The sequence below is a fragment of the Altererythrobacter aquiaggeris genome, from assembly GCF_037154015.1.
Classification (GTDB): Bacteria; Pseudomonadota; Alphaproteobacteria; order Sphingomonadales; family Sphingomonadaceae; genus Aestuarierythrobacter; species Aestuarierythrobacter aquiaggeris.
Genome location: NZ_JBANRL010000001.1, coordinates 1,253,821 through 1,709,671 on the forward strand (window position 1 = coordinate 1,253,821; position 455,851 = coordinate 1,709,671).

Consider the following 455,851-nt stretch of genomic DNA (forward strand, 5'->3'; position numbering starts at 1 on the left):
TGGGCAGAGCTTGATCTGGACCGTGAAAACGGCGTTATCCGCAGTGCCCGGCACGCGTTCAGCCAGGATGGCGGCCTTGCAGTCCTGAGCGGTAATGTCGCGCTGGACGGGTGCATCGTGAAAACAGCCGGTGTGGACGAGAGCATTCTGACTTTCAGCGGCCCCGCCAAGGTCTTCGAAAGCCAGGATGATAGCGTCACCGCCATATTGACCGGGCAAATAATCGAAGGTGATGTGGTCGTGATCCGTTATGAAGGCCCCAAGGGCGGGCCCGGAATGCAGGAAATGCTCTATCCAACCAGCTACCTCAAATCGAAGGGGCTGGGCGCGGCTTGCGCGCTGTTGACCGACGGCAGGTTTTCTGGCGGCACTTCGGGGCTTTCGATCGGCCACGTATCTCCCGAAGCGGCGGAAGGCGGCGCTATCGGCCTGATCCGTGACGGCGATATTATCGACATCGATATACCGGGCCGATCGGTCTCGTTACGGATTTCGGACGATGAGTTGGCAATGCGGCGCAGCGCGATGGAATCAAAGGGGGATGATGCATGGAAACCTGCCGACGTGCGGCCGCGCGCCGTTTCGCAAGCATTGCTGGCCTATGCCGCGATGACCACCAGCGCAGCGCGCGGGGCGGTCAGAGATATTACGCAGCTCAAAACCCGTTGAAATACCGGATTTCGGTCTGCCTTGCAGCGGCAATTCTGGCGGCTTGCTCGCCTGCGTCGGAAGGCGCGAACGCTGGCGAGGTAACCAGCATTATGTGCGCCACCGGCAATGCCGCGACTTTTGCGCCCGATTGCACAATCGAGCGCACCCGGGCCGATAATAAAACTATTCTGGTCATCCGGCACAAGGATGGCGGTTTTCGCCGGTTCGAGGTGCTTGGCTTTGATGGCGGTCTGGTTTCGGCTGACGGGGCTGACGCCGCGATTGTCGTTGCCGATGGTAACAATGTGCTCGTCACCGTCGAAAGCGACCAGTACCGCATTCCCGTGGCGGCCTCAGCCAATCAGGTAATCCCGTCCAGCTGATGCGCTAATGACTGGCGTGTGTCGGCAGATCGGACTACGCGCGCCAGGTGATTACCGATGGAACAATTATTCGCCTCGCCGCAAAGGGCGATGGATTAACCAGCGACGGCCGGCATTTTTCAGGCACGGCACCGGGTGATGAGGTGCTGGCAGACGGATCGTTTGACCGCGGCCCGCATTACCAGACCCCTCCATGCCGGCATTTTGGCAAATGCGGCGGCTGCCAGTTGCAACATTGCGACGATGCCGCATTGGCAGAGTTTGTCTCCAACCGGGTGAAATTTGCCGCAGAGTCGCAAGGACTTGAGCCTGACGTCATGACGGCGGCACATCTGTCTCCAACCAAATCCCGCCGCCGCGCCACCATGCTGGCCACCAACATCGGCGGACGGCCTCATATCGGTTTCAGAGAGGCCGGATCGCACAGGCTGGTCGATCTTGCGGAATGCCATATCCTGCGCCCCGAACTGTTTGCGCTGGTGGCCCCGCTGCGCGCGATGCTTGCCCGGCGCAAAGGCCGTTATTCTGTCGAAGTCGAATTGGCGATTGTCGAGGAAGGGGTGGATTGCGGGCTCAAGAATCTGCCGGTCGAAGGGCTCGCCGAAACCGAAGCACTGCTCGATTTTGCGCGGGATAATGCGCTGGCACGTTTGACAGTGGATCGGGGTTTCGGCAGCGAAACCAACTGGGAGCCGCAGCCTGCCACGGTCAATCTTTCGGGCGTGAGCGTCCCATACCCGTCAGGATCATTCCTGCAGGCTACCCGCGATGGGGAGGACGCGCTGGTAGGCGCTGCGCGTGAATGGCTGGGCGACAGCGCGACCGTCGCCGATCTGTTCGCGGGACTGGGCACATTTGCCTTCGCACTGGCAGGTGATACCAAGGTGCTTGCGGTCGAAGCATCGCGCGATGTGCATTTTGCTTGCAAGACAGCAGCCGGCCAGTCGCGCAGACCGGTCCATTCGGTGCACCGCGATCTGTTTCGTAATCCGCTGGAAACACAGGAGCTTAACCGGTTCACGTCAGTATTGCTTGATCCTCCAAGAGCGGGCGCGCGCGACCAGATTGCGCAAATTGCGGCAAGCACTCTGGAGCGGGTTGCTTACATCAGCTGCAACCCGTCCAGCTGGGCGCGCGATGCAAAAACTTTGGCAGATGCCGCGTTCAAATTGCGCGAATTGCGCCCTGTCGGGCAGTTCCGGTGGTCAACCCATGTCGAACTTGCAAGCTATTTTACGCGCTAGCTTCGCAGCACGCTGATGATCTGCTCGTGCAGCCACTGTCGGGCGTGTTGCTCGGCATAGGCGTGACTTGCGCCTTCGCATACTCTGATGCGCGCATCATTGCTTGGCCAGACAGCCTGAAATGCCTTGGCAGTGCGGTCACGTCCGGCCAGCAAAAAAACAATTTCTCCGTCAAACGCTTCAAGACCGGCTGCCATCGCGTCTTTTAACGAGTTGTGCGCCGCACCGGGCCGGGCCGCTGCCGCCAGCCCTTGCGCCAGTTTCCGGAATGAAACGTTTCCCGCAAGAAGCCGCAGTAACTCTTTGGGGCTTTTAAGTTTTTCCCAATAACGCGCGCGCACCGCGCCGGGTGAGGGGCCTTGGGCATCATTCTCGATCGTCCAGGGATTTGACAACACCAGCGCGCCGAGGCCTGCGCCCGATGACAGCATAAGCGCGCTTGCCGCATCGCAATTGCCGAAACCCGTGATGCGGGTCACCTGCGGTGCTTCATTTCTAAACGCAGCAACGGCCGCGGCCATATCGGCATCTTCGTGCCGGAAGCCTGAATTCGTACCCTCGCTATCGCCAACTCCGCGGCGATCGTACCGGAACACCGGAAATCCTGCCGCCGCGACATCTGCTGCCAGCATCGCCTGACCTGAAAACGCGCCGGCCCGCGTCTCGTTACCGCCGGTGACAATCAGCAGTCCCGAAGTGCCTGCCGCATCATCCAGAGTGCCGGCGCAGCGCACCCCGTCACAATCGTAGCTGACATGGCGGCGGTGCATCACACCAGATCCATCGCTATTATCGCGGCCAGCGCATCAGCCTGCCCGGCATCGTAATCAGGTTCGGCGCGTAGCCACAGGCCGCCGCCTGCGCCCAGATCGGCCTGCGGCACATCGCGCAAATTTGCGGAAACGGGCTTATCCGTATCTGAAAGAGCCGAATACATCGCCGCGCCCAGCCTGTATCCGGCCAGTTCGATCCCATCACGCCGCGCCGAAGCATCGAGCAGTTCGGCGGTTTCATCTTGCCCGGCTTCGCGCGAAGCAATCAGCCGGGCCCTGAGCAGCGAGCGGATGGTTTGCTTTCCGCCCGCCGCGGCATAGCTCCATCCGGGCAGCGAACGGGGTGCCAGAATTACACCTGCGCGCACTGCCAGCACGTGTGTCGCATGGAAGTACTCTGCTGCCGCAGCGGCGGCATCGCGCCATGTCAGCAGCGTTTGCTGTTCGAGCGACTGGCAGCTTTCATTCATTCCAGGCAAATCCGGTAATGCACAGTCGATGCCCGAACCCGACAATCGCCGCATTATTTCAATGATTTGATGGCGTGTCTTGTTCGCTTCATCAAACAATGCGGGCATAACCAGCACACGCTGTTTGGCGCCGGTTTCGAACGCTACGGCCAGTTCGGATGACATCTCGCCGCCGGGCAGCGGGCATGGCCAGTCGGTCAACATATCAGGGCTTTAGCCCCTGATGCATTTGACCTCGGCAAAGGCCATCAGGCTGCCAAAGGTTTCGAGCATTTCGCCATCGACATCATCATCCTCGATAACGATGTCCATCCGGTCTTCCATTTCGGTTAACAATCCCGCCACGGCCATGGAATCGAGTTCCGGGAGATGGCCGAACAACCCTGTCTCGCTGCCGAAACCAGCGACAGCTTCAGGGTCGAGCCCGAGCACATCAGCCAGGATCGAGCGCAATTGCGTATCGATAATGCTGCGGCTCGGCGGCATGGAATCGATAACCTTGGAAGGTCGGGCGGCATTTTTGGCAGTCATCTGGTCCGCATCTCCCCTTGGGAACCGGAAAATGCCCTAGCCGCCGTGTCTGGCTGGCGCAAGACGGCGAATTGCGCGCTTGACGAGCGCCGGCCAGCTTCGCGGGTCGGACGGATTAAGGCAATCGATCCGGTAGCGAGGCCGGATGTCCTCCATCCAGTCAGCTTTGTAGCGGTCGCTTCCGGTGCCAAAATCGATCATTTCCACCCCGTCGCGGTCAATCACGTGTTCGAAAAGTGCCGCGGTCAGCACCGTTCCCGCCGACAGCTGTTTGTGTTCTTCCAGATGCGCCAGCTTATGGATGTAGGCGGTGCCGGATTCGACGGTCCAGAACTGCGCTGCAATCGCCGTACCGCCCAGACGCGCTATGCCCAGTCTGATGCGGCCCAGAGCGCCTTCGTCCTCGGCAAACTGTCTGAGCAGCGCGGGATTACCCTCTTCGGGTTTCCAGCTTCGTTGGTAGATATCTTCGTAATCTGACCAGCTCCCAGCGTCGAATGCGGCCAATATCTCTACCGTAACCTTTCCGGCTTTGCGTTTGAGCGTGGTTCGCAGCTGCCCCGGGCGCCGCGCGATATATTCAGCGTAGGTCCGTCCGTTGACGTGCAGAACGTGATTGTCATCGCATTTTGTCATCTCGGTCTGCCAGCCGGCATCGGCAAAGGCGTCACGAAGGAGTGAAGCAGAGCCATCCTCGTCCGGCACCGGTGACATCGTAACGCGGAATGCTCTCTGGCGTAATTGCGATGCAATAATACCAAGCAATTCCAGTTTGTTGGGCGATCCATTGACCAAGGGACGCCACGTGAAGGCGTACCAGTTTGCAAGCGGTCCAACTACGCCGCCAGCTTGCATCAAGGGCAATGCGGCCATTCCGTGCGCGTTTTTCGCGATTGCAATCACAGGCTTCCTGCCAGCCTCGTTTGCCAGCAGGGCAAACCATTCCGCCCGATCGAACGGCGAGGCGGCCGCGCAATTCATGGCTTGCAACTCGTTAACCGTGCCGTGATAGCTGACGCTGTTCAACTGATGTGTCCCTCCCGTCTGGAGCATGAATGTCCGCCGCGCCCGATCCTGAACCACGGCCGCTTGATCATCTTGTCCTGAACGGCAATGACGATGCGGCTGCGCTGATCTTACGCGATCGCACGCTTACTTACAGCGAATTAAACGATCGTGTGTCGCGGCTTGCCAGCTGGTTACAATCCATTTTGCCTGAAGCGGGCGCGCGAGTGGCCACTTGGGCGGCCAAGACCGAACTGGCTTGCCTTGTGCCGCTGGCGGCGGCGCGCGCCGGCTTGGTGCACGTCCCGATCAATCCGCTGCTGAAACGCGCGCAGGCAGCGCACATCCTGAGCGATAGCGGCGCATCGTTGCTGGTGGGGACCAAATCACGGCTGGGTTCGCTTGTTGCAGATGATTGCCCGGCAAATTGTGCGATGCTCACCGAAGAAACAGTGTGGGACGAGGCGGGACGGCATGACGGAATGGTCGGACCGTCCAATTATGATCCGGGCGACCTCGCCGCCATTCTGTACACCAGCGGCTCCACCGGACGGCCAAAAGGCGTCATGCTCAGCCATGCGAATCTATGGCTGGGCGCGGTCAGCGTGGCGCATTATCTTGAATTGGCCGCCGATGACGTTGTCCTTGCCGTCCTCCCGCTGTCATTCGACTACGGACAAAACCAGCTGTTAAGCGCGTGGTATGCGGGCGCGGCCGTAACGCCGCTCGATTATCTTTTTCCCGCTGACGTCGCAAAGGCCTGTGCAAAATACGGCGTCACGACACTGGCGGCGGTTCCGCCGCTATGGCTCCAGCTCGCCGAGCTGGATTGGCCAGCTGAAGCCAGTACGCCGCTGCGGCGCCTGACGAACAGCGGCGGTGCGCTGACGCGGGATATGGTGCGCGATCTGCGGGGTCTGTTCCCGCGCGCGCGTCTTTATCCGATGTACGGCCTGACCGAAGCATTCCGTTCGACGTTCCTGGCACCGGACCTTGTCGATCTGCATCCGACTTCGATGGGCACCGCAATTCCCTTTGCCGAGATTCTGGTAATCGATGACGAAGGTAAAATCACCGCACCGGGCGAGGAGGGTGAACTGGTGCATTGCGGCCCGCTTGTCGCGCAGGGATACTGGCAGGATCCGGCGCGCACCGCTGACCGCTTCAAACCAGCGCCGGCAGCTTCGGAATATGGCGGGTTGGCGGTATTTTCAGGCGACAGGGTGAAACGCAGCGCGGATGGCCTGCTGTATTTTGTGGGCCGGCGTGATGCGATGATCAAAAGTGCCGGCAACAGAATAAGCCCGCAAGAACTCGAAGATGCGGCGCGTGCAACCGGGCTTGTTTCCGAAGCGGTTGCACTGGGTATCGCCGATGAACGGTTGGGCCATGCAGTGCATCTGGTTGTGCGGGCGGCCCCTGACGCGGTAGACGCGCAAAACCTGCTACCCAAATTTTTATCAAGGGAATTGCCCAATTTCATGTATCCCAAAGTCATCCACTGGCGCGAAACTATGCCGCTCAATCCGAACGGCAAGATCGATCGTGCACAGTTGGCGCGGGAGGTGACTGCGTGAAGCCGCTTGGCCCCGTTCCCGATGGTTACACCGCCAAAAACGGCGAATTGGCGATAAGCGGGATCGCTGCCGGCGAGTTGGTCAGACAGGCGGGTGACACACCGCTGTTCGTTTATTCGGCCGATCTGATTTCTTCGCGAATTCGCCAGTTGCGCGCCGCGCTGCCCGCGCGCATCGCCATAAATTACGCGATCAAGGCCAACCCGTTTGACGATGTCCTGAAATTGATGGCGGGGCTTGTCGATGGATTTGACATTGCTTCCGGCGGGGAACTGGACATTGCGCTGCGTGCCGGTCTCGATCCTGCGCTGATCAGTTTCGCCGGCCCGGGCAAGCGCGATAGCGAGCTGGAAAAAGCGATTGCGTCCGGTGTCACGCTCAATCTGGAATCGGAGCACGAGGCGCGGCGGGCACTGGCTATTGCGGAACGGATCGGCAAGCGCCCGAAACTGGCCATTCGCGTCAATCCGCATTTCGAACTGCGCGGTTCGGGCATGAAAATGGGCGGCGGCGCGAAACAGTTTGGCATCGATCAGGAAAGAGTGCCTGCACTGGCGCGCGAAATCATCGGCGCGGGGGCGGAATGGCGCGGACTGCATATTTTCACGGGGAGCCAGGCGCTGGATGCCGGTGCCATCGGCGAAACGCAGGCGAATGTGCTTGATCTGGCTGCCGAGTTATCCTGCGCCATCGGCGTGCCGCTGCCAAAGCTCAATATGGGTGGCGGCTTCGGAATTCCGTATTTCAGCAACGACAAGCCGCTGGATATCGCAGCGGTCGGGGCTGCCCTCGCGCAGCATCTTGCAAACTTGCCGGAACCCATTGAAAACACGGAACTCTGTGTCGAACTGGGCCGATATCTGGTGGGCGAAGCCGGGGTTTATCTGACCCGGATTGTGGACAAGAAAGTCAGCCAGGGCGAGACGTTTCTTATCACCGATGGCGGCCTGCATCATCAACTGGCCGCTTCGGGCAATTTCGGCACCGTTGTTAGGCGCAATTATCCGGTTGCGATCGCCAGCAATTTCAACGGCACCGAACTGGAAGAAGTCAATGTCGTGGGTTGCCTGTGCACCCCGCTCGACAGGCTGGCGGACAAGGCCGAGCTTCCGGCGGCGCAGATTGGCGATCTGGTGGCTGTGTTTTGCGCCGGAGCTTACGGCGCGACAGCCAGCCCGTTCGAATTTCTGGGGCAAGGCGCGGCAAGGCAAATGCTGGTTTAACCTTTTGCCTAAACCAGTCCCGTTTCGGGACCGTGCATCACAACGCCGACATTACTAACGCAATATTCACCCTTTTATCCGATTGAGGTTCCCGGATCCGCGAGTGCTGTGAACGGGGTAGCTTCCCGTCAACCGCTGCACCGCAAATTGGCCAGGGAATGCTTACGATGCGAAATAACAGGTTTTCGATACTGCTTGCAGGCTCTGCAATGGCCAGCTTCGCGCTCGCCGGATGTTCGAGCGGCGCGGGTACAGAGCTGCCCGCGGCGTCGTTCGTTGCGATGCAGGAAGGGCCGGGCGAAGAATATGTCATCGGTCCGCTTGACGAACTGACAATCCACGTATGGCGCAATCCCGAACTGGGTGCGGAGAAAATTCAGGTGCGGCCCGACGGGCGTATCACGACGCCGCTGGTAACCGATATGCCCGCGGTCGGCAAAACGCCTTCGATGCTGGCACAGGACATCAGGCTGCAGCTTTCACAATATATCGAAGAACCGCTGGTTTCCGTCATCGTCAACGAATTTGCCGGCACATTCAGCCAGCAAATCCGCGTTGTCGGTGCGACCGAAAAGCCGGCCTCGATCCCGTACCGCGCCAATATGACCGTACTGGACGCAATGATCGCGGTTGGCGGGCTGAGCGAATATGCATCGGGCAATAAAGCCAAACTTATCCGGTTCGACAAAACCAGCGGTAGCCAGAAAGAATATGCGCTGCGTCTGGCTGACCTGCTTAAACGCGGGGAAAGCCGGGCCAACGTCATGCTGAAGCCGGGTGATGTGATCATCATTCCCGAGAGCACCTTTTAAGGGGCTATGGGGCGGATGAACGAGCTTATCGAAGAACTGCAGTCGGCACTGCACGCGATATGGAACCGGCGGTGGCTGGCGCTTGGCGTCGCCTGGGGCGTTTGCCTGCTGGGCTGGCTGGCGATCGCGCTGATTCCCAATTCCTACGAATCGCAGGCGCGCCTGTTCGTCGAACTTGACGATGCGCTTGCAGAACAGCTCGATATCGGTTCGAACGCGCGGATGCGCGATATAGAGCGCGTTCGCCAGTCGCTGACCGGCGCGATCAATCTGGAAAAGGTGATCCGCTCCACGCAAATCGGCGAAACTATTACCACGCCCCGCGAAATGGACATGGCAATCATCGAACTGGCCAAGAATGTTCAGGTTTCGAGCGAGGCAGGCAATCTGTTTGTGCTGACTGCCGAAAGTGGCCGCAGCGATTTGTCCGACAGTGAAAACGCAGTTCTGGCGCAAAATATCACGCAGAAAATGATCGATATCTTCCGCGAGGAGAACATCGCGGGCGGCCGGGGTAAAATGCAGGAAACGCTCACTTTCCTCGACCAGCAGCTCGAAGCACGCCAGCTGGAACTCGAGGCGGCAGAACAGCGCCGCGTCGCCTTTGAAGCAGGCAACCCTGAAATTATCGGCGGAACCGGTGCACTGACATCCAATCTCGCGGCAACGCGCGCCGAACTTCGCAATGTCGAGGCCGACCTTGCCGCTGCACAAAGTTCGCTGGCGGCAATCAACGGCCAGATTGCCAGCACGCCGCGTTCGATTGTATCGGATGGTGCAGGGGGCGGATCGCGCGGAGCGTTGATGCAGGCGCAGTCCAACCTTTCCAGCTTGCGTGCGCGCGGGCTGACCGGCAGCCATCCCGATATCGTTGCCGCCGAACGGCAGGTCGATGCGCTCGAGAAACAGGTGTCGCGCGAAGGACCCACTTCCAGCAGCATCGCCAATCCCGCTTACAGTTCGCTCCAGTCCATTCGCGCCGAACGGCAGGCCAATGTCCAGTCGCTGTCGTCGCGCAAGGCCGCTTTGCAATCCGAACTCGGGTCGATCAGCGCAAACCAGTCGGTCGCGCCAAGCCTTGTCGCGGAAGCCAACCGCATCAACCGAGACTATGAAGTTCTCAAAACCAAATATGACGAATTGCTGCAGGACCGTGAAGAACTGAAGCTTCGTGGCCAGGTCGAGAATGAGCGCAGCGCGATCCAGTTCGAAGTGATCGATCCGCCCACCACACCGCGTATCCCGTCGGCACCCAATCGCCCGCTATTGCTGCTGGGCGTGCTGATATTGGGCATCGGTGCGGGCATTGCGGTAGCGCTGGGGCTGAGCAAACTGAAATCCACTTTTTCCACGACGTCGAAGCTGGAAAGCGTGATGGACCTGCCGGTTCTGGGGGCCATTTCACACACCCTGACCGATGCGGGCAGGACGCTGGCTGCCAGACGGATGAAGATGTTTACCGCCGCCTGTGCCGGACTGGCGGGAATGTTTGTCGTTTTGCTTGCGGTGGAATTTATCCAGCGCGGCATGGTGGCCTGAGGGGATCGGCATGACTGAACATTCCAAAATTCCGGTGCCGCCCAAAGGCGATGGACAGAGCGAAGATCGCGCAGCCACACGCTCGTTGATCGAGCGGGCCAACGGGACTTTCGGGCTTGGTGGTTTTGGCGCTCCGCCAGTCCCGCGGCGCATCATCGATGCGCCGATGAAACACGCCCGCCCGGGCATTGTGAAAGCCGCTCCGCCGGCTGCACCAGCGCCGCGCGCGCCGGTGCCGGCACCCGTTTCCGAACCCGTTCCTGAAACCTTGGCCGGGCCCATAACCGGACCCGTACCGGTGCCCGCAATTGCGGCCGTATCGGATCCGCACGATGCGCCCGCCAGAGTTACTTTTGGCGGAGAGAAACACCCGGTCAACCGCGAGCATCTGCGCAATCAGGGCATGATAGTGCCCGATGCGGCAGCGACAGCGCTGCTGGAGGAATTCCGGATCATCAAGCGCCAGCTGATCAGTGCCGCCAAATCCGGCCCTGCAGCCCGGCGCGTGCTCATCTGTTCGCCGCTACCGGGTGAAGGCAAGACATTCTGCGCGGTGAATATGGCGCTTGCGATGGCGGCCGAGAAGGATGCCGAGGTTGTTCTGGTCGATGCGGATTTCGCCAAGCCTTCGATACTTTCGGTGCTGGGCCTGCCTGGCCGTGCCGGTCTGATGGACGCGCTGGCCGATCCGGTAATCAAGGTGGAAGATCTGGTACTGGGTACGGACATTCCGGGTCTGTGGGTTCTTCCGGCGGGCGAACAGTCAAATTCGGACAGCGAATATCTCACCAGTTCGCGCACCGCCGAAGTGCTCGACCGGCTAACCAGAGGCGCACCGAACCGAATGGTGATTTTCGATTCGCCGCCCGCGCTTGCCGCATCGCCCGCAGCCGAACTGGCCAAACACGTCGGACAAGCGGTGCTGGTCGCGCGTGCGGACAGCACAGGCCGGTCCGCTCTGGAGGATGCTTATCAGCTGCTTTCGGGGTGCCGGGATATCAAACTGCTGCTGAATGCAGCGAAGTTCAGCCCGAGCGGTCGCCGCTTCGGGACGTATTACGGTTACGAGGGGTAACCCGTCATGAAATTTTCAACCTTTTCCGCAGCCGGCGCACTGCTCGCGCTTGCGCTTTCGGCACCGCTTGCAGCGCAGGACCGCGCTTACGGCGATCAAGACGCGCGCGAAACGCGTGGCAGCGGGCGCACAAGCGTCGAACCGTACATCGAAGTATCGCAAATCGTCTTCGCCGAGCTTGAACCCGGTGATGATGTGGTAACATACACCCAGCTTGCAGCGGGCGTCGATGCCTCGATCGTGGGACGAAACAATGGCGGATCGGTTTCGGTCCGTTACGAGCGCAACATCGCGTGGGACGATGACCGTGTCGATAGTGACACTGTAACCGGTATTGCGCGCGGTTATGCCTCGATCATACCGCAAGCCCTGACAGTCGAGGCAGGCGCACTGGCCGCGCGGTCGCGGGTGGACGGCAATGGCTCCGCAACCCTCAGTCCGTTGGGTGAAAGCGATACGGTTTCGCAGGTTTATTCGGTCTATGCCGGACCCCAGCTGTCAGGCCAGATGGGTGATGTGAAGGGTACGGCCAACTACCGGATCGGCTATACCCGTGTCGAATCGCCGGATGCAATTATCCTCGCGCCGGGCGCTGCCCCGGTCGATGTTTTCGATGAAAGCGTAACCCATTCGGCCAATGCCAATCTGCAGGTCGCACCCGGCGATATGTTACCCGTCGGGGTTGGTTTTGGAACCGGGATTTATCAGGAAGACATTGCCAATCTGGATCAGCGCGTGCGTGACGGTTACATCCGCGCCGACGTGACCGTTCCCGTATCGCCAACGCTCGCCGTGGTGGCAGGCGTCGGATACGAGGATGTCGAGGTTTCCAGCCGCGATGCGCTGCGCGATGCAACGGGTGCGGCAATCGTCGATTCCAGTGGCCGGTTCGTTACCGATGACAGTGCGCCGCGCCGGATCGCTTTCCAGACCGACGGGCTGATCTGGGATGCCGGCGTGGTTTGGCGCCCCAGCCGCCGCACATCTGCCGAATTCCGCATAGGCGAGCGTTATGGTTCCACGACCTATTACGGAAATTTCGCGTGGGCACCCAGCGAACGCAGCAACGTGAATGTGTCTGTTTATGACAATGTGACCGCGCTCGGCGGCCAGGTGACCAACGCGCTTTCGGCGCTGCCGACCGAATTCACCGCCGGACGCAATCCGCTGACGGGGGATATCACCAATTGCGTCGCGGCAACCGGGGGTAGCAATTGCCTGAACGGGGCGCTGGCATCGGTCAGGTCGTCCACTTTCAGAGCGCGCGGAATTGCCGCGAGTTATTCAACGCTGATCGGCCGCTTGTCGGCCGGTGTGGGCGCCGGTTACGACCGCCGTAAATTTATCGCGGCTCAGGACACTGTGCTTGGCGCAGCGAACGGACTGACCGACGAGAATTACTATCTCGCCGGTTATCTGAGCGGCCAGTCGGGCCGCCGTGCCAGCTGGACGGCCAATGTCTATGCCAACTGGTTCGATAGCGGTTTTGATCTGGCCGGAGACAGTTTCACCGTCGGCACGACCGCGGCTTATACCCGCAGCCTGGGCTCCAGCTTTACGGCGAATGCTGCGCTGGGCCTCGACCATATCACGAGCGATAGCTTGCTCGACGACATAACAACCGCCTCCGCCCGCATCGGCTTGCGGTACGGTTTCTGAATTACCGGAAGGATTGACCCATGTTTGACGATTTTTACGGCCTTACCGCCCGTCCTTTCCAGTTAACGCCCGATCCGGCGTTTTACTTCGAAAGCGCCACGCACCGTAAGGCGCTTTCCTATCTGGGCTACGGCCTTGCACAGGGGGAAGGCTTCATCGTGATAACGGGCGAGGTCGGTGCAGGTAAATCCACGCTTGTCGCCCATTTGATGGACCGGATCGATGATGAACAGATGGCTGTCGGCCAGGTGGTTACAAGCAATCTGGACGGCGAAGAACTGGTCCACGTGGTTGCGCAAAGTTTCAGCCTCGAAGTTGGCGGCCATGACAAGGCATCTGCGCTGGGCGCTATAGAAGCCTTTCTGCATTCGGAAGCCCGGGCGGGCCGCCGGTCATTGCTGGTGGTGGACGAATCGCAGAACCTGTCGGTCGAAGCGCTTGAAGAGCTGCGGATGCTGTCCAACTTCCAGCTGGGTTCGCATCCATTGCTGCAGATCCTGTTGCTGGGTCAGCCGGAATTCCGGCAAACGCTGCAATCGCATACCGCACTGGAGCAACTGCGCCAGCGCGTGATCGCGGCGCACCATCTCGAAGCGATGGAAGAATCCGAGATCGAACCGTATATCAAGCACCGCCTTGGATGCGTTGGCTATGCGGGCAATCCGGCGTTCGACCAGCGCGTGTTTTCCGAACTGTACCGCGCGACGGGCGGAATTCCGCGCAAGTTGAACCAGATTGTGACCCGTTTGCTGCTGCTCGGCGCGGTCGAGCAGCGGACGCGGATCGACAATGCCATGCTGACATCGGTGTTGCAGGAAATGGCAGGGGAAAACGCCTTCCCCGAGGCCGCTCCCGCACCAATGGCAAAGGCAGGCCCGGCGCCCGAGCCTGTTCAGATCAAACATCCCAAACCGCCGGCTGCGGCAAGTTTCGTTGCCCCCGGGCCTGAAGAGGAAGCCGCCAGGCCGATTGATCCCAAATTCGTGGACCGCTTGCTAGCCGCTCGCGACATCCAGATTGCCGAACTGCAACAGGCAGTCGTCGAGCTGTCAGAAGCTAGTGGTGATAGCAATCTCGAGGCGATGGCGGAACGGTTGCAGGCGCTCGAAATGCAGGTTCAGGAACAGGAACATGCCATCCGCCACACGCTGACCATGCTGATCGAGTTCATCGAAGACGAACAGCCGCGCAAGGCTGCTTGAAGCGATGACTGAAACCGCCATCGTCAATGGATTGTCGGTCGATGTCGAAGACTGGTTTCAGGTCGGTGCGTTCGAAAACGTCATCGAGCGCAGGGACTGGACCGGTTTGTCGGGCCGGATCGAACGCAATGTCGCAGCAATCCTGGAGATGTTTGACGATGCCGACGTAAAGGCGACCTTTTTCACTTTGGGATGGGTTGCCAAACGGCATCCCGGATTGATGCAGACAATCGCTGACGCCGGGCATGAAATTGCCAGCCACGGTTATGATCATGCGCGGGTTTTCACCTTCACGCGCGAACAGTTCGCGCAGGATATCGCCAAGGCAAAGGCCATTCTCGAAGACACGTCCGGCACTGCGGTGTCGGGTTACCGCGCGCCAAGCTTTTCGATCGATCAGCGCACGCCGTGGGCGTATATGGAACTGGCCGAGCAGGGCTATGCCTATTCATCCAGCGTGGCGCCGATAAACCACGATCATTATGGCTGGCGTGATGCGCCCAGATTTGCGTTCCACCCATTGCCGTGGTCCGATCTGGTCGAAATTCCCGTCACCACTGCAGAATTTGCCGGCAAACGTCTGGCTGCGGGGGGCGGCGGTTTTTTCCGCGTGCTTCCCTACGCGTTTTCGCGCTGGGCAATCAGGCAAGTCAACAACCGTGACCAGCGGCCCGCGGTTTTCTATTTCCACCCCTGGGAAATCGATCCGGAACAGCCGCGCGTTCCCGGAGCCCCGCTGAAGTCCAAAGTCCGCCATTACACAAATCTGGCCATCATGGGCGACAAGCTGCGGCAGCTGGTGAACGAATTCGAATGGGGCAGAATGGATATGCTTGCGCACCGCGAAGCTTCCAAAGCGATTCCGCTGGCGGCATGAATGCGCCCTTTGCCATGAACCAGACCACGATTGCGATCGCCGATCTTGCCGATCCGGCTGAAGTGCGCCGGATCGAAGCGTTCGTTGCGGACCATGGCGGAACGCCGTTCCATCGCCCCTTATGGTTGCAGGCGGTGGAGCGCGGCACGGGGCAAACTGCCACGGGTCTGATTGCGGAAAAATGCGGGGAGCTGACTGGCTGGTTACCGCTGACACAGCTTCATTCCAATGTATTTGGCCGCGCGCTTGTATCTAGCGGATTTGCGGTTGGCGGCGGCGTGTTGTGCGGCAACCCTGCAATTGCCGGACAGCTGTGCGAGGCAGCCGCGGAACTGGCGGCCAGAAACGGATTTTCCAGTGCCGAGCTGCGCGGCGGGATTGCCCCGTCCGACTGGCAGCATTGTACCGAAAGTCACTGCGGTTTCGAACGCGAACTAGCGCGCGACGACGAAGGACAGCTGCTTGCCATTCCGCGCAAACAGCGCGCCGAGGTCAGAAAATCGCTTAAACGCGATCTGGAAGTAACCACCGGCCTGGATGAAACCGAACGCGCAGATCATTACAGAACTTATGCTGTCAGCGTGCACAATCTGGGTACACCGGTGTTTCCGCGCAGCCTGTTCGATGCGGTTCTGGATGCATTTGGCGATGATGCCGATATCCTGACCATACGGAAAGACGGACAGCCGATATCCAGCGTCCTGTCGCTTTATCACAACGGCGCAGTGATGCCGTATTGGGGGGGCGGCACGGTTGCCGCCCGGCACTTGCGGGCAAACGAACGGATGTATTACGAACTGATGTTGCACGCGCGCAAACGCGGCTGCACGCGGTTTGATTTCGGCAGGTCCAAAACCGGCAGCGGCCCGTATCATTACAAGAAAAACTGGGGATTCGAACCGCAGCCGCTGCATTATGCAAACTGGACAGCACCGGGTGCACCGCCGCGCGGCGCGGATCCGACAAGCGCCGGAAATGCGGCAATGATCAATCTATGGAAGAAACTGCCACTGCGCGTGGCCAATCTGATCGGGCCGCATATCGCCAGGGGGCTGGGCTGATGGGCGATATACTTTTTCTGGCGCACCGCTTGCCCTATCCGCCAGACCGGGGCGACAAAATCCGCTCGCACCATATTCTCAAGGCGCTGGCAAAACTTGGCCGCGTTCATGTCGGTTGCTTTGCCGAAAGCGAGAGCGACCTTGCGCATGAGCATCACCTGGCCGGTTTGGCGGCTACCTATTGCCTGACGCAGCGGCGCAAACCTGTGCCTTTGGCAGGGGTGGAGGCGCTGGTTTCGGGCAAACCGGTAAGCATGACTGCCTTTCACAGCAAGCAACTGGAAGAATGGACGCACGCGACCATCGCGAACGAGGCGATCGAGACGATATACGTGTTTTCTGGCCAGATGGGACAATATGTGCCCGATCAATTCCAAGGCCGGGTAATCGCCGATCTGGTCGATGTCGATTCCGCCAAATTCGAAGCCTACGCCCGGAACGCTGTCGGACCGCGCAACTGGGTATATGGCAGGGAAGCCAGACTGGTTGCCGCCGCAGAGAAGCGATTGGCCCGCCGCAGTCAGCACACCCTGTTCGTCAGTGAAGCCGAGGCGGCATTGTTCGAAATGCGTGTTGGACACTGCGCGAACATCGCCGCCAGTGCCCTGCGGAACGGGATCGACACCGGCTATTTCGATCCGGCTACCGTAAAAACACATCCCGAAATTGCCGCATCGAAAGGCCCGCATTTCGTTTTTACCGGCCAGATGGATTACCAGCCTAATATCGATGCCTGCCGCCGCGTGATCGACAAAATTCTGCCGCAGGTTCGCAAGGCGTATCCGGCCGCGAAGTTCCATATCGTCGGCCGCGCGCCCACCGCGGCGCTGCTGGGTGATCACGGCAAATGCGGTGTGAATGTCTGGGGTGAAGTGCCCGATGTGCGCCCGTTTGTTGCAGCCGCGGACGTGGTTCTGGCACCGCTAACCATCGCCAGGGGCGTGCAGAACAAGGTACTCGAAGCGATGGCGATGGCGCGTCCGGTTTTGCTGTCGCCAGAGGCTGCAACCGGCATCGCCGGCAAAAACGGGTTGCATTTCGCGGTTGAGGCGTCGGACGATGCGCTGGTGATGAGGGCGCTGGCACTTTTGAACGATGCGGCAGCGGCCAATCTGCTCGGACGGTCGGCCCGTGAATTCGTGATTGATAATCAGGGGTGGGAAGCCATGCTCGCACCTTTGGCGACGCTTATCGCCAAGGGGCAGGCCCCGCTGGAACCGCGGCATGCAGCCTGATGCGGCTTTAAAACACCAGCGCCGCGACGGGGCGCTGCATCACGTGCCGCAATCATGGCGGGTGCCGCTGCCGTATGTCACGCTGGTCTGGGCTGCGCTGGTCATTCTGTTTATCGAAGATTGGGCGGCTATGGCTGGCCAATGGTGGAACAGTTCGACCTACAATCATATCTTGCTGATCCCGGGTATTTTTGCCGTCCTGATGTGGCAACGCCGCGACGCGTTGGCGCAGATCACGCCGATGGCATGGTGGCCGGGGCTTGTCTTCTTTGCAGGGGCCTTGTTTGTCTGGTTGCTGGGCGCTTTTTCCGATCTGGATCTGGCCAGACAACTTGGCGCGGTAACTGCGCTGATAGGCGCGTTCGCGGCTTTGCTGGGGCCGCGCGTTTCGGCTGCCAGCCTGTTTCCTCTCGCGTATCTTTTGTTCCTTATTCCGTTTGGCGACGAACTGGTCCCCGCACTACAAATGGTTACTGCCCACCTGACGATCGGATTGACCCATCTCAGCGGCATTCCGGCGAAGGTCGAGGGTGTGTTTATCGACACCCCGGCGGGGTTGTTCGAAGTTGCGGAAGCGTGTTCCGGGGTGAAGTTCCTTGTCGCGATGACCGCTCTGGGCGCTCTGGTGGCTGCCACATCATTCCGTAGCTGGAAACGCCGGACTGTTTTCATGATGGCTGCGTTACTGTTGCCGATACTGGCCAATGGAGTGCGCGCCTGGGGCACAATCTATATCGCGCAATCGCAAGGGATCGAATTTGCCGCCGGTTTCGATCACATCTTTTATGGCTGGGTGTTTTTCGCCATCGTGATGGGTCTGCTGCTTGGCCTGTCGTGGCGCTGGTTTGACAGATCGCCCGACGACAGTCCCGTCGATGCCGCGCATATCAACGCATCTGCCATGCTGCAGAAAGCCGCCGGATTTTCCGTGCCGGGCAGTGTCGCGGCGGCCACCGGGATTGCCATGCTGCTGGCGGTTTCGCTGTGGGCATCCGCCGCCGACGGATTGTCCGCATCCATATCCCTGAACCCGGTATTGCCTGATGTCGAGGGCTGGCAGCAAGTGGATTATAGCCCGAACGTCGAATGGGAACCGCTTGCCAATGGTGCCGATCACAAATTGCGCGGACGATATCGCGGGCCTGACGGGCAGGTAGTCGATGCCGTATTGGCAATATATACCTCGCAAGGGGAAGGGCGTGAGGCTGGCGGTTTCGGACAGGGCGCACTGGTCCCGGATTCGCCGTGGCGCTGGCTGGAAAACGGGCAGTCCATCGATGGTGCCAAGGCCGAATATCTGCTCGCCAACGGGCGCATCAAACGCTTCGCCGCAACATGGTATCGCCGCGGTGAATTTTTTGCCGGAAGCAATGCCCGGCTCAAACTTGAACTGATGCGCAGCAAACTGGTGCTGAAGGCTGCACCCACAAGCACACTGGTATTGTCGGCCGAGGCCGCCGGGGCGCAGGACCCATCGGCCCCGGTGCGCCAGTTTGCCAGGGATGCGGGCCCGCTGAACGAGTGGATAGACCGCATCGTTCAAACCGACTAACGCCGCGCCATGTGCGGGATTGCCGGTATATTCCATTATTCGACGCCGAAACCGGTCGATCCCAGGCGGGTCGAGAGGATGTCCGATGCCCTGGCTCACCGCGGGCCCGACGGGTCCGGCGTTTGGACCGCAGCAGGTGTCGGGCTGGGTCACCGGCGGCTGTCGATCATCGATCTGGCCGGATCGCCGCAGCCGATGCATTCGCATGACGGGCGCGCTGTCGTTTCCTTCAACGGTGAAATCTATAATTACCGCGAATTACGCCGCGAACTGGAAAGTTCGGGGAGTGTTTTCCGCACCGATGGCGATACCGAAGTCATCCTCGCCGCTTATCTGAAATGGGGTGTAAAATGCCTCGACCGGTTAAACGGCATGTTCGCTTTCGCCATTTACGACCTTAAAACGCGCGAAATGCTGCTGGCGCGTGACAGGTTGGGTGTGAAGCCGCTGTTTATGGCGACATTGTCCGACGGCAGTCTGGCATTCGCATCCGAGCTTAAGGGTTTGCTGGAACATCCATTGCTGCGGCGCGAGGCCGACCCGCTGGCAATCGAGGATTATCTGACCTGGGGTTATGTACCCGATCACCGCTCGATCCTGAAAAATGTCGAGAAATTACCCGCCGGTCATTACCGGCTGCTCAAGCATGACAGCCCCTTATCCGCTCCGGTGAAATGGTGGGATGTCTCCTTTGCTGAACGCAGCAAGGGAAAAGCGGCAGACTTGTCGGCGGAATTGCTTTTTCATCTGCGCGAGGGGGTAACATCGCGGATGGTTGCGGATGTGCCGCTGGGGGCATTTCTGTCAGGCGGCGTCGATTCCTCCAGCGTGGTCGCCCTGATGGCGGAGGCTTCGCGCAGTCCCGTACAAACCTGTTCGATCGGCTTCGATGTGGCTGCGTCGGACGAGACGGCTTACGCCCGGCAGATCGCGGACCGGTTTGACACCAACCATAATAGCAGAATGGTCGACCCGTCCGACTATTCCGCGATCGATCAGCTGGCGGCTATTTTCGACGAACCCTTTGCCGATGCGTCAGCCCTGCCCACCTTGCGGGTATGCGAACTCGCGCGAGAAAATGTTACCGTGGCCCTGTCGGGTGATGGCGCGGACGAAGCATTTGCGGGCTATCGCAGGCAGATATTTCACGCGCGCGAAGAACAGCTGCGATCCGTCATACCGTCTGGCCTGCGGCGAACGGTGCTTGGCAAGATCGGGGCAATTTATCCCAAAGCCGATTGGGCACCGCGACCGTTTCGCGCCAAAAGTACACTGCTGTCTTTAGCGGGTAACGGGGAGGAAGGCTATGCCCGCGCCTTGTCCAGCACGCCGCCCGAGCTGCGCAGTGCCATATATTCCGATGCGTTCCTGCGTGAGCGAGGCGATTACCGCGCCGAACAACCGCTGATCCGGATGATGCGCGATGCGCCTGCGCAAAGCGGGCTGGACCGTGCGCAATATGCCGATCTCAAATTCTGGCTGCCGGGTGATATCCTGACGAAGGTGGACCGCACCAGCATGGCGGTCGGGCTCGAAGCGCGCGAACCGCTGCTTGATCAGCGGCTGATCGAATTTGCAGCCCGTCTGCCGCACAATCTGCGGATCAAAGGCAACCAGGGAAAGTGGCTGCTCAAACACACGATGCAGCGCTATTTGCCGGACGACATTCTGTACCGCCCGAAACAGGGATTTGTCATGCCCATCGCCGAATGGTTTCGCGGACCGCTGGCCGGCGAGGCGCGCGCGATTGCAACCGGATCTGCATTGGCGCGAGCGGGCTGGTTCGATGCCCGGCAGCTGTCGCGCATTGCCGAGGCCCATATTGCCGGAAGATCCGACCATTCGCGGCTTTTGTGGCAACTTCTGATGCTCGATAAATCGCTTGGCAATTTAAAACTTGTGGGCTGATCAGGCTAAACCGCTTTGCGAACTCAGTTTGCGTGATAGGATGTGCGGCGGAGGGATCTGATGGGGGAAAATGCAGCTGCGTCAGGCGGTAAGGGCAAGCGTATTGTCCGGCTGATCATTTTACTGGCGATAGTTTCTGCGGCAATCTGGTATGGCGGTCGGGCGCTTGGCTTCTGGGGTGAACAGCGGTCGCCCGGAGCAGACATCTATGGCAATGTGGAAATTCGCGAGGCCGAACTGGGCTTTCGCATTTCCGGCCGGATTGACGAATTGCTGGTTGATGAAGGCGATCGGGTTATCCCGGGCCAGCTTCTGGCAAGGCTGGATACCCGTCCCACGCGTGACCGGCTGGCAAGCGCTGATGCAGACATCGCGGTAGCGGCGGCCGAAGTCAGCAGGGATGCCGCGGGCAGTCGGCCACAAGAAGTTGCCAGTGCCCGGGCCGGCGTTGCAACCGCGCGTGCGGCGCTTACCGAAGCGCAGCGCCAGTTTGATCGCCGCGAGGCATTGTTGGACCGCGGCTTTATCAGCCGCGCCGACTTCGAGACTGCGCAGGCCAACCGTGACGCCGCCAATGCCAGGTTGTCGGATGCCCTGGCTGCATTATCACTGGCGCGCGAAGGTGTACGGACGGAAGACCGGAGCGCATCGCGCGCGCGCCGCGATTCTGCCGTTGCCAGCCGCCGCGCGGTCGAAACCGATCTGGCCGATGCCGAATTACGCGCGCCCGAAAAAGGTCAGGTCCTGACCAGAGCGCGCGAGGCGGGTGCGGTTGTCGAAGCGGGGCAAACCGTTTTGACGATTGCGCTGACCCAGCCGGTCAGAGTGCGCGCCTACATTGCCGGACCTGCATTGCCGCGCATAAAGCCCGGTATGAAAGCGCGCGTTTCTGTGGATGGCAGCGACAAGACATGGCCTGCGACGGTGGGGTTTATCTCGCCAACTGCAGAGTTCACACCGCGCACTGTCCAGACGGAGGAATTGCGTGCCGACCTGGTGTATCGGGTGCGCCTGATTGTCGACGATCCCACGGGCGAACTCAGACAAGGCCAGCCCGTTTCGGTGCATCTGGTTGGCAAAAAGGCGGCCGAGTAATCGAGCTGGCACCTGACATGGCTCCCGTCATTCGGCTGTCGGGTGTGTCCCGAAGTTTTGCTGGCGAACGCAAGGGTGCTGCACCTGTCGAGGCGCTGAAAAACGTGACTTTCGAAGCCGCACCGGGACAGATGATCGGCTTGATCGGCCCGGATGCCGCGGGCAAGACGACCTTGATGCGGATCCTTGCCGGGCTGGCGCAGGCCGATGCGGGTGATGTGGAAATTTTCGGCAAACCGGTGGCCGAACTGGATCGTTCCAGAGTTGGCTATATGCCGCAGGGCGGGGCGCTTTACCGCGAGCTATCGGTCGCCCGCAATCTCGATCTGTATGCACGTTTGCGGGGGGTTGATCCGGTCGGGCAACCCGAGCGGCTCGAACAGCTTTACAGTCTGACGGGCCTTGGCAAATTTCGCGAGAGGGAAGCGGGCAGACTGTCGGGCGGAATGCGGCAGAAGCTGGCGATGGCCTGCGCCGTGGTGGCAGCCCCGCCGCTGATCCTGCTCGACGAACCCTCGGTCGGGGTCGATCCGCTGTCACGCCGCGAGATTTGGCAATTGCTCGCAGAGTTGCTGGATGATGGCACAACCGTAGTCTGGGCCACCAGTATTCTGGATGACGCTGCCAGGTGTGATGACCTGCTGGTGCTGCACGAAGGGGAGGTGCGCTATAGCGGGAAACCGGCGGGCCTGTCTGCGCTGGCCGCGGGGCGGGTCTTCGAATTGCCCGTGCCCACCTCCGCCAAGCGCAAGGGGCTGGCGCGTATGCAGCAAGACCGCAACACCATCGACGCCTCGATAGAGGGGGCGGGGGTCCGCGTTATTATCCGTAACGGCAATGCGCCGGGCCGGCCGCTCGAACCAAGAGCGGGGGACGGTTTTGCGGTCCTGCTGGATGATGGAAGCCAGTTGCAAGACAGCGCGCTGGCGGCAGGTTTTCCTGACCGGTCGGATGGTATCGGTGAAGGTGCCGCAATCGCGGCTGTCGGGCTTACCCGCCGGTTCGGTAATTTTACGGCGGCGCATGATATCAGTTTCACCGTTGCCCCGGGTGAGGTGTTCGGTCTGCTGGGGCCCAACGGGGCGGGTAAATCGACAACCTTCCGGATGCTGTGCGGGCTGCTGAAACCGACTGACGGAAGCGGCGCGGTTGCCGGCCGCGATTTGCGCGCATCAGGCCCGCGAGCGCGCAAGGCGCTTGGATATATGCCGCAGAACTTCTCGCTGTACGGTGATTTGACGCTGGAGGCGAATTTGCGGTTCGTGGCAGGCGCGCACGCCATGCCGCGAAAGCCGGCCGCCCGGGCAATTGCCGAGACTGCAGAGGCGCTTTCGCTTGGGCCCTATATGACGGAGCGCGCAGCGTTGTTGCCGCTGGGTATCAGGCAGCGGCTTTCGCTTGCCGCTGCAGTTCTGCATAAGCCGCAGGTCCTGTTTCTGGACGAGCCGACATCGGGAGTCGATCCGCTGGTCCGGCGCGAGTTCTGGCATCACATCAATGCCATTGCCGCCACCGGTGTTGCCGTTCTTGTGACGACGCATTTTATGGATGAGGCCGAAAATTGTGACCGGCTGCTGCTGATAAATCATGCCGAGGCAATCGCTTCGGGAACTCCGGCCCAGCTCAAGCAGGATATCGCGATCGGAATAGCCATGCCGACACTCGAGCAAACCTTCATCGGCCTGATCGAATCGCAACGTCACAGCGACGTAACCCCTGCATGAGAGGCGCAGCAATCCGGTCAAAGGAATGGGCGCAGATCTGGCGCGATCCGGCCAGTTTGGGACTGGTCATTGTCCTCCCTCTGATCCTCATATTTCTGTTCGGCAGCGCCATTTCGCTCGACACGGTCGGCACGGCAACCGGACTGGTGGACCGCGACAGAACGGCTACGTCGCGCGATCTGGTCGATAGCTTTACCGCGAACCGCTATTTCGAAATTCACGAGGCTGGCGAAATATCGCCGCTCAAAGACAAAATCGCGGCGGGCGGGCTGCGCGGTATCATCGTTATCCCCGATGGTTTTGAAGCCGCGGTGATTGGCGGGGGCAATGGCCGGGTCCAGCTGATCGCGGACGGATCGCAGCCCAATACAGCGGCATTTCTGGATAGTCATATATCAGGGTTGCTGCAGAACTGGGCTGATGTGCAGGTTTCCGGGGCGGACACGAGGCGCGAGCCCGTTCTGGCACTCGCCACCCGCTATATTTACAATCCGGGACTTGAAAGCCGCTTCATGCTGGTGCCGGGCGCGATCGCCATTGTGATGGCGATGATCGGATGTCTGCTCACCGCACTGGTGATGGCGCGCGAATATGAGCGCGGCACGATGGAGGGTCTGCTGTCCACCCCGCTTTCACCGTGGTCGCTGGTTGCCAACAAGATTGCGCCCTATTTTGTGATGGGATTTGCTTCCACGGCATTGTGCGTTGCAGTGGCGATATTCTTTTACGGGCTGCCGCTGCGCGGATCGCTGTTTGCGCTTGTGCTGATCATAGCCGCCTTTCTTGCCGCAGTGCTGGCGCAAGGTTTGTGGATTTCATCAGTGACCAAAAACCAGTTTGCATCCATCCAGATGGCATTGCTGCTGGGCTATCTGCCGTCGCTGCTGCTTTCGGGTTTTCTGTTCGAGCTGGATTCCATGCCGGTTGTAATCAGGTGGTTCAGCTATCTGGTGCCCGCACGTTATCTGATACCACCATTGCAAAGTGTGTTTCTTGCCGGCGATATCTGGTCGGTATTTCTGCCGAATATCGCAATATTGCTCGCATTCGGGGGCTTTTTCATGCTGCGCGCCAGCGGTGCGATAAAGCGCACAATCGTATGACAGCGCTGGCGAACTGGCTTGGCGGTTTCTGGGCCATGGCCGCGAAGGAGCTGAAAATCGTCCTGCTTGACAAGCGGGCGCGCACGACGCTGATCATTTCGCCGATCATCCAGCTGATGCTGTACGGGATGGCCAGCACGCTGGAAGTCAGGAACTTCGATATCGGTGTGGTCAACCGCGACAATGGCGTTGCCGCGCAGGAGGTGCTGTCCGGTCTGGCCGGCAGCCCCAACGTTCGCAAATTGATCTATTACCCGTCGATGGACGCGATGGCGGACGGGATCGCCAGACGTGAAGTGATTGCAGGGCTTTCGCTGCCACCTGATTTGTCGCGCGATGTTGCCGCAGGCCGGACGGGTTCGGCCGGATTGCTGGTTGACGGTAGAAAAATCAATGCGGGACAGATCGTCGCAGGATATATCCAGACCATCATCCACCGCGCAGGTGCCGAGCTTGCGCCAGACGCTACGCGCGCGGGGCCGGAACTGGTCGCTGTAAACTGGTATAATCCCAACCTTGATTACCGCTGGTTTACGATGCCTGCCATGATTGCGATCATAACATCGGTGCTGGTAATTTCGATTTCGGTCCACACCTTCGCGCGCGAGCGGGAGTTTGGCACAATCGATACGCTGCAGGTTTTGCCGCTGGGCGTAAGTCAGAAACTGCTTGGCAAGATCGTCCCCGCCTTTCTTGTCGGCTTGGGCAATGCGCTGTTTTACGTCCTCGTCATTCCGCTGTTCTTCGGGGTTCCGCTGATCGGGTCGCTGGCTTTGCTATTTGGTGCCGTGCTGTGTTTTTCGCTCGCTATGGCGGGGCTGGGGGTGGCAATTTCCTCCTTCGCGCGAACGCAGCAGCAGGCATTTCTGGTCGGCTTCATGGCGCTCACCCCGATGACATTGCTGGCCGGTTACGCCACTCCGGTCGATAATATGCCCGAATGGCTCCAATGGCTCGCCTGGATTAACCCGCTGCGGCATATGCTTGAAATTTCGCAGGGAGTTTTTGTCAAGGATATTTCGCTTGTCCATGCGGCTGACAATATCGCCATGATGCTGGCTTTTGCGGCGGTATCCGTCGGTACGGCTTACACAATTCTCAAAACCAGGCTCGATTGACCGATACAGTGATTCGGTTCGTCGCATAGCTGAAATAAAAATTTGCCATGGGACTCCCGCCAAGGTTACTTTGTTTACCAGATATCCGTGGGCCGGTCTGACGGATGCTGAAAAGGGGGCAATATGGATCGTCAGTCGCTAGCGATTGATAACAATTCCGCATCGGAGGATGCGCCGGGCGAGACAGCTTTTTTTGCCGAAAATGGCGCGGTTGACCAGTCCGGTCTGATATCTGCGCATCATTCGATTCCCGAAGATCTGTTCAAGCTCAAGCAGATCGATGTCAGTTACGAGGATGATGCAGAAACGCTGTGGTCCTATATGCGGCCTGAAGGCCGTCCCAGCTTTACCCCGTCGATGCTTGCCGATTTTGAACAATGGCAGCGCCTGATCACAGCCGGGTTTGGCCATGACAAGGTTCCGCTGCGCTTTCTGGTGCTTGGCAGCCGGGCGCCCGGGGTGTTCTGTTTTGGCGGTGATCTTGAATTGTTTCAGCAATTGATACGCAGCGGTGACCGCGATGCACTTGTGGAATATGGCCATCGTTGCTGCGCCATTCTGCATCGCAACATCAGGGCACTGGATTTGCCGATGGTTACCGTAGGCCTGGTCGAAGGTGCTGCGCTTGGCGGCGGTTTCGAAGCCCTGTTGAGCTTTGATTTTATCATTGCGGAACGCGGTGCGACATTCGGATTGCCCGAAATCATGTTCGGACTGTTCCCCGGCATGGGCGCGCACGCGATACTTTCCCGCAAAATCGGCAGTGCAATGGCCGAACGGCTTATGTTCTCCAATCAGACCTACACCGCTGAACAAATGTTTGATCTGGGGCTGGTTCACCGCCTGGCCGAACGGGGGGAAGGCCTGTCCGCCACGCAGGATTTCATCGCCAAGTCGGCGCGCCGCCACGCCGGGCTGGTTCACGCGAAAAAGGCCATGCGGATTGCGCAGCCTCTGGAACTTGACGAATTATACCGGATTACCGAGCTGTGGGCCGATGCAGCGCTGCAGTTACGCGAACAGGATTTGAAGGTCATGAGCCGGCTTGCCGCTGCGCAGGCGCGCCTGGCAAAAGCGGCCTGACCGAAACCCTTGTCTGGCCTTGAAGGGTTTTCTTACTGCCGCTACGCCGTATCGACCATCACCAGTTCGGCGTTGTCGATCGCCTCGACGGTGATCGTCTCTTCGCCGGTCATGGCAATACCGTCGCGCGCCGCCGCCAGATGTCCGTTCACCCGGATATTGCCCTTCGGCGCGACCAGATACAGATGCCTTGCGGGTTCGGCCTTATAGACCACCTTATCACCGGCCATAACCGTCGCCGCCAGCACTCTTGCATCGGCTCTGATCGGCAATGCGTCATCGTTTTGAGGGTTACCGCTGGCGACAATCTGCCAGCTGCCCGACCGGTCGCTGGCGGGAAATTCGCGCTGGCCCCATGACGGCGTTTCACCACCGCGATCAGGTGTGATCCAGATCTGGAACAAGGTCGTGGGGCCATCCTCCAGATTGAATTCGGAATGCGTGATACCGGTACCCGCGCTCATGACTTGCACATCACCCGCCGTGGTCCGCCCTTCGTTACCCAGACTGTCCTTATGCGTTATCGCACCTTCGCGGACAAAGGTGATAATCTCCATATCGCCGTGGCTATGCGGCGGAAAACCGGATCCGGGCCCAATGGTATCATCATTCCAGACACGGATTTTGCCCCACTGCATCCGCGCAGGGTCGTAATAATTGGCAAAACTGAAATGATGCCGCGCATTCAGCCATCCGTGATCGGCGTGACCAAGCGTGCCGAAGGGTCTGATATCAATCATAGATACTCTCGCATCGGCGGGGAGTGACCGCCGGAATGCGATCTATTTGGGAGGCTTCCGGACGGTTTCAACCATCCTCGCCATGCCCCGCGGCCATGTACGCTTCGCTTTGCATTTCGATCAGCCGGCTTACGGTGCGTTCGAATTCAAAACTGCCGTCTCCCGCCTGATACAGGCCGGCGGGTTCTGCCGCAGCCGTGGCAAAAAGTTTGACCCTGTTTTCATAAAGTGCGTCGATCAGCGTTACGAAACGTGCGGCTTCATTACGGTCATCCGGACCCATTGCGGGAATGCCCACTATGATTACCGTATGATATGTCATTGCAATTGCGAGATAATCGCTTGCGCCGCGCGGTTGGCCGCACAGCCGTCTGAAGCTGAAAACAGCGACGCCTTTGAAACTTTTCGGGACATGCAACGTGCGGTTACCGCTGATCTGCAATTCGGCGGATGGGACATTGTCACTGTCGTCAGGGGGATAATCGGTAAGGCGGAAGAATGCTTCCGAGACTTGCCGGGTTGCCGCATCGCCAAGCGGGGTGTGCCAGCTGTCGATCCCTGCCAGACGCTCGAGCCGGTAATCAACCGGACCATTTAGCGGCAGAACGTCGAGCTGTTCGTCAATCAGATCGATGAATGGCAGGAAATGTTCGCGGTTGAGCCCGTCCTTGTACAGATCGCGGGGAGGGCGGTTGCTGGTGGTGACGATGCTCACCCCCTCGTCGCGTATCAGCGCAGTGAATAGCCGGCTCATGATCATCGCGTCCGCGCTGTTGTTGACGACCATTTCGTCAAACGCGAGACAGCGGATGCTTTCGGCCAGTTTGGCGGCCACAGGCGGGATCGGGTCGCCGCTTTCCTTGCTGCGTTCCTCGCGCAGTTCGGCGTGAACTTCCAGCATGAAGGCATGAAAATGGACCCGCCGCTTTTTGCCGATATCCAACGTTTCGTGGAACAGGTCCATCAGCATCGATTTGCCGCGACCTACACCGCCCCACATATAGACACCGCGCGGGATCGGCGTTTTGCCGCTGAAAATCCGGCTGACCAGACCGCGTCGTTGGGATTGTTCCTCAAGCGCTTGTTGCAACGCATCCAGACGGGCGGCAGCCGCCGCTTGCTCCTGATCGGGACGCAACTCGCCTGCGCTGACCAGAGCGTTATACCGCGCGAGCATCCCCGTCATATTACGCTGCCGGTCATCGCTGCGAAGGTTTGCGAATCGTACCCGCGTATGCTGCAACCCTGGCATCGCCCTGAACCACCAGCCCGCGCAGGAAGACCAGTCGGCGTGTCTCGCGCAGCACTTCGACAACCGCGTCCAGCGGCTGTGCCGGATCACCCGCGCCGATGAACTGGGTTGAAAGCTCCAGCGTTACCGAACCTGCCGCATTGCCATCCAGCAGGATGCGGACACCGGCAAACAGTGAAATATCGATCAGACCGAGCGTTACCGCCCCATGCATATTGTCGAGCAAGTTGGTGTGTTTGCGCTCGGGAAACATCCGCAGACGCACGAAGTCGCCTTCACGCCGCACCCGCATCGGGCCCATCACCGCATGGTTGAACCGGGTCTTGTCGGCCAGATCCCAGACAAACCAGCCGGGTGCATCCTCGATTTCGCGATAGATGAACTCTTCGCCGGTCGCAGTCGGCATCAAACGTGCTTTTCGACCTGCATTTTCTTGATTTCGGCGATTGCCTTGGCCGGGCTCAATCCCTTGGGGCAGACATTCGCGCAGTTCATGATTGTGTGGCAGCGATAGAGGCGGAACGGATCTTCCAGTTCCTCAAGCCTTTCGCCGGTCATCTCGTCGCGGCTGTCAGCCAGCCAGCGATACGCCTGCAGCAGAATCGCCGGGCCGAGGAATTTGTCCGAATTCCACCAGTATGACGGGCAAGCTGTCGAACAGCACGCGCACAGGATGCATTCGTACAAACCATCCAGTTTTTCGCGCTGCTCAGGCGTTTGCAGCCGTTCCCTGCCGCTGGGCGTAGGCGTCACTGTCTGCAGCCAGGGGCGGATTGACGCATATTGGGCGTAAAAATGGGTGAAGTCGGGCACGAGATCTTTCACCACTTCCATATGCGGCAGCGGCGTGATGCGGATCTCGCCGCCCAAATCTTCGATTGCAGTGGTGCAGGCCAACCCGTTTTTGCCATTGAGATTCATCGAGCAGGAACCGCAAATACCCTCGCGGCAGGACCGGCGAAAGGTGAGAGTGGGATCTATGTCGGACTTGATCTTGATCAGCGCGTCCAGCACCATCGGTCCGCAATCGTCCAGATCGATCTCGAACCTGTCATAGCGCGGGTTTTCGCCGCTATCTGGATCGTAGCGGTAGATTTTGAATTTCTTCACTTTTCCCGCAGCAGCATCGGCCTGATGCACACGGCCCTGGCCGCTGATCTTGCTGTTTTTGGGGAGAGTGAAGGTAGCCATTGATTTCTATCCTGTTTCGGTGCTGCAACTGATGCGCCGGTTGGTCACGACCTACTTAGCGATTGTGCGCCGCAAGACAAGCCGCGGAACGGGCCGGTATTTGATCTGTTCAATCCATGGGGTTTATTGGCGCGGCAGCGTATGGGATAGCACCGGATGGTCGAAGCAGAGCAGCATAAGCAAACAGTGTGTATTTTCGGCGCCAGTGGCGGGATCGGCGCTGCGATGGTGCGGCTGCTGGCCGCGGAACCTGGCATCGGTTCGATCTATGCCGGATCGCGGTCCGGCAAGGTGCTTCGACATCCGAAAATTACCGGCTTTTCATTCGATCTGCTGCGCGAGAGATCGATTATGGAAGCCGCCGCGATGATGAAGCAGCAGCCGCCCGAACTGGTCATTATCGCCACCGGGGCGCTGACACTGGAGGACGGAACAGGACCCGAAAAATCATACCGCGCGCTGGACGCACAGGCGATGGGCGAGATTATGGCGCTCAACACGATTGGCCCGGCCTTGATTGCGAAACATATGCTCCCGGTGGTCCCGCGTGACCGGCGCGCCATATTGGCTGCGTTGTCGGCACGCGTTGGTTCGATTTCCGATAACCGGCTTGGCGGATGGCATTCCTACCGCGCCAGCAAGGCTGCACTCAATATGTTGATCCGCAATTTCGCCATTGAAATGGGACGTTCGCACAAACAGGCGATCATCGCCGGCCTGCACCCTGGTACAGTCGACACCGCACTGAGCGAGATGTTTCAGGGCAATGTAGCGGATGGAAAGTTATTTACGCCGGAATATGCGGCGGAGCGACTGCTCGCAGTGCTGGATGGCCTGACGCCGCAGGATAGCGGAAGCGTTTTTGGCTGGGATGGAAAGCGTGTGCAAGAGTAGGAAGCCACTCTTTCGGTAATGCCCGGTTTGAAGGAGATGAAAACCAGAATCGGATTTTCCGCTAACGACCCGATTACGGACGTAGCAGCGTGTGCTTTTGGCCCCAAGAAGCGGACCTTCGATGCCCTGTCATTTCTTTCGGCTATACTCCCCCCACATCGAATATTGCGAGCCGGTCGCAACCTTTTTTGCGTAATCAATTTCGTTTAATGGGGAGCTTCGCCAGAAGCCTTTGATGCAACTGGCTACTCATGGGCTAAGTTTTTCAACCAACGCAGAACCAGCCGGAGAAGAGCATGGAGACTGCGTAGCGTTGCAGTCGCTATATATCAATGTCGCTTGGATGTGAGGCTTAGATTTCACTTATTCAGCGTTGTACAATTTGCACCTGAACTCGTCTGGCCCAATTGAAAGAATAACGCCACTTCGCTCTGCTGTGACAACTAGATCGTCCATACCTTCGCGGGCAACTACGACGCTTTTCCCTTCGTAAATATAGGTCTGAATATTAAATCCTTCTGGAGTTTCTCCACCAAACTCGCCTTCGTTACCATAAATGCGAATTTGATCAGAAAAGCCGGGTTCGGATTTCAGGGACGGATCGCGTTCGGTAGGGTCTTGCTCCTTAAAGGCGCAAAGCGCGCTCGGAGTCGGGCTAAGCTCAAGGTCAGGCCAAGTTTCCCTTACCATACCGGCAGGTGTCTCAGCAGACCCTTCAGCAACGATCTCTTCATTTGGAACGTTTCGTGAGGGTTCTGTGCAGCTTAGCAAAAGCAGGGTTGCGAATGTGAATGGTAGAATTTTCATTTCGATCATTAGCAACTCACCTTTTCGTACAGACCAGATCGCATTGAGTTGGAGGAGGATGTATGCTTAAACACATTACAACAGCTCTGGTTGCTACCAGCGCGCTTGTAGCGCCCTTCCGTTCAGGGGACCGCTTAAATTTCCGCCAACTTGGCCGTGTCCAATATTGCCCCGACGAAACCTTCGGGATCATCTTCCTGGATGAAATGCCCGCCTTTCAATGTGCGATGCAAGTTATGTCTGGCACCTGGAACGCGGTCCTGGAATTGGGCAAAGCCGCCGCGCGTGATGGGGTCGCGGTCGCTGAATGCGCAAGTGAATGGCTTGCCGAATGTTTCCATAACCTTCCACGCTTCTAGCTGATCCGGCACCGCTTCGTTTTCACCCAGCGGAACCAGCGCAGGGAAGGCCCGGGCGCCCGCCTTGCTGGCGCGGCTGTCAAACGGTGCGTCATATGCTGCGACGACATCGTCAGGCAGTTCGGTCGTCGTCGCACGCTGGATAATTTTGCCAATGGGGAATACCGGGCTCCATTTTGCAAATCTCCGCCATTTGGCGAATGCGGGTGGCGGTTCTTGTCCCGCGGGCAGACCGCCGTTTGAAAGGACCACAGCGGCAAAGCGTTCGGGCATTGCTGCAACCAGCCGCAAGCCGACCAGCGAACCCCAGTCCTGACACGCCAGGACAACGCTGCCCAGATCCAGCGCCTCCAACCATTCGCGCATCCACGCTACATGGCCGGCATATGTGAAATCGGACTGCTTCAGCGGCTTGTCCGAACGCCCGAAGCCTATCAGGTCGGGCGCAATCACGCGGTACCCGGCGGCCACAACCGGGTCGATCATCTTGCGGTACAGGAAGCACCAGCTCGGTTCGCCGTGCATCATCAGAACGGGCGTGCCGCTGCGCGGGCCTTCATCCAGATAATGCAGCCGCAGCCCGCCCGACAAAGTGTGGTAATGCGGCGCGTAAGGAAATCCGGGCAAATCGCTGAAGCGTGCATCGGGTGTCCTGTGCGATTTCATCAACTGTCTCCTATCCATTGCATCATGCAACCTGTATTGCGGATAGGGAAGGGGAACTGCGATGGGCTTGGCAGGCTGGTGGGACAGGCACGCGGTGCCGCGCGTGATCAGGATCGCATGTGGTGCGCCGCAGATCATGAAACTGCGATCCTTTGTCGTGCCAATGGCCAGTGGCCGGGTGTTCGAACTTGGCTGCGGCGGGGGCATCAATCAGGCATTTTACGACAGCAACGCAGTCACCCATTTCGCGGGCATCGATCCGGGCGGAAAGCTGCCGGAATATGCCAAAGCTGCGGCAGTGGCCAAGGGATGGGAAGCCGATATTCGTGACGGAGTTGGCGAAGATATTCCGTTTGGCAATGACATTTTCGATAGTGTGGTGTGCACCTTTACGCTGTGTTCGGTGCAGGATCAGGCGCAGGTTTTGCGCGAGATGCGCCGTATCTTGAAACCTGGCGGTCAACTGTTGTTTCTGGAACACGGCCGCGCACCTGACGCCAAAGTTGCCAAATGGCAGAACCGGATCGAACCGTTCTGGAAACCGGTCGCCGGGGGGTGTCATTTGACGAGGCCGGTGACATCGGCGGTCGCGGCGGGCGGATTTCAGGTCGAGCCGATGGGCGCCAAATATGTCCCCAAAACCCCGCGCCCGGTCGGTTGGATGGAATGGGGCAGGGCGATCAAAACCGGCCGTTAGATGAACGGGTCCATCGCACAAAAAAGGGGGCTGTAAGCCCCCCTTTTCAGTAATCGATTTCGCGCTTCGGCTATTCCCCGAAAGTGCGCTGCCACCAGCCGCCGCGCTTTTTCTCGGGCTTGTCGGCGGCTGATGCCTTCGCCGGTTGAGCGACGCCCGGAGCCGGTTCGGCCTTGGCCGCAGCTTTGGGTTCAGCCTTTTTGCGCGGCGCACGCTTTGGTTCTGCCGGCGCATCCTTTGTAACCGCCGAAGGCGCAGCGTCAGCCGCCGCCTTGGGTTCGGCCTTTTTCCGCGGTGCGCGTTTGGCTTTGACCGGTGCATCGTCAGCGCCCGTTACAGGTGCCGCGCCGGTTTTGGCCTTGGGCTGCGCCTTTTTACGCGGTGCACGCTTTGGCTTGGGCTTTTCTGCTGCTGCATCGGTTGCCGGGGCATCAGCGTCTGTGCCTTCGGTATCCGCTTTCTTGCGGCGCGCGCGTTTAGGCTTGTCAGTCTGATCGTTCCGGTCGGCCATGGCTTCGGCCGATTGCGGCGCACCCTGTGGTCCCGATACTACCGCAATATCTTCCTGCATTTGTTCAGCAACAGCATCAAGCGCGGCCGGTGTACCTTCGGCGCCGTTTTCACTGCCTTCGGCGCCGTTTTCATTGCCTTCGGCACCGTTTTCATTGCCCTCGGCACCATTTTCATTGCCTTCGGAACGTCCACGCCCGCGGCCACCACGGCGTCGGCCGCCGCGCCGACGACGTTTTTTCGGCTTGTCCTCATCATCGTCGGATGATTGGGCGCCCAGTTCGGCATTATCATCCGAACCGTCCGGGCTTTCTTCGCCGTCCGTATCTTCGCGGTTCTTGCGATTGCGCCCGCGGCCACCGCGCCGGCGCCGTTTTTTGGGACGATCATCGTGATCGTCGCCATTATCGCCATTGTCGCTATTATCGGCGTTCTCGCTGTCGTCGCTGTCGTAGTTTTCATCATCTTCGGGCAAGTCATCATCGTCGTCATCGATAATGGCTTCGAATTTGGGCACTGATGCCGGTTTGGGACCAGAGCTTGCGACGCGCATTTTCGCGCCTTCTTCTTCGCCTTCGGGAATGACTTCGACAACGACACCGTAGCGCGATTCGATCTCGGCGAGATCGGAACGTTTGGAGTTAAGCAGGTAAACAGCAGCCTCGGTGCTTGCATAAAGCGAGACGGTGCTGCCTTTGCCCTTGGCGGCTTCTTCTTCGATCTGGCGAAGCGCGGAAAGACCCGCGCTGGACGCTGTCCGCACGAGGCCGGTTCCGTCACAATGCGGGCATTCGCGGGTCGATGCTTCCAGCACGCCCGTGCGTAAACGCTGGCGGCTCATTTCCATCAGACCAAAGCTGGAGATTCGCCCGACCTGAATGCGCGCGCGGTCGTTCTTCAGCGAATCCTTCATGCATTTTTCGACCTTACGGACGTTCGATCCGTATTCCATGTCGATAAAATCGATCACTACAAGCCCGGCCATGTCGCGCAGGCGCAACTGGCGGGCGATTTCGCGCGCCGCTTCCAGATTGGTGTGGAGCGCGGTCTGCTCGATACCGTGTTCCTTGGTGGAACGGCCCGAGTTGATGTCGATCGACACCAGCGCTTCGGTCGGGTTGATCACCAGATAGCCGCCCGATTTTAGCTGGACCATCGGTTCATACATTGCCGACAACTGGTCTTCCGCGCCGTAGCGCTGGAACAGTGGCACGGGGTCATTATACGATTTTACCCGGCGCGCATGGCTGGGCATCAGCAGTTTCATGAACTCCTTCGCCGAACGGTAACCCTGTTCGCCTTCCACCACAACTTCTTCGATTTCGCGGTTGTAAATATCGCGGATGGCGCGCTTGATCAGGTCACTGTCCGAATGGATATTTGCCGGCGCGACCGCGCCCATGGTGGATTCGCGAATACCATCCCACAACCGCGCGAGGTAATCGAAGTCACGCTTGATTTCGGTTTTGGTGCGGCTGAGGCCCGCGGTACGAACGATCAGACCCATCGTGCGCGGTAGATTGAGATCGGAGACAACCTGCTTGAGACGCTTGCGATCGTTGGCGCTGCTGATCTTCCTGCTGATACCGCCGCCGTGACCCGAATTGGGCATCAGAACGGTATAACGCCCGGCGAGGCTGAGATAGGAGGTAAGGGCTGCGCCCTTGTTTCCGCGCTCTTCCTTTACGACCTGGACGAGCAGAACCTGACGGCGCTGGATAACGTCCTGGATTTTATAGCGGCGGCGCAAAGCCATGCGTTTGGCACGCGCTTCGTCCACCTGCTTGGCGCGGGTGCTGCCGCCCTGATTGCCGCGACCCTTCTGGCCCCGGCCCTGACGGCGGCCACGTCCGCGGCCACCGCGGCCTTTGCCGCGAGATGTATCGTCACCATCGTCCGAGCCTGCGGAACGGTCGTCATCATCGTCGTCGCCGTCATCATCGCCGTCTTCATCATCGGAATTGTCATCGACATGACCTTCCTCGATTGTGGCGACATCGTCTTTTTCGGAAGTGTCGATCTCTTCCATACCGTCTTCGGCCATGTCTTCGGCCAGCGATTCGGAGGATTCGTCATCGGCGTCATATTCGTCACCGGGGATGTTGCCATCTTCTTCGTCTTCGTTGCGAAGGCGCGCTTCTTCCGCGGCTGCCTCGGCCTCGTCGGCGAGCAGCTGGTCGCGATCTTCTTTCGGAATCTGGTAATAGTCAGGATGGATTTCGCTGAAAGCCAGGAAACCGTGCCGGTTACCGCCGAAATCGACAAACGCTGCCTGCAGCGACGGTTCGACCCGCGTTACCTTTGCCAGATAAATATTGCCCTTGATCTGCTTGTGTTCGGCAGATTCAAAGTCGAATTCCTCAATCCGGTTGCCTTTTAGGACCGCCACCCGAGTTTCCTCGGTGTGGCGCGCATCGATTAACATGCGCGTTGCCATTGAATTTTCTCCGGACATATCCGGGCGGGGCTGGTCCTGAGACCGCTAATGCCGATGGGATATGTCGATAGTTGTGGAAACCGCCCGCTGAACGGCATCTTGCCGGAGCCGGGTCGGTCATGTGGGTAAGGCCTCCATAAATATTTATGGAGGCAGCGTTAGATGTGTCTACAGAATTCAAAATGTGCGAAACATGCACTGCCCGGTCCGCCCACATAGCTGCGCGGCCTTGCGGCTGCGGCTGCTGGGACGGGGAGAGGCTTCTCATTATCTGTTTCAACCTGTTTTCAGACCATGGGCGAAGGTGCCCTGACCTGTTCTGAAGGGTGATATAATACGCTTTGGTTTCAAACCAAGCGGGTATTCACCATCAGTCAAGGTTTGCTAGCACCGCAAATTTGCCGGAGCAACCATGTTGCGTATTGCAACGCAATTGCCATAGCAGGGTTACGATGTCGTTGCGTCTGCAGCTCTGGATGGTGTTCCTGGCCCCACTGGCCCTGCTTGCAGGTGTCTATGCGCTTGGCCTGACCATCCCCGTCCCGCACCTTGGGCGCGACTATGTTTTGCGGCTTTCGTTACCTGATGTCGGCGCGAACAGGGATCTGCCGACGATCTACGGCCCTGCCGATTCGAGCCGGCCACTGGTTCTGATCGATCCGGGCCACGGCGGGCATGATCCCGGGGCAAGCGGTGCCGGATTCCGCGAAAAATCGCTGGTGCTTGGTCTGGCTACCGCATTGAAAGACGAGCTGATCGAACGGGGCGGCATTCGCGTGGCGATGACCCGCGAGGATGACACATTTCTGCTGCCCGCCGAACGCGATGATCTTGCAAGGCGGCTTGGGGCGGATTTGTTTCTTTCGATACACGCCGATTCAGCCGGCGAGCAAAGCGGCGTGAAGGGCGCAAGTGTCTATACCTTGTCCAATGTTGCCTCCAGCGAGGCTGCGGCGCGGTTCGCGCAGCGTGAAAATGCTTCTGACCGGATAAACGGCGTAAAAATGGCCAGCGGAAGTGACGGGGTCAGCGACATACTAGTCGAGCTGTCGCAGCGCCGTACCCAGGAAGGATCGGTCGAATTTGCCAGATTGCTCTTGCGCGAAGGCGATGGCATCATCGACTTCCATCCGCAGCCGAGGCGGTCTGCCGCACTGGCGGTTTTGCGGGCACCCGACGTACCTTCAGTACTTTACGAATCCGGATTTATCTCCAATCCCGCTGATGCCAGAAGGCTCGCTTCGGCGGAGGGGCGCGATGCCTTTGCAGACGTGATGGCCCGGACCATCAGGATATTTTTCGCCCGACGGTCCGCAGGCTGAATTACGTTCTGGCGCAAGTCAGATTTCGCGTGCTAAGGCCGCTGCCAGATTATGCCCGAGACTTCCACAATCGAAAATGTTCGCTTCCGCATCCGCCGGGAAGCAAGCGGCCTGGCTGCATGGGCGCGTACCAATTGGCGCGAGCACAAACTGTTCCGCTGGGGCGCAAGTGCCGCGGGCGCCGGTGTGCTGCTGCTGATCATATTCTGGTTCGTTCTGGCACGTGATCTTCCCGATGCCGAAAGGCTGGTCGATTACGAACCGCCACTTCCCACCGTGGTGCGCGGAATGGACGGCGAAATTGTCGATTCCTATGCCCGTGAACGCCGGGTGCAGTTACGGTTCGTGGATTTTCCCGAACAATTGATCGACGCCTATCTGGCAGCAGAAGACAAAACATTCTGGACGCATGGCGGTGTGGACCTGACCGGTCTGATCGGGGCCGTATTCGATTATATCTCGAAACTGGGTTCTGACGAGCGCGCGAAAGGCGGCTCCACGATAACCCAGCAAGTGGCCAAGAATATTCTTGTCGGCGATGAATATTCGATCACGCGCAAACTGAAGGAAATGATCCTCGCAAGGCGCATCGAAGGGGTGCTGGAAAAGCAGGATATTCTCGAGCTTTATCTCAACGAAATTCCGCTCGGGCGGCGCAGTTTCGGGGTGCAGGCCGCGAGCCGTGCCTACTTCGACAAGGATGTCGGCGATCTCGCTCTGCACGAGATGGCTTATCTTGCGATTTTGCCCAAAGCGCCTGAAACCTACAGCCGCGAACGCAATTTCGACCAGGCGATGGAGCGGCGCAATATCGTGCTGAGCCAGATGGAGGAAAACGACTTCATCACTTCCGCCGAAGCCAATGCTGCCAAGGCCCTGCCGCTCGGGATTATCGACCAGAAGGCGATGCGCAAATCAGCGGATGCCGGCTATTTCCTGGAAGAAGTCCGGCGGCAGCTTATCGAAGATTTCGGTGAAACTGCAGATGCCGGTCCGCACAGTGTTTATGCTGGCGGATTGTGGGTGCGCACATCGCTTGACGTTGAATTGCAGGATGCCGCCCGCGATGCGCTGAGGGCTGGCATCATGCGTTACCAGGGCGGTCGCGGATGGAAAGCGCCCATCGCAACGATCGACCTTTCCGACGGAAGCTGGGAGGGGCAGCTAAGAAGTTCCTATATCGGCATCAATTACCGCGACTGGCGCGTCGGCGTCGTGACGCAGCGTTCAGGCTCCAGCGCGACGATCGGTTTCAGTGATGGCAAAACCTATCCGTTAGCCAATCTGCCCGATGCGCTAAAAGCCGGTGATGTGATTGCCGCTTCGCCGCAAGGCAATGGTTTCCGCGTTCGCACCGTGCCCGAGGTTTCAGGCGGCTTTCTTGTGCAGGACCCGCAAACCGGCCGGGTGATGGCCATGCAGGGCGGGTTCGATTCCCGGCTAGGTTCATTCAACCGCGCCACGCAGGCCAACCGGCAACCGGGTTCCACGATCAAGCCATTTGTCTATGCGTCGGGGCTCGACCACGGGATGACACCCTCCTCGATGGTGCCCGATAAACGCTATTGTTATTATCAGGGTGCGAAGCTGGGCCAGAAATGCTTCAGCAACTTTGGCGGCGAGTCCGGCGGCGGCGAGTATCCGATGCGCTACGGGCTGGAGCAATCGAAGAATTTGATGACGGTGCATATCGCGATGGATGCAGGGATGCCCAACGTGATCAAGACAATCGACAGTGTCGGCATCGGTTCGTACGAACCGTATCCTGCTTTTGCGCTTGGTGCGGGCGATACCACGGTCATGAAAATGGTTGCGGCATATTCTGCGCTGGTTGACCACGGGCGACTGAAAAAGCCGACGCTGATCGATTTTGTGCAGGACCGGTCGGGCAAGGTAATCTGGCGCGCGGACGATCGCAAATGTACCACCTGCAACATGGCCGAATGGGACGGTAAATCCATGCCCAGACTAAGCCCGCAGGGCGTTCAGGCGATGGACCCGCGTACCGCGTTCCAGACGGTCCATATGCTTGAGGGCGTGGTTCAACGCGGCACTGCTGTGACGTTGCGCGATCTGGGAATTCCGCTGTTCGGCAAAACCGGCACCACCACCGGTCCCACCAATGTCTGGTTCGTCGGCGGTTCGCCCGATATCGTGGCGGGCGTGTATCTGGGGTTTGATACGCCGCGCAACATGGGCGGTTATGCCCAGGGCGGCACACTGGCTGCGCCGATCTTCAAACAATTTGCCCAGGCATCGAAAGACAAGTTCAGCGGCGCACCGTTTGTCGCACCTCCGGGTGTGAGCATGGTCCGCATCAGCCGGGCCACAGGCAAGCGTGTGTTCGACGGCTGGCCGACAAACGATCCCAAATCACCGATAATCTGGGAGGCTTTCAAGCCCGATACCGAGCCGCCGCGCGCGACCCGGCAGGACGAAATCGCAGCGAAGCGGCAAGAGTTTCGGGAAGCGCTGCGAAACGTCAGGCGCGGTGCGCAGCGCCAAAGGGCTGCACCGGTCAAAGTCGAGGAGAAGGCCGACGACTTTGTCGAGGAACAAGGCGGAATTTACTGACCGTTTTCGCCCGGTCGCAGTTGCTTCCACCTTTACAACATCACCCCGTGCGCTAAGCGCCGAGTCCCCTTTTCGAGGGGTGTTTTACGGAGATTTGATATGCGTGCCGAAGGGCAGGCCAATATTGACCGGATAAACGCTGCACTGGCACTTGTCCGCCAGTCGCTCGACTGGGACCGTGCCTTGCGCCGGCTCGACGAGCTCAATGCACGCGTCGAAGATCCGACATTGTGGGACGATCCCAAATCGGCGGAAGCGGTCATGCGCGAGCGGCGCCGTCTCGAAGCGGCGGTTGGCACGGTGAATGAAATTTCGGCCGAAATGTCCGATGCGGTCGAATTCATCGAAATGGGCGAAGCGGAAGGCGATGACGACATCGTCAATGACGGGCATGACAGTCTCCAGAAACTCGCGGATCGCGCAGATGCCGACAAGGTTCAGGCTTTGCTGGCGGGCGAGGCGGATGCCAACGACACCTATATCGAAATCCATGCCGGGGCTGGCGGAACGGAAAGCCAGGACTGGGCCGAAATGCTCCAGCGGATGTATTCGCGATGGGCCGAGCAGAAAGGCTACAAAGTCGAAATCGTCGATTATCATGCAGGCGAACAGGCAGGCATCAAATCCGCCACGCTGCTGGTGAAAGGCGAAAATGCCTATGGCTATTCAAAAACCGAAAGCGGCGTGCACCGCCTTGTGCGGATCAGCCCCTATGACAGCGCTGCGCGGCGTCACACAAGTTTCAGCTCGGTCTGGGTTTATCCGGTAATCGACGATGATATCGACATCGAGATTAACGAAAGTGATTTGAAGATCGACACGTACCGCGCATCCGGCGCTGGCGGCCAGCACGTGAACACGACCGATTCGGCAGTCAGGATCACCCATCAGCCAACGGGTATCGTCGTCGCCAGCCAAAACGATCGCAGCCAGCATAAAAACCGCGCCACCGCCATGAATATGCTGAAAGCCCGGCTGTTCGAACGCGAAATGGCCGAACGTGAAGCTGCGGCATCCGGCGAATATCAGGAAAAAACCGAAATCGGCTGGGGACACCAGATCCGGTCCTACGTTCTCCAGCCTTACCAGATGGTCAAGGATTTGCGGACAGGATACACTTCGGCCGCGCCCGATGCTGTGCTGGACGGCGCGCTGGACCCGTTCATTTCAGCGGCGTTGGCGCAGCAAGTGACGGGCGAGGCCGTCGAAGTCGAGGATGTTGAATGATTTTGCGTGCTGCATTTTGCATCGCTGCGCTGCTGGCATTGTCCGGTTGTAAACCCGCCGGGCCGGCGGACCGTCCCGATACCGCGCTCCAGTTCCCTCAGCCCGACCGGCCGGTTTCCGAATTGGGTTCGAACCAGTTTTCGACAGAAACCAAGCGCGACAGTGTCGGCGAAGCGCAAAAGGTGATGGATTTTGCCGAAATATCTCCGGGCATGACCGTTGCGGATATCGGCGCCGGCGAGGGGTATTACACAGTCCGTCTGGCGGAGCGTGTCGGTAGCAAAGGCCGCGTGCTGGCGCAGGATATCGACCGGGAAGCGCTGGAAAGGCTTGGCAACCGCGTGGAACGCGAACGGCTCGACAATGTGTCGATCAAGCCGGGGGATGCTGACGATCCGCGTTTGCCGCAAAAGAGTTTCGACCGTATTTTTCTGGTCCATATGTATCACGAGGTCAGTGAGCCTTATGCGTTTCTATGGCGGCTTTGGCCCGCATTGCGCGATGGCGGGCAAGTGATAGTCGTCGATATGGACAGGCCAACCGACCAGCACGGCATTGCGCCCGATTTGCTGACGTGCGAGTTCAAGCGCGTGGGGTTTGATCTTGTCACTTTCAAAGACAGTCCGGAACTGGCCGGTTATTATGCCCAGTTCAAGGCTGCTGCCACCAGGCCGGAGCCGGAAGATATCGAGCCGTGCCGCGGTAAGAACAGCGGCGGCAATGCCGGGGCCTGAGCCTGCGGCAGATTTTTTAAGGAACCTGATTTCAATGGCATTCAAGGGCATCAATCCGATCATCTATGGCGGCCGCGAAGTATTGCCGTTGATCGAAGGCGGCAAAGGCGTTTCGGCGACCAATCACATGAGCTCGGGTGCATGGGCGGCTGCCGGCGGCATCGGAACGGTCAGTGCAGTCAACGCCGACAGCACCGATGAAGACGGTAATATTATCCCGCAAATTTATGATGCGCCCACGCGCGGCGAACGCCACCAGCAGTTGATCCGTTACGGTATCGAGGGCGGCACCGAACAGGTTCGCAAGGCGTTTGAAATGTCCGATGGACGCGGCGCAATCAACATCAATGTGTTGTGGGAAATGGGCGGCGCGCAGGCTGTGCTCGAGGGTATTCTGGAAAACACCAAAGGCATGGTGACCGGCGTCACCTGCGGTGCGGGTATGCCGTATAAGCTGGCTGAAATTGCTGCAACATATAACGTCCATTATTTGCCGATCATCAGTTCGGCGCGCGCGTTTCGCGCGCTCTGGAAACGCAGCTATCACAAGGTCCCCGACCTGATGGCGGCTGTAGTGTACGAGGATCCGTGGCTGGCGGGCGGGCATAATGGCCTGTCCAACGCGGAAGATCCCCGCGTACCGCAAGACCCCTATCCCAGAGTAAAGGATTTGCGCGAAACCATGCGCAAGGAAGGGGTATCGGAAGAAACCGCGATCGTCATGGCGGGCGGTGTCTGGTTCCTGCGCGACTGGGAAAACTGGATCGACAATCCGGAGATTGGCAAGATTGCCTTCCAGTTCGGCACGCGGCCACTGTTGACGCAAGAAAGCCCGATCCCGCAGGGCTGGAAAGATATGCTTCGCACAGTCGAGCCGGGCGAAGTCCTGCTGCATAAATTTTCACCGACCGGGTTTTATTCTTCGGCGGTCAAAAACCCGTTCTTGTATGATCTTATGCACCGCAGCGAGCGGCAGATTCCGTTTACCAAAAAGGGTGAGGATGCCGGTTCGGTCCAGTTGAGCGAAGAGGGCAAAGGTCGCAGTTTCTGGGTCAAACCCGAAGACCGCAAACGCGCCAATGCCTGGATGGCCGAAGGTCACACCGAAGCCCTCAAAACTCCCGATGGCACGATTGTTTTCGTCACGCCCGGCAGCCGCGACACGATCCGCAAGGATCAGCAGGATTGCATGGGTTGCCTATCGCATTGCGCATTTTCGGCATGGAAAGATCATGACGATTATACCACCGGAAAACTTGCCGATCCGCGCAGCTTCTGCATCCAGAAAACCCTGCAGGATATCGCCCACGGTGGCGATACGGACGACAATCTGGCCTTCGCCGGTCACTCCGCATTCCGCTTCAAGCAAGACCCGTTCTACAGCAATAATTTCACCCCCACGGTGAAACAACTGGTTGACCGGATAATGACCGGGGATTGATGCGGGCAAGGCAAAGCCGGGCCGGCGCTATGTGGGGCAGCGACAGAAAAGTTTGCTCAACCGATGCTGTAACGTGGCGGGCATAGGAATATACGCACGCTGGCCGCTGACCTTTATACCAGAGCGTCCAGCACCTGATCGGGGGGACGGTGTCCGTCGGCCCAGAAGCGGATATTGGCGATGACTTTTTCTCCCGAAGCCTCGCGCCCTTCGGCGGTGGCGCTACCGATGTGCGGCAAGGTCATGATGTTCGGGTGCGCCAGCAGCCGCGGGTCAACCGCCGGTTCATCGGGATAGACGTCCAGTCCGGCGCCAACCAGTCGCCCGCTGTAAATCGCTGCAAGCATGGCTTCCTGATCGATCAGATCGCCGCGCGCTGTGTTGATGATTGCCGAACCGGGTTTCATCAGGCTAAACGTCCGCTCGTTCATCATCTCATGCGTGTCCCGGGTATAGGGACAATGCAGCGTGACGATATCGGATGCGATCAGCAAATCGCCCAGGCTATCGACATATTTTGCACCCAGCATACGCTCCAGCGCTTCGGGCAAGGGCTTGCGGTTGTGATAGATGATTTCCAACCCGAAAGCGCGCGCGCGGTGGGCGACCGCCTGTCCGATCCGGCCCATCCCGACTATGCCCAGCGTCTTGCCGCCCAATTTACGCCCGAGCATCCCCGAAGGCGCCCAGCCGGTCCACTCTGCGCGGCGGATCAAAGCGACGCCTTCTCGGATACGGCGCGGTACACCGATAATCAGCGCCATCGCAAGGTCGGCCGTATCGTCGGTAAAGACGCCCGGCGTATTGGTGACCATGATGTTCCGGTCGCGCGCCGCCTTCAAATCGATATGATCGGTGCCCGCGCCAAAGTTTGCGATCAATCCCAACCGATCACCTGCCTCGGCCAGCATGTCGGCATCAATCCGGTCGGTCACTGTCGGGACAAGCACGTCCGCCGCATTCATCGCGGCAACCAATTGCTCGCGGGTCATCGGCTGATCGGCAGAATTCAGTTCGGTTTCGTACAGCTCGGTCAGGCGGGCTTCCACTGCCGGCATCAAGTGCCGCGAGACGATGACGCGCGGTTTACCTTCGACGCGGCGATTGGATTGTGCTGCTGTGTCCATTACCTTTGCGCTAGGACGCGGGGGGCAGGGTGGTCAAGCGGTCTTCGTAATGAACCGGCGGTTCGGGCTTGTCGCGGTCGCATCTGCGGCGTTAAAGACCAGTCATGTCATTGCTTTCCAGAATCGCTATACTTGCGCTGTGCTTTTCCGCTGTTCCGGCAAGCGCACAGGAACGCGAAGTTCCCTATTGGGCAGCAATGCGCGCCAGCGAAGTGAATATGCGCGTCGGCCCGAGCGCGGATTACAAGATCGACTGGGTTTACAAACGCCAGGGTTTGCCGGTGAAGGTTGTCCGGCAGATGGAAGGCTGGCGCCTGATACAGGACCCGGACGGAGCGCAGGGCTGGGTGGTCGCGCGCCTTTTGACACCCGAGCGGGGCGCAATCGTTATAGGAGATGGTCTTGCAGAGATGCGTGCGGGCGCGTCCAAAACAGCTGCGCTTAAATGGAAACTTGAACCCGGCGTGGTAGGACGCCTGGGCGACTGCGAAGCTGACTGGTGCGAGTTCGACGTCGATGGACACATGGGCTGGGTCGAAGCGGACCGGATCTGGGGTGACGGCGAACCGTAATCACCAGCGGAACCGGGATGGGCCCTGAAATTCAGGCTCACCCCGTCCGGTGTCACCAGTGGCTATCAGCTGCCTGCCCGTGTTACCGACCAGATTTCCTCGGCATCAGCCGTATTCGTCGCAGTCCAGGTTCCGTCAACTACTTCACCCAGAATAAAACAGCCGTCAGGAAATTCGCTGTCCGTATAAGTAAAACAGGCCTGGTTTTCGGCTTGTCCCATATCATAAGTGCCCGTGGCGACGACTTCGCCGTCAACCGTGTTTGTTACTTTTCCGTCATCGGTCAACGTCTGGGTTACGGAAGATCCGTCGGGCGCTGTGGCGACATATACCCCGGCAATCGGACCTCCATCGACAGCAATTTGTTCCGGTTCTGCCATGGCGGTAAGGTCAGGGCTTGTATCCCCCGAAGTGTCAGGCTCTGCTTGCGAACAACCGGCCAACGTCGCGACAGCGGCCAGTGCGATAATCTTCTTCATCCGTGTTCCCCCATTGAAACTGCGTAATTTAATAACAGATGACCCGGTTTTGTAAGTGCGGGAGCGACGACCGCCGGCCATCGCTCCCGCAAATCGGGGCATTTGCGTTTATGCAGGCGCGCGAACGACTGTAACCACGCGGCCATCGTCAGACGTCGCGGTCCAACTGCCATCGGCAGCAGGTTCGGCATCCGTCCAGCATTCTGCGACAGATCCCTCTTTGGACGATGTGAAGCACGATTTGCCGTCCACCCGGGCGAAAGTGCCTGTATCGGTAACCTCGCCATCGACCGTGTTGGTGAAGGTGCCATCTTCGGCGATTGTGGTCACACCGTTGCCGTCTTCGGAAGTGACATTGTAAGTGCCTGCCATACTCTCTTCAGCCGGTGCCTCGACCACGGCTTCTGCGACGGCTTCTTCGGCAGGCGCCTCGGTTTCAGCCGGAGAACAAGCCGCCATAAGTGAAACCCCGGCGATAATGGCAATTCTTTTCATGTTATTTCCTCCCCATAAATGGAGTGGAGCAAATACCATAGTTGTGCCAACTATACGAGTCTCGGGCAAGCAGACAAGAAAGTCGTTTTATTCAAATGAGTTCGATGGCGACGGCAGTGGCTTCTCCGCCACCTATGCACAAGCTGGCAACGCCTTTGGTCTTGCCTCGTTCTTTCAGCGCATTGACTAGCGTTACGATGATACGCGTGCCGCTGGCGCCGATGGGATGGCCAAGCGCAGTGCCGCCGCCGTTCACGTTGATCCGGTCATGCGGGATGCCGATATCTTTCATCGCAAAAATCGCAACACAGGCAAACGCTTCGTTTATTTCCCAAAGATCGACATCGCCGACAGACCAATCCGCCTTGTCGAGCACTTTTTCGATCGCCCCGACCGGAGCAATGGTAAACTCGGAAGGTTCGCGGGCATGAGCCGCCATTGCGACTATTCTGGCGATGGGCTTAAGGTCCTTGTCCGCCGCAACACTCTCGCGTGTCAGCACCACAGCGGCTGCCCCGTCGGAGATCGAGCTTGATGTTGCGGCTGTGATTGTCCCGTCCTTGGCAAAAGCGGGGCGCAGCGTCGGGATCTTGTCAGGATTGCCTCGGCCCGGCGCCTCGTCAGTATCGACAATCGTTTCGCCGCGGCGCGTGGTTACGGTTACGGGCACCACCTCGCCCGCAAATGCGCCGCTTTCGATGGCTGCATTTGCGCGGCGTAGCGATTCAATCGAATAGTCATCCATGTCCGCGCGCGTGAGCTGGTAATCATTGGCCGTATCTTGCGCGAATGTGCCCATTGCACGGCCTTCCTCATAGGCATCTTCCAGCCCGTCGAGAAACATATGGTCGTAAGCCGTGTCGTGCCCGATGCGCGCGCCGGAACGGTGCTTCTTGAGCAGATACGGCGCATTCGTCATGCTCTCCATGCCGCCCGCAATCACCAGATCGGCCGTTCCGCTGGCGAGCGCTTCTGCACCCATGATGACTGTCTGCATACCTGACCCGCAAACCTTGTTCACGGTGGTTGCCTGAACGCTTTTGGGTAGTCCGGCCTTGATCGCTGCCTGACGGGCGGGTGCCTGGCCAAGGCCCGCGGGCAGAACACAGCCCATATAAATACGGTCCGCATCACCGCCATCGATTCCGGCGCGTTCAACCGCCGCCTTGACCGCAGCGGCGCCCAGATCCGTTGCCGATGCGTCGGCCAGTGCACCTTGCATACTGCCCATGGGGGTGCGCGCATAGCTGAGGATAACGATCGGGTCGGCTGCGGAAAATGCGGTCATGAAGCTGGTCTTTCTGTTCGTACTGGGCGTTTGGCGCCGGGTCATCCGCAACCTAATGCTGCGCCGCGGCATTGGCAATGCACACAGGGTTGGCTGGCACGCTGCGGACATGGACACTTGCGCCGCATGGTGCGTTAGGGTCATAAAGTGGCAAGATAAAACCGGAGATTTTCAGATGACCGAAGCGACCCCGATGCAAATGGCGCTTGATGCCCAGCGTAATGCGTTCACCGAAGCGAGGCCTGAAGACCTTTCGGTGCGCCGCGACAGAATAAAGCGCACAATTGCCCTGTTGGCCGATAATGCCGACGCGCTGTGCGATGCGATGAGCGAAGATTTCGGGAACCGCAGCCGCAAACAAAGCATGATGACCGATATTGCCGGCACAATAACCTTCGGCAAATACTGCCTCAAAAACATGGACAAGTGGTCGCGGCCCGACAAGCGCAAACTCCAGTTCCCGCTCGGCCTGTTAGGGGCAAAGGGCGAAGTACGGTTTGAACCCAAGGGCGTTATCGGCATCCTGAGCCCGTGGAATTTTCCGATCAACCTGTCATTCGGTCCGCTGATGCAGATTTTTGCAGCGGGTAACCGTTCGATGATCAAGCCAAGCGAGTTCACCGAAGCCACAAGCGAACTGAGCAAAGAGCTGGTAGAAAAATACTTCGCGCCGGAAGAGCTGATCGTGTTTACCGGCAGCCCCGAAGTGGCGCAGGAATTTTCCGGCCTTGCGTTTGACCATCTGGTGTTCACCGGATCAACCGCCACCGGCCGCAAGGTCATGGAAGCAGCGGCGAAGAATCTGGTCCCGGTGACGTTGGAACTGGGCGGAAAATCGCCCGTCGTCCTCGGGCGTAGCGCCGATCTCAAAAAGGCTGGTGAGCGCATTGCGCTGGGCAAGATGCTCAATGCCGGGCAAATCTGTCTTGCTCCCGATTATATGCTTGTGCCCGAAGATCTCGAGGAGGGCGCAATTGCCGCCGTCGAGTTGAGCGCCCGCGAGATGTATCCCACGCTGCTGGACAATGATGATTATGCTTCGATCGTGACGGATCGTCATTTTGACCGGCTTCAGGATCTGGTGAAAGACGCGCGGCAAAAAGGCGCTGAAGTTATTGAGGTCAATCCGGCAGACGAAGATTTTTCAAACACCAATTCCCGCAAAATGCCGCTGACCATTTTGCGAAACGTAACCGATGATATGCTGGCCATGGAGGAAGAGATTTTTGGGCCGGTCCTGCCGATAAAAACCTACAAAGCGGTCGATGAGGCGGTTAATTACGTCAATCGGAATGACCGCCCGTTGGGGCTTTATTACTTCGGCACCGATGACAGTGAGCGGGAAAAGGTTTTGCAAGGCACTGCTTCGGGCGGCGTCACGGTCAACGATGTGGTGTTTCATGTATCGATGGAAGATTTGCCGTTCGGCGGAGTTGGCCCCTCGGGTATGGGGTCTTATCACGGTCCCGAAGGGTTCAAGGAATTCAGCCACGCGCGTAGCGTCTATACCCAGTCAAAACTGGATATTGCCGGTATCGCGGGCCTGAAGCCGCCATATGGCGCGAAAACCGACAAGGCGCTGGCGATGCAGATGAAGAAATAGCGGGCGCACCGGCTCCGCTCTGGACCGCGGAGCCACCCCGTTTTTGTATGAGAAGCCGGACAGTTTATGTCCGGGGCGCAAAATACAGACACCCCTTGCCCTGATGAGTGCGCCGGACTAGTGCGCAGTCAATTCAATCTAGCGCTTGCGAGTCAGCCCCTTGGACTATCTAGCCCAGTATCTGCCTATTCTGATTTTCCTGTTTATTGCAGTCGGATTATCAGCATTGTTCGTGTTCCTCCCGATGGGTGTTTCGCGGCTTACCGGAACGCATTCGCCAGATGCTTCGAAGCTGAGCGAATATGAATGCGGTTTCCCCGCATTCGAAGATCCGCGCAGCCAGTTCGACGTCCGGTTTTATCTGGTCGCGATTTTGTTTATTATTTTCGATCTCGAGGCGGCATTTCTTTTCCCGTGGGCGGTCAGCCTTGATCTGACAGGATGGCCGGGCTGGATTACAATGATGATTTTCCTGGGAGAGCTGGCAGTAGGGCTAGCTTACGCCTGGAAGAAAGGAGCGCTAGAATGGGAGTGAACACCACCACCATCCGAGTGCCCGAAGCCATGCCCACCGCTCAGCCGGGGCAGATGCTTCAGCCTGATGCGGAATATTTCAATGCGCTGCAAAACGAAGTCAACGACAAGGGCTTCCTCGTCGCCAGCACCGAAGACCTGTTCCAATGGGCGCGTACCGGTTCGCTCTGGTGGATGACCTTCGGCCTCGCGTGCTGTGCGGTTGAAATGATCCATGTAAACATGCCGCGGTATGATATGGAACGGTTCGGCGTCGCGCCTCGCGCCAGCCCGCGCCAGTCCGATGTGATGATCGTGGCCGGAACGCTGTGCAACAAAATGGCCCCCGCGCTGCGCAAGGTTTACGATCAGATGTCCGAACCGAAATATGTTATTTCGATGGGCAGCTGTGCCAATGGCGGCGGTTATTACCATTACAGCTATTCGGTCGTGCGCGGCTGTGACCGCATCGTGCCGGTTGATATTTATGTGCCGGGCTGCCCGCCGACTGCCGAAGCGCTGCTTTACGGTGTGATGCAATTGCAGCGCAAAATCCGGCGGTCCGGGACGGTCGAGCGCTAGGATGGCTACGGTTCTGCATTCCGCTCCCAAATCGGCGCCGCACGATGGCGTGATCGAAACGCTGGGCAACGCGCTGGGCGATATGATGGTTGGCGCGCGCGAGGAATATGGCGAGCTCACATTCACCGTTCGCCGCGACGATATCGAAGACGTGCTGCGCCTGCTGCGCGACGATCACGAATATCAGCAACTCATGGAAATTGCGGGGGTCGATTATCCGGATCGCGGTGAGCGGTTCGAAGTTGTCTATATGCTGCTGTCGCTCACGAAGAACCATCGCCTGATGCTCAAGGTTTCGACCGATGAAGCCACTCCGGTTCCGACCGCCACCCGCCTGTGGCCAAACGCAGGCTGGCTGGAGCGTGAAGTATTCGACATGTTCGGTGTGCTGTTCGACGGCAATACCGATCTGCGGCGTATTCTGACCGATTACGGGTTTGAAGGGCATCCCTTCCGCAAGGATTTCCCGCTGACCGGCTACACCGAATTGCGCTATTCCGAAGAAGATAAACGGGTGGTTTATGAACCGGTCGAACTGGCGCAGGACCTGCGCCAGTTTGACTTCATGAGCCCTTGGGAAGGCGCGGATTACATTCTTCCCGGCGATGAAAAAGCCGGTGGCCCGCCTCAAGTGGACGAGCCAAAGACGACCGACAGCCCCAAGCAGACAGGCGCGGGAAAGAAGACGGACAAAAAAGCTGCCGAGACCGTGAGCGCGGGCGCCCCGGCAGAAAAGGCTTCGACTACAAAAAAGACTGCGCCGGAGCCGACCGAAAATCGCCAGGCGCGCAAGCCCGGCAAAGGTAAAGTCAAAGACACCAAAGCTGCGACCAAGCCGGTGAAAAAGCCGAAGACGACAGCCGGGAAGGGTGACAAGACATGAGCGTCCAGCTTGAACAGTCGCCTACCACCGGCGATCAGTTGATTTCCAACTACACGATCAATTTCGGTCCCCAGCACCCTGCCGCGCACGGCGTTTTGCGCATGGTGATGGAACTGGATGGCGAGATTATCGAACGCATCGATCCGCATGTCGGCTTGCTGCACCGCGGTACCGAAAAGCTGATCGAGCATAAGACCTATCTGCAGGCGCTGCCCTATTTCGATCGGCTCGATTACTGTTCGCCGCTGTGTCAGGAACACAGTTATGTGCTCGCAATCGAGAAGCTGCTGAACGTCGAAGTGCCCATCCGCGCGCAATATCTGCGCGTGCTGTTTGCTGAATTGACGCGTATTTCCAACCATATGCTCAATATCGGCGCGCATGTGATGGATGTCGGCGCGATGACGCCGAACCTGTGGGTGTTCGAACTGCGCGAAGACTGCATGAACTTCTTCGAACGCGCGTCGGGCGCGCGAATGCACAGCGCTTATTTCCGTCCCGGCGGCGTCCATCAGGATGTGCCGCTGAAATTGCTCACCGACATTGGCGACTGGGTCGATGGCCGTTTGCCCGAACTGTTCGGCGATGCGATGAGCCTGGTGATCGACAACCGCATTTTCAAACAGCGCAATGTCGATATTGCCGTGGTCGAAAAAGACGATGCGATTGCGTGGGGTTTCTCCGGCCCGATGATCCGCGGCAGCGGCATCGCATGGGATCTGCGCAAGTCGCAGCCTTATGACGTCTATGACCGCATGGATTTCGAGGTACCTGTCGGCACCAATGGCGATTGCTACGACCGGTTCATGGTCCGCGTGGAAGAAGTGAAACAGTCGGCCCGCATCATCAAGCAGTGCCTCGCAGAGATGCCTGAAGGCCCGATTGCCAGCGACGATATGAAGGTTTCCCCGCCCAAACGCGGCGAGATGAAACAGTCGATGGAAGCGTTGATCCATCACTTCAAGCTTTATACCGAGGGATTTCATGTGCCCGCAGGCGAAGTATACGTCGCAACCGAAAGCCCGAAGGGCGAGTTTGGCGTCTATCTGGTTTCGGACGGCAGCAACAAACCCTATCGCTGCAAAATCCGCCCGACCGCCTTCAGCCACTTGCAAGCCATGGACTTCATGTGCCGCGGCCACATGCTGCCCGACGCAACCGCTATCCTCGGCGCAATCGACGTGGTGTTCGGGGAGTGTGACCGGTGATCCTGCGCGAGTTGTTCATATTTATCGCAGCGTTTGCAGCATTCGCATCGGGCGTTGCGGCCTATCTTGCGGGATTTCATGGCGGGGCGGGTTTGAAGGATATTCTCTCCACTGCATCGGCCGCCGTCATAGGCTTGTATGCCGGACGATACATCGAACGAAGGCTTATCAATGGCTGATCGCCAACTCGCACCCGACACACCTGAAACGCGCAAGCGGTGGGGTGATTTCAAATGGTCCACGGCCAATGCGGCCAAGGCCAAGAAATTTGTCGCGTCCTATCCTGAAGGCCGCCAGAAATCGGCTGTGATGCCGTTCCTCGATCTGGCCCAGCGGCAGGTTGGTGAGGAAACGGGCACGCAGGGCTGGTTGCCGCTGCCAGTGATGGAATTCATCGCCCGCGAGCTCGACATGCCGGTCATCCGTGTGCTTGAAGTTGCGACGTTCTATTTCATGTATAACCTTGTTCCGGTCGGCAAATTCCACGTGCAGGTTTGCGGCACCACGCCCTGTATGCTGCGCGGATCGGACGATATCATGTCCGCTTGCAAGAAACGCGGTATGGAAATCGGCCACACCACAGATGACGGTATGTGGACGCTGACCGAAGTTGAATGCATGGGCAATTGCGCCACTGCACCGATGGTCCAGATCAACGACGGCAATTACGAGGATTTGACGGTCGAACGCCTCGACGCCGTGCTCGATGCGCTGGCGGCAGGCAAGCAGCCGAAAGAAGGCACGCAGGAGCCGGGGCGCAAAACGTCCGAGCCCAGCGGCGGCCCGACCACGCTGAAAGAAATGGTCGATGCCAATCATGATTACCGGAAGGCCTGGTGATGGATAATACAGCCAAAGTCGGTCTGCCAGTTATCGGCATAATCTTCCTCGTTCTGGCGGTGTATAAACTTCTCAGCGGTGAACCGTCCGTCGTCTGGTTTCTTTTAAGCTTCCTGTTTGGCGGGTTCGGGATTTTCAAGGCCGTAACCTCGGGAGGGCGTGAATCGTGAGCATTGTCACTCTCATCATCGCGCTGGTCCTCGCGTTCATCGCGTTCAAGGTGCTCAGCGGTATCCTGAAAATCGGCGCCATTCTCGGGATAATCCTGATCGCGGGCTACCTTTACTCGCAGGGGTATCTGACATGAGCCTTCAGGATAAAGACCGGATTTTCACCAATCTCTACGGCTTCCAGGACTGGGGCCTGAAAGCTGCGCAGAAGCGCGGTGATTGGGACAACACCAGGGATATTATCTCCAGAGGTCACGATTCCATCATCGACGAGATGAAGGCATCCGGCCTGCGCGGGCGGGGCGGGGCTGGTTTCCCTACAGGTATGAAATGGTCCTTCATGCCCAAGGAAAGCAAGGATGGACGGCCAAGTTTCCTTGTCATAAATGCCGACGAATCCGAGCCTGGTTCGTGCAAAGACCGCGAGATTATCCGGCATGATCCGCACAAGCTGATCGAAGGCGCGCTGGTTGCCGGATATGCGATGCGCGCACGCGCGGCCTACATCTACATTCGCGGCGAATATATCCGCGAAGCCGAAACGCTGCAGGCGGCCATCGATGAAGCCTATGCCGCAGGTTTGCTGGGCAAGAATGCGGCCAAGTCGGGCTATGACTTCGATGTCTATATGCACCGCGGCGCGGGCGCATATATTTGCGGTGAAGAAACCGCGATGATCGAAAGCCTGGAAGGCAAGAAGGGGCAGCCCCGACTGAAACCGCCATTCCCCGCCGGTGCCGGTCTCTATGGCTGCCCGACCACGGTCAATAATGTCGAAAGCATTGCGGTTGTCCCGACAATCCTGCGGCGCGGCGCAAGCTGGTTCGCCAGCTTCGGACGCGAGGGTAATCATGGCACGAAGCTGTTCCAGATCAGCGGCCACATCGACAAGCCATGCGTTGTCGAAGAAGAGATGGGCATTCCGTTCAAGGAACTGATCGAGAAGCATTGCGGCGGCATCACTGGCGGCTGGGATAATCTGCTTGCGGTGATTCCGGGCGGCTCGTCGGTTCCGCTTGTCCCGGCGGACGAGATCATGGACGCCCCGATGGATTTCGACGGTTTGAAAGAAGTCGGCTCCGGCCTTGGTACAGCTGCCGTCATCGTCATGGACAAGTCCACCGACATCGTCCGCGCGATCAGCCGCCTCAGCTATTTCTACAAGCATGAGAGCTGCGGCCAATGCACACCGTGCCGCGAAGGCACCGGGTGGATGTGGCGCGTGATGGAACGGCTGCGCGAAGGTGACGCCGATGTCAGCGAAATCGATATGCTATACGACGTAACGAAGCAGGTCGAAGGGCACACAATCTGCGCGCTTGGCGATGCTGCCGCATGGCCAATTCAGGGTCTGTTAAAGCATTTCAGGCCAGAAATCGAACGACGGATTGAACTGCGAAATGCCCGATATGCCGAGGCTGCCGAGTAGATTTCTGAACGGGGTGCTTGAACTTGTGATCCGGGGGCCGCTGGATTATATTCGCGCATATTTTGGGGAGACATTCGATGATCAAAGAATTTTCCAGCGTATTCGGTATGGCGGCGGCGCTAGCGGTATGCACGCCGGTTGTGGCTCAAAGCCAGCCTACGCCGACGCCGACCCCGACCCCAAACACTCCGCGCGTTGACACCAGCAATATCACGCCGCGGAATTACCAGATAGAGCGGTTGGAGTTTGCCAAAGACCTGAACATGGATGTGGCGTTGGACAAGCCCGAGGCGGCGGTTGAATCCTACAAACGCGGGCTGGCAATTTCGGACTGCGTCACGAAATCCGGTGAAGCCGATCTTACGGCGATGGTCGACGGGGAATTCGCCAAGTTCGGCATTTTTACGCGCCTGATGACCGGGATGCGCAAGGGGCACAGCTTTTGCGTCAAGTCGGACAAGCCCGCAATCCCGTTCTTTGTGAATGCCGCCATGAGCGAGCGGTACCTGCAATCGCTCGAGGCGGGTGATCAGGCTGGCATGGCTAAAGCGGAAAATATGGGACAGGCCCGCTATTTCTTCATGGGCGGGAAGGACGATGTTTCGGTTTTTACAATCGGGCGCTGTGTGGCGGCATTGTCGCCGCAACTTGCTATGGATGTGCTGAAAACCGAGGTCGGCTCGGAACAGGAGATTTCGGCGCTCGACCGGTTGTATTCGGAAACGCCGCTGTGCGGGGTAAAATCGACACCGGGGAAAATCCCGTCAGCATTCCAGCGCGCCACTATCTCAACCGCGCTGTATGAGTGGCACCGCATCGCCAATACCGACACATAGTTGATTTCTGGCGGTTTTTTCATTGAAGTAGCCAATTCCATCGGGCTCACAGACCTAAAAATCCTTAAACCTGATATCGCTGTTTGCGCCGCGGCGGTCGCGGCGACATTCGGCCTGGCGATGGAGTTGTCCACCAGCGACGTCGGATCCGAAGATGAAAAACGCCGTTTGTATCCAATGTATTCGCAAACTCCCGAATGCCGGAAATCTGCTTCACCCAAAGGCGTGACGGTTGCCCTGCAGCGGGCAGCGATCGATGATCGAGTGGCTGCCCGCGACCTGGCGGGCGGCCCCATTTTTGTGTGATTTAGCGGCCGAAACGGGTTGCAAGTCCGGGGACTCTTCTACAGAGACATCCGGCAAAGAAGGTCGCTTCCGTTTTCGCATCGGAGCGCCATGGCTAGCGTAACAGGAAGCCCATGCCCAAAGTCACAGTAGACGGCCAGGAAATTGATGTGCCCGATGGCGCAACCGTGCTGCAGGCGGCGGAGCTGGCTGGCAAGGAGATCCCGCGCTTTTGTTATCACGAACGGCTGAGTATTGCCGGCAACTGCCGCATGTGTCTGGTCGAAGTGAAGCCCGGACCGCCCAAACCGCAGGCATCCTGCGCATTGCCTGCAACCGAAGGTCAGGAAATCCGCACCGATAGCGAGATGGTCAAGAGGGCGCGCGAAGGGGTGATGGAGCTGTTGCTCATCAACCACCCGCTCGATTGCCCGATCTGTGACCAGGGCGGCGAATGTGACCTGCAGGATCAGGCCATGGCCTACGGCCGCGGTTCGTCGCGTTATGACGAGAACAAGCGCGCTGTGACTGAAAAGTATATGGGGCCGCTGATCAAAACGATCATGACCCGCTGCATCCATTGCACCCGCTGCGTCCGGTTTAGCGAGGAAGTGGCCGGAGTGGATGAAATCGGCGCGCTCTATCGCGGCGAAAACATGCAGATCACAACCTATCTGGAAAAGGCTGCCGAGCATGAGCTGAGCGCCAATGTGATCGATCTCTGCCCGGTGGGCGCACTCACTTCGCGGCCTTACGCCTACGAAGCACGCCCGTGGGAATTGAAGAAAACGCTTGGCATCGATGTGTCCGATGCGGTTGGTGCGAATATCCGCATCGATAGCCGTTCGGGCGAAGTGCTGAGAATTCTGCCGCGCATCAATGACGATGTGAACGAGGAATGGATTTCGGACAAAGCGCGATATCAGGCCGACGGGCTTGGTCGCCGCCGTCTCGACAAGGTGTTCATCCGTAAATCCGGCAAACTTGTCGAAGCGGGCTGGGGTGATGCGTTCAAAGCGATTGCCAAGGTGAAAGCCGGTAAAAACGTCGCCGCAATTGCGGGTGATATGGTCGATTGCGAGACGATGTTTGCGGCCAAAACACTATTGGGCGCGGTGGGCTCGACACTTATCGAAAGCCGTCAAACCGGCATGAAATATGATGTGTCGAACCTGGCTGCTGTCAATTTCAACACCACTTTTTCGCAAATCGAAAATGCCGACGCGATACTGATTGTAGGCAGCCAGATCCGCATGGAAGCTCCGCTGGTCAATGTCCGCATCCGCAAGGCCGTAAAACGCGGGGCGAAGGTGTTTGTGGTGGGCCCCGAATGGGACACGACATATCCGGCGACTTTCCTCGGAGAAGAGATCGGGGTTCTGGGCAAATTGCCGAAAGCTGCGGCTGACGCCCTGAAAGATGCGGAACGTCCGGCGATCATCATGGGCGGGGCCGCTCTTGCGAACGGCGCGCTGGCCCTTGGCCTCGCATTGGCGGAGAAGTTCAAGCTGGTTCGCGATGGCTGGAACGGCTTCAACGTGCTGCATTTCTCGGCCGCCCGCATGGGCGCACTGATGCTGGGTTACGCGCAAGCAGGCGGTATGGCCGATATTGCGGCCCAAAAGCCCAAACTGGTCATTTCGCTCGGCGCGGATGAAATGGATTTCGCGCAGTTTGATGATGCCCTGAAGGTCTATATCGGCCACCACGGCGACAAGGGTGCCCATGCGGCCGACATCGTCCTGCCGGCGGCGGCATATACTGAAAAGGATGGAACTTACGTCAATACCGAAGGCCGCGTGCAATATGCCGAACAGGCAGTATTTCCTCCCGGTGATGCCCGCGAAGACTGGACGATCCTGCGCGCGCTTGCCGATGCACTGGGCGTTGATGTCGGATTCGACAGTTTTGCCGAATTGCGGCTGAAGATGATCGGGGCGGTGCCTGATCTTGGCGTAGAAGGGCTGGCCAATTACGGCGCACTCCCTGCTGCCGACAAGAAGGCAAAGGCTGAAGGTTCGATTGCGTCCTATCCGATTGCTGATTTTTATCTGACAAACCCGATCGCCCGCTCCAGCCCGACAATGCAACGTTGTTCTGCCGAACTTACACACGGGGAAGACTTTGCGGAGGCGGCCGAATGACCGAATTCTTCGTCAACCTCGGTATGTCCTACGGGGCAGCATGGTTTACAGCGACCATCGCCGGCATTCTGTTGATCGCACTGCCGCTGATGCTGTCGGTGGCGATGATCATTTATGTCGACCGTAAGGTCTGGGCAGCCATCAATTTGCGGCGCGGACCGAACGTTGTTGGCCCGTTTGGCGTGTTGCAGAGCTTTGCTGACGGGTTGAAGGTGTTCCTGCAGGAAACCATCGTCCCGAGCGCGGCAAACAAGGGCCTGTTCCTGATCGCGCCGATCCTGACATTTTCTGTCGCCCTGCTTGCGTGGGCGGTGATACCATTCAGCGAAACTGCGGTGCTGGCTAATATCAATGTTGGCTTGCTCTATGTGCTCGCCATCAGTTCGCTGAGTGTTTACGGCGTGGTTATCGCGGGCTGGGCGTCAAACTCGAAATACCCGTTTTTCAGTGCCATGCGGGCTGCAGCTCAGATGATTTCGTACGAAGTCTCGATCGGCTTCATTCTCGTTTGCGTGGTGCTGTTTGCCGGATCGTTCAACATGAACGAGATTGTGATGGCGCAGAAGGGGAACATGTTCGGCGTTCTCAACGGATTTGTGTTTCATCCGTTGTTGTTCCCGCTCTGGGTGATGTTCTTTATTTCGTCCCTGGCAGAAACCGCGCGTGTGCCATTCGATCTGACCGAAGCGGAAAGCGAACTCGTCGCGGGATATCAGACCGAGTACAGTTCGATGAGCTTCGCGCTGTTCTGGCTGGGAGAATATGCCAACATCCTGCTGATGTGTGCGCTGAACGCCATCCTGTTCTTTGGCGGTTGGCTGCCTCCGATTGACTGGGCGCCGCTTTACGCCGTGCCCGGCATTATCTGGTTTCTGGGCAAGACTTTCTTTTTCTTCTTCATGTTCAGCTGGGTGATGGCGACTGTACCGCGTTACCGCTATGACCAGCTGATGCGACTTGGCTGGAAAGTATTTCTGCCGATGAGCCTGTTCTTCATCGTCGTGATCAGCGGCTTTCTGATGGCAACCGGACACTTCAATTCATGAGCACGATCACACATCTCATCAAGAGTTTCACCTTATGGGAATTCCTCAAGGCGCATGCGCTCACCTTGAAGTATTTCTTCAAGCCCAAGGTGACAATCAACTATCCGTTCGAGAAAAACCCGCTCAGCCCGCGTTTTCGCGGTGAGCATGTTCTACGCCGCTATCCCAACGGGGAAGAGCGGTGCATTGCCTGCAAGTTGTGCGAGGCGGTGTGCCCCGCGCAGGCGATCACGATCGAGAGCGAACCGCGTGAAGACGGCAGCCGCCGTACGACGCGTTACGACATCGATATGACCAAATGCATTTATTGCGGTTTCTGTCAGGAAGCCTGCCCGGTGGATGCGGTGGTCGAAGGGCCCAACTTCGAATATGCGACCGAGACGCGGGAAGAATTGCTGTACGACAAAGCCAAGCTGCTAGCGAACGGGGACAAGTGGGAGCGGGCAATCGCCGCAAACCTTGAAGCCGACGCTCCCTACCGCTAGGCGCGGGCAACTTACGACGGGGCCTAATGATACTGACCTTTGCCTTTTACCTGTTTGCCACGTTTGTGATCGGATCCGCCGTGATGACGATCATGGCGCGCAATCCTGTGCACAGCGTGCTCTGGCTGATCCTGGCATTTTTCAATGCCGCGGGTCTGATGGTGCTGGTTGGCGCCGAATTCATCGCGATGCTGCTCATAATCGTTTACGTGGGCGCGGTGGCGGTGCTGTTCCTGTTTGTCGTCATGATGCTCGACATCGATTTTTCCGAATTGCGGGCAGGGTTTATCCGGAACTTCCCGCTGGGAATACTGATCGCTGCCATCCTGCTGGCCGAACTGGTGCTCGGTATCGGGGCCTATCAGGCTGGCGCGCTCGATCTTGGAAAGCCCGACGGCGCCTCGGCAGAACTGGTTGGCCGCAGCAATATCGAAAGCCTGGGTGCGCTGCTTTACGGCAAATATCTGTTCCTGTTCGAAACCGCCGGCATCATCCTGCTGGTCGCGATGATCGGCGCGATTGTCCTGACGCACCGCGAACGGACCAGCAATGTGCCCAAACGGGCGCACCAGAACATCAGCAAACAGAACCAGCGCCGTCCTGAAGATGCGACTATCAATACCAGCCCCGAAGTCGGACAGGGGATCAAATTGTGATCGGCGTGGAACATTATGTCGTGGTCAGTTCGATCCTGTTCGTGATCGGCGTTCTGGGCATTTTCCTGAACCGCAAGAACGTGATTGTCATTCTGATGGCAATCGAGCTTATTTTGCTTGCGGTAAATATCAATCTGGTCGCTTTCAGTGCCTTCCTCGGAGATCTGACCGGTCAGGTTTTTGCCATGTTCGTGCTGACCGTTGCTGCGGGTGAAGCCGCCATCGGGCTCGCCATTCTCGTGATCTATTTCCGCGGTCGCGGCACTATTGCCGTTGACGATGTCAACCAGATGAAGGGCTGACCTTTTGTCCACTTCAATCCTGATCATCGTCTTCGCGCCGCTGCTGGCCGCCATCATCGGCGGGCTGGGCAATCGCGCGCTTGGCAACACTATCGTCAAAACCATCACGACGGGCGCGTTGTTTCTTGCTGCCGCGCTTAGCTGGCCCATTTTTCTTGGCTTCATCACCGGCGCGAACACGGCGGAAGTTGTGCCCGTGTTGCAATGGGTCCGATCAGGCGACCTTGCGTTTGATTGGGCGCTGCGTGTCGATGCTTTGACCGCGGTAATGCTGGTTGTGGTGACGACTGTTTCCGCACTCGTCCATCTGTACAGCTGGGGTTATATGGAAGAAGACCCGGATCAGCCGCGGTTCTTCGCTTATCTCAGCCTGTTTACATTTGCGATGCTGATGCTCGTCACAGCCGACAATCTGGTCCAGATGTTCTTCGGGTGGGAAGGGGTTGGACTGGCGTCCTACCTTCTGATCGGTTTCTGGTTCAAAAAGCCCAGTGCCAATGCCGCTGCGATCAAGGCATTTGTGGTGAACCGCGTGGGCGACCTGGGCTTCATGCTCGGTATCTTCGGCACGTTTCTGGTCTTCGGAACAACCTCGATCCCTGAAATTCTCGAAGCGGCTCCATCGATGAGCGGGGCAACCATCGGGTTCCTTGGATACCGTATGTACACGATGGATATCTTGTGCATCCTGCTGTTTATCGGTGCGATGGGCAAGTCTGCGCAGCTCGGCCTGCACACGTGGCTGCCGGACGCGATGGAGGGTCCGACACCCGTTTCCGCACTGATCCATGCCGCAACAATGGTCACGGCCGGCGTATTCATGGTGTGCCGCCTTTCGCCGATGTTCGAAACCGCCCCGATTGCATTGGGCGTGGTGACCTTCATCGGCGCGGCGACCTGCATATTCGCTGCGACGGTGGGTACCACGCAGTGGGATATCAAGCGGGTTATTGCCTATTCGACCTGCTCGCAGCTTGGCTATATGTTCTTTGCTGCGGGTGTCGGCGCGTATAATGTCGCCATGTTCCACCTGTTTACGCACGCGTTTTTCAAGGCGTTGCTGTTCCTCGGTGCAGGCTCTGTCATCCACGCCATGCATCATGAACAGGATATGCGTTTTTACGGCGGGCTGCGTAAGAAAATACCCTTCACGTTCTGGGCCATGATGTTCGGCACACTCGCGATTACGGGTGTCGGGGTCTATCATCTCGGCGCCGGCTTCGCAGGGTTCTGGTCCAAAGATGCCATCATCGAAGTGGCATATGCCCGCGGGACCGAACTCGGCACATTCGCATTCTGGATGGGCGTTTTCGCAGCGCTGCTGACCAGTTTCTACAGCTGGCGGCTGATGTTCCTGACCTTCTGGGGCAAGCCGCGCTGGATCGAAAGCGAGCATATCCGGCATAGCGTCCATAAAACCGTGGCTGAAGCGGGCGAAGACGCGACCGGCGGATATCATCCGCATGAAAGCCCTGTGTCGATGCTGGTTCCGCTTGGCATCTTGTCACTCGGCGCGATTGCGGCCGGGCAAGTGTTTGCGCCGACCTTCCTCGACAATGCAGCATTCTGGAACAATTCGGTGTTTTACAACGAAGCGCTGATGCACGCGATGCACGCCGTGCCATATTGGGTGAAATATTCAGCCCTCATTGTGATGTTGCTTGGCCTGCTCACCGCCTGGTACGGTTATATCCGCAACACATCGTTCCCCGACCAGGTTGCAGAACAGTTGGGGCCGATTTACAAATTTGTCGCCAACAAGTGGTATTTTGACGAGCTGTATAATCTGGTGTTCGTGAAGCCGGCCTTTTGGCTGGGCCGGAAGTTCTGGATTATCGGCGATCAGGGTATCATCGACCGGTTCGGTCCAAATGGCGCGGCATGGGTTGTCGAACAGGGGGCAATCGGCGCCGGAAGGTTCCAGTCCGGCTTCCTCAATTCCTATGCGCTGGTGATGCTGCTCGGGCTTGTCGCAGCTGTTAGCTGGGTGCTTTTCTGATGGCCGGCATACCGATCCTGAGCATCATGCTGCTCGTCCTGCTCGTGGCGGCTGCGGCTTGTCTTTTTTCGGAGGCCAGGGCAGCGCGCATGATCGCGCTGGTGGCGACGCTGATCGATCTGGGGCTGGGCATTTTGCTGTGGCTCAATTATGACATCGGCGGCGCGCAATGGCAGTTTACGGAACGTGCGGAACTGTTCGCCGGATTCAGCTATGCGCTGGGCATTGACGGGATCGCGCTGATGCTGATCGTGCTGTCGGTATTCCTGATGCCGATTTGCATTCTCGCCAGTTGGGATGGCATCCAGAAACGCGTTGGCGAATATATGGCCGCGTTCCTGATTATGGAACTGCTGATGATCGGGGTGTTTGCGGCACAGGATATGTTCCTGTTCTACATCTTCTTCGAGGCTGGCCTGATTCCGATGTATTTGATTATCGGCGTCTGGGGCGGCGATAACCGGATATATGCCAGCTACAAGTTCTTCCTCTACACGCTGCTTGGATCAGTGCTCATGCTGGTGGCGATGCTGTGGATGGTGAACCATGCGGGAACCACCGATATTCCCACGCTGATGCAATTCGATTTCCCGGCGGGCGCGCAAACCTGGCTGTGGTTGGCATTTTTCGCCAGCTTTGCGGTCAAGATGCCGATGTGGCCGGTGCATACCTGGCTGCCTGACGCGCACGTTCAGGCGCCTACCGCGGGTTCGGTCATTCTGGCCGGCGTTCTGCTGAAAATGGGCGGCTACGGATTTATCCGGTTCAGCCTGCCGATGTTCCCCGAAGCATCCGCACAATTCGTGTGGCTGATTTTCGGTCTGTCGATGGTCGCAGTGGTTGTCACCAGTCTGATCGCGCTGGTCCAGCACGATATGAAAAAACTGATCGCTTACAGTTCGGTTGCACACATGGCGATTGTCACCGCAGGGCTGTTCGCGTTCAACATCCAGGGCCTCGAAGGGGCCATGATCATGATGTTGAGCCATGGCCTGGTATCGGGTGCATTGTTCTTGTGTGTCGGGGTAATTTACGACCGGTTGCATACCCGCGAAATCGACCGGTATGGCGGTCTTGCCATCAATATGCCCAAATATGCGATCTTCTTCCTGCTGTTTACAATGGCAAGCATAGGTCTGCCGGGCACAAGCGGATTTGTGGCCGAGTTTCTAAGCCTCGCGGGTATTTATGAAGTGTCCAGTCTGGCAACATTTGTCCTGACGACAGGTATCATTCTGGGCGCGGGTTATATGCTTTATCTTTATCGCCGGGTTGCGTTTGGCGGGCAAAAAAATGCCGATGCGGCTGCGATGCCCGATTTGCATGCGCGCGAGTGGATCATGCTGTCACCCATCGCGGCAGCGGTGCTGTGGATGGGTGTCTATCCCGAGAGTTTTCTGGCCCCGATGCGGCAGGATATCGCCACGCTGGAAGCACGCTTGGCAGGCGCTGCCCCCCAGGGCGATGCGAAACTGGTGGTGGGCGAGCCAAAGGGCAAGGCTGCCAATTACATCGACGCAGAACATGCAGATAAAGCCGGCGAGGGCGCTCACTAATGGAACTCCAGTCGTCCCTAGGACTGATCGCACCTGAGCTTTTGCTGAGCATTTCGGGCCTTGCCCTGCTGCTTGCCGCGGCATGGCTGGGGAACGGGTACAGCAGGGCCATCAGCATTATTGCCGCCGCGGCACTCGTTGGCGCAGGTGCATTGGTTATCCCCGCACTGACGGGGGGCGTAATGGGTCTGGATGCAGCGGCATTTGGCGGACAGTTCCGCGCAGATGCTTTTGCAGCCTACGCCAAATTGTTGATTTACGCTTCGGCTATTGCCGGGCTGGTATTAGCGCCGAGCTTTTTCGAACGTTTTAAGGCGATGCAGGCCGAATATCCCGTTCTGGTGCTGTTTGCCGCGCTTGGCATGAGCATCATGGTGTCGGCGACCGATTTGATGACGCTCTATATCGGTTTGGAACTCAACAGTCTGGCCGCATATGTGCTCGCCGCATTCCTGCGGGCAGACGACCGTTCAGCCGAAGCAGGCCTGAAGTATTTCGTTCTGGGTGCTTTGGCCAGCGGCATATTGCTCTTCGGCATGAGCCTGACTTACGGTTTTACCGGAACCACGGATTTTCAGGGCATCCGCGCAGCATTGTCAGGCGATATATCGACCGGTGCGCTGTTCGGGCTGATTTTCGTACTGGCGGGTCTGGCATTCAAGATCAGCGCCGTTCCGTTCCACATGTGGACGCCTGATGTTTACGAAGGTGCGCCTACACCCGTGACGGCGTTTTTCGCATCGGCTCCCAAAGTGGCCGCGATCGCGCTTACGGCACGCGTTGCGCTGGATGCTTTCGGCTTTCAAACAGATGCCTGGCGCCAAATCGTGATATTTGCCGCGCTTGCCTCGATTGTCGTCGGGGCACTCGGAGCGATCGGACAGAGCAATCTGAAGCGGCTGCTGGCTTATTCCTCCATCAACAATGTCGGCTTTATCCTGATCGGTCTTGCTGCCGGCACGGTAGGCGGTCTCAGCGCGATGCTGGTGTATCTGTTCATCTATGCCGTCATGACTGTCGGGTCGTTCGCCGCGGTGCTGATGCTGCGTGACGGGGAGGGTAATCAGGTCGAAGGTATTGCCGATCTGGCCGGCTTGTCGCGCACCCGCCCGCTGATCGCGCTTTGCCTTGCGGCGCTGATGTTCAGCCTGGCCGGCATACCGCCGCTGTTCGGCTTTTGGGGCAAATTCGTAGTGTTCCAGGCGGCGGTCGAAGCGGACCTGATAATCCTTGCCGCAATCGGCATTGCAGCCAGCGTTATCGGCGCGTTCTATTACATCAAGATCGTCAAGATCATGTATTTTGACGAGCCTGCCGATGTAGTGACCGGACAATCCGAAAAATCGCATTGGGCAATCCTGGGACTGTGCAGCCTGATCATCTCACCGCTCGGCTATCTGCTGACAATATGGCTGGGCAATCAGGCAGACACCGCTGCGGCCGCATTATTCCTCGCCGGATAGGGCGTATGTGCGATCGCGGTGCGGCATGATCGAATTTGTCGCCGAAACGGGCTCAACCAACGCAGACCTTGTACAGCGTGTGCTGGACGGCGAGCCATTACCGGAAGGGCACTGGCTGGTTGCTGACCGCCAGACCGCAGGGCGCGGCAGGCAAGGGCGCAAATGGACAGACGGCTGCGGAAACCTGATGGCGTCTTGCATCATCAATCCGGGCCCGCGCGATCCTGCCCCGTCCAGCTTGTCGTTTGTGGTTGCGCTTGCCTTGTACGAAACCGTGCGGAACGTGTTGCCCGCGCCGGATGGACTGCTGCTCAAATGGCCTAACGATTTGCTGCTTTCGGGCGCGAAACTGGCGGGCATCCTGCTTGAGCGGGTAAATGACCGGGTCGTTGCAGGTATCGGGGTCAATCTCGTTTCTGCCCCCGAACTGGCAGACCGGGACACCGTATCGCTAAAGTCAGTTGGTGCGAGCGTTGACCGCGACGAATTTGCGCGCATTCTGACCGGTTCCCTTCAAACCGAGCTTGATCGGTGGCGGACCTACGGGCTGGGCGCGATCATGCGCCGGTGGGAGGCGGCGGCGCATCCCATCGGGACCGTGTTGACCATCCATGAGCCCGGCGGCGGGGCGTTTGACGGCAGATTCCATGGCTTAACTCCTGATGGCGCACTGCGGCTATGCTTGGCGGATGGCACCATCCGTGCCATCCACGCCGGCGATGTATTCTTAGGCTGAAGGAAGACCCATGCTGCTCGCCGCCGATGTCGGAAACACCAATGTCGTGTTCGCCCTGTTCGATGGAGAGCAGATTAAAACGCGTTGGCGGATTGCCACAGATCCGCGCCGCACGGGCGATGAATATGCAGTCTGGTTGCTCCAGCTGATGGAGATCGAAGGGTACACCCGCGACGACATTACGCAGATCATTTTCGCTTCGGTTGTGCCGCGGGCCGATCATAATCTGACTGTCCTGTCGCAGAAATATTTCAAGATCGATCCGCTGATCGCCGGGAAGGGTGATGCCGGCTGGGGTTTTGAAATCGATGTCGAACAACCCACGTCGCTCGGCGCTGACAGGGCGCTGAACTGTGTTGCTGCGCACAAGAAATATCCCGGCGACCTGATCGTGGTCGATTTCGGCACGGCAACCAAGTTCGAAGTCGTCGATTTCAACGGCGCGTACAAGGGCGGTATCATCGCACCGGGGATCAATCTGTCGCTCGACGCATTGGTGGGTAAGACCGCAAAATTACCGCGCATAGCTATTCGTGCGCCAGAGACACGCAGCGTGATCGGGCGTAACACCGAAGACCAGATGCTGATCGGGGTATATTGGGGCTATGTGGCCATGATGGAAGGCCTGATCGGGCGGATGAAGAAGGAAATTGGCAGGCCTTCGCAAGTCGTCGCGACCGGCGGCCTTGCGATCCTGTTCGACAAACATACGGAGATTTTTGACGTGGTGGATGCAGACCTGACATTGGAAGGCCTCGCTACGCTCGCGATGCGTGCCGGACACAAGAGCGAAAATACGTGAACAAGAACTTCAAACCCGAAAAAGAACTGTTGTTTCTCGCGCTTGGCGGATCAGCCGAAATCGGCATGAATGTAAATTTGTACGGCTGCGACGGAAAGTGGCTGATGGTCGATCTGGGCATGACATTCAGCGGTAACGAATATCCCGGCGTGGACCTTGTATTTGCCGATCTGGAGTTTATCGAGGACCGGCTTGATGATCTGGTCGGGGTGGTGCTTACGCACGGTCATGAGGATCACATCGGTGCCGTTCCCTATTTCGCTGCCGACCTGGGGGTGCCGCTGTACGCCACGCCGTTCACTGCCGAACTGGTGAAGCGCAAGCTACAGGAAGCGGGCCTGACCAACGATGTCGAACTGAACATTGTCAAGGATCTCGAACCGTTCGATGTCGGACCGTTTGAAGTGAGTTATTATCCGCTCGCGCACTCTATTGCCGAGGGCAATGCGCTGCTTATCGAAACCCCTTATGGCAAGATTTTCCATACGGGCGACTGGAAGCTGGATGAAGAACCGATCATTGGTGAGCCGACTACGCAGGAAGAACTGACCGAACTCGGCGATGAAGGTATTCTCGCGATGGTTTGCGATTCGACCAATGTTTTCAACCCCAATCCAAGCGGATCGGAAGGTGCAGTGCACCGGGGGTTGATGGCGGAGGTCAAGAAGCACAAGGGCAAGCGGGTGATGGTGACCACATTTGCTTCCAATGTTGCGCGGCTGCAGACGCTGGGCGAAGTGGCCAGAGAGACCAACCGACAGCTTTGTGTGGCAGGAAGGTCGCTGGACCGGATGGTCGAAGTTTCCCAGGCCAATGGTTATTTGCAGGACTTCCCGGCGACCGTCGATTTCAAGACTGCGATGAAACTTCCCCGCGGTGAAATCATGATCGTGGCAACCGGCGGACAGGGTGAGCCTCGCGCTGCCTTGTCACGAGTTGCCGAGGGCTCTCACAAAATTGCGCTCGACGCAGGAGACGTGGTGCTTTTTTCGAGCCGCCAGATACCCGGCAACGAGGTGAGCATCGGCAAGGTTCAGAACCGTCTCGCCGAACGCGGCATCGAGATGGTTACCGACAGGCAGAGCGAAATACATGTTTCGGGTCATCCGGGACGGCCAGAACTTGAAGCGCTTTACAGCTGGATCCGGCCGGAAATTCTGGTGCCGGTACACGGCGAAATCAGACATATGAAGGAACAGGTGCGGGTTGGCAAAGAGGCGGGTATTCCGCAATCCGTTTTCCAGCAGAACGGCGACATATTGCGCCTTGCTCCGGGTAAGCCGGAACGGCTTGCAAAAGTACGCACCGGCCGATTGGTGCTCGACGGTGATGTGATCGTTCCCGCCGACGGTGAGGCTATCGTAGGCCGGCGCCGCCTGGCACTTGATGGCGTTCTGATCGTCGTCCTGTCGTCCGACGGCACAGCACAAATTGACAGCATGGGTTTGCCGCTCGATGAAGATTACCCGGATTTCGTGGCAGAAGCTGAAGCTGATGTTGTGAAAGCCTTGAAGAAGCTCAAGGGTGCCGAGCGCAAGGATCGCGCTGCGGTAATCGAGGCGGCCAGGCTTGCTGCGCGCCGCGCCGCCAAGCGTTGGAGCGGCAAGAAACCGCAGGTAAAGGTTATCCTCGCCGGGGAATAGGGCATGTACTGGACATCGATCGTCGCAATTTATGTGCTCTTTTTCGTGATGAGCGCCTTCGTCCTGCTACCTTTCGGTATGAAAACGCACGACGAGATGGGGGTCGAAAAAGTGCCGGGGCAGGCAGACAGCGCTCCGGCAAACTTTTCGTTTCCCAAGCATATGTTGCGCGCCGCAATCATGAGCACCATTCTTACCACGCTTTATGTACTGAACTATATCTACGGCTGGATAAGTGCCGAGGACATCAATGTTTTCGGTACACCGCCAGGGTTCGACGACTAGATCATTCGCGTAATCTCTCGATCGCCTGTGCCAGCGCCACGTATAATTTGCCCATGTCCGAAGATAGCAGCGTCACCCCGAGCGCGTTACCGTCGCGCGTGCTGAGCAGACTGCGCAGCATTGCCTCGAAATCATGGATATAGCGGCTGACATGGTCATTGAAATCGCCGTCTTCTTCGTAAAGCAGAGCAATTTCGCGAGCTTCCTGATTGTCCAGAAGCCGCACCGCGCGCCTTGTGAATATGCCTCTGTCGCCGCGCAGGTAAGCTGCCCATGATGTGTCGGTGACATCGCTTGATAGTGATTTGGCGATGTCGATAGCGTTTGAATTCAGGCTTTCGGTTATCAGCGCAACGCGGCGCGCAAAATCGTTGTCCACCTGTTCCTGTGCCCGTTCACGCGCCCGCGTTACTCTGGTTTCAAGATTTCCTGTGAGTTCGTTCACCATTGCCAGCTGGTCACGCAGCTGGATTGCCGCTTCCCTTCCGGTGTTGGCAGCCCTGGTCGCAGCAATATCAAGCTCCGCCATGACTTCGCTTGTGCGGTGGCGGAGTGCTTCATCGATTGATCTGGCTGCCTGGTCACCGATGCTGTCAGCCAGCGCCCTTGTTTGCGCCGCTGATTGATTACCCAATGATGCGACAGCGGTGCTAGCGGCGTGTTCCAGAACAGCGATTGCGTCCCTCAGTTCACCTTGTGACGCTTCTGCGACGCGGACACTTTCGTCGTGCAATGCCGCCAATCCGGACTGAAGTTTGTCCAGATATGCGACATGCTGTTCATCGGCATCGCGGATTTTGCCGTGCAACGCGGCAATCTGATTTTCGGCCAGTTTGCCATGGTCTTGTGCAGTAATGACGTAGTCGGACAATCCGCGGCCCTTCTCGTCTGCCTCCGCAATGATCGATCGGACGTTCCCGGCCTGCAACGTCAAGGCTCCCAGGCGCTCTTCAGCCATTCCTACCGACGCGGAAAGTTCTTCGCCCGAATGGCGGGCACTGGCCTGAATAAGCTCAAGCAATCTCACGCTGGCGTCGGTCAAAGCGGAGATTGCGGATCCGGTCGTGTCGAGCAATTCGCGGCTTTCGCCCAGCCTGGCGGCCAATTCGTCAGATCCGCCGGAAATGCGGCGCTCGGCATCCTCGCTCTGCGCTGTGATCGCCAACATGTGAGCCTCGAGTTCGGCCAACCTTGCCGCCAGCATTTCGCCTTGGGCTTCCATATTGGCGGCATGGGAGGCATGTTCCGCTCTGCGTTCGGCAAGCGCCGCGTCAAACCTGGCCATTTGATCGGAGAGCGCATGGCTTGCCGCCTGCTCATCTGCCGCAATATCGGCCCGGCGATTTTCCATTTGTTCGCCAAACAGCTGGTTTCTCTCCAACGCTTTTTCATCGACGGTTTGCGCGTTGGTGCGCAATGCATCCAGTCGCGCATTGGCCGAATCGATTGCCCGTTCATCAATTGTCTGCACTTCCAAGATTGTCTCGACCAATCTCACTCGCAAACTTTCGATCTGGTTTTGCCAGACCCCCAGCGCCGCGGATTGTCCGTCCTGCACGGATCGGGCGATTGTCGTGCTCTCGTCCTTGAGCCCTCCCAGACGGGCACGCAATGACCGTAGCGCTTCTTCTTCCTGCTCTTCCAGAGTGCCGCGCGCAGCATCTATCTCGGCAGTCAAAGCATCCGCACGCCGGCGGATTGCCGCAAGCGCAGCGACTTCGCGGTTGTCCAGATCGGTCCTGAATTCCTCGCTGCTTTGGGTCAATGCGTCGAAACGGGCTCTGACGATGTCATCAAGCTGCTGCGTTTGCGCCTCGAACCTCGCCAAAGTGGCCCCTATATTTTCACCAAGCGCGATGACCTGCCGCTCGCTCGCCTGGCCGAAATCGTTCAACCGGTTAAACCCGCTGACCAGTTCTTCGAGCTGCTGCTGCGCGTTCTGCCCCGCTGCGCCGATCTGGTTCGAAACATCGCGCGCCGAATTGGCTATCACAGGAAGATCGTCACGCAATTTGTCCATATTACCAAGCGCGGTGACGCTGACCTCTGCAATTGAATCGACTTGTGCACCATTCGTGATGACCAGCGTCTGAAGCCTGTCTGCATGTTCCGACAAACGCTCTGATGCTATCCGCCCAAGCGATTCCAGTTCGCGCGACTGGGCGGCAAGAAATTCGCGTGCGAGGCTGAGTTCACGGTTTATCACCCCGAGCCGGGTTTCCAGACGCGCCGATTCCGCTGAAAGCGACTGCGCCGTGTCGGCAAACCGCGAAGCCTCTTTCCGGCTGTTTCGCATGACCAACAGCCATACTGCCACGACCAGCAAAACCGGCACGGCCCAATCGCCAATCCAGTCCGACCACATCTGCGGAGTGGCTCCGGATGACATCCGGGACCAATTCAGCCATCCGAAAAATCCGCTCCATGCCGCGACAACCACGCCTGCAAATGCGGGAAGCGCCCATGCCAAATCGCGCGGAGGTTTGTCTTCATCTTCAGGCCAGTCTTCAGCCCAGCTTTCATCAAGCCGAAGCTCCTCGGTGTTTTCGGAAATTTCTTCGAACTCGGCCTCTTCAGGCTCGGGTCCGGCATCGATTGCGACAAGGCGGCTGCGGTCAATCATCTGCGCAGCATATCATGATGTGCGAACGGATAAACCCTGCCTTAACCTTATTCCCCTAGCGCAGGGCAATGGTATATGAAAACGGAGCGTTGGATGCGACATTGTCGGCGGCTGCAGGCGATGATGCCGCCTTGTTCGCCGAACTCCGCAAGGCGTTCACGGAAAGCCTGGAAAAGCAGATTGATCTGCTGAAACGCGCCAGATGTGACGGCAACTGGAATGTTGCTGCCATGCGCCTGAAAGGGCTGGCAGCAAGTTTTCATGCCGGGGAATTGATCGTTCTCGCGGAAGAAGCTCTCGAATCGGCGCCTGGCGATCCCGCGATCGTGCGCCGGCTGGAAGCCTTTCAGGTCGAATTCGCAGCAGCATCGGACTGACACGTCACGCTTGGCATGGTAGTGCATAGGACTTACATCCACCAGGACTGGATGGGAGCCCGGCAATTTGCGTACCGCGATAATTTCAATCACCGGCGATCACGCAGATCCGGATAAAACGACATCCTGCATGGAAATTGCCGGCCAGACTTTAGCCGGTCGGCAATTGGGGCAGACGCTGGCCTTGGGTGCCGAGCGGATCATTTGCGAAATTGACAATATGTCGGAGCAGGTTTTCGCGCTTCAACATTCGGCCGAGAAGGCCGGTGCCAAATTCAACACCATCAAACACCTGCGCGACCTATCAGGGCTCGTCACCGCTGCGGACGAGGTGTTGGTGATGGAACGTGACGCCGTTTTTGACGATGACGCTTTGGCCAATTGGGCCGATATGGGTCCTTCGATCGCGGTATTCGGTTCGGATCCCGCTGTTGCTGCCGGTTTCGAACGCATCGATGCCGAGTTCGGATGGGCCGGCGTAATGCTTTTGCCGGGGCGACTGATCGAAAAATTGTTCAGCCTGCCGGACGGCATGGATCCTGTTTCCGCACTGTTACGGATCGCGCTTCAAGGCGGCATGAAGCTTATGCCGCTTGATGCAGCACTTTTGTCCGATAGCAGGTGGGCGCTGCCGCAAACGCGGGAGCAGGCAACCCGGCTGGAAGAAACGATGCTTCGCAGGCGGCTTGTCCCGGCCAGCGTCTGGACACCGATCAGTGCCTTGTCCGACCGGATTATGCTGGCAACTGGCAGTAAATTGCTTGGCCGGAGTTTTGGTTCGGCGAGGATCGCTGCCGCATCGATCTGTACCGGGTTGCTGTCGGCAATGGCAGGGTGGTTCTTCGCCCCGGCCATCGGGTTGGCGGGCCTTTCAGCCGCCTTCGTTCTGGCGGCCTTTTCGCGCAGTATTGCCGTTATGGAAGGCGGTCCGCCAAAATGCATTGATCTGCCGTCCGCCGCAGTTTGGGCCCTCGAAGCAATGCTCATCTGGCTTTGCGTTATGGCGGTGGCGGAAGATCAGCGGCTCAACGTAGCCTTTTCAGCAATTGTGTTATTGGGCCTGCTGAAAATATCGGAAATGACAGGTATCGCTCCAATTTGGAAAACAGTCCGCGAAAGGGCACTGCTATCAATAATTCTCGCACTCGCGGTATTGTCAGAAGTTGGTGTCAACACTCTGCAAATATTAGGAATTATCACGCTGATATTGATTGGTGTGCGACTGAACAGGGCTGGGCTAACGCGCGCTTAACCAAAACCGGCTATGCGGGTGCGCATGAGTGAACCGGCTTCGCCCCAAAATGATGTGCAACCAATCGAGCGTGTGTTGCACGATGCGCTTGATCAGGGCGATATGGTGTTGAAAACCGCAGGGCCGATTCTGGGCCATTTGCTGGCGAATGATGATCATTCGCTGTTCAGCGACGAAATCATCGCCCGGATCAGGGGTATGACCGGTGATTGCGCGCGCCAGTTTGTGATGGCGATTGCATCGGCCCAAAGCATTGCCGAACCTTATGAACTGCTCGACGAACTTGTACCCTCACTTACGAATGCCCTGATAGAAGAACCTGCCTTCGTGCACCATTGTCACGCGCTGGTTCTGGAGTGGCATTTTGCAGCGCGCCTTCAATCTCGCGGTGTCGTTGACGCTGTCCTTTCACCGTTACTCCAGACGCTTATAGCGTCAAATGATGTTGATATGGCGGCAGACGGAATGGCGTTGCTCGCGGCGCAGGCGCGGTTCATGCAACAAATCCGCAGGATGGAATTGCCACTGACCGAGTTGTCACAGGCTCATTTCAATCTGGCATTGCTCACTTTGGATTCGCACGCCGGAGATGCTGCCCCCGAAACGGTCAACCGGGCCACATCAAACCTCAGGGAAGAATTCGGCGAAGATGCCAGCAGAACGGGAATCGCGCGGCGCCTGGTGCGAAACATGGCCAAGAATGCGGCTGATACTTTCGTGATTTCCCAGGCAGGACCGGCGTTGTATCTTAGCGGCCTGTCCGCCGCGACCGATCAACCGCGCGACCTGATTGCAATGGCCACAAATGATCGCCAACTGGCGCGGCTGGCACTCACATTACGCGCTGCGGGACTGTCACCCAAGGCGGTAACGGAACAATTTGCCCAGCTGCATCCGGAGATATCGCTTCCCGCGGATTTCGGGCTTCTGCGCGCAGATCGCGCGGCGGCAATGCTGGCACGATCAGGTCTGCGGCATTCAGATTGATTATGTCGGAACGGGCAGACATTCTGGCGTACGGCGCCACCGATGCGGAAAATCTTCTGATTTCAGCAGACGAACCCCTTGCCAGTCTGCAGCGCCGGTGCGGCGGAGACATTCCCGGTAGGATCGCTATCCCCCAGCTTCGGGAAATGGTTGAAAAAGCCACTGCGAATGGCCGCAAGATCGCCCGTACGATGGTGGCAAATGACGGCTCCGAACAAATTTCTGCCTGGATAGAAATTACACCCACAAACGCAGATGGCGCAGGCTGCAGCGTGGCTGTTGCTTCATGGCAAACGGCATCGGTAAACCAGCTGGACCCGGTTGCCGAGCACGACCGCGATTTCGCAATCATTCGCCATGCCGCCGAGATTGAACTGCGGACGGACATCGAACACCGACTGGTATCGGTAATCAGCCGTGCACCTGACGTGGTAGCGGCGACAAATATCATGCGGGCAAACCTGGGTAAGCGCTGGACAGATTTTGTCGAATTTGAAGGAAACACCCACCGCCAACCGATGCATTGGCGTCTGCTTGACGGCGCGGAATTGCGGCTCGAAGCATCAGGACGCGTGTGGCGCGCCGCTATTGCGCCGTTAAAAGCGCCAGGGGCGACCGCTGACGCCGGTTTTGAAATCTATCTGCATTCCCATGATGTTCCGCCCGAAGGTTCACAATTCAAAGCTGACACGAAAAGCGCACCGTCACATCAGATCGGACGAGAGATCGCTCCGGTTTTACGTCAACCGATTGCACGAATTATTGCAAATGCGGAAACCATCCGTAGCAGACTGGCCGGGCCCATATCCGACGAATACAGTGGTTATGCGGCTGACATTTCTGCCGCTGGCGAACATTTGCTGGCGTTAATCGACGATTTGGCCGATCTCGAAATTGTCGAAGGAGACAGCTTCTCCGTCGCTCCCGATATCATCGATCTTGGCGATGTCGCCCGGCGCGCTGCCGGAATTTTGGCTGTGCGTGCGCAGGGACGCAAGATTACGATTGCTGCCCCGCAAGAAAGCGAAAAACTGCCCGCGGTCGGCGAATTTCGCCGCGTCTTGCAAGTCCTGCTGAACCTCGTCGGCAACGCCATAAACTACTCGCCCGAAGGGTCACAAATATGGCTCCGCCTGGAAGATACAGGGACGATGGCGACATTGACCGTTGCCGATCAGGGGCAGGGACTGTCGCCCGATCAGCAGCAGCGGGTTTTCGGAAAATTTGAACGCCTTGGCAGAAGCGGCGATGGAGGTTCCGGATTGGGACTATTCATCTCTAAAACGCTGGCCAAAGCGATGCGCGGCGATTTGACTGTCAATAGCGCTCAGGGCCAGGGCGCCCGGTTTACACTGGCATTACCCAAGCCTGATTGACCATACGATCAGGAGCCGCGGACCTTCGCGCTCCAGAGCAGTGCCACTCCGACTGCAACCGTGAGCGCGCCATAAATCGCCCAGCGGCCCTGATTGACCATAAAACTGTCCGCGGGCCAGTTTACGAGGCCCAAACCCTGAAAAGTCCAAAGGCCACCTGAAAGGACCAGCGCGACGCCGATTATCTGCAAGAAATATCGAAGCATCATGCGCGGTCCCTTCAGCAGCAGCGACAGTCTTTATCGTTTATCCACCGGGACATAATCCCGCTGGGTCGGGCCGGTGTAAAGCTGCCGCGGTCGCCCGATCTTTTGGCCGGGATCGGAAATCATTTCGTTCCACTGCGCTACCCAGCCCACTGTCCGGGCCAATGCGAACAAGGCGGTAAACATTGTGGTCGGGAAACCGATCGCCGAAAGAATTACGCCCGAGTAGAAGTCCACATTCGGGAACAGCTTTTTCTCTTTGAAATAATCATCGTTAAGCGCCATCTCTTCCAGTTGCAGCGCAGTTTCGAACAGCGGATCATCCACTTTCAACGCATCGAATACCTCGCGCACAGTCTTCTGCATCACCATGGCGCGCGGATCGTAATTTTTATAAACGCGGTGTCCGAAGCCCATCAGGCGGAACGGATCATTCTTGTCCTTTGCGCGCTCGATATAATGCGGGATCTTATCCGGCGTTCCGATCTCTCGCAGCATATTCAGAGCCGCTTCGTTGGCGCCGCCATGTGCCGGCCCCCACAGGCAAGCGATACCCGCAGCCACGCAGGCGAACGGGTTTGCACCTGACGAACCCGCAAGCCGGACTGTCGAGGTAGAAGCGTTTTGTTCGTGATCGGCGTGAAGGATGAAAATCCTGTCCATCGCCTTTTCAACAGCGGGAATAACTTCATATTCTTCAGCCGGCACGCCGAATGTCATCCGCAGGAAATTGCCCGTATAGCTGAGCGAATTGTCAGGCTGCAAAAATGGCTGGCCAAGCGAATATTTATACGCCCAGGCAGCAATTGTGGGCATTTTGGCGATCAGGCGATGGCTGCTGATCTTGCGGTGCTCCGGATCGGAAATATCGGTGCTGTCATGGTAAAATGCCGACAATGCGCCAACCACTCCGCACATGATCGCCATCGGGTGCGCGTCGCGGCGAAACCCCTGGTAGAACTGGCGCAGCTGATCGTGCAGCATGGTGTGCCGCGTGATGGTGTAGGTAAAGTCGTCAAGCTCGTCCTTGCCGGGGAGCTCGCCGTTGAGCAGCAGGTGCGAAACTTCCATAAAGCTGGAATGTTCGGCAAGCTGGCCGATCGGATAACCGCGATGGAGCAGAACGCCTTCTTCACCGTCAATGTAGGTGAGCGCACTTTCGCAGCTTGCCGTCGATGTGAAACCGGGATCGAACGTAAAGGCGCCAGTCTGGGCGTATAATTTGCGGATATCGACCACGTCCGGGCCGACACTTCCGTTCAGAACGGGATAATCGTAATTCTGGCCGCCCAGTGCCAGCGTCGCCTGTTTGTCCGCCAAAATGCGTACTCCTTAACGTATAATCTATCAGCTTGCTGACGCTGCTTGCGCGTCAATCCGCGCGAGGCTTTCTTCTCTGCCGAGTAGCACCAGCACATCGAAAATTCCGGGTGAAGTCGTTCGCCCGGTTAGCGCAGCCCGCAAAGGCTGCGCCAGCTTGCCGAGGCCCAGTTCCAGTTCCTCCGCAAGTGATTTCAGACTGGCCTCCAGCGCGTCCAAAGTCCAGTCCTTTTCCGCGCTCAAATGGCCATAAACCCGCGTTAAATAGCCCTTCGCATCATCATCAAGCAATCCCGCCGCTTTTTCGGTAATTTCAAGCGGTCGCTGCTCGAACAGAAACGCGCTGCCTTCGGCAAGTTCGTTAATGTCTTTCGCCCGGGTTTTGAGCACGGGCATGGCGCGTTGCAGCAGATTCAGGTCAAAATCGCCGGTAATCCGCTTACCCACCAGTCCGGCTAGCGTGCGGTCGTCGGTATCGCGGATGTAAAGACCGTTGAGGTTCTGGAGCTTCGCGATGTCAAACCGCGAGGGGCTTTTGCCCACGCCGCCCAGATCAAACAGGTCAATCGCTTCCTTTCGCGTGATAACCTCCTTGTCACCATAACCCCAGCCTAACCGCAGCAGGTAATTGAACAACGCGTCAGACAATATTCCCATTTCGTCGCGATATGCTTCGACGCCCAATGCTCCATGGCGTTTTGACAACTTGGCGCCGTCAGCACCGTGGATCAGCGGAATGTGCGCATAGACCGGGTCGCCCCATCCGCCCTCGATTGTATCCATGGCGCGATAGATCGGCAGCTGCCGAAATGCGTTATTGAGATGGTCGTCACCGCGAATGATATGCGTACACCCCATGTCATGATCATCCACGACCGCGGCGAGCATGTAGGTCGGCGTACCGTCAGCCCGCAGAATGATGTAATCGTCGATCTCTTCATTCTGGACCGTCACTTTGCCCTGAACGAGGTCATCGATCGAGGTCGCACCCTGTGTGGGCACTTTCAGCCTGACGGTAAATGGGACATCTGCCGGCGCGTCGCCGGGATCACGGTCGCGCCAGCGGCCATCGTAGCGCAGCTGTTGTTTGGCGGCGCGCTGGGCATCGCGCATTTCAGCCAGTTCGTCTGTCGTGGCATAACAGCGGTAGGCGTGCCCGGCGTCCAGCAGCGCGTTTGCGACTTCGGAATGCCTGCCAGCGCGGCTGGATTGAAAGACGGGTTCCGCATCATAGTCCAGACCGAGCCAGTCCAGACCATCGATAATCGCATCTATAGCTTCCTGCGTGGAGCGGGCCTTGTCGGTATCTTCAATCCTGAGCAGCGCTTTTCCACCATGGTGCCGCGCGAACAGCCAGTTAAACAAGGCGGTCCTTGCCCCGCCAATATGCAAAAACCCGGTTGGCGAGGGTGCAAAGCGGGTGACAATGTTCGCGTTATCGCTTGCCATGTGGTGTGTGTTACTTTCCAATGGTTTAATGGTGACCGGACCAGTTCAGGTACCCATAGAGGGGGCCGATCTGCAAACCGATGCTGCACTGCAGCGTCCTTGGCGCAGCGGCCTCAACTTGTCCAGTATCGGCGATGCGGCGGATGCGTGGTTATCAAATGCGGGGTTTGACCGCGGGCCATGGATCGCTGTCGCATTCGCATCAGGCATCGCGCTATGGTTTGTTCTGCACGAACCATGGCACTGGATAGCGACAATTACCGCTTGTGTGTTGGCTTCCATCGCGGCTGCATCGCTTTGGCGCGAGCGCGTATTCCGGGTAAATCTGAGACTGGCCGTTGTGACGCTGGGCCTGGTCGTTGCAGCAGGGATTTCGGTCATCTGGGCGCGGTCCGAATTGGTCGGCGCCGAACCGATCGACTATCCAAAAGTGGTGCGGTTCGACGCAAAGATACTTGAACGCGAAGAACAGCCCGCCCGCGGCAGGGTCAGGCTTGTTGTGGCGATGCGTGATGCCGAAAGCGGATCTGCCCGGCGGCTACGCGTCAATCTACCGGCCGAACACGATGTTGATGGATTGGAAGAAGGCGCCGTCGTGCGGATGCGCGCACGGCTGATGCCGCCAGCGCCCCCGATGCTGCCGGGCGGCTATGATTTTGCGCGTACTGCCTGGTTTGCCGGGTTTGCCGCAACGGGAAGCGTTCTCGGAGAAGTCGAGGTCAGGCAAAGGGCGGACGAGAGCGGCCTTCTGGCCCCCCTTCAGCGGTTTCTGTCCGCGCATGTGCGGCGCAATCTGGATGGCTCGGCCGGGTCGATCGCTGCAGCTTTCGCGTCAGGTGACCGGGGAGCAATTTCAAATGCCGATGAAGAAGCCATGCGCGATGCCGGGCTTACACACCTGCTTTCCATCAGCGGTTTGCACGTCAGCGCCGTGATCGCCGGCGCATATTATGTGGCCATAACCCTGCTGGCGCTTTGGCCATGGTTGGCGCTGAGGGTGCGGTTGCCGCTTGCTGCGGCGGCCTTCGCGGCATTGGCCGGCATCGGGTACACGCTTCTGACTGGATCGGAGGTACCGACAATCAGAAGCTGCGTCGGAGCTGTCCTGATCCTCATCGCATTGGCGATGGGGCGTGAACCGCTTTCACTGCGAATGGTATCGGTTGCCGCACTGTTTGTGCTGCTTCTGTGGCCGGAAACGCTGGTGGGGCCGAGCTTTCAAATGAGCTTTTCAGCAGTCATCGCGATCATCGCACTTCACAATTCGGAACCTGTCAGGCAATTCCTTGCCCCTCGTGAGGAGCGTTGGATCTCGCGAACCGGGCGGCGGGCGTTTATGTTGCTTGTCACCGGGTTGGTGATCGAAATAGCGTTGATGCCAATCGTCATGTTCCATTTTCATCGGGCCGGGCTTTACGGCGCACTTGCCAACGTAATCGCTATTCCGCTGACAACCTTTGTCTCTATGCCGCTTATCGCGATTGCCCTCACTTTAGACATTGCAGGGATTGGCGCCCCGTTTTGGTGGCTAGCGGGTAAATCGCTCGATCTGATGCTGGCTATTGCCCACTTCACTTCCGCACAACCCGGCGCGGTTAAACTGGCGCCGCATATGGGCACGGGCCTATTTGCGCTGTTTTTGGCGGGATCGCTATGGCTTGCCCTGTGGAGGGGGAAGGGACGACTGTACGGGCTTTTCCCCGTTTTGGCGGGTGCAATCGGGGTATTCAACTTGTCGGCCCCGGATGTGCTGGTGTCGAGTGATGGGCGCCATGTCGGGATCGCAGGGGAAGGGGATATACTGCTGATGCTGCGCGATAGTCGAAGCAGTTATGCCAGCGATAACCTTCAGGAAATGGCAGGTCTTTCGGGCCAGATTATCGCTCTCGATCGCTGGCCTGGGGCGCGGTGCAGCAGAGATTTTTGCACGATCACCATCGTGAGAGAGGGTAAAGCGTGGTCAATTCTGATGGCCAGAAGCAAGGACCTAGTTGAAGAGAGCGCATTGGCCGCTGCTTGCGAGGCATCCGATATCGTGGTTGCAGACCGCTTTCTTCCCCGCAGTTGCCAGCCCAAATGGCTCAAGGCCGATCGCAGGACCCTGGCACAATCGGGCGGATTAGCCCTCTTTCTGGGAAAACAACGCATCGACCGGGTCAGCGACACGCAGGGCCGACACGGTTGGTGGCAACCCTGGGAACCGGGCAAACGCTAATCAAGCCAAAGACTGCCGGCCAGCAGGCCTGACGCGGCCACCGACACAAAACGGTACCTTTAGTGATAGCGGCGGAGCAATCCCGCCAGCTTGCCCTGAACTTCCACTTGCCCGGGTTCGTAAATTTGCGGCGAGTAGGAGGAGTTGGCCGGGTCAAGACAGATTTTGCCACCTTCCTTACGCAGATATTTCAACGTGGCTTCGGTGTTATCGACCAGAGCGACAACGATTTCGCCGTCGCGCGCTGTATCGGTGCGTTTCACCAGCGCGAAATCACCATCGAAAATACCCGCTTCGATCATTGAATCGCCTGAAACTTCCAACGCATAATGCTCACCAGGGCCGAGCAGAGCAGCAGGAACAGGAAGGCTCGTATGATCTTCAAACGCTTCGATCGGGGCCCCCGCCGCAATCCGGCCATGGAGTGGTATCTCGATCACATCATTTGCAGGCTGCGGCCGATTGGCCAACGGCGGCACAATCTTGCGTCCGATCACATCATTTGCTGCAACCGATCCCGCTTGCCCCGCACTCGCATCCTCTGGCTGTTTCAAAACTTCCAGAGCGCGCGCACGGTTGGGTAGCCGCCGGATAAAGCCCCGTTCCTCGAGCGCCGAAATCAGACGGTGCACACCTGATTTTGACTTGAGATCCAGCGCATCCTTCATCTCCTCGAAAGATGGCGAAATGCCCGTTTCTTCAAGCCGTAACTGAATAAAACGGATTAATTCGTGCTGTTTGGCAGTCAGCATAATCGGGTCGCTCCCTGGTTGCCCGCATCAATATCCGCACCCTGACGCAAACAGGTCAGCTAGTGAACGAATGAGGAACAAGTAAGCAACATTTTGAAAAGTGTCAAGCGGACGGGGCACAATGCTGATTATTCTGAGCGAACTAGCCGCTTCTGTGCCAGTCGCCCGATTTGCCGCCGGTTTTATCGCACAGCCGAAGGTTGCCGATCGTCATGGATTTATCGACCGCTTTCACCATGTCGTAAATTGTGAGTAATGCGATCGATGTTGCTGTCAAAGCTTCCATTTCGACGCCTGTTTTGCCGGTCAGCTTCACGGTGGCCGCGACGATAATCCCGCGCTCGTCCGAACGGAAATCGATCACGACAGAATCCAGCGCGAGCGGATGGCACAGGGGTATGAGGCGAGCAGTATCTTTTGCAGCCATGATACCGGCGATACGGGCGGCTGCCAGCACGTCGCCCTTCGGCGCGTCGCCATCGGTAATTGCAGATAGTGCCTTATCGGACATATCGATCCTGCCTTCGGCAACAGCGCTCCGCAATGTCTCGGCCTTGCCGCCGACATCGACCATGCGCGCATTGCCGGAGGCATCGAGGTGGGTGAGCCTGCTCATGATGCCAGCAAAGCGCGGGTTGCGGTTTCGAGATCCTGATGCCGCATCAAACTTTCCCCAACAAGAAAACAGCGGACCCCGGATCCTGACAACCGAAGGAGATCCGCATTGTTCGATATCCCGCTCTCACCGACCAGAATGGTGCCTTCAGGTGCCAGCGATGCAAGTTTTTCCGTAATCGTCAAATCAGTTTCGAATGTCTTCAAATTACGGTTGTTCACGCCGATCAAACGCGTTTCGAGCTTTGCAGCACGTTCCATTTCAGCCGCGTCGTGGACTTCGACAAGAACATCCATTCCAGCTTCTGTTGCAGCGCACTCAATCTCGCGCATTTGGTCATCGTCCAGCGCAGCGACGATAATCAGGATGGCATCCGCACCAATTGCCCTGGATTCGACAACTTGCCATGGGTCCACCATGAAATCTTTCCGCAGAACCGGAAGACTGCAAGCCTTGCGGGCTTCGATCAGATAATCTTCATGCCCTTGAAAGTATTGCGAATCCGTTAGAACCGACAGGCAGGCTGCACCGCCACGCTCATAGCTTGCGGCGTGACCAGCGGGGTCGAAATCCTCCCGGATAAGGCCTTTGGAGGGTGACGCTTGCTTGATCTCGGCGATCAAACCGAAGCCGCTGCGGGATGCGGCGGCAAGCGCAGCGGTGAAGCCGCGCGGTTGCCCCTGCTCACCAGCTTGCTGTTCCAGACCGGCACGCGAAAGCAGCCGTTTCCTGATCGCTACTTCGGAGCGTTTGGTTGCGCAGATTTCTTCGAGTTTGTTCATTTGACCGACTTGATCCAGCAATCGAGAAGAGTGTTGGCGAGCCCCTTGTCCAGCGCTTCGGCAGCCTCTTCGACACCATCGGGCCAGCTTTGCACTTCGCCTGCCACCATCAATGCAGCGGCGGCGTTAAACAGAACGGCATCACGGTACGGACCCGGTGCACCCATGAGCAAAGCGCGCAGTGCGGCCGCATTATGGGCGGCATCGCCGCCACGGATCGCTTCGACCGGTGCGCGTTGCAGCCCGGCCTCAGCTGCATCCATGCGCTTCATTTCGAAATCGTTGCCACTGACGTCTGCCATTTCGTTTCCGCCGGCGAGACTAAGTTCGTCCAGACCTTCATCACCCGATACGATCAGGGTGTGTCCCGTGCCGAGCTGTGCCATTGCGCCGGCATATATGGGCACATAAGCTGGCCTCGCTATGCCGATCAGCTGGTTGCTGACACGAGCCGGGTTCGAAAGTGGACCCATCAGATTGAAAATTGTCCGTTTGCCGATTTTTTGCCTGATCGGCTGGATCCTGCCCATTGCCGGATGGTGGTTTTTTGCAAACAGAAAACAAATGCCGAGATCACCCAACGTATCCTCCGCAGTTCGTCCTGCCGCATCCATATCCAGCCCGAGCGCCTCCAGCGTATCCGCCGCACCCGCCTTCGATGATGCTGCACGATTGCCGTGTTTTGCCACGGGCACGCCGCAAGCCGCAACCACCAGACTTACCGCTGTCGAAACGTTTAGCGTGTGGTGCCCATCACCGCCCGTACCGCAAACATCAATGGCGTTGGCAGGCGCCTTGATTGGTATAAGCCGGGCGCGCAATGCCCGGGCGGCACCGGCAATTTCATCGGCAGTTTCGCCGCGGGTAGATAGGTCGATGAGGAACCTTTCTATTTCGCTCTCGGTCGTTTCGCCGTCGAGCAGGCGTCCGAACGCTTCTTCCGCTTCGGCGGCGTTCAGATGTGCGTCAATCGGGGGGAGGGTGCTCATGGCTGTAATTCTACCTCGATACCGCAAATTGCCAGAAAATTAGCGAGCAGATCATGTCCGTGCTGTGTCGCAATGCTTTCGGGGTGAAACTGGACGCCGTGGATCGGCAAAGTCTTGTGCCGAAAGCCCATGATATGATCATCATCCGATCGCGCGTTCGGCACCAGTTGATCGCTGGCATTTTTCACGATCAGCGAATGATAACGGGTCGCCTGGAATGGTGACGGCAGACGGGCGAACACACCTGAACCATCATGCATTATCGGCGACGTTTTACCATGCATGAGCCCGCCGCGCACGACTTCGCCCCCAAAGTACTGGCCGATCGCCTGGTGGCCCAGGCAAACCCCGAGCAGCGGCATTTCGGCATCCGCGCACGCGGCAACGATATCCAGCGACACACCCGCCAGATCCGGTGTGCAGGGGCCTGGCGAAATCAAGATACCCTTGGCTCCGGTCCGAAGCGCATCGGCAGCAGAGACGTCATCGTTACGTTCGACTTTGACCTCAGCACCCAGTTCCATCAGATAATGCACCAGATTGAACGTGAAACTGTCGTAATTGTCGATGACGAGGATCATTGCCCGATTCCCCCCGGCGCTGGCTTCCCGCGCTTTTCCACGACGATCATCGGGCCAAGAGGGGGCCCCAGATCGAGCCGTCCCCTGGCAGGATCCCAAAGCGAAGACACTGTTCCGTCCAGAAAAAGTGCATTGGGAACATCCAGCCCGTCGCGATAAAATCGCGCAAGTTTGCCGAATGACACTTCGCCTTCGCTGATTACAAAGTGTGCGCGGCCAGCATTATCGACGCCTACGGCATTACGCAGCTTGAGCGAGTCCCCGTCTTCGGAAATTTGCGGGTGCAATTTCCCGCCGATTACAAGCATCGGTCCGGATTGAGTGCCAAATTGCGGCCGGTCCAGAACAGAGCTGTAGAAATCTTCGGACGTCCGCACGTTCCATCTATCGCCTGTCCCATAAAACACACCATTGGGCAGCAGGTGAAAATTGCCGTCGCCATCCTTGCGGTTCAATTCTTTTAAACGGTCGCCGTTCTGGACGTAATAGCCGATCGGCATTCCCTGTTCGTCATACATTCCGCCGTTGACCGCAAATGCGACGGGCGCGGCATCGGCTGGCCGCCCACCCGCCAGATTTGCCAGGCTACGATATGGCTTGCCGCCTTTTGGCCCCAGCGCCATTTTTACGCGGTGGATTGCCGGGTCGGCGATACAATGCGTAAGCTCGCTTCCCTCAAACTCGATGCGCTTGCAGTCCGAAACCACGGCAACATTGCCGGCCCTGCCGTATTCGATCCTTGAAACAGCCTCACCCGCTTCCTGCTCGCAGGAAGTCAGCAAAACCGCGCAGATAACAAGTAAGGCCAGTTTCATTGGCTGAACCTTGGTTCACCCGCAATCGCGGCTGCTTCGCGGGCCGCCGCGATCAAGGCGCTGGCCTTGGCCTCGCATTCGCGCTGTTCATACACTGCGTCGCTGTCTGCGACGATACCTGCCCCGGCTGTCACGTTCATGATACCATCTTTTATGATTGCAGTTCGCAAGACAATACAGCTGTCAACCGAACCGTTTGGCGAAAAATAACCTACACCTCCGGCATAAATGCCGCGGGTTTCGCTCTCCAGTTGGGCAATAATTTCGCAGGCGCGGATTTTAGGCGCGCCGCTGACTGTGCCGGCAGGAAATCCCGCGAACAAGGCATCCAAAGCATCTTTGGACGGATCAAGCTGTCCCACCACGTTGCTGACGATGTGCATGACGTGGCTATAGCGTTCGACAGTGTAGCTATCCGTCACTTCCACGCTGTTGGCGCACGATACGCGGCCTACATCATTGCGTCCCAAATCCAGCAGCATCAAATGTTCGGCACGCTCCTTGGGATCATTCAGGAGGCTTTTCTCGTTTGCGTCATCTTCAGTTGGCGACGAGCCTCGCGGTCTGGTTCCCGCGATTGGTCTTATGGTTACTTCACCGTCGCGTACACGGACCAGGATCTCGGGACTTGATCCCACGACGGCAAAATCCGGCAGATCGAGAAAATACAGGAACGGCGAAGGATTTACACGCCTCAGCGCCCGATAAAGCGAAAGTGGCGGAAGCGGAAAGGGGCAGGTGTAACGCTGCGCCAAAACCACCTGAAAAATGTCACCTGCGGAAATATATTCCTTGGCCTTGCCGACCATCGCGGCATATTCGCCCTCGGCCAGGCGCGGCGTCAGTTCCATTGACGGGATACCGGACACAGTGGGTTGAATGGCCGGAGCCTGCGCCAATTTCCGAAGCGCTTCATCGATCCGCTCGCTTGCACGCTCGATAAGGTCATCCGGCTCGCCGCTGCCGGGCCATAGCGGTGCGACGCAAAACAGATTGTCACTAAGCGAATCGAACACCAGCAACAGGGTGGGGCGCACAAACAGCATATCGGGCATATTCAAATCGCCCTGCGCTGCGCGGGGAAGTTTCTCGACAAGACCAATCGTCTCATAACCGAAATAGCCGACAAGACAGGCAAGAGCGGGGGGCAATCCATCGGGAACGTCCATTCTGCACTGCTGTACCAACTCGCGTAGTGCACCCATCGCGCCCGCATCGATCGCGGTGAAGGCTTCACGGTCAGACTGCCATTTCCGGTTTATCTCGGCCGCGTTTGCCTGCGCGCGGAAGACCAGATCGGGATCAAGACCCAGCAGACTGTACCGCCCGCGGACTTCCCCGCCTTCCACCGATTCCAGCAGGAAATCGCCCCGCTCGGGTTCGATTAGTTTTAGCGCGGCACCCACAGGCGTCTCGGTGTCTGCCACCAGCTTGCGCCAGACAAGACCGGGCGCTCCGCCCGCAAGAGCGGCGCGCGCGGATCCCGAGTTGATGAGGGTAGCAGCGCCCAGCGGACCGGACCTATTGTGTGCCGGTTAACTGTTTGCGGACAGCTTCAATCGCAGGAGGATTGCGCTCGACACCCATTTCCTTGCGGATGGCGGACAGCATTTGCTCGCTATATTCGCGCCCTGAGAGACTGCCCAATTGCGCGCGTGTTTGCGCCAGAAGCGGGTTATCGTTGGCAATCGTGCCGGGTACGATGTCAACAAGCGAGACCACATACCATCCCCCGTTTGCCGGCGCCTCAAGCCGTTTGACAGTGCCTTCGGCCATGCTGAAAAGCAAAGCCATTGGCGGGGCAACCTGCTGCTGGTTGGCGACCAACTGCTGCCTCGTCATCGAAATGGCATCAGCAGCCGGAAGGGGCACCTTCTCGGCGCGAAGCGCGGCAGCCAGATCGCCGCCGGCACCAACCCGCTTCAAAATCCTGTCAGCCGCGGCCTTGGCTTTTTTCGAACCTTCGGAAAGCCGGTAGGCAGCTTCGATATCGCTTTTTATCTCGGCCAGAGGGGCAGCGGCAGATCCGGTAATGTCCGCGACATCAAACATCATAAATGTTTCATTGGGGACAATTTCTGCAAGTTGCGGTTCGCCTTCATCTTCCATCGAGAACGCTGTCGATAGCACGGGCGCCAGAATTTCAGGTGCGGTGCCGTCCGCACGATATATCCGCCCGTCGGCGGTAACCGGTGCAGTCGTTTTCACATCGATCTTCAATTCCTTCGCAAGTTCCACCAGGCTGCCACCGGAATCTATTTCGGATTCGATCCGGTCGGTAAGTTCCAGCAGCGCCTCTCGCCGGTTTTCGGCTGCCAGCGTTGCCAGGATTTCACCGCGAACCTGAGCGAGGCTGCGCCCACCCTTGTTTTCGATATTATCGACACCGAACACATACCAGCCAAGGCTGCCCCGCGCAGGTTCGGACAATCCGCCCCGCTGCGCAGCAAATGCGGCTTGCGCCGCACCTGCCGATGCCTGCGATGCAAGCTGCGAACGTGTGACCGGGCCGACCGTTGTCGTGCTCAGACCGGCGCTGCGTGCGGCCGCGGCAAGCGTCCCGCCGGAAGCTACCGTCTGGCGAATGGCGTTGGCGGCCGCCTGGGTCGGAACCACGATCTGTGTCAGCGTACGGCTTTGCGAAGCGGCATATTGCGCCTTGTCCTGCGCGTACCTCGCCGCAATCTGCGCCTCGGAAGGCGCTGCCAGCGTGCCAAGCGCCTCGTCACCAAAAGTGGCATAGCGGATGGAACGGCGCTCAGGACGAATGTAATCCCCCTTGTTCGCCTGATAAAACGCGCTGATCTGCGCATCGGTGACTTTACCCTTGGGTGCGAATGCCGCGCTGGGCAGCAGGCCGATCGCCCCCTTGCGGGTTTCCGCGAGCAGCGAGACGTACCGCTTTACCAGCGCATCAGGTGCGACCGCGCCCAGCGCAACCGGTACCAGCAGCTGGTTACGCAGCAGGTCAGCAGCAAGATCTTCGCGAACCATCGCATCGGATAATCCGTTCTGACGTAAAAAACCGCGATACGCTTCGTCACTGAACTCGCCGTTGGCTCCCTGAAATGCGGGAATGCCCAAAATCTCGCTATTTACCAGGTTTTCACCGGCGCGGATGCCGTACTTTTCTCCAAAGACAAACATTGCAGCGCGATTGATCAGCTGATCGAGCACCTCGGCCAGAGCACCCTGTTCGAGAAATGCCGGCATGGAGATTGTCGGGTTTTGCTGGCGAACCTGATCCAGTGCGTCGGTCGCGGCACGGCTCAATTCGGCGGTACCAATCTTCCGGTCACCCACGACGGCAACCCTGTCACCCCCGGAAACGCCGCCAAACGCACCAGTATTTGCCACATCGCTGCTGGCAAATGCGAATGCGATCAGGGCCAGAAACGCAAGCGTGATCCCGATGCCGAACTTTGACTGGAAGAAACTGCGAAAGAAGGTGATCATGGCGGAGTATCCGGCTGTTGTTAATGTGTCGCACTGCAGTTCAGCACGAATATTCGATCCGCATCTATCGCCGCTGCGGCACTGCCGCAACAGGTCCTGTATCTTTTGTGGGTGTTTCTGCCGTTGCCGGTGGCGACTTCACGAACAGGCTCTATATAGCGGCCCTGTAAGACATTCGAGGAAACATTTTACCCCCCATGCCACAACGCAGTTACATTGTCGGAAACTGGAAGATGAATGGTACCCGCACGATGCTTTCCGAAGCGCGTGCAATGGACCGTGCTTCACAGCGCCTTATGAAGGCGGAAGTTGCGGTCGCGCCGCCGTTTACGCTGATCCATGCGACGCGCAATGAAGCCCAGCAAATGGGGGTCGGTGCGCAGGATTGCCATCCGGGGGCGGAAGGTGCGCACACGGGTGATGTTTCGGCAACGATGATTGCCGATGCCGGTGCAAGTTTTGTTATCCTTGGGCACAGCGAACGCCGGCAGGACCACGGCGAATCGGATGCATTGGTGCTGGCTAAAGCCGAATCTGCGCTGGAAGCCGGCTTGAAGCTGATTATTTGTTGCGGCGAAAGCGAGGCCGAAAGGGATGCGGGTAAGGCTGTAGAAGTTGTCACCGCACAGCTTCGCGCATCATTGCCCAAAGGTGACGATATCGCTTCGCGTTTGACGGTCGCCTACGAACCCGTCTGGGCAATCGGAACCGGAAAAGTTGCTTCGCCGGACGATATTGCCGAAATGCACGCGGCCATTCGCGCGTTGCTTATCGACATTTACGGCGAGCAGGAAGAGGAATCCGAAGTACGCATTCTTTATGGCGGCTCGGTCAAAGCTGGTAACGCTGCGGAAATTCTGGCTATTCCAGATGTCGGAGGCGCGCTTGTGGGCGGCGCGAGCCTGTCAGCCGAAGCGTTCCTCGGCATCGTAATGGCAGCGACCGAAGTGGAAGATTCGGCGGCCTCGTAAGGTTGCAACGCTTGCCGAACTGCACCTGGGTGCCTAAATGGCGCGCAACTCAACAATAGATTGCAAATACCATGTCACTGTTTCTCTTCCTGACCGTCGTCCAAACCATCGTGGCAGCAGCGCTGGTTGGCGTAATTCTGATGCAACGGTCGGAAGGCGGCGGCCTCGGGATTGGCGGCAGCCCTAACGGAATGATGTCTGCACGCGGCGCGGCAGATTTTCTAACCCGCAGCACCAAATTTCTGGCGATTGCATTTGTTACGCTTTCCATCGTGCTCGCGGCAGTGGCGGTCAAGGCAACGGGAAGCAGCGAGATTACCAGTACGGTCGATCGCGATGCCGGCCCCGCCGGCCAGGTTGATCCAATGGGAAATGTTGTCGGTGAAACACCGGTAACCGCTCCTGCACCCGGCGCCCCAACCACTGAGGTAACAACTCCGGCACCCGGTCAGGCGCCGCCGCCCTCCGATGATCCCTTGGCTGGTGCAACCCAATAAGCACCCGATTTCAATGATGACATGAATTGCGGTGATTGACCGCACCATTCTGCTTGCGCCGACTCACTAACTGTCCTTAAGGCCCAACTCCCATGGCGCGGTACATATTTATAACCGGCGGCGTGGTCTCCTCGCTTGGCAAAGGTCTCATGGCAGCAAGCCTTGCAGCACTGTTGCAAGCGCGTGGTTACCGTGTGCGGGTTCGCAAGTTCGATCCTTATCTCAATGTCGATCCCGGCACGATGAGCCCGTATCAGCATGGCGAAGTCTATGTGACCGATGACGGCGCCGAGACCGATCTCGATCTTGGTCACTATGAGCGATTTACAGGCGTTTCTGCGCGGCAAAGCGACAACATAACATCTGGCCGGGTCTATCAGGACATCATCGCGAAAGAGCGGCGCGGCGATTATCTCGGCGCGACCGTGCAGGTTATTCCGCACGTGACCGATGCGATCAAGGACTTCGCAAAGTCCGATGTCGAAGATCTGGATTTTGTTCTTTGCGAAATCGGCGGGACTGTGGGCGATATCGAAAGCCTGCCGTTTATCGAAGCGTTACGGCAACTTCGCAACGAACTTGGCCGCGACAAAACCTGTTTTATCCACGTGACGCTGGTTCCCTACATTGCCGCCGCGGGCGAATTGAAGACCAAGCCGACGCAGCATTCGGTTCGTGAATTGACCAGTCTGGGAATTCAGCCTGATGTACTGTTGTGCCGCTGCGAGCATCCCCTGCCCGAAAGCGAGCGGGCCAAGATTGCCCTGTTCTGCAATGTGCGGAAAGAAGCCGTCATTCCTGCGCTTGATGCACCCAGCATTTATTCGGTTCCGCTGCAATATCACAACGAGGGTCTGGATTCGGAGGTATTGCGCCATTTTGGTGTTGAAAATCCGCCGTCACCGGACCTCGCCAGATGGGAAGATATCGTTGATCGGCACCAGAACCCCGAAGGCGAAGTGACGATCGGTGTTGTCGGCAAATATGTCGGTCTGCAGGATGCCTATAAATCGCTTAACGAAGCGCTGGTACACGGAGGAATGGCCAACCGGGCCAAGGTCAATATCCGCTGGATCGATGCCGAGGTATTCGAAAAAGGTAGTGACGATCTGGCTTCCGAGCTTGAGCCTTTGCACGGTATTCTCGTGCCCGGCGGTTTCGGGGAACGCGGCAGCGAAGGCAAGATCGCGAGCGTGAAGTTTGCTCGCGAGCGCAATGTACCGTTCTTTGGAATATGTCTGGGTATGCAGATGGCCTGTGTCGAAGGTGCCAGAAATACCGCAGGTGTGATCGGCGCTTCATCAACCGAATTTGGCGAAACAAGCGAGCCAGTGGTCGGGATCATCACGGAATGGATGAGTGAAGACGGCCTGCAAAAGCGCGCTTCGGACGGCGACCTCGGCGGGACGATGCGGCTGGGAGCGTATGATGCAAAATTGTCGGGCAACAGCCACGTCTCGAGGATGTATGACGGTGTAACCGAAATATCGGAACGCCACAGGCATCGCTATGAAGTGAACGCGGCATACCGCGACAGGCTGGAAACGGGCGGGTTGGTCTTTTCGGGAATGTCCCCGGACGGTTTGCTACCGGAAATTGTCGAGCGGCCAGATCACCCCTGGTTCGTCGGAGTGCAGTTTCACCCCGAGTTGAAGAGCCGCCCCTTCGACCCCCATCCTCTTTTTGCCGGATTTATCGCCGCGGCGCTTCGCCAATCTCGTCTGGTTTAGAAGGACTTGCGCGATTTACTTACGTTTAGGCGGGTTTTTCTTGGAATTTTTAATCTTGCCAAACAGCATCATGAAGGCCTAGCCATATCACCGGTGCTAATTTGAAACTTACTATTGCGGGATTGCCAGATAGATTCCTGGCGAAATACGCGTAATTTCAGTCCAAATAGCTACGCTTCACACGCGGCACCACCAGGTTTAGGCCTTGTGCCGGATTTGATCGTCTTCTGCGACCCGGACGGTGAAATTCGGCCAAGTCGGCGCATTAGCGTCGAAGGGGCGGACTTTACGGTCCGCCCCTAAATATTTAGAAAGTAAATGAAAGTATTATCGCCACATCAGGCTGATTTATTGCCTTCGATTACTGGATGCTGGTTCACTTTTATTTTCTTCGGCTTCATTGCATCGGGAACTTCGCGAACCAGATCCACGACCAGCAGACCGCTGGCCAGATCGGCATTTGCCACACTGACATAATCGGCCAGTTCGAAACGGCGTTCAAACCCGCGATTCGCGATTCCGACATGCAGCATTTCAGTTTCGGTTGGTTCGTCCTGTTTCTTGCCCTGAATAATCAGCAAGTTCTGCTGCGCCGTGATATCGAGGTCGGCCGGGGTAAAGCCGGCCACTGCGAGAGTGATACGGTACGTATCTTCATCACGCCGTTCGATATTGAAGGGGGGGTAATTGTCAGCGCCATTTTGGCGAGCCTGCGATTCCATCAGCTCGAACAGACGGTCAAAGCCAACAGTGCTGCGGCGGTACGGGGTGCAATCTAGACGGTTCATCGGTAACAAATCCTCCATTGAGCAATTTGACAAAAGGGCGATCCGGCATTCCGGCATCGCTCCCGCGTTGTTCGAACGGCCCGGATGGCGCCGTTCGACTTGTAAAATAGGTGCTGGCTAGGCGAATTCAAGAATTGCAGCTACAGTTTTGAATGGCCGCGAGAATTACACGAAACCAAGGACATAAAATGAGCACACCGATTGTCGAGATGTATACCAAGTTTGGTTGCGGTTATTGCGCAAGGGCAAAACGGCTTCTCGAATCAAAAGGTGCCGAATACACCGAATATGACATCACGATGGGTGGTCCCAAACGTGACGAAATGCAGAGCCGCGTTCCGGGCGCAAACACCGTCCCGCAGATAATCATAGGCGGCCAGACCGTTGGCGGGTCGGATGAGCTGGCCGCGCTCGAGCGTGCTGGCAAGCTGGACGCATTGCTGGGCTTGTAATGCCGCGCATTGCGCTTCTCCAAATGACAAGCGGCATTGATCCGCTGGCAAACCGTGACAGCATCGTAAACGCCATTGGCGAGGCCGCGGCGGCCGGGGCAAGCATGCTGTTTACTCCGGAAATGTGCGGTATGCTCGATAAAGACCGGGGCAGGGCGGCAGCAAAGATCGCCGCTGAAGAGGCTTGTCCAGTGCTCGCCGGAGTTCGCCGCGCAGCCGAGAGGTCCGGAATAACCGTGGCATTGGGCTCGCTGGCCGTTGAAACGCCGGATGGAATGTGGGCGAACAGATCAATTCTGGTCGGCCCGGACGGCGACATCAGCGCCCGGTATGACAAAATCCACATGTTCGATGTCGATTTGGCAAGCGGCGAAAGCTGGCGCGAATCCAGTGCCTATACTGCCGGATCGGAGGTTGTTACCGCGGACACGCCGCTGGGCAGGCTTGGGCTGTCGATTTGTTATGATATCCGGTTTCCCGCACTGTACGATGAATTGGGCAAAAGAATGTGCGATGTTATCGCAATTCCGGCAGCATTTACCGTGCCAACAGGGGCAGCCCACTGGCACGTTCTGCAAAGGGCGAGGGCGATTGAAGCAAGCGCATTTGTTGTCTCTGCGGCTCAGGTGGGACACCATGAGGATGGCCGGATGACATTCGGTCATTCTCTCGTCGTCGATCCGTGGGGCGACATAATTCTCGACATGGGCGGAGAAAGGGCTGGATTGGGCTTTGCCGAAATTGATCTGGAAAGCCTGGCGCGGGTCCGCCAGCAAGTGCCCAGTCTTGCCAATCGCCGGCCAATCGCCGGCCAGTTACCTGACAAATTATGATTGTGTTCGACCTTTGTTGTGCCAACGGCCATGTTTTCGAGGGGTGGTTCGCCTCGTCTTCCGAATATGACGGGCAGAACGAGCGGGGATTGATCATATGCCCCGATTGCGCGTCATCACACATATTCAAAGCGCCAATGACGCCCGCAGTACCCGCCAAGGGCAACCGGCAAAAAGCCGCTGCGCAGGCCGCGACAGATGTCAGTTCCGCCCGCATCCCTCCGGACGTGGCGAAGGCGATTGACGCGCTTGCCAAAGCGCAGGCGAAGGCTCTTCAGAATAGCACCTGGGTCGGCGACCGTTTTGCAGATACTTCGCGAGCGATCCATTACGGCGACAGGGAAGATGTGCCGATCCACGGCAAAGCGACGAAGGATGAGGCCAAAAGTCTGGCCGAAGAGGGCATCGAGGTGACGCCGCTTCCTTTCCCGATTGTGCCGCCCGATGATTTGAACTGATTGCATGGCGCGACAGCCTTGCTAAACAACCCGTCGGCGCGCCCGTAGCTCAGTCGGATAGAGCATCAGATTCCTAATCTGGAGGCCACAGGTTCGAATCCTGTCGGGCGCACCAATCGGTTTTCCGGTTTGGAGTTAGGTAAGCGTATATGGCAGGCAGCCAGGACTTCGAAGGCGATCCGAGAAACGCTGACCTGCTCGTGCTTCTAAATCGCGAACTGGTCCCCGCAGCCGAAGCCAGAGTGTCGATATTCGATGCGGGATTCGGACTCGGCGACGGCGTTTGGGAAGGGCTGCGGCTGCATAAGGGTGCGCTCCTGTTCCTTGATGCGCATCTCGAGCGGTTGTTTGCGGGCGCTGCAAAAATCAAACTGGATATCGGTTTGACGGCCAATGATCTGAAAGACGATCTCAAGCGCCTGATGGTCGCCAATCGAATGGAAGATGGCGGGCATGTGCGGCTGATGGTTACGCGCGGCGTGAAAAGTTCGATCAACCAGGACCCGCGATTTGCGCTTGGCAGACCGACCATTGCGTGCACAGCAGAATTCAAGGCACCGCCAAAACTTCCGAAACCCGGGCTTGATCTCAAGACCGTCAGTATCCGCACGAGCGGTACGGAAACCTTTGACATGCGGATCAACTCGCACAGCAGATTGAACTACATTATTGCGCTTTTGGAAGCCATCGGAAGTGGCGGCGATGAAGCGTTGATGCTGGATCCGCGAGGCAATATCGCGAGCTGCAACGCGACCAATTTCTTCTGGGTGAAGCGCGATACAATCTACACATCCGGCGATGATTACTGCTTTAACGGCATTACCAGGGCCAATGTTATCGCAGCCTGCAGGGAAGGGGCTGCAAAACTGTCGCAAGGCGACTTCAGCCCTGAACACCTGCAGGACGCTGACGAGGCTTTTGTCACCGGCACAATGGGCGGCATTACACCGGTGCGGTCCATTGATGGAACAAAGCTATGCGCGGGAGGCACAATGACGCGGCATATCGCCAGCACGTATGCGCGGATGAAGGACGAATATGCCAGGCAATTCCCGCTGATATGACGATAAGAATTGCCATGTGGTCGGGGCCGCGGAATATTTCCACGGCCATGATGCGATCGTTCGAAAACCGAAGCGATTGCGAAGTCAGTGATGAACCATTTTATGCCGCATTTCTTGCAAAGACAGGCCTGCATCATCCGCTATACCGCGAGGTGTTGAAATCACAGCCTGCTGATTGGCGTGCAGTTGCCAAAACGATGTCGGGTTCAGGCCCTGACAATTGTGCCATCTGGTACCAGAAACACATGTGCCACCATATGCTCGGTGGCTTCGGTCTTGATTGGGCGGATCATTGCAGAAATGCGTTTTTGGTCAGGGACCCGCGCGACGTACTTGCATCCTATGTTCGCAAACACGATCATGTCGATCTGGATGCAATCGGCGTAAGGCGGCAGTCCGAAATTTTTGACCGGTTTGCACAGCGCACAGGCCGGGCGCCCAGCGTCGTGGATACCAGCGATGTGCTTGCCAACCCGCGCGGGCTTCTGTCTGCGCTTTGCCGTGCATTGGATATTCCGTTCAGCGAACGAATGCTTGAGTGGGCGGCGGGCAAGCGGGACAGCGACGGGGTCTGGGCGCCCGCCTGGTATGACGTGGTCGAAAAATCCACAGGGTTTGCCGAAGCGAAGGAGCAAGTGCACAACCTTCCGGCAGACCTGCAAAGGTTCGCCGATCAAGCGCAACCGTTTTACGAGAGCATGGCGCAGTACCGGCTTGAACCGGTCTGATCAGCCCTCGCTTTTGCCCTTTATCGGAACGGGTTCCTTAAAAGTGTGCGTAACGTAGGGAAACGGTATTTCGATGCCGCCATCATCAAGCGCGCGCTTGATGGCAAAGATTGCATCATTGCGGGTTTGCCACATGTCGCGAGGTTTGCTTCCCGCCCACCAGCGCACCGTGAAATCGACGGAACTTGAATTGAACTCGCTCGCAAACAGGTCGATGCCCTTTTCCTGGTCGATGCCGTCAACGCCTTCCATGGCTTCGCGGATGACCTTGGCCGCTTCGTCCAGATCAGTGTCATAAGACACGCCCACCACAACCTCGTGGCGGCGCTGGCTTTCGTCGGTCAGTATCTCTACCGGATTTTTGAACAGCATCGAGTTGGGCACAAGTGTCATTTCGCCGGACAGCTTGCGGACATACGTTTCGCGCAAGGTTATGTGTTCCACCTTTCCGCTGATGCCCTCACATTCGATCACGTCGCCTATGCGCATTTTCTCGCGGAGCATTATCAGTATCCCCGCAAAGAAATTCTCGAAAATGTCCTGGAATGCAAAACCGATTGCCACCGCGCCGACACCGAGACCGGCGACCAGCCCGGCTGGTGATAAGCCGGGGATCATCACCACCAGTGCAAGCATCAAGCCGACCACCCAAATGCCAAGTTTGACCAGAGTGTCGATCAGGTTTTTGAGGCTGGGGCGCAGTTCCGTCTTGCCGGTTAGCGCATCCGCGATCTTGACCGCAAATTTCGCCACCAGCCACGTGATCAGAATAATGACGACAGCGATAGCCATGTTGGGAAGCGCCCTGACGAAACCTTCCGCCATGCTGACTATCTGATCCTGCAAGGTGCCAACGGCGTTCACCGTCTGGTCAAAATTTTCGGTCGTCTGCGTTGTCTGTCCGGCCTGCATGGTTTCCCCTGTTTACGTGCACAACGATGTCAGTGCAGGAAGGGTCCCGCAACGGCTTATGGCAGATCAGGTTCGGCATTTGCGGAATGCAGCCAGTCAGCATGGCGCGGCGCTTTTTTGGTCTGGCTCCATTCCTCCAGCATCGGCATCGCTACACGCTTGAGTTCGGCATATTGGTCTTCTGTGCCGATATCTGCCGCAAGTTCGACACGGTGGCCGTTGGGGTCGAAAAAATAGATCGATTTGAAAATGCCGTGATGCGTCGGGCCAAGCACATCGATGCCTTCGCTCTCGATGTGATTTTTCGCTTCCAGCAATTCATCCACAGACCCGACCCGAAATGCCAGATGTTGCACCCAGGCCGGCGTGTTTTCGTCGCGGCCCATTTCCTTTTGCGTCGGCAATTCAAAGAACGCGAGCACGTTATTGTTACCGGCGTCCAGAAAGACATGCATGTAGGGATCATGCTCACCAGTGGACGGCACAGTGTCTTCCGAAAACGCGGAAGTGTATTCCATGCCGAGAATTCTGCCGTACCATTCGACCGTTTCCCTGGCATCCTTGCAGCGATATGCGGCGTGGTGGACACCATTGAGCCTGATGGGGTTCGGGGTCATTGGGCTGGCTCCTGCGTTTTCAGCGCGCCGCGCTTCAACTGGTCGGCCTCGATGGATTTGAACAATGCGGTAAAGTTTCCTTCACCAAAACCTTCGTCCTTTTTGCGCTGGATGAATTCGAAGAATACCGGCCCGATGGACGTCTGGCCAAAGATTTGCAGGAGCAGACGCGGGTCATTGTTTTCGGTTGAACCATCAAGCAGGATTCCGCGGCGCTTTAGTCCTGCCACATCTTCGCCGTGCCCGGGAAGCCGGTCCTCCAATTGTTCGTAATAGGTTGCCGGCGGCGCGCTGGCGAATGGAGTTCCGTATTCCTTCAACCGGTCCCACGACGTGTACAGATCATCACATGACAGTGCGATATGCTGGATGCCTTCGCCATTATATTCGCGCAGATATTCCTCGATCTGGCCACCGCCGTTGGCCCCTTCCTCGTTCAGCGGAATGCGGATTTTTCCATCCGGCGCAGTCATCGCTTTGGAAGTCAGGCCGGTATATTCACCCTTGATATCAAAATATCTGATTTCGCGGAAATTGAAGATCCGTTCGTAAAATTCGGCCCAGTGGGCCATCCTGCCCTGATAGACATTGTGAGTAAGGTGATCGATTACCTTCATACCGGCACCGACAGGATTCCGGTCCTGCGTTTCATATACGAAGTCGATATCGTAGATGGAAAGATCGCCCATCGGTGCGCCATCATAGCGGTCAACCAGGTAGATGATCGAATTTCCAATTCCGCGAATGGCGGGAATATTGATTTCCATAGGTCCGGTTGAAACTGCCACCGGCTCGGCCCCGCGCTCGATCGCTTCGGCATAAGCCTTGGCCGCATCCTTGACGCGGAAGCCCATGCCGCAGGCCGACGGGCCATGTTCTGCGGCGAAATATGACGCCGGGCTGCGCGCTTCATAATTCGCGATAAGATTGATCCCACCCTGTCGCCAAAGCTGGACGTCCTTGGAGCGGTGCGCTGCAATCCGCGTGAATCCCATACTTTCGAACACAGGCTCGAGCTTGCCCTTCTCGGGAGCGCTGAATTCTACAAAGTCAAAACCGTCTAGGCCGAGGGGGTTTTCAAACAGATCAGCCATCAGGGGCATCCTTTAATTAGTTACAAGCGAAACTATGTAACCTGTCATGCAGGTGTGTGTCAAAATCTAAGTCGCAACCGATAATAACGATTTGCACCGCAGTCTTAACCATTATTCGCTTGAATAGATCGGCAAGATGTGATTCTTGGGACATGATGAAACGCCACCGCACTTCAAACCGAATTTCGCGCGATAAAATTGTTCAGGCGGCGGCGCTGTCCGGATTATTATTAATTGCCGGACTTGCCTTCGCAGGCCCCAGCGGTGTTCTGGCCTGGGGCGAAAATGTCCGGCTTCTCGACCAGCGCAACAGCCAGATTGCAAAGCTCGAATTTGAAACTGCCGAACTGCGAAACCGCACCGATCTGCTGCATCCCGATCATGCAGACCCCGACCTTGTCGGAGAGCTTGTTCGCAGCAATCTGGGATTTGTCCATCCTGACGAGGTCGTGATCGAACTGGATTGAGTGCGGCTAACTTCGTTTTTTACAATTGCAGAATTTCGTATGCAACGCTGCGCTCTGCGATTGCCTCGCGCCTGACATTCGCCCTATAGGTGATGCCGAAGCGTGTATGCCGTAGCGAAAATTCGAGGACGAACCACTTGGCCAAGAAACCCAGCACCAGCAACCAGACATCAAAAAAGACCACGAAAAAGCCCGGCCAAAGCGAATTCAAACTCAGCAGTTTACAAACCGAGTTCGAGCAAGGCGGAAGTTTCAAGGCTGACGATGAACAGTTGCTGGAATTCTACGAACAGATGCTGCTCATCCGCCGGTTCGAGGAAAAGGCCGGGCAACTCTACGGGCTGGGTCTGATCGGCGGTTTTTGCCATTTGTACATTGGCCAGGAAGCGGTTGCGGTGGGCCTTCAATCCGCACTTGAACCGGGTGAAGACAGCGTCATCACCGGATACCGCGATCACGGACATATGCTGGCTTATGGTCTTGATCCGAAAGTGATCATGGCAGAGCTTACCGGCAGAGCGGCCGGGATTGCCGCTGGCAAGGGCGGATCTATGCACATGTTTTCGACCGAAAAGAAGTTTTATGGTGGACACGGCATCGTAGGTGCGCAGGTCCCGCTGGGAGCAGGGCTCGCCTTCGGCCACAAATATCGGGAAGATGGCGGTATTTGCATGGCATATTTCGGTGATGGTGCCGCCAATCAGGGTCAGGTTTATGAAACATTCAACATGGCCAGTCTGTGGAACTTGCCGATTATATTCGTGATCGAAAATAACGGCTACGCGATGGGCACCGCGGTGAAACGCAGTAGCGCCGAAACCGAATTCTACCGCAGGGGCACAGCGTTCCGCATTCCCGGAATGGATGTTGACGGAATGGACGTTCTGGCTGTTCGCGCGGCTGCAGAGATTGCAGTGGCGCACGTACGCAGCGGCAATGGTCCGGTTCTGATGGAGCTTAACACGTACAGGTATCGCGGGCATTCCATGTCTGACCCTGCCAAATACCGGAGCCGGGACGAAGTGCAGGAACAGAGAACAAAGAACGATCCGATCGAACGGGCAAAAGCCGAACTCGTGAAGCGCGGCAAGTCGGAAGATGATCTGAAAGCCATCGACAAGCGCATTCGCGGCATCGTCGCAGAGGCGGCGGATTTTGCCGAAAATTCACCCGAGCCGGAACCAGCAGAGCTCTATACCGATGTTCTGGTGGGAGAGTACTGAGATGGCCGTTGAACTCAAGATGCCAGCCCTTTCACCTACAATGGAGGAAGGCACGCTGGCAAAATGGCTCGTCAAGGAAGGCGACGAAGTAGCGCCCGGTGATATTCTCGCAGAGATCGAAACCGACAAGGCAACGATGGAATTCGAAGCCATCGATGAAGGAATAGTGGGCAAGCTGCTGGTAGCAGCGGGTACCGAGAATGTCGCAGTGGGCACCGTGATCGCGACATTGTCGGGCGAGGGCGAGGACACGGACGAAACGGCGCGCGCGGCGCCATCTGCTACCCAAAGCAAAGCGGCGAGCGATGGGGAAGGGAAAGCCATCGGCCGCGAACCTTCGGAAGCTGATATTACCAAACCCGTGACAGCTCCAAAGCCCAAGTCCGATCCGGAAATACCCCGCGGTACGAATATGGCCAGCGTCACGGTTCGTGAGGCGTTACGCGATGCGATGGCGGAGGAGATGCGCCGTGACGACCGGGTGTTTGTCATGGGCGAGGAAGTTGCCGAATATCAGGGCGCTTACAAAGTAACCCAGGGCCTGCTGGAGGAATTTGGCCCGAAACGGGTGATCGATACGCCCATAACCGAATATGGTTTTGCGGGAATTGGCGCCGGAGCCGCGATGGGCGGGCTGCGTCCGATCGTCGAGTTCATGACTTTCAATTTTGCGATGCAAGCGATCGATCACATTATCAATTCAGCTGCGAAAACAAATTACATGTCCGGCGGGCAAATGAGATGTCCGATCGTCTTTCGCGGACCGAATGGCGCGGCCAGCCGTGTAGCAGCGCAGCATAGTCAGAATTATGGCCCTTGGTATGCGAGTGTTCCCGGGCTGATAGTAATCGCACCATACGATTCGTCGGATGCGAAGGGCCTGTTGAAAGCTGCCATCCGCTGTGAGGATCCGGTTGTTTTCCTGGAGAACGAACTGGTTTACGGGCGCAATTTCGAATTGCCCGAACTGGACGATCACGTGCTGCCAATCGGCAAGGCGCGGATAATGCGCGAAGGCAGCGATGTTACGATCGTATCGTATTCAATAGCGGTGGGCCTGTCGCTCGAAGCGGCAGAGGAACTGGCGGGGGAGGGCATTGATGCCGAGGTGATCGACTTGCGGACACTGCGCCCACTGGACACCGAAACCATCCTTGCCAGCCTCGCCAAAACCAATCGACTGATTATTGCCGAGGAAGGCTGGCCGACCTGTTCGATTGCATCCGAGGTTGCGGCAGTGTGTATGGAGGATGGCTTCGATCATCTTGATGCCCCCGTACTGCGGGTAACCGATGAAGATGTTCCGCTGCCCTATGCTGCCAACCTCGAAAAACTGGCCCTTATCGACAAGGATCGGATCGTCGCTGCTGCCAAAAAGGTTTGTTACCGCGATTAGGTTGAGGCCGCTCGCGTTGTTTGATCAGCTTGCCACGGCAAAGCCGTCAAACACGTCGCAACTTGCTATCGGGTCAGGGCTGCCGCTGTTACGCTGGTAAATCTGCGTGATGTCGCGTTTATCGCGAACGGTAAAGCTGGCTGACGCGCTGATGGTTTCCGCAAACGAGAAACTGCTCGAGACTACAGGCTGATAATCGTAACTGATTTCGACATAAATTACGGCTTCATCGTCGTAAGCCCGCACTTCTTCGCCCGACGGGCCGACGCCTTTAAATCCGCCGCCAGCGCCAAATCCTTCAGCTCCGTATCTGGATGTATGGTTCTTGACGCCCTTGCAACGTTGCCAGTGAAAATACTGGTCGTCGTCCTGACCGGGTACAACCTCCAGACTGGAGACGATAACACGGCCGTTCTCAAAAATATCCAACGCGCTACCACCCAGGATATTTGCTCCGGTGAATACGTCGTTTATATCGCTTTCGTAGATCTTTTTGGATGCCAGAAAGGACGTATCACCGATGCGGCTGGCGTTATCTGCCACCTGCACCGCAATCTGGTTGACCTTCATCTGGATGATGGCCTGATTGGCAGCCTCCAGCCCCATCAAACCTGCGCCTAACAATACCGGAAGCACGAGCGCAAACTCGGTCATTGCTACACCCGATATCTCTTTATTCAGAGTACGAAGGAAAGCAGGCCCGGTCATAAACAATTCCCGACCGCGTCAGAGACGCCCTGTGCGTTAAATGGCTGGTTTCGCAACACCGTCTGCGCGCGAGATTTGTGGCTATCGGGAAGCGGAACAAACCGGTGCAACGGGAACGCTCGCGGATAAGCCACATCTACCGTGTAAAGGACCGCGTCACGCGCACCGCCCGACCCTATTTTCCCGCGGTCCTGATCCCAAACGCCATTGCCGTTTGCGTCTTCGAAGGGTTCGCCATTGTCGCACAGCCCGCTATTGTCAGAGTCGGTGTAGTCTTCGGGCTGCGATACGTCGGAAAAATTCGTGTAGGATTTGCGCGCGAAGGCTATCGTCGCGCCCTGCACGATATCCCGAACTGCAGTTGTCACCTTAGCGTCAATCTCGACATCGTTTGCGCCCTGGATCGAAGAATCGCGCGCAGCCTTCTGGATCGCACCCTGCAACTGGGCTTCGGTATAAATTGTATGCCCAAGGTCGAACAATCCAACCAGCGTGAGCAAAAGCACTGGCGCGACCATGGCAAATTCCACAACTGCCGCGCCCGTCGTGTCGCCGCGCAGGCGCAAGACGGTGCACACAGCCCGGTTCATCGGGTAATCCTCAGGCTACCTAGCTGTGCGGCGATACTTGCAAAAGTCTCGTTCAACTGCGCCGCATCGTCAGCGACGAAATAATGTCCCTCGCCGGCGCACTGCGTCATCACCGGGTTCAGGCTCGTGCCGAACCCGATAACCCACACTGTGATGTTGCGCTTCTTGACCTCTTCGCAGGCTACCGCAAAACGTCTTTCGATTGTCTCGTCCAGCGACAGGCTCGAGCTTGGGTCCCAACGGCGTTCGTCCAGTGGCTCAAGCCCGTATGTCGAATAGCTGACATCGAGCGCATCTGTCTCGCCGTCTGTCAGAAAAATCATGTGTCTTTCTGTTTGCTTGGCCGCGCTGACATTGGCATTTTCAGCACTGAACAGTCCGGTGGGTGACAGCAGCCGCCCGCCCCAGATCATCCCGATGTCATGATAGGTGCTTCCTGCAGGCTGGATACCGGCAAGATAGCTGTCGAGCTGTCCGGATGTGAGCGTCGCCAGTTTTCGTGCCGGGGCAGGGCAGGCCGCAAAACCGGCGCCCCCGGGTCTCAGATAATTTGCCGTCGTCGTTTTAGTGGGCTTGGTCCACGAACCTGTCGTGTCCCAATTGAGCGAGCGGGCATAGACGATGCCCGGGTACATCGGGCGCCACTGGGTGTCGGAATTGCCGGCTTCCGGCACCGCATCAATATCAAGATCGCGAGCCTGGCTGAAATCTACCGAATTGTAATCGGTGATTTCGTAGGTGGACCGTTCCTCCATGCAGCCATTCGACGATGTCCGCCAATCACTTACGTCAAGGGTCAGTTGTTTGTATTGCCATTTGTAAAACGTGCGATTGTAAGGCTCGGTAACCTGGTCGTATTCCTGAACAAAATTGGAATATGTGCGCATCCTGACGTGGCACGTTTCACCTGACCGGCTGATCCAGTAATCTGTGCCGTTGGTTGTCTTACGGTACCGTTTGGTGACCTCGGTCCCGTCCGGATCGCTTACTTCGACACTGCTTTCCGATAGCAGCACATAATCCGAACTGTGCGTATCCGATGGCGCACTTCCGCCGTTGCAATTGTACGAAGCAGAGCCGGTTTCACCTGTAGCCGGAACGTACGTTGCCGGAAAACTGTCATACGTCGTATCTGCGCTCTGGGTACCCGAGATATTGGTCCAGTTCCTGTATATGGTCCGGTAGTCCACTTGTTCCCGGTCGACGACCTGTTTGCGCGATTGATATTGCCACTCATCGACCACCCAGTCATCTTTGAGCAACGAGCCGACATTCACGTTCGTGGAGTAGGGTACGAAACCGTATCTGACTCTGGTCTGCGGCGAGGAAGCAGCTGCTATTTGCGCGTGGAATCCCTTAACGGTCGCTTTCAGGACTGCCAGCCGATTGTCCGGATCGCCGGGGTTGGTTTCGCTCATCGATCCTGTCACATCCATCACCATCATGATGTCCGTATTCGACATGGTGAGGTTGGACTGGCAGCTGACCGAGATCGGCACCTGCGTAAATCCGAAGATGGCCATGATTGTCGTGGGAACGACTACGGAAGCGGTCCCGGTTACGGCATAATCTTCTTCCAGCGTCATGACAAAGTCACGTTGCTCGGTCCCGTAGGCGCCTGCCCGAAAATTGAGGTTAAAAAATCTTTCGCCGGACTCCGCAGCCTCTGGCGGAACTTCACCTGTAATCGCTACCTCTGTACCAACCCGTTTTCTGGCCGCAAGGACGCCGGCGTCACACGCCTGTTGCAATCTGTTTTGCGCCAGATAGGAACGGCCCATATCGACACCGCCGCCGACCATCGCCATGAGCGGCGCGATCGCGGCTGCGGCCATTACCAGCGTATTGCCTGATCGGTCATGCGCTAGCCGGGTCAAAAGCCCCGATCGCACGGCTTGCTGTTTTGTTGCACGGTTCATCCCGCAATAACCCGTACACAGGGCGCGTAACCGCCTAGCAAACAGACAAGGTTAATTTGTTGAGAAATTGAAGCAACCATGGCGCGCAGCATCAGTCTGCGCTCGCGCCATCAAGGTGCAGGCGGTGCAGCACCTGCCAGCAAGAACAGCGGGCGTTCATACGTTAGCGTCAAACCGGACACCTCGGCAAATTCAAGAAAGTTCGGCGGCGCATAATTTACCGTCAATTCCATTTCTTTCACGCCGGCAATGCGACTGGTCTGATTTGTCACCATGACCACCAAACGATCCGGGTCGAGATTGTAGGCGTCACCAACACCCATGGCCATAATCTGCGTTTGCAATTGGCCAGGCGTAAGTCGCGACTCTTTTTGATATTGGACGAGCGCAAACCGGCTCGCATCACTGGCGAGATTTCGTACGGCGTTGTAATTCTGCGCGTATGCGCCGACCTGGATCACCCCGAAAATCAGCAGCAGAAATGCCGGGCTGAGCAAGGCAAACTCTACCAGCGTGCTTCCGCGGCTGTCTTTCAGCAAACCGGATAATTGTTTTTTAGCAATCCTGGTCATTGTCAGCGCACCTGGACAGTTCGGACAACGGAGTAGTTGAATGCCGATCCGACCCCCATCTGGGTCCACAGCGGGGTATAACTGTCTGTCACGGTCAGTTCGACATATTGATAGATCGGTTGGGTCACGTTGCAGGATGTTGGATCTGCGATGATCGAGCTTGCAGTGTTGCAGCGAAATCGCTGGTTCAGCGTAACCTGGTCATCGTTCAGCCCCAGCGACGTTTCGATAATGTCGTCGATTGTCGCCGAATCTATTGTCGCCGAAGACGCAGCCGCCAGAATGATGGCTTCCGCCTCGCCCGCAGCACTCTGCAATTCTTGCTGGCGCGAAACCATTGTGCCGACCTCGTATGTTCCGATCGACATGACAGCCAGCAGCGGAGCGACGAGGGCGGTTTCAACCGCCATTGCCCCTTTGCTGTCTCGCAAGAACTGGATTGCCCCGGTAAACATTACCCCACCAGCCTTACGCTGCTTGCTGTCGTGCCAAGCTTCGAAGAGCTGTCATAACTGCACAGCGTTTTAAGATTCGCATTACCTGAAATCGACAGAGTGTAGGCCGAAATCTGGAAGCAAAGATCTGTCGAAGTACCGGAGTTGCCGTTAATCTTGACCTTGCCATTCGGAAGATAGAGAACGCCCGAAATCTTGAATTTCGAATTGCCGTTTATCGTATGGTCAACCGGATCGGTTTCACCCGACTTGTCTTCGATGAAAAGCATCTGAGCCAGTTTCTCTTTATCATCCTCGTAATCGCCCCCGACGAAATCACTTTGGACCATCGGAGTAAGGTCGACGCTTCCGTCGGTTCCGCTGCCGCCCAGCTTCAGGCTTGCGCCGTCTTGCAGGATAAACATGACACCGTAACCGGTAACTTTGGCATTATGGGTCAGATCAAGCGTGCCGCCTTTGATGAAATACATCCCTGGCTGAAAGGCGGTATCGCATTTGATGGTAATGCCGCCAACGTAATTACCGGGGTTGGGATACGCCGATTTGTTCGAGCCTTTACCACACGCATATACGCCCTTTGCGGTATTATCGGTCTGTTCGGGGATCGGCGTGCTCGCATACACGTCGCTCAGATTCGTCACGCCTTCAGCAACCGCAGACTGGTTGGCAGCAGGTACGCTGGCAGTGCCGCAGGTGGCGATGGATGTCGTCGTAACTGTGGCGCTGCCGTCGATTAAAATCGCATCGTCGTCGCAGGACAATGCGCCAAGTCCGCAGTTGGCATTGACGTTGGCGCTGCCGCCAACCTCGAATGAAGTACCGTCTTCCTTGAGCGTTATGAGGCAGGCGTTGTAAGAAGCGCCCTCCTTGAAGGATGCTTGCGCAGTCGCGCGGATCGTGGCCGCACCGCCCATGATGAAACTGGAGAACGGCAGACGTTTGCTGGCGGTGGCGGTAACGATGACACTGTTATCAGTCCCGCCGTCATAGCCGGCTTTTTCGATTATCGGCGCCGTATCGAAATCTTTCGTCAATTTCTGGTTGGCGTCGAATTCCTGCAGGGCGCGGCCGCTCCAGGTGGCTGTGTCTTCGTCATAAGCAAGCGCCCAGGCACCTGCGATAGCCGCCTGATCGACCGAATGCTGAAGCTCGCGCTTCCACATATACCATTGCGCAGTATCAATGCCGTAACCTGCCGCGCCGATCAGCGCGGGCATTCCGACTGCCATGATCATCACCGCGTTGCCGCTGGTGTTTTTGCGCAGATTTCTCAGGAGCCCCCTGAATTTCATATTAGTATCCTCGTCAAAGCTGACTATCGAATGCTGCCGCTTCTAGAGACTGTTGGTAATCGAGAAGCGAAAAGGGTTGGTTAATTCCGGGTTACGAAAGATTTGCGGCCAGCTTGCTTGACTTCACCGGCACAATCTAACGAAGGCGCGATATGCAAAGTGACCGCCTCGATCTTCTGCCTCACGAACAGCGCCTGGCGCTCACATATGCTCCGCGTGAGGCCAGAACCTACTGCCACACGCTTATGCAGTTTGATGCCCGGCTGGCGGACATCGTCAGGACCATTCGCGAACCGATCCTCGCGCAGATGCGTCTTGCCTGGTGGCGGGACAGGCTGAGGGATACACCCGAAAACTGGCCGGTCGGCGAACCCCTGCTCGCAGAACTCAAATCGTGGGGCAAAACTGCGCGCAAACTGGAGGCCGTTGTCGATGGCTGGGAATTGCTGATTGGCGAGGATCAGTTGACCGCGGATGATGTCACCAGCTTTGCGACAAGCCGGGGCGCGGGATGGGCAGCCTTGGCGGCCGTCATCGGCGAGGATCCCGATGCCGCCGCGACAGCCGGTGCTGACTGGGCGCTGGTTGATCTGGCATGTAATCTGTCGTCGCCCGAGGAACAGGACACTGTCGCTCAAATCCTGCGTGAACGGATGATGCGCGCAGTCGCTTTACCGCGCTCACTGCGTAGTCTGGCTGTCTTGCACACCCTCGCGTTGCGCGCTGCCCACAAAAATCGCGGCCTGCTCGACGGACCGGGTGCGATGGGCCTGGCAATGCGGGTTGGCATCTTTGGCAGATGAGCTAGACTGCCCTTCAGGGAAAGGGTCGCACCATGAACCGATTGATTTTAGGCGCCATACTGACTTTGGCAGCGATGGGTATCGGGCTGTTCTGGATGCAGGGCAGGGCGCAGACCGAAGAAGGCGCGCCGCCGCCAATTCCGGCCGATGTGATCGCAGAAGATAAAACGCCCGGCGAACTGCCGGTTGCCGACGCGGCGGGCATGACCGGCCCAGCGCCTCCCGAAGCGACCGAGCTCAGCCGTGAACAGCGGCGTTTCTTTCGCTACGACCGCAATCGAAATCTGGCGATATCGCGCAATGAAATGCTGAGCACGCGCAGCAACGCATTCCGCAAGCTGGATGCAGATGGCAATAATCTGCTCGATTTCGAAGAATGGGCCGTGGCCACCGCAAACCGCTTCGACGCTGCAGACAGGAACGGCGACCGCGAACTTTCCCAGGTGGAATTCGCGACCACCCGTCCAAAACGTGCCAAGAAAAAACCGTCCTGCCGTTGCTAATGCGCTGCCAGGAAATCGTCCTGGCCAAGCCATGAACCAAAATCAGCCTTGCCGCGTGATGTGTAGGCTTCTTTTCGCTGGTTCTTTTTTACATCATGCATCGGCGGGAACAGACCAAAATTCACATTCATCGGCTGATAGGTTTCTGCATCCGCATCGCCGGTAATGTGTGACAGCAGCGCACCCATTGCGCTGCTGGCAGGAGGCGGCGACCAGTGCTGACCAGTCAGTTCAGCGGCGGTCATGATGCCGACCAGCAAACCGATCGCACTGCTTTCGACATAGCCTTCGCATCCGGTAATCTGTCCGGCAAATCTGATGTGGGGGGCAGATTTCAGCCGCAGTTGCCGATCGAGCACCTTGGGCGAATTGAGGAAAGTGTTACGGTGCAACCCGCCAAGCCGGGCAAATTCGGCATTTTCCAACCCGGGGATCGTGCGAAATAACTCGACCTGCGCCCCGTGCTTCATTTTAGTCTGGAACCCGACCATATTCCACAGCGTGCCCAGCTTGTTATCCTGCCTTAATTGCACGACAGCATGCGCCCACCGGCCCATCGGAAATTCCTCGGTCGCGGTATGCGGGTTATCAAGTCCCACAGGTTTCATGGGCCCGTAGCGCAAAGTTTCCACCCCGCGCGCCGCCATTATTTCCACCGGCATACAGGCATCGAAGTATGGTGTGTTCGCCTCCCATTCCTTGAACTCGATTTTTTCCGCATCGAGCAAACCCTGATGGAACGCGAGGTATTGGTCTTGGCTCATCGGGCAATTGATATAATCACCTTCCGGATTGGAAGCTGCGGTCGTCTTGTCCCACCGGCTTGCCATCCAGCAAATATCCATATCGATACTGTCGCGGTGGATAATGGGCGCGATGGCATCAAAGAAGGCAAGTGCATCCTGCCCGGTGGCGCCGCCAATACTTTCAGCGAGCGAGGCGGCAGTTAACGGACCTGTGGCCACGATGGTCAGACCAGCGGCCGGCAGACATTCAATCTGTTCACGCACAACCGTGATGTTCTCATGGTGCTCCAGTGCCTTCTGGACCTCTGCCGAAAACAGATCGCGATCAACCGCCATTGCCGATCCGGCGGGAACACGGGCAATTTCGCCCGCACGCATCACGATAGAATCGAGGCGGCGCATTTCATGGTGCAGCAGTCCAACCGCGTTCTTCTGGTCATCATCGGATCTGAAACTGTTGGAACACACCAGTTCCGCCAGTCCCTCGGTCTGGTGGGCCGCAGTCATGTGACCCGCACCGCGCATTTCTGAAAGGCGCACTTTCACACCGCGGCGGGCCAGTTGCCAGGCCGCTTCCGAACCCGCCAGGCCGCCGCCAATTATGTGAACGTCATATCCGGATGTCTGGTCAGTCATGCCGCAATCGGATAGCAGCGAAAATCCGGCACACAAGCGATGTCGCAACACAAGGGTTCAAAATGCCAGTTCGCACATTGGCCAGCAGGCGACCGTTACTGCTTGCTTCGCTCGCCTGCGCCGTCGCTTATTATTTTATTGCAGACAGCGGGGTTTTGCCCGGTGTGGCGGTCATTGTGTTGAAAGGTGCGGGTGTCGCACTGCTGGCTGCTTACGCGTGGCTCCGGCATTCAGGCCGTGACGCTCACCTTCTGGCGCTGGTCATGGGTCTTTCTGCCCTGGGCGATATGGCCATCGAATTGAGCGCTGCTGCGGGGGGCGGGATGTTCCTGTTGAGTCATCTGGCCGCGATCTTACTATATTCGCGCAATCGCCGGGCCTCGACTACCCCAAGCCAGAAAGCCGCAGCGTTGGCCCTCCTGTTTCTCACACCGGTGATCGCCTGGATTTTGGTGTCGCAGACCGATGGCGCGATCGGTGTTGCGATTTACGCTTTGGTGCTGGGCGCAATGGCCGCTTCAGCCTGGACAAGCCGCTTCCCGCGCTATCAGGTTGGTATCGGAGCCGTTATGTTTGTCATATCGGATTTGCTGATATTCGCAGACATGGAATTGCTGTCACAAAGCCCGATACCCGGGTGGTTGATATGGCCGTTGTATTTTATCGGTCAATTCATGATCGCGACGGGTATAATTCAGACTTTGCGCGGAGAGCGGTCTGACTCAGCGGAGGAGATCGCTTGAGGGGTTTTTGCTAACCATCCCAGGCCGCGATCGTGGTTCGGTGCAATTTTCGCCTGAACCCCTCGTAACCGCCAGTGGCCTTGTGCAGGACCGACCGGTTGTCCCACATCACCAACATCCCTTCCGACCAGCTATGGCGGTAGATAAATTGCTCGCGGCCTTGCCATTCGATCAGCTCTGCCAATAATTCGAATGCGTCAGCGTCTGGCAACCCCTTGATACCGATGATGTAACCCAGACAGCTGAAAATTGCTTCCTCGCCCGTTTCGGGATGCTTTTGTATCAAGCGGTGTTCCTGCGTGCCGAACGCGCTTTTGTCCGGACGGATTGCCATCGTGCGGCCTTCGTCCTTGTCGCCGTATGCTCCATCCGGTGCGTAGGCTCCGCGCGCACTATGAATTGCCGTAAGCGTTCGCAACGCGGACTTGCGAACTTCAGGCAGAGCGTGAAATGCGGCTATCTGATCCGAGAAAAGCGTATCACCGCCCTGTGGCGGTATCTCCAATGCAGTCAGACAGGTCCCGGCTGGGGGCCTGGCAAGAAAACTCCAGTCGCTGTGCCAATTCTCGGCAAATAACGGCGTTTTCTCGTCTGCTTCCCGCTTGATAGCGGCAATATGCCGGCGGCCCGGGATCGGATCAAAAAACGGATCCTTACCAAAACCGCCCATTGCGATTGTAAAACGTTCGAGCGCATCATTATCCAGATGCTGGTCCGGAAACGCCAGAACCCGGTGCTTTAGCCATGCGTTGCGTATCTCGCGGATTGTCATGGGGTCCAGCGGAGCCGACAGATCGGCTCCGCTAACGCTGGCACCGCACGACGCGCCAGACGGGTGGACAGTCAGCATCACTCAGGCGGATCTTTTCCGATATCCGCGTCGGACTGAGGCGTTGTAACCGGAGTGGTCACGTTCGCATCACGTCCCACGATCTCCTCGATGATTGCCTCCTCCGCCTCGTTTTCCGGTTCTTCCTGCTCGTCAAGCCGGACTGCCCCGACGACCGTTTCCTTCTTCGCGACGTCGAACAGTTTGACCCCGGCACTGGCCCGCCCGATCACCCGCATGGTGGCAAGCCCGATGCGGATCAGCTTGGCCTGATCGGTAACGAGCATCAATTGGTCAGCTTTGGTCGCCGTAAAACTTGCCACGACAGGGCCATTACGCGCGATGTTATCGATATTTGTAATGCCCATACCCCCGCGTCCGGCACAGCGATATTCGTAGGCTGATGAAATCTTGCCATAGCCGTTAGAGCAGACGGTCAGGATAAACTGCTCCTCATCCGCCATTTTCTGATGTTCATCCGAAAGCGCAGGCGCATCCGCATCAGCCTTCCAGGGGGCGTTTCGCAAATACTGGTCGCGCTCCTCAGGCGTGGCTGTGCCAGAATGAAGGATCGCAAGCGACACCACTTCGTCACCTGCTTCCTTGAACTTCATTCCGCGGACACCCGTCGAAGTGCGCGACACGAATTCACGGACATCCTCGCCGGAAAAACGGATCGCCTTGCCCAGCCTTGTTGCCAGCAAAACATCATCACCCGCCTCAAGCAGAGCGACACCGATCAGACGGTCTTCGCTTTGTTCATCGAATTTCATGGCAAATTTGCCGTTCGAGGGAATATTGGTGAAACTGTCCATGCTGTTGCGCCGGACGCTGCCCTTGGCGGTTGCAAACACGACCGTGAGCGCTCCCCAGCTTTCTTCATCTTCAGGCAATGGCAAAACCGTGCGGATTGTTTCGCCATCATCCAATGCGGGGAGCAGGTTTACGATCGGGCGGCCGCGGGTGGTCGGGCCGCCTTCAGGCAGCTTCCAGACTTTCAGCCTGTAAACCTTGCCACTGGTCGAGAAGAACAGCACCGGATTATGGGTGCTGGTAACGAACATTTCGCTGACTGCATCCTCGTCCTTGGTGGCCATCCCGGCGCGCCCTTTGCCGCCCCTGTGCTGGGCCCGGAAGGTCGAGAGCGGCGTTCGTTTTATATAGCCGTCCAAAGTGACCGTCACGACCATCTCGTCCCGCTCGATCAGGTCTTCGTCATCCAGACCATCCCATGCCGGCGCGATTTCGGACACACGCGGCGTGGCGTAGTTCTCGCGGATTTCGACGAGCTCTTCGCGCATTACGCCATACAGTTTTACGCGGTCGCCCAGGATCGAAAGATATTCTTCGATTGCAACCGCCAGCTCTTTCAATTCGTCGCCGATTTCGTCGCGGCCAAGGGCAGTCAGTTTTTGCAGGCGCAGATCGAGGATTGCCTTAACCTGCACTTCGGACAGCTGATACGTCCCGCCTGCCTGATCGGCATTCGGTTCGATCGCCTCGACCAGCCGGATATATTGCGCGATATCGCCGATCGGCCACTTTTTCGCGAGCAATTTCGCCCGCGCTTCGGCAGGGTTGGACGAACCGCGTATCATCGCGACCACTTCATCCATATTGGTAACTGCGACAACCAGACCAAGCAACACATGGGCGCGGTCGCGCGCTTTGTTGAGTTCAAACTTGGTCCGCCGGGTGATCACTTCTTCGCGGAACTGGATGAACGCCTCGATAATATCGCGAAGCGAAAGTGTTTCAGGCCGGCCGCCGCGAATGGCGAGCATATTGGCAGGGAAACCTGACTGGGCAGGGGTGTGCCGCCAAATCTGGTTCAGCACCACCTCGGCAGTCGCATCGCGCTTGAGATCGACGACAACACGGACACCTTCGCGGTTGGACTCGTCGCGAATATCGGAGATACCTTCGATCCGCTTGTCCTTTGCAGCCTCGGCAATTTTTTCAACCAGTGCTGATTTGCCCACCTGATACGGGATCGAAGTCAGCACGATTGACTCGCGATCGCCGCGAGTTTGTTCGATCTTATGGCGGGCGCGCATCAGGATGGACCCGCGGCCGGTCGTGTAGGCCGATTTAGCGCCTGCAGAACCCAAAATGATGGGGGCGGTGGGAAAGTCCGGTCCGGGAATTATCTCGAATAATTCTTCGGTGGTAATTCCGGGGTTCTCGATGAACGCCAGGCAGCCATCGATCACCTCGCCAAGATTGTGCGGCGGTATGTTGGTTGCCATGCCGACAGCAATACCGCCTGCGCCATTGACAAGAAGGTTCGGGAACCGGGCCGGCAGAACAACGGGTTCCGAGCGGGAGCCGTCATAATTGTCCTGAAAATCGACCGTGTCCTTGTCGAGATCGTCGAGCAAGGAATTGGCGACCTTCGCAAGCCGGGCTTCCGTGTAACGCATGGACGCTGGCAAATCGGGGTCCATCGAACCGAAGTTGCCCTGACCATCGATCAGCGGCAGGCGCATCGACCAGTCCTGCGTCATCCGGGCCAAAGCCATGTAAATCGCGCTATCGCCGTGCGGGTGATAGTTACCCATCACGTCACCGACGATCTTGGCCGATTTGCGATAGGCGCGGCCCGCAACGAAGCCGCCCTCCTGGCTGGCGAACAGAATGCGCCGGTGAACCGGCTTCAAGCCATCGCGGACATCGGGCAGCGCGCGCGAAACAATCACGCTCATCGCATAGTCGAGATAGCTTGTTTTCATCTCGTCGACGATGTCGATGCGTTCAAATTCCCCTAGCGGAGAAGCGGGTTCGAGAATGTCGTTTTCGTCGCTCACATGATACTTTCAAAACGTGGCCGCAGTGGGCCTGATCAGGCTTGTATCACTAGAGCAAGATGCGTGTGTTAGCGAGTCAGGGGTGCATTGCCGTCAGCTATTGACCGCCGTTTTCCACATATGCTTCCGCGATCGGACCGATCCCCCGAAAATCCCCGCCGGCCAGCGACATTCAATCGTCATTCAGACACATAATCCTACACCGCTGATTGCAATAGACGGTGTATCCCGGCAGGAAAGCCGGAACAATTTTCCCCTTGGATGCTAATTGATATATAATAACCCGGTTTCAGGAGAGAACTGACTATGATCCGCAATCAATCCTCAGCGCAGAAGCGCTCGTCCCTTCGCCCCGCGTCTCATCTGGCGTTGGCAATCGCTTTGGCAACGGGCGCATTTGCAGCCAGTTCGGCCATCGCGCCTGCGGCCTATGCCCAGGACAAGCCGAAATATTCGAAGAAATTTGAAAAGGCCGGTACACCAGCGGTCGAAGCCCTGCAGAAACTTGACAATGATCCAGCACTGGCAGCGATAGTCGCGCAAATTTCTACGGCTGATGACGCCGCGAAATCGGCATTGAGAGCCCAGCTGGTTTCCCAAACCGACATCCTGACCAAAATCGCTGCCATGAATGCTGCGGCCGAGACTGTCGACGATCGCTACACCGCCGGTCAATACACGCTGAACTGGGGCGTGAAAGCCGGTGATCCGGAGTATCAGCAAAAAGGTATTCTGATGTCGCTTGAGTCGGGCAAGACCCCGCCTCAAAAGGTCGCAGAGTATAACTGGTTTGTCGGGTCGATCGCATTTCAGAAAGATGATTGGTCAACCGCGCAGACATATGTCCGCCGGGCGATCGATGGCGGTTGGACACGAGCAGGTGTCGTGGCTGTGCTTGGCGAAAGTTATTTTCGCGCAGGTGACATCGCAGGTGGCACGCAGGCTATTCTGGATCTGTCCCAAAGCAATCCGGCATTGGTCGACGAGGGCGCGATTACCGGCGCGCTGAAGTATGCCTATGACGGCGGCAAATTTTACGAGGTGGTCAAGCTGGTCACTTTGTTGAACGACAGGTTCCCTTCAGAAGCTTCGAGCCGCTATTATGACAACGTCCCGCGCCAAACCGCTGGCGATATGTCGGCTGACGAACTGAACGGTGCCATCGCGAAACTTCTCGCAGAAGAAAACAGCCCCGAAAACTGGTCGTTCGCGACAACCGCAATCGTCGAGAACAGCCGCTACACCGAGGCCGAATCGGTTGATGCGATGCGTTTGCTGATGAGAACGAATGCGCTGCGCCGCGGCGGAGAGTTCCGTGATTATTTGCGCGGCCTCAACCCGTCACTGTATCCCACCGAAGCACAATCGATCATCGATGCGGCAATCGCATCAGGCGCGCTGACAAGTGCCGAACTTGCCGAAGCGATTTCGCAGACAAAGAGCAACTCCGGGTCGGACAGGCAGTATCTGAACGACAAGTCCAACCGTGCCCGCGCCTCCAGCGACGCCAAAGTGGCCAGTTCATTGGCCAACACGGCGCTTTCTCTGGGTGACCCGGTCACCGCTCAGGAGATGTTCGAGCTGGTCGTAAACAGGGGCGGAGCTGATATCGATACCGCGCTTATCCGTCTTGGAATTGCGCGTCTGGATCAGAAAAACTTTGACGGCGCGCGCGAGGCATTCTCGCGCGTTACAGGCAAGCACAAAAGCCTTGCGAACCTGTGGACAACCTATGCGAAGAACCAGCAGTCTTCTGCCGGCACGACAATGTAATCGTTATTTGATTACAGCGTGAACAATGCGGCGCGAACTGCGGTTCGCGCCGTTTTTGTATCGGTCCGATATTTTACTATCTGAGGCGCCGCACCAGAAGTTGGCTGCCCGCGCGTTCGAGCTGGAAATTGTCCAGGGCGGCAAACAGTTCGGACAGGCTTTTATAGCCGTAGTTCCGCACATCGAAACTTGACCGGTTGCCCGCAATCTGCCCGACCTGCTGTAGCTTGGCGAAACCTTTCTCGTCACGTTTCGCCTCCTTGTAAGCTGCTCCTATCAGCTCCATCAGATCATCGTCCAAAGCGGCTCTGGACACGCCTTCACGCTTCCCGCTGGGTGTATCGTCGTCAGCGTTGTTTGCGATGAGTTTTGCGACATCGATAAACCGGGTGCAAACCGATTTGAACGACTCGGGCGTTTTCGCCTCGCCAAAGCCGTAAACGATTATCCCGTCCTGTCGCAGACGCGTAACCAGCGGTGTGAAATCGCTGTCCGAAGTCATGATGCCAAACCCGTCAACCTTGCCCTGGTATAACAAATCAATCGCATCGATCGTCATCGCCATGTCGGTCGCGTTTTTACCTTTCGTCACGTCGAATTGTTGCTGCGGCCTGATACCGTATTTGTTGGTGATTTTGTCCCACGGTGCCAGATTGTCTTTTGCAAAGTTGCCATAGGCCCGGCGGATGTTGACCTGACCCAGCTCAGCCATGACCGTGAGGGCAGGGTCGATGCCGCGATGCGTGACATTGTCAGCATCGATCAGCAAGGCGATGTTTTTCAGATTTTCTGTGCTCATCCGGCTATCGATACAGGCTGTCCGCCGCCATGCAACCAGCGTTCTAGTCAGCCGGTGCGAACTCGCCCGATTTCTCATCCAGCAAATGCAGCACACCGTCGGCAATCGCGAAGAACGTCCCGCGCAAGACCAGAGATCCTTCCGCCTCTTTCTGCTTGATATTGGGAAATGTCCGCAGGTTTTGCAAACTGACCTTCACGCCTTCATGCTCCATCGCGCGTTCCGCTTCTGGTCCCGTAGTCCCGTGTCTCGCAATCACAGCGTCGCGGCGGCTGTCGAGCATGGAAATCCAATTAGCGATGAAGCCGCCGTGGCCAGGCTCGGTCCCGTGAAGGTCGCGCGTGAGTGCAGCCTTGCACCCGCCGCACATCCCGTGCCCCATCACGACGATCTGGCGCACCTTCAACACTTCTACCGCAAATTCGAGTGCTGCAGAAACGCCGTGCAATCCGGGTGTCGTTTCATAGGGAGGGACTAATGCCGCAACGTTTCTGACGACAAAAACCTGTCCGGGATCGACATCGAACACTTGCGCTGGATCAACCCTGCTGTCCGAACAGGCAATAACCATCAATTTGGGCGATTGGCCATGTGAGGCAAGCCGGTCATATCGCTCGCGCTGCTGGGCATATGCGTTTTTCTGAAAGCGGCGATAACCTTCGAGCAGTTGGGCAAACTCGGGCACTAGAAACGCTCCCCTCTAATCACCTCGACTTCGCCGATCGTCAGCAAGAACCCCTGCGCGGACAAAAGCGGTGAGATTGCAGCGACAAAACTATCGGCCTTTTCTGCCGACGAGAGCGCGATGACCATCGATTTTGCCGACGCTCCGGTCAAATCGTCCGTTCGCCACTTGCCCGAACGCGATCCGCCAGCAGCGACGCGGACGATGCTATAGCCAGAAATATCGGCCTGCTGGATCATCGTAATCACGCGGGGCAGGAGCGCGGTATCGGTCAAAATCTCGATCCGTTTGCGGGTGACAGTTACGGCCATAATCGTTCCTTGGTTCCTCAGCCCAGCGCGCGGGCGACCGCAGCAAACAGCGGAATGCCCAGAATTATGTTGAAGGGAAACGTGACGCCCAGCGACATTGCAAGCGATATGCCCGGATTGGCTTCGGGCAATGACAATCGCATGGCGGCAGGCACCGCAATGTAGGATGCGCTCGCCGCCAGCACCCCCAGAATTGCTGCATTGGCGATGCCCAATCCGATTGCAGTGCCAACCACAACACCGATGGTTCCGTTAACGATCGGAAAGGCCACGGCGATTGCGACAAGGACAGGGGTAAGTGCACGGCTTTCAAACAAACGCCGGGATGCGACCAGTCCCATGTCAAGCAGGAACAGGCATAGAACCCCTTTGAAACCGGCGGTGAAGAACGGGCTGACCGGCGCATAGCCGTCGCCGCCCACTATCCAACCGATTGCAAACGCTCCGAGCAGCAGCATAACCGACGCATTGGTCAGTACTTCCTGCGCAAGTCCGCCAGATCCGGTTTGTGCTTCCGGTTCGCTTTTATCTGAAAACCGCCGAGCGAGGAGCAAGCCGGTGATGATTGCCGGTGTTTCCATAAGAGCCATAACCCCGACCATGTAGCCATCGCTGTCCAAGCCGGCCCCCCTGAGCAATTCGACCGCTGTCACAAAAGTCACAACACTGACTGAGCCATAATGCGCTGCAATCGATCCCGCGTTGATCGGATCTGTCTTAGCCAGTCGCAATATTGCAAAAACCATCAGCGGCATCAGAAACGACAGGGCCATGCCTGCTATGGCGGCAAAGATGACTGTTTCGGTTAGCCCGGTCTGGGCGATTTCGACGCCGCCCTTCAGGCCGATCGCAGCCATCAGATAAATCGACATGGCCTTGGCGATCGGGTCCGGGATCGACAGGTCCGACCGGACGGCAGCCGCAAGAAATCCCAGCACGAAAAACAGGACAACGGGCGAGGCGAGCGTTTCGAGAATCATCGCAGCGTTGTTACCCAGGCTGGTATCCATGGCAATGGAACACATATTGTAATGCGCGGCTTCTGCACCACCGGGGAAGGGAGATTGGCGCCAGGCAGGCCAATCAGCCATCCTGAAACTTCAATCCGTCCCGTTGCAGCTATTGAAGCGGCGGGGCCGGACCGCTACGTGATCCTCAATGGCCATACAGACCGACATTTCGCTTCGCCCGGCGCGCGCCCGCAAACCTGACTGGATTCGCGTAAAAGCTCCTGTCAGCAAGGGGTATAATGAGACCCGCAAACTGATGCGCGATCTGGGATTAAACACCGTTTGCGAAGAAGCAGCCTGTCCCAATATCGGCGAGTGCTGGACGAAAAAGCACGCAACGGTGATGATTCTGGGCGATGTTTGCACCCGCGCCTGTGCGTTTTGCAATGTCAAAACAGGCATGCCGCGAGTGGTCGATCCGCTCGAACCAGAGCATACCGCCGTTGCTGCCGCCAAGCTCGGGCTGGAACACATCGTGGTGACCAGCGTGGACCGTGACGATCTGCCGGATGGCGGAGCAAGCCAGTTCGTAAAGGTGATCGAAGCGTTACGCAGGACGACACCCGACACGACAATCGAAATCCTGACACCTGACTTCCGCAACAAAATGCGCCCGGCTGTCGAAGCCATTTGTGCAGCTGGACCAGATGTTTATAACCATAACCTCGAAACGGTTCCAAGATTGTATCCGACTATTCGTCCCGGTGCGCGCTACTATGCGTCTTTGCGTTTGCTCGAAGAAGTGAAGGCGCATGATCCGATGATCTTCACGAAATCCGGGATCATGCTGGGGCTGGGTGAACAGCGTCTGGAAGTTCATCAGGTGATGGACGATATGCGAAGCGCAGACATCGATTTCATGACAATGGGCCAATATTTGCAGCCAACGCCCAAACATGCGGCTGTCGAAGACTTTGTGACCCCCAAGCAATTCGACGCCTTTGGTTCCATAGCGCGTGCGAAAGGCTTTCTGCAGGTCGCTTCCAGCCCGTTGACCCGGTCGAGCTATCATGCCGGAGATGATTTCGAACAGATGCGTCTGGCGCGCGAGACGAAGCTGGCCAAGGCCGCTGCGAAAACTCGCTAGTGCCGGGCGTTCACCAGGTCCGCCAATTGCCTTATTCGGCCGAACAGATGTTCGATCTGGTTGCCGATGTGCAAAGCTATCCTGAATTTCTACCCTGGGTCGTCGCGACGCGCGTCAAGTCAGACGGTGAAACCGAAATGCTGGCGGATATGCTGGTGGGTTTCAACAGCTTGCGCGAAAAATTTACTTCGAAGGTCATTAAGGACCGGCCGGCCAGGCTGGAAGTACAATATATCGACGGACCTATGCGGGACCTCAGCAACCGGTGGATTTTCATGCCCGCAGACAGCGGCTGCACAGTGGATTTCTGTGTCGATTTTACCTTTAACAACCGTGTCTTCGAAGCCTTGGCGGGCCAGTATTTCGACCGCGCCTTTCGGAAAATGATGGCGGCATTCGAAGACCGCGCCCACGCGCTTTATGGCAACAGCAACTCCAACGCGCAAACGGTGGCCTGAAGGCGGACTTGCGCCCGGTTGGCGCTGCTGAACAACTTCATCTCCGATTCGGGCTGCTCGTCTCCGCGAACCGCTTTAGCAAATACGACCGTCCCGACTGGCTTCAGATCGCTGCCTCCATCAGGACCAGCAATACCGCTGACCGCGACCGCAATATCAGCGTTGCTGTGTTTCAGCGCGCCTTGAGCCATTGCCCAGACGCAGGCGACAGATACAGCGCCCAATGCCTCGATTATATCGGGCTGCACTTCGAGCATTTCCATCTTGGATTCGTTGGAATATGTCACAAAGCCGCGGTCCAGCACAGCGGATGATCCCGGAATTTCGGTCAGTGCTGCAGCCACGAGGCCGCCGGTACAGCTTTCGGCCAGAACAATTGTTCGTCCAAGCGCCGAATTTTCTTCGACAACCCTGCGCGCCAGTTTTTCAATTTGCACCGGTAACACGGTCTCACGCATCAAATCGAACCGGCGCAGCAGGCGTGAATGGCATTTGATCGCTTCATGACGCGTCCTCTTAATTAAGTAAAATCGTAACCGCGGCCTGCGCTGCGATACCTTCGCCCCGTCCAGTGAACCCCAGCCGTTCGGTCGTCGTCGCTTTAACGCTAACGCAGTCTGCATGCACGTCGAGCAATTCTGCCAATTTGCTGCGCATGGCGGCTCTGTGTGGACCGATCTTGGGCGCTTCGCAAATGATCGTCAAATCGACGTTGCCGACACGGTACCCGGCCTTGTTCAAAAGCAGAAGCGCATGGCCGACGAAGCGATCCGAACTTGCGCCTTTCCATTGCGGGTCGTCGGGCGGGAAATGATCGCCGATATCTCCAGCACCTGCCGCGCCCAGCATGGCGTCAACCACAGCGTGCAGCGCCACATCGGCATCGCTGTGGCCGGACAAGCCATGCGAATGTTCGATCTTCAAACCGCACAACCACAATTCCTCGTTTTCAACCAGGCGGTGGACATCGAAACCTGTCCCGACCCTCAGCGTTAGTTTATCGGGCAAGAAATCCTCCGCAAATGTCAGCTTGTGCAGTTTTTCGTCGCCCGCCACGTGGACAACACTCAACCCGAACGCGTGCGCCACTTGTGCATCATCCCCGGCGCCGCGTTCGCCCCTCCAGCTTTTATGCGCCGCCAGAATATCGGCGAGCACAAACCCCTGCGGTGTCTGGACCCTTCGCAGGCTATCGCGTTCGGCACTTCCGCTCATAATCCCCGCTTCGTCCACTGATAGACTGTCCACCACCGGTAGCACAGGTATGGCACCCTGATGGTGCTGCAAAGCGCCCAGCAGACGCGCGATGACGTCGTCGCCCAGATCCGGACGGGCCGCATCGTGGATCAGAACCAGCTGCGGAGCATCGTTTTCCGCAAGCGCCAACGCACGTACAACCGATTCCTGGCGCGTCATGCCCCCTGTCACCAGCCGGATACCGGGCAGGCCGGCAAGCGCAGCTTTTGCGAGACGCTCGGCTCCATCCGGGATTGCGACGATAATCGGCGATGCACCCGCGGACGCAAAGGCGTTTGCCGAGTGCCATACGACGGGCTTTCCGCGCCAGTTTGCAAATTGTTTGGGTACCGGCTGCCCGGCGCGCAATCCCTCGCCTGCCGCAACAATTATTGCAGAGAAAGGGGGAAGGGGTCGTGTTTCGCTCATGTCTTGCGGCGCTTAATCTCTGGACCAACGGACTGCAATCAACTAAGCGCTGCCTGTTTTTTAGGCACACATTGACATAATGACGAAACTTCCAACTCCTCCAGCGTTCAAACCGATAAACATCGGACCTGTTGAAATCGCCTGTCCGGTGGTTCTGGCACCGATGACAGGTGTTACGGATATGCCGTTTCGCACATTGGTGCGCCGGTTCGGATCAGGCCTGAATGTGACCGAAATGATCGCCAGCCCGGCAATGATCCGCGAAACGCGGCAGTCATTGCAAAAGGCGGCGTGGCATCCTGCCGAAGAGCCTGTTTCGCTTCAACTGGCCGGCTGTAGCCCCGATGAAATGGCTGAAGCCGCGAAACTGAATGCCGATCGCGGGGCGGCAATAATAGACATCAATATGGGCTGTCCGGTGAAAAAGGTCGTCAACGGCGATGCCGGCTCCGCCCTGATGCGTGATCTGCCGCTTGCAGCCAGCCTGATCAAAGCCACTGTGGAAGCTGTTGACGTGCCGGTGACGGTCAAGATGCGTATGGGGTGGGATCACGATAGTCTGAATGCACCCGAACTGGCGCATATTGCGGAAGATCTGGGCGCGAAACTGATTACCGTTCATGGCCGCACGCGTTGCCAGATGTACCGCGGCAATGCGGACTGGTCGTTTATCCGCAAGGTGAAGGACGCGGTTTCGGTGCCTGTGATCGCAAACGGAGATATCAACACAATCGATGATAGCGCGCAGGCGCTGGCGCAAAGCGGGGCTGACGGGATCATGATCGGGCGCGGCGCCTACGGCAAACCGTGGCTGCTGGGACAGGTTATGCATTGGCTTGGAACTGGCGAGCAGTTGGATAGCCCCACCTTCGATGACCAGTATGCATTGCTGGTCGAACATTACCGCGCCATGCTTGATCATTACGGAACGATGGTCGGTTCCAAAGTCGCACGAAAACATATCGGCTGGTACACCAAGGGGCTGCATGGCAGTGCGGAATTCCGCAACAAGGTCATGCTCATCGAAGATCCGGAGCAAGTCCTGGGCGAGATTGAACGGTTTTACGATCCGTTTTTGCGGCGACGGGCAGCATGACCGGCGCTGCGGCACGACTGGTCGCCAGCCTGCCGCTTGCCATTTTCACGATCAAACCGGATTTGACCATTGCGTCCGCCAATCCCGCTGCAGAACATCTCACCACGCTCGGCACGAAGCGGCTGATCGGCAGACAGATCAACGATGTACTGACATTCGCAGACCACAAGCTGGCTGACCGTGTTGCGGCATCGGACGGCGAGTTGCTGGCACATGGCGCTGTCATTTCGATTGGCGAGCTTCCCGAAAGGAAATTCGATTTATCGCTATCACCGCTGCTCGGTAAAGAGGGGTGGCAGGCGCTTACCCTGTCGGAGGCGGAAAACGGCAACGCGCAATCACCGGATATGGAAAGTTCGATCCTGCGTGCGCCTGCCATCCTTTCGCACGAAATCAAGAATCCTCTGGCGGCGATAGGCGGCGCAAGCCAGTTGCTCGGCCGGAAACTGGCGGGCAAAGAACTCGATCTGACAAAACTCATCACCCGGGAAGTCGGCCGGATCGCTTCGCTGATCGACCGGATGCAGACCTTGGGCAGCGAGATGCCCGAGCCCGCAGGTGCATGCAATCTCCACGAGGCTATCCGACGAGCGAGAGCGGTTGTCGAAACCGCCGATGCGCAGCCGGTTACGTTGACTGAAGAATTCGATCCCTCGCTTCCCAGCGTTCACGCAAACCAGGATGCGTTGGAACAGGTGCTGATAAACCTTCTGAGCAATGCCATGCACGCTTGTGCGGCGAGCGAGGAGCCGCGGATCACCGTTCGTACCAGATTTGCCAGCGGGCTAAAGCTGAATGTCCTGCGTCTTGGCCGGTCTATCCAGCTGCCGATCGAGGTCAGCATTATCGACAATGGTGCAGGGGTGGATAAATCGGTCAGCGATCACATTTTCGAACCGTTTGTCAGCACCCGCAAAGACGGGCAGGGACTAGGCCTCGCGCTGGTCAGCAAGCTGGTGCGGGACATGAACGGCCGCATTGCGCACGATCGTGACGAGAGAAATTCACTGACCATCTTTCGCCTGCATTTGCCGGTCGCACCATGAACCGTGCTGCCAATATATTGTTGGTCGAAGACGATCCGTCGATTGCGATGGTTATAACCGCCGCTCTGGAAGAGGAAGGCCATTCGGTCGCGCATAGCGAAAGCATAGCCGGGCGTGACGAATTGCTTGGCTCGCAACATTTCGATGTCATGCTGACCGACGTCGTTCTCACCGATGGAGACGGGATTTCAAGCCTGGCATCCATAACCGCGAATTATCCCGGTCTGCCGATCATAATCCTGAGCGCGCAAAACACGCTGGATACTGCCGTGCGCGCAAGTGATACGGGCGCCTTTGAATATTTCCCCAAACCGTTCGATCTCGACGAACTGGTGCGGACGGTCGAGCAGGCGGTGACCCAGCGCGCGGCCCCGTCCGCCGCACAAGACAATCCAAACGACAGCCTGCCGCTCGTCGGGCGAAGTAAAGCCATGCAGGGCGTATTCAGGATGATTACACGCGTTTTGCGTAATGACCTGACTGTCCTCATCCTTGGCGAATCCGGCACGGGCAAGGAACTGGTTGCGGAGGCCATCCACGAGCTGGGCTCTCGCCGCAGCGGCCCGATGATCACGGTCAATGCAGCGGCCATTCCCCGCGAACTTATAGAAAGCGAGTTGTTCGGGCACGAAAAGGGTGCTTTTACCGGCGCCGTCGCACGATCGATCGGGAAGTTCGAGCAAGCCCAGGGTGGCACGTTATTCCTCGATGAAATCGGCGATATGCCGATCGAGGCGCAAACAAGGCTGCTGAGAGCTTTGCAGTCGGGCACGATTAACCGGGTTGGCGGTGCTGACGACATTGCAGTCGATGTCAGGATCATAGCTGCGACCAACCGTGATCTTGCACCGATGATTGCGGCCGGACAGTTCCGCGAAGATCTGTTCTACCGCTTGAACGTCGTTCCGATCGACCTGCCGCCACTTCGTCAACGTGCTGATGATATTCCAGCTCTGGCGGAACATTTTCTCAGACTTGCCGAAGGTGAGGGCCTGCCGCGACGAATCCTTCATCGCAGTGCGGCGGATGCACTTTCGGGCCGAAAATGGCGCGGAAACGTGCGAGAATTGAAGAATGTGATTTACCGCCTGGCATTGCTGGCACGAGATGAAGTGATCGATTCAGGCACTGTCGCTGACCTTTTGACCGAACCCGCAGTCAATGAAGCGGCACAAACGGGTTTTGCGGGTGCGCTGGCCGCATGGCTGGCAGGCAATCCGGACGCAGACGGGAACCTGTATCATGGTGCGTTGACCGCATTCGAAAAACCACTGTTCGAATATGCCCTGCAAAGCACCGATGGGAACCAGTTGAAGGCCGCAAGCAAACTTGGCATCAATCGTAATACCTTACGTAAAAAATTGCAGGATCTGTCCATCAATCCTGACAAATTCAGTCGCGGTAATTAAGCTTCTAAAAGCCCAAAAAACTTGCAAAAAAGCCACAGCGGCGTTGTAAAGAGGCAACGATGAACGAGACGCCTAACCAAGCCGCGCTATCACAGCGCCGATCTGCTCCCGATGCAGACAGCCGCAGGTCACCGCGCTGGCTTCGCAAGGCAGTCGTGGCATTGCGTCGTGCAAATTTTTACGGTCTGCTCGAAATCGCCAGTTTTGCGTCTCTGGTCGGAATGGTCGCCACCGCCTATCTTGCGTTCAGCAATGCGCCCAGCAGTGGTGCTCTGCTGCCTGCGACACAGGCGGGAATGCTGCTCGTCGGAACGTTGATCCCGGCTATGGCGCTGCTTGTCCTGGCAGGCCGGCGCATGGCGATCCGCAGGGCCGCCGGTAGCACCGCCCGATTGCACGTCAGGCTGGTTTTCTTTTTCTCGTTGATCGCGGCAATACCAACGCTGCTGGTGTCCGCATTCGCCGCCTTCCTGTTCCAGTCAGGCGTTGAATTCTGGTTTTCCGATGATTCCCGGGGCCTGATGCAAAATGCCAACCGGCTCGCAAAAGCATATTATGAGGATAACCAGCGCAACGTGGGAGAGGAAACTGTCGCCATGGCCGGCGACATGCGCTTCTATCTGGAGCGTGCGTCGATTACCGACGACGATTTTGCGGATTACTACTTGTTTCAGGCTCAGGGCCGCGAAGTGAGCGAGTCCGCAATTCTTCAGGAAATGGATGACGGGTCGGTAAGGGTCGCGGCCCTGTTCGACCTTGCCGAAGGAAATCAGCCGGAAAAACTCGCCCCCGAGATGTTTGCACAGATCAAGGGTGGCGAAAGCGTTGCGGTCGCGGCGAGCGCAAACCGGATCGAGGCACTGGCTGCAATCGACCGTGTCAGCGGAATTTACCTGTATAATGCGCGTAGCGCAGAAGTCGGTCCGTTCACCCAGTGGGAACGCGCTCAGAATGTCAGCACAGCATATGACAGCCTCACGCGCCGGGCGCGGGCTTTGCAATTGCAGTTCAATCTGGCGCTGTTTTTCGTTTCATTGTCGCTTGTCGGATTGGCCGTGTGGTTCGCTTTGAGATTTGCAGACCGGCAGGTCGAACCCCTTACCGAACTTGTCGCGGCTGCACGCCGGGTCGGATCGGGCAACTTCGCCATGCGGGTTGACGGCCGTACCGGAGCTGACGAGATCGGTCTGCTCAACCGCGCTTTCAACCGGATGACTGCCCAGATTGCCCGGCAGACGGAAGATCTGGTGAGCGCAAACACGCAAATTGACCAACGCCGATCATTTATCGAAGCTGTTCTGGAATCTGTAACGGCCGGTGTGATTTCGCTGAACCCGCATGGCGAAGTGCTGCTGATCAACAGCACTGCACAAAAACTGCTCATCGACGACCCGGATTTTATGCCGGTCGGCAATCACCTGGCGGAATTTGCACCGCAAATCGATGCTATGCTCGACGCGAAAGTCACAAGCGGCCTGGTCCAGCATAACAAGGGCAATGATTTGCTGACTTTGGCAGTAAAGGTGACCAGTGCGACCGATGGGCACGTGATCACATTCGAAGACATCACCAGCCAGTTGCTGGACCAGCGGCAGGCCGCGTGGTCTGATGTCGCCCGCAGGATTGCGCATGAGATTAAAAATCCGCTGACACCCATTCAGCTGGCCACCGAACGGCTAAAGCGGCGCTATCGCCGGCAAATCGAGGCTGACGGCGACCTGTTCGATGAATTGACCAATACGATCATTCGCCAGGTTGGTGATCTCAGGAAAATGGTTGATGAATTTTCCAGCTTCGCACGGCTGCCCAAGCCGGTTTTCCGTAAGGAAGACGCGCTCGATTTGGTCAGGCAATCGCTGTTCCTGCAAGAGGTTGGCAAACCGGAAATCGCCTTCACCCTGACGGGACCCGACACTGAACGCATATTGATCGAATGCGATCGCCATCAATTCGGTCAAGCGATGACCAATGTTCTGAAGAACGCGGCAGAGGCTGTGGAAGCAAGGGCGAACCACGCAGAGCCGGACTTCAAGGGCCGCATAGCCGTACATGTCGAGGCGTCGGAGACAATGTTCACGATTGCGGTCAGCGACAACGGGATCGGTCTGCCCAAAGACAGTGAGAGCATTCTCGAACCCTATATGACCACCCGCGAAAAGGGGACCGGCCTGGGTCTCGCGATCGTTAACAAGATTGTCGAGGAACATGGCGGAGACATGAGCTTCGCCAATTCCGACATCGATACCAAAGAAGGTGGGGGCACCACCGTGAAATTGCGCTTTGCGCGCGAACCCGCAGTCTCGGCAGAGGAAACGGCGCTATGACGGTTTCAATAATATTCTGGAGGATGCGTGATGGCGCTTGATATTCTGGTTGTCGATGACGAACCCGACATTCGCGACCTGGTCGCAGGCGTGCTCAGTGATGAAGGTTACGAATGCCGGACCGCCGGTGACAGCGTATCGGCGTTGGCAGCGGTCGATGAGAGGCGTCCAAGCCTGGTGCTGCTTGACGTGTGGCTGCACGGAAGCCCGATGGACGGCCTCGAAGTCCTTGACGCCATCAAGCAACGGGAGCCCGAATTACCCGTGATCATCTTTTCCGGTCATGGAAATATCGATACCGCTGTGTCGGCCGTCAGCCGCGGGGCAATGGACTTTATAGAGAAGCCGTTCGAGGCAGAGCGGTTGCTCCATCTGGTGGGAAGGGCAACCGAAACCGAACAGTTGCGCCGGGAAAACACCCGTTTGCGCAGCAATTCCTCCGCGACCGACGAGTTCACCGGAAGCTCTGCGGCGATCAATCAGGTTCGCGCCACTTTGAAGCGTGTGGCGAGTACCGGTAGCCGCGTACTTGTGATGGGACCCGCTGGCGCCGGTAAAGAGGTGGCGGCGCGCTTGCTCCATGGGTGGAGCGCCCGGTCGCAAGCCGCATTCGTCACCGTCAATTCTGCCCGGATCACGCCTGAAAGCTTCGAACATGACTTATTCGGCGAAGAGGCCGACGGCAAGCTCGTCCGGCCCGGGCTTCTGGAACTCGCCGACGGGGGAACCCTTTACCTCGATGAAGTGGCTGATATGCCGCTGTCCACCCAGGCTCGCATATTGCGCGTTCTGACCGACCAAAGCTTTGTCCGGGTTGGGGGAAGCCGGCAGATTGGCGTCGATGTTCGCGTGGTGTCTTCGACATCCAAAGATCTCGAGATAGAAATCGAGGAAAAGCGCTTCCGCGAGGATCTGTTTTATCGGCTCAATGTGGTGCCGGTAGAAGTTCCGTCACTGTCAGATCGGCGTGATGATATCCCAGCGCTGGCAGACCATTTTTTTGCGCGCTATGCGGCCGAACAGGCTATTCCGGCGCCGGACATAACGGCAGAAGCCCTGGCCGCCTTGCAATCATATGACTGGCCCGGAAATGTTCGCCAGCTGCGTAATGTGGTGGAACGGACAATCATACTTGCCCCGCGAGATCGCCTGAACTCGATCGATTCGGACATGCTGCCTTCAGAAGTGACCGGAGGAAAGCTTGGTGGGACCAGCGGAATTTCGGCGCTGATGGGCGTGCCGCTTCGCGAAGCGCGTGAGAGCTTCGAACGCGAATATCTTTCCGTCCAGATCAGACGGTTTTCGGGTAACATCTCGAAAACTGCCGCTTTCATCGGCATGGAACGGTCTGCGCTTCATCGCAAATTGAAATTGCTTGGAATGGCAGACCGGAAAGCCGAGAATCGCAAAGGATAGGAACCTCGCATCCTCCCAATCATTACGGACAGGTAGGGAATGCTAATTGCAATACCCAAAATCCGGCGCCGGCTCCCATCGGGCAACGCGATGCCAGAATGCGGACGTAAGGCAGTTCGCCAAAAAAGAGGACTGAACCATGCCATCAGAAGGGACGTTAACCCCTCGGCCAAAGCCAGCGCCCAAGGTAACAGAGAAAACAAACAAACAGACAAACCTTCAGGACCAGTTCCTCAATATTCTGCGCAAAAACAAGACACCGGTGACGATGTTTCTGGTCAAGGGGGTCAAGCTGCAGGGAATCATTACCTGGTTCGATAACTTCTCGATCCTGTTGCGGCGCGACGGCCAAAGCCAGCTGGTTTACAAACATGCAATTTCCACCATCATGCCGGGTCAGCCCATGGACGCTGACGAATTCGACAGTTCGGGAGGAAACCCGAAACAGCGCCTGCTTCAGGATGTATTTCTGTCCAGTGTCCGCGATGTTTCCGTCCAGGTGACGATGTTTCTGGTCAACGGAGTGATGTTGCAGGGTAGAATTGCTGCCTTTGATCTGTTCAGTGTCTTGCTTGAACGTGACGGATTTGTGCAACTCGCTTACAAGCACGCCGTCTCTACTGTACAACCTGCAGAGTCTGTCGATCTGACCGGCGAAGATTTAACCGATATTAGTGGTGATATAGACTGAGCTTCGACGATAACCTCCAAGGCGAAGTATCGCGCGGCGCGCGAGCTATTGTCGTATGTCCGGAAATCCGGGGCCGCCCCAGCGGCACTGATCCGGCTGCCCGGCTTGAGGAAGCGCGCGGGCTGGCTCTGGCCATCGGGATTGTCGTGGCTGACGCCATTACGCTGCCGATCCGCGAAGTTAAGCCCAACACTTTGTTTGGTGCGGGGCAAGTCGATAATATTGCGACAGCCTGCGAGTTGGAAAATGCCGAACTTGTCGTTGTTGACGGCGCACTATCCCCGATCCAACAGCGGAATCTGGAAGACAGGTTGAAACGCAAGGTCATTGACCGGACCGGGTTGATCCTGGAAATTTTTGGAGAACGTGCGGCAACAGCCGAAGGGCGTTTGCAAGTCGAACTGGCGCATCTCGATTACCAGCAGAGCCGTTTGGTACGAAGCTGGACGCATCTCGAACGCCAGCGCGGCGGCTTCGGTTTTCTGGGCGGCCCCGGGGAAACGCAGATCGAGGCCGATCGGCGCATGATCCGTCAAAGAATGGGCAGGTTGCGAAAGGACCTCGAGCAGGTGAAAAAAACGCGGACGTTGCACCGCGAACGGCGGGGCAGGGCACCGTGGCCGGTAATTGCGCTGGTGGGTTATACCAACGCCGGGAAATCCACTCTGTTCAACCATTTGACTGGTGCAGATGTCATGGCAGAAGATCTGCTTTTCGCTACGCTTGATCCAACAATGCGGGCAATTCGTCTGCCCGGCGTGGAAAAGGCTATTCTGTCCGATACCGTAGGCTTCATTTCCGACTTGCCGACCCAGTTGGTCGCTGCCTTCCGCGCTACTCTCGAAGAAGTGACTGCGGCCGATATCGTTGTCCATGTGCGAGATATTTCGAACTCTTCGTCAGCTGCACAAAAAGAACAGGTGTTACAGGTTCTGAAAGATCTGGGCGTCATGGGGGGGGAGGGCGACACTGCGCCGATCCCGATGATCGAGGCATGGAACAAATGGGATCTGCTGGATCAGGAAAGGCGCAACGAACTCAAGCCGATCATATCTGAAAACGATGAAATATTGCCAATTTCAGCAATCACTGGAGAAGGCGTTGACGCACTGATTGCCCGTATCGGCGCAATGCTGACATCGACCGCCAGAACCTACGAATTCAACATCGAAGCGGGCGACGGGCAGAAGATCGCTTGGCTGCATGCCCACGGTGAAATTATCAAGGACGAGGATGGCGGCCAACGCGATGGCGGCCCCCTGCGCCACATGGCGGTACGCCTTACTCCTAAAGAATTTGGCCGGTTTGAAGCGCTCTAATCGCTTTCGGCGCGCTTGACGGCTTGCCATAAAGTTTCCTGCTCGCCGAGACTGAGCGACGCAAAACTGCCTCCTGCCAGAGATTCCATTGCGCGGTAGCGGCGTTCGAATTTTGCATTAGCCGCGCGCAGCGCGTCCTCCGGCGCAATTCCGGATTTTCTTACCAGATTTACGGCAGCGAACAGCAGGTCACCTGCCTCTTCCAACCGGTGAGCGTCGCCGTCGGCATCGGCAAGTTCATCCATCTCCTCACGGACTTTGGCTGCGGGGCCGCTCGTATCTGGCCAGTCAAACCCGTCCCGCGCAGCGCGCCGTTGGAGCTTTTCGGCGCGCAATAGACCCGGCAAAGCATTTGCAACACCGTCCATGGCACTGGTCTCGCCTTTATCATGGCGTTCGGCCTCCTTGAGTGCCTCCCACCTGATTTCCACATCCGTTTGATCATCGTCACCGAAGATGTGCGGGTGCCGCGCCTCCATTTTATCGGAGATGGTTGCGGCAACATCTTCAAAGTTAAAGAGATCCAACTCATCAGCCAGCTGCGCATGAAACACGACTTGCAGCAGCAGATCGCCAAGTTCGGATTGCAATTCGGTCATGTCGCCACGCTCAATAGCGTCCGCAACTTCGTACGCTTCCTCAATTGTATAGGGCGCGATGGTTTGAAAGGTTTGCGCCCGATCCCATTCGCAACCTTGCTGGGGATCGCGGAGGCGTGACATTATGCCGAGGAGGCGGCTTAGTTCCTGGGACATGCTAGATTGATAATATATATTATGTTAAGTTTACTCGTGCTGCTCGTTGGTTGCGCTCTGCCGAACCGGTTTTTAACGGACGGCATTGATAAACAGCGTCGCGACGGCGAAAATCGCTGCCCACGCTAATCCCATTACAATCCATTTTTTGGCTGACATCTGCCGTGCTGCCAATGCGCCGATCGGCAAAATGATCGCCAACCCGACAACCACAATCGTCTGCCAATCCAATGTTTCGCTCATGCGTTTATCTCCAGACCGTCATACCCTACCTGTACGCCATCGGGAATTTCACCACACAGCGTGAGATAGTCCATACTTTTGTCGAGATGGGTCAGGATTGCCTTGCGGGCGCCCGAACGTGACACCAACTCCAGTGCCATTTCAAGGTGCGCATGCGTAGGATGCGGCTCGCGGCGGAGACAATCCGTCACGAGCAGATCGCAATCGGCAAAAACATCCACCATCTCGTCAGTGATTTCACTGAAGTCCGTCGCGTAACCGATTGATTTACCATCGGCTTCGAACCGGAACGCGGTGCTTTGCGCCGGCCCGTGCGGCATCTGGCACCAGCTTATTCCGAAGCCGGCGAACATCCGCAGCCGGTCAAGATTTTCAAGCTCTACTATGGTGTGATAACCATGTTGGCCGGAAAAAACATACCCGAACCGGTTGCGGAGCCGTCTGGCTGTTTCGGCATTGGCAAACCCCGGGATCGGCCCTGCACGGCCATAACGGAGCGGACGAAGATCATCGATGCCGTGACAATGATCTGCGTGATCGTGCGTCCAGAATACTGCATCGATGGAATCGATCCGTTCTCGGAGCAACTGCGTGCGCAGATCGGTCGATGTATCTACCAGAATGCGCTTGCCCTGATCATTTTCAACCATGATCGAAACGCGAGTGCGCCGGTTTTTCGGCTCGGCGGGATCGCAAGCCCCCCAGTCATTTCCGATCCGCGGGACCCCCATGGATGTGCCGGAACCCAGCATCAGCACCTTCACCGGGATGCCTTCGTAAACAAACCGAAGAAATTGCCGGTGGTGATCCGGCTCAGTTCTTCAACGGAAACGCCGCGCAAATCAGCCACAAACCGGGCCGTATCTGCAACGAAAGCCGGTTCGCAGGTTTTTCCGCGATTTGGCACCGGGGCGAGAAATGGCGAATCTGTTTCAACCAGAATCCTGTCATCAGGAATGGTCTTGGCGACGTCCTGAAGATCCCTGGCGTTCTTGAATGTAACGATACCCGACAAGGAAATAGTCAGTCCAAGCTCCAGCACTTTCGCACCGAAATCGGCAGAGGCGGTGAAACAGTGGATGAGCGCTGGAAACCGCCCGATCTCCATCTCCTCTGCCAATATCGCCGCGGTATCGCTTTCGGCGGCGCGAGTGTGGATGATGATCGGCAGTCCCGTCTCGCGAGCGACGCCGATGTGCATTCGAAACAAGGCCTTTTGCACATCACGATCGGATTTGTCGTAATAGTAGTCGAGGCCGGTTTCTCCGATGGCAATCACTTTGGGACTGCGCGTTTTTGCCAATAAGGCTGCCGCGCCCAAATCGGCGTGTCCGTCAGCCTCGTGCGGATGTATTCCTACGCTGGCCCAAACATCCGGCTCGCGCTCGGCAGTAGCGATCACCTGATCCCACTCGCTCTGGCGGGTGGAAATATTCAGAAACCCCCCTACTCCGGACTGGCGTGCGCGCATCAGAACAGTTTTCTGCTCTTCGACCAGCCCATCATATTCGAGATGGCAATGGCTATCGATCAGCATCACGCGGCTGCCGGCATTTCTAGGCGCGGGAAAGCGGGCGCCGGGCTATCGACCCGTATCTCACCGAGAGTAATATCCTGATCCAGCGCAGCAAAATCGCGCGCATCAGCAGGAATGCATAATGCATCGAGCAGTTTTGCCGCAGCATCCGGCACTACCGGGGAAACCGCGATCGCCAGATCGCGGATACATCCGCAGAGCGTGGCAAGCACACGCTGCATCCTTACCGGATCAGTTTTTCGAAGAGCCCAGGGGGCCTGTTCATCCACGTAAGCATTGCAAGCGAACACAGCTTGCATCCAATGGTCCAGACCGTGCGAGAACGCCAGATCATCAAACGCCGCGGGCAGTTCGTCGCGGCAGGCTTTAAGCACTTTGGCGCGCAGATCCCGATCTTCAGCCGCGATATCGCCATCGGCCAGAATCCGCCCATCGCAGTTTTTGACGATGAAGCTCAAAACGCGTTGAGCCAGATTCCCGAACGAATTGGCCAGTTCGGCGTTGCTCCTGGTGACGATGGCCTCGGGTGAAAAACTGCCATCCTGACCGAAAGCCACTTCGCGCATCAGGAAATAGCGCAGGACATCGACGCCGAATTCACTAGCCAATTCAATCGGATCGGTAACATTTCCCAGAGATTTACTCTCCTTCTGGCCGCGATTGAGCAAGAATCCATGGCCAAAAACTTTTTTGGGCAGAGGCAGTTTTGCGCTCATCAAAAATGCTGGCCAATAAACCGAATGAAACCGCACGATATCCTTACCAATCAGGTGAAGGTCGGCTGGCCAGAACTTCGAAAAATTCTCCGTTTCTTCAGGGAAGCCAAGCCCGGTCAGATAATTGGTCAGCGCATCCACCCAAACATACATCACATGATCGTCGCTGCCTGGGACTTTTACCCCCCAATCGAAGCTTGTCCGCGAAATCGAAAGATCGCGCAGTCCGCCCGCCACAAACGATGCCATTTCATTGCGCCGGCTATCGGGCTTTAAAAATTCCGGATTATTCTCGTACAAAGCAATTAACTTGTCCTGAAAGGCCGAGAGTTTGAAGAACCAGCTTTCCTCTACAGTCCATTCTACCGGTGTGCCTTGGGGTGAAAGCTTTTCCTCGCCGTCGCCTTGTTCGAGTTCGCTCTCGTCGTAATAGGCTTCGTCGCGGACCGAATACCAACCTTCGTAACGATCGAGATACAGATCACCGTTTGCTTCCATGCGGCGCCAAAGTTCCTGGCTTGCCTTGTGGTGATCGGCTTCGACAGTCCTGAGAAACCGGTCATACTTAACATTCAAAGCATCGCACATCGCGATAAAAATGCGCGACATTTCATCAGCAAGCATCCGCGGGCTCTTGCCAAGTTCACGCGCCTTTTGCGCCATTTTCAAGCCATGCTCGTCTGTGCCGGTCTGAAACCTGACATCAAAACCCTGCAAACGTTTGAAGCGCGCCATGACATCGGCCGCAATCGCTTCATAGGCGTGCCCGATATGCGGGGGCCCGTTGGGATAGCTGATGGCAGTCGTGATGTAATAGGTGTCGGCCATAACGGGCGCGGAAGCTTTCGTAAAAGTTGGGTCAGGCCGCTTCACTAGGGTTTGCCGCCTTGGCGAGCAAGCTACCGATTTCCATGATCAGCAGCCCGGCGTCGAAATTATAGGTCGGAGCCTGTGCACCAAGTTTTACAAGCTGCGAATGCGCTTCGATGATGCCCGGCAAGCGTGATTTGTCTGCCCCCGTGAGTTCAGCAGCCAGAACCCCGCGCGCAACGTTCAATGTCGTCAGGATCCGGTCCCGGCCCGGCCGCGCGCCAAGCGTATCGGATAATTGACCTCTCAGCGTAAAGCTGGAATCACCGCTCCGCGAAATCTCGCGCAGCAAACGGTCCAGCGCGCCCAGATTATGCTCGACAAACTCAAGTGCGGCACCGGGCGAACCCCCGGCCAGCGCAATAGCCGCATCACGTGTGGACGCATCCACGTCAGGCGCCTTCGCGGAAACAATCTGGCCAAGCTGGACATCTGTTAGTGAAGCGAAGCGAAGCACACGGCACCGTGACCGGATAGTTGGCAACAAGCGCGCCGGCCGGTGGGCAACAAGCACGAAATATGTTCCCGCTGGCGGTTCTTCCAGACTTTTGAGCAAAGCATTCGACGCAGATTTTTCAAGATCGTCCGCCGGATCGATGATGATTACCCGGCGATCACCCAGTGTCGGCCGCGTGTTCAAACGCTTTTGCATCTCGCGGATTTGCGCGACCGAGATATTGCGCTTTGCCTCGAACGGTGTGCCCTCATCCCGCTTCTTTGCTTCCTTGTCATCCTTGGGCAGATTGGTGAGCGTTATTATGTCCGGGTGCGGCGCTGAAATCGGCGGGCTTCCCGGCTCGGCCACAAGCTCGCGCGCCGCATCTACGGCAAAATGCGCCTTACCCAGCCCCTGCTTGCCGGCGAGCAGCCAGGCATGGTGCATCCTTGGGCCGGATTGAGCATCGCGCCATTGCTGCCATGCGTCTTCGTGGCCGACCAACGCCATTAGTCGTCTGCCAGAAGCGGCGCGATTGCCGCCACAATTTTCGCGTGGATCGCTGCCGGACTGCCTGTGCCGTCAATCCTTGCGAATCTTCCCGGATCTTCATCGGCGAATTGACTGAAAGCAGCCGCTACCTTCGCGTGATAAAACGCGCTGCGGCCACCAATACGGTCATCATTTCCGCCATCACGTGTAACAAGTCGTTCCGAGACCATGGATGCGGGGACTTCGATCAGAAAAGTGAGATCCGGCAGTAACCCCTCACTGCCGATATCGTGCAGGGTAAGAATATCCTTGTCGCCCAGCCCGCCGGCGCCGCCTTGATATGCGCGGCTGGAATCGACAAACCGGTCACATATCACCCACTTCCCCTGTTCGATCGTTGGCCGGATTGTCTTTTCGACATGGTCGGAGCGGGCGGCTGCAAACAGGAGCGCCTCTGCTCGCGGCCCCCACCCCTCGCCTTCGGATGAGAGCAACAGATGACGAATGTTCTCCGCGCCGCCGGTCCCGCCCGGCTCGCGGGTCAGGATGCATTCGATGCCCCGCTTACCAAGTGCCGAAGCAAGCATTGCAGCCTGCGTCGATTTGCCAGCGCCCTCGCCCCCTTCGAATGCGATGAATTTCCCCCGCACTATCAAACCAATGACCTCAGGCCGTTATAAAGGCGCCAGAACACTCCCGCCCGTTCAACCGGGATGTCCGAGACCAACGGGACCGTCGTTGTCGGCAGCCCTTCCACCTGGACCTGCAAATCGGCAATTGCCGTATCCGTGCCGAACGGAGCCCGGACCGGCCCGCGATATCGCACATTCAGCTCGACGCCAGGATCCTGGCCTTTGGGGAAAGTTACGAAGATATCTTCCGGGGCAACCAGATTGACGTGTCCGGCGTTGCCATCCTGAACGGGAATTTCCGCGAGAATCTGGCCAGCGCGGAAGATGCGCCGCGATTCGAAATTGGCTAATCCCCACTCGAGAAATTCACGCGCTGCCCGGTTTCTTGCGCCCGCGCTACTACTGCCCGCCACAATCATGACGACGCGCCGTCCATCCCGCGCAGCCGTTCCCAAAAATCCGTATCCAGCCTGATTGGTGAAGCCGGTTTTGATACCGTCCGCACCATTAACGACGCCAATGGTCGGGTCATGATTATCCTGCGCGATACCATTATACGACATTCCCTTGTTGCCGATATAACGGCCGTAAAGTTCTGGGTGCCTTTCGACCAAGGCCCGAGCCAGTTTCGCCAGATCGCGGGCTGTCGTGAATGTCCTGCCTTCATCAGGCCAGCCATTGGGTGTTCCAAAATAGCTGTTGTTCATTCCTAATTTTCGCGCAGACTTGTTCATCTGGTCGATCCAGCCATCCACCGATCCCGCGGCGTTGAGCGCCAACAGGACACTTGCATCATTGGCGGAAACCGTTGTTATGCCCATCAATAACTGATCGACTGTAACCCGCTGGTTCAATGGCAGGAACATGGTCGATCCCTTGCGGTGCCAGTCTTCGAACGTCGTTTCGTCCATCACGAAAGACTGACGTGCGGAAATGCGGCGTTCCTCCATCATCTGGAAGGCGACCAAAGTGGTCATGACCTTGGTTATCGAAGCCGGTACAAATCGCCGGTCACTATCGCGCGCGAACAGCGTCTGTCCCGAATTCAGATCCAGCATCAATGCAATCGGTGCATCGTCGGCTGCCGGTATCCCCGCCATCGCCGAAATGCGCACAGGGAAGCTGACGACTGCCAGCAGCAATAAAATCTGGAACAACCTGCTCAAAACCGCTCCTGCCACCGGACCGGAGCCGGGTGATTAACCTACTGGTGAAACTCTGGCATCACTATAGCCTGCAGCTTTGACCTTGGCGAGCGCCGCTTGCGCTTCTCCACGGCTGTCAAAAGGACCCGTGCGAACGCGGAAATAGCGTCCGTCCGGCACGACAAATCCGCCCAGACCTTTTGCTGCCTTATCGGCGTTGCTGCGCACCGAAAAGGCAGCTGCCTGGACGACGTAATCACCCGTAGCCGCTGCCAATCCAGTCGCTGTTTCGACCGATGAACGCCGGCGCACCACGGCTTGCGTCCGGGCAGACGCGGTTGCTGTGGGCTCAATGGGTGTCAGTGCATAGTTGGCCCCGCTCGTAATCGGGCCTGCAGAAGGCGCGATAAAAGGCCTTGCAGGGCTTGGAGTGCCAACCGCAATCAAAGGTGTGGAGCCGTTATCTGGAAGTTTGCGCTTTAACACCGCAAGCAGCGACGCAGGCGTTTCCATGCGCTGCGAAGCGGGTCCATCCATTCTCAGTTTGGCGCGGTCGATTTCGGGCGGATTGACCCGCCGGACCCTGATCGGCGCGCCGTCGGATATGCCCAGTTGGCTGGAAGCGTCTTGCGACAAACCGAGCAGACGAAACCCCGCCATAGGGCCGCGCTCCTCCACCCGGACCAGAATCGTCCGGCCGCTGTCCAACGCTGTCACTTCCGCATAACTTGGCACGGGCAATGTGCGGTGCGAGGCGGTCACGCCTGCCCCTGCGGTTATCATTAGCCCGGCATAACCTACCTCGTCATAATTGAGCGAATCTGTGGGCGTGTAGAGCTTTCCGTCGACCGAAAACGGGTCGCCGATGATCACCGGGTAATCGGCAGCAGGCCCGTTCCGCACCGAATCAGATGCCGCAGCAACGTCTGCTTCGCTGTGGCTGGCCGCGTTGCACGACGAAACAGCTATTCCGACCGACAATAAAGCGATCACTCCAGTCGAATTTTTACCGTTTGATCTCATCTGCTAACAACCCAACACTCATAGCGTAATAGTTTGAGCAGTTGTATTCGAGGATAACCTTGTAATTTCCGGTTAAGAGCCACGCAGATTCGTTTTGACCATCGGGTTCGAACAGCGATGCCATGACGTCATCGGCGAGGTACTGCTGTGGACGAACGCCCAAATTGCGCCATTCCGCAACGGTTTTCCATTGACTGTGACGTTCGTGAACACGCGGACAGACGGGTGAACGGGTTTTGTTTTTGATGACTTCCCGGTTCAATGAAGCGGGAACAAATGCTTTGACGCCCCATGGCTGCCCGTTGCGCCAGCCTGCATCACGAAAATAGTTCGCTATGGATGCCAAGGTGTCGTCGCGGCTATTCCAGATGTCCCGATCCCCGTCACCGTCGCCGTCTTTTGCCAGGCGCAAATAGACGCTGGGCAGGAACTGGGGATTGCCAAACGCGCCGGCCCAACTCCCTTTCAGGGTAGATCGATTAACCCCTAAATCCGCAATCTTGAGCAAATCTATGAATTCACCGGAAAACAGATCACGCCGCCGTCCTTCCCACGCCAGTGTTGCCAGCGAACGCGACAGGTCGAAATCGCCGGTATAGCTGCCATAATTTGTTTCATGGCCCCAGATTGCAATCACGATTTCACCGGGCACCCCGTAATCGCGCTCGATATTGCGTGTCGCTGTGCGGGTTGCCGCAAACATATTTCTGCCCCCGGTGATGCGCGCCGTATCAACGTGACGATCAATATAGGGCTGTAACCGGGGAAATCCGCTTTGCGTCGGTGAACCGGGTTGACCGCGGTCAAGTTCGATCACCCTGCTGTTGGGTGTGAGGTCATACGTCATACGCCGGATTGTCGGCTCGCTCACCCCCTCAGCGCGGGCGCGGGCCTTCAGGACTTCGAGATAGGCATCAAACGAAACGTTTTGAGCCGAAGCGCCAACGGGGATCGTAAGTGCCGCAGCACTGGCGAATGCGAGGAGGCGTTTTAGAGATTTCATATCCAGCATCTCGCATAGATTAGCTGTCTGCAAAATGACTCATTCGAGTTTTTCCCGGTTTCACCACTGAAAGCATAACATGTCGGCAGTTTTCGGCAGCAAATCCTGGTCAGACAAAGAAAAGCCCCGCAAAAGCGGGGCCTTCCAAACAAATTTTCACGATCAGGTTATTGGCTAACCGGCAGATCTTCTCTGCCTTCACCGTCGCTGTCACCGATCAGGATAACACCAAGGATAATCGCTGCGATTGCAGCAAGAACCAAAGGCGCACGAGGAGCAGCACCCAGCTCGCTCTTCTCAGCGGCTGGTGCAGAAGCACGATCAGCAGCCTGAGCGACAACTGGCGTAGCGATCAGCGAAAGTGCAGCGGTCGAAGCGAGAATTTTACGTGAAATCATTATCTAAGTCCCTTTGAAGTCGAATCTCTATCTCGGCTTTAGCAACTAACCACCAAATACTACAATCTCTTTTCGCCAGCCGGATCGAGGAGCCCACACATAGTGATATAATTACCACCGCCCGTCGATGCAAATCCGGCTGGTCCAAATAATTCTGTGGCAGACAGGGTGTCCGGCAAATATTCGTACTTTTGCTTAATTATCAAGAGCTTAAGGGCAAATATTTGGCCCTCACCGTTATCAACCCTTACATGCGCGCAAGGCTGCAATTTAGCTAGATTGGCATACTAGTCGGGTTTAGAACCGGACTTTTTGCCAAGAAACGCTCTGTGCCAATAGTTCGCGATCTTAATTTTTAAAATTCAGCGAAAGGATTGAAACAAATCAAATTTCACGTAATTCTATTGCGAAAGCAAAGGGAGAGGCATGAAATTCATTGCAGTCGACTTGGAAACCGCCAACCCACGGATGAGCAGCATTTGTCAGATTGGCATTGTTGCATTTGAAAACGGCGTGGAAACCCGCTCTGAAACTATCTTGCTTGACCCGCAAGATTACTTTGACCCGTATAATGTCAATATTCATGGAATTGACGAAGCAGCTGTTCGCGGAGCGCCAACCTTTCAGCAAGTTCATAACCGAATCTGTGAGTTAGTTGCTGGCGAAATCGTCGCCTGTCACACACATTTTGACCGTGTAGCGCTTGCGCAGGCTTGTGGTCTGCATGAGTTGGACCCGCTGCCTTGCAACTGGCTCGATACAGCACGTGTCGCGCGGAGGGCTTGGAATGAATTTTCAAAAACTGGTTATGGACTCAAAAACATAGCGAGTAAGTTCGGTATTGAGTTTCAACACCATGATGCTGAAAGCGATGCTCGTGCTGCGGGCTTAATTCTAATCAGAGCAATGCAAGATACGGGCTTTTCGCCAAGCGAATGGGTTGATCGGTGCAAAAGTAGTGGCACTTCATCGCAAGGTTTTAGCGTAAAGCGCGAAGGTGATGGCGATGGACCGCTGCTTGGAGAAACCATAACATTTACTGGCTCACTTCTCGTTCCGCGCCGTAATGCCGCTGACATGGCGCATGAAGCAGGGGCGGCAGTCAGTCCCGGTGTTACGAAGAAAACATCATTACTTGTCGTTGGCGATCAAGACATTGAGCGGTTGAATGGCAAATCAAAGAGCGGAAAACACCGCAAGGCGGAGGCACTAATCGAGGGTGGCCAATCCATTCGGATTCTTGGAGAGGCAGACTTCATGAAGCTATGCAAAACCTAGCATTTCTTGCCGGTTGAATTTGAATGTCAGAGCCATTGGTTGGAACATTACACATATGCTCACAAGCTGATTCAGCCTCTTCAATGTGGACCACACCTTAATCAATTTCGACTGGAAAAAACTTAATGATCTTTGAAATCATTGACGTTATATGGCCAAAATGAACAAAGTTTTGATAGAGGCGCACTTTTGTGGGTGATTTCCCAAAATGGATGCCGGATGGCTGCCCACAAGATTCCGAAGAAATTGAATGCACCTTGTATCGTGGTTGTAAGGACAATCCCCCTAGTGATGAGGATTTAACACCACACGCGCTTTCTTCGAAGCCGCGCAAGCAGAAACTAGCAGAAGGTATGGGCTGCATCGGCTTCGCACTGTCTGTTTGGGTGACTGAAGCAGATGCAACTCATGCGCAAAAGCTATTCCCTAAGCTGGGTGCAAAGTGGCATATTTTTGCAGCGAAAGTTTCGAAGACTGATGGACAGCTTGCGGCAACCCCGTCCAGAAGCCAGCCCGGGCATCACAGTTATTGGCCGTATGAGAACGTCGATTTGAAGGGTCGCCTTTCCTTAGCAATTCCTCCATTGGTTAATTCGTGATGGCTGGCTCAAACGCTTTTAATGCAAATTGGACCGGTGAGGTGCTCTCTCCGGACGAGATCCTGTATTATCTCGATGGCCCCGCAATATTCTTGAAGAGCGTTGGACCGTTCACGTTCCTTTTTGTAAAAGCGGACGAGAAAGACGAGTGCGATTTCTACATTGCCTCGCAAATTGCTAGTAAACAGGTCCGCTATTTGAAATCAGGCAAGCTGTCTGTGCGTGGAGCACTTCTAAGCGGTAACCTGTGGGTGTTTGAGCTAGATTTGGACTTGACCGTGCTTCGGCACGAAGAGGTGAGCGAAAGCGAAATTGAGTCTTTCCTTCCGCAACAGGGAATAGCGCTTCGGGCAGACTTTGGCGTTGTCCCAGATTCAGTTCAACAATCTGAAGCGTCATATGCGTTCAAGTTCTTTGGCGATGAGATGAGCGAGAAGGGCATGCCGTTCTCGACGTTTAAGGGTCTGGTTGATGATGTTTATTCGACACTTCGCAAGGTCTTAACCCCCCCATCTTTAGGGCACGGTAAATCTACTGGAGTTTTGGATTTTCCTGTTCGCCAACCCGAATTTGCAAGCTTAGTTATTGCAGTAGATGCCCCAGAAATAGATTTGGCTCGTTTCAAGCGAGGAAAGAAGACTAAGGATTTAGACGCAAACGAGGTTTTGGCAGAATCTGAAGTGTTGGGCGTTGATTTTGCTCAGCACCTCAAGCGGACAGTGGACGTGATGGGAGCACACGGACTTCCTGATAAGTATGCAAGCGACAACCTCGACTTCCTCCTCACACTCGTCGATATATTACCCAGCCAACGCGGCGATGTTAAGCGGATGCAGTTCTCGACAAATGGTAGGGGTAAAACTGACGTATTCGTCGACGTTGACCTTTTGACTGCCGAAAAAATTCGAGCGTCTGTCAGAGAAGTTGAAGACCAAGAAGCAAGGGTTCATGGTTTTATTTCTGGGATTTTGGAGGGGTCTAATTCGCTTAGGATTAAGACCATCTACAAGAGAGAAATCACTTGCAAATTGAGCGCCGAAATATTTGATGAGATATTGGGCGAAGGTAAGTTGGTGATCGGAAAGCCAGTAATTGTAGAGGGTCTTTTCACAAAGCGCCAGTTACGGGATTTCATGAAGGTTGAGGTTCGGCCCACATTTCCTTGATAGGTTCGGGTTCACGTATGTCCGCCGATATTGCATCACAAGTGACTGTATTTGATAACGTTATTTTTAAATAGCTCGGTGGCGTTGCCTTCAACCCTTACCCTGATGCTTCAACTGCAATTTTGGAGTGCTCAATAAATTAAGAATATCTTTGTAGACAAATGACTTGTTTCGCTCAATGGCCAGAGCATTGGCGAAAAACAGGGGGTATTGGCTTTGTCTGAACTTGAAAATTTGCGCGCTACTCAATTGGATAAAAATGAGACTTCAAGTGGCTCGCCTGAGCGACTTAGCGATAGCAAAAGAATGCTCATAGAGCAGCGAATTGCGAACGAAAAACCAAGCACCGGCGCGGCTTATCTCCTTTGCCTTTTTCTTGGCGCTTTCGGCATACACCGACTCTATCTTGGCGAAAAAGGAACTGGCATTGTGATGCTAATTCTTGGCATAACTATCATTGGATTGCTCGTCACTGGCGTGTGGGCATTCATCGACTTGTTTTTAATTCCATCAATCATCCGTAGACGGATGGACGAATTGCGGCAGCGTCTTACCCTAGAAGCGATGTGATCTAGCCGGCTTCAGATTGCCCCCCACCCGCGATAGCGAATATCCTCTACGCCTATGCCAGCCAGAGCAAGCGGGTCGATGATACCGCCGCTCTGGCTGGCAATGGGTAAATTGTTAGGCTGTGGCGGGATTTCAGTCGCGTCCGGCACATAAACCGCCCAAAGCGTCCTAGCGCCTGTGGTGGCCGTGGCGCGCCTCACTAGATCGCTAAGGCTTTCACCCTCTTGCCGGTCAATCTCGAAGTTAGGCCCACCGATGCCCACAATATCAGCTTCGCAAGCATCCTCGACAGCAAACATCACTGTGGGCAGTTGACGGTGCCGGGAATTGCGTTGCTTTTCCAGCCGCTGAATACGCCGGGTCAATGTCAGGTGACGAGCCATTATTTGCCCTCAACTTCATCTAGTCGGCTATTCAATTTCTCGACACTTTCACGTTCTAGGGTGCGGCTAATTTCGGTTAGGACGTAAACGAGCTTGCCACCTTTAAGCAGGTCAATCTCGCCAGCTTCTAAGCCGCGATAAACGCGGGCCATTTCCCGGCGAATTTGCGGGCTATTCTCAAGGCGCACATACCTTTTCCGAGTTTTCTTTGCGGGGGGAGGGGTAGGCTCAATTCCGCTAGCAGCGGAGGTTTCAACCGCATTGCCGTTACAAAAATCCGCGCTATTGGCGGCGAAAGAGGGCCATCCGTCTGCCATGATCTGCAAAATAATAAGTCAAATTTTTTGCTTGGCAAGTTCTATTCACAAATTCTGTTAATCAATGTAAGTCGATAAGCAATTTGGCACACTTTCTTTTGTGCGTGTCTGAAGCCAAGGTTCGGTGTTAGCTAGCTTTGAATTCATTCGCGCCAAAATATATTGACTAAGTTCAGCTTCAGCATCATATATAATTTTAATAGATGCCTGTATTTCGTCACGACAATCATACATTTCAAACCTTTCAAACATTAGACTAGCGTATTCTTGGTTTTCTTTGAGCTTAGCCTTAGTTGAACGATAGCTCTGAGCTTTCTTAAAACCGGGCATTTCCACAAGCTCTTTTCCGGCTTCTATTTCATTCAAGCAGTTCATTAAAACTCGCACATTATTTAATGCAGCTGGTGAGGACATTTTAGTTACTCCAAATTTTAGGTATTGGTTGGCGGCGACAGCCTGACCATTGCCGGCAACTCAATTAGCCATGAAAGCCAGCTCCGGGCAGCTTGCTATGAATTGCCTTGGACTTAGCAATATCAGCATCATACTTGTCTAAGCCTTTGCCTAGCTGAGTAATGCCGCGCATATAACCGGAATAAGCTTGCTTCCAGCGAGCATCAGCTTTTGTCAGGCGCTCAAGATCAGCAACACCGGCAGGGTTGGCTTTAGTGTGGGCGCGCAACCTAATGCTTTCGCGTTGCTCGCTGTTGAGGCCAGTAATCAATTCAGGCGAGTTGATTAATATTGCAATTGTCCGGCCATCATCGCTGTCCAACATTTTTGCGATTTCAGCCATCTTATCACTTTGCGATAACCCATAAAACGCGCCTGTAACGGCATTGATATAGAGCGGGTCAACTTCTGTGAGGTTAGCATCAGCATCAAGTTGCTTCATTGTTCGCTTAATCGCGTTCGCAAGCCCTGTGCCCACATTATTGAGGATGCTAATGGCTGTCTTGTCTGTGTCTTCAATTTTGACTTTAACGTCCTGCGCGTGTTGAGCCGGGGTAACTGTGGGAAGCCGGTTAACTCGCACATCATCGACATAGCCAAGCAATTCTTCAATGCGCCCGCCACCATCAAAAGCCGCTTTAAGCTCCGGGATATTGCTAGGGTTATCCTCATAGCCAAACTTGTTCAGATGATCGGACACACGCGCATTGCCATCGGTGCCTTTTGGAAAGACAGGTGCGAGTTCATCATTGAATTTAAAATTTGGGTTGGTAGCCATTTCAGTAATTCCTTTGGGTTTGTCGGACAATGAGTCCGCCGATTAACGTTGTAATTGTTTCATAAATTGCGCAAAAATAGCCATTGGCCATTCTTCACCCTTACATTCATCATTTGTGTCATTTTCTCCTTCAAGTATTGATTGAATAACTCTAGTAAGACTTTCTAATAGTGTTGTAATTATTGGAGCCTTTTTCGTTTCTGATAAATATGGGGAGAGGTTATTAAGCCCTCCCCATAATATATACGTAGTATATATAGGTGTGTGTGAGCGGTCCTTTTCTGCGAGTTAGCGGTGGGTCGGCGATAGTGTGAGCGGGTGGTCGGCGGGAGGGTCGGCGGAAACTAATCGCAAGCCAGATCGGTCTTTACCCTGCTCTGCATCACGCCAGAGAAAGCCACGTTCGATAGCTTTTAACTTAAAAAGCCGCTCCATAGCTTCTTCAAGCCGGGGCTTTCCGATGCTATTACTTATCGCCATTTTTGAGAATATTGTGGGAGCAAAAGTCCGACAATGAAGTTCGGAGACAGCTCGTTTTTGGTTCAAACGTTCACGCAAACAATTCAGAAATACTTCATTGTCTCCATTATCCTGAACTTTTTTTGCAATCTCTTTTGCAACATCAGGTTCTAAATCCTGATCGCGAACGAACGAGCCGCTATGCCAACGGAAAGTTATGTTATCGCCAGCGCGGCCATAGTTGGACTTTGCCCTAGTCAGGATGCGAGCGTCCCTGTCAGGGATTAGGCCATCGGATAATGTGGGGACCGCTAAGAACAGCCGCGAACGAACCTGATTTTCCCAAGCGGTGGAGCCGGAATAACCATCACCAGACTTATTAGGATGGCCAATCAGGACGATGGCCGCGCCAGTTTCAGCCGCCAATCCGTTTAGCAAATTTTGGAATGATGCGACTTGGTGACGATTGTTTTCATCGCCAGAATAAAAGTGAGCAACGTTATCCAGAACGACATAAGAAGCGCCCATTGTTTTGATGTTTCGCTCTAGCCAGTGATAACCCGGAGCAACGGTCATTTTGCCGTTGCGGTCGAACGTTGCCAGCTCATTGTCGATTGCCCCTGCTAGCGAGACAATGCCCATTTGACCTTTGAAGGCTGACAGGTTCACCCCTAGCGAAGCTGCAATGGTCAACTGGCGGCGCTGAAGCTCGCCGGTATCGTCCTCGCACGTGACATAAAGCGAAACGCCTCTGGTCGTCGCTTGGCCAAGGCACGGCTGGCCAAGGGCTACAGTGCTGCACATGAGCTGGCTTAGGAGCGACTTACCGCTACCGCCGGCACCAGTGAAAAAGGTAAGCTGGCCAGCCAACACGAAGCCAGAGATTGCATATTGTAAAACAGGCGGCGCAACACCGGCCCACATACTAACATCGAGAACTTGCGGTTCATTGGCTGTTTCAGGAAAGAACTTATTGCCGTTTACGGTAAAGCCACTTGCGGCTTGATCTAGCGGCAATTCATTGAATGCGCCTTCAATCGTGCGCTGCCGGTAGTCTTTCCGGGATTGCGTTTTTTGGCGGTCGCCTGCGGGGCTAGCAAGCCAAATGCGTTCAACTTGGGCGCGGTTGCCAGATAAGCGAGCAAGCACATTGCATAGCTCCATATCACCCGCGCTATGGTCACCGCGATGCGAGCTTAGATCGCCGTGATAGAGAGCGTTGCGCGCCGGGTCGCTACAAAGTTGCGCGACAATGTCCGTATCGCTTTGTGAAGCCTCTCTGTCGGGCTGTATGCCAGCCGCGTTCGCCTTTTCGCCGCCCATTTCGTTGAAGAGCAGCGATGCCAATTCTTGACGTTCTTCAATCCCAACATTGTGAACGACATTGCCTGTCATTGTAGCGTAGCGTTCGTGCGGATACAGCTCAACTTTATCGCGCCGCCGCCCATGTGGAAGGTTGGCTTTGACGATAATGTGAACGCCAGTGCCTGAAGGGCTTAGTTCAGTGTAACTGTTGAATTCTTCGACAATCAGCTTTTGCTGTTCGACTTTGTGAGCGTCGCCTTTGGGATCATCAAGATCAATAAAGCAATAAGGGTCATTTTCGGTAAAGACAAAACCAATGCCAAATCGGGGATTATTAGATGCAACGTTCGCCGCAGTTGTATAATCAGACCAATCATTAGCATTTGTTACACTAGCTTTTTCGCCAGTAATCGGATTAAACGGGACTTTATTGGATTTATCAAATAACACCCATTGATGATACTCGCGCAATTCTTCCGGAATATTCGAATGCGCTTTCCCTATAGGCGCACCGACGCTATCAGCACCGGGCGGCTGCGCAGTCGCTGAAAAATGTGTGGAGCATGGCCCCGGAGCGTTATCCCTTGTCGCTGCGGGGTTTTCATTATCGGCCATCTTAAGCAGCCGCCGCTTCTTCGAGCTTTTTCGCAATGAAAGCCTGAATGTCGGATTGGGCAATAAGTGTCTTTCCGCCAAGTTTTACCCGGCGCAATTCTCCCGATTTCATCATTGAATAAATTAAAGTGGTGCCAACGCTAAGTTGCCTTTTAGCCTCGTCGACCGAGAGCAAACTATCTGGCATGGTCGTTCCTTCCAATTGAAGGCCCGCCAAAACGAAAAAGTGGCGGCGGGCTGTGAATGCCGCCACCCCCTAAGGGTTACTCGGATAGTCGGCCTTGCCCCTATCCAGCTGCTGAAATCGAATTTGCCCGTCAGTTCAGTTCGTGTCAAACGAAAATAGGCGAATTAATAAGAATAAATTCCTAAATTGTCTATCAACGGCTTATTTCTGCCATTCCTGAAGGCTATTTTATTTTATTCAACAATACTACATTATCAATGCCAAGTAAAAAGCTGCCCCAAACATTCATTAGTTCAATGCGTTTATCATAGTATTTAGTTCTAAGGTAAGCTGCTTCAGTTGCATTAGTGTTTGCGTGATTAAGTGCAGCTTCAGCGACTTTATCAGGAAAGTTGGTTGCTTCAGCAATCCAGTCGCGGAATGAGCTACGCGCAATTCCATGAGCGGTAACGCCGGGATACGCCGCCTTCAGCACTTTATTGACAGCAACATCGGAGATTAAACCACTCCTGCCACCACGAAACACGAGATCATTGTGGGCAGATTTATCAGCGGCAAGTTGCTCTAGGATTTCGACAGCTTCAGAATTCAATGGGACATTGTGGCCATCACCATTTTTTGCGCGTTCACCGGGCAATCGCCAGACCTTTTCAGCCAAGTCTATTTCTGCCCACAATAGGCCGCGCACTTCCATTGATCGCGCCGCCGTTAGAATTGAAAACCGCAAAGCCAGTGCAGAGACAACTTCAGGTTTGTCGCGAAGCTTGGCCATGATCGCCGGGACTTCACGCCAAGGTGGAGCTGCATGGGGCTTCAGCTTGCCTTTATCTTTGGCGACCTTTCTAGGCGACACATTGCCAAAGCTGATTTTCAGGTTGCCTTGCCATCTAGCCGGGTTGCTGCGGTCAATTTCGAGTTCGTGAAAGGCATAATCTAAGATTGCTTCAATGCGCATTCTGACACGGCTGAAGGTTTCAATTTTGCCATCATCCCACAATGGTTTAATTGTCCGCTTCACATCATCGCGGGTTATGTCAGCCGCCAGCTTGCTGCCGATTTCAGGATAGACATAATCGCGCAACGTGTTGCGCCATTGCTGGCGATGCTTTGGGTTGCTCCAATTCTTTTCAGCTTCAGCTACATATTCTTCAGCGTAGGCTTGGAAAGTCTGCCCAAGCGAATCAGCACAATCAAGCTCATTCAACTTTCGCGGGTCGCGACCTTCAGCAATTTCAGTGCGCAATTCATCTTTGAGTTCGCGAGCTTTGGCCAAACTGATTTCAGGGTAAGAGCCAAGACCGATTTCGATAACTTTGCCGCGAGTTTCAGCATCAGCCCAAGTTGCGGTTTGGGCAACTTTGAACCTGAAAAGCCAGCTTTCACCTTTGCCACGAAAGCGAATATAGAGGTTTTCACCATCAGAAAGCTGTTTATCAAGCCCTTTACCGGACATTGCCTTAAGCTTTTTATCCGTAAGTAACTTAGAAGCCATGATATTTGCCACCTTTCGCGCCAGCCCAATTATTTACACAAACCCTTACACGAGAGTTTGGCAGTAGGCGTAACTAGGCGAAAAGCTATGAAGCTCTGCGAAAGCAAAAGTCAAGGTTTTCTGCGGTTTTTGGGGATTTTGGGAGGTTTTTGGCGGACAGGGTGGGATTCGAACCCACGGTGGGCTTGCACCCACGCCGGTTTTCAAGACCGGTGCATTCGACCACTCTGCCACCTGTCCGCGCGGGAAATGCCGCTAGCGCCCAATTGCGCGCTTGTCACCACCATCTTGGCATATTCTGCTGCGCGGTGCAGTTCATCTAGATATGTAACGCCTTGCCATAGGCGCTCAATACGCTCTCATGCATCATCTCGCTCAAGGTGGGATGCGGGAAGATTGTCTGCATCAATTCTGCTTCGGTTGTCTCCAGCGTTTTCCCAATAGTGTAGCCCTGAATCAACTCGGTCACTTCTGCGCCGATCATGTGCGCGCCGAGTAGCTCGCCGGTCTTGGCATCGAACACCGTCTTGATAAAGCCCTCTGCCTCGCCCAGCGCGATGGCCTTGCCATTGCCGATAAAGGGGAAGTTACCGACTTTCAGCTCGTATCCCGCATCTTTCGCCTTTGCCTCGGTCATGCCGATGCTGGCGATCTGCGGGTGGCAATAAGTACAGCCCGGAATGTTGTTGCGGTCCAGCGCGTGCGGGTGAACATCCTTGTTCCCCAATTCCTGAGCAATCGCCTCGGCCGCCGTTACACCCTCATGGCTGGCCTTATGCGCGAGCCAAGGTCCGGGCACGCAGTCTCCGATTGCCCAAAGACCCTTGGCGCCTGTGCGGCCGAAATCGTCGATCTGGATAAAGCCGCGGTCCATTTCCGTTCCCTGTTCCTCCAACCCGATGTTTTCGGTGTTGGGCTGTATTCCGATGGCGACGATGACATGGCTGTACTCTCCGGATGTGACCTTGCCATCCTTGCCCTTGATCTTGGCGGTCACGCCCGCTGCGCCGGCCTCCAGACCTTCAATCCCGGTGCCGGTCATAATGGTCATACCCTGCTTTTTAAGCGCTTTTTCGAGGAAGGCCGACACTTCCGCATCCTCGACAGGCACCACCCGGTCGAGCATTTCCACGACGGTCACTTCCGCACCCATGTCATTATAGAAACTGGCAAACTCGATCCCGATTGCGCCCGATCCGATCACCAGCAACTTGCTTGGCATTTCGGTCGGCGTCATCGCATGGCGATATGTCCAGATGCGCTTCCCGTCAGCGGGAGCGAACGGGAGGTTGCGTGCCCGTGCGCCCGTTGCGACGATGATATGCTTGGCGGTGAGCGTTTCGGTGCCCTTCTCGCCCATCACTTCCAGCTTGCCCGGGCCGGCCAACCTGCCCTCGCCCATGTGAACCGCAATCTTGTTCTTTTTCATCAGGTGCCCGATGCCCTGATTGAGCTGTTTGGATACGCCGCGCGACCGCTTCACCACCGAATCCAGATCGGCGGTGATATGCTTGGCTGCGAGGCCATAATCCTTTGCGTTCTTCATATAATGGAAGATCTCTGCCGAACGCAGCAGCGCCTTGGTCGGGATACATCCCCAGTTGAGACAGATACCGCCCAGCAGCTCGCGCTCGACAATTGCGACCTTGAGCCCGAGCTGCGCTCCGCGGATTGCCGCGACATAGCCGCCGGGTCCGGATCCAAGAACGATCATGTCATAATGCTCAGACATTACTTACTCCGCATCATTTGCTGTTAGCGCAGGCTCTTCAACCGCATCGCTCACCGGACGCGGGCGGTCGGAATCGTCGAGCAGCACGAATTTGAAGGTCCCATTGGCTACCATGGTGGTCGCTTCGCCATTACGCTCGCGGGCAATGGCTTCGGCGGCGATAGTAAGCGATGTGTTGCCAATATGCGTGATATCGCAAAAAACGGACAGCTCGTCGCCCACCGCCATAGCGCCGGGAAAGGCAAAATCGGTTGCGCTCACCACCACGGCCTTCCCCTGCCCCCGCCGCGAAGCAAGCGCCCCAGCGCCAAGCGCCATTTGCGCCATGAGCCATCCGCCGAACACGCCGCCATAAGGGTTGGTGTCGGCAGGCATCGCGGTGACCCGGATCAGGGGGGTACGATCAGACATCAATCCCTCCTGGAGAAAATCGCCTTGCGATCAAAAGCCACACAACGGATGTCAAACCACCGGCGAAACCGCCAAGCAGGGCCTCCGGAAAATCTTGAGAAAGGCCAACAAGCATAGCAGCTCCGGCAATTGTCGAAGTGGCAATCACGGCCAGATTTATGCCCGCTCCGTTCAGCATCCGTCTTGCCAGGGAATAGGTAGGCCAAACCACAGCGAACGTACCGAAAAGCGTAAATGGAACGACGAAGAATGCCATTCCGATCGACCTTTCGAGGTCCAAAAACCGGGAATCGCTTGCCGGAGTCACCAATACAATCGCGATAAACAGACCGCTTATCAATGCCACAACCAACGAAAGAAGGACGCGAATAAACATTTGCACCCCCTAGGCTACCAATCCCAGCGGTGCCTCGACCAGTTCCTTGAACACCTTCATAAGTTCCGCACCATCCGCGCCGTCAATTGCGCGGTGGTCGAAGCTGCCCGTGGCGCTCATCACGGTGGCAACATCCAATGCGCCTTCGACAACATAAGGGCGTTTCTCGCCAGCGCCGACAGCCAGAATCATCGCCTGCGGCGGATTGATGACAGCGTCGAATTGTTTGATACCAAACATCCCCAGATTGCTGAGGCTGGCGGTACCCCCCTGATATTCGTGCGGCTGCAATTTTCCGTCGCGCGCTTTGCCCGCAAGGTCTTTCATCTCATTCGAGATTTGCGAAATGCTCTTGTTCGCCGCATCAACGATGATCGGAGTGATAAGGCCGGAAGGCGCCGCGACAGCGACCGAAATATCGGCCCGGCTGAACTTGCGCAATTCTTCGCCCGCAAAGCTGACATTACACTTTGGAACGCGGACCAGCGCCTTTGCCAACGCTTTGATCAGCAAGTCGTTGACCGACAGTTTGACCCCTTCTCCTTCCAGAGCAGAATTGAGTTCGCTGCGAAGTTTGAGCAGCTTGTCGAGCTGCACATCGACGGTCAGATAAATGTGCGGAATCGTCTGCTTGGCTTCTGTCAAACGTTTGGCGATTATCTTGCGAACATTGTTAAGTTTTTCAGCTTCGTACGGAATACCGAAATCGGTGGCTTCGCCGGACGGTGCAGCGCGTTGCGAAGTGGCGGTGTCCGCCGATTTGGCTACCCCTGCCTTAGCTCCCTCAACATCAGCCTTCACAATCCGGCCATTGGGACCAGAGCCCGATATCGAATCCAAATCGATGCCGCGATCAGCCGCCAAACGTTTGGCCAAAGGCGAAGCGACAACCCGGTTGCCCGCAGCTTGCGGCTTTAGTGAAAGATCGGGCGCGGCTACGCCATCTGGCTGCGTCCTCAACTTATCCTCGTCCAGAGACAGCTTTGCTTTGGCAACTGATTCAGTTTTAGCCGGAGCAGCAGCGGCGGCAGATACATTCTCGCCGTCAACAGCCAGCATGGCAATTACGGCGCCCACAGGCACGCCTTCAGTGCCTTCGGCTACAGCGATTTTGGCGATTACGCCCTCATCGACGGCCTCGAACTCCATCGTGGCCTTGTCAGTTTCAATTTCGGCCATGATATCGCCAGCGACGACCGTATCGCCTTCCTTGACGAGCCACTTTGAAAGCGTGCCCTCTTCCATCGTGGGCGAAAGTGCGGGCATTTGAATTTGAATCGGCATGTATCGAGCTGGCTTTCCGTAGCGTCGCAGATGTTACGCACCTGTTGGCCAATTTGCGCCTCGGGGGCAAGGTTCTTGCACTGAATACGTTTTCAAGTGATATTCTTCCATCAAGGGGAAAGTCGCGATGCGCATTTATCTGGTTATCATGGACGAGACTGACGAGGCGACCAAAGCTGTTCGCTTTGCATCGCGCCGCGCACTTGCAGTTGGCGCCCGGTTGCACATACTTGCCTTGGTTACCCCGCAGAATTTCAACGCATTTGGCGGCGTTCAGGCGACCATCGAACAGGAAGCGCGTGATCGTGCGGAGGCGCTCGCGATGGGCGCGGCTGGATCGCTGTTCGACGAAAGCGGCCGCATGCCAACCATCGCGGTCCGCGTCGGAGAAGGACAGTCTGTCATTCGTGAATATCTGGCGAACGAACCCGACGTTGCTGCGCTGGTTCTGGGTGCGGCTGCGGAATCAAACCCCGGTCCGCTCGTAACCCATTTCTCGGCAGTATCCGGGCAGCTCCCCTGCCCTTTGATCATTGTGCCGGGCGGGCTTACCGATGAAGAAGTTGACGTTGTTTCGATTGCCGACTGATGGGGCTGTGTAGATTATTTTTTTCGTCCCTGATGGCGGATGTTGCCGGGCCGGCCGCGCTTGCCTTGCGCGTGTCGCTGCTTCGCGCGTGCGTGTTTCCCGCCCTTGCCAGATCCGTCCTTGCCGCCGGGCCCGCGGCCCTTGTGCGCTGCACCGGCGCGTCTGTTGCCGCCGCTTGAAACCGGATTGCCGCTTTCATCCAGCACTTCGAATTTAAGGGCTCCGGTCAAAGGGTTCGCTTCGCCGAGCCTTAGTTTCAGCCGGTCACCAGCCGAATATGTCAAACCGCTGCGCTCACCTATCAATGACTGTGCAGCCTCGTCATAGCGGAAGAAATCATTGCCCAGCGTGGACACTGGCACCAGTCCATCCCCGCCTAACCCGATAATCGTTGCAAAAAAGCCGAAGTTCTGGACGCCGGTAATCCGTGTCTCGAAATCTTCACCGACGCGCGCTGAAAGCCAGGCGGCCACATACCGGTCGATTGTGTCGCGTTCGGCCTCCATTGCCCGCCGCTCCGTCTTGCTGATTGCTTCGCTGATTTGACCAAGATCGTCACGATCCTTCTCGGACAAACCGGATAGCGCAGGGATTTTCGACTTTGGCCGGGGTTGTTCCAGGCCGAATGAATCCACCAATGCGCGGTGCACCAGCAGATCGGCATAGCGGCGGATCGGTGATGTGAAATGGGCGTAACTGCCGAGCGCGAGGCCAAAATGTCCCGCATTGCCCGGTCCGTAATAGGCCTGCGTCTGGGTGCGCAAAACCGCTTCCATAACCAGCGCCTTCTCGGTCTCGTCGGTGACATCTTTCAGCATACGGTTGAACAAGCTGGGCGTGACCACCTGACCCAGCGCAAGGTCTTTGCCCGACGCAGCGAGAAACTCTTTCAGTGCGACGAGTTTTTCGCGGCTTGGCGTCTCATGAACACGGTAAACAACGGGCGCCTTTTTGCTCTCTAACGCTTTCGCGGCAGCGACATTGGCGGAAATCATGAAGTCTTCGACGACGCGGTGTGCATCAAGCCGTTCGCGCACCGCAATCTCGGTTATCTTGCCCTGGTCGTCCAGCATCACGTTGCGTTCGGGCAAATCCAGTTCCAGCGGGTCGCGATCGGCGCGCGCAGATGCGAGCGCTTTCCAGCAGTTCCACAGGTTTGTCAGTTCTTCACCGGCCTTGCCGCTGTCGATCCGTTCCTGCGCATCCTCATAGGCCATGACTTCCGCGATTCTGACGATTGCGCGCGTGAAGCGGAAGTCGCTGACCTTGCCCCCCGCGCTGACTTTCAAGTGACACACCATCGCCGCGCGGTCGTCTCCTTCGCCCAGCGAGCATACATCCGCGCTCAGTATTTCGGGAAGCATCGGGACAACACGGTCGGGAAAATACACGGAGTTGCCGCGCTTACGTGCCTCCCGGTCAAGTTCGCTGCCGGGGCGGACATAATAGCTGACGTCCGCGATCGCGACGATGGCCTGAAACCCGCCCTTCCCATCAGGTTTTGCCCAGATCGCATCATCATGGTCGCGGGCGTCCGCCGGGTCGATTGCAATGATTGGCAAATGGCGCAAATCCTCGCGGTGTTCGGTGCTTAACGGTAGCTTTGCCGCAACTTGCGCCTCGTCGAGCGTTTCCTGCTGGAACACATTGGGAATACCATGTTTCGAGATTGCAATCAGGCTAAAGCTTTTGGGCGCCAGCGGATCACCAAAAATTTCGATTACCTTGACACCCGCCCGCGGTGACTTTCCCGCAGCTTCGGCCTGAACCAACTGTCCTTCTTCAGCCCCGCCAAGGTCCGCAATAGGCGACGCGTTGCGCACCCGTTTGTCGACGGGTGCAAGCCAGGGCTTCCCGGCCCCGTCAATTTCCACAACCCCCATCATACCTTCGCCCTCAACCGGGAGCTTTTTCATGACGAAAGCGCGTATGCCATTGCCGGCCTCTTCGGTGCGCGCGAGAATTCTGTCGCCTTTGCGAACCGTATGGCCCTTCTTCTTCTCGACGATCCTGATCCGTGGCGGCGGCGCGCCATCGTCCGGCTTCCATGTCTCGGGTACCGCAAATGCTTCCCCGTCGGCGATTTCGACAACCCGCAACACGGTCACTTTGGGAACGCCGCCCATCCGGTGATACGCACTGCGCCGGCCGTCTATCAGACCTTCTTCAGCCATATCCTTGAGCAAGCTTTTAAGCTTGATCTTTTCTTGACCTTTCACGCCAAAAGCTTTCGCAATTTCGCGTTTTCCGCTTGGCGTTTCGGCCGTTCTGATAAAATCGAGGATCTGCTCGCGCGATGGCAAGCCTTGAAATGTTTGTTTGCGTGGCATCAACGCTATATGGGCGGCGCCCACAGGTGCTGCAATGGGCGCCGGGAACGGATACCCCGATGATGCGCTGTCAAGCGATGGACGCGACAATTCTAGGACACCAGGCGGGTCGTCGCGACGCGTTGGCCCACGCTCGAATCCAGACAACCTACCGCTTAATGCATGGGCGGTTCGCTGATCTCGGCAATCCGGACCGTTTTACCGAGCTTGTTCAAATGCGGAAACTTCTCGACCGGGACCCGCGCATGACCCAGCGGTCCGACAAATTGAATGCCAAATCCATAGTCGGCGATGCGCTCGGTTATGAATGGATCATACCCACCAAGTGGCAAGGTACCCGGCTCCCGCGCCAAAATGAATTTTGCGGGCCGACAATCGTCAAATCAAGTCATGGCTGCAACCAGTATCACGTTATGCGCGAACCACCGTCGGCCCTCCAGTGGAACCTGTTGCGGGCACGTTCGGCGCGATGGATGCGCGGACCTTACGGCTATTGGCTTGATGAATGGTGCTACCGCGATGTGCCATTGGGCCTGTTGGCAGAAGGTCTGGTGGGCGATAGCGGCGCATTGCCTGTCGATTACAAAATCTACGTTTTTGGCGGCCGCGCAACGCACGTGCAGGTTCATCTCAACAGATCCGGGAATCACACCTGGATCCTTCACGACCGTGACTTTACAAAACTAGTTCCCCAACAATCAGGCGAAGCAGTGAAACCTGACAGTCTGCAAGATATGCTGGCTGCAGCCGAAGAACTTGCCCGCGGATTTTCCTTTGTCCGGGTGGATTTTTACGAGGTTGGCCGCAGACCATTGTTCGGAGAATTCTGCTTCTACCCAGGTTCTGGCCTGGATCCGTTCGCCGCCGACTGGGTAGATGCGGAACTGGGGCAATTATGGAAAGCGGCGCTCTAATAGGCTTTTGCTACAAATATACGCTCCACCGCAAGCTCACCGGTGAAAACACAGGGTCCGTCAGCCGGCTCGGCATCAATCGGGACATTGCGGATCGTCAGCTTCAAACTCTTCAATTGTTCGACAACTTTTTCCAGCGCATCGCCGCTTGGTTTGGCCCATTGCACTTCGACCCATCCCGGGAACTTTGTGTTTTTTGTGTAGAATTGCTTGAGCGCATCAAAACTGGATATGCCGCGCGTGATGTTCTGGTCCCGGCGCGCCGCCGCTGCTGCAAATAACCCCTGTTGAATTTCTTCAAGCAGCGATCCAATCGAAGATGCCGCATCATCACGCGGTGGCGAGGCAAAATCCGGCTTGCCGTTTTCGTCCCACAAGGCATCGCGCCTTAGCACACTTACTTTCCCACTTTCCATATCGCGGCCGCCGACCTCGATAATGACAGGGGCACCCTTGCGCACCCAGTCCCACCGTTTCGCGGCAGCTTTGCCGGGTTTCTTGTCCAGCAACACCCGGACTTTCTCGCCCAGGGCGGTCTGGCTTGCGATGGCTGCGTGCAATTCCTCGCAATAGGCAACCAGAGCTGCATCTTCGGGCTTGTCGCGCAGCATTGGCAAAATGACCACCTGCCATGGGGCGATGGCCGGCGGCACCTGCAGACCATCATCGTCGCCGTGGGTCATGATGACACCGCCGATCAGCCGCGTCGAAACTCCCCAACTGGTCGTATGGCACAACTGCTGGGCGCCGTCCCGGTCTTGATAGAGGATGCCCGACGCCTTTGCAAAATTGGTGCCGAGATAATGCGATGTGCCTGCCTGCAGCGCCTTGCCATCCTGCATCATCGCTTCGATGGACCATGTTTCGACCGCGCCAGGGAAACGTTCATTTTCCGGCTTCTCGCCAGCGATTACCGGCATTGCGAGATCATCTTCTGCACAAGCACGGTACACGTCGAGCATACGGAGCGTGTGTTCCCTCGCGCCATCCGCATCCGCATGGGCTGTATGACCTTCCTGCCAAAGAAACTCGCTGGTTCGCAAAAACATTCTGGTCCGCATTTCCCAGCGCACCACGTTAGCCCACTGATTGGTCAGGAGCGGCAAATCACGCCAACTCTGGATCCAGCGCGACATGGCATCGCCAATAATGGTTTCCGAGGTTGGCCGGACAACCAGTGGCTCTTCCAGCTTCGCTTCCGGATCAGGGATCAGTTTGCCGTCACTGTCAGCGATCAGGCGGTGGTGCGTGACGACCGCCATTTCCTTTGCAAAACCTTCAACGTGGTCTGCCTCACGCTCGAAATTGGAGAGCGGGATGAAAATCGGGAAATAGCAGTTTTCATGGCCGGTGGCTTTAATGCGGTCGTCCATCAGGCGCTGGATGCGTTCCCAGATTCCGAAGCCCCACGGTTTGATGACCATGCAGCCACGGACACCCGATTCTTCGGCCAGGTCTGCCGCGGATATAACGGCCTGATACCAGGCCGCGAAATCATCATCGCGTTTGACAGTCAGGGCATGGCGGATGTTGGACACGGTTACTGTTTCCTCGAGTTCGAAATCATTCGCCCGCGCCCTAGCCGCGTGCACGCAGCCAAGTCGAGCGCTGACTTCAGTCAGTCGCCCAGCTTGTCCAGCTTCTTCTGCATTTCTGCCATTTGCGCGCGCAACGATTCCAGTTCAGCATCGCGCTTCGCCTCGATATCGGTTTGCTTCTTGCTCCCGCGCGCACCGGGAAGGAAAGCATCCGTCGCCGCCTTGACCATCGCAAGATTTGTCTCGGCAAGTTTGGCAATCGGATTGGCACCGATGCCCGATTCAAAGGCCTCGCGCAGCTTGGCCTGATTATTGCGAAAATTCTTCATCGACGCTTCGAGGAATTGCGGCATCATCGCCTGCATCGAATTGCCATACATGCCTATCAGATCACGCAGGAATGAAACGGGCAGCATCTGTTCGCCGCCGCTGGCTTCTTCTTCCATGATTATCTGGGTCAGAATCGAATGGGTGATGTCGTCGCCGCTTTTCGCGTCCAATACCTGGAAATCGACCTTTCTGCGGGTCATTTCCGCAAGGTCATCCAGTGTGATATAACTTGACGAAGCGGTGTTATACAGCCTTCTGTTGGCATATTTCTTGATTGTAATCGTCTCGCCTTCAACATGGCTTCGCTTGGCCATTGAGCACTCCCTTATGCTGCGCAATTGCTGCAATGATGCTGCGCAATATCTTGGCTTAGCATCTGCAGCAATCGCAGTGCAACATAATGGTTCAATCCGGCACGGTTCGCTCGAACCTCTGGCCCAGCATGGTCAGCAATTCGTATTGCGAAATGCCCGACTGGGCAGATGCGGCGGGCAGATCATACGGAATATCCACAAAATCGCCCTCGCCGATATCGGGTGCGCCGCTGCAATCGACGACCACCATATCCATCGAAACCTTTCCGAGGACCGGCAGCGGGCAGCCTTCGGCCTCGAAGATAGCCTTACCGCCCCACGCCCGGAGAAATCCGTCGGCATAACCAATCGATACAACACCCACCCGCATATCGCACTGTGCGGTAAATCGGGCATTATAGCCCACGCTGTCACCGGCAGTCAGATTTCGCATCTGGATAATCATCGCCTGAAGTTTTACGACCTGGCGTATCCTGCCCGCGAGTTCGCTTCGTTGCACACCGCCGTAGAGCGATATGCCCGGACGGGTAACATCGAACAGATAGTCCGCGCCCAGTGCGATACCGGCACTATTGGCCAGACTAAGTTGTGCGGCGTTTATCTGGCTTGCTACACCGCGAAACTTGTTTAGCTGGGCAGCATTCATCGCACTGTCTTCGTCGGCACAGGCGAGGTGTGACATCAGGCACCGCACATCCAGGCTCGCCAACAGCGGGTCTGCACAGTCAGCGACGGGTATGCCGAGACGATTGATGCCGGTGTCCACCATCAAATCGCAGGCCCCTCCCCCGGTTTCAAGCCACAACTTCGCCTGAAAAATACTGTTGATCACCGGGATGACGCCGGTCGCTCTGGCATACTGCGCATCCTGGGAACTTATCGGACCATGAAGAACCGAAATCTGGTTAGCCGGAACCATAGCCGCAACACCGGCCACCTCACCCCAATGCGCTACGTACCAGTGTTTACATCCGGCATCCCGGAGTGAGGGAACAACATTGCGGGTGCCCAGCCCATAGGCGTTTGCCTTGACGGCGGCTCCGGTGCTGGCGGTTCCAGATATTGCATCCAGCGCGCGCCAGTTTCCGGTCAGAGCATCCCGATCGATTATCAGCCGCAGAGTCGGCGTTATGCTATCAGGTTTCATTATCAGCAAAGTCGGTTGGCGGGCCGGATGGAAGCCCCCACACTGCGACAAGCAAGCCGAACGCCACCACTATCCAGGTGTACCAGAGCCCCGAATAGGCATTACCCGTGCTGGCCACGATATAGCCTGCGATAAGCGGTAAAAATCCGCCAAGATATCCTGCTCCGATATGATACGGGATCGACATTGAACTGTAGCGAATTCTGGGCGGAAACATCTCAGACAGCAATGCCGCAACCGATCCATAGGTCAGCGCCGAAAGCGCACCCATGCCCAGAAGCAGCAAGATTATTCCAATGATATTGCCCAGCGGCGGTGTCTGCCTGGAGAAGTCGTAGCCATTCGTTTCCAGCAAGCGGGTCAGCGTCAATTTGCGCTGCGACGAATCCTCCCAGTCGATAGTCCCGGTTGAAAGATCGTTATCCTTACCGCCGATGGTCATGACAGTCGGGCCGGCCTGCGCCGAAGTGCTTCCACCCGGTGCGATATCATAGGGTATGCCAAGCGCACTCAGATCTTGCAGCAAAATGCCGCACTGTGTTGACTGCGTTTCGGCAAAGGGATCATATTTGCACGCGGTTCCCGACACGACAACAGGCGCTTCTCGGGCGCTCGTTTTCAAGCCGGGATTGGCAAGCGCTCCGATGCCCCAGAACACCGGGAAAAGTAGCAACAACGTGAGGACCGCGCCGACAACGATCGGTTTTTTGCGACCGACCTTGTCCGACCAGCGGCCGACAATAAGATAAAACACCATCGACAGCGAACCTGCGATCAGCATGATGATTTCCACCAGCCCGTCTTCCATCCGCATCGGCCCTCGCAAAAACGCCAGTCCCGAAAAAAATGCGGTGTACCAGATTACCGTCAGGATTCCCGCGACGCCGAACAGGGCGACAAATATGCGCTTCTTGTTGCCGGGATAGGTGAAGCTTTCGATGAACGGATTTCCTGCCGTTTCGCCCGCGTCTTTCATTGCCTGAAACACCGGGCTTTCGCTCAATTTCAAGCGCATCCAGAGTGATATACCCAGCAGCACAATCGACAGCAGGAACGGGACACGCCAGCCCCAAGCAGCAAATTCATCGGCTGGAATTAACATCCGGCAAACGATTACGACCAGAATCGAGAGAACAAATCCGCCCACCACGCTGGCTTGAATAAATGCGGTATAGAACCCGCGTTTTTCAGGTGGAGCGTGTTCGGCCACGTAAATTGCGGCTCCCCCATATTCGCCGCCGAGCGCAAGACCCTGCAAAATCCGTAGCAGGATCACAATGATCGGTGCTGCGATACCGATGCTCGCGGCGCTGGGGATCAATCCCACACCGGCGGTAGCCACGCCCATCAGCGTAACCGTGACGAGAAAGGTGTATTTCCGGCCCAGTTTGTCGCCCATATAACCAAACAGGATTGCGCCTATCGGGCGAAAAGCAAACCCGATCGCAAAAGTTGCCCAGGTCAGCAATACCGCCAAAGTTGCATTGTCCGAGGGGAAAAACGCTTGCGAGATTATCGCGTAGAGCGTTCCATAAATGAAAAAATCATACCATTCGAACACCGTGCCGGCGGAAGATGCAGCGATGACAAGCCGTATTTCCTTCTGCGTGGGTTCGCGCATGGTGCCACTGCTTGTCTGGATTGCTGCTGCGTCTGTCATTCACCCTCCCGGTATGCGGGGGTTGTTACCGCTGCACTCGCAAATTGCAAAGCGCTTCGCTCGCCGCTCTCCACGAAAGCATCACGGCCCCGTGCCTTGCGGGGTAATTTCTGACCTCATCGAGCAGATGCAAGTCCGGCCAATGCGGTAGGGCTGCGGCACCGGCAAGCCATGCCGCCACATTACCGGACGCTTCGACTATCTGGGCAGGGGACTTGCCCACCGCATGGCGCGCGAAAATCGCGGCTCCTGCCTGACCCATCGCGCAGGCCGAAACGGTCATGCCAAGTCTGCCGATGCCTGTATTCCCATCGATCTCGAAACCGGCGAGGATCGCACTGCCGCAACTTTGCGAGCGCGCTTCGGAAATATAAGGCAGTGATGGGTTAAAAGGATAGTCAGCAAGCTCTGTTGTCAACCCAAGCACAACGGGTGTGTAGAGCTTTACGCTCATTCCGGGCTTTCAAGAGTTTCAGGTTCTTGGCGTAACCGCTCGCGTCGTTCCTCGATCAGATGGACCAGAGCTTTGGAACTGGAGTCCACAAAAGTGTAACTTCTGGCCGAACTGATCCACGTCGGACGCCCTTTTTCGCCCCAAACGGTATCATAACCTAGCACCAGAACCGAAAAGCCCAGCACAATAATAATCATGCCTTTGATCACTCCAAACCCGAAGCCCAGAACACGGTCGATGGGACCAAGAATTGAATTTCGTGAGGCCTTGCCGACATTCCCGGCGATCAACTTCATCGCGGCATAGGGGATCAGGAGCAATGTCGCGAATGCGAGAACCGCAGCACCCGATGGCGTGCCGATACGCGGCAAAAGCCATTCAGTGAACGGTGTGTGCAAATAATGGATCGCGAAAAGCGCCAGAATCCACGACGCAAGCGAAAACACTTCCTGGACAAACCCGCGCATGAAGCCGCCAATCGCCGCGACGCCCACAATTACCAGAACGATGATGTCCAAGCCTGTCATACCCTGGCTCGATATTAGCTTGCCATTATCCGGTCAACGAGATCGGGCAATCTTTTCATCACACGGTAGCTAAGGCCGGTTGTCCCGCCGGACGGTTCTTCCGGACCATATCCTGTTGAAAAGCCTAACTTTGCCGCTTCTTTAAGCCGAAGTCCGCCATGCGCCACGGGCCGTATCTCGCCTGCCAAAGAAATTTCGCCCTGCCACACCGAATTGCCGGTTAACGGCTTATCAGCCAACGCAGAGACCAATGCGGCCGCCACGGCAACGTCTGCCGCGGGATCGGCAAGCCGGTATCCGCCCGCCACGTTGAGATAGACTTCCGCACTGCTGAAATTAAGCCCGCAGCGCGATTCGAGAACCGCCAGAAGCATGGCCAGCCGGCTACTGTCCCAGCCGACCACCGATCGGCGCGGCGTTGCACCGCTTTGTAGCCGGACTATCAGTGCCTGGATTTCGACCAACACAGGACGCGTTCCCTCGACCGCAGGGAACACTGCACTTCCCGCCAACGGTTCACCTTGTCCTGACAGGAACAATGTCGAAGGATTGCCAACCTCCTCCAAACCGTCGCCTGCCATTGCGAAGACACCGATTTCATCGACCGCACCAAACCGGTTCTTGAGTGCGCGCAGGATGCGATACTGGTGGCTCCGCTCCCCTTCAAAGGCCATGACGACATCGACCATATGTTCGAGCACGCGCGGTCCGGCAATCGAACCGTCTTTCGTAACGTGTCCGACCAGCACAAGTGCGCAACCGCTTTCCTTGGCATAGCGGATCAGTTCAAACGCACAGCCGCGCACCTGGCTGACGGTGCCCGGTGCTCCCTCGATCGTGTCGGAATGCATGGTCTGGATCGAATCGATCACCAGCAACGCGGGGGTTTCCATATTGCCCAGCGTCGTGAGAATATCCCTGACAGATGTGGCCGCCGCCAGTTTCACCGGCGCATCCGCCAGACCCAGTCGTGCAGCTCGCATACGGACCTGGCCCGATGCTTCCTCACCGCTCACGTAAACCGCGCCCCCGCCATCCTTGGCGACCTTGGCTGCTGCTTGCAGAAGCAAGGTCGATTTACCGATACCCGGATCACCGCTCATCAAAATGGCGGAACCTGGCACCAGCCCGCCGCCAAGCGCCCGGTCAAACTCGGCCAGCCCGGTTGCCCGCCGCTCGAGCGGCACGCTCGGCGCATCTAGCGGCACGAATTCCACCGGCCTGCCGCCGCTCGACAAATCATGTTTTTGTGAAAACACGGTCGCCGGCGCATCCTCCGCCAGCGTGTTCCACTCACTGCAATCGGCACATTGCCCCTGCCAGCGGTGCGATACGCCTCCACAAGCCTGGCAGATATAGCGTCGTTTGGTTTTGGCCATCACCATCCGATAGTAGGAACGGAACGGGAACGCAATTGCCTTTGTCAGCGCAATTGGGCACAACACGGTCATGCGGCAAAAGGAACTCAGAATTGCGCTGGTATGTTACGGCGGGGTAAGTCTGGCCGTGTATATGCACGGCGTTACAAAAGAGCTCTGGAAGCTGGCACGTGCGAGCCGCGCGTTCCATTCCGAAGACCACCTGCCCGTTGGCGCAGAAGGCATCTACAATGAACTGCTGTGCCATATCGAGGCGGAGCGTGATCTGAAACTGAGGGTCCTTCCCGACATTCTCACCGGCGCAAGCGCAGGCGGGATCAATGCAGTTTTCCTCGCCCAGGCCATTCACTCCGGCCAGTCGCTCGAACCGCTTACCGATCTCTGGCTCGAATATGCCGACGTCGAGGCGCTGACCGATCCGGACGCCGTGCCGTGGTCCAGAGTTGCCAAGCTGTGGGCGATGCCACTGGTTGGCTGGCTGCTGCGGCGCCCGGGGAACATGGTGTCCGACAGCGTGGCGAGCGAAACCCGCGAAGAAGTTCGCGGCAAAATCAGCAGGCTGGTACGCGGCCGGTGGTTCGAACCGCCATTTTCTGGGCTGGGGTTTTCGAAACTGCTTTGCAATGCGCTGGATTCGATGGCCCGGGAGAACGCCGATGCGCCTTTACTGCCGCCCAACCATCCGATCGACCTGTTTGTAACTGCAACCGACTTTCGCGGTTACCTGGAGCTTCTACGTCTTAACAGTCCGCCGGTTGCAGAAGAAAGCGAGCACCGCCTGCCGGTAAGTTTTCGCGGCCGGGTCCCGCGTGAGGGCGGCGTGAATCTGGCCGATCCGCTGGAACTGACATTGGCTGCGCGCTCCACCGCAAGCTTCCCGGGCGCGTTTCCGCCGCTGCAACTTTCGGAAATAGACCGGCTGGCCGCTGCCACCGGCCGGCAATGGACAGGCCGGGCTGATTTTCTTGAACGGATCATGCCGGTGCACGTCAAACACGGCAACGTGGACAATGTTTCTCTCATAGACGGTTCGGTGCTGATTAACGCACCTTTCGGCGGCGCCATTTCGGCGCTCAAAGGACGCCCGGCCCAGCGCGAAGTCGATCGGCGGTTCGTATATATCGACCCGCGGCCCGACCGGTTCGGCACGCAGCACAAGGAAAAACGTGGCGCCAAAGTCGGATTTTTCTCGGCAATACTGGGATCGCTTTCCACCCTTCCGCGCGAACAACCCATCCGCGATAATCTGGAAGAAATCGAGGCGCAATCACTGGAAGCCGAGCGTATGCGGCGGATAGTGAATGCACTGCGTCCGGAAGTAGAATCGGCAGTTGAGCGGCTGTTTGGCCGAACGCTGTTTCTTGATAAGCCGACACCAAAGCGGTTGAAGAGCTGGCGGAACAAAGCCCAGCAAGCGGCTGCGGAACAGGCGGGCTATCCATTTCATGCCTATGCGCAGACGAAGTTTGACGGGATTGTCCAGCGCCTCGCCCGCGTAACGATGCAGGCCGCACCTCATCTTATGATGACGGATCCGATGCTGATCGAACAACGGCTTCGCAGTGAACTGGCTGCGCGCGGGTTGGACAATCTGGGTGCACCCGCCGGCGGCGCTTCGCCCGAGGCAATCGTGTTCTTTCGCGAACATGACATTGGTTTCAGAATTCGCCGTCTGCGTCTGATCGCGCGCCGTTTGTCACGCGAATGGGAGACCGATCCGATGCTGAGCGACGGCGACGGCGATACCGCGCGCGAGGCCATATTCGCAATACTTTCCCTGTATTTTGAACGGGAAGGCGCGGCTTACATGAGCGAGAGCTTTGGCGAGATAGCCAATAACGTCCTCACGAATCCCGGCGCAGTACTCGATGCGTTTTCTGGGCAGCGCGAACTGGTTGAGATCGACGATCAGGCAGAACAGATGCTGGCTGTCGCTTTGGCGGGGATGTCCAGGGAATTGCGGCGGCGCGTGCTGCTCGCCTATCTAGGTTTTCCGTTTTACGATGTCGCCACGCTACCGCTTTTGCGTAACGAAGGACTTACCGAATTTGACCCGATCAAAGTCGACCGGATTTCGCCGGATGATGCGATTTCGATCCGCGCGGGCGGAACGCTGGCCACCCTGCGCGGCACCGAATTTTATAATTTCGGCGCCTTTTTCAGCCGCGCTTACCGGGAAAACGACTATCTATGGGGTCGGCTTCACGGCGCGGAGCGAATGGTCGATCTTGTATGCTCGACCGTTGACGAACCGCTCGACGCAGAAATGGTTGCCAACTTCAAGAAAAGGATATTTTTGGCGATTCTGACAGAGGAAGAAGGTAGGCTAACCGCAGATAGCAATCTTGTCCCGACGGTACGCGGCGAAGTTGAAGAACAGCTGGGGTAATCCGATTGAGACGCTTAACTGCCAAATGCATCCTTGATCTTGTCGAAAAACCCGCGACATTCAGGGCTTTCTTCGCCAGTCTCGCTTTCCTGGAATTCCCGGAGTAGTTCCTTTTGTCTGGCGGTCAGTCTGGTTGGTGTTTCGACTGCAATTTCCACCACAAGATCGCCGCGACCGCGCCCTTGTAGCACGGGCATACCAGCGCCGCGCTTACGCAGCTGCTTGCCGCTCTGAATGCCGGCAGGAATCTCGATCGAATGCGTATCTCCGCCCGGATCAGGTATCTCGACCGTTCCGCCCAGCGATGCGGTGCTGAAGCTGATCGGCATCCGGGTTACCAGGGTCGTGCCTTCGCGTTCGAAAACACCGTGCCGCTGAATATGCAGGAAAATATACAAGTCGCCCGGAGGCGCACCTTGCGGTCCGGCCTCGCCCTTACCCGACAAGCGGATCCGCGTGCCGGTATCGACACCGGGCGGGATATTGACATCCAGTTTCTGGGCAGCGTCAACCGCGCCCTCGCCCCGGCAGTTCTTGCACGGGGATTCGATGATCTCGCCGCGCCCGTGGCAAGTGGGACAAGCCCGCTCGACCACGAATAATCCCTGCTGCGCACGAACTTTCCCGTGGCCGTGGCAAAGGTTGCAAGTCCGCGTGCCGGTACCGGGTTCCGCTCCGGTGCCGGTACAGATGTCGCACTTTTGCGAGACTTCGATTTCGATCTGCGCGTCTTTACCGTGAAATGCTTCTTCAAGCGTAATTTCCATGTCATAACGCAAATCTGCGCCGCGGCGAGGTTGGCGTTGACCGCCTCCGCCGCCAAATCCGCCGCCGAATATGGTTTCGAAAATGTCGCCCAGATCTGAGAACCCGCCTTGCGGGCCGCCCCCTCCGCCGCCATTCATGCCTTGCTCGAAAGCAGCATGGCCATATCTGTCATAAGCCGCTTTTTTCTGCGGGTCTTTCAGACAGTCGTAGGCCTGGCTGATCGCTTTGAACCGCGCTTCGCTATCGGCATCGCCCGGATTGCGGTCAGGATGAAACTTCATCGCAAGTTTGCGGTATGACGATTTGATCGCCGCCCCGTCCGCATTTCGGGAGACTTCAAGCAAGTCGTAATAATCGATTTCGGTAGCCGGCACTTACACGGTCCCTTCCATAAAGGATGCCGCCCCCGATTTCGCGGAGGCGGCCCCTTTAGTCATCGCCGTCAGGCTTACGCCTTCGTATCTTCGCTGGCGCTTTCGTCCACTTCGGAGAATTCGGCATCTACCACATCTTCGTCAGCCTTGGCGGCCTCATCGGCAGCATCGGCATCACCAGCATCTCCGGCAGCAGCTTGTTCCTGCTCGTAAATCGACTGGCCCATCTTCATCGCGACTTCGGTCAGAGCCTGGGACTTGGCATTAATGGCATCCGCATCGTCGCCTTCGAGCGCTGTCTTGGCTTCAGCCAGCGCCGCTTCCACGTCGGCCTTGAGCGATGCGTCGATCTTGTCGCCATGCTCTTCCAGCTGTTTTTCAGTGGCATGGACAAGGCTGTCCGCATTGTTGCGCGCTTCGGCGCTTTCGCGGCGCTTCTTGTCTTCTTCCGCGAACTTCTCCGCATCCTGAACCATCTGATCGATGTCAGCTTCGTTCAGACCGCCAGACGCCTGGATCCGGATCTGCTGTTCCTTGCCGGTGCCCTTGTCTTTAGCCGAAACATTCACGAGACCGTTGGCATCGATATCGAAAGTCACTTCAATCTGCGGAACACCGCGCGGGGCTGACGGAATACCGATCAGATCGAACTGGCCGAGAATTTTGTTGTCCGCAGCCATTTCGCGCTCGCCCTGGAATACACGGATCGTCACCGCCTGCTGATTATCCTCAGCGGTCGAATAGGTCTGTGATTTTTTGGTCGGGATCGTGGTGTTGCGGTCGATCATACGGGTGAAAACGCCGCCCAGTGTCTCGATACCCAGCGACAGCGGGGTGACGTCGAGCAACAGAACGTCCTTGACGTCGCCCTGCAAGACACCTGCCTGAATGGCAGCACCCATTGCAACGACTTCGTCAGGGTTTACGCCGGTGTGCGGTTCCTTGCCGAAGAATTCTTCGACCACCTTACGCACCTTGGGCATACGGGTCATACCGCCAACCAATACAACCTCGTCAATCGCACTCTTGTCGATACCGGCGTCTTTCAGCGCTTTCTTGCAAGGCTCCAGCGTCCGCTTGATCAGCGCGCCGACCATCTTTTCAAGATCCGAGCGGCTGATGGTTTCCACCAGATGGAGCGGGGTCGAAGCGCCGCCTTCCATACGTGCAGTGATAAACGGCAGATTGACTTCGGTCGTCTGGGCAGAAGACAGTTCGATCTTGGCCTTTTCGGCAGCTTCGCGGAGGCGCTGCAAAGCAAGCTTGTCGGTCTTCAGATCCATGTTCTCTTTTTTCTTGAACTGGGCCGCAAGCCATTCGACGATTTCGGCATCGAAGTCTTCGCCGCCGAGGAATGTGTCCCCGTTGGTCGATTTCACTTCAAACACCCCGTCGCCGATTTCAAGAACGGAAATATCGAATGTACCACCGCCAAGATCATAAACCGCGATGGTCTTGCCGTCTTCCTTGTCCAGCCCATAAGCCAGTGCGGCTGCTGTCGGCTCGTTGATGATACGCAGCACTTCGAGACCGGCTATCTGGCCGGCATCCTTGGTTGCCTGACGCTGGGCATCATTGAAGTACGCAGGGACTGTGATGACAGCCTGCGTCACATTCTCACCAAGGTAGGCCTCGGCGGTCTCTTTCATCTTTTGCAGGATGAAAGCCGAAATTTGCGAAGGGCTGTACTTCTCGCCGCCGGCTTCGACCCATGCATCGCCGTTTTTGCCTTTGACGATGTCGTACGGAACCAGTTCCATGTCCTTTTTGGTCATGGGATCTTCAAACCGGCGGCCGATAAGGCGCTTGATCGCAAAGAGCGTGTTATCCGGATTGGTAACTGCCTGACGCTTGGCCGGCTGGCCGATCAGACGTTCGCCGTCTTTGGTGAAGGCAACGATCGAAGGCGTGGTACGCGCACCTTCGGAATTTTCAATAACCTTGGGCTTTCCGCCATCCATTACAGCAATACAGCTGTTGGTGGTTCCAAGGTCGATACCGATTACTTTAGCCATGGTTTCCCCATCTCACTATTCAATACTGGACGCCGGCATTGCCGCTTCCCAAAAAAAGGCGAAGCTGTCATGCGGCTCGATTACAGGCGGGATATAGGTGCGGTTTTGCTTGGCACAAGGGAAGCCAGCGACTACTTTTCGCAACAATCCAAAAAGGGACATTTTTATGAAAACGACGCTTTTGACCGCCACCGCTCTTGCATTTGCCACTCTCGGGCTGGCAGCTTGCGGGGAAACCGCAACAGAAACGCCTGGCGCACAGGTCGAGGGAATTCCCGGGGTTTCGGTTGAGAATGCGCGCCTGGTCCTCCCCGCTGTCGCCGGCAATCCGGGCGTCGTTTATTTCGATATCAAAAATGACGGCGAACGCGGTGTCGCCATCCGCAATGTTGATGTCGCGGCAGCGCAATCTGCACAGCTGCATGAAATGGCGGAGTGGGAACTCAAGATGCAGATGATGCCGATGGATCAGAAAATGGTTGAACCCGGCCAAACTGTCAGTTTTGAACCCGGCGCCTATCACGTCATGGCCAACGGCATTGCAGAAGGCACTGCCGCGGGTGGAACCACCGAAGTTACCTTGACCTTTTTAGGCGGCGACAAGATCAGCTTTCCGGCTGATGTCCGCGCCGCGGGTGAAGATCGCTGAACGAAAATTTGAGGAATAATCCGGCCGCTTCCTGCCCGATCGGCGGGGAGCGGCCGCTAACTTCGGGTGAAAGGGCGCTCGCACAGAGCGTCTTTGGTACCGCAATCCGCTATGATGAAGTACGCATTCGGCGCAAGAAATGGTTTCCCTTGCAGCCCAGGCGCGTGACGATGGCGCCGCGCGGCCACATCCACTTTCACCCTCACAGCGAAGCTTATTGCGAGGACTTCTCACAAGTCTCCGTCATTCGTCAGGGGCTGTTTATCCACGAGATGGTGCACGTTTGGCAAAGCCAGCAAAAGGGCCGCTGGTGGCTGGTTTTCAACCGGATGCCCTGGGCGCGCTACGATTACAGTCTGAAGCCGGGCTGGGGTCTGGAGCGATACGGGATCGAGCAGCAGGCAGAGATCGTGAAACACGCATTCTTGCTTAGAAATGGCTTTGCATTGGCCGGTGCGACCGATGCGCGTGCCTATGATCTGCTGGTGAAATTTCCCGGCGCAAGTTGAGTTGGCCGGTTTGATTTGATACCAAATCGGGCAGCATCCGGGCGGCCCAACCCGCGCCCGGCCAGCGAGTCCAGCATGGAGATCACAGACTACGGCATGTCGCGCGAACGCGGCTTTCTATCGCATTATGAAATCGATGCGGTCACGCTCCCGCCAAGGTTTGACGAAACGTTGCGGGCGGCGAATAATCTTTCGGGCCTGCTATCCACAGGGCGCATACGGCATTGGCTGCATATGCTACCGGACCCGGTACTTGAAGACTGGGTGATTTCCGCACCGGACGAAGAGCTTCGCACCGCAATGGTGCATTACAGCTTTCTGGTGCAGGCTTATGTCTGGGGCGAAACCATACCGCCTGCTGCCCTCCCCGCCAATTTGGCAAGGCCGATTGCGGCGTTGGCCAAGCAACTTGGCCAGGCACCGTTGTTGCCATATTCGGGCTATGTGCTCGACAATTGGGCGCGGCTGGACAAGCATGGCCCGATCGCTCTCGACAATATATTCATGTACCAGAATTTTGCGGGCGGTGACGACGAAAACTGGTTCGTACTTATCCATGTCGCGATCGAGGCACAGGCCGGCGTTTTGCTCGACAATGCGGTGAAGCTGGTAGATGCGGCGCATTCCGGAAATGCCGGGGAGGCCGAGCGGCTGCTGACCGAAATGGAGGGCGCTTGGGAGAATATCTACGAGATTTTCAAGCGGATGCCCGAACGCTGCGATCCGTATATCTATTTCCAGCGTGTCCGGCCCTACATTCATGGCTGGGCCAACAATCCGGCGCTGGGCGGCGGGCTGATTTACGAAGGCGTCGACGCCTTTGGAGGAATGCCGCAGGCGCTGCGCGGGCAAACCGGATCACAAAGTTCGATCGTCCCCGCGATGGATGCGCTTTTCGGCGTTACGCACAGTGACGACCCGCTGAAAAGCTTCCTCGACGAATTGCACAATTATCGGCCCGTTTTGCACCGCAGGTTCATCGATGACCTGGCCAGGCAATCGAACTTGCGAACATTTGTCGAACTGTCAGATATCCAGTCGCTGAAAAATGCGTTTAACAGATGTACCGAACAAGTGGCGCGTTTTCGCACCCGGCATCTGGAATATGCTGCCAGCTATATCAACAAACAGGCCGCCAATGTTCCAGGCAATGATCCCGATGTCGGAACAGGCGGCACACCTTTCATGAAATATCTCAAGAAACACCGCGACGAAAATCGCGCGCAAACTGTGGCCTAGCGCCAAGAACGGAGGCGCTGCATAACGCGGCGCCTCCGCGTCGCTTATCAGTCCGGCTTTTTGGCAACAGCCACCATGGCCGGGCGCAAAAGGCGATCCTTGATCATGTATCCAGCCTGCATCTCCTGCACAATCGTGCCCGGTTCCGCATCATCGCTGGGTATTTCAAGCATCGCCTGATGCTGGTTCGGGTCGAGCGGAAGCCCGACCGATGCGATCCGGCTGATGCCGTGCTGGTTGAACACCTTGTCCAACTCGCGCTGCGTTGCCTGAATGCCCTGCACCAGACCTTTGAACTTGCTGTCTTCACGCAGATCTTCTGGGATTGCCTCGATCCCGCGTGACAAATTGTCAGCCACCGACAGAACATCGCGGGCAAATCCGGTCGAGGCATAGGTCCGGGCGTCGGTGATGTCCTTTTCCATCCGGCGGCGCACATTCTGGGTTTCAGCTTTCGCATAAAGCGTTTCCTGCTTTGCTGCCTCCAGATCGTCGCGCAAGGAAGCGAGCGCACCAGCCAGAGTATCACCGCTGTCTCCGTTGTCCTCCGGCTCGCCGGTGTCGAGCAGTTCTTCCGGCACGCCTTCCAGTTCCTCCGCCACCGCATCGTCCTGCGGTTCGGGCTTTTCGTCAATCATGTCCAAATACTTCCAGTTATGCGATGAGTTTGCCCAGGGATCGGGCCGTGAAATCTACCATGGGGACCACGCGTGCGTAATTCAACCGCGTGGGGCCGATCACACCCAAAACACCCACGACTTTCCCTTCACGGTCCCTGTAGGGAGCCGCAATCACGGATGATCCCGATAATGCGAACAGGCGGTTTTCCGATCCGATGAAGATTCTCGCTGCTTCGGCATGACGCGCTCTTTCGAGCAGTTCGGAAACCGATTGTTTGTTTTCCAGATCATCGATCAGTGACCGGACGCGCTCGATATCGCTCAGCGTATGGTCGTCGAGCAAATTGGCCTGCCCCCTGACAATCAATACAGGCCGTTTCGAAGCATCCTGGCTCCACACAGCCAGACCGCGCTCAACCAGGTCACGGCTGGCAGCATCAAGCGCCGATTTGCCTGACGCAATTTCCAGACCGATAGCCTTGGCAGCCTCGGGCAATGTGCGCCCCGCAAACCGCGAAGACATATAGCTCGATGCTTGTTCCAGGGCCGACAGCGCAACCCCGCCAGGCAGATCGACAACTCTGTTTTCGACGTGACCGTCTTCACCCACCAGCACCGCCAGCGCCCGGTCATGCGAAATGGAAACAAGGTTTATCTGCGCCAGCCGCGTTTCCCGCGTCGGAACCATCACCATCCCCGCAGCGCCGGTAAGGTCGGACAATAGCGAACTGGTCGTTTCGAGCGCCCGCTCGATCGGGCCCGGCTCTGCCAGCCGCGCCTCGATTGCGGCGCGCTCCTCAGCGGTGGGTTCAGCGACCTGCATCATCCCGTCAACAAACAGGCGCAGCCCGCTTTCGGTCGGCATACGCCCTGCACTGGTATGCGGCGCAGATAGCAAACCGCAAACTTCCAGATCCTTGAGCACCGAGCGGATCGAGGCGGGCGACAGGTTCAGCCCTCCCCCTCCCGCAAGCGTTTTGGAACCGACCGGCAGACCCGATTCGATATAGCCTTCGACCACAAGCCGGAAAATCTCGCGTGCGCGTTCGGTCAGTTCGGGTACCGTCCGATCGAGGGGAGAAATTGCAGCCATCCCCGCCAATGTAGCGCATCCCCTTGCAGCCTCAAGCGCTAAGCGCGTAGGGCCGCCGCTAACATCACCGGTTCACCCAGGAGAATTTCATGCGACCTTCAGGACGTAGCGCAGATGAAATGCGCAAAATTACAATCGAAACGAATTATACGAAGCACGCAGAAGGGTCTTGTCTGATATCATTTGGCGACACCAAGGTGCTTTGCACCGCCAGCGTCGAAGAACGCATCCCGCCCTGGCTGCGCGGTAAGGGTGAAGGCTGGGTCACTGGAGAATATTCGATGCTCCCGCGTTCGACCAACACGCGCAACAGCCGCGAGGCGGCGCGCGGCCAACAGTCCGGCAGAACACAAGAAATCCAGCGACTTATTGGACGCAGCTTGCGAGCCGTGGTCGATATGAAAAAGCTGGGCGAGCGTCAGATAACGCTCGATTGCGACGTTCTTCAGGCTGACGGCGGTACCCGCACGGCGTCAATTACGGGTGCGTGGGTGGCGCTGCGCCTCGCGATTAACAAACTGATGGCCGAAGGGACGATTACGCACGACCCGATAACCGCAAAAGTCGCAGCGATTTCGTGCGGCATCTACAAGGGCAACCCTGTACTCGACCTGGATTATGATGAAGATAGCGGCGCTGATGCGGATGCCAATTTCGTGCTTATCGAGGGCGGTCAGATCGCTGAAGTTCAGGCAACTGCCGAGGGCGCCACATATGATGAAGAAGGTCTGCTGCGTTTGCTACGCCTTGCGAACATCGGATGTGATGCCATCTTCAGGGAACAGGAAGCTGCGGTAAAATGACGCGCCGTATCGGTTCGGGTTCGCTGGTAATTGCGACGCACAATGCCGGCAAGCTGAAGGAAATTTCGGCGCTGCTCGAACCGCACGGCGTAAAATGTTTGTCAGCAGGGTCATTGGGGCTGCCCGAACCCCCGGAAACCGGGAAAACTTTCGCCGAGAATGCTTTGATAAAAGCGCGGGCCGCTGCGCAGTCATCGGGGATGGCTGCGCTTGCCGATGACAGTGGACTATCGGTGGCTGCGCTTGGCGGAAGGCCCGGTGTTTACACCGCTGACTGGGCGCAGCGACAATGGTTCGAAGGCCAGCCGGGCCGGGACTGGTATATGGCAATGGGCAAAGTCGAAGGTATGTTGGCAGAAAAGGGGTCTGATACAACGCGCGATGCTTGGTTCAGCTGCGTCCTGGCACTGGCGTGGCCGGATGGTGAAACTGCGATTTATGAAGGGCGGATCGACGGTTCGTTAACCTGGCCGCCGCGAGGAAACCTCGGCTTTGGTTATGATCCGGTGTTCATTCCCCAGGGGCATGATCGGACGTTTGCCGAGCTCGATCCTTCGGAAAAGCACGCCATGAGCCACCGCGCCGATGCTTTTGAAAAGCTCGTCGCCGCGCAATTCGGCCGAGTATCCTGATTAGCCGACCGGCTGCCCGATCCAGTTACCTGAGGGATAATATCTGCAGGCGAGGTAATCGTCTCGCGCACCAGCAACGATAGCGCATCCTACTTCCTGCGTGTCGCGCCATATTATCTGGGTGTAATGCCCGACATCCGACCATTGGCCCGTAGTGGACACATCGGGAAACTTGCCCGAACGGAACATTCTGCGTTCGCTCAGAAACGCGTCCATGATGGCATCAGCATCGTAATAGCCCTTTGTTCCGCGCCACAGATTTTCGCCGGTGTTTCCCCGCTGGGCCGCGGTTGAATGATACATCCGTTCATCGGCAGCCATTTGCCGTGCCCAGACATGCGCTTCGCGCGCAAGTTTGGCGCTCCATACGAGCCTCGGGACACCCATTCGCCAACGTTCGGAATTGTGCTTTTCTAGCAGGGCGCCCGCAAAATGATTGGCTGGTGCCGGCGCTGCGACTGACGGGCCTGCTAAAGACGGGCCTGCTAAAGACGGGCCTGAGATTGACGGGGCTGAGATTGACGGGCCCGAGACAAGTACAGCGACCAGTGCGGAGCAGCCAACCAGTGTCGGAGTAATGAAGTTCAGCATAGTACCCATCTTGACTTTATCGCGTTAACGAAGCCTGAAAGACGGATGGCTCGCGCGCTCTACATTCATTGGCCCTTTTGCATCGCCAAATGCCCCTATTGCGATTTCAACAGCCATGTCCGGCAGACGATAGACCTGGATCTGTGGCAGGCGGGGCTACTCGCGGATATGCGTTACGAGGCTGAACTTGCCGGAGGCGAGAAGCTGGAGAGTGTCTTTTTCGGCGGTGGTACCCCGTCTCTGATGCCTCCGGCTATGGTTTCCGCGCTTTTACAGGAAGCCGAACAATTATGGGGATTTACCGATAATATAGAGATTACGCTCGAGGCAAATCCCTCATCGGTGGAAGCAGCCAACTTTGCCGATATCGCTTCCGCCGGAGTGAACCGGGTTTCGCTTGGGTTGCAAGCATTGGACGACGACACTTTGCGATTTCTGGGCAGACTTCATGGTGCCGCAGAAGGGATGGCCGCATTAGGCGTCGCGCAGAAGCTTTTCAGCCGTGTCAGTTTTGATCTGATATACGCGAGACCGTCGCAATCCTGCGAAGCCTGGCAAAAGGAACTGGAGAGAGCGCTGTCGTTTGGAACCGGCCACCTTTCGCTTTACCAGTTGACCATCGAGCCCGGCACCCGCTTTTCGACAGATGTCAGGCGAGGTGCGTTCGAGCCATTGGCAGGTGATCCAGCGGCGGATTTGTTCGCTATCACAGCCGACCTGACAGCTGCGGCCGGGCTACCCGCTTATGAAGTCAGCAACCATGCCAAGTCAGGCGAGGAGAGCCGTCACAATCTGGCTTACTGGCGATATCAGGATTATTGCGGGATTGGTCCCGGTGCCCATGGCAGGCGCGGCAACCACGCAACGATACGCCACAAAAAACCTGAAAACTGGCTGAAATCAATTGCCGGCATTCGGAACGGAATCACCGAGGATCGTCAGATAACCCCGCAGGAGCAAGCTGGCGAAGCGCTGTTGATGGGGCTGCGGTTGGCCGAGGGGATCGATCTTGCCGCGCTCGGCGCGAGGCTGGCTATCGCGCCTGAAGACTTGGTCAACCATGATCGGCTCAGGTTTTACGGCGATCTCGGGCTTGTCTGGTCAGAGGGCCGCAGGATCGGCGTGACACCGGCGGGGATGCCGGTTCTGGACGGGTTGTTGGCTGAACTGGTTTCCAATTCGCTGGTATCGGCATGATGCATGCTGGCTTTCTGGAAGTTTGGCGAACTTATCTGAATTCGGGTCGCAGGCGATCGCCTCACACGGTCCGGGCGTATTGCGCCGCTGCAAAACGGCTGCTTGTCGGCGGAAATTACCAGACCTGGTCCGATGTCGCGAGAATCGATGTGGGCGCGCTGCGTGCACATCTCGCTTCGCGGCGCGCAGACGGGCTGGGCAATGCATCTGCGGCGCGCGAATTGTCAGCATTGAAGGCCTTTATCGCTTTTGCGCGCGGGCAAGCGGGTTATTCCGATCCGGCACCACCCAGGATGCGCGGTCCACGAATAAAAAAAGGGCTGCCGCGCCCTGTGACCCCTGATGAGGCTACCGGCCTCGCCCAGCAGGTTGCCGACGATGGCGAAGGCTGGATCGGCAAACGTGACCGCGCGGTTTTGCTGCTGCTTTACGGCGCGGGATTGCGAATTGCCGAGGCGCTTTCACTCAAGGTTTCGGATATGCCGCTGGGCGATACACTCACGGTTACCGGCAAAGGTGGCAAGCAGCGCATGGTCCCCGTCCTGCCAACCGTGGCCGATGCGGTGGCCGACTATGCCGCTGCAAGCCCCTTCCCCGCAGCGCCTGCAGATCCGCTGTTTCGCGGCGTGAAAGGCGGCGCGCTTTCGCCCGGAATGATCCAGAAAGCTGTGGCACGCGCGCGTATTTCGCTTGGGCTGCCATCCACTGCGACGCCCCATGCACTGAGACACAGTTTCGCCACGCATCTGCTGGGTGCAGGTGCCGATTTGCGTAGTTTGCAGGAACTGCTTGGCCACGCCAGTTTGGGATCGACCCAGATCTATACGAAAGTCGATGCCGCATCGATGCTTGACACTTACCGTTCGGCCCATCCGCGCGCGAAAAACTAACGTTTGGCGCGCGGTTTCCATGTTGCCAGCCGCCAGACATATGCCCCCAGCGAGATAACCACGATAGCGATCAGCACCCCGCTGACGATATTTTCCGTGCCTTCGAAAGTGCGCGATAGCCACTGGGTGCCGGCGATCAGCATGACATTCCACAATGCCGCGCCGGCGGCCGTAAACAGGCAGAACTTCAGCTTGTTCATGTGCGCCAGTCCTGCGGGTAGCGAAATCATGGTCCGCATGACCGGCGTCGCGCGCAGAATAAATACAACCCAATGGCCGTGCCTGCTGAAAAAGCTCGTGGCGCGCTCGACGTCTTCCCATTCCATCGTGAGCCAGCGGCCGAACCGGTCGATAATGGGGCCCAGCCTGCGATAACCGAACCTGTCGCCGATCCAGAACCAGAAGTAATTGCCTACCAGCGTTCCGATCGTTCCCGCAGCAAGCAATGGCCAGAACTCCATCCTTCCGCGCTCGACCGCAAGCGCTCCTGCGCCCATGATTACCTCGGAAGGCATCGGCGGAAAGATGTTTTCCAACACCATCAACAGCGCGACCCCGGCATAACCAAGCCGCGCAATAATTTCGACAATCAGATCATCCATTTCGCAATAACGCCGCGCCCGCCGTTTGGTTCGCTTATTTTCCCAGACGTGCCTCGATAGCATCCCAGATCAAACCCGGCGTATCGGTCCCGTTAAAGCGATCGATCGCGACGATCCCGGTGGGCGATGTCACGTTGATTTCCGTCAGCCACTGCCCACCGATGACATCAATCCCGACAAATACCAGACCGCGCCGTTTGAGTTCTGGCCCCATTGCATCACAGATTTCCTGCTCGCGGACAGAAAGCTGCGTTGCCTCCGCAAAGCCGCCTTGCGCGAGATTGCTGCGAAATTCACCCTCGCCCGGCTTGCGGTTAATCGCTCCGCTAACGACTCCGTCAACCAGCACGATACGCTTGTCCCCTTCGCTGACTTCGGGAAGAAACGGTTGAACCATATGCGGCTCGGGCCAGGTAAGATTGAACATTTCGGACAGTGCCGACAGGTTTGTACCGTCGCCATCGATCTTGAAAATCGCTTTTCCGCCATTCCCGTGAAGCGGCTTGACCACCACGGAACCATGCATTTTCTGGAAAGACTGAATGTCTTCCAGACGCCGGGTTACCAGTGTGGGCGGCATGAACCGGGCGTAATCAAGCACGAACATTTTTTCCGGTGCATTTATTACTTCGCGCGGATCGTTTGCGACCAGCGTTTTTCCTTTCAACCGGTCCAGCAGCAGTGCGGCACTGATATACCCTAAATCGAACGGCGGGTCCTGCCGCATCAAAATCACGTCGATATCGTCCGCAAGATCAATTTTCCGGTGCTCGCCCATCGTGAAATGGTCGCCAGCGACCCGCTGGACAGTCACCGGGGCAGCGAATGCAGCAAGTTGGTCCGTGCCCGTGTCATAGCTCAGCGTAGAGACATCATAATGCCACACCGAATATCCCCGTTCCTGGCCCGACAGCATCAATGCAAAGCTGGAGTCCCCTGCGATGTTGATGCCTTCCATCGGGTCCATCTGCACTGCGATGCGTAAATTCATTTTCGGGTCCTCAGGGTTGCCAGGCGTTGACGATGTGGCGCGGGCGCTGTCCGGGCGCAAGCAGCATCACATCGATCCGGACTGTTTCATCTGCCTCGGCATAATTATGCGCAACTGCTTCTACGGCAGCAGCGACACGGCGCAGCCGGTATTCATCGATTGCGTAATCCAGATCAGCCGCCTTTGCCCGCCATTTGACTTCGACAAAAGCAACCGTGTTTCCCCGGCGGACGATCAGGTCGATCTCGCCGCGCGGAGTTTTTACGCGTTTTGCCACGGTCCGCCAGCCTTGCAGCAGCAGCCAGAGCGAAGCGAAACGTTCGCCCTTACGCCCGCGCTGTTCGGCAAGCTGCCTGCTCATCCGCCGCGCAACTCCATCGCCCGGGCATATAATTTCTTGCGGTCCATGCCTGTCGCGCGGGCCACTTCACCGGCGGCTTGTGACGGCTTGCTGCGGGTCAGCGCCTCAATCAGCAGCATATCGGCATCCTCGGCGCTAGTTTCGGCATCCGCCGGCGGACCGATCATTAGCACAATCTCGCCTTTTGGCGGGTGCGCCTTGTAATGCGCCGCCAGTTCCTCTGCAGGTCCGGTGCGGCATTCTTCGTATAATTTGGTCAGTTCGCGTGCGACGGCGATGTCTCGGCCCGGCAGAATATTGGTTATCGCCTCAAGTGATTTTACCAGCCTTGGGCCCGTCTCGTAGAAAATCAACGTGGCCTGCACTGAAGCAAATTCGGCCAGAATCCCGCCGCGCGCCTTTTCCTTGGCAGGCAGAAAACCTGCGAACAGAAACCTGTCATTGGGCAAACCGGATAATGTCAGGGCGGTTGTGACAGCGTTGGGCCCGGGCAGGCTGGTGACGGTTACGCCAGCTTCACGCGCAGTCTGTACCAGGCGATAGCCGGGATCGGCAATCAGCGGAGTGCCGGCATCACTCACCAGCGCAACGGCGCGTGTTTGCATCGATTCCACCAGACGCTGGCGATCGCGCGCACCGCTGTGGTCGTCATAGCGCCACAGCGGTTTTGATATGCCCAGATGCTTCATAAGCTTGCCGGTGACGCGCGTATCCTCGCAGGCGATACCGTCACACCGCGCCAACACGTCTTTTGCACGCATGGTGATATCACCAAGATTGCCAATCGGAGTGGCAACTATATACAGTCCCGCAGATAATATTTCGGGATGATTTGCGGTCGGTGCGGGCTCGGTCACATCAACCCTTTGAACCATCCACGCAGGGAGCGGCAAGCATGTTCGGGATTTCTTTAGACAGGCATAGGGTTTTCAACCGGCGCGGAATAATCGTCGCGGGCGCCGCAATGTTGCTGGGTGCCTGTTCGGTCATTCCAAAAGGTGCCGAACCCCGGCCCGAGCCAGTCGCCAAACCGGCACCCCGTCCCGCCCCCGGTCCCACCGCGTTACCCACTGATGACAGCCGCCACCGTGTCGCACTGCTGGTTCCGCTATCGGGAACGAACGGAGCGGTCGGGCAATCGATCGCAAATGCCACCACTATGGCACTGCTTGATACCAATGCCGATAATCTGCGGATCACGACCTATGATACCGCGAAGAATGCGCGCGATGCAGCGCGCCGCGCGATTGCGGATGGCAACAAGCTGATCCTTGGCCCGCTCATGTCGGACAACATATCGTCCGTTCTGGCAGAAGCGCGGCCCGCGAACGTGCCGCTGATTTCCTATTCAAACGATATCGCCGGTGCCGCAAACGGCGTTTATCTCTTGGGTCATGTACCCGGTCAATCGATCGCGCGAACGATTGATTACGCCCGAAAGAAAGGCGCGTCCCGTTTTGCAGCGTTGATTCCTGCGGGCGACTATGGCGCACGTGCCGAGGCGGCTTTCCGCTCGTCGGTCGAGGCTGAGGGCGGCACGCTGGTGGCTGTGGAGAGCTATGATCGGGGGAATACTTCGATAATGGGCGCAGGACAGCGGCTGAAATCGCGCGGCGGCTATGACGCTGTGCTAATTGCCGATGGAGCAAGATTGTCCATCCAGGCCGCAGACACTCTCCGTTCCAATAGCACGCAATTGATCGGGACGGAGTTATGGAGCGGCGAATCGTCCCTCATGCGCGCTTCTGCGCTACGCGGCGCACTCTTTTCAGCAGTATCGGATGCGCGATTCCGCCGGTTTACCGATAGTTACCGCGCACGGTTCGACACAGCCCCTTACCGTATATCGACGCTCGGATATGACAGTGTGCTGCTGGCGCTACGCGTCGCCAGCAACGGGTGGAAGCCCGGACGCGTCTTTCCGGTAAAAGAATTGCAGGATGAAGGCGGTTTCCTCGGGCTCGACGGCGCATTCCGCTTCGGCAGCAACGGTGTTGCAGAACGGGTTATGGAAGTCCGTGAGGTCCGCAATGGCAGTGTTGCTATCGTTGATGCGGCCCCTACCCGCTTCGACGACTGACGATAACGCAAATGCTTTGCTTGTAAGGCGCGGAATCTCGGGCTTATAGCGGGCGTATGTCCGACGACGATCTGTTTAAAAACCCGCCTGCCGACAATAGCAACTACGACAGCTCCTCGATCGAGGTTCTCGAAGGGCTGGAACCTGTCCGGCGCAGACCGGGCATGTATATCGGCGGCGTGGATGATCGCGCGCTGCACCATCTCGCGGCTGAAGTGATCGACAATTCGATGGACGAGGCTGTTGCAGGTTTCGCCAACCGGATCGAAGTCACGCTCGAAGAAGACAATCGCCTGACCGTGAGCGATAACGGGCGCGGCATTCCGGTTGACGAGCATCCCAAATTTCCCGGCAAAAGCACGCTGGAAGTAATCATGTCCACGCTGCATTCGGGCGGCAAATTCAGCGGGAAGGCTTATGCGACAAGCGGCGGGCTGCACGGTGTCGGCGTTTCGGTGGTCAACGCGCTTTCCAGCCATACCCGCGTCGAGGTTGCACGCGACAAGCAGTTGTATGCGCAGGAATTTGCCAGGGGCGAAACACTCGGCAAGATCGAAAAGCTCGGCACCACACCAAACCGGCGCGGGACGACGGTAAGCTTTACTCCGGACACAGAAATCTTCGGCGATCGTCAATTCAAAGCCAGACGTTTGTTCAAACTGGCCCGGTCGAAGGCCTATTTGTTCGCCGGTGTCGAGATTCGCTGGAAATGCGCGCCTTCACTGGCGGTGGACGATGTGCCGCAAGAGGCAGTTTTCCAGTTTCCGGGCGGTCTTGCCGACCATCTGGCCGAGCAGATCAAAGACCGCGAATGCGTCACCGCGCAGCCGTTTACAGGAAATCAGGACTTTTCCGGAGATAAAGGCCGCGTCGAATGGGCGATAGCCTGGCCGCTATGGTCGGAAGGCTCGACCAGCTGGTATTGCAACACGGTTCCGACACCCGATGGCGGCACGCACGAACAGGGGCTTCGCGCAGCCTTGACCAAGGGACTGCGCGCGTTCGGTGATTTGACCGGCGCCAAAAAGGCCAAGGACCTTACGGCCGATGACATCATGGCAGGCAGCGAAATCATGCTGTCGCTATTTATTCGCGATCCCCAGTTCCAGAGCCAGACGAAGGACCGCTTGACGTCTGCCGATGCCACGCGGCTGGTGGAAAACGCTGTCCGCGACCATTTCGACCACTTCCTCACCGATAATATGGACCGCGGCAAAGCCTTGCTTGGCCAAGTGATGGAACGGATGGATGAACGCTTGCGACGCAAGGCCGAACGCGAGGTCAAACGCAAAACCGCCACCAACGCCAAGAAGCTGCGTCTGCCTGGCAAGCTCACCGATTGCAGCGGTGAAGGCGATGGGGAAACCGAGATATTTATCGTCGAAGGTGACAGCGCCGGTGGCAGCGCCAAACAGGCGCGGAACCGCAAAACGCAGGCGATCCTGCCAATCCGCGGCAAAATCCTCAACGTGGCCAGCGCCACGCCTGAAAAAATCGCCGCCAACAGCGAAATTGCCGACCTTTCGCTGGCACTGGGCTGCGGCACACGCAAGAATTGCGATGCGGAAAATTTGCGCTACGACCGTGTGGTTATCATGACCGATGCCGATGTCGATGGTGCACATATCGCCACGCTGCTGATGACGTTTTTCTTTCAGGAAATGACCGATATCGTTCGCAACGGGCATCTTTTCCTTGCCCAGCCGCCGCTTTATCGCCTCGTTTCAGGTAAGGAGAGCCGCTACGCCCGCGACGATGCGCACCGCGAAGTGCTCGAAAATACCGTGTTCAAAGGTAAGAAGGTCGAGGTAGGACGCTTCAAGGGGCTTGGCGAAATGAACCCTTCGCAGTTGCGCGAGACCACGATGGATCCCGCCAGCCGCAGTCTGATCCGGATAACGCTGCCGCCGGAATTTGAAGATCGCGCCGCCGTGAAGGAACTGGTGGACCGGCTGATGGGCCGCAATCCCGAACATCGCTTCAATTTCATCCAGAACCGCGCAGGCGAGGTTGACCGGGATTTGATCGACGCCTGAACCGCCCCCGGCATCCCTGCCCCTTGCTTCCTGAATTGCGCGCACCTAAGACTTTAATCGAACGATTAAACGACAGGATTCTTGCATGACAGACCAGACCACTGGCCGCTTTGAAGGCACCAGCAGTTACATCGCGACCGAAGATTTGAAAGTGGCAGTCAACGCCGCAGTGACGCTGCGCCGCCCGTTGCTGGTGAAGGGTGAGCCTGGAACCGGCAAGACCGTACTCGCGCATGAAGTGGCGCAGGCAATGGGCGCACCGATGATAGAGTGGAACATCAAATCCACCACCAAAGCGCAGCAAGGTTTGTACGAATATGACGCGGTTGCCCGCCTGCGTGATGGACAGCTTGGCGAAGAAGCCGTTCATGATATTTCGAATTACATCAAGAAAGGCAAATTGTGGGAGGCGTTTACCAGTCCCGAACTGCCGGTATTGCTGATCGACGAAATCGACAAGGCTGATATCGAATTTCCCAACGATCTGTTGCAGGAACTCGACCGGATGAGCTTCGACGTTTACGAAACGAAAGAACGGGTCACAGCTATCGAACGCCCGGTGATGATCATCACTTCGAACAATGAAAAAGAATTGCCTGACGCGTTCCTGCGGCGCTGTTTCTTTCACTATATCAAATTTCCGGAACGGGACACGATGCAGGCAATCATCGACGTCCATTTTCCCGGGATTCAGAAAAACCTCGTCACCAAGGCGATGGATATTTTTTACGAGCTGCGCGAAGTACCCGGTCTGAAGAAAAAGCCCAGCACCAGCGAATTGCTTGATTGGCTGAAATTGCTGCTGAACGAGGATATGCCGCTGGAAGTCTTGCAAAATGCGGATTCCACCAAGGCTATTCCGCCCCTCCACGGCGCTTTGCTGAAGAACGAGCAGGACGTCATGTTGTTTGAACGGCTGGCTTTCATGTCGCGCCGCCAAACCTGACCGGGCGATGTTTTTCGATTTCATAGACGAGTTGCGCGCCGCCGGTATCAAGGCCAGCTTCAAGGAGCATCTGACGCTGCTTGAGGCGCTGGACCGTGACGTTATCGAGCAGACACCCGAAGCGTTTTACTATCTCTCGCGCGCGACCTTTGTGAAGGATGAAGGGCTGCTCGACCGGTTTGACCAGGTGTTCAACAAGGTCTTCAAGGGCGTTCTGACCGACTATGGCCAGAACCCTGTCGATATTCCCGAAGAATGGCTGAAGCAGGTTGCGGAAAAATTTCTGACGCCGGAAGAAATGGCGGAAATCGAAAGCCTGGGCGACTGGGACGAGATTATGGACACGCTCAAGAAGCGGCTCGAGGAGCAGGAAAAGCGTCATGAGGGCGGCAACAAGTGGATCGGAACGGGCGGGACTTCGCCGTTCGGCCATGGCGGTTATAATCCCGAAGGCGTGCGGATCGGCGGGGAGAGCAAGCATAAACGTGCGCTGAAAGTCTGGGAAAAGCGCGATTTCAAGAACCTTGATAACAGCAAGGAACTTGGCACTCGTAACATAAAAATGGCGCTGCGCCGGTTGCGGCGCTTCGCCCGTGAAGGTGCTGCGGACGAGCTCGATCTCGACGCCACGATCGAGGGAACAGCCAAGCAAGGCTGGCTCGACATTCAAATGCGCCCCGAACGGCACAATGCGGTAAAACTGCTGCTGTTTCTTGATGTTGGCGGATCAATGGATCCATTCATCAAGGTGGTCGAGGAATTGTTCAGCGCAGCAAATACCGAGTTCAAGAACCTCGAATTTTTCTACTTCCATAATTGCCTGTATGAAGGCGTGTGGAAGGACAACCGCCGCCGCTGGACCGAACGTACCAAGACGTGGGACATCCTCCACAAATATGGCCATGACTATAAAGTAATCTTTGTCGGTGACGCCGCCATGAGCCCGTATGAAATCACCCACCCCGGCGGCAGCGTAGAGCATATGAACGAGGAAGCCGGAGCGATGTGGATGCAGCGCATAGCAAACACCTATCCTGCGACTGTGTGGATCAACCCTGTGCCGCAGCAGCAATGGGGTTATTCGCAAAGCACCAAAATGCTCAAACAACTGGTCAATGACCGGATGTACGAGCTTACTCTCGACGGCCTGGACGAAGCAATGCGTGAACTGAGCCGGAAACAGGGCGCCTGATTGCACGCGGTAACCGGCCACGCGATCGTCAAACAAACCACTAAACAAAATTGCCGGTCGCGGGTCCAAAAAACCGCGACCGGCACAATTTCAGGTTGAAATTCCTACTCGCCGTACCATTGGCCAGTACCGCGCGATTGTGTCGGGGAATACCATTCCATCGTCAAACCACCGCGGCGGCCGGACTGGTCTCCGGATTTCGACTCGATGCCGCCAACACACCCTAGCGCGGTATCCGGTCCGGCCTCACCGAGATAGTTGCAGCCATAAACCAGTGAGGTCGTTCCGCCGGAATCGCTGGTTGTGCATGCCAGATGGATGGTAAATATGCCCCCGTCAGGTTGGTCCATCCCAACGCACCTTACCGTACCGGCCTGCTCGCTTCCGTCAGAGAATTTCGTTTGATATGCGCCCTTCACCACGCCGCCGCCATATTGCGGACCATCGGTGCCGGTCATACCGCCAATTGATTCGACCGGTTCCCACACGACGTTATAGGTAAAGCTCTGGCCCAGCGCGCTAACGCTCAACACGAGTGAAGCCGCCGCAGCGGCGCCTGTGATAAATGTTTTCATGGATCGAGTGCCCTTGCAAAATACCGGAGTTCCGATTGCAAACCGGATCGCCAGCTATGATGCGCCCCTGACGGACCGATAGCACGATTGTCGTTTTAACTGAAGCTCGGCCCGATCATTCGCTCCGCGCCTGCTCCGGCAAACCAGTTTCGCCGAAGAAACCGGCCAGTCAGTATATCCGGTATTTCACGGTTGCGCTGCGCCAGGCGTCTTCATCTGTCCGTGCGATGGCCTCGAGATCGGCCGGCACGCTGCCTGCATCATCAACCCATTTACGCAAAGCCGGCCCGCCGTTGATCACATCGATAGCCAATCGGTCCAACTCATATTCGTAAGGAAAGTCCCGCCAGAGATCATATTCCGGGTACAAACTACGGATGGCTTTAAAGGCCAGCGCCTGCAGCCGCCATGGTTTGAATGCTGCGTGATCGTAAAACGCTCCTTCGGCGTGGATCATCAGGGCGTTGCATAATTTGCCCGCATGTTTGTGAAACGTCGGCTCGAAATAGCATTCGCGGATCGCGCAGCCTACCATCCATTCGGGCGCGGCGCGGCACATCTCGGCAAGCACTGCCGCGGCATCGATATCGGGCGCGCCGAACAACACCTCCAGAGGGCGGGTGGTTCCCCTGCCCTCGCTCACATTTGCGCCCTCGATCATGACGGTTCCGGCATAGGCGCGGGCCATGTTGACGGTCGCGGCATTGGGGCTGGGATTGATCCAGACGCGATCGGTGGGCCAGCCATATCCGGGCGCGGCGTCCGGTTCCCAGCCCTGCATTTCGATGACCCTGTACTGCACATCAATGCCGAAGTGTTCGATAAACCAGTGACCCATCTCGCCCATGGTCAGGCCGTGGCGCATCGGCATCGGCCCGGCACCTACGAAGCTTTCCTGACCCGGTACCAGCAATGTACCCTCCACCGGACGTCCAGCAGGATTTGGTCGGTCAAGCACCCAGACCTCCTTGCCGTGCTGCTGCGCCGCTTCGAGCAGATAGAGCAAAGTCGTGACGAAGGTGTAGATCCGGCAGCCGAGATCCTGCAGATCGAACAGGAAGACATCCGCGCACGACATCATTTGTCCGGTCGGGCGCCGTACCTCGCCGTAAAGACTGAATACCGGGATGCCGTATTGCGGATCGGTCTCGTCCGCAGTTTCGACCATATTGTCCTGTTTGTCGCCTTTCAGCCCGTGTTGCGGCCCGAACGCGCTGGTGATGTTTACCCCCGCTGCAATCAGCGCATCGAGAGTGTGCGTCAGATCTTGCGTGACCGATGCCGGATGCGCGACCAAAGCTGTGCGTCTGCCTTTGAGTTGTTCAAGCAATCCAGGGTCCGAAAGCAGACGATCAATCCCGAACTTCACGCTCATGAAGTCTGCTCCACCGTTAGCGCGCGGCAAACCTCGCTGTGAAACTCAGGCTTGCCCGGCGCGAATTCGAGCGCCCAGAAGCGTAGCGCGCCGTCCGCCTCCTCAATAATCGCGTTGAGCGCGACTTTGGCCGGCACCGGCAGATCCGATGTGATGTGCGCGACAAGCTCCATCCCGCCGGCAGTCGCTTCGAAACCGATCTTCACATCGGCAGGGGCATCGCGCATTCCTTCACGGAAACTGTCAAAGTCGTAACACGCCCAGCGCGTGGATGGTGACAGATTGAATTCGCGGTACGATCCGTCCTCACGCTCCCAGAATATTTCGAAGCAGGTGGTTTTCCATAAATTGTCCGTCCGCTCGGAATTGGTCAATTCCGGGAACACGGCCTCGTCCATGTCGCCGCTGGCGGCAAATCTCGCGCTGCAGCCATCCTTGGTAGCCACTACCGCTGCGGTAATTTGATGGACAGCGCCCGCCGGGCAATCGGGATGCAGATGCAACGCTTTCATCGCCAAGCTATTGCCGAGCGCGCCTAAGTTCGCAAGTGGGTTTGCAAGTGGGTTTGCAAGTGACTTGGGAGCCGCGAAAAACGCTGCTAGGAGCGCGCCCCTATGACCGAACACAAATCCGAACTCATGCGCGTGCTGATGCAGCGCGGCTATATCCACCAGACGACCGATGCGGCGGCGCTCGATGCACTTGCGGCAAAGCAGATCGTGCCAGGCTATATCGGGTTTGATGCAACCGCTCCCTCGCTGCATATCGGAAGTCTGGTTCAGATCATGCTGCTGCGCCGCCTGCAGCAAAGCGGCCACAAGCCGATTGTTCTGATGGGCGGCGGCACCACGCGGATCGGTGATCCGACCGGGCGTGACGAAAGCCGGAAAATGCTGACCGACGCGGTTATTGAAGACAATATTGCCTCCATCAGAACTGTATTCGAACGGTTGCTGGATTTTGGCGATGGTCCGACCGACGCGGTCATGGTCAATAATCAGGACTGGCTGGGCGAACTTGGCTATATCGAAATGCTGCAAAAGGTCGGCACGCATTTCACCGTCAACCGAATGCTGACGTTCGATTCGGTAAAGCTGCGGCTCGAACGCGAACAGCCGATGACGTTTCTCGAATTCAATTACATGATCCTGCAAGGTTACGATTTCCGGCATCTGGCGAAGGAAATGGGCGCATGCCTGCAAATGGGCGGAAGCGACCAGTGGGGCAATATCATCAACGGGGTTGAACTTGGCCGCCGGATGGACGGGACAGAATTGTTTGGTCTCACCACTCCGCTGCTGACAACGGCGGACGGCGTAAAAATGGGCAAGACGGCGGCTGGCGCAGTCTGGCTCAATGAAGATGCCCTGCCCGCCTATGATTTCTGGCAATATTGGCGCAACGCCGATGACCGCGATGTGGGCAAGTTCCTGCGCCTTTTGACTGACCTGCCACTGGACGAAATCGCGCGGCTTGAAATGCTCGAGGGCAGCGAAATCAATGATGCCAAGATCGTGCTGGCCAATGAAGTGACGGCACTGGTTCGCGGCACGCATTCCGCAACCACTGCAGAGCAGACTGCCAGCCAGACATTTGCCGATGGCGGAGTGGGGTCCGACCTGCCGACTCTCGTCCTTCCCGCTGGGGGTTTATCCTTGATCGATGCGCTGGTCGGGATCGGGTTTGCGGCCAGCAAGGGTGAAGCCAAGCGGCTGATTGGTGGCGGCGGCGCGCGTGTGGATGGTGAACAAATCCGCGACGAGAGCCACGTAATTTCGGGGGGCAAGAAAGTGCGAATTTCGTCAGGCAAGAAGAAGCACGGCGTATTAAACCCATAATTTTCAATATGTTTGTCCCATATCGGGACATGGCAAGTTTACCCTTTATCAGCCTTTTACCTTCATAAGCGGGTTCTAACGAATTCTATGGAGGTCACCGCGCTGTGTCCGTTGGAGCATCACTTTCCGTCACCGATCACCGCCGCGCCACGCGCCATCCGGTAGATTTTCCCGTTATCGCCGAACATCACGATCGCGGTGATATGGACCTTCATGTGTCGAATATTTCGGCTCATGGATTCATGATCGATGACGCCCCCGACCTGGGGCGAGGAGATCGCGTCATTGTCCGTTTCCCGGTCATCGGGCGGATCGAAGCCTATGTAATCTGGACCAGCAATGCACGTGCCGGCTTCCAGTTCGAGCGGATTATCCGTCTTGAAGATTTCGTCGCGATGGTCGAAACCTTGCAGCCTAACCCGCGCCTACGCAAAAACCGTTAATCCAGCGCGGGCAAACACCCACTTCACAGCGCGCGATTGCCCTGCCATTGGGCAAGCGTGAGCGAAGCGGTCCATCCATTTAAAATAGCAAATTTCCGCGCCTATTGGGTGTCGCGTTTCTCGATGACGCTGGCGCAATACGCCATGCTGCTGATAATCGGCTGGCAAACATACAACATCGCGCGTGACAGCGGCATGGGCGTGGCAGAGGCATCAGGGCAACTCGCGCTGATCGGTCTGCTGCAATTTATCCCGCTGTTTGTTTTGACCCCGTTTTCCGGCCTTGCGGCCGACCGGCTGAACCGCCGCAATGTGGCGCGCATGACTGTGCTTTTGCAGGGCGTGTGCGCGGCTATTCTCGCCTATCTCACTTTCGCCGATGCGATCAGCCTGACCGGCCTCTTCAGCGTGGCAGTTTTGCTGGGCTTCGCGCGCGCGTTTGCCGGACCTGCCTTGTCCGCTCTCGCGCCCAATCTGGTGCCGAAGGCGGTTTTGCCGACCGCCATCGCGCTGTCGTCGATTGCCTGGCAGGTGGGGATGATCGTCGGCCCCGCAATCGGCGGATATTTCTACGTCGTCGATCCCGCGCTGCCATACACCATCGCTGCGGGCCTTTTCACGGTATCACTGGTTGCGCTGGGCTTCATCGGGCATGTCCCCAAACCCGAGCGGGTCGGCACTGACCGGCCGGTGGGCCAGATTATCGACGGGCTGAAATATGTCATCCGCAACAAGATGGTGTTCAGCGCGATCACGCTGGATTTGTTCGCCGTGTTCCTGGCGGGTGCAACCGCGCTGTTTCCGGTCTATGCCCGCGATGTCTTGCAGGTGGGGGCAACCGGTCTGAGCCAATTGGCAGCAGCGCCCGCAGTTGGTGCGGCGCTGACCGCGCTGTGGTTTTCGTTTCGACCAATCAGCACGAATGTCGGCCCTAAAATGCTGTGGGCAGTCGCCGTATTTGCGCTGGCAACCATCATTTTCGGATTTTCGAAATCCATGCCGCTTTCGCTTGCGATGCTGTTTATTGTCGGCGCGGCCGATATGTTCTCGGTGTATATCCGCCAGTCGCTGGTTCAGTTGCATACGCCGGATGACAAGCGCGGACGCGTATCGTCGGTTTCGCTGCTCACGATATCCGCCTCCAACGAATTTGGCGATTTCTTCTCCGGCACGCTGGCATTCTTTATCGGACCGGTGGCTGCAGTGGTCACCGGGGGGGTCGGCGCGCTCGCCACCGTGGCGCTTTGGTCGCGAATATTTCCCGTGCTAAGAAATACGCGGACCTTCGACCCGCCTGATGAGTTAGATGAGGGTAATCCCTCCCCGCAATTGCAGGAGCATAAGCCATGAAAGCCGCTAACGTCCTCGCCACTATCGGCAACACCCCGCATATCCGCCTTGCGCGGATGTTCCCCGACCACGAAGTCTGGGTGAAGAGCGAGCGCGGCAATCCCGGCGGATCGATCAAGGACCGGATCGCGCTGGCAATGATCGAGGATGCCGAAAACAGCGGCGCACTGAAGCCCGGCGGCACAATTGTCGAACCCACCAGCGGCAACACCGGCATAGGCCTTGCGATGGTCGCCGCAGTGAAGGGTTATAAGCTGGTTCTCGTAATGCCCGAAAGCATGAGCATCGAGCGCCGCCGCCTGATGCTCGCCTATGGCGCGTCCTTCGATCTGACCGACAAAGCCAAAGGGATGAAAGGCGCTATCGAACGCGCCACCGAATTGACCGAATTGACCGACGGCGCCTGGATGCCCGCGCAGTTCGACAATGAAGCCAATTACAAAGTTCATATGCGCACGACAGCACAGGAGATTCTCAAGGACTTCTCCGACGCACCGATTGATGTGATGATTACCGGTGTGGGCACCGGGGGCCATCTGACAGGCTGCGCTGAAGAGCTGAAAAAGACCTGGACCAACATGAAAGCCTATGCGGTGGAACCGGAGCTTTCGCCCGTAATCGCCGGCGGCCAACCCGGCCCGCACCCCATTCAGGGCATCGGCGCAGGCTTCATTCCCGGCAATTTGCACACCCAAAGCATCGACGGCGCAATCCAGGTCGATGCCGAAGCCGCCAAAGACATGGCGCGCAGATGTGCGGCCGAAGAAGGTCTGCTGGTCGGCATTTCATCAGGCGCAACATTGGCCGCAATCGCGAAAAAATTACCGGAGCTGGATGCCGGCGCGCGAGTGATGGGCTTCAACTATGATACCGGCGAGCGGTACCTGTCAGTCCCGGACTTTCTGCCGGAGTGACTGCAAGAGATTGCTCATCAAGCGACTAACTTAGCTTTTTTTCCTTCATATCCGCTAACGATCACATTTTGGACCTTAGTATTCATCGTTTAGTCGCAGCTCCATGAACAGAGACAGAGCTGGACGTACCGACCTGATGTACGCGATCGCAGATCGCGATGATGCGCTGGCAAGCCGTTTTCTAATGCAAGGCGCGGACTCTGATGATGTCGACAAGTCAGGCTGGTGCGCGCTGCATTTTGCTGCACAGAATTGCTCGAAGACAGCGGTCGGAAAACTTCTCAAAGCCGGGGCAAAACTGGAACAGCGTGATCAATATGGCAATACGCCTCTGTGGTGCGCAACCATGTCCTATTATGGCCACGAAGAAGTGATCAGCACCCTGCTTGCAGCGGGTGCCGATCCTGACGCTGAAAACAAAGGCGGGATCAGCCCTCGCTCTTTGGCCAATACCATTGCAAATCATGACACCGTGAAATTTTTTGAAAATCTATGACGCAAATGTCCGCTTCCCACCCCAATATTGGACTTAGAACTCACGCAATTCTGCCAGAACAAAACGTCGGCCATCGATACAAGGCAAGATCAATTGCCGCCGGTATGGCTTGGGTCAGGCAGCGATTGCCAGCGTCCCAAATGCACCTGCAGCAGCTCTATCAATGTCCCGTCGGGATCCTTGCACACTGCAATTTCGGCCAAGCCGTCGTGGCCCGATTGCGGCTCAGAGAGGAAATCCACCCCCTGCGTTTCGAGCTTGGCAACGTCGCGAATCAAATCATTTGTGGCCAGGCACAGGCGAACCAGACCGAGATCATCGTTACGTAATGGTCCAGTAAGTGAAACGTCGGCAAGTTCCGTCAGATCAATCTTCGGGAAACCGCCATTCAATTGCATGATGCACGCCCGGCCGCGTCTCCCTTGCGCAATGCCGAGCGCTTTTGCTGCTGTGTCCGGCAATGGCTGCGAACGAGATGACGAATCCAATGCGAGATACGGAATGGCCGGAATGAAAATCTCGAAGCCCAGCCTTTGGTAAAACGCGAGTGAACGGTCCAAATCGCTAACATTGATGTTGGTGTGGCCTCAACTAATTTGCGGTATCTGGTTTGCCATCTCGTCGCTTCTCACTTTGTCATGGCGCGGTTTGGTGTTGGCGATGTGAGATCGCACCCCACACCGCGCCCATCAATTCAAGCTGCTCCGAAAAGGCGTAGAGATTACGCCGTAGCAAAGGATTCCACTGGCAGTTCCATCATCGAATCGCCGCCGATCTCGATCTTCCGGCGGAGCGCGCCAACGTCTGGCGTGTAGCGTTCACCGAAGTAGCGGCCAGTGACCAGCTTGCTTTCATAGAATGCCTTGTCACCGGAGCCGTTTTTGAGCGCGGCAACTGCCGTTGTGCCCATACGCACCCACATCAGGCCCAGCGCTACAATGCCCATCATGTGCATATAGTGATGGGCGCCAGCGCCCAGATGGTTGGGATTGGCCATCGCATTTTGCATGAACCAGCCAGTAGCAGCCTTAAGCTCGCCATTGGCTTTCATCGTGCGTTCGGCCAGATCGGCCAGCTCAGGCACTTCCTTCGCAGCGGTGCATTCGTCATCGACAACTGTGAAGAACGCCTGCACGCCGCGCCCGCCATTCTGCGCGAGCTTACGGCCGCACAGATCCATCGCCTGAACGCCATTGGTGCCTTCGTAAATCATCGCAATCCGGGCATCGCGAACATACTGGCTCATGCCCCATTCCTCGATATAGCCATGGCCGCCATAGACCTGCTGCATGTTGGTTGCCACGTCATAGCCCTTGTCAGTGCCGTAGCCCTTGATGACGGGGGTCAGCAGGCTGATGAGGTCGTCGGCCATTTGGCGTTCTTCCTCGCTGCCAGCCTTGTGGCTGAGATCAACCTGAAGCGCGCCCCAGATGCACAATGCGCGCATACCTTCGGTGAAGGCCTTGCCGTCCATCAGCATCCGGCGGACGTCAGGATGGACGAACAGCGTATCCGCCTTTTCCTCTGGATCGGCAGGTCCGGTCAAGGCGCGGCCCTGACGGCGATCCTGCGCATATTGTACAGCATTCTGGTAAGAGACTTCGGCCGCGCCGAGGCCCTGAATGCCAACGCCAAGCCGGGCGGCATTCATCATCACGAACATCGCCGCGAGACCTTTGTTTTCTTCGCCGACCATATAGCCGATCGCGCCGTCGAAATTCATGACGCAGGTGGAATTGCCGTGGATGCCCATCTTGTGTTCGATCGAACCGCACATTGCCGCATTACGCTCAGCAGGATTGCCGTCCGCGTCGAGCATGAACTTGGGCACGATGAACAGAGATATCCCTTTGGACGAATCGGGGGCACCGGGCGTTTTTGCCAACACCAGATGGATGATGTTCTCGGCCATGTCATGTTCGCCGGAACTGATGAAAATCTTTGTCCCGGTGATCGCGTAGCTGCCATCGGATTGCGGTTCGGCCTTGGTCCGGATCATGCCCAGATCGGTGCCGCAATGCGGCTCCGTCAGGTTCATGGTTCCGGTCCATTCGCCGGATACCATTTTGGGAACGAACGTCTCCTTTTGCTCCTGCGATCCCTTGGCGAGAATTGCGGAAACCGCGCCATTGGTAAGGCCGGGATACATTGCGAACGCCTGATTTGATGACGCCATGAATTCTTCCATCACGAAACCGATTGCGTGCGGCATACCCTGCCCGCCGAATTCTTCCGGTGCAGTCAGCGTACCCCATCCCGCCTCGCGGAACTGGTCAAACGCATCCTTGAAGCCGGTCGGGGTGGTGACACTGCCGTCCTCGTGACGGGTGCAACCCTCCCGGTCGCCGATGGAATTGAGCGGGAACAAGACCTCTGCGGTGAATTTACCGCCGCCTTCGAGCACAGCATTCACAATGTCTTCCGAAGCGCTTTCGAAACCGGGCAGATTGCCGTGGCTTTCGATATTGAGAACCTCGTTCAAAATGAACTGGGCGTCGCGTACAGGGGCCTTGTACTGTGGCATATTTCGGTTCCTTACTGTATTTTGGAAGGCGCGATTATCGCGGCAATTCCAGTGTTTCGATGTGTTCGATAAATTCGGATAGCTCGGTAATCGAGGAATCGATATCCTCGCGCTGCTGCTTCAACTTTTTTACATGGGCGCGGCACCGCTCGATCGTGACGCGGCGCTGCTCGACGCGGCCATCACCAAGATCATAGAGATCGATCATCTCCTTGATTTCGGTCAGGCTGAAGCCGACGTTCTTGGCGCGCATGATCCACGCGAGGCGGGTACGGTCACGCTTCGAGTAAATCCGCTGCAACCCAACTCTGGCGGGAGCAATCAGCCCTTCATCTTCATAAAAACGAAGCGCGCGCGCGGTTACTTCAAACTCTCGCGTCAGATCGGAAATGGTATATTTTTCGCGCGCCTGATCATCAGGGCGTTCGATGTGGGCTCCGGCATGGGCCCTGCCTGGCTTGTCCATTGTATCAGTCACAGAAACACAGTAGCTAACCTTAACGTAAAGGTCAATCAAAATTCGGGGTTAACTCATCCCCGACCAGTTCGCGGTAAAAGCAGCTGAATGCACCAGTGTGGCAGGCTGGTCCCGCGGGAACGCACACAAGGACGAGCGCGTCCTGATCGCAATCCACGAAAATCCGTTCGATCGTCAGGATGTTTCCCGACGTTTCGCCTTTCATCCACAACGCCTGCCGCGATCGCGAGTAGAAATGCGCGATACCGGTCTCGCGGCTTCTGGAAAGTGCTTCGGCATTCATATGGGCCACCATAAGCGGTCTGTTGCTTTCCCGTTCGATGACTACGGCGGTCAACAGGCCGTCACTGCCGAACTTCGGCAAAAAAGCAGAACCGCGCTCGCGCAAATTGTTGTCTTCCTTTGGCATTCTGAACAAACTTCCAATTTTGCAGGACTTAAGCGTCTGGACAGCCGGCATTCGACTTGTTGCACGATAACCACAATGTCAGTCCAAAATCCATGCTGTTCACAGAACGTCCTATGATTTCAACGGCAGTGGTGAGATTACAGCGCTGCCTTTCCGTTAGGGAAGGTACCACTAGGCAAGCGGCGTCGAATCGAGCGCCGGGGTTCAGGGGTCCGGGCCAGCAGCCGGTAGTAACTGGCGCGTCCGGGACGAAGTTTGAGGGACAGGATCTTGGCACCACTTGGGGGAGTGATGTCTTAGCCGCAAGGTAGATCCTACTTATTTCGTCACGCGCGCCCGGGACCGTGGTCCCGGGCGTTTCCGTTTCTGTCATTCGGAACTTCCTCTTCAGTTCATATCTTGTCGATCACTCTCGCAAAACAGGCGACGATCACCTTGTCGGCTCCGGCTTTCTTGAGCGCTTTTACGCACGCATTGCTGGTTGCGCCGCTCGTCATGACATCATCGACCAATACGATATTTGCGCTGGCGAGATCCGAACGGCGGCCCGGATTGACCTCTATCGCTCCCGCAAGCGCTTTGGCACGGTCCCGCCTGCCCAATCCGCCTAGTTGCGGCGTCGGTTTGCGTCGCACCAGTCCATCGACGCACAGGGCCTGGCCGGACAATCGGGCAATCTCGCGCGCCAACAAGGCAGACTGGTTGAACCCCCTTTGCCATAAGCGGCGTCTGTGCAGCGGGGCCGGGACTACCAGCCAGCCGCCTTCCAACGCTGGCAATCTGGCGGACATCAAGCGCGCCAGCATTGGGGCAAGCGCAATTCTGCGCCCGTGTTTGAATGACAGAATCAGTCTGCGCGAAGGATCGTTATATAATGCTCCCGCGGCAATCCCGTCGTGCAGCGGGGGTTCTGCAAGGCACGGCGCACAAACCGCCCCTGCCGTACCAGTTCCACCGGCAAACGGGCGCTGACAGGTCGCGCACGATGGCTCGCCGGGCACGTCAAGTTCGGCCCAGCACCCGGCGCACAGCCCGTCTTGCGCAGCCAGAGCGGTCCCGCACAAGGGGCATCTCGGCGGATAGATCAGGTCCACAAGCGGCGCGATAGTTTTGAGAAAATTCACAAAACCATGCTGGCTGACTTGCGCCGAAACGGCAAGCGCGGCAGGGCTTTGGGCGATGCAGCCGAAGCAACCCCCGAGAATTTTCAGCGCGAGGCGGCGGCAGGCCAACCGTGAGCGGCTATCCGCATTGCAAGCGCGCGGAGATGCAGCGCATTATGTGCTGGACGATATGGTCGAAGATGCGATCGATCGGCTGGAATTCATGCGGTTGGACCCAAAGCGTGCGTTGATTATCGGCGATTGGACTGGGGTGTTCGCGCGGTCCCTGACGGGCGCTGATGTTACGCGCGCTGATCCGGCAGGGATTGACGGCGCCGTCCGGATCGACGAGCGCCTGCCACTGCCAGCGCATGATTTTGATCTCGTCGCAAGCTTTGGCACGCTGGAGACGGTCAACGATCTGCCCGGTGCGCTGATTCATATCCGAGAGGCACTTGCCCCCGGCGGTTTCTTCATCGGGAGCCTGATCGGCGCAGGCAGCCTGGTCAACTTGCGTGCCGCACTGCTGGCGGCCGATGGCGACAGACCTGCTGCCCGGATGCACCCGATGGTCGATGTGCGCGCCGGTGCAGAATTGATGCAGCGCGCCGGCTTTGCAAAACAGGTCGTGGACAGCCATTCGGTCGACGTGCGTTACAGCTCGCTAGACCGGCTGGTTGCAGACCTGCGCGAACAGGGTCTCGGCAACGCATTGGCCAACCGCCCCCCGCCAATGGACCGCTTTACCTATCGTCTGGCCAGCCAGCTGTTCGCGGCAAAGGCGGGCGGTGATGGCAAGGTTGCCGAATGTTTTGAAATCATCACGCTCAGCGGTTGGAAGTCCTAGCGCAGGGCCGCCTGCGCGGCCGCCAATCGTGCAATCGGAACGCGATAGGGTGAAGCCGAGACATAATCGAGCTTCTGCTGTTCGCAGAAATCGATGCTTGCTGGATCGCCCCCGTGTTCGCCGCAAATGCCCAGCTTGATTTGTGGACGAGTTGCCCTGCCCCGCTCCGCCGCGAGTTCGACCAGCTGACCGACACCCTCGATGTCGAGACTGACAAACGGATCGCGCGGATAAATGCCGCGTTCCACGTATGGCGCAAGGAAGCGTGCCGCATCATCGCGTGAGACACCCAGGGTCGTTTGCGTCAGGTCATTCGTGCCAAAGCTGAAAAACGCCGCATCATGCGCTATATCGCCCGCAACCAGAGCGGCGCGGGGCAATTCGATCATCGTGCCGACCAGATATTCCAGCTCGCGGCCCTTTTCGCCAAATACTTCACCGGCAGTTTTGTCGATCAGTGCCTTGAGGATGGTCAGTTCCCGGCGCGTTGCCACCAGCGGGATCATGATCTCCGGGATCGGCGCCTCGCCCGATGCTTCCGCCACATCGCAAGCAGCTTCGAAAATCGCGCGCGCCTGTATTTCGTAAATTTCCGGATACGTTATGCCAAGGCGGCAGCCGCGGTGGCCCAGCATCGGGTTGAACTCGTGCAATTCCGCTGCACGGCGCTTGAGATGATCCACGCCCAGACCCGTCGCATCGGCCACTTCCGCAAATTCCGCTTCGGAATGGGGCAGGAATTCGTGAAGCGGCGGATCGAGCAGTCGGATGGTGCATGGGAGGCCGGCCATCACCTCGAAAATTGCAGCGAAGTCGCTGCGTTGTTCGGGCAGCAATTTGGCCAGTGCTTCGCGGCGGCCCGCCTCATCTTCGGCCAGAATCATTTGACGAACGGCAGTTATACGGCCTGCGTCGAAGAACATGTGTTCGGTACGACACAGGCCGATGCCTTCCGCGCCAAACTGCCGTGCCATTTTACAGTCCTGCGGGGTTTCCGCGTTGGTCCGGACTTTCATGCGGCGGTTGGCGTCGGCCCATTCCATGATCACACCGAAATCGCCGACCAGTTCCGGCTCGATTGTCGGCACGGCACCCAGCATGATTTCGCCGGTTGACCCATCAAGCGTGATGGTGTCGCCTTCCTTCAGTTCGGTAAGCCCGATTTTCAAGGTCCGGCTGACAATGTCGATCACGACTTGCGACGCGCCTGACACGCATGGCCGGCCCATACCGCGCGCAACAACCGCTGCGTGGCTGGTCATCCCGCCGCGTGCTGTCAGGATCCCTTGCGCGGCGTGCATTCCGTGAATGTCTTCGGGTGATGTTTCCACGCGTACCAGCACGACCTTCTCGCCGCGCTGGGTCCAGCTTTCTGCGGCATCAGCATCCAGCACGACTTTGCCTGATGCCGCACCCGGCGAAGCAGGCAAACCGCGCGCCATGACGTCGCGCGCTGCTTCTGGGTCGAGCGTGGGGTGAAGCAATTGATCCAGCGCCATGGGATCGACCCGCAGCACAGCCTCGCGCTGATCGATCAGCCCCTCGCCCGCCATATCGACCGCCATCTTCAGCGCTGCCTTGGCCGTCCGCTTGCCGCTGCGCGTTTGCAGCAGCCACAGCTTGCCGCGTTCCACGGTAAACTCGATATCCTGCATGTCGCGGTAATGCGCTTCGAGCAGTTCGAATGTGTGCGCTAGCTCGCCGTACGCATCGGGCATGGCTTCTTCCATGCTGAGCAGCTTGGCGTTCGCTTTTTCGCGCGCAGCGAGCGTCAGATATTGCGGTGTACGGATGCCCGCGACCACGTCTTCACCTTGCGCGTTGATCAACCACTCGCCGTAATAGCTCTTGTCGCCAGTCGCGGGGTCGCGGGTGAAGGCAACGCCGGTGGCGCTGGTTTCGCCCATGTTGCCGAATACCATCGCCTGCACATTGACCGCGGTGCCCCAATCGGCGGAGATGCCGTTGAGGCGGCGGTAAACCTTGGCGCGGTCGCTGTCCCAGCTGTCAAAGACGGCCGCGATAGCACCCCAAAGTTGCTCCGAAACGTCCTGCGGGAACGGCTTGCCTTGCTCACGCTCGACGATGGCTTTGAATTCGCTGACCAGCGCTTGCCAATCTTCAGCTTCCATCTCGGTGTCGGAGTAGAAACCCTTGTCTTCCTTGGCGATCTCCAGCGCTTCTTCGAACTCGCCATGGTCCAGGCCGAGGACAACGTCCGAGTACATCTGGATGAAGCGGCGGTAGCTGTCCCAAGCAAAACGCGCATCGCCGCTGCTGGTCGCAAGGCCTTCAACAGTCTCGTCATTCAGGCCGAGGTTGAGAACCGTGTCCATCATGCCCGGCATAGAAACCCTCGCGCCGGAGCGGACCGAGACCAGCATCGGATTGGCCGCATCGCCGAAGGGTTTTCCAACGGCTTTCTCGATGTGTTGCAGCGCGCTGGCGACATCGCTGCGCAATTTGTCTGAGAAGTCCGAACCGCCCGCCAGATAGCTGACGCATTCTTCGGTCGTGATGGTGAAGCCGGGAGGGACCGGCAGACCGATACTGGCCATTTCAGCGAGGTTCGCGCCCTTGCCGCCGGTGACATTTTTGTCCTTCGCGCGGGGATCGTCGAGCGGTGCGCCGCCGCCGAAGGGATAGACTGTCTGGTTCATCTAACTGACCGCTTTTCTTTCAAAGTGACACTTGTGACAGGGTTAGAGGAATGAAAAACCCTAACCCTCGATCCGGGCGAAATCGGCCACGGTGTGGACTGCGTTGCGGAAGCGCAGCAACAACCCGAGGCGTGCGGCGCGCTTGTCCTGATCGTCATCATTCACCGTCACATCCTCGAAAAAGGCATCAATCGGCGCGCGCAAGCTGGCCAGGGCCGCCATTGCCGCGCCGAAATCTTCGCTCTCGATAGACGCAGCCGCCTTGGGCTCCGCCATATCAAGCGCGTCGATCAGCGCCTTCTCGGCTGGTTCTGGCGTGTAGGACAGTGAGTTTTTCTGCTCGTCCGACCAGTCTTCCTTCTTGAGGATATTCGCCGCTCGCTTGTACCCCGCGAGGAGGTTCGCGCCGTCGTCGCTTTCCATAAAGGATTGGAGTGCATGGACGCGAGCGAGGAGGCGCACGAGATCGTCCTCTCCGCCGAGTGCGAACACCGCGTCGATCAGGTCGTGACGGACGCCCGCTTCGCGTTGTTGGACTTTTAGGCGGTCGACGAAAAAGTCAAAAAGTGCGCGGACCGACCTTTCTGCCGTTTTGCCGCCCGTATCACCGGTCTCCAAGGCCGTGACCAAGCCCTGCCGCTCATCGGGCGACATCTTTTCAAATATCTCCTTCGCGGTTCTCCCCTCGCCCGAAACACGAACGCGTTTCGTAGCACTGGCAATTGTCGCGCCAGTTTGATCCAAGCCGGTATGGTGAAAGACTGCCTCGGTGGAAACCCTCAGCAACGACGCTCGCAATTTGTTAGTCAGAACCATTCGAATGAGGCCAAGCGCTGCTCGTCTCAACGCGAATGGATCCTTGGATCCCGTAGGAACCTCGCCGATGAAGAAGAACGAACTTAAGGTATCCAACTTATCCGCCAAACTCACAGCCACCGTTACAGGAGCAGTTGGCACATCATCGCCCTGCCCGACCGGCTTGTAGTGATCGCGGATCGCGTCAGCGACAGCATCCGGCAGACCTTCGGCGCGGGCGTAGTAGCCGCCCATCAAGCCTTGTAGTTCCGGAAACTCGCCGACCATTTCGGTAACGAGATCAGCTTTGCACAACTCAGCGGCCTGGCGCGCAAGCGCGGGGTCGCAATCCGGCACGATGCCTTCGCTCGCGAGCCATTCGGCCAGCTTCGCAACCCGCTCGACCTTATCAGCAACCGTGCCAAGCTTCTCATGGAAGGTAATCCGCTCAAGACCCTTGGCATGTTCCTCCAGAGTCTTCTTGCGATCCACATCCCAGAAGAACTTCGCATCGGAGAGCCTTGCGGCGAGGACTTTGCGGTTGCCTTCGACCACCACAGCCGGGTCTTCCGCATCGATATTGGCGGTGCAAATAAAGGCGTTGGCTAGCTTGCCATCCCTCTCGCACACGAAATACTTCTGGTTCACGCGCGCGGTCAGCTGGATTGTCTCTGGCGGCACTTCGAGGAAATCATCCTCGAACCGGCCGAGCAGCGGCACGGGCCATTCGGTCAGGCCGGCGTTTTCGATTACCAGACCTTCATCCTCGACCAGTGATAGGCCCGCTTCCTGCGCGGCCTTGGCCGCACCGCTGCGGATAATGTTCTCGCGCTCCGCGTGATCGACAATCACATGACCAGCACGCAATTTGACCGCATAGTCATCAGCCCCACCAATCGTAATGTCGCCCGAGTGATGGAAACGGTGGCCCAATGTGACCGCGCCGGACGTCACGCCGTGCACTTCGCATTCGACGATTTCATTGCCCAGCAGCGCGACTATGCCCGAGAGCGGGCGCACCCAGCGGATGCTCTCTGTGCTGATCGATGCCGCGCCCCAACGCTGAGACTTTGGCCAGGTGAAATCACGGATGATCGCGGGGATCGCCTCGGCCAGAACGCCTGTGACCGCCCTGCCCGGCTTGTCGATGACGGCGAAGTATGTGTTGCGTCCTTTGATATCGCGGACCTCAAGCTGATCGCGCGTCACGCCGTTCTTGCGGCAGAACCCTTCGACCGCCTGATCGGGAGCCCCTTCGGGCGGACCCTTGGCCTCTTCGCTGACAGCCGCTGTTTCCAGCGGCAAATCGCGCGCAATCAGCGCGAGGCGGCGCGGTGTGGTGTAAATCGTCAACTCGCCATGCGACACACCGGCCGCATCCATTTCGCGGCGGAACAGCTTTTCCAACTCGCCCCGTGCACCCTTTTGCATACGCGCGGGAATTTCTTCGCTGCGGACTTCCAGAAGAAAATCGCTCATGCCGACCACTCCGGATATTTCTCCGCCCAGCCGGCCTTTTCCTTCGTCATATGCGCTTCGCAGGAACCGCGCGCCAGATCGCGGACCCGGCCCATATAGCTGGCGCGTTCCTGCACGCTGATCACGCCGCGCGCTTGCAGCAGATTGAAGATATGGCTGGCCTCGACCGCCTGCTCATAGGCTGCGATCGGCACATCATGGGCAAGCGCATTCTTGCACTCCGCCTCGGCTTTATTGAACAGATCGAACAGCGCACCAGTGTCGGCAACTTCGAAGTTCCATTTCGACATCTGTTTTTCGTTTTCGAGGAATACCTCGCCGTAGGACACACCAGCGGAATTGAACTGCAGGTCGTAAACGCTGTCCACGCCCTGGATATACATCGCGAGCCGTTCGAGCCCGTAGGTGAGCTCGCCAGCGACGGGCTTGCAGTCAAATCCGCCCATTTGCTGGAAGTAAGTGAACTGGGTGACTTCCATCCCGTCGCACCAGACTTCCCAGCCGAGGCCCCATGCGCCCAGTGTGGGCGATTCCCAGTCATCTTCGACGAAGCGGATGTCGTGCTTCAGCGGATCGATCCCGATTACGCGCAGGCTTTCCAAATAAAGTTCCTGAATATCGGGCGGGCTTGGCTTCAGGATCACCTGATACTGGTAGTAATGTTGCAGCCGGTTGGGGTTGTCACCGTACCGGCCATCGGTCGGGCGGCGGCAGGGCTGCACGAATGCGGCGTTCCACGGCTCCGGGCCGAGCGCGCGCAATGTGGTCGCAGTGTGAAACGTACCTGCGCCCATCCGCATATCATATGGCTGGAGGATCAAACAGCCCTGCGCGCTCCAGTAATCATGCAGCGTAAGGATCATGTCCTGAAACGATTTCGAAGGGTCTCTCTTCATGGGAACGCGCTTTGGCGCAGTGCCGGAATAGGGTCAATGCTGCGCTGCCGCATATCAGCCCACCCGACTCGCACAAAGCGCAGCAAAGACAGGAAATGCTGACTATATGTCAGGTAGTCTTGACAGTGTCAGCGAAACGCGACATATAGTCATGCATACCTGACATATAGTCAGCACTTAATGACAGGAGTAAGCAATGAAGTTGAGTGTTTCGAACAAATATCCTGCGCTTCGCGAAACGGCCCCCTACGTTTTTGGCGCGGCGATCCTGTTCCTAGCCGGCTATGGTGCCGGGAACATCCTCGCCCCCGTAAGCAAGATCGTTTTCTGATTTACTTCCTCCACCCCCTCGACATGCGATCATAGGGAGCGCTGTGAACAACCGTCTCAAAGTCCTCCGTGCCGAACGCGACTGGAGCCAGGCCGAACTTGCCGGAAGGCTCGATGTATCGCGGCAAGCCGTTAATGCGATCGAGACGGGGAAGCACGACCCGTCGCTTCCCCTCGCCTTCCGAATTGCCCGCCTGTTCAACATGCCCATCGAGGAGATTTTCAATGACCAACACTGAAACTGCCACCTCAATGACCGGCGAGGCAAGGCTCAAGAAACGCCGTAGGACCGTTTTGACATGGGTCGCCTTCATGTTTGCCGGGGGTGTGGTCGTCGGTATGGCCTCGGGCATCTTTCAAGGCTTGATTGCTGTAGGCTCGATACCCGCCTGGACAATCATACCGGTAATAATCATTGCCCTGGGCGGGATGATCCGGGCGACAAATCTGTACTTCCACAAGGTCGACGAACTTGATCTGGCCGATAATCTCTGGGCCTCGCTGATTGGTCTTTATTTCTATTTTGCGGCCTTGCCCGTCTGGTGGATTATCAATCAGGTAGGCCTTGCCGGGCCGCCCGATCAATGGGCAGTCTATACATTCACGCTTGCCTTTACCGGCGCCGCCTACCTTGCCCGCAAACTTGGCTGGCGTTGACGAAATTAACCCCCGATACAGCAAACCCTGTCAAAGGAATTGATATGACACGACTTACCCGTAAATTCGCCGGCTCTGCCTCGGCGCTCGCGCTGTTGTTTGCGTTGCCGGCTTGCGCGCAGACACAGCAGCTTCCCACTCCGGTCGAGACAACGCGCGTTGCGGCCGAAACGGTGGAGATGGCCAGCATTCCTGCGCCTTCCGGCCCGGCTTTGTGGCAACTGGCTGACGACGATACAACGATCTATCTGTTCGGTACTGTCCACGCGCTGCCCAAGGATGTGGAATGGTTGAAGGACGATGTCGCAACTGCGCTGTCTTCTTCCGACAAGCTGGTGACCGAAATCATGATGACACCCGATATCCCGCAGCGGATGCAGGCGCTGATTTCAACCAAGGCATTACTGCCTGAAGGACAGACACTCCGCGGACTTCTGAACGACGACCAGCGCGCCAGTTATGACGCCGCGATGACCAAGATCGGATTACCGCCAGCCACTTTCGACCAGTTCGAACCCTGGTTTGCAGCAATGAATCTGGCGATGATTCCGCTGCAGCAGCAGGGTTATGATGCAGAAACCGGCGTCGAAAAGGTGCTCGAGAAAAATGCCGGCGCCAAAATGGAGCGCGGCGAGTTGGAAACGGTTGAATTCCAGATTTCGGTATTTGACGAATTGCCGCTTGATTCCCAAGTCAAATTCCTGATCGAGACTGCCGAAAATGTCGATGAGATCAAACCCATGCTCGACAAAATGGTGGCCGAATGGGTCGAAGGTGATGCCGAAGCGCTCGCGGTGTTGATGAATGACAGCATGACCGATCCGGTTCTGGCAGACCGGCTGCTGTATGCGCGCAACGGGAACTGGGCGGAATGGATCGATAACCGGATGGATCAGCCCGGCACGATCTTCATCGCGGTCGGCGCCGGTCATCTGGCCGGAGATAAAAGTGTCCAGGATCTTCTCGCCGCGCGCGGCTTTAAGGTCATTCGCGTCCAGTGAAAATCACCTCACTATGGCATACTGTCCTTGCCGCAGCAGCTGCATTGGCGCTCGCTGCTTGCGGGGCTGAACCGGAGCAGGCGGAGGGTCCCGCGCCCTCCCCTGCGCTGTGGATGCTGACCGGTGACAATGGCGAAAGCGCTTTTCTTTTCGGAACGATACATTCCCTGCCTCCGGGGGCCGAATGGCGGACCGGCATAATCGACCGCGCTTTGGCGCGGAGCGATCTGCTGGTGCTTGAGATCGCGCAAATCGACGACACGGCCGCTATTGCGGCCGAATTTGCCCGTCTGGGCCAGTCGGCAGGCCACGGAAATCTGTCCCATCGGGTCAGCCCGGAGCTGCAGGACGATTTGGCCCTGCTGCTCAAGCAAGCTGGCAACCGCGATCAGGATTTCGCCCAGATCGAAAGTTGGGCGGCAGCGTTGATGCTGGTTCAGGCGACCGCACCTGCGGATGAGGGGGAAGGCGTTGATGTCGCGCTGCTGCGCGGAAATGCCGGAATGGAGGTCGCCGAACTGGAAGGCACCACCGACCAGCTCAGCCGGTTCGATAGTTTACCCGAAAAAGAGCAGGTCGATTTGCTGAGCGCCGTCATCCGGTCGGCGCCCGACTCCGAAAAGGAAAGCGAGCGGTTGATGAACAGCTGGCTGACGGGTGACGTTGCAGCAATGGTCGAGGAAACAAAGCAGGGGTTGCTGGCCGATCCCGAACTTCGCGACGCATTGCTGGTTAGCCGCAATGACAACTGGTTACCGAAAATCGAGGCGTGGATCAGGGCCGGCAAGAAACCTTTTATTGCGGCTGGTGCGGCGCATATGGCCGGGCCAGAGGGATTGCCCGAACAATTGGCGGCGCGCGGCTGGAAAATTAAGCGCATCCAATAGAGCCAAAGCGCATGCAAGGGTTGCAAACAGGGCGGTTTCGCCTTAATGGCGCGCCCTTCCCGGCCGCAGACATCCCTGGAGGCGTGGCGGGACACCGACTTTAACCAATCTTTGATCAAACACTTTTGAAAGGCATATCCTATGAGCGATGCTCTGACACTGCCGGCCGAGACACGCGAACAGGCGGGCAAGGGAGCCTCCCGTGCGCTGCGTCGCGAAGGCCGCGTTCCAGCCGTTATTTACGGCGGCGGAAAGTCTCCCCGTCCGATCCATGTAGAAGCGAAGGAGCTGGTGCGCCAGCTTATGACAGGCCACTTCATGAACTCGATCGTCATGATCGAGGTTAACGGGAAAAAAGTGCGCACGCTGCCGAAGGATGTTGCCTTCCACCCTGTGTCCGACCGTCCGATCCATGCCGATTTCCTGCGTCTGTCCAAAGACGCGAAGATCGAAGTCGAAATTCCGGTCCACTTCATCAATCAGGAAATGAGCCCCGGCCTCAAGAAGGGCGGCGTTCTCAACGTGGTTCGTCACGAACTGGAACTGATCTGCGAATCGGACAAGATTCCCGACGAGATCGAAATCGATGTTACCGGCCTCGAAGTCGGCGATTCGATCCACTTCAGCGAAATCACGTTGCCCGAAGGTTCGGTCAGCCAGATCACCGACCGCGATTTCACCATCGCAACAATCGTCGCGCCGTCCGCGCTCAAGAGCCAGGACGATGAAGCAGCCGACGGTGACGAAGGCGAAAAAGCCGATGCGGCCGATGTACCTGCTTCCGAGCAGACCGCTGACGAAGAAGACGGCGACAAGAGCGAGTAATTTTCGCTCCGTCCATTGTGCAATTCAAGGACACCGCTGGCCGAAAGGCTGGCGGTGTTTTTGTTTGTAACGCAGCAAACACGCGCTATCCCGCCTGTTATGCAATTATGGGTAGGTTTAGGAAATCCGGGACCGCAATATGCGATGCACCGGCATAATGTCGGCTTTATGGCGTGCGATGTTATTGCAGAAATGCACAGGTTTGGTCCTGTTCAGAAAAAATTTTCCGGCTGGATGCAGGATGGCCGGATCGGCGACCAGCGCATCATCATCCTCAAACCCGCCACCTTCATGAACGAGAGCGGCCGCGCAGTCGGTGAAGCAATGCGCTTCTACAAGCTGGGTCTGGACGCGCTAACCGTGTTCCATGACGAGCTTGATCTTGCCCCGTTCAAGGTAAAGATGAAGCAAGGCGGCGGCACTGCGGGCCACAACGGATTGCGATCTATCGACAAACACTGCGGCAGTGAATTTCAACGCGTGCGGCTGGGTATTGGCCATCCCGGTTCCAAAGACCGCGTCACGGGCCATGTCCTGGGAAACTATGCGAAGTCCGAAATGGATGATCTGATCGAAATGCTGTCCGCGATCGGGTCGCGGGCAGACTGGCTCGCACAAGGAAATGCCCCGCGTTTCATGAGCGAAATTGCATTGCAAACCCGAAAACCGCCCGAATAGTATGGCCCCCGCCTTCGCCGCTCCCGCTCACGGTATTGCAGCTTGGCCGTGCAGAGCATAGGCTGGCGCCAAACGACTACGGAGTTCCGAAATATGCCCGATATAGACCGCCGACAACTGCTTGCGGGAACCGCTGCCGTTTCTGCACTGGCTGCAATTCCGGCCTCCTCAACGTGGGCTCATGCGCCCGCCGGACTCAGCGGCAAGGCGATCCTGATCACCGGTTGTTCGTCCGGTTTCGGTCGATTGATGGCAGAAAAATTTGCACGCGAAGGGGCCAAGGTTTTTGCAACCATGCGTAACCTGCCGCGCGTAGAGGCGGCCGAGCTGGAAAACTTGGCAACGCAGGATAAGCTCGAGCTTCATGTCATAGAAATCGATGTCACTGACGAAGAACAGGTGACTGCCGGCGTCGCCGAGGCGGAGCGTATTGCAGGCGGCGCAATTGATGTGCTGGTCAATAATGCGGGCATGTCCATCGCCGGGCCGATCGAAATACAGGATATGCAGGCCACGCAGCAGATTTTCGATACCAATGTGTTTGGACCGCAGCGGATGATGCGAGCCGTGCTGCCCGCGATGCGCACCGCCAAATCCGGTCAGATATTCAATGTCACCTCGCAGCTTGGCCGGGTCATCCTTCCGGCATTTGGTCAATATTCGCCAACCAAATTTGCACTGGAAGCCATGAGCGAGCAAATCGCTTACGAGCTGGTACCGCACAATATCGATGTCACCATCATCCAGCCCGGCGGCTATCCCACCAAAATCTGGCAGAGCGGCAACAAGCTGACCAGCGCGCTTATCGACCGTGCTGATGAAAAGCATACTGCCGGCTATGCTCCCATGATCGCACAACTCAGGGCCGGAACTGGTGGCGGCGGCACGACTGATCCGATGGACGTGCCCAACGCCATTGCCGAAATCATCGCTATGCCCGCCGGAACCCGTCCGCTGCGCCGGCCGGTCCACCCGGGACCCAAACCGCAAATCCCGATCAATCAGGCCAGCGCCAAAGCGCAGATCGACTGGCTGGGGGCGTCACCCTACAGCCCGATGATCAACGCCGTACATAGCTGATTGGCTTTCCATCGCGCGTCTGTCCGTCTAAGGGCGGCGCCATAATCATATTCCGGAGTTTCTCATGGGTTTCCGTTGCGGAATCGTAGGCCTGCCAAATGTCGGCAAATCCACATTATTCAATGCTCTTACCGAAACGCAGGCTGCACAGGCTGCGAACTATCCCTTTTGCACTATCGAACCCAATGTCGGCCAGGTTTCCGTGCCGGATGAACGGCTCGATAAAATTGCTGCCATCGCCAACTCGGCCAAGATCATCCCGACGCAATTGGCGTTTGTCGATATCGCGGGACTGGTCAAAGGCGCATCGCAGGGTGAAGGTCTGGGCAACCAGTTTCTCGGTAACATCCGCGAAGTCGATGCTGTGGTTCACGTTCTGCGCTGTTTCATCGATGATGATATCCAGCACGTGTCCAACACCGTCGATCCGCTTGCAGATGCAGAAATTGTCGAAACCGAGCTGATGCTGTCGGATCTGGAAAGTCTTGAGAAACGCGTTCCTGCGGCAGAGAAAAAGGGCAAGGCCGGCGACAAGGAAGCCAAAATCACTGCCAGCGTTCTGGGGCAAGCCCTGGAACTGCTGCGCGAGGGCAAGCCTGCGCGCCTGACCGAGCCGAAAGACGAGGAAGAGGCGCGTATCTTCCGGCAGGCCCAATTGCTCACCGCCAAGCCAGTCCTGTATGTCTGCAACGTCGCCGAAGAAGATGCGGCGAACGGCAATGATCTGTCCGCAAAAATATTTGCCAAGGCTGATGCGGAAGGCGCGCAGGCGGTAGTCGTCTCCGCAGCCATCGAATCCGAACTGGTTGGTATGGAAACCGGTGAACGGGCCGAATATCTTGCCGAACTGGGGCTTGACGAATCCGGCCTCGCGCGCGTAATCCGCGCCGGGTACAAGCTACTGGGACTGCAAACCTATTTCACCGCCGGGCCGAAGGAAGCGCGGGCATGGACTTTCCCGTCCGGTGCCAAAGCGCCGCAAGCGGCCGGAGAAATCCATTCCGATTTCGAACGCGGGTTCATCCGCGCCGAAACGATTGCCTATGATGACTTTATCGGACTTGGCGGCGAAAGCGCCGCACGCGATGCGGGTAAGCTGCGCCAGGAAGGCAAGGAATATCTGGTGCAAGACGGGGACGTTCTGAACTTTAAATTCAATGTCTAGGCACTTTTGCCCGCCGTCTCCGTTGAGCTAGGAACCGAAATGGAGAGCAAAATATGGTCGACAAATCCGAGAAATTTATCTGGCTCGTTCGGGTCGGTTATTTCAGCCGGGCTATCCTATATACCGTCCTTGGCCTCATCGCCTTAACCAGCGCAGGCAAAATCAGCCAGGGAACCGACGGGATTTTTCGTGCCATCGAAGATTTTCCTGCCGGTACGGCGATCCTGTGGTTGATGGTGGTGGGTTTGCTCGGCTACGCGCTTTTCCGCTTTGCATCCCCCGCGTTCGATATCGAGAATCAAGGCAGCGACGCCAAGGGATGGGGTCACCGCATCGGTCACGCCGGAAGCGCGATAGGTCACGTTGCGCTTGCCTATTCAGCATACAAATTTGCGACCAGTTCGGGCAGCTCGGGCAGCGGCGCACAGGATGCGGCTGCGGGCGTGCTGACGATGGAACTTGGCGGCGCTTTGATAGGTATTCTGGGTCTGACATTCTTTCTTGCGGCCATATCCCAGGCCAAAAAAGGTATCACAGGTTCATTCATGCAACGCATCAGCGCGCAGGCACCGCCGATTACCCGCACACTTGGCGGCATCGGTTTCATCGCCAGAGCGGTCGTATTCACGGTGATCGGATGGTCGTTGGTACAAACGGGTTTCATGTCTAGCGGAAGCGATAATGTCAAAACACTCGGCGAAGCGGTGGCTTCGTTGAGCGGTAGCGGAATTGTCTTTACACTGGTGGCAGCCGGGTTGCTGATTTTCGGATTGTTCAGCTTCGTTCTGGCGCGGTACCGCATCATTCCCGATTTAGGCGCAGACGGAAAAGTGCCCAGCTTCCGTGCCTGACGGAAATACGTTGCTCCATTACGAGGATCTCGTGGTTGGCCAGAAAAGATCGTTTGGCCAATACCACGTTACTCTCGCGGAAGTTATCGATTTTGCGTCAAAATATGATCCGCAGCCTTTCCATCTTAACGACGAGGCCGCGGCGCAGACATATTTTGGCCGGATTTCTGCGAGCGGCTGGCACACCGGCGCAATGGTTATGCGGATGCTGGTCGATAATATGGCGGAACACCCGCAAGCCGCGCTGGGTTCACCCGGGTTGGACGATCTCAAATGGATCAAACCGGTTTATCCGGGTGATACGCTTCGCTGTGAAAGCGAGATTACCGAAAAACGCCGCAGCCGAACCAAACCCGGGTTGGGCATCTTCAAAAGCCGGGTGCACGTCTATAATCAGGATGATATTCTAGTGACATCGATGTTGTCCAACGGCCTCATAAAAGTCCGCAATCCCGACGCTTCGGCAGACTGAATCAGGGTTCGCAGCGCACGGTTCCGCGCTGTTCGAACACCACACGGTCGCTGCCGTCACGCAAGGTCATCGTTCCGTCATATTCGCCTGAATTATCTGGCCGGCCTGCGTCAGCCTCGCTTGTTTCAAGCGTCAGCGAATGGCGTTTTCCGTCAAATTTCCGGCGCAATCCGAAAGGCTGGCTTGCGCTGCCGGGATCCACGACCAGCCTCACGACTTCGCCGTCTATCTTAAGTATTGCCAGCGTATCATTGGTCAGCGCCAACGCTCCGTCCGCTGGCGGCGGGGCCAACATGGCACAGCCGCCACCGGAAAACTTTGCATCTGCCAAATCTGCCGCTGTCATGACTTCGGGGAATACCAGCTGCGCGGGAGGGGTCTGCGCCGCTTCAACCGCGGAAATGGCGGCCCTGTCACGCGCCTTTTGCTCGGCAGCGGTCAATTCGCCTTCTCCGCAGGATGCCAGCAGCGTCAGGCTGGCAATCGATACGCCCGTCAGGATTGCTTTAATGACGGCCAAACAGTTTCTCCACGTCGTCCATCGACAATTTCACCCATGTCGGCCGTCCGTGATTGCACTGGCCTGAACGCGGCGTGCGCTCCATCTCGCGCAGCAGCGCATTCATTTCGGCAACACTTAATGTACGCCCTGCCCTGACCGATCCATGACAAGCCATTGTTGCCAATACCAGATCCAGCCGCTCGCCAAGCAGCAATGCCTGGCCATTTTTTGCCAGATCATCGGCAATATCGGTCAGCAACGCGCGCGGATCGCCCGCTTTCAGCGAATGCGGGACCGCGCGCACCAGCATCGCCGAAGGTCCAAACCGTTCGATTACCAGACCATGTTTGGACAATGGGCCGATCTGTTCTTCCAGCCGGTCGCAATCAGGTTCCTCCAATTCTACAACCTCGGGCATGAGCAACGCCTGACTGCGTGAAACCGCGTCTTCTGCGCCCGCAGCTTTCAGGCGTTCGAGCACCAGCCTTTCGTGCGCAGCGTGCTGATCGACCAGCACCAGTCCGTCGGCAGATTCGGCGACGATGTAGGTGTTGGCAACCTGCCCGCGCGCAATTCCGAGCGGGTAATCAGCGGCCCCGGCATCGATATCCGTAGCCTGTTCCGCGCGGCCATACGGCATTGCCAGCGTATCGGCCTTGGGGCCCTGCCAAGGCTGGGCCGCTTCCGCCACACGCGTCTGCGGTGCGTTCCAGTCCCTCCCTTCGAAAATCGAGCGAAGGGCTGCGGGATGTTCGGGCTCAGTCTGCCAGCGGCCCATCGCAGCGGTATCGGGTGCCTGTACGCTGCGTCTATCGCCGGTGTCGAGCGCGCGGCGCAGACCCGACACGATAAATCCGCGAACGCCCTGCGGGTCGCGAAACCTGACTTCGGTTTTTGCCGGATGGACATTCACATCGACCTGCTCGGGATCGATATCCAGAAACAGCGCGAGCACGGCGTGCCTGTCACGTGCGAGCATATCGGAATAGGCACCGCGCACGGCACCTGTCAGCAGGCGGTCTTTCACTGGCCGGCCATTCACGAACAGATATTGATGGTCGGCAATCCCGCGGTTGTAAGTCGGCAAACCGGCAATCCCGGTCAACCGCATCCCGTATTTCTCGATCGCGATTTCAACACCGTTATCCTTGAGTTCGCGGGCGACAATCTGGGCTACACGATTGGTCAGCCCTTCTCCGCCCTGGACCGTAAAAATGGTCCTGCCGCCATGTTCGAAAGTAAAACCGATATCGGGACGCGCCATGGCAAGCCGGCGCATGACATCGTTACAGGCAGCATATTCGCTGCGCGCGGTTCGCAGAAATTTACGGCGAGCGGGCACTTTTGCAAATAATTGTTCGACGCGCACACGGGTGCCGGGCGGAATTGCCGCAGGACCATCATCGACGACTTCGGAATGATCGACCACCCGCCGCCAGCCCGTTTGCGCACCTCGCGGGCGGCTTTCGATCGTAAGCCGGGCGACACTTCCGATCGACGGCAGAGCTTCCCCTCGAAAGCCCAGCGTGGAGACTTGTTCGATGGCTTCGCCAGGCAATTTGGAGGTCGCATGACGCTCCAGCGCAAGCTCCAGCTGGCTGCGTTCCATGCCGCAACCGTCATCGGTTACCTCGATCCGGGTCAGCCCGCCATCGGCCAGTGAAACGGTGATCCGCGCCGCTCCGGCATCGATCGCGTTTTCGACAATTTCCTTGAGAGCCGCTGCCGGACGTTCGACCACTTCGCCTGCAGCAATGCGGTTCACAAGCGATTCTGGAAGACGGCGGATGAGCGGCATGGTCCGGTGTTAGCGGCGAACCGAAATCATTGCGAGGCGAGCAGTGGAAAAGCGTGCATATTTCCGCAGTATTTTTTGGCCTTTACCCACGCTATTCGTTAAGAGCGCAGCATCCCTGTCATCCTCGGGCGAGATTCCGCACTCATCGGCGCGGAACGCACCCGGTAACTATACGGAATAATTGGCGAATGAGCTTCTGGTCCAGTCTCTTTAACTTCGGTTCCAAAAACATGGCGATCGACCTCGGAACAGCCAACACGCTGGTCTATGTCCAGGATCAGGGAATCGTCCTCAACGAACCATCGGTGGTCGCCATCGAAACAATCAACGGGATCAAGCGGGTCAAGGCAGTTGGCGATGACGCCAAAATGATGATGGGCAAGACCCCCGACAGTATCGAAGCCATCCGCCCGCTGCGTGACGGTGTAATTGCCGATATCGAAATTGCGGAAGAAATGATCAAGCACTTCATTCGCAAGGTCCACGGCAAACGTAGCCTGTTCCGGTATCCTGAAATCGTCATTTGCGTGCCTTCTGGCTCGACCTCGGTCGAACGCCGCGCCATCCGCGATGCGGCATCCAACGCCGGCGCGAGCCAGGTTTATCTGATTCTGGAACCGATGGCTGCCGCGATCGGCGCTGATATGCCGGTGACCGAACCGGTCGGATCGATGGTGGTGGATATCGGCGGCGGCACGACCGAAGTCGCCGTGCTGTCACTGCGCGGTCTTGCTTATACCACATCGGTCCGCACCGGCGGTGACAAGATGGACGAAGCGATCGTTTCCTACGTCCGCCGTCATCACAATCTGCTGATTGGTGAAAGCACGGCCGAACGGATCAAGAAAGATTACGGCACCGCGATTGTCCCGGCTGACGGGATCGGGTTGCCAATTACCTTGAAAGGCCGCGATCTGGTCAACGGTGTGCCAAAGGAAATCACTATCAATCAGGCCAATATCGCCGAAGCCCTGTCCGAACCGATCGGCGCGATTGTCGAAGGTGTCCGTATTGCGCTGGAAAATACCGCGCCGGAACTTGCCGCCGATATCGTCGATCAGGGTATTGTACTGACAGGCGGCGGTGCGCTTATCGCCGGGCTGGACGAACATCTGCGAGAAGAAACCGGTTTGCCGGTCAGCATTGCCGAAGACCCGCTTTCCTGCGTTGCGCTGGGCACTGGCCGCGCAATGGAAGAGCCGATCTATCGCGGCGTCCTGATGACTGCATAATCGACAGGAGACCCTAACAGATGGCGCCATCATCATCACGGCGCTCCGGCTATTCGCGAAGGGCGCAATACAGCGTCTTCACCGGCTATGTTGCGGCAGGCATCGGCGCGCTTGTCGGCGCTGTTCTGCTGGTTGTCTCGCTTTGGCGGCCGACCTCGTTTCAGGCGGCCCGCACCAGCGTGGCAGATGTCGTCATGCCGATCGGCGAAGCCGGCGCTACCGCACGCAGCACCAGCGCAAATATTTTCGAGACAATTCAGGCTTATTACCGTGCCGGAAGCCGCAATGCCGAGCTCCAGCGCGAAGTCGATCTTGCAAGGGTGCGGCTTGCCGAAGCACAGGCGATCGAACAGGAAAATATCCGCCTGAAGGGATTGCTCGACCTGTCGGAAAGCGATGTCGAACCGATTGTGACCGGGCGCCTCGTCGGCTCCAGTGCGACGAGTTCAAGGCGGTTTGCTTATCTGGATGCCGGACGGACGCAAGGTGTGGCGCCCGGTATGCCTGTACGCTCGCCCAGTGGTATCCTGGGACGGGTGGTCGAAAGCGGCGACACCATTTCGCGGGTCTTGCTGTTAACCGATAGCGAAAGCGTTTTACCGGTCAGGCGCGCGACCGATGAAGTGGTGGCCTTTGCCGAAGGACGCGGCGACGGCACTGTGCGGATCAGGCTGGTCAATCTGGGTATCAACCCGCTCAAAGTAGGCGACGTATTCGTGACTTCGGGTGCCGGCGGGCTGTTCCGGCCCAATATCGCAGTCGCCGTCGCAACCGAAATTACGCCTGACGGGGCCAACGCCCAGGTCATCGCAGATCCCGTAGGCACGAATTTCGTGTCGGTGCAGCCGATATGGGAGCCGATAATTCTCGACCGTATCAAGCGCCCCATCGAAGAACAGCTTGATAATTGATGGCCGGCTTCAAGCCTTTTTCGCTTTCGAAGGACTATGGCCCGCGGCGGATCAACCGGGATGTCTCGCCAACACTGGCTACACTGATCCCGTGGGCCAGCGTTTTGCTGGCATCGGTAATCCCGCAGATCTGGTTGATCACAGGGATCCCCTTGCTGCCCCCGTTGGGATTTCTTGTCCTGGTTACATGGCGATTGTCGCGTCCGGGATTATTTCCGGTGTGGGCGGCATTTCCCCTGGGTCTGTGGGATGATCTGTTAAGCGGACAACCGCTGGGCAGCGCGATCTTGTTATGGTCGCTGGTCATGATTGCACTGGAGTTTATCGAAGCGCGTTTTCCGTGGCGGGGTTTTTTGCATGATTGGCTGACCGTCGCTGCTGTCCTGACTGCCTATCTTGTGACCGCGGCGCTGTTTTCGGGCGGAACCGGCGCATTGGACAGACTGCCGCTCGTCGTGCCGCAGTTATTGTTGTCGATCATCATCTTCCCGCTGATCGGCGCAATTGTGGCGATACTGGACAGGTTAAGACTGCTCAGGATACGGATAGTCAAATGATCTTCCGGCGAAAGGGGGGGAGCAATTTGCGGCTGAAGCAAATTGTCACCTCCGCCACATTGAAAGACAGTTTTAGCCGCCGCTCCATGATTGTGGGCGCGGTTCAGGGCGGCGTGGGATTGCTGCTGGCTGCGCGGATGACTTACATTGCGGTTGCCGAAAACGAAAAATACGAAATGGAAGCTGAAAGCAACAGAGTGAATCTGTCGCTGATTCCGCCCCGCAGAGGCTGGATCCTGGATCGTAACGGCTCGCCGCTTGCTTCCAACCGCGCCGATTTCAGAGTCGATCTGATCCCTGAACGTCTGACCGATCCGGGCAGGACGATTGATGCACTTGGATCGCTTTTGCAATTGGGCCCCGCCAAGGTTCAGGACCTCAAGGATAAAATCGGTGACGCGCGCGGTTTCCAGCCCGTCGAAGTCGCCAGCGGTCTGAATTACGATCAGTTTGCGGCAATCAGCGTCCGCCTGCCTGATATGCCCGGCGTGGTGCCCCAGCGCGGTTTTTCCCGGTTTTACCCTACCGGTCCGGCGGTCGGCCATCTGATCGGCTATGTCGGCGCAGCATCCAAGGAAGAATTTGAGGCCGATCCAAGCCCGCTTCTGGTTACTCCGGGATACAAGATCGGCAAGGACGGAATTGAGAAGCAGTATGAGAATACCCTGCGCGGGGAGCCCGGCGCCAGACGGGTCGAAGTAACCGCATCGGGCCGGATCGTTCGTGATCTGGAAACGCGAGACGATGTGCAGGGTAAACCGGTCAAGCTGACTATCGATGGTCCGTTGCAGGATTATGCATCGCGCCGCCTGGGCCTCGAGTCTGGTTCAGTGGTGGTCATGGACTGCGACACCGGCGACCTGCTTTGTATGGCATCCATGCCCAGTTTCGATCCGAACAGTTTTTCCGACGGTATCGGACGTCTTGAATACAAGATGCTGAGCGACGATGAACGGGTTCCGCTGCGGAACAAGGTGCTGAAGGGCCTTTACCCGCCCGGATCCACGGTCAAACCAACCGTCAGCATGGCTTTTCTGAAAGAAGGTCTGGACCCCGACGAGACTGTGTTCTGCGGCGGCGGCCTGCGCGTTGGCAACCGTGTGTTCCGTTGCTGGAAACGCGGCGGTCATGGCACGGTCAACATGGCGAAAGGCATCTACCAAAGCTGCGATGTCTATTTTTACCACTTCGCTCAGCGGTTGGGAATGGACCCGATTGCCGAAACCTGCCGTGATTACGGAATGGGGCAGGAATTTGACCTGCCCGTGCTGAGCCAGTTCTACGGAACCGTGCCCGACCCGGCCTGGAAGCTGAAAAAATATGACCGGGAATGGCAGGCATTCGACACGGTCAATGCGACAATCGGGCAAGGTTACATGCTTGCGAACCCGCTCCAGCTGGCGGTCATGGCGACCAGGCTGGCAACGTCCAACCAGGTCCAACCGCGGCTGTTGCCCAGCGCAAAAAAGCCGGTTTTCAAATCGATGGGTCTGACCGAGGAATACAAGGTTTATATCCGCAAGGCCATGAGCGATGTGGTCAACGGGCCGGGCACCGCAGGCCGCGGCCGTCTGCCGCTCGATGATGTGCTGATGGCCGGAAAGACCGGTACCGCACAAGTGGTGGGCCTGAACTTCTCGGACGGTAAAAGTGGGCCATGGAAATACCGCGATCACGGGCTTTTCATTTTCTTCGCGCCATTCGACAAACCCAAATACGCTGGTGCCGTAGTGATAGAACATGGCGGTGGGTCCGGTGCTGCCTACCCGATTGCGCGTGATGTGATGACTTTCATGTTCGATCCCCAGAAGGGGCTGGATGCGCTGTACGGTTTCGAAAAACAGTGGGGCGGAACAGCGCAGGAACGCCTCGACAGGAAATACGCCGCAATCGCCCGCGAAGCCGGCCAAGATGTGCCGCCAGCGCCGCGCCGTGATGAAGATATTTTCGATCAGGTCGAGGCCGAAGCCCGTGCGGCCGCGCTTCGCCCTGCGGAAATTGCAGATAAGGCGGTCACTCCCAGATCAGACGCGACCCCATCTGCTGCGGGCCCATCTGCTGCGGGCCCATCTGCTGCGGGCCCATCTGCGCCCTCCTCTGCGCCCTCCTCTGCCGGCCCTTCTGCCGCACCCGCAACTGTAACGCCCCGGGGTTATCCGCGGTGACCGGGGGAAATTCTGGCATCGTCCCGGCGCCGATCGCACGCTTGCCATGGATCGTTATCGCACCGCTTTCGGTGCTGGTGCTTTTTGGGGCCGCGGTCTTGTATTCGGCGGCCGGCGGATCGATGCAGCCATTCGCAAGCTCTCATCTGATCAGATACGGCGTATTCCTGATCATGGCATTGATCATGATGGTACTGCCACGCGATTTCGTTCGCTTCATTGCCTATCCTGCATATGGCGGAGTGCTGGTTTTGCTGGTGCTCGTCGAAATTCTGGGCGCGATGGGCGGCGGTAGTCAACGCTGGCTTGAACTGGGTTTCATGCGGCTACAGCCGTCGGAACTGATGAAACCGGTGGTCGTGCTTGTGCTGGCCCAATTCTATTCGACATTTCCTGCAGGAATGGTCCCTACCTGGCGGGCATTGGTCCCTGCCGGCGTGCTGATAGCCTTGCCGATGGCACTCGTGCTTGTGCAGCCTGACTTGGGGACCGCGCTGGCCATCGCGTTTGGCGGGGTCGTTGTCATGTTTCTCGCCGGATTACCGATACGCTGGTTTGTTGCTGCGGGCGCGGCAGCCGCAGCCGTAATACCGCTGGCCTATTTTTTCGCGCTTCAAGAGTATCAACAGCGCCGGGTAACCACATTCCTTGATCCCGAAAGTGATCCGCTGGGCGCTGGCTATCACATTACCCAGTCAAAGATTGCCATCGGTTCGGGCGGATTGACCGGAAAAGGCTTTGGAAACGGGTCGCAAAGCGGGCTGGACTATCTACCCGAACCGCATACGGATTTTGTGTTTGCGACAATGGCCGAAGAGTGGGGCATGATCGGCGGTTTTCTGGTCCTTGCCATATTCGCGATTGTCCTTCGCTGGGGTCTCGGCGTCGCAAGAAGATCGGGCGATCCTTTCGCGCGGCTGCTCGCCGCGGGAATGACCGCGACGATATTCTTTTACGTCGCGATCAATCTGATGATGGTTATGGGGCTGGCGCCGGTTGTAGGTATCCCCCTCCCCTTCATGAGTCACGGCGGGTCGTCGATGATGACCAACATGATTTGTGTCGGTTCGCTCATGATGGTGAACAACTGGAACAGGTCGCAGGCGCGCACCGGATTTGGCTGAACATCCCGGGCGGCGGCATTTGCCCCTTCCCACTGCGAAAACAGTCGCTATATGCAGCGCCTCACCGCCGCGGACGCGATTCGATATCGCCTCGCCGCGTCGTGAACGGACGCATAGCTCAGTTGGTAGAGCAGCTGACTCTTAATCAGCGGGTCCTTGGTTCGAACCCAAGTGCGTCCACCATTCACGCCAGTTTTGCAGCGACAGTGCTCCTACATTGCCGGGCGCCGCAGCGGAAAACCGTACCGGAAAACATTGTGACCTTCCGATTTGGCGTAGTAAGGCCGGATCGACTGGGGAAACAATGGCAGCGCCAAAACCATCTTATTACACCGGCGATCTTTACGGCGAACTCACGCTGCTGGAAGACGCACCTTCAAGAACGTCTCGTGCGGCCCTGTTACCGGGCTTCACGATTTGCGCGATTGCCAGCATGGCGGCGGCCTTTCTGGGCCAGACTTACGGTGCCCCGTTAATCCTGATGGGTCTGTTGATCGGTCTGGCGCTGAGTTTTGTGTCGCAGGACGTGCGCACCCACAGCGGGCTCGACTTTGCATCACGCACGATTTTGCGCGGCGGTATCATTCTGCTCGGCTTGCAAGTGACGCTGATGCAAATTGCCGAACTGGGCGCGGCGCCATTTGCCGCTCTGATTGTGGTCATGGTGGCAGCCATGGCTGGCGGTCTGCTGTTTGCCCGAATGGTGGGACAACCGTTTGAAGGCGGATTGCTGGCGGGCGGCGCGACGGCGATTTGCGGCGCATCGGCTGCGCTCGCCCTGTACGGGGTAATCGGGCAGAAAAAAGTCAGCCAGGCCCAATTTGCCGTAACCTTGGTGGGTGTTTCGCTGGCCAGTGCCGCGGCGCTTTCGACATATCCCGTACTGGCCGCCTGGCTCGACCTTACAGATCAGCAAGCAGGCTTTCTGACAGGTGCATCGATTCATGATGTCGCACAGGCGATCGGCGGCGGCTTTGCCGTGTCTGACTCCGCCGGCGCGTATGCCACTGTCGTCAAACTGGCGAGAGTAGCGTTGCTCGCTCCGATTGTGGCTATCGCCGCACTGGTGTTAAGGCGCAGGGCCAAAGCGGCAGATGATCAGCAGGAGATGCCAAAGCTGGCCCTGCCGGGATTTATCATCCTGTTTCTGATGGTGCTGGTGGTCAATTCGCTGGTGTCTCTACCACCTCAGGTCGGGCAATACGGCTTGATCGCATCCAAGACGATGCTGCTGCTCGCTGTCACAGCCACGGCGATGCGTTCAAGACTTGATCTGCTGCTCGAAACCGGTTGGCGAACAATTGTGCCGGTTTTTGGCGCTACATTTGCCTCGTTGGTAGCCGCGCTCGCACTGCTTCCGCTGATCGGCTGATACGCGGTCAGATTACCCAGTCGAATTGCGCCTCGAATTTGTCGAGCTCCGCCAGATCGGCACGGTTCGTTACCATGCTACGATATAGGCGCCGGATCGTGTCACTACCGGTTTTTTCACACAGCCAGGGACAGACCGCGTGAAGCAGGCAGGCCAATCCGCCGCCAATCATCGACAGACCAAATCCGGCAGCGTGCGCCAGATGCTGACCGTATGTTTCGCCGATACTCCTTGGATGGTGCGTAAAGATATTCATGTTCGCTCCGTTGATTCTACGCCTGTCATAGCGGATCGGAACGCCCATGTCCCGGGCAGCGGCTGGGCCACGCCGGCAGTTTCAAATGTGATCATATTTACATATCACACTGCAATGTGATAGGTGGCCCGCCATGAACACACCTACCATCCACAAAGTCCGCCAGATCATTGCCGAAGGCAAGGTTACCCGCGCCGGTCTTGCACGCGCTGCAGGGCTTCACGCCAATACACTTCGCGATTGCACCGATGACGGCTGGAATCCCACGGCCGAAACATTGGGCAAGCTCGACCGGTTCCTCGCGGTAAATGACGAACGCGTGGTGCTGGTCCCGATCGAGGAAATTATCGACGAAGCGCGCAACGGACGGATGTTTATTCTGGTCGATGACGAGGACCGCGAGAACGAGGGTGACCTGATCATACCCGCGCAAATGGCAACCCCCGACGCGATCAATTTCATGGCCACACACGGGCGCGGCCTCATCTGTTTGTCGCTTGGACGCAGCCGCGTCGAAACCCTCGGGCTCGAACCGATGAGCAGGAGCAACCGTACGCGGCATGAAACAGCCTTCACCACATCCATCGAAGCACGCGAAGGTGTGACAACGGGTATCAGCGCAGCCGACCGCTCGCGGACGATTTCGGTGGCAATAGATTCTGCCAAGGGCGCCGATGATATCGTCACTCCGGGCCATGTATTCCCCCTGGTCGCGCGCGAGGGCGGCGTGCTTGTACGCGCGGGCCATACCGAGGCGGCGGTCGATATCTCGCGCCTTGCCGGGCTTAATCCGTCGGGTGTCATTTGCGAAATCATGAATGATGACGGTTCGATGGCGCGGCTGGAAGATCTGGTGTCATTCGCCAAGATCCACAATCTCAAGATCGGCACAATCCGCGACCTGATCGAATACCGGCGCAAGAACGATCACCTCGTCGAACTGGTCAGCGAGAGCGGGCTGACATCGGATTACGGCGGCGAATGGCGCGCGATGACTTATCGCAATGTTATCAACGGTGCGACACACGTCTGTTTGCAAAAGGGGCACGTCGATCCCGACAGGCCTACCCTAGTCAGGATGCACGCCATTTCGATTTTCGACGACGTTCTGGGTCAAAGTGGTCCCAAGAAGCGCACCCTCCAGCGTTCGATGGGTGCCATCGGCGATAATGGCAGCGGTCTGATTGTCCTGATCATGCCCGATAAGCCCGAACATCTGCAGGCCGAAATCGGCCGCGAAAAGCCGGGCGAGGGTGAATTGCGCGATTATGGTATCGGCGCGCAAATTCTGGTGGACCGCGGCGTCACCGATATGGAACTGCTTAGCAACTCACACCGTAATGTGGTGGGGCTGGAAGGTTATGGCCTGAAAGTCACCGGCACACGCGCAATTCCCGAATAAGGATACGACAATGGCAAAATTCCTCATCGTGGAAGCGCGCTTTTACGACCATCTGAACGACATGCTGATCGCCGGTGCCCGTGCCGCGCTTGAAAGCAAGGGTCACGAAACCGAAGTGCTCACTGTTCCCGGTGCGCTGGAAATTCCGGCTGCCATCGCGCTTGCTGCCGAGAGCGGGCAATATGACGGCTTCGTCGCCATCGGCGTCGTCATCCGCGGTGAGACGTACCACTTCGAAATCGTCGCAGGAGAAAGTGCACGTGGCATTATGGCGCTGACTATCGACGGGATCGCCGTGGGCAACGGTATCATCACGGTCGAAAACGAGGCGCAGGCGCTTGCCCGCGCGGACATGGCGCGCAAGGACAAGGGCGGCGAAGCTGCTGTGGCCGCGATGGCCCTGCTCGATCTGCAAAACCGCTTCGGCGTTTAAGTCGCGATCACCATCCGAGAACGCGCCCGAGGACCGACAGAGAGCCCGTCGTCAGGTTCGGCCTCGACAACGTTTCTGTCATGTCAGGCAATCGTGCGGCGCCGAGCCGAAAATATTGTGACGGCGTGGGCGTGCGATTAACGCGTCAATTTTCCAAAGCAAGCATGGCCCGCATAAAGCGCGCTGCCGCCCAGTTCTGCTTCTATCCTGATCAGCTGGTTATATTTTGCCAGCCGGTCCGAACGCGCGAGCGATCCGGTTTTGATCTGCCCGCAATTGGTTGCAACGGCGAGATCGGCAATCGTCGCGTCTTCGGTTTCGCCTGAACGATGCGACATGACGGCAGTGTAGCCTGCGCGGTTGGCAATGCTGACCGCGTCCAGCGTCTCGCTAAGCGTGCCGATCTGGTTGACTTTCACCAGCAGCGAATTCGCGAGGCCCTGATTGATGCCATCGGTCAAACGCACCGGATTGGTCACGAACAGATCATCGCCGACCAACTGGACCTTATCGCCGATCATGTCGGTCAGCGCCTTCCAACCGGCAAAATCATCTTCCGACATTCCGTCCTCGATCGACATGATCGGATAGGCATCGCACAGATCGGCAAGATACCGCGCCATCTGATCGGGCGAGAGCGAAATATTCTCGCCAGAAATTTCGTATTTCCCGTGACTGAAAAATTCCGTCGCGGCGCAATCCAGCGCCAGCACCACATCTTTGCCAGGCGTGAAGCCCGCTTTCTCGACAGACCGCATGATGAAATCGAGCGCATCGCGCGTCGATGCCAGATCGGGTGCAAATCCGCCTTCGTCGCCAACAGCTGTTGCCAGCCCTTTTTCGCTCAGGCCAGCTTTTAGCGTGTGAAAGATCTCTGCGCCCCAGCGCACCGCTTCCGCGATACTGCCGGCGCCAACCGGCATGACCATGAATTCCTGGATATCGATAGGATTATCAGCGTGTTCGCCGCCATTGATAATATTCATCATGGGCACGGGCAAACTGTGTGCGCCAACCCCGCCAACATAGGAATACAGCGGCAATCCGCGTGCATTTGCAGCAGCCTTGGCAACCGCCAGACTAACGCCAAGTATCGCATTTGCGCCCAGTTTGGCCTTGTTGGGCGTGCCATCCAGATCGCGCATCGCCATGTCGATATCGCGTTGGTCTTCGGCATCCAGTCCCAGCACCATATCGGCGATATCATGGTTTACCGCAGAGACTGCCTTGAGCACACCTTTGCCCAGATATCGGTCCTTGTCACCGTCGCGCAATTCGACCGCTTCATGCGCGCCGGTCGAAGCACCCGAGGGGACCGCCGCACGCCCGAAACTGCCGTCTTCGAGCAGAATGTCCACTTCGACAGTCGGATTGCCCCGGCTATCAAGAATTTCGCGGGCGTGGACATCGATAATGGCGGTCATTGGCGGGGATTCTCCGATTGTTGCTGCGTTGCGGTAGAAATGTGCCTCGCGGCTCCCTAAATTGAGGAACAATGGCAGGCAAGCCACGTTCTTCAAGTAAGAGCCTGGCAGGGCACGCTTGTCAGGCGAGAATTGAAAGTGCCCGAGAGGCAAAAAGGATAACAATGACAATGGCCGATACCACTGCACCCACACCCAAACCGCGCAAGCCGCGCATCACTACCGACACCCCCGCCACGGTGATCAATACCACGGCGATCGAGTCGGACAACCGCGCCGAAGCGAAAGCCAAATTCGGCGCTGCAATCGAAGAAGCCAAAGCCGGTGCCGCTGCATTGCGTGCCGAAGCTGCCGGCCAGGCCGGTCGCTACCGCGACAAGGCCAAGGGACAGTCGTCCGAACTTATCGCAGAAGCGAAAGAATACGGTGCGCAGGCAAAAACCAAAGCCGGCGAACTGGCGGTCGATGGAAAGGCGAAAGCCAGCGATGCGATCTCCAGCCTTGGCAAATATGTTGCCGACAATGCGTCGGTTGTCGATGAAAAGATGGGCGAAAAATACGGCGACTATGCCCGGAATGCATCGCGCACCTTGCAGGAAACCGCAGCCAAACTCGATGCAAAAAGCGTCGATGAAATTGGTGAAGACGCACGCGAATTCGTGCGCAAGAGCCCCGGCGTTGCGGTCGGACTTGCGGCGGTTGCCGGGTTCCTGATTTCGCGTCTGTTTCGCGGCGGTTCGAACTGAACCACGCCGCACTGCCCACGCAAGAAGGGAAACCGGCAATGGCGGAGCATAGCCTCGCCGACATTGATGCCGATGACCATCCGGATAACGAGCCGCAGCTACGCGGCTCGTTACTGGATGATGTTGCCGCGACCATCGATGACGGCAAAACCTATATCGAGGCCGAACTGGCCTATCAAAAGTCGCGAGCGGCATTTGCGGCAAACAAAAGCAAATCAGCCATCGGCTTTGCTCTTGCGGGGTTCGCCATGCTGCATATCGCGTTGATTGCACTGGTTGTCGGCCTGGTTTTCGCGCTTAGTCCGCTCATCACGCCGCTGGGCGCCACCGCCGTTGTTTTCGGCGGACTGGTCATTTTGGGCGCACTGTCCATTCGCCTGGCAGTCGGCAAAGCGCGCACGATAAAACACGCGTTCAGGAGCGAAGAAGCATGAGCGAGGTGCATGCAAGGCTGGCCGAAGACCGCGCAATTCGCGATGCGGCGCGCGCCGTTTTCACAGCCGATCTCGCAAATCTGAAGGATGACATCAAGGACCGCGGTGTCGGCGCGAGAATGAAGGACCGAATTGGTGAAACCGCAGCAGACATGATGGAAGAAGCGGTAGATATGGCCGCCGAAAACAAGGGTTTGCTGGGCGCACTGGGTGCGGCATTGGCGCTGTGGTTCGGACGGTTCCCCATTCTCGTTGCGCTGGGATTGGCAGAGGCCGAGGATAGCGGCGAAAACCACGACTATAATTCAGGAGCAGAAGATGACGATTGACGAGAAGCGCGACGAGTTGCGCCAGAAAATTGAAATTGCCGAAAGCCGCCAGAAAGCGCGCGAAGCGACAATGTCCGAACGTGCCACCGAAGCTGCCGGGACCGCGAGGGATTTCGCTAAGAACCACCCCGTCGCAACCGTCCTCGGCGGAATTGCTGCCGGCTTGTTGATCGGTTCGATGTTCAAGGGTGGTCGCCGGATCGGCGCGCAGGCCGGACGTCGCGCTGGCGGGTTTGCCTCGTCCGCAGGCCGGATCGGAATGTCCTTTGCTCGTGACGCCATGCTGACCGCAGGCGCGGCAGCGGTTGCCGGCAAAGACACGCTCGAGGATTTGGGCGACGGCGCGGGCAGCGCGGCGCGCAATCTGAAGCGCGGCGCGGCTTACAAGCTGGGCAGCACATCCGATACCGCACGCGCATTGACCCGCAAGGCAAGCCGCAGCGCAAGCCGTGCGGTTCGCGACGTTCGTGGCCGCATCGGGAAATAACCTGCCTTTGAACGGGCTGATTTAGCTAGTATGGCGTCAGCGATTATCCGCACGAAAATACGGGACTGAAGATGGCCGACACACAATTACTGCATCTGGTGATGGGCGGACGGGTGACCGATCCGCGGGGTATGGAATTTCAGGATCTGAAAGACCTGCACACTGTCGGTTATTTCGCCAATTTCGATGATGCCGAACAAGCGTGGCGTTCATGGGCACAGCGCACGGTTGATGATGCCGAAATGAAATATGTCATCGTCCATCTGCACAAGTTGCTCGAACCGAAACTTCCGCCGGTCTAACCAGAAAAGCCCCGCATCACTGCGGGGCTTTTTATATCTGGATCGCACTGTGTCCGTTGACCCGCCGCAACCGTTGCGGTGCGGCCGAAATCAGATGAATTCGATTTTCTCGATCATATAGGCCTTGTCGCCCGAAGGAACAGTCACTTCCACTTCCTCACCCTTGGAACGGCCGATCAACGCGCGGGCCAGCGGCGAACTGTAGGAAATACGCCCGCTGCCAGCGTTGGCTTCGGTTTCACCCACGATCTGATATTTCACCGGTTTGTCGTTATCGTCGAGCAAAGTGATGGTCGCACCAAACACCACCCGGTCGCCCGACAGCGTCTTGGGGTCGATAATCTGCGCGCGCGTGACCTTGCTTTCGATATCGCCGATCATCGCCTCTACCTGGCCCTGACGTTCCTTTGCGGCGTGATATTCTGCGTTTTCGGACAAATCGCCGTGCGCGCGTGCTTCTTCGATGGCATCGACAATTTTCGGCCGTTCGGCGCGCAATTGCTTCAGATCAGCCATCAATGTGTCATAGCCCTCAGCGAGCATCGGCACCTTATCCATCGGTAAATCCTGTCTTTTCAATCGCTTTGTGTGACAATCCAAACCTTGGCCGTTCCCTGCGGGGGAAAGACTGTCCGGCTCTGAATGTCGGGAAGACGTGTTAGTTCGAACTATAATAGTCCTGCAACGACCGGACTTCAAGCTGGCTCGCATCAACCGTTGCAATTGCCTGCGCTGCAGCAAGCGATGCGGCGGCCGTGGTATAGTACGGAAGTTTGGCCGCGAGCGCGGAAGCGCGGATCGATTTGCTGTCCATCATGGACTGCCAGCCTTCAGTCGTGTTGAACACCAGCGCGACTTCCCCATCGACCATTTTATCGACAATATGCGGGCGCCCTTCGGCAACCTTATTGACCCGTTCGACGGCCAGACCGGCTTCGGCGAGATAGGCCTGCGTCCCGCCCGTGGCGATAATACTGAAGCCCTTGTCGATCAACTGTTTCACCGCGGGCAATATCACGGGCTTGTCGCTGTCTTTCACCGATACGAAAACCACGCCTTCGGTTGGCAAGGTAACGCCCGCGCCCATTTGCGATTTGAGGAAGGCTGTGGGGAAATCGCGGTCGATCCCCATCACTTCGCCGGTGGATTTCATTTCAGGCGAAAGCGCGGGGTCCGAACCAGGGAAGCGCGCGAAGGGGAAAACGGCTTCCTTCACCGCCATATAATTCAGCTCACGCTTGATCGGCGGTAAATCGGCAAGCATTTCGCCTGCCATGACCCGCGCTGCAAATTTCGCTACCGGCTGGCCGATGGCCTTGGCGACGAAGGGCACCGTGCGGCTGGCGCGCGGATTGACCTCGATCAGGTAAACCTCTTGCCCTTCCGGGCCGTCCTTCACCGCGAACTGGATATTCATCAGCCCGCGCACCTTGAGCGCGAATGCGAGCAATTCCGCCTGCCGCTCCATTTCTGCGATAATGTCGGCGGGCAGACTGTACGGCGGCAAAGTGCAGGCACTGTCGCCCGAATGCACACCGGCTTCCTCGATATGCTGCATGACACCTGCAATAACCACCTGTTCGCCGTCGCACAGCGCATCGACATCGCATTCCACCGCATCGCGCAGATACTGGTCGATCAGCACCGGGCTATCGCCCGAAACCTGCACCGCAGTGGTGATATAATCGTCGAGCTGTGCGACCGAATCCACAATTTCCATCGCCCGCCCACCGAGCACGTAGCTGGGGCGCATCAAAACGGGAAAGCCGATGCGGTTTGCGACTGCAACGGCTTCGTCACGGCTGCGGGCGATCCCATTGGCGGGCTGTTTCAGCTTGAGCTGATCAACCAGCTTGGCAAAGCGTTCGCGGTCTTCGGCCAGATCGATCGCATCGGGCGATGTGCCAAGGATCGGGATGCCAGCATCTTCGAGCGTTTGCGCCAGTTTGAGCGGTGTTTGCCCGCCAAACTGCACGATCACGCCGACAAGTTCGCCCTTGCTTTGCTCAACCCGCAGAATTTCGAGGACGTCTTCGCCCGTCAGCGGTTCGAAATACAGCCGGTCGCTGGTGTCGTAATCGGTGCTGACCGTTTCGGGGTTGCAGTTGATCATGATCGTTTCGTAGCCTGCATCCTCCAGCGCGAAACACGCATGGCAGCAGCAATAATCGAATTCGATCCCCTGCCCGATGCGGTTTGGCCCGCCGCCCAGGATCACGATCTTGCGGCGGTCGCTCGGGTCGGCTTCATTTTCGGGTTCGCCAAAGCTGGGCGCTTCGTATGTCGAATACATATAGGGCGTGATCGCTTCAAACTCTGCAGCGCAGCTGTCGATGCGCTTGTAAACCGGATGCACGCCGAGCTTGTGGCGCAGCGCGCGCACCTCTTCCTCGCTTGTCGCGCCGGCCATCGCGCGCAACGCATCATGCAGCAGGCCGGAACGTTTGGCCTGCGTTTCGCCAAGCCCGCCCGCAACATGAACCGACCGGACCGCCAGCGTGGCCAGCCGCTTGTCGGAAAAACCCATCGCTTTCAGCTTGCGTAGCCCGGCGGCATCATTGGGCAGTCCGTCTTCGGATATCAGCTTCTCCGCGGCGATGATTGCTTCGATCTGGCGCAGGAACCAAGGGTCGAAGCTGGTGACGGTGTTGATGTCTTCCACACTCATCCCCTCGCGCATGGCCTGGGCGACGTGCAGCAGCCGGTCGGGCGTGCGCTTGGACAATGCGCCGGTCAGCACATCACGGCTGGCGCCTTCCAGTTCGATAACCCGGTTGAAGCCGTCGAGGCCCGTCTCCAGCCCGCGCAGCGCCTTTTGCAGGCTTTCCTGAAAGTTGCGGCCAATCGCCATCACTTCGCCGACCGATTTCATGGCCGTGTGCAGGTTGTTTTCCGCGCCCCTGAATTTTTCGAAGGCAAAGCGCGGAATTTTTGTGACCACGTAATCGATAGTCGGTTCGAAACTGGCGGGCGTCGCGCCGGTAATCTCGTTCTCGATTTCGTCCAGCGTGTAACCGACCGCAAGTTTTGCAGCGACGCGCGCAATCGGGAAACCGGTGGCTTTGGATGCCAATGCGGAAGACCGCGAAACGCGCGGGTTCATTTCGATCACGATCAGCCGGCCATCCTTGGGATTGACCGCGAACTGGACATTGGAACCGCCCGTTTCCACCCCGATTTCGCGCAGCACCGCAATGCTGGCGTTGCGCATGATCTGGTATTCCTTGTCGGTCAGCGTCAATGCGGGGGCAACCGTGATGCTGTCGCCTGTATGCACACCCATCGGATCGACGTTTTCGATCGAGCAGATGATGATGCAATTGTCGTTGCGGTCGCGGACCACCTCCATCTCGAATTCTTTCCAGCCGAGCAGCGATTCCTCGATCAGAACTTCGGTGGTGGGGCTGGCATCCAGCCCTTCGCGCACGATGCTTTCAAATTCGGTCTTGTTATAGGCGATACCGCCGCCGGTACCGCCCAAAGTGAAGCTGGGCCGGATGATTGCGGGCAGCCTGGTGCGCTCCAGCACTTCAAAGGCTTGCTCCACGCTATGCGCGATGCCGCTGCGCGCACTTTCGAGGCCGATGCTGTCCATCGCTTCGCGGAATTTCTGGCGGTCTTCGGCCTTGTCGATAGCCTCCGCATCGGCGCCGATCATCTGGACGCCGTATTTTTCGAGCACACCCATTTTCTGCAACGATAGCGCGCAGTTCAGCGCCGTCTGCCCGCCCATCGTGGGCAGCACCGCATCGGGCCGCTCCTTGGCGATGATCTTGGCGACAATCTCGGGCGTAATCGGCTCGACATAGGTCGCATCCGCCATATCGGGATCGGTCATGATCGTCGCAGGGTTCGAATTGACGAGGACCACGCGGTAGCCCTCCTCCTTCAGCGCCTTGATCGCCTGCGTGCCCGAGTAATCGAACTCGCACGCCTGCCCGATGATGATGGGGCCTGCGCCAATGACGAGGATCGAGGAGATGTCAGTACGTTTGGGCATAAGTCAACCACCAGAGTATTTCATAGTAGGGATAGCCAAGGTTGCCGCTATTGCGCTCCACTTGGTCCAATCAATTTGAGTCTCGAAGCCGTTCATTTCGTGACCTAGCGCCGTATAGGAGCGACGAGTAAGGCCGGATGAGTGGTCCAAAGTTTCGGCAATTTCGTAATTTTTGTCGACCCACGCGATGCCAGCTCGGCTGATCCGATATCTCGTCGGCAATCGACCGACGCCTGTAATCAAACCGGTCGCTATCAATTCGAAGATCTTGTGCTCGACGTCGACTCGATCGACCGATGGCCGGAAGCTGTCCGCAATCTCCGACGAAGAAAGCTCCATACGGATTTCGTCAAGTTGATCGTGCAACCTCAACAATACTGAATCCTTATCGAACGATTCAGGCGCTTTAACACTCACCCCAACATCCCCACGAACTTCTCAAACAGGTAGAAGCTGTCCTGCGGCCCCGGACTTGCTTCCGGGTGATATTGCACGCCAAACGCCTTCTTGCCCTTCACCGCGATGCCGCAATTGCTCCCGTCAAACAGCGATACATGCGTTGCCTCGACGCTATCGGGCAAAGTGTCGCCATCGACCGCGAAGCCGTGGTTCATGCTGGTGATTTCCACGCACCCCTTTTTTGGGCCGTCCTCCAGCCGTTTGACCGGATGGTTCGCGCCGCGGTGGCCCTGATGCATCTTGGTGGTCTTCGCGCCCGTCGCCAGCGCCAGCATCTGGTGGCCCAGACAAATGCCGAACAGCGGCATATCCGCCGCCAGCAACGCCTTGATCACCGGCACCGCATAGGCTCCCGTGGCCGCCGGATCGCCGGGGCCGTTGCTGAGGAACACGCCATCAGGCTGATGCGCCATAATGTCTTCGAGCGAGGATTTGGCGGGCAGCACCGTGACCCGCGCACCCGCCTTCACCAGATTGCGGAAAATGTTGTCCTTCGATCCGTAATCAACCGCGACCACGTGCGGGCGGGCATCGCGCGGGCTGCGGGCATAGCCGGTGCCCAGCGTCCAAGATCCGCCTTCCCAGCCTTCCTGCTTTTTGCGGCTGACGCGCTGGGCGAGATCCATCCCTTCCAGCCCCGGCCATTCGGCAGCGCGTTTTGCCAGCGCGGCTACATCGAATTGTCCATCGGGAGAGTGCGCGATCACCGCATTGGGCGCGCCCGACAGACGGATGCGGCGGGCCAGTGCGCGGGTGTCCACGCCGGACAGGCCGATCTTGCCCTGCCCGGCCAGCCAGTCTGAAAATTCGTGTTCTGCGCGGAAATTGCTGCTGGGCGTCACCGCCTCGCGGGTGATACAGCCGGCCGCTGCCCCCCCGTCTTTGGCAACTGCGCTTTCCACATCTTCGGCATTCGCGCCGACATTGCCGATATGGGGAAAGGTGAAGGTGACGATCTGCGCGGCGTAGCTGGGATCGGTCATCACTTCCTGATATCCGGTCATCGCGGTGTTGAAGCACACTTCGCCCACCGCTTCGCCCGCTGCGCCAAAGCCCATGCCCCAGATGGCCGTCCCATCGGCCAGAACCAGCACACCTGTCGCGTCTTTAGGGCGTGCAGACGAAGAGGCGGTGTCGGCCATAAGAGGCGCTCCGAGTTAAGGGTTTTCCGGCGATGTCGCTAAGATGTGGCAGCTATTACCCTCCCCCGATTCCGTCAAGCTGTCCAAAGCCGAATTAAGCCGCTAATCCCCGCCCAAGAACAATTTGTCTCAATTCATCGACGGGAATGCCAAATAATGCTGCGCGACGACATCAAGACCGCCACGATTACTTCCATGAAGGCCGGCGACAAGGAACGCACTGCCACGCTGCGCCTGATCGGCGCCAAGATCAAGGATCGCGATATCGAACTGCGCACCACCGCCAAAGATGTCGATGACCAAGCGATGGTGATCGAAGTGTTGCAGAAAATGGCGAAACAGCGCCGCGAATCGATAACCATGTTTGAAGAAGGTGGCCGCACCGAACTCGCGGCAAAGGAAACCGGCGAACTGGCTGTAATCGAGGAATTTCTGCCGAAACAGATGAGCGAAGCCGACACCAGGGCCGCGATCGAACAGATAAAAACCGAATTAGGCGCTGATTCCATTAAGGATATGGGTAAAGTTATGGCGGAACTAAAGTCGCGCCACGGGACTGAACTCGATATGAGCAAAGCCAGTTCGCTGGTAAAGGAGAGCCTTGCATGAAAAGATCAGTTCCGTTTTTCGCCGTTACAGCCGCGCTGGCATTATCTGCCTGTTCGGGCGCCGACGATAACGAGGCGACCGACCTCGATACCGCCAATACAAAAAGCGAGGCCGAGGCAATCGCCGCATCCTTGCAGGCGGGCGATTTCATCGATCTGCAGCTTGGCGCAAAAATCGTCGGACCGCAGGGCCCCGAAGTTGAAGGCGCGCTGTCGAACGATGCGGGCAATTTTGCCGATATCCGGTCCTATGTCGCCTGCCCCGCAGGAATGGAAAGCTGCGACCGCAAAACCGCGCCGGAAGGGACGGTTTTCACTTATGTCCATGTGGTTTATCCCGGCGAAGACAACCAGTCCGACACGGGTAGCGGACAGGCCAACACATCCTCCGACATCGAAGCGGCGACTGCTTTCAGGATGACGATGCCGGCCCACGGCTTCACCGGCGCAGCAGGATATTCGAAAGCCGAAGCGATGAGCGCAATCGGCGCTAAAGCCGATGTGGTGATCACTTGCGACAAGGGTGCAATTGTCTGGACCGTCAGCGCGGGTGATGGCGGCAACCAGTGGGAACAGGCGGAGCCGCTGACGTTCTACTGGCAATCGACGCTGCCGCCTGCGGGACCGTCTGACGCCTACGCAATCCACGCCAATTACACCACGGCGACGGGCCCCGGCCCCTATCCCGCAGCAAAAGCCGGCGCGACCAACACCTGCGGTTGATATCCGCACCCGAAATCTGCGGATAGCAGACTTGTAAATCAGCCCGTGGCCGCCCAGAAAGCGGCCATGGCGCTTTCCCCGCAATGGCTTGATGAATTACGCGCAAGGACCACGCTGTCCACGCTGATCAGCCGCACGACCAAGCTGCAAAAGGCCGGTCATGAATGGAAAGCGTGCTGCCCTTTCCATGACGAAAAATCACCCAGCTTTACGGTCAGCGACCAAAAGGGGTTCTACCACTGCTTCGGCTGCGGCGCGCACGGCGATGCCATCCGCTGGATGACCGACCAGCGCGGGCTCGCCTTTATGGATGCGGTAAAGGAACTGGCCGCAGAGGCCGGGATCGAAGTCCCCGCCGCCGACCCGCGACAGGCACAGCGCGCAGAACAGCGCGCCAGCCTGCATGATGTGATGGCAGATGCACAAAGTTTCTTTGAAAAATGCCTGTTGGAACCGGTTGGCGAAAAAGCGCGTGAATATCTGGACGCGCGCGGGTTTGGCCAACATACCGCGCAGCGCTTCGGGTTTGGGTTCACGCCCGACAGCCGCAACGCAGTCAAACAGGCGCTGTCGCAGCATGATCAGGCGATGCTGGTCGAATGCGGCCTGCAGATCGCGGTAGATGACCGCGAGCCTTATGACAGGTTCCGCGGCCGTTTGATGCTGCCGATCCACGATGCCCGCGGCCGGGTCATCGCATTTGGCGGCCGCATCCTCGACGCGCAGAAAAAAGATGCGCCTAAATATCTGAATTCGCCCGATACTCCGCTGTTCGACAAGGGCCGCACGCTGTATAATCTGCACCGCGCAGGGCCCGCGTCGCGGCAGACCAGGCGGATGGTTGTGGTCGAAGGGTATATGGATGTTATTGCGCTTGCCGCTGCGGACATTCCCGATGCTGTTGCACCGCTTGGCACCGCTCTTACCGAACGCCAACTCGAACTGCTCTGGCGGATGGTTGATGTTCCGGTGCTGTGTTTTGACGGTGATGCGGCAGGGCAGCGTGCGGCTATGCGTGCGGTCACACGCGCGCTGCCGATGCTGCAACCGGGCCGCTCGCTGTCCATCGTACGGTTGCCGGGCGGCATGGATCCGGACGATGTGATCAATCGCCGCGGCGTGAAGGCGCTTGAAGCCCTGCTCGCCAAACCTGCGTCGCTGCTGGACACTTTGTGGGAATACGAACGTGATGCACAGCCGCTGGACACACCCGAAGCCAAGGCGGGATTGAAGCAGCGCCTGATCGAACACACCGAAGCAATCGAGCAACAGGATATCAGATCGCTGTATCGGCGCGATCTGCTCGACAGATTTTCGGAGTTCGCTTTTCCGCCCCGCCAGCAGCGCGAATTCAAACCGCATGGCGGAGCAGGCGGCAGCTTTCAACGCGGTAAACAGTTTCAGCCGGCCAAACCGCGACTTTCTCCACAGGCTGCAGCGCGTCTGCGCGCGGTGGTGGATGGCGGCGCGCGCGATACGCTGTCTGCCGCCGTTTTTGCCGGACTTCTGCGCTTCCCATCGTCTATCGAACAGCATTCCGAAGCGCTTGCGCGGCTTGCGCGGTCGGAACCTGGTCTCGCGCCCGCGATAGAAAGTCTGTTCGAAGCTGCCGAAGCCCTTGACCCTGCGGGCGTAGCGCCCATATCGGACCCAGTCGGACCATCGACGCCGCCGGATAACACCCGCTTCACCTTCCTGATGGAAGGGACCGATCCAGGCGCAGCACGAGATGATTTGGCAGAGGCTGTCGGAATGCTGGTCGAACGGCCGGCTCTGGCTGCGGCGCTTGCCGCCGCGACACAGCGGTTCGAAACCGATCCCGAAGGCGCCTTTGCCGAACAACAGCGGCTGCTCAAACGAAAGCTGGCATTCGAGTCGCGACTCGGGCAAATGGCAGGCAAACGCGCGCTTCTTGGCGCACAGGAATCAAACAGTCCCGAAGGGCCGGATAGCCGCCCCGAAGGCAGTGAAACAGATTGAAGCGTAATCCATGGCGACTAAACAAGAAGATGCCCCGTTGATCGAGCTCAAGGGTGCGGCAATCAAGAAGCTCATCACCAAAGCGAAGAAACGCGGCTATGTCACTTATGACGAGCTGAACGAAGCGCTGCCGCAGGATCAGATGACATCCGAACAGATCGAAGACGTCATGGCTTCGCTTTCCGAAATGGGCATAAATGTCGTGGAAAACGACGAAGAAGCCGAAGCCGAGGCTGAAAAGAAGAATAACGGACCGGCCGAAATTGTCGGCAATGAAGGTGCCGCGACCAAAAAACCTGCTGCTGCCGCGGTGAAGAAACCTGCCGCAACCGATCGCACCGATGACCCTGTCAGGATGTATCTGCGCGAAATGGGGGCAGTCGAACTGCTCAGCCGTGAAGGTGAAATCGCGATTGCAAAGCGGATCGAATCCGGCCGCGACACGATGATCATCGGCCTGTGCGAAAGCCCGATCACGTTTCACGCAATCATCCAGTGGTCGCAGGCACTCAACGACGAAGAGATGCAGCTTCGCGAAATCCTCGATCTTGACGCGATGCTTTCGAAAGAGCCTCCGGTCGATAAGATGGAGGAGGAAAACGAAGCCGCCGATGATGGCGAGATTTCAGAGGAAACCGCCGGCCCCACCATCCGTGACGACGATGAAGTCGAAGACGAAGACGATATCGACGGCGACGATGGTGACGGCGAAAAGAAGAAAAAGGACGATGACGACGAGGAAGAGGACAACACGCTCTCGCTCGCGCAGATGGAGGCCGCGCTCAAGCCCGAGGCGCTCGACACTTTCGACCGCATCACCAAGCTGTTCAAGAAATTCCAGAAGATCCAGGCCGAACGCGTCGATATCATGGGCGAAGGCGAAGACTATCCTGCGGCCAAGGAAAAGAAATACGAGGCGATGCGCGAGGAACTGACCGCCGAGGTCGAAAGCGTCCAGTTCCACGCCACAAAGATCGAATTTCTGGTCGATAATCTCTACGCCTTCAACCGCCGCCTGACCGCACTTGGCGGCCAGATGCTGCGCCTTGCTGAACGTCACAAGGTCAAGCGTTCCGACTTCCTCGCCTCGTATATCGGCAATGAACTTGATGACAGCTGGCTGAAAGACAACGCAAAAACCGACAAGAAATGGCAGGCGTTTGCCGAAAAAGAGGGCGATGCGGTCGAACGCATCCGCGCTGAAATCGCCGATATTGCCGCCAACACGGGCATGAGCCTGGAAGAATTCCGCCGCATCGTGAACATGGTGCAAAAGGGTGAGCGCGAGGCCCGGATAGCCAAGAAGGAAATGGTCGAGGCGAATTTGCGTCTGGTTATCTCTATCGCCAAGAAATACACCAATCGCGGCCTGCAATTCCTTGATCTTATCCAGGAAGGCAACATCGGCCTGATGAAGGCGGTCGATAAATTCGAATATCGCCGCGGTTACAAGTTCAGCACTTATGCGACCTGGTGGATCCGTCAGGCCATCACCCGCTCGATCGCCGATCAGGCACGCACGATCCGTATTCCGGTCCATATGATCGAGACGATCAACAAGCTGGTGCGCACAAGCCGACAGTTCCTGCACGAACAGGGCCGCGAACCGACACCCGAAGAAATGGCCGAGCGTCTTTCGATGCCGCTGGAAAAGGTCCGCAAGGTGATGAAGATCGCCAAGGAACCGATCAGTCTGGAAACACCCATCGGTGACGAAGAAGATTCGCATCTGGGCGATTTCATCGAGGACAAGAACGCGATCATTCCGGTTGACGCCGCCATTCAGGCCAACCTGAAAGAAACCGTTACCCGCGTGCTCGCCTCGCTCACTCCGCGCGAAGAACGCGTGCTGCGGATGCGTTTCGGCATCGGGATGAACACCGATCACACGCTGGAAGAAGTCGGGCAGCAGTTCTCGGTTACTCGCGAGCGTATCCGCCAGATCGAGGCGAAGGCGCTGCGCAAGCTCAAGCACCCGAGCCGGTCGCGGAAAATGCGCTCGTTCCTGGATCAGTAAAGGTTAGGCGGGCCTAACGGTTAAACGGCCACACCAGCTGTTTCAGATAACCGTCCGGCGCGCGGCCCTGCAATCCCGTATCCCGATGGCCATTGATCATCGGGCAGGTATTTCGTGCCGAAAAGTCGGTCGAGCAATGGCAAATGCACTGTAAAGTTCTTGTCGATAGCCTTCTGTTCGCGCGCGTGATGCCAATGGTGAAATCGCGGCATCACGATCAGTCGCTCCAGCCAGGCGAGCCGCGGCGCGAAGTTGGCATGGATAAACACAGCATGGACCGATACGAAGCCGAGATAGGCAAACACCGCTCGCTTGTCGAAGCCCAGCAAAACCAGCGGCAGCAATACCAGTCCGCGCGTAACGATAACATCGACAAGATGCAGGCGCGATCTCGCCAACCAGTCCATTGATCTTACCGAATGATGTACCCGGTGAAAACGCCACAGGACGGGGATGCGATGGAACGCGCGATGGACCCAATATTGCGTAAAGTCGGCAAGCACCAAACATATGATGAATTGCACAGGTAGCGGCATCATGATGGCGAATTGCCGCACCTCTGCGACCGCCAACATTCCGCTTAGATTTATGACGGACAACAGCACCAGCACAGACATCAGTTGCACAAGCGCGTGGTTCATGAAAAAATACTGGGTGTCGGTAAGCCAATCCGTCGGAATGCGCCTTGATCGCGCTTTAGCGGGAAAGCACGCTCCAGGGGCACAAACAGCGTGGCAGTGGAGAGTGTGCCAAGCACAAACCAGTCAAGACCGAAATAGATCGAATTGCCGGACGAATTGCCCAGCGGTGCATCGCCTGCACCAAGCGCTAGTGCAGCAGCGGCAAGCGATAGGCCGGTTATTCCAAGCGCCTTTTTGCGCCGCAATAGCATCGATAACCCGGCCAGCAGAAGAGCTGCGAGAATACCCAGATCAATAGCCCAGCGGACGAGTTCAAGAGGATAGCGGTCCCTCAACTCCGGCATGGTCAGCCATTGCGGAAACCGGACAGCAAATATCGAGCAAAGTGCGAGAATGCCCAGCACGACGGACAGAATCCCGCTGACCCATCCGCTGCCAAAACTGCGGCGCCGATCATCCCCGAAAAAGGAGTTGAGGTATTCTTCAAAATTAGCGGTCAACCCCGGTCCCTTCGCGTGAAGCGCGATCGTCGGAGTGCCTGATCCGTGAATCGCAAGAAAACCAAAGTCCGGGGGTGGAGAGAATCAAAGCCAATGCCTATAACCCTGATATGAAAATCGCCGTTGCTTCCGATCATGCTGCGCTCGACCTGAAGGCCGAGCTTTGCGAGTGGCTTATCGAACAGGGACACGAGGTCGCTGATCTTGGCCCGAATACGCCCGGCAGCGTCGATTATCCCGACTTTGGCTACCGGCTCGCAGCTGTCGTGGCAGATGGCACGGCGGAACGCGGCGTCGCGCTATGCGGTTCGGGAATTGGCATTTCCATTTCGGTCAACCGCAATCCCGCCGTGCGCTGCGCGCTCGTGTCGGAACCGCTTTCCGCCGCACTTGCCCGTGAACACAACGATGCGAATGTCATCGCGATGGGCGCGCGCCTGACGGGCAGCGATATGGCAAAGGCGTGCCTGACTGCATTTATCGATACCGGTTTTGCCGATTCCCTCCCCGGCGGAACCGGGCGCCACCAGCGCCGAGTCGACAAGCTCTCCAATCCAGAGGTTTCATAGAATGGCAACCCAGCCCGAAGATACAGTACGAAGCCCTATCCATCGCTTCTGGCATGATGACCTGGCCAAAGCCGATCCTGAAATCGCTGCGGCCATCGATAACGAACTTGCGCGTCAGCAGGACAAGATCGAGCTGATCGCTTCGGAAAATATCGCCTCGACCGCTGTTCTGGAGGCCGCCGGCAGCGTTTTCACCAACAAATATGCCGAGGGTTATCCGGGCAAGCGTTACTATGGCGGCTGCGAATATGCCGATGTGGTGGAAACACTCGCTATCGACCGGGCGAAAGAATTGTTCGGCTGCGAATTTGCCAACGTCCAGCCCAATTCGGGCAGCCAGATGAACCAGGCCGTGTTCCTTGCCCTGCTCGAGCCGGGTGATACTTTCATGGGGCTGGACCTCAATTCAGGCGGCCACCTGACGCATGGTTCGCCCGTCAACATGTCGGGCAAATGGTTTAATCCTGTCGCTTACGGCGTGCGCAAGAATGACGAACGCATCGACATGGAAGAAGTTGCGGCCACCGCGCGCGAACATAGACCCAAGCTGATCATTTGCGGCGGCACTGCATATTCGCGCGTTTGGGATTTCCCCCGTTTCCGCGAGATTGCCGATGAAGTGGGCGCTTATCTGCTATGCGATATGAGCCATATTTCGGGCCTGGTCGCGGGCGGCGCGCATCCCAATCCCTTCCCCCACGCGCATGTTGTGACCACAACCACGCATAAAAGCCTTCGCGGGCCGCGTTCAGGCGTTATCCTGTGGAATGACGATGAATTGACAAAGCCGCTCAATATGGCGGTATTCCCCGGATTGCAGGGCGGCCCGCTGATGCACGTCATCGCCGCAAAGGCCACGGCTTTCCGCGAAGCATTACGCCCGGATTTTAAAACCTACGCTCATGCGATTGTCGAAAATGCGCGCGCATTGGCTGCCAGTCTGGAGGAAAACGGGCTTCGGATCGTTTCCGGCGGCACGGATAACCATTCGATGCTGGTCGATCTGACTGCGAAAGATGTGACCGGAAAATCGGCCGAAAAGGGCCTCGACCGCGCCTGGCTCACCTGCAATAAAAACGGCATTCCGTACGATACGCGCAGTCCGTTTGTCACCAGCGGCATCAGGCTTGGTAGTCCGGCCGGCACCACGCGCGGGTTTGGCCCGGCCGAATTTCGAAAAATTGGCGCTCTGATCGCGGAAGTTGTAGAAGGTCTTTCGACAAACGGCCCCGAAGGCGACGCTCAGGTGGAAGAACGCGTCCGGACCCAGGTGGCCGAATTATGCGCAGCATTTCCGGTCTATCCGGGCCGATAACAGAGAGAAGAATGATGAACGACGATATGAACCGCGATCCAGACGGCAAGAATGACTGGGTCGAAACTGCAAAAACCGAACTGTCCGGCATGGCCAAGGAAGGGATGCATCATCCCTCGACCAAGCCTGTTCTGACCGGTGCTGCCGTGGGCGCCTTGGCAGGCGCTATCCTGCCTGTCATCAGCCTTCCGATCGGGCTGATCGCGGGTGCCGGCTTTATGTTTTACAAACGCATCAAGAAATAAATGCGCTGCCCGTTCTGCGCGCATGACGATAGCCAGGTAAAAGATTCGCGACCGACTGAAGACAACACTGCGATCCGGCGCCGCCGGCAATGTGAAGGGTGCGGGGCGCGCTTCACCACGTTCGAGCGTATTCAACTGCGCGAAGTCACCGTGATCAAAAGCGCGGCCAATGGCGATGTCCGCAGCGAAGCATTTGATCGCGGGAAAATCGAACAGTCGGTGACCCTCGCCACGCGCAAGCGCGGCATAGCGCAGGAAAGGCTTGACCAACTGGTGTCTGGGATCCAGCGGCAGGTCGAAACGGCTGGCGAGAACGAAATCCAGTCCACGCGAATAGGTGAAATGGTCATGGACGGCCTGCGCCAGCTCGACAGTGTTGCCTATATCCGCTTCGCCAGCGTTTATCGCGATTTTACCGAAGCCAGGGATTTCGAGGAATTCGCCAGTTCCGTACAGGAAGCTGGCACGAAGAAAAGCGATGGGTAGCAAGGCCGATCAGCCGGTTATCGTGCTGGTTCGCCCGCAACTGGGCGAAAACATCGGTAAGGCAGCGCGCGCGATGCTCAACTTCGGGCTTACCGAAATGCGGCTGGTCACACCGCGCGATGGCTGGCCGAACCCGTCCGCCGGCCCCGCCGCTGCGGGCGCCGACGCAGTGCTGGACGGTGCAAAAGTCTATGCCACGACTGCCGAAGCTGTGGCCGATTGCGCGCATGTCTATGCGACCACAGTCCGCAAACGCGGCGTTACCAAGCCGGTCGTTACGCCCGAACAGGCCGCAAATGAAATTCGGGGAGCCGAGGGACGATCCGCCTATCTTTTCGGCCCGGAACGCAGCGGGCTGGACGTGGATGACGTGGCGCTTGCCCGGTCGATCCTGACCGTCCCGATCAATCCGGATTTCCCGTCGCTCAATCTGGCGCAGGCGGTAATCCTGTGTGCTTATGAATGGTCGAAAAATCGCGCTTTGGTGCAGCCGACCGCGGAAGATATGCTCGCCCCCGCGCCCCAAGAGCACCTTGAGGGTCTGATCACACATTTCGAAGATTTGCTGGAGCCATGCGGATATTTTTTCCCGCAAGACCGCGAGCCGGCGACGCGCCGGACATTGCGGACCGTGCTTACAAAACCGGGCTGGAACCACCTCGAAGTGCGGACAATGCGCGGGGTGCTGAACCATCTGGGCCGGAAATTGCGCCAGAATGCGGAAAATTAGGCGCGGATCGCATCCCATTCGTCCAGTTCGTAAGCGATAGACGCTTCTACAAGCCGGTCCCATATGTCCGCAATTGCATCAGCGGGCAGGCCGCGTAATTCAGCGGTGCGGCGCACGGCGTCGATGACGGCAGCCTTGCGCGTTTCATCGCGCACTGTACCGCGGTCCTGCTTGATCCTGGCAGCGGCGCGCATATATCCGAAACGCGTGGAAAGCAGCGCGACAAGCTCTCGGTCGAGCGCATCGACACCGTTGCGCACGTCCGCCATATCGGCACAATCTTCGGGGAGTTTGACAGCTTCTTCCATGCGCGGTCCTGTGGCGCGAAAGCGCGCCTTTGTCGAGAGCGCCGCGCACCAAAATGCACTGCTTGACCTGAACGCCAGACAGGCTATACGCGCGCCTTCGCAATTGGTCCCGCATCCCGGTGAAGCGGTGGCCGCGCCATGCAATATCATGGCGGAGCGATACCGGGTTAAAGCGTTACCAACGGGTAGCGATAGCATTTTGGAGACATTCGATGTCGAAGCGTAAAAGCTCGAAGCATAAACTTGACCGCCGCATGGGCGAAAACATCTGGGGCCGTCCCAACAGCCCCGTAAACCGCCGTAATTACGGCCCCGGCCAGCACGGACAGCGCCGTAAGGGCAAGGTTTCCGACTTCGGCCTTCAGCTGCGCGCCAAGCAAAAGCTCAAGGGTTATTACGGCGATGTCACGGAAAAACAGTTCCGCCGCACATATACCGAAGCGACCAAGGTCAAGGGTGATACCGGCCAGAACCTGATCGGTCTGCTCGAGCGCCGTCTGGACATGGTGGTTTACCGTGCAAAGTTCGCTCCGACGATTTTTGCCGCCCGCCAGATCGTCAGCCACGGCCACATTCTGGTGAACGGCGTCAAATGCAACGTCGCGTCACGCCGCATCGATGTTGGTGATGTGATCAGCCTGAGCGCCAAGGCGCAGGAAATGGCGCTGGTTATCGAAGCCCAAAGCCTGCCCGAACGTGAAATTCCCGATTATGTCGCGCCCGATGGTAACGACAAAGTCAGCTTCACCCGCGTACCGAAACTTGATGAAGTGCCTTATCCGGTAACGATGGAACCCAATCTGGTTGTCGAGTTCTACTCGCGCTAACCGGTTACGCACCAAATACAGTCAAGAGGGCGGTCCTGCGGGGCCGCCCTTTTTGTTTAGCCCAGATAATCCGCACGGAACCTTGCCGCAAATGCGGCAAACCGCTCATCGCCGATCGCGTCCCGCATGGCCTGCATCAGTTGCTGGTAGAAAGTCAGATTGTGTTCGGTCATCAGCATCGCGCCCAATATTTCACCCGATTTTTGCAAATGATGCAAATAGGCGCGGCTGTACCGGGAACAGGCCGGACACGGGCAGCTTTCGTCCAGCGGCGCCAGATCTTCGGCATGGCGCGCATTGCGTAGGTTGAGCGGGCCCTGCCAGGTAAACGCCTGGCCATTTCTGCCTGAACGGGTTGGCAAAACGCAATCGAACATATCGACGCCGCGTTCCACCGCGCCCACCAGATCGTCGGGCTTGCCCACACCCATCAGATAACGCGGGGCGTCCTGGGGCAGTTGTCCCGGCGCGAAATCAAGCGTCGCGAACATCGCCTCCTGCCCTTCCCCCACGGCCAGCCCGCCAATGGCATAGCCATCAAAGCCGATACCGCGTAGCGCGTCTGCACTATGCCTTCGCAAATCTTCGTCGAGCGCGCCCTGCTGGATGCCGAACAGCGCAGAAATTTGCGCATGATTGCCGCCATCATCAAACGCGTCGCGGCTGCGCTGCGCCCAGCGCATGCTCATCTCCATCGAGCGCGCGATCACATCGCGCGGTTGATCCGCGCGCGGGCATTCATCAAATGCCATGACGATATCGGACCCGAGCAGACGCTGGATCTCCATCGATCGCTCAGGCGTGAGCATATGCTTGGAACCATCAAGATGGCTGCGGAACTGGACGCCGTCCTCGGTCAGCTTGCGCAGATCCGACAGGCTCATCACCTGATAACCGCCGCTATCGGTCAGGATCGGGCGATCCCAGTTCATGAATTTATGCAGCCCGCCCAGCTTGGCAAGCCGTTCGGCGCCCGGCCGCAACATCAGGTGATAAGTGTTGCCAAGAATAATATCGGCGCCGGTGCTGCGCACATTCTCCGGCTTCATGGCTTTCACTGTCGCAGCGGTCCCCACGGGCATAAATGCTGGCGTGCGGATCGTGCCGCGGCGCATCGTGATTGCCCCGGCGCGCGCGGCGCCATCAGTCGCCGAGATTGAAAAATTAAAGCGCGATGTCATGGCCGGCGCATTAACGCGGCACGTTCGCTGCCGCCAGTGCGATCTTCAGCCAAGGCACGATACATATGACAAGGGCCGGTACTGCGAGTTGCAGCACCGGCCCCGAAATTAGCCGCTTCAGTCTCTTAGAACGAGAACAGCAGGCCGGCAGTTGCGCGGGTCGAATCGAACGATACGGTGTCCACGCCAAGACGCAGCTTCATGCCGGATGCGCCAACGCCGAATTCAGCGCCAGCACCCACAAGGAAGTCACCGTCGGATGTATCAATGCCGGCGGGAACCGGCGCACCGATGATTTCTTCAAGGTCGAGTTTGACTTCCTGATATCCGCCACGAACATAAACCTTGGTGTTGGGGTTTACGCTGTAAGCGAGACGTCCGGCAGCGCCATATTCGCTGTCGATAGCGCCAGTACCGATGTGATAGTTCACTTCGCCGCCGATCGAAAGATCGCCGCCGATAGGAACATCAATCCCGGCGAGACCGCCGAAAATCGCGCCGTCGTCCTTGATGTCGCTTCCGATGCCAAGATCGTGATAGCCGGCAGATGCGCCGATATAAGGTTGTGCGGGGCCGGCGTCTTGCGCCGAAGCTACTGCCGGAACAGAGGCAAGCGCCGCAGCGCCGATTGCGAGAAAAATCTTCGAGTTCATTGTTTATTCCAATCTTTTATCGTGGGCCGATTCTGCAGCCAAACACCTATTGCGCTTGCGCAGATTGCACAGGAGTGAATGGAATATTGCGCTCAAATGAACGAATCGAAAAGTGTCTTACGCTTGCAACACTCTGCCGGATTTTACGCCCTGAGCCGCCATCCGGTTTTGAATATATAGCTGATGACAACAATACAGACGGTCAGGAACCCGATGGTGAGGCCAAACGACACCCATATGTCGACATCCGAACTGCCGTAAAATGTCCAGCGCAGGCCATTTACCAGATAGACGATCGGATTGAACATGGCGATCGTACCCCACGGTTCGGGCAGCATGTCGATCGAATAGAATGTCCCGCCCAGAAATGTCAGCGGGACCAGGAACAGTTGCGGGATGATGCCCAGCCGTTCGAAACTGTCCGCCCATATTCCCAGTATAAATCCGAACAGCGAAAATGCGGCCGCAACCAGCATAATATACCCGATTGCCAGCACGGGATGCGCGATGGAATAATCCACAAACAGCATGGCCGTTGTCAGGATAATTGCTGCCAGAATGAGCGATTTGGTCGCTGCTGCGCCGACAAACCCCACCAAGGTTTCGGCCACACCGACCGGGGCGGACAACAGCTCGTAAATCGTGCCGGTGAACCGCGGCATATAAATCCCGAAGCTGGCATTGGACGTGCTCTCGCTCAGCAAAGTCAAAAGCAGCAAGCCGGGCACGATAAATGCGCCGTAGCTGACGCCGTCCACCGCTTCCATGCGCGAGCCGATGGCAGCACCGAATACGATGAAATAGAGCGATGTCGTAAGCACCGGCGCCAGAATTGACTGAAATGCGGTGCGTAATGCGCGCATGACTTCCCGTTTGTATATCGACCACATCCCGCGGAAATTGAAATACATCAGCCGCGCTCCTCCACCAGATCGACGAAAATGTCTTCGAGGCTGGATTCGTGGATATCGATCCCCGTGTAATCGATACCCGCCAGCGTCAGCGCCTTTGTCAACGCGGCCACTTCCTCTTTTCCTTTGCCGGTCCCGTCACCGCCGCGATAGCAAATCTGCAACCCGTTATCGGCGATGGTGACGGGAAATTCGGCTATCGCAGCCGGCATTTCGGATAGCGGCATGGCGAGATCGATAATCGCCTCGGTGCGGCCAAGGCGCGCCATCATCGCCGATTTTTCATCAACCATCAAAATCCGGCCCTGCCTGATGATACCCACGCGGTCAGCCATTTCCTCGGCTTCCTCGATATAATGCGTGGTGAGAATGATGGTTGTGCCGCCCTCGCGCAAACGGCCGATCTGCCGCCACATCTCGCGGCGCAATTCCACATCGACGCCGGCTGTCGGCTCGTCGAGGAACAGGAGTTCCGGCTCATGCGCGAGCGCCTTGGCAATCAGCACTCTGCGCTTCATGCCGCCGGACAGGTTGCGGATTTGCTCGTCACGCTTGTCCCACAGTGAAAGCGAGCGCAAAATCTGCTCGATCTTCGCAGTATCGGGCGAAAAACCGAACAACCCGCGCGAATAGGCGACTGTGCGATAAACCGGCTCGAACATATCGGTGGCCAGTTCCTGCGGGACCAGCCCGATTCGCGCCCGCGCGCGGCGCCAGTTGCGCGACAGATCGTCGCCAAACGCGGTGATCGTGCCCGACGTTGGCCTGACCAACCCGCATACCGCCCCGATCAGCGTGGTTTTGCCCGCACCGTTAGGCCCCAGCAGTGCAAAAATTTCGCCCTTCTTGATCTGCAGATCGACACAATCAAGCGCTGTCAGCCCGCCGGAAAATGTTTTCGTCAGGCCCTGAATATCGAGGATTGTTTCCATGACACCTTGCTAAGGCAGAATGCAGCCCCCGCCTAGCGGGGAATAAGCAGCGACGAATCGCCGTAGGAGTAGAAACGGTATTCGCCCGCAATCGCGTGAGCATAAGCAGCCTGCATCCGTTCGCGCCCCATCAGCGCGCTGACCAACATGAACAGCGTACTTTTGGGCAGATGGAAATTCGTCATCAGCCCGTCGATCGCGCGAAACCGGTAGCCAGGGGTGATGAATATACTCGTATCGCCTTCAAAGCTGTGGATCACGCCATGCGGATCGGCCGCGCTTTCCAGCAATCGCAGCACTGTCGTGCCCACAGCAATCAATCGCCCGCCGTTTTGTCTGACCGCGTTGAGCCGGCGTGCAGTGGCGGCATCGATCCGGCCAAACTCGGCATGCATCAGGTGGTCGTCGGTATCGTCAGCCTTCACCGGCAGGAATGTGCCCGCCCCAACGTGCAGCGTGAGCATTTCCGTGGCGATTCCGGCATCCGCGAGTTCGGCAATCAGGTCAGGAGTGAAATGCAGCGCGGCGGTGGGGGCGGCAACTGCGCCATCCGCCTGCGCGAACATGGTCTGATAATCGGTCAGATCACGCTCGTCCGTCGGCCTTTTTCCGGCGATATACGGGGGCAGCGGCATCTTGCCTGCCCGTTCCAGCAACACTTCGACCGGCTCGTCTCCGCCGAACGCCAGAATAAAGCTGCCATCAGCGAGGCGTGTTTCGGCTATCGCGCTGACGCCGGCGGGAAATTCGACCCGCTCCCCCAAACGTAGCCGTTTGGCGTTTTTCACGAATGCCTGCCAGCGGCGCAAATCCACACGTTTGTGCAGCGTCGCGCCGATTTTTGCATCACCGCGCCGCCCCTCCAGCCGCGCGGGAATCACGCGTGTATCGTTGAATACAAGTACATCACCGCGCCGCAGCAGGGCGGGCAAATCGCCCACATGGGCATCACCGAAATCGCCCTGTGCCGGCACGACAAGCATCCGCGCGGCATCGCGCGGGCTTACCGGCCGCAAAGCTATATTTTCAGGCGGGAGATCAAAATCGAACAGGTCAACACGCATACCGCGCCTTTAGACACGGTTGCCGCAACTGACCAGATCAGGAACCTTGTGAATTGGTCAGCATGTCAGCGGTGATTTCCTGCACCGGGGTGATGGCCGGTCGGGCGACGGGCAGCGGCAGATTATCGGCTGCAATCGACGCCTGCACGATCCGATCCGGATTCTGCGGCGGTTCGCCCCGATTTATTGCATCGACAATTTCCATTCCGCTGATCACACGGCCAAAATTTGTGTAATTTCCATCAAGTGAAAAACGCGGATAGAAGACCAGGAAGAACTGGCTGTTGGCACTGTCTTCGGATTGGGCACGGGCCATCGATACAGTGCCGCGAAGATGCGGCTTCTTGTTAAATTCTGCGGCGAGATCAGGGAGCGGCGAGCCGCCCTGCCCGGTCCCCGTAGGATCACCGGTTTGCGCCATGAAACCATCAATCACGCGGTGGAAAATCACGCCATTGTAAAACCCTTGGCGGGCAAGCGTTTTCACGCGTTCCACATGCGCAGGAGCCCAGTCGGGCATGAGCCGAATGGCCACGCGTCCGCCGCTCGACAAATCGAGCAGAAGCAGGTTTTCGGGGTCTTCCTGCACATTATAATTGATCGGGGCCAGCGCCCGCTGCACCTCTGCCGTTTCGACAGCAACATCGGCAGCCGCATCGGCAACAGGCACGTCCTGCGCAAAAGCGGCACCCGGCGCGAAGCACAGCGAAAGGGCAAAACCCGTTACAATCAGGCGTTTGAACATTGGATTTCCTGCAACGTTAAGAATATTTGTTGGTCATCTAGCCGTGATGCTCTGTCGCTGCAATGAACGGTTTGACGCAGCTAGTAATCGCCCAGGCGCCCGGTTTTCTCAACCCGCGCATTCACATCTTCACACACCTGTTTGCTGACGAACGGTGCAATGTCACCGCCGAACAAGGCAATTTCTTTGACCAGTTTCGAAGCAATCGGCTGGAGCGACACGTCGGCCATCAGGAAAACCGTCTCGATGTCGTCATCGATCTGCTGGTTCATTCCGGCCATCTGGTACTCATATTCGAAATCGGCCACCGCGCGCAGACCGCGCACGATCACGCTTGCGCCCTGTTTGGCGGCAAATTTCATCAGCAGCGCGTTGAAACCGACGACTTCGACGTTGTCGATCCCCAGAGCGGCCACTTCGCGGCGGACCATATCCAGCCGTTCATCGGTTGAAAACATCGGGCTTTTTGACGGGTTTGTCGTCACGCCGATAACCAACCGGTCAACCAGTTTGGCGCCGCGGCGGATTATGTCGGCATGGCCAAGCGTTACCGGATCAAACGTGCCGGGATAAACGCCGATCCGGATTGCGTTGGAAATCTTGCCCATCAGCGGTCCCTTTCGACGATATATCTGGCCAGTGCGCGCAGCAGGTCCGCTTCCTCGCCGTAAGCTCCAAGATGGCCAACCGCCTGTTCAACCAGTGCGCGCGCCTGCCGGCGCGCATCGTCTGCGCCCATCAGTGACACGAAAGTCTGTTTGCCCTGCAATTCGTCCTTACGCAGCGCTTTACCGGCCTTTTGTTCATCACCTTCATGATCGAGCAAATCATCGGCAATCTGGAAAGCCAGCCCGATATCGCGCGCATACGCCCGCAAATGGCTGCGACCTTCAGGTGCGATTTTCCCCAGCACCGCGCCCATTTCCACCGCCGCGCCCAGCAATGCGCCGGTTTTCAACTGTTGTAGCCGGGTGACGGTATGCAGATCGTAATCCGCACCTTCCGCCGCGATATCCATCATTTGCCCGCCCGCCATACCGTCCATCCCGCTGGCAGCCGCCAACACAGAGACAAGTTCGGCGCGGGTAAACGGATCGCCGCTGGTTTCGGTTGCGGAAAGGATTTCAAACGCCAGCGCGTGCAGCGAATCGCCCGCCAACACCGCTGTCGCTTCGTCGAATTCGCGGTGCAGCGTCGGCTTGCCGTGACGCAAATCGTCATCATCCATGCACGGCAAATCATCATGGATCAGCGAATAGACATGGATCGCCTCGATCGCGCAGCCGGCACGCAATGCGGCAGCACGGTTGACGCCGAACAATTCCGCCGTAGCAACAACCAGTAGCGGCCGCACACGCTTGCCGCCGCCGATCGCGGCGTAGCGCATGGCATCAAACAGTCTGGCACGCGAATCGTCGGGAACGGGCAGGAAACCGTCGAAGGCGGAATCGACCTCGGCCTGGATCTTTCGCAGGCCCTCGGCCAGAATATCACTTTCGACTTCGGCTACCGGCACCGGTTCAGCCCTCCGCATCGAACGGCGCGGTCCCCGAAGGTTTCCCGTCCGGTCCGGTGACAATCTTGTCGATCCGTGCCTGCGCCGCGTCCAGCCGCGCCTGACAATGCCCGCGCAGTTTCTCGCCGCGTTCGTACAGCGCGATGGAATCGTCCAGCGCAACTTCACCGCTTTCGAGCTTGCGGACGACTTCCTCCAACGCGCGCAATGCGTCTTCGAAGGTCATTTGCGAAATGTCGTTCTCGGGCTGGGTCATTGCGGCAAAGCATTGACCAGACAGAGCCGCGCGGTCAAGCTGCGCGCTAACAGGAGAAAGACCTATGCAGTGGATTGTCGCCTATATTGCCGCAGCGATTGCCTTCGGTGTGCTGGACGCGATGTGGCTCGGTTGGGCCGGACCCAATTTCTATCGCCCGAAACTGGGCGATATGCTGGCGGAAAATTTCCGCATGGCGCCTGCGCTGGTGTTTTACGCAATCTATATTGCGGGAATGGTCTGGTTTGCGATCAAACCGGGAATTTTGTCGGGCAACGTGCTCACCGCCACGCTTAACGGCGCGCTGCTGGGGGGCCTGTGTTACGCGACTTACGATCTGACCAGTCAGGCCGTCCTGAAAACATGGTCCACCAGCATCACTGTCGCCGACATAGCGTGGGGCGCTTTTGCCACCGCGGTTGCCAGCAGCATTGGCGCGTGGGCCGCAATGAAATTGAGCTGAGCGGGTGTTTATAGGTCATTGGGCGCCCGCGCTGGCGGCGGCGGCTGTCAGCCCCCGTGCGCCAAAGCTGGGAACGCTGTTCATCGCCGCCCAGCTGGTTGACTGGGGCTTTGCCGTGTTCGCCTTACTGGGCATCGAGAAAATGCGGATCGTCCCCGGCATCACTGTGATGAACCCGATGGACCTTTATCATATGCCGTTTACCCACAGCCTGCTGGGCACCCTGGGATGGGCGGCTGCGTTTGCGGCGCTGATTTTTGCGTTTAGCAGGGACAAGCAAGCCGCACTGGTCGGCGGCGCTGTGGTCATTTCTCACTGGGTGCTGGATCTGCTGGTGCACCGGCCTGATCTGACGCTGGCGGGCGGCGGGCCCAAACTCGGCTTCGGCTTGTGGAATTACCCTGCAATAGAAATCCCGCTTGAGCTGGCGATCACCTTTGGCGCACTGTTCTGGTATCATAAGCGCACACGCGGGCCTGTCGGACCGGTGCTGGTTCTGGGCGCCGTGCTGTTCCTGTTCCAGATGATCAGCTGGTTCGGGCCGCAACCCACCGTCATTGGACCTGCGTTGTTTATCGCGGGGATGGCGGCCTTTGCCCTGATCACGCTCATCGCGATGTGGGTGGGGAGAACCCGCAAGCATCTGGCGGCACGGGGGTAGCGACTCCGCGCGGGCATCGCTAAAGCCCGCGCATGTCAGACAGCGCAAAGCAGATCACACCTGAAGTCGTCGAACAGCACGGCTTCAACGAAGAAGAATATCAGCGTGTGTTTCACGCCTTGGGGCGCGAACCCAATATGGTCGAGCTTGGGATATTCTCTGTCATGTGGTCGGAGCATTGCAGCTATAAATCATCGCGCTTCCACCTGAAGAAACTGCCCACGCAGGCCCCTTGGGTAATTTGCGGTCCGGGCGAAAATGCCGGTGTTATCGATATCGGCGATAATCAGGCGGCGATCTTCAAGATGGAAAGCCACAACCACCCCTCCTACATCGAGCCTTACCAGGGCGCGGCGACGGGCGTTGGCGGCATATTGCGCGATGTGTTCACCATGGGCGCGCGGCCGGTCGCAAACCTCAACGCGTTGCGATTTGGCCGCCCCGATCACCCCAAGATGAAACATCTTGTAAAGGGCGTTGTCGCGGGTATCGGCGGATATGGCAATTGCGTGGGCGTGCCGACAGTGGGCGGCGAAACCAACTTCGACCCCGCCTATGACGGCAATATCCTCGTCAATGCGATGACCGTGGGCGTCGCGGATCAGGACAGGATTTTCTACAGCGCGGCGACCGGCGTGGGCAATCCCATCGTCTATGTCGGCAGCAAGACGGGCCGCGACGGAATTCATGGTGCGACCATGGCCAGCGCGGACTTCGGCGACGATATCGAGGAAAAGCGCCCCACAGTGCAGGTCGGGGATCCCTTCGTCGAAAAACTGCTGATCGAAGCCTGTCTGGAATTGATGGCAACCGATGCCATCGTGGCGATCCAGGATATGGGCGCAGCGGGGCTGACCTCCTCCAGCGTCGAAATGGCGACCAATGGCAAGACCGGCATCCGGCTGGACATGAGCGCGGTCCCCTGCCGCGAAGAGGGCATGACGCCGTATGAAATGATGCTGTCCGAAAGCCAGGAGCGGATGCTCATGGTGCTGAAACCCGGCAAGGAAGCCATGGCCGAGGCGATCTTCACCAAGTGGGAGCTGGATTTCGCGGTGATCGGCGAAGTCACCGATACGCAGCGGATGGAGCTGATCTTCGAAGGCGAGACGGTATGCGACATTCCATTGGGGCCACTGGCCGGCGATGCACCCGAATATGAGCGGCCTTATGTGTCCAAAGAGGAATATAAGGTGTGGGCGAAGGTCAAACCGCTGGGCGATATTCCCGAAAGCACCGACATTGGCGCGGATTTGCTCAAGATGATGGCCAGCCCTGCGCTCGCCAGCAGGCGGTGGATCTGGGAGCAATATGACAGCCAGGTCGGCGCGGATACGCTGCAAACCGGCGGCGACGCGGCCGTGGTGCGTGTGCATGGCACACCAAAGGCGCTGGCGATGACCACCGATTGCACCCCGCGCTATTGCTATGCCGATCCCTATGAAGGCGGCAAGCAGGCGGTGGCAGAGGCGTATCGGAACCTGTGTGCAGTCGGCGCAAGGCCGCTGGCGATCACCAATTGCCTCAACTTCGGCAACCCGCAGCGCCCTGAAATCATGGCGCAATTCGTCGGTTGTCTTGAAGGAATGGGCGAAGCCTGCCGCGCGCTCGATTTCCCGATCGTAAGCGGAAACGTGTCGCTGTATAACGAAAGCAAGGCCACCGGCGGCGGTAGCGCGATTTTGCCGACACCCGCGATTGGCGGGGTCGGAATTCTGGAGGATTACTCCAAAATGGCCCGCACCGGATTTGCTGCGCCCGATCTGCAAATCCTGCTGATTGGCGACGGCACGCACGATCTGGGCCAATCGCTCTGGTTGAAGGAACTGCACGGTATCCAGGCGGGCGATCCGCCGCAGGTCAATCTTTCGCGCGAACGCGCCGCGGGCGAACTGGTGCGCCAGTTGATCGACAGCGCGCTGATCTGGTCGGTGCACGATGTGTCCGATGGCGGGGTGGCGGTGGCCTGTGCCGAAATGGCGCTGGCGGGCGGCATCGGGTGCAAACTGGATTCGATCTACGATGTCGCTGCCGAATGGTTCAATGAAATCCAGGGGGTTTATATCGTCACTTCGATGAACGGCGCGCAGGTTGCGGCAGAGGCCCACCGTAAGGGACTATATTGCACCGCGCTGGGCTATACCGGCGGCGATGCCATCGTTTTCGAAGGTCCGTTCTCCGCCAGTGCTGTCCCGCTCGCCGACCTCCGCGAGGCCAGCGACAGCTTCTTCCGCGACTGGATGGCTACGTGAGCGAAGGCTTCCAGCCCTACCCCAAACTGCCCGAACTCTCGGACGAAGAGCGAATTGCCCGCGCCAAGGCTGCATTCGAGCGGCTGAAAATGCGCCGCTCGTGCCGCGAGTTTACCGACGCGCCGGTGCCGCGTGAAATTATTGAAAACGCTATCCGCGCCGCCGGTACCGCGCCCAATGGCGCCAACCATCAGCCATGGCATTTCGCGGTGATTGGTTCAGCGGATAAAAAACGCGCGATCCGCGAGGCGGCGGAGGCGGAGGAGCGCAGGTTCTACGGCGTGGACGGAAATGATCCCAAAGCAAGCGACGATTGGCTCGCCGCGCTTGCTCCCATCGGGACCGATGACAAAAAACCGTTTCTCGAAACCGCGCCCTGGCTGATCGTCTGTTTTGCCCAGCGCAAGGGCGGGCTTGCGGAAGACGGCGAAACGCAGAATTACTACGTGAACGAAAGCGTCGGAATTGCCTGCGGAATGCTGATTGCTACATTGCACGAAGCGGGCCTCGCCACGCTGACGCACACGCCCTCACCCATGGGGTTCCTGCGCGATATTTGCGAGCGCCCGAAAGATGAAAAGGCGCTGATGATCGTGGTCGCAGGCCATGCCGCAGCCGATGCGATGGTGCCCGATCATGCGCTGAAGAAAAAACCGCTGACGCAAATCGCCAGCTGGCTCTGATCAAGCCGTCAGCAGCAAATCGTAGGGGTTTATACCTTCCGATTTCCAGATTGCGTGACATTTTTCGTATGTCACCGGCGGCGTGATGTTGAATTCCTTGCGGACTTCGTCAAGCGGCCGCGCCAGCAATTCCCTGATCGACAAATCGGCGATACGCGGGCAGGCCTTGCCCTGCTTTTGCGCTTCGCGAACCGCAGCGATTACCGGTGCCTTGCTGTTCACGGTCTTGCGCATGTTGAATCCGCCGGCATAGGCGATAAACAAATTGGCAAGCCCGCCATTCTGGCCATAGGTGAACGCCAGCACACATTGTTCGCCCAGCGCATCGCGGCTGTATCCGGTCAACACGTGCAGCAAATCATGCGTGTCACGGTAGCGGTTGAGATACCATTCGAACAAATCGCCAAACAAGGGCCGGTCACCCATGAACTGGTCATATTCGGCTACCAGTCCGGCTGCGCTCAGCCCCTGGCTTTCCATGAAATGCAGATAGGCGTGGGCCACACTGCCTTCGGGCAATTTGCGCAAGGCGTCATGATCGTCGAGCATTGGCGGCAGATAGGGCTCGCTGGCACGGATGCGCTGTCCTTCTTCGCTCAGGTTGAATTTGCGCGCGCGCGGGATCAGGTCGCTCGAAGGCAGGGATTCGAAAATCTTGAATACCTCGGCGGTATTCTCCTTGTCCTTCAGCAATTCGCGAAAGTGGTTCCATGCCTTGATCGGGCGCTTACGCAGCAGCGGGCGGTCAGGGTGGAACAATAGCGTACCGTCCGGGCCGGTTTCAGCCGCGGTGCCGATGGTCGGAGTTGTGAGTGCCTGTGTCATGATGTCCTCCGCTTACTTACACAAGTGTTAATAAGCAATGACCGCTGAAAGTCAATCCTGTTTTGCAACCCATTCATTTTGCGGGATACCAAACAGTTTCAGCACTGCGGTCAGATCACCCCGATCAATCCAGCCATCCGCCCGCGTGCGGGCCACCGGTTTCGCCATAAACGCCAGCCCGAAGTCGGCAGCCTTCAGCATCGGCACATCGTTGGCGCCGTCGCCCAGCCCCAGCGACACGGCATTGTCGCCCAGCTTCGCCATTTCGGCGCGCAGTGTCTGTTCCTTGGTCGAAGCATCGCTGATCGGCCCCTCCAGTTCGCCGGTCAATGTACCGTCCGCCACCGCCAAGCGGTTGCCCGCCACATGGTCGAAACCAAGGTCATGTGCGACCGGATCGGCAAAATGATGAAAACCGCCTGTCACCAACACAGTGCGGCATCCCTTTGACCGCAGAGTCGCGACAAGCGTTCTGGCCCCCGTCATCGGTTCGATCCGTTCGGCCAGACATTGGCCAATTGCGCTCTCCGCCAGCCCTTCGAGCAATCCGACCCGCTCTCGCAAGGCGGCTTCGAATTCGATTTCACCGCGCATGGCCCGTTCGGTAATGGCGGAGATTTTCTCTTTCAGTCCGGCGAAATCGGCCAGCTCGTCAATGCACTCGGCCTTGATCATGGTCGAATCCATGTCGGACACCAGCAATTGCGGAATGCGGATATCGGTTTCGCTGACCAGCAAGTCGGACGGCACGAAATTTTCGTCTATAACGCGCCGCAGCACGCCCGCGTCACCGCCGGGCAGGCTTAATTGCAGCACATCGCCGCAAAAATCGAGCATGCCGGCCTCTGCAACAACCATGCCTTCTGCGGCCAAATCACGCACTGCTTTATCGAGCCTTGCCTCAAGCCCCCCTGCATCTGCTATCAGCCGCGCAATGAGCATGTCTGAAACTCCTGAAATTCCCGGCGACCGGCCGCCGCTGGCGCTCATCGCAGGGCCGACCGCGAGCGGCAAGAGCCATTTGGCGGTCCGATTGGCGAAGGCTGTGGAAGCGCGCGGCGGAACGGCAACGATAATCAATTGCGACAGCGCGCAGGTCTATGCCGGTCTTTCGGTCTTGAGCGCACGCCCATCTGCCGAGGAAATGGGCGGCATCGAACACCGCCTGTTCGGCAGCTGGGACGGAGCGACCGCGTGCTCCGCGGCAGATTGGGCCGCGAAGGCAAAGCGCGCAATCGCTGACGTGCAGCTTTCCGGCGGTGTGCCGATACTGGTGGGCGGGACAGGGCTGTATATACGAACCCTGCTCGACGGGATTGCGCCCATTCCGCAAATCGATCCCGCAATTCGCGCGGCCGTTCGCGCGCTGCCGCAGTCCGCCGCCCGCAAAGCGCTGGAAAGCGAAGATCCCCGATCCGCTTCGCGGCTTGCCCCGGCGGACACATCGCGCACTTGCCGCGCGCTGGAAGTGGTCCGATCCACCGGCAGGACAATGGCGCAATGGCACGGCGAAATGGCTGGCGGCATCAGTGGTGATGTATCCCTGTACCCGCTGATCCTGCGGCCTGACCGCAGCAAATTGCAGGCCCGCTGCGACGAACGGTTTGTCGCCATGCTGGATAATGGCGCAGCCGGAGAAGTGGCCGCTCTGATGAAACGCGGTCTCGACCCCGCGCTGCCCGTGATGCGCGCCATCGGGGTGCGCGAAATTGCCGCCTGGCAGGACGGCGAACTGACGCGCGAGGCGATGATTGCCGCAGGCCAGCTTTCGACCCGGCAATATGCCAAACGGCAATATACCTGGTTTCGCAACCAGCCGCCCGCAGATTGGCCGACGGACGAGTCTCATAATTGCGCATTAGAGCTTTATTTTGATGCATTATTACATAATTAGGCATTGACACGATATAATAATACCCGTACCGCAGACATCCAGTTGGCCCGGCGTTTCCCTTTCGCCGGGCCGCTTTTTATTTCAGGAGCTTCCCATGTCGGGCGCCGACAATATGCCAGATGCATCGCAGCCAGCCGAATTGAGTGGCGCACAAATTCTAGTAGAAAGCCTGGTCCGGCAGGGGGTCGAATTTGTTTTCGGTTATCCCGGCGGTGCCGTTCTGCCGATATATGACGAACTGTTCGAAGAACCGCGCATCCGCCATATTCTGGTACGCGCCGAAGCGGGCGCCGCCCATGCTGCAGAAGGGTACGCCCGTTCGACCGGCAAGCCCGGCGTGGTGCTTGTGACATCGGGGCCCGGCGCGACCAACGCGGTCACCGGGATTGCCGATGCTTTCATGGACTCGATCCCGATGGTCATCATCACCGGGCAGGTTGCAACCGGCCTGATCGGGACAGATGCGTTTCAGGAAGCCGACACGATCGGCATCACGCGCCACTGCACAAAACACAATTATCTGGTCAAAGACCCCGCTGCGCTGGGCCCCACAATCGCCGAAGCTTTCCGGATTGCAACCACCGGCCGGCCCGGCCCCGTGCTGGTCGATATTCCCAAGGATGTTCAGGTCGCGCTGGCGGACTGGGACGGTGCAGCAGGCCCCGCCCCGCTGGCATCCTCGCGTTACCAGCCGCGTATGGCAGCAGAAGACCACGAAATTGCCGCTGCAATCGAAATGATCGCGGGCGCGGCGGCTCCGGTGTTTTATACCGGCGGCGGGATCATCAATTCCGGCCCCGAGGCATCACGGCTGCTGCGCCGCCTTCAGCAATTGACCGGTGCGCCCGTCACATCCACCTTGATGGGGCTTGGCGCGTTCCCCGCCGATCATCCCGATTGGCTCGGGATGCTCGGAATGCATGGCACTTATGAAGCCAACATGGCGATGAACCGCTGCGATGTGATGGTGAATATCGGCGCCCGGTTCGATGACCGCGTGACCGGCCGGCTCGACGCATTTTCGCCCGATTCCAGAAAAATCCATATCGACATCGACCGGGCATCGATCAACAAGATCATTCCTGTGGAACTTGGCATCGTCGGTGATTGCGCCACTGTTCTGGAGCAGTTGATTGCCGCGTGGGGCAAACGCAAAGCGGCGGATCTTGGCGAATGGCAGGCGCGCATCGCGGGCTGGCGTGCGCGCCAGTCGCTGGCGTTTGTCGAAAAGCCCGACGAAATCATGCCGCAAAAAGCTGTCGAGCGGCTGTTTGCGCTGACCAGGGACAAAGATCCGATCATCACCACCGAAGTCGGCCAGCACCAGATGTGGGCGGCGCAATATTTCGGCTTTTTCGGGCCCAACAAATGGCTCACCAGCGGCGGGCTCGGCACGATGGGATACGGCCTGCCCGCAGCCATCGGCGCGCAATTGGGGCATCCCGAAGCGCTGGTGATCGATATCGCCGGCGAGGCGTCGATCCAGATGAACATCCAGGAACTGGGCACCGCCAGCCAATACCGCCTGCCGGTCAAGATTTTCATCCTCAACAATGAATATATGGGCATGGTCCGCCAATGGCAGGAACTGACCTACGAAAGCCGTTATTCCAACAGCTATTCGGACAGCCTGCCCGATTTTGTCGCGCTGGCCGAAGCTTACGGGTGGAAAGGCATCCGCATCACGAATGAAAGCGAACTCGACGCCGGTATCGAGGCGATGATGGCGCATGACGGGCCGGTAATTGTCGATTGCCAAGTGTCGAAAGACGCCAATTGTTTCCCGATGATCCCCAGCGGCGCGGCGCATACCGATATGCTGATGCCCGGCGATGTGGCCAGCGGCACGATGGACGATGAAGCAAAGGCGCTGGTTTGATGCATATTCGCGAACAGGAATCCGAGCGTCACGTCCTCACAGTCGTCGTCGATAACGAAGCCGGGATTCTGGCGCGGATCGCGGGGATGTTCACCGCGCGCGGTTATAATATCGACAGTCTTACAGTGGCCGACATTTCCGAAGATCATCAGGTCAGCCGGATTACTATCGCCACCAACGGACCGCCCCCGGTGATCGACCAGATCCGCGCGCAGCTTGAACGGCTGGTCCCGGTGCACAAGGTCACCGATCTCACCGAAGCCGGCCCGCATGTGGAACGCGAACTGGCGCTGGTTAAAGTCGCCGGGGTCGGGGATGCCCGGGTAGAAGCCTTGCGCCTGAGCGAAGTGTTCCGCGCCAGCATCGTCGATGTGACCACCAGCAGCTTTATTTTCGAATTGACCGGCACGCCCGACAAGATCGACAATTTCATCGCCTTGATGCGCGAATTGGGACTGGTCGAAGTTGGCCGGACGGGCGTTGCGGGCATGACCCGCGGCGCCGACAAAGATTGAATTCAATGTTAGTGCACAGCGCACCACAGAAGGACGAAAAATGAAAGTTTACTACGACGCCGATGCGGACCTGAAACTGGTAACCGGCAAGAAAATCGCCATCGTGGGTTATGGCAGCCAGGGCCATGCCCACGCCCAGAACCTGCGCGACAGCGGAGTGGGCGAAGTGGCAATTGCGCTGCGCGAAGGGTCCGCGACCGCGAAAAAGGCCGAAGAAGCCGGGTTCAAGGTGATGACCAACACCGAAGCCGCAAAATGGGCCGACATTCTCATGATGCTCGCCCCTGACGAGCATCAGGCGGCCATCTGGGCTGACGATATTGCCGGAAACATGAAAGACGGCGCAGCCCTCGCCTTCGCGCATGGGCTGAATGTTCACTTCGGCCTGATCGAACCGCCTGCGAACATCGACGTCATCATGATCGCGCCCAAGGGTCCGGGCCATACCGTCCGCAGCGAATATCAGCGCGGCGGCGGTGTGCCCTGCCTGATTGCGGTCCATCAGGACGCCAGCGGCAACGCGCATGACGTTGCGCTGGCCTATGCCAGCGGCGTCGGCGGGGGACGGTCAGGCATTATCGAAACCAACTTCAAGGAAGAATGCGAAACCGACCTGTTCGGCGAACAAGCCGTTCTGTGCGGCGGCATCACCCATTTGATCCAGGCCGGCTTCGAAACGCTGGTCGAGGCCGGATACGCGCCCGAAATGGCTTATTTCGAATGCCTCCACGAAACCAAGCTGATCGTCGATCTGCTGTATGAAGGCGGCATCGCCAACATGCGCTATTCGATCAGCAACACCGCAGAATATGGCGATATCAAAACCGGCCCGCGCATCATTACCGATGAAACCAAAGCCGAAATGAAGCGCGTGCTGGCGGACATCCAGTCGGGCCGCTTCGTCAAGGATTTCGTGCTCGACAACCGCGCCGGACAGCCCGAATTAAAAGCAAGCCGCAAGGCCGCCGAGGCGCATCCGATCGAAAAGACCGGCGCCGAACTGCGCGCGATGATGCCGTGGATCAGCGCCAACAAGCTGGTTGATAAAGCTAAAAACTGACCTGCCCGCTCTGATCGAATGCAGCGCTTGCCTTTGCCGCAATTTCCGGCAAAGGTAAGCGGCATGATCTGTAACAAACTGTCGCTGCTACGACTAACGCGCCCTTGGGCGTGATCTGACGCGTGCCGAACGGGCGCGCAGTCGCCCAAGGGATTAACTCTCCGCAAGCCAGTCCAGCGAACAGTTACGAGACAATTTATGCCCATGCTCAGCGATCCTTCGGTAAAGTACCGGCCGTTTCCGCAAATCCATTTGCCCGACCGCCAATGGCCGGCACGCACAATCACCGCCCCGCCCCGCTGGCTTTCCACCGATCTGCGCGACGGCAACCAGTCAATCATCGATCCGATGGATGCGGCAAGGAAACGCCGCTTCTTCGATCTGCTGGTCAAAATCGGCATCAAGGAAATCGAAGTGGGTTTCCCCAGTGCGGGTGCAACAGAATTCGATTTCATATCCGGGCTCGTCAAGTCAGGCCGCATTCCGGATGATGTGATGGTGCAGGTGCTAACCCAGTCACGCGAAGATCTGATCCGGACCAGTTTCGAAAGCCTGTCGGGCGCCAGTTCCGCTATCGTCCATCTGTATAATGCAGTCAGTCCTGCATGGCGGCAGATCGTGTTCAATATGGACAAGGATCAGGTCCGCGACATTGCCGTTAAGGGCGCAAAAATAATGCGCGACGAGGCTGCAAAACGTCCGGGCACCGACTGGTATTTCCAATATAGTCCCGAAACATTTTCAACCGCCGAAATCGATTTCAGCCTCGAGGTCTGCGAAGCGGTGATGGAGGTTTTGCAGCCCACACCAGACCATCCAATTATCTTCAATCTGCCCGCCACCGTGGAAGCCGCCACGCCCAATATCTACGCCGACCAGATCGAATATTTTGGCAATAATCTGCCGAATCGCAGCTCTGCGGTGATCAGCCTGCACACGCATAATGATCGCGGAACGGGTGTTGCCGCAGCAGAGCTTGGCCTGATGGCAGGCGCCGACCGGATCGAAGGCTGCCTGTTTGGCAACGGTGAGCGCACGGGTAATTGCTGCCTGGTGACAGTCGCGCTCAACATGTACACGCAAGGCATTGATCCCAAGATTGATTTCTCCGATATCGACGATGTGATCGAGACGGTCGAATATTGTAACGAGCTGCCCGTCCACCAGCGCCATCCCTATGGCGGCGAGCTGGTTTTCACCGCATTTTCGGGCAGCCATCAGGATGCGATCAAAAAAGGATTTGCCGCGCAGGATGCGCAGAACGACCAGTTGTGGCGGGTGCCCTATCTGCCGATCGATCCGGCCGATCTGGGCCGCGATTACGAAGCGGTTATCCGCGTCAATTCGCAAAGCGGCAAAGGCGGCTTCGCATGGGTGCTCGAACAGGGGCACGGCCTGAAACTGCCCAAGAAACTGCAATCCGATTTTGCACCGCATGTTCAGCTGACAGCCGATAAACTAGGCCGCGAGCTGGAGGCGGAGGATATCTGGCAGGTGTTCCGCCAGGCGTATCACATCCAGACACCGCACAAACGGTTTCAGCTTGTCGAATATGAGGAAAAACGCACCGCCGATGGTGTCCGCTTGTTTGCCGGAACGATAGAGGTGGACGGCGAGGCGCAAAGCGTAACCGGACGCGGCAACGGACTGATATCATCGGTGATTGCGACGCTGCGCGACGGCTTCGGTATCGAACTCGAAGTGTCGGATTATTCGGAACACGCACTATCGAAGGGCTCGCTGGCGCAGGCCGCAGCTTATGTCCAGTGCCAAACCGAAGATGGCCGGACAGTGTGGGGTGTCGGCATAGACGAGGACGTTTCGACTGCCAGCGTGCGTGCAGTCATCAGCGCGGCAAATTCGGCACAGATGGCCGGTTGAGTGTGGGATTTCCTACGCACCGCATTCGGGCTAAGATCAGCATGATGATTTCTCTCGTGCCTTACAGGAATCTGTCACCCATCGATGAAGCCAGCCAATTAACTGGGATAAATAGACAATACTGATCTTTTTGCAGAGTTACACGGTGTAACTAGTGTAACCCTGAAGATATTTCCGGAGAGGGAAAAACATGACCGAGACGATCCTGGAACCCGAACTGGCCATTATCGATCCGCATCATCATTTGTGGGATTTGCGGCCCATGCTGCCCGCATTCCCCGAACCGCGTCATCCGTTCATCGAAACCATCGTTGGCGCACCCTATTACGGGTTTGACGCATTGCAGGCCGACACGCGCGGCGGGCTGGAAGGCGGCCACAATATAATCGCCACCGTATTCATGGAGTGCGGCGCATTTTACGATGCTTCGGCGGAAACAGCATTCAAGCCGGTTGGCGAGGTTGAATATGTCAACGGCGTCGCGGCGCAGGGCGCCAGCGGACTTTACGGTAACTATCGCCCCTGCGCGGGCATCGTGGGCCACGCGGATCTGACGCTGGGCGACAAGGCAAAGCCCGTGCTGGAGGAACTGGAAGCCGCCGGCAACGGCCGCTTCAAGGGTATCCGACACAGTGCCGCATGGGACGCCGATCCGGCAACTCTGGGCCCGCCGTTCAGCGCGCCCGAAGGGCTTTATCTGGATGCGAAATTCCGCGAGGGATTTGCGCTGCTGGGTGAAATGGGGCTGACGTTCGATGCTTGGCTGCTGGAGCCCCAGCTGGGTGACATAATCGATCTGGCGCGCGCGTTTCCCGACCAGCCCATCATGCTCGACCATTGCGGCGGACCGCTCAACATTGCCGGATATCACGGTAAACTCGCTGAAAATTTCGATCGTTGGCGCGGTTCGATCAGGACGCTTGCCCAATGCCCCAATGTCAGTGTGAAACTGGGCGGTCTCGCCATGGCCTTTGCCGGTATGCCCGACAAAGGTCCCGCTGCCGCAACAGGTTCCGAAGTGCTGGCGGCCATGTGGCGGCCCTATGTTGAAACCTGCATCGATGCGTTCGGCACCGGACGCGCGATGTTTGAAAGCAATTATCCGGTCGATCGCTGGGGCGCGACGTATGATGTTCTGTGGAACGCCTTCAAACGTCTGTCGTCCGGCGCTTCGGATGATGACAAGGCGGCGTTGTTTGCGGGCAATGCAGCGCGGTTTTACGGCATCGAGGATTTGCCGGGCTGACGGCGCTATCGACAAGCCGTGACCGCCGCTTTAGGGCGCGTTTAACTGAACGATTAAATCCATCCGGAGCCGCCTATGTCCCTGCCTGCCCCATTCGACCGTTTGCGCATCCCCGTCATCGGTTCACCGCTGTTTATCGTCAGCGGGCCCGAACTGGTTATCGCGCAGTGCAAGGCAGGTATCATCGGCAGTTTCCCCGCGCTCAACGCACGGCCTTCGGGCGTGCTTGACGAATGGCTCAATCGGATCACCGAAGAACTTGCCGCGCATGACCGTGACAATCCTGATCGCCCTTCGGCGCCGTTCGCAGTCAACCAGATCGTCCACCGCAGCAACAACCGGCTCGGCGAAGACATGGAAGTCTGCGCCAGATGGAAGGTGCCGATGGTTATCACATCGCTTGGCGCGCGCGAAGAAATCTTCAAAGCCGTCAGTGATTGGGGCGGCATCACTTTGCACGATGTGATCAACGACCGTTTCGCGCGCAAGGCGATCGAAAAGGGCGCAACCGGGCTGATCCCTGTTGCAGCGGGTGCTGGCGGCCACGCGGGTACGCTGTCGCCATTTGCACTGATGCAGGAAATTCGCAGCTGGTTTGATGGGCTGGTCGCCTTGTCGGGCTCGATCTCGCATGGCCGATCGGTGCTCGCGGCTCAGGCGATGGGCGCGGACTTCGGCTATATCGGGTCGCCCTGGATCGCAACCAGGGAAGCCAATGCCGATCAGGCGTATAAGGACAGCATCGTTGAAAGCCGGGCGAGCGATATTGTCTATTCCAACCTGTTTACCGGCGTTCACGGCAACTATCTGCGCTCGTCCATCGAAGCGGCTGGCCTCGACCCGGACAATCTGCCCGAAAGCGACCCGAGCCAGATGAACTTCGGGTCCGGAGGGAACAGCGAGGCCAAGGCATGGAAAGACATCTGGGGATCAGGCCAGGGTGTGGGCATGGTCGATTCAATCGATAGCGTGGCTGACCGTGTGGATCGGCTGGAGCGGGAATATAACGAAGCAAGACAGGAACTTGCGCGAAAATCCTGAACCTTAGTCAGACGGACTCGATATGTCGGTCGCCGACCAGAGTTTCTCCGCCATATCATCGAGCTGTGCAAAATCACGCCCGGCTCGCAGCGGATCTTTGCGGTTCCGTACGATGGGATAAGGCTGCGCCAACAGCAATTGCAGCCGCAGCGCGCGTTGCAAAAGGGCCAGCTGCTGGCGAGCATCGCAGGCCGCTTGCGCCGGTTCGCGGCGCCTGGTTGCCAGCCAACGGAGTTCGACTTGCGAGACCCGCTCGGCGACCATCACGGAATATTGCCGGTGCGGACCCCGGTGGAGCGGGAGACGCGACCTTGCCGCAGCCATTTCATTTGCCGGCAGCAGCATCCCGTTTTCGCGAAAATCATCGAGGCGAACCGGGCAAACGCCTATCGCGCCAAACATCGCACCGAACATTTTGCGGCTCACCAATTGCCGCGGTAAAAGGTGGTGGCGTTGCAGTTCGGGATCGTGACCGGGCAACCCTGCCCGATTGACTTGGCGGAATGGAAGCCTGGTCCGCGCCACGCCGCCGCCTTCCGAACGCGCGCCGGAAATCACGGATTTGGTCTCAATCCCTGGCAAGCGTGAAATAACGCTGATTAGCCGACACATCCAGGCGCAGTCTCTCGCCGCTCATACCTTCGAACTTCAACGGCTCGTGAATCGGGCCCTCTTCGATCAGAGAATCGATCAATCGCGATGCGACTTTGGTGGCCGAAATCCGGTCAGCCGCGATTTCGGGTGCGATTCGTAACTCCCGATCGAGAAAAAAGCTCAGCCCTTCACTTTGCAACGCGCCGTCTAACGCCGGGCGGAGCGAAACCAGGCCAAGCGAGGGGAACGGCCCACCCTTCATCCACTCATTGACGATGGTCTGAAAATACTTGCGGCCCATCCAACTGCGCGCCGGGCGCCAACATATGCCCACGCAGCCCTCGATCTCGCTCAACTGCGCCGCGAGATCGAGCAATGCGCGGACCACCGGCAAGGTGTTTTCTGTCCCGGCAAGATGCGGACCAGCGGTGATTGGCAAGGCAGCCAGACTGGAAGTTGGCCATGTCTGATCCATCTGAAACAGATTTTCGCCGCGCGAGACCGGCAATGCATCCGCCGGGCGCAGGCCCGTAATGTCGAAAGTCATCCCCCCGTGCAAAATTTCCAGCCAACCCTGCCTGGCGCCTGCACTTTCGTTGGCAGCGTCATTGGGATTGTTGTGGGCATTTTCGTGGAGATTGTCATTGGACCGGGGATCATGGCTGACCGACAATCGGCCAGTCGATGCGACATCCGCCATTGCGGCCATATCGGGCACCGACACAGCGTCGCAAAGGAGTGCCAGATTGTACCCGTCGTCTGCTGAGCCATGATTGACGATACGATGTTTTCTCTTCCGAGCCTGAAATGTCAGTATTTTTACTGACGTCAAATTGGATACTAGTCGAGTCCATTACTGGTAATCAGGTCTGAAATGGATGCAACAAAATCAGTCACCCGTCGGCCACCAGTCAAAACACACCAAGTTTAAGTCCTTGCGAAAGCACAGCACCCAGCTCTTCGCACAGCACTTTTGCAGCCGCGGGTAATTTCTTGGGTGCCAGTATTGCAGACCCTGTCTGAGCGTTGAAATTGATGATCAGGGGATCAGCCACCCGCCTCAGCCGCCAGCCGGTGGCAATCCGGTCAATCTGCCTTTGCGCCCCTTCTCCATCGGAACCGGCGGCTATCGCGGTTGCGTAAGGCCTCCCCTCGATCTGCCCGAGAAGCGGATAATAATTCCGATCGAACATCTCTTTCATTTCTCCGCTCATCGCCGCGAGGTTTTCGGGGCAGATAAATAGATAGCCCCCCGCGGCAAGCAAATCGCCGGAATCCACGTCCGATGCCCGTAACATTATCGCGTCGCCGGCCGCTGAGCTGGCTGCAGCACGCGCCATGGCCTTGCTCGCCCCGGTTCGGCTGTGCCAGATAATCAGGAGCTTGCGGGGTCTTTCCATAAGACTGAACATCGCCGTCAGCTGTCGATTGTCAACTTGCATGCACTATGCGCGCGCAGTCCGCTGCGATAGAATGAATAAATGGAAACCCATCCGGCACACACCGTTCTAGGCGTCACGAGGTCCATCAGCGGCAAGGCCTGGGTATGGCGCGGCGGCAATATGTCGATGGGCGGTGATGCGGGAGGAACGGCTGACGATATCGAAGCCCAGCTGCTGATATCCCGCGGGGTAGCGCGCGAAGATCTGGACCGACATCGGAATCCGTCGTTACGCGAATTTCTGCCCGACCCGTCGCAGTTCCAGGATATGGAAGCAGCCGCCGAGCGGATTGCACAGGCCATATTGGGTCAGGAAAAAGTCACGGTTTACGGTGACTATGATGTCGATGGAGCAACCAGCGCGGCCTTGCTCGTCCGGCTGCTGGCTATGCTCGGGCTGGAGGCAGAATTTTACATTCCCGACCGCCTGCTCGAAGGATACGGACCATCCGGCGAAGCGCTGGTCAAGCTTGGCAAACAGGGGTCGAGCCTGATTGTCACGGTCGATTGCGGCGCGATGGCGCATGATGCATTGGCGCAGGCTTACGATGCCGGCATCGATGTGATCGTGGTGGACCATCACAAATGTTCGGCCGAATTGCCCCGCGCCGCTGCACTGGTAAATCCGAACCGGCTGGACGAAAATGATATCGCCGCATCGCATGGCCATCTGGCCGCTGTCGGGGTGGCATTTCTGCTTGCGATAGCCCTTACACGCACGCTTCGGCAGCGCGGTTTTTTCGCAGACAGAAACGAACCGGACCTGTTTTCTCTGCTGGACCTTGTCGCGCTCGGGACTGTTGCCGATGTTGCGGCACTCCACGGCCTGAACAGGGCGATGGTCGCGCAAGGGTTGAAGGTGATGGCGCGGCGCGAAAACGTCGGGTTGGCTGCCTTGATTGATGCAAGCAGACTCAACCGCGCTCCCGTTTGCAGCGATCTGGGTTTTGCGCTTGGACCGCGGATAAACGCCGGCGGGAGGGTTGGGGAATCGACTCTGGGTGTGCGCTTGCTCATTACTTCGGACCCGGACGAGGCGCGTGACATTGCCGGCCAGCTTTCAAGCCTCAACGAAGATCGGCGCGCAATCGAGGCACTGGTCCAGCGCGAGGCAGAAGATATGCTGCCTGCGCAGCACAACCGCGCAGTTTCGATTCTGGCAGGCCGCGGCTGGCATCCTGGTGTCATCGGAATTGTCGCGGGACGGATAAAGGAAAAGACGGGCAAGCCAGCAATCGTGATCGCACTGGATAGCGTTACGGGCATTGGCAAGGGGTCTGGCCGCTCGATTTCGGGCGTGGATCTGGGCGCGGCGATTATCACCGCCCGGGAGAAGGGTTTGCTGGTCGCAGGCGGCGGTCACGCCATGGCAGCTGGCCTTACAATAAACGGCGATACATTTGATGAATTTGCCGACTGGATCGACGACAATCTTGGAGTAGCGGTCGCACGTGCTTCGGAAAAGCAAACCATGCAGCTTGATCTGTCGCTCACACCGCGGGGTCTGGCACCGCTGCTTGTGGAGCGTTTGGAGAGTGCCGGCCCTTACGGTGTCGGTTGGCCCGGCCCGCGGATAGCAGTGGGACCAGTGCATTTGATCAAGGCAGATATTGTCGGGACGGACCATGTGCGGTTGATCGCTGGCGGCGATGACGGGGCGTCTTTCAAAGCGATCGCATTCCGTGCGGCCGAAACCGAAATGGGACAAGCACTTCTACATGGCTCAAAAGGCCGGAAATTGTGGCTGGCAGGGCGCGCAAAGATTGATGATTGGGGCAGCCAGCCGCAGGCAGAACTGCACCTTGAAGACGCTGCTTGGGCCGATTGAAAAATTCCCTCAAAGCAGGGCTTGACCCAGCGCCATACCAGCCGTAGATGCGCGGCCTGCCATCGGTATGGCCCCTTCGTCTAGCGGTTAGGACGCGGCCCTTTCACGGCTGAAACACGGGTTCGATTCCCGTAGGGGTCACCACGGCCATATCGGCAAATCGCCAATGGTCCCGGTCCAGACATTCCACCAAACCCAGCGCGGCTCGCTCAGAACTGGCAGGTCGCTGTCCTGCCTGAACGCCATGGCGGTGACAAAATGCCGGCTTTATCGGTTTGCAGACTGGCGAAGGCTGGTCAGCATGGCTAAGGGCGGTTTCGATGATGAAATCCAGACCGTTTCCTTGGCCCGGGTTTGCCCTGGCGGTTCTGGGCGGCCTTGCCATGCTGGTGTCGGGCGTCAACATCATTCTGGTCGCTGCAATATTGATTGTCTGGACGGGGTCCCTGTGGCTGCCGTCGCCGACACCGGAAATACAGCCAACCAGCACGGCAAAACAGGCTATCAGCCAGGCCGGCATTTCCGAATTGATCGAACCTTTCATGACTCCCCTGCTTATCCTCGAGCGGGGCAGAATTGCTGTCGCCAACCGTGCTGCCCGAGAATTACTGGGCGCGCATATTTCCGGCCAAGATGCCCGCGTGGCATTTCGCCACCCTGATGCCATCGCGATCATCGACGGGGATGATGATATCGCGATAACCGTCTCCGGAATCACAGGTCCCGGAACCGTCTGGGAAATGTCCCGCAGACGCATCAACCGGCAATATGCGATTATCGAAATGGCTGACCGGACGAGCGAGGCCGATATTAGCCGGGTGCACACCGATTTTGTTGCCAATGCCAGCCATGAACTTCGCACACCGCTCGCATCCATAATCGGGTATGTGGAAACGTTGCTGGACGAAGATGATCCGGTCGAACCGGCAACAGCAAAAAAGTTTCATACCACTGTCCTGCGCGAGGCGAAGCGGTTGCAATCACTTGTATCCGACCTGATGTCGCTATCGCGGGTGGAGGCGGAAAAACGGGATCGGCCGAATGACCAGGTCGAACTTGGCGCTTTGGTGCGGCAGGCGTCACTTGATGCGATCGGGCCCGACCGGTCGGAGCGTCTCGTGTTTGTTCTGCCCGACGAAGCGGCATTGATTGATGGTGACCGGCGCCAGCTGGAACAACTGGTCCGCAATCTGGTCGATAATGCCGACAAATATGGTGCACCTGATAAGCCGGTTACTCTGTCGATCATTTGTGATGACCAGAAAGCTGTCCTGATCGTGACCGATGAAGGCGAAGGTATCGACTCGCGCCATATACCCCACCTGACCCGGCGTTTTTACAGGACCGATCCAGGCCGCAGCAGAGCAGCCGGCGGAACAGGCCTGGGACTGGCCATCGTAAAGCATATTGTGGAACGACACCGCGGAAGCCTCGACATCATAAGCGAGAGAGGTAAGGGCACCAGCGTAACCGTACAATTTCCCAAGTCGAAAGGCTCAAAGTAGCGCGTGTCATGAAGCTGTCACATTACTCCAACAACGGGCGACGAGACAGTTGCAGTGACGCGGCGTCACTCTATTTGGGCTATCACAGGATTACATCATGAAAACCACAAAAATGCTCGCGTTGTCTGCGCTCGCAGCAACCACCATGCTCGCCGCTTGCGGGCAGGACAGTGAAGGCGGTTCGCGCGACGGTGTTCGCGCAGTCGGCTCATCAACAGTTTATCCGTTTGCCAAAGCGGTGGCCGAATCGCTCGCGCGATCAAACCCGGGTATCAACTCGCCGATTATCGAATCGACAGGCACCGGCGGCGGTATGAAACTGTTCTGCGCGGGTGTCGGACCTCAAACGCCAGATATGGCCAATGCTTCGCGCCGCATGAAAGCTTCCGAATTCGCCGATTGTCAGGCCAATGGCGTCAAGGACATCATCGAATTGCAAGTCGGGCTCGACGGTATCGCATTTGCTTCGGCCAAGGGCGGCCAGACATTCAACCTGACGCCGAAAATCGTTTATGAAGCACTGGCGGCAGCGCCGTACGGCAAGGAACAGACCGCCAAGACATGGGCCGATGTGGACCCTTCGCTGCCAGCCGATCCAATTCTGGTTTACGGACCGCCGTCAACTTCCGGAACGCGTGATGCGCTTAAGGAACTCGTCCTCGAAGCGGGTTGCCAGTCCAATCCTGACATGAAGGCGTTGAAGGACAGCGACGAAGACAAATACGACCAGATCTGCACCGAAGTCCGTTCGGACGGCGCATATGTCGATCAGGGCGAACAGGACAATCTGATAGTTCAGAAGATTGAAAACAACGCCAAAGCAGTTGGCGTTTTCGGTTATTCCTACCTTGAAGAAAATGCCGACAAGGTGAACGGGCTGCCGATGAACGGTGTCGCGCCGACCTATGAAAACATCTCGACCTTTGCCTATCCCGGTGCGCGACCACTGTTTGTTTACGTCAAGAAAGCGCATCTCGATGCTATTCCGGGCCTGCGCGAATTTGTCGCGGAATGGACCAAGTCGTGGGCAAAAGGTGGCCCGCTTGCCAAAATCGGTCTGGTCACTTCGCCTGACGATGTGATGGCTGCCAATATGAAAGCGGCTACCGAATTCACATCGCTTTCTGCCGATCAACTCAAGTAAAAGCGGCACCCGCACATGTCGCCAGTCATCCTGCTTCTCCTGGCCCTCGGGTTGGGCCTTGCTGGATGGCTGGCGGCCCGCGCACGTGCGTGGAGCTTTAAAACCGCAGCCAAGAACGGTCGCATAGCAGCGCTGCCGAATTACCACGCGTGGTATGTCGCGTTGTGGATCGTCATTCCGGTTGTCGGATTCATCGCAGTCTGGAGCGTTATCGCGCCGCAACTGGTCACAAATTCGGTTCTGGCCAGTCCGGCTGCTAGCGAGCTGCCGGCATTCGGCATGGAACGGCAGCAAATTCTTTCCGAAGCACGTGCGGTTGCATCGGGAAACTCGAATGCCGTCTTCAACGCAGCATCACGTGACTTTGTCGAGCCTTATCGCGAGGCTATTTCGCGAACGAACTGGATCGGTATCGTCGCCACGCTGGCAATCGCGCTGCTGTGCGGAATATGGTCTTTCCTACGCCTGAAGCCCGACTTTACCGCGCGCACGCGCGTCGAACGCACGGTGATGATTGTATTGCTGCTCGCGTCACTGGTCGCAATCCTCACCACCGTGGGTATTCTGGTCAGTCTGATTTTCGAAACCGTCCGTTTTTTCGGTATGGTCGATCCATGGGCATTTCTGACAGGCACGCATTGGGGCCCAGACCCGATGGCCAATCCCGACAATCCTGATCCCACGCGGTACGGGGCAATTCCGCTATTCTGGGGCACGATTTTTATTGGCGCGATAATCGCGATGATTGTGGCAATTCCGCTTGGTTTGATGAGCGCGATATACCTGACCCAATACGCCAAACCATCCTGGCGCAGATGGCTCAAGCCAATGCTGGAAATCCTCGCCGGTGTACCGACCGTGGTTTACGGATATTTCGCAGCGCTGACAGTCGCTCCGGTGGTCCGCGACGCCGCCGTGGCTATCGGCATCACCAATGCATCCAGTGAAAGCGCACTGGCGGCGGGTCTGGTTATGGGTGTGATGATCATCCCGTTCGTGTCATCGATGGCAGACGATTCCATTGCCGCCGTTCCGCAGGCCATGCGCGACGGCAGCCTTGCAATGGGCGCTACTACGTCAGAGACAATCAGCAAGGTTCTTGTGCCGGCAGCCCTGCCCGGCATTGTGGCCGGTATCATGCTCGCAATCAGCCGAGCGATTGGCGAAACGATGATCGTGGTGATGGCAGCCGGGGCGGCCGCAAATCTAACTGCCAATCCGCTCGAAGCGATGACCACCGTAACTTTCCAGATTGTCGCGATGTTGACCGGCGAGGGCAGCTTCGATCACCCCGCCACGCTGAGCGCGTTTGCACTCGGCTTTGTCCTGTTTATGGTGACGCTTGGTCTGAATTTTGTTGCCCTGCGCGTCGTCAAACGGTTCCGTGAGGCGTATGAGTAGGTCGCACGCCCCGACGCGCACACCGGAATTCGAAGCCCGGCTAAAGAAGCGCTACGCGTCAGAGAAGCGGTTCAAATCGCTTGGTCTTGGCGCAATTGTGTTCTCGGTTCTGATCCTGGCATTTCTGCTGGTTTCGATGACGATGAATGGGATAGGCGGGTTTCAGCGCGCAGAACTGTCTGTGCCGATCGATTTCACGCAAACCGGGATTGCGGCCGACGCGGGCACACTGTCACAGCCAAACGCTGCGCAATCACTGGAAGCCCAGGGCCTCCCTCAGGTTGTCGAGTTTGCAGCCCAGCAAAGTCTCGGTGATGAAGGCGCCGCACAGCTGGGCACTCAGGCGTGGCGTGTCGTTGCCAACGCCATCATCGCGAACCCGGCAATTCTGTCACGCACTGTGAGTTTCGATCTTCCCGCAACGGAAGATCTGGCTGCTGCCTATTCGGGTGACGGTCAGGCTGCTCTGCAACCGCTGGCGAAACGATTGTCCGAGCAAGGGCATCTGTCGAAAAACTTCGACATGGGTTTCCTGACCCGCTCAGATGCGACCAATCCGCAGCAAGTTGGCATCTGGGGCGCATTGAAAGGGTCGATCCTTACGATGATCGTCACATTGGCTCTGGCCTTTCCAATAGGTGTGCTGGCCGCGCTCTATCTGGAAGAATACGCGCCGAAGAACCGCTGGACCGACCTTATCGAAGTATCGATCAACAATCTCGCAGCGGTGCCATCGATCATTTTCGGCCTGCTGGGGCTGGCGGTTTTTCTCTGGCTGTTTCCCAATATGCGTTCCGCACCGCTGATCGGCGGTATGACATTGGCGCTTATGACCATGCCCGTGATCGTGATCGCCGGGCGTAATGCGATCAAGGCTGTCCCGCCTTCGATCCGCGACGGCGCATTGGCAATCGGTGCATCGCCGGTGCAGGTTGTGTTTCATCACGTGTTGCCGCTTGCCCTGCCGGGTATATTGACCGGTACGATTATCGGAATGGCCCGTGCGCTGGGCGAAACAGCGCCGCTGCTGATGATCGGCATGCGCGCATTCGTGGCAACCCCACCCGATGGTTTTACCTCGCCAGCAACCGTATTACCCGTGCAGATATTCTTGTGGTCGGACGAAATCGACCGCGGCTTCGTCGAACGCACATCTGCAGCAATTATTGTGCTATTGCTGTTCCTATTGCTGATGAATGGCCTGGCCATTTATCTGCGCAACCGATTTGAGAAGAGCTGGTGACCGAAGTACATAGCAATCTGGACAAGACTGACCGGAAGATGACCGCGCGCGGCGTTTCGGTTTACTACGGCGACAAAATGGCGATCGATGACGTTTCGATCGATATTCCAACCGAATATGTCACGGCGTTTATCGGCCCATCAGGGTGCGGAAAATCGACTTTTCTGCGAACCATGAACCGCATGAATGATACAATCCCATCTGCCCGGGTCGAGGGAGAAATTACACTCGACGGGGAAGACATTTACAAGTCCGGCATGGATGTGGTGCAGCTGCGTGCACGGGTGGGAATGGTATTCCAGAAGCCTAATCCCTTTCCAAAATCGATCTTCGACAACATCGCTTATGGCCCGAAAATTCACGGACTTGCCGAAACCAAGGACGAAATTGCCGAAGTTGTCGAACGGTCACTGCGGCGTGCCGGCCTTTGGGAAGAGGTAAAGGATCGCCTGGACGATAGCGGCACCGCGCTTTCGGGCGGCCAACAGCAGCGGCTGTGTATTGCGCGCGCTATTGCGGTCGATCCCGAGGTTATCCTGATGGATGAGCCCTGCTCTGCCCTGGATCCGATTGCGACGGCAAAGATCGAAGAACTGATCGACGAGTTGAAAGGCCGCTACGCCATCGTCATCGTCACGCACTCAATGCAGCAGGCTGCGCGCGTTTCCGAACGGACGGCCTTCTTCCATCTTGGCAAGATGGTGGAATATGGTCGCACCAGCGACATTTTCACTAATCCCCGTGAAACGCGCACGAAGGATTATATTACGGGACGGTACGGCTGATGGCCTCCGAACATACAGTTAAAGCCTTTGACGAGGATATTACCCGGCTACGCGGTCTGATCGCGGAAATGGGAGGACTGGCAGAAGTCGCTATCCAGGAATCGCTCGAAGCCATGGTCAACGGTGACGAGGAGCTTGCGAGAGCAGTTGTCAAACGGGATAAGAAGATTGACGCTTTGGAGGCGGAGGTTGACCGGCTTGCAGTGCGGGTGATCGCCTTGCGCGCGCCAATGGCCGACGATTTGCGCGAAGTCATTGCCGCGCTGAAAATTGCCGGGGTGGTCGAGCGGATCGGTGATTACTCGAAAAACATCGCCCGCCGCGTTGGCGAGATCGAGGACCGCAAGCGCTTCGAGCCGCTGACGCTGCTGTCTGCAATGGGCGAAGTCGCTGCTGAAATGGTCCACGACGTATTGACCGCATATGCCGCACGCGACCCGGTTATCGCGCGCGACGTAATCAGGCGTGATGACAAGGTCGATGCATTTTACGATAGTATCTTCCGCAATCTGGTCAGCTATATGGTCGAAAACCCGGCGACGATCAGCAGCGCTGCACAATTGTTGTTCGTTGCGCGCAATATCGAACGCATCGGCGACCACGCAACCAATGTGGCGGAAATGGTCCATTTTGCAGCAACTGGCGATTATCCGCCCGATGACGAAGCCTGATTGTCTCTAAAGTGTAACATCAGGCGGGTTTGGCTATTTGATAATAAGCGATTTCGCAGGATGACAGATTGTGAGCCACGCTAAATTACTGCTCGTCGAAGATGATCCGGCGCTATCCGAATTGCTCGAATTCCGTTTCCAGAAAGAAGGATACGACGTCCGTTCGACACCGGACGGCGATGAAGCCATGTTGCTTGCCAGCGAAGATGTGCCCGATCTGATCATTCTGGACTGGATGATCGAAGGCACCAGCGGGATCGAGGTTTGCCGCCGCCTGCGGCGGAACGAGCACACCAGGCACGTACCGATCATCATGCTGACCGCCCGCGAAGATGAAGATGACCGGATCCGCGGCCTTGAAACGGGGGCAGACGACTATCTGACCAAACCGTTCAGTCCGCGCGAACTGATTGCACGCGTATCGGCAGTCATGCGCCGCGTAAGGCCCGCCCTGGCAGGAGAGATCATTGTCGTCGGCGATCTGAAACTAGATCCGGTTGCCCATCAAATCGAGCGTGGTGGCAAACGCCTGCAGTTGGGACCAACCGAGTACCGGCTGCTCAAGTTTTTTATGGAAAGTCCGCGCAGGGTTTTTTCACGCGGGCAATTGCTTGATGGTGTCTGGGGGACAGATAGCGACATCGAGCTGCGCACAGTCGATGTACATATCCGCCGCTTGCGTAAAGCAATCGAGATCGATGGTTCAAACGATCCCATCCGCACTGTGCGCTCAGCCGGCTATGCGCTGGAGCCTGGACAGATCTAGCGGCACACACCGCGATATCCGCGGCGGGCCTGATCAAAGTGAAAATGGTCGCGGTGCGCGGAATTATAGTCAGGCGATAGGACTGTTCCGAAAATTGCGCAGGCGTCATCGCGTACAGCACGCAGAAATTTCGCTTCAGCCCCCTCGCCTCCCCAAGCATCAATCAGCGCGATACGCCGGCCATCGGCCAGCACGAACGCGGCAATGTCGAGCGCATTTCCGGTGGCATGTTCGCTCCACCCACCCGTCCCCCGCCCGTAAAGTCTGCGGCAGCTATAGGCGCCAAAATGCTCGACCTTGGATAAGTCGCTGCCGAGGATCTCGCGGGCTGCCGGCTTGACCGAGCGAACGAGCCAGTGATGCGCCGCAGCCCCGATGGCACAGGTTGTAGCCGGAGTTTGCGGAGACATGACAAGCCCGTCAACGATCACTCTATCTTCGCGCCGACACGGCCCTTCCCCGGCAGGCGCAAGCGTTTCGAATGCGACCTGGCTGCGCGCAAGAACGGCGCGGCACTGTTGCGGCTCTGCGCGCAAAGTCACCAACTTCATTGCGGTTGCACGGCCGGGCGGATCGCGCAGATCAAGCGGTGCCCACGGATTGTGTTGCGGGTTTTCGTCCAACCACACCAACGCCGCAACGGCGGCAGCCAAAAGCACCAGAATGCCGACCAGCACCCTATCCAATCGAAATTGGCCTACGTAACGGCGGATATCCAAATTCAATCCTTCACTGGCTAATCCCCGACACTTGCCTAACAGGGTCCGCTTGCTCGACCAGTGCATATTGCGGCTGGCGTGGTTGTGTTTCCGCCAATTGGTTCAGGCTGCTTGTTTCGCAAAATTTTCAAGCCGGGATTTCACTGCCGCAAGATCCGCGTCGAACAACCGGGCTTGTTCGGCTCGCGCAGTACCTTCAAGCCTGAGCAGGTAGGATGGATGTGCTGTAATCCAGAGTTCGCTACCATCGTCGAGCTCGTGCGGGATGCCGCGGGCGCGAGTAATACTCACCGTCTTTCCCAACATCGAGCGGGCAGCACTCGCACCAAGTGCGAGAATAATTTTCGGACTCACAATCGCGCGCTCCGCCTCCAGCCACCAGCGACAGGTATCAATTTCCTTCGCGGCCGGAGACTGATGAATACGTCTTTTTCCGCGCATGGTGTATTTAAAATGCTTTACGGCATTCGTGACATAGGCGGCGCTGCGGTCGATGCCGGCTTGTTCAAGATGCAGATCAAGCAATTGCCCTGCCGGCCCCACGAATGGCCGGCCCTGCAAATCTTCATTATCGCCGGGCTGTTCGCCCACGATCATCAAATCTGCATCAGCCGGGCCCTCGCCCATAACCGGACGATTATCCAATTGGCTGATCGGGCAATTGCCGCATCCCGACACTGCCTGTTTCACGGCCTCTAGTGTGACAGGCATGGGGTCAGTTTCCTGTTCTCCGGCAGTTACCATCTGCGCTTCTCTTGATTGGGCTCCGGCTATCAACTCGGGTATCAGGGCCGCCTCAGGCATATTTTTCCAATATCGTTTTGGCATTTCCTTCACCATGGCGCCGACTTTCAGCCGTGCGGGATTGAAGGTGGAAGCATAGTATTTCAGCCATAATTCTTCGGCCGGATCATCGCCCGGCGCGTCCGATTTTTGCGCCGGTGGCCCCTCTCGCATAACTTCCCCGTCCCAGTGCAAGCAGCCACGCGGAGTGAGGATCGACCATTTCATATTCGCAAACCGGCGGCGGAAAAAACCGGCATTTGCGCGAACGATATGATGGTCCGGTTCGAACCAGGCAACATAATGGTCATCTTCGCGTGTTCCGCTTTCAATCAACCGGAACCGGACGAATGCGTGCATTTTGTGACTGTCCCGGCGAACTGTCCGGTCCAGTTCTTCCACTCTACGCACATCGCTGTCGGTTTTATCCTCCATGATGCGCGGATTGGATTGGAGCCTCCATAATAGGCGATACAAAAGCGCAAAACGCTCAGCGTCGGAATGCAGGGCTGCGTTTTTTGCCAGCGTCAGAAAACGCCGGCTCGCCCGAGGCATTGGCGCATCAGCATCGGGCTCAGGCAACTCATTGCCTCCTCCAAACAAATCACCCACCGTGTCAGTTTCCAGCCACGCTATCCGTTCAGGCGCAATCCCGCACTGGACTGATTGCCGCGCCCGCTCGCGCCAATGGGAAAAATCGTCCGGTGCCGGCATCACCACGCTGAAATAGGCCGCTGTATCGGAACTGCGCGCAGATATCATAGCGCCCTCACGCAGCAAACAGTTCAAGCTGCTCCTGCTTGGGCGCGAGCAGATTGCGGAGATCGGCACGATCAGTCAAGGCAGTTGGACGCCAGTCGATTGCGCAAATGAAAGGGCGCACCTTTGCGATTGAAACTGTCAATTTCGCGACGTCGTCCAGCCTCAGAGTCCGGTGACGCCGGGCTGAAATAATCTGGTTCACCGCCCGCACGCCCAAGCCCGGCACGCGCAGCAATTGTTCGCGCCCTGCCCGGTTTACATCGAGCGGAAATGCGTCCCTGAATTTCAGCGCCCAAGCAAGTTTGGGATCAATATCGAGCGGCAAATTCCCCGCAGCGTCAGTCGCCGCCATAACTTCCGTTGCCTGATAACCGTAAAACCGCATCAGCCAATCCGACTGATACAATCGATGTTCGCGAATCAGCGGCGGTCGCTTCAACGGCAAAACCGCACTGGCATCGGGGATCGGACTGAACGCTGAATAATAGACCCGCCGCAAGCCAAACCCGCTGTACAATAAGCTTGCCTTCTGCACTATATCCGCATCGGACGCAGCATCCGCGCCAACAATCATCTGTGTCGATTGTCCTGCCGGGGCAAACTTCGGAGCATTTTTGAAGTGCTTTCGCGCATCCTTGTTTTCGGTAATTGCAGCCTTCACTTCGCCCATCGCACCTTCGATCTGGAGAGAGTTCTTGTCCGGCGCAAGGCGGGCCAGACCAGCCTTGGTCGGGAGTTCTACGTTGATTGACACACGATCCGCATAAAGCCCGGCCTGATACGCAAGTTCGGGATCGGCTTCCGGGATCGATTTCAGGTGGATGTACCCGCGAAAATCATGTTCTTCGCGCAGGATTCGTGCAGTCTCTACCAATTGCTCCATCGTAAAATTCGAACTTTTGATAATGCCCGAAGAAAGAAACAGACCCTCGATATAATTGCGCCGGTAAAAGTTCAGCGTCAGGTCGGCAACCTCCTGCGGAGTAAAGCGCGCTCGGCGCACATTCGAACTTTTCCTGTTGATGCAATAATGACAATCGAAGATGCAGTGATTGGTAAGCAAAATTTTCAGCAGCGAGATACATCGTCCATCGGGGGCATAGGCATGGCAGATGCCCATGCCTTCGGTTGAACCGATACCCTTGCCGCCAAGACTGTTCTTTTTCGCGGTTCCTGACGAAGCACACGATGCATCATACTTTGCGGCATCCGCGAGGATTCCCAATTTTTCCAGTGTCGAGATCTGCTTCATGTGTTCCTTATATGTTCTTTTATATGACTTGCATAGGTGCGAGTAAAATTATTTCGTTCGGGAACCACGCTGCTTACCGGGCATTTCTGAAATACGGCCCGGGCCCCTCTGGCGAGCAAATGCTCGCGATGTCGGACGTATCGCAATGGCCGGCCCGCAATTCTGGATTGGCACGATATTTCGCTAAATGCGAAAGAGGCTGTCCACTGGCAACTTCTTCGCACATCGAACGAACGGAGTTTTACATGAGATTGATCGCCTCACTCGCCATGATTACCATGGCTATTTCGCCTGTTGCCAGCGCGAAGGATTGGACTTTCGGCGATGGCCAGATGCCTGAACGCTGGTCGCTGATAAACAGTGATTACGCATTATGTGACAGCGGCCTGATGCAATCGCCGATCGACCTGGGTAATGCCAACGCAATCGGTAATGTATCCCTCAGCACGAATTATGGATCTACGACCGGCCAGGTCAAACTCGGCACTGAGAAGGTCCAGGTGGATTTTCCTGCCGGAATGGGCATGATGTCCGGCGACAAGGCGTTTGCACTCATCCAGGTCCACTTCCACACGCCTGCCGAACACGCGATCGATGGGAAACGTCATCCGCTGGTCGGCCATTTTGTGCACGCGACCGAAGCGGGTGAGCTTGGCGTGTTAGGCATCATGTTCGAGGAGGGCGAAGCCAACCCCGCGCTGCAAACAATTATCGACGCAAGCGCAGCGGGAGACGGTACAGACGTGTCGTTTGACATCAACGATATGCTGCCTGACGACATATCTGTCTTCCGGTACATGGGTTCGCTTACAACGCCGCCTTGCAGCGAAGGGGTAAACTGGCACGTGTCGAAGGGCACGATGACAGCAAGCGGGGCGCAGATTGCCGCGCTGTATAATTTGCTCGGAGATACTTCACGCTCGCTGCAACCATTGGGTAGCCGCTTGCTGGTAGCTCCAGCCGACTAGTCACTCTCGGGCCCGGCCGGTTGACGGATTTTTTCCTGACAAAGCTGGCAGGGCCCAATCCAATCGCAAGATTCTGCGTGTGTACCGGTGAGTTCATAATCGGCTGTCTGTCAGGTTTGCCGGTCCGCGGGACGACTGCCGGAACCAAACTCCATCCCGTCCCGTTGGTAAACTAAACTCAGACAATGGAGACATCATGAAATACGCCGATGCAAATGCCGAAGAAATCAAAACGGAATTCTGGGAATCACTGGCCTCTTCATCCTTTCTGATGCTGCAGCTGGATAGCGACAACAAGACCGCCGTCCCGATGACTGCGCAGCTGGATAAAGACGCCAACAGCTCGATTTGGTTCTTCACGCAGAAAAACAGTTCGTTTGCCGCGCTGGGCGATGCAACTGCGACCTTTGAGAGCAAGGGTCATGACATATTTGCCAGGTTCCACGGGAAGTTGCGCGTCGAAGACAGCAAGGAGCGCTTCGATCAGTTCTGGAACAACTTTGTCGAAGCCTGGTACGATGGCGGAAAAGACGATCCGGACATCCTGTTTCTGCGGATGGACCTGGGCGATGCGGAAATCTGGAATGGCGACATGGGTCTGCTGAACGTGGCGAAGATGGCGCTGGGCATGAATGTCCATGACGAGGCTGAAAAACAGCACACCGAAACGACGCTTTAGGCGATATCAGGTTCAACAATGAGGGGCCGCTCCCGCAAGGGATGCGGCCCCATTTTTATGCCCGGTTACCCAGAAGACCTGGCAGCAGACCGAAGACCAGAACCAGCGTCACCGCGATCGGAGCAGCCCAGGCGACCAGGAAGCGCCAAATTACAAACATACCGTCCGACAGACCCGACTGCGCCTTCACCATATTTGCATCGGCTTTCCATCCCACGAACACCGAAACCAGCAGCGCGCCAAGCGGCAACATAATCTTGCCTGTGAATCCGTCCAGTGTGTCCAGGATGTCGGTATCAGCGAAGATATTCCAGAAACCGAGCAGCCGGACATCCGACCAGACATTGTAGCCCAAAGCACATGCAACGCCGATCAGCCACGCCACCGCACCAACGATCACGGCAGCTTTCTTGCGGCCCCATCCAAACCGGTCGATTGTCCAGGCAGTCGGCCCTTCGAGCAGCGAGATCGAACTGGTCAGAGCGGCGAAGAAGATCAATATGAAAAACACGAAACCAACCAACGCGCCGCCGGGCATTACATTGAATGCCACAGGCAAAGTCTGGAAGATCAGCGCAGGTCCGCCAGCCGGATCAAGCCCGACCGCAAACACAATCGGAAAGATCATCAGCCCTGCCAGAATAGCCACTGTCGTATCCGCCAGGGCGATCAAGCCTGCCGTGGGAGCAAGGTTCACATCTTTGCCGACATAGGCGCCGTAAGTAAGCAATCCGCCTGCCGCGAGGCTGAGCGAGAACAACGCTTGTCCGAGTGCTTCATTCAGCACAACCGGAGTAATCTTGCTAAAGTCGGGCGTAAACATGAACGATACCGCGCGAGCGAAATCGCCGGTGAACGCGCCGTAAATCGTGATCACCACCAGCAGGACAAAGAATGCCGGCATCAGCCATTTGGCGGCTTTTTCGATACCGTCGTGCACACCGCTGGCCACGATCCCCACCGTCGCGCCCATAAACAGAACATGCAGAAAAATCAGGCGAACCGGATCAGCAAACAGTGCCCCCATGTGGCCGGTAATCTGCTCCTGATTTTCGCCATTGAATGCAACTGCAAAGGGATCGCCGGAAATCAGGGCGCCCAGAAAATCAGCGCCGGACAGATACACGTAGTTGATGACCCAGCCCGCCACGACCGAATAAAATGACAGGATCAAAAAGCCGGCCGTAATCTGCAGCGCGCCGACACCTGACCAGCGGGACGACTTGCCCGATTGCGCCGCGACATTGCGCATGGAATTGATCGCATCGGATCCTCCCGCTCGGCCAAGCATGATTTCGGACAGAACCAGAGGTAGCCCGAGAAGCACGACAAATCCGATATAGACGAGAACAAATGCCCCGCCCCCGTTTTCACCGGCCAGCGTTGGAAAACGCCAGATGTTGCCGAGACCGACCGCAGCGCCGACCGCTGCCAGAATAAATGCTGTGCGCGATGACCAGCCTTGTTCGCCCGATGCGGTTGCACCTGCCATGTAAATACCCCTCTGCGGGCCCTGGTTGGGCCTTCCCGAAATCTGGCAGCTTTCTGCACGGAATCGTCGCTCCAGTCGAGGCAGGAATTGCGCAAATCCACCACGCCGCTACACAGGGCGGATGTCCACGACTTTCCAGCTCGATACGAGTACCAGCCGCGCCAACCCCACACCGCAGCCGCGCAAGCGCCTGACCGTGCCCGCAATCAGGGCGCGCAAGCAGGATGGCCAGACCAAAGAACCGCTGGTGATGCTGACTGCATACACAGCGCGGCAGGCGCAATTGCTCGACGCGCATTGCGATATTCTGCTGGTCGGGGATTCGCTTGGCCAGGTTATCTACGGCTTGCCTTCGACGCTGTCGGTCACACTCGACATGATGATCGCGCATGGCGCGGCGGTCGTGCGCGGCAGCTATCACAGCCTGGTCGTCGTCGATATGCCGTTCGGATCTTACGAAACTTCGAAGGAACAGGCCTTCGCGAACGCAAGCAGGATCATGGCCGAAACGGGTTGCGCTGCGGTAAAACTCGAAGGCGGCCAAGCCATGGCCGACACGATCGAATTTCTGAACTCGCGCGGCATCCCCGTGATGGCGCATGTCGGACTGACCCCCCAGGCTGTCAACGTGCTGGGCGGATATGCCGCACGCGGCCGCAGCCAGCAGGAACACGACAAGATTGTCAGCGACGGCCAAGCTATAGAAAAAGCGGGCGCATTCGCAGTCGTTATCGAGGGGGTGATCGAACCGATTGCGATTGCGCTGACCAAATCGGTCGAAATTCCGACCATCGGGATCGGCGCATCCGCCCTGTGCGATGGTCAGGTGCTGGTTACCGAAGATATGCTGGGAATGTTCGACAGGGTCCCGCGCTTCGTCAAACGCTACGAAGATATCGGCTCGCTTATCGAACGAACCGTTGCGACCTACGCTTCCGAAGTTCGTGATCGGACCTTCCCCACCAAAGACCAGACATATCAACCCAAGACCTAGCCGGCCGCTTGCCGTTCAGCAGTAAAGGCACTAGCGAGCGCCATCAATTTCCAAGCCGGCAATTTCCGAAAAGGCCCCCGAATGGCTACGCTGCTCAAATATTATAAGTTTTCGCTCGTCTTTACCATGCTGTGCCTTGGCCTGGCGGGCTGGTATGGGTGGGAAAGCAGCGGCACCGTTGGCGGCACGCTTTCACTGCTGTGGATCGTGATTGTTCTGTCTGTATTGGAAATCTCGCTCAGTTTCGACAATGCGGTGGTAAATGCTTCGGTGTTGAAGGAAATGAGCGATGTCTGGCAGCGGCGCTTCCTGACGTGGGGCATCGCTTTTGCGGTGTTTGGTATGCGGGTGATCTTCCCGTTGGCGATTGTCGCAATTGCCGCTGGGCTTGGCCCGCTTGAAACCATCAACCTGTCGCTGAACGAACCTGAGGAATACGAGCGTATAGTAAGCAGCGCGCACGTGGGTATCGCAGGTTTTGGCGGGGCGTTTCTGGCTATGGTCGGGCTCAAGTTCTTTTTCGACATGGACAAGGAAATCCACTGGATCCGCGTCGTGGAGGAATTTCTCGCCAAATTTGCCGCACTTCCGGCGGCTGAAATCGCTTTGCTTCTGCTGGCCATGTGGGGAATTTCCACGCTTTTGGCCCCCGCCGATGCGCTGACTTTTCTGGTTGCGGGCATTCTTGGATTGATCACTTTCATCGCGGTCGAAGGGATCAACACGATCCTGGAACTGAAAGAAGAAGCCGCGCGGTTGCAGGGCGCAGTCGTACGCAGCGGGCTTGGCGGATTTCTTTATCTCAACGTGCTCGATGCGTCGTTCAGCTTCGACGGCGTGATCGGCGCATTTGCCTTGTCAAATAATATGATCGTGATTGCCTTGGGACTGTCGATCGGGGCGATGTTCGTGCGTTCGATGACCATCCATCTGGTCAAGCAAGGAACACTTGCCCAGTACCGCTTCCTCGAACATGGCGCATTTTATGCAATAATCGTGCTGGGCGGCATCATGCTTCTGTCGGCCAAGTTCCACATTCCCGAAACGATCACCGGCCTGATCGGTGCGACACTGATCGGGATATCTCTGTGGTGGTCTGTGCGGCATAACAATAAAGAAGCAGCGATTTCGGTCTAGCCGTTCGGTGGCCATCCGGGGCGCCATCCGGGGCGGCCGTCGAAGGAAAATCGGATTGCAGAACGATTGTTACTATCAACATTCGAACCACAGGATCGATTTCGACCGCGTCCGGGCAATCATGAATTGTGCTGTGCGAAAGTCGCTGCGGGTCAGGCGTTATTTGGCCATGCGCCGCAGGGGCGCGAGAACCGCCTTGCTTTCGCCCCTGGCTTTATAGGCCAGCATCAATGCACGCGCCGCATTCCGGCTGGCGGGTTGCAATTCAAAGGCGTCTTGCGCCAGATCGATTGCCAGCTCCACATCACCGGATTTCAAAGCCGCGCCCGAATACAGAACAAACTTTTCGGGATCTTGCTGACTGCTGCTTTGCTTTGATGCGTGCGCGAAATATTGCAGCGCCAGCGCATATTCTCCGTCTGCAAAAGCCCATTCACCGGCGGCAAAAGCAGCTGCTGCGTTTAGCGGATTGGAGTTTAGAAAATTACCGAGTTGCAAGCGTGCGTCATCACGGCGACCAAGGGCACCCAATGCGGCCGTGATCCGGCCGACCAGCGAGGCATTCGACCGAACCTTCGCGGCCTGACCATAGTGAATTAAGGAGCCGGACGCATTGCCGTTAGCGAAAAACGCGTCCCCTGCCAAAATCCTCACATCTGCCGAACCCGGATATCTTGGCACCAAACCGGCCGCAAGCTCGGCCGCCCGCCTGGTTTGCCCCGATCCGGTAAGCGCGCGTAACAGGTCACGTGCGCGGTCAATACTGCCGGGTCGTTCGCGCAAAAGGGCTTCGGCAACCGGCGCTGTGGCCGCGCTTTCCAATGCGAATATCCGGCGGTCGGACGAACCGGCGGCGCGGTCAAGGTAAGCGGCTGCCTTACCGCGTTCGTCCAGTTCCTCGTGTGCCCGTGCAACCAGAGTGAGCAAATATGGCGCGGCGTCAGCCCTGTCGGCATGGCTCCCGAACCGCTCTATCAGTTCGCGGTGAGCTCCTGCTTGCGAAAGGGCGCTTGCCAGCAAATTTCTGACTTGCGGGTTCTGCGGCTGCAGCGTGAACAATTGATCAAAGGTTTGGGCAGCATTACCGTGATTACCCGTCTTCAGATCGATTATGCCGGACAATAACAGACCTGCCGGCGTATCGCGGTGGTGCGCGGAGGTTTTCCAGAGTAACCTTTGGGCCAAACCATCCTTGCCAGCCCGTGCAGCGAGCACGGCCTGCAGAAAGTGCGCCTGCGGGTTCTCGGGATCGCGCGATATCATAGCGCGGGTGACGGTAAGCATTTTTGAAGCAGCGCCCGTTTCGCCCAGCACCGCAGCATATTCGCCCATCAGCGCCAGATCGTCCGGGTGATTGGCCAGGGCTTTTTCGAACAGGGGAATGGCCGCAGCCGGGCCAGCCGAATCGCGCAGCAGCTGACCGCGGAATTGCAATGCACCGGGATTGTCGGGACCAAGCCGAACGGCAAAATCGCTTGCTTCGACTGCCTGTATCTGGGCACCCGTTTCGTATCTGAGCCTTCCGATATCTACCCACAAATCCGGATCCGAGGGTATGAGAGTATTGGCCCGGTCATAGGCGTTGGCCGCTGCGTCAAAGTCGCCTTCCAGTTGGTTCAGGCGTCCCAGTTGCCGATAACCGGACCCGGCGGTCGCTTTGCTGAAGTCCCCCGGTCCAAGCCATTTGCGCGCTTCGACGAGGTTGCGCTTGAGCAGCTGCGCTTCGCCCATATAGGCCGCTATTTCGGAGCGAGGTCTGCCGGCTTTCAATAAATTCGCGGCTTCGGCTTCGGCCGCAATACCGTCGTTTGCTTCAAGAGCCGCGACGATACGATTAATCCCGCTATCGCCTTCAGCCCAAACCGCAGCGGGAAGGATTGAAAGCAGAAGTGCCGCCAAAACCGGTTTCTGCTGGCTAGCCCTGAAGGTCATACTGTTTCAGCAGATCGTACAATGTCGGCCGGCTGATACCCAGCATTCGGGCGGTGCTCGAAATATTGCCTTCCGCTCGTGCCAGCGCGTGGCGGATCACTTTTCGATCGGCTTCTTCACGGGCAGTTTTCAGGTTGAGCGGCTGGTCATCTGCGCTGTCGGCATTGGTCATATCAAGGTCTTCGGCACTGACCAATTTGCCTTCTGCCATAATGACAGCGCGTTTCACCCGGTTTTCAAGTTCACGCACATTTCCCGGCCAGTTCCAGCTGTCGATGATCGCAATCGCTTCCGGTGAAAAGCCACTGATTTTCGGGTTCATTTCGGCTGCGAAACGGTTCAGAAATGCTTTGGCAAGCAGGGGTGCATCGCCGGGCCGGTCAACCAGTGAGGGGATCGTTACGACGATTTCGGCAAGCCGGTAAAACAGATCTTCGCGAAACTGCCCCTTGGCAATCATCGCTTCCAGGTCCTGATGAGTGGCGCAGACAATGCGGGTATCAACAGCGATATGTTTACGCCCGCCGATCCTCTCGAATGTTCGCTCTTGCAAAAACCGCAGCAATTTAACCTGTAACGGCAGGGGAATATCACCGACTTCATCGAGGAACAGCGTCCCGCCGTCCGCCAGTTCGATCTTTCCTTCGGTTGTTTTGACTGCGCCGGTGAAAGATCCCTTTTCGTGGCCGAACAATTCGCTTTCGAGCAGGTTTTCGGGGATGGCTGCACAGTTTATCGCCACGAAAGCATTGCCGTGCCGGTTACTTGCATCGTGCAGACCACGCGCGAGCAATTCTTTACCCGTCCCGCTCGCGCCGAGCAGCATGACCGACACATTCGTATTGGCGACCCTTTCAATCGTGCGGGCCACCTTCACCATTTCGGGTGCAGCAGTGATCATCCCCCCCAATACGGTGTTTTCAGCACCGACCTTGCGCGACAGGACCCGGTTTTCCTGCTCGATCTGATGCAGGTTTAGCGCTCTTCGGACTATCAATCCCAAATCCTCGATATCGACCGGCTTCTGGTAGAAATCATACGCCCCGCGTTTGATCGCCTCGAGCGCGCTTTCACGGGCGCCATGTCCTGATGCGACGACGACTTTTGTGTCCGGCTTCAATTCCATGATAGCGTCGAGCGCGGCAAAGCCTTCGGTCGTACCGTCCGGATCGGGTGGCAGGCCAAGATCGAGTGTTACAACAGCAGGTTCGTCAGCCCGCAGCGCCGTAAGCGCGCTCTCACGATCACCGGCGATGATTACGTCGAAATCCTCATAGGCCCATTTCAGCTGCGCTTGCAGACCCGCATCATCCTCGATGATCAGCAGCTTGGGTTTTTTCTCGGCCATCAAGCAACCTCTGGTTTGATAGTTTTTCGGGCAGGCTTTTCGTAATTGGAAAGCGCAACAGCACCGGCCAGCGGGATTCGTATCACAAAGCGGGTCCCCAGACCTTCCCGTGAATCGACATCGAGCCGCCCCCCCATTGCGCGGACCAATTCACGCGCCTCGAATGCACCGATCCCGAAACCGCCCGGTTTCGACGAAACGAAGGGCTTGAACAGACCGCTGCGCAAAAACTCCGCGCTCATCCCCGGCCCGGAATCACTGACCTCGACAATGCCGAACATTCCGTCGCTACTGCAGCTGACGAACACAGGCTCGCCATCCTCGCTCGCATCCAGCGCATTTTGCACAAGATGGACAATCGCCTGTTCAAGCGCATCACGGTTGGCTGCGACGCTGATGTCAGCGGATTGCGCAAGCTCGATGCGCATCCGTCTGGCAATGATTTTGGTCATCTTACCCAGATCAACCGTTTGCATGGCGTCCGTCCCGACAGCACCGTATCGGCCCAGACGTGCGAGCAATGTGTTCAGCTTGTCAGCGCTGCTGCGCAAGGTGAGCAACATATCTGCGCGAAAATCGGGATTTTCGGCGTGCTTTTCGGCATTTCTCGCGAGCAGCGATAGTTGGCTGGCGAGGTTCTTTATGTCGTGCATGACAAACGCAATCCGGCGATTGAATTCATCGAACCGGCTTGATTCCATCAGTGCTTCCTGCCCGGCCTGTTCTGCAAGATAGCTGGCCAGCTGCTGTCCCGCCAGCCGCAGCAGATCGAAATCTTCCCAATCCAGTTTTCGCTCGAACACCGGGCGGGCCAACAAGATTACGCCGACCAGCCTTTCGAAATGTTCGAGCGGAACGATCGCCCAGGCATTGGGGTCATCCAATATCCAGCCAGGCAGCGGACGTTCTGACGTTGCGCCTCGTTCTCGCAACGGGTCGATCTCGATAAGATTGATTTCACGGTCGAGCAGTTGAAATACAGATTTTTCCGCTAGCGGCGTTTTGACTTCCATAGACGGCCAATGCCACCGCGCCGCCAGATGAAGCTCGTCATCGCCGTCCGGCACCATCAGGAGCCCTGCCGGGCTGTCGGTAATGTCCGCCATCGCCTGGACCACGCGTTCAGGCAGGGGGGACGCTGCTTCACTGCCGCGAGCCAGCGTTTCGTTGAACCGCAACCATTCCTCGCGGTAGTCGAACCTGTGCTGGAAAAGATGCTTGGTCACCCCGTCCCGCAATGTCGCACGCATTTTTGGTGACGGGAGCGAAATCAATGCCAACGCGGATGCAGCCACAACAAATACCACTTGCATCAGCCGACCGAAATCACCGGCAATCACCGATAATGCCTGGCCAACCGCGACCATTCCAAGCAGGTATCCGCCAATTATGAGCAAAGACACCGACTGGAACGCGACGGAGCGCGATGGACGAAACGGTGCGGTTGATCTCTCTCCGGTGGCGCCAATGCCGATAAACAGCACCATCACCAAAGGCACCAGACTGCGAAGTAATCCCAGCGCGGTCGGCAATTCGCCGGAAATATACGCCACCGTCGCATAATTCATATCGAACAACCACAAGGTGCTCATTGCCGCAGCGGGCCAGCGTAACACCGGGCGCGCCACCTTGGCTGCCCCGACATAAAGGTTGTGTACCAACACCAATGCACCTGCCGCGGTTAACAGGCGCAGGCTGATCGAAGCGAGGACAACCGCTTTCTGATTTTCGGCGGATAAATCGTAATAGGGGATGACCAGCAACAAACATGGCTGGACCAGTTCGACCAGCGTGATCACGATTACCACCGGCCGGATTGGCGTGAGGCTGCGATGGCGCCCGTCTTTGGCGAACAGGCAATACAGCACCCAGTACCAGCTTATCTGGCTGGCGCTGAACGCCAGAATGGCAAACGGACTATCGGCGCTGATTGCGGGAACGGACAATGCCCACAAAGCGGTGATAAACAACGCCAAGGAAACCGCAGTCTTGACCGGGATACTTTTGGCTCTTGCGCTGATGGTGAACACAGCAAGCGCGAGACAGGCCGATGCGCTGGCCAGATAGGCGGCTATTCCGAGCAGTTCACCCCATGCGCTCATCAGCGCGCGCCTTCGCTCCACAAAACAACGCGCAATGTCTGGAGTAGGATCAACAGATCAAGAAACGGCGTGTAGTTTTTCGCGTAATACAAATCATACTCCAGTTTCTGGCGGGAATCGTCGAGCGATGCGCCATATGGAAAGTTGATCTGGGCCCATCCCGTAATCCCCGGCTTTACCATATGCCGTTCTGCGTAATATGGAACCTTATCTTCAAGATCGGTTACGAATTGCGGCCTTTCGGGGCGCGGTCCGACGAAGCTCATTTGACCCTTGAGGACGCTCCAGGTCTGCGGCAATTCATCAATCCGGACCTTGCGGATAAACTTTCCGACACGGGTAACGCGCGGATCGTTGTCCGTTGCCCATTGCGCCTCGCCGTTCTTTTCGGCGTCATTACGCATCGACCGCAACTTGATGACTTCGAAGTTTTGCCCGAACAGCCCGACGCGGGTCTGGCGATAAAAGGCCGGCCCCCTGCTCTCCAGCTTCACGAGAACTGCAAACAGGACAATCAGCGGGAACGTGATCAGCAGAAGCAGCAGGCTTGCGGCGATATCAAAAATACGCTTCGTGACTGTCGAAATCGCCCGGCCAGAGGAAAATCCGTCCGAAAAGATCAGCCAGCTGGGATTGACCGTATCCAGATCTACGCGGCCTGTCTCGCGTTCGAGAAATGTCGAAAAATCATTGACATGAACGCCGTGCGTCTTGATCCTGAGCAAATCTTTAAGAGGTAGCGCATTACGCCGCTCCTCAAGCGCCAGAACAACTTCGCTAGCACCGATATTTTCGACAAACCTTCCAAGATCGTGGATTGCGCCGCGAGGGATGGCCTCCTCGACGATTTGGACGCCCTCGTTCATCCCGATATAGCTGACGATGGCGAAACCGCTTTCGGGCTTTTCACCCAATAGTTTGAGCCGCTGTGCGCGGTCCCCCGACCCCAGCACGATGACCCGGCGCCGGAAAGCCTGCGCCCCCAAAATCCCGCCGACGATCAATCGGTTGAGCATCAACAGAATTATCGCAAAAACCATCGCGTAAAACAGGGTTGAACGCCAGAATGTATCGCCCGGCAGGACAAAATCGATAAATGAAAGCGCCAGAATACCCATGCTGACGGCGACAAGAATCCTCGCACATGCGAACCGCATTGATCGCAGCGCATCTGATCCGTAAACGCCGACTGCCACCATCGCGACCAGCATGACCACCGCCAGCGCGGCGAGCCCGTCAAACCGGTCGCCGAAATGCCCGGGATCGATAAAAATCTGCGATGCGCGCAATTGCCACGCCAGTTCGCCCGACAAAACCAGCAGGAATATGTCGAACAGGCCCAGCAGCAATACCGCATGGGGAATATAATGTTTGAAAAGCCGTATCATCCAACCCCGCTAATCGCGGCCCCATGTTTTCTCTCAGGGTTCGCAATTAGCGGGAAGGTGTGAAATGCCGGTAAATTTTACAGCAATTGGTAAACGGTCCGGAAACCGGCTTATTCGGTGATCGTTTCGGCCGCATCCTGCGCTGCTTCGCCGACCTGGTTCGCTGCCTGACCGACATCGGTTGCGGCATCGGCAATCGCATTATCTTTCGCGACTTCCGAACCGCTCATTTGGGTGAAGAAGAATATTGCTGCGGCTGCAACTAAAACCAGCAGCAAGATCATGAACATTCCTGGTCCGCTTTTGCGCGGTTCATCGGTCACCACTGTGGTCGTGGTGTGCGTGTTACCGTCAGGCGTACGGGTTTCTGTGGTGCGTTCTTGGGTCATTATTATCTCCCTGATAATAACCCGGAAACGAACTGTTCCCGATCCGGTTCCAAGGACATCGACTAGGTGGGGATATTCTCGCCAAACCGGAACGGCGTAACGCCGCGCGACAGATCGTCGAAACCCAGACCCGCTCCGCGCGGCGGCAGCGACCGCTGCTGACAGGCTGGCCGGTGGCACAGCGAACACCCCGGTCCGATCCGCTGCGCCGCCTCGGGCCGGAGATTGGTATCGCGAGCTTGCGCCAGGTCGTCGGCAAATCTGGCCTCGAGTCCCAGCACAACGACGAATTTGGCATCCCCGCCACTCCCGGTCCCTTCTACGGTTTGCGCCATGGTGAACCAGTGACGCGGCCCCGCGCTCGCGTCTTCGAGCGTAACCGGCTGCGACAGTAGGCTGCCGGGCCGCTCGAACGCGAGATGCGCCGCCCAGAGCGGACAAGAATTCTCGCTGTCCAAAAATATCGCGCCGCTCGCACCGGCGAACCGCTTCGAAAATTGTCCCGCACGGTCGAGACGGGCCATGAAAAAGGGAAGCCCCCTCTGGCCGACCCTTTGCAGCGTTGTCAGTCGGTGGGCGACCTGTTCGAAACTGACACCGAACCTTCTTTGTAAAATCTTGAGGTCGTATCCGGTCGCATCGCAAGCGCGCAAGAAACGGGCATAAGGCATTAGCAAGGCGGCGGCGAAGTAGCCCGCCAGATGACGTTCAAGCAACCTTGTCGCGGCAGGTTCTGCAAAGTTCGCCCCTGCCGCAAGATTGCGGATTTCATCGTGTCGTTCGAGCAATGCGAGCTGCAGTGCGATCTGGAAATTTCGCGACGCTGGTTCGAGCATTTCCGACAGCTGCAATTGTCGGGAATGCAAATCCAGCCGCCGGAGCAACTCAGGCATCACTTCGCGGGGTAAAATTCGCAGGGATAGCTGGTGCCTTTCGCGCAGCCTCTCGGCCAGGGCAACTCCGATATCTCCGCGCGACAGACGGAGTTCGTCCGCCAATTCTTCGGCTGCCGTGTCCAGATCTGCGAAATGGTTTCTCCAACGCTCGATAGCGTGGCGCGAGGTGACAAGCGGATCGGTGCTGTTTGTATGCAATGCACCCGCTGTATCGAAAAGCTTAACAAACGCGGAGGCTGCGTTAGGCGCTGCGGAAAGCCATTCCGCTATCTCGTCGCGGTCGATATCGATTTCGGCAAAGCGTTCGTCGGCCAGCCTTCGCTGCATACCGTCGATCCCGCCGATCGCCTCGTCCTGGCGCAGTGAGCGGGGATCAAAGTCGAATTGTTCGACCAATTGCATAACAACGCGCGCTGACAAAGCACGCTGATTGCGTTCGATCAAATTCAGATAGCTTGGCGAGATGGACAACCTAGTCGCCATAGCGGCCTGTGTGAGGCTTTCACGGCGACGCAAACGCCGGATAGCGGCACCGGCCAGTAATGATTTTTCGCTCATGTCCTGTCAGCTCCATTGTAAATTTCTTTACATCTTTACACACGTTTTTAGATGGAACGACTGAAATAGACAATAAAGTTTGTAAGTTTTTCTGTCAATTTAATGCTGCGACTGCGAAATAGCTTGGCAAGGCGGGCCGCCAAAAACTGGCAGCCAAACTGATTTCGGAGTTTTTCTATGTCCTACCAGAGTAAAATCGACAAACTAGCAGGCACAATCAACGCGCAAGGTTCGCCCTGGAACGCAATCGACGCTGAAGCTGCCGCGCGGATGCAGTTGCAGAACCGGTTCAGCACCGGGCTCGATATCGCGCGCTATACGGCGCAAATCATGCGTGACGACATGGAAGCCTATGACCACGATCCCGCCAATTACACGCAGTCGCTGGGTTGCTGGCACGGGTTTATCGCGCAGCAAAAGATGATTTCCATCAAGAAGCATTTTGGCAGCACCAAACAACGCTATCTGTATTTGTCCGGCTGGATGATTGCAGCGCTGCGTAGCGAGTTTGGCCCCCTTCCCGACCAGTCCATGCACGAAAAAACCAGCGTCCCCGCCCTGATTGAAGAGATTTACACCTTCCTCAAACAGGCTGACGCCCGCGAACTTGGCGGAATGTTCCGCGATCTGGATGCGGCGCGCGAGAGCGGCGATGAAGTAGAGGCGAAGCGTATCGAAACCGCGATCGACAATTACGAGACACACGTTGTCCCGATTATCGCTGACATCGATGCCGGTTTCGGTAACGCCGAGGCGACTTATCTTCTCGCCAAGAAGATGATCGAAGCGGGTGCCTGCGCGTTGCAAATCGAAAACCAGGTTTCCGATGAAAAGCAATGCGGCCATCAGGACGGTAAGGTTACCGTTCCCCACGAGGATTTTCTGCAGAAAATCCGCGCAATCCGTTATGCATTCCTCGAACTGGGCGTCGAAGACGGCATCATCGTCGCCAGAACCGACTCGCTTGGCGCAGGCCTGACGAAACAAATTGCGGTCACCAAAGAAGCCGGAGATCTGGGCGACCAGTATAACAGCTTTCTTGATTGCGAGGAGGTGGACCCTGCCAATATGCACAATGGCGACGTGTTCCTCAGCCGCGAGGGCAAATTGCTGCGCCCCAGGCGTCTGCCGTCCAACCTGTTCCAGTTCCGCAGCGGAACCGGCGAAGACCGCTGCGTGCTGGACAGCATCACCTCGCTCCAGAACGGTGCGGATCTGTTGTGGATTGAGACCGAGAAGCCGCATATCGGACAGATTGGCGGCATGGTTGACCGTATCCGCGAGGTTATTCCTAATGCAAAGCTGGTGTATAATAATTCGCCAAGTTTCAACTGGACGCTCAACTTCCGCCAGCAGGTTTACGATGCATGGGAAGCGGACGGCCGCGATCTGACGTCCTATGACCGTGCGGGCCTGATGAGCGTGGATTACGATGCAACCGATCTGGCGCAGGAAGCGGATGAAAAAATCCGCACGTTCCAACGTGATGCCGCAGCACAGGCGGGCATATTCCACCATCTGATCACTCTGCCGACATACCACACCGCTGCGCTCAGCACCGACAACCTCGCCAAGGAATATTTCGGAGACGAAGGCATGCTTGGCTATGTCAAGGGTGTCCAGCGCAAGGAAATCCGTGAAGGGATTGCTTGCGTCAGGCACCAGAATATGTCGGGTAGCGACATTGGTGACGACCACAAGGAATCGTTTGCCGGTGAAGCAGCACTGAAGGCCGGTGGCTCGAACAATACCATGAACCAGTTCGCTGCTGCGTGATCAATTGAAGCGGAGAGAATATCATGACCGAAGAGACAAGCGAAACCAGCGGCACACCAAGCACCGAACCCAGTCGCGCGCGGGCACTGTTTTCCACCGCTGACCTTCGCCTGCTAAGAGCGGCATTGGCAACCCACGCAAAGGCTACCGAAGACCGCGAGGAGCTGGCAAAAATCAACTCTTTGCATCACCGGCTGGGCACCTATGCATAGCTGTTAGTCCGCCCGTTTTATAACTATCTCCTGGGGAGGAGATTTGGCCGCCGGATCGCATTACACGATCCGGCGGCCATTATTTTGGTAACGCCGCGCTAACCATCCTCACGGTTGGCATAGTTAACATTTGCAAACTATGCCGACCCGATGAGCAGGATCGCCAACGCAGTGGGCATAAAGCCCAACATGTATCGCCATTTCGCTATTTTCACCGTCGCCGGCACACTGATGCTGGCATTTTTTGCTGATGGAGAAGGCCGGCAGGAAGTCGTCAGGCAAGTGGGCACCAAAAGCGATGCTCTGGCCCGCAAAGGCGATGAGATCGGCGATAAGGGGCGTGCCACGTTTACCAAGCCATTTACGGATCCTGATGCTTATTCGAACGGCGGCTTCGGGAGCGATGCAGGAAGCGACGGTTTCGGCTCGCCAATGGATAGTGCGGGGGGCGGTGCCGGCGAATCAAGCCTGATCCCGCCCGGTATCGCCGGCAGTGAGCGATATGTACCGGCATCTTATCGCCGTTACGGACTTACGGAAGAGGAATGGGCAGCATTGAGCGCCGATGAAAAGGCACAGATCATCAAGCTGGTCACGGCAAGCAGGGCATCTGCACCCACCGCGCGGCAAATCGAATCATTGGCTGCAGCTTCGCGTGAACGTTCGCGCGCTACTTCGGGCGGGGAATAGGCCTAACTGCCATCGGCGGGCATCAGATCGAGCGCAGCAACGGCCAGTGCTTCCGCCCCGGTTGCGATAACTGTTTCGGCATCCGGAGCCCAGAACGGACTGTGCAAGGACGGCAATACCGTGCCGTGCTTTTGTGCTGCCAGATATTCGTCCACAGGCGTCCCGCCGACCCAGAAAATCAGCGACTGTGTATCATCGGGTGACGCGCGTCTGAATTGCCCGAAGTCTTCGCCGCCCATCACCGCAGGCGCCTCGGTCACGCGCTGCAGCCCGAACCGCGAAGTGAAGCTGGCGGCCAGACGGGCGGATAATTCGGGATCGTTGTAGGTTGCCGGCGTGTAGGGCTCTATAACGGTGACGACAGGCATCAGTTCTTCCGGCAAGCCGGATGCGATCGCTTCACCACGAGCGATACGTTTGATGCCATCCAGAAGCGTTTTGCGTGTTTCGTCACTGTAAGACCTGACGGTTAGCTGCAGCTTTGCCTCGTCAGAAATTATGTTGTGCTTAAACCCTGAATGAAAACTTCCCACGGTGACCACGACCGGGTCCTGCGCCGATATTTCGCGGCTGGCGAGGGTTTGCAACTTCATCACGATCGAACTGGCCAACACAATCGGATCGCGGGTCGTGTGCGGCCGCGCGCCATGCCCACCGATGCCCTTAACCGTAATGTCCACACTGTCCACGTTCGCCAAAGCAAACCCGGGCGAATATGCGACCTGCCCCGCTGGCACGCCTGCTGCATCGTGAAAGGCCACCACATAATCAGGTTTGGGGAACCGGGTGAACAAGCCATCTGCAAGCATCGCCAGAGCGCCCTCGCCCAACTCTTCGGCAGGCTGCGCAATCAACACCAGCGTGCCCGACCACTGGTCCTTATGCCGCGTTAAAAGCTGTGCCGCACCGATCAACCCGGCCATATGCGTATCATGGCCGCAAGCATGCATGACCCCCGTTTCCATGCCTGATGCCGGCGTTGCCACGCGCCGCGATGCATAATCAAGGCCGGTCTTTTCAACCAGCGGAAGGCCGTCCATATCGGCCCGCAACATCACTGTCGGACCCGCGCCGTTTCGCATCACGCCGACAACGCCCGTTTTGCCCACTTGTTCGGTAACTTCAAAGCCGAGAGTGCGAAACCGGGCCGCCATCTTGGCGGCGGTTTCAACTTCCTCGAAACTGAGTTCGGGGTTCGCGTGGAGATCGCGGTAAAATTCCATCAGCGCGGGCATATCGCCTGCCAAACCGTCGCTTAGATCGTCTGCCTGCGCCGGGGATGCAAAGCCGCAAAAGAGCGCGGCAACCAGGAAAGATTTGCTTGGCATTGGTCAGCTCCTGCCCTTGGGTAACTACACGCTAGCCCGCTTACATTCCGTATGTGATCACCAGCAAGAACGATAGCGTGGTGACCATTATCAAGACCAGCGGGACGCCCGTTCGGATGTAATCGCGGAATTCATAACTGCCCTCAGACATAATCATCATGTTTGTCTGATAAGCGATCGGAGTGGCGTAACAAAGGTTGCAGCCAAACAGCACCGCCAGAATCAGCGGCTCTGCCGGCAGACCCAGTTGTTGTGCGACACTGAAGGCAATTGGTGTGCCGACGGTCGCGGCAGTGGCATTAGACGCAAAATTGGTCAGAATTGTCACGAACAGCATGATCGCGGCCAGCACCGCTGCTGGTGCGAGATACTGCAATCCAAAAGCAAGCAGCTGGCCCAGCCAGTCGGCAGCGCCGCTTTCGTCGATAATCCGGCCCAGGGCGATACTCGCGGCAATCAGTACGATAACCTGCGCCGATAAAGCCCGCCCTACCCGGTCAAATTTCACGCAGCCGGTAACAAACATCAAGATCGCGCCGCCCAGTGCAGCAATTGCAATCGGGAAAATTCCGACCGATGCCAGACCGACACTTGCCCCCATGATGACAGCAGCCAGCACGGCTTTGGACCGGCGCGGGACTTCCCTTGCGCCTTCCAGCATCAGCAACCCATCCGCGCGCGCAAACCGCTGGAGATCGTCAGGCAGACCCATGACCAGCAGCACATCCCCTTCCGCGAAGTGCAAATCCCCGTCATCGGAATAGCGTTCCTGCCGGCCAAACAGTTTTTCCGGACGATGGATGCCCAGCACCGCAACACCGTACAGATCGCCGATACCACTGGTGGGCAACGTCCGGTCCAGCAATCGGGAATCTGCGGTTACCGCCATTTCGACGACGACAGTGTCCTGCCTGGTTTCGCGCGAGCGGTCACTGATCCGTTGGATTACCCAGTCAGGTGCGACCTCACCCTGCAAAATGCGCATGGCATTTTCCAGATCTTCATGTGTGCCTGAAACATCGAACCGCTGGTTCGGCTGCAAATGACTGGTGGGCGCATTGTGAAATGTAATATCGTCGGGCAGCCGCTTCATGATATCGACCAGCAACTGGCCCGTCAGCGGACTGTCCGAAGACACCCGCAGCCTCGCGCGGAACCGACGCTCCGTGTGGTCTTTCTCGACCCGGTTATCGCCCAGCAGGCGCGGCATGACCAGCCACACATAGGGCAGCGCAACCAGACCGGCGATCAGGACAATCGGCGTGTAGTGAAATACGCCCATGCGCGGCATACCCAGATCGACTGCGATCGATACCACCAGAATATTGGTGGACGTCCCGATGGTGGTTGCCAATCCGCCGAGGAGCGACGCCGCATTCAACGGCATGAGGGTCTTGGAAGCCGGTAATGCCCCGCGAGCGGCCAGCGCCACGAAAATCGGCATGAGCAGGACGAGCACCGGCGTATTGTTGACACCCATCGAAAGAACGAACGCAATCAGCAGCGATACCAGCAAGCCGAGTTGCAGATTGATCTTGAAAACGGTTTCCAGAAATCTCGCAGCAGGCTCCAGCGCGCCGGTGACCACCAGTCCGCGGCCCATAATCATGAGCGCGCAAATGGTGATCAGCGCGTGATGACCAAATCCGGAAAAGGCTAGAGCCAGTCCGTCCGTAGGCTGCGTGCCTGCCAAGGGGAGAAAATACAGCCCCACTGCAATCACCGCGATAATCAGCAACGAAATGATTTCGATCGAGAGGCGGCCGCGCGCAAAACCGATGAACATCGCGACCGTAACAGCCATAGCGGCCATCGCGTGGTAAGATGGCAGTCCTGGCAGCATAGCGTTCACAAGCAGAGCCCTAGCAGCGCATTCACCATCAGGCGAGTGAGTTTCTGTGCACAGCCGCTAACCCGCAAATTGGCCGAAGGGCCGCTGGCCGCGTGTTGCGTGCAGGCGAAATCCCGAACGATCCTTGGCCCTATTCGTCGTTCTGCAAATCTGGTGCCCCTGGCCGGAGTCGAACCGGCACTCCGTTAGGAACTCGATTTTGAGTCGAGCGCGTCTACCAATTCCACCACAGGGGCCCCTGAAATTCTGCCGAAGCAAAAGCTGGTAAGGCAAGACACGCGGGCCGATTAGCGCCGAGTGTCCCGCTGGGCAAGCCCGTTACTTGTTTGCTTCCTTCAGCGATGTCGTAATGATCTTGTGAAGGCGCGAATGCAGCGCATCGTTGCCGGCAATCACTTGCGTGTCACAGATCGGCTGCGAACGGCCGCGGTAGTCGGTTACAAACCCGCCCGCTTCGCGGATAAGCAAGCCGCCAGCAGCCGTGTCCCACGGGTTGAGATCGCTCTCCCAGAATGCGTCGAAGCGCCCCGCCGCGACCCAGGCCATATCGAGCGACGCTGCGCCAAACCGGCGGATGCCTGCAACTTCGGGACCGACGGCCGCAAAAATAGCCGACCATTCAGCGAAATTGCCATGTCCCTGATACGGAATACCCGTCGCAATCAGCGCATCGGACATCCGGTTTCGGACCGAGCAACGCAGCCGCGCATCCTGCAACCACGCACCGCGCGATTTTTCCGCCCAGAAAGTCTCGTCCGTGACCGGATTATAGACCACTGCAGCAATAACATCGCCCCAGCCCTTGCCGTCCAGCCGCGGCTCTTGCGCCGCAATTGAAATAGCGAAGTGCGGGATCCCGTGGAGAAAGTTGCTTGTGCCGTCGAGCGGATCGATAACCCAGCGAGGTTTCGTCGGATCGCCTTCGATCGTGCCGCCTTCTTCAAGCTCGAAACCCCAGTCAGGGCGTGCAACCAGCAATTCGTCGTACAGCGTGCGTTCGGAAACCTGATCGGCTTTCGATACGAAGTCTGCCGGACCCTTGCGGCTCACTTGCAGATGTTCGACTTCGCCAAAATCGCGGCGCAGTCGGTTGCCTGCCTTACGCGCTGCGCGTTCCATGACGCGAATAACTCCGGAAATCTGTGACATGATACCGCTCAGTTAGCCTTGCCGACATATGTGCGTTCGTACACATCAACGATGATGCGTGTCCCGCTTTCGATATGCGGCGGTACCATCACGCGAACGCCGTTCTCGAGGACGGCAGGTTTGTAGCTCGAGCTTGCCGTTTGCCCTTTCACAACCGCATCTGCTTCGGTGATTGTGGCTTCGACCTGATCCGGTAGCGCGACACTGATCGGTTTGTCGTTATACATTTCCAGCGTGACATCCATACCGTCCGTCAGAAATGCCGCTGCATCGCCAAGCAAATCGGTCGGCAGCTGAATTTGCTCGTAATTATCCTTGTCCATAAAGATCAGGTTGGCATCTTCGGCATACAGGAACTGGAATTCCTTGGTATCCAGATGCACTTTTTCGACCGTGTCGGCGCTACGATAGCGGACGTTGGTCTTGCGGCCATCGACGAGGTTTTTCATCTCGACCTGCATATAGGCACCGCCCTTGCCCGGCTGGGTATGCTGGATTTTTCCCACTTTCCAGATGCCCGTTTCATACTCGATGATGTTGCCGGGACGGATGTCCACGCCGCTGATTTTCATGGCTTAGCCTTCAATGTCAAAGAATGCGGGGAATAACCCGCCTGCGCGCGGGCCTTTAGCGTCTGCATGGCCCGCGGGCAAGCATCGCTGCTCCCCCCGGCCGCCAATAACTGGAAATTCACCCGTCAGATGCTATATACGGTCACGGAACGACAAATGATCGGAAAATCAATTCTTACACTCGCGGCAATCGCTGCGCTTACCGGTCCGGTCACAGCCGGATCGGGCGATACGCTCGCGACATTGCCGCGCGGCAGCTATGGCTGCGAATTGCCGGGCAATGCTGCCGGGCCTGCCGGTATCCCGGTGGATGAAATGAGTTTCAAGATCGAGAACGCGTCGAGCTACAATTCGGCGCGGGGAAGCGGGACCTACCTGCTGACGGGGCGGACCGTACGAATGACCAGCGGCCCGTTACGCGGGCTCAAATTCGACCGGGTTGGCCGGACGATGCTTCGCGAAATAACCGAAGACGGCACACCCGGGCGGATGCGCTGCGTGCTTTACGGCCGCTGACCGGTACCCGTGAGCAAGGGATAAGGATTGATTGCGGTTGTCGGCTCCCACCATTTTGCATCGGGGGTGGTTCTAAGAATGGCAAAATGCAAATGCGGCGACGCGGGATCCGCGTTACCGCTGCTTCCCACCGTACCCAGCCGCTGTCCGCGCCTGACGCGCTGCCCTTCTTTCAGTCCATCGGCATAGTCGCCCATATGCGCGTAATAATGGATCGTCTTGCGATCGGGGGAGCGCACATATAACGTTTTACCTCCCGCTTCGCTGAGAAAAATCTTTTCGATTTCGCCAGGGCCGGCGGCAATTACGGTTGTTCCCTCTTCGGCCATGATATCCAGCGCTTCGTGCAGCCGCGTTGCATCACCGCGCTGGTCGGTGAACGTATTTTGCAGATCGGCAGGCCTAACATTCAACACCGGTACAACCAGTTGATCGGTTTCGGCTGCATCGGGTTTCAAAACTTCATTGCTGTCCAGCGGCCCTTGCTCCGCTCCGCCGCGGGGCGGCGATGTGGCAATCTTGTTTGCAGAATCCGCGCCGGTCGCCGTCGTGGCTTCCGCCTCGGTGGCCTCGGCGGCTTTTTGATCATCCGCATACCGCATGAAACTTCCGCCGCCCACAATCCAGGCAGCGGAAGTCAATGTGGCGGTTGCCACGATTGTCACGATGCGTTCTGCAAATTTTAACGCCATATCAGGCCTCGAATAGCACCTTTGTCCTGGTTGATACCATCTGCGATAATCGCGCTGCATCCCAATTCGTCAAGCGTACACAGCCATGGCTTTGAGAACGACCGATAGTTTCTGGTGCCGGAGTGCCATGAATCCCGTAATGTTCCTTCGATAGATCAATCCACACCACGCCCACCGGCCCGTTGGGGCCCGGGGGCAGTTGCTGTTTTTCCTCGTCATCCGGGACATCCCAGAACAATTCGGGATTATATGCAAAGGGCGGATTATACGCGACCGCCGTGATGTCCCAGTCGCCCAGCGGCAGCGGATCATTGTCCGACCCGCTTGTCACGGTGAACAGCGCAACGAGCTTTCCATTGGCATCGAACGCCCGCAAGGTGCCTTTCGATGCGCTGACGACCACCTTCGTCACTTCGGGTTGCTCTGTGCCGACACCGAGCGAAGCCAGTGTCGCTTGCCATCCTTCATTGTCGATCTTGCCGGGCGCTATCCGGTCAGCACCGATGTTGGGAACGCGAATTTGCTGGCCAGCGGTAAAAAAAGACTTTTCCTGCGCGCTATCCGCAGTTTTCTTGCCAGCCGCGGCTGCGGATTTTGCCGTACCTTTTGCGACGGGTGCTTTGTCAGTCGGGTTTTGCGGCGCGGTCATCCCAGCCGGTTTTCCGCCAGGATTCAGTTCTTTGAGCACTGCCACAGTCGTATGGAACCGCTCGGCGAGTTTTTCATCAAGCGTGTTATAGCCAAGCCTATCCAGTTTGGCCTGTTCTGCCGGATTTTCGGGCACTTTGGTAAATTCGTGCGAAGCCCATTCCTGCGGAATGGTCACGACCCGCGTTGCCGGAATATTCGACCACTTTTCCAATGCCTTGGTTGTCGCTTCATCCATTTTTCCGGATATTTCGAGCGCATTTGCTTCCTGAAATCCGCGCAAGGCATTTTCGGTGGAAAGGCCCATCTTCCCGTCGATAACGCCGGGGCCAAATCCGCGGCGGTCAAGCACCACTTGCGCTTGCATCGTTGGACGTTCCTGACTGTCAGCAATGCCGACCGGTGCCGCTGTGTCATCCATCGGATCGCTGGACGCCATGCTGTCGGCAAGATTGTCCGACTGGCTGGCGGGATTGGCGGACACTTCGCTGCCCTGCTCCTGTTCCCTGTCGGTACCATTCAGTCCGCATGCCGAAAGTGCCAGTAGCGAAGCTGAAATCAATAATGTGCGCATAATAACTCCCCAAGTCGAAGCGCCGTCATGCGCCCTGTAAACGAGAAACGAATTGCCCGGCAGAAAGGTCCGGCAAATCAGAGTTTTGCGGCAAAAGCCTTTATCGCAGCAACCTCGTCACCGCCCCATACCGCACCGGACACCGCGATAAAGTCAGCCCCCGCTTCAATCAGCGGCGTGCAATTATCGGGCGTGATGCCGCCGATTGCCACGCATGGTAATTCAAACAGCCCCTGCCACCATGTCAGAATTTCAGGCTCCGGCCGGTGAGTGGTAGCTTTTGTGTCGCTCGGGTAAAAAGCTCCGAAGGCCACATAATCTGCGCCCGCTTCACCCGCATCCATCGCATGATGTCGGCTGTCATGGCAGGTAACGCCGATTTGGATATCAGTGCCGAGTTGCTCGCGGGCCTCGCGCACGTCGCCATCACTCTGGCCCAGATGCAGACCGTCAGCCTCCAACCGTTTTGCCAGTGCGATATTGTCATTAACAACAAATGCAACATCGCGCGCGCGGCAGATTTCAAGCAGCGGCGCCGCGAGCCGCGCAGCCTCATGCTGATCGATATCTTTGACACGGAACTGGAACGCTGCGACCGGACCGGCATCCAGAGCGCGCTCGAGGCGGGCAGGAAAATTTCCGCCGGTTTCCAGCGGCGAGATCAGATAAAGCAGGCATTTGGGGTTTTTGGCGGTCATGATCGCCCAATACCCTGCGCAGACAGCGCGGCCAACAGGTAAAGGAACACTTCAGCCTGTGGCGGGTTGATCAGCCATGCGCAACTTCCCTCTTCTAGCCAGTTCTTTGCTACTTGCAGGCTGCGTTACGGCCTCTGGCCAGCCAATGGATCAACCCACCGCCGGGATCGGCCAGATCGCCAATGTCGGCCCGGCCAGCATCACGCCCATGGGCGTGCTGGAGGACAGCCGCTGCCCCGAAGGCGTCCAGTGCGTCCACGCCGGGACGGTCCGCATCATGGCTGAAGTCGCTGCCGGCTGGGACACTGACCGCGCAGAAATGAAACTGGCAAAACCGGTCGAAGTGATCGGCGGGACCGTAACCCTGGTTGCCGCAGACCCGGCCCCGCGGTCGGGCGGGCAGGTAGCGGAAGTCGATTATCGCTTCACTTTCGCGTTCAAAGCCGAAAAATAGGGCTTCAGTTCAAGTAGCGCTGGCGCACCTGATTTCCTCGATCGCCGTCGCTAATGCCAAGTCAAATTCGGCATCGTCCATCTGCGCGCGTAGTTCTTCCAGCAATGCCCGGCTGAAACTGGCAATCATACCTTCGTTTCGGGCCAGTTTTTCACAGGCCTCTGCCCGGTTGAAGCCGCCGGACAGCGCCACCACCCGCGCAGTGTTAGGATGATCAACCAGCGATTTGTAAAGATTGGCTTGAACCGGAAGGCTGAGCTTCAGCATCACTTTGGTGCCGGCTGGTAATCCGCTGAGTTGTTTGGCGATTTCGTCACGCAAAATCACTTCGCCTTCAGCCCGGTCAGCCGAATTTATATTATATTCCGGTTCGATCATGGGCAACAGCCCGTGTTCGATGATCTGCCTGCCCACATCGAATTGCTGGCTGACGATTGCGGCAATTCCTGTGGGCGAAGCGCTGTTTATAACCGAACGCATCTTTGTGCCGAATATCCCCTTGGCCTTGCCGCGTTCCAGCAGCGCGCCGAGGTCGGGCATCGGTTTCATCATCTGGACGCCGTCCGCCTCGTCCTCAAGTCCTTTGTCCACCTTCAGGAACGGCACTACGCCGCGACTTTTCAGCTGGTCAGGCACCGATTTTCCGCCAGCATCGCCGTCCATCGTCCGTTCGAACAGAATAGCACCCAAAACCCGGTCGCCATTGAAGCTGGGAGATGTCACAATCCGCGTGCGCATCTCGTGTATTTTTGCGAACATTTGCTCGTCACCCGAATATTCGTGCTCCTCCACCCCGTAGCCGCGGAGCGCCTTCGGAGTAGAGCCGCCACTCTGGTCGAGCGCGGCAATAAAGCCTTGGCCCTGTTCAATCCGGGTGGTCATTTCCTGATGGTTCATCGCGCTGGTCCTGCTGTTGCTGCATACGAATGCGTCAATCGTCAGGCGCGCCCATAAACATGGCCCGCGTGCTCTGCAACCGGACGGTGTTACCTTTTCCCTGTTTCAACCGTATAACCCACAACCCCGGGGAGAATTTGCAGATGCTCGACAATATTCAGCAAAAACTTTGTGACGACAACAAAACCGATTTTAGCGATCTGAAAGCGTTGATGATCAATTGCACGCTAAAGCGTTCTCCGCAAAGCTCGCATACTGACGGTCTGCTCGAGATGGCGGAAACTATCATGACCCGCAATAAGGTGAGCGTCGACCGGCTGCGCGCGATAGACCACGATATAGCCACCGGCGTATATCCGGACATGACCGAACATGGTGCGCAAAGCGACGAATGGCCGGATATCTGGCCCCGCGTCAATGCCGCCGATATTCTGATAATCGGCACCCCGATCTGGCTCGGCGAAAAAAGCTCCATCTGTCAGAAAATCATCGAAAAACTCTACGCGCATTCCGGGCAGACAAACGATAAAGGCCAGTACATATTCTACGGCAAGGTCGGCGGCTGCATCGTGACGGGTAACGAAGACGGCATCAAACACGTCGGCATGGGCGTGTTATATTCACTGCAGCACGTGGGCTATACCATCCCGCCACAAGCCGATGCTGGCTGGATCGGGGAAGCGGGCCCAGGCCCGTCCTACGGTGACAAGCAGGATGACGGGAGCCGGGCAGGGTTTGACAACGATTTCACCCGGCGGAACACGACATTTGCCACCTGGAACATGATGCATATGGCACGTATGCTCAAGGACGCAGGCGGCCTGCCGGCGCACGGCAATTCGAAGGAACTGTGGAACGAAGGCCACAGTTTCGATGCACCCAACCCAGAATATCGCTAGATATTAGCTAACGAGCGCTGCCACACCCGGTAATTCATTGCCTTCCATCCATTCGAGGAAAGCGCCGCCAGCAGTTGAAACATACGTAAAATCATCGGCTACGCCGGCGAGATTTAGTGCGGCGACCGTATCACCGCCGCCTGCTACCGATACGAGCGAACCCTCATGCGTCAGCGCGGCTGCAGTTTTCGCCAACGCTACTGTCGCGGTTTCAAAAGGTTCGGTTTCGAAGGCACCCAGCGGCCCGTTCCAGACCAGCGTCCTGCACGTTTTGAGGACGTCTGCCAACGCCTCCACCGCGCTTTCGCCTATATCCAGAATCATCTCGTCGGCGCCCACTTCGTGCACATTGCAGGTCCGCAGGCTGGCAGGATTTGCGGCGAACTCTTTGGCAACGACGACGTCATACGGCAGATGCACCGTGCAGCCGGCACCATCGGCAGCGTCCATGATGGCATTGGCCGTATCCGCCAGATCATGTTCGCAAAGCGATTTGCCGACTGCCACACCGCGCGCAGCCAGGAATGTATTGGCCATGCCGCCGCCGATAATCAGGTGATCGACTTTGGTGACAAGATGTTCCAGCACCGCAAGTTTGGATGAAACCTTTGCCCCGCCCACCACGGCCGCAACAGGCGTCTCCGGATTGCCAAGCGCCTGCTCAAGCGCTTCGAGTTCCTTCTGCATTGCGCGGCCTGCGTAGGCCGGCAGATATCTGGTGATGCCTTGCGTGCTTGCATGGGCACGGTGCGCTGCCGAGAACGCATCGTTGACGTAGAAATCGCCATTCGCAGCAATCGATGCTGCAAAATCAGCGTCATTTGCCTCTTCTCCGGCCCAGAAACGCGTATTTTCGAGCAATCCGATGTCGCCGTTTCGCAAGATACCGATTGACTGTTCAACAACCGGTCCGGCGATTTCGGGAATAAACATCACCTCACGGCCCAGCACATCCTCGACTGCGTCCAGCGTCATACTCACCGACATGGTCGAATTGCGTTGACCTTTCGGCCGGCCAAAATGCGCCAGCAGCAAAACTTTCGCTCCCGCATCGGCCAATTCCAGGATTGTCGGCGCGGCGGCCTGAACGCGGGTCGTGTCGGTTACCGAACCGCCATCCATCGGCATATTCAGATCGACCCGAACCAATGCGACTTTGCCGGTGACATCGCCAAGATCGTCAAGCGTGCGAAAGGTGCTCATCTCGGGCTCAAATCAGGCCGGCCATAACGCCGGCTGTGTCGATCATACGGTTGGAAAAACCCCATTCATTATCGTACCAGCTGACAACGCGGGCAAGTTTGCCCTCCATCACGGTTGTCTCGAGACTGTCCACGGTCGAACTGGCGGGAAAATGGTTGAAGTCCGAGCTCACCAGCGGTTGGTCGGTAAAATAAAGAACGCCCTTCATTGCACCTTCGGACGCGGCCTTGAGCGCATCGTTGAGTTCTTCCGCAGATGTGTCGCGCGTTGGCGTGAACACCAGATCGATCAGGCTGACGTTCGGTGTCGGAACCCGCACGGACGATCCGTCCAGTTTGCCGTTCAGTTCGGGTAAAACCAGACCGACCGCGCGCGCCGCGCCGGTGGTTGTGGGGATCATGTTTTGCGCGCCGCCGCGGGCACGGCGCATATCGCTGTGCATCTGGTCCAGCATACGCTGATCATTGGTGTAACTGTGGATCGTGGTCATGAACCCACGCTCGATCCCGACCCTATCGTTGAGCACTTTCGCCACCGGCGCGAGGCAGTTGGTCGTACAGCTCGCGTTGGAAACAATCACGTCGGATGCTGTCAGTTGGTCGTGATTGACGCCATAAACAACTGTTTTGGTAACGTTTTTGGCAGGGGCGGAGATCAGCACACGCTTGGCACCCGCATCGATATGCGGCTGGGCCTCTTCGTGTGACTGGAAAAAACCGGTGCATTCCAGCACGATATCGATACCCATTTCGGCGTGCGGAAGCTTGCCGGGTTCACGCTCCGAGGTGACCGCTATCTTCTTGCCGTTCACGGTGATGCTGCTGCCATCGCTGGTCACTTCGCCGGGAAAACGGCCGTGGGTGGAATCGTATTGGAAAAGCAGTGCATTGGCCTTCGCATCGGCCAGATCGTTGATCGCGACGAGTTCCAGATCGTGATCGTCCCGCTCCAGAATGGCGCGTGCTACCAGGCGCCCGATGCGCCCGAAACCGTTGATTGCAACCTTGGTCGCCATGGTAAAAGCTCCTGCTTAACTACTGATCTTGTTAATAATCTGTGGAATAATCGAATCGACCGTAAAGCCGAACTTCTCGAAAAGCTGTTCTGCCGGGGCGGAGGCGCCGAACCGGTCCAATCCGATATTGACACCGTCAATCCCGGTGTAGCGTTGCCAGCCAAGCGTTGTGCCGGCCTCGATCGAAACCCTGACGAGATCATCGCCCGTCGCCAGCACATCTGCCTTATAGGCCCCGTCCTGCTGCTCGAACATTTCCATGCAAGGCATCGACACGACGTCCGCGCCGATCCCGCCCGCTTCCAGCTTTGCCGCGACATCCATCGCGAGGTGCACCTCGCTGCCGGTTGCGATCAGAAGCACCTTTCTTGCCGCTTCGGCTGACTTGAGACGGTAGGCGCCCTTCGCCGACATATTCTCCGAACCAGACCAGTTCTTGCTTTCTGCGCCGCGCATGGGCGGCAATGCCTGGCGGGTAAGCGCGTGGACCGAAGGTGTGTCGGTCGTTTTCAGCGAATGCGCCCAGCACTCCGCCGTTTCGATGGCGTCGCACGGGCGATAGACGTTGAGGTTCGGGATCAGCCGCAGGCTCATCACCTGTTCGACCGGCTGGTGTGTCGGGCCATCTTCGCCAAGTCCGATCGAATCGTGCGTCAGCACGTAAATTGCCTGCGTCTGCTGCAAGGCGGACAGCCGGATAGCATTGCGGCAATAATCGCTGAAGATCAGGAACGTGCCGCCATAGGGTACCACGCCGCCATGAAGCGCCATGCCGTTCATCGCGGCCGCCATACCGAATTCGCGAATGCCATAATAGACATAGCGTCCATCATAGCTATCAGCCTGAAACGGCAATGTTGATGATGTCCTGGTGTTATTCGAACCGGTCAGGTCAGCCGATCCGCCGATCATTTGCGGCAGTTTTTCGGTCAACGCTTCAAGCGCCATTTCCGACGATTTACGCGTCGCAACTTCGGGGGCATCGTCTGCGAGCGCGTGAATATGGTTTTCGATGGCCGCGTCCGCCATATCGGCAACCGGCATCAGATGGCTTTCAAAGGCTCCACGATGAGCCGATGCTTCGAGACGTTTCTTCCAGTCGGCATGAGCGGCCTTGCCCCGGTCGCCGGTCGAATGCCAGTCGGACATGATTGTATCCGGGATCACAAATGGTTCGGATTCCCAGCCCAGCATTTCGCGCGCCGCTGCAATTTCATCCGCACCCAGCGGTGCGCCGTGGGTCGCGCTGGTGCCCTGCTTGGTGGGTGCACCCTTGCCGATAATTGTCTTGCACGCCACGAGCGAAGGGCGCGGGTCGGCCATGGCTTCTTCAATAGCGCGGCGAATGTCAGCCACATCATGCCCGTCACAGCGGACCGTATGCCATTTGGCGGACTGGAAGCGCGCTTCGACATCTTCGCTGGTCGACAGATCGGCGCTACCGTCGATGGTGATATTATTATCGTCCCATAGAACGATCATTTGCCCAAGATTCAGATGGCCGGCGAGGCCGATCGCCTCGTGATTGATACCTTCCATCAGGCAACCATCGCCTGAAACGACCCAGGTGCGGTGATCGACCAGATCATCACCGAACTTTGCATTGAGATGCCGTTCTGCCATTGCCATGCCAACGCCCATCGCAAGCCCTTGGCCCAGCGGACCGGTGGTGCATTCCACCGCGTCGAGCAGGAAGTTTTCCGGGTGCCCTGCGCAAGGGCTGCCCAACTGGCGGAAATTGCGGATATTGTCGATCGTGGGCGCGGCATAGCCCGACAGGTGCAACAGCGAATAAATCAGCATCGAGCCATGGCCGGCCGACAAAATGAACCTGTCACGGTCAGCCCAATCAGGCGCGGAAGGGTCGAACTTGATAAAATCGGACCACAGCACCGTAGCGACGTCGGCCATGCCCATCGGCATGCCCGGGTGGCCGCTATTGGCAGCCTGAACGGCATCCATCGACAAGGCTCTGATCGCATTGGCCATCGGCGCGAGACGGGATTGGCCAAAACTGGACTGGTCGAGGCTCATAGACGGTGGTGCTCCTGCCGGTACCGCGCCGCAGAATTTCAAGCACCCCTGCGGGGCGATTCGGCGCGCGCAAAGGTCATTCGCCAATGGGCAAGGCAAGGTCAACCGCCCGCCGCAGGAAGTCCCCTTCAAATCGGGGTAAAGGCCAATCAAGGCCGTTTATCAACAGGGCGCGCCAAACCTTTGCGAATATGCAAAGTTTGATTTATTATACGCATATGTCACGTGACCGGACCAGACAGGCAATGACCAGGATCGAAAGCGCACTCGCGCGGATCGAAAGTGCAGCGGCCAAAACTGCACCGGGTGCTGCCGCCGCGAACGAACCTGTTTCCCGGTTGGTGGAAAAGCATGAAAAACTGCGCGAGACTGTGGCGGCGACTTTGCGTGAACTTGACGATTTGCTGGCAAAGGCCGGATTATGAGCGAAGTCACGCTGACCATTGGCGGCAAGGATTATGTGGTTGCCTGCGGTGATGGCGAAGAAGCCCATATCGCCAGGCTGGGGCAATCCATCGATGCCAAGCTCAAACAAATGGGCGATACCGGCGGAAACGAGGCGCGCCGTCTGTTATTCGCCTCGTTACTGCTTGCTGACGAGGTCGCTGACCTTAAAAATAATTCCGCGGAACCGCCGCCGCTCACAGCCGGCGCATCCGGCGCGGCAGAGGATGCCGAAATGGCCGATCTGCTCGAACGGATGGCTGACCGGCTCGAAGGATGTGCTTCGCTGCTTGAGAAGCGCTAGGCAACCGCCTACATAGGGCTGGACGGGTACTGCCCGGCACGCGCCGTTTGATATCCCTGAGGCTATAAGCAAATCTAAGGGGTTTGTCCCTGGCTGGACCGTGGTCCGGCACATACGATCCCCACCTGACGTGACCGCGTCAGAGGATTTCTAGGCTCCGACCCATGGTGGGCCCGTCACTTACTTTGCTCCGCGGTTATGCGGCGCAGGCCGATTTTTAGGACTGTTTTTTGGACGCCAAGGCGAAACTCAGAACCGGGCTTCGAAACATTCGCCGCGCGCATGTCGAAGCAATGCCGGGGAGCACCCGCGCGCTCCTGTTCAAAATTCCTCCGGCTCCGCTGCGGGAAACGATACCCGCTGGCGCCACCATCGGCCTGTACCGCGCAACCGCTTTCGAAGCGCCGGCAACGCCTTACGCCAGATATTTCATGGAAAATGGGTACCGGGTCGCCCTGCCTTGGTTCGAGCATAAGGGTGCAGCAATGGATTTTCGCCTGTGGACGGATCCTTTTGGCGAAAGTGATTTAACAATCGGTCCGTTTGGCCTGATGCAACCAGCGGATGATGCGGCGGCCGCAGTGCCGGATGTATTGTTTGCGCCGCTGCTGGGCTTCACCGCCTCGGGCGACCGCCTTGGCCAGGGCGGCGGGCATTACGACCGCTGGCTTGCCGATCATCCCGGAACGGATGTGATCGGCATGGCGTGGGACGCCCAACTGCTGGATGAATTACCCACAGAACCCCATGACAAGCCCATGAGGGCTGTCGTCACACCAACGCGTATTTACGGGCCATTTGCATGAGAAACGAACCGACATGGCGCATTCCCGCCGGTATTCTGGCGCTGGTTGTCGGACTGACTGCATATGCCGCGGCTGTTACGTGGGCATCGACCTGGATCGGGCAAATGCACGTTTTGCTCCAGACCGTGATCTATCTGGTTCTGGGAGTGATCTGGCTCTTGCCGCTCAGGCGGTTTCTGATCTGGATGGAAACCGGAAGCTGGAGCGCGCCTGACGAAACGTAAACCCAGCGCAACTGCGCAACTTGTTCCACCGCATCCAAATTTCTGCATAATTGCGCCAAAAATGGCGCGAGTGACGAGACTTGAACTCGCGACCTCCGGCGTGACAGGCCGGCGCTCTAACCAACTGAGCTACACCCGCTTAAACAGGGCGATGCCCTGTGGGAGCAGCGCCACTAGGACAGCAAATTGGGGCTGTCAACAAATCTGATCGGCTAAAATGCTCCAGCCGCAAATTTGCGTGGAAATTGGCGAACCGATGGCAATTCCTGCCGCGGCGTTAACCATATCTTCGCGTCTCGCCGCGATAGAGAATTCTCTTTGCCTGCCGGCAATTCTGGGGGATTTTATGGTTCGCGCTCTTGCTCCGATTTTGGCGTCTCTTGCCGCGCTGGCACTGGCGGTCCCGCTTGCCGCTCAGGAACGGGTCCAGTTGGCCAGTTCGGTGTTCGTGGAAAGTGCGCCCTCGGCAAACGGCTATTTATCGCTTTCGCGCGCGACCACACTAGCACGCGGCGACCGGGTTGTGCTGCTGGTCGAATGGACCGCCCCGTCCAATCGCCGATCCTTTATTGTGGCGGCCAAAGTGCCGGCCTCGCTCGCGTTTCAGCGCAGCGGGCTGGAGACGGTCGAGATTTCGGCAGATGGCGGTCGCAGCTGGGGCCGTCTGGGCAGCTTGCGGATTGGCCAAAGCGGCCGTCTGGCATCACCAGAGGATGCAACGCATCTGCGCTGGCTAATCACTCCGCAGGATGCCCAGCGCGCCAATGGACGGATCGCTTACAGCGCGCTTGTCCGATAAATCAGTCGCGCTAATCCGCCAGAATCAGCGCGGGTGCTTCAAGCAATTTCTTGATTTCCTGAACGAAGCTCGCCGCGTCGTAGCCATCGACAACGCGGTGATCGCAGCTGATCGAGATATTCATCAGCTTGCGCTTTTCGATCCGTTCGCCGCCCTGCCCGTCAGCAACAAACATCGGCCGCTCGATAATCCGGTTGGGTCCGATTATGGCCACTTCAGGACGGTTGATCACCGGTGTCGTGGCAACCCCTCCCAAAGGTCCAAGCGACGTTAGCGTCAAGGTGGAACCCGATAACTCGTCCGATTTGGCAGTGCCGTCACGCGCTGCATTCGCCAGACGGACAATTTCACCAGCAAGCTGCCACAAATTTCTGGACTGGGCATTGCGGATCACGGGGACCATCAGTCCGTTATCGGTTTGCGCAGCCATCCCCAAATGCACAGCGCCGTGCCGCGTGACCACATTCGCCTCATCATCGTAGCGGGCATTGATCATCGGATATTGCGGCAGCACCTTGCAGATCGCGGCAATCAGCAGCGGCATCATGGTGAGTTTGGGCCGGCCGCCGCGGGCATCATTGAGCTGCCCGCGCATCCGCTCCAGTTCTGTCACATCGCATTCCTCGACATAGGAAAAATGCGGAATGTTTCGTTTGGATGCAGCCATGTTTTCGGCAATCCGGCGGCGCAGACCGATGACCTTGATCGGCTGATCTTCACGCGTCTTGCCGGATGCGGAAAATCCGCCTCCCGCATTATACGACAGGAAAGCGTCCAGATCGGCATGGCGAAGACGGCCATCTTCCGCAGGCCTTACCTCGCCAAGGTCTATGCCGAGGTCCTTTGCCCGCTTGCGGACAGCGGGAGAGGCCAGAACCTTGACAGATGACCGAGCAACCGGCTCGGCTGCGGGAGCGGGGGTTGGCGCCGGAGTTGGCGCCGGAGTTGGTGCCGGAGCCCCGGTAGTTGCAATGGCATCGTCGGCATCGCCGGCATCGGAATTCTCAACTTCGATACGCTCGCCGAAAGCATCGTCCTTGGGGGCCGGTGCGGCCTGCGTGGCGGCTGCGTTTTCTTCCTCGATATCGTCAGGCACTTCGCCCTCTACCTCGACAACCACCAGCATCGAGCCGATCGCGATGATATCGCCGGCTTCGCCCGCAATCTCGAGCACCTTGCCCTTCACCGGGCTTTCCATTTCGACAGTGGCCTTGTCCGTCATGACGTCGGCCAGACGGTCATCTTCATCGATCATGTCACCGACCTTGACGTGCCAGTTGACGATCTCCGCCTCGGCAATACCTTCTCCGATGTCGGGCAGGTTGAATGTAAAACGTGCCATCAGGTCAGTCTTTCAAAATTGAGTCGATAGCCTCGCCAATGCGGACGGGACCAGGAAAATATGCCCATTCGAGGCTGTGCGGATAGGGGGTGTCAAACCCGGTCACGCGGGCAACGGGCGCTTCGAGGTGGTAGAAACAATGTTCCTGCACCAGCGCCGATAATTCGGCGCCGAAACCTGCCGTGCGTGTGGCCTCGTGGACGATGAGACACTTTCCGGTTTTTTTGACGGATTTTTCGATTGCCTTGATATCGACCGGAACGATCGTCCGCAGGTCCACGATGTCGGCGTCGACACCTTTTTCCTCGCATACTGCACGGGCCACGTGAACCATCGTGCCATAAGCCAGCACTGTCAGTTCCTCGCCTTCGGTCACTGTCCGCGCAGTACCCAGTTCGATGCGGTAATGGCCTTCTGGAACGACGCTGTCGGCGTGCTTTTTCCAAGGCTCCACCGGCTTGTCGTAATATCCTGTGAAGGGGCCGTTATATATCCGCTTGGGTTCGAAGAATATCACAGGATCGTTATCTTCGATCGCCGCAATCAGCAGACCCTTTGCGTCATAGGGCGTGGAGGGGATAACTGTCTTCAAGCCGGAGACGTGCGCAAAAATTGCCTCGGGGCTTTGACTGTGCGTCTGGCCGCCGAAGATGCCGCCGCCAAAGGGCGAGCGCACAGTAATCGGCGCGATAAATTCGCCGGCCGAACGGTAACGCAGGCGCGCAGCTTCCGAAATCAGCTGATCCATGCCGGGATAAATGTAGTCCGCAAACTGGATTTCCGGCACCGGACGCAAGCCGTATGCGCCCATCCCGACCGCCGCACCGATGATCCCGCATTCGTTGATCGGCGTGTCGAACACACGGTTGGTGCCATATTTATCCTGCAGTCCTGCTGTTGCACGGAACACACCGCCAAAATAGCCGACGTCCTCGCCCATAATCACGATATCGGGATCACGGTCCATCATCACATCGAGCGCTTCGTTGATCGCTTCGATCATGTTCAACCGGCGCGGTTCGGTAGCGGCTGCGGGTGCCATGGCGGATTTGGTATCGGCGCTCATGGTTTTTTCCCCTCGGGCCATTTGATCGCTCGTTCGCGGATGGCCTGCTCGCTCTGCTCCTTGAGATGCCAGGGCAGGTCTTCGAAAACATCTTCGAACATGGTCGCAAACGGATGATGCAAACCGTGGCCCAGGATACCGTTCTTTTCAGCTTCCTTGGTGGCTGCCTTTACTTCATCGGCGCAGACAAGATCCATCGCAGCGTGCCGGTCCTCCGACCATTCGCCCAGTCCGATGAGATGTTTCTTGAGCCGCGTCACGGGATCGCCAAGCGGCCATTCCTCGCGCTCCTGTGCTGACCGGTATGCGCTTGGATCATCCGACGTCGAATGGCCTTCCGCGCGATAGGTAAAATATTCGATCAGCGTTGGCCCGCCGTTAGAGCGCGCACGGTCGGCCGCCCACTTTTGTGCTGCATACACCGCCAGCGCGTCATTTCCATCGACCCGCAGCCCGGCTATGCCATAGCCCATGGCACGGGCCGCAAAACTCGTGCGTTCCGCCCCGGCGAATCCGCTGAAACTGCTGATTGCCCATTGATTATTGACCACATTCAGGATCACCGGCGCATTGTAAACCGCTGCGAAGGTGCAGGCTGAATGAAAATCACCCTCCGCGCTCGAGCCTTCACCAATCCATGTGGCGGCAATCCGGCTGTCACCCTTGATTGCGCTGGCCATCGCCCAGCCGACAGCTTGCGGAGTTTGCGTCGCCAGATTGCCGCTGATCGTAAAAAAGCTGTGCTCGCGGCTGGAATACATGATCGGCAGTTGGCGGCCCTTCAGCTTGTCGCCCTTGTTCGAATAAATCTGGTTGATCATCTCCACCAGCGGATAACCCCGCGCAATCAGGATACCTTGCTGGCGGTAGCTGGGGAAAACCATGTCATCGGACGCAAGCGCCATCGCGGCGCTGACAGAGGTCGCTTCTTCGCCGGTGCACTTCATATAGAAGCTGGTTTTGCCCTGGCGCTGGCCGCGGTACATCCGTTCGTCAAATGCGCGGACCAATGCAAAATTGTGCAACATGGTGCGCAGGGTTTCAGGCGAAAGCCGCGGGTCCCATGGACCGTGCGCCTTGTCATCATCGCCGAGCACACGGATCAGATCGAGGCACAGCGGATGCGTGTCTTTCGCGTCGCACGCCTCATCAGGGCGGAACTGCTCGCCCGCCTTTGTCACGACGACGTGCGAGAAATCGACCGCATCACCCGGGCGATAATACGGTTCGGGAACATGCAACGACAGCTTCGGCTTGTTGCCGCGCTTGTCGTCCAGTTTATCGGGGCCTTTGCCCATAGAACTCCCCCGGAGTGGCTGATCCGCGCCAATAGCCAGCGCGGATGCATTATTTTAAGGTTGCGACATATTATTACGTGCCGCGCAAACGGTCAAGATGACAGCTTCTTATACCGCCACGGGCGCGCGCAACGGACTATCGGGCGCATAATTCCTGACTTCAAAATCATCGATACGGTAATCGAACATCGTGCCGGGCTTACGCGTTATTTCCAGCACCGGACTGCCCGACGGTACCCTCTCCAGCTGTGTTTCGACCAGATCGGCATGGTTCAGGTACAAATGCGTATCCCCGCCCATCCACACGAATTCTCCCACATCAAGCCCGGCCTGCTGCGCAAACATCCGTTGCAGCAGCGCGGCTGACCAGAGATTGAACGGCAACCCGAGCGCGACATCGCAGCTTCTCTGATACATCAACCCGTTCAATTTCCCGTCAGCGACATGAAACTGATATGTCTTGTGGCATGGCGGAAGTGCCATCAAATCCAGTTCCGCGACGTTCCAGCCTTCCAGAATATGCCTGCGGCTGCCGGGATTGTTTCTCAGACTATCGACGATCTGGGCGACCTGATTGATCCCCTTGCCGCGCTCATATTTGCCGTCCGGACCGTATCGATACGTCGGCCAATCGACCCACTGTTTGCCGTACACCGGACCAAGATCGCCCCAGCGTTGGGCGAAACCCTCATCTTCGACAATTCGTTGCGAAAAAACTTCACGCGAAATCTCATCACCCGTTTCCCGACGATAGGTGTCGAGCGGCCAGTCGGTCCATATTTCGACACCTTGCGCACAAAGACTGCGGATGTTGGTATCGCCCGTCAAAAACCACAGCAATTCACGCGTTGCGGTTTTCCAGTAAACGCGTTTGGTGGTAATCAGCGGCATCGCACCATTTGCAAGATCAAACCGCAGCATCGCGCCAAAAACCGAACGCGTGCCGATACCCGTCCGGTCCTTCCGCTCGTCACCGGTTTCCCAGATGCGCCGCATCAGATCGAGATATTGCCATTCGTAGTGAAGGCTTCTTGCGCAAGAATCGCTGGCGGGACGGGTGGTGGGCATTTGCCGTTATTAACGCTGTGTCCCCGCGCTTTCCACCCCTCCCCCACGCAGGTTCGGGGCGATTGCATCCTTACCGTCTCATGCGCATTTCTCACCGCAATCAGGCTATTACTTGCCGCAGGAAAAGTATATCGGACAATACACCTCGCCTAATTACGGCTGTGCCAGCAATAAATAATCCAATCTGGATCTAAACCTAAAGACCAGGCAAGGGTTTACAGTCAATTAACCAATCAGCGGTAGTAATTCATACGAATAAAATATTTCAGCCGGACTGCCCGATATAAACTGTGCGGCTGAAATGCAAAACCGGGGATTGTTATGGAGCAGGTTGGGCATCCAATGACGGGCAGTACGTTGGATAATCGAAAGACAGAGCGCGCGGACGTGGCTGTTTTTGCAAGATACCGGACAGGGCGCGGCATTCAGATGCGCGTGCGCATGCTTGATCTGTCCGAAGCCGGCTGCAAACTTTACGAGAAGCGAACGCCGCTTTCACCGGGCGACAAGATTTCGATGCGAATCGAAATGCTGGGAATGTTTGATGCCAAGGTCATATGGGTGAAAACGGATCTGATCGGTATAAGGTTTGAAATGCCGCTCTACGGCCCGGTTTTCGATCATATTCGCTCCACTCTCAGCGGCAAATCAGTTTAACCTCTCTTGCGCCTTGCCCGGGTCCGGGCCCGCGGGCATATGGCTGCGATGTCTAATGACAAAGCAGAGCGCCGTCAGCGCGCGGTTCCAAGCGGGCGGCTGTCACGCTTATCCACATTCGGCAGGCTTGCCGGGGGGCTGGCTGGCGGAATGCTGGCCGAAGGATCGCGGCGGCTTGCCAGCGGAGAGATACCCAGAATCAATGATATGATATTGACGCCGGGCAACGCCATGCGGCTGGCAGACCGCCTGTCCCATTTGCGCGGCGCCGCGATGAAGCTCGGCCAGATGATATCGATGGATGCCGGCGACATGCTACCGCCCGAACTTTCAGGTATCCTCGCGACATTACGTGATAATGCCAATTTCATGCCTGCGCGCCAGCTGGACAAGGTGCTGATTGCAGAATGGGGGCCTGACTGGCGGAGCCGTTTCAAACGGTTTGAACCGCGTCCCGTTGCGGCTGCGTCCATCGGGCAGGTCCACCGTGCCGTCACCCGCGGCGGCGAGACGTTGGCTATAAAGGTGCAATATCCCGGCATCCGCGAAAGTATCGATGCCGATGTGGACAATGTCGCAACCTTGCTTCGAATGTCGGGAATGCTGCCGGCAGAACTGGATTTTGGTCCCCTGCTCAAAGCGGCCAAGGAACAGCTTCACGAAGAAGCCGATTACGTCCGCGAAGGGGAGCAATTGCAACGCTATGCCGCGTTACTGGCCGACCGGCCCGAATTTGTGGTGCCCACGCTCGACAGATCGTTCACCGGCGAACGTATTTTGGCAATGAGTTTCGAGCCGGGGGTTCCCATCGAAAGTCTGGAATCCGCACCGCAGGACATCCGCGACCGTGTTTCGGGACAGATCATCGAGTTGGTCGGACGCGAATTGTTCGAATTCGGCGTGATGCAAACCGATCCCAATTTCGCCAATTATCGCTATCAACCCGAAACCGGGCGGATCGTGTTGCTCGACTTTGGCGCGGCACGCGATGTCTCGCCGCAAATCGCCGGATCGTACCGCCGCCTGCTGGTCGCCGGATTGGCGGGTGACCGCGATGCAGTGCGCGATGCAGCCGTGACCGCCGGTTTCGTCAATCCCGCCGCAATCCGCAATCACCGCGATCGGATCGATACCATGATTGACGTCATTCTCGGAGAAATGACCCGCGACGATGTGTTTGATTTTGGCGACCGCGCGTTTGTAACGGTGCTACGCGATGAGGGTATGGCAATAGCAGAGGACAGGTCCTCCTGGCATCTGCCGCCAGCCGAAACGCTGTTCATACAGCGAAAAGTCAGCGGCACCGCTCTGCTCGGTGCGCGGTTGAAGGCAAAAGTCGATGTGCGCGGAATTGTCTCGCGCATTCTCGATGCCAATCCGGTGATGACGACATGACCCGTCCTTCCTTGCTGTTCGTCTGTCTTGGAAACATCTGCCGCTCACCCATGGCAGAAGGTGCGATGCGGCTGGTGGCGCAGCGCAGCGGCCTGGACATCGGGATCGATTCGGCGGGGACCGCGGCCTATCATATAGGCGCCTCGCCCGACGATCGCGCGCAGGCGGCAGCGCTGCGGCACGGCGCAGATATTTCGGACCTTCGGGGTAGGCAAGTGACTGCAGCCGACTTCCATCATTTCACCCATATTTTCGCGCTTGATGCCAGCAATCTGGCAAATTTGCGCCGCCTGTCACCGGCTGATGCGACCGCAAAACTTTCATTGTTGATGGACGCGGTCCCGGGGCAGGAGGGCATGGCGGTTGCCGACCCCTATTATGGCGCCGATGCCGGATTTGAAGTGACCTGGAGCGAGGTTTACGCTGCAGCGGAAGCATTGGCGGGCAGGTTAAGTATCTAACCGCCGCGCAGGAGCTGGACGCCCCAATCGCGTTCAAACAAATAGAGCAGCACTCTTGCCGCCTCGCCCCTCGGGCTCGCCAGGCCGCCGTCACGCTCGACCAGCAGACGGGCATCGTCATGCGCGGTCGGCAACAGGCGAGTGATCTGCTCCAGCGTTGCAACATTGAAAGGTGTATCGCCCGATTGACGCGTGCCGAGCAATTCACCGCCGCCGCGCAGCCGCAGATCCTCTTCAGCCAGCAAGAAGCCATCCTGTGTCTCGCGCATCAGCGCCAGTCGTTCGCGTGCTGTCTCGGACATCATATTGCCGCGCAGCAGCAGACAGACGGACTTTTCAGATCCCCGCCCCACACGTCCGCGTAGCTGGTGTAATTGCGCCAGCCCGAAGCGTTCCGCCTGTTCGATTACCATCAATGTGGAATTTGGCACATCGACCCCGACTTCAATCACCGTGGTTGCAACGAGTACCTTGGCCTCGCCGCGCGCAAAACGTTCCATGCCGGCATCTTTTTCTTCGGGTCTGAGCTGGCCGTGGACCAGCACCACATCGTTGCCGAACCGTCCGTTCAATGTCAGATAACGCTGCTCGGCGGCAGCGATGTCAGCGGTTTCGCTTTCGCGCACCATCGGACATACCCAATAGGCCTGCTGCCCGGTTTCCAGATGCCTTGCCAAACCTTCGATGACATCGGCCAGACGTTCCTGCGCAACAACGCGGGTGTCGATCGCCTGCCTGCCCGGCGGCAATTCATCCAGGCGGCTAACGTCCATTTCGCCATATTGTGCCAACGTCAGCGTGCGCGGAATCGGAGTGGCCGTCATCGCCAGCGTATGCGGTGACCGTTTGCCCTTTTGCGCCAGCATCAACCGCTGGCTCACTCCAAAACGGTGCTGCTCGTCGATCACGACCAGCGCCAGATCCTTGTAAGATACGCTGTCCTGAAAAATCGCGTGGGTGCCCACCACCATGTCGATACTTCCGTCAAGCAAACCCATCAGGATCGCCTCTCTTGCCCTGCCCTTGTCGCGGCCCGTCAGCAGCGCAATTTCCGCGCCGGTGGGCGCGGCCATCTGGCGCAGGGTTTCAAAGTGCTGGCGCGCAAGGATTTCGGTTGGGGCAAGCAATGCGGCCTGTGATCCTGCCTCCACAGCGATCAGCATCGCTTCCAGCGCGACAACCGTCTTGCCCGAACCAACATCGCCTTGCAGAAGCCGTAACATCGGCGCGCCTTGCGCGATGTCGCCTTCTATTTCGCCAATCGACCGCAACTGCGCGCCGGTCAGCTGAAACGGCAATTCCAGTTTCGCGCGCAGCGATCCGTCGCCCTTCAGCGGTCTGCCCTTGCGGTCCTTGTTCGCGAGCCGGACCAGCATCAGCGCGAGGCTGTTCGCAAGCAGTTCGTCATAGGCCAGCCGGTCCCTCGCACCTTCATCCTCTCCGCCATGGGCCATTTTCAGCGCGGTCAACCACTCCGGCCACTTGCGGCTCGCCAGCAGGCCCGGTTCAATCCATTCCGGCAGCGGCGAAATCCGGTCCAGCGCCTGCGCGACGAGGCTCGCGACACGCGGCTGGGTCAACCCTTCGGATAAGGCATATACCGGTTCGCACAGTCGGGTGAGAGTGTCTGCATCATCCGCAACCACATGATCGGGATGCACGATTTGCAGCATATCGCCATACCGGTCCAGCCTGCCCGCAACCCAGCGTTTTTCGCCCACGGGCAGCAGTTTTTTGGCAGTGTAGGACGCGCGCCCGAAATAGGTTAGCGAACAGATATTGCCAAGCGCGTCCTGCGCCAGCACGCGGTAGGGGCCGCGCCCGCTTGCTCCGCGATGTTCGGTCGGGGTCAGCGCGATGACGACATGTTCACCCTCGCCCGCTTCGTCCAGATTATCGACCGCGCGGCGCGTTACGAAACGTTCAGGCAGATGATAGGCAATATCGCGCACGCGCGTCAGGCCCAGTTTTTCCAGCGGCTTCCTGATTTTCGGCCCTACACCGTCCAGCGCAGCGGTTTCGATAAACAGGGGATTGAGAATATCGGGCCGCATGAAAATTCGCTCTAAAGGGTTTTCGCCACACTGCGAAGTCGCTTTTGCACATCAAGTATAGAAATTTAACTTTAAAAAACAGTATGCTTAACAAATAGATTGCCGAGCTATTTTGAATCGCTGTTGAATCGTGTATTTGAATATCCGCGGTCGCTTTTCGCATAAAATGGGGGATCAAATATGAATAGAACAATCGCATCACTCGCAGCTATTTCTTCGCTGGCCTTTCTTGCAACACCAGTATTTGCACAAAACGCCGAACCGGAAGAAGCGCGCACGACTTACGAGGTACGTTTTCTTGATTTGGCCGACGGCGCGCAGGAAAGCTGGGCTGACTTATATGAAAACCATTATGCCAAAGCCCGCAAGGCTGCCGGCCTGCCTGAAATCCAGCTGCATTGGGTGGTCACCGGCAAATGGGATATCATGATGGTCATCGAAATGCCGGGGGGCATGGCAACAATGGACAGCCACTCACCCGCAACAGGTATGGCGATGCAGAAGGCGCTTATCGCGCAGGAAGGTTCTGAAGCGGCGGTGACAGCCCTGGGTGAACGAGCCAACAAGATGGTCGTCGACGGGATGAGCTACTACACGCATACACACCCTTGATTGCGGCAGCCTGATCGACCAAACGGGGCGCCTTTCCGAATGATTGGCGCCCCGTTTCATGAACAGCACTGATAACCTTTCAACGCGAACAGCCCGGGCGCGCTTTCGCGGCTGGCATCGCGGCACGCGCGAAGCCGATTATATGATCGGTGGATTTTTCGATCGCTATCATGCTGCCTGGAGCGAGGCGGAAATTGGCTGGTTCGAACTGCTTCTGGAAGAAGATGATGTGGACATCATGGCCTGGGCGCTTAAGACGCAGCCCGTTCCCGATCACATCGACGGGCCGCTGATGGAATTGATGATGCGGCTCGATTACGTCGATATTCCGCGTTAGCGGGAACGCCCTGCCGCACTGCACGATTGACCAGACACAAATGCCCGACCTTTCCCGCATTCTTGGTGCCAAGACGCCGCTCACCCTGTCCTCCGTCGTCCGCGGGGCGCAACCGATGGTCATGGCGGATTTGGCCCGAGCGTCGGCATCGCGTGCCGTGTTCATCGCGCCCGACGATGCGGCGATGCGCGCGATGGCGGAAACCGCCCATTTCTTCGCGCCCGAAATAGAAGTCCTGGAATTCCCCGCCTGGGACTGTTTGCCCTATGACCGGGCCAGCCCGGCACTGTCGATCAGCGCCAAACGGCTGTCTGCACTGCACCGGTTGCAAGCCGGAAAAGCCGGGTCGCAGTTGCTGGTCACCACCGTAAACGCATTGCTCCAACGTGTTGTCACGCCGTTCCGAATCCGCGAATCCGTCCGGGCACTCAAACCCGGGATGGAGATCGGGCGCGAAAGCCTGATCGCGCTGCTTCAGCGGCAGGGATACGGGCGCACCGATACGGTGGCGGATGCAGGGGAATATGCAGTTCGCGGTTCGATATTCGATATTTACCCCACGGGCCTCGGGCAGGGTTTGCGGCTGGATTTCTTTGGTGATGAACTGGAAAGCCTGCGGTTATTCGATCCCGGCACCCAGCGCACGACCGGCACGCTGGACGAATTCCTGCTGCTTCCGGCAAGCGAGGCTTTGATCGACGACGCATCGATCAAACGGTTCCGCAGCCGCTACCGCGAACTTTTCGGTGCCACCGCGACCGGCGATCCCCTGTATCAGGCGGTAAGCGAAGGCCGCAGACTGGCAGGTATGGAACATTGGCTTCCGTTGTTCGAAGACGAACTTTCGACCTTGTTCGATCACCTGTCGGCAGGCGATCTGATCGTGGCCGAAAGCTCTGCCATACAGGCCGCCGAAGAACGGCAGACCGATATTGCCGATTACCACGATGCACGCAGCAAGGCGGCGGGTCAGGCCGCCGGAAGCTATCGCCCGCTGCCGGCAAATTCGCTGTATCTGGACGGGGCCGAATTCCGCAGCGCGATAAAAACGTGGCCGGTCCACCGCGCGGTGATTTTTGCCGAACCGGCGAGCGACGCGGTCGTTGATTTTGGATTTTCCTCGGCGCGCGATTTCGCGCCCGAGCGCGCGCGCGGCGATAATATCTATGCCGCCGCAGCCAGCCATTTGAAAGCCATCGGCGCAGCAGGCAAACGGCCGCTGATTGCAGCATATTCGGAAGGATCGCGCGCGCGCATTTCGTCGATTCTCGAAGAAGCCGGAACGCGCGTCGCATTGGCCGACAGTTGGCAGGATGCTCTGGGCAAGGCGGCCAAGGGGGCGCCCACTGCCATGGTGCTGCCGCTGGAAGGCGGATTTGCCAGCGCGGACATCGAACTGCTGACCGAACAGGACATTTTGGGTGACCGTCTGGTGCGCCGTAAGCGCAAGCGGAAGGATTCGGACGCATTTCTGGCTGAATTGAGCGCGCTTGGCCGCGGTGATCTGGTGGTCCACACCGAACACGGGATCGGGCGCTATCTGGGCCTTGAGCCGGTCCCGGTCGGCAAAAGCCAGCACGACTGCGTGAAGCTGGAATATCGCGGCGGCGACAAGCTGTATATTCCGGTTGAAAATATCGATGTGCTTTCGCGCTATGGCTCATCGGAAGATGGCGCAATGCTCGACCGGCTTGGCGGCGAGGCATGGCAGAAACGCCGTGCAAACCTGAAAGAACGCATCCGCGAAATCGCGGGCGAATTGATGCGGACCGCTGCGGCGCGCGCGCTGCGCAAAGCACCCGTGTTCGCTGCCGACGGTACTGGCTATAACCAGTTTGTTGACCGGTTCCCGTGGGAAGAAACCGATGATCAGGATGCCGCGATCGCAGACGTGTTGCGCGATCTGGAAAGCGGGCGCCCGATGGACCGGCTGGTCTGCGGCGACGTCGGCTTCGGCAAAACCGAGGTCGCCTTGCGCGCCGCATTTGTCGCTGCGATGAACGGCCAGCAGGTTGCAGTTGTTGCGCCGACCACTTTGCTAGCGCGGCAACATTTTACCAATTTCAGCGAACGGTTCGCCGGTTTCCCGCTCAAAGTCGGGCGTCTGTCGCGGCTGGTCCCGCCAAAGGAGACCAAACAAACCCGCGAGGCGCTGCAGAGCGGAACGATGGACATTGTCATCGGCACGCATGCAATCCTGTCCAAAACCACCCGGTTCAACGATCTGGGGCTGGTCATCGTGGATGAGGAACAGCGGTTCGGTGTTACGCACAAGGAAAAACTGAAGCAGCTGCGGTCCAATGTTCATATGCTGACTCTGACCGCAACGCCGATCCCGCGCACCTTGCAGATGGCGATGTCCGGATTGCGCGAACTCAGCACGATCCAGACCCCGCCGGTCGATCGTCTGGCGGTCCGCACTTATGTGATGGAGTGGGACGATATGGTGATGCGCGAGGCGCTGCTGCGCGAACATCACCGCGGCGGGCAAAGCTTTATCGTCGTGCCGCGCATTTCCGATATGGCGGATGTCGAGCAATGGCTCAAAGAACATGTCCCCGAGATCAAGGCTATCAGCGCGCATGGCCAAATGTCGCCGACCGAAGTCGAAGACCGGATGAGCGCGTTTTACGAACGCAAATACGAAGTGCTTCTTTCAACCACTATTGTCGAGAGCGGGCTGGATATTCCAACCGCCAACACCATCATAATCCACCGCGCCGACCGTTTCGGCCTTGCCCAGCTTTACCAGCTGCGCGGGCGTGTTGGCCGGTCCAAATTGCGGGCTTATGCCTATCTGACACATCCGCGAGACATGGGCCTGTCCGAAGTCGCGGAAAAACGCCTCAAGGTGCTTGGCGATCTGGATAGTCTGGGCGCGGGTTTCCAGCTTGCCAGTCACGACCTCGATATTCGCGGGGCGGGCAATTTGCTGGGCGACGAACAATCAGGACATATTCGCGAGGTCGGGTTCGAATTGTACCAATCCATGCTCGAAGACGCGATCCTTGCCGCAAAGGCGGGTGATGCCGGACTCGCGCGCGACGAAAGCCGCCTGAGCCCGCAGATCACGGTCGATGCGCCGATTATGATACCCGAAAGCTATGTGCCGGATCTGGCAGTGCGGATGGCGCTATACCGGCGCCTGAACGATGCGCGCGACAAGGACGAGATAGAATCGATGGCGGCCGAAATGATCGACCGGTTTGGCGATCTGCCTTCCGCAACTGCCAATCTCGTGCGGTTGATCGAGATCAAGCATCAGGCCATCGAAGCCAATATCGCCAAAATCGATGTCGGTGCGCGTGGTTCGCTGGTCACTTTCCGGGATAACAATTTCCCCGATGGTCCGGGTCTGATCGCCTATGTTGACCGGCTGGACGGCGCGGCAAAACTGCGGCCTGACATGAAACTTGTGATCAACCGCGCATGGGGCGACCCGCAAAGCCGGCTGAACGGCCTGTTCCAACTGACAAAGGGCCTCAGCCGGATTGCGATGCGGGCAAAGAAGAAAGGTTAGCGGGTCAGTTTGTTGAAGCCCGCCTGATCCAGCGGCGCCGCTTTCAGAAACCCCTGATAGATCTGCGCCCCCTCACCAGCGACCATGGCGCGCTGTTGCTCGGTTTCGATACCTTCGACGATCAGCTGCAAATCCAGCGCTCGCGCCATGGCGGCAATTGCGCGGAATACCGCCAGATCACGCTCATCATCCAGAATACCATCGACCATGCTCTTGTCGAGCTTGAGGTAACTGAGCGGCAACAGTTTGAGATAACGGAAGTTGCAGAACCCCGCCCCGAAATCATCCAGCGCGATCCGGATATCGCGTTTGCACAGCGGCGCCAGTGCCAGCGTGGTCGCATCGACATCGCTTAGCAACGACTGTTCGGTAATTTCCAGCGTCAACCGCGCGGGATCAAAGCCGGTCTCATCAAGGATCGCGCCAAAATCTTCGGCAAAATTATGCGCCGCCAGATCAGTCGGCGTGACATTGAGCGACAGGCGCAACCGACCCGGCCAATCTTTTGCGCCCGTCAACGCTCGCAGGGCGATGTGGCGCGACAGTTGAGCGACGTGATCGGCACGTTCGGCAATCGTGAACAATGTGCCGGCACCGACGCGCCCCAGTTCGGGATGCTGCCAGCGGGCGAGCGCCTCTGCCCCGACAAGCCGATCATCGCGAAGTGAGTATTGCGGCTGATACAGTATCTCGATTTCTCCGCGATCCAGCGCCGAGAGCAAATCTGCCTCGAGTTGCACAGCGCTGCGTCCGCCCGGAGCCAGCTCGCCGTCGGCCCATTGGACCCGCGAACTCCGGTCGCGCGCCATACTGCCCAGCGTCTCCGCCAGCCGGTCGAGAATCGTCAGCGGTCCCTCGCCTGCGATCGGGCGCATCAATACGATCCGCGGCCAAAGGCGAAAGGCGCCCTCACCCGACAAATGGGGGATCGGCCTCGCGATCGCACTGGCGAGCGTATCGGCTAACCATTGCCAGCGCTCGCGGCTCCAGCACTCATGCGCAGCCAGCAAGAAATTACCCCCGCTGATGCGTGACAGAACCCATTCGCCATCGACTTCCTCATCCGCGAAACGCTGAATCCGGGCAGCGACTTCGATCAGCGCACTGTCACCGGCAGCCTCGCCATATGCCAGATTGACCGTGTCGAATCGCCCGAGGCCGACCAGCATCGCGTGGATCGGCGCGACTTCGCCTGCACCGCGGCTATCCTGCCACTCGCCCAGCCGGGCACGCAGCGCGTCCGCGCCGGGCAGACCCGTCAATGTGTCGCGGGGCATGTCATCGCTCCGGATCGGGCGCTGCGGGGCAATTGTGGCCATTCATTCTGCATAGGCACAAACCATGGCAGCATCTTCCGGCAAATTCCATGCGTTGCAAAAAGGGACGCGGCTCCATACAGATTGGCGGTCCGGTCCACGCGCCTGTGGGCCCAGCTGGAAGGCAAGCCTTGCCAAAGACCAATGAATTCGCGCGCCTTGCCCTGGCTGTCTCCGATACGGACCCCGCATCCGAGGCTGAAGCGCTGCTCTTGGATCTGACCGATTGGGTGCCGATCGAAGATGCCGATGCGGTGGTTGTTCTGGGCGGCGACGGCTTCATGCTGCAGACCCTGCACGCGATGCTTGATGCCGGACGGGTAATTCCTGCCTACGGGCTTAATCTGGGCACGGTCGGCTTTTTGATGAACCGTTTTCGCGGCGGTGCCAATATTCTCGGCCGGATTGCAAAAGCACGCACGGTCAAGATCGCTCCGCTGCGGATGGAGGCCACCACCCAGAGCGGCGAAACGCTCAGCCTCCGGGCAATAAACGAAGTGTCGCTGCTGCGCGAAACGCGGCAAACCGCCAAGCTGGAAGTGTCAGTCAGCGGCAAGGTCCGCATACCAGAACTGGCGTGCGACGGTGTGCTGCTGGCAACACCGGCGGGATCGACCGCCTATAATCTGTCCGCCAGCGGCCCGATTCTGCCGCTCGATTCCGAATTGCTCGCCCTGACCCCGATCAGCCCGTTCCGGCCGCGGCGCTGGCGCGGCGCAATCCTGCCCGATCGCAGCCAGGTAACATTCCGCGTGCTGGATCCGGTCAAGCGGCCGGTTGCCGCAGTCGCCGACCAAAGGGAACTGCGCGATATCGCCGAAGTCCGCCTTGAAATCGCGCGCGATAGCGAGCTGACCCTGCTTTTCGATCCCGGCCACAGCCTGGACGAGAGGATTGTGAGCGAGCAATTTGTGGTCTGATGCCTTTCCCCGCTTGCCAAAGCGCGAGGCCCTGCATATAGGCGCATCCCTGCCCACATCGCACCTGTGATGTGATTGCTGTTCCCCGATAGCTCAGCGGTAGAGTAGGTGACTGTTAATCACTTGGTCGTTGGTTCGAATCCAACTCGGGGAGCCAGTTTTTCAAATCATGAATAACGCAGACAAGCGCTAAACCCACGGGTTTCAGCGCTTTTTTGTTGTCCTACGCGTAAAAACGGTATCCACGGAGCCATAAGAACAAACTAAGAATATTCAGGGTTTCTTTTATCAAAAAGGTATCCGATAAGGGTCCGGTCACACCAACAAGGAGGCCAATATGGCGGGTGGAGCGGAAAAACTATCGGTTGCCAAGATAAGGGCTGCGAAGCCCCATGCTAAGAAATCCACCGCCAGCGGCAGCGGACCGCGATGGGCGAAGTATGGCGACGGTAAGGGCCTCTGGCTCTTGGTTGGGCCGACCGGGACGAAGCATTGGCGCTACATCTACACGATGAATAAGCGCACCCGGCACCTATCGTTGGGAGAGGTCGATACCGGCGACATTGCGGCCAGCGTTGACGCGGCTAGGACCAAGGCCCGCGAATTTCGAGAGATGACCCGGTTGGGCATTGATCCGAAGATGAAGCTGGAAGCCGAGAAAGCCGAGCGGCGCGAAGCGATCCTTTCCGGGTTGGGCCAGCAACCGGCAAACCAAACCCAAACATTCCAGTTTCTGGCCGAGCGCTACATTGAGGTAAAGGAAGCCGACTGGGCCGATAAGACGGTGGCCAACTGGAAAGGCACCATGCGTGATTATGTCTGGCCCACCAGAATTTCGAAGCAGCACACGATCCCGAAATGAAAACCTTGGCTGGGTTGCATGGCGAATGGGCTGCGTTCGATAATTATGATGCCGCTCGGCAATTCAGTGTCGATTTCATCTACCGCCTTTCAGGCGAAGGCAGTGCTAGCAAGGAAGACATTGCTGCCGCTCTCGACCTCAACAAAGATTGACGTAGGTTCGTGGCTCGTGAATTCGATCACCGCTGAATTCAATCGTCAGGAAGGCATCGCCTTCATCGCTGGCGATGGGGTCAATAAGCCTTCCGGCCTGTTGACCTATATCGTGGGCGGAGTGAACGAGAACACCCACCCCGGCGGGACGTTGGACGTCATCACCGAAGCCATTGCGGTCGATGCTCTCATCGACTTCATGTATGGCCTCGCAGCCCCCTACCGGCAGAATGCGACTTGGCTCATGTCGAGCCTGACCGCTGCGGCCCTAACCCGGCTCAAGGATGCGGACGGAAACCTGATCTGGCGGGAAAGCCTCATCGTGGGCCAGCCCTCTACCCTGCTGGGCCGTCCGGTCGAGATTGACGAAGCCATGCCAGGACCGGAAGCGGGCAACCTCGCTATCGCGCTGGGCGATTTCCGGGCTGGATTTTTGATTAACGACCGCACCGGCGTTCGGGTCATGCGCGATCCCTTCACGGCTCGGCCTTTCGTGAATTTCTACTGTACCAAGCGTGTCGGCGCGGGCCTTCTCGATCCGAACGCAATCCGCCTGCTTAAAATCCCGGTCTAATTCCACCGAGGATTGGTGAGAGAGCCAATATGAGGGGCCGGACAGCACTAGACCGCTGTCCGGCCTCTTTTTGTGGCAACTCATTGCGCTGATCTATTGCCCAAGTTCTTATCTCTCGCTAACTGAAATTATGGGGCAATCCAATCCGATCTCGCATTACGGCGGGCCACTTATCGCTGTGGTCCTTGGATGGGCCACAATTTTTGGGCTTGTCCTTGCGCTTGTCGGCAATAGCATAAGTAATTGGCTTATGGTGCTTTACCCTCACTGGGTCGCAATTACTTACCTTGTTTGGTTGGCGATGGATTTTCGTACCAATGCATTCTCAAGTCCACCTGTTAGATCCGTGAGGCTTGATGAAGGACTTCTGATTGTCGGCCATCGCGATTGGCTAGGTATTTCCGTTGCCGTTCTGATCTACAAGCAAGATGGTGAATTTGAACGCCTCATCTGTGCTGGGGAGGTCATAAACGTCCAAAAGAATGGTCTTGTGCAAATTGCATTGAGAAGTTCTGGACTAGACGAAACAGAGATCGCAAATGTTCGTGCGAAGCTGAGCGATGGCGAAAACGGCACACTGATAATCAAGCCTGGTCAGGCGCAGGAGAGTTAAGGTGAGTGATACACTGCCACGGGTGGTTAAGGTTATCGATGACTCAACAGTGGTCATAAATCGCGGAACACGTGAAGGTCTAAAGCTGGGCGAAAAGTTCCTGATCTATGGCGAAGGCGGCGAAATCGTTGATCCAGATACCGGCGAAGATTTGGGCATGATCGAGTTGGTCCGTGGCTTGGTCAAAATCACCCATCTGCAGGAAAAACTCGCAACTGCGCGATCTATTGAAACGTCAATCATTCCGGCTCGCACTCGAAAGATTAATCGTGAGCCTTGGCAATCTCCTCTCTTCGGAAAAACGGAAGAGATAATTGAAGATGCCAGAAGGATCGATGAACCTTTGAATTACCCAGAGGTCAACGATTTCGCCCGACCTGCATAAACTTAGGGTCGCTTCTCGACGGCAGATTTAAAGAAATATCAGTATCCGAAACGGTATCCGATGCGGCCGCCACATCGCAAAAACCCTAGTTTCCTGTGGCTTCGGGCTTCAACTCGGGGAGCCACTTTTTCAGACAAGCCCGAGCAATAGCTGCGCGCCGACCCAGATGGTCAGCGCGGCGGTTAGCCAGCGGATGGCATTTTGCGGCAAAAACCTGACGGCCATCAGGCTGCCGATCTGTCCGCCGATAATAACTGCAAATAACAGCGGCAAACCGCCGCTCAGCGCGGCGCCGAACATCTCGGGTCCACGCTTCGCCAGTTGGCCGGCAAGGCCAAACAGCGAATTGACCAGAATGAACAGGCTGGCGGTTGCCGCAATTGCGCGCGCTGAATTCCATCTCGCGAGATGAAGCAGCGGCGCCAGAAAAATGCCGCCCCCGATGCCGGCCAGCCCCGCCAGATAGCCAAGCGGAGCAGCGACAAACGGCGCGAAACGTGCCATGGCCGTGGGTCGCGTATTATCCCCTGAAATGCGCGGCAGCAGCAATGTCAGCCCCGTAAAAACCAGACTGGCGCCGAGAATGCCGAAAAATGCGTCGCGCCCGATGGGAGTCAACCCGCCCAGAAATGCCATCGGCGCAGCTATCGCGGTAAGCACCAGAGCGCCGCGCCATGGTGTCACGCCCGCCTTGGCAAAACGCCAGCTGCCGCCCGCCACGACCAGTATATTGCAAGCCAGCGACAATATCGGCAGCAACCGGTAATCGAGACCCGATAAAGCAAGCAGCGCACTATATGTGGAGCCTCCTCCGAAACCGACTGAAGCGTAGAGTATGGCTACGACCATAAATGCGGCAGCTAGGATCGGCACCCAAGCGCGGTAGCCGCACACGGGCGGGCAGAGCAAGGCGCGTTGCAGCTGACGGGGCTGTGGTGCACAAGCGAGCTACCTTGTTTATGGAGGTGCGGAATTGCCCCAAGCTGATCTGAAATTGCCTGACGGTTGTCACCCTGCGGCAATCCGCGACTCGCGCCAGATAGGCAGCATCACCGCTGACGCGTTTCGCCATGATCCCTTCAACACATGGCTGTTTGGCCGGTTCGGTGCGATGAACGCGGCTTTCAGAACGCTGGCAAGGCATGTGTATGTGCCGCGCGGCGTATCTTACCGGCTGGCAGATGAAGCGGCTGCCATGTGGATGATGCCGGGCGGCGATATTGATTTGCCCGGCCGCATTTTGCCCCTGCTGGCGCTCAATCTGAAGCTGCGCGGAAGCGCCGGCGTGATGGGCCGGATCGAGGCAACAACACAGGCAATGAAAACAAACCACCCGGCCAAACCGCATGCCTATCTGTTCACCATCGGTGTCCGCGCCGGCTCGCGGGGCAAAGGCCTCGGCCGTGTTTTGATGCGGCCGATGCTCGATCATCTCGACCGCGCAAGCATCCCCGCCTATCTGGAAAATTCGAACCCCGACAATACGCGGTTCTACCGCTCGTTCGGATTCGAACACCGCAAGCTGATTTACGCAGCAGACGGTGCACCGCCGCTCGAAGCGATGTGGCGCGAGCCGCAAGGCTTCGAGCGGCCGAGCGGTTAGACGGCTTCGGTTCTGGTGCCGATGGAACCGTGGCAATGCTTGTATTTGTTTCCCGAACCGCAGGGACACTGGGCATTGCGTGCGATATTCAGCCCGGCATAGGGATTATCGGTTGCTGCACCGCCCGGACCAACCGCTGCCCGCGGCGAACCCGCTAATGATCCGAACATCGCCTCACGCGTGGCCGACCCGTCACCATCATTGGAATTTTCAATTCCGGTCAACGGATCAATGTGTCCGGTCAGGAAGTCCGGCAAATCCGGCAAGTCCTGAACCGGCGGCGCCATCCGTAACTCGCTCTTGAGTAGGATGCGGGTCACATCTTCGCGAATAATCTCGAGCATCCGCTCGAACAGGCCGAAAGCTTCCTGCTTATATTCATTGATCGGCTGTTTCTGCGCATATGCGCGCAGGAAGACCACCTGCCGCAGCGCGTCGAGCGTGGCGAGATGTTCTTTCCAATGGAAATCCAGCCGTTCAAGCAGAACGCTTTTCTCGACCTGTTTCCACGTGTTGCCTTCGGTATTGGCAATCTTCTTGTCCATTTTACCATCGGCTTCGCTACGAATACGCTCTTCGATGATTTCGGGCTCCAGCGCCTCTTCATCCATCCATTTATCGATTGGCGGGGTCAGCCCGAGCACATCTTCGAGCCGTTCTTTCAAACCGCCGATATTCCATTGTTCGGGGTAGGAACCGGGCGGGCAGGCTTCGCCAACCAGCGCATTGATGGTGTCATGCCGCATGTCGATGACCACATCGTCAACTGCTTCGCTGTCCATGATTTCAGCGCGCTGTTCGTACACGACCTTGCGCTGGTCATTCATCACATCATCATATTCCACGACCTGCTTACGCACATCATAGTTGCGTGCTTCGACCTTTTTCTGCGCGGTTTCGATCGCCTTGCTCAGCCATTTCGAGCCAATCGCCTCGCCGTCTTCGAGATTGGAATTCATCATTTTGGAAAACAACGTATCGGGGCCGAAAATCCGCAACAAATCGTCTTCCAGGCAAAGGTAGAACCGCGACAGGCCGGGGTCACCCTGCCGCCCGGAACGGCCACGCAACTGGTTATCGATCCGGCGGCTTTCATGACGTTCTGTGCCCAGCACAAACAGGCCGCCCGCAGCGATGACTTTCTGCCGTTCGGCTTCGACTTCTTCCTTGATCTTGGCGACTGCTCGATCGCGCTCGGGCCCGTCGGCCATCTCGCCCAGTTCGTCCTCTATGCGGAATTCGACATTACCGCCCAACTGGATGTCCGTTCCGCGGCCAGCCATATTGGTGGCAATCGTAACTGCGCCCATTCGTCCCGCCTGCGCGACGATGCGCGCTTCGCTTTCGTGGAACCGCGCGTTGAGCACTGCGTGTTCGACACCTTCGGCCTTGAGAAATTCGGATAGCAATTCGGACTTTTCGATCGACACCGTGCCGACCAGCACGGGCTGGCCGGATTCGTTCTTCTCGGCAATCGCTTTGGCGATGGCCTGGAACTTGTCCTGAGTGTTCTTGTAAAATTCGTCATCCTCATCGATCCGCAGAACTTCGACGTTGGTGGGGATCGTGACGACATTCATCTTGTAAATTTCGAAAAATTCTGCCGCTTCGGTTGCCGCAGTGCCGGTCATTCCCGAAAGTTTGGGATACATCCGGAAGTAGTTCTGGAAGGTTATCGAGGCCATGGTCTGGTTTTCCGGCTCGATCTTGGCGCCCTCTTTTGCCTCGACCGCCTGATGCAGACCGTTTGACCAGCGGCGGCCATCCATCATCCGCCCGGTGAATTCATCGATGATGACGATCTTGTCATCCTTCACGATGTAATCGGTGTCCCGCTTAAACATGATATTCGCCTTGAGCGCCTGATCAAGGTGATGGACGACCTGCGTGTTCTCGACATCGTAAAGATTTTCGGTTTCCAGAAGACCCGATTCGATCAACATCTGCTCGATCTTTTCGGCACCGTCTTCGGTCCACTGGATGTTCTTGGTTTTCTCGTCCGCTTCATACATGTCAGGATCGATTTTTTTCACGATCTCGTCGATCAAGACATACAGATCGGTCTTGTCTTCGGTCGGACCGGAAATGATCAGCGGCGTGCGCGCCTCGTCGATCAGGATCGAATCGACTTCATCGACGATTGCGAAGTTAAACGGACGCTGGACCATCTGGCTGCGCTCGTGCTTCATATTGTCGCGCAGATAATCAAACCCGAATTCGTTGTTCGTGCCGTAGGTAATGTCTGCGGCGTAAGCCTCGCGGCGCTGTTGTTCACCGATATTGGGGATAATCACACCGACCGACAGGCCAAGCCATGTGTAAAGCTGGCCCATCCATTCCGCATCTCGGCTGGCAAGATAATCGTTTACCGTTACGACATGCACACCCTTGCCTTCGATAGCGTTGAGATAGGTTGCCAGCGTTGCCACCAGCGTCTTGCCCTCGCCCGTCCGCATTTCGGCGATTTCACCGCGGTGGAGCACAATGCCGCCGACCATCTGGACATCGAAGTGCCGCATACCCAGCACGCGCTTGGAAGCTTCGCGGACAGTTGCAAAGGCTTCGGGCAGGATGTCATCCAGCTTTTTGCCATCAGCCATCTGCTGACGGAACTTGACCGTTTGACCCTTCAGTTCTGCATCGGAGAAGTCAGCAAGCTGTTCCTCCAATGCGTTGATTTGAAATACGATTTTATCCAACGATTTGACGTAACGATCGTTGGCCGAACCAAAGAATTTTTTGCTGATAGCGCCGAGCATGGGGCGGATTCCTGTATCTGAAAAATGAAAGAGGCTACCGGGCGCGGTGCGCCGAGTTGCTAAGATTAGATGCGGATGGCCGGGCGGCGCCTAATCGCGCGCGCGGTCGATACCGTAATATACCGTCACGACCTGGGCTGGCCGCAACTGGATATGCCAACCGGCATCGACCGCGATTTCGATCTGGAAACCGGATGATGCAGTGGTCTTGAATGATTGGCCGACAGCCGTGCCGCAGGTTTCAAACTGGACGCCAAGTTCCAGCCGTTCACCGATATTTTCCACCGCATGCGCAGGCGCGCCAAGCGCGGCAAGACCCGTGATTAGGGCAAAAGCGGTGAAAAAGCGACGTAACATTGCAGGTCCAGATAGGGATTTCGTGCGGTTTCGTCCAGTGATCTAGCACAAGATGCATTACAAACCGTTCTTGTCGCAGATTGTGCCTGCCTCTATCGCCCCACTATGGATCTCACCCGCTCTCCTCTCGCCCGCCCGTTTCCCGATATGCCCGATATTGCAGGTGCAACGCCGCGTGTGGTCCGGGCAGGTTACAAGAATTGGGACCGCGCCGATCTCACTTATGTCGAACTGGCCGAAGGGACCGCGGTTGCGGGTCTGTTTACGCAAAATATCTGCTCATCGACAGAAGTCGATATGGGGCGTGCACAGATCAAGGCCGGGCGCGCACGTGCGCTGGTGGTCAACGCCGGCAATGCCAACGCTTTCACCGGTTATCGCGGGCGCGAAGCGGTGGAACAGATAATGGGTCAGGTAAGCGCAGCACTGGGCTGTCCGGCGGATGAGGTGTTTGTCTCCTCAACCGGAGTAATCGGCGTACCTCTGCCCAAGGATATCGCCAGCCAAGGCGTGGCTAAGGCGCTGTCTGCGGAGCCGTGTTCATGGGAACAGGCTGCTGCAACTATCGGAACTACCGACACATTTACCAAGGGCGCGCGCACATCGGCGATGATCGGCGATACGCGGGCCGAACTGGTCGGCATTATCAAGGGCAGCGGCATGATCGCGCCCGATATGGCGACGATGCTGGGATATATCTTCACCGACGCGGCGATTGACCCGGCTTTCTTGCAGGAATTGCTTAGCGCCGCGAATGCGCCGACATTCGGCTCGATCACCGTCGACAGCGATACGTCAACCAGCGACACCGTGCTCGCCTTTGCGACGGGTAAAGCGGGCAACGCGCCGTTGACCGGATTTACCGATGCGGGCGCGGATGCCTTCGCTGCTGCGCTGGCGGATATGTGCCGCCAGCTTGCCCATCTGGTAATCCGCGACGGCGAAGGCGCGCAGAAATTCATTGAAATTGCGGTCACGGGCGCCCGGTCAGACGACAGCGCGCGCCGAATCGGTCTTGCAGTGGCCAATTCGCCGCTGGTCAAAACAGCCATAGCGGGCGGCGATGCCAATTGGGGCCGCGTGGTGATGGCAGTGGGGAAAGCGGGCGAACCCGCGGACCGGGACAGCCTGTCCATCGGCTTTGGCGGCATCTGGGCAGCGCGTGAAGGCCTGCCGCTGGTCGATTATGATGAAGCACCGGTCGCCCTTCATCTGGCGGGCAGCGAAGTCGATATCCAGGTCGATCTGGGGATAGGCGATGGCCGCGCAACCGTTTGGACCTGCGACCTGACGCATGGCTATATCGATATAAATGCGGATTATCGCAGCTGATGCAAGCCACCGCACCGGACGCCGAATTGCACAGTTCGGTCGGCACATTATTGCGCAAGGTTTCGCGGGAAATAATCCTGCCGCATTTCCGTTCGCTGGCGGCTGACCAGATCGAAACCAAGGCGCCGGACGATGTCGTGACGGTCGCAGACACTTTGGCAGAGGAAATGCTCGCCGAAGGGCTCGGGAGAATTATTCCCGGTCTGCCAATTGTCGGCGAAGAAGCTGCTCACGCTGATCCCGCTGTTCTGGAACGACTTGAAGGGTCCTGCTGGATCGTCGATCCGATCGACGGGACGAACAATTATGCGGCGGGTAACGCGCCTTTCGGAATTTTGCTGGCGTTGGCCGATGGCGGCACCGCACATACCGGCTGGATTTATGACCCGTTGAAGGACCGCTTGTGCAGCGCACATCGCGGCAAAGGTGCCTTTGTCGATGGCGAGCGCATTATCGCCAAAGCGACCGGCTCCAGCCCGACCGTCGCGGCTATTTCACTGGTATTTATGGACGATGCCCAGCGCGAGTCTGTTAAAACCCGCATCGCGCCGCATTACGAACTGGTCGATATTCCGCGCTGCGCGGCAGAACAATATCCGCGTCTGGCGCTTGGCGAAAACGATGTGTCGATTTTCGAGCGCACGCTGGCGTGGGACCACGCGGCGGGCGTGCTGTGGCTCAACGAGGCGGGCGGCATGGCAGCAAGACTGGATGGCAGCGCGTACCGCGTCGATGAACACGGGCGAACCGGCCTTATCGGTGCCAGTTCGCCCGCAATATTCGAAGTGATGGCAGACAGGCTTGCCGCCCTGCATGATTGAAGCTGCCTGATTGATGCCGCCGGATCAGATCAGCCGGCAAGTTCGCTTTCAAGCCATTGCTTGAGTTGACCCTTTGGCGCAGCGCCCAGTTTCTGGGCGACTTGCTTGCCATTCTTGAACAGCACCATCAGCGGGATCGACTGGACTCCGATTTCACCCGGCACGCCGGTATTTTCCATGATGTCCATTTTGGCGATAGTAACCTGTTCGCCCAATTCTTCGCTGATTTCTTCGAGCGCGGGGGCAATCATCTTGCACGGTCCGCACCATTCGGCCCAGAAATCCACCAGCACGGGCTTGTCGGATTCAAGCACATCGGCTTTGAAACTTGCGTCGGTTACATTCACGGTTGCCATTAAAATTCTCCTTGGTTGCACTGTATCTAGAGCGCGTGTCTGTCCATGCAACGCATCAGGACCGATAGCTTTCCTCAGGCGCGGCCAAGCCTGGTTTGTTACGCTCCAGCACATCGGCAGGAATCGCAATCAATCGAGGTGTCTGGGTGTATAATACCGCCGCGGCGATTGTGCGCCCGGGATAAATGACCCCCAGCGCGGCTGCATAGGCCGACATCTGCTTCAATGTCGAGGCGGGCACTTGCGACAGGTCTGCGGGCGGCCGGCGGGCTGTCTTGAAATCAACCACCGTAACCGTGTCGGCAGTTACCATCAGCCGGTCGGCGGTACCGGCAATCACCTGACCGCCAAATGTTGCCGCCAAAGGTATTTCGGCCAACGCATCCGGCGCGAAAATATCGGCGAAGTCAGGGTCGCTCAAGACCTTCAGCGTGGCAGCAAGCATCTCGGCGTGATCTTCAGCAGAAAGGTCGGGTGCCTGGCGGGATAACCACGCTGTGGCTGCATCGCCGCGTTCTGCCGGTATGATTGCTGGCAACCTCTCGAGCAGACTATGCATCAGCGATCCGCGCCGCGCGGCCTGTTCGGCAATTCCGGCAGGCAGCGGCGGATAGGCATCCTTGTCGCCGCCCGCCGCTGACGGGGCAAGCGGGCGCGGAGGACGCGGTTCCGCACCGACGGGAGTGCCGGCCCATGGCGGCAAAGCTGCCCGGCCAACAGGCGTTTTTGCCGGCTCCAGAGGAATAGGCGGCGCCAAACTGCCCCATTCGCGCATCCCGCCCCAAATCTTGTCGTGCGTGCTTTCGCCGGAGAATAACGAGGCAAGCCTTGCATACCAGCTATCGGGCGCAGGCTCGGTTTCCCTCAGACCAAGCGCGCCGCCAATAAACAGTGCCTCCTCCGCGCGGGTCATGGCGACATATAGCAGCCGCCAGTGTTCCTCCCGCTCTGCCTTGGCTGCTTCCGCTTCGGCCTCGGCAATCCGGCCATGCTTTTCCTCGCGGCGCAGCGGCGGCAGCGGCACGGTCCGGGGATTGACGTTTGCTGCCTGTCCCTCCGGCACCTGTTCAGTCAGGGTCAAGCCGCGTGTCGGGGACGCATCGGGATTGCCCGTCGCATCGGCCAGGATGACGATGGGCGCTTGCAGGCCTTTCGAACCGTGGACGGTCATGACGCGGACCAGGCCATCGCTGGCCCCCGCCTCGCGCTTGAGATCGCCGTCACCCGCATCGAACCAGCGGATAAAGCCTTGCAGGCTGGCCGTGTTGGTCGCGGTGAAGGTGTGCGCAGCATTAAGCAATTCATCGATCGGATCGCCGGCTTCGCGGCCCAGCCGCGCGATCAGCCTCCTCCGGCCCTGCCATGGCCCCACCAGCATCCAGTGAAGCAAGGCTTGCGGCGGTTCGTAATCGGCGCGTTCGAGCAGTGCCTCCAACCGGCTGATCGCGCCAGCGGTATGTTCGTTGCGGCTCCCGCGAAGATGCCGCCACAAGCGCATACCCTTGGGACGGTGGGCAAACCGCAGCAATTCGTCCTGCGACCAACCGATCAACGGCGATACGAGCAGATTGGCGAGGCTGAGATCATCGTCGGGCTGAACCGCGAAACGCAGCGCGGCGAGCAAATCCCTGACCGCCAATGGTGCCCCCAGCCGCAACCTGTCAACACCGGCCACCGGGACGCCTGCCGCGTGCAATCTTGCCACAATCAAACCGGCAAGATCGCGGCGCTTGCGAACCAGTACCATCACGTCGCCGGGCCCGGCATTACGCGTTTTGTCCTTTACCAGCGGGAAACCGTTATCCATCCAGATCTTGACCTGAGTGGCGATTTTTTCCGCCATCGCGCGTTCGGGCTGCGATATCCACGTTTCCGCTTCGCCGCTTTCGTCATCATCGCCAGGCGCATCAAGTACCGGATCCCACAGCGTCACCAAACCGGGGCGATCTGCTCCGATATGCGGATCGGACTGATCTTTCAGACCCAGATTTTCATCGCCGATCGCGGCGATGGCTGCATCGACAAATTCGAGCACAGGCTGCGCGGTGCGGTAGGACCGGCCCAAACCCAGTTCCATCAGCGGACGCGCGCTCAGGGCATCGCGGTTCGCACTGGCGTTGCGCGCAGCCGCCGCCATCGCACCGCGTACGCGGACCTTTGCCGCATCGAAGTTTTCAGGACTGGTCCCCTGAAAACGGAAAATCGCCTGTTTGTAATCGCCAACCACAAACAATGTCCGCATGATCCCGTCGCGTGCGCCCTCGCCGGCAAGAAATTCCTCGATCAGCGCGAAAACAATCGACCACTGGCTTTCGTTGGTGTCCTGCGCCTCGTCGATCAATATGTGGTCGAACTGGCGGTCCAGTTTATAGCGGATCCAGTCGGCAAGATCGGAGCGCGTGAGGAGAGCGGCAGCGCGGCGGATCTGGTCGTCGAAATCGATCAATCCCTCGCGCAGCTTGGCCTCTTCCCATTCCAAGGCGAAGCGCCTTCCCAGATCGAGCGCGGGCGTCAGCCATTGTGCCAGATCAAGCAGGGATTTGACCCCGCGCAGTTCTTCGATTTGCGCCCGCGCCCGCGCGGCGCAATCGCCGTAGGATGCATCGCGCTTTTCCATATGCGCCAGGCTTTTGATGGTCCCGTCCTTGTTCAGCAGCGTGCCGTAAAAATCCTCCAGATTTTCCAGCCTGTCCGCCGCATCCATCGCCAGCCAGTTGCGAATGGACGCAGCGCCCGAGAGCCCGGTTTTGGTACCCCAATCCTCCAGCGCCTGTGCGCAATATGCCAACGATTGCACATCACATTTTGCATCGCTGCACAGCGCCGCCATATCTTCGGCGGAGGCATCGCCGGGTAGCCCGAGCAACCGGTTGACCCGGGGCCGCAAATTGCCTTGCCAGCCGGTTTTACCAAGCCACACTTCGCGCGCGTCCGCACAGCGCATCAGCCAGCTCTGGACCCCGTCCGGCCCCATCCGCATCGACAGATCCGACACTGCGGCCAGCGCAGATACATCGCCCCCCCTTTCCGCATCGACGAGCATTTCAGCCAGCACATCATGCGCCAGCAGATCGCGGTCACGGTCCTCCATCGCGCGCGTACCGGGGGTGAGGTCAGCTTCTTCGGGAAAAGCCGCAAGCAACCACTGGGCAAACGCGTGGATCGTGTCGATGCGCAAACCGCCACCCGGCGTATCGAGCACTCCGGCAAACAATGTCCGCGCGCGCGCCTGCGTTTCGGGCGAGACATCGGCACCAATGGCCAGCAAATCCTTGGCCAGCGCGGCCGGCTCCATCCGCACCCACCCTGCAAGCACTTCGTTCACCCGCGTGGCCATTTCCGCCGCACCTGCCTTGGTAAAAGTCAGGCACAATATTTGCGAAGGCGCGACTTGCGGTTGGAGCAGCAGCCGCAAAACTCGCGCGGAAAGCACCTGTGTCTTGCCCGTGCCCGCCGATGCGCTGAGCCAGACGCTTTCCTGCGGATCCACGGCGTCGCGCTGGTTATCTTGCAAGGGATGTACGGTTACGGCCATCAGTCGCGCCCGATCCATTCGTCCAGCCGCATCAGCTGGTCATACGTATCATAAGTGGTCGCATCGGGATTGAGCCGTGCGGTAAACGGCTCGCTTCCGTTGATCCACCGGCCCAGCGCCTCGGTAAGATAGCGCTGTGCTTCGGGCAGAAAATCCTCCGGCGGGATACCGCTGCGCTTGCGGCCTTCGAGCAGCGGCGTTTCGATATAGCCGAAACCTGTATCGCTGTTGCCCTTGGGGTCTTTTGCCAGCGACCAATATTCAAATCTTTGCGGATTGCCCGTCAGCCCCGCGAACCCGCCGCCGCGGGCCATCAGACCCAGCGTGCCAAGCTGCAGCGCATATCCCCTCGCCACTTGTTTGCCGGAAGGCGGGCTGCCGGTTTTGTAATCGACAATCGCCAGCCCGCCGTCAGGCAAGCGGTCGATCCGGTCAACTTTCCCGTAAACGCGCACGCCATCGACGCGCATCTCGCCCCAGCTTTCAGCGCGCACCACTTCGCGGCCCAGATCGGCGATCGCCTGAACGGCCCATTCCAGCGCTGCAAACAGACGCGGGCGCCACAAGGCGCGCATTAGCGGATGTGCATTACGGCGGGTCAGGACTGCATCGGCAACTGCGCGGAAATCGCCGCCGACCTTGTGCCATTCCTCCAGAATTTCATGCGCCACCGTACCCTTCCAGGCGGCGGAGGGTTCCGCGTCAAGCGCATCCAGATCGCGCAATCGCAGGATTGAGCCAGCATAAAACTGGTAGGGATCGCTCCTCAACCGGTCGAGCGCGGTGACGCTGATTTCGACATCGCGCTGTTTGGCATCCGGCGCCGGTGCCGGACGTGGATATGGTGGTTCAGGTTCCGCGTCGTCGATTGCTCTTGCCAGTTCCACCACAGTTTTTTCCAGGTGGTGTTTTGCAAGGTCATCGCCCAGCAGCGCGCCAACGCGCAACAGGAAGCGCGATGCAATCGCGGGCCCTCTGCTGTCCCGTTCGGCGCGGCTCAGCACTACCTCGGGGGCGCCGAGCGCAGCGGCCATATCATGCGCGGACAAGCCAATGCGGAAGTCCGCCCCCGGAACACCCAGAGCGCGCAGAACAGCCGGGGCAAGCAAGGGATCGGCGGCAGGCGCTGCGGGCCAGATTCCTTCGTTCAACCCGCCGCAAATCACCAGATCAGCCCGCGTCATCCGCGATTCGAGCAAACCGTAAATGGCGACACGCGGATGTCCGCCATACGGCGGCCGCACGGCGACGCTGTCCATCGCATCGCGCAAAACCGCGGCCAGGTCGCGCGGATCAATGCGTGTTCCGACTTGCCGGGCGTGCATCCGCAAACGCTCGGCAAAGCCCGACAATGCGCGGCCATCTTCCTTCGACCACAGACTTTCGCCCGCCAACGCTTCGCCTGTTTCAACCAATCGATCTAGCAATGCGGCAAGCGGCGCCCTGTCATCAGCGCCGGCAACATCAGCGGGAATTAATGTTTCCAGCAGCGCTGCGGTATCTTCCCACCAGGCGCCTATGCCCGGGTGTTTTTGCTCCAGCTGCGCGACCCTGGCCGTTACCGCCTCAAGCCCCGGCGCATCGCGCGGTCCGCGCAGTTCGAGTTCGAGTGCGCGCACATACCGCAGCCATTTGCCGCGATCCAGATCGCGCGACACAAGCGGATGACCAAGCAGCGCCATAAGCGGAACAGGCGCGGCCTGCCCGGCACCGATTTCAGCCAGCAGCAGGAACAACCGTCCGGCGGGGGTTTGCGATAGCACTCTACCAGCCGAATCGTCTGCGGCGATGTTCCAGCGCATCAGATGCGCCGCCACGCGTGCCGATAGCGCGCGGTCGGGTGTTATCAGCGACACCCGCCTGGCGGGCACTTCCAATGCTTCCCGGATGAGCAGCGCGATGGCCTGCGCTTCCTCCTCCTGATTGGCGCATTGCATCAGCCGGACACCGCTCAGCCGGCGTTGATCGGGCCGCAGTTCCGCCCACCGCGCACTGGCCGCAGGGGGCAGAAACAGGTTCGAAATTGCGTGCGTCCGTTCGGGCGGCGCGGCACCGATACCCTTGCGGTGCCACTGCCGCACTTCGCCGCGCGCGACGCCCATGCGGTTAAGCAGCAATTTCAAATGATATTGCGGATGCGTCAGCGCATCGCCGCGCTCGAACGGTGTATCGTCCGAACCACCAGCGCTGCCGAGTTCGTCCCACACGCTGTCGTCCAGCGACAGGTCGAGGTCGGGTAAAATTACCGCCCCTTCGGGAAGGTCGGAAATGGTCCGCAGCAATCCGGCCAGCGCGGGCGCAGCACTGGTGACACCAGCCGCCACAATCGGCGTTTTCGGGGGCTGTGCAGCCCAGCGTCTTGCGGCGTGTTCGAACAACAGGTTTCGCCGTGTCGATGCATCGACCAGCCCGCTGCCCTGCAATTCCGCCAGCCACATTTGCTGAACCAGATAGAACAGCTTGGTGTTTTCTCGCCAGTGACCCGCCAGGCCTTCCATTGCCTGCAGGACAGGCTCCTCCCACAAGGCGTCGGGGGCGACGTTTTCGACCAGCAGTCGGTCCATCGCCGCAGCTATCTGCTGGGCCATCCGCAAAAGGGCGGCACCGCTTGGCGGATCGCGGCCAAGTTCCTGCATGGCCAGCGGGACAAGGCCGGCAATCTTCAGCCAGCGATACGTCGGATCGGCAGCCGGCGGGATCTGCTCGGCGCTGCCAAGCGGGTCGAACAGCGCGCCAAGCGTTTCATCAAGATCAAGATCGCCGACAACTGCCATGCGCGGCATCAGCAGGCCGGCCTCGCCCGCCGCCCCGGCGTGACGGATAAACGCTTCGCCGATAGTGCGCGCGGCCCGCTGGCTGGGCAACAACAGGGTTAGTCGCGCCAGACCGATGCCTTCTTCGGAATAGCGCGGAACGAGGCCCGCGACCAATGCATCGGCGAAGCCGCGATGTGCCGCGATGGAATATATCCGGGGTCCCACCCGATGGCCGTGTCCGCGCTCAGCCAAGCTTCAGCGCCGCTTCCGTCGGAGCGATGGACTGCGGGGTTCCGACTTCGAACCATATTCCGGTAAAGGCGATGCCGAACAACCGCTGTTCCCCGATCGCCCGCTCCCACAGGATATTGGTCGAAAATCGGCCCTCCGGCGCATCGCGCAGCAATCGGTGCGACACCAACTGGATACCGGTGTAGATATACGGAGCTATCCGGCCCGAACGGCGGCGGGTGATTTGGCCTAACGGCCCAAGGTGAAAGTCACCCTTGCCGCGAAAATTGGCTGCGCGCGCGTGCGGGACGACCAGCAGCAGCGCATCCATCTCGTCCGGATTCCAGCGGGCCGATAAATCGGCGAACGCGCTGCGCGGTCCGTCGAGCCAGATGTTATCCGAGTTGAGGCAGAAAAACGGGTCGGGCAGCCGGCCCCGCGCCTTGATCATCCCGCCGCCGGTTTCGAGCAGCATGTCGCGCTCGTCCGAAATTTCGACTGTGGGCGCTATGCGGGCCGCGACATGGGCTTCCAGCGCATCGGCAAGATAATGGACATTCAGCACTACTTTGGCGACACCGGCTTCGGCCAACCGGTCCAGCGTGTGATCGACCAGCGGCTTGCCCGCGACGCGAACCATCGGTTTGGGCTGCGATGCCGTCAGCGGGCGCATCCGTTTGCCAATCCCGGCAGCCATCACCATGGCAGTATCACTCGCCAGGCCGGTCACGAAAGCCTGTCCCCGCGCGCGTCACGCAATGATTTGGGAATGTTGCGGTCGAACCAGTTCGACACCGGTGCGAGTGCAGGATGCGCCAGATCGCGTTCCAGCGCCGCCCAGACGCGCGGGATCATACCAAGGTATCGCGGCTTGCCGTCGCGCTGTGCCAGCCTTGCAAATATGCCGACGATTTTCGCATTTCGCTGCGCACCCAGCCGCGCATAATCGGCTTCGAATTCGCATCCGGCGTCGGTGTTCGCGAGATAGTGCTGCAGCATCCGCTGTTCCAGACCGGGCGAAACGTCACGCCTGGCATCCTGAAGCAGTGACACAAGATCATAGGCAGGATGCCCGACCAGCGCATCCTGAAAATCGATCAGACCCTGTGCACCGCCTTCCAGCAGCATAATGTTCTCGGCATGATAATCGCGCAGAACGGTCACATTTGCGGACCTGTCCGCTTCGAGAGGTTCGAGCACTTCATTCCAGGCGGAAACGAAGCCGGCGTGATCTGTATCGATTCCCGCCAGCGGGCAGTACCACTGCGTAAACAAGGCCGCCTCGCGCTGATAAGTCGCCATATCATACGGCGCGAACGGCCCCGCCGGTTGCGCGTGCAATTCGACCAGTGCGTCAATCGCGGTCCGGTAGGCAACATCTTCGTCTGCGGGATGATCGTCCAGCCAGTCGCGCATTCGGTCATCGCCGAAATCTTCAATCAGGACCCAGCCTTGCGCCGCGTCCGCAGCGTGAATTTCAGGCGCGCGCAGGCCATGTTCGCGCAGCCAGGCGCCAACTTTCAGAAACGGTTCGGGATCTTCGTGTGGCGGCGGCGCGTGCATCAACATCGCACCGCGTGCACCGTTACGGATGCGAAAATAGCGCCGGAAGGACGCATCACCGGGCAACGGTTCGACATTCGCTCCGGCCCACCCTGCCGACTCGAGAAAAGCATGAAGTCCGTCAGGAAGATCGACCGGTGAAATTGTCATGGGATGCGGGATAGCCAATCGGCGCCCGCTTCTACAATCGCAATTCGACCTTCATCCGCAGTTTCCAGCAGGATCGACAGGCATGCGCTTTCATGTGCGAAGCCGCCAGCATGATCCGGCCATTCCGCCAACAATGCCGCACCCTCGCGGTAATCATCCAGCCCGATCTCCTGCGCCTCGCCGGGATGCTTCAGCCGGTAGAAATCAGCATGGGCAACCGCCAGCGTCGTGGCGGGCGGATCGTAGGTTTCAATAATCGTAAAGGTGGGCGACGGAACTTCGCCCTTATAGCCAAGCGCTGCAATGACCGCCCGCGCCAGGGTCGTTTTGCCCGCACCCAAGCCGCCTGTCAGGGCAACCACATCACCCGCCCTCAATTTATCGGCGATTCGCGCGCCGAACGCTTCCATTGCAGCGAGATCGGGTAGTGTAACTCTCACGGGAGCAGGATCGTGGCTGTCGTACCTTCACCGCTGCGTGAAACGACCTCCAGTGTGCCGCCATGAGCCTCTATCAGCTGCCTGGCGAGCGGCAGGCCAAGGCCGTTACGCTGCGGAATATCGCCATTTGCCGCGCTAACCTTACCTCCCATTGCAGCGCCAAGTTCCCGCTTCGACATTCCTGCACCATTGTCGGACACAACCATTTGCGTGCCACCCTTCGTGCGTGAAACATCGACAAGGATCTTGCCGCCCTTCGGCGTCGCGGCAATCGCATTGTCGAGCAAATGCCCGAATGCGCGGGAAAGCTGGTGTTCGTCTGCGTCGATGATCCCGGCCGACTTGTTGCCGCGTAAATCGAGAGTCAGGCCAGCTTCGACAATCACCTTCTCGCGCGAACGGACGACTTTGGTTGCCAGCGGCATGACGTCGATCCGCTGCTTTTTAAGCGGCAACAATCCTGCCTCGCTTTGCGACAGGTCGAGCACATTTTCGACCTGATGGCCAAGCCGGGCGACCGATTCCAGAATGGCGTTTACATATTCCTGCGCCTGCGGCGTCAGCTCGCCCGCAACACCGGCCTGAAGAAGTTCGGCAAACCCGCCGATCGAGGTCAGCGGTGTCCGCAATTCATACGACATATTCGCAAGAAAGTCGGTCTTGACCGTATCGGCTGCTTCCAGCGCCTGGTTGCGTTCGCGCAAGGCATCCTCCGCACGCTGCGAATCGGTAATATCCAGAACCGTCAGCAATCCGTTACCGTCAGGCAGGGGAACACCGGCAAATTCCAGCACCCGCTCGTCCGCGAGTGTGATTCTGCCGGCCTTCTGCTTGCGGTCAAGCGTCGCTGCACGAATGACCTCCCCGATCGCGGAGATCCGCTTGGGCCTGGCCAGCTTGCCCGCGATTTCGGCCAGCAAATCTTCGGCCAGCGGATGGGTCGCGAGGAAATCTTCCTCCAGCTTCCAGTCAGCCGCAAACCGGCGGTTCCACAATTGCAAATGCCCGTCGGGCGAAAACACTGCCAGCGATTCGAAAAGACTATCGAATGTTGCGGTTCTGGTGCGCAACAGCGTATCGCGCCCCGCAGCGATTGCCAGTTGTTCGGTCCGGTCTTCGGCCACGAACACCAGTCCGCCATCTGGCATCGGCTGGCCCACCACGCGTAAATGGGTTCCGCCCGGCAGCGGCCACGCCTCTTCCTGCGGCTCCCCCGCAGCAAACCATTCCGCGTGTTCCGCGCGCCATTGCGGGAAATCGCGCACCTCGGGGATTTTGCCTGCGTCGCGCGCGATCACCAGCAGACGTTCGAAATCGGGGCGCTCCGCGAGATTGGCAGAAGTCAGCGCAAATATGCGCCTGAAGGGCTGGTTGGCAAAGGTCAGCCTGCGCGCCGGATCGAAAGTCGCAACGCCGACCGATAGCTGATCCAGCATCGACTGCTGCGCTTCGCGGAATGCGCGAAAAGCACGCGCCTGTTCCTCCATCTCCTCGATATCGACGGCATACCCAGCAACGCCCTCGTCGCCCAGAGGAAGGTCGCTGACCCGCATCGTCCGGCGCTGCCCGTCAATCGTGGCTGCAACATCACGTTCCGCCGCTTCGCCCTTTTGTGCAGCCTGTTTTGCAACATCTGCCGGGCTCGCCCCGCCGACATCTTCGACCAGTTCCAGCTGCTCGCTGACAACGGCTTCGGCGCTGGCACCGCCCACTGCCCTGACATAGGCGCTGTTGACCAGCCGCAACTGGCCTTCTTTTGCGCGGAACCACATCGGCATGGGCGCCGCTTCGATCAGACCCACCAGCGCGGCAAAGTCGCCGCGGGCACGGTCGCTTTCCTCGCGCAGCCGGCTCAGTTCGCTTTCGCTTTCGCTGAAATCGAAAATCCACACCAGCGCGGCGCCGCCGGGCGATATTTGCGGGTCGGCCAACGCCCCGCGCAGCGCCAGACTCCTTGCCGACCCGGGCGGCGTCAGCGTCATCCGAAAAGGCGCGGCGGTTTTCTGCGTTTTGCGAACCGCTGCGGTCAGTTCAGCCAATTGCGCCGCGGCCAGCCCCTTGTCGCCGCCCTGCGACAATTCACTGAGATAATCGGGCACGGCGGTAAGCCCCAGCCAACCCGCCAGCCTTTCCGGCGCTTCGATCCGGCCATCGGCGCGCACCAGCAACGGGACCACAGGTGCCTCGTCCAGCATGCGTGACAGGCGCCGCGCCGCTTTGCGGCCGGACGCGGCGTTCCGGCTTTTCAGATTAGCCGAAAACATCATCCATGCCGCGCCGGTGGTCCAGGCTGCAAGAAGCAGTCCCAGAAGGGCCATGGATGTCGCGGTCAATTGCATATGGTGCAGCTATGCCCCTGCGCGAACGGATGCAATGGCAACACGCGGTCCGCAGTTAAAAAACAGGCCGTATCGTCCCGGCAATCGGCAGGGACGATACGGCCAGTGCAGATTTAGTGTCCGGACCTAATAACGGTAATGTTCCGGCTTGAACGGGCCTTCGACCGGAACGCCGATATAATCGGCCTGTTTCTGGCTGAGTTGTGTCAGTTTGACGCCCAGTTTTTCGAGGTGGAGCTGCGCCACCTTTTCATCGAGATGCTTTGGCAGGACATAAACGTCGTTCTTGTACTCGTCGCTTTTGGTGAACAGTTCGATCTGCGCCAGCACCTGGTTGGTGAACGAACAGCTCATCACGAAGCTGGGGTGTCCGGTCGCGCAGCCAAGGTTCACAAGCCGCCCCTTCGCCAGAATCATGATCTGCTTGCCATCGGGGAAAGTCACCAGATCGGTGCCGGGCTTGATTTCGTTCCAGTCATAATTGTCCAGCGCGCCGATCTGGATTTCGCTGTCGAAATGCCCGATGTTGCACACGATCGCCATGTTCTTCATCGCCTTCATATGCTCGGCGGTGATGACGTCTTCATTGCCGGTTGTGGTGACGAAGATATCGCAGCGTTTGGTGGCTTCTTCCATCGTGACGACTTCATAACCTTCCATCGCCGCCTGCAGCGCGCAGATCGGATCGATTTCCGTAACCATGACGCGTGCGCCGCCATTCCGCAGGCTGTCTGCCGAACCCTTGCCGACATCACCAAAGCCGGCAACGCAGGCAACCTTGCCCGAAAGCATCACATCGGTAGCGCGGCGGATAGCATCGACCAGACTTTCGCGGCAGCCATACAGATTGTCGAACTTCGACTTCGTGACGCTGTCATTCACATTGATCGCCGGGAAAGGCAGCTTGCCGTTTTTGGCGAGCGAGTAAAGCCGGTGCACGCCGGTTGTGGTTTCTTCGGAAACGCCGGTGATATTCTCGACCGACTTCGACAGGTATCCAGGTTTGGCCTTCAGATATGCCTTGAGCGCCCGCTGCATCTCGATTTCTTCGGCGTTCTGCGGTTCGGGCAATTCTTCGCCGGCTTCCACGCGCGCGCCCCACAGCGCAAACATCGTCGCATCGCCGCCATCGTCGAGAATTATGTTGGCTGTCCGGTCGGCGTCATCCGCTGTCGCCCAGTCGAATATGTTGCCCACATAATCCCAGTATTCGGCCAATGTCTCGCCCTTGATTGCGAAAATCGGAACGCCGCTTGCCGCCATGGCGGCAGCCGCGTGATCCTGAGTGGAAAAGATGTTGCAAGTGGCCCAGCGAACTTCGGCGCCAAGCGCGGTCAAAGTCTCGATCAGCACAGCAGTCTGGATCGTCATATGCAGCGAGCCGGTAATCCGCGCACCCTTCAGCGGTTTGGTGCTGCCATATTCCTCGCGCAGCGCCATCAGGCCCGGCATTTCGGTTTCTGCAATATTGATTTCTGCACGCCCGTATTCTGCGAGCGAAATATCCTTGATTATATAATCCTGTTTGTCAGCAGCCACGATATTGCTCCGAAAGATCCATGAGATGAAAAGGTGCGCTGGCCCGCTGTTGCCAGAGGCAGTGAGGCAGGCGGCACGAGATGTTCCGCCGCCCTTAACGGTTAGGCTATACGAAGGCAATTGCTGTAAATTCATCGTCGATTGCCCATCCGGCTGCCTTGCGCCGCGCACTGCGGTCCCTATGTGTGGGCCCGAAGAGATTTTTTGAAAGGAAGCACGCAATGACGATTTCAGTTGGCGATAAATTACCCGACGTAAAACTGGTCAAAGCCACCGAGGCGGGCCCCGAAGCTGTGCAGAGCTCCGACTATTTTGCCGGACGCAAGGTCGCGCTTTTTTCCGTCCCCGGCGCATTCACACCGACCTGTTCGGCCAAGCACCTGCCAGGGTTCATCGACAAGGCTGATGAACTGGCCTCCAAAGGTATCGACGAGATTGCCTGCACCGCAGTGAATGACGCGTTCGTCCTGGGCGCATGGAAATCATCCAACGATGCCGATGCGGTCACCATGCTGGCTGACGGTAATGCCGAATTTGCCGAAGCGATCGGACTGACAATGGACGGCAGCGGCTTTGGCATGGGCAAGCGCGGACAGCGGTTTTCGATGGTCGTGAACGACGGCGTGGTCGAACAGCTTAACGTCGAAGCGCCGGGCGACTTCAGCGTCAGTTCCGCTGAACACATGCTCGAGCAAATGTAACCACAGTGTGGATGCAACTGGTCATCAAGGCGCTGATATCCGGCGTCCTTGTGGCCATCGCTTCAGAAGTTGCCCGCCGAAGCCCCGGTTTCGGCGGGCTGCTTGTATCTTTGCCCGTGGTAAGCACGCTGGCGCTGATATGGTTATGGAATGATTCTGGCGGCGACAGTAGCAAAGTGGCCGACATGGCGATCGCCAGTTCGATTTATGTCACGGGTTCGCTGCCGGCATTCCTGACACTGGCAATGCTGCTGCGACGCGGCACCGGTTTTCCGGCCTCGCTGGCCATAGCGGCGGTGGTCGCGATGCTGGGCTATCTGGGCGTATCGATGATCGGCAGCAGGCTGGGCTGGCCGGTCTGATTATGAAGTGCCAGCAGGATGCGTAACCCGCCAGCCTGATCACTACCTTGCGGACACGCCGGCCTGCCAGAAATGTCCCCACCATCGGGCGCGTCGGGAGCGGTGGCAGCGAACGGCGATCATTCGGCCATGGAAGGGTCGTGCCGGGGCCGGCATCATTGACCCGATAGTAACCATTGCACCCTATCGCGAACGCATGAGCACCCGCGCCGCCCCTTCCAATCTTTATGCGGGTTTTGTTACCAACCTTTTGCAATCGGCCGCTGCCCGCAAGCTGTTGGTCTTGACGATTGTTTTCGTCCTGTCTGTGTCGATGTTGACGACGATAGTGTTGCAAACCGGCCTCGTTATTCAAATTTCCCAATTTGCCTGGTTCCTGCAAATTGCCGCGGCATTGTTCTTGCTGTCTGTGTGGTGTTTTGCGCGCCACGACGATTTTCGGTTAGCACATGCGGCGATCATCACCGCTGTTGCGACGATTTCACTTATGCTTTGCGGCCTGGTTTCGAACACCGGATTGCGCTTGAAAATGCCGGTGGCAGATGACCGCCTGGCCGCGATGGATGCAATGCTGGGGCTTGATATGGCGGATGCTGTCGTTCTCACCGCGCAAACGCCGTGGCTGTCAGATCTGTTGGCCTTTGCCTACAATTGGTCATCCCTGGCAGTGGTGGCGGCAATTGTCGGTTTGCTGGCCTTCAAGCAAATCCGGCGCAGTTGGGAACTGACACTGACGGTTGTAGTGGCCATGCAGATGGTCGCGGTAATATCGGTTTTCTTCCCGGCGAAGGGTACAGCGTTTTTCTTCGATCTCGCTTACCTGCAAGGCAATGGCATTCCGGTTGGTGCAGCCGTTTATGCGGGTGACACCTTCGACCGCTTTTACCATGGCTCTGATCTGCTGGTCGGACTTGCAGACCTTAATGGCGTGGTGGTTTTTCCATCATTCCATACGGTGCTGGCATTGCTGGCGACACAAGCTCTGTGGAATGGCCCGGCCAGAATACTCGCCGTCATGTGGACAGCGTTGGTGATCGTTTCAACCGTTCCAATGGGCGGGCATTACGTTGTCGATCTGGCTGCAGGGGTCGTCGTCTGGATTTCCGCCTACACGGTCGCCACGTGGGCAGAATATGGCCCGGCCGGCCGCTCCGCCGTCAATAGCCCATCAGGCTGAGTACTTCCTTGCGGCTGCGCTCGTCCTCCAGAAATGTGCCCATCATCCGGCTTGTTACCATCCCGACACCGGGCGTACGCACACCGCGCGCCGTCATGCAGGCGTGATTTGCCTCGATCACAACCGCCACGCCCTTCGGATTGAGATGATCCCAGATACACTCCGCCACTTCGGCAGTAAGGCGCTCCTGAATTTGCAGCCGCCGTGCAAAGCCGTGCAGCACACGTGCCAGCTTTGAAATACCGACAACACTGTCACGCGGTAGATACGCGATCGCAGCCTTGCCGATAATCGGTGCCATGTGATGTTCGCAGTGCGACTGGAACGGAATATCTTTCAGCAGCACGATTTCGTCATAGCCGCCGACCTCTTCGAATATACGCGACAGATGCACGGCCGGGTCCTCGCCGTATCCCTGGCAATATTCCAGCCACGCGCGTGCCACCCGTTTTGGCGTATCGACCAGCCCTTCGCGTGACGGATCATCTCCCGACCATTCGATCAAGGTCCGGATCGCTTCCTGCACATTTTCGGGGACATCGGGTTTGCCGAACGGGTTATCTTCGTCAGGTCCGACCAGGCTGCTCATTTTGCGTTGTCCTTGGTTAGCTTGTTCTTGGCGCGTGTCAGCACGGTCCTGCTCCGAAACAAGCCGCCATTGGCAAATGGTTCGAACATCTCATCGGGCGTTTCAGGGTCGAGCAATTTCGATTCGGCCACCGTGGATTCGGCTGCGTTAAGCTCGGGCGGATCGAACCGCCGCAAGGTGCGGCTTCGTTCACGCCCGATATTGGCAACCATGTTGGCCATCGAACCATAGCGGGAAAGCAAAGCGGGAACTTCGCCGATTTCCAGCCCGCAATGCTCGGCCAGCAGCGAATAACGCATCTGCTTTATCGGTTTTGCCGCAGCGGCATTGCCGGGCCGGTTCGCATCGATGAACAGGTCGCATTCACTGTCCAGCCCCAGCGAACGGTTGTTCATATTGGCCGACCCGATCCGCAGGATTTCGTCATCGATGATCATGATTTTGGCATGGACATAGATCGGGGTTTCACCGGTGTAAGGGACAAACAGATTGAACCTGTTGTGCTTGTCAACCTCGCCCAGGACGCGGAGCAATTCGACGCGGGCGTGGTCCATCGCCTGCTGTTCCAGCCAGCCATCGGCGTTTTGGGGGTGAACGATCACCACTTCGGGCGGATTGTCTTCTGCCAGCCGCTTGCACAATGCATCGGCAATCTTGCGCGATGCGAAATACTGGCTTTCGGCATAAATCAGATTTTTGGCTTGCCCTATTTGCCGTACAAACAGATCGGCAATCTCGTTGATTTGCGGTGAGCCCTTATATTCCGCACGCGTGCGGGCAATGCCGATTTCAACGTCTTCGAACATGACTTCCAGCCCGTCCGGCCATACAGAAGCGTCCGTCGGCTCGAGTTTGGACAGGGGTTTCCCGCCGGCGCGCACCCACCTGTCCTTGCCCAGATCTTGCAGCGCACCGGCGATCTCGCCCTCCACCATCATGGTTGCATCGTGCCACGGGCCATATTGCGAACCGCGAGGGCGCTTGCGGCGCGGATCATGTTCAAGATGCTCGCGCGTGTCCCAGCGGTGCGTCGTCATGTCGATCCCCCCGCAAACCGCAACCTTGCCGTCGATGACGACGATTTTCTGATGGTGGCTGCAGGCGACCGGGTGGGCGGTGTCGAAATTGATATCGATCCGCCTTCGCGGCCACCACCGCAGCAGATCGACCGCCATCGAGCCGCGGCCGAAAAATTTAACCAGACCGTAACTCCATTTGAGGATCTTGATATCCAGATCCTTGCGGTGCCGGTTAAGCCACAAGACGAAGCTGCCCAGCCGGATCGGCGGCTGCTCGCTACGGCCCTTCTGGTACCACCGCCGCCCTTCGGTAAGGTGGATCCGGGTATCGAAATCCCAGCCAATCAGCAGAATGCGTTGCTGCGCCTTCAGCATGGCTTTTTGCATGGAGTCGAAATAATTGGCCGCATCGACGATGACGGTCGCCCGCGATGCCCGCGCAAAACGCCAGACACCGGGGGCGACTGATTCGTCGTCCATCCCTTCGGCTCTGGGCAGACTGGTTTCTAGAATTCTGCCCAATATCCTGACCTATTCCTTCGCTTCGTCCTTGGCTTCCGGCGTCACCTCGGCGGCGGCTTTTTCGATCTTTTTGCGTCGTTCGAACACTTCACGCATGTGCTGCTCGTCATCGTCGGTCAAGTGCTTTGCGAAATCGGGAAAATGCTCCTTTTCCTCTTCTTCGATATGATGGCGATAATCATGGTCGAGCTGTTTGAACTTGATCATCCATGCTGCGGTGGACATATCCGTAGCGGCAAGATCGTTCATCGCTTCTTCGAGTTCGTGATGCTCGGCTACCGAATGGCGGGTTTCATCGGTAGTCGGCGGCTTTCGCAACATGGTCGAATAGAGCGCCTGTTCTTCTGCGGATGCGTGGCCTTTTACTTCACGGGTAAATTCACGGAACAGCGCCTCGCGCTCATCGCTTTGGCCGCTGGTCTGCATCAGCTTGTCGAGAATTTCGCGGTGACGGTCATGATCGGCCTTGAGCCGTTCGAAGATTGCTGACGTATCGGTCATGGGATTATTTCTCCGCTGGATTGGTGTTCGCAGCATCAACTCGCGAGCGCCGACAGCGTTCCTTGAACGCCGCGTGGTGGTGCGGACCGGGGCAAAATAATTCGTCCTTGGCGCGCGGGAACAACAACCCCTTCAAGTCATTGAATTCAGTATGAAGCCCGCGGCGGGCGCTTTTGCCCCGTTGCCGCATTAAATCAGGAGCCATTATGCCACGCTCAACTCTTCAAAAATTCACCGCTGCTGCCAGCACCAGTATCCTCGCACTTGCCCTGACAGGCTGTGCCGCAGTTGGGGGGGGCGAAATTCCGTCCGCATCATCGCCGATCACGCCAAGCGAGGCGAAAATGGGTTCGGACGCCCATCCGCAACTGCTGAACGAATTCGGCGGCGCGATGACCGGCCCCTACGCCAATTATGTCGAGCGTGTGGGCAAGAACATTTCGGTGCAGTCGGGCCTGGGCAACGCGCAGGAAGATTTTACCGTCTCCCTGCTCAATTCGTCGGTAAATAACGCTTTTGCGATCCCCGGCGGCTACGTTTACGTAACCCGTCAGCTGGTCGGTCTGATGAATAACGAAGCGGAACTCGCAGGCGTGCTTGGCCATGAGGTCGGCCATGTTGCCGCGCGCCATTCAGCCAAACGTCAGGCCCGCGCGCAACGAAATTCGATATTCGGCGCGATCGGTCAGGTCTTGTCGGGTGTGCTACTGGGCGACAGTGGTCTTGGCCGCATCGGACAACAGCTATCCTCGCAGGTTCCGCAGCTCGCCACTTTGAGCTATTCGCGTAATCAGGAATTGCAGGCGGACGAACTCGGCATCCAGTATCTGAACAAGGCGGGATATGATCCGCGCGCCATGGCCACACTGTTGTCCAGCCTCGCAGCGCAAAACTCGCTCGACGCGCAGTTGCAGGGCCGCGGCGATGCCACCATGCCCGAATGGGCATCCACCCACCCCGATCCGGCAAGCCGGGTGCAATCGGCACTTGGCAAGGCGCAAGGGATGACCGGCGTCACCAATCGCGACACTTTCCTGACGCGGATCGACGGGCTGATTTACGGCGATGATCCCAAACAGGGCATCATCGAAGGCAGCACCTTCACCCATCCCGATCTGCGTCTGTCTTTCACCGCCCCGCAAGGCTTTTACATGGTAAACGGGACGCGCGCTGTCTCGATCAACGGCACCAGCGGCCGCGGGCAACTGACGACCGCACAATATAGCGGAAATCTGGATAATTATGTTCGCAGCGTGTTCACTTCGCTGGGTAGCGAGCAGCAACAGATCGCGCCGCAGGAAATGCAGCGCACAACGGTAAACGGAATTCCGGCAGTATATGCGACCGCGCGCGTCAATAACGGGCAGGCCAATGTCGATGTCGTTGTGTTCGCTTACGAATTTTCGAACAGTTCGGCTTTCCACTTCATAACGGTCAGCGAAGCGGGCCGTTCGGATGTCTTTTCGCCAATGTTCCAGTCCATGCGGCGGATCTCCACCGCGCAGGCCAATGCAATTGTTCCGCGCAAGATTGCCGTCGTAACCGCCGGTAGCGGCGATACGGTCCAGTCGCTGGCAAACCGGATGGCTTATACAGACGGCAAGGTCGAACGCTTCCGCGTGCTTAACGGCCTCAGTTCCACCGCCGGCATCCAGGCCGGGCAGAAGGTCAAGATTGTCGTAAAATAAAGCGGCAAATTTGTCGGCAAAGAAAAAGGGCGCCGGGGGAAACCCCGACGCCCTTGTTTTTGGCTAGGCCAAATTCGTCCGTCAGGCTTATCCGGCCATTTTGGTCGAAATTGTGCCGAAGGTCGAGCTCAGCTGGTTGCCGAGGCCGCCCATGGCGCCGATGGCAGCAACTGCGATCAGAGCTGCGATAAGGCCGTATTCGATTGCTGTCGCGCCGTCTTCGTCGCGGATTAGCTTGTTCAAGAACTTCATGTGTAGTCTCCTGGTTTCAGTCTTCGGTACCCGTGCCCCCTTCGGATCAAAGATCAGAAAGCAAGCCTTGGCTTCTTTATTGGTCAGATGTTGACAAATCGTTTCTCTTAACTGCCCATTACGGCGGTAACCTTCGAAGTTACCGTTCCCCAAAGGCCGGTATTTTCGTTGGCAACACCCTCAAGTGCACCGATCATCGCAATGACGATCAAAGAAACGATCAGCCCGTATTCGATGGCCGTTGCGCCGGAACAATCTCCAATGATTCTTTTCAGGAAATCATTCTTACGCAAAGCCATTCCCCTCGAATGCGTTATGACCGAGGACCCTTCTGACCCAATAGTCCTAACAAAAGGTTTCCGGAGATCTCAAAAGTGAAAAAAATTCCGACATGGGTGCCCGTGGTTGCGGCTGCGATTACCGGCTCGTCAGGTAAAATCCTTTTGCATCAGCGACCTGCCGGCAAGGACCATGCAGGGCTGTGGGAATTCCCCGGTGGAAAGGTGGAACCCGGCGAGACCCCTGCAGAGGCGCTGGTAAGGGAAATCGCCGAGGAACTGGGCATAAAGCTGACCACAGATCACCTGCAACCTGCCGGATTTGCCCAAGGCATTACCGGATCGGGCGGTAAACAGATTGTAATTCTTCTTTACACTTGCCGTCACTGGAAGGGTGATCCGCAGGCAATGGAAGGCAATGAATGGGGCTGGTTCACGCAGGCGCAGGCCGCTGCGCTGGCAAAACCTCCACTTGATGTCGAACTGCTCGGCCAGCTTGGCAGATGAAATAAATCATCACATCCGCGCATGGCCCACTTGCCAAGCGAGATGACCGCTTATATGTGCCGCCCCTCAAGTGCGCCCGTAGCTCAGCTGGATAGAGTACCTGACTACGAATCAGGGGGTCGGAGGTTCGAATCCTTCCGGGCGCACCACAAAAAGGCCGCCCATCGGGCGGCCTTTTGCGTTTGTGGCTTTCGCTAGCCGGCTAGCCCAGATCAGGCCTGGCTATATCAGGCTTGGCCAAGCACCAGAAAACGCTCCTCACGCAGACGCACCAGATCAGCCGGAGCCAGTCCGGACAACGCTTCCAGCTCTTCCGAAATGGCTTTACCCAGCGCCTTTGCCGCTTCGGCCGGGCTGCGGTGCGCACCGCCGACGGGCTCCTCCACAATCCGGTCGATCACACCCAGTTTTTCCAGATGTTGTGCGGTAATCCGCATCGCTTCGGCTGCATCGGGCGCCTTTTCCGCGGTGCGCCATAATATCGAGGCGCAGCCTTCGGGTGAGATAACCGAATACACCGCGTGTTCCATCATCAGCACACGTTCGGCGCTGGCCAGTGCCACCGCGCCGCCCGATCCGCCCTCGCCCACAATCGCGGCAACCATCGGCACGCGCAGCGCAAGGCAGGCTTCGGTCGAACGCGCGATCGCTTCTGCCTGACCGCGCTCTTCGGCTTCGACACCGGGAAATGCACCGGATGTATCGACCAGCGTGACCACCGGCAGCCCGAACCGGCTTGCCAGACCCATCAGCCGGATCGCCTTGCGGTATCCTTCGGGCTTGCCCATTCCGAAATTGTGCCGCAGCCGGCTTTCGGTGTCCTTGCCCTTTTCATGTCCGATCAGCATGACCCGGCGGCCATCCAGTTTGGCAAAGCCGCCGAGGATCGCCTCGTCTTCGCCAAACAGACGATCACCGCCCAGCGGGATGAATTCGTCAAACGCGTGTTTGACATAGTCCAGAAAATGCGGCCGTTTGGGATGCCGCGCAACCTGCGTTTTCTGCCACGGTGTCAGCGCCTTGTATGTGTGCGAAAGCAGATCGGCGCTCTTTTGTTCGAGCCGTTCCAGCTCCGCCGAGATATCCACCTCGTCACCTGCGGAGGCATTGCGTAATTCGGCAATCCGCTTTTCAAGTTCGGCAACGGGTTTTTCAAATTCAAGCCATGTGATCATCGTTTTGCAGCTAGTCCCCCTTGCGGCTGCGGGCAAGGCCCCGCTTCGCCGCCGCCCCGCTTGCCAAGCGGGTGACGCTGGTTGACCAGTTCGACCAGCCGCGCTGCATCGACATGCGTATAAATCTGGGTGGTTGCGATATCGGCATGGCCAAGCAATGTCTGCAACACCCGCAAATCGGCCCCGCCTTCAAGAAGATGCGTGGCAAAGGCGTGCCGCAAAACATGCGGGCTGACTTTTTCCGGCGGAATATCCGCGCGCGTCGCCAGTTCCCTGAGCATCTGGAACAGTCGCACCCGCGACAGATGCTTTGCGCGCGACGGGAACAGGTAGCGCCCCTCGCCCACGCGCACTTCAAGCCAGCGGGACAATGCCTGCACCGATCGCCCGCTGACGGGGACCATCCGCGCTTGCCCGCCCTTGCCTGTCACGGTCAACAACGGGGCATCGCGCGGGACGGCGGACAGCGGCAGCGAAACAAGCTCTGTTGCGCGCAGGCCGGAACCATACAGCAGTTCCAGCAGCACAAGCAGGCGGACCGCAGCGGATTTGCCGCTGCTTGCTTCCAGTTCGGCCTGGGCGAACAGCGCGCCGACTTGTGTGTGGGACAGTATTCTGGGCAGCGGCCTGCGCGTGCCCGGCCTGGGTAATGCGGCGGAGGGATCATCACCGCGCAAACCCTCTTCGCTCAGAAAGCCGTAGAACTGTCTCAAAGCCGAGGATTTTCTGGCCACACTCGAAGGGGCCAGATGCGCCCACGCCTTGCCCAGACTGGCAAGCGCCGCGCCATCGGCCTGCCGTAAATCGCCCAGCAGTCCTTCGCTTGCTTCCAGATCGCGGCGATAAGCGGCCAGCGTATTTGCCGCCGCGCCGCGCTCCGCCGCCAGCATGGCAAGAAAATCATCGATGGCGGAAGTGATCGCCTAACCCCGCGCTACCGCCTCGGCCGCGATCATCCGCGCTTCGGCAGACAGCCCGACGCGGTTCAACGCCGAAACGATATGATAAAGATGCCGCGCGGTCATCTTGTCCCAGCCATCGCCCTGCATACCCAGCCCCGCGAGCATGGCGACCAGCGCAGGATTATTCACTTGCGCTGCGCCCGATATTGCCCGGCTCCATCTGGTTTCGCGCGCCAGATTCACGCCCAGATCGTCAGCAAGGCTGTTCGTGTCAGCTTGCGATAATCTGCCCAGACCAGCCAGACCGGCGAGCAGGAATTTGGACCGGCGCTGGCCGGTGCTGTTATCGTCACTCGCAAATGAATTTACATCGCCCGATGATACGGGTGCGCCGCCGTCGGGCCCTGCCACTGCCAGCAAAGCCCAGCCCGCACTGCCATCATCAACCACAGGTGCCCACAGCGCGGCATCGCGGTCCAGCCCTGCGGTCAGCATCGATGCGATCAGATGCGGTGCCTGTTCAGCCATATCGTCAGACGGGGTAAGCCGTGCCGCGGCATAAGCGGTGAGCACCTGACGGCCATATAACGGCCGGTCGATCGAACCCCAAAGCGCGGTAATCGCCGCAATCCGCGCGGCAGGGTCCTGTGCGACATAGGCGGTTCGCAGCGTGTCGGCGCGCTGCGCGATGTCACCCTCCAGGCCGGGAACCGCATAGACCTGCGAAAAAAGATCGACCACGGCGGAGGCTGACAGCACTCCGCGCTGCGCCGCGATATCGGCATCACGCGCGCGCTGGGCAATCGGCATCATTGGCCCGGTCGCCGATGCCAGAGCATAATAATCACCCGCACCGTCGCGCAGATTTTCGGGAATTTCGATACCCACCGCCCGCGCCAGTGCAAACCGCCACGGGGTCAGCTGGCTTACACCGTCCCACTCTATATTTACCGCACGCCTGCCTCTGCCCGCTGCACCGGCAAACCGCTGCGCCAGAAGCACGTCGATCTGGGGCGCAATCTCGCGGCGCAGCGCACGGTCCAGCTGCGAATTTGCCTGCGATTCTTCGCCTGCATAGGCCGCACAGATCGACCCGAGCATGGTCCATTGCGGACCCTTGCGCTCGCCGCTTTTGAGCCGGACGATCGGGCAAGCGCCGACAATATCCGCCGTCCCGATATATGCATCGAGTGCTGCCGAAGTCAGCGCGCCATTGTAATTAAGCGTATCGACGTCCTGAACCAGCGCCCTGGCCGCAACATGTTCGCCAATCGTGTTGAGCGCGGCTGCGCGCAGTGCGGCAAACTCCACCGGGTTCATCCCCTCCGGCGTGTCCAGCCGGCTGGCCAATGCGCGGCGCAACAGGATGTGGCCCCAGCGCGAAACCATCGGCGATTCTATTCCGGCCAGCGCCGCGCGCACCAGCGAGGCAGGCTGCCTGGCCAGCGAACGGACCGGCAAACCACCCTCCTGGGCGCCAAGTACACCGATGCTTTCCAGCGACCGTCTGGCTGCTGGCGGGATGTCGTATTTCGGCCGCAGGCCGAGCAATTCGTCCAGTTCGTCATTCGACATGTTTTCAATTTCTGCCAGCGATGGCAGGTCGTCAGGCAAGTCCGGGCTGGAGCCGGGTTCTGCAGATGAGCCCGATGGCAGCGGCTGCACCACCGGAACCGAACTGCCCCCGCCGCCCGGCACAGCAGGCGCTGCGGATGCACGCGGTGCGGGAGCCGGTGTCGGCGCAGGTGCGGGTGCGGGCGATTTTGCCGGATTGTCGAACCCGGGCGGCAGGAGCGATTTGGGCGCATCCTGCGCGGTTACCAGTGTGGACGATATGGCGAGCGCCGCACCGCATAGAAGAATGCCGCGCTTCATTCGCTATTCTCCGGCACGGCCACAGGGATCACCACTTCTTTAGTGTCCTGCACACCGCCGTCGATCCAGGCATATATGATCACGCACAGCACCAACGCGCCCAGCGCCCAGCCAATCCGCCTTACATCCATCACCAAAATCGCAATTCCCCAAACCTGTCGCTGTCTTGCGCTTGGCCATACCCTATCTATAGCGGGTGCGGCAATGACGAGTGATACGACAAATACGGCCGGCACCGGTCCGGCGGCATCAGCAATCGCGCGGATCGCCCGCAAACTTGACCGGCCAATCGTGCTGATCGGTTTGATGGGTGCCGGAAAATCCACCGTCGGGCGCAGACTGGCTCACATGCTGGGCACCGGCTTTGCCGATTCGGATCATGAAATCGAAACTGCCGCGCAGCTTTCGATAGCGGAAATATTCGCGCGTTTCGGAGAAGACCATTTTCGCGATGGCGAGAGGCGCGTCATCGCGCGGCTGGTTGACGAAGGACGCGGCGTAATCGCCACCGGCGGCGGCGCGTTCATCAACGCCGAAACACGCGCACTCATTCTGGAAAAAACAATCGCGGTCTGGCTGGATTGCGATATCGAAACGCTGGTGGAGCGCACATCCCGCAAAAACACCAGACCGTTGCTGAAAAATGGCGACCCACAACAGATTCTGACCCGCCTGCACAGCGAACGCGAACCGGACTATGCGCGCGCGCATATCCGTGTGGCGGGGCAGGACGGACCGCATGAAAGCACCGCTCTGCGCATTCTGGAGGCGATCGACGCATGGCTGTAATCCCCGTCGAACTGGCCGGCCGGCCTTATGAGGTTCGCGTAGCCGGCGGGCTGCTGGCCGATCTGCCCGCGCAGTGCGGAGCGTTGTTGCGAAAACGGCGTGTGCCCGTCATCACGGACAGCAACGTGGCGGACCACTGGCGCGCAACTGTCCAGACATCGCTGGAGGCTGCCGGCCTGGAACCTGCGTGGCTGGTGCTTGAGCCGGGCGAAAGCGCCAAGAGCTGGAGCAATCTGGAATATGTGACAAGCTGGCTACTGGCAGAAAGTGTCGAACGCGGCGATCATGTGCTGGCACTTGGCGGCGGGGTAATCGGCGATCTGACGGGATTTGCCTGCGCCATTCTGAAACGCGGTTGCGGTTTCATCCAGCTGCCGACCACGCTGCTGGCGCAGGTCGATTCCAGCGTCGGCGGAAAAACCGCGATCAATACGTCTGCGGGCAAGAACCTGATCGGCGCGTTTCACCAGCCTGCTCTGGTTCTGGCCGATTTGGGCGCGCTGGAAACGCTCCCCGCCCGCGAATTGCGCGCCGGATTTGCAGAAGTTATCAAATACGGAATTCTGGGTGATGCGGCATTCTTCGATTGGTGCGCGCTAAACGCCGCTGCGGTTATCGGCGGCGACCGCGATGCGCGCGAATTTGCCGTTTCGCAAAGCGTCGCGGCGAAAGCCCGGATTGTCGCGCAGGACGAACGCGAGACCAGCGGTGCCCGCGCCTTGCTGAACCTCGGCCATACTTTCGGCCATGCTTTGGAAGCGCAAACCGGCTTTAATGACAGACTGCTGCACGGCGAAGCAGTGGCCTTGGGGATGGTGCTTGCCGCACGCTATTCGGCAGCAAGAGAACTGATGCCGGATGACGATGCCGAACGCATAACGCAGGCGATCGCAGCCGCAGGTTTGCCAACCGAAATTTCCGCATTGGATTTAGGCTGTGACGGTAAGACCCTCACCGGCCATATGCTGCACGACAAGAAAATGGATGCAGGCACGCTCCCGTTCCTGCTGCTGCGCGGTATCGGGCAGGCGTTTACGGCAACCGATGTGAAGCTGGACGATGTGGCGGCATTTCTGGACCGGCAGTTGCGGGCTCACTAGTTTAAGACACATTAGTCGACACAAATTCCGACGCGTTCGCCCGTTTCACTGATAAAGCCGTAACAGCCAAACCGGTTGCTGTCGGCCTGACATTTGCCTGGCGCATCTTCGGGAGCGTCCAGTTCGACCCGGCACTGGCCCTCGCATTCGTTTGCTGCGCGGCAAACCTTGCCGGCATCGGCATAGGGCGTGATGCAATTATAGCGGCCGGCCCTTCCGGCGCGCTGGTAATTGCCGTTTCCGGCCTCGCAAGCGGCCTTGGCGGATTGCGAAAAACCGTCAGGAATGCCGCGCGGACCAGGCATATCGTCAGCAACTGCGACCACCACCTCCGGTACTGCGGGCGCGGAGCCATCGGCGGAAACAGTGCCCGCTCGCTGTTCGGGGGCGCAGGCCCCAAGCGAGAGGACCAGTGCTGCCAACATCGAAATCAGCGCGCGCATTTGATTTACTCCAGTTCGAGAATAACCGTATCTACCGCGAGGCTATCACCCTGCCCGGCGTTTATTTTCGACACTATACCGGATTTTTCCGCGCGGAGGATATTTTCCATCTTCATCGCCTCCACGGTCGCCAGCGGCTGGCCGGCCTCTACCGCGTCACCTTCGGCCACATGAAGCGCGGTGAGCAAGCCGGGCATCGGGCAGATGAGGTATCTTGAAAGATCGGGCGGGATCTTTTCGATCATGTGATCCGCCAGCGCAGCAAACCGTGTGGGCAGCACCCGCGCCTCATGCGTGGCGCCGCGCGTGGTGATTTTCCATCCGGTAATCGTTGGCGCGATCCGGAAGGACAAGGGTTTGCCGTCGAGCTCTGCATGGACCATCGTGTCACCGGGCGTATATTCCATCGCCAGATCGATCTTCTGGTCGCCGACCACGATTGCATCTTCATCCAGCCGGACATCATAGTCGGCCCCGGCAATCCTGACTGTCCAGTCACCGGGGGCGGCGATTTTGCCGTCGAGCCGCTGGTCGATCCGGCGGGCGCGGTCGGCCTGCACGGTCGATATAATCCCCGCGATTGCCGCCAGCGCCCTGTTCAGTTCGTCAGATGCAGGTGCGCCTTCGAAGCCATCCGGATATTCCTCCGCGATAAATCCGGTGGTGAGTTCTCCGCTGCGGAAGCGCGGATGCTGCATGATTGCGCTGAGGAAATCGACATTATGGCCAAGCCCCTCGATCTCGAACGCGTCGAGCGCCTGTATTTGCAAGTCGGCCGCCTCGTCGCGGGTTTTCCCCCATGTCACCAGTTTGGCGATCATCGGATCGTAAAAGATCGAAACTTCGCCGCCTTCTTTCACCCCGTCATCCACGCGCACACCGTCAATACCGCGAATACCGCCCTGCCAGCCTTCGACCGGCGGCTGGTAGCGGACAAGCCGCCCGGTGCTGGGCAGGAACCCGCGATAGGGATCTTCGGCATAGACGCGGTTTTCGATCGCCCAGCCGTCGATTTTCACATCGTCCTGGGTCATTTCCAGCCTTTCGCCGGCAGCAACGCGGATCATCTGTTTGACCAGATCGACGCCGGTGATCATCTCGGTAACCGGATGTTCGACCTGCAGACGGGTGTTCATTTCGAGGAAGTAGAAACTCTCTCCGCTCGGGTCCGCGCCGCTCACGATCAGTTCGACCGTGCCCGCGCTGTAATATCCCACGGCGGCAGACAGCGCGACGCATTGTTCGCCCATCGCCTTGCGCATTTTTGGCGTCACGAACGGCGACGGTGCTTCCTCTACCACCTTCTGGTGGCGGCGCTGGATGCTGCATTCGCGCTCGTTCAGATAGATGATATTGCCGTGCTTATCGCCCAGAATCTGGATTTCGATATGGCGCGGGTTGAGGATGAATTTCTCGATAAACACGCGGTCGTCGCCAAAGGAATTCAGCCCTTCGCGCTTGGTCGCTTCGAAGCCTTCGCGCACGTCTTTTTCATTATAGGCGAGCCGCATCCCCTTGCCGCCGCCGCCTGCGCTGGCCTTCATCATCACCGGATAGCCGATTTCTTCCGAAATCTTCACCGCATGTTCGGTGTCGTCGATCTCGCCGACAAAGCCCGGCACCACGTTGACGCCCGCTTCCATCGCGAGTTTCTTGGATTGGATCTTGTCGCCCATCGCCGCGATTGCGTTTACCGGCGGGCCGATGAATTCGATGCCTTCCCTGGCCAATGCTTCGGCAAAGCTGGTGCGTTCGGACAGGAAACCATATCCCGGATGCACCGCTTCGGCACCAGTCTGCTTGCAAGCTGCGATAATCTTTTCCGGGATCAGATAGCTTTCCGCCGCTGCAGAAGGCCCGATATGCACCGCCTCGTCAGCCATTTGGACAAATGGCGCGCGCGCATCGGCATCGGAATAAACCGCCACCGTGGCGATCCCCATCCGGCGCGCGGTTTTGATGATCCGGCAAGCAATTTCGCCGCGATTGGCAATGAGGATTTTTTTGAACATGGCCTACTCCGCCGCCTCCATCGCTGCTTGCGACTTACACGCACGCCCGCTTGCTCGCATCGGCTCTTCGCCCTTCAGTGCGGTCATCCCCAGCCGCTGGAAAAGCGCGGCGTCGCTGTCATCGCCCGCATTGGGCGCGGTCAGCAATTTGTCGCCGGTGAAGATCGAGTTCGCGCCCGCCATGAAGCATAGCGCCTGCGTGCTATCGCTCATGCTTTCGCGCCCGGCAGACAGCCGCACCATGCTCAGCGGCATCGTGATGCGCGCCGCGGCTACGGTGCGGACGAATTCGATATCGTCGATCTTGGCCATTGGCGTATCGGCCAGCATGTCGCCCAGCACCGTGCCCTTCACCGGCACCAGCGCGTTGACCGGCACGCTTTCGGGATGCTGCGGCAAAGTCGCCAGCGTGTGGACGAAGCCCACTCTATCCTCGCGCGTTTCGCCCATGCCCACGATGCCGCCGCTGCACACATTGATGCCTGCATTGCGAACATGGTCCAGCGTTTCGATCCGCTCGTCAAACTTGCGGGTAGATATCACGCGCTCGTAATATTCGGGGCTGCTGTCGATATTGTGGTTGTAATAGTCGAGGCCCGCCTCGGCCAGAATATCGGCCTGTTTCGGGGTTAGCATACCCAGCGTCATGCAGGTTTCCATGCCCATTGCGGCGACGCCTTTCACGATCTCGGCAATCGCGGGCATATCGCGGTCTTTGGGATTGCGCCATGCGGCCCCCATGCAGAACCGCTGGCTGCCATTATCCTTGGCCTGCGCCGCGGATTGCAGCACCGCGCGCACATCCATCAGCTTGGTCGCTTTCACACCGCTATCGGCATGGACGGACTGGCTGCAATAGCCGCAATCTTCGGGGCAACCGCCTGTCTTGATGCTGAGCAAGGTGCACAGCTGCACCTGATCCGCCGGATGGTTGGCGCGGTGGACAGACGCAGCCTGAAACAGCAGTTCGGTGAAAGGGAGGTTGAACAGCGCCGCGATTTCATCGCGGGTCCAGTCGATCCTTGGCTCAGAGCGGATTTGGGTCATTCAAAAAAGTCCAGATATGAAAACGGAAAGAAAAGCACCGATACCCATACCGAAGCCCAGCGAACTGACGCTCCGATAGAAAGCAATGCGTCTGGGCCGGTTATCGCCTTTGACCTTGCTTTGAATGATTTCACCCATTCCGGCATAGGCGCCGATACCGCCCACTGCGATCAGCCCCACAACCGTAGCAAGCGCAATTGGCCGGATAACCACCACATCTTCCGATGCAATCGTTACAATTCCGCCCAGCGAAACAAGCGACAGTGTCGTCATGTGCTTGAAGAAGTCATACAACCGGTCATCAACCGATAATGCGAGCAGGGTCTGACTATTCCGGTCTGCGTGAGCGGTAGCCTGCTCACTCCCGATTGCGTTTTTAGGCACGATTTCGCTCATTCCGCCGCCTCCAGATCGTCGCCCGCTGGCGGCATATTGTGGCCCAGCAGACGCAGCATATCCGCGCCGCATTCGACCACATTGCTGCCCGGGCCGTAAATACCCTGCACGCCTGCGTCACGCAGGAATTCATAGTCTTGCGGCGGGATTACCCCGCCTGCGACCACTTTGATATCGGCGCGTCCGGCCTCTTTCAGGCGGGCGACGAGTTCGGGGATCAGCGTCTTGTGACCCGCCGCGAGCGAGCTTGCGCCAATCGCATCGACATCCTTTTGAAGCGCCATTGCCACCGTTTCTTCAGGCGTCTGGAACAGCGGTCCGCTGACAACCTCGAACCCCATATCGGTAAATGCGCTGGCGATCACATTCGCGCCGCGGTCGTGGCCGTCCTGCCCCATCTTGGCGACCATGATCTTCGGCTTGCGGCCAAGGCGGCGTTCGACTGCGGCCACGCCGTCCAGCACTTGCTGCCAGCGCTGATCAAACTCGTAAGCGGTTTTGTAGATGCCTTTTACCGGCGTGGGGACGGTATCGTATCGCCCGAATTCAGCCTCCATCGCGGAGGAAATTTCGCCCAATGTCGCGCGCTGGCGGGCTGCATCGACGGCTAGCGCGAGCAGGTTGCCGCCATTCGTGGTGCCTTCGGTCAGTGCCTTCAAAGCCGCCTGACAAGCGCCCTCGTCGCGCGCTTCGCGGTTCTTCTTCAACCGCGCAATCTGGCCCGTCCGTACCGCGTGATTATCGATATCGAGCGTGTCGAGATGGTCTTCCGTTTCGCGGCGATATTTGTTCACGCCCACGATCACCGTTTCGCCCCGATCCACGCTGGCCTGTTTGACCGCCGCCGCTTCCTCGATGCGCTGTTTGGGCATCCCGCTGGCGACCGCTTCCGTCATGCCGCCTACCGCGTCGACTTCGGCCATCAGCACTTCGGCTTCCTCGACCAGTTTCGCGGTCAGCGCCTCGATGTAATAGCTGCCGCCCAGCGGATCGACGACATTTGTGATGCCCGTTTCTTCCTGCAACACCAGCTGCGTGTTGCGCGCGATGCGGGCGCTGAAATCGGTGGGCAGCGCGATCGCTTCGTCCAGCGCATTGGTGTGGAGCGACTGCGTCCCGCCCAGCGTTGCCGCCATCGCTTCCACCGTGGTGCGGATGACATTGTTGTATGGGTCCTGTTCCTGCAAACTGACACCGGAGGTCTGGCAATGCGTCCGCAGCATTTTGGAGCGTTCGGACTGCGCGCCCAGATCGTCCATCACCTTGTACCACAGCGTCCGCGCCGCCCGCAGCTTGGCGATTTCCATGAAGAAGTTCATGCCGATGCCGAAAAAGAACGACAGACGCCCGGCGAAGGCATCGATATCCAGCCCCGTTGCCATCGCGGATTTCACATATTCCTTGCCATCCGCGATGGTGAAGGCAAGCTCCTGCACCGCGGTCGCCCCGGCCTCGTGCATATGATAGCCGCTGATCGAAATACTGTTGAAATTCGGCATGTTGGCGGAAGTATATGTGATAATGTCCGACACAATCCGCATGCTTGGCGCAGGCGGATAGATGTAGGTGTTGCGGACCATGAATTCCTTGAGAATGTCGTTCTGGATGGTGCCCGATAGCTGGTCGGCCGACACGCCCTGCTCCTCCCCCGCGACGATGTAAAACGCCAGCACAGGGATCACCGCGCCGTTCATCGTCATGGAAACCGACATCGTATCGAGCGGGATCCGGTCGAACAGGATTTGCATATCCTCGACCGTGTCGATCGCCACGCCCGCCTTGCCGACATCGCCGACAACGCGCGGGTGATCGCTGTCATAACCGCGATGTGTGGCGAGATCGAATGCGACAGAAAGGCCCTTTTGCCCGGCGGCCAGATTGCGGCGGTAAAATGCGTTGGATTCCTCGGCAGTGGAGAATCCCGCATATTGCCGGATCGTCCACGGGCGCCCCGCATACATGCTGGCCTTCACACCGCGCGTGAACGGGGCAAATCCCGGAAGGCCCGGGTCAGCCGCATCAGCCTTGGTATAGAGCGGCTTGATCGCGAAACCTTCGGGCGTGTCCCAGGTGAGGTCGCGGCCTTTCGACTCTTTATCCGCCAGGTCTTCCCAGTCGGACAGGGTTGGTTTCGCGCTGTCTTCTTTGCTCATGCAAACTCGCTACACTTTTCGGAAGAGGGCTGAAAGTGGGCGAACCGAAATATCCTCGTGATCCTAGCTGAGATTGGCCAGCGCCGGGATGCTGATGCGGCCATCACTTCCCCTTGAACACTGCCTTGCGTTTTTGCAGGAACGACATCGCGCCTTCGATTGCGTCCTGACTGCCGCCCGCCTGCCACTGGCCTTCCGCCTCGTTATGCAACGCGGAGGAGTAATCCAGATCGAGCGCCTTATTGATGTTTTGACGCATCACGCCCAGCGCCAGCGTCGGGCCGGAGGCGAGGCGTTTTGCCAGCGCCATCGCCTCATCCATCAGCGCGTCGTCGGGCACAGCCTTGTAAATCAGGCCCCATTCCTCTGCCTTCTCGGCGGGGATTTTCTCGCCCAGCAGCATCATTTCTGTGGCGCGCGCCTTGCCGATCAGGCGGGGCAGCATCCAGCTTGCGCCGCCATCGGGCACAAGGCCGATGTTGACGAAGGCCTGCAGGAAGTAGGCGCTCGAACCTGCCACCGCAAAATCACCCGCCAGCGCGATGGAACACCCGATGCCCGCCGCCGGACCGTTCACAGCAGTCACAATCGGCACGGGGCAACGCGCAAATTCCTTCATCAGCGGATTGTAGCTGAGGCTGAGCGAATCGTAGGCGCCGCGCCCGCCCATACCCTTGTCCGCGCGGCCCGACAGATCGGCACCCGAACAAAACGCCCGGCCAGCGCCAGTGATCAGTATCGCACGCGCATCTTTCGGATCGGCCAGCACATCGCGGATTTCCACTGCCATATCGGGCGGGCAGGCATTCAGCCGCTCGGGCTGGTTCAACGTAATCGTGGTGACGTCATCCGCCGTTTCGACATTGATCAGTGTGTAAGCCATTGTCTCTCCCGCGCTCCCGTTCAGGAGGTATCAATTTGCTATTTAACCGTCCGATTAATCTGCATCCGGCTACGGAGCAAGTGCAACCTAACTCCTCTGCCTGACGGGGAGAGAAATTGGTGCGCCGCACTCACGCCGCCCGCTCAGTTCGACCAATGCGAACCTTCCCCAGGGGTTTCCATGATCTCGGTCAGCTGGCCCATCATATCCTTGGGGTGGAGAAAGAAAATCGGCGTGCCATGCGCCCCGATGCGCGTGGGGCCAAGAATGCGCTTGCCCAGCCCCTCGAACCAGCTGCGCGCCTCCTCGATATCCTCGACCTCGTAGCAGACGTGATGCTGCGCGCCGGCAGGGTTCTTTTCGAGGAACTTGGCGATGGGGCTGTCGGGTCCGAGCGGCTCGATCAGCTCGATCTGCGTGCCGTGAGTCCCATTTTGGCCGGGCGTATCTACAAAGCAAACCTTCACCCCTTGCGCCTCCAGATCGAAGGGCTTGTGGAACGAGGTCGCGCCCATGACATCGCGGTAATAGCGCACCGATTCCTCGATCGAGGGCGTGGCGACGCCAATATGGTTGAGACGGCCGAGTTTCATCCTAAAATTCCCGTGAGCCAAACATCAGCTGTACCATAGCATCTTCCGTTAGTCGGTTGTCAGTTTTGCCAAGGTCTTCACGCATTGCACGTAATGCCTTCGCCATCGCAGATTGTGCTTCCCTCAGGAGATCGGGATGTCGAAAAACCTGTCCGACGGCTTCTATAACTTGTGGCGACCCCTGTATTCCAATCTGACCACGAATGTTGGCCATCCTCGCCAGCGCATCAGTATGCCTCTGCTTATCTCTAGCGGTGAAGCTCAATTCGCCGAGTGTGACGAAGTAGGCCGAATATAGCTGCCATTTGGCCTCTCTCTCGAATTTGGATTTTTCGAACCGATTTGTTGCGTAGGCTTGGATCGCACCACCGACGAAGGCAGCGATTAAGCCAATGAGAGCGATGAGAATCCCGTTCATGGTTTAAAGCGGAATGTTGTCATGCTTCTTCCACGGATTCTCCAGCACCTTCCCGCGTAGCTTGCGCAGCCCCAACGCAATCCGCCGCCGCGTGGAGTGCGGATAAATCACCTCGTCGATATAGCCGCGCTGCGCTGCCACGAAGGGGTTGGCGAAGCGGTCTTCATATTCCTTCGTTTTCTCGGCGATTTTGTCGGGATCGCCCGCGTCTTTGCGGAAGATGATTTCCACTGCGCCCTTTGCGCCCATCACGGCAATTTCTGCCGTGGGCCAGGCGTAGTTGAGGTCGCCGCGCAAATGCTTGCTCGCCATCACGTCATAGGCGCCGCCATAGGCTTTGCGGGTGATCACGGTGATTTTGGGCACGGTCGCCTCGGCATAGGCGAACAGCAATTTCGCGCCGTGCTTGATGATGCCGTTATGCTCCTGAGCGGTGCCGGGCAGGAAGCCGGGGACATCGACGAAGGTCAGGATCGGAATTTCGAATGCATCGCAAAACCGCACGAAGCGCGCGGCTTTCTTGCTGGAATTGATATCCAGCACGCCCGCCAGCACCATCGGCTGGTTTGCGACCACGCCCACGGTGCGCCCCTCGATCCGGCCAAAACCGCACAATATGTTGCCCGCATGCGCCGGTTGCACTTCGAAGAAATCGCCCTCGTCCAGTACTTTCCGTAGCACCTCGTGCATATCGTAAGGCTGGTTGGCGTTGTCGGGGATGACCGTGTCGAGGCTCATGTCCTCCCGGTCATGCGGATCATTTGTCGGCCGCTCGGGCACTTCCACGCGGTTCGACAGCGGGAGGAAATCGACGAAATTGCGCGCCGCCATCAGCGCCTCGATGTCGTTTTCAAACGCCAGATCGGCGACGCTGGTTTTGGTCGTATGCGTCACCGCGCCGCCCAGTTCTTCCTGCGTCACGACTTCGTTGGTTACCGTTTTCACCACATCGGGGCCGGTCACGAACATGTACGAACTATCCTTCACCATGAAGATGAAGTCGGTCATCGCGGGCGAATACACCGCACCGCCGGCACAAGGCCCCATGATCAGGCTGATTTGCGGGACAACGCCGCTGGCCAGAACATTGCGCTGGAACACTTCGGCATATCCGCCCAGCGATGCGACGCCTTCCTGAATCCGCGCGCCGCCGCTGTCATTCAGACCGATGACCGGCGCGCCCACCTTCATCGCGGTGTCGAGCACCTTGCAGATTTTCTCCGCATGACGTTCCGACAGACTGCCGCCGAAAACGGTAAAATCCTGACTGTAAACATAAACCAGCCGGCCGTTGATCGTGCCGCTGCCGGTGACCACGCCGTCGCCCGGAATATGTTCCGCATCCATCCCGAAATCGGTGCAATTATGCACGACATACATATCGGATTCTTCGAATGATCCATCATCGAGGAGAATGTCCAGCCGCTCGCGCGCGGTCAGCTTTCCCTTGGCGTGCTGCGCATCGATCCGCTGCTGACCGCCGCCCAATTGTGCGGCATCCCGGCGGCGTTCCATTTCGGCGATATTGGCGGACATATGTTTCCCTGCGTTCTTAGGCCGATGGGCCTAGAGCCGGGGATAGCGCCGGGTCAAGCAGCGCGGGCTAAACCTTCACCACTCCGTGTTCGATCAGGCTGCGTCCGCAATCGAGAATGCTCTCTTCTTCGGCCCGCGTTTTCCAGCCAAGCCGTTGTTCGGCGTGCGAGGCATCAGAATGGACCACGCGCCCGATGCTGGCCTTCAATCCGCGCAAGGGCGCATTGAACAGGGCAAAGATCGAAAACAGCCAGTCGGGCATCTGTTTGGTCGGCGCTTTCCTTGCCTGATCGCCCAGGCCGGCGCGCAGCACCTGCGCAATATCATGCAGCGTCATGAACTTGCCCGAGGCGATAAAACGCTCCCCCGCCAGACCCGGTTCCTCCAGACAGCGGACGTGCAAGTCTGCCACATCGCGCAAATCGACAACCCCGAATCCGATATCGGGCGCCATCGGGGCCGACCCGTCGAGCAATTGCTGGACTGCGAGGACCGAAGGCGAAAAGTCCGCACTTTCCACCGGACCAAGCACCATGACGGGATTGACCGAGACAAATTCCAGATCACCGCCTTCGGCAGCCACCCAGTCGCGTGCGGCGCGTTCGGCAATTGTTTTCGACTTGGCGTAGGCTGTGGTGTCCGCGCCGTTCACATCGGTCCAGTCAGCCTCGGTTACGGTAATCTCTTTGGCATCATGGCCATAAGCCACCGCCGCGATCGAACTGGTCTGGACGAACCGTTTGACACCCGCCGCCCTGGCAAACCGCAGCGCACGCAAAGTGCCTTCGCGCGCGGGGACGATCATGTCGTTTTCGTCTTTGGGCGTTTGTGCCGACAGCGGCGAAGCGACGTGCGCCACATGGCTGCAGCCTGCGACAGCTTCGGCCCAGCCATCATCGCTCATCAAATCGGCCTTGAAGACCTTCAACCGCGTATCGTGATCGGCGAAACGGCCACGCAGCGCGGGTTCTCTGGCTTTATCGCGGATGGTGGTGTGGACGTGCCAGCCTTTGGCGAGCAGTTGATCGATCAACTCCCCCGCAATAAAACCACTGCCGCCTGTGACAAGTACCGTGCCGGTCATTTCGATAAAATCCCCCTGTAAGCGGGATAGCGCAATCACCGCAATGCCGCAATAATTCCGGTTGATCTCGGCAGGTGCGTATCCGCTTCACCGGGGTAAAGACTACTTTAGCAGCACCAGTTCTTCCGCCATCGTCGGATGGATGGCCACGGTGTCGTCGAAATCGGCCTTGGTCAGACCGGCTTTTACCGCAACCGCTGCGGCTTGCATGATTTCGGGCGATTCCGGCCCGATCATATGGATGCCGACGATCCTGTCCGTCCCTTCCTCGCAAACCATCTTGTAGAGGCTGCGCTCGTTACGCCCTGCGATGACGTTTTTCATCGCGCGGAAATCGGACGTATAGACTTTCACCCCGCCCAGCTTGTCGCGCGCTTCGCTTTCGGTCATGCCCACTGCGGCGATGGGCGGATGGCTGAACACGGCGCTGGGCACGCAGCCATAATCGACCGTTCGGGGATTATTGCCAAACACGGTATCGGCAAAAGCCTGGCCTTCGCGGATGGCAATCGGGGTCAGCTGGATACGGTCGGTTACATCACCCACCGCATAAATGCTGTCGGCGTTGGTTCTGGAATATTCGTCCACCTTGATCGCGCCATTGTCGTCCACTTCCACGCCCACATTTTCAAGGCCCAGATTTTCGCTGTTGGGCACGCGGCCGGTCGCATACATCACGCAATCGACTTCCATCGGTTCATGACCCGACATCGTGACGCGCAAACAGCCGGCCTCGGTTTTCTCGATGCATTCAAACTCTGCATTGAACCGGAAATCGATCCCTTTCATCAGCGATATCTGCAGCAAACGGTCGCGGATCGAATGGTCATATCCGCGCAGCAATGTGTCGCTGCGATTGATGATGGTCACTTTCGATCCGAATTCGTTGAAGATTCCGGCAAATTCGTTGGCGATATAACCGCCGCCCGCGATCAGGATGCGCTTGGGTATGGCATCGAGGTGGAATGCCTCGTTCGACGTGATACCCAGTTCGCCGCCCGCACAGCCGGGCAGACGCGGGCGCGCACCGGCGGCGACCAGAATATACTTCGCGGTTTTGACCGTACCGTCGGCCAGCGTCACCTCGTGCGGGCCGGTGATGGTCGCGCGCTGCTCGATCACCTCGACATCGTTGTTCTCCAGCGTTTCGGTATATAGCCCCTCCAGCCGGGTAACGTCCTTCTGGACATTATCGCGCAGCTTTTTCCAGTCGAAGCTCTTGCCCTCGATAGACCAGCCGAATTGCAGCGCGTCCTCCAGATCCTCGGCAAAATGCGCCCCGTAAACGAGCATCTTTTTGGGCACGCAGCCGCGAATGACGCAGGTCCCGCCAACGCGGTATTCCTCCGCCACCGCCACCTTGGCGCCATGCGCTGCCGAAATCCGCGAAGCACGCACACCGCCGGAACCGGCACCGATGGTGAAGAGGTCGTAATCGTATTTGGGCATTGAAAACCTTTCGTCACCCCGGCGCACGCCGGGGTCGCTCAAATTCGAGCGCGGAATTTATGGATAGCGATGTCAGCCTGCGCCGGGATGACGCGCTAGGTCAACCCGGCCGCATCCAGCAGCGCCTGAGTGCTGGCATCAAACTCGCCGCCGCCTGCCTCAATGCTCTTCGCCATTTTCTTGCCCAGTTCCACGCCGAACTGGTCGAACGGGTTGATCCCCATCAAGACTGCATTGGCAAAGGTGCGGTGTTCGTGAAACGCCACCAGCGCGCCAAAGGTTGCGGGGTCGATATCGTCGCACAGGATCGTCGCGCTGGGCCGTCCGCCGGGGAAGCGGCGTGCGGCATCCTCACCCTTTTCGCCCGCCATCAGCGCTGCGCCTTGCGCGAAGCAATTGGTCAGCAGGATGCGGTGATGCGCGGGATCCTGCGTATCGCCGGGCGCGATGCTGGCGATGAAATCCACGGGGATCAGATGCGTGCCCTGATGCAGCAATTGGAACACGGCGTGCTGGCCGTCCGTCCCCACCCCGCCCCACGTAACCGGCGCGGTCGGCTCGGTAACTTCCTCGCCCTCAGCCGTCACGCGCTTGCCGTTCGATTCCATCTCAAGCTGCTGGAGGTAATCGGGGAAAAACCGCAGCCGTTCGTCATAAGCGAAAACCGCGCGGGTTTGCGCGCCCATCACCCGCGCATACAGCCGGTCGGCAAAGGCCGCACGCAGCGGCAGATTCGCCGCGCCGTCCGTGTCGCGGAAATGGCTGTCCACTGCGGCGGCCCCTTCGAGCATTTCCGCGTAATCACTCCAGCCCAGCGCAATCGCTACGGGAAACCCGATCGAGGACCACAGCGAATATCGCCCGCCGACGCTTTCGGCAAACGGCAGCACGCGGGTTTCATCCACGCCCCACTTCACCGCAGCTTCGGGGTTTGCGGTCAGCGCAACCACACGGCCATAAGTATCGCCGACCCCATTGGCGTTCAGCCAGCTTAGCGCGCTTTCGGCGTTGGTCATCGTCTCGATGGTGGTAAAGGTTTTGGATGCCACCGCGATCATCGTGGTCGCCGGGTCGCAGGCATCGAAGGCCGCTTCCAAAGCCAGCCCGTCGATATTGCTGACGACATGGACATCGACCTCGGCGCCATCGCGGCCCAGCGCATCGACCGCCAGTTTTGGACCCAGCGCGCTGCCGCCGATGCCGATATGGATCAGGTGCTTCACCTCGCCCAAGGCCCCCGCGTGGATTGCCTCGACCAGCCCGCGCATCCGCATATGCAGCGCATCGGCCAGCGCCACATCCTCATCCGCGCCGATCCCGCGTTCGGCGGTATGCGTGGCGGCGCGGCCTTCGGTGACATTGACGATTTCGCCGCCGAGCAATTCGTCGCGGTGCGCGGCAAAGTTGGCGGCCTGGGCCAGTTTTTCAAGCAGCGGCAGATTTTCGGCCGATAGATGCGTTTTCGACCAGTCGAACACCGCGCCGACCTGCTTTGCGTTACTGCACCATTCCAGCCGCGCGGACAGCCGCTCCAGCCGGTCAGCCTCTTTCGCGAACAGTTCCGGCAGCGGGGTGTGGTCCAGCTGTTCGATCTGCTTCCAGAGCTGCGTGGCTGCATCATTCATCGCAAAATCCCTTTTCGCCGCGGTGCGCCAGCGATCCAGCGCTGCGCCTATGGTTTCCTGGCTGGGAAAGCAATATTTACGGAGCCGTGAATTGGCATTGAATTGGCCGTGAATTGGCATTGAATTGGCATTGAATCAGCGCGGGTATCAATCGCCAAATCGCATCGCCGGACTTGACCGGAACGACCGCGCCTAGCAGGGCATTCCCGATGACCGAAACAACTCAGATACGCGAGCTGGACAGCAAGCCGGCCGCCGCCGCGCCGAAGGAGCAGGACAGCTTCTGGAAGTTCCTGCTCAAGCTGGCACTGGTGGTGGTAATTTTCCGCAGCTTCATTTTCTCGCCCTTCAATATTCCCAGCGAAAGCATGTTGCCGCGTCTGTGGAACGGCGACCATCTGCTTGCGGCCAAATGGCCTTATGGTTTTACCAGTGCATCGCTGCCTTTCGGTCTGCCGCTGATCCCCGGACGCATTTTTGCAAACGAGCCCGAACGCGGCGATGTGGTGATTTTCAAGCATCCGGTGGACGGGGTGGATTATATCAAGCGCGTGATCGGCGTGCCGGGTGATACCATCGCGATGCGCGGCGGACAGATAATCCTGAACGGTTCGCCGGTCCCCAAGGTGCAGATCGACGATTTCACCATTCCTGTCACACCCAACACGGGCTGCGTTTACGAGCGGTATTTCCGCGCGACCGCAGACGGCGGGGTCTGCGCATATCCGCAGTTCCGCGAAACACTGCCATCGGGCGAAAGCTACGATGTGCTCGATTTCGGCCCCACCCCGCAGGATGATTCCGCGCCGGTCATCGTGCCTGCGGGTAAAATGTTCGTGATGGGCGACAACCGCGATAATTCGCAGGACAGCCGCTTCCCCGCGCAGCCGGGCGGCGGTGTCGGGCTGGTCGATCAGGATCTGCTGGTTGGCCGCGCCCAGGTAATGATGTGGTCAACCGACGGCGGCGCTGAATGGTTATTGCCGTGGACATGGTTCACTGCCGCGCGCGGCAGCCGGATTGGCGGGACATTTTGACACTCGCCGCCGATCAGGGGCTTACTCCCGAAACGCGGGTCTGGCTGGCGGGGCTGGGTATCGAACCGGAAGACGACCTGCTTTATCTCGAAGCGCTGACGCATGGCAGCTATGGCGCCAAACGCAATTACGAACGGCTGGAATTTTTGGGCGACCGCGTGTTGGGCCTGTCGATTGCCGAATGGCTGTTCGAACGCAATCCGGCATCCGAAGGCGCTTTGTCACAGCGCCTCAACGCACTCGTCAGCCGCCAGACCTGCGCGGTGGTTGCCCGCCAGGTCGGGCTGCCCGACCATATCCGGATGGGCAAACAGGCGCGCGACGATGGCGGCGCGGAAAGCGACAACATTCTGGGCGATGTGATCGAAAGCCTGCTGGGCGCCAGTTTCATCGAACGCGGATTTGACGAAACGCGCGATCTGATCCACCGGATTTGGTCCGATCTGGTGCTGTCCGATACGGGTATCTCGAAACACCCCAAAAGTGCGCTGCAGGAATGGGCCGCGGGCAACCAGCGCAAGCCCCCCGAATATGAAATCAAGGCCCGTAGCGGTCCCGATCACGCGGCGCAGTTTACCGTTACTGTCACAGTCAAGAACGTCGGCACGGCAGAAGCCACCGCCGCCAGCAAGCGCGAGGCCCAGACTGCGGCTGCGCTGGCTTTCATGGAGAAATTCGCGTGAGCAAAACGCAGCAAGAACAATCGCCCAAATGCGGGATCGTCGCCGTGATCGGTGCGCCCAATGCGGGCAAAAGCACACTGGTCAATGCGCTGGTCGGCCAGAAAGTCGTGATCACTTCGGCCAAGGCGCAAACCACCCGCGCGCGGATGCTTGGCGTTGCGCTGCACGGCCAGACGCAGATCATTCTTGCCGACACGCCCGGTATTTTTGCGCCCAAACGGCGGCTTGACCGCGCGATGGTCGCCGCCGCATGGGAAGGCACGCACGAAGCCGACGCGATTATCCTGATGGTCGATCCGGTGAAGCAGCGCCGTCATGAACTGACGCCTTTGCTGGAAGGTTTGAAAGACCGCCCCGAACGCAAGCTGCTGGTGCTCAACAAGGTCGATATTGCCAAGAAAGAACCGTTGCTCGCGCTGGCGCAGGAACTGGGCGAAGCGGTCAATTTCGAAGAAATCTACTTCATCTCCGCGCTGTCGGGTGACGGCGTGCCCGAACTGAAAGATGCGCTCGCCGCGCTGATGCCGCAGGGTGTGTGGCACTTTTCCGAAGATCAGGTGTCCGATGCCAGCGAACGGCTGCTGGCCGCCGAAATCACGCGCGAACAGCTGTACCGCCAGTTGCACGAAGAACTGCCCTATGACAGTGCGGTGCGCCCGGAAAGCTACACCCGCCGCAAGGACGGAAGCGTGGAAATCCGCCAGCAAATCGTGATCGGACGCGAAAGCCAGAAACCGATTGTGCTGGGCAAAGGCGGCAGCAAGATCAAGGCAATCGGCGAGGCTGCGAGGCTGGAGCTGACCGAGCTGCTAGGTCAGAAAGTCCATCTGTTCCTGCACGTCAAAGTCAGCGAAAACTGGGCCAATGACAAGGAAGTGTTCGAGGAAATGGGGCTGGAATTCGGGCGCTGATCTGACGCCGCCTTATTCGCCCGGTCAGCTTTGCGAAGGCTGGGTTGACCACCCGCCTAACGCTTTTTGGCAATCGCGATCTTGTTGTTTTTAGCGAAGTCGCGCGTGGATTCCTCGCTGCGGTTGAGCGCCTTGGCAATTTGCTTGAGGCCCTGACCCTTGGTGGCGAGCAGTTTCAGCTTGCCCGCCTCGTCGGAATTCCAGGGTTGCTTGTGCCGTTCGAAATTATCTTTACCCATTAAATTTCCACCCGATTTGCTGTCCTACACCGCTACAATCCGTCACAGCGCGTGAGGCTCTTTCACACCGTCGTATATCGGTTTTTTGCCGCTTCGTCAAAAGTGTCCGCTTTTGATCGTGGCACGCAAACCATTCTAATCGCGTCGTTAACTGCGACGCGATTAGAGTTACAGGGTGTAACTAGTGTAACCCTGCCCCCCGCTTTGTCATCCCCGGCGCCGGCAGGGATAACGCACTTGATCAGTCCGCTTGCTCTTCGGCGGGCGCTTTCTTTTTGGCGGGCGCTTTCTTCTTTGCTGCCGGTTTTTTCTTGGCGGCAGCCTTCTTTTTGGCGGGAGCTTTTTTCTTGGGCGCGGCCTTCTTGCGCTTTTTCTTCACCGGTCCCTTGGCGACGCGGGCGTCGATCAGCCCGATGGCCTGTTCCTCGGTCACGTCTTCAGGCTTCATGTCGCGCGGGATCGTGGCGTTGGTGGTGCCGTCGGTAACGTAAGGACCATAGCGGCCCGGCAGCACCTTCATTTCGGCTTCGCTGACCGGATGTTTGCCGAATGTCTTGATCGGTTCAGCCTTGGCGCGGGTGCCGCCCTTGCGATTGGCCGCCTCCGCCAGCAGCGTGACCGCGGCGTTCATGCCCGTGTCGAAGACATCGCGTGTGCTGGTCAGCTTGGCATATTTGCCGTCGTGCCGCAGATATGGACCATAGCGGCCGATATTGGCCTCAATCTCGTTGCCGGTTTCCGGGTGTGAGCCCACGATGCGCGGCAGATCGAGCAGTTTCAAAGCCCAGTCCAGATCGAAATCATCGAGGTCCTTGGGAATGCTGGCGCGCTTGGCGTCCTTGCCCTCGCCCAACTGGATATACGGGCCAAAGCGGCCCGTCTTGCGTTCCACTTCGAGGCCGCTGACGGGGTCTTTGCCCATCGACTGGTCATCGCTGCCATCTTCACCCTCGCCGCCCGGCTGCGCGAAACGGCGGGTAAATTTGCATTCGGGGTAATTCGAGCACGCGACAAATGCGCCATATTTACCGCCGCGAAGCGCCAGACGGCCAGCCTCGCATTTGGGGCACAGCCGCGGATCGCTGCCGTCTTCTTTGGGCGGGAACAGGTAATCGGACAGAAATTCGTCGAGGATTTCGCTGACTTCGGATGGTTTGAATTCCATCACTTCGTCGGATTTGGGTTTGAAATCCTTCCAGAATTCGGCGAGCAATTGCTTGTATTCGGCCTTGCCATCCGAAACCACATCAAGCTGGTCTTCCATCCCCGCGGTGAAATCATACGCGACATAGCGCGGGAAGAAGCGTTCGAGGAAGCTGGTAAGCAGCCGCCCGCTTTCCTCGGCAAAAAAGCGGTTCTTCTCCATCCGCACATAATCGCGGTCGCGGATGGTCTGGATGGTGCTGGCATAAGTGGACGGACGCCCGATGCCCAGCTCCTCCAGCCGTTTGACCAGACTGGCTTCGGAAAAACGCGGCGGCGGCTGGGTGAAATGCTGGTTTGCCTCCACACCGCGGCGATGCGGGGCATCACCCTTGGCCATATGCGGCAAAAGATTCGCATCGTCTTCGCTGTCGTCGCGGCCTTCTTCGTACACGGCCATAAAACCGGGAAATTTCACGACCTGGCCGGTCGCGCGCAATTCGTGAAGGCCGGTGGGATCGCGCAGGGTCACCGCAGTGCGCTCAAGCCGGGCGCTGGACATCTGGCTGGCCATGGCGCGTTTGAAAATCAGCGAATACAGCTTGGCCTCGTCGCCGCTGCCCTTGCGGTCGATCTTGAAGCTGGTTGGCCGGATCGCTTCGTGAGCTTCTTGTGCGTTCTTGGCCTTGGTGGCGTAAAAACGCGCCTTTTGCGGCACGTAATTGCCATCGTACCGCTCGGCAATGGCGCTGCGTGCGGCATCGATCGCACTGCCATCCATCTGCACACCGTCGGTCCGCATATAAGTGATCGCGCCCGCTTCGTACAAATTCTGCGCCAGCCGCATCGTGTGGCTGGCCGAAAAACCCAGCTTGCGCGAAGCCTCCTGCTGCAGCGTCGAGGTGGTGAATGGCGGCGAGGGATTACGCGTGAGCGGCTTGGTATCAACGTCCTCGACAGTGAAGCGCGAACCTTCGACGGCGGCCTTGGCCTTCATCGCGGAGCCTTCTTCGCCCAGGGTCATCTTGTCGATCTTGTCGCCGGCGAATTTGACCATACGCGCATCGAATTGCGTGCCGTCCTGTTCGTATCGGGCGACAATCGACCAATATTCCTGCGGCTTAAAGGCTTCGATTTCTTTCTCGCGATCAACGACAATCCGCAAGGCGACCGACTGGACGCGGCCGGCCGATTTCGCGCCCGGCAATTTGCGCCACAAGACGGGGCTGAGCGTAAAGCCGAACAGATAATCGAGCGCGCGGCGCGCCAGATAGGCGTCGATCAGATCCATATCCAGCCCGCGCGGAGACTTCATCGCTTCGGTGACGGCGGCTTTGGTAATCGCGTTGAAGGTCACACGGTCAACCACCGCCGGCAGCGCCTTTCGCTTGCGGAGCAGTTCCTGAACGTGCCAGCTGATTGCCTCGCCTTCGCGGTCAGGGTCAGTTGCCAGAATCAGACGGTCGGCGGATTTGGCCGCATCGGTGATTGCTTTCACCTGTTTCTGCTTGTCGCGATACATCTCCCAATCCATCGCGAAATCCTCGTCAGGACGCACGCTGCCATCTTTGGGCGGCAGGTCGCGGACGTGGCCGTATGAAGCGAGGACCTTGAAGCCCTTGCCCAGATAATTCTCGATGGTTTTCGCCTTGGCGGGCGATTCGACGATAACAAGCTGCATGGTAATTCGGATTTTTCCTTACGTGTACACGTGCACGCGAGAGTGGAACCGGGCGTAATGGCGCGTCAAGCCCGCGGTGTTTGGCAGCGCATATGGTGGCTTTTCTGCGGTTTCGCCACCCCGTTCTTGTTTCGCTCAGCCAATCAGGCTGACCCGCCCTGCCGCGTGTCTGACCAGTTGTCCCGTGATTTCAAGCTCCAGCAGCGCCATCTGCACCGCTGCGGCGCCGGCCTGTGACTGGCGGATCAACTCGTCAACGCCGATCGGCGCGGTTGTCAGCATGCTTGCGAGATCGGCGGGTTCGGCAGCTTCGGAATCGGCGAAATTCTCTCCCGGATTGTAGCCGAAGTCTTGCGCTTCACAGAAGGAACTGCGCGGCCCACCCTCAAAGCCCGACATGAGTTCAATGACGTCGTCGGGTGATTGGACCAGCACTGCTCCGTCGCGGATCAGCTGGTTGCAGCCCTGGCTTCGCGCGTCCAGCGGGCTGCCGGGGATCGCCATAATCTCGCGTCCGCTTTCCCCCGCGAGCCGCGCGGTGATAAGCGAGCCTGATTTCGGCGCAGCCTCGACCACCAGCGTTCCCGCAGCCAGACCGGCAATAATGCGGTTGCGGCTGGGAAAATGGCTCCCGCGCGGTTCGGTGCCGGGTGGCTGTTCGGCGATCAGGAAACCCTCGCTCGCGATCTGTTCCTGCAACGCGGAATGCTGCGGGGGGTAGGCGATATCGATACCACTGGCGATCACACCGATGGTCGCCGGCATGGCGCCCTGATGCGCGCTGCCGTCAATCCCGCGCGCAAGTCCCGAAACTATTACAAACCCTGCATCAGCCAGCGCCTGGGCAAAATCGCGCGCCAGTTTGACCGCCGCGGCAGAGGCGTTTCGCGCACCGACCATTGCGACGCAGGGTCTGGCCGCCAGGGACGCATCACCGCGGATGGTGATTATGGGCGGGGCGCTGTCAATCTGGCCCAGCAATGCGGGATACTCCGCCATATCGTGGAACAGATAACGCGCACCCGCTTTGCGCACTTCGCCAATTTCGCGTTCGATCTGGTCTTTGGCAGCGGCACGGTATTCTCGCTTGCCCCTGGCGGCCAGATCGGGAAGCGCACCAAGCGCCTGTGCTGCACTGCCAAACCGGCGGATCAGCTGGGCATAGCTTACCGGCCCGATATTTGGCGAGCGTAGCAGCCTGATGCGGGCAAAAGCCTCGTCCTGGGTCAGTCCCGTTTTTGAGTCCGCAGCAGGCTTCACTTCTTGCTGCCGACCTTTGGTTCGGTTCCGGCCCGCAGGCGTGCAATGTTTTCGCGGTGCAGCCACAGGATCAGCGCGGCGATCGCCGTAAGAACCGGGACAAGGCCCGGAAATCCGAAGGCAAAAGCGGCGATGGGCGCAGCCACGGCGGCTGTCATTCCGGCAAGCGATGAAAAACGCATGATCGCCAGCATTCCAATCCAGACCGCCGCATATACCGCGCCGATCTGCCATGCCAGTGCGAAACAGACTCCGGCCAGCGTGGCCACACCTTTACCGCCCTTGAATTTTAGCCAGACCGGAAAACAATGCCCCAAGATCGCGCCCAGCGCAGCAAAGCCGGCAACATCGGGCAGCCACGCCCACGCCAGCGCAACCGGTGCAAAACCCTTCGCCAGATCAAGCATCAGCGTCGCCGCTGCCAGCGCTTTGTTACCTGTGCGAAGGACGTTGGTCGCACCGATGTTGCCCGAACCGATGTTACGGACATCGCCCAGCCCGGCAATCCGCGTCAGCAGCAGCCCGAACGGCACCGAGCCAAATGCGTAACCGAGCAAGCTGGCGAAAATCCAATCCATTTCAGCTTCCTATAGTCAGACTGCGGCATTGTCGAAGGCATCTCTTCCTTTTTGCGCGACAATGGTGGATTAACCGCGGCCGATGAAACCTGCCGATCCCATTCTGATTTTCGATTCCGGTGTGGGCGGGCTTAGCATACTGGCCGAAGTTCGCCGGATTTTGCCCGGCGCGCCGATCGTCTATGCGGCAGACATGGCGGCACTGCCTTATGGCGAAAAATCGGAGGCCGAACTGGCAGCCCGCGTACCGGCCTTGCTGGGCCGGATGGTGGAAAGGTTTCGCCCGCGCCTCGTCACGATTGCGTGCAACACCGCATCGACAATTGCGCTGGCGGCTGTTCGCGAGGCGCTGGACGTGCCGGTTGTGGGGACAGTCCCGGCGATCAAGCCCGCCGCTGCCATGACCAAAACCGGCACCATCGGGCTGCTGGGGACAGCGGCGACCATTCGCCAAAGCTACGTCGATAATCTGGAACGTGAATTTGCGAACGGCAAGAAACTGCTGCGCCATGCAGCACCCGAACTGGTCGGCGCTGCCGAGGCAAAACTGCGCGGACAGCGGGTGCTGGATAGCGCGGTCGAGTCGGCAGTGGCGGGCCTGCGAGCGCAGGTTGGCGGCGCGGATATCGACACGGTTGTGCTCGCGTGCACACATTTTCCGCTGCTGGTAACCGAGTTAGCCGATAAGTTTGGCCGCGATGTCCGGTTTGTGGACGGTGCCTGCGGCATTGCAAGGCGAATTGCGTATTTGACGCAAGATCAGGTTTTCAAAAGAGAAAGTCCCGATTTTATGGTCGTTACCGGGGATAAGGAAGGGCTGCACGATTTGATGCCGGCACTCGAAAGCTACGGATTGGCCGAAATCCGGCGCTTTTGATGCGAATCATTCGCAAAGACTAGCCTTTCAAACCTGATTATGGGCCGTTATGGCCTGTTTGAATGCCGTCAGGAAGGCGGCGAAGCAGTTGGCGATAATCGTTGAACTACGACCAGATATTCGATCAGGCGATTGACCGGCTCCACGCCGAAGGCCGCTACCGTGTCTTTATCGACATTATGCGCAACAAGGGCGCCTATCCCAACGCGCGCTGTTTTCATGGTCATAACGGGCCCAAACCGATCACCGTCTGGTGCAGCAACGATTATCTCGCGATGGGTCAGCACCCGGATGTAATCAAGGCGATGGAAGACGCGCTTCACGATGTCGGCGCAGGATCGGGCGGGACCAGAAATATCGGTGGTAACACCCATTTTCACGTCCAGCTCGAGGAAGAACTCGCCGATCTGCACGGCAAAGAAGGCGCGCTGCTGTTCACCAGCGGCTATGTCTCGAACGACGCGACACTTTCGACGCTGGCAAAACTTCTGCCGGGCTGTGTCATATTCTCCGATGAACTGAACCACGCCAGCATGATCGCGGGTATCCGCAATTCCGGCTGCGAAAAGCAGGTCTGGCGCCACAATGATCTGGAACATCTCGAAGAATTGCTGGCTGCGCAGGATGCAGAAACGCCCAAGCTGATTGCCTTTGAAAGCGTTTATTCGATGGACGGCGATGTCGCACCGATCCATGCGATCTGCGATCTGGCCGACAAGTATAACGCCCTTACCTACATCGACGAAGTTCATGCGGTCGGCATGTACGGCAAACGCGGCGGCGGTATTTCCGAACGCGATGATGCGGCCGACCGGATCAATATTATCGAAGGTACGCTGGGCAAGGCTTTCGGCGTGATGGGCGGATATATCGCTGCCGACAGCAAGATTATCGATGTAATCCGTTCTTACGCGCCCGGGTTCATTTTCACCACCTCGCTCAGTCCGGTTCTGGTTGCGGGAGTGCTGGCATCGGTGCGCCATCTGAAAAACTCCAGTGCCGAGCGCGAAGCACAGCAAGCCAATGCGGCACTGCTGAAACGGATATTCCGCGATGCCGGCCTGCCGGTGATGGATTCGACCACACATATCGTACCGGTGATGGTTGGCGATCCGGTCCGCGCCAAGAAAATCAGCGATATTCTGCTGGCTGAATACGGGGTCTATGTGCAGCCGATCAATTTCCCGACCGTCCCGCGCGGGACGGAGCGGCTGCGCTTCACCCCCGGCCCCGCGCACACCGAAGCCATGATGATCGAGTTGGCGAAGGCGCTGGTCGAAATCTGGGACAGAATGGATCTGGAACTGCGCCAGGCGGCGTAACGCATCGCGCATCTTGCTATCGCCGCTACCACTCACGTATTTTTAGCCAAGCTGAAAGCCGGCCCGCCCCGCCCTGCCGGGGCGCACCGCACCGGGCCTGGATTGCGTGATAAGTATCACAATTGGCGGGGCTTTAAGGTTAATCGGAAGCCCCCTTTCTGCCCCGCGTACCCGCGCCGGAAAGCGCGGCTGGCCGGCGCGCGAAGGTTGCTTTCCATCCGAAAAATCAGAAGTATTATCTCCTTGTTTACCATAGGTCGTCATAACCGCGTCTCCAGAGATTTTTATCGAGAGCCCGAGTAACGCGACATGGCCGTCAGAGATCTGATACAAGGATTATCCAACCGGATCAGTGCTCCGGTCGATCCGAAGTGTGCCGTCCAGAACATGGTCATCGATTCCAAGCTTCGGCTCGAAGTGCTTGACGAATTCGAACAGGCGTCAATCGGCTGGATATGGGCAACCGATGCTGATGGAAACCTGATTTACATGTCGCCCAATGCAGCGGAAAAACTTGGCCTGTCGATGAGCGAGCTGGTCGGTGAAACGCTGGTCGCGCTGTTTGAAACCGATACCGACAATCCGGACGAACGATCAGACCGTCCGCTCAACTTCCAGATCAAGTCACGCAAGAAGATCCGCGACCTCACGGTGCGGTTCGCCTTGGGCAAATCAAAGCATGATGTCCGCCAGACCTGGTGGTCCATCAGCGGAAAAGCGACCTTTGACGCAAATGGCGAATTCAAGGGTTACCGCGGCAGCGCATATGACATCACGGTGGAATACGAGCAGAAGCTGGTCGATTCAAGACTGGCCGAATATGATTCGCTGACCGGGCTTGCCAACCGCCATTACATGAACCGCCGGCTTGACGGGTTGATCGCATCCTACCGGACATCCCGGCGGGCCTGCGCTCTGATGATGCTCGATCTCGACAAATTCAAACGCGTCAACGACACCATGGGCCACCCTGCCGGCGACGCCTTGCTGGTTCAGGTTGGCGAACGGCTGAAAAGCATTGTTGGCGATCGCGGGGAAGTCGGACGGCTGGGCGGCGATGAATTCCAGATCATCTTGCCCGATATCGACGATCGCGGCACGCTGGGTGAACTGGCCGACAAGATTATCCAGATCGTTTCGCAGCCTTATCCGATCGAGGAAAAACGCGCGATCATCGGTACCTCGGTCGGCATAGCCATCATGCCCTATGACGGTATCGAGCGTGAAGAAATGATCCGCGCATCCGATCTGGCGCTTTATGCCGCCAAGAATGGCGGGCGCGGACAGTTCCGCTTTTACTCGTCCGATCTCAAGGATGAGGAGGAGGAGCGCGACAGTCTGATCGATGATCTCAGGCTTGCGCTTCAGAACGATGATCTGACGCTTCACTATCAGCCGGTTGTCCGCGCACAAGACAATACCGTGGTCTGCATCGAGGCGCTGATGCGCTGGACGCATCCCGAGCGCGGCTTTGTAAACCCTGATGTTTTCATCCCCGTTGCGGAAGATTCCGATCTGATCAACGACCTTGGCGAATGGGCCATGATCAACGCCTGCAAGGATGCGTTGCAGTGGCCCGAACAGGTCCATGTCGCAGTGAACGTATCGGCGGTACAATTTGCCAACCCCGGATTTCCCGACGTCGTCGCCCGCGTACTGCGGGAGACTGAAATCGATCCCGGCAGGCTGGAACTTGAGCTGACCGAGAGCATTTTTGTCGGCGATAACGAAACGACTGCGGCAATTTTCAGCTCGCTGAAAGAGCTGGGCATCCGTCTGGCGCTCGATGATTTCGGGACCGGATATTCTTCGCTCAGCTATTTGCGCGCCGCGCCGTTCGACAAGATCAAGGTTGACCGCAGCTTTGTCGAAACCTGTACGCAGAAAGACGAAAACAGCGCAAAAATCATCGCCGCGATCATCGGCCTCTCAAATGCTCTGGGCATGGAAACCACTGTCGAAGGTGTCGAGGCTTTCGATCAGTTGGAAGTCGTCCGCTCCAAAGGCGCCACGCTGATCCAGGGCTGGCTATATTGCAAAGCGCTACCGCAGGACCAGATTCTGCAGCGGATCGGTTCCGGCGAATTCAAGATCGAACCAAGCGGTCCCGATCGGCACCGCCCGGAACGCCGCTCGGTATTCCGCCGGATCGGCGTGATCCACGAAGATCATCGCTACGAAGCGGTGATGCGCGATTTATCCAAAACAGGGACGCAGATCGAAGGTCTGGTCGGGGTTCCCAAAGACACACAGTTGGTGATCGATATGGGCGGCGGGCAGCTGGCAGTGGGCACGGTAACGCGCACCACCGACAAGACGATCGGCGTGGAATTCGAATCCGCATTGGTCAGCGATGGCGCGGGCGGGTTATGCACGCGCCACCGCGTATCGCCTTACGCGCTGGCGGCCGCGGGCATGCCGCTGGCTTCGCTTAATCAGGAAAAACAGTTTCCGCATGAACAAATGGGTGGCGGCGCGCCAAAAAGCAGCCCCCGGTTCATGCAGGTGCAAGTGGTAGGCGGCGCCTGATCAGCGCAAGTTGACGACGTTATCGCTGCTGCGCGGATCGGCGCGGTCACCGCGGTAAAGGCTATGCATCGGTTCGTCCGTTACATTCACCGCTTCGGCATTGCCAAATCCGTTGAAGCCGGTTTTCATCGCGGCACCGTACGCACCCAGCATTCCGATTTCGATATAGTCGCCCGCCTGAATGTCTGCCGGAAGCATGAAGGGGCCCTTCATGTAATCGGCATCGTCACAAGTCGGGCCGTAGAACGCGAATTCCTGCAAGGGTCCGGTCAGATTATCGGCCAACGCAGCCACAGGAAACCGCCAGTCCACATGGGCCGCATCGAACAGTGCGCCGTATGAACCGTCATTGATATACAGTTCATCCCCGCGCCGCTTCTCCACCAGCACGATCAGGCTGCTGTATTCCGCGCACATCGCCCGGCCCGGTTCGCACCACAGTTCGGCGTTGTAAGCGATCGGCAATTCGTAAAAATGACGGTGAATGACCGAAAAATAATCTTCGAGCGGAGGGGGCTCCATTCCGGGATAAATACTCGGGAAGCCGCCACCGACATCGACCACATCGATCACCACGCTGGCATCGGCGATCGAGGCGCGCACACGCTCCAGCGCCTGGACATATGCGAAGGGCGACATGGCCTGGCTGCCGACGTGGAAACAGACGCCCAGCCAGTCGCAATGTTGCCGCGTAATCTGCAGCAACTTGCCCGCATCGGCCAGATCGACGCCGAATTTGGAAGCCAGCGACAATTCGGCATATTCGCTCGAAACACGCAAACGGACGAGCAGACGCAAGTCCCGCGCAGGATTGCCCTGCCCGTCGCTGCAGGCGGTGACGATTTTTTCCAGCTCGTCGATCGTATCGAGCGAGAAGGTTTTCACGCCGTGATCATGATAGGCTTCGCGAATTGCCCGCTCGCGTTTGACCGGATGCATGAAGCACAGTTCGGCGTCAGGCAGCGCTTCGCGCGCGAGCCGGACTTCGGCAATCGAGGCCACATCGTAATGCGTGACACCCGCCGCCCACAAAACCTTCAGCAATTCGGGCGAGGGATTGGCTTTTACCGCATAGAGCGATTTGCCCGGAAACTTCTCGGTAAAGAAGCGGGCGGCGCGCGCCGCAGCGTGCGGACGGTTGAGAATAACAGGTTCGTCAGGCGCAAGCGCGCTGACTACAGCCTTGGCATCTGGAAATTCGTGCAACTCAAGGGACCCCCGGAACGGTTGGTTCAAAAATACAGTCACCGCGCGGTCAGGAAGTCCCCCTGTAGACAGGGGCGCGGCAACAGACAGGCGATATAGTGACGTTTGTTCGCGGTTACAAACGGAAATGCTGCGTTTGCGAGGCCATCTTTCAGGCCAACAGGCTCAGGCCATCAAATGGTCGGCTATTGCCCGGTATGTGGCAAGCGAAAGCGGGTCATTTGCCGTGTTGGCGGCATCGGGCATGGAACCGAAGCGCGCAATCACCATCTCCGCCGCCGGGTTGATCCAGATCGCCTGACCATGGATGCCTCTGGCGGAGAAACATCCGTGATCGTCGTTCATATGCCACCACTGGCTGCTGTAATCGAAACCGGGCAGATGCGGGTAATCATCACGGTGCATTCCGGGATGGCCGGAACCGGCCCTGATCCGATCGACGACAGGTTGCGGCACCACTCTGCGGCCATCAAACATACCGCCTGCGCGCATCATTTCGCCAAACCTGGCCATATCGCGAAGACAAAGGTTCATCCCCCCGCCCGCAAAGGGCACCAGCGCCGGATCGCAGATGATGTCACCGTCCTGCTCCATACCCAGCGGCTGCCAGATCCGCTCGGAAATGACCTGATCGCCCGATTTTCCCTCGATCCGCGCGATAATCCACCCGATGACCTCTGTGTTGACCGTGCGGTAGTTGTACATCTCGCCGTGATTGCTGTGCTGATCTCGCAATACGCCGGGCAAATAGGCGTACATGTCGTTCGGACCCGAATAATCCGGTCTGCGCGGGCTCATCCGCACGGCGGCGGAAAACCTGATGATGTCCGATTGGCTGTCGTCGTAAATTTCCGACCAGTTGAGCGCAGTGCGCATATCCAGCACGTCGCGGACGGTAGCATCGCCAAAACCGCTGGCTGCCAGTTCGGGCAAATAATGCGCCACTGTCCGGGCGGGAGCCAGCTTGCCTTCCTCGATCAGGATTTCCGCGATGGTGCCAATGAAACTTTTGGTTACCGAAAATGCAATATGGGTGGATGCAGGCTGCGTCACACCGAAATAGCGTTCAAACACGACTGCGCCCTTGTGCATCACCAGAAATGCATCGGTAAAGCTGTCCACCAGCGAAGTATCGAGCCGCTGCGGTGTGCCCGAACCCAGCGGGGCAATTGGCAAGGCATCCAGATCATCGCGCAAATCCATCGCGAGCGCAGATGGCGCGCCCTGCCCGCGCGAGATGCGCGCTGTGGGCAGGAACTTACGCATATTCGAAAATGCCCAGCGGGTCTGCGGAAATCGCATATGATCCGCGTGATCCGGATTGATGAGCCTGTCTTTCGGCACCGGTGCACCCGTCATCCAGCCCAGCACCGCCGGATCGCTGTTCACGCCGTTCAGTTCAGTTGTATCAGGCATTCACAATCCCCCCTGATCAGTGGTCAGCCCAGCCGGTCGCGGAAGTCGCGATAGCCAAATTTGCGGACCTGTTCGAGCGTGTCGGTTTCGCTGTCCCACAGCCAGATCGACGGCAAGGGAACACCGTTGAACGTCGTCGTCTTGACCATCGAATAATGCGCCTGATCCAGAAATGCGAAGCGCGCACCGGGCTGGCACTCCATCGGCAGCCGATAATCGCCGATCACATCCCCCGCCAGGCAGGATGGCCCGCCCAGCCTGACCGGTTTGCCGCTTCCGCCTTCTTCCTCGCCCAACATTGCGGGGCGGTAAGGGGCCTCGATCACATCGGGCATATGGCAGGTTGCGGATACATCGGTGATCGCCAGCGGCATTCCGTTCCAGTGATTATCCAGAATCGTACCGACCAAAATACCTGCATCCAGCGCCACCGCTTCGCCCGGTTCCAGATAGATTTCGCAGCCTGTGTCGTCTTTCACATCCTGCAGAAATTCGACCAGCTCGCCACGCTCGTAATCCGCGCGGGTGATATGGTGCCCGCCGCCGAAATTGAGCCATTTCAGCTGATCGAAATAGGGTTCGATATGGTCAAAAACCCTGTCCCACGTTTCCTTGAGCGGCTGCAGCGTCTGTTCGCATAATGTGTGGAAGTGGATGCCATCGACACCCTCCAGATGCTCTGCCCGTAACTGGTCGATCGGAAAACCCAGCCGCGAATGCGGCGAACAGGGATCATAACGCGCAACCTCGCCCGTGGGATACATCGGATTGATCCGCAGACCGATGCTGAAATCATTTCCGCGCATCCGCGAGTTTTCGACAATCGCGCTTGCCCGCACGATCTGCTGCGGCGAATTGAAAATGATGTGGTCGGACAAACGGCAAATTTCGTCCAGATCCTCGGGCTTGTATGCCGCACAATAGGTGGCTATTTCGCCGTCGTAATATTCGCCTGCCAGCAAGGCTTCCCACAGGCCCGAGGTGCACACACCGTCAAGATACTCGCCGATCAGCGGCGCGACGGGCCACATCGAAAATGCTTTGAGCGCGCCAAGCACCCTGATCCCGGCCTCGTCGCGCACTTCGGCCAGGATGCGCAGATTGGCACGCAGCTTGGCAGCGTCCACCACGAATGCCGGACTATCGACGCGGTTCAGGTCGAAATGCGCAAATGCACCGGGGTCGCCCGCTCTGGTTTCCATCAGAAGCTGACCGGCCCGTCCATTTCCTTTACATTCCATGGCAGGCCGTGATTGTTGAGCATTTCCATAAAGGGATCGGGGTCCATCTGTTCCATGTTGAACACGCCGTCGCCCGTCCATTTGCCGGTCATCATCATGGCGCTCCCGATCATCGCGGGCACGCCCGTGGTATAGGATACCGCCTGGTTGCCGGTTTCTTCATAAGCGTCTTCGTGGTCGCAGATATTGTTGATGTAGAACGTTTTCTCGCCCGACCCGTCCAGCGCTTCGCCGGTCGCGATCACGCCGATATTGGTTTTTCCCCTGGTCGTTTCACCCAACGTTTCGGGCTTGGGCAGTACGGCGGCGAGGAATTGCAGCGGGATGATTTCCTTGCCCTGATATTTGATCGGTTCGATGCCCGTCATGCCGACATTCTGCAACACGGTCAGGTGTTTGATATATTCATCGCCAAAGGTCATCCAGAAGCGCCCGCGCTCGAGCTCCGGGATGAACTTCGAGAGGCTTTCCAGCTCCTCGTGATACATCATGTACATGTTTCTGGTGCCGACCGCTTCGAAATCGAATTCGACTTTGGTGCTAAGCGCGGGGGTCTCGACGAACTCTCCGTTTTCCCAATGCCGCGCCTCTGCAGTCACTTCGCGGATATTGATTTCGGGATTGAAATTGGTCGCAAAGGCTTGGCCGTGATCGCCGCCATTGCAGTCGAGAATATCGAGCTGGCGGATGGTCTTGAGCTTATGCTTCTTCAGCCACATGGTGAACACGCTGGTCACGCCGGGATCAAAGCCGGAGCCAAGTAGCGCCATCAGCCCCGCTTCCCTGAAACGGTCGTGATAGGCCCACTGCCAGTGATATTCGAACTTCGCCTCGTCTTTGGGTTCGTAATTCGCCGTATCGAGATAGCTCACGCCTGCCGCCAGACACGCATCCATAATCGGCAAATCCTGGTAAGGCAGCGCCAGATTTACCACGAGTGACGGCTGAACCTTGCGGATCAGATTGACCATCGCCGGGACCTCCTCGGCATCGATCTCGTAAGTGGACACAGTCTGCCCGGTGCGGTCCTTCACACTGGCGGCAATCGCATCGCATTTGCTTTTCGTGCGGCTGGCAAGGTGGACGTCGGGGAATATACCAGCGTTCATCGCCATTTTGTGAACGGCCACAGAACTGACGCCGCCCGCGCCGATAACCAGAATTGTAGACATGACTGCTCCGAGAGGTTTGGTGTTTTTCTGCCAACGCATTAGGCGGTAACAATGTTTCAAGAAAGCCCCCGCGATCCCGCATTTGACGGCGTTTTGCGCGCCGCCGCGAAAATTGCAGCGATCCTGCCGCCTACTCCGTTATTGCCGGTGGATATTTCAGGCGTATCCTGCTGGGTGAAGGCGGATAACCTCCAGCCGGTCGGGGCTTTCAAGATTCGCGGCGCATGGCACCGGCTTAGTGATCTGTCGGCTGCCCAGCGGGCGCGCGGCGTGGTCGGTGTGTCCAGCGGTAACCATGCACAGGGGGTCGCCTGGGCGGCGCGCAAACTGGGTATCGCAGCAACCATCGTGATGCCCCGCGATGCGCCGGCGATAAAACTCGATGCGACCCGCGCAATGGGCGCCGAAGTGGTTTTGTATGACCGGCCAGGCGAAGACCGCGATGCAATCTCGCAGGCTCTGTGCAAACAGCGCGGCGCGGTTCTGGTTCATGCCTATGCCGATCCCTGGATCATCGAAGGCCAGGGTAGCGCCGGTATCGAGATTGTCCGGCAATTAGGCGAACAGCCCGCGCGGATAATCGCCTGCTGCGGCGGCGGCGGGCTGGCTGCCGGGCTTGCGCTCGCCTGCCCGGATGCCGAAATAATTCCGGTAGAGCCCAGCGGCTGGGACGATGTAGCGCGCAGTCTTGCAACCGGCACGATCGTGGCGGTTGGCGATAACCCGCCGCCCACCACGTGCGATGCATTGCAGACGCCGCAAACCGCACCGGTGAACTTTGCAATTCTGAAGCGCCGCTGTTCAGCCGGAATGACGGTGACCGAAGAACAGGTCCGCGCCGCCCAGCGGTTCGCATTTGCGCAGCTCAAACTGGTGCTCGAGCCGGGCGGCGCGGTTGCGCTGGCGGCGGCGTTGGCGGGCATAGTGAAACTGGACGAAGGCACCGTCATCATGCTGACAGGCGGCAATGTCGATCCGCGCCAGTTTGCCGCCGTGATTACCGGCAAAGAGTAGCGCGCAATTGACATTAGCCTGTGCGCCACGCAGTCAGTTGCAAACGTACAAGAAGGAAAACATATGCAAATCCAGATGCTCGCGCCCGCTGCCGTGCTGGTGCTGTGGTCGCTCGTGATGCTTTTCTGGATGGCCTTGACCAGGTTTCCCGCGATGAAAAAAGCCGGAAGCGATCTGGCCAATGCCGGGCCCGGCGGGCGCGGACAGGATCTCGAAACTGTGCTGCCCGGTTCGGTGAACTGGAAAGCGCACAATTACACGCACTTGATGGAACAGCCGACGATCTTCTATCCCACGGTGGTGATTCTGGCGCTTGCGGGCGCGGGGGCGACGGATGTCCTGCTGGCGTGGATATATGTTGCGTTGCGGATAGTGCATTCGATCTGGCAAGCGACCGTAAACAGGCTTCCGGTGCGGTTCGTCATCTTTTTGATCAGCACTTTTGTCCTCACCGTCATGGCGGTTCGCGCAGTCATCATCACATTGCAATTATAGTTTCTGGAGCAGGGAAATGGGCGAAGTAATCGGAATGGAAATTCTGAAACCGGTCATCGTGCTGGCCGGCTGGACAATGGTGATGTGGGTCTGGATGTACGCCACGCGCATCCCTGCCATTAACGCATCACCCGACATCGATCCGGCCAGGCTAACCGGCGGGACGGGCAAGGATCTGGACAAGGTTCTGCCCGACAATGTCCAGTGGAAAGCACATAATTACAATCACCTGCACGAAGCGCCCACGGTGTTTTATGCGGTTGCCCTGCTGCTTGCGCTGACCGGCGCTGGCGATGGACAAAACGCATTTCTGGCGTGGATTTATGTGGGTCTGCGGATTATCCACTCGCTCGTACAAGTCACCGCCAATCGGGTGTTGGTCCGGTTTGTGCTGTTCGCACTCAGCAGTCTGGTTCTGATCGCGCTGATCGTGAAAGCAGCCGTCCTGCTTTTCTGATGCCATTACCGCCACTGCAGCGATGCCGGGGCGGTGCGCAGCTTTACGCGGCGGCTTCGGCTTCCTGTCTGGCAAATTCCAGGCTCGCGAGAAATTTCTCTGCATCCAGCGCTGCCATGCATCCCGTGCCCGCAGCGGTGACCGCCTGACGGTAAACGTGATCCATCACATCGCCGCAGGCAAACACGCCAGGGATGGCTGTTTTGGGTGTGCCGGGTTCGACAATCAGATAGCCGCTTTCGTCCATCTCGAGCTTGTCCTTGAAAAGCTCGGTTGCCGGAGCATGACCGATGGCGACAAATGCGCCCTGCGTATCGAATACAGTCTGTTCCCCGGTCACCGTATCGCGCAGGCGTACAGCGTTCAAACCACCGGGCGCTTCGCCGAGAAATTCCTCGACCGTCTTGTTCCACAGCACGGAAATCTTGTCGCTGGCGAACACCCGGTCCTGCAGGATTTTCTCCGCACGAAATTCGTCGCGGCGGTGGATGATCGTCACATCGTCCGAATGGTTGGTCAGATAAAGCGCTTCTTCGACCGCCGTATTTCCGCCGCCGATCACCACGATTTTCTTGCCGCGGTAGAAAAACCCGTCGCAGGTCGCGCAGGCCGATACACCTTTGCCGTTGAAGTCCGCCTCGCCCGGCGCGCCAAGCCATTTGGCCTGTGCGCCAGTGGCAATAACCAGCGTTTCGCCGATATATTCGTCGCCACTATCGCCAATTGCGCGAAACGGTGATCCCCCGGCGATATCGATATCGGTGATCGTGTCCCACAGCATCCGCGTGCCGACATGTTCTGCCTGCGCCTGCATTTCCTGCATCAGCCAGGGGCCTTGGATAACATCGCGAAAGCCGGGGTAATTTTCCACATCGGTGGTGATGGTCAACTGGCCGCCCGGCTGCAGGCCCTGCACCACAACCGGTTCCATCCCGGCGCGCGCACCGTAAATCGCGGCTGACAGGCCTGCGGGGCCGGAGCCGACGATAAGCATGCGGGTTTTGTGGGTGGCCATGTCGTGTATTTCCGTAATTTTGCGGGCTGGACGAACGCGCGGTTCTATCGGCGGGAAGCGCGGCGATCAAACCGCTTATCCCCAAGTTAGATGGTCAACCCTCGACAAGATGCAAGCGCAGCCGCGCACGCACACCATCATCCACGCCCAGCACATCTGCCAGAAATGCGTCGATCGACCCGCTCTCCCTGATCACCGCGTCACGCGCCGCGTCGAGATAACGCGCATCCACACCCATCAAGACACGGATAACATCATCGCTCAGCGGCCCCCATTTGGCGCGGATGGCGCCCGCCCCCGCTTCAATCCGCGCATCGATATTTCCGGCCGAATTGGTCAGCAGGAAATCAGCCATCGCATCATCGCGGTGCACGCCTATCGCATGGTGCATCAGCGCCACTGCCATGCCGGTGCGGTCCTTACCCGCCAGGCAATGCACCAGACTGGCTCCCTCACCCGCGGCGATGGCCGCAAAATACTTTCGCAAAACCGCGATCAGCGGCGCGCGGAACGGCAGGCCGGAATACAGCCGTTGCATCTTTGCGTGTGCCGCCTGTGCATCAAGTGCCCCCTCGGCGGCTTCGACGTGGGGGGCAAGCGCCGCCGTCTCGCCATCGTAAAACAGGACTTTCGCGGCGAAATTATCGCTCCGCCGGCACGGGTAAGCTGCCCGCTCGCTATTGCCGCGCATATCGATCACATGGCGAAGTTCGAGAGTGTCGATTTTGGCAAGATCGGCGCCGGTTGCATCTTCGTGTTGGCCCGAACGAAACAGCAATCCGCGCCTTACGCTGCCGCCGCCCGCGACGGCATACCCCCCGTAGTCACGGAAATTATGGATGCCGGTTAATGGTAAAACGCGCGAATCTGTCATGGCAGCGCGATGCCAGTGCCGGCAATCGTGCACAACCCGCATCGGCCATGCGTAGAACTGCCTAGGTTGCCGTATGCGGAACTTTGGCAATGCGCGCACTAACTTGGCGCCATGACCCAGATTTACCCTGACACATCAAATTCGCATTGCCCGGAGGCTGCCCGATGGCAAATATCGTAATCGTTGACGACGACGAGATGATTGCCGAGATGGCATCTGAAATACTGATCAGCGCCGGCCATGCCTGCGGCTGGGTGTGCGACGGCGAAAAAGCGCTGCAACTGCTTCAATGGAGGCGTCCGGACCTGCTGCTGCTGGATCAGGATATGCCCGCAATGAGCGGATCGGTACTGCTGCGCAAGCTGCGCCAATCGCCGACATTCTATGATCTGCCCGTAATCATGTTCACCGCCATGACCGGCGCGGAGGACGAGATGCAGGCGATTTACAACGGGGCGCAAGATTACATCCGCAAGCCCTTCGATGCAAAATTTCTGGTCTGGCGGGTGAACCAGCTGCTGCGGACCCGCGCCGAACGGCCGCAACACAAGGAACTGGGCGAACTGATGAAGGAAGGGCTGGCAAAAGCTGCGCGCGATGTGCGCCGCGAACGCGCGGTTTCCTGATACGCATCTGACAGGACACAACCGTGTTTTTATGCAAGTTTTCCTCAGCGAATACTGTCACCGCAGCCTTCAACATTGCAATTCCATCCAAAGCTTGTGATAATACGGCGACTATGCATTTGGCGACACCAGTCGGTAAGTTCCGCCCCTTTCCCTCGGGCAGCGTTTGAAAATTAACGCTTTTTGCGAGGGTGCGCGCTTAGGCGCTTGGGCTCATCATCATTCTTGGCCGTATCCAGCGGAGCCGGAACGCCTAGCGCTCGGCCCATGATGTCATCAAAGTCCTTTTCCTTCATTCGCATGTCATCGGCGGGGTCTGTTTTTGTCTTGGGCATTCGATACACGTCCTTTCTGTGGTCAATGTCGAGGATCAAAACCAAACTCGGATTCGACCGAACGATATAGAGGATGCGGTAGTCGCCTGATCGCTCACGATAAACCGGCTCACCCTCGTCAGTTTCTACATCCTTTAGCTTCTTTGCTGAAGCGGGGAAGGGTGATGTGTGTAGCGCCTTCGCCCGTTTCACGACTTGCCGCCTGATCTTGGGAGGCAACCCTTCGATAAAATCGAGCACTCGGTCGGTGAAGGCAAAGCCAAAATAAGGCATGGATTATTCGCCGATCAACGCTGCAAGCCTCGCATCCAGCTCTTCGCCAGAAACCTCTCTATCATCACCCCGCGCTAGTTCGTCCAAGCGGGTTCGCGCAATCAAGCTATCGAGAGCATCCTCTGCATTTTGGATGATCTGATCCTCGACTGCCGTTGCCCGCAACAAATAGCCCTCAATCCGCTCTAGCTGCTCTTCTGTGTGTGGAAGCGGGAAGCCAGCAATTCGCGCGGGCGTAGCCTTCCGGCCATAACTGAACCGCCACCGCTCTTTGCGGATTGCAGCGGCTGCGACGTAAAGCATCGCATGAGACACCCCCTCTTTCGGGGACAGGAGCAAACAGTCGTCAGTGACCCCGCAAGGCCATTCCTGAACATGGGCGATAGCTATGGAGCCTGTGCTAGGCACGGTAACGAAAGGCGGCTTCAAGACCCCTGCGAAGTCGAAAAAGCCGTAGCAGCCGTTGTCCATGCCGCTTGACGATATGACCAGAGAATTACCTTCCGTAAGCCCCTCTTTGCTGTGCAGCGATTTCAGGCCGTATCTGATCTCAAAATAGTCTGCGACCGTGCCGGATTTCGTCGATGTAAAGGCGGTAGCCTTACGCATCTTTTTAAGGTCGATTGGATTTTCGGTGTTCAAAGTGACAATATCGGAAGCATGAAGCGCGGTGAACGCCGTGCGGCAACGAATAACCTCTCGCACGTCGGCATCGACCTCGGTGTCGGTCATAATTCTGGCGCGGATATATGCGCCTGGAGCGAAGCTAGATTGTTCGTCCAGCGTAGCCCACCCGCAAAAACCCGCTTCTGTTCCAGCACCTTCAAAATGCTCAAGAGCCTTCGGAAGGTCGTCAATATGACTAGCTACCCGCACACCCTTTTTGAGTTTGAAGCCGTCGTTGTCTACGCGGGCGAAAAACACCTTCTTTTTCTTGGGGTGCGGTATGCCCTTGCGAAGATAAACCATAGCTGTTGTGGCGCTCGCATAGGGCTGAAATAGGCTGTCAGGCATTTGCACAACGGCCTCCAGCGAATGCTTTGCCAGCAAGCCCGAACGCCACGCTTTGATCTTGCCGCCTTTAACGAGAAGGGACTGCGGGATTATCGCCGCCAGCCTGCCCCCTTGGGCAAGCCCCTCAAGGCCGCGATCAACAAAGTCTTGGGTTGGCGCGTCAGTTTTCTTGTGAGGATATGGCGGGTTCATAAGCACAACCGAAGTCGTCCCAATGGGATAATCGGGCGCGGTAAATGCATCCCCGCGCTGAACGCTTGAAGAGCCGTCGCCCCGCAAAATCATGTTGGCGACGCACAGCGCTGCCGTGACCGGCTCATCATCGAAACCGATCAAACGGGTCTTGACCAGCTTGACCATTTCGGAGCGAGAAAGCTGATGCTCCCGTGCCATTCGATCCATTGCAGCGATCAAAAATCCGCCCGTTCCGCAAGTCGGGTCGAGCACAATATCCTCTTTCGATACGGCAAGCATATCGGCACAAAATGACGCAACATGACGCGGGGTAAAATACTGGCCAATCGTGTTGCCGCCAGCATATCGAAAGAACGTCTCATAAAGCTGGCCGAGATAGTCGTGCTCCGCCGTGAGCACCGCGACGTTCAAGCGCTCTAGAATTGTGATTATTCGCCGTGCTTTGACAGCAAGCTTATCGTTCGCCTCATCGACAAAAAGACTGTTTGCTAGATCGGGCTTATGGGCCTTCCAAAAGGCCTCTCGACATGCCGCATTGATGTCACCGAGTATGTTTTCTGGGTTCTTTCGCAGATTGCCGCGAGACTTCCATAGAGCAAGCATACACGCGCCAACGACAGCGGGGCGCAGCCGGTCATTGACGTTGGATTCACGCAAGAGGCGGTTAATTTCGTCCGCCCGCTCTGCCAACACGTCAGCGCTCGGCACCGAAGGCCTAAGTTCAGGCGTGGTAGATGGAGTCCGCAACCTATCCGCGTCAGCCCTATTGGGTATCCAACTAATCGGATTGCCTTCGTAGGTCGCCTCTCGCCAGACCGCTCCGTCCCACTTGAGAACGCGAACGGCAAAATCATCCTCACTGGTCCCCGCAATGGCCACCGCCAGCGGATTGAAGCCCGCCTCAATACATGCGTTGCCATAAACCAGCGTGGCCTCTCTGACGGCCTTGTCTAGGTCGCTAATTGAGGCCTTCGCTTCAATCACGAGGATTGGCTGCATTGACTTGCGATCAACGACTACGGCTTCCGGCAAGCCGCGCCCTATTGCAGTTACCTTGCTGTGCCGAAGGAACACGTCGCGCAGATGGCTGTGATCCTTATACTCTTGTTGGCGCAGCATTTCGCCGTTCGGCGGACGGCGGCAATCCCACCCTTGAGCGGAAAGCAATTCCGTCAACAGGTGCTCGGCGCGGATTTCTGAAACGCGAGCCTTGGCCATTTTTATGATCCCTTGGGGCGATACATGAGGCGCTTACCTTCGATCCGGCGAATGCCTTCCGAAGTGCGCTCACCATCCGTTGATGCGCGAGTGTTGTATTTGAAGTCGATTTCAGCAGCGTAAAGATCGAGATGCTGGCGGCTGACATGATGGTGTGTTCCATCAAGGCTGCGCTTGGCGTTTCCGAAAAAGCCCTCGACGGTGTTTGTCGTTACATTGCGGCCAGTCCGGTAGTCGTAATAGCCATATTCTTCGATGGAGTGATTTACGCGAGCATGAGAAGCATGGCGTTTTCCGGCCTTGTTATAGAGCGGGGACTCATCGGTGTTGAGATGAGCATCTTCCGAAACATGACGCTTGAGAAGGGTGTCGATTACCTTGCCGTTTGCGCGATCAACGACTGTGGAGCGGACTTCACCGCCGCGCTGAACGAGAGACACCACGGCAACCTTGTTACCCGTATATCCGCGACCTTTGCCGCGCGCCTTGCCCCCAATGTAAGTTTCGTCGGCCTCGACTTCACCGCTCAACAGACCGGAAGGGCCAGCGTCCTTCAACGCGAACCGTATGCGGTGGCACAAAAACAGGGCGGTGCGATAGGAACCGAGTTCTAACTGCCGTTGAAGCTGGAGCGCAGAGACTTGCGTCTTGCTGGCGCACATCATGTAGAAGGCGATCAGCCATTTGTGCAGTGGAACCTTGGACGATTCCATGACCGTTCCGACGGTTACCCTGAATGTGTCAGAACACTCGCCGCACTTATAGAGGCCTGCGCGGGTGCCAGTTTTAGCGTTAGCCTTGCGAGCATAAATCTTGTCGCTGCTACCACAATGGGGGCAGACTGGACCGTTCGGCCAGCGCATCCTTTCAAAATAGGCGCGCGCCTCCTCGTCCGTGGAGTAGCGGCGCATGATTTCGAGGAGCGTAAGATCGTTTGCTTTGGACATGCCATTTTATAGGCTCTTCGATTGGTGTCGTCAAGTGCATAGTCGCCGATAATACATTGAAATTACAACTGGAGATAATCATGGCAATGCGCGCAATACTTCTGCCTTTAATCGCCCTTTCAATGGTGAGTGCACCCGTTTCAGCGACGCAAGTCGTTCGCAGTGCAGCTCCCGTCGATGGTGAAAGCGAACTGGTCGGCCGTCCCTATATCCCTATTATCGTGCTGATTGCTGCCGTTGCAATCGGCATCATTATCGCCAGTGATGACGATGATGACGACGCGCCGGTCAGTGCCTGAATAACAATTTCCGAAAATTAGAGCGGCGGCGTGACTTCGTGAATGCTGCGGTCGGTTTCGCAGGCCTCGCCGCTGAAACCAACCGACCGTGCAAGCGCCTGCATCGGATGCTTTCACAGAAAGGTAATCCGGGCAAAGACATTCTTGCCGCAATCTTCGCCGCGGTACGAAGGCGGCCGGGTGCCGAGTTCGAGGCCCGCAGCATGACAGCCGCCGGGCGATCAGCACGCACGACAATCCTCTGGCAGTCATCGACTGCTCGAAGAGGCTTCACAACAACTTTATCGGGATGCCTGTAGATCGCTTGTTTCAGAGCGAAGTTTTATGGGGGCTATAGGAAGTATTTTGTCGCCTTCGCGCTAAACACGTTAGCACTGGGTACAGCCGCGGCTGCCAGCCCTGCTCTTCCTGATTCTACAATCAGGCAGATTGAAGCCACTCTGCCGGCCTGCACCGGGGGTTGGTACGAGACAGACATCAGGCCATGGCGCCTGATCGGTCCGAACGACTTACTGCGCAGCGTCCGCCTTCTGCATGCACCGTCGCAAGATCTGGATGACGAGGCCGGTAGCAATCTTTACAAAATTGCGCGGGCTCTAATGCCGGAAACCGATCCGCTCCCGGCTTTTATCCTGGATCGCAATAGTTCACTCAAATGTCCGGCACGACCGGCAGCGGCGGTTGCCCTGCTGCAATATCTTGTTGGCGAAGAACCTGGCGACTGGAGAGGCACAATCAATGCTCTTGGCTGGCTTGGCCTGGCCGCAGAGCTGGGTGTCGGCATGCCGCAGGATATCATTCTAGCGCGCCGATATTACCTGCGTGCTCGTATGTATTCCGCGATCTTGCCGAATGATCGTTGGGCTGACGGGATCGACGACAATCTGATAGCGAACATCGAGAGAGCAGGATTTCGTCCACATCTCGATGAGCTGGCTGGTAACCAAAGCCTCAATCGGAATGGTGGCGGAGCGCGGATGATCCTGGCGGACGAGGCTCTCGCATCAGACCCCGCTCAGACAAGAACCTGGCTTCGGACATTTTACGTCCCGGCACTAAACCGGCTACTCGAACTGGAAGCTGACGGGCGAATTCCGACCCAGCACGACCACGCCGATATTGCATTCTGGTCAACTGCGTGGCGGACCATGATGGGTTACAAGAAGTGGGCCGCTCGCATGGTCAAAGGGGCTGAACTGGCGAACGGAGGAGAAATCCCCACGCTGTCAACGCGCCCCACCATCAGGCACCTCGGCTCATCTATCAATCGGCGACACATTGATGACCTTACCGACGCGATACGAGATCCAATCCCGGTGCGGGCCATAACCGATCCGAATGGCACGGTTATCTATGTCGAAGTTTGTCAAACGGATCCCCTTCCTCGCGGAACAAAAGTCGGAAACATCAGTGCTAGGTCGGACGCAGTCAGGCTATATGATCTGGACCGGCTTCCCCGCTTGCCTGCCGCAAAACTGAGTGGTGTCGCTTCCTACGGATGGACGATACTTCCTGCAGTGCATTTTCAGAGACGGGGCGAAACTGACGTGTCTGTGCAATTTGCTGACTTGCCCGCCGAAGAATGTGCGTATTCAGGCATGCTGGATGCTGATTCTGCAATACCTTGAGATGCTTCTTGTGCAGGAGCTGACTTGCCGCTGCTTGTTCAAAGCACGCAACCCAAATCCGCCCGGTGGCACGAATAAAACGGGGGTCAGACTGCAACTCATTGAAGGCCGCTCTCTGGCAAACCCTTAGAGATGCCGCCAAAACCCACGCAAATCGCGGTATCGACTGTGATACCGGATCTCTGGAGATTTGCGTGTATCCCATTTTCACTTGGATAAACGACCTGAATGGTAGCGGAGGAGGGATGCGTGGAGGCCGGGTAAACTTCTGTTTTGAAAACCTTTTTCCTTGGGGGCATGCTACGATACCCCCGCCGGTACCCCCAGCCACCAACTTCAGCGACAGACCGTTGGAATCTTGGGCCGAATGGCTATTTTGGTGGTGGGACATCCTCGGCCAGTTGCCTGACGTGCCGCGGTGATCACCTGTTGCTCGCCTCCACCGACTGCGGCGGGGCAAAGATTTCCTGCGCGACCGGTTCACCTGTCCGGACGTCGCGCCAGTACACAGTATTCGCTTTCACCCCGTCATAAAGCAGCGTTACCGTTCGAGCCTGGACCCACCCGGACTCCGGCAGGCGGACGAAGTCGTCATACACCCGTTCGTGCCACCCGCGCGGTGTGCGGAAGGCCATGTAGCGGACGAAACGGCTCTCGCGGTCGAATCCGAAAAGAGTCGGCTGGCCTTGCGGGTCCACAATTCTGACCAGATCGACGGGGTGCCCTTCAACATCGCGCCCAGGAGCAGCCTCGAGCTTGAAGCCTTCGTTCAGCGCCGAACGGATAATGCCAAAGCCGAAGTTGCTCGCCCAGAATGCGTCTGCTTCTGCCTTTGGTACGATGCCACGTTCGTTCCATGTGGTTTCGCCATCGTAGCCAACTTCGAAAAGCACTTTCTCGCCCACCCTCGCGCGAATGCGAACCTTTCCGTCGGCACCATGCGCGACTGTGCGGTTGGGGTCGAACTCACGCCACATGCGATAGTCGTCGACCCTCGTGCGCGGCTCCGCGCTGTCGAGCGAAAAGAACTCGGCATGACCCGAGAGCACCAGCGTGCCGGGCTCGAGCCAGATGTCTCCGCCATGCGCTTCCACTGCTGCCTCGACGAGTTCGCGCGGGGTTTGCGAAGAGACGGGAGAATTCCCCATTGTGAGCAGGATGCTGCAGGCAAAGATAGCGAGGGCGCTCACGGATTCTCTCCCGATATTTGTCCGGACAACTCTTTCCAACCATCAAGCGCTGGTTTAGGCAAGGGGCATGCGCATCATGGCCACCTTGCTCGCTGCGAGCCTGCTCGCCCTCCCACTCTCCGCCCAGGAGCCCGCGAGCCTGCCGCCGGGTATATGGACCAACACGGAGGATGAGTATTTCGCCGAGGAGGAAGGGCGCGAGAAGCCTGAGTGGATTGGCCTCGAAATTGCCGATGATGGCCGCTGGAGGCGGGTCGATGCTTTGCGCGAGGCCCAAGGCGACTGGCAAGAAAGTCCCGTCCCCGAAGTTTCGCTACGGGCTGGTGGCGGCTGGAATTGGCGGGAGAGCGAGATTCGGCAGGCCCGCGAATGGTTTTGCTGGGTCTCGGTGCGCAAGTTTGCCGGCAAGCCAGATGGCAGCGACGATTGGACCTTCCAGCGCAACCTTGCGAATTTCGATCAGGGCGGCCGCATTTTCATGCCAGGCAATGGCGAGGCACCCGATGTGTCCATCCGCCTTCGCGATGTGACCTGGGCCAAGGGAAGCCGCAACAAGCCTTCCCTTGTCCTTTACGTGCACAAGGACGACCCGGTGCGCGCCGAAAGTTATAGCTGGGCCGCACCCGAAGCTACCATGATCGGGATCAACTTGCGCTGGGTCCAGGCCAGTTGCAGCCGGACCGAAAGCCAGGCGGAGGTCAACTGACATGAAGTCGACGCGCGCTATCCTTCGCCAGCATGGCGGCCCCGAAGTCATCGAGTGGCTTGAGGAAGACCTTCCAGCGCCCGGACCGGATGAGGTCACTCTCGAGCATGGTGCGGTCGGGCTGAACTACATCGACACCTACCATCGCCGCGGCATCTATCCAGTCGCGCTTCCCAGCGGCCTCGGCATAGAGGCGGCAGGACGCGTCGTAGCCGTCGGAGAGCGGGTCGAGGGTTTCGCAGAAGGCGACCGGGTGGCGACATTCGGCCCCCTTCTCGGGGCCTACTCGACGCACCGGAACATAGGCGCGGAGCATCTTTTCCGCTTGCCCGATGGCATCGACGACCGGACGGCAGCCGCCTCGATCGTAAAGGCTTTCACTGCCGAGTTCCTCGCAGAGCGTTGCGGGAAGGTCGAGAAAAGCTGGCCCGTGCTTGTGCATGCTGCCGCCGGGGGGACCGGCCTCCTGCTTACCCAATGGCTGAACCATCTCGGGGCCGAGGTCATCGGGACCGTGTCGACCGAGGAAAAGGCCGAGGCAGCGCGGGCGGCAGGCGCGCATCACGTGATATTCTACAAGGAAGAGAACACTGCCGAGCGTGTGCGCGAGATTACCGGCGGAGATGGCGTGCGTGTAACCTTCGATGGCATCGGGCGCTCGACATGGGAGACCTCTCTCGATGCGACGGGCAAGCGCGGCCTCATCATCAATTATGGCAACGCCGATGCGCCGGTTGGCGAGCTGGATGTCGGTGTGCTCGCGATGAAGGGCTCGTTCTACAACACGCGTCCGATGCTGTTTCACTATTACGAGGACACGCAAGAGCGCGCCGAATGCTCTGCGCGCGTCTGGGACCTGTTCAAGCACGGCGTGCTGTCGGTGACAATCGGCCAGACATATCCGCTGACCGAGGCAGCGCAGGCGCATACCGACCTGCAGGCCGGGAAGACAACCGGGTCGACCGTGCTCCTCCCTTGACGCACATGTTTGAAGCGGAAGACCCTAGCCTTTCCAGCTGACCACGCCGACCCACTCACCTGCAACGGCGAGGAATTCCGACACACGGATTGCCTGCCATACACCCGCGTCGAAGTAAGGGTCGGTTTCGAAGAATATGCGGGCCTCGGCGATATCCTCCGCGCGGATCACCAGAAGCAAGCCAACCATCTTGTCGCCATCCTTGAGTGGGCCTGCCACGACATATCTCTCGATATTTGCTTCTACGTGGTCGAGATGGCGCTGGAGGAAATCCTCGCGCAACTTGGGCGAATGCTCGCCGTCGCGGCAATGGAAGGCGAAGAGCTTCAATCCGCACACTCGACAAGCTCGAGGAGCTCGCCCGCCGGACCGATGGTGGTGGCGGCGCGATTGCCGCCATAGAGCGCGCTCTGCCGGCGGGTCGGCGGCGTTATCCACTCGACCTTGCACGCGTCCAAGTCGCGCACTGCCAGCGAAACAAGCGCATTGCCAGGAGGGAGCATGTGTTCATGCCGGTGGCGATGCTTTGCGGCATCGGGATAGTCGTCCACCTCAACGATCGGCATCCGGCCTGCCGAGACTATCGTGAGCGTGGTCAGCGTTTCGGAAGGCAAACCAAAAGCGTCATTGATCATCGTATAGGGTATGGTGAAGTCAGCACCCCGGTCGAAGCCCAGACGTCTGCGGTACCATTCGACCGTATCCTCGCGGTCGGGAGTAGCCAGCACGCAGATGAAGATGCGGTCGACCGGAGAATTCGCTCGCGGCAAGTCGCTATCGGGCATGTCGCCGAGCACTTGGTTGAGATAGATCATCTCGCGCCCCGGGCCCAAGGCCTGCATCGGAATAAAGGCCGGTTCTATCCCGGTGATTTCTTTGGGCGGTCCGACAATCTCGAACTGCTCATGCGGTAATTTGTCGGGCCAACCCCATACGTCCTCGACAGTGCACTCGAAAGCGGCCCAGCCGTATGTGGTCGTAGGCTTGAATTCGGGATGCAAGGCCTGTTCGACCAGTCGGAAGAAACATGGTTCGCCGCTTGCGGGGCGAAGTACGACATAGCGCGAACCGGCACTTCCAGGGCAGCCCCAGCTTTCGGCCAGCCCCCCCGACAATTCGCCTTGCTCGACGAGCTCAAGCCCCAGCGTATCGCGATAGGCACTCAAGCCCGCCTCGATATCGGGCACGGTCGAAAGCCCGCCGAGGATGGTGCCATGATCGATGGTCACGATCCGAAATCCGGCTTGCGCTTCTGTACGAATGCAGAGGTGCCCTCGGCAAAGTCGGGTCCGGTGAAAGCTTCGGCGAATATGCGGAGCGTGTCGCCGTCGTCCTCGACCTGTCCATCGAGCACGCGGCGCACGAACTGCTTGGTCTCGCGCACCGAATGCGGGCTGGCGTCAAGGATAGACTCGGCCAGTTCATCCGGATCCTCACCCAGCATCTCTACCAGCCCGATCCGCTGGGCCTCCCGCGCATCTATCAGGCTGCCCGTATAGAGTAACCGCTTCGCTTGCCCCGGCCCGACGAGGTCGGTGAGCAGCTTCACATCATGCAGCGGATAGACGAGACCGAGCTTTGCGGGCGTGATGCCGAACCGAGCGTCATCGGTCGCCACTCGCAGGTCGCACGCGAGCGCCAGTCCGCATCCACCTCCGACGCAATCGCCCTCGATAAAGGCGATGGTCGGGAGCGGCAGCCTGGCGAGTTGATACTGCACCATGTTGATTGCCTGTTGGTTTGCCTCGCGCCAGGCGGCGTCTTCCTTGTTGGCAAGCAACTCGCGTATGTCCGCTCCGGCGCAGAATGCCCCGCCGTCGACCGCTCGCAGGATGAGGAGCCGCGTGTCCTCGTGTCGCACCGCCTGCTCGAGCAGATCGGGAAGGGCCTGCCACATCGCCATATTGAAGGCATTGCGCTTGTCCGCGCGCTCGATCAGCAGATGCGCCGTCGCGCCATCGAATTCGAGGCGCAGCGTCAAGCCGGGTTCTCCGCAATGAAATGGTCGGCAATCGCCTTGCGGGTCGTCACCCATACACCGTCATGCTTGCGAACATGGCGGAAGAATTCCTCCAGCGCCCAGATCCGGCCAGGTCTGCCGATGATCCGCAAGTGCAAGCCAAGGCTCATCATCTTAGGGTTGCCCTCCTCACCTTCACGGTAGACCTGGTCGAAATTGGCCTTGGCATTGTCGAGCCACTGGTGCGGTGTCAGCGCCGGATCGGTCCACATCTTCATGTCGTTGGAATCGAGCTGGTAGGGCACGATGCACATCGGCTTGCCGGGCACGGTCTTGCGGTCCCAGAAAGGTACATCGCCGCTGTAATCGTCCATGTGGTAGGTGAAGCCTTCCTCGCTGAGCAGCCGGCGGGTGTTGTCGGTGAGAAGATAGCGGCTGAGCCAGCCGTAGGGCCTCACGCCGCAGGTCTTTTCGATGCTGGTCACGGCCTTGCGGATGAACTCGCGCTCGGCATCTTCGCTCATCTTGAACTGGTGAACCCAGCGCCAACCGTGGCTTACCGGTTCGTGGCCAAGCGTGACAATCGCCTCGGCAATTTCTGGATGGTTCTCCAGGCTCAGGGCCGCGACCGTCCAGCTTGCCATGATGTCGTATCGCTCAAGCAGCTTCACGATCCGGGGGGCGCCTGCCTTAATGCCGTAGAGATAATTGCTCTCGTTAGAGTAATTACGCATCTTTGATTTCACGAAGACGCCCAGTTCGTCCACTGGCTCCATCCCGCGGTCGCCGCGCGCGATGCTCATTTCGCTGCCTTCCTCGACATTGACGACGACGCTGAGAGCCATCTTCGCGCCGCCGGGCCAGTCGATCCGTTCCTCGGTCAGCGGCATCAGTGCATTTCCTCCCCACCCGACACGTTGATTGCCTCGCCCGTCACATAGAATGCTTCGTCGCTCGCGAGCCAGAGGCAGGCGGCTGCTGTATCACTCGGCAGGCCGGGGCGGCCCATCGGGTTCTTGGCGCTCATGTTCTCGAGATAGGCCTCTACACTATCGAAGCCGAGCAACTTCGAGAAATACTCGTTCTGCTGCGCGCCCAGCCCGGTCGTGACATGATTGGGGCAGATCGCATTGACTGTGATGCCGTGGGCTCCCAGCTCGACAGCGCTCGCACGGGTCAGGCCCACCATGCCGTGCTTGCTCGATACATAGGCGGGAAGGTGCGGAAAGCCGGTCTTCGCTGCCTGGCTGGCGATATTGATAATGCGCCCACCACGCCCTTGCTCGACCATTGCCTTTGCCGCGGCCTGGGTACAGTAGAACGCTCCGGAGAGGTTGACCGCCAGAACCTGGTCCCATTCGTCCACTGTGTCCACTTCCAGCAGCGGCTTCATCTTGAAGCCGATCCCGGCATTGTTGACGAAGATATCGACGCTGCCGAAGGTCTTGATCGCCTCGTCGAGAAGCGCGCGGCAATCTCTCGCCTTCGAAACGTCGCATGGCACGGTGGCCACTTTTGCTCCGCGGGACCGCAATTCTTCGGCTACCGCTTCTGCTTCATCATCGATCCGCAGGTCGGAAACCACGCAATTCGCGCCTTCGCTGGCGAAAGCCTGCAGGATGCCCTGCCCCAGCCCCTTCTGCTTGCCGGAACCCGTCACGACGATGGTCTTGCCTGAGAATCTGCCCATCTCAGAGATCTTCCGTCAGGATGAACTGAGGACCGTCGGCATAGTCCTGGAACGGTGCGGCCTTGGCCTGGAATTCAGGGTCCGACACATCGCGGATGAAATCATCCATATTGGTGATGTCGAGCACTTCGAAATAGGCATAGGGCGGGCTTGCATCGGGATCGCCGAAGAGCGCGGTCGCCCTGTGTACGGTGAAGCTCTTCACCGATGGCAGAGCGCTTGCAGTGGGCACATCCTTGGTCTTCGCCCATTCCTCGTACTGCGCCACATCGGTGCCGGGCTTCAGGTTGAAAGGTACGATGATACGCATTGGCTCTCTCCTAGGCTTGAGGCGCGCGGTAGGCGCCGAGTTTGGCATCCAGATGGCGGGCAAGGCGGAACAAACCCGCCTCTGCATCGGGTGACCCGATGATCTGTACACCGATGGGAAGGTCGTCCTGCGTCCAACCCGCTGGAATGCTGATTGCCGGCAATCCTGCGATGTTGGCAAGGCAGGTGAAATCGGCTTGGGCCGCCGGTTCCATTTCGGTATGCGGGAATGGCGGATTTGGCGCGGTCGGAATGACAAGGAACCCGTTGTCCCTGACAATGTCGCGGATGAGCGCGCGGGTCTGAGAGAGGACCTCCTGATCCTCTGCCCAATCCCCCCCACTACGCTTCGGACCATAGGTCAGGAGTTTGGCAAGGCGATCCGACACTTCGATGCCCGCCAAATCGCGCGCCAGGACTTTCGACACTCCGATGAAGCCCGCAAACCTGACCCGTGACAGTTGATACGGCAATGCGCGGTGGACGGGATGATCGAGGGCATCCAGAGCCCGCGCGAAAGCAGCCTCGACATCCGGGTGTAATTCCACGCCATGCTCGACAAGCGTAGCTCCGCTTCCCGCCGGATCGGCCTCGCCGAAGCGTGACATGATGCGCGCTACGCCTTCAAGATCATCGAGATTGCGCGCCAGCGGACCGATAGCGTCGAGCAACGGGTCTGCCGGGATCAGACCGACTTGGCTGACATGGTCGGTTGCCGGCTTGAAGCCGTAAATCCCGCAATGCGCCGCAGGGATGCGTATGGAACCCATGGTATCGGTACCAAGCGCCACATCGCACAGGCCTGCGGAGACCGCTGCGGCGCTACCGCCGGAGGACCCGCCCGGCGAATAGCCCGCCCGATGCGGATTCTGCGTGGGCCCGAAATGCGGATTGTCCGTTTTCGAACCGAGCGCTGCCTCTTCCATATTGAGGATGCCCACGATGACAGCCCCGGCGTCGCGTAAGAAGTGGACTGCCTCGGCATCCCGTTCGGCAACTCGGTCTTCCCAAGCTCCGATCCCGGCGTGAAACGGCATCCCTTCGACAGCGATATTCGCTTTGACGCCGATTGTCATACCCGCGAGCAGGCCATCGCCGCCGCGGGCGCGTTCGTCACAATAAAGAAAGGCGTTGAGCTCGTCTTTCACACGCCCCTCTCGTCGATCAGGCGCAAGGGCTTCTGGCGCTTGTCGATTTCGGTCGCAGCGGCAGTGCCGCCCGGTTCGCACAGTTCGACGTCGACTTCGACACCCAGCCCCTGCTTCAGCGTCTCGGCAAGTTCCGCCCTGTCCGTGCCGCCCCTGCTTTCCAGCGTTACCCGCAATTTGTCCTTCTGCGAGGTGTCGCGGGTCAGGTGACAGATATACTCGCCCGTCAGATCGCTGCGGTTCTCGATGATTGCACCAATCGCATGGGGGAACACGTTGATCCCGCGCAGCTTGACCATGTTGTCGCTGCGGCCTTTGAAGCCCGCAATGCGCTTGAAGGCGATCTCGCCGCGCCCATCCAGTTCATGGGTGATATCGTGCGTATTGAAACGGATGCAGGGTGCGATATCGTCCTTGTAAAGGCAGGTGACGACCATGTCTCCGGTCTCGCCGCGCGCTACGGGATTGCCATCATCGATATCGAGCAGCTCGAGGTATTGGGCGTCTTCCCAGACATACATGCCATCGCGTTCGGGCCCTTCGCCGGCAATGCTGCCGGTATCGCCGACACCGTACCAATCGTATGCCTTTGCCCCATGCCAGGCCTGCTCGGTTGCGCTGCGATCCTCTGTGCCGAGATGGCCAATTATCATGCGGATATCGATCTGGTCGAACACGCCCATCTCTTCGGCCGTAGCGGCCAACTTGCGGACGTAGTCGACAAATCCGACAATCGCGGTGACTCCGAAATCTGCCATCAACCGAACCTGGTTGACGCTGCGGGTCTCGATGCCGGTACCTGCGCTGAGGAAGACGGAATTTGTGAACTTGGTCACCGCCTCCCGGATGTAGTGACCGCCGTTGATCATGCCGTGGCCGTAGACCGAATGAACCACGTCTTCGGGTTGCAAACCCATCCAGCGATACATTCGCCCGACGAGGAGGTTGCCGACCTCGCGCCCCTTCGGGCCGAACATCAGCACCTGCGGCTTGCCTGTCGTGCCACTGGTAGTGTGAAAGACCGTCGGCGGGCGCGTAGCCGGATCGCCCATGCCGTGGAAATCGCCATAGGGAGGATGGTCGGCGATCGAGGCCATAAGATCCGATTTGTCGTAGACCGGCAGCTTGCCGATATCGCAAAGACCGGCGATGTCGCCAGGCTCGATTCCCTGTGCACCCCACAACCGCTGGTAGAATGGAACGCCCCAGCCGCGCTCCATCAGGCGCTTGAACTGCGCATCCTGCAAGGCGAAGAGCTCGTCTCGGCTCATCGACCGATAGCGTGAAACGAATGCATCGCCGACGGGATAGTCGCGCAGTATCCGCTCATGATCGAGCGCTTCGAAGTAGGTCGAATAGCTCATCATGCCTCCGTGAAATAGGCGAGCGGATCATCGAACAGGCGGCGATCCGCATCGGCGGGTGCCAGCTCGCGGGCGAGCAACCATTTCGCCTTCGCCTGCTCGGCTGAAAGCGGATTGTCGGGACTGCCGAGTGTATGGGCGATTGCATGTTCTTCGCGCGCGCCGTCCTGGTTCGCGATGATCAGTCGCTGCGGGAAAAGCGCATTGGGATCTTCGTTTCCATCGGCCGTCAGGGTTACCTTCGCGGCGAGGCTGGCGAGGTTTTCCTCTGCAATGTCTTCCTGTGAGAACCTGCGTGGATCGATCCGGCCATCGGTAATCATCAGCGCAGCCAGATAAGGCATGCACAGCCTCGCCCAGGCGGAACTCATCGTGGGAGAATAGGGCCGGTCGACCAGCCGCCGGATCAGCGGCGGAGCGGCGAGCTCGATCGACGCAATATTCGCAGGGTCGAGATCGAGGCCGGAAAGCATGCCGAGCGCCGCATGGCTGGCGCGACCGCTCGGGAAAGGCTTGGTGCTGACTTCGGAAATCCGCCAGACCTTGCCCAGATCTTCTGTGTACCGGCCCAGGCATCCTTCCTCGAAGATCGAGAAGAAGCCGAAGGATCCCTCCAGCGGGTCTTTCGGACCGCTGAAATCTTCTCGCGCAAGGTCGCTTGCAACCACGGCGGCGCGGGCAGCATTGGCGATCTGGAAGGGAAGCGTCTCGCTCCCCTCGACATGCGCCTGCATTGTACCGGCAGCTGAGGAGTAGGCCAAGCCCAATGCATCTGCGATTGGCGCTCCGTCGATCCGCGCAACCGCGACAGCAGCGCCCATGACGCCTGTTACTGCGGGGCGGAAGAAGCGCATTGCGCTGTCGACGCTGAGGCCGAGACCGGAAGCGATATCCACGCCCACTGCCAGCGCGACCAACGCTTGATCCCGATCGACGCCGCCCTTGCGGTCGATGGCTGCGCCCAACGCGGCGGTCACCACGCTCATCGCGTGCACCACGGCCGGTTCATGCACAGCGTCCCACTCGAGGCAGTGGATACGGTACCCATTCACGAATGCTGCCGATGGAGCCGGCAACATCTCCCTGGTGCCGAGAAGCCGCGCCTCCTCGCGTTCGCCGAACAACCGAGCAGTATGCAGAATCGCCCCCTCGCCCGGCGCGCCCACTGCAGCCGCACCAATGGCGAGCGTGTCACCGAGTAGGCGTATGACGTTACCGCGAACTGCGGCTGGCAGCTCATGCGACGCCGACGCAAAGGCCAGAACATCGTCGGTTGCGCTCATCCGAGCCACTCCTCGATGAGCGAGTCGAGCGCGGCGGCATCCGTGCCGTCGAGCGCAATGGAAATCGCATCGTCGGCCTGTGCGGCCTTCAGCACGCCCCAGGCTGCCAACGAGCGCATTTTCTCTGCGATCACTCCCCTGCCAACGGGCCGCTCAGGATCACCCAGCGTGTCGACAATTTCAAGCCCGTTAACACGCGCACCGAAATGCGCGGGATAGCGCGCTGTAATTGAGGCATCTTCCACGACTTCAACTTGCGCGCGAAGATCGGCAAGGGCGGCAATGGCCTCTGCCGTGAAGTCCTCTGGATTTGCATGGCGACCGTCCGCCACGACGGCGACCGCATGCTGGAGCGAGAACTTGGCCTCCACCTCTGTGCGTGGATCAGGCCGGTCGCAAAAGGCCAGCGCATCGGAGTAGGTGGACACAAGGAACGGCGGTGACAGCCTGCCTTGATCGCGCAATTGCATCGCGGCGTCGATGGCCGGATGGGCATGGCGGCACGCCGCCCAGGGCTTGAAGCTGACCTCCTCGATCAGCCAGCCATTATCGTCGCCGCCAAGCTTTCCAGGTGCCTCGGTCATCGCCGCAAACAAGCCCTGCTCACCTTCGAGAAGCCTCTGTGGGCCTGTCGCGCCATAGTTCACGTGCAAGGCAGCATCGCGCCCGGTGCTCACCGCATGGTAGATATGCCATTGCTTGGTCAGCACATCGTCATGCCGCATGTGCCAGAGGCCGCCGGCCACCGATCCCGCATTGCCGAAGGCGTTGGCATATTCGACCGGCGCAAAGCCGATCAGCGATCCGAACGCGGCAACGGACCCGAAAACGCCCGCTGTCGCAGTTGGGTGCCAATGCGCGTAGTGATGGGCATCGAGCGCCGCGCCGACTGCGATCATCGCCTCGTAACCCCGCACTGCCGCATCGAGTCGGCTATCGAAATCGGCCGGCGGCATGCTCAGAGCAGTCGGCCAAACAACGGGCCCCGGGTGAAGTAGAGCGGTGCGATGAACATCATCCATCTCGAGGACATTTCCCAGATAGGTCGCTCGCTCCCATCCGCGTGTCGAAATCTCCCTGCCCAAGGCACCTGCCTCGCTCGTCCGCGCACCGGCCACGCAGGCCAGCCAATCGAGCAGATGCAGCCGCGCACGTTCCCGCTCGCTTTCTCCCACCGGGCGCGCGAGGCGTTTCGAGAGTTGCGCAAGAAGCGGTTCGCTCATAGGGCCGCTCCAGAACAAACGCTGCAAGATGGGAACGAGTCTTGGCGAAAGCCGCCGCCAAACCTGCCAAGACCATTCCGCGCTACCTGCAGGTCGCGAGCGAACTGCGTGAGGCGATTATCGCAGGCCGGTTTTCCCATGGACGAACTTTCCCGACTGAATCGGACCTGTGCGAGACTTACGATGTCAGCCGCTTTACCGTGCGCGAGGCGCTCAAGCGACTGCAGGCAGAGGGCCTGATTGCGCGCAAACGCGGCTCCGGCACGGTGGTGCAGCCTGCGGCAGCGCGCGGCGGCGCCCTGCACCAGCCGCTGTCCAACGTGGGCGAGCTTCTCCAATATGCCCGAGGCAGCGCGATCATCTACCAGCGCATCGGGGTGGGCGAACTGCCGGCATTTGTTGCCGATGAAATCTCGGGGAACACGAGCGGCATCTGGACCGCATTCAAGGGCGTCCGCCAGCAGGGTTTCGGCGAAAAGCCCATCGCCGGGACCGAGGTCTACTTTCACGAGCGGCTGGGCGATGCGATCGACCAACTCGACCTCAATGCCAGTTCGCAGACGCTGTTCAGCCAGCTCGAGCAGCTGGCCGGCGTCACCGCCGCCACGGTCACGCAAGACATCCAGGCGATTGCCGCAAGCAAGGAGGTGGCCCGGACACTCGATATCGAAGAGGGTGTTCCCGTCCTTCTGATCCTGCGCTGCTACATCGACATGCAGGGCCGCGTTTTCGAGATTTCGGTCAGCCACCATCCGGGCGATCGTTTCGCCTACGCAATGCACATCGACGTCGACAGCTAAGGCGCTCATTTTCCGCCGAGCTCCGGCACTTTTCCCGGCGACCAGTCTTCGCCGCCAAAGCGGATTGGCGGCGCGATATGATGCGCGCCTTCTTCGCTCTCTACCAGCAGGCCGCGTTCGGCCACATGCGGTTCGTCGAGCGCTTCGCGAAAATCGAGTACCGGTGCGAAGGCGACGTCCTTGTCGGCGAACCATTCGACCCACTCGGCGCGGGTCCTCATCGCAAAGGTCTGCGCCAGGAAGTCGATCAGTTCCTGCTGCTCACCCGCCTCGCGCTCGGCGACTTGGATAAGGTCCTCCCGATCTAGCGCGGTGAGCAGGTTGCGGGCGAATTTCATCTCCCGGCCGCCGAGCGCGACATGCTTGTCGTCGGCCGTGCGATAGACCTGGTAGAACCCTGCCCCGCCGAGAGAACGCTGGCTGGCCGACACCGGGCTAGGTCCTCCGGCAATGGCCTGACCGGCGGTATGCGCGCACCACGGCAGAATACTGTCGAACATGGCGCAATCGATATAGGCTCCTTCTCCCGTCCGTTCCCGTCCGACGAGCGCCATCAGGACCGCCGAAAGCGCGGTCAGGCCTGCAGCCATGTCTGCACTGGGCGCGCCCGGCACGACCGGTTTGCCGTCCGGCCCGTCATTGACGGAGAGGAAACCTGCAAGTGCCTGCACGGCCATATCGTGCGCTGGATGATGCGCCAGAGCGCCGTCCTGCCCGAAGGCGGAAATCGAACAATAGACGATCTCGGGCTTGATCGCCCTGACGCTGTCGTAGCCGAAACCGAGACGTTTCATCACTCCGGGACGGAAGCCTTCGACGAATACATCTGCCTCGGCACAGAGCACGCGAAGCTGCTCCTTGCCCTCTTCGCTCTTGAGATCGAGCACTCGGCTTTCCTTGCCGCGATTGAGATTAGCAAACCAGACCGAATGTCCCGCTTCCCGCGGCTCCATTTGCCTTGCCGGATCGCCTGCTGCAGGCTCGATCTTGATCACCCTCGCCCCGTGGTCGGCCATCATGACGGTCATCATCGGGCCGGGCAGGAATTGCGTGAGATCGACTACGGTTATGCCGCTGAGTTTTGCCATGAAATCAGACGATACCCTTTGCGCGCAATTGCGCAATTTCGTCCTCTAGATAACCGATTTCGCCGAGCACGCTCTCGCTGTCAGCTCCTAGGAGGGGCGCGGCACGATTGGCGAGCCGTTGGCCGTCGAGACGGATCGGAGAGGCGAGAACGGCCATGTCCTTGCGATCCGGATGATCGATCCGGTCCCGCATGCCGATGGTTTCGAGCCATGGATTGTCGAGCGCCGCACCCAGCGAATAGACTGGGGCCACCGGCACGTAACCTGCCAGCAGGTCCTGCCAATGTGCCATCGGCTGCTCCGCGAAGATCGTATCGAGGACTCCGGTCAATTCTTCCCGGTTTGCGCGGCGGTCGGCGTTGGTCGCAAAACGCGCATCGCTCTTTAGATCGCTCCGCCCGAGGCGATCGGTAAGGATATCCCAGAACTTGGGCAGCTGGCACATGACGAACATCCAGCCGTCGCTTGCGCGAAACATCTGGCTGGGCGTGGCGGTGGGATGTGCGCTGCGCGGCTCGCGCCCCGTCTCGTCCCCCTCGTTCATGTACCAAAGCGCCGGATAGCTGGTCTGGTGTACTGCGGCAGAAAGCAGGTCGGTATCGACATCACGTCCCTTGCCGCTGCGCTGCGCATCGACAAGCGCGGCCAGAAGGCCGATTGCGAACAGCGTCCCGGTCATGAAATCCACCATGGATAGGCCCATGCGCTGCGGCTCGCCGCCCGGCTCACCGGTAACCGCGCAATAGCCCGCCTCAGCCTGCATCAGGTAATCGTAACCCGGCCACTTGGCCCGCTCGTTATCCCGTCCGTAGGCAGAAAGATGCGCGCAGACGATGGCTGGATTCACATCCTTCAGGGCTTCATAGGTCAGGCCCAGCCTTGCCGGCAGGTCGCCCCGCATGTTGTTTGCCACCGCATGGCTCTCGGCCACGAGCTTATGCAGGATCTCCTGGCCCTCCTCGCTATTCAGGTCGAGGGTGAGGGAGCGCTTGTTCAGGTTGAAGCTCTGGAAATAGAGGCTCTCGCCCTCACGGAGGAAGTGCGGGCCGACGGCGCGCGCGGTATCGCCTCCACCCTTCCCATCCTTGCGCGGCGGTTCGATCTTGATGACGTCCGCACCCAGCTGCGCGAGGTGCATGGTGCCATAGGGGCCGGCGCCATATTGCTCGGCGCTGATTACCCGGAAACCTGTGAGCGGGAGGTGCACTTTCCGCGCGCTCAAGCCGGATTATCTTTGAGATGCTGCTTGGCGATAATGATCCGCTGCATTTCGTTGGTCCCTTCCCCGATACACATCAGCATGCTGTCCCGGTAATAGCGCTCGATGTCGTATTCCTTGGAGTAGGAATAGCCGCCGTAGATACGCATCGCCTCCTGGCTGTTCTCGACGGCCGCTTCGGACGCGAAAAACTTGGCCATCCCCGCTTCCTTGTCGCAGCGCTCGCCGCGGTCGTAGGCTTCCGAGGCATCGAGCGTCAGCAAGCGCGCGGCACGGGCCCTTGTTACCATTTCGCCCAGCTTGAGCTGGATCGCCTGGTGCTGGGCAATCGGCTTGCCCATCGTTTCCCGCTGCTGGGAGTATTCGGTTGCCAAGCGAAGCGAACCTTCAGCCAGTCCGACGCCGCGCGCCGCCACGTTGATCCTTCCAAGTTCGAGCCCGCCGGTCGCTTGGAAGAAGCCCTGCCCCTCCACACCGCCAATCAGCTGGTCGGCCGGGATACGGTAGTCTTCCATTATCAGTTCGGCACTGTCGATCGCCTTGTATCCCAGCTTGTCGAACTTCTTGCCCGTCGTGAGACCGTCCCGCTTGTCGGCGATGAACAGGCTCATACCCTTATAACGCGGCTCGGCCGAAGGGTCGGTCTTGGCAAGCAGCGCAAAGCAAGAACCGTTCAGAGCGTTGGAGATCCAGGTCTTTGTGCCATTAAGGACATATTCGTCGCCATCGCGCTTCGCCACGGTCCGGATCGCCTGTAGGTCGGTCCCTGCATTAGGTTCGGTCAGCGCCAGCCCGCCACGGATCTCACCACTAGCGAATTTGGGCAGCCATTTGGCCTTTTGCTCCGCAGTGCCGAACCGCTCGACGGCAGCGGCCATGATCAGGTGCGAGTTAAATATCCCCGTAATGGCCATCCAGTAGCTGGAAATGTGCATGACGATCTTGGCATAGGTGGTCGCTGGCAGCCCCAGGCCCCCGTATTCCTGCCCGATAGTCGCGCCGAACAGCCCCATCTCCGCCATCTGCTCGACCAGCTTTTCCGGCCAGATATCGCCGTGATCGTGGTGCTGGATGACCGGGATGACCTCGCGTTCAAGCCAGCGGTCGATCGCATCCATGAAGGCGCGCTCCTCGTCCGGGTCGATGGTGCGGATCTGGTCTTCGAGATTGGCGGCAGTAGCCATGATGCAGTCCTTGCCTATGCGTTAGTTGTCGAGCGAGCCATGCCCGCGCCGCCACACCAGCACGGTGCGCTTGTAATGGCTGACTATGTCGCCATGCTGGTTCTTGGCGATTGTCTTGAATGTAACGATGCCCTGTTCCGGACGGCTCTTGCTCTCGCGTTTCTCGAGCACTTCGCTTTCGCAATAGAGCGTATCGCCGACGAAGAGCGGCTTGGTCATGCGAACCTCATCCCAGCCGAGATTTGCGATGGCCTTGCCGCTGGTGTCAGACACGCTCATCCCGGTCATTAGCGCGATGGTGAAGGGGCTGACGACCAGCGGCTTGCCGAACTCGGTATCTTTCGACAGCTCGTAATCGAAATGAGCAGGATGCGTGTTCATCGTCAGCAGGGTGAACCACACGTTGTCGGCATCAGTGATGGTCCGTCCGGGACGGTGCTCGTAAATGTGGCCGACTTCGAAATCCTCGAAATAGCGGCCCTGCACTTCCCGGAAGCGCCCGGGGGAAACTTCGATCACACCATCACGCATTTGGCTGTCCCTTGCTGCGCGCGAGCACCGCGCGATAAGTCTTTATCATTGGCGCTTCGAGCATGCGGCCCTTGTGCCGCACGGCCTTACCGCCATTCTCTTCGTACACCCGAAGAGCTTCTTCCGCTTCGGCAATCTGGGCGGCGGTCGGCGCAAAGACCTGCTCGATCACCGGAACCTGGAGCGGGTGGATGGCCGACTTCGCGGTGATACCGATCGCCCGGGCGCTTTCGCACTCACGTCTGAGACCGCCCTCGTCGTCGAGATGGATGTAGGGCACGTCGATCAGCGGTATACGCGCTTCGGCGCAGGCAAGTACGAGCTGGTGTCGCGCACCGAGGAGCGGCTCCCACGAAACCGGGACCTGAAGCTCGCCGGAAAAATCGGCGCCGCCGAACATCAGCGCACAGACATGACTGTGCGAGGCGATAGCAAGGGCGTGGCGAAGACCGCGCGGAGTTTCGATAAGCGGAATAATCTCTGGGCATCGCTCGCCCAAGGCGCCTGCCACGATATCGAGCTCGACAGGTGCCTCGACCATCGGCACCATCAGGATGGAGGGCAGTACATCGCTTTCGACCAGTGCAGCGAGATCGCGAATACCAGCCGCCGTTGCTACCCCATTGATGCGGATTGCAAAACCGTCGCCCGCCTCGCCGACCTGCTCAAGCGCGGCCGCGCGCGCTGTGTCCTTGTCGGCGGGGCCGACAGCATCTTCCAGATCGATGACGACCAGCCCTGCACCCGACGAGCGTGCCTTTGCGAACCGTTCCGGGCGCGACCCGGGCACGAAAAGCAGGCTGTTGGCAGCAAACATGAAAAGGCCTCTCCCGTCGGTTATGGCCGCAAGACTTAGCGCCCATCCGAATTCCAGCTTCACAATTTGTCCGGACAAATCTAAAGTCAAGCAAGAATCGTGTGAATGTCCGGACAAATTTCCGGCTACCGGGAGGGAGAATACCCCATGCGCATACTCGCAACAGCCACCATCGCCGCCGCTGCCAGCCTCTCATTTCCCCTGCAGGCCCAGATGCTGGATCCGGCCGTTCCGGAGGACGCTTTCGAGATCTCTAAGCGATTCCAGTGCGGAACGGAGGACGGTGCAGAGGCGGTCTGGCACTTCGAGGGCAATATCTATTCGCGTGTCCAGGGCGAACCCGACCGACTGCTTTTCAAGGGGGATGGTTTCAACGTCCGCCGCTGCGTTGAAGTCAACGATCCGGAACGCGGCAAGGGATATCGCCTAATCAGCCGCGAAGTCTGGTTCTACCTCGATCCAGCCACAGGCGAAGTCATGAACCGGTGGGACAACCCGTGGACCGACGAGACCGTGGATGTGATGCACATCCACAATGATCCGGTAAACGGACGTCCAAGCTTTCCGAATAATCCCGATGGCTCGTCCTACAGCATTCCCTCGCTCCGCCTGGAAGGCGGCTACGTCTTCATGCCGTTCGAGGTTCCCCTGTTCTACACCAACCCGCTGGCCGGCGACTATCAGGATTATGCCGGCAACAAGTATCACGCGATGGAGATCTTCAACTTCATGGGGACGGTCGACGACGTACTCGATGCGAGCAAGCCCACCGCCTATCCCGTTATCGCATGGACGCGGATCTCGGACTGGATGCCGTGGATGAAGATGCGCGGGCGGCAGGGTCAGATGGTCTTCAATGCCACGGGCCGCAAACTGCCAGGTGGTTTTGAGGAACTGCCCGATATGATCAAGGAAGAGGTTCGCGCGAACTTCCCGATCTACGAGCACGCCCCGCCTGCCGACGACACGCGCCGCAACGAGACGACCTGGACCAAGTTCAAGAAGCTGATCGATGCCGAGCGTGCGGCCCAGGGAGAAGGTGCCGCAGACCAGGGGCATTGATATGACCAGCAGGCGCGGATTTCTGGCGGGCGGTGCAGCGGCACTCATCGCCGGGGCCGCGCCGCGGGCGCTGCGGGCGCGTAACGATAGCGATGTCATCGTTATCGGTGCCGGGCTTGCCGGACTAGCCGCAGCAAGGTTGCTCGAACAGGCTGGTGCAAGCGTTACGATCATCGAGGCGGAAAGGCGCGTTGGCGGAAGGCTGCACACGCTGCGCCAGCTCCCGGGCGCACCGGAGGCGGGAGGCATTCAGGTAGGCGGCGGTTATCGCATTTTGCGTCGCATTGCTGCCGAGCTGGAGGTAGGCCTCGATGACGGACCGGGCGCAGGCGCCGGTATCGCCCAGCGCCCCGGCGACTTCTACTATATCAACGGCGTAGGCTCGACCAGCGAGGCCTGGCCCACGAGCGCGGCCAACAGGCTTCCCCCTCCCCTCGCCGCCATTGAACCGGCAAGGCTGGCATCTACATTCTATCGACACCTGCCGCAGTGGGATGACCCATCCTCATGGCTCGATGCGCCAGGCGAGAGTGACATCTCCGTGGCAACAGTTCTTCGCCAGCACGGCGCCGATCCCGAAACGCTGCGCCTGATCGAAGCCAATCTCAATGGCAATTCGCTTGCCGGGATGTCGCAGCTGCATCTCGCAAGAACCCTATCCATCTACCGTTCGCAGCCCGGCGCGGTCTCCACCATCGTGGGCGGCTCACAGGCGCTTCCGGAAGCGATGGCAACTGCGCTCTCCAGTGCGCCCCGCCTCGGTGTCCTCGTCGAGGCAATTGAGGAAAGCCGCGATGGCGTGACGATCAGGACCGATGCCGGCGTCCTGCGTGCCCCTCATGCCGTCTGTACCATCCCATTCGCAGCGCTGCGCTCCATTCCCATCGCAAGCGTGTTGCCGAACGGCATGGCAAGGATGATCGCCGGGTTGCCTTATACCCGCGCCAGCTTCGCCTATATTCAGGCTTCGTCACCGTTCTGGCGAGACGACGGATTGCCGGAGACGCTGTGGACCGACGACCCGCTCATCGGGCGCGCATTCGTCCTGGGCGACGACCCCGCCATGCTCAAGCTGTGGACCACCGGCGCCGGTGCCGACATGCTCGACCGGCTACCCGAAGCCGAGGCAAGAAGGGCCATTGTCGAACGTTTCGAAGCGATGCGCCCGGCAGCGGGTGGACAGCTCGAAGAAGTGAACCTCTTCAGCTGGCAGAAGTCACCATTCGCGCGCGGAATCTACCACCATATCGGCACCGGCATGGCGGCCTCGCTTGCCGCAGCGACCCGCCACGAGGGATGCCGCCTGCATTTTGCGGGCGAACACCTCGCGCAAAGATCGAGTGGAATGGAAGCTGCGCTCGAAAGCGGCGAGAGAACCGCAAGGCTCGTCGCCACGCGGCTCTGACACGCAAAGGGCGGGAGCCGCGGCCCCCGCCCCTTCCACTCAGCGTTGGTGGCAGGTCAGAAGCGGAAGGTCGCCTCTGCCCCGAAGGTCCGCCCCCTGCGCAGCGCGCCGAAGAAGGCACGCGGGAACGAGCGGTCGCGCGAGGTCTGGAAGCCGATCGTCGCCGGGTTGGCGGGCTGCGCCGCCGACACGCCGATGCCGTGGCGCAGGTCGAACCAGCGCGTAGCGAGCGGGATCGAATCCTCGTCGGTCAGGTTGCGCCCGAACACCGCCAGCTCAACCGCGCCGAAGGTGACCCCGAGCCGCGCATTGAGCAAGAAGGTATCGCCGGTTTCGGCCAGATTGTGCACCTGGATGAATTTCGACGCTTCGTAGCTGCCGTTGAGATTGGCGAAGAATTCCGAATTCTCGCCGATCGAATCGCGGAAGTCGATCGCGCCATTGGCCTGCCAGGGCGAACCGAGCGGCAGGCGATTGCCTTCGATCGAGCACAAGGCCAACTCCTGCGGCAGCGGGTTGATCGCGTTCGAGATCAGGAACCCGCCCGAATTGAGCGTGTACTGGAAATCGTCGCAACCGCTGGTGAAGCGGGCATCGGTGTAGGCGAGGCCCGCATTGAGCGTCAGTTGCGGGATCGGCCGCGCGGTCAGCTCGAACTCGAAACCCTTGACCTCGGCATCACCCTGGTTGGTCGCGACCGAAGTCAGCGCCCCGCCGCCGACGGGCAGCGCGGTGGTGAGCTGCACATTGGCGATCTCGTTGTAATAGGCCGAGGCATTCACTTGCAGTTTGCCGTCCGCAAGCGTCTGCTTGAACCCGATCTCCCCGCCCTTGAGCGTTTCGGAGCTATAGTCCGGTCGCCCGATCGAGATGCCCGCCGAACCGTTGGTACCGCCCGGCTTGTTGCCCTCGGTGTAGATCGCATAGATCAGCGTATCCGGGGTTGGCTGCCAGTCAACCGTCACACGCGGCACGAAGTCCTTCTCGGTCTCGCTCCTGAACACCGTCGCGCCGGTGGCAGAGAATTCGGTGCGGGTCTTTCGTTCGACCAGGTAACGCCCCTCGACGCCGATCGTGATCGTGTCGACCGGATCAAATTCGACCCGGCCGAAGACGGACGAGTTGGTGATCGTTTCCTCGTCCGACCCGGCACCGCCATACGGCACGCCATCCACGCCGCTGGCGAAATTGACGTCGCGATCCTGGATCTTGAAGTCATACATATAGGCGCCGATCAGGCCGCGAATGGGCCGGTCCTGCGGCGAATACAGCCTCAGATCGGCGCTGACATCTTCCGAGCGACTGCGGTGTGTGTTGGTGAAGGCCGGCAGGTCGGTCGCCAGGTTGGGCGGCGCGCCGAAGCGGCTGTTGAAGAACACGAAGGCATCGCTGTGGTCGGAATCGGTGCCGGTCCGCGCCAGTTCGTTGCGATAGGCAAAGATGCCGCTGGCGGTCCAGCCGTCGTCGCCGAGATCGGCGTCGAAACCCGACGATACGAACCAACGCGACTTGTAGTAGCCGTCGATCGGCGTGCCATCGAGCACCGTCGGCGTCAAAGCGCCGTTGGCGGTGGCGCGGAACAGCACCGACGTCGGATCGTTGTTGAGCGCCACGGTGCCCGGCTTGATCACACCGCAGAAATACTGGTTATTGTTGGTCGAGGTGCGCGTCACCGGCCAGTAGGGGAACACAAAGCTGCTGGTGCGGAACGCCGCGCTGCGGAATCCCGGTTTGCAATTGTTCTGGTCCGCCCCTTGCAGGAACAGCGCAGGCGTGCCGTCGTCCTGCTCCTCATAGGAGATACGGGTCCGCCAACGGAAGCTGTCCCCCGGCGTGATATAGATCGTCGCCGCAACATTGGTGCTTTCTTCCTGGCCGACTTTCGCGCCGGTCAGCGAGTTGCGGAACTCACCGCCATACTCATAATAGCGCCCGTCGACCCGCGCGGCGATGGTGCCGGGGACGATCGGGATGTCGATGCTGCCCGAAATCATGTATTCGTCATGCTCGGCTGCGCGCGCGCGGAGCACGCCGGTGAACTCGTCTCCCGGTGTCTTCGTGATGAAGTTGATCGCACCCGAATAGGTGTTGCGCCCGTAGAGCGCGGACTGCGAGCCCTTGACGATTTCGACCCGCTCGAGCGTATCGAAATTGAGGCTCTGCACATCGCCGCGGAACAGCGCGCCGTCGATGAACACCGCAACGCCCGATTCGACCCCGAACTGGACGCCCGCAAGCACGTTGCCGAGGCCGCGGATGACCGGGCGGTCGGTATCGCGCCCGAAGGCCTGGCTGAATGACAGGCCCGGTGTCTGGTTACCGATATCGGCGATATCGTTGAGGCCCCGCTGTTCCAGCGTGTCGCCCGAGAAAGCGGTGACCGCCACCGGGGCATCGTTGATCGATTCCTCGGTCTTGCGGGCCGTGACGACGATTACCGGGATGCCGCCGGCTGCCTCCCCGCCCTCGTTTTCGACTTCGGAATCCTGCGCGGACACGGCTGCCGGTGTCAGCAGCGTTGCTGCCAGCAAGGCTGAACGGAATACGGACTTCATTGTGATCTCCCTCCCACCGCGGCTTAGACCGCTCACACGGTAAATTCACTTGTCCGGACAAATTTGTCCAGACAAATTTATCAGTAGCAGTGGAAAAAGCCCTTTCCGTAGCGTCAGTGCAACGGTTTGACGTTGCCAAAGAATGCCGTGACCAGCAGCAGAGCATAGACGATCCACACCCAGATACGCGTCCGGTTCATGGTCTTGAGCAAAGGGAGCTCGGTTTCGTCGCTCGACCCCCTTTCCAGCACGGCTCCCAGTTGCGCCCCCACCGGTTTGAAGGTCACATCGATCATGATCGCCGCAACGAAGATTAGACCGAACCCCAGCGCCTTGAGCGCAAGCCAGTCGGGTGCCAGCGGCGCGTCGAGCAACAGGCTCTGGCCGCCCAGCCACAGGTAGAAGCCGCCAACGATCCAGCGTAGCCATCCTTCGATCCTGCGGTTGCGCGCTGCCCGCGGGGTCTGGTCATGCCAATGCGCATCCCAGACCAGCCACAACCAGAACGCACCGATAAGCCATGCGGCGACCAGCAGGGGCGTCGGGACATCCCACCAGTTGCCGGTGTCGACCACGCTCAGCGACAGAGGCACCATCAGGGCCCAGGCGCTGCGCGGGGTCATGTCGACCAACACCAGTAGTTTAAGCAGTGCGATCCGCTGGTCGAGCGAGTATTGGCTGCGCTTGCGAAAGTGCTGGCCAAGAAGGAAGACACCGACGTCGGCACCCAGCCACAGGACAAAGAGCAGCAGGTGCGAGAACACCAGCACCTGATAGACCTCAACCATATTCGAACCCTCTCATGCGGCTTGGCGATGCATCTGATCGATAATTGTCCGGACAACTAGGGCAATATTGCTTGACAAGCCAGAAATTTGTCCGGACAAATTCCCGGCCTCTGGATGATCCGGGCTAAGCCGACCGGTCCCAGCATCCGATTCAAGTCGTGGGAGACGTCCGATGAATCCATACCGCCGCTTTCGTACCCCCTTGCTGCTGTCGGCCGCGGGTGCTGCATTGAGTGCAACCCCTGCCCTTGCCCAGGACGCCGACCAAAGCGCGACCGATCAGGCCGTTGCCGATGCCGGAGCGGAGGATGGCATCATCATCGTCACGGCACAGCGCCGCGCGCAGGACTTGCAGGATGTGCCGGCCGCGGTGACCGCGCTTACAGGCGCGGCGCTCGAAAACCGCCAGATTGCAGACACCAACGATCTTCAGAACCAGATCCCGAACGTCGTCATCTCGACCGGGACCGGGACGGCGAATTCCGCGCGCATCTATTTCCGCGGCGTCGGCGAAGACGAATCGCGCGGCGCGATCGACCCCGCGGTCGGCATCTATATCGACAACGTCTATCTAGGTCGTACCGTTGGGTCTCTGGTCGATCTGGTCGATATCGAGCAGGTCGAAGTCCTGCGCGGACCCCAAGGCACACTCTACGGACGCAACACCAATGGCGGTGCAATCAAGATCAGCTCGGTCCGCCCCCAGCTTGGCGAGACCTCGATCTCGGGCGAAGTTGGATACGCAAATTACGACCGTATCTCGGCCAAGGCGAGCGTCAATGTCTCCCCCTGGGATACAGGCGCGCTGCGCCTTTCCGGCCTCTATCGTCAGCGCGAAGGTTATTTCGAGCTCAATCCCAACGGGGACTTTGCCAACCTTGCCGGAACGACTGTCGGGGACGAGAAGGTCTTTGCCCTCCGTGGCAGCCTCTATGGCGAGCTTTCCGATCAATGGAGCTTCCTCGCCATCGTGGACTATACCAAGGACAAGTCCGATCCGGTCCCGAGTTCGATCATTGCGGAAAGCGATAACGCAGGCGTCGTCACCGACAGGGATGGCGATATTTTCACGATCGAACCTGCACCGGGTGCGACCTGCTCTTCCGCGACACCCGCGACCTTCCTCGGTGTCGGTTGCTTCAGCGATTTCAATAGCAAGGTCGACGCCTTCGGGGTCAGCTACCAGCTGACCGGTGAATACGACACTTTCACCATCTCATCGACCACTGCCTTCCGCACGCTGAAGGACGATTTGTCGACCCACATCTCGTTTCCGTACTTCCAGAACACCGACCAGAACCAGTTCAGCCAGGAACTGCTACTTAACACCAACTTTGGTGCGGTCGATCTGACCGCGGGTGCGTTCTACTATACCGAAGATGCGGAGCTTGCCTTCACCTTCATCCTGCCGGTAACCAACAATGTCGACACCGAAAGCTTTTCACTCTTCGGGCAGGCCGCTGTGGAGATCGGCGCATTGACGCTGACGGGTGGGTTGCGCTGGACGGACGAGAGCCGTGACTTCGTTGGAACCTCGGTGGTCATCCCGGAAGTGGTGGACTCTGTTTCGACGGACAACATCACCTGGACCGCAAAGGCCGATTACGAGATCACGCCCGACATCCTCGTCTATGCGACCTACGCCACGGGGTTCAAATCACCGGGCTTCTCGTCGGACTGCTTCTCGCCGACGGGATGTTTCCTGAGCGTCGACGAGGAGGAACTCGACAGTATCGAGGCGGGTCTTCGCACCCAGTTTATGGACGGGCGCGCCACGTTCAACGCAACATATTTCTACAACGACTACACCAACCTCCAGATCAGCGCGACAACCGGTGGCGGTGTCTTCACCCGTTCCAACGCGGGCGAGGCGCGGATCCAGGGTGTCGAACTAGAGTTCGGCCTGCGTCCCGTTGCGGGTCTCGACATTTATGGCAATGCGAGCTGGCTCGATGCGGAGTATCGCAATCTGAGCCCGCTACAGGCAGGCACGCTCAGCAACTCGAACATCACTTCGGGCACGGCAGGCCCGGCCTGTACGAATGTCACAGCGACAGGTCCCTCCGCCCAGTTCGATCAACAGGTCGTCGATTGCGCGCTCGGCCTCGAGCTCAAGAACGCTCCCGAGTGGAAGGGGCTGCTGGGTTTCAACTATGCATTCCCGGTCGGTTCCGGAGAGGTCTTCTTCGGTGGCGATGCGGCCTATGAAGCGGACAGCTTCGCACTGGTCGCCAACAATCCCGGATCGCTGGTGGAACCAGGTTTCCGTCTCGACGCCCGGATTGGTTGGCGCGCCGACGACGAGCGCTGGAAAGTCACCGTATGGGGCAAGAACCTGACCGACCGCGAGTATTTCCGCGCCACGACGTCGGTCAACCAAATCTATGCCGCGCCCCCGCTGACCTTTGGGATCGATGTTGGCTTCCGGTTTGACTGAACTATCCAGGACCCTCTCTGAGGCCGGCCGTTGCATCTTCGCAGCGGTCGGCCTTTTCCTCGTCTGCCCAGCCATTGCGGGCGAGGCGCAGGATCATGGGGTAGTGCCTTGGACCGAGACAGTGGTTTCGGTCGCCGAATTCGAGCCTGCGACTGCCGTTTTGCGCCATGCTGGAGGTTGGCGATTGGTGCAGTCCGGGCAAGCCTCCGCGAGCGAACTCGCCTACTGGCAGCTCACACGCGAGGCCAAGGCGGACTTCGAGAGGTGGTGCGCTCCCCGGGCCGATACGGGCTGCATTCGCTTCATCCGCTTCGCGAATGTGGAGCAGGAACCGATCAGGCCTGCCGCACGGGCATGGGACACGGGCGGCATCTATTCGATCATGGTCCGCAGCGACGATGTCCCGGCCCTTTATAAGGAAGCGCTCGAGCTTGGCTGGTGGGCTGAAAGCCCGCCGATCCGCTTCCAATTCGGGTCTTCGGACCTGCGCAATGTCGTCCTCACGGGACCGCACGGCATTCACATTGCCGCCTACGAACGGATCTCCCCCGATTTCACTGCCTTCCCGGTCGGCAGGATCAGCGAGGCTTTCAACGCCATGCGCATGGTCCGAGACCGCGAGACCGCCAGAGATTTCTATGCCGAGAAATTAGGCTTCGAGCTTCTCTTCGATAGCGCTAACGAACCCGACCAGCCCGCCTTCTCGAACCTGTCCATTCCCCTGAACCTCACTCCAACCGTAAAGCGCGCTGCTGCAGCGCTCCAGCCCGTGGCCGGGGAAACCGGGCGTGTCGAAGTCATGCAAATCGAAGGCTTTACAGGGCGCGACCATTCGGCGCGAGCAAACCCTCCAAACCTCGGAATACTTTCGGTTCGATATCCCGTCCGCGATCTTGCGGGCTACCGCGCGACATTGACCGCAAAAGGCGTTGCCATCGCCTACGAAGCAGACACTGCTGCTATCTCAGGGATCGGTGAAGTGGCCATCTTCGCCGTACGCGATCCGGACGGCAACCTGACGGAGTTCTATGAATATGTCGACTGACGTTTCGGAGCCGACATCGCGGCAGCGCGGCGAGTTCTCACTCGGCTGGAAAGTCCTCATCGTCTCTGTGCTCGGGGTCGCCTTCGGTGCCTCACCCATCCCATTCAATGTCATCGGCTTTACCGTCGATCCGCTGATGAACGAGTTCGGCTGGTCGCGCACTCAAATCCTCGTCCCGATCACAATCTTCGGCGTCATTGCATCGCTGCTGGCCCCGGCTTTCGGCTGGATGGCCGATCGCTATGGCGTGCGCCGCGTCGCATTGCTTTCCCTCGCAGCTTTCGGGGCCGCCTTTGCGGCGATCGCGCTCACTCCCAAGACGAATGCCGCATCGACCCTCTACATCTATTACGGCCTGTGGGTGCTGATCGGCCTGGTGGGCATCGGATCGACGCCCGTGACGTGGAGCCGGGCTGTCAACATGTGGTTCTTCCGCCGCAAAGGGCTCGCCTTGGGCATCTTGCTGATGGGCACCAGCATCGCGGCGATGATAGTACCGCAGATCGCCGAGTGGGCCATCGCCAATTACGGCTGGCGCGCGATGTTCGCGATCGTCGCGGGCCTGCCGCTGCTGGTTGCGCTGCCCCTGGGCTTCCTGTTCTTCCGCGAGCCATTGCCCGAAGAACGTCCCGCCGAAATGAAGCGGGACGGTGGCAAGCTTACCGGGGTGACGCTGGGCGCCGCCTTGCGGGACTATCGTTTCTGGCTGATCTGGCTTTCGATCCTGATCATCGCCCTCGCATTCGGCGGGGCGTTCATCAACATGGTTCCGATCCTCGGCGATCACGCCATCGATTCCGCAACGGCGGCCAATGTCATGACCATTTTGGGCCTCGGGATACTGTCGGGGCGGATCATTACCGGGCTGCTGCTCGATCGGTACTGGGCGGGCTTTGTCGCTTTTCCCCTTCTCTGCCTGCCAGCCATATCCAGCTACCTGCTGCTCGGCACCGACACGGCTTTCCTGCCGGTGGCCATTGGCGGATTCCTCTTGGGCTTTGCTGCGGGAGCGGAAAGCGACCTGATCGCTTACCTCGCAAGCCGCTATTTCGGCATGCTTCACTATGGCAAGATTTACGGCATGCTTTACATGCCATTCGGGCTTGCCAGCGCAGCTTCGCCGCTGGTCTATGCCTTCGTCCGTGACACGTACGGAACATACGATCCAATCCTGACCGTAGCGATCTTCATGTATGTCGTGGGAGGAGGATTACTCCTCTTCCTCGGTCGATATCCAGAGAATTTCCCCGCCAGCGACGACGCGGCCGAGCCGACACGAGCGTCGGCAGGGGCGGCCTGATGGCGACTCTTGCCGAGAACTCGCTGCTCGGTACGCTCAGGGCGGCCGGCGCAGAGGTCCTGGACAGCGATGACGTTCTCGAGTTCTACGCCCACGACATCTATGGACGCGGAGCCGATCTCGCTGCGGTCGTCCGCCCGAGAGACAAGCACCAGCTTGCAGCGGCAGTGAAGGCCGCAACCGATGCAGGCCACCCTGTCGTGCCGCGCGGCGGAGGCATGAGCTATACCGGAGGCTATACGCAAGACCTGCCGGGAGCGGTGCTGTTCGACCTGGCCCATATGAACAGCGTTCTCGAGGTTAACGATACCGACATGACGGTAACGGTCGAGGCAGGCTGCACCTGGGCGGGTTTGCGCGAGCGCCTTGCCCATCACAAGCTGCGCACACCGATGTGGGGCACGCTCTCGGGTCTCAAGGCAACTATCGGCGGCGGGATGAGCCAGAATGGCATCTTCTGGGGCACGGGCCGCCACGGCACCGCAGTGCAGAGCTGCAACAGCCTCGAAGTCGTTCTGGCAGACGGAACGCTCCTCAGGGTCGGGAAAGGCCATACCCGCCCTTACGGCCCGGACCTCACCGGGTTGTTTTTGGGCGACACCGGCGCTCTCGGCATCAAGGCCACCGTCACGCTCAAGCTGGTGCGCGAGGCGCTTTGCCATGGCTATGCCAGCTTCGCCTTCGACGAGGCAGATCAATGGTTCGCCGCAGCTACCGAGATCGAGCGACAGGGCATCGCGACCGAGTGCTTCGGTTTCGACCCCTATCTCAATGCGATCCGGATGAAGCGGGACAGTCTTGCCGGGGATGCCAAGCAGCTGGTCGGGATGATGAAAAAGCAGGGCGGGATGCTGAAAGCACTGAAGGAAGGTGCTAAGGTCGTTGCCGCCGGGCGCAACTTCCTCAAGGACGCCAACTATTCGCTCCACGTGCTCGCGGAAGGCGATATCCAGGCTGCGGCCGATGCCCACATCGAAAGCGCAAGGAACATCGTGCTCCATTATGGCGGACGCGAGGTCGAGAATACGATCCCCAAGATAATCCGCGCCAATCCCTTCGGTCCGCTCAATTCCATTCTGGGACCGGAGGGTGAGCGCTGGGCTCCCATCCACGGGCTTGTCCGCCATGGCCGCGCACGCGAATGTTTCGCCGCTTTCGAGAACCTCTTCGCTGAACACGCTTCCGAAATGGAGGAACTTGGCGTCCACTACGGGACCTTGATCGCCGCGGTCGGGGGTTCCGGAACGGTGATCGAGCCCTGCCTTTACTGGCCCGACGCGCGAAACGCCCTGATTGAGGACACGATAGAACCGGGCCACCTCAAGAAGGTCCCCAAACTCGAGGCGAACGAAGCTGCACGCGCACTTGCGGCCAGGCTGAAGAAGGCGATCGTCGACATCTTCTTTGCCCATGACGCCGCGCATTTCCAGATTGGGCGGACCTATCGATATCGCGACAGTCTCGAACCGCGCGCAGATGCGCTGCTGCAGGCGATCAAGCGCGAGCTCGATCCACGAGGGTTGATGAACCCCGGCTCGCTTGGGCTTTCGCAGCAGGTCAGTCCAGAGAGATGATTATGCCCGCACCCTTTTCCGCCGTCGCGATGCAATTGACCGCCCGCTCGCTGGAGGCACTCGGAGAGGACGAAGTCCGGCCCGCAATGCTGTCGCATATTGGCGAGCTCCAAGGCGCCATCCGTGCCTCGTCCATCTTTATCGAACAGTATGGCGGCGACCCGGTTAAGCTCGCGGTGCTGCCCGAGTATCTCTTCACCTCCTATCCCGGCCGAGTATCGATCCCCGAGTTCGCTGCACGATGCGGGTGGGATGCGGGCGGCCCGGAATATGAAGCGCTGGGCAAGGTCGCCAACTCGCTCGGGATGCATATCGCCGGCAACGCCTACGAACGCGACGCTGCTTTTCCGGACTTCTACTTCCAGACCAGCTTTCTCGTTGCGCCTTCGGGCGATGTCGTGCTGCGATACCGCCGCTTGCTGTCGATGTTCGCACCGAGCCCGCACGATGTCTGGGAAGCCTATCTGGACCACTATGGTTGCGATGCGGTTTTCCCGGTTGCCGATACCGAGCTTGGCCGAATTGGCGCGATTGCCTCGGAAGAAATCCTCTACCCTGAAATCGCGCGCGTTCTGGCGATGCGCGGGGCGGAGATCTTCGTGCATTCCTCCTCCGAAATCGGTTCGCCGCTCGCGACTCCCAAGGATATTGCAAAGCAGGCTCGTGCCTTCGAGAACGCAGCCTATGTGGTCTCGGCAAATACGGCAGGCATTGCTGGAGGCGCATTACCTCTCGCCAGTGCGGATGGGGGCAGCCGTGTGGTCGACTATCGCGGCAAGATCCTGTCCCAATCGTCGAGCGGAGAGACATTCACGGCCTTCGCCTCGCTCGATATCGGCGCTTTGCGCCAGGCGCGCCGGACGCCGGCGATGATCAATTCACTGGCGCGGCAGCGGCCTGCACTCTTTGCAGAAGCCTATGCGGCCTCGGCCGATGCATTCCATCGGGCGAACGGGATGGTCGAAGACGGCGCGCCCAAAGTACCTGATCGCGACTATTTCAAGCGCGCGCAGGAAGCGGTGATCGCCCGGCTCGACAGGGCCGGTCTTATCTAGGGCAGGAATGATCCAATGCAGCATCGCACGGTCTCGGGAAAAATCCGCTACACATCGGCGAAAGAAGGACGTGAGGGTGCGGAACGGGGCCGGGAGTGGTTCACTTTCACCCACCACAAGGACGGGTCGGTCATCATGCGCGCCCAATGCGAAATCGAGGATCCGGACCCGGCGGTGCTGCGCGATATCGTCTACCACATCGGACCTGATCGCAGGCCGCGCAACCTCCTCGTCCATCTGACGCTCGGCGATGAGTTCCTGGGGTCCGGCTGGATGCGCCATGACGCGGAAGCGGGCGAGATCACGTGCGAAAGCTTTGGGCCATCCATCGGACGAAACTCGGAAAAGAGATCGGCTGGCGATTTCGATGCCTTCGGCACGCATCCAGTTGTCGGCGACGGCTTCACGACGCGCCTGCTCGACACATCGCGTGGATCGCATCGTCGGCGGCTGCGCTTTTTCCTTCCCTCACCAGATCATCGCGGCGCCACCCCGCCGCAGATCGCCGAAGTCGAAATGACAATGGAATACGTGGGCGAGGAGGAGAAGACGGTGGAAGCGGGCACGTTCCAGTGCCGCCACTACCGCTATGTGGATGACAGCGACCAGGGCATGGGGGGCGAGCGTCATCCGGATTTCGACATGTGGGTGACCGCAGACGAGGATTCGGTCCTCGTCTACGGCTCGATCGACGGTTACATGATGAACCGCTACGAACTGGTCGAGCTGAACCGCTAGTCCGCGACCTGTTCGATGTGCGAAGCGTCGAACTCGGCGCTGTAATTCGCAGGACCTACCTTGCCGGCCAGATCATCGCGCAGCGGAGCCTCTGGGTATACCCGCACGATATAATCTCCCGCGCTCGGATCGAGCCTCAGCGGCCTGATTTCTTCCTGATAGACACGGCTGTACCAGAAGGCCTTGGCGTTCTCGAGGCACGGGAAGCGTACCATCAAGGTGACATGCCCCTCCTCGGCCTCGCCTTCGAAATGCGCGACGGGAGCAGGAATATTGACGTAGTAGCCGCCAAGTTCTTCGTACAACCTGCTGGCGGCGATAGCACGTGCGTAAGTGATCATTCGCTCGCGGTCATGCGTGGTACCGGTCACCACCATGACCACCGGCTGATTGCAGGCTGGCTGCGATGGGGCCTGCATTTGTGTGGCAGATAGTGGTTGCAGGAAAAGCGCAACAAGAGGTGTAATCATTTCGCGTCGATCCTCCATTCGTCGCAAAGGGTGCGCTTCAGCGGCTCATTGCCCCTGAACCACTGCCACGTCCGCGCACGCTTTTCCGCACCGGGAACAAGATTGATCATCTCGACATAGTGACTTCCCGGCTCGTCGAGCCGGTCGAGCCGCAGCATCAGGCAGTCTTCGTGTGCCTGCCACCCGAAACCGTTGAAGCGATCCGTCTCCCAGCGCAGGAGGTCGCCTTCGAGCCTCCCTCCGAACTCATACGTGGCCGTTCGCCCGTCAGGCCAGGAAAGCCAATTGTGCTGGACGTAATGCCATTCAGCTACGTCGGGAAATTCGCACCGCGTCTTCACCCGCCGCTCGTCAAGCAAAGTGCCATCGATGTCGACATCCCGGTACCAGCCATCCCACCAGCCCTCGTGATCGAACATGGCGGGCATCGCGCGCCTCAGTTCGGCGCGATTGCTCATCAGCGGTTGCCTTCGGCATAGGCTGCGATGGTCGCTGCCTCGCCCGTCTGCCGGATCAAGGCCTGCCTTCTGAGGAAGCGAAGCATGCCCTCATCGCCCATCCTGCTCGGCCCCAGACCGCTGCCCTTGCGCGAATGGTTGGTTGCATCGCCCACCATGCTGGTAAGCGCACCATCCTGAAGGCTGATTGCGCCAGCATCGAGCTGTGCCCCGATTTGCGCGGCTTCGTCCATCGTTCCGGCTATGACCGCAGCGGAGAGCCCGTATCCGGTATCGTTTGCCTGACGAATAGCTTCGTCGATCGTTTCGAAAACGACAACCGGAATGACTGGCCCGAACGTTTCTTCGCGCATCACTGCCATGTCTGGCGTAACATCGCAGATCACCGTGGGCCGCAAGTAGCGCCCCCCACCGAGATCTTCGACCTCGCCGCCGGTAAGAACCTTTGCTCCCCCTGCTCGCGCATCCGCGATCTGCTCTGCGACCTTTTCCGCTTGGGAAGGGAAAATGAATGGGCCGATGTGACCTTCATCAGCGTCGGGATAGGTCAGCTTTACTTGCTCCGCCTCTGCAACGAGCCTTCCAAGAAACGCCTCGGCAATCTCCCGAGCGACGTAAACCCGTTCGATGGACTGGCAGGCCTGCCCTGTCGCGACAATGCTGGAGCGTAGCGCAATCTCTGCGGCTTTCTCTGGATCCGCGCTGGCAGTAACGATCATCGGGTCCTTGCCGCCTAACTCCAGATTGGCAGGGATCAGCGCGCGTGCCGCCGCCTCGGCAACCTTGCGCCCGGTGGCGGTCGAGCCGGTGAAACAGACATAGTCGACATTCTCGATCAGCGCCTGACCGGTTGCGGGACCACCCAGCACATATGCCAGCGGCAGCTCAGGTATGTCAGCCAGCACTTCCTGCATGGGCTCCACGAAACGCGGCGTCACCTCACTCGGCTTCACCATCGCCGCGCATCCCGCTATCAGCGCCGGAACTGCGTCGATATGGCTCAGCACCACGGGGAAGTTCCAAGGCGCGATGGCCCCGAACAGTGGGTAGGAGGAAAAGCGCGAGACGATTTCGATACCGGGCGTTGCAGAGGCCGCTGCTTCGCGAGGCAGCGACGCAAAGAGCTGGGGGCCACGCTCGGCCCATTTGCGACAATTGCGCGCAAGACCCTCTACTTCGATCCGCGCGACGGCCTTGCGTCCTGTGTCGACGCTCAGGGCTTCTGCAATTGCGCTCGCATGCGCTTCGATCCTGTCAGCCAGCCGCGAGAGGATAGCAGCGCGACCCTCCGGCCCACGCGCTTCCCATGCGGGTTGCTGATCGCGCAGGCGCATCGCTTCCGCTGCGACCTGCGCGGGGGTGCTGGGCTCGAATTCATAGTCGACCTTACCGGTTCGAGGATTGAGCACCTTCATTGCTGAGCTGCCCAGCATTCGACGATCGACCTCCCGCTGGCGAACCAAGCCTCGTCGCGCGCCGACAAATCCTGCAGCAGCTCCTCCAGTGCTTCAATGCGGAACGGCTGGCCCATGATGTAGGGGGTCAGTTGCATCGGCAGCAGTCGCGCGCTCGATTGTTTGGCCGCCTCCCCGGCCAGCCAGTCAAACGCATCGCGCATCATTTGCGCCCAGGCTTCAGCGGAGTGCTGCTGCACCGCAACGATCTGGCGGTCTGAAAGGTCGACGCTTAGCGGCAGGTTCACGAGGCCGTTGTTGAAGCGCCAGGGGAGCTCGTCGTTCACCCAATCGCAGCAGTAGTCGATGCCGTATTCCCTGAGCAGGTCTGCCGTATGCCAGCTTTGCGAACGCGCGATCGACAGCCAGCCGCCAGGTCTCGTGCCCGTGGCCGCTTCCAGCCGCGCCAGTGCATCGGAAACCAGTTTGCGCTCGGCATCTTCGGTCATGGACGAAGCGATCGTGCCGTTCATGTCGGTCGAATGCGCAATGATCTCGTGACCGCCCGCCTGTACCGCTTCCACAAGCTCGGGATATCGCTCTGCAACTGCAGCATTGGTTGCAAAGCTCGCCGTCGCGCCAGCCTTTGCGAACGCTTCGAGCATACGGAATACCGCAACGCGATTGCCGTAGTCGCGGACTGTGTAGTGGCGGTAATCGGGATAGGGAGTGACCATGTGCCCGGGCGCACGGAATGGCTCGTCACCGGGGACAATGGGGAAGTATTCGAGGCTGACACACAGGAAGATCGCAACCGACCTGTCACCCGGCCAACGGACCGCAGGGCGCTGGTGGATATTCGACCAGGTGTAGAGCTCGTGATCGTATCCCTCGCGCCGGTGCGAATATTCGAGATAGGCCGGATCGAGGCTCATTGCTGCGCTCTCCAGCTATCGATGATCTCGCCAGCCCGCGCCTTCCAGCAGCGCGGGTCGCTCGCAATGTGCCGCAGCGCTTCCTCGAATGGCCCGATGCGGTGAGGCTGTCCGATCAAATAGGCGTGCAGTGGGATGCACATCACCGTGCCTGAGTTCTCGCCTTCGCTCGCCAACCGTTCGAACTGGCGGATGAGGCAATCGGCATATTCGCGGCCGGCCATACCGTAGACATTGAACCCGTAATGGTCGTTGACCTCCAGGCTGTAGGGGATCGAGGCGAGCTTGCCTTTGGCAACCTTTACCTCCTGCACCTGGTCGTCGTGATAGAGATCGCAGGTGTAGTCGAGACCGTATTCGGCGATCAGATCCAGAGTGCGCGGCGTGTGAGTCAACGCCGGTGCCAGCCAGCCGCGTATGCGCTGGCCAGTCGCCTTCTCCACCGTCGCGATCGAATCCTCGATGATCGCGCGCTCCTGCGCCTCGTCCATCCCATAAGAATAGCGGGTGTTGTAAATTCCGTGGCTGAAGAACTCCCAGCCTCGCTCGACGCCGTCGGCCACGACCTCGGGATGATGCTGGCAAAGTGCCACCGACAGGCTTACCGAGCCGGGGAAGCCATGGCGCGACATGACTTCAGCCATGCGCCAGTGGCTGACCCGGTTCGAGTGGTCGCGATAGGAAAAGCCGACCACATCGGGATGCGGCTTCGGCCACGGCTTGCGATGCGGGTTTATCGGCGGATCGATCTCGTAATATTCGAGATTGGGCGCGACCCACACTGCACATGTCTTCCCTTCCGGCCAGACTATCTTTTTTCGACCGGGATATGGGTGATAGTCGTACAGACCGGGATCTGCGGTGCCTTCCTGCATCGTCTCAGCGGGCCTCCAGCCAGTCGATCACAGCCTGCACCGGTTCGACATCGGCGTATTTCAGCTGAAGATCGGTGAGGTTCGCGAAGTGATAGCTCTCGTGCTTGTCCGCACAAGTCTCGATGGGCACGATCGTGCGATAGCCATGGCTGAGGGCGTCGACGGCAGTCGCGCGGACACAGCCCGAGGTCGATCCCCCTGTTACCACCACCGTATCGACCTTGTGCCACGTCAGATAGCTCGCCAGCGGGGTTTCGAAAAAGGCGCTCGGCATTCGCTTGGTATAAGTGAGATCGTCGTCTTCGATCTCACATCGCGGATCGAACGAATGACGCTCGCTCTCGTACTTGATGTTCTGGAGCGAATCCTCCGTATCGGTGCGCGTCCCCCATACGCCCGCATCGCCGGCATCCCCTTTGTAGGCGACCCTGCTCCAGATCACCGGCATGCCGTGCCGACGCGCAAGACGGCTGATGGCGTTTATGTACTCGATCTGCTTCGGATCGGTTTCATAAGCGTTCTTGAACAAGTCGGTACGGGTATAGGCCTGCTGCACATCGACATTCACGATTGCCAGCTTCTCGCCGAAACCGAACTTCTTGCGCGCCGGATTGGCCATGACCTCTTCGAAGATCTGACGCGCAGTCTTGCCATCGCTCACCATCTTCGTGCCGACCAAGTCGCTCATCCGCGTCTCCTGCGATTCTGCCTTTGACAGGCGACAATAGACGCGGGTAGAGGCTTGTCGAGTGAAATTTGTCCGGACAACTTTCACGAGAGGGAGCTGGCATGATCACGCAGCACATTCTGACTATTCCTTCGACGGGTCGCCGCGTTCACTATAGACGCTGCGGTTCCGGGCCGGCGCTGCTCTTGGTACACCAGAGCCCTCGCAGTTCAGCCGAATATGCCGAGTTAATGGAACGTTGGGGCGAACCTTTCACCTGCATCGCTCCCGACACACCAGGTTTCGGACAATCCGCCCCCTTGCCCGGCGAACCGGAAATCGACGACTTCGCCGATGCCCTGGCCGAATTCCTCGAGGTCCTCGGTGTCGGTCGATGCGCCGCCTACGGCTTTCATTCGGGCGGGATCATTCTCGTCACTGCGCTCAAGCGCCATCCAGACCTGTTCTCATGTCTTGCCATCGGTGGATACGCCATCTGGACATCCGAGGAGATCGCGCTCTTCGGTGACAGCTACCTGCCTCCCTTCCGGCCCAGCGATTATGGCGAACACCTGACCTGGTTATGGAACCGCATGCTCGAACAAAGCTGGTTCTTCCCGTGGTTCGATATCCGCAAGGAATCGCGGCTCAGCGTGGCCCATGCCGATATCGCCCGCGTGCATCAGGCGGTGATGGAAATGCTCGACGCCGGGGACGCCTATCGCGCCGGATACGGGGCCGTGCTGCGAGCACCGCGAGACATCGCCCCGGCGGAGGCCGAGACACCTCCCGTGCTTATCACCGCCTATGACGGCGATCCGCTGCAAGCGCATCTCGAACGGCTGGGCGACATGCCCCAAGGATGGCAGGCATATCCCGTTGCAACACCGGCCGAGCATCAGGACGCCAGCTTTGCCTTCCTCCTCGGCAAGGCGGGGGATGCGGATTGCCCTGCACTTGCGGAGGATGAAGAAGAAGGCTGGCTGGAGATCGACGGCAAGCTGATCCATTGGCGCGGCAAGCGCGGTGGAACGCTTACGCTGCATCCGCCGGGCTGCGATATGGAAGCGGCGGCAGACGGCACGCTTGCGATCGATGTTCCCGGTCACGGTCTTTCTGACAGGTTCGAGGATATCGCCATAGCCATCGAACGCGCGCGAAAGATGCTCGGTGCCACGCAGATCGAATGGCCCAGCTTGCCGGCTGGTGATCCCGGCCTGCTCTATCCCGACTTGACCCCTGATCGCTTCGGCACTCACTTGTTGCGCGCATGGAGCGCAGCGCGGGCGGAAGCTTTCTTCGATCCGTGGTATGAAGCATCCGCGAGGAGTGCGGTGCCTCTCGACCGGCAGCGGGTCGAGACGACGAATATCGCGCAACGCGCGCATGCCCGGCTGCGTGCTGGCGATGAAGCAAGACGCTATCACCTCTATCTCGAAGACCGAAAGGACCATTCCGAGTGACAGACATCCGCAACGCCATGCCGATACTCGCCCGCCACGAGGGCGTTTGGGACGGAACCTACACCTATTTCGATGCTGCCAACCAGAAGATCGACGAGCACGCCAGCCGCCTGCTGTGCCGGTTTCCCGACGATGGGCCGCATCCCTACCATCAGACCAACCACTACACCTGGTCCGATGGACGCACCGAGGTGCGCGATTTCCCGGCCGAATATCGCGACGGCCGGGTGTGGTGGAACAACGAGCTGATCCAGGGTTGGGCCGCCGAAGTTCCGCTCGACGAGTTCAACCGCACAGTCATGCTCTACTGGCAGCGGACCGGAGACCCTTCGCTCTATCTCTACGAGCAGATTCAGATTTCCGATGACGGCAGGAACAGGTGCCGTACCTGGCACTGGATCCGCGACGGCATGCTCGAAACGCGCACCGCCATCCAGGAGGTTCTGGTAACCAAGGATTGGCGCAGCATCGACCAGGAGCTGAAGGCCAACGCCTGAGATCGACCCATGCCGCAGACGCTCTTCGACAAGATCTGGGACGCGCACACGGTTGCCGAGACCGACGCCGGGAGCGCCCTGATCGCGATCGACCGGGTATTCCTTCACGAGCGTACCGGAGCGGCAGCGCTTGCAAGGATGAAGGAAAAGGGACGGTCCTTGCATGACCCGGCGCGCGTATTCGCGGTGATGGACCATATCGTCGATACGCGGATCGGCCGCAGCGACGGAACGCTCATGCAGGGCGGCGAAGGCTTCATCACCGAAACGCGGGCCGCCTGCCATGAGGCAGGGATCACCCTGTTCGACGTCAACGACCGCGACCAGGGCATCGTCCATGTCATCTCGCCGGAACTCGGCATCGTCCTGCCCGGATGCACATTGGTCGCGCCGGACAGCCATACCTGCACGCAGGGGGCATTCGGCGCTTTCGCCTGGGGGATCGGGACTTCGGAAGCAGAACATGCCATGGCCACCGGCGTCCTCCGGCTCGAAAAGCCGAAACAGATGCGCGTGACCTTTTCCGGATGCCTCTCAGCGGGGGTAACGCCCAAGGACATGGCGCTTCACCTGATTCCCACCTACGGATCGGGCGGTGCCGGGGGCCATGTCATCGAATTCGCCGGCGAGGCGGTTTCGTCGCTCGACATGGAAGGGCGAATGACCCTGTGCAACATGGCCACCGAGTTCGGGGCGGTCGCCGCAATGATTGCGCCCGATGAGAAGACCTTCGAATTCCTCGCAGGGCGCAGGTATGCCCCTGCGGAGTTCCAACATGACTATTGGTCCAGCTTGGCGACCGACGAAGGCGCGGGCTTCGACAGCGAAATCGCCATCGAGGCGTCGAGCATCGCGCCGATGGTCAGCTGGGGCACGAGCCCCGAGCATTCCGTCCCGATCGATGGCATCATTCCCGACGGCCCGGATCGAGCGCACGATTATATCGGGCTCGCAGCTGGCGCGAAGCTTGCGGGAACTCCGCTCGACGCAGCCTTCATCGGCAGCTGTACCAACAGCCGTATCTCAGACCTGCGCCGCGCCGCAGCGATCCTCAAGGGCCGGCGTATTGCGTCATCGATCGGCAAGGCCATGGTCGTCCCCGGATCGATGGCAGTGAAGCGGCAGGCCGAGGCCGAAGGCCTGGACAAGGTCTTCGAAGATGCCGGGTTCGAGTGGCGAATGAGCGGCTGCTCATTGTGTTTCTACGCGGGCGGGGAAGGATTTGCCCCAGGTTCGCGCGTCATCTCCAGTACCAATCGCAATTTCGAAGGACGGCAAGGTCCGGGAATTCGCACTCATATTGCGTCTCCCGAAACCGTCGCGGCAAGTGCGATTGCCGGAGCGATCGCCGATCCGCGCGAATATCCGTCGCAGGAGGTGGCGGCATGAAAGCGGTCTCCACTATCACCAGTCCCGCCGTGCCCTTGCTACGCGACAATATCGACACCGATACCATCATCCCGAGCCGGGAAATGCGGAGCACCGGGCGCACAGGCCTGGCAGGGGGCTTGTTCGCCCCTTGGCGCTATACCAATGCATCCACACGCGAACGCGACGCAGCCTTCGTGCTCAACCAGCGCGACGCAATCGGGACGCGCCTGTTGCTCGCGGGACGGAACTTCGGCTGCGGGTCGAGCCGGGAACATGCGGTCTGGGCGCTCATGGAGTTCGGCATCGAGGCAATCATAGCCCCCAGCTTTGCACCGATCTTCAAGGCCAATTGCCTTCGCAATGGCCTCCTACCCATCGAGTTGCCCGACGAACTTGTCCGATCGCTCCCATGGGAAATGGTGCACATCGACCTCGCAGCCCAGACAGTAAGCGCAGGCGAGCATTCCTGGCATCTCGAGATTGATCCGGAGGCAAGGCAGATGCTGCTTGAAGGGCTCGACGCGATCGATCTGACGCTCGCCAGGCTGAAGACTGCAATGGGCCGCTGGCTCAGCGAAGACCGGACCAATCGTCCGTGGATCTATCTGGAGAAGCAGAAATGACCGACATCCTCGTTTCAGAAGTCGGCCTTCGCGACGGCCTGCAATCGATCGAACGCGTGATGCCCCTCGAGGCGAAAAAACGCTGGATCGCTGCCGAAGCCGAGGCGGGCGTGCGCGAGATCGAAGTTGGCAGTTTCGTCCCGCCAAAGCTGCTCCCGCAAATGGCCGACACGGCGGAACTCGTCGCATTTGCCAAGACGATCGAAGGTCTCACCGTCGTCACGCTGGTACCAAATGCAAAGGGTGCACAGCTCGCCGCCGAGGCGGGTGTCGACGCGGTGAGCATCCCGTTTTCCATGAGCGAGACGCACAGCCTCAAGAATGTCCGCAAGGATCACGCCGGAATGCTCGCAGAGATCGCCGAGGCGGCATCTATCGCGCGGGACCACGGGGTGCACTTCGCGGTCGGACTCTCGACCGCCTTCGGGTGCACCATGGAGGGTGCGGTGAACGAGGATCAGGTAGTTCGCCTCGCGGAAAAGGCGGTCGAAGCGGGTGCCAGGGAGCTGAGCCTGTCCGACACGACCGGCTATGCCGATCCGGCGCAAGTGCGGCGGTTGACGCGAAAGGTGAAGGCAGCGGTCGGCGAGGGCCTGCTTACCACACTCCATCTCCATAACACGCGCGGACTGGGCCTTGCGAATGTCGTCGCCGGCCTCGAGGAAGGGATTACCACTTTCGATGCGTCGCTGGGCGGCCTTGGTGGTTGCCCCTTCGCCCCGGGAGCAAGCGGCAACCTCGTGACCGAGGACCTGGTGCTGATGCTCAATTCCATGGGTCTCAAGACCGGCATCGATCTCGACAAACTTCTGAAAGTGCGCGCGATCGTGGAGGAGGCGCTGCCGGGCGAGCCGCTTTATGGCTTCACGCCCGACGCCGGACCTATGCTGGATTATGCCAGCAGGGTGGCGGCATGAGCGGCCCCGCACCCCTTGCCGGTATAAAGGTGGTGGAATTCACCCATATGGTCATGGGCCCAACGGTGGGACACATTCTCGCCGGTCTTGGCGCCGAAGTCGTCCGGGTCGAACCGATCGGCGGCGACCGGACGCGGCGGCTGATGGGATCGGGTGCGGGCTATTTCCCAATGTACAATCGCGGCAAGCAATCGATCTGCCTCGATCTGAAGAGCGATGAAGGCCTCGCTGTTGCGAAGGATCTGGTCGCCCGAGCCGACGTACTGGTCGAAAACTTCCGTCCCGGAGCTCTCGACCGCTTGGGCCTCGACTACGAGAGCTGCGCCAAAGCCAATCCCCGGTTGATCTACTGTTCGGAAAAAGGGTTTCTGCCCGGCCCCTACGAGAAGCGTACCGCGCTAGACGAGGTCGCGCAGATGATGGGCGGGCTCGCCTATATGACCGGCCCGCCTGGTAAACCGCTCCGCGCTGGCGCGAGCGTGATCGACGTGACCGGGGGCATGTTCGGCGTCATCGGTGTGTTGGCCGCGCTCGAAGAGCGGCACCGCACCGGCAGAGGGCAGAAAGTCGTTGCCAGCCTATTTGAAACGACCGCCTACCTCGTCGGGCAGCACATGGCGCAATATGCGGTTACCGGAACCCCTGCAGCCCCAATGCCTGCGCGGGTTTCGGCATGGGCGATCTACGACGTTTTCGAAACACGGGACGAGCCCGTCTTCATCGGCGTGGTGACCGATGCGCTGTGGGAGAAATTCTGCAGGCTCTTCGATCTTGACGAGTTATGGAACGATGAGACACTGCGGGAAAACAACGCCCGGGTGGCAGCCCGCGAGAAGATCATGCCGCGAATTCGTGCATTGATCGGCACGATGAGTCGCGACGAAGTGGTAGCGAAGCTCGACGGCACCGGACTGCCCTTCGCACCAATCAGCAAGCCAGAGGAGTTGTTCGACGACCCACATCTGAATAGCGGGGGGCTCGAGAATGTTACGCTCGACTGCGGCAAATCCGTGCGATTGCCAACTATCCCGCTGCAGATGGACGGGAAGCGGATTGGTACACCTCAGGAATTGCCAAGGCCGGGTGAAGATTGGCGACATGTCCTCACGGCCCTTGGATATGACGAAGACCGTATCGAGCAGTTGCACGATTGTGGCGCGATAGGGAGCTAGAAATGCGGCAAATTCTTCAGTTCGGTGCGGCGCTCTTGCTTAGCGCCTGCGCAACTGCGGGCGGCGATATTCCGGGAGACCTGCAATCGGACCGGCGGGCCATGGAAGGGGTGCAGAGCGATGCTCCCTTGCCCACGGATGTTCGCAGGGCCACGATCATCGTGCGCGACATGGACAGGAGCCTTGCGTTCTGGCGCGATGCGCTGGGACTGGAGCTCAATTACGATATCGAAGTGACGCTTTCGGGCGTCAACCTGCCCGTCGGGGAACCCGGCACGCGTGCCCGGCTCGTGCTGCTCAACGGGAACGATCCCTATATCGGCTGGATCGGGTTGCTGCAGCCGATCGATCCTCCGCTACCCGATGCGGACAAGCCATACCCCACCCGGCTCGGTTCCGGGATGGCGCTGATGGTGGTCAATACCGACGATGCCGACAAGCGCTGTGCAGCGGCAGCTGCCGTCGAGGGAACCTTGATGACGGGGCCGCCTCGCCGGCAGGTCTATCCGTCGCGCGACGGGAAAGGCGAAATCCGCGTGCGTGGCTGCAACGTGTTCGACCCGGACGGTATCGCGGTCGAGATAAACCAGCTGCTCGATTAGATCACGAAATCGATCGGTTCGGGATATTTCCGCCGGTTCACTACCATCGTGCCATGCAGCGTCTCGATCTGCTTGCTGCCTGTCCTGACGAAGAGAAACGGCAGAAAGCCGTGCAGCATGCAGGCAAATCCGCCCAGGACCATCCGGATGCCGAAGCCGTTCGCGTGACGGAAATGCTGGAAGTAAGTTTCCCCGACCGAAGCCGGATGCTCGGTAAAGGCTTTGCGGATCATTTTTCCTCTTGCGTGGCAACAAGTTCGACTTCGAGAATGGTGCGAATTTCCGCCGCTATCGGTTCGGCAGCCTCGTCGAGGACCGCTCGGTTGATATCCAGCCTCTCGACCAACCTCGCGTCAGGGATCAAGCTGGCAGCACGGCGGCTGGCTTCGGTTAGCGAGGATTGTGTTGCGATGATTGTCGTTGGAACAGGCACCTCAGCCAACCGCTGCTCGACGGGATAGGTAAATCCGGCATGGAAGCCTGCGTTCATCGCTTCGCCGTGCCGCAGCTGCTCGACGAACATCTCGAAGCTGCGCTCCATTCCTTGACTCTCGATCCGCCGCGAAATCCCGCGTTCCCAAGAGGCCTGAAGGGTCTCGATCTCCGCGGTAAAGCCGGGCGGGCGTGCAGCCTGTGCCAGATGTTCCGCGCGCGTTTCCGGACGGAAGACCGGGGTGTCGATCAGAACCAGCTGCTGAAATTGCGCCGGTTCCCGGATCGCCATTTCGCACGCAACAAGGCAGCCGGTGTGAAAACCGATCAGGTCGATACGAGCACCGGTGTTGAAGCTTTCCACCATAGCCAGCATCGCTGCCGCATAATCGTCAATCGTGGCATTGGTGCGGAATGCGTCTGAGCCACCGTGTCCCGGAAAGTCGGGCGCAATAACGCACCAGTCGTCAGGAAAATGCGGCATCAATTGGGTGAACGCCAAGCCGCTGAAGGGTGCGGGGTGGAGGCAGACAATGTGATGCGAAGCGTCGAGCGTGCCGGAAGAGCGGTAATGGATCTGGCCGAATGGGCCATCCGCATAGGCCTTACGGATCCCCATCATCCCACCACCGCGAGAGCTACGCCAAGACTGGCCACCGCCGAGGCGAGAGTAGCAAAGAGCACCGGCATGAGCGGCCTCCATCCGGCAGTCACCAGCGTGTCGAGGCGCGAGCGGATAGCGGTAGCCGTCACGGCAAGCAGTAGCAGGGACTTCGACAGCAGAAGGGCAGTAGCCGCTATCGGTGCGGGAACGACTGCAATGCTGTTCAAGATCACGAGCGCCAGAAACGCTATGATGAACCACGGAAGAGCGATGCGTGTCAGGACGCACCCCGATGCTTGCTTCCCGCCGTTTACCCACATCGCGACCAGCGCAACGACCGGGGCGAGCATTGCAACACGGGCCAGCTTCACGACCGTAGCATCATCTCCAGCAATGTCGGAATAGTCGTATGCGCCCCCGATAGCTTGTGCGGCATCGTGCACCGAGGCGCCCATGACAAACCCTACCTGCGCGTCGGTCAAACCCAGCATGGAGGCGGCAATCGGATAGGTTGCCATCGCCAGGGCACTCGCCAGCGCGACTCCCATCAGGGCGACCGAAAACTTGGCTTGATCGAGGCGATCCTTACCAATGACGCCATAGAGAGCCAGCGCCGCTGACGCTCCGCAAATCGCAGTCGCCCCTCCGGCGAGGACGCCCGCCTCTTTCTGGATCGAGAAGACACGCGCGGCAATCATCGCCGCAGCGAAAGCGCAAGCCATCGTAACAAGCAGTCCAAGGAGCGGGAGCACTCCCAGCATGGCCAGCTGCGACACGGTGACCTGCAATCCAAGCATCACGATCCCGAGCCGCAGAGCATGCCTACTGACAAAGTCGAGGCCCGCTGCCGTACGCTCGTTCTCAGCCATGAAGCTGGCTGCAAGGCCGATCAGCAGACCGAGTAGGATCACCGGGAAATCATAGCTTTGCGCCATGAATGCCGCCGCCATTGCGGCGATGCTGGCAAGTACGAAACCCGGCAGCAGCGCGATGACGCGAGACTGCAGGGATTGGGCCGGCACAGGTGTTCCGCCTGGTATATCTCGCCGAAGAGATCACCTGCGTAATAGTCTTGCCTGGCCATGGTCCAAGTCGTCCGGTTAGTTCGCACCGCTACCCAGGCGAGCTATCTGCTCGCGGTAGCGCCGTTTGGTAGACGACATGAGTGCTAGCGGGACAATTGCGAAGATGATAGGTACGGCCGCCACCGCATAACGTAGATCCGCTTCGCCGAAAACGCTGCTGGACAGCTCGCCGACCACTATCGGTCCAAGCGAGCCGAACCAGCTGATTGCGAGGTAATACAGAGCCACGAGCTGTCCGCGAACCTGCGCTGGCGTTATGACCAACAGCGCCGTGACCCCGATGGCCGAAACGATGCCAATTCCGACGGTGTTGATGCACAGGACCGCGAAGGCGAGCTCCGCAGTCGGCATGAAGAGCGGAATTGCCGCTGTCGGCACCATTATGAAGAAGCCGATATACATCAGGCGCAGCGCTGCATCGGGAACGCCCTTGCTTGTCCAGCGGTCCGAGATCGTGCCCATGATCATCATGTTGATGGGTCCGATGATCAGCAATGCTACACCGTTGACCAAGGCGTAGGTTTGCGGCGACCAGCCCCATGTCCGCTCGAACGTCGGGGCAAGGAAACCCTGACTATAGGCGATCGCGGTCATGCAGCACACGACCATCACGAAGCCGAAATAAAGCAGGAAGTTATCGAGGATATACTTGATCGCATCCCCGAAACCGCTGCCACCGATGACCGCCGGATCGGCTTGCGAGGGACGGCGCTCGGGCTCTTTCATGAAGAGGAACACGGCCGCGAACAGGCCGCCCGGCAGGCCCACCACCAATAGGGTAAAGCGCCAGGGAGACAATTCGCCGAAGAAGGGCACCGACTGGCTCCCGCTCGCCGCAGTCCAGGCGATCACTGCGCCCGAAAGGAGCGAGGCCAGCCCTGCCCCGATGGGAAGCGCGCTGGAATAGAAGGCGATCGGCTTGCCGCGCTTTTCGGGCGGGAAACTGTCACCGATCATCGAGAAGGTCGCCGGGCTGAGTGTCGCCTCGCCGACTCCCACGCCCATGCGTGCGGTAAACAGCTGCACGAAGTTCTTCGCCATTCCCGTCGCTACGGTCGCTGCTGACCACAACGCCATTCCGATGGCTACGATCCACGTCCGCCTGCCGCGATCGATCATCCAGCCCATGAAGATGCCCACGAAGCCATAGACCCAGGTGAACGCGGAAAGCAGCCAGCCGATCGCCCGATCGGACAGGCCGAATTCCGCCTTGATCGGCTCGATCAGTAGTCCGAGGATATAGCGGTCCACGAAGCTAAAGATGTAGGCAACGGTCAGGAAAACCACGAGCAGCCAACCTGCCGCTGCCGAGGGATAGGGCTTTGCGACGGCGCCGAAGTCGGCCGATGCGGATGCCTCGGCGGTCATTGGACCTGGTCCGGGATCAAATAAATGACCACCAAATAGTCGTCGAAATCGACAATCCCGATCTCGCGCCCGACACGGCCGTCATGCGTCCTGAGAACCTCTTCCTCATATACCTGCAAGCCAAGCGCTCGGGCACCTGCCATCACCGCATCGGGATCGGCGGTTTCGAGCACGATAGCGCTCCTGCGCGGATGCGGGACCGGCTCGATCG

At 58.3% G+C, this 455,851-nt stretch carries 448 protein-coding genes and 8 tRNA genes (2 of these 456 running past the window's edge); 231 read left to right on the forward strand and 225 right to left on the reverse strand.

Features of this window, described 5'->3' with window-relative positions; genetic code table 11:
• The 3 genes in view from ilvD to WFP06_RS06120 are tightly spaced (at most 47 nt apart) and all read left to right on the forward strand, a layout consistent with a single transcriptional unit that may run on beyond the window.
• Window positions 1–669 carry the end of a dihydroxy-acid dehydratase gene (gene ilvD, locus WFP06_RS06110; RefSeq protein ID WP_336986336.1) on the forward strand. The gene continues 1,188 nt to the left of window position 1, outside the view, so only the last 669 of its 1,857 coding nucleotides appear in the window; its start codon lies beyond the left edge, outside the window; the stop codon is at window positions 667–669.
• Entirely contained in the window at window positions 666–1,034 is a 369-nt protein-coding gene (locus tag WFP06_RS06115; protein ID WP_336986337.1) for a hypothetical protein, read from the forward strand. The genes ilvD and WFP06_RS06115 overlap by 4 nt, the downstream gene beginning before the upstream one ends.
• A gap of 47 nt (window positions 1,035–1,081) precedes the next feature.
• Window positions 1,082–2,278 carry a class I SAM-dependent RNA methyltransferase gene (locus WFP06_RS06120; protein WP_336986338.1) on the forward strand — a complete coding sequence of 399 codons (1,197 nt, stop codon included), beginning with the start codon at window positions 1,082–1,084 and terminating at the stop codon, window positions 2,276–2,278.
• Here WFP06_RS06120 and WFP06_RS06125 read toward each other — a convergent pair.
• From WFP06_RS06125 to WFP06_RS06140, 4 genes are all read right to left on the reverse strand, one after another.
• Window positions 2,275–3,048: a hydrolase 1, exosortase A system-associated gene (locus WFP06_RS06125; protein ID WP_336986339.1), complete on the reverse strand. Its 774-nt coding sequence runs from the start codon at window positions 3,046–3,048 to the stop codon at window positions 2,275–2,277. The two genes, WFP06_RS06120 and WFP06_RS06125, sit on opposite strands and share 4 nt — an antisense overlap.
• Window positions 3,048–3,725: an alpha/beta hydrolase family protein gene (locus tag WFP06_RS06130; protein ID WP_336986340.1), complete on the reverse strand. Its 678-nt coding sequence runs from the start codon at window positions 3,723–3,725 to the stop codon at window positions 3,048–3,050. The genes WFP06_RS06125 and WFP06_RS06130 overlap by 1 nt, the downstream gene beginning before the upstream one ends.
• Before the next feature lie 9 nt (window positions 3,726–3,734).
• Window positions 3,735–4,007, reverse strand: coding sequence for an acyl carrier protein (locus WFP06_RS06135; RefSeq protein ID WP_419716239.1), 273 nt, complete (start codon window positions 4,005–4,007; stop codon window positions 3,735–3,737).
• Window positions 4,008–4,088: 81 nt separating this feature from the next.
• Entirely contained in the window at window positions 4,089–5,105 is a 1,017-nt protein-coding gene (locus tag WFP06_RS06140) for a GNAT family N-acetyltransferase (protein WP_336986342.1), read from the reverse strand.
• 2 nt (window positions 5,106–5,107) lie between these two features.
• Here WFP06_RS06140 and WFP06_RS06145 point away from each other — a divergent pair, with 2 nt between their 5' ends.
• From WFP06_RS06145 to WFP06_RS06225, 17 genes are all read left to right on the forward strand, one after another.
• A complete protein-coding gene (locus WFP06_RS06145; RefSeq protein WP_336986343.1) occupies window positions 5,108–6,634 on the forward strand; it encodes an acyl-CoA ligase (AMP-forming), exosortase A system-associated in 1,527 nt (508 codons plus the stop codon).
• The gene (locus WFP06_RS06150) at window positions 6,631–7,857 is read left to right on the forward strand and encodes a pyridoxal-dependent decarboxylase, exosortase A system-associated (RefSeq protein ID WP_336986344.1); all 1,227 of its coding nucleotides are present in this window, start codon (window positions 6,631–6,633) and stop codon (window positions 7,855–7,857) included. Before WFP06_RS06145 ends, WFP06_RS06150 begins: the two co-directional genes overlap by 4 nt.
• Window positions 7,858–8,024: 167 nt before the next feature.
• On the forward strand, window positions 8,025–8,669 hold the full coding sequence (locus WFP06_RS06155; RefSeq protein ID WP_336986345.1) for an XrtA/PEP-CTERM system exopolysaccharide export protein: 645 nt from the start codon (window positions 8,025–8,027) through the stop codon (window positions 8,667–8,669).
• Window positions 8,670–8,684: 15 nt separating this feature from the next.
• Complete coding sequence (locus WFP06_RS06160) at window positions 8,685–10,208, forward strand: XrtA system polysaccharide chain length determinant (protein ID WP_336986346.1); 1,524 nt, start codon at window positions 8,685–8,687, stop codon at window positions 10,206–10,208.
• A 10-nt stretch (window positions 10,209–10,218) separates the two neighbouring features.
• On the forward strand, window positions 10,219–11,283 hold the full coding sequence (locus WFP06_RS06165) for a P-loop NTPase family protein (RefSeq protein ID WP_336986347.1): 1,065 nt from the start codon (window positions 10,219–10,221) through the stop codon (window positions 11,281–11,283).
• A gap of 6 nt (window positions 11,284–11,289) precedes the next feature.
• Window positions 11,290–12,942 (forward strand): preprotein translocase subunit YajC, encoded by a 1,653-nt coding sequence (locus WFP06_RS06170; protein WP_336986348.1) that lies wholly within the window; start codon window positions 11,290–11,292, stop codon window positions 12,940–12,942.
• Between the two features lie 20 nt (window positions 12,943–12,962).
• The gene (locus tag WFP06_RS06175) at window positions 12,963–14,144 is read left to right on the forward strand and encodes an XrtA/PEP-CTERM system-associated ATPase (protein ID WP_336986349.1); all 1,182 of its coding nucleotides are present in this window, start codon (window positions 12,963–12,965) and stop codon (window positions 14,142–14,144) included.
• Window positions 14,145–14,148: 4 nt separating this feature from the next.
• Window positions 14,149–15,021: an XrtA system polysaccharide deacetylase gene (locus WFP06_RS06180; RefSeq protein ID WP_336986350.1), complete on the forward strand. Its 873-nt coding sequence runs from the start codon at window positions 14,149–14,151 to the stop codon at window positions 15,019–15,021.
• A complete protein-coding gene (locus tag WFP06_RS06185; RefSeq protein ID WP_336986351.1) occupies window positions 15,018–16,082 on the forward strand; it encodes a FemAB family XrtA/PEP-CTERM system-associated protein in 1,065 nt (354 codons plus the stop codon). The genes WFP06_RS06180 and WFP06_RS06185 overlap by 4 nt, the downstream gene beginning before the upstream one ends.
• Window positions 16,082–17,317: a TIGR03087 family PEP-CTERM/XrtA system glycosyltransferase gene (locus WFP06_RS06190; RefSeq protein WP_336986352.1), complete on the forward strand. Its 1,236-nt coding sequence runs from the start codon at window positions 16,082–16,084 to the stop codon at window positions 17,315–17,317. The genes WFP06_RS06185 and WFP06_RS06190 overlap by 1 nt, the downstream gene beginning before the upstream one ends.
• Window positions 17,307–18,869, forward strand: a complete 1,563-nt coding sequence (xrtA, locus tag WFP06_RS06195) for an exosortase A (protein ID WP_336986353.1) — start codon at window positions 17,307–17,309, stop codon at window positions 18,867–18,869. Before WFP06_RS06190 ends, xrtA begins: the two co-directional genes overlap by 11 nt.
• Before the next feature lie 9 nt (window positions 18,870–18,878).
• Entirely contained in the window at window positions 18,879–20,777 is a 1,899-nt protein-coding gene (locus tag WFP06_RS06200; RefSeq protein ID WP_336986354.1) for an XrtA/PEP-CTERM system amidotransferase, read from the forward strand.
• Window positions 20,778–20,837: 60 nt separating this feature from the next.
• Window positions 20,838–21,872: an HlyD family secretion protein gene (locus tag WFP06_RS06205; protein ID WP_336986355.1), complete on the forward strand. Its 1,035-nt coding sequence runs from the start codon at window positions 20,838–20,840 to the stop codon at window positions 21,870–21,872.
• A gap of 17 nt (window positions 21,873–21,889) precedes the next feature.
• Window positions 21,890–23,596, forward strand: coding sequence for an ATP-binding cassette domain-containing protein (locus tag WFP06_RS06210; RefSeq protein WP_336986356.1), 1,707 nt, complete (start codon window positions 21,890–21,892; stop codon window positions 23,594–23,596).
• Window positions 23,593–24,699, forward strand: a complete 1,107-nt coding sequence (locus WFP06_RS06215; protein WP_336986357.1) for an ABC transporter permease — start codon at window positions 23,593–23,595, stop codon at window positions 24,697–24,699. The genes WFP06_RS06210 and WFP06_RS06215 overlap by 4 nt, the downstream gene beginning before the upstream one ends.
• Complete coding sequence (locus WFP06_RS06220; protein WP_336986358.1) at window positions 24,696–25,817, forward strand: ABC transporter permease; 1,122 nt, start codon at window positions 24,696–24,698, stop codon at window positions 25,815–25,817. The genes WFP06_RS06215 and WFP06_RS06220 overlap by 4 nt, the downstream gene beginning before the upstream one ends.
• Before the next feature lie 123 nt (window positions 25,818–25,940).
• On the forward strand, window positions 25,941–26,900 hold the full coding sequence (locus WFP06_RS06225) for a crotonase/enoyl-CoA hydratase family protein (protein WP_336986359.1): 960 nt from the start codon (window positions 25,941–25,943) through the stop codon (window positions 26,898–26,900).
• Window positions 26,901–26,941: 41 nt separating this feature from the next.
• On the opposite strand, the gene WFP06_RS06230 is transcribed toward WFP06_RS06225, so the two are convergent.
• The 4 genes from WFP06_RS06230 to WFP06_RS06245 all read right to left on the reverse strand — a co-directional run bounded on the left by WFP06_RS06230 (window position 26,942) and on the right by WFP06_RS06245 (window position 30,083).
• Window positions 26,942–27,640, reverse strand: a complete 699-nt coding sequence (locus tag WFP06_RS06230; RefSeq protein WP_336986360.1) for a pirin family protein — start codon at window positions 27,638–27,640, stop codon at window positions 26,942–26,944.
• 67 nt (window positions 27,641–27,707) lie between these two features.
• Window positions 27,708–28,826 (reverse strand): cell division protein ZapE, encoded by a 1,119-nt coding sequence (zapE, locus tag WFP06_RS06235; RefSeq protein ID WP_336986361.1) that lies wholly within the window; start codon window positions 28,824–28,826, stop codon window positions 27,708–27,710.
• 13 nt (window positions 28,827–28,839) lie between these two features.
• A complete protein-coding gene (locus WFP06_RS06240; protein WP_336986362.1) occupies window positions 28,840–29,298 on the reverse strand; it encodes a PaaI family thioesterase in 459 nt (152 codons plus the stop codon).
• Window positions 29,298–30,083 carry a succinate dehydrogenase iron-sulfur subunit gene (locus tag WFP06_RS06245; protein ID WP_336986363.1) on the reverse strand — a complete coding sequence of 262 codons (786 nt, stop codon included), beginning with the start codon at window positions 30,081–30,083 and terminating at the stop codon, window positions 29,298–29,300. Before WFP06_RS06245 ends, WFP06_RS06240 begins: the two co-directional genes overlap by 1 nt.
• 156 nt (window positions 30,084–30,239) lie before the next feature.
• Here WFP06_RS06245 and WFP06_RS06250 point away from each other — a divergent pair, with 156 nt between their 5' ends.
• On the forward strand, window positions 30,240–30,977 hold the full coding sequence (locus tag WFP06_RS06250; protein ID WP_336986364.1) for an SDR family NAD(P)-dependent oxidoreductase: 738 nt from the start codon (window positions 30,240–30,242) through the stop codon (window positions 30,975–30,977).
• Window positions 30,978–31,340: 363 nt separating this feature from the next.
• Here WFP06_RS06250 and WFP06_RS06255 read toward each other — a convergent pair whose 3' ends face one another.
• Together WFP06_RS06255 and WFP06_RS06260 are read right to left on the reverse strand one after the other, a co-directional pair.
• Complete coding sequence (locus tag WFP06_RS06255; RefSeq protein WP_336986365.1) at window positions 31,341–31,793, reverse strand: hypothetical protein; 453 nt, start codon at window positions 31,791–31,793, stop codon at window positions 31,341–31,343.
• Between the two features lie 125 nt (window positions 31,794–31,918).
• Entirely contained in the window at window positions 31,919–32,809 is an 891-nt protein-coding gene (locus WFP06_RS06260) for a haloalkane dehalogenase (protein ID WP_336986366.1), read from the reverse strand.
• A 61-nt stretch (window positions 32,810–32,870) separates the two neighbouring features.
• Here WFP06_RS06260 and WFP06_RS06265 point away from each other — a divergent pair, with 61 nt between their 5' ends.
• Window positions 32,871–33,506 (forward strand): class I SAM-dependent methyltransferase, encoded by a 636-nt coding sequence (locus tag WFP06_RS06265; protein ID WP_336986367.1) that lies wholly within the window; start codon window positions 32,871–32,873, stop codon window positions 33,504–33,506.
• A 70-nt stretch (window positions 33,507–33,576) separates the two neighbouring features.
• On the opposite strand, the gene WFP06_RS06270 is transcribed toward WFP06_RS06265, so the two are convergent.
• On the reverse strand, window positions 33,577–36,453 hold the full coding sequence (locus WFP06_RS06270; protein ID WP_336986368.1) for an Rne/Rng family ribonuclease: 2,877 nt from the start codon (window positions 36,451–36,453) through the stop codon (window positions 33,577–33,579).
• A 452-nt stretch (window positions 36,454–36,905) separates the two neighbouring features.
• Here WFP06_RS06270 and WFP06_RS06275 point away from each other — a divergent pair, with 452 nt between their 5' ends.
• The 5 genes from WFP06_RS06275 (at window position 36,906) to WFP06_RS06295 (ending at window position 43,751) form a co-directional block, all read left to right on the forward strand.
• Complete coding sequence (locus WFP06_RS06275; protein ID WP_336986369.1) at window positions 36,906–37,775, forward strand: N-acetylmuramoyl-L-alanine amidase family protein; 870 nt, start codon at window positions 36,906–36,908, stop codon at window positions 37,773–37,775.
• A 51-nt stretch (window positions 37,776–37,826) separates the two neighbouring features.
• On the forward strand, window positions 37,827–40,349 hold the full coding sequence (locus WFP06_RS06280) for a penicillin-binding protein 1A (protein WP_336986370.1): 2,523 nt from the start codon (window positions 37,827–37,829) through the stop codon (window positions 40,347–40,349).
• 99 nt (window positions 40,350–40,448) lie between these two features.
• Window positions 40,449–41,576, forward strand: coding sequence for a peptide chain release factor 2 (prfB, locus tag WFP06_RS06285; RefSeq protein ID WP_336986371.1), 1,128 nt, complete (start codon window positions 40,449–40,451; stop codon window positions 41,574–41,576).
• Entirely contained in the window at window positions 41,573–42,310 is a 738-nt protein-coding gene (locus WFP06_RS06290) for a class I SAM-dependent methyltransferase (protein ID WP_336986372.1), read from the forward strand. Before prfB ends, WFP06_RS06290 begins: the two co-directional genes overlap by 4 nt.
• A gap of 34 nt (window positions 42,311–42,344) precedes the next feature.
• The gene (locus WFP06_RS06295) at window positions 42,345–43,751 is read left to right on the forward strand and encodes an NAD(P)H-dependent flavin oxidoreductase (protein ID WP_336986373.1); all 1,407 of its coding nucleotides are present in this window, start codon (window positions 42,345–42,347) and stop codon (window positions 43,749–43,751) included.
• A gap of 113 nt (window positions 43,752–43,864) precedes the next feature.
• Here WFP06_RS06295 and WFP06_RS06300 read toward each other — a convergent pair whose 3' ends face one another.
• Window positions 43,865–44,878 carry a 2-hydroxyacid dehydrogenase gene (locus tag WFP06_RS06300; protein ID WP_336986374.1) on the reverse strand — a complete coding sequence of 338 codons (1,014 nt, stop codon included), beginning with the start codon at window positions 44,876–44,878 and terminating at the stop codon, window positions 43,865–43,867.
• Window positions 44,879–44,982: 104 nt separating this feature from the next.
• Between WFP06_RS06300 and WFP06_RS06305 the strand changes: the two genes are divergently transcribed.
• Window positions 44,983–45,450, forward strand: coding sequence for an SH3 domain-containing protein (locus tag WFP06_RS06305; RefSeq protein WP_336986375.1), 468 nt, complete (start codon window positions 44,983–44,985; stop codon window positions 45,448–45,450).
• Window positions 45,451–45,515: 65 nt separating this feature from the next.
• On the opposite strand, the gene WFP06_RS06310 is transcribed toward WFP06_RS06305, so the two are convergent.
• From WFP06_RS06310 to WFP06_RS06320, 3 genes are all read right to left on the reverse strand, one after another.
• Window positions 45,516–45,929, reverse strand: a complete 414-nt coding sequence (locus WFP06_RS06310) for a hypothetical protein (protein ID WP_336986376.1) — start codon at window positions 45,927–45,929, stop codon at window positions 45,516–45,518.
• Window positions 45,930–46,037: 108 nt separating this feature from the next.
• Window positions 46,038–46,424, reverse strand: a complete 387-nt coding sequence (locus WFP06_RS06315; protein ID WP_336986377.1) for a hypothetical protein — start codon at window positions 46,422–46,424, stop codon at window positions 46,038–46,040.
• 91 nt (window positions 46,425–46,515) lie between these two features.
• On the reverse strand, window positions 46,516–47,712 hold the full coding sequence (locus tag WFP06_RS06320) for a thiolase family protein (protein ID WP_336986378.1): 1,197 nt from the start codon (window positions 47,710–47,712) through the stop codon (window positions 46,516–46,518).
• Window positions 47,713–47,821: 109 nt separating this feature from the next.
• Between WFP06_RS06320 and WFP06_RS06325 the strand changes: the two genes are divergently transcribed.
• The 24 genes from WFP06_RS06325 (at window position 47,822) to WFP06_RS06440 (ending at window position 69,178) form a co-directional block, all read left to right on the forward strand.
• The gene (locus WFP06_RS06325; RefSeq protein WP_336987647.1) at window positions 47,822–49,315 is read left to right on the forward strand and encodes a coniferyl aldehyde dehydrogenase; all 1,494 of its coding nucleotides are present in this window, start codon (window positions 47,822–47,824) and stop codon (window positions 49,313–49,315) included.
• A 160-nt stretch (window positions 49,316–49,475) separates the two neighbouring features.
• Entirely contained in the window at window positions 49,476–49,850 is a 375-nt protein-coding gene (locus WFP06_RS06330; protein ID WP_336986379.1) for an NADH-quinone oxidoreductase subunit A, read from the forward strand.
• A 29-nt stretch (window positions 49,851–49,879) separates the two neighbouring features.
• Window positions 49,880–50,410, forward strand: a complete 531-nt coding sequence (locus WFP06_RS06335) for a NuoB/complex I 20 kDa subunit family protein (RefSeq protein ID WP_419716240.1) — start codon at window positions 49,880–49,882, stop codon at window positions 50,408–50,410.
• A gap of 1 nt (window position 50,411) precedes the next feature.
• Window positions 50,412–51,293: an NADH-quinone oxidoreductase subunit C gene (locus tag WFP06_RS06340; RefSeq protein WP_336986380.1), complete on the forward strand. Its 882-nt coding sequence runs from the start codon at window positions 50,412–50,414 to the stop codon at window positions 51,291–51,293.
• Window positions 51,290–52,501 carry an NADH-quinone oxidoreductase subunit D gene (locus WFP06_RS06345; protein WP_336986381.1) on the forward strand — a complete coding sequence of 404 codons (1,212 nt, stop codon included), beginning with the start codon at window positions 51,290–51,292 and terminating at the stop codon, window positions 52,499–52,501. Before WFP06_RS06340 ends, WFP06_RS06345 begins: the two co-directional genes overlap by 4 nt.
• Window positions 52,498–52,680: a hypothetical protein gene (locus tag WFP06_RS06350; protein ID WP_336986382.1), complete on the forward strand. Its 183-nt coding sequence runs from the start codon at window positions 52,498–52,500 to the stop codon at window positions 52,678–52,680. Before WFP06_RS06345 ends, WFP06_RS06350 begins: the two co-directional genes overlap by 4 nt.
• Window positions 52,673–53,341 (forward strand): complex I 24 kDa subunit family protein, encoded by a 669-nt coding sequence (locus WFP06_RS06355; RefSeq protein ID WP_336986383.1) that lies wholly within the window; start codon window positions 52,673–52,675, stop codon window positions 53,339–53,341. Before WFP06_RS06350 ends, WFP06_RS06355 begins: the two co-directional genes overlap by 8 nt.
• The gene (locus WFP06_RS06360; protein WP_336987703.1) at window positions 53,338–53,511 is read left to right on the forward strand and encodes a hypothetical protein; all 174 of its coding nucleotides are present in this window, start codon (window positions 53,338–53,340) and stop codon (window positions 53,509–53,511) included. The genes WFP06_RS06355 and WFP06_RS06360 overlap by 4 nt, the downstream gene beginning before the upstream one ends.
• Window positions 53,508–53,648 (forward strand): hypothetical protein, encoded by a 141-nt coding sequence (locus tag WFP06_RS06365; RefSeq protein WP_336986384.1) that lies wholly within the window; start codon window positions 53,508–53,510, stop codon window positions 53,646–53,648. The genes WFP06_RS06360 and WFP06_RS06365 overlap by 4 nt, the downstream gene beginning before the upstream one ends.
• Window positions 53,645–54,940 carry an NADH-quinone oxidoreductase subunit NuoF gene (gene nuoF / locus WFP06_RS06370; protein ID WP_336986385.1) on the forward strand — a complete coding sequence of 432 codons (1,296 nt, stop codon included), beginning with the start codon at window positions 53,645–53,647 and terminating at the stop codon, window positions 54,938–54,940. Before WFP06_RS06365 ends, nuoF begins: the two co-directional genes overlap by 4 nt.
• Before the next feature lie 77 nt (window positions 54,941–55,017).
• Window positions 55,018–55,776: a hypothetical protein gene (locus tag WFP06_RS06375; RefSeq protein WP_336986386.1), complete on the forward strand. Its 759-nt coding sequence runs from the start codon at window positions 55,018–55,020 to the stop codon at window positions 55,774–55,776.
• Window positions 55,777–56,082 carry a hypothetical protein gene (locus WFP06_RS06380; protein ID WP_336986387.1) on the forward strand — a complete coding sequence of 102 codons (306 nt, stop codon included), beginning with the start codon at window positions 55,777–55,779 and terminating at the stop codon, window positions 56,080–56,082.
• Window positions 56,083–56,195: 113 nt separating this feature from the next.
• Window positions 56,196–58,205: an NADH-quinone oxidoreductase subunit NuoG gene (gene nuoG / locus WFP06_RS06385; protein ID WP_336986388.1), complete on the forward strand. Its 2,010-nt coding sequence runs from the start codon at window positions 56,196–56,198 to the stop codon at window positions 58,203–58,205.
• Complete coding sequence (gene nuoH, locus WFP06_RS06390; RefSeq protein WP_336986389.1) at window positions 58,202–59,251, forward strand: NADH-quinone oxidoreductase subunit NuoH; 1,050 nt, start codon at window positions 58,202–58,204, stop codon at window positions 59,249–59,251. The genes nuoG and nuoH overlap by 4 nt, the downstream gene beginning before the upstream one ends.
• Entirely contained in the window at window positions 59,248–59,736 is a 489-nt protein-coding gene (gene nuoI / locus WFP06_RS06395) for an NADH-quinone oxidoreductase subunit NuoI (RefSeq protein WP_336986390.1), read from the forward strand. Before nuoH ends, nuoI begins: the two co-directional genes overlap by 4 nt.
• A gap of 26 nt (window positions 59,737–59,762) precedes the next feature.
• The gene (locus WFP06_RS06400) at window positions 59,763–60,392 is read left to right on the forward strand and encodes an NADH-quinone oxidoreductase subunit J (RefSeq protein WP_336986391.1); all 630 of its coding nucleotides are present in this window, start codon (window positions 59,763–59,765) and stop codon (window positions 60,390–60,392) included.
• Window positions 60,389–60,694 (forward strand): NADH-quinone oxidoreductase subunit NuoK, encoded by a 306-nt coding sequence (nuoK, locus tag WFP06_RS06405; protein WP_336986392.1) that lies wholly within the window; start codon window positions 60,389–60,391, stop codon window positions 60,692–60,694. The genes WFP06_RS06400 and nuoK overlap by 4 nt, the downstream gene beginning before the upstream one ends.
• A gap of 4 nt (window positions 60,695–60,698) precedes the next feature.
• Window positions 60,699–62,693 (forward strand): NADH-quinone oxidoreductase subunit L, encoded by a 1,995-nt coding sequence (nuoL, locus tag WFP06_RS06410; protein WP_336986393.1) that lies wholly within the window; start codon window positions 60,699–60,701, stop codon window positions 62,691–62,693.
• Complete coding sequence (locus tag WFP06_RS06415) at window positions 62,693–64,249, forward strand: NADH-quinone oxidoreductase subunit M (protein WP_336986394.1); 1,557 nt, start codon at window positions 62,693–62,695, stop codon at window positions 64,247–64,249. The genes nuoL and WFP06_RS06415 overlap by 1 nt, the downstream gene beginning before the upstream one ends.
• On the forward strand, window positions 64,249–65,712 hold the full coding sequence (gene nuoN / locus WFP06_RS06420; protein WP_336986395.1) for an NADH-quinone oxidoreductase subunit NuoN: 1,464 nt from the start codon (window positions 64,249–64,251) through the stop codon (window positions 65,710–65,712). The genes WFP06_RS06415 and nuoN overlap by 1 nt, the downstream gene beginning before the upstream one ends.
• Window positions 65,713–65,737: 25 nt before the next feature.
• The gene (locus tag WFP06_RS06425) at window positions 65,738–66,448 is read left to right on the forward strand and encodes a biotin--[acetyl-CoA-carboxylase] ligase (protein ID WP_336986396.1); all 711 of its coding nucleotides are present in this window, start codon (window positions 65,738–65,740) and stop codon (window positions 66,446–66,448) included.
• Window positions 66,449–66,458: 10 nt separating this feature from the next.
• Window positions 66,459–67,250, forward strand: a complete 792-nt coding sequence (locus tag WFP06_RS06430) for a type III pantothenate kinase (protein ID WP_336986397.1) — start codon at window positions 66,459–66,461, stop codon at window positions 67,248–67,250.
• Entirely contained in the window at window positions 67,247–68,893 is a 1,647-nt protein-coding gene (locus WFP06_RS06435; RefSeq protein WP_336986398.1) for a ribonuclease J, read from the forward strand. The genes WFP06_RS06430 and WFP06_RS06435 overlap by 4 nt, the downstream gene beginning before the upstream one ends.
• 3 nt (window positions 68,894–68,896) lie before the next feature.
• A complete protein-coding gene (locus WFP06_RS06440) occupies window positions 68,897–69,178 on the forward strand; it encodes a DUF1467 family protein (RefSeq protein WP_336986399.1) in 282 nt (93 codons plus the stop codon).
• Window position 69,179: 1 nt separating this feature from the next.
• On the opposite strand, the gene WFP06_RS06445 is transcribed toward WFP06_RS06440, so the two are convergent.
• Complete coding sequence (locus WFP06_RS06445; protein WP_336986400.1) at window positions 69,180–71,801, reverse strand: coiled-coil domain-containing protein; 2,622 nt, start codon at window positions 71,799–71,801, stop codon at window positions 69,180–69,182.
• A gap of 68 nt (window positions 71,802–71,869) precedes the next feature.
• Here WFP06_RS06445 and WFP06_RS06450 point away from each other — a divergent pair, with 68 nt between their 5' ends.
• From WFP06_RS06450 to WFP06_RS06465, 4 genes are all read left to right on the forward strand, one after another.
• Complete coding sequence (locus tag WFP06_RS06450) at window positions 71,870–72,178, forward strand: Hpt domain-containing protein (protein ID WP_336986401.1); 309 nt, start codon at window positions 71,870–71,872, stop codon at window positions 72,176–72,178.
• A 67-nt stretch (window positions 72,179–72,245) separates the two neighbouring features.
• Window positions 72,246–73,430 carry a hypothetical protein gene (locus WFP06_RS06455; RefSeq protein ID WP_336986402.1) on the forward strand — a complete coding sequence of 395 codons (1,185 nt, stop codon included), beginning with the start codon at window positions 72,246–72,248 and terminating at the stop codon, window positions 73,428–73,430.
• Between the two features lie 24 nt (window positions 73,431–73,454).
• Entirely contained in the window at window positions 73,455–74,417 is a 963-nt protein-coding gene (locus tag WFP06_RS06460) for a hypothetical protein (protein WP_336986403.1), read from the forward strand.
• Window positions 74,418–74,419: 2 nt separating this feature from the next.
• Complete coding sequence (locus tag WFP06_RS06465) at window positions 74,420–75,793, forward strand: sensor histidine kinase (RefSeq protein WP_336986404.1); 1,374 nt, start codon at window positions 74,420–74,422, stop codon at window positions 75,791–75,793.
• Between the two features lie 8 nt (window positions 75,794–75,801).
• Here the strand turns inward: WFP06_RS06465 and WFP06_RS06470 are convergent, their stop codons facing one another.
• The 3 genes from WFP06_RS06470 to gltX are packed head-to-tail and all read right to left on the reverse strand — an operon-like array spanning window position 75,802 to window position 78,768.
• Window positions 75,802–76,002: a hypothetical protein gene (locus WFP06_RS06470; RefSeq protein WP_336986405.1), complete on the reverse strand. Its 201-nt coding sequence runs from the start codon at window positions 76,000–76,002 to the stop codon at window positions 75,802–75,804.
• A gap of 30 nt (window positions 76,003–76,032) precedes the next feature.
• Window positions 76,033–77,319 (reverse strand): citrate synthase, encoded by a 1,287-nt coding sequence (locus WFP06_RS06475; protein ID WP_336986406.1) that lies wholly within the window; start codon window positions 77,317–77,319, stop codon window positions 76,033–76,035.
• Window positions 77,320–77,346: 27 nt separating this feature from the next.
• A complete protein-coding gene (gene gltX / locus WFP06_RS06480; protein WP_336986407.1) occupies window positions 77,347–78,768 on the reverse strand; it encodes a glutamate--tRNA ligase in 1,422 nt (473 codons plus the stop codon).
• Between the two features lie 28 nt (window positions 78,769–78,796).
• Here gltX and WFP06_RS06485 point away from each other — a divergent pair, with 28 nt between their 5' ends.
• Window positions 78,797–80,983, forward strand: a complete 2,187-nt coding sequence (locus tag WFP06_RS06485) for a ComEC/Rec2 family competence protein (RefSeq protein ID WP_336986408.1) — start codon at window positions 78,797–78,799, stop codon at window positions 80,981–80,983.
• A 59-nt stretch (window positions 80,984–81,042) separates the two neighbouring features.
• Here WFP06_RS06485 and lexA read toward each other — a convergent pair whose 3' ends face one another.
• The 8 genes from lexA to WFP06_RS06525 form a co-directional block, all read right to left on the reverse strand.
• Window positions 81,043–81,735 carry a transcriptional repressor LexA gene (gene lexA, locus WFP06_RS06490; RefSeq protein WP_336986409.1) on the reverse strand — a complete coding sequence of 231 codons (693 nt, stop codon included), beginning with the start codon at window positions 81,733–81,735 and terminating at the stop codon, window positions 81,043–81,045.
• 142 nt (window positions 81,736–81,877) lie between these two features.
• The gene (gene moaC / locus WFP06_RS06495) at window positions 81,878–82,351 is read right to left on the reverse strand and encodes a cyclic pyranopterin monophosphate synthase MoaC (RefSeq protein WP_336986410.1); all 474 of its coding nucleotides are present in this window, start codon (window positions 82,349–82,351) and stop codon (window positions 81,878–81,880) included.
• Window positions 82,348–83,133 carry an indole-3-glycerol phosphate synthase TrpC gene (gene trpC / locus WFP06_RS06500; protein ID WP_336986411.1) on the reverse strand — a complete coding sequence of 262 codons (786 nt, stop codon included), beginning with the start codon at window positions 83,131–83,133 and terminating at the stop codon, window positions 82,348–82,350. Before trpC ends, moaC begins: the two co-directional genes overlap by 4 nt.
• Window positions 83,130–84,122 carry an anthranilate phosphoribosyltransferase gene (gene trpD / locus WFP06_RS06505; protein ID WP_336986412.1) on the reverse strand — a complete coding sequence of 331 codons (993 nt, stop codon included), beginning with the start codon at window positions 84,120–84,122 and terminating at the stop codon, window positions 83,130–83,132. Before trpD ends, trpC begins: the two co-directional genes overlap by 4 nt.
• Window positions 84,119–84,703 carry an anthranilate synthase component II gene (locus WFP06_RS06510; RefSeq protein WP_336986413.1) on the reverse strand — a complete coding sequence of 195 codons (585 nt, stop codon included), beginning with the start codon at window positions 84,701–84,703 and terminating at the stop codon, window positions 84,119–84,121. Before WFP06_RS06510 ends, trpD begins: the two co-directional genes overlap by 4 nt.
• Window positions 84,700–85,518, reverse strand: a complete 819-nt coding sequence (locus tag WFP06_RS06515) for a phosphodiester glycosidase family protein (protein WP_336986414.1) — start codon at window positions 85,516–85,518, stop codon at window positions 84,700–84,702. The genes WFP06_RS06510 and WFP06_RS06515 overlap by 4 nt, the downstream gene beginning before the upstream one ends.
• Window positions 85,515–87,011, reverse strand: coding sequence for an anthranilate synthase component I family protein (locus WFP06_RS06520; protein WP_419716241.1), 1,497 nt, complete (start codon window positions 87,009–87,011; stop codon window positions 85,515–85,517). The genes WFP06_RS06515 and WFP06_RS06520 overlap by 4 nt, the downstream gene beginning before the upstream one ends.
• 28 nt (window positions 87,012–87,039) lie before the next feature.
• Window positions 87,040–88,974: a SurA N-terminal domain-containing protein gene (locus WFP06_RS06525; protein ID WP_336986416.1), complete on the reverse strand. Its 1,935-nt coding sequence runs from the start codon at window positions 88,972–88,974 to the stop codon at window positions 87,040–87,042.
• Between the two features lie 197 nt (window positions 88,975–89,171).
• Here WFP06_RS06525 and tpiA point away from each other — a divergent pair, with 197 nt between their 5' ends.
• The 3 genes from tpiA (at window position 89,172) to WFP06_RS06540 (ending at window position 92,172) form a co-directional block, all read left to right on the forward strand.
• A complete protein-coding gene (tpiA, locus tag WFP06_RS06530; RefSeq protein WP_336986417.1) occupies window positions 89,172–89,945 on the forward strand; it encodes a triose-phosphate isomerase in 774 nt (257 codons plus the stop codon).
• Window positions 89,946–90,016: 71 nt separating this feature from the next.
• Window positions 90,017–90,442 carry a preprotein translocase subunit SecG gene (gene secG, locus WFP06_RS06535; protein WP_336986418.1) on the forward strand — a complete coding sequence of 142 codons (426 nt, stop codon included), beginning with the start codon at window positions 90,017–90,019 and terminating at the stop codon, window positions 90,440–90,442.
• A 92-nt stretch (window positions 90,443–90,534) separates the two neighbouring features.
• Window positions 90,535–92,172, forward strand: coding sequence for a CTP synthase (locus tag WFP06_RS06540; protein WP_336986419.1), 1,638 nt, complete (start codon window positions 90,535–90,537; stop codon window positions 92,170–92,172).
• A gap of 338 nt (window positions 92,173–92,510) precedes the next feature.
• On the opposite strand, the gene WFP06_RS06545 is transcribed toward WFP06_RS06540, so the two are convergent.
• Entirely contained in the window at window positions 92,511–92,960 is a 450-nt protein-coding gene (locus WFP06_RS06545; protein WP_336986420.1) for an Hsp20 family protein, read from the reverse strand.
• A 188-nt stretch (window positions 92,961–93,148) separates the two neighbouring features.
• On the opposite strand from WFP06_RS06545, the gene grxC reads away from it, so the two are divergent.
• The 6 genes from grxC (at window position 93,149) to WFP06_RS06575 (ending at window position 96,495) form a co-directional block, all read left to right on the forward strand.
• Window positions 93,149–93,412, forward strand: coding sequence for a glutaredoxin 3 (gene grxC, locus WFP06_RS06550; protein ID WP_336986421.1), 264 nt, complete (start codon window positions 93,149–93,151; stop codon window positions 93,410–93,412).
• A complete protein-coding gene (locus WFP06_RS06555) occupies window positions 93,412–94,245 on the forward strand; it encodes a carbon-nitrogen hydrolase family protein (RefSeq protein WP_336986422.1) in 834 nt (277 codons plus the stop codon). The genes grxC and WFP06_RS06555 overlap by 1 nt, the downstream gene beginning before the upstream one ends.
• Entirely contained in the window at window positions 94,242–94,703 is a 462-nt protein-coding gene (locus WFP06_RS06560) for a DUF1178 family protein (protein ID WP_336986423.1), read from the forward strand. Before WFP06_RS06555 ends, WFP06_RS06560 begins: the two co-directional genes overlap by 4 nt.
• Window positions 94,704–94,741: 38 nt before the next feature.
• A tRNA-Arg gene (locus WFP06_RS06565) sits at window positions 94,742–94,818 on the forward strand.
• 34 nt (window positions 94,819–94,852) lie between these two features.
• Complete coding sequence (locus tag WFP06_RS06570; protein WP_336986424.1) at window positions 94,853–95,767, forward strand: aminotransferase class IV; 915 nt, start codon at window positions 94,853–94,855, stop codon at window positions 95,765–95,767.
• Between the two features lie 14 nt (window positions 95,768–95,781).
• Entirely contained in the window at window positions 95,782–96,495 is a 714-nt protein-coding gene (locus tag WFP06_RS06575; protein ID WP_336987649.1) for a sulfotransferase-like domain-containing protein, read from the forward strand.
• Here the strand turns inward: WFP06_RS06575 and WFP06_RS06580 are convergent, their stop codons facing one another.
• The 3 genes from WFP06_RS06580 to hppD are packed head-to-tail and all read right to left on the reverse strand — an operon-like array spanning window position 96,496 to window position 99,118.
• A complete protein-coding gene (locus WFP06_RS06580; protein ID WP_336986425.1) occupies window positions 96,496–97,407 on the reverse strand; it encodes a mechanosensitive ion channel family protein in 912 nt (303 codons plus the stop codon).
• 56 nt (window positions 97,408–97,463) lie between these two features.
• On the reverse strand, window positions 97,464–98,024 hold the full coding sequence (locus WFP06_RS06585) for a VOC family protein (protein WP_336986426.1): 561 nt from the start codon (window positions 98,022–98,024) through the stop codon (window positions 97,464–97,466).
• A complete protein-coding gene (hppD, locus tag WFP06_RS06590) occupies window positions 98,021–99,118 on the reverse strand; it encodes a 4-hydroxyphenylpyruvate dioxygenase (RefSeq protein WP_336986427.1) in 1,098 nt (365 codons plus the stop codon). Before hppD ends, WFP06_RS06585 begins: the two co-directional genes overlap by 4 nt.
• Window positions 99,119–99,273: 155 nt before the next feature.
• Between hppD and WFP06_RS06595 the strand changes: the two genes are divergently transcribed.
• The 3 genes from WFP06_RS06595 (at window position 99,274) to WFP06_RS06605 (ending at window position 102,204) form a co-directional block, all read left to right on the forward strand.
• Window positions 99,274–99,585: an FtsB family cell division protein gene (locus WFP06_RS06595; RefSeq protein WP_336986428.1), complete on the forward strand. Its 312-nt coding sequence runs from the start codon at window positions 99,274–99,276 to the stop codon at window positions 99,583–99,585.
• A 137-nt stretch (window positions 99,586–99,722) separates the two neighbouring features.
• A complete protein-coding gene (gene pdhA / locus WFP06_RS06600) occupies window positions 99,723–100,808 on the forward strand; it encodes a pyruvate dehydrogenase (acetyl-transferring) E1 component subunit alpha (protein WP_336986429.1) in 1,086 nt (361 codons plus the stop codon).
• Window position 100,809: 1 nt separating this feature from the next.
• Complete coding sequence (locus WFP06_RS06605) at window positions 100,810–102,204, forward strand: pyruvate dehydrogenase complex E1 component subunit beta (RefSeq protein WP_336986430.1); 1,395 nt, start codon at window positions 100,810–100,812, stop codon at window positions 102,202–102,204.
• A gap of 24 nt (window positions 102,205–102,228) precedes the next feature.
• Here WFP06_RS06605 and WFP06_RS06610 read toward each other — a convergent pair whose 3' ends face one another.
• The 6 genes from WFP06_RS06610 to WFP06_RS06635 all read right to left on the reverse strand — a co-directional run bounded on the left by WFP06_RS06610 (window position 102,229) and on the right by WFP06_RS06635 (window position 107,740).
• Window positions 102,229–102,858 (reverse strand): TadE/TadG family type IV pilus assembly protein, encoded by a 630-nt coding sequence (locus WFP06_RS06610; protein ID WP_336986431.1) that lies wholly within the window; start codon window positions 102,856–102,858, stop codon window positions 102,229–102,231.
• A 50-nt stretch (window positions 102,859–102,908) separates the two neighbouring features.
• Window positions 102,909–103,502: a TadE/TadG family type IV pilus assembly protein gene (locus WFP06_RS06615; RefSeq protein WP_336986432.1), complete on the reverse strand. Its 594-nt coding sequence runs from the start codon at window positions 103,500–103,502 to the stop codon at window positions 102,909–102,911.
• On the reverse strand, window positions 103,499–105,421 hold the full coding sequence (locus WFP06_RS06620) for a pilus assembly protein TadG-related protein (RefSeq protein WP_336986433.1): 1,923 nt from the start codon (window positions 105,419–105,421) through the stop codon (window positions 103,499–103,501). The genes WFP06_RS06615 and WFP06_RS06620 overlap by 4 nt, the downstream gene beginning before the upstream one ends.
• A 110-nt stretch (window positions 105,422–105,531) precedes the next feature.
• Entirely contained in the window at window positions 105,532–105,993 is a 462-nt protein-coding gene (locus tag WFP06_RS06625; protein ID WP_336986434.1) for a TadE/TadG family type IV pilus assembly protein, read from the reverse strand.
• Window positions 105,994–105,995: 2 nt separating this feature from the next.
• A complete protein-coding gene (locus tag WFP06_RS06630) occupies window positions 105,996–106,448 on the reverse strand; it encodes a TadE/TadG family type IV pilus assembly protein (protein ID WP_336986435.1) in 453 nt (150 codons plus the stop codon).
• Window positions 106,448–107,740 (reverse strand): pilus assembly protein TadG-related protein, encoded by a 1,293-nt coding sequence (locus WFP06_RS06635; RefSeq protein WP_336986436.1) that lies wholly within the window; start codon window positions 107,738–107,740, stop codon window positions 106,448–106,450. The genes WFP06_RS06630 and WFP06_RS06635 overlap by 1 nt, the downstream gene beginning before the upstream one ends.
• A gap of 152 nt (window positions 107,741–107,892) precedes the next feature.
• On the opposite strand from WFP06_RS06635, the gene WFP06_RS06640 reads away from it, so the two are divergent.
• Entirely contained in the window at window positions 107,893–108,543 is a 651-nt protein-coding gene (locus WFP06_RS06640) for a squalene/phytoene synthase family protein (RefSeq protein ID WP_336986437.1), read from the forward strand.
• Between the two features lie 32 nt (window positions 108,544–108,575).
• A complete protein-coding gene (locus tag WFP06_RS06645; protein WP_336986438.1) occupies window positions 108,576–109,046 on the forward strand; it encodes a hypothetical protein in 471 nt (156 codons plus the stop codon).
• On the opposite strand, the gene trmFO is transcribed toward WFP06_RS06645, so the two are convergent.
• Entirely contained in the window at window positions 109,043–110,428 is a 1,386-nt protein-coding gene (trmFO, locus tag WFP06_RS06650; protein WP_336986439.1) for a methylenetetrahydrofolate--tRNA-(uracil(54)-C(5))-methyltransferase (FADH(2)-oxidizing) TrmFO, read from the reverse strand. The genes WFP06_RS06645 and trmFO overlap by 4 nt on opposite strands.
• Window positions 110,429–110,490: 62 nt before the next feature.
• Between trmFO and WFP06_RS06655 the strand changes: the two genes are divergently transcribed.
• Entirely contained in the window at window positions 110,491–111,171 is a 681-nt protein-coding gene (locus WFP06_RS06655) for a lysoplasmalogenase (RefSeq protein WP_336986440.1), read from the forward strand.
• 10 nt (window positions 111,172–111,181) lie between these two features.
• Here the strand turns inward: WFP06_RS06655 and WFP06_RS06660 are convergent, their stop codons facing one another.
• Together WFP06_RS06660 and gyrA are read right to left on the reverse strand one after the other, a co-directional pair.
• A complete protein-coding gene (locus tag WFP06_RS06660; RefSeq protein WP_336987651.1) occupies window positions 111,182–112,021 on the reverse strand; it encodes a TauD/TfdA dioxygenase family protein in 840 nt (279 codons plus the stop codon).
• Window positions 112,021–114,807, reverse strand: a complete 2,787-nt coding sequence (gene gyrA / locus WFP06_RS06665; protein ID WP_336986441.1) for a DNA gyrase subunit A — start codon at window positions 114,805–114,807, stop codon at window positions 112,021–112,023. Before gyrA ends, WFP06_RS06660 begins: the two co-directional genes overlap by 1 nt.
• A 306-nt stretch (window positions 114,808–115,113) precedes the next feature.
• Here gyrA and WFP06_RS06670 point away from each other — a divergent pair, with 306 nt between their 5' ends.
• Window positions 115,114–116,580: a hypothetical protein gene (locus WFP06_RS06670; protein WP_336986442.1), complete on the forward strand. Its 1,467-nt coding sequence runs from the start codon at window positions 115,114–115,116 to the stop codon at window positions 116,578–116,580.
• Between the two features lie 76 nt (window positions 116,581–116,656).
• Here the strand turns inward: WFP06_RS06670 and WFP06_RS06675 are convergent, their stop codons facing one another.
• From WFP06_RS06675 to WFP06_RS06690, 4 genes are read right to left on the reverse strand one after another with little or no spacing between them, the layout of a single operon-like run.
• Complete coding sequence (locus tag WFP06_RS06675; protein WP_336986443.1) at window positions 116,657–117,379, reverse strand: NYN domain-containing protein; 723 nt, start codon at window positions 117,377–117,379, stop codon at window positions 116,657–116,659.
• A gap of 43 nt (window positions 117,380–117,422) precedes the next feature.
• On the reverse strand, window positions 117,423–118,064 hold the full coding sequence (locus WFP06_RS06680; RefSeq protein WP_336986444.1) for a carbonic anhydrase: 642 nt from the start codon (window positions 118,062–118,064) through the stop codon (window positions 117,423–117,425).
• Window positions 118,064–118,375: a P-II family nitrogen regulator gene (locus WFP06_RS06685; protein ID WP_336986445.1), complete on the reverse strand. Its 312-nt coding sequence runs from the start codon at window positions 118,373–118,375 to the stop codon at window positions 118,064–118,066. Before WFP06_RS06685 ends, WFP06_RS06680 begins: the two co-directional genes overlap by 1 nt.
• Window positions 118,376–118,392: 17 nt before the next feature.
• Entirely contained in the window at window positions 118,393–119,466 is a 1,074-nt protein-coding gene (locus WFP06_RS06690; RefSeq protein ID WP_336986446.1) for a sodium-dependent bicarbonate transport family permease, read from the reverse strand.
• Between the two features lie 67 nt (window positions 119,467–119,533).
• Here WFP06_RS06690 and lipA point away from each other — a divergent pair, with 67 nt between their 5' ends.
• Together lipA and WFP06_RS06700 are read left to right on the forward strand one after the other, a co-directional pair.
• Window positions 119,534–120,472, forward strand: coding sequence for a lipoyl synthase (gene lipA / locus WFP06_RS06695; protein WP_336986447.1), 939 nt, complete (start codon window positions 119,534–119,536; stop codon window positions 120,470–120,472).
• On the forward strand, window positions 120,472–120,930 hold the full coding sequence (locus tag WFP06_RS06700) for a type II toxin-antitoxin system RatA family toxin (protein WP_336986448.1): 459 nt from the start codon (window positions 120,472–120,474) through the stop codon (window positions 120,928–120,930). The genes lipA and WFP06_RS06700 overlap by 1 nt, the downstream gene beginning before the upstream one ends.
• On the opposite strand, the gene WFP06_RS06705 is transcribed toward WFP06_RS06700, so the two are convergent.
• On the reverse strand, window positions 120,891–121,388 hold the full coding sequence (locus WFP06_RS06705; protein ID WP_336986449.1) for a CinA family protein: 498 nt from the start codon (window positions 121,386–121,388) through the stop codon (window positions 120,891–120,893). The two genes, WFP06_RS06700 and WFP06_RS06705, sit on opposite strands and share 40 nt — an antisense overlap.
• A gap of 58 nt (window positions 121,389–121,446) precedes the next feature.
• Entirely contained in the window at window positions 121,447–122,595 is a 1,149-nt protein-coding gene (locus tag WFP06_RS06710; RefSeq protein ID WP_336986450.1) for a bifunctional 2-C-methyl-D-erythritol 4-phosphate cytidylyltransferase/2-C-methyl-D-erythritol 2,4-cyclodiphosphate synthase, read from the reverse strand.
• Window positions 122,596–122,674: 79 nt separating this feature from the next.
• On the opposite strand from WFP06_RS06710, the gene dusB reads away from it, so the two are divergent.
• The 7 genes from dusB to hflX all read left to right on the forward strand — a co-directional run bounded on the left by dusB (window position 122,675) and on the right by hflX (window position 131,896).
• Window positions 122,675–123,691, forward strand: a complete 1,017-nt coding sequence (gene dusB / locus WFP06_RS06715) for a tRNA dihydrouridine synthase DusB (RefSeq protein ID WP_336986451.1) — start codon at window positions 122,675–122,677, stop codon at window positions 123,689–123,691.
• The gene (locus tag WFP06_RS06720; protein ID WP_336986452.1) at window positions 123,688–124,737 is read left to right on the forward strand and encodes a two-component system sensor histidine kinase NtrB; all 1,050 of its coding nucleotides are present in this window, start codon (window positions 123,688–123,690) and stop codon (window positions 124,735–124,737) included. Before dusB ends, WFP06_RS06720 begins: the two co-directional genes overlap by 4 nt.
• Window positions 124,734–126,146, forward strand: coding sequence for a sigma-54-dependent transcriptional regulator (locus WFP06_RS06725; RefSeq protein ID WP_336986453.1), 1,413 nt, complete (start codon window positions 124,734–124,736; stop codon window positions 126,144–126,146). Before WFP06_RS06720 ends, WFP06_RS06725 begins: the two co-directional genes overlap by 4 nt.
• Before the next feature lie 59 nt (window positions 126,147–126,205).
• Window positions 126,206–128,470 (forward strand): sensor histidine kinase, encoded by a 2,265-nt coding sequence (locus tag WFP06_RS06730; protein WP_336986454.1) that lies wholly within the window; start codon window positions 126,206–126,208, stop codon window positions 128,468–128,470.
• Between the two features lie 30 nt (window positions 128,471–128,500).
• Window positions 128,501–129,886 carry a nitrogen assimilation response regulator NtrX gene (ntrX, locus tag WFP06_RS06735; protein WP_336986455.1) on the forward strand — a complete coding sequence of 462 codons (1,386 nt, stop codon included), beginning with the start codon at window positions 128,501–128,503 and terminating at the stop codon, window positions 129,884–129,886.
• Between the two features lie 139 nt (window positions 129,887–130,025).
• On the forward strand, window positions 130,026–130,577 hold the full coding sequence (hfq, locus tag WFP06_RS06740; RefSeq protein ID WP_336986456.1) for an RNA chaperone Hfq: 552 nt from the start codon (window positions 130,026–130,028) through the stop codon (window positions 130,575–130,577).
• Entirely contained in the window at window positions 130,574–131,896 is a 1,323-nt protein-coding gene (hflX, locus tag WFP06_RS06745; RefSeq protein ID WP_473829073.1) for a GTPase HflX, read from the forward strand. The genes hfq and hflX overlap by 4 nt, the downstream gene beginning before the upstream one ends.
• Here the strand turns inward: hflX and mazG are convergent.
• The 11 genes from mazG to WFP06_RS06800 form a co-directional block, all read right to left on the reverse strand.
• Window positions 131,893–132,651: a nucleoside triphosphate pyrophosphohydrolase gene (gene mazG, locus WFP06_RS06750; RefSeq protein ID WP_336986457.1), complete on the reverse strand. Its 759-nt coding sequence runs from the start codon at window positions 132,649–132,651 to the stop codon at window positions 131,893–131,895. The genes hflX and mazG overlap by 4 nt on opposite strands.
• A gap of 72 nt (window positions 132,652–132,723) precedes the next feature.
• Window positions 132,724–132,894, reverse strand: a complete 171-nt coding sequence (locus WFP06_RS06755) for a hypothetical protein (protein ID WP_336986458.1) — start codon at window positions 132,892–132,894, stop codon at window positions 132,724–132,726.
• Window positions 132,891–133,658, reverse strand: a complete 768-nt coding sequence (locus tag WFP06_RS06760) for an MBL fold metallo-hydrolase (RefSeq protein WP_336986459.1) — start codon at window positions 133,656–133,658, stop codon at window positions 132,891–132,893. The genes WFP06_RS06755 and WFP06_RS06760 overlap by 4 nt, the downstream gene beginning before the upstream one ends.
• On the reverse strand, window positions 133,655–134,431 hold the full coding sequence (locus WFP06_RS06765) for a TatD family hydrolase (RefSeq protein WP_336987653.1): 777 nt from the start codon (window positions 134,429–134,431) through the stop codon (window positions 133,655–133,657). Before WFP06_RS06765 ends, WFP06_RS06760 begins: the two co-directional genes overlap by 4 nt.
• Window positions 134,431–135,975 carry a methionine--tRNA ligase gene (metG, locus tag WFP06_RS06770; RefSeq protein ID WP_336986460.1) on the reverse strand — a complete coding sequence of 515 codons (1,545 nt, stop codon included), beginning with the start codon at window positions 135,973–135,975 and terminating at the stop codon, window positions 134,431–134,433. The genes WFP06_RS06765 and metG overlap by 1 nt, the downstream gene beginning before the upstream one ends.
• Window positions 135,976–136,006: 31 nt before the next feature.
• The gene (locus WFP06_RS06775; protein ID WP_336986461.1) at window positions 136,007–136,963 is read right to left on the reverse strand and encodes an AAA family ATPase; all 957 of its coding nucleotides are present in this window, start codon (window positions 136,961–136,963) and stop codon (window positions 136,007–136,009) included.
• Window positions 136,963–137,598 carry a dTMP kinase gene (gene tmk / locus WFP06_RS06780; RefSeq protein ID WP_336987654.1) on the reverse strand — a complete coding sequence of 212 codons (636 nt, stop codon included), beginning with the start codon at window positions 137,596–137,598 and terminating at the stop codon, window positions 136,963–136,965. Before tmk ends, WFP06_RS06775 begins: the two co-directional genes overlap by 1 nt.
• On the reverse strand, window positions 137,598–138,743 hold the full coding sequence (locus WFP06_RS06785) for a D-alanyl-D-alanine carboxypeptidase family protein (RefSeq protein WP_336986462.1): 1,146 nt from the start codon (window positions 138,741–138,743) through the stop codon (window positions 137,598–137,600). Before WFP06_RS06785 ends, tmk begins: the two co-directional genes overlap by 1 nt.
• A 33-nt stretch (window positions 138,744–138,776) precedes the next feature.
• A complete protein-coding gene (locus tag WFP06_RS06790) occupies window positions 138,777–139,715 on the reverse strand; it encodes an SPOR domain-containing protein (protein WP_336986463.1) in 939 nt (312 codons plus the stop codon).
• Between the two features lie 13 nt (window positions 139,716–139,728).
• Complete coding sequence (locus WFP06_RS06795; protein WP_419716218.1) at window positions 139,729–140,757, reverse strand: lytic murein transglycosylase; 1,029 nt, start codon at window positions 140,755–140,757, stop codon at window positions 139,729–139,731.
• Window positions 140,758–140,915: 158 nt separating this feature from the next.
• The gene (locus WFP06_RS06800; RefSeq protein ID WP_336986464.1) at window positions 140,916–141,146 is read right to left on the reverse strand and encodes a hypothetical protein; all 231 of its coding nucleotides are present in this window, start codon (window positions 141,144–141,146) and stop codon (window positions 140,916–140,918) included.
• Between the two features lie 426 nt (window positions 141,147–141,572).
• On the opposite strand from WFP06_RS06800, the gene WFP06_RS06805 reads away from it, so the two are divergent.
• The 4 genes from WFP06_RS06805 to WFP06_RS06820 all read left to right on the forward strand — a co-directional run bounded on the left by WFP06_RS06805 (window position 141,573) and on the right by WFP06_RS06820 (window position 144,759).
• Window positions 141,573–142,424 carry an exonuclease domain-containing protein gene (locus tag WFP06_RS06805; RefSeq protein ID WP_336986465.1) on the forward strand — a complete coding sequence of 284 codons (852 nt, stop codon included), beginning with the start codon at window positions 141,573–141,575 and terminating at the stop codon, window positions 142,422–142,424.
• Between the two features lie 191 nt (window positions 142,425–142,615).
• On the forward strand, window positions 142,616–143,023 hold the full coding sequence (locus WFP06_RS06810; RefSeq protein ID WP_336986466.1) for a hypothetical protein: 408 nt from the start codon (window positions 142,616–142,618) through the stop codon (window positions 143,021–143,023).
• Window positions 143,023–144,189: a hypothetical protein gene (locus WFP06_RS06815; RefSeq protein WP_336986467.1), complete on the forward strand. Its 1,167-nt coding sequence runs from the start codon at window positions 143,023–143,025 to the stop codon at window positions 144,187–144,189. The genes WFP06_RS06810 and WFP06_RS06815 overlap by 1 nt, the downstream gene beginning before the upstream one ends.
• A 216-nt stretch (window positions 144,190–144,405) precedes the next feature.
• Window positions 144,406–144,759 carry a TM2 domain-containing protein gene (locus WFP06_RS06820; RefSeq protein WP_336986468.1) on the forward strand — a complete coding sequence of 118 codons (354 nt, stop codon included), beginning with the start codon at window positions 144,406–144,408 and terminating at the stop codon, window positions 144,757–144,759.
• Between the two features lie 11 nt (window positions 144,760–144,770).
• On the opposite strand, the gene WFP06_RS06825 is transcribed toward WFP06_RS06820, so the two are convergent.
• From WFP06_RS06825 to WFP06_RS06880, 12 genes are all read right to left on the reverse strand, one after another.
• The gene (locus tag WFP06_RS06825) at window positions 144,771–145,142 is read right to left on the reverse strand and encodes a hypothetical protein (RefSeq protein ID WP_336986469.1); all 372 of its coding nucleotides are present in this window, start codon (window positions 145,140–145,142) and stop codon (window positions 144,771–144,773) included.
• On the reverse strand, window positions 145,142–145,459 hold the full coding sequence (locus tag WFP06_RS06830) for a hypothetical protein (protein WP_336986470.1): 318 nt from the start codon (window positions 145,457–145,459) through the stop codon (window positions 145,142–145,144). The genes WFP06_RS06825 and WFP06_RS06830 overlap by 1 nt, the downstream gene beginning before the upstream one ends.
• A 57-nt stretch (window positions 145,460–145,516) precedes the next feature.
• A complete protein-coding gene (locus WFP06_RS06835; protein ID WP_336986471.1) occupies window positions 145,517–145,873 on the reverse strand; it encodes a hypothetical protein in 357 nt (118 codons plus the stop codon).
• A 64-nt stretch (window positions 145,874–145,937) separates the two neighbouring features.
• Entirely contained in the window at window positions 145,938–146,690 is a 753-nt protein-coding gene (locus tag WFP06_RS06840) for a hypothetical protein (RefSeq protein WP_336986472.1), read from the reverse strand.
• A 288-nt stretch (window positions 146,691–146,978) separates the two neighbouring features.
• The gene (locus WFP06_RS06845; RefSeq protein WP_336986473.1) at window positions 146,979–149,069 is read right to left on the reverse strand and encodes an AAA family ATPase; all 2,091 of its coding nucleotides are present in this window, start codon (window positions 149,067–149,069) and stop codon (window positions 146,979–146,981) included.
• A 1-nt stretch (window position 149,070) separates the two neighbouring features.
• Window positions 149,071–149,256, reverse strand: a complete 186-nt coding sequence (locus WFP06_RS06850) for a helix-turn-helix domain-containing protein (protein ID WP_336986474.1) — start codon at window positions 149,254–149,256, stop codon at window positions 149,071–149,073.
• 223 nt (window positions 149,257–149,479) lie between these two features.
• A complete protein-coding gene (locus tag WFP06_RS06855; protein WP_336986475.1) occupies window positions 149,480–150,748 on the reverse strand; it encodes a tyrosine-type recombinase/integrase in 1,269 nt (422 codons plus the stop codon).
• 150 nt (window positions 150,749–150,898) lie between these two features.
• Window positions 150,899–150,988 (reverse strand) — tRNA-Ser (locus WFP06_RS06860).
• 79 nt (window positions 150,989–151,067) lie between these two features.
• Window positions 151,068–152,480: a dihydrolipoyl dehydrogenase gene (gene lpdA, locus WFP06_RS06865; protein ID WP_336986476.1), complete on the reverse strand. Its 1,413-nt coding sequence runs from the start codon at window positions 152,478–152,480 to the stop codon at window positions 151,068–151,070.
• 3 nt (window positions 152,481–152,483) lie between these two features.
• Window positions 152,484–152,891 (reverse strand): acyl-CoA thioesterase, encoded by a 408-nt coding sequence (locus WFP06_RS06870; protein WP_336986477.1) that lies wholly within the window; start codon window positions 152,889–152,891, stop codon window positions 152,484–152,486.
• A complete protein-coding gene (locus WFP06_RS06875) occupies window positions 152,884–153,267 on the reverse strand; it encodes a hypothetical protein (RefSeq protein ID WP_336986478.1) in 384 nt (127 codons plus the stop codon). Before WFP06_RS06875 ends, WFP06_RS06870 begins: the two co-directional genes overlap by 8 nt.
• A 9-nt stretch (window positions 153,268–153,276) precedes the next feature.
• Window positions 153,277–154,551 carry a pyruvate dehydrogenase complex dihydrolipoamide acetyltransferase gene (locus WFP06_RS06880; protein ID WP_336986479.1) on the reverse strand — a complete coding sequence of 425 codons (1,275 nt, stop codon included), beginning with the start codon at window positions 154,549–154,551 and terminating at the stop codon, window positions 153,277–153,279.
• A 127-nt stretch (window positions 154,552–154,678) separates the two neighbouring features.
• On the opposite strand from WFP06_RS06880, the gene WFP06_RS06885 reads away from it, so the two are divergent.
• Window positions 154,679–155,140, forward strand: coding sequence for a universal stress protein (locus WFP06_RS06885; RefSeq protein ID WP_336986480.1), 462 nt, complete (start codon window positions 154,679–154,681; stop codon window positions 155,138–155,140).
• A gap of 14 nt (window positions 155,141–155,154) precedes the next feature.
• Here WFP06_RS06885 and rnr read toward each other — a convergent pair whose 3' ends face one another.
• On the reverse strand, window positions 155,155–157,470 hold the full coding sequence (rnr, locus tag WFP06_RS06890; RefSeq protein WP_336986481.1) for a ribonuclease R: 2,316 nt from the start codon (window positions 157,468–157,470) through the stop codon (window positions 155,155–155,157).
• A gap of 158 nt (window positions 157,471–157,628) precedes the next feature.
• Between rnr and WFP06_RS06895 the strand changes: the two genes are divergently transcribed.
• On the forward strand, window positions 157,629–158,384 hold the full coding sequence (locus tag WFP06_RS06895; RefSeq protein WP_336986482.1) for an ATP-grasp fold amidoligase family protein: 756 nt from the start codon (window positions 157,629–157,631) through the stop codon (window positions 158,382–158,384).
• Here WFP06_RS06895 and WFP06_RS06900 read toward each other — a convergent pair.
• From WFP06_RS06900 to radA, 7 genes are all read right to left on the reverse strand, one after another.
• Window positions 158,381–159,922, reverse strand: coding sequence for an aminoacyl--tRNA ligase-related protein (locus WFP06_RS06900; protein ID WP_336986483.1), 1,542 nt, complete (start codon window positions 159,920–159,922; stop codon window positions 158,381–158,383). The genes WFP06_RS06895 and WFP06_RS06900 overlap by 4 nt on opposite strands.
• Window positions 159,923–160,002: 80 nt before the next feature.
• Window positions 160,003–160,566, reverse strand: a complete 564-nt coding sequence (gene phaR / locus WFP06_RS06905; RefSeq protein WP_336986484.1) for a polyhydroxyalkanoate synthesis repressor PhaR — start codon at window positions 160,564–160,566, stop codon at window positions 160,003–160,005.
• A 91-nt stretch (window positions 160,567–160,657) separates the two neighbouring features.
• Window positions 160,658–161,713 (reverse strand): alanine racemase, encoded by a 1,056-nt coding sequence (alr, locus tag WFP06_RS06910; RefSeq protein ID WP_336986485.1) that lies wholly within the window; start codon window positions 161,711–161,713, stop codon window positions 160,658–160,660.
• A complete protein-coding gene (locus tag WFP06_RS06915; RefSeq protein WP_336986486.1) occupies window positions 161,703–163,373 on the reverse strand; it encodes an MFS transporter in 1,671 nt (556 codons plus the stop codon). The genes alr and WFP06_RS06915 overlap by 11 nt, the downstream gene beginning before the upstream one ends.
• Before the next feature lie 25 nt (window positions 163,374–163,398).
• Window positions 163,399–163,827 (reverse strand): iron-sulfur cluster assembly scaffold protein, encoded by a 429-nt coding sequence (locus WFP06_RS06920; protein ID WP_336986487.1) that lies wholly within the window; start codon window positions 163,825–163,827, stop codon window positions 163,399–163,401.
• Window positions 163,824–164,354, reverse strand: coding sequence for a CvpA family protein (locus WFP06_RS06925; RefSeq protein ID WP_336986488.1), 531 nt, complete (start codon window positions 164,352–164,354; stop codon window positions 163,824–163,826). The genes WFP06_RS06920 and WFP06_RS06925 overlap by 4 nt, the downstream gene beginning before the upstream one ends.
• A 14-nt stretch (window positions 164,355–164,368) precedes the next feature.
• Window positions 164,369–165,733, reverse strand: coding sequence for a DNA repair protein RadA (gene radA, locus WFP06_RS06930; RefSeq protein WP_336986489.1), 1,365 nt, complete (start codon window positions 165,731–165,733; stop codon window positions 164,369–164,371).
• A gap of 70 nt (window positions 165,734–165,803) precedes the next feature.
• Between radA and WFP06_RS06935 the strand changes: the two genes are divergently transcribed.
• Window positions 165,804–168,122, forward strand: coding sequence for a patatin-like protein (locus WFP06_RS06935; RefSeq protein WP_336986490.1), 2,319 nt, complete (start codon window positions 165,804–165,806; stop codon window positions 168,120–168,122).
• Between the two features lie 14 nt (window positions 168,123–168,136).
• Here the strand turns inward: WFP06_RS06935 and dnaJ are convergent, their stop codons facing one another.
• Together dnaJ and dnaK are read right to left on the reverse strand one after the other, a co-directional pair.
• Window positions 168,137–169,264 (reverse strand): molecular chaperone DnaJ, encoded by a 1,128-nt coding sequence (gene dnaJ, locus WFP06_RS06940; protein ID WP_336986491.1) that lies wholly within the window; start codon window positions 169,262–169,264, stop codon window positions 168,137–168,139.
• 74 nt (window positions 169,265–169,338) lie between these two features.
• Window positions 169,339–171,279 (reverse strand): molecular chaperone DnaK, encoded by a 1,941-nt coding sequence (dnaK, locus tag WFP06_RS06945; protein ID WP_336986492.1) that lies wholly within the window; start codon window positions 171,277–171,279, stop codon window positions 169,339–169,341.
• Between the two features lie 166 nt (window positions 171,280–171,445).
• On the opposite strand from dnaK, the gene WFP06_RS06950 reads away from it, so the two are divergent.
• The 3 genes from WFP06_RS06950 to WFP06_RS06960 all read left to right on the forward strand — a co-directional run bounded on the left by WFP06_RS06950 (window position 171,446) and on the right by WFP06_RS06960 (window position 173,676).
• The gene (locus WFP06_RS06950; protein WP_336986493.1) at window positions 171,446–171,928 is read left to right on the forward strand and encodes a copper chaperone PCu(A)C; all 483 of its coding nucleotides are present in this window, start codon (window positions 171,446–171,448) and stop codon (window positions 171,926–171,928) included.
• A gap of 8 nt (window positions 171,929–171,936) precedes the next feature.
• Complete coding sequence (locus WFP06_RS06955; RefSeq protein WP_336986494.1) at window positions 171,937–172,437, forward strand: vgr related protein; 501 nt, start codon at window positions 171,937–171,939, stop codon at window positions 172,435–172,437.
• Window positions 172,438–172,512: 75 nt separating this feature from the next.
• On the forward strand, window positions 172,513–173,676 hold the full coding sequence (locus tag WFP06_RS06960; RefSeq protein WP_336986495.1) for a PrnB family protein: 1,164 nt from the start codon (window positions 172,513–172,515) through the stop codon (window positions 173,674–173,676).
• A gap of 47 nt (window positions 173,677–173,723) precedes the next feature.
• Here the strand turns inward: WFP06_RS06960 and WFP06_RS06965 are convergent, their stop codons facing one another.
• Window positions 173,724–174,314: a nucleotide exchange factor GrpE gene (locus WFP06_RS06965; protein ID WP_336986496.1), complete on the reverse strand. Its 591-nt coding sequence runs from the start codon at window positions 174,312–174,314 to the stop codon at window positions 173,724–173,726.
• 16 nt (window positions 174,315–174,330) lie between these two features.
• Window positions 174,331–175,389 (reverse strand): heat-inducible transcriptional repressor HrcA, encoded by a 1,059-nt coding sequence (gene hrcA / locus WFP06_RS06970; protein WP_336986497.1) that lies wholly within the window; start codon window positions 175,387–175,389, stop codon window positions 174,331–174,333.
• Between the two features lie 89 nt (window positions 175,390–175,478).
• Here hrcA and rph point away from each other — a divergent pair, with 89 nt between their 5' ends.
• Window positions 175,479–176,192: a ribonuclease PH gene (gene rph, locus WFP06_RS06975; protein ID WP_336986498.1), complete on the forward strand. Its 714-nt coding sequence runs from the start codon at window positions 175,479–175,481 to the stop codon at window positions 176,190–176,192.
• Complete coding sequence (gene rdgB, locus WFP06_RS06980; RefSeq protein WP_336986499.1) at window positions 176,189–176,824, forward strand: RdgB/HAM1 family non-canonical purine NTP pyrophosphatase; 636 nt, start codon at window positions 176,189–176,191, stop codon at window positions 176,822–176,824. Before rph ends, rdgB begins: the two co-directional genes overlap by 4 nt.
• Here rdgB and WFP06_RS06985 read toward each other — a convergent pair whose 3' ends face one another.
• Complete coding sequence (locus WFP06_RS06985) at window positions 176,825–177,343, reverse strand: CAP domain-containing protein (RefSeq protein ID WP_419716242.1); 519 nt, start codon at window positions 177,341–177,343, stop codon at window positions 176,825–176,827.
• Between the two features lie 117 nt (window positions 177,344–177,460).
• Between WFP06_RS06985 and hemW the strand changes: the two genes are divergently transcribed.
• Together hemW and WFP06_RS06995 are read left to right on the forward strand one after the other, a co-directional pair.
• On the forward strand, window positions 177,461–178,612 hold the full coding sequence (hemW, locus tag WFP06_RS06990) for a radical SAM family heme chaperone HemW (protein ID WP_336986501.1): 1,152 nt from the start codon (window positions 177,461–177,463) through the stop codon (window positions 178,610–178,612).
• The gene (locus WFP06_RS06995; RefSeq protein WP_336986502.1) at window positions 178,609–179,502 is read left to right on the forward strand and encodes a tyrosine recombinase XerC; all 894 of its coding nucleotides are present in this window, start codon (window positions 178,609–178,611) and stop codon (window positions 179,500–179,502) included. Before hemW ends, WFP06_RS06995 begins: the two co-directional genes overlap by 4 nt.
• Here the strand turns inward: WFP06_RS06995 and WFP06_RS07000 are convergent.
• From WFP06_RS07000 to rsmI, 4 genes are read right to left on the reverse strand one after another with little or no spacing between them, the layout of a single operon-like run.
• The gene (locus WFP06_RS07000; RefSeq protein WP_336986503.1) at window positions 179,499–180,104 is read right to left on the reverse strand and encodes a DedA family protein; all 606 of its coding nucleotides are present in this window, start codon (window positions 180,102–180,104) and stop codon (window positions 179,499–179,501) included. The genes WFP06_RS06995 and WFP06_RS07000 overlap by 4 nt on opposite strands.
• A gap of 34 nt (window positions 180,105–180,138) precedes the next feature.
• Window positions 180,139–181,095: a glutathione synthase gene (gene gshB / locus WFP06_RS07005; RefSeq protein WP_336986504.1), complete on the reverse strand. Its 957-nt coding sequence runs from the start codon at window positions 181,093–181,095 to the stop codon at window positions 180,139–180,141.
• Between the two features lie 10 nt (window positions 181,096–181,105).
• Complete coding sequence (locus WFP06_RS07010) at window positions 181,106–181,456, reverse strand: YraN family protein (protein WP_336986505.1); 351 nt, start codon at window positions 181,454–181,456, stop codon at window positions 181,106–181,108.
• Window positions 181,453–182,331 (reverse strand): 16S rRNA (cytidine(1402)-2'-O)-methyltransferase, encoded by an 879-nt coding sequence (gene rsmI / locus WFP06_RS07015; protein ID WP_419716219.1) that lies wholly within the window; start codon window positions 182,329–182,331, stop codon window positions 181,453–181,455. The genes WFP06_RS07010 and rsmI overlap by 4 nt, the downstream gene beginning before the upstream one ends.
• Window positions 182,332–182,351: 20 nt before the next feature.
• On the opposite strand from rsmI, the gene WFP06_RS07020 reads away from it, so the two are divergent.
• From WFP06_RS07020 to WFP06_RS07035, 4 genes are all read left to right on the forward strand, one after another.
• A complete protein-coding gene (locus WFP06_RS07020) occupies window positions 182,352–183,536 on the forward strand; it encodes a penicillin-binding protein activator (RefSeq protein WP_336986507.1) in 1,185 nt (394 codons plus the stop codon).
• A gap of 56 nt (window positions 183,537–183,592) precedes the next feature.
• The gene (parE, locus tag WFP06_RS07025) at window positions 183,593–185,572 is read left to right on the forward strand and encodes a DNA topoisomerase IV subunit B (RefSeq protein ID WP_336986508.1); all 1,980 of its coding nucleotides are present in this window, start codon (window positions 183,593–183,595) and stop codon (window positions 185,570–185,572) included.
• Window positions 185,573–185,657: 85 nt separating this feature from the next.
• Window positions 185,658–186,518: an AAA family ATPase gene (locus WFP06_RS07030; RefSeq protein ID WP_336986509.1), complete on the forward strand. Its 861-nt coding sequence runs from the start codon at window positions 185,658–185,660 to the stop codon at window positions 186,516–186,518.
• 7 nt (window positions 186,519–186,525) lie between these two features.
• Window positions 186,526–187,710 (forward strand): vWA domain-containing protein, encoded by a 1,185-nt coding sequence (locus WFP06_RS07035; RefSeq protein ID WP_336986510.1) that lies wholly within the window; start codon window positions 186,526–186,528, stop codon window positions 187,708–187,710.
• A 104-nt stretch (window positions 187,711–187,814) separates the two neighbouring features.
• Here WFP06_RS07035 and WFP06_RS07040 read toward each other — a convergent pair whose 3' ends face one another.
• The 3 genes from WFP06_RS07040 to WFP06_RS07050 form a co-directional block, all read right to left on the reverse strand.
• Window positions 187,815–188,285, reverse strand: a complete 471-nt coding sequence (locus WFP06_RS07040; RefSeq protein WP_336986511.1) for a hypothetical protein — start codon at window positions 188,283–188,285, stop codon at window positions 187,815–187,817.
• 169 nt (window positions 188,286–188,454) lie between these two features.
• Complete coding sequence (locus WFP06_RS07045) at window positions 188,455–189,654, reverse strand: exo-beta-N-acetylmuramidase NamZ family protein (RefSeq protein WP_336987656.1); 1,200 nt, start codon at window positions 189,652–189,654, stop codon at window positions 188,455–188,457.
• Window positions 189,655–189,656: 2 nt separating this feature from the next.
• A complete protein-coding gene (locus WFP06_RS07050; RefSeq protein ID WP_336986512.1) occupies window positions 189,657–190,172 on the reverse strand; it encodes a DOMON domain-containing protein in 516 nt (171 codons plus the stop codon).
• Window positions 190,173–190,274: 102 nt separating this feature from the next.
• On the opposite strand from WFP06_RS07050, the gene tyrS reads away from it, so the two are divergent.
• The 5 genes from tyrS to WFP06_RS07075 all read left to right on the forward strand — a co-directional run bounded on the left by tyrS (window position 190,275) and on the right by WFP06_RS07075 (window position 194,701).
• Window positions 190,275–191,498, forward strand: a complete 1,224-nt coding sequence (tyrS, locus tag WFP06_RS07055; RefSeq protein WP_336986513.1) for a tyrosine--tRNA ligase — start codon at window positions 190,275–190,277, stop codon at window positions 191,496–191,498.
• 104 nt (window positions 191,499–191,602) lie between these two features.
• The gene (locus tag WFP06_RS07060; protein ID WP_336986514.1) at window positions 191,603–191,941 is read left to right on the forward strand and encodes a PilZ domain-containing protein; all 339 of its coding nucleotides are present in this window, start codon (window positions 191,603–191,605) and stop codon (window positions 191,939–191,941) included.
• A 57-nt stretch (window positions 191,942–191,998) separates the two neighbouring features.
• Window positions 191,999–193,291 carry an MFS transporter gene (locus tag WFP06_RS07065; protein ID WP_336986515.1) on the forward strand — a complete coding sequence of 431 codons (1,293 nt, stop codon included), beginning with the start codon at window positions 191,999–192,001 and terminating at the stop codon, window positions 193,289–193,291.
• Window positions 193,288–194,205, forward strand: coding sequence for a cysteine synthase A (gene cysK, locus WFP06_RS07070; RefSeq protein WP_336986516.1), 918 nt, complete (start codon window positions 193,288–193,290; stop codon window positions 194,203–194,205). The genes WFP06_RS07065 and cysK overlap by 4 nt, the downstream gene beginning before the upstream one ends.
• A gap of 103 nt (window positions 194,206–194,308) precedes the next feature.
• Window positions 194,309–194,701 (forward strand): ankyrin repeat domain-containing protein, encoded by a 393-nt coding sequence (locus WFP06_RS07075; protein ID WP_336986517.1) that lies wholly within the window; start codon window positions 194,309–194,311, stop codon window positions 194,699–194,701.
• An 89-nt stretch (window positions 194,702–194,790) separates the two neighbouring features.
• Here WFP06_RS07075 and WFP06_RS07080 read toward each other — a convergent pair whose 3' ends face one another.
• From WFP06_RS07080 to WFP06_RS07100, 5 genes are all read right to left on the reverse strand, one after another.
• The gene (locus WFP06_RS07080) at window positions 194,791–195,276 is read right to left on the reverse strand and encodes a VOC family protein (RefSeq protein ID WP_336987657.1); all 486 of its coding nucleotides are present in this window, start codon (window positions 195,274–195,276) and stop codon (window positions 194,791–194,793) included.
• Between the two features lie 146 nt (window positions 195,277–195,422).
• Window positions 195,423–197,225, reverse strand: a complete 1,803-nt coding sequence (locus WFP06_RS07085) for an acyl-CoA dehydrogenase C-terminal domain-containing protein (protein WP_336986518.1) — start codon at window positions 197,223–197,225, stop codon at window positions 195,423–195,425.
• Between the two features lie 34 nt (window positions 197,226–197,259).
• On the reverse strand, window positions 197,260–197,691 hold the full coding sequence (locus WFP06_RS07090) for a MerR family transcriptional regulator (RefSeq protein ID WP_336987658.1): 432 nt from the start codon (window positions 197,689–197,691) through the stop codon (window positions 197,260–197,262).
• A gap of 43 nt (window positions 197,692–197,734) precedes the next feature.
• Complete coding sequence (gene hisI, locus WFP06_RS07095) at window positions 197,735–198,112, reverse strand: phosphoribosyl-AMP cyclohydrolase (protein ID WP_336986519.1); 378 nt, start codon at window positions 198,110–198,112, stop codon at window positions 197,735–197,737.
• 392 nt (window positions 198,113–198,504) lie between these two features.
• The gene (locus tag WFP06_RS07100) at window positions 198,505–199,236 is read right to left on the reverse strand and encodes a ComF family protein (protein ID WP_336986520.1); all 732 of its coding nucleotides are present in this window, start codon (window positions 199,234–199,236) and stop codon (window positions 198,505–198,507) included.
• Between WFP06_RS07100 and WFP06_RS07105 the strand changes: the two genes are divergently transcribed.
• The gene (locus tag WFP06_RS07105) at window positions 199,223–200,062 is read left to right on the forward strand and encodes a methyltransferase domain-containing protein (RefSeq protein ID WP_336986521.1); all 840 of its coding nucleotides are present in this window, start codon (window positions 199,223–199,225) and stop codon (window positions 200,060–200,062) included. The genes WFP06_RS07100 and WFP06_RS07105 overlap by 14 nt on opposite strands.
• Here WFP06_RS07105 and ppdK read toward each other — a convergent pair.
• Genes ppdK through WFP06_RS07120 form a run of 3 tightly spaced genes read right to left on the reverse strand, consistent with a single transcriptional unit; the run spans window position 200,059 to window position 205,892 of the window.
• A complete protein-coding gene (gene ppdK, locus WFP06_RS07110; RefSeq protein ID WP_336986522.1) occupies window positions 200,059–202,722 on the reverse strand; it encodes a pyruvate, phosphate dikinase in 2,664 nt (887 codons plus the stop codon). The genes WFP06_RS07105 and ppdK overlap by 4 nt on opposite strands.
• 60 nt (window positions 202,723–202,782) lie before the next feature.
• On the reverse strand, window positions 202,783–204,996 hold the full coding sequence (gene glyS, locus WFP06_RS07115; RefSeq protein WP_336986523.1) for a glycine--tRNA ligase subunit beta: 2,214 nt from the start codon (window positions 204,994–204,996) through the stop codon (window positions 202,783–202,785).
• Window positions 204,993–205,892: a glycine--tRNA ligase subunit alpha gene (locus WFP06_RS07120; RefSeq protein ID WP_336986524.1), complete on the reverse strand. Its 900-nt coding sequence runs from the start codon at window positions 205,890–205,892 to the stop codon at window positions 204,993–204,995. The genes glyS and WFP06_RS07120 overlap by 4 nt, the downstream gene beginning before the upstream one ends.
• Before the next feature lie 196 nt (window positions 205,893–206,088).
• Between WFP06_RS07120 and WFP06_RS07125 the strand changes: the two genes are divergently transcribed.
• The 11 genes from WFP06_RS07125 to WFP06_RS07175 all read left to right on the forward strand — a co-directional run bounded on the left by WFP06_RS07125 (window position 206,089) and on the right by WFP06_RS07175 (window position 213,838).
• A complete protein-coding gene (locus tag WFP06_RS07125) occupies window positions 206,089–206,223 on the forward strand; it encodes a hypothetical protein (RefSeq protein ID WP_336986525.1) in 135 nt (44 codons plus the stop codon).
• Between the two features lie 43 nt (window positions 206,224–206,266).
• Entirely contained in the window at window positions 206,267–206,461 is a 195-nt protein-coding gene (locus WFP06_RS07130; RefSeq protein ID WP_336986526.1) for a helix-turn-helix transcriptional regulator, read from the forward strand.
• A complete protein-coding gene (locus tag WFP06_RS07135; RefSeq protein WP_336986527.1) occupies window positions 206,448–206,879 on the forward strand; it encodes a hypothetical protein in 432 nt (143 codons plus the stop codon). The genes WFP06_RS07130 and WFP06_RS07135 overlap by 14 nt, the downstream gene beginning before the upstream one ends.
• A gap of 44 nt (window positions 206,880–206,923) precedes the next feature.
• Entirely contained in the window at window positions 206,924–207,880 is a 957-nt protein-coding gene (locus tag WFP06_RS07140; RefSeq protein ID WP_336986528.1) for a TraB/GumN family protein, read from the forward strand.
• Complete coding sequence (locus WFP06_RS07145; RefSeq protein WP_336986529.1) at window positions 207,877–208,767, forward strand: TraB/GumN family protein; 891 nt, start codon at window positions 207,877–207,879, stop codon at window positions 208,765–208,767. Before WFP06_RS07140 ends, WFP06_RS07145 begins: the two co-directional genes overlap by 4 nt.
• A 141-nt stretch (window positions 208,768–208,908) precedes the next feature.
• Window positions 208,909–209,592 (forward strand): 50S ribosomal protein L25/general stress protein Ctc, encoded by a 684-nt coding sequence (locus WFP06_RS07150; RefSeq protein WP_336986530.1) that lies wholly within the window; start codon window positions 208,909–208,911, stop codon window positions 209,590–209,592.
• Window positions 209,593–209,691: 99 nt separating this feature from the next.
• Window positions 209,692–210,270 carry an aminoacyl-tRNA hydrolase gene (gene pth, locus WFP06_RS07155; protein WP_336986531.1) on the forward strand — a complete coding sequence of 193 codons (579 nt, stop codon included), beginning with the start codon at window positions 209,692–209,694 and terminating at the stop codon, window positions 210,268–210,270.
• A 93-nt stretch (window positions 210,271–210,363) separates the two neighbouring features.
• Entirely contained in the window at window positions 210,364–211,350 is a 987-nt protein-coding gene (locus WFP06_RS07160) for an SDR family oxidoreductase (protein ID WP_336986532.1), read from the forward strand.
• Between the two features lie 64 nt (window positions 211,351–211,414).
• A complete protein-coding gene (ychF, locus tag WFP06_RS07165; RefSeq protein ID WP_336986533.1) occupies window positions 211,415–212,515 on the forward strand; it encodes a redox-regulated ATPase YchF in 1,101 nt (366 codons plus the stop codon).
• A 53-nt stretch (window positions 212,516–212,568) separates the two neighbouring features.
• Complete coding sequence (locus WFP06_RS07170; RefSeq protein WP_336986534.1) at window positions 212,569–213,366, forward strand: DUF1206 domain-containing protein; 798 nt, start codon at window positions 212,569–212,571, stop codon at window positions 213,364–213,366.
• A 10-nt stretch (window positions 213,367–213,376) separates the two neighbouring features.
• Window positions 213,377–213,838 carry a MaoC family dehydratase gene (locus WFP06_RS07175; protein WP_336987659.1) on the forward strand — a complete coding sequence of 154 codons (462 nt, stop codon included), beginning with the start codon at window positions 213,377–213,379 and terminating at the stop codon, window positions 213,836–213,838.
• Between the two features lies 1 nt (window position 213,839).
• On the opposite strand, the gene WFP06_RS07180 is transcribed toward WFP06_RS07175, so the two are convergent.
• Together WFP06_RS07180 and mutL are read right to left on the reverse strand one after the other, a co-directional pair.
• Window positions 213,840–214,358 carry a hypothetical protein gene (locus WFP06_RS07180; RefSeq protein WP_336986535.1) on the reverse strand — a complete coding sequence of 173 codons (519 nt, stop codon included), beginning with the start codon at window positions 214,356–214,358 and terminating at the stop codon, window positions 213,840–213,842.
• Window positions 214,345–216,138 (reverse strand): DNA mismatch repair endonuclease MutL, encoded by a 1,794-nt coding sequence (gene mutL / locus WFP06_RS07185; protein ID WP_336986536.1) that lies wholly within the window; start codon window positions 216,136–216,138, stop codon window positions 214,345–214,347. Before mutL ends, WFP06_RS07180 begins: the two co-directional genes overlap by 14 nt.
• Window positions 216,139–216,326: 188 nt before the next feature.
• Between mutL and WFP06_RS07190 the strand changes: the two genes are divergently transcribed.
• From WFP06_RS07190 to WFP06_RS07220, 7 genes are all read left to right on the forward strand, one after another.
• The gene (locus WFP06_RS07190) at window positions 216,327–217,370 is read left to right on the forward strand and encodes a rod shape-determining protein (RefSeq protein WP_336986537.1); all 1,044 of its coding nucleotides are present in this window, start codon (window positions 216,327–216,329) and stop codon (window positions 217,368–217,370) included.
• Between the two features lie 20 nt (window positions 217,371–217,390).
• Window positions 217,391–218,281: a rod shape-determining protein MreC gene (gene mreC / locus WFP06_RS07195; protein WP_336986538.1), complete on the forward strand. Its 891-nt coding sequence runs from the start codon at window positions 217,391–217,393 to the stop codon at window positions 218,279–218,281.
• Complete coding sequence (gene mreD / locus WFP06_RS07200) at window positions 218,281–218,838, forward strand: rod shape-determining protein MreD (protein WP_336986539.1); 558 nt, start codon at window positions 218,281–218,283, stop codon at window positions 218,836–218,838. The genes mreC and mreD overlap by 1 nt, the downstream gene beginning before the upstream one ends.
• On the forward strand, window positions 218,835–221,003 hold the full coding sequence (mrdA, locus tag WFP06_RS07205) for a penicillin-binding protein 2 (RefSeq protein WP_336986540.1): 2,169 nt from the start codon (window positions 218,835–218,837) through the stop codon (window positions 221,001–221,003). Before mreD ends, mrdA begins: the two co-directional genes overlap by 4 nt.
• A gap of 17 nt (window positions 221,004–221,020) precedes the next feature.
• Window positions 221,021–222,127, forward strand: a complete 1,107-nt coding sequence (gene rodA, locus WFP06_RS07210) for a rod shape-determining protein RodA (RefSeq protein ID WP_419716243.1) — start codon at window positions 221,021–221,023, stop codon at window positions 222,125–222,127.
• Window positions 222,128–222,234: 107 nt separating this feature from the next.
• Window positions 222,235–222,310: transfer RNA gene (locus tag WFP06_RS07215), tRNA-Lys, on the forward strand.
• 121 nt (window positions 222,311–222,431) lie between these two features.
• Entirely contained in the window at window positions 222,432–223,499 is a 1,068-nt protein-coding gene (locus WFP06_RS07220; RefSeq protein ID WP_336986542.1) for a YeiH family protein, read from the forward strand.
• A 7-nt stretch (window positions 223,500–223,506) separates the two neighbouring features.
• On the opposite strand, the gene WFP06_RS07225 is transcribed toward WFP06_RS07220, so the two are convergent.
• Window positions 223,507–223,755 (reverse strand): DUF6356 family protein, encoded by a 249-nt coding sequence (locus WFP06_RS07225; RefSeq protein ID WP_336986543.1) that lies wholly within the window; start codon window positions 223,753–223,755, stop codon window positions 223,507–223,509.
• A 133-nt stretch (window positions 223,756–223,888) separates the two neighbouring features.
• Between WFP06_RS07225 and ribB the strand changes: the two genes are divergently transcribed.
• Both ribB and ribH read left to right on the forward strand, forming a co-directional pair.
• The gene (gene ribB, locus WFP06_RS07230) at window positions 223,889–225,157 is read left to right on the forward strand and encodes a 3,4-dihydroxy-2-butanone-4-phosphate synthase (RefSeq protein WP_336986544.1); all 1,269 of its coding nucleotides are present in this window, start codon (window positions 223,889–223,891) and stop codon (window positions 225,155–225,157) included.
• Between the two features lie 10 nt (window positions 225,158–225,167).
• Window positions 225,168–225,590 (forward strand): 6,7-dimethyl-8-ribityllumazine synthase, encoded by a 423-nt coding sequence (gene ribH, locus WFP06_RS07235; protein WP_336986545.1) that lies wholly within the window; start codon window positions 225,168–225,170, stop codon window positions 225,588–225,590.
• A gap of 137 nt (window positions 225,591–225,727) precedes the next feature.
• On the opposite strand, the gene eno is transcribed toward ribH, so the two are convergent.
• Entirely contained in the window at window positions 225,728–227,014 is a 1,287-nt protein-coding gene (eno, locus tag WFP06_RS07240; RefSeq protein ID WP_336986546.1) for a phosphopyruvate hydratase, read from the reverse strand.
• A 170-nt stretch (window positions 227,015–227,184) separates the two neighbouring features.
• On the opposite strand from eno, the gene WFP06_RS07245 reads away from it, so the two are divergent.
• The 5 genes from WFP06_RS07245 to WFP06_RS07265 all read left to right on the forward strand — a co-directional run bounded on the left by WFP06_RS07245 (window position 227,185) and on the right by WFP06_RS07265 (window position 229,312).
• Entirely contained in the window at window positions 227,185–227,760 is a 576-nt protein-coding gene (locus WFP06_RS07245) for a hypothetical protein (RefSeq protein ID WP_336986547.1), read from the forward strand.
• A gap of 38 nt (window positions 227,761–227,798) precedes the next feature.
• Entirely contained in the window at window positions 227,799–228,194 is a 396-nt protein-coding gene (locus WFP06_RS07250; protein ID WP_336986548.1) for a phage holin family protein, read from the forward strand.
• Window positions 228,191–228,523 carry a hypothetical protein gene (locus tag WFP06_RS07255; RefSeq protein WP_336986549.1) on the forward strand — a complete coding sequence of 111 codons (333 nt, stop codon included), beginning with the start codon at window positions 228,191–228,193 and terminating at the stop codon, window positions 228,521–228,523. Before WFP06_RS07250 ends, WFP06_RS07255 begins: the two co-directional genes overlap by 4 nt.
• On the forward strand, window positions 228,513–229,010 hold the full coding sequence (locus WFP06_RS07260; protein ID WP_336986550.1) for a hypothetical protein: 498 nt from the start codon (window positions 228,513–228,515) through the stop codon (window positions 229,008–229,010). The genes WFP06_RS07255 and WFP06_RS07260 overlap by 11 nt, the downstream gene beginning before the upstream one ends.
• A 71-nt stretch (window positions 229,011–229,081) precedes the next feature.
• Complete coding sequence (locus WFP06_RS07265) at window positions 229,082–229,312, forward strand: DUF4170 domain-containing protein (RefSeq protein WP_336986551.1); 231 nt, start codon at window positions 229,082–229,084, stop codon at window positions 229,310–229,312.
• 90 nt (window positions 229,313–229,402) lie between these two features.
• On the opposite strand, the gene greA is transcribed toward WFP06_RS07265, so the two are convergent.
• From greA to carA, 4 genes are all read right to left on the reverse strand, one after another.
• Window positions 229,403–229,870 (reverse strand): transcription elongation factor GreA, encoded by a 468-nt coding sequence (gene greA, locus WFP06_RS07270; RefSeq protein ID WP_336986552.1) that lies wholly within the window; start codon window positions 229,868–229,870, stop codon window positions 229,403–229,405.
• A gap of 100 nt (window positions 229,871–229,970) precedes the next feature.
• Window positions 229,971–233,312, reverse strand: coding sequence for a carbamoyl-phosphate synthase large subunit (carB, locus tag WFP06_RS07275; RefSeq protein ID WP_336986553.1), 3,342 nt, complete (start codon window positions 233,310–233,312; stop codon window positions 229,971–229,973).
• A 3-nt stretch (window positions 233,313–233,315) separates the two neighbouring features.
• Window positions 233,316–233,729 (reverse strand): hypothetical protein, encoded by a 414-nt coding sequence (locus tag WFP06_RS07280; RefSeq protein WP_336986554.1) that lies wholly within the window; start codon window positions 233,727–233,729, stop codon window positions 233,316–233,318.
• Window positions 233,726–234,913, reverse strand: a complete 1,188-nt coding sequence (carA, locus tag WFP06_RS07285; RefSeq protein ID WP_336986555.1) for a glutamine-hydrolyzing carbamoyl-phosphate synthase small subunit — start codon at window positions 234,911–234,913, stop codon at window positions 233,726–233,728. Before carA ends, WFP06_RS07280 begins: the two co-directional genes overlap by 4 nt.
• A gap of 156 nt (window positions 234,914–235,069) precedes the next feature.
• Here carA and WFP06_RS07290 point away from each other — a divergent pair, with 156 nt between their 5' ends.
• The 4 genes from WFP06_RS07290 (at window position 235,070) to rpoD (ending at window position 240,241) form a co-directional block, all read left to right on the forward strand.
• The gene (locus WFP06_RS07290; protein ID WP_336986556.1) at window positions 235,070–235,522 is read left to right on the forward strand and encodes a GatB/YqeY domain-containing protein; all 453 of its coding nucleotides are present in this window, start codon (window positions 235,070–235,072) and stop codon (window positions 235,520–235,522) included.
• A complete protein-coding gene (locus WFP06_RS07295; RefSeq protein WP_336986557.1) occupies window positions 235,519–236,244 on the forward strand; it encodes a hypothetical protein in 726 nt (241 codons plus the stop codon). Before WFP06_RS07290 ends, WFP06_RS07295 begins: the two co-directional genes overlap by 4 nt.
• 66 nt (window positions 236,245–236,310) lie before the next feature.
• Complete coding sequence (gene dnaG, locus WFP06_RS07300; RefSeq protein ID WP_336986558.1) at window positions 236,311–238,224, forward strand: DNA primase; 1,914 nt, start codon at window positions 236,311–236,313, stop codon at window positions 238,222–238,224.
• Window positions 238,225–238,234: 10 nt separating this feature from the next.
• Window positions 238,235–240,241 (forward strand): RNA polymerase sigma factor RpoD, encoded by a 2,007-nt coding sequence (rpoD, locus tag WFP06_RS07305; RefSeq protein WP_336986559.1) that lies wholly within the window; start codon window positions 238,235–238,237, stop codon window positions 240,239–240,241.
• Window positions 240,242–240,261: 20 nt separating this feature from the next.
• Here the strand turns inward: rpoD and WFP06_RS07310 are convergent, their stop codons facing one another.
• Together WFP06_RS07310 and WFP06_RS07315 are read right to left on the reverse strand one after the other, a co-directional pair.
• The gene (locus WFP06_RS07310; RefSeq protein ID WP_336986560.1) at window positions 240,262–240,882 is read right to left on the reverse strand and encodes a sterol desaturase family protein; all 621 of its coding nucleotides are present in this window, start codon (window positions 240,880–240,882) and stop codon (window positions 240,262–240,264) included.
• Window positions 240,879–241,382, reverse strand: a complete 504-nt coding sequence (locus WFP06_RS07315) for a hypothetical protein (RefSeq protein WP_336986561.1) — start codon at window positions 241,380–241,382, stop codon at window positions 240,879–240,881. Before WFP06_RS07315 ends, WFP06_RS07310 begins: the two co-directional genes overlap by 4 nt.
• A gap of 110 nt (window positions 241,383–241,492) precedes the next feature.
• On the opposite strand from WFP06_RS07315, the gene WFP06_RS07320 reads away from it, so the two are divergent.
• The 5 genes from WFP06_RS07320 to WFP06_RS07340 are packed head-to-tail and all read left to right on the forward strand — an operon-like array spanning window position 241,493 to window position 244,727.
• Window positions 241,493–241,951 (forward strand): RpiB/LacA/LacB family sugar-phosphate isomerase, encoded by a 459-nt coding sequence (locus WFP06_RS07320; RefSeq protein ID WP_336986562.1) that lies wholly within the window; start codon window positions 241,493–241,495, stop codon window positions 241,949–241,951.
• A 1-nt stretch (window position 241,952) separates the two neighbouring features.
• Window positions 241,953–243,266: a serine hydroxymethyltransferase gene (glyA, locus tag WFP06_RS07325; protein WP_336986563.1), complete on the forward strand. Its 1,314-nt coding sequence runs from the start codon at window positions 241,953–241,955 to the stop codon at window positions 243,264–243,266.
• Window positions 243,267–243,277: 11 nt separating this feature from the next.
• Entirely contained in the window at window positions 243,278–243,511 is a 234-nt protein-coding gene (locus WFP06_RS07330; RefSeq protein ID WP_336986564.1) for a hypothetical protein, read from the forward strand.
• The gene (gene nrdR / locus WFP06_RS07335; RefSeq protein ID WP_336986565.1) at window positions 243,512–243,997 is read left to right on the forward strand and encodes a transcriptional regulator NrdR; all 486 of its coding nucleotides are present in this window, start codon (window positions 243,512–243,514) and stop codon (window positions 243,995–243,997) included.
• Entirely contained in the window at window positions 243,990–244,727 is a 738-nt protein-coding gene (locus tag WFP06_RS07340) for an RNA methyltransferase (protein ID WP_336986566.1), read from the forward strand. The genes nrdR and WFP06_RS07340 overlap by 8 nt, the downstream gene beginning before the upstream one ends.
• Here WFP06_RS07340 and WFP06_RS07345 read toward each other — a convergent pair.
• The gene (locus WFP06_RS07345) at window positions 244,724–245,035 is read right to left on the reverse strand and encodes a chorismate mutase (protein ID WP_336986567.1); all 312 of its coding nucleotides are present in this window, start codon (window positions 245,033–245,035) and stop codon (window positions 244,724–244,726) included. The genes WFP06_RS07340 and WFP06_RS07345 overlap by 4 nt on opposite strands.
• Between WFP06_RS07345 and WFP06_RS07350 the strand changes: the two genes are divergently transcribed.
• The gene (locus WFP06_RS07350; protein ID WP_336986568.1) at window positions 245,034–245,261 is read left to right on the forward strand and encodes a hypothetical protein; all 228 of its coding nucleotides are present in this window, start codon (window positions 245,034–245,036) and stop codon (window positions 245,259–245,261) included. The two genes, WFP06_RS07345 and WFP06_RS07350, sit on opposite strands and share 2 nt — an antisense overlap.
• A complete protein-coding gene (gene rpsD, locus WFP06_RS07355) occupies window positions 245,248–245,862 on the forward strand; it encodes a 30S ribosomal protein S4 (protein WP_336986569.1) in 615 nt (204 codons plus the stop codon). Before WFP06_RS07350 ends, rpsD begins: the two co-directional genes overlap by 14 nt.
• A 56-nt stretch (window positions 245,863–245,918) precedes the next feature.
• Here rpsD and tgt read toward each other — a convergent pair whose 3' ends face one another.
• From tgt to WFP06_RS07400, 9 genes are all read right to left on the reverse strand, one after another.
• Window positions 245,919–247,043 carry a tRNA guanosine(34) transglycosylase Tgt gene (gene tgt, locus WFP06_RS07360; protein ID WP_336986570.1) on the reverse strand — a complete coding sequence of 375 codons (1,125 nt, stop codon included), beginning with the start codon at window positions 247,041–247,043 and terminating at the stop codon, window positions 245,919–245,921.
• 125 nt (window positions 247,044–247,168) lie between these two features.
• Window positions 247,169–247,696 carry an outer membrane beta-barrel protein gene (locus tag WFP06_RS07365; protein ID WP_336986571.1) on the reverse strand — a complete coding sequence of 176 codons (528 nt, stop codon included), beginning with the start codon at window positions 247,694–247,696 and terminating at the stop codon, window positions 247,169–247,171.
• A gap of 143 nt (window positions 247,697–247,839) precedes the next feature.
• Window positions 247,840–248,607 (reverse strand): ABC transporter permease, encoded by a 768-nt coding sequence (locus tag WFP06_RS07370; RefSeq protein ID WP_336986572.1) that lies wholly within the window; start codon window positions 248,605–248,607, stop codon window positions 247,840–247,842.
• Entirely contained in the window at window positions 248,607–249,539 is a 933-nt protein-coding gene (locus tag WFP06_RS07375) for an ABC transporter ATP-binding protein (RefSeq protein ID WP_336986573.1), read from the reverse strand. Before WFP06_RS07375 ends, WFP06_RS07370 begins: the two co-directional genes overlap by 1 nt.
• Before the next feature lie 32 nt (window positions 249,540–249,571).
• Window positions 249,572–250,603, reverse strand: coding sequence for a tRNA preQ1(34) S-adenosylmethionine ribosyltransferase-isomerase QueA (queA, locus tag WFP06_RS07380; RefSeq protein WP_336986574.1), 1,032 nt, complete (start codon window positions 250,601–250,603; stop codon window positions 249,572–249,574).
• 37 nt (window positions 250,604–250,640) lie between these two features.
• Window positions 250,641–251,348: a peptidylprolyl isomerase gene (locus WFP06_RS07385; RefSeq protein ID WP_336986575.1), complete on the reverse strand. Its 708-nt coding sequence runs from the start codon at window positions 251,346–251,348 to the stop codon at window positions 250,641–250,643.
• Window positions 251,349–251,428: 80 nt separating this feature from the next.
• Window positions 251,429–251,956 carry a pantetheine-phosphate adenylyltransferase gene (gene coaD, locus WFP06_RS07390; protein ID WP_336986576.1) on the reverse strand — a complete coding sequence of 176 codons (528 nt, stop codon included), beginning with the start codon at window positions 251,954–251,956 and terminating at the stop codon, window positions 251,429–251,431.
• A complete protein-coding gene (locus WFP06_RS07395) occupies window positions 251,956–252,882 on the reverse strand; it encodes a polyprenyl synthetase family protein (RefSeq protein ID WP_336986577.1) in 927 nt (308 codons plus the stop codon). Before WFP06_RS07395 ends, coaD begins: the two co-directional genes overlap by 1 nt.
• A complete protein-coding gene (locus WFP06_RS07400; RefSeq protein WP_336986578.1) occupies window positions 252,869–253,120 on the reverse strand; it encodes an exodeoxyribonuclease VII small subunit in 252 nt (83 codons plus the stop codon). The genes WFP06_RS07395 and WFP06_RS07400 overlap by 14 nt, the downstream gene beginning before the upstream one ends.
• A 64-nt stretch (window positions 253,121–253,184) precedes the next feature.
• On the opposite strand from WFP06_RS07400, the gene WFP06_RS07405 reads away from it, so the two are divergent.
• From WFP06_RS07405 to WFP06_RS07420, 4 genes are read left to right on the forward strand one after another with little or no spacing between them, the layout of a single operon-like run.
• Window positions 253,185–253,583, forward strand: coding sequence for a DUF2177 family protein (locus WFP06_RS07405; protein WP_336986579.1), 399 nt, complete (start codon window positions 253,185–253,187; stop codon window positions 253,581–253,583).
• Window positions 253,584–253,587: 4 nt separating this feature from the next.
• Window positions 253,588–254,244 carry a hypothetical protein gene (locus WFP06_RS07410; protein WP_336986580.1) on the forward strand — a complete coding sequence of 219 codons (657 nt, stop codon included), beginning with the start codon at window positions 253,588–253,590 and terminating at the stop codon, window positions 254,242–254,244.
• Window positions 254,245–254,276: 32 nt separating this feature from the next.
• Window positions 254,277–256,496: a phosphoribosylformylglycinamidine synthase subunit PurL gene (purL, locus tag WFP06_RS07415; RefSeq protein WP_336986581.1), complete on the forward strand. Its 2,220-nt coding sequence runs from the start codon at window positions 254,277–254,279 to the stop codon at window positions 256,494–256,496.
• Window positions 256,493–257,179, forward strand: a complete 687-nt coding sequence (locus WFP06_RS07420) for a nitroreductase family protein (protein WP_336986582.1) — start codon at window positions 256,493–256,495, stop codon at window positions 257,177–257,179. Before purL ends, WFP06_RS07420 begins: the two co-directional genes overlap by 4 nt.
• Here WFP06_RS07420 and WFP06_RS07425 read toward each other — a convergent pair whose 3' ends face one another.
• Both WFP06_RS07425 and serB read right to left on the reverse strand, forming a co-directional pair.
• Entirely contained in the window at window positions 257,180–258,004 is an 825-nt protein-coding gene (locus WFP06_RS07425; protein ID WP_336986583.1) for a Coq4 family protein, read from the reverse strand.
• Window positions 258,005–258,055: 51 nt separating this feature from the next.
• On the reverse strand, window positions 258,056–258,946 hold the full coding sequence (serB, locus tag WFP06_RS07430) for a phosphoserine phosphatase SerB (protein ID WP_336986584.1): 891 nt from the start codon (window positions 258,944–258,946) through the stop codon (window positions 258,056–258,058).
• Between serB and miaA the strand changes: the two genes are divergently transcribed.
• The 7 genes from miaA (at window position 258,939) to WFP06_RS07465 (ending at window position 267,520) form a co-directional block, all read left to right on the forward strand.
• The gene (gene miaA / locus WFP06_RS07435; protein WP_336986585.1) at window positions 258,939–259,898 is read left to right on the forward strand and encodes a tRNA (adenosine(37)-N6)-dimethylallyltransferase MiaA; all 960 of its coding nucleotides are present in this window, start codon (window positions 258,939–258,941) and stop codon (window positions 259,896–259,898) included. The two genes, serB and miaA, sit on opposite strands and share 8 nt — an antisense overlap.
• 94 nt (window positions 259,899–259,992) lie before the next feature.
• Window positions 259,993–261,777, forward strand: coding sequence for a biosynthetic-type acetolactate synthase large subunit (ilvB, locus tag WFP06_RS07440; protein WP_336986586.1), 1,785 nt, complete (start codon window positions 259,993–259,995; stop codon window positions 261,775–261,777).
• On the forward strand, window positions 261,777–262,292 hold the full coding sequence (ilvN, locus tag WFP06_RS07445; RefSeq protein WP_336986587.1) for an acetolactate synthase small subunit: 516 nt from the start codon (window positions 261,777–261,779) through the stop codon (window positions 262,290–262,292). Before ilvB ends, ilvN begins: the two co-directional genes overlap by 1 nt.
• Before the next feature lie 40 nt (window positions 262,293–262,332).
• Complete coding sequence (gene ilvC / locus WFP06_RS07450; protein ID WP_336986588.1) at window positions 262,333–263,352, forward strand: ketol-acid reductoisomerase; 1,020 nt, start codon at window positions 262,333–262,335, stop codon at window positions 263,350–263,352.
• 198 nt (window positions 263,353–263,550) lie between these two features.
• Complete coding sequence (gene leuA, locus WFP06_RS07455) at window positions 263,551–265,233, forward strand: 2-isopropylmalate synthase (protein WP_336986589.1); 1,683 nt, start codon at window positions 263,551–263,553, stop codon at window positions 265,231–265,233.
• A 190-nt stretch (window positions 265,234–265,423) separates the two neighbouring features.
• Window positions 265,424–266,479 carry an amidohydrolase family protein gene (locus WFP06_RS07460; RefSeq protein ID WP_336986590.1) on the forward strand — a complete coding sequence of 352 codons (1,056 nt, stop codon included), beginning with the start codon at window positions 265,424–265,426 and terminating at the stop codon, window positions 266,477–266,479.
• Window positions 266,480–266,554: 75 nt separating this feature from the next.
• The gene (locus WFP06_RS07465; RefSeq protein ID WP_336986591.1) at window positions 266,555–267,520 is read left to right on the forward strand and encodes an NAD(P)H-dependent flavin oxidoreductase; all 966 of its coding nucleotides are present in this window, start codon (window positions 266,555–266,557) and stop codon (window positions 267,518–267,520) included.
• Window positions 267,521–267,523: 3 nt separating this feature from the next.
• Here WFP06_RS07465 and WFP06_RS07470 read toward each other — a convergent pair whose 3' ends face one another.
• The 3 genes from WFP06_RS07470 to WFP06_RS07480 all read right to left on the reverse strand — a co-directional run bounded on the left by WFP06_RS07470 (window position 267,524) and on the right by WFP06_RS07480 (window position 269,514).
• Window positions 267,524–268,045 (reverse strand): AHH domain-containing protein, encoded by a 522-nt coding sequence (locus tag WFP06_RS07470; RefSeq protein ID WP_336986592.1) that lies wholly within the window; start codon window positions 268,043–268,045, stop codon window positions 267,524–267,526.
• Between the two features lie 43 nt (window positions 268,046–268,088).
• Window positions 268,089–268,823, reverse strand: coding sequence for a hypothetical protein (locus tag WFP06_RS07475; RefSeq protein ID WP_336986593.1), 735 nt, complete (start codon window positions 268,821–268,823; stop codon window positions 268,089–268,091).
• A gap of 202 nt (window positions 268,824–269,025) precedes the next feature.
• Window positions 269,026–269,514, reverse strand: a complete 489-nt coding sequence (locus tag WFP06_RS07480) for a flavodoxin family protein (protein WP_336986594.1) — start codon at window positions 269,512–269,514, stop codon at window positions 269,026–269,028.
• 81 nt (window positions 269,515–269,595) lie between these two features.
• Here WFP06_RS07480 and recJ point away from each other — a divergent pair, with 81 nt between their 5' ends.
• From recJ to phoB, 9 genes are all read left to right on the forward strand, one after another.
• Window positions 269,596–271,383, forward strand: coding sequence for a single-stranded-DNA-specific exonuclease RecJ (gene recJ / locus WFP06_RS07485; protein ID WP_336986595.1), 1,788 nt, complete (start codon window positions 269,596–269,598; stop codon window positions 271,381–271,383).
• 69 nt (window positions 271,384–271,452) lie between these two features.
• A tRNA-Glu gene (locus WFP06_RS07490) sits at window positions 271,453–271,527 on the forward strand.
• A 176-nt stretch (window positions 271,528–271,703) separates the two neighbouring features.
• Complete coding sequence (locus WFP06_RS07495; RefSeq protein WP_336986596.1) at window positions 271,704–272,888, forward strand: sensor histidine kinase; 1,185 nt, start codon at window positions 271,704–271,706, stop codon at window positions 272,886–272,888.
• A 97-nt stretch (window positions 272,889–272,985) separates the two neighbouring features.
• Window positions 272,986–274,032 carry a substrate-binding domain-containing protein gene (locus WFP06_RS07500; RefSeq protein WP_336986597.1) on the forward strand — a complete coding sequence of 349 codons (1,047 nt, stop codon included), beginning with the start codon at window positions 272,986–272,988 and terminating at the stop codon, window positions 274,030–274,032.
• 15 nt (window positions 274,033–274,047) lie between these two features.
• Window positions 274,048–275,433, forward strand: coding sequence for a phosphate ABC transporter permease subunit PstC (pstC, locus tag WFP06_RS07505; protein ID WP_336986598.1), 1,386 nt, complete (start codon window positions 274,048–274,050; stop codon window positions 275,431–275,433).
• Window positions 275,426–276,676, forward strand: a complete 1,251-nt coding sequence (gene pstA / locus WFP06_RS07510; RefSeq protein ID WP_336986599.1) for a phosphate ABC transporter permease PstA — start codon at window positions 275,426–275,428, stop codon at window positions 276,674–276,676. The genes pstC and pstA overlap by 8 nt, the downstream gene beginning before the upstream one ends.
• 38 nt (window positions 276,677–276,714) lie before the next feature.
• Window positions 276,715–277,461, forward strand: coding sequence for a phosphate ABC transporter ATP-binding protein PstB (gene pstB / locus WFP06_RS07515; RefSeq protein WP_336987660.1), 747 nt, complete (start codon window positions 276,715–276,717; stop codon window positions 277,459–277,461).
• Entirely contained in the window at window positions 277,461–278,132 is a 672-nt protein-coding gene (gene phoU / locus WFP06_RS07520; protein WP_336986600.1) for a phosphate signaling complex protein PhoU, read from the forward strand. The genes pstB and phoU overlap by 1 nt, the downstream gene beginning before the upstream one ends.
• A gap of 70 nt (window positions 278,133–278,202) precedes the next feature.
• Window positions 278,203–278,898, forward strand: coding sequence for a phosphate regulon transcriptional regulator PhoB (gene phoB, locus WFP06_RS07525; RefSeq protein WP_336986601.1), 696 nt, complete (start codon window positions 278,203–278,205; stop codon window positions 278,896–278,898).
• On the opposite strand, the gene WFP06_RS07530 is transcribed toward phoB, so the two are convergent.
• The 3 genes from WFP06_RS07530 to WFP06_RS07540 all read right to left on the reverse strand — a co-directional run bounded on the left by WFP06_RS07530 (window position 278,895) and on the right by WFP06_RS07540 (window position 282,414).
• Complete coding sequence (locus WFP06_RS07530; RefSeq protein ID WP_336986602.1) at window positions 278,895–279,617, reverse strand: extensin-like domain-containing protein; 723 nt, start codon at window positions 279,615–279,617, stop codon at window positions 278,895–278,897. The two genes, phoB and WFP06_RS07530, sit on opposite strands and share 4 nt — an antisense overlap.
• Window positions 279,618–279,719: 102 nt before the next feature.
• Window positions 279,720–281,162, reverse strand: a complete 1,443-nt coding sequence (locus WFP06_RS07535; RefSeq protein WP_336987661.1) for a UdgX family uracil-DNA binding protein — start codon at window positions 281,160–281,162, stop codon at window positions 279,720–279,722.
• Between the two features lie 7 nt (window positions 281,163–281,169).
• A complete protein-coding gene (locus tag WFP06_RS07540) occupies window positions 281,170–282,414 on the reverse strand; it encodes a putative DNA modification/repair radical SAM protein (protein ID WP_336986603.1) in 1,245 nt (414 codons plus the stop codon).
• Between the two features lie 245 nt (window positions 282,415–282,659).
• Between WFP06_RS07540 and WFP06_RS07545 the strand changes: the two genes are divergently transcribed.
• Both WFP06_RS07545 and WFP06_RS07550 read left to right on the forward strand, forming a co-directional pair.
• Entirely contained in the window at window positions 282,660–283,382 is a 723-nt protein-coding gene (locus WFP06_RS07545; protein ID WP_336986604.1) for a carbonic anhydrase, read from the forward strand.
• Between the two features lie 196 nt (window positions 283,383–283,578).
• Window positions 283,579–284,061, forward strand: coding sequence for a pyridoxamine 5'-phosphate oxidase family protein (locus WFP06_RS07550; RefSeq protein WP_336986605.1), 483 nt, complete (start codon window positions 283,579–283,581; stop codon window positions 284,059–284,061).
• Window positions 284,062–284,116: 55 nt separating this feature from the next.
• Here WFP06_RS07550 and WFP06_RS07555 read toward each other — a convergent pair whose 3' ends face one another.
• Window positions 284,117–285,553 (reverse strand): sodium-dependent transporter, encoded by a 1,437-nt coding sequence (locus WFP06_RS07555; RefSeq protein WP_336986606.1) that lies wholly within the window; start codon window positions 285,551–285,553, stop codon window positions 284,117–284,119.
• 121 nt (window positions 285,554–285,674) lie between these two features.
• Between WFP06_RS07555 and panB the strand changes: the two genes are divergently transcribed.
• Window positions 285,675–286,547: a 3-methyl-2-oxobutanoate hydroxymethyltransferase gene (gene panB, locus WFP06_RS07560; protein ID WP_336986607.1), complete on the forward strand. Its 873-nt coding sequence runs from the start codon at window positions 285,675–285,677 to the stop codon at window positions 286,545–286,547.
• A gap of 81 nt (window positions 286,548–286,628) precedes the next feature.
• Window positions 286,629–287,684 carry a DUF475 domain-containing protein gene (locus WFP06_RS07565; protein ID WP_336986608.1) on the forward strand — a complete coding sequence of 352 codons (1,056 nt, stop codon included), beginning with the start codon at window positions 286,629–286,631 and terminating at the stop codon, window positions 287,682–287,684.
• 159 nt (window positions 287,685–287,843) lie between these two features.
• Here the strand turns inward: WFP06_RS07565 and WFP06_RS07570 are convergent, their stop codons facing one another.
• From WFP06_RS07570 to WFP06_RS07595, 6 genes are all read right to left on the reverse strand, one after another.
• Window positions 287,844–289,616: a tetratricopeptide repeat protein gene (locus WFP06_RS07570; protein WP_336986609.1), complete on the reverse strand. Its 1,773-nt coding sequence runs from the start codon at window positions 289,614–289,616 to the stop codon at window positions 287,844–287,846.
• On the reverse strand, window positions 289,600–290,964 hold the full coding sequence (prsR, locus tag WFP06_RS07575; RefSeq protein ID WP_336986610.1) for a PEP-CTERM-box response regulator transcription factor: 1,365 nt from the start codon (window positions 290,962–290,964) through the stop codon (window positions 289,600–289,602). Before prsR ends, WFP06_RS07570 begins: the two co-directional genes overlap by 17 nt.
• Window positions 290,964–293,066, reverse strand: coding sequence for an XrtA/PEP-CTERM system histidine kinase PrsK (gene prsK / locus WFP06_RS07580; RefSeq protein WP_336986611.1), 2,103 nt, complete (start codon window positions 293,064–293,066; stop codon window positions 290,964–290,966). The genes prsR and prsK overlap by 1 nt, the downstream gene beginning before the upstream one ends.
• Window positions 293,066–294,454 carry a TIGR03013 family XrtA/PEP-CTERM system glycosyltransferase gene (locus tag WFP06_RS07585; protein WP_336986612.1) on the reverse strand — a complete coding sequence of 463 codons (1,389 nt, stop codon included), beginning with the start codon at window positions 294,452–294,454 and terminating at the stop codon, window positions 293,066–293,068. The genes prsK and WFP06_RS07585 overlap by 1 nt, the downstream gene beginning before the upstream one ends.
• Before the next feature lie 110 nt (window positions 294,455–294,564).
• A complete protein-coding gene (locus tag WFP06_RS07590) occupies window positions 294,565–294,843 on the reverse strand; it encodes a hypothetical protein (protein WP_336986613.1) in 279 nt (92 codons plus the stop codon).
• A gap of 62 nt (window positions 294,844–294,905) precedes the next feature.
• A complete protein-coding gene (locus tag WFP06_RS07595) occupies window positions 294,906–296,297 on the reverse strand; it encodes a helix-turn-helix domain-containing protein (RefSeq protein ID WP_336986614.1) in 1,392 nt (463 codons plus the stop codon).
• A gap of 177 nt (window positions 296,298–296,474) precedes the next feature.
• Between WFP06_RS07595 and WFP06_RS07600 the strand changes: the two genes are divergently transcribed.
• The 3 genes from WFP06_RS07600 to WFP06_RS07610 all read left to right on the forward strand — a co-directional run bounded on the left by WFP06_RS07600 (window position 296,475) and on the right by WFP06_RS07610 (window position 298,975).
• Complete coding sequence (locus WFP06_RS07600) at window positions 296,475–298,073, forward strand: isocitrate lyase (RefSeq protein WP_336986615.1); 1,599 nt, start codon at window positions 296,475–296,477, stop codon at window positions 298,071–298,073.
• A 23-nt stretch (window positions 298,074–298,096) separates the two neighbouring features.
• Window positions 298,097–298,285 carry a hypothetical protein gene (locus WFP06_RS07605; protein WP_336986616.1) on the forward strand — a complete coding sequence of 63 codons (189 nt, stop codon included), beginning with the start codon at window positions 298,097–298,099 and terminating at the stop codon, window positions 298,283–298,285.
• 150 nt (window positions 298,286–298,435) lie between these two features.
• Window positions 298,436–298,975 carry a hypothetical protein gene (locus WFP06_RS07610; protein WP_336986617.1) on the forward strand — a complete coding sequence of 180 codons (540 nt, stop codon included), beginning with the start codon at window positions 298,436–298,438 and terminating at the stop codon, window positions 298,973–298,975.
• 2 nt (window positions 298,976–298,977) lie between these two features.
• On the opposite strand, the gene WFP06_RS07615 is transcribed toward WFP06_RS07610, so the two are convergent.
• The 5 genes from WFP06_RS07615 to efp form a co-directional block, all read right to left on the reverse strand.
• On the reverse strand, window positions 298,978–300,303 hold the full coding sequence (locus tag WFP06_RS07615; RefSeq protein ID WP_336986618.1) for an amidohydrolase: 1,326 nt from the start codon (window positions 300,301–300,303) through the stop codon (window positions 298,978–298,980).
• A gap of 40 nt (window positions 300,304–300,343) precedes the next feature.
• Window positions 300,344–302,107: an SLC13 family permease gene (locus WFP06_RS07620; RefSeq protein ID WP_336986619.1), complete on the reverse strand. Its 1,764-nt coding sequence runs from the start codon at window positions 302,105–302,107 to the stop codon at window positions 300,344–300,346.
• Between the two features lie 199 nt (window positions 302,108–302,306).
• Window positions 302,307–302,391: transfer RNA gene (locus WFP06_RS07625), tRNA-Leu, on the reverse strand.
• An 82-nt stretch (window positions 302,392–302,473) separates the two neighbouring features.
• Window positions 302,474–303,304: an inositol monophosphatase family protein gene (locus WFP06_RS07630; RefSeq protein WP_336986620.1), complete on the reverse strand. Its 831-nt coding sequence runs from the start codon at window positions 303,302–303,304 to the stop codon at window positions 302,474–302,476.
• A gap of 8 nt (window positions 303,305–303,312) precedes the next feature.
• On the reverse strand, window positions 303,313–303,876 hold the full coding sequence (gene efp, locus WFP06_RS07635) for an elongation factor P (RefSeq protein WP_336986621.1): 564 nt from the start codon (window positions 303,874–303,876) through the stop codon (window positions 303,313–303,315).
• A 156-nt stretch (window positions 303,877–304,032) separates the two neighbouring features.
• Here efp and WFP06_RS07640 point away from each other — a divergent pair, with 156 nt between their 5' ends.
• On the forward strand, window positions 304,033–304,392 hold the full coding sequence (locus WFP06_RS07640; RefSeq protein ID WP_336986622.1) for an elongation factor P: 360 nt from the start codon (window positions 304,033–304,035) through the stop codon (window positions 304,390–304,392).
• On the opposite strand, the gene WFP06_RS07645 is transcribed toward WFP06_RS07640, so the two are convergent.
• The 3 genes from WFP06_RS07645 to thiE all read right to left on the reverse strand — a co-directional run bounded on the left by WFP06_RS07645 (window position 304,380) and on the right by thiE (window position 307,004).
• Window positions 304,380–305,084 carry a M23 family metallopeptidase gene (locus tag WFP06_RS07645; RefSeq protein ID WP_336986623.1) on the reverse strand — a complete coding sequence of 235 codons (705 nt, stop codon included), beginning with the start codon at window positions 305,082–305,084 and terminating at the stop codon, window positions 304,380–304,382. The genes WFP06_RS07640 and WFP06_RS07645 overlap by 13 nt on opposite strands.
• Before the next feature lies 1 nt (window position 305,085).
• On the reverse strand, window positions 305,086–306,306 hold the full coding sequence (locus WFP06_RS07650; RefSeq protein WP_336986624.1) for a L,D-transpeptidase family protein: 1,221 nt from the start codon (window positions 306,304–306,306) through the stop codon (window positions 305,086–305,088).
• Between the two features lie 77 nt (window positions 306,307–306,383).
• The gene (thiE, locus tag WFP06_RS07655; RefSeq protein WP_336986625.1) at window positions 306,384–307,004 is read right to left on the reverse strand and encodes a thiamine phosphate synthase; all 621 of its coding nucleotides are present in this window, start codon (window positions 307,002–307,004) and stop codon (window positions 306,384–306,386) included.
• A 145-nt stretch (window positions 307,005–307,149) separates the two neighbouring features.
• Between thiE and WFP06_RS07660 the strand changes: the two genes are divergently transcribed.
• The gene (locus WFP06_RS07660) at window positions 307,150–307,458 is read left to right on the forward strand and encodes a hypothetical protein (protein ID WP_336986626.1); all 309 of its coding nucleotides are present in this window, start codon (window positions 307,150–307,152) and stop codon (window positions 307,456–307,458) included.
• A 9-nt stretch (window positions 307,459–307,467) separates the two neighbouring features.
• Here the strand turns inward: WFP06_RS07660 and WFP06_RS07665 are convergent, their stop codons facing one another.
• Window positions 307,468–308,355, reverse strand: coding sequence for a fructose bisphosphate aldolase (locus tag WFP06_RS07665; protein WP_336986627.1), 888 nt, complete (start codon window positions 308,353–308,355; stop codon window positions 307,468–307,470).
• Window positions 308,356–308,498: 143 nt separating this feature from the next.
• On the opposite strand from WFP06_RS07665, the gene WFP06_RS07670 reads away from it, so the two are divergent.
• Window positions 308,499–309,254, forward strand: coding sequence for a flavodoxin family protein (locus WFP06_RS07670; protein ID WP_336986628.1), 756 nt, complete (start codon window positions 308,499–308,501; stop codon window positions 309,252–309,254).
• A 3-nt stretch (window positions 309,255–309,257) separates the two neighbouring features.
• Here WFP06_RS07670 and WFP06_RS07675 read toward each other — a convergent pair whose 3' ends face one another.
• Genes WFP06_RS07675 through tkt form a run of 3 tightly spaced genes read right to left on the reverse strand, consistent with a single transcriptional unit; the run spans window position 309,258 to window position 313,506 of the window.
• A complete protein-coding gene (locus tag WFP06_RS07675) occupies window positions 309,258–310,457 on the reverse strand; it encodes a phosphoglycerate kinase (protein WP_336986629.1) in 1,200 nt (399 codons plus the stop codon).
• A gap of 7 nt (window positions 310,458–310,464) precedes the next feature.
• Window positions 310,465–311,472 carry a type I glyceraldehyde-3-phosphate dehydrogenase gene (gene gap, locus WFP06_RS07680; RefSeq protein ID WP_336986630.1) on the reverse strand — a complete coding sequence of 336 codons (1,008 nt, stop codon included), beginning with the start codon at window positions 311,470–311,472 and terminating at the stop codon, window positions 310,465–310,467.
• A gap of 15 nt (window positions 311,473–311,487) precedes the next feature.
• Complete coding sequence (gene tkt, locus WFP06_RS07685; RefSeq protein ID WP_336986631.1) at window positions 311,488–313,506, reverse strand: transketolase; 2,019 nt, start codon at window positions 313,504–313,506, stop codon at window positions 311,488–311,490.
• Window positions 313,507–313,724: 218 nt separating this feature from the next.
• Between tkt and WFP06_RS07690 the strand changes: the two genes are divergently transcribed.
• The 4 genes from WFP06_RS07690 (at window position 313,725) to WFP06_RS07705 (ending at window position 315,284) form a co-directional block, all read left to right on the forward strand.
• Entirely contained in the window at window positions 313,725–313,931 is a 207-nt protein-coding gene (locus WFP06_RS07690; RefSeq protein WP_336986632.1) for a hypothetical protein, read from the forward strand.
• Window positions 313,928–314,254, forward strand: a complete 327-nt coding sequence (locus WFP06_RS07695) for a cell division protein ZapA (RefSeq protein ID WP_336986633.1) — start codon at window positions 313,928–313,930, stop codon at window positions 314,252–314,254. The genes WFP06_RS07690 and WFP06_RS07695 overlap by 4 nt, the downstream gene beginning before the upstream one ends.
• A 230-nt stretch (window positions 314,255–314,484) precedes the next feature.
• On the forward strand, window positions 314,485–315,060 hold the full coding sequence (locus WFP06_RS07700; protein ID WP_336986634.1) for a 5-formyltetrahydrofolate cyclo-ligase: 576 nt from the start codon (window positions 314,485–314,487) through the stop codon (window positions 315,058–315,060).
• Window positions 315,057–315,284 carry a DUF2842 domain-containing protein gene (locus WFP06_RS07705; protein WP_336986635.1) on the forward strand — a complete coding sequence of 76 codons (228 nt, stop codon included), beginning with the start codon at window positions 315,057–315,059 and terminating at the stop codon, window positions 315,282–315,284. The genes WFP06_RS07700 and WFP06_RS07705 overlap by 4 nt, the downstream gene beginning before the upstream one ends.
• A 62-nt stretch (window positions 315,285–315,346) precedes the next feature.
• On the opposite strand, the gene WFP06_RS07710 is transcribed toward WFP06_RS07705, so the two are convergent.
• Window positions 315,347–315,423: transfer RNA gene (locus tag WFP06_RS07710), tRNA-Asp, on the reverse strand.
• A gap of 117 nt (window positions 315,424–315,540) precedes the next feature.
• Between WFP06_RS07710 and WFP06_RS07715 the strand changes: the two genes are divergently transcribed.
• The gene (locus WFP06_RS07715) at window positions 315,541–316,083 is read left to right on the forward strand and encodes a hypothetical protein (RefSeq protein WP_336986636.1); all 543 of its coding nucleotides are present in this window, start codon (window positions 315,541–315,543) and stop codon (window positions 316,081–316,083) included.
• A gap of 10 nt (window positions 316,084–316,093) precedes the next feature.
• Here WFP06_RS07715 and WFP06_RS07720 read toward each other — a convergent pair whose 3' ends face one another.
• The 4 genes from WFP06_RS07720 to thyA all read right to left on the reverse strand — a co-directional run bounded on the left by WFP06_RS07720 (window position 316,094) and on the right by thyA (window position 320,857).
• A complete protein-coding gene (locus tag WFP06_RS07720) occupies window positions 316,094–317,425 on the reverse strand; it encodes a dihydrolipoamide acetyltransferase family protein (protein ID WP_336986637.1) in 1,332 nt (443 codons plus the stop codon).
• Between the two features lie 4 nt (window positions 317,426–317,429).
• Complete coding sequence (locus WFP06_RS07725; RefSeq protein ID WP_336986638.1) at window positions 317,430–318,491, reverse strand: alpha-ketoacid dehydrogenase subunit beta; 1,062 nt, start codon at window positions 318,489–318,491, stop codon at window positions 317,430–317,432.
• Window positions 318,488–319,789, reverse strand: coding sequence for a thiamine pyrophosphate-dependent enzyme (locus tag WFP06_RS07730; RefSeq protein ID WP_336986639.1), 1,302 nt, complete (start codon window positions 319,787–319,789; stop codon window positions 318,488–318,490). The genes WFP06_RS07725 and WFP06_RS07730 overlap by 4 nt, the downstream gene beginning before the upstream one ends.
• Before the next feature lie 108 nt (window positions 319,790–319,897).
• Complete coding sequence (thyA, locus tag WFP06_RS07735) at window positions 319,898–320,857, reverse strand: thymidylate synthase (RefSeq protein ID WP_336986640.1); 960 nt, start codon at window positions 320,855–320,857, stop codon at window positions 319,898–319,900.
• Between the two features lie 342 nt (window positions 320,858–321,199).
• Between thyA and WFP06_RS07740 the strand changes: the two genes are divergently transcribed.
• The 3 genes from WFP06_RS07740 to WFP06_RS07750 are packed head-to-tail and all read left to right on the forward strand — an operon-like array spanning window position 321,200 to window position 323,370.
• Window positions 321,200–321,514, forward strand: a complete 315-nt coding sequence (locus WFP06_RS07740) for a PilZ domain-containing protein (protein WP_336986641.1) — start codon at window positions 321,200–321,202, stop codon at window positions 321,512–321,514.
• 48 nt (window positions 321,515–321,562) lie between these two features.
• The gene (locus tag WFP06_RS07745) at window positions 321,563–322,909 is read left to right on the forward strand and encodes an ABC1 kinase family protein (protein WP_336986642.1); all 1,347 of its coding nucleotides are present in this window, start codon (window positions 321,563–321,565) and stop codon (window positions 322,907–322,909) included.
• Complete coding sequence (locus WFP06_RS07750; RefSeq protein ID WP_336986643.1) at window positions 322,906–323,370, forward strand: low molecular weight protein-tyrosine-phosphatase; 465 nt, start codon at window positions 322,906–322,908, stop codon at window positions 323,368–323,370. Before WFP06_RS07745 ends, WFP06_RS07750 begins: the two co-directional genes overlap by 4 nt.
• On the opposite strand, the gene recG is transcribed toward WFP06_RS07750, so the two are convergent.
• Window positions 323,367–325,424 (reverse strand): ATP-dependent DNA helicase RecG, encoded by a 2,058-nt coding sequence (gene recG / locus WFP06_RS07755; protein ID WP_336986644.1) that lies wholly within the window; start codon window positions 325,422–325,424, stop codon window positions 323,367–323,369. The genes WFP06_RS07750 and recG overlap by 4 nt on opposite strands.
• Before the next feature lie 180 nt (window positions 325,425–325,604).
• Between recG and WFP06_RS07760 the strand changes: the two genes are divergently transcribed.
• From WFP06_RS07760 to mfd, 3 genes are read left to right on the forward strand one after another with little or no spacing between them, the layout of a single operon-like run.
• Window positions 325,605–326,036, forward strand: coding sequence for a hypothetical protein (locus WFP06_RS07760; protein ID WP_336986645.1), 432 nt, complete (start codon window positions 325,605–325,607; stop codon window positions 326,034–326,036).
• A gap of 58 nt (window positions 326,037–326,094) precedes the next feature.
• Window positions 326,095–326,373, forward strand: coding sequence for an FAD assembly factor SdhE (locus tag WFP06_RS07765; RefSeq protein ID WP_336986646.1), 279 nt, complete (start codon window positions 326,095–326,097; stop codon window positions 326,371–326,373).
• 40 nt (window positions 326,374–326,413) lie between these two features.
• Window positions 326,414–329,893: a transcription-repair coupling factor gene (gene mfd / locus WFP06_RS07770; RefSeq protein ID WP_336986647.1), complete on the forward strand. Its 3,480-nt coding sequence runs from the start codon at window positions 326,414–326,416 to the stop codon at window positions 329,891–329,893.
• Here the strand turns inward: mfd and WFP06_RS07775 are convergent.
• On the reverse strand, window positions 329,890–331,212 hold the full coding sequence (locus WFP06_RS07775) for a GGDEF domain-containing phosphodiesterase (RefSeq protein ID WP_336986648.1): 1,323 nt from the start codon (window positions 331,210–331,212) through the stop codon (window positions 329,890–329,892). The two genes, mfd and WFP06_RS07775, sit on opposite strands and share 4 nt — an antisense overlap.
• A 128-nt stretch (window positions 331,213–331,340) precedes the next feature.
• Here WFP06_RS07775 and WFP06_RS07780 point away from each other — a divergent pair, with 128 nt between their 5' ends.
• From WFP06_RS07780 to WFP06_RS07810, 7 genes are all read left to right on the forward strand, one after another.
• The gene (locus tag WFP06_RS07780; RefSeq protein WP_336986649.1) at window positions 331,341–332,129 is read left to right on the forward strand and encodes an NAD kinase; all 789 of its coding nucleotides are present in this window, start codon (window positions 331,341–331,343) and stop codon (window positions 332,127–332,129) included.
• Window positions 332,130–332,211: 82 nt separating this feature from the next.
• A tRNA-Asn gene (locus tag WFP06_RS07785) sits at window positions 332,212–332,286 on the forward strand.
• 180 nt (window positions 332,287–332,466) lie between these two features.
• On the forward strand, window positions 332,467–332,991 hold the full coding sequence (locus tag WFP06_RS07790) for an Arm DNA-binding domain-containing protein (protein ID WP_336986650.1): 525 nt from the start codon (window positions 332,467–332,469) through the stop codon (window positions 332,989–332,991).
• Entirely contained in the window at window positions 332,988–333,143 is a 156-nt protein-coding gene (locus WFP06_RS07795; protein ID WP_336986651.1) for a hypothetical protein, read from the forward strand. The genes WFP06_RS07790 and WFP06_RS07795 overlap by 4 nt, the downstream gene beginning before the upstream one ends.
• A 16-nt stretch (window positions 333,144–333,159) precedes the next feature.
• Window positions 333,160–333,717: a phage major capsid protein gene (locus WFP06_RS07800; RefSeq protein WP_336986652.1), complete on the forward strand. Its 558-nt coding sequence runs from the start codon at window positions 333,160–333,162 to the stop codon at window positions 333,715–333,717.
• Window positions 333,718–333,787: 70 nt separating this feature from the next.
• Window positions 333,788–334,330 carry a hypothetical protein gene (locus tag WFP06_RS07805; RefSeq protein WP_336986653.1) on the forward strand — a complete coding sequence of 181 codons (543 nt, stop codon included), beginning with the start codon at window positions 333,788–333,790 and terminating at the stop codon, window positions 334,328–334,330.
• Between the two features lies 1 nt (window position 334,331).
• Window positions 334,332–334,715, forward strand: coding sequence for a hypothetical protein (locus WFP06_RS07810; protein WP_336986654.1), 384 nt, complete (start codon window positions 334,332–334,334; stop codon window positions 334,713–334,715).
• A gap of 129 nt (window positions 334,716–334,844) precedes the next feature.
• On the opposite strand, the gene WFP06_RS07815 is transcribed toward WFP06_RS07810, so the two are convergent.
• Entirely contained in the window at window positions 334,845–335,588 is a 744-nt protein-coding gene (locus WFP06_RS07815) for a sulfite exporter TauE/SafE family protein (RefSeq protein WP_336986655.1), read from the reverse strand.
• 100 nt (window positions 335,589–335,688) lie between these two features.
• On the opposite strand from WFP06_RS07815, the gene WFP06_RS07820 reads away from it, so the two are divergent.
• Window positions 335,689–336,318 (forward strand): GNAT family N-acetyltransferase, encoded by a 630-nt coding sequence (locus tag WFP06_RS07820; RefSeq protein ID WP_336986656.1) that lies wholly within the window; start codon window positions 335,689–335,691, stop codon window positions 336,316–336,318.
• On the opposite strand, the gene secA is transcribed toward WFP06_RS07820, so the two are convergent.
• Both secA and WFP06_RS07830 read right to left on the reverse strand, forming a co-directional pair.
• Window positions 336,315–339,077: a preprotein translocase subunit SecA gene (gene secA, locus WFP06_RS07825; protein WP_336986657.1), complete on the reverse strand. Its 2,763-nt coding sequence runs from the start codon at window positions 339,075–339,077 to the stop codon at window positions 336,315–336,317. The genes WFP06_RS07820 and secA overlap by 4 nt on opposite strands.
• A gap of 90 nt (window positions 339,078–339,167) precedes the next feature.
• Window positions 339,168–339,434: a hypothetical protein gene (locus WFP06_RS07830; protein WP_336986658.1), complete on the reverse strand. Its 267-nt coding sequence runs from the start codon at window positions 339,432–339,434 to the stop codon at window positions 339,168–339,170.
• 105 nt (window positions 339,435–339,539) lie between these two features.
• On the opposite strand from WFP06_RS07830, the gene argJ reads away from it, so the two are divergent.
• Both argJ and WFP06_RS07840 read left to right on the forward strand, forming a co-directional pair.
• Window positions 339,540–340,766, forward strand: coding sequence for a bifunctional glutamate N-acetyltransferase/amino-acid acetyltransferase ArgJ (gene argJ, locus WFP06_RS07835; RefSeq protein WP_336986659.1), 1,227 nt, complete (start codon window positions 339,540–339,542; stop codon window positions 340,764–340,766).
• The gene (locus tag WFP06_RS07840; protein WP_336986660.1) at window positions 340,766–341,587 is read left to right on the forward strand and encodes an inositol monophosphatase family protein; all 822 of its coding nucleotides are present in this window, start codon (window positions 340,766–340,768) and stop codon (window positions 341,585–341,587) included. Before argJ ends, WFP06_RS07840 begins: the two co-directional genes overlap by 1 nt.
• Before the next feature lie 29 nt (window positions 341,588–341,616).
• Here WFP06_RS07840 and trxA read toward each other — a convergent pair whose 3' ends face one another.
• From trxA to ahcY, 8 genes are all read right to left on the reverse strand, one after another.
• Window positions 341,617–341,943, reverse strand: coding sequence for a thioredoxin (gene trxA / locus WFP06_RS07845; RefSeq protein ID WP_336986661.1), 327 nt, complete (start codon window positions 341,941–341,943; stop codon window positions 341,617–341,619).
• Between the two features lie 55 nt (window positions 341,944–341,998).
• The gene (gene addA, locus WFP06_RS07850; RefSeq protein WP_336986662.1) at window positions 341,999–345,478 is read right to left on the reverse strand and encodes a double-strand break repair helicase AddA; all 3,480 of its coding nucleotides are present in this window, start codon (window positions 345,476–345,478) and stop codon (window positions 341,999–342,001) included.
• Complete coding sequence (gene addB, locus WFP06_RS07855) at window positions 345,478–348,486, reverse strand: double-strand break repair protein AddB (RefSeq protein ID WP_336986663.1); 3,009 nt, start codon at window positions 348,484–348,486, stop codon at window positions 345,478–345,480. Before addB ends, addA begins: the two co-directional genes overlap by 1 nt.
• Complete coding sequence (locus WFP06_RS07860) at window positions 348,479–349,195, reverse strand: nucleotidyltransferase family protein (protein WP_336986664.1); 717 nt, start codon at window positions 349,193–349,195, stop codon at window positions 348,479–348,481. The genes addB and WFP06_RS07860 overlap by 8 nt, the downstream gene beginning before the upstream one ends.
• Window positions 349,192–350,178 (reverse strand): aminoglycoside phosphotransferase family protein, encoded by a 987-nt coding sequence (locus WFP06_RS07865; RefSeq protein ID WP_336986665.1) that lies wholly within the window; start codon window positions 350,176–350,178, stop codon window positions 349,192–349,194. Before WFP06_RS07865 ends, WFP06_RS07860 begins: the two co-directional genes overlap by 4 nt.
• Complete coding sequence (gene tsaE / locus WFP06_RS07870; RefSeq protein WP_336986666.1) at window positions 350,175–350,618, reverse strand: tRNA (adenosine(37)-N6)-threonylcarbamoyltransferase complex ATPase subunit type 1 TsaE; 444 nt, start codon at window positions 350,616–350,618, stop codon at window positions 350,175–350,177. The genes WFP06_RS07865 and tsaE overlap by 4 nt, the downstream gene beginning before the upstream one ends.
• Window positions 350,615–352,957 (reverse strand): PAS domain-containing sensor histidine kinase, encoded by a 2,343-nt coding sequence (locus WFP06_RS07875; RefSeq protein ID WP_336986667.1) that lies wholly within the window; start codon window positions 352,955–352,957, stop codon window positions 350,615–350,617. Before WFP06_RS07875 ends, tsaE begins: the two co-directional genes overlap by 4 nt.
• Before the next feature lie 126 nt (window positions 352,958–353,083).
• Entirely contained in the window at window positions 353,084–354,496 is a 1,413-nt protein-coding gene (gene ahcY, locus WFP06_RS07880) for an adenosylhomocysteinase (protein WP_419716220.1), read from the reverse strand.
• Window positions 354,497–354,717: 221 nt separating this feature from the next.
• On the opposite strand from ahcY, the gene WFP06_RS07885 reads away from it, so the two are divergent.
• The 3 genes from WFP06_RS07885 (at window position 354,718) to WFP06_RS07895 (ending at window position 356,736) form a co-directional block, all read left to right on the forward strand.
• On the forward strand, window positions 354,718–355,197 hold the full coding sequence (locus WFP06_RS07885) for a peroxiredoxin (RefSeq protein ID WP_336986668.1): 480 nt from the start codon (window positions 354,718–354,720) through the stop codon (window positions 355,195–355,197).
• Window positions 355,198–355,208: 11 nt separating this feature from the next.
• Window positions 355,209–355,559 (forward strand): DUF3147 family protein, encoded by a 351-nt coding sequence (locus WFP06_RS07890; RefSeq protein ID WP_336986669.1) that lies wholly within the window; start codon window positions 355,209–355,211, stop codon window positions 355,557–355,559.
• A 196-nt stretch (window positions 355,560–355,755) separates the two neighbouring features.
• Window positions 355,756–356,736, forward strand: a complete 981-nt coding sequence (locus WFP06_RS07895; RefSeq protein WP_336986670.1) for a phosphatase PAP2 family protein — start codon at window positions 355,756–355,758, stop codon at window positions 356,734–356,736.
• Here WFP06_RS07895 and folE read toward each other — a convergent pair.
• The 3 genes from folE to WFP06_RS07910 are packed head-to-tail and all read right to left on the reverse strand — an operon-like array spanning window position 356,717 to window position 359,367.
• Window positions 356,717–357,325 (reverse strand): GTP cyclohydrolase I FolE, encoded by a 609-nt coding sequence (folE, locus tag WFP06_RS07900; protein WP_336986671.1) that lies wholly within the window; start codon window positions 357,323–357,325, stop codon window positions 356,717–356,719. The two genes, WFP06_RS07895 and folE, sit on opposite strands and share 20 nt — an antisense overlap.
• Window positions 357,322–358,824, reverse strand: coding sequence for a phospholipase D-like domain-containing protein (locus tag WFP06_RS07905; protein WP_336986672.1), 1,503 nt, complete (start codon window positions 358,822–358,824; stop codon window positions 357,322–357,324). Before WFP06_RS07905 ends, folE begins: the two co-directional genes overlap by 4 nt.
• A gap of 51 nt (window positions 358,825–358,875) precedes the next feature.
• Window positions 358,876–359,367, reverse strand: coding sequence for a hemerythrin domain-containing protein (locus WFP06_RS07910; RefSeq protein ID WP_336986673.1), 492 nt, complete (start codon window positions 359,365–359,367; stop codon window positions 358,876–358,878).
• Window positions 359,368–359,573: 206 nt separating this feature from the next.
• Here WFP06_RS07910 and WFP06_RS07915 point away from each other — a divergent pair, with 206 nt between their 5' ends.
• Complete coding sequence (locus tag WFP06_RS07915; RefSeq protein ID WP_336986674.1) at window positions 359,574–361,055, forward strand: M48 family metalloprotease; 1,482 nt, start codon at window positions 359,574–359,576, stop codon at window positions 361,053–361,055.
• Between the two features lie 87 nt (window positions 361,056–361,142).
• Here the strand turns inward: WFP06_RS07915 and WFP06_RS07920 are convergent, their stop codons facing one another.
• Together WFP06_RS07920 and WFP06_RS07925 are read right to left on the reverse strand one after the other, a co-directional pair.
• Window positions 361,143–361,307 carry a Flp family type IVb pilin gene (locus WFP06_RS07920; RefSeq protein WP_336986675.1) on the reverse strand — a complete coding sequence of 55 codons (165 nt, stop codon included), beginning with the start codon at window positions 361,305–361,307 and terminating at the stop codon, window positions 361,143–361,145.
• Between the two features lie 107 nt (window positions 361,308–361,414).
• Window positions 361,415–361,606, reverse strand: a complete 192-nt coding sequence (locus tag WFP06_RS07925) for a Flp family type IVb pilin (RefSeq protein WP_336986676.1) — start codon at window positions 361,604–361,606, stop codon at window positions 361,415–361,417.
• Window positions 361,607–361,681: 75 nt separating this feature from the next.
• Here WFP06_RS07925 and WFP06_RS07930 point away from each other — a divergent pair, with 75 nt between their 5' ends.
• The gene (locus WFP06_RS07930; protein ID WP_336986677.1) at window positions 361,682–362,092 is read left to right on the forward strand and encodes a (deoxy)nucleoside triphosphate pyrophosphohydrolase; all 411 of its coding nucleotides are present in this window, start codon (window positions 361,682–361,684) and stop codon (window positions 362,090–362,092) included.
• Window positions 362,093–362,164: 72 nt separating this feature from the next.
• A tRNA-Arg gene (locus WFP06_RS07935) sits at window positions 362,165–362,241 on the forward strand.
• Window positions 362,242–362,319: 78 nt separating this feature from the next.
• Here the strand turns inward: WFP06_RS07935 and WFP06_RS07940 are convergent.
• The 4 genes from WFP06_RS07940 to WFP06_RS07955 are packed head-to-tail and all read right to left on the reverse strand — an operon-like array spanning window position 362,320 to window position 366,178.
• A complete protein-coding gene (locus tag WFP06_RS07940) occupies window positions 362,320–363,267 on the reverse strand; it encodes an acetyl-CoA carboxylase carboxyltransferase subunit alpha (protein ID WP_336986678.1) in 948 nt (315 codons plus the stop codon).
• A complete protein-coding gene (locus tag WFP06_RS07945; protein WP_336987663.1) occupies window positions 363,264–364,187 on the reverse strand; it encodes a tyrosine recombinase in 924 nt (307 codons plus the stop codon). Before WFP06_RS07945 ends, WFP06_RS07940 begins: the two co-directional genes overlap by 4 nt.
• Before the next feature lie 3 nt (window positions 364,188–364,190).
• Window positions 364,191–366,044, reverse strand: coding sequence for a hypothetical protein (locus tag WFP06_RS07950; protein ID WP_336986679.1), 1,854 nt, complete (start codon window positions 366,042–366,044; stop codon window positions 364,191–364,193).
• On the reverse strand, window positions 366,041–366,178 hold the full coding sequence (locus tag WFP06_RS07955) for a hypothetical protein (protein ID WP_336986680.1): 138 nt from the start codon (window positions 366,176–366,178) through the stop codon (window positions 366,041–366,043). Before WFP06_RS07955 ends, WFP06_RS07950 begins: the two co-directional genes overlap by 4 nt.
• Before the next feature lie 70 nt (window positions 366,179–366,248).
• On the opposite strand from WFP06_RS07955, the gene WFP06_RS07960 reads away from it, so the two are divergent.
• Window positions 366,249–366,833 (forward strand): shikimate kinase, encoded by a 585-nt coding sequence (locus WFP06_RS07960; RefSeq protein ID WP_336986681.1) that lies wholly within the window; start codon window positions 366,249–366,251, stop codon window positions 366,831–366,833.
• Window positions 366,824–367,933: a 3-dehydroquinate synthase gene (gene aroB, locus WFP06_RS07965; protein WP_336986682.1), complete on the forward strand. Its 1,110-nt coding sequence runs from the start codon at window positions 366,824–366,826 to the stop codon at window positions 367,931–367,933. The genes WFP06_RS07960 and aroB overlap by 10 nt, the downstream gene beginning before the upstream one ends.
• Window positions 367,934–367,944: 11 nt before the next feature.
• Here aroB and WFP06_RS07970 read toward each other — a convergent pair whose 3' ends face one another.
• The 12 genes from WFP06_RS07970 to pgi all read right to left on the reverse strand — a co-directional run bounded on the left by WFP06_RS07970 (window position 367,945) and on the right by pgi (window position 381,572).
• Window positions 367,945–368,376, reverse strand: a complete 432-nt coding sequence (locus WFP06_RS07970) for a hypothetical protein (RefSeq protein ID WP_336986683.1) — start codon at window positions 368,374–368,376, stop codon at window positions 367,945–367,947.
• A 5-nt stretch (window positions 368,377–368,381) separates the two neighbouring features.
• Window positions 368,382–370,388, reverse strand: coding sequence for an acetyl/propionyl/methylcrotonyl-CoA carboxylase subunit alpha (locus WFP06_RS07975; protein WP_336986684.1), 2,007 nt, complete (start codon window positions 370,386–370,388; stop codon window positions 368,382–368,384).
• A 3-nt stretch (window positions 370,389–370,391) separates the two neighbouring features.
• Window positions 370,392–371,435 (reverse strand): biotin synthase BioB, encoded by a 1,044-nt coding sequence (gene bioB / locus WFP06_RS07980; protein WP_336986685.1) that lies wholly within the window; start codon window positions 371,433–371,435, stop codon window positions 370,392–370,394.
• The gene (locus WFP06_RS07985; protein ID WP_336986686.1) at window positions 371,436–371,831 is read right to left on the reverse strand and encodes a hypothetical protein; all 396 of its coding nucleotides are present in this window, start codon (window positions 371,829–371,831) and stop codon (window positions 371,436–371,438) included.
• The gene (scpA, locus tag WFP06_RS07990) at window positions 371,828–373,984 is read right to left on the reverse strand and encodes a methylmalonyl-CoA mutase (RefSeq protein ID WP_336986687.1); all 2,157 of its coding nucleotides are present in this window, start codon (window positions 373,982–373,984) and stop codon (window positions 371,828–371,830) included. Before scpA ends, WFP06_RS07985 begins: the two co-directional genes overlap by 4 nt.
• A 103-nt stretch (window positions 373,985–374,087) precedes the next feature.
• Complete coding sequence (locus WFP06_RS07995; protein WP_336986688.1) at window positions 374,088–374,867, reverse strand: enoyl-CoA hydratase-related protein; 780 nt, start codon at window positions 374,865–374,867, stop codon at window positions 374,088–374,090.
• 143 nt (window positions 374,868–375,010) lie between these two features.
• Entirely contained in the window at window positions 375,011–375,460 is a 450-nt protein-coding gene (gene mce / locus WFP06_RS08000; protein ID WP_336986689.1) for a methylmalonyl-CoA epimerase, read from the reverse strand.
• 1 nt (window position 375,461) lies between these two features.
• Entirely contained in the window at window positions 375,462–375,878 is a 417-nt protein-coding gene (locus WFP06_RS08005; protein WP_336986690.1) for a hypothetical protein, read from the reverse strand.
• A gap of 3 nt (window positions 375,879–375,881) precedes the next feature.
• Window positions 375,882–377,414 carry an acyl-CoA carboxylase subunit beta gene (locus WFP06_RS08010; protein ID WP_336986691.1) on the reverse strand — a complete coding sequence of 511 codons (1,533 nt, stop codon included), beginning with the start codon at window positions 377,412–377,414 and terminating at the stop codon, window positions 375,882–375,884.
• A 67-nt stretch (window positions 377,415–377,481) separates the two neighbouring features.
• Window positions 377,482–378,498: an NAD-dependent epimerase/dehydratase family protein gene (locus WFP06_RS08015; RefSeq protein ID WP_336986692.1), complete on the reverse strand. Its 1,017-nt coding sequence runs from the start codon at window positions 378,496–378,498 to the stop codon at window positions 377,482–377,484.
• A 102-nt stretch (window positions 378,499–378,600) separates the two neighbouring features.
• Window positions 378,601–379,947: a glutathione-disulfide reductase gene (gene gor / locus WFP06_RS08020; protein ID WP_336986693.1), complete on the reverse strand. Its 1,347-nt coding sequence runs from the start codon at window positions 379,945–379,947 to the stop codon at window positions 378,601–378,603.
• A gap of 95 nt (window positions 379,948–380,042) precedes the next feature.
• The gene (pgi, locus tag WFP06_RS08025) at window positions 380,043–381,572 is read right to left on the reverse strand and encodes a glucose-6-phosphate isomerase (RefSeq protein WP_336986694.1); all 1,530 of its coding nucleotides are present in this window, start codon (window positions 381,570–381,572) and stop codon (window positions 380,043–380,045) included.
• Window positions 381,573–381,781: 209 nt separating this feature from the next.
• Here pgi and lepB point away from each other — a divergent pair, with 209 nt between their 5' ends.
• Genes lepB through era form a run of 3 tightly spaced genes read left to right on the forward strand, consistent with a single transcriptional unit; the run spans window position 381,782 to window position 384,203 of the window.
• Entirely contained in the window at window positions 381,782–382,609 is an 828-nt protein-coding gene (gene lepB / locus WFP06_RS08030; protein WP_336986695.1) for a signal peptidase I, read from the forward strand.
• Window positions 382,606–383,292 carry a ribonuclease III gene (gene rnc / locus WFP06_RS08035; RefSeq protein WP_336986696.1) on the forward strand — a complete coding sequence of 229 codons (687 nt, stop codon included), beginning with the start codon at window positions 382,606–382,608 and terminating at the stop codon, window positions 383,290–383,292. The genes lepB and rnc overlap by 4 nt, the downstream gene beginning before the upstream one ends.
• Window positions 383,289–384,203, forward strand: a complete 915-nt coding sequence (era, locus tag WFP06_RS08040) for a GTPase Era (RefSeq protein WP_336986697.1) — start codon at window positions 383,289–383,291, stop codon at window positions 384,201–384,203. The genes rnc and era overlap by 4 nt, the downstream gene beginning before the upstream one ends.
• A gap of 56 nt (window positions 384,204–384,259) precedes the next feature.
• On the opposite strand, the gene WFP06_RS08045 is transcribed toward era, so the two are convergent.
• The 4 genes from WFP06_RS08045 to plsY form a co-directional block, all read right to left on the reverse strand.
• Window positions 384,260–384,442, reverse strand: a complete 183-nt coding sequence (locus WFP06_RS08045; RefSeq protein WP_336986698.1) for a hypothetical protein — start codon at window positions 384,440–384,442, stop codon at window positions 384,260–384,262.
• A gap of 241 nt (window positions 384,443–384,683) precedes the next feature.
• Window positions 384,684–387,266, reverse strand: a complete 2,583-nt coding sequence (gene topA, locus WFP06_RS08050) for a type I DNA topoisomerase (protein ID WP_336986699.1) — start codon at window positions 387,264–387,266, stop codon at window positions 384,684–384,686.
• A 135-nt stretch (window positions 387,267–387,401) separates the two neighbouring features.
• Window positions 387,402–388,526 (reverse strand): DNA-processing protein DprA, encoded by a 1,125-nt coding sequence (gene dprA, locus WFP06_RS08055; protein ID WP_336986700.1) that lies wholly within the window; start codon window positions 388,524–388,526, stop codon window positions 387,402–387,404.
• Window positions 388,523–389,104, reverse strand: a complete 582-nt coding sequence (gene plsY, locus WFP06_RS08060) for a glycerol-3-phosphate 1-O-acyltransferase PlsY (protein WP_336986701.1) — start codon at window positions 389,102–389,104, stop codon at window positions 388,523–388,525. The genes dprA and plsY overlap by 4 nt, the downstream gene beginning before the upstream one ends.
• Window positions 389,105–389,186: 82 nt before the next feature.
• Here plsY and murI point away from each other — a divergent pair, with 82 nt between their 5' ends.
• The 3 genes from murI (at window position 389,187) to WFP06_RS08075 (ending at window position 393,832) form a co-directional block, all read left to right on the forward strand.
• A complete protein-coding gene (gene murI, locus WFP06_RS08065) occupies window positions 389,187–389,981 on the forward strand; it encodes a glutamate racemase (RefSeq protein ID WP_336986702.1) in 795 nt (264 codons plus the stop codon).
• Window positions 389,982–390,082: 101 nt separating this feature from the next.
• The gene (gene hemA / locus WFP06_RS08070) at window positions 390,083–391,303 is read left to right on the forward strand and encodes a 5-aminolevulinate synthase (protein ID WP_336986703.1); all 1,221 of its coding nucleotides are present in this window, start codon (window positions 390,083–390,085) and stop codon (window positions 391,301–391,303) included.
• A gap of 309 nt (window positions 391,304–391,612) precedes the next feature.
• The gene (locus WFP06_RS08075) at window positions 391,613–393,832 is read left to right on the forward strand and encodes a putative bifunctional diguanylate cyclase/phosphodiesterase (RefSeq protein ID WP_336986704.1); all 2,220 of its coding nucleotides are present in this window, start codon (window positions 391,613–391,615) and stop codon (window positions 393,830–393,832) included.
• Here WFP06_RS08075 and WFP06_RS08080 read toward each other — a convergent pair whose 3' ends face one another.
• From WFP06_RS08080 to WFP06_RS08095, 4 genes are all read right to left on the reverse strand, one after another.
• Entirely contained in the window at window positions 393,833–395,038 is a 1,206-nt protein-coding gene (locus WFP06_RS08080) for a type III PLP-dependent enzyme domain-containing protein (RefSeq protein WP_336986705.1), read from the reverse strand. It lies immediately after the preceding gene.
• 165 nt (window positions 395,039–395,203) lie between these two features.
• Window positions 395,204–396,454: a serine hydrolase domain-containing protein gene (locus tag WFP06_RS08085; RefSeq protein WP_336986706.1), complete on the reverse strand. Its 1,251-nt coding sequence runs from the start codon at window positions 396,452–396,454 to the stop codon at window positions 395,204–395,206.
• A gap of 23 nt (window positions 396,455–396,477) precedes the next feature.
• On the reverse strand, window positions 396,478–397,656 hold the full coding sequence (locus WFP06_RS08090) for a carboxynorspermidine decarboxylase (RefSeq protein ID WP_336986707.1): 1,179 nt from the start codon (window positions 397,654–397,656) through the stop codon (window positions 396,478–396,480).
• Window positions 397,656–398,867, reverse strand: coding sequence for a saccharopine dehydrogenase family protein (locus WFP06_RS08095; protein ID WP_336986708.1), 1,212 nt, complete (start codon window positions 398,865–398,867; stop codon window positions 397,656–397,658). The genes WFP06_RS08090 and WFP06_RS08095 overlap by 1 nt, the downstream gene beginning before the upstream one ends.
• 51 nt (window positions 398,868–398,918) lie before the next feature.
• Between WFP06_RS08095 and WFP06_RS08100 the strand changes: the two genes are divergently transcribed.
• The 3 genes from WFP06_RS08100 (at window position 398,919) to WFP06_RS08110 (ending at window position 400,833) form a co-directional block, all read left to right on the forward strand.
• A complete protein-coding gene (locus WFP06_RS08100) occupies window positions 398,919–399,881 on the forward strand; it encodes a threonine ammonia-lyase (RefSeq protein WP_336986709.1) in 963 nt (320 codons plus the stop codon).
• A gap of 63 nt (window positions 399,882–399,944) precedes the next feature.
• Window positions 399,945–400,376, forward strand: a complete 432-nt coding sequence (locus WFP06_RS08105) for an MAPEG family protein (RefSeq protein WP_336986710.1) — start codon at window positions 399,945–399,947, stop codon at window positions 400,374–400,376.
• 16 nt (window positions 400,377–400,392) lie between these two features.
• Window positions 400,393–400,833: an MAPEG family protein gene (locus WFP06_RS08110; RefSeq protein ID WP_336986711.1), complete on the forward strand. Its 441-nt coding sequence runs from the start codon at window positions 400,393–400,395 to the stop codon at window positions 400,831–400,833.
• A gap of 43 nt (window positions 400,834–400,876) precedes the next feature.
• Here the strand turns inward: WFP06_RS08110 and trxB are convergent, their stop codons facing one another.
• On the reverse strand, window positions 400,877–401,848 hold the full coding sequence (gene trxB / locus WFP06_RS08115) for a thioredoxin-disulfide reductase (protein WP_336986712.1): 972 nt from the start codon (window positions 401,846–401,848) through the stop codon (window positions 400,877–400,879).
• A gap of 94 nt (window positions 401,849–401,942) precedes the next feature.
• Window positions 401,943–402,722, reverse strand: coding sequence for a tyrosine-protein phosphatase (locus WFP06_RS08120; protein ID WP_336986713.1), 780 nt, complete (start codon window positions 402,720–402,722; stop codon window positions 401,943–401,945).
• A gap of 164 nt (window positions 402,723–402,886) precedes the next feature.
• On the opposite strand from WFP06_RS08120, the gene WFP06_RS08125 reads away from it, so the two are divergent.
• On the forward strand, window positions 402,887–403,348 hold the full coding sequence (locus WFP06_RS08125) for a response regulator (RefSeq protein WP_336986714.1): 462 nt from the start codon (window positions 402,887–402,889) through the stop codon (window positions 403,346–403,348).
• A gap of 173 nt (window positions 403,349–403,521) precedes the next feature.
• Here the strand turns inward: WFP06_RS08125 and WFP06_RS08130 are convergent, their stop codons facing one another.
• From WFP06_RS08130 to WFP06_RS08140, 3 genes are read right to left on the reverse strand one after another with little or no spacing between them, the layout of a single operon-like run.
• Window positions 403,522–403,956 carry a type II toxin-antitoxin system RelE family toxin gene (locus tag WFP06_RS08130; protein WP_336986715.1) on the reverse strand — a complete coding sequence of 145 codons (435 nt, stop codon included), beginning with the start codon at window positions 403,954–403,956 and terminating at the stop codon, window positions 403,522–403,524.
• A 3-nt stretch (window positions 403,957–403,959) separates the two neighbouring features.
• Window positions 403,960–406,383, reverse strand: coding sequence for an HsdM family class I SAM-dependent methyltransferase (locus tag WFP06_RS08135; protein ID WP_336986716.1), 2,424 nt, complete (start codon window positions 406,381–406,383; stop codon window positions 403,960–403,962).
• A gap of 2 nt (window positions 406,384–406,385) precedes the next feature.
• Window positions 406,386–407,294, reverse strand: a complete 909-nt coding sequence (locus tag WFP06_RS08140) for an IS1595 family transposase (protein ID WP_336987664.1) — start codon at window positions 407,292–407,294, stop codon at window positions 406,386–406,388.
• A gap of 122 nt (window positions 407,295–407,416) precedes the next feature.
• On the opposite strand from WFP06_RS08140, the gene WFP06_RS08145 reads away from it, so the two are divergent.
• Entirely contained in the window at window positions 407,417–407,629 is a 213-nt protein-coding gene (locus tag WFP06_RS08145) for a hypothetical protein (RefSeq protein ID WP_336986717.1), read from the forward strand.
• A gap of 599 nt (window positions 407,630–408,228) precedes the next feature.
• Window positions 408,229–409,257 carry a hypothetical protein gene (locus tag WFP06_RS08150; protein WP_336986718.1) on the forward strand — a complete coding sequence of 343 codons (1,029 nt, stop codon included), beginning with the start codon at window positions 408,229–408,231 and terminating at the stop codon, window positions 409,255–409,257.
• A gap of 422 nt (window positions 409,258–409,679) precedes the next feature.
• Here WFP06_RS08150 and WFP06_RS08155 read toward each other — a convergent pair whose 3' ends face one another.
• Entirely contained in the window at window positions 409,680–410,447 is a 768-nt protein-coding gene (locus WFP06_RS08155) for a hypothetical protein (protein ID WP_336986719.1), read from the reverse strand.
• Window positions 410,448–410,523: 76 nt separating this feature from the next.
• Here WFP06_RS08155 and WFP06_RS08160 point away from each other — a divergent pair, with 76 nt between their 5' ends.
• Both WFP06_RS08160 and WFP06_RS08165 read left to right on the forward strand, forming a co-directional pair.
• Window positions 410,524–411,153, forward strand: coding sequence for a hypothetical protein (locus WFP06_RS08160; RefSeq protein WP_336986720.1), 630 nt, complete (start codon window positions 410,524–410,526; stop codon window positions 411,151–411,153).
• Between the two features lies 1 nt (window position 411,154).
• Window positions 411,155–412,132, forward strand: a complete 978-nt coding sequence (locus tag WFP06_RS08165; RefSeq protein ID WP_336986721.1) for a quinone oxidoreductase family protein — start codon at window positions 411,155–411,157, stop codon at window positions 412,130–412,132.
• 24 nt (window positions 412,133–412,156) lie between these two features.
• Here WFP06_RS08165 and WFP06_RS08170 read toward each other — a convergent pair whose 3' ends face one another.
• Genes WFP06_RS08170 through WFP06_RS08215 form a run of 10 tightly spaced genes read right to left on the reverse strand, consistent with a single transcriptional unit; the run spans window position 412,157 to window position 421,109 of the window.
• Window positions 412,157–412,462 carry a YciI family protein gene (locus WFP06_RS08170; RefSeq protein ID WP_336986722.1) on the reverse strand — a complete coding sequence of 102 codons (306 nt, stop codon included), beginning with the start codon at window positions 412,460–412,462 and terminating at the stop codon, window positions 412,157–412,159.
• A complete protein-coding gene (locus tag WFP06_RS08175; protein ID WP_336986723.1) occupies window positions 412,459–413,361 on the reverse strand; it encodes a VOC family protein in 903 nt (300 codons plus the stop codon). The genes WFP06_RS08170 and WFP06_RS08175 overlap by 4 nt, the downstream gene beginning before the upstream one ends.
• Window positions 413,358–414,113 (reverse strand): enoyl-CoA hydratase/isomerase family protein, encoded by a 756-nt coding sequence (locus WFP06_RS08180; protein WP_336986724.1) that lies wholly within the window; start codon window positions 414,111–414,113, stop codon window positions 413,358–413,360. The genes WFP06_RS08175 and WFP06_RS08180 overlap by 4 nt, the downstream gene beginning before the upstream one ends.
• A complete protein-coding gene (locus tag WFP06_RS08185; RefSeq protein WP_336986725.1) occupies window positions 414,110–414,982 on the reverse strand; it encodes a polysaccharide deacetylase family protein in 873 nt (290 codons plus the stop codon). The genes WFP06_RS08180 and WFP06_RS08185 overlap by 4 nt, the downstream gene beginning before the upstream one ends.
• Window positions 414,982–415,782 carry an SDR family NAD(P)-dependent oxidoreductase gene (locus tag WFP06_RS08190; protein WP_336986726.1) on the reverse strand — a complete coding sequence of 267 codons (801 nt, stop codon included), beginning with the start codon at window positions 415,780–415,782 and terminating at the stop codon, window positions 414,982–414,984. The genes WFP06_RS08185 and WFP06_RS08190 overlap by 1 nt, the downstream gene beginning before the upstream one ends.
• A 1-nt stretch (window position 415,783) precedes the next feature.
• Window positions 415,784–416,092 carry an REDY-like protein HapK gene (locus tag WFP06_RS08195; protein WP_336986727.1) on the reverse strand — a complete coding sequence of 103 codons (309 nt, stop codon included), beginning with the start codon at window positions 416,090–416,092 and terminating at the stop codon, window positions 415,784–415,786.
• A gap of 10 nt (window positions 416,093–416,102) precedes the next feature.
• Window positions 416,103–417,239 (reverse strand): amidase, encoded by a 1,137-nt coding sequence (locus WFP06_RS08200; RefSeq protein ID WP_336986728.1) that lies wholly within the window; start codon window positions 417,237–417,239, stop codon window positions 416,103–416,105.
• Entirely contained in the window at window positions 417,236–418,606 is a 1,371-nt protein-coding gene (locus WFP06_RS08205) for a phenylacetate--CoA ligase family protein (RefSeq protein WP_336986729.1), read from the reverse strand. The genes WFP06_RS08200 and WFP06_RS08205 overlap by 4 nt, the downstream gene beginning before the upstream one ends.
• Window positions 418,603–419,886 carry an MmgE/PrpD family protein gene (locus WFP06_RS08210; RefSeq protein ID WP_336986730.1) on the reverse strand — a complete coding sequence of 428 codons (1,284 nt, stop codon included), beginning with the start codon at window positions 419,884–419,886 and terminating at the stop codon, window positions 418,603–418,605. Before WFP06_RS08210 ends, WFP06_RS08205 begins: the two co-directional genes overlap by 4 nt.
• On the reverse strand, window positions 419,883–421,109 hold the full coding sequence (locus tag WFP06_RS08215; protein ID WP_336986731.1) for an MmgE/PrpD family protein: 1,227 nt from the start codon (window positions 421,107–421,109) through the stop codon (window positions 419,883–419,885). Before WFP06_RS08215 ends, WFP06_RS08210 begins: the two co-directional genes overlap by 4 nt.
• Before the next feature lie 41 nt (window positions 421,110–421,150).
• Here WFP06_RS08215 and WFP06_RS08220 point away from each other — a divergent pair, with 41 nt between their 5' ends.
• Window positions 421,151–421,909 (forward strand): GntR family transcriptional regulator, encoded by a 759-nt coding sequence (locus tag WFP06_RS08220; RefSeq protein ID WP_336986732.1) that lies wholly within the window; start codon window positions 421,151–421,153, stop codon window positions 421,907–421,909.
• Between the two features lie 5 nt (window positions 421,910–421,914).
• On the opposite strand, the gene WFP06_RS08225 is transcribed toward WFP06_RS08220, so the two are convergent.
• From WFP06_RS08225 to WFP06_RS08245, 5 genes are read right to left on the reverse strand one after another with little or no spacing between them, the layout of a single operon-like run.
• Window positions 421,915–422,997 (reverse strand): CaiB/BaiF CoA transferase family protein, encoded by a 1,083-nt coding sequence (locus WFP06_RS08225; protein ID WP_336986733.1) that lies wholly within the window; start codon window positions 422,995–422,997, stop codon window positions 421,915–421,917.
• A gap of 4 nt (window positions 422,998–423,001) precedes the next feature.
• Entirely contained in the window at window positions 423,002–424,219 is a 1,218-nt protein-coding gene (locus WFP06_RS08230; RefSeq protein ID WP_336986734.1) for a CaiB/BaiF CoA transferase family protein, read from the reverse strand.
• Window positions 424,216–425,400 (reverse strand): acyl-CoA dehydrogenase family protein, encoded by a 1,185-nt coding sequence (locus WFP06_RS08235; RefSeq protein ID WP_336986735.1) that lies wholly within the window; start codon window positions 425,398–425,400, stop codon window positions 424,216–424,218. The genes WFP06_RS08230 and WFP06_RS08235 overlap by 4 nt, the downstream gene beginning before the upstream one ends.
• Window positions 425,401–425,421: 21 nt before the next feature.
• On the reverse strand, window positions 425,422–425,931 hold the full coding sequence (locus WFP06_RS08240; RefSeq protein WP_336986736.1) for a MaoC family dehydratase: 510 nt from the start codon (window positions 425,929–425,931) through the stop codon (window positions 425,422–425,424).
• A complete protein-coding gene (locus WFP06_RS08245) occupies window positions 425,924–426,811 on the reverse strand; it encodes an HpcH/HpaI aldolase/citrate lyase family protein (RefSeq protein ID WP_336986737.1) in 888 nt (295 codons plus the stop codon). Before WFP06_RS08245 ends, WFP06_RS08240 begins: the two co-directional genes overlap by 8 nt.
• Before the next feature lie 84 nt (window positions 426,812–426,895).
• On the opposite strand from WFP06_RS08245, the gene WFP06_RS08250 reads away from it, so the two are divergent.
• Both WFP06_RS08250 and WFP06_RS08255 read left to right on the forward strand, forming a co-directional pair.
• Window positions 426,896–427,810 carry a DUF1838 family protein gene (locus WFP06_RS08250; protein WP_336986738.1) on the forward strand — a complete coding sequence of 305 codons (915 nt, stop codon included), beginning with the start codon at window positions 426,896–426,898 and terminating at the stop codon, window positions 427,808–427,810.
• Between the two features lies 1 nt (window position 427,811).
• On the forward strand, window positions 427,812–429,215 hold the full coding sequence (locus WFP06_RS08255) for a flavin monoamine oxidase family protein (RefSeq protein ID WP_336986739.1): 1,404 nt from the start codon (window positions 427,812–427,814) through the stop codon (window positions 429,213–429,215).
• A gap of 56 nt (window positions 429,216–429,271) precedes the next feature.
• Here WFP06_RS08255 and WFP06_RS08260 read toward each other — a convergent pair whose 3' ends face one another.
• Both WFP06_RS08260 and WFP06_RS08265 read right to left on the reverse strand, forming a co-directional pair.
• A complete protein-coding gene (locus tag WFP06_RS08260) occupies window positions 429,272–431,770 on the reverse strand; it encodes a TonB-dependent receptor (protein ID WP_336986740.1) in 2,499 nt (832 codons plus the stop codon).
• Between the two features lie 113 nt (window positions 431,771–431,883).
• Window positions 431,884–432,558 (reverse strand): hypothetical protein, encoded by a 675-nt coding sequence (locus tag WFP06_RS08265; RefSeq protein WP_336986741.1) that lies wholly within the window; start codon window positions 432,556–432,558, stop codon window positions 431,884–431,886.
• Window positions 432,559–432,730: 172 nt separating this feature from the next.
• Here WFP06_RS08265 and WFP06_RS08270 point away from each other — a divergent pair, with 172 nt between their 5' ends.
• The 6 genes from WFP06_RS08270 to WFP06_RS08295 all read left to right on the forward strand — a co-directional run bounded on the left by WFP06_RS08270 (window position 432,731) and on the right by WFP06_RS08295 (window position 440,707).
• On the forward strand, window positions 432,731–434,995 hold the full coding sequence (locus tag WFP06_RS08270) for a TonB-dependent receptor (protein WP_336986742.1): 2,265 nt from the start codon (window positions 432,731–432,733) through the stop codon (window positions 434,993–434,995).
• A gap of 103 nt (window positions 434,996–435,098) precedes the next feature.
• Window positions 435,099–436,040: a VOC family protein gene (locus WFP06_RS08275; protein ID WP_336986743.1), complete on the forward strand. Its 942-nt coding sequence runs from the start codon at window positions 435,099–435,101 to the stop codon at window positions 436,038–436,040.
• Entirely contained in the window at window positions 436,024–437,340 is a 1,317-nt protein-coding gene (locus tag WFP06_RS08280) for an MFS transporter (protein WP_336986744.1), read from the forward strand. Before WFP06_RS08275 ends, WFP06_RS08280 begins: the two co-directional genes overlap by 17 nt.
• Window positions 437,340–438,914, forward strand: coding sequence for an FAD-binding oxidoreductase (locus tag WFP06_RS08285; protein ID WP_336986745.1), 1,575 nt, complete (start codon window positions 437,340–437,342; stop codon window positions 438,912–438,914). Before WFP06_RS08280 ends, WFP06_RS08285 begins: the two co-directional genes overlap by 1 nt.
• A gap of 2 nt (window positions 438,915–438,916) precedes the next feature.
• The gene (locus tag WFP06_RS08290; protein ID WP_336986746.1) at window positions 438,917–439,969 is read left to right on the forward strand and encodes a nitrilase-related carbon-nitrogen hydrolase; all 1,053 of its coding nucleotides are present in this window, start codon (window positions 438,917–438,919) and stop codon (window positions 439,967–439,969) included.
• Window positions 439,970–439,984: 15 nt separating this feature from the next.
• Complete coding sequence (locus WFP06_RS08295; protein ID WP_336986747.1) at window positions 439,985–440,707, forward strand: DUF3108 domain-containing protein; 723 nt, start codon at window positions 439,985–439,987, stop codon at window positions 440,705–440,707.
• Here the strand turns inward: WFP06_RS08295 and WFP06_RS08300 are convergent.
• The 6 genes from WFP06_RS08300 to WFP06_RS08325 are packed head-to-tail and all read right to left on the reverse strand — an operon-like array spanning window position 440,704 to window position 445,527.
• A complete protein-coding gene (locus WFP06_RS08300) occupies window positions 440,704–441,177 on the reverse strand; it encodes a DUF1330 domain-containing protein (protein WP_336986748.1) in 474 nt (157 codons plus the stop codon). The two genes, WFP06_RS08295 and WFP06_RS08300, sit on opposite strands and share 4 nt — an antisense overlap.
• Window positions 441,174–441,635, reverse strand: a complete 462-nt coding sequence (locus WFP06_RS08305) for a hypothetical protein (RefSeq protein WP_336986749.1) — start codon at window positions 441,633–441,635, stop codon at window positions 441,174–441,176. The genes WFP06_RS08300 and WFP06_RS08305 overlap by 4 nt, the downstream gene beginning before the upstream one ends.
• The gene (locus tag WFP06_RS08310; RefSeq protein WP_336986750.1) at window positions 441,635–443,068 is read right to left on the reverse strand and encodes an aldehyde dehydrogenase family protein; all 1,434 of its coding nucleotides are present in this window, start codon (window positions 443,066–443,068) and stop codon (window positions 441,635–441,637) included. The genes WFP06_RS08305 and WFP06_RS08310 overlap by 1 nt, the downstream gene beginning before the upstream one ends.
• Window positions 443,047–443,964: a polysaccharide deacetylase family protein gene (locus WFP06_RS08315; protein ID WP_336986751.1), complete on the reverse strand. Its 918-nt coding sequence runs from the start codon at window positions 443,962–443,964 to the stop codon at window positions 443,047–443,049. Before WFP06_RS08315 ends, WFP06_RS08310 begins: the two co-directional genes overlap by 22 nt.
• Entirely contained in the window at window positions 443,961–444,839 is an 879-nt protein-coding gene (locus WFP06_RS08320; protein WP_336986752.1) for a polysaccharide deacetylase family protein, read from the reverse strand. The genes WFP06_RS08315 and WFP06_RS08320 overlap by 4 nt, the downstream gene beginning before the upstream one ends.
• 4 nt (window positions 444,840–444,843) lie before the next feature.
• On the reverse strand, window positions 444,844–445,527 hold the full coding sequence (locus WFP06_RS08325; protein WP_336986753.1) for an isochorismatase family protein: 684 nt from the start codon (window positions 445,525–445,527) through the stop codon (window positions 444,844–444,846).
• Window positions 445,528–445,628: 101 nt separating this feature from the next.
• Between WFP06_RS08325 and WFP06_RS08330 the strand changes: the two genes are divergently transcribed.
• Genes WFP06_RS08330 through WFP06_RS08360 form a run of 7 tightly spaced genes read left to right on the forward strand, consistent with a single transcriptional unit; the run spans window position 445,629 to window position 452,151 of the window.
• Window positions 445,629–446,969 carry an alpha/beta hydrolase gene (locus tag WFP06_RS08330; RefSeq protein ID WP_336986754.1) on the forward strand — a complete coding sequence of 447 codons (1,341 nt, stop codon included), beginning with the start codon at window positions 445,629–445,631 and terminating at the stop codon, window positions 446,967–446,969.
• Window positions 446,966–447,466 carry a DUF3598 domain-containing protein gene (locus tag WFP06_RS08335; RefSeq protein ID WP_336986755.1) on the forward strand — a complete coding sequence of 167 codons (501 nt, stop codon included), beginning with the start codon at window positions 446,966–446,968 and terminating at the stop codon, window positions 447,464–447,466. Before WFP06_RS08330 ends, WFP06_RS08335 begins: the two co-directional genes overlap by 4 nt.
• A gap of 9 nt (window positions 447,467–447,475) precedes the next feature.
• Window positions 447,476–448,855 (forward strand): 3-isopropylmalate dehydratase large subunit, encoded by a 1,380-nt coding sequence (locus WFP06_RS08340; protein WP_336986756.1) that lies wholly within the window; start codon window positions 447,476–447,478, stop codon window positions 448,853–448,855.
• Window positions 448,852–449,460 carry a 3-isopropylmalate dehydratase small subunit gene (gene leuD / locus WFP06_RS08345; protein ID WP_336986757.1) on the forward strand — a complete coding sequence of 203 codons (609 nt, stop codon included), beginning with the start codon at window positions 448,852–448,854 and terminating at the stop codon, window positions 449,458–449,460. The genes WFP06_RS08340 and leuD overlap by 4 nt, the downstream gene beginning before the upstream one ends.
• The gene (locus WFP06_RS08350) at window positions 449,457–450,377 is read left to right on the forward strand and encodes a hydroxymethylglutaryl-CoA lyase (protein ID WP_336986758.1); all 921 of its coding nucleotides are present in this window, start codon (window positions 449,457–449,459) and stop codon (window positions 450,375–450,377) included. Before leuD ends, WFP06_RS08350 begins: the two co-directional genes overlap by 4 nt.
• Entirely contained in the window at window positions 450,374–451,549 is a 1,176-nt protein-coding gene (locus WFP06_RS08355) for a CaiB/BaiF CoA transferase family protein (RefSeq protein WP_336986759.1), read from the forward strand. Before WFP06_RS08350 ends, WFP06_RS08355 begins: the two co-directional genes overlap by 4 nt.
• 2 nt (window positions 451,550–451,551) lie before the next feature.
• Window positions 451,552–452,151 carry a VOC family protein gene (locus WFP06_RS08360; protein ID WP_336986760.1) on the forward strand — a complete coding sequence of 200 codons (600 nt, stop codon included), beginning with the start codon at window positions 451,552–451,554 and terminating at the stop codon, window positions 452,149–452,151.
• Here WFP06_RS08360 and WFP06_RS08365 read toward each other — a convergent pair.
• The 5 genes from WFP06_RS08365 to WFP06_RS08385 form a co-directional block, all read right to left on the reverse strand.
• Window positions 452,148–452,384 (reverse strand): DUF6356 family protein, encoded by a 237-nt coding sequence (locus WFP06_RS08365; RefSeq protein WP_336986761.1) that lies wholly within the window; start codon window positions 452,382–452,384, stop codon window positions 452,148–452,150. The two genes, WFP06_RS08360 and WFP06_RS08365, sit on opposite strands and share 4 nt — an antisense overlap.
• A complete protein-coding gene (locus tag WFP06_RS08370) occupies window positions 452,381–453,205 on the reverse strand; it encodes an alpha/beta fold hydrolase (protein ID WP_336986762.1) in 825 nt (274 codons plus the stop codon). Before WFP06_RS08370 ends, WFP06_RS08365 begins: the two co-directional genes overlap by 4 nt.
• Window positions 453,202–454,209 (reverse strand): YeiH family protein, encoded by a 1,008-nt coding sequence (locus WFP06_RS08375; RefSeq protein ID WP_336986763.1) that lies wholly within the window; start codon window positions 454,207–454,209, stop codon window positions 453,202–453,204. Before WFP06_RS08375 ends, WFP06_RS08370 begins: the two co-directional genes overlap by 4 nt.
• A 78-nt stretch (window positions 454,210–454,287) precedes the next feature.
• The gene (locus tag WFP06_RS08380; RefSeq protein ID WP_336986764.1) at window positions 454,288–455,640 is read right to left on the reverse strand and encodes an MFS transporter; all 1,353 of its coding nucleotides are present in this window, start codon (window positions 455,638–455,640) and stop codon (window positions 454,288–454,290) included.
• Window positions 455,637–455,851, reverse strand: partial view of a VOC family protein gene (locus WFP06_RS08385; RefSeq protein ID WP_336986765.1) — the 3' portion only. Its footprint extends 241 nt past the window's final position; the window shows 215 of its 456 coding nt (coding positions 242–456); its start codon lies beyond the right edge, outside the window; it ends in the stop codon at window positions 455,637–455,639. The genes WFP06_RS08380 and WFP06_RS08385 overlap by 4 nt, the downstream gene beginning before the upstream one ends.

Bases quoted from the DNA above. Each gene is read 5' to 3' on its own strand.
- WFP06_RS06125 (WP_336986339.1), bottom strand. From the start codon at position 3,048: ATGCACCGCCGCCATGTCAGCTACGATTGTGACGGGGTGCGCTGCGCC.
- WFP06_RS06130 (WP_336986340.1), bottom strand. From the start codon at position 3,725: ATGTTGACCGACTGGCCATGCCCGCTGCCCGGCGGCGAGATGTCATCC.
- WFP06_RS06135 (WP_419716239.1), bottom strand. From the start codon at position 4,007: ATGCCGCCGAGCCGCAGCATTATCGATACGCAATTGCGCTCGATCCTG.
- WFP06_RS06140 (WP_336986342.1), bottom strand. From the start codon at position 5,105: ATGCTCCAGACGGGAGGGACACATCAGTTGAACAGCGTCAGCTATCAC.
- WFP06_RS06145 (WP_336986343.1), top strand. From the start codon at position 5,108: ATGTCCGCCGCGCCCGATCCTGAACCACGGCCGCTTGATCATCTTGTC.
- WFP06_RS06155 (WP_336986345.1), top strand. From the start codon at position 8,025: ATGCGAAATAACAGGTTTTCGATACTGCTTGCAGGCTCTGCAATGGCC.
- WFP06_RS06160 (WP_336986346.1), top strand. From the start codon at position 8,685: ATGAACGAGCTTATCGAAGAACTGCAGTCGGCACTGCACGCGATATGG.
- WFP06_RS06165 (WP_336986347.1), top strand. From the start codon at position 10,219: ATGACTGAACATTCCAAAATTCCGGTGCCGCCCAAAGGCGATGGACAG.
- WFP06_RS06170 (WP_336986348.1), top strand. From the start codon at position 11,290: ATGAAATTTTCAACCTTTTCCGCAGCCGGCGCACTGCTCGCGCTTGCG.
- WFP06_RS06175 (WP_336986349.1), top strand. From the start codon at position 12,963: ATGTTTGACGATTTTTACGGCCTTACCGCCCGTCCTTTCCAGTTAACG.
- WFP06_RS06180 (WP_336986350.1), top strand. From the start codon at position 14,149: ATGACTGAAACCGCCATCGTCAATGGATTGTCGGTCGATGTCGAAGAC.
- WFP06_RS06185 (WP_336986351.1), top strand. From the start codon at position 15,018: ATGAATGCGCCCTTTGCCATGAACCAGACCACGATTGCGATCGCCGAT.
- WFP06_RS06190 (WP_336986352.1), top strand. From the start codon at position 16,082: ATGGGCGATATACTTTTTCTGGCGCACCGCTTGCCCTATCCGCCAGAC.
- xrtA (WP_336986353.1), top strand. From the start codon at position 17,307: ATGCAGCCTGATGCGGCTTTAAAACACCAGCGCCGCGACGGGGCGCTG.
- WFP06_RS06200 (WP_336986354.1), top strand. From the start codon at position 18,879: ATGTGCGGGATTGCCGGTATATTCCATTATTCGACGCCGAAACCGGTC.
- WFP06_RS06205 (WP_336986355.1), top strand. From the start codon at position 20,838: ATGGGGGAAAATGCAGCTGCGTCAGGCGGTAAGGGCAAGCGTATTGTC.
- WFP06_RS06210 (WP_336986356.1), top strand. From the start codon at position 21,890: ATGGCTCCCGTCATTCGGCTGTCGGGTGTGTCCCGAAGTTTTGCTGGC.
- WFP06_RS06215 (WP_336986357.1), top strand. From the start codon at position 23,593: ATGAGAGGCGCAGCAATCCGGTCAAAGGAATGGGCGCAGATCTGGCGC.
- WFP06_RS06220 (WP_336986358.1), top strand. From the start codon at position 24,696: ATGACAGCGCTGGCGAACTGGCTTGGCGGTTTCTGGGCCATGGCCGCG.
- WFP06_RS06225 (WP_336986359.1), top strand. From the start codon at position 25,941: ATGGATCGTCAGTCGCTAGCGATTGATAACAATTCCGCATCGGAGGAT.
- WFP06_RS06230 (WP_336986360.1), bottom strand. From the start codon at position 27,640: ATGATTGATATCAGACCCTTCGGCACGCTTGGTCACGCCGATCACGGA.
- zapE (WP_336986361.1), bottom strand. From the start codon at position 28,826: ATGACGGGGATGCTCGCGCGGTATAACGCTCTGGTCAGCGCAGGCGAG.
- WFP06_RS06240 (WP_336986362.1), bottom strand. From the start codon at position 29,298: ATGCCGACTGCGACCGGCGAAGAGTTCATCTATCGCGAAATCGAGGAT.
- WFP06_RS06245 (WP_336986363.1), bottom strand. From the start codon at position 30,083: ATGGCTACCTTCACTCTCCCCAAAAACAGCAAGATCAGCGGCCAGGGC.
- WFP06_RS06250 (WP_336986364.1), top strand. From the start codon at position 30,240: ATGGTCGAAGCAGAGCAGCATAAGCAAACAGTGTGTATTTTCGGCGCC.
- WFP06_RS06255 (WP_336986365.1), bottom strand. From the start codon at position 31,793: ATGATCGAAATGAAAATTCTACCATTCACATTCGCAACCCTGCTTTTG.
- WFP06_RS06260 (WP_336986366.1), bottom strand. From the start codon at position 32,809: ATGAAATCGCACAGGACACCCGATGCACGCTTCAGCGATTTGCCCGGA.
- WFP06_RS06265 (WP_336986367.1), top strand. From the start codon at position 32,871: ATGGGCTTGGCAGGCTGGTGGGACAGGCACGCGGTGCCGCGCGTGATC.
- WFP06_RS06270 (WP_336986368.1), bottom strand. From the start codon at position 36,453: ATGGCAACGCGCATGTTAATCGATGCGCGCCACACCGAGGAAACTCGG.
- WFP06_RS06275 (WP_336986369.1), top strand. From the start codon at position 36,906: ATGTCGTTGCGTCTGCAGCTCTGGATGGTGTTCCTGGCCCCACTGGCC.
- WFP06_RS06280 (WP_336986370.1), top strand. From the start codon at position 37,827: ATGCCCGAGACTTCCACAATCGAAAATGTTCGCTTCCGCATCCGCCGG.
- prfB (WP_336986371.1), top strand. From the start codon at position 40,449: ATGCGTGCCGAAGGGCAGGCCAATATTGACCGGATAAACGCTGCACTG.
- WFP06_RS06290 (WP_336986372.1), top strand. From the start codon at position 41,573: ATGATTTTGCGTGCTGCATTTTGCATCGCTGCGCTGCTGGCATTGTCC.
- WFP06_RS06295 (WP_336986373.1), top strand. From the start codon at position 42,345: ATGGCATTCAAGGGCATCAATCCGATCATCTATGGCGGCCGCGAAGTA.
- WFP06_RS06300 (WP_336986374.1), bottom strand. From the start codon at position 44,878: ATGGACACAGCAGCACAATCCAATCGCCGCGTCGAAGGTAAACCGCGC.
- WFP06_RS06305 (WP_336986375.1), top strand. From the start codon at position 44,983: ATGTCATTGCTTTCCAGAATCGCTATACTTGCGCTGTGCTTTTCCGCT.
- WFP06_RS06310 (WP_336986376.1), bottom strand. From the start codon at position 45,929: ATGAAGAAGATTATCGCACTGGCCGCTGTCGCGACGTTGGCCGGTTGT.
- WFP06_RS06315 (WP_336986377.1), bottom strand. From the start codon at position 46,424: ATGAAAAGAATTGCCATTATCGCCGGGGTTTCACTTATGGCGGCTTGT.
- WFP06_RS06320 (WP_336986378.1), bottom strand. From the start codon at position 47,712: ATGACCGCATTTTCCGCAGCCGACCCGATCGTTATCCTCAGCTATGCG.
- WFP06_RS06325 (WP_336987647.1), top strand. From the start codon at position 47,822: ATGGACACTTGCGCCGCATGGTGCGTTAGGGTCATAAAGTGGCAAGAT.
- WFP06_RS06335 (WP_419716240.1), top strand. From the start codon at position 49,880: ATGCCCACCGCTCAGCCGGGGCAGATGCTTCAGCCTGATGCGGAATAT.
- WFP06_RS06340 (WP_336986380.1), top strand. From the start codon at position 50,412: ATGGCTACGGTTCTGCATTCCGCTCCCAAATCGGCGCCGCACGATGGC.
- WFP06_RS06345 (WP_336986381.1), top strand. From the start codon at position 51,290: ATGAGCGTCCAGCTTGAACAGTCGCCTACCACCGGCGATCAGTTGATT.
- WFP06_RS06355 (WP_336986383.1), top strand. From the start codon at position 52,673: ATGGCTGATCGCCAACTCGCACCCGACACACCTGAAACGCGCAAGCGG.
- nuoF (WP_336986385.1), top strand. From the start codon at position 53,645: ATGAGCCTTCAGGATAAAGACCGGATTTTCACCAATCTCTACGGCTTC.
- WFP06_RS06375 (WP_336986386.1), top strand. From the start codon at position 55,018: ATGATCAAAGAATTTTCCAGCGTATTCGGTATGGCGGCGGCGCTAGCG.
- nuoG (WP_336986388.1), top strand. From the start codon at position 56,196: ATGCCCAAAGTCACAGTAGACGGCCAGGAAATTGATGTGCCCGATGGC.
- nuoH (WP_336986389.1), top strand. From the start codon at position 58,202: ATGACCGAATTCTTCGTCAACCTCGGTATGTCCTACGGGGCAGCATGG.
- nuoI (WP_336986390.1), top strand. From the start codon at position 59,248: ATGAGCACGATCACACATCTCATCAAGAGTTTCACCTTATGGGAATTC.
- WFP06_RS06400 (WP_336986391.1), top strand. From the start codon at position 59,763: ATGATACTGACCTTTGCCTTTTACCTGTTTGCCACGTTTGTGATCGGA.
- WFP06_RS06415 (WP_336986394.1), top strand. From the start codon at position 62,693: ATGGCCGGCATACCGATCCTGAGCATCATGCTGCTCGTCCTGCTCGTG.
- nuoN (WP_336986395.1), top strand. From the start codon at position 64,249: ATGGAACTCCAGTCGTCCCTAGGACTGATCGCACCTGAGCTTTTGCTG.
- WFP06_RS06425 (WP_336986396.1), top strand. From the start codon at position 65,738: ATGATCGAATTTGTCGCCGAAACGGGCTCAACCAACGCAGACCTTGTA.
- WFP06_RS06430 (WP_336986397.1), top strand. From the start codon at position 66,459: ATGCTGCTCGCCGCCGATGTCGGAAACACCAATGTCGTGTTCGCCCTG.
- WFP06_RS06440 (WP_336986399.1), top strand. From the start codon at position 68,897: ATGTACTGGACATCGATCGTCGCAATTTATGTGCTCTTTTTCGTGATG.
- WFP06_RS06445 (WP_336986400.1), bottom strand. From the start codon at position 71,801: ATGATTGACCGCAGCCGCCTTGTCGCAATCGATGCCGGACCCGAGCCT.
- WFP06_RS06450 (WP_336986401.1), top strand. From the start codon at position 71,870: ATGGTATATGAAAACGGAGCGTTGGATGCGACATTGTCGGCGGCTGCA.
- WFP06_RS06460 (WP_336986403.1), top strand. From the start codon at position 73,455: ATGAGTGAACCGGCTTCGCCCCAAAATGATGTGCAACCAATCGAGCGT.
- WFP06_RS06465 (WP_336986404.1), top strand. From the start codon at position 74,420: ATGTCGGAACGGGCAGACATTCTGGCGTACGGCGCCACCGATGCGGAA.
- WFP06_RS06470 (WP_336986405.1), bottom strand. From the start codon at position 76,002: ATGATGCTTCGATATTTCTTGCAGATAATCGGCGTCGCGCTGGTCCTT.
- gltX (WP_336986407.1), bottom strand. From the start codon at position 78,768: ATGGCAAGCGATAACGCGAACATTGTCACCCGCTTTGCACCCTCGCCA.
- WFP06_RS06485 (WP_336986408.1), top strand. From the start codon at position 78,797: ATGGTGACCGGACCAGTTCAGGTACCCATAGAGGGGGCCGATCTGCAA.
- lexA (WP_336986409.1), bottom strand. From the start codon at position 81,735: ATGCTGACTGCCAAACAGCACGAATTAATCCGTTTTATTCAGTTACGG.
- moaC (WP_336986410.1), bottom strand. From the start codon at position 82,351: ATGAGCAGGCTCACCCACCTCGATGCCTCCGGCAATGCGCGCATGGTC.
- trpC (WP_336986411.1), bottom strand. From the start codon at position 83,133: ATGAACAAACTCGAAGAAATCTGCGCAACCAAACGCTCCGAAGTAGCG.
- trpD (WP_336986412.1), bottom strand. From the start codon at position 84,122: ATGAGCACCCTCCCCCCGATTGACGCACATCTGAACGCCGCCGAAGCG.
- WFP06_RS06510 (WP_336986413.1), bottom strand. From the start codon at position 84,703: ATGATCCTCGTCATCGACAATTACGACAGTTTCACGTTCAATCTGGTG.
- WFP06_RS06515 (WP_336986414.1), bottom strand. From the start codon at position 85,518: ATGAAACTGGCCTTACTTGTTATCTGCGCGGTTTTGCTGACTTCCTGC.
- WFP06_RS06525 (WP_336986416.1), bottom strand. From the start codon at position 88,974: ATGATCACCTTCTTTCGCAGTTTCTTCCAGTCAAAGTTCGGCATCGGG.
- tpiA (WP_336986417.1), top strand. From the start codon at position 89,172: ATGCCACAACGCAGTTACATTGTCGGAAACTGGAAGATGAATGGTACC.
- secG (WP_336986418.1), top strand. From the start codon at position 90,017: ATGTCACTGTTTCTCTTCCTGACCGTCGTCCAAACCATCGTGGCAGCA.
- WFP06_RS06540 (WP_336986419.1), top strand. From the start codon at position 90,535: ATGGCGCGGTACATATTTATAACCGGCGGCGTGGTCTCCTCGCTTGGC.
- WFP06_RS06545 (WP_336986420.1), bottom strand. From the start codon at position 92,960: ATGAACCGTCTAGATTGCACCCCGTACCGCCGCAGCACTGTTGGCTTT.
- grxC (WP_336986421.1), top strand. From the start codon at position 93,149: ATGAGCACACCGATTGTCGAGATGTATACCAAGTTTGGTTGCGGTTAT.
- WFP06_RS06555 (WP_336986422.1), top strand. From the start codon at position 93,412: ATGCCGCGCATTGCGCTTCTCCAAATGACAAGCGGCATTGATCCGCTG.
- WFP06_RS06560 (WP_336986423.1), top strand. From the start codon at position 94,242: ATGATTGTGTTCGACCTTTGTTGTGCCAACGGCCATGTTTTCGAGGGG.
- WFP06_RS06570 (WP_336986424.1), top strand. From the start codon at position 94,853: ATGGCAGGCAGCCAGGACTTCGAAGGCGATCCGAGAAACGCTGACCTG.
- WFP06_RS06575 (WP_336987649.1), top strand. From the start codon at position 95,782: ATGTGGTCGGGGCCGCGGAATATTTCCACGGCCATGATGCGATCGTTC.
- WFP06_RS06580 (WP_336986425.1), bottom strand. From the start codon at position 97,407: ATGCAGGCCGGACAGACAACGCAGACGACCGAAAATTTTGACCAGACG.
- WFP06_RS06585 (WP_336986426.1), bottom strand. From the start codon at position 98,024: ATGACCCCGAACCCCATCAGGCTCAATGGTGTCCACCACGCCGCATAT.
- hppD (WP_336986427.1), bottom strand. From the start codon at position 99,118: ATGGCTGATCTGTTTGAAAACCCCCTCGGCCTAGACGGTTTTGACTTT.
- WFP06_RS06595 (WP_336986428.1), top strand. From the start codon at position 99,274: ATGAAACGCCACCGCACTTCAAACCGAATTTCGCGCGATAAAATTGTT.
- WFP06_RS06605 (WP_336986430.1), top strand. From the start codon at position 100,810: ATGGCCGTTGAACTCAAGATGCCAGCCCTTTCACCTACAATGGAGGAA.
- WFP06_RS06610 (WP_336986431.1), bottom strand. From the start codon at position 102,858: ATGACCGAGTTTGCGCTCGTGCTTCCGGTATTGTTAGGCGCAGGTTTG.
- WFP06_RS06615 (WP_336986432.1), bottom strand. From the start codon at position 103,502: ATGAACCGGGCTGTGTGCACCGTCTTGCGCCTGCGCGGCGACACGACG.
- WFP06_RS06620 (WP_336986433.1), bottom strand. From the start codon at position 105,421: ATGAACCGTGCAACAAAACAGCAAGCCGTGCGATCGGGGCTTTTGACC.
- WFP06_RS06625 (WP_336986434.1), bottom strand. From the start codon at position 105,993: ATGACCAGGATTGCTAAAAAACAATTATCCGGTTTGCTGAAAGACAGC.
- WFP06_RS06630 (WP_336986435.1), bottom strand. From the start codon at position 106,448: ATGTTTACCGGGGCAATCCAGTTCTTGCGAGACAGCAAAGGGGCAATG.
- WFP06_RS06635 (WP_336986436.1), bottom strand. From the start codon at position 107,740: ATGAAATTCAGGGGGCTCCTGAGAAATCTGCGCAAAAACACCAGCGGC.
- WFP06_RS06640 (WP_336986437.1), top strand. From the start codon at position 107,893: ATGCAAAGTGACCGCCTCGATCTTCTGCCTCACGAACAGCGCCTGGCG.
- WFP06_RS06645 (WP_336986438.1), top strand. From the start codon at position 108,576: ATGAACCGATTGATTTTAGGCGCCATACTGACTTTGGCAGCGATGGGT.
- trmFO (WP_336986439.1), bottom strand. From the start codon at position 110,428: ATGACTGACCAGACATCCGGATATGACGTTCACATAATTGGCGGCGGC.
- WFP06_RS06655 (WP_336986440.1), top strand. From the start codon at position 110,491: ATGCCAGTTCGCACATTGGCCAGCAGGCGACCGTTACTGCTTGCTTCG.
- WFP06_RS06660 (WP_336987651.1), bottom strand. From the start codon at position 112,021: ATGCTGACTGTCCACCCGTCTGGCGCGTCGTGCGGTGCCAGCGTTAGC.
- WFP06_RS06670 (WP_336986442.1), top strand. From the start codon at position 115,114: ATGATCCGCAATCAATCCTCAGCGCAGAAGCGCTCGTCCCTTCGCCCC.
- WFP06_RS06675 (WP_336986443.1), bottom strand. From the start codon at position 117,379: ATGAGCACAGAAAATCTGAAAAACATCGCCTTGCTGATCGATGCTGAC.
- WFP06_RS06685 (WP_336986445.1), bottom strand. From the start codon at position 118,375: ATGGCCGTAACTGTCACCCGCAAACGGATCGAGATTTTGACCGATACC.
- WFP06_RS06690 (WP_336986446.1), bottom strand. From the start codon at position 119,466: ATGGCTGATTGGCCTGCCTGGCGCCAATCTCCCTTCCCCGGTGGTGCA.
- lipA (WP_336986447.1), top strand. From the start codon at position 119,534: ATGGCCATACAGACCGACATTTCGCTTCGCCCGGCGCGCGCCCGCAAA.
- WFP06_RS06705 (WP_336986449.1), bottom strand. From the start codon at position 121,388: ATGCGTGAGACCGTGTTACCGGTGCAAATTGAAAAACTGGCGCGCAGG.
- WFP06_RS06710 (WP_336986450.1), bottom strand. From the start codon at position 122,595: ATGAGCGAAACACGACCCCTTCCCCCTTTCTCTGCAATAATTGTTGCG.
- dusB (WP_336986451.1), top strand. From the start codon at position 122,675: ATGACGAAACTTCCAACTCCTCCAGCGTTCAAACCGATAAACATCGGA.
- WFP06_RS06720 (WP_336986452.1), top strand. From the start codon at position 123,688: ATGACCGGCGCTGCGGCACGACTGGTCGCCAGCCTGCCGCTTGCCATT.
- WFP06_RS06725 (WP_336986453.1), top strand. From the start codon at position 124,734: ATGAACCGTGCTGCCAATATATTGTTGGTCGAAGACGATCCGTCGATT.
- WFP06_RS06730 (WP_336986454.1), top strand. From the start codon at position 126,206: ATGAACGAGACGCCTAACCAAGCCGCGCTATCACAGCGCCGATCTGCT.
- ntrX (WP_336986455.1), top strand. From the start codon at position 128,501: ATGGCGCTTGATATTCTGGTTGTCGATGACGAACCCGACATTCGCGAC.
- hfq (WP_336986456.1), top strand. From the start codon at position 130,026: ATGCCATCAGAAGGGACGTTAACCCCTCGGCCAAAGCCAGCGCCCAAG.
- mazG (WP_336986457.1), bottom strand. From the start codon at position 132,651: ATGTCCCAGGAACTAAGCCGCCTCCTCGGCATAATGTCACGCCTCCGC.
- WFP06_RS06755 (WP_336986458.1), bottom strand. From the start codon at position 132,894: ATGAGCGAAACATTGGATTGGCAGACGATTGTGGTTGTCGGGTTGGCG.
- WFP06_RS06765 (WP_336987653.1), bottom strand. From the start codon at position 134,431: ATGCTGATCGATAGCCATTGCCATCTCGAATATGATGGGCTGGTCGAA.
- metG (WP_336986460.1), bottom strand. From the start codon at position 135,975: ATGGCCGACACCTATTACATCACGACTGCCATCAGCTATCCCAACGGG.
- WFP06_RS06775 (WP_336986461.1), bottom strand. From the start codon at position 136,963: ATGGCGTTGGTCGGCCACGAAGACGCATGGCAGCAATGGCGCGATGCT.
- WFP06_RS06795 (WP_419716218.1), bottom strand. From the start codon at position 140,757: ATGCTGGATATGAAATCTCTAAAACGCCTCCTCGCATTCGCCAGTGCT.
- WFP06_RS06800 (WP_336986464.1), bottom strand. From the start codon at position 141,146: ATGATTTCACGTAAAATTCTCGCTTCGACCGCTGCACTTTCGCTGATC.
- WFP06_RS06805 (WP_336986465.1), top strand. From the start codon at position 141,573: ATGAAATTCATTGCAGTCGACTTGGAAACCGCCAACCCACGGATGAGC.
- WFP06_RS06815 (WP_336986467.1), top strand. From the start codon at position 143,023: ATGGCTGGCTCAAACGCTTTTAATGCAAATTGGACCGGTGAGGTGCTC.
- WFP06_RS06825 (WP_336986469.1), bottom strand. From the start codon at position 145,142: ATGGCTCGTCACCTGACATTGACCCGGCGTATTCAGCGGCTGGAAAAG.
- WFP06_RS06830 (WP_336986470.1), bottom strand. From the start codon at position 145,459: ATGGCAGACGGATGGCCCTCTTTCGCCGCCAATAGCGCGGATTTTTGT.
- WFP06_RS06835 (WP_336986471.1), bottom strand. From the start codon at position 145,873: ATGTCCTCACCAGCTGCATTAAATAATGTGCGAGTTTTAATGAACTGC.
- WFP06_RS06840 (WP_336986472.1), bottom strand. From the start codon at position 146,690: ATGGCTACCAACCCAAATTTTAAATTCAATGATGAACTCGCACCTGTC.
- WFP06_RS06845 (WP_336986473.1), bottom strand. From the start codon at position 149,069: ATGGCCGATAATGAAAACCCCGCAGCGACAAGGGATAACGCTCCGGGG.
- WFP06_RS06850 (WP_336986474.1), bottom strand. From the start codon at position 149,256: ATGCCAGATAGTTTGCTCTCGGTCGACGAGGCTAAAAGGCAACTTAGC.
- WFP06_RS06855 (WP_336986475.1), bottom strand. From the start codon at position 150,748: ATGGCTTCTAAGTTACTTACGGATAAAAAGCTTAAGGCAATGTCCGGT.
- lpdA (WP_336986476.1), bottom strand. From the start codon at position 152,480: ATGTCTGAGCATTATGACATGATCGTTCTTGGATCCGGACCCGGCGGC.
- WFP06_RS06870 (WP_336986477.1), bottom strand. From the start codon at position 152,891: ATGTCTGATCGTACCCCCCTGATCCGGGTCACCGCGATGCCTGCCGAC.
- WFP06_RS06875 (WP_336986478.1), bottom strand. From the start codon at position 153,267: ATGTTTATTCGCGTCCTTCTTTCGTTGGTTGTGGCATTGATAAGCGGT.
- WFP06_RS06880 (WP_336986479.1), bottom strand. From the start codon at position 154,551: ATGCCGATTCAAATTCAAATGCCCGCACTTTCGCCCACGATGGAAGAG.
- WFP06_RS06885 (WP_336986480.1), top strand. From the start codon at position 154,679: ATGCGCATTTATCTGGTTATCATGGACGAGACTGACGAGGCGACCAAA.
- rnr (WP_336986481.1), bottom strand. From the start codon at position 157,470: ATGCCACGCAAACAAACATTTCAAGGCTTGCCATCGCGCGAGCAGATC.
- WFP06_RS06895 (WP_336986482.1), top strand. From the start codon at position 157,629: ATGCATGGGCGGTTCGCTGATCTCGGCAATCCGGACCGTTTTACCGAG.
- phaR (WP_336986484.1), bottom strand. From the start codon at position 160,566: ATGGCCAAGCGAAGCCATGTTGAAGGCGAGACGATTACAATCAAGAAA.
- alr (WP_336986485.1), bottom strand. From the start codon at position 161,713: ATGAAACCTGATAGCATAACGCCGACTCTGCGGCTGATAATCGATCGG.
- WFP06_RS06915 (WP_336986486.1), bottom strand. From the start codon at position 163,373: ATGACAGACGCAGCAGCAATCCAGACAAGCAGTGGCACCATGCGCGAA.
- WFP06_RS06920 (WP_336986487.1), bottom strand. From the start codon at position 163,827: ATGAGCGTAAAGCTCTACACACCCGTTGTGCTTGGGTTGACAACAGAG.
- WFP06_RS06925 (WP_336986488.1), bottom strand. From the start codon at position 164,354: ATGACAGGCTTGGACATCATCGTTCTGGTAATTGTGGGCGTCGCGGCG.
- radA (WP_336986489.1), bottom strand. From the start codon at position 165,733: ATGGCCAAAACCAAACGACGCTATATCTGCCAGGCTTGTGGAGGCGTA.
- WFP06_RS06935 (WP_336986490.1), top strand. From the start codon at position 165,804: ATGCGGCAAAAGGAACTCAGAATTGCGCTGGTATGTTACGGCGGGGTA.
- dnaK (WP_336986492.1), bottom strand. From the start codon at position 171,279: ATGGCTAAAGTAATCGGTATCGACCTTGGAACCACCAACAGCTGTATT.
- WFP06_RS06950 (WP_336986493.1), top strand. From the start codon at position 171,446: ATGAAAACGACGCTTTTGACCGCCACCGCTCTTGCATTTGCCACTCTC.
- WFP06_RS06960 (WP_336986495.1), top strand. From the start codon at position 172,513: ATGGAGATCACAGACTACGGCATGTCGCGCGAACGCGGCTTTCTATCG.
- WFP06_RS06965 (WP_336986496.1), bottom strand. From the start codon at position 174,314: ATGATTGACGAAAAGCCCGAACCGCAGGACGATGCGGTGGCGGAGGAA.
- hrcA (WP_336986497.1), bottom strand. From the start codon at position 175,389: ATGGCTGCAATTTCTCCCCTCGATCGGACGGTACCCGAACTGACCGAA.
- rph (WP_336986498.1), top strand. From the start codon at position 175,479: ATGCGACCTTCAGGACGTAGCGCAGATGAAATGCGCAAAATTACAATC.
- rdgB (WP_336986499.1), top strand. From the start codon at position 176,189: ATGACGCGCCGTATCGGTTCGGGTTCGCTGGTAATTGCGACGCACAAT.
- hemW (WP_336986501.1), top strand. From the start codon at position 177,461: ATGGCTCGCGCGCTCTACATTCATTGGCCCTTTTGCATCGCCAAATGC.
- WFP06_RS06995 (WP_336986502.1), top strand. From the start codon at position 178,609: ATGATGCATGCTGGCTTTCTGGAAGTTTGGCGAACTTATCTGAATTCG.
- WFP06_RS07000 (WP_336986503.1), bottom strand. From the start codon at position 180,104: ATGGATGATCTGATTGTCGAAATTATTGCGCGGCTTGGTTATGCCGGG.
- gshB (WP_336986504.1), bottom strand. From the start codon at position 181,095: ATGAATTTACGCATCGCAGTGCAGATGGACCCGATGGAAGGCATCAAC.
- WFP06_RS07010 (WP_336986505.1), bottom strand. From the start codon at position 181,456: ATGAGCAGGCAGCTTGCCGAACAGCGCGGGCGTAAGGGCGAACGTTTC.
- rsmI (WP_419716219.1), bottom strand. From the start codon at position 182,331: ATGGTTCAAAGGGTTGATGTGACCGAGCCCGCACCGACCGCAAATCAT.
- WFP06_RS07020 (WP_336986507.1), top strand. From the start codon at position 182,352: ATGTTCGGGATTTCTTTAGACAGGCATAGGGTTTTCAACCGGCGCGGA.
- parE (WP_336986508.1), top strand. From the start codon at position 183,593: ATGTCCGACGACGATCTGTTTAAAAACCCGCCTGCCGACAATAGCAAC.
- WFP06_RS07030 (WP_336986509.1), top strand. From the start codon at position 185,658: ATGACAGACCAGACCACTGGCCGCTTTGAAGGCACCAGCAGTTACATC.
- WFP06_RS07035 (WP_336986510.1), top strand. From the start codon at position 186,526: ATGTTTTTCGATTTCATAGACGAGTTGCGCGCCGCCGGTATCAAGGCC.
- WFP06_RS07040 (WP_336986511.1), bottom strand. From the start codon at position 188,285: ATGAAAACATTTATCACAGGCGCCGCTGCGGCGGCTTCACTCGTGTTG.
- WFP06_RS07050 (WP_336986512.1), bottom strand. From the start codon at position 190,172: ATGAAAGCGTTGCATCTGCATCCCGATTGCCCGGCGGGCGCTGTCCAT.
- tyrS (WP_336986513.1), top strand. From the start codon at position 190,275: ATGACCGAACACAAATCCGAACTCATGCGCGTGCTGATGCAGCGCGGC.
- cysK (WP_336986516.1), top strand. From the start codon at position 193,288: ATGAAAGCCGCTAACGTCCTCGCCACTATCGGCAACACCCCGCATATC.
- WFP06_RS07075 (WP_336986517.1), top strand. From the start codon at position 194,309: ATGAACAGAGACAGAGCTGGACGTACCGACCTGATGTACGCGATCGCA.
- WFP06_RS07085 (WP_336986518.1), bottom strand. From the start codon at position 197,225: ATGCCACAGTACAAGGCCCCTGTACGCGACGCCCAGTTCATTTTGAAC.
- WFP06_RS07090 (WP_336987658.1), bottom strand. From the start codon at position 197,691: ATGGACAAGCCAGGCAGGGCCCATGCCGGAGCCCACATCGAACGCCCT.
- hisI (WP_336986519.1), bottom strand. From the start codon at position 198,112: ATGCCAAAGGAAGACAACAATTTGCGCGAGCGCGGTTCTGCTTTTTTG.
- ppdK (WP_336986522.1), bottom strand. From the start codon at position 202,722: ATGAACCAGACAGTCTATCCCTTCGGCGGCGGCGCACCGCTCGACGAT.
- glyS (WP_336986523.1), bottom strand. From the start codon at position 204,996: ATGAGCGATTTTCTTCTGGAAGTCCGCAGCGAAGAAATTCCCGCGCGT.
- WFP06_RS07120 (WP_336986524.1), bottom strand. From the start codon at position 205,892: ATGAAGAGAGACCCTTCGAAATCGTTTCAGGACATGATCCTTACGCTG.
- WFP06_RS07125 (WP_336986525.1), top strand. From the start codon at position 206,089: ATGAAGTTGAGTGTTTCGAACAAATATCCTGCGCTTCGCGAAACGGCC.
- WFP06_RS07135 (WP_336986527.1), top strand. From the start codon at position 206,448: ATGACCAACACTGAAACTGCCACCTCAATGACCGGCGAGGCAAGGCTC.
- WFP06_RS07140 (WP_336986528.1), top strand. From the start codon at position 206,924: ATGACACGACTTACCCGTAAATTCGCCGGCTCTGCCTCGGCGCTCGCG.
- WFP06_RS07150 (WP_336986530.1), top strand. From the start codon at position 208,909: ATGAGCGATGCTCTGACACTGCCGGCCGAGACACGCGAACAGGCGGGC.
- pth (WP_336986531.1), top strand. From the start codon at position 209,692: ATGCAATTATGGGTAGGTTTAGGAAATCCGGGACCGCAATATGCGATG.
- WFP06_RS07160 (WP_336986532.1), top strand. From the start codon at position 210,364: ATGCCCGATATAGACCGCCGACAACTGCTTGCGGGAACCGCTGCCGTT.
- ychF (WP_336986533.1), top strand. From the start codon at position 211,415: ATGGGTTTCCGTTGCGGAATCGTAGGCCTGCCAAATGTCGGCAAATCC.
- WFP06_RS07170 (WP_336986534.1), top strand. From the start codon at position 212,569: ATGGTCGACAAATCCGAGAAATTTATCTGGCTCGTTCGGGTCGGTTAT.
- mutL (WP_336986536.1), bottom strand. From the start codon at position 216,138: ATGCCGCTCATCCGCCGTCTTCCAGAATCGCTTGTGAACCGCATTGCT.
- WFP06_RS07190 (WP_336986537.1), top strand. From the start codon at position 216,327: ATGAGCTTCTGGTCCAGTCTCTTTAACTTCGGTTCCAAAAACATGGCG.
- mreC (WP_336986538.1), top strand. From the start codon at position 217,391: ATGGCGCCATCATCATCACGGCGCTCCGGCTATTCGCGAAGGGCGCAA.
- mreD (WP_336986539.1), top strand. From the start codon at position 218,281: ATGGCCGGCTTCAAGCCTTTTTCGCTTTCGAAGGACTATGGCCCGCGG.
- mrdA (WP_336986540.1), top strand. From the start codon at position 218,835: ATGATCTTCCGGCGAAAGGGGGGGAGCAATTTGCGGCTGAAGCAAATT.
- WFP06_RS07220 (WP_336986542.1), top strand. From the start codon at position 222,432: ATGGCAGCGCCAAAACCATCTTATTACACCGGCGATCTTTACGGCGAA.
- WFP06_RS07225 (WP_336986543.1), bottom strand. From the start codon at position 223,755: ATGAATATCTTTACGCACCATCCAAGGAGTATCGGCGAAACATACGGT.
- ribB (WP_336986544.1), top strand. From the start codon at position 223,889: ATGAACACACCTACCATCCACAAAGTCCGCCAGATCATTGCCGAAGGC.
- ribH (WP_336986545.1), top strand. From the start codon at position 225,168: ATGGCAAAATTCCTCATCGTGGAAGCGCGCTTTTACGACCATCTGAAC.
- eno (WP_336986546.1), bottom strand. From the start codon at position 227,014: ATGACCGCCATTATCGATGTCCACGCCCGCGAAATTCTTGATAGCCGG.
- WFP06_RS07245 (WP_336986547.1), top strand. From the start codon at position 227,185: ATGGCCGATACCACTGCACCCACACCCAAACCGCGCAAGCCGCGCATC.
- WFP06_RS07250 (WP_336986548.1), top strand. From the start codon at position 227,799: ATGGCGGAGCATAGCCTCGCCGACATTGATGCCGATGACCATCCGGAT.
- WFP06_RS07255 (WP_336986549.1), top strand. From the start codon at position 228,191: ATGAGCGAGGTGCATGCAAGGCTGGCCGAAGACCGCGCAATTCGCGAT.
- WFP06_RS07260 (WP_336986550.1), top strand. From the start codon at position 228,513: ATGACGATTGACGAGAAGCGCGACGAGTTGCGCCAGAAAATTGAAATT.
- WFP06_RS07265 (WP_336986551.1), top strand. From the start codon at position 229,082: ATGGCCGACACACAATTACTGCATCTGGTGATGGGCGGACGGGTGACC.
- greA (WP_336986552.1), bottom strand. From the start codon at position 229,870: ATGGATAAGGTGCCGATGCTCGCTGAGGGCTATGACACATTGATGGCT.
- carB (WP_336986553.1), bottom strand. From the start codon at position 233,312: ATGCCCAAACGTACTGACATCTCCTCGATCCTCGTCATTGGCGCAGGC.
- carA (WP_336986555.1), bottom strand. From the start codon at position 234,913: ATGGCCGACACCGCCTCTTCGTCTGCACGCCCTAAAGACGCGACAGGT.
- WFP06_RS07290 (WP_336986556.1), top strand. From the start codon at position 235,070: ATGCTGCGCGACGACATCAAGACCGCCACGATTACTTCCATGAAGGCC.
- WFP06_RS07295 (WP_336986557.1), top strand. From the start codon at position 235,519: ATGAAAAGATCAGTTCCGTTTTTCGCCGTTACAGCCGCGCTGGCATTA.
- dnaG (WP_336986558.1), top strand. From the start codon at position 236,311: ATGGCGCTTTCCCCGCAATGGCTTGATGAATTACGCGCAAGGACCACG.
- rpoD (WP_336986559.1), top strand. From the start codon at position 238,235: ATGGCGACTAAACAAGAAGATGCCCCGTTGATCGAGCTCAAGGGTGCG.
- WFP06_RS07310 (WP_336986560.1), bottom strand. From the start codon at position 240,882: ATGAACCACGCGCTTGTGCAACTGATGTCTGTGCTGGTGCTGTTGTCC.
- WFP06_RS07320 (WP_336986562.1), top strand. From the start codon at position 241,493: ATGAAAATCGCCGTTGCTTCCGATCATGCTGCGCTCGACCTGAAGGCC.
- glyA (WP_336986563.1), top strand. From the start codon at position 241,953: ATGGCAACCCAGCCCGAAGATACAGTACGAAGCCCTATCCATCGCTTC.
- WFP06_RS07330 (WP_336986564.1), top strand. From the start codon at position 243,278: ATGATGAACGACGATATGAACCGCGATCCAGACGGCAAGAATGACTGG.
- nrdR (WP_336986565.1), top strand. From the start codon at position 243,512: ATGCGCTGCCCGTTCTGCGCGCATGACGATAGCCAGGTAAAAGATTCG.
- WFP06_RS07340 (WP_336986566.1), top strand. From the start codon at position 243,990: ATGGGTAGCAAGGCCGATCAGCCGGTTATCGTGCTGGTTCGCCCGCAA.
- WFP06_RS07350 (WP_336986568.1), top strand. From the start codon at position 245,034: ATGCGCGGTCCTGTGGCGCGAAAGCGCGCCTTTGTCGAGAGCGCCGCG.
- WFP06_RS07345 (WP_336986567.1), bottom strand. From the start codon at position 245,035: ATGGAAGAAGCTGTCAAACTCCCCGAAGATTGTGCCGATATGGCGGAC.
- rpsD (WP_336986569.1), top strand. From the start codon at position 245,248: ATGTCGAAGCGTAAAAGCTCGAAGCATAAACTTGACCGCCGCATGGGC.
- tgt (WP_336986570.1), bottom strand. From the start codon at position 247,043: ATGACATCGCGCTTTAATTTTTCAATCTCGGCGACTGATGGCGCCGCG.
- WFP06_RS07365 (WP_336986571.1), bottom strand. From the start codon at position 247,696: ATGAACTCGAAGATTTTTCTCGCAATCGGCGCTGCGGCGCTTGCCTCT.
- WFP06_RS07370 (WP_336986572.1), bottom strand. From the start codon at position 248,607: ATGTATTTCAATTTCCGCGGGATGTGGTCGATATACAAACGGGAAGTC.
- WFP06_RS07375 (WP_336986573.1), bottom strand. From the start codon at position 249,539: ATGGAAACAATCCTCGATATTCAGGGCCTGACGAAAACATTTTCCGGC.
- queA (WP_336986574.1), bottom strand. From the start codon at position 250,603: ATGCGTGTTGACCTGTTCGATTTTGATCTCCCGCCTGAAAATATAGCT.
- WFP06_RS07385 (WP_336986575.1), bottom strand. From the start codon at position 251,348: ATGTTCAAACGCCTGATTGTAACGGGTTTTGCCCTTTCGCTGTGCTTC.
- coaD (WP_336986576.1), bottom strand. From the start codon at position 251,956: ATGGGCAAGATTTCCAACGCAATCCGGATCGGCGTTTATCCCGGCACG.
- WFP06_RS07395 (WP_336986577.1), bottom strand. From the start codon at position 252,882: ATGCGGAGGGCTGAACCGGTGCCGGTAGCCGAAGTCGAAAGTGATATT.
- WFP06_RS07400 (WP_336986578.1), bottom strand. From the start codon at position 253,120: ATGACCCAGCCCGAGAACGACATTTCGCAAATGACCTTCGAAGACGCA.
- WFP06_RS07405 (WP_336986579.1), top strand. From the start codon at position 253,185: ATGCAGTGGATTGTCGCCTATATTGCCGCAGCGATTGCCTTCGGTGTG.
- purL (WP_336986581.1), top strand. From the start codon at position 254,277: ATGTCAGACAGCGCAAAGCAGATCACACCTGAAGTCGTCGAACAGCAC.
- WFP06_RS07425 (WP_336986583.1), bottom strand. From the start codon at position 258,004: ATGACACAGGCACTCACAACTCCGACCATCGGCACCGCGGCTGAAACC.
- miaA (WP_336986585.1), top strand. From the start codon at position 258,939: ATGAGCATGTCTGAAACTCCTGAAATTCCCGGCGACCGGCCGCCGCTG.
- serB (WP_336986584.1), bottom strand. From the start codon at position 258,946: ATGCTCATTGCGCGGCTGATAGCAGATGCAGGGGGGCTTGAGGCAAGG.
- ilvB (WP_336986586.1), top strand. From the start codon at position 259,993: ATGTCGGGCGCCGACAATATGCCAGATGCATCGCAGCCAGCCGAATTG.
- ilvN (WP_336986587.1), top strand. From the start codon at position 261,777: ATGCATATTCGCGAACAGGAATCCGAGCGTCACGTCCTCACAGTCGTC.
- ilvC (WP_336986588.1), top strand. From the start codon at position 262,333: ATGAAAGTTTACTACGACGCCGATGCGGACCTGAAACTGGTAACCGGC.
- leuA (WP_336986589.1), top strand. From the start codon at position 263,551: ATGCCCATGCTCAGCGATCCTTCGGTAAAGTACCGGCCGTTTCCGCAA.
- WFP06_RS07460 (WP_336986590.1), top strand. From the start codon at position 265,424: ATGACCGAGACGATCCTGGAACCCGAACTGGCCATTATCGATCCGCAT.
- WFP06_RS07465 (WP_336986591.1), top strand. From the start codon at position 266,555: ATGTCCCTGCCTGCCCCATTCGACCGTTTGCGCATCCCCGTCATCGGT.
- WFP06_RS07475 (WP_336986593.1), bottom strand. From the start codon at position 268,823: ATGGCCGCAATGGCGGATGTCGCATCGACTGGCCGATTGTCGGTCAGC.
- WFP06_RS07480 (WP_336986594.1), bottom strand. From the start codon at position 269,514: ATGGAAAGACCCCGCAAGCTCCTGATTATCTGGCACAGCCGAACCGGG.
- recJ (WP_336986595.1), top strand. From the start codon at position 269,596: ATGGAAACCCATCCGGCACACACCGTTCTAGGCGTCACGAGGTCCATC.
- WFP06_RS07495 (WP_336986596.1), top strand. From the start codon at position 271,704: ATGATGAAATCCAGACCGTTTCCTTGGCCCGGGTTTGCCCTGGCGGTT.
- WFP06_RS07500 (WP_336986597.1), top strand. From the start codon at position 272,986: ATGAAAACCACAAAAATGCTCGCGTTGTCTGCGCTCGCAGCAACCACC.
- pstC (WP_336986598.1), top strand. From the start codon at position 274,048: ATGTCGCCAGTCATCCTGCTTCTCCTGGCCCTCGGGTTGGGCCTTGCT.
- pstA (WP_336986599.1), top strand. From the start codon at position 275,426: ATGAGTAGGTCGCACGCCCCGACGCGCACACCGGAATTCGAAGCCCGG.
- pstB (WP_336987660.1), top strand. From the start codon at position 276,715: ATGACCGCGCGCGGCGTTTCGGTTTACTACGGCGACAAAATGGCGATC.
- phoU (WP_336986600.1), top strand. From the start codon at position 277,461: ATGGCCTCCGAACATACAGTTAAAGCCTTTGACGAGGATATTACCCGG.
- WFP06_RS07535 (WP_336987661.1), bottom strand. From the start codon at position 281,162: ATGATATCTGCGCGCAGTTCCGATACAGCGGCCTATTTCAGCGTGGTG.
- WFP06_RS07540 (WP_336986603.1), bottom strand. From the start codon at position 282,414: ATGAAGCAGATCTCGACACTGGAAAAATTGGGAATCCTCGCGGATGCC.
- WFP06_RS07545 (WP_336986604.1), top strand. From the start codon at position 282,660: ATGAGATTGATCGCCTCACTCGCCATGATTACCATGGCTATTTCGCCT.
- WFP06_RS07550 (WP_336986605.1), top strand. From the start codon at position 283,579: ATGAAATACGCCGATGCAAATGCCGAAGAAATCAAAACGGAATTCTGG.
- WFP06_RS07555 (WP_336986606.1), bottom strand. From the start codon at position 285,553: ATGGCAGGTGCAACCGCATCGGGCGAACAAGGCTGGTCATCGCGCACA.
- panB (WP_336986607.1), top strand. From the start codon at position 285,675: ATGTCCACGACTTTCCAGCTCGATACGAGTACCAGCCGCGCCAACCCC.
- WFP06_RS07565 (WP_336986608.1), top strand. From the start codon at position 286,629: ATGGCTACGCTGCTCAAATATTATAAGTTTTCGCTCGTCTTTACCATG.
- WFP06_RS07570 (WP_336986609.1), bottom strand. From the start codon at position 289,616: ATGACCTTCAGGGCTAGCCAGCAGAAACCGGTTTTGGCGGCACTTCTG.
- prsR (WP_336986610.1), bottom strand. From the start codon at position 290,964: ATGGCCGAGAAAAAACCCAAGCTGCTGATCATCGAGGATGATGCGGGT.
- prsK (WP_336986611.1), bottom strand. From the start codon at position 293,066: ATGAGCGCATGGGGTGAACTGCTCGGAATAGCCGCCTATCTGGCCAGC.
- WFP06_RS07585 (WP_336986612.1), bottom strand. From the start codon at position 294,454: ATGATACGGCTTTTCAAACATTATATTCCCCATGCGGTATTGCTGCTG.
- WFP06_RS07590 (WP_336986613.1), bottom strand. From the start codon at position 294,843: ATGACCCAAGAACGCACCACAGAAACCCGTACGCCTGACGGTAACACG.
- WFP06_RS07595 (WP_336986614.1), bottom strand. From the start codon at position 296,297: ATGAGCGAAAAATCATTACTGGCCGGTGCCGCTATCCGGCGTTTGCGT.
- WFP06_RS07600 (WP_336986615.1), top strand. From the start codon at position 296,475: ATGTCCTACCAGAGTAAAATCGACAAACTAGCAGGCACAATCAACGCG.
- WFP06_RS07605 (WP_336986616.1), top strand. From the start codon at position 298,097: ATGACCGAAGAGACAAGCGAAACCAGCGGCACACCAAGCACCGAACCC.
- WFP06_RS07610 (WP_336986617.1), top strand. From the start codon at position 298,436: ATGAGCAGGATCGCCAACGCAGTGGGCATAAAGCCCAACATGTATCGC.
- WFP06_RS07615 (WP_336986618.1), bottom strand. From the start codon at position 300,303: ATGCCAAGCAAATCTTTCCTGGTTGCCGCGCTCTTTTGCGGCTTTGCA.
- WFP06_RS07620 (WP_336986619.1), bottom strand. From the start codon at position 302,107: ATGGCTGTTACGGTCGCGATGTTCATCGGTTTTGCGCGCGGCCGCCTC.
- WFP06_RS07630 (WP_336986620.1), bottom strand. From the start codon at position 303,304: ATGTCACAGATTTCCGGAGTTATTCGCGTCATGGAACGCGCAGCGCGT.
- efp (WP_336986621.1), bottom strand. From the start codon at position 303,876: ATGAAAATCAGCGGCGTGGACATCCGTCCCGGCAACATCATCGAGTAT.
- WFP06_RS07640 (WP_336986622.1), top strand. From the start codon at position 304,033: ATGATCGGAAAATCAATTCTTACACTCGCGGCAATCGCTGCGCTTACC.
- WFP06_RS07645 (WP_336986623.1), bottom strand. From the start codon at position 305,084: ATGGCGTTAAAATTTGCAGAACGCATCGTGACAATCGTGGCAACCGCC.
- WFP06_RS07650 (WP_336986624.1), bottom strand. From the start codon at position 306,306: ATGCGCACATTATTGATTTCAGCTTCGCTACTGGCACTTTCGGCATGC.
- thiE (WP_336986625.1), bottom strand. From the start codon at position 307,004: ATGACCGCCAAAAACCCCAAATGCCTGCTTTATCTGATCTCGCCGCTG.
- WFP06_RS07660 (WP_336986626.1), top strand. From the start codon at position 307,150: ATGGATCAACCCACCGCCGGGATCGGCCAGATCGCCAATGTCGGCCCG.
- WFP06_RS07665 (WP_336986627.1), bottom strand. From the start codon at position 308,355: ATGAACCATCAGGAAATGACCACCCGGATTGAACAGGGCCAAGGCTTT.
- WFP06_RS07670 (WP_336986628.1), top strand. From the start codon at position 308,499: ATGCTCGACAATATTCAGCAAAAACTTTGTGACGACAACAAAACCGAT.
- WFP06_RS07675 (WP_336986629.1), bottom strand. From the start codon at position 310,457: ATGAGCACCTTTCGCACGCTTGACGATCTTGGCGATGTCACCGGCAAA.
- gap (WP_336986630.1), bottom strand. From the start codon at position 311,472: ATGGCGACCAAGGTTGCAATCAACGGTTTCGGGCGCATCGGGCGCCTG.
- tkt (WP_336986631.1), bottom strand. From the start codon at position 313,506: ATGAGCCTCGACCAGTCCAGTTTTGGCCAATCCCGTCTCGCGCCGATG.
- WFP06_RS07690 (WP_336986632.1), top strand. From the start codon at position 313,725: ATGTCACGTGACCGGACCAGACAGGCAATGACCAGGATCGAAAGCGCA.
- WFP06_RS07695 (WP_336986633.1), top strand. From the start codon at position 313,928: ATGAGCGAAGTCACGCTGACCATTGGCGGCAAGGATTATGTGGTTGCC.
- WFP06_RS07705 (WP_336986635.1), top strand. From the start codon at position 315,057: ATGAGAAACGAACCGACATGGCGCATTCCCGCCGGTATTCTGGCGCTG.
- WFP06_RS07715 (WP_336986636.1), top strand. From the start codon at position 315,541: ATGGCAATTCCTGCCGCGGCGTTAACCATATCTTCGCGTCTCGCCGCG.
- WFP06_RS07720 (WP_336986637.1), bottom strand. From the start codon at position 317,425: ATGGCACGTTTTACATTCAACCTGCCCGACATCGGAGAAGGTATTGCC.
- WFP06_RS07725 (WP_336986638.1), bottom strand. From the start codon at position 318,491: ATGAGCGCCGATACCAAATCCGCCATGGCACCCGCAGCCGCTACCGAA.
- WFP06_RS07730 (WP_336986639.1), bottom strand. From the start codon at position 319,789: ATGGGCAAAGGCCCCGATAAACTGGACGACAAGCGCGGCAACAAGCCG.
- thyA (WP_336986640.1), bottom strand. From the start codon at position 320,857: ATGCCCACCACCCGTCCCGCCAGCGATTCTTGCGCAAGAAGCCTTCAC.
- WFP06_RS07740 (WP_336986641.1), top strand. From the start codon at position 321,200: ATGACGGGCAGTACGTTGGATAATCGAAAGACAGAGCGCGCGGACGTG.
- WFP06_RS07745 (WP_336986642.1), top strand. From the start codon at position 321,563: ATGTCTAATGACAAAGCAGAGCGCCGTCAGCGCGCGGTTCCAAGCGGG.
- WFP06_RS07750 (WP_336986643.1), top strand. From the start codon at position 322,906: ATGACCCGTCCTTCCTTGCTGTTCGTCTGTCTTGGAAACATCTGCCGC.
- recG (WP_336986644.1), bottom strand. From the start codon at position 325,424: ATGCGGCCCGATATTCTCAATCCCCTGTTTATCGAAACCGCTGCGCTG.
- WFP06_RS07760 (WP_336986645.1), top strand. From the start codon at position 325,605: ATGAATAGAACAATCGCATCACTCGCAGCTATTTCTTCGCTGGCCTTT.
- WFP06_RS07765 (WP_336986646.1), top strand. From the start codon at position 326,095: ATGAACAGCACTGATAACCTTTCAACGCGAACAGCCCGGGCGCGCTTT.
- mfd (WP_336986647.1), top strand. From the start codon at position 326,414: ATGCCCGACCTTTCCCGCATTCTTGGTGCCAAGACGCCGCTCACCCTG.
- WFP06_RS07775 (WP_336986648.1), bottom strand. From the start codon at position 331,212: ATGGCCACAATTGCCCCGCAGCGCCCGATCCGGAGCGATGACATGCCC.
- WFP06_RS07790 (WP_336986650.1), top strand. From the start codon at position 332,467: ATGGCGGGTGGAGCGGAAAAACTATCGGTTGCCAAGATAAGGGCTGCG.
- WFP06_RS07795 (WP_336986651.1), top strand. From the start codon at position 332,988: ATGAAAACCTTGGCTGGGTTGCATGGCGAATGGGCTGCGTTCGATAAT.
- secA (WP_336986657.1), bottom strand. From the start codon at position 339,077: ATGCTCGGCGCTATCAGCAAAAAATTCTTTGGTTCGGCCAACGATCGT.
- WFP06_RS07830 (WP_336986658.1), bottom strand. From the start codon at position 339,434: ATGTTACGTCGCTTTTTCACCGCTTTTGCCCTAATCACGGGTCTTGCC.
- argJ (WP_336986659.1), top strand. From the start codon at position 339,540: ATGGATCTCACCCGCTCTCCTCTCGCCCGCCCGTTTCCCGATATGCCC.
- WFP06_RS07840 (WP_336986660.1), top strand. From the start codon at position 340,766: ATGCAAGCCACCGCACCGGACGCCGAATTGCACAGTTCGGTCGGCACA.
- trxA (WP_336986661.1), bottom strand. From the start codon at position 341,943: ATGGCAACCGTGAATGTAACCGACGCAAGTTTCAAAGCCGATGTGCTT.
- addA (WP_336986662.1), bottom strand. From the start codon at position 345,478: ATGGCCGTAACCGTACATCCCTTGCAAGATAACCAGCGCGACGCCGTG.
- WFP06_RS07865 (WP_336986665.1), bottom strand. From the start codon at position 350,178: ATGACAATTTCACCGGTCGATCTTCCTGACGGACTTCATGCTTTTCTC.
- WFP06_RS07875 (WP_336986667.1), bottom strand. From the start codon at position 352,957: ATGCAATTGACCGCGACATCCATGGCCCTTCTGGGACTGCTTCTTGCA.
- WFP06_RS07885 (WP_336986668.1), top strand. From the start codon at position 354,718: ATGACGATTTCAGTTGGCGATAAATTACCCGACGTAAAACTGGTCAAA.
- WFP06_RS07890 (WP_336986669.1), top strand. From the start codon at position 355,209: ATGCAACTGGTCATCAAGGCGCTGATATCCGGCGTCCTTGTGGCCATC.
- WFP06_RS07895 (WP_336986670.1), top strand. From the start codon at position 355,756: ATGAGCACCCGCGCCGCCCCTTCCAATCTTTATGCGGGTTTTGTTACC.
- folE (WP_336986671.1), bottom strand. From the start codon at position 357,325: ATGAGCAGCCTGGTCGGACCTGACGAAGATAACCCGTTCGGCAAACCC.
- WFP06_RS07905 (WP_336986672.1), bottom strand. From the start codon at position 358,824: ATGGACGACGAATCAGTCGCCCCCGGTGTCTGGCGTTTTGCGCGGGCA.
- WFP06_RS07910 (WP_336986673.1), bottom strand. From the start codon at position 359,367: ATGACCGATACGTCAGCAATCTTCGAACGGCTCAAGGCCGATCATGAC.
- WFP06_RS07915 (WP_336986674.1), top strand. From the start codon at position 359,574: ATGCCACGCTCAACTCTTCAAAAATTCACCGCTGCTGCCAGCACCAGT.
- WFP06_RS07920 (WP_336986675.1), bottom strand. From the start codon at position 361,307: ATGAAGTTCTTGAACAAGCTAATCCGCGACGAAGACGGCGCGACAGCA.
- WFP06_RS07925 (WP_336986676.1), bottom strand. From the start codon at position 361,606: ATGGCTTTGCGTAAGAATGATTTCCTGAAAAGAATCATTGGAGATTGT.
- WFP06_RS07940 (WP_336986678.1), bottom strand. From the start codon at position 363,267: ATGATCACATGGCTTGAATTTGAAAAACCCGTTGCCGAACTTGAAAAG.
- WFP06_RS07950 (WP_336986679.1), bottom strand. From the start codon at position 366,044: ATGAAGCGCGGCATTCTTCTATGCGGTGCGGCGCTCGCCATATCGTCC.
- WFP06_RS07960 (WP_336986681.1), top strand. From the start codon at position 366,249: ATGACGAGTGATACGACAAATACGGCCGGCACCGGTCCGGCGGCATCA.
- aroB (WP_336986682.1), top strand. From the start codon at position 366,824: ATGGCTGTAATCCCCGTCGAACTGGCCGGCCGGCCTTATGAGGTTCGC.
- WFP06_RS07970 (WP_336986683.1), bottom strand. From the start codon at position 368,376: ATGCGCGCGCTGATTTCGATGTTGGCAGCACTGGTCCTCTCGCTTGGG.
- WFP06_RS07975 (WP_336986684.1), bottom strand. From the start codon at position 370,388: ATGTTCAAAAAAATCCTCATTGCCAATCGCGGCGAAATTGCTTGCCGG.
- bioB (WP_336986685.1), bottom strand. From the start codon at position 371,435: ATGACCCAAATCCGCTCTGAGCCAAGGATCGACTGGACCCGCGATGAA.
- WFP06_RS07985 (WP_336986686.1), bottom strand. From the start codon at position 371,831: ATGAGCGAAATCGTGCCTAAAAACGCAATCGGGAGTGAGCAGGCTACC.
- scpA (WP_336986687.1), bottom strand. From the start codon at position 373,984: ATGAGCAAAGAAGACAGCGCGAAACCAACCCTGTCCGACTGGGAAGAC.
- WFP06_RS07995 (WP_336986688.1), bottom strand. From the start codon at position 374,867: ATGGCTTACACACTGATCAATGTCGAAACGGCGGATGACGTCACCACG.
- mce (WP_336986689.1), bottom strand. From the start codon at position 375,460: ATGAAACTCGGCCGTCTCAACCATATTGGCGTCGCCACGCCCTCGATC.
- WFP06_RS08005 (WP_336986690.1), bottom strand. From the start codon at position 375,878: ATGAACGGGATTCTCATCGCTCTCATTGGCTTAATCGCTGCCTTCGTC.
- WFP06_RS08010 (WP_336986691.1), bottom strand. From the start codon at position 377,414: ATGTCCGCCAATATCGCCGAAATGGAACGCCGCCGGGATGCCGCACAA.
- WFP06_RS08015 (WP_336986692.1), bottom strand. From the start codon at position 378,498: ATGACCGGCACGGTACTTGTCACAGGCGGCAGTGGTTTTATTGCGGGG.
- gor (WP_336986693.1), bottom strand. From the start codon at position 379,947: ATGCCCAAATACGATTACGACCTCTTCACCATCGGTGCCGGTTCCGGC.
- pgi (WP_336986694.1), bottom strand. From the start codon at position 381,572: ATGAATGATGCAGCCACGCAGCTCTGGAAGCAGATCGAACAGCTGGAC.
- lepB (WP_336986695.1), top strand. From the start codon at position 381,782: ATGACCGAAACAACTCAGATACGCGAGCTGGACAGCAAGCCGGCCGCC.
- WFP06_RS08045 (WP_336986698.1), bottom strand. From the start codon at position 384,442: ATGGGTAAAGATAATTTCGAACGGCACAAGCAACCCTGGAATTCCGAC.
- topA (WP_336986699.1), bottom strand. From the start codon at position 387,266: ATGCAGCTTGTTATCGTCGAATCGCCCGCCAAGGCGAAAACCATCGAG.
- plsY (WP_336986701.1), bottom strand. From the start codon at position 389,104: ATGGATTGGATTTTCGCCAGCTTGCTCGGTTACGCATTTGGCTCGGTG.
- murI (WP_336986702.1), top strand. From the start codon at position 389,187: ATGAAACCTGCCGATCCCATTCTGATTTTCGATTCCGGTGTGGGCGGG.
- WFP06_RS08075 (WP_336986704.1), top strand. From the start codon at position 391,613: ATGGCCGTCAGAGATCTGATACAAGGATTATCCAACCGGATCAGTGCT.
- WFP06_RS08085 (WP_336986706.1), bottom strand. From the start codon at position 396,454: ATGCCTGATACAACTGAACTGAACGGCGTGAACAGCGATCCGGCGGTG.
- WFP06_RS08090 (WP_336986707.1), bottom strand. From the start codon at position 397,656: ATGGAAACCAGAGCGGGCGACCCCGGTGCATTTGCGCATTTCGACCTG.
- WFP06_RS08095 (WP_336986708.1), bottom strand. From the start codon at position 398,867: ATGTCTACAATTCTGGTTATCGGCGCGGGCGGCGTCAGTTCTGTGGCC.
- WFP06_RS08100 (WP_336986709.1), top strand. From the start codon at position 398,919: ATGTTTCAAGAAAGCCCCCGCGATCCCGCATTTGACGGCGTTTTGCGC.
- WFP06_RS08105 (WP_336986710.1), top strand. From the start codon at position 399,945: ATGCAAATCCAGATGCTCGCGCCCGCTGCCGTGCTGGTGCTGTGGTCG.
- WFP06_RS08110 (WP_336986711.1), top strand. From the start codon at position 400,393: ATGGGCGAAGTAATCGGAATGGAAATTCTGAAACCGGTCATCGTGCTG.
- trxB (WP_336986712.1), bottom strand. From the start codon at position 401,848: ATGGCCACCCACAAAACCCGCATGCTTATCGTCGGCTCCGGCCCCGCA.
- WFP06_RS08120 (WP_336986713.1), bottom strand. From the start codon at position 402,722: ATGACAGATTCGCGCGTTTTACCATTAACCGGCATCCATAATTTCCGT.
- WFP06_RS08125 (WP_336986714.1), top strand. From the start codon at position 402,887: ATGGCAAATATCGTAATCGTTGACGACGACGAGATGATTGCCGAGATG.
- WFP06_RS08130 (WP_336986715.1), bottom strand. From the start codon at position 403,956: ATGCCTTATTTTGGCTTTGCCTTCACCGACCGAGTGCTCGATTTTATC.
- WFP06_RS08135 (WP_336986716.1), bottom strand. From the start codon at position 406,383: ATGGCCAAGGCTCGCGTTTCAGAAATCCGCGCCGAGCACCTGTTGACG.
- WFP06_RS08140 (WP_336987664.1), bottom strand. From the start codon at position 407,294: ATGCGCCGCTACTCCACGGACGAGGAGGCGCGCGCCTATTTTGAAAGG.
- WFP06_RS08145 (WP_336986717.1), top strand. From the start codon at position 407,417: ATGCGCGCAATACTTCTGCCTTTAATCGCCCTTTCAATGGTGAGTGCA.
- WFP06_RS08150 (WP_336986718.1), top strand. From the start codon at position 408,229: ATGCCGGAAACCGATCCGCTCCCGGCTTTTATCCTGGATCGCAATAGT.
- WFP06_RS08160 (WP_336986720.1), top strand. From the start codon at position 410,524: ATGGCCACCTTGCTCGCTGCGAGCCTGCTCGCCCTCCCACTCTCCGCC.
- WFP06_RS08165 (WP_336986721.1), top strand. From the start codon at position 411,155: ATGAAGTCGACGCGCGCTATCCTTCGCCAGCATGGCGGCCCCGAAGTC.
- WFP06_RS08185 (WP_336986725.1), bottom strand. From the start codon at position 414,982: ATGCCGCTGACCGAGGAACGGATCGACTGGCCCGGCGGCGCGAAGATG.
- WFP06_RS08190 (WP_336986726.1), bottom strand. From the start codon at position 415,782: ATGGGCAGATTCTCAGGCAAGACCATCGTCGTGACGGGTTCCGGCAAG.
- WFP06_RS08195 (WP_336986727.1), bottom strand. From the start codon at position 416,092: ATGCGTATCATCGTACCTTTCAACCTGAAGCCCGGCACCGATGTGGCG.
- WFP06_RS08205 (WP_336986729.1), bottom strand. From the start codon at position 418,606: ATGATGAGCTATTCGACCTACTTCGAAGCGCTCGATCATGAGCGGATA.
- WFP06_RS08210 (WP_336986730.1), bottom strand. From the start codon at position 419,886: ATGAGCGCAACCGACGATGTTCTGGCCTTTGCGTCGGCGTCGCATGAG.
- WFP06_RS08215 (WP_336986731.1), bottom strand. From the start codon at position 421,109: ATGAGCGAACCGCTTCTTGCGCAACTCTCGAAACGCCTCGCGCGCCCG.
- WFP06_RS08225 (WP_336986733.1), bottom strand. From the start codon at position 422,997: ATGGCAAAACTCAGCGGCATAACCGTAGTCGATCTCACGCAATTCCTG.
- WFP06_RS08235 (WP_336986735.1), bottom strand. From the start codon at position 425,400: ATGGCTACTGCCGCCAATCTCGAAGACCAGATCCGCACCATCGACCCG.
- WFP06_RS08240 (WP_336986736.1), bottom strand. From the start codon at position 425,931: ATGCGTGATGGTGTGATCGAAGTTTCCCCCGGGCGCTTCCGGGAAGTG.
- WFP06_RS08250 (WP_336986738.1), top strand. From the start codon at position 426,896: ATGCGCATACTCGCAACAGCCACCATCGCCGCCGCTGCCAGCCTCTCA.
- WFP06_RS08255 (WP_336986739.1), top strand. From the start codon at position 427,812: ATGACCAGCAGGCGCGGATTTCTGGCGGGCGGTGCAGCGGCACTCATC.
- WFP06_RS08260 (WP_336986740.1), bottom strand. From the start codon at position 431,770: ATGAAGTCCGTATTCCGTTCAGCCTTGCTGGCAGCAACGCTGCTGACA.
- WFP06_RS08265 (WP_336986741.1), bottom strand. From the start codon at position 432,558: ATGGTTGAGGTCTATCAGGTGCTGGTGTTCTCGCACCTGCTGCTCTTT.
- WFP06_RS08270 (WP_336986742.1), top strand. From the start codon at position 432,731: ATGAATCCATACCGCCGCTTTCGTACCCCCTTGCTGCTGTCGGCCGCG.
- WFP06_RS08280 (WP_336986744.1), top strand. From the start codon at position 436,024: ATGAATATGTCGACTGACGTTTCGGAGCCGACATCGCGGCAGCGCGGC.
- WFP06_RS08285 (WP_336986745.1), top strand. From the start codon at position 437,340: ATGGCGACTCTTGCCGAGAACTCGCTGCTCGGTACGCTCAGGGCGGCC.
- WFP06_RS08290 (WP_336986746.1), top strand. From the start codon at position 438,917: ATGCCCGCACCCTTTTCCGCCGTCGCGATGCAATTGACCGCCCGCTCG.
- WFP06_RS08295 (WP_336986747.1), top strand. From the start codon at position 439,985: ATGCAGCATCGCACGGTCTCGGGAAAAATCCGCTACACATCGGCGAAA.
- WFP06_RS08300 (WP_336986748.1), bottom strand. From the start codon at position 441,177: ATGATTACACCTCTTGTTGCGCTTTTCCTGCAACCACTATCTGCCACA.
- WFP06_RS08305 (WP_336986749.1), bottom strand. From the start codon at position 441,635: ATGAGCAATCGCGCCGAACTGAGGCGCGCGATGCCCGCCATGTTCGAT.
- WFP06_RS08310 (WP_336986750.1), bottom strand. From the start codon at position 443,068: ATGCTGGGCAGCTCAGCAATGAAGGTGCTCAATCCTCGAACCGGTAAG.
- WFP06_RS08315 (WP_336986751.1), bottom strand. From the start codon at position 443,964: ATGAGCCTCGATCCGGCCTATCTCGAATATTCGCACCGGCGCGAGGGA.
- WFP06_RS08320 (WP_336986752.1), bottom strand. From the start codon at position 444,839: ATGCAGGAAGGCACCGCAGATCCCGGTCTGTACGACTATCACCCATAT.
- WFP06_RS08325 (WP_336986753.1), bottom strand. From the start codon at position 445,527: ATGAGCGACTTGGTCGGCACGAAGATGGTGAGCGATGGCAAGACTGCG.
- WFP06_RS08330 (WP_336986754.1), top strand. From the start codon at position 445,629: ATGATCACGCAGCACATTCTGACTATTCCTTCGACGGGTCGCCGCGTT.
- WFP06_RS08340 (WP_336986756.1), top strand. From the start codon at position 447,476: ATGCCGCAGACGCTCTTCGACAAGATCTGGGACGCGCACACGGTTGCC.
- leuD (WP_336986757.1), top strand. From the start codon at position 448,852: ATGAAAGCGGTCTCCACTATCACCAGTCCCGCCGTGCCCTTGCTACGC.
- WFP06_RS08350 (WP_336986758.1), top strand. From the start codon at position 449,457: ATGACCGACATCCTCGTTTCAGAAGTCGGCCTTCGCGACGGCCTGCAA.
- WFP06_RS08355 (WP_336986759.1), top strand. From the start codon at position 450,374: ATGAGCGGCCCCGCACCCCTTGCCGGTATAAAGGTGGTGGAATTCACC.
- WFP06_RS08360 (WP_336986760.1), top strand. From the start codon at position 451,552: ATGCGGCAAATTCTTCAGTTCGGTGCGGCGCTCTTGCTTAGCGCCTGC.
- WFP06_RS08365 (WP_336986761.1), bottom strand. From the start codon at position 452,384: ATGATCCGCAAAGCCTTTACCGAGCATCCGGCTTCGGTCGGGGAAACT.
- WFP06_RS08370 (WP_336986762.1), bottom strand. From the start codon at position 453,205: ATGATGGGGATCCGTAAGGCCTATGCGGATGGCCCATTCGGCCAGATC.
- WFP06_RS08380 (WP_336986764.1), bottom strand. From the start codon at position 455,640: ATGACCGCCGAGGCATCCGCATCGGCCGACTTCGGCGCCGTCGCAAAG.